This window comes from Streptomyces sp. NPDC043876, from assembly GCF_056435825.1.
This window is the reverse complement of the sequence record NZ_JBWKDV010000003.1, coordinates 226,321-674,312: the sequence shown is the minus strand read 5'-3', so window position 1 is coordinate 674,312 and position 447,992 is coordinate 226,321. Positions and strand designations below refer to the sequence as shown.

421 protein-coding genes and 1 pseudogene (2 of these 422 only partly in view) are annotated in these 447,992 nt (G+C 74.0%); 197 read left to right on the top strand and 225 right to left on the bottom strand.

What is annotated here, in order from left to right; translation table 11 throughout:
- Window positions 1-549: the 3' portion of a hypothetical protein gene (locus AC0693_RS12500; RefSeq protein ID WP_478801690.1), read on the top strand. The gene continues 39 nt to the left of window position 1, outside the view; only the last 549 of its 588 coding nucleotides appear in the window; its start codon lies beyond the left edge, outside the window; the stop codon is at window positions 547-549.
- A gap of 119 nt (window positions 550-668) precedes the next feature.
- Here the strand turns inward: AC0693_RS12500 and AC0693_RS12495 are convergent, their stop codons facing one another.
- The 3 genes from AC0693_RS12495 to AC0693_RS12485 all read right to left on the bottom strand — a co-directional run bounded on the left by AC0693_RS12495 (window position 669) and on the right by AC0693_RS12485 (window position 3,058).
- Window positions 669-1,115, bottom strand: a complete 447-nt coding sequence (locus tag AC0693_RS12495; RefSeq protein WP_478801689.1) for a peptidase inhibitor family I36 protein — start codon at window positions 1,113-1,115, stop codon at window positions 669-671.
- A 61-nt stretch (window positions 1,116-1,176) separates the two neighbouring features.
- The gene (locus AC0693_RS12490) at window positions 1,177-2,253 is read right to left on the bottom strand and encodes an ArsR/SmtB family transcription factor (RefSeq protein WP_478801688.1); all 1,077 of its coding nucleotides are present in this window, start codon (window positions 2,251-2,253) and stop codon (window positions 1,177-1,179) included.
- Window positions 2,254-2,497: 244 nt separating this feature from the next.
- Window positions 2,498-3,058 carry a TetR/AcrR family transcriptional regulator gene (locus AC0693_RS12485; protein ID WP_469316818.1) on the bottom strand — a complete coding sequence of 187 codons (561 nt, stop codon included), beginning with the start codon at window positions 3,056-3,058 and terminating at the stop codon, window positions 2,498-2,500.
- Between the two features lie 155 nt (window positions 3,059-3,213).
- On the opposite strand from AC0693_RS12485, the gene AC0693_RS12480 reads away from it, so the two are divergent.
- From AC0693_RS12480 to AC0693_RS12465, 4 genes are all read left to right on the top strand, one after another.
- Window positions 3,214-3,900 (top strand): SDR family oxidoreductase, encoded by a 687-nt coding sequence (locus tag AC0693_RS12480; protein ID WP_468465706.1) that lies wholly within the window; start codon window positions 3,214-3,216, stop codon window positions 3,898-3,900.
- Window positions 3,901-3,965: 65 nt separating this feature from the next.
- Window positions 3,966-4,970 carry an NADP-dependent oxidoreductase gene (locus AC0693_RS12475; protein WP_478801687.1) on the top strand — a complete coding sequence of 335 codons (1,005 nt, stop codon included), beginning with the start codon at window positions 3,966-3,968 and terminating at the stop codon, window positions 4,968-4,970.
- A gap of 869 nt (window positions 4,971-5,839) precedes the next feature.
- A complete protein-coding gene (locus AC0693_RS12470; RefSeq protein ID WP_478801686.1) occupies window positions 5,840-6,445 on the top strand; it encodes an NUDIX hydrolase in 606 nt (201 codons plus the stop codon).
- A gap of 248 nt (window positions 6,446-6,693) precedes the next feature.
- Entirely contained in the window at window positions 6,694-6,915 is a 222-nt protein-coding gene (locus AC0693_RS12465) for a hypothetical protein (protein WP_478743333.1), read from the top strand.
- A gap of 506 nt (window positions 6,916-7,421) precedes the next feature.
- Here AC0693_RS12465 and AC0693_RS12460 read toward each other — a convergent pair.
- The 5 genes from AC0693_RS12460 to AC0693_RS12440 form a co-directional block, all read right to left on the bottom strand.
- Entirely contained in the window at window positions 7,422-8,255 is an 834-nt protein-coding gene (locus AC0693_RS12460; RefSeq protein WP_468465714.1) for a PIG-L family deacetylase, read from the bottom strand.
- A 450-nt stretch (window positions 8,256-8,705) separates the two neighbouring features.
- Window positions 8,706-9,179 (bottom strand): DIP1984 family protein, encoded by a 474-nt coding sequence (locus AC0693_RS12455; RefSeq protein ID WP_468465716.1) that lies wholly within the window; start codon window positions 9,177-9,179, stop codon window positions 8,706-8,708.
- A gap of 127 nt (window positions 9,180-9,306) precedes the next feature.
- Window positions 9,307-9,660 (bottom strand): MerR family transcriptional regulator, encoded by a 354-nt coding sequence (locus tag AC0693_RS12450; protein ID WP_468465717.1) that lies wholly within the window; start codon window positions 9,658-9,660, stop codon window positions 9,307-9,309.
- A gap of 235 nt (window positions 9,661-9,895) precedes the next feature.
- Window positions 9,896-10,339, bottom strand: coding sequence for an STAS domain-containing protein (locus AC0693_RS12445; protein WP_478801685.1), 444 nt, complete (start codon window positions 10,337-10,339; stop codon window positions 9,896-9,898).
- A 145-nt stretch (window positions 10,340-10,484) separates the two neighbouring features.
- On the bottom strand, window positions 10,485-10,766 hold the full coding sequence (locus tag AC0693_RS12440; RefSeq protein ID WP_478801684.1) for a hypothetical protein: 282 nt from the start codon (window positions 10,764-10,766) through the stop codon (window positions 10,485-10,487).
- A gap of 397 nt (window positions 10,767-11,163) precedes the next feature.
- Here AC0693_RS12440 and AC0693_RS12435 point away from each other — a divergent pair, with 397 nt between their 5' ends.
- The 5 genes from AC0693_RS12435 (at window position 11,164) to AC0693_RS12415 (ending at window position 16,786) form a co-directional block, all read left to right on the top strand.
- Window positions 11,164-11,502: an STAS domain-containing protein gene (locus tag AC0693_RS12435; RefSeq protein WP_478801683.1), complete on the top strand. Its 339-nt coding sequence runs from the start codon at window positions 11,164-11,166 to the stop codon at window positions 11,500-11,502.
- 86 nt (window positions 11,503-11,588) lie between these two features.
- Complete coding sequence (locus AC0693_RS12430; RefSeq protein ID WP_478801682.1) at window positions 11,589-13,151, top strand: S8 family peptidase; 1,563 nt, start codon at window positions 11,589-11,591, stop codon at window positions 13,149-13,151.
- A 159-nt stretch (window positions 13,152-13,310) separates the two neighbouring features.
- The gene (locus AC0693_RS12425; protein ID WP_478801681.1) at window positions 13,311-14,522 is read left to right on the top strand and encodes a lycopene cyclase family protein; all 1,212 of its coding nucleotides are present in this window, start codon (window positions 13,311-13,313) and stop codon (window positions 14,520-14,522) included.
- Window positions 14,523-14,531: 9 nt separating this feature from the next.
- Window positions 14,532-15,242 (top strand): class I SAM-dependent methyltransferase, encoded by a 711-nt coding sequence (locus AC0693_RS12420; RefSeq protein ID WP_469335272.1) that lies wholly within the window; start codon window positions 14,532-14,534, stop codon window positions 15,240-15,242.
- Window positions 15,239-16,786: an FAD-dependent oxidoreductase gene (locus tag AC0693_RS12415; RefSeq protein WP_478801680.1), complete on the top strand. Its 1,548-nt coding sequence runs from the start codon at window positions 15,239-15,241 to the stop codon at window positions 16,784-16,786. Before AC0693_RS12420 ends, AC0693_RS12415 begins: the two co-directional genes overlap by 4 nt.
- A gap of 63 nt (window positions 16,787-16,849) precedes the next feature.
- Here AC0693_RS12415 and AC0693_RS12410 read toward each other — a convergent pair whose 3' ends face one another.
- From AC0693_RS12410 to AC0693_RS12395, 4 genes are read right to left on the bottom strand one after another with little or no spacing between them, the layout of a single operon-like run.
- Window positions 16,850-17,848 (bottom strand): Rieske (2Fe-2S) protein, encoded by a 999-nt coding sequence (locus AC0693_RS12410; protein WP_478801679.1) that lies wholly within the window; start codon window positions 17,846-17,848, stop codon window positions 16,850-16,852.
- Window positions 17,845-18,828, bottom strand: a complete 984-nt coding sequence (locus tag AC0693_RS12405) for a phytoene/squalene synthase family protein (protein WP_478801678.1) — start codon at window positions 18,826-18,828, stop codon at window positions 17,845-17,847. Before AC0693_RS12405 ends, AC0693_RS12410 begins: the two co-directional genes overlap by 4 nt.
- A complete protein-coding gene (locus tag AC0693_RS12400) occupies window positions 18,825-20,411 on the bottom strand; it encodes a phytoene desaturase (RefSeq protein WP_478801677.1) in 1,587 nt (528 codons plus the stop codon). The genes AC0693_RS12405 and AC0693_RS12400 overlap by 4 nt, the downstream gene beginning before the upstream one ends.
- Complete coding sequence (locus AC0693_RS12395; RefSeq protein ID WP_478801676.1) at window positions 20,408-21,604, bottom strand: polyprenyl synthetase family protein; 1,197 nt, start codon at window positions 21,602-21,604, stop codon at window positions 20,408-20,410. The genes AC0693_RS12400 and AC0693_RS12395 overlap by 4 nt, the downstream gene beginning before the upstream one ends.
- Before the next feature lie 409 nt (window positions 21,605-22,013).
- Here AC0693_RS12395 and AC0693_RS12390 point away from each other — a divergent pair, with 409 nt between their 5' ends.
- From AC0693_RS12390 to AC0693_RS12380, 3 genes are all read left to right on the top strand, one after another.
- The gene (locus tag AC0693_RS12390) at window positions 22,014-22,445 is read left to right on the top strand and encodes a MarR family winged helix-turn-helix transcriptional regulator (RefSeq protein ID WP_478801675.1); all 432 of its coding nucleotides are present in this window, start codon (window positions 22,014-22,016) and stop codon (window positions 22,443-22,445) included.
- Between the two features lie 147 nt (window positions 22,446-22,592).
- Window positions 22,593-24,968 (top strand): MFS transporter, encoded by a 2,376-nt coding sequence (locus AC0693_RS12385; RefSeq protein WP_469316938.1) that lies wholly within the window; start codon window positions 22,593-22,595, stop codon window positions 24,966-24,968.
- A 97-nt stretch (window positions 24,969-25,065) separates the two neighbouring features.
- Complete coding sequence (locus AC0693_RS12380) at window positions 25,066-25,884, top strand: YceI family protein (protein WP_469335677.1); 819 nt, start codon at window positions 25,066-25,068, stop codon at window positions 25,882-25,884.
- Window positions 25,885-25,957: 73 nt separating this feature from the next.
- Here AC0693_RS12380 and AC0693_RS12375 read toward each other — a convergent pair whose 3' ends face one another.
- From AC0693_RS12375 to AC0693_RS12365, 3 genes are all read right to left on the bottom strand, one after another.
- Window positions 25,958-27,394 carry an endo-1,4-beta-xylanase gene (locus AC0693_RS12375; protein WP_478801674.1) on the bottom strand — a complete coding sequence of 479 codons (1,437 nt, stop codon included), beginning with the start codon at window positions 27,392-27,394 and terminating at the stop codon, window positions 25,958-25,960.
- A gap of 254 nt (window positions 27,395-27,648) precedes the next feature.
- The gene (locus AC0693_RS12370; protein WP_478801673.1) at window positions 27,649-28,947 is read right to left on the bottom strand and encodes a glycoside hydrolase family 6 protein; all 1,299 of its coding nucleotides are present in this window, start codon (window positions 28,945-28,947) and stop codon (window positions 27,649-27,651) included.
- An 81-nt stretch (window positions 28,948-29,028) separates the two neighbouring features.
- The gene (locus tag AC0693_RS12365; protein ID WP_469316803.1) at window positions 29,029-30,006 is read right to left on the bottom strand and encodes a glycoside hydrolase family 6 protein; all 978 of its coding nucleotides are present in this window, start codon (window positions 30,004-30,006) and stop codon (window positions 29,029-29,031) included.
- A gap of 284 nt (window positions 30,007-30,290) precedes the next feature.
- On the opposite strand from AC0693_RS12365, the gene AC0693_RS12360 reads away from it, so the two are divergent.
- The gene (locus AC0693_RS12360; RefSeq protein ID WP_468465744.1) at window positions 30,291-31,313 is read left to right on the top strand and encodes a LacI family DNA-binding transcriptional regulator; all 1,023 of its coding nucleotides are present in this window, start codon (window positions 30,291-30,293) and stop codon (window positions 31,311-31,313) included.
- An 86-nt stretch (window positions 31,314-31,399) separates the two neighbouring features.
- Here AC0693_RS12360 and AC0693_RS12355 read toward each other — a convergent pair whose 3' ends face one another.
- Genes AC0693_RS12355 through AC0693_RS12345 form a run of 3 tightly spaced genes read right to left on the bottom strand, consistent with a single transcriptional unit; the run spans window position 31,400 to window position 36,131 of the window.
- Window positions 31,400-32,845, bottom strand: a complete 1,446-nt coding sequence (locus AC0693_RS12355) for a glycoside hydrolase family 43 protein (RefSeq protein ID WP_478801672.1) — start codon at window positions 32,843-32,845, stop codon at window positions 31,400-31,402.
- Complete coding sequence (locus AC0693_RS12350) at window positions 32,842-35,091, bottom strand: glycoside hydrolase family 3 N-terminal domain-containing protein (protein ID WP_478801671.1); 2,250 nt, start codon at window positions 35,089-35,091, stop codon at window positions 32,842-32,844. Before AC0693_RS12350 ends, AC0693_RS12355 begins: the two co-directional genes overlap by 4 nt.
- Before the next feature lie 26 nt (window positions 35,092-35,117).
- Window positions 35,118-36,131, bottom strand: a complete 1,014-nt coding sequence (locus tag AC0693_RS12345) for a LacI family DNA-binding transcriptional regulator (RefSeq protein WP_478801670.1) — start codon at window positions 36,129-36,131, stop codon at window positions 35,118-35,120.
- Between the two features lie 230 nt (window positions 36,132-36,361).
- Here AC0693_RS12345 and AC0693_RS12340 point away from each other — a divergent pair, with 230 nt between their 5' ends.
- The 7 genes from AC0693_RS12340 (at window position 36,362) to AC0693_RS12310 (ending at window position 46,359) form a co-directional block, all read left to right on the top strand.
- Complete coding sequence (locus AC0693_RS12340; protein ID WP_478801669.1) at window positions 36,362-37,651, top strand: extracellular solute-binding protein; 1,290 nt, start codon at window positions 36,362-36,364, stop codon at window positions 37,649-37,651.
- 64 nt (window positions 37,652-37,715) lie between these two features.
- A complete protein-coding gene (locus tag AC0693_RS12335) occupies window positions 37,716-38,633 on the top strand; it encodes a carbohydrate ABC transporter permease (RefSeq protein WP_478801862.1) in 918 nt (305 codons plus the stop codon).
- Window positions 38,630-39,460, top strand: a complete 831-nt coding sequence (locus tag AC0693_RS12330; RefSeq protein WP_469335659.1) for a carbohydrate ABC transporter permease — start codon at window positions 38,630-38,632, stop codon at window positions 39,458-39,460. Before AC0693_RS12335 ends, AC0693_RS12330 begins: the two co-directional genes overlap by 4 nt.
- Before the next feature lie 92 nt (window positions 39,461-39,552).
- Entirely contained in the window at window positions 39,553-41,028 is a 1,476-nt protein-coding gene (locus AC0693_RS12325) for a non-reducing end alpha-L-arabinofuranosidase family hydrolase (RefSeq protein ID WP_469316796.1), read from the top strand.
- 144 nt (window positions 41,029-41,172) lie between these two features.
- Window positions 41,173-42,741, top strand: coding sequence for a sigma-70 family RNA polymerase sigma factor (locus AC0693_RS12320; RefSeq protein ID WP_468465761.1), 1,569 nt, complete (start codon window positions 41,173-41,175; stop codon window positions 42,739-42,741).
- 328 nt (window positions 42,742-43,069) lie between these two features.
- The gene (locus AC0693_RS12315; RefSeq protein WP_478801668.1) at window positions 43,070-45,454 is read left to right on the top strand and encodes a non-reducing end alpha-L-arabinofuranosidase family hydrolase; all 2,385 of its coding nucleotides are present in this window, start codon (window positions 43,070-43,072) and stop codon (window positions 45,452-45,454) included.
- A gap of 155 nt (window positions 45,455-45,609) precedes the next feature.
- Window positions 45,610-46,359, top strand: coding sequence for a ZIP family metal transporter (locus tag AC0693_RS12310; RefSeq protein WP_478801667.1), 750 nt, complete (start codon window positions 45,610-45,612; stop codon window positions 46,357-46,359).
- A 39-nt stretch (window positions 46,360-46,398) separates the two neighbouring features.
- Here the strand turns inward: AC0693_RS12310 and AC0693_RS12305 are convergent, their stop codons facing one another.
- The 3 genes from AC0693_RS12305 to AC0693_RS12295 all read right to left on the bottom strand — a co-directional run bounded on the left by AC0693_RS12305 (window position 46,399) and on the right by AC0693_RS12295 (window position 51,580).
- On the bottom strand, window positions 46,399-47,640 hold the full coding sequence (locus AC0693_RS12305) for a glycosyltransferase (protein WP_478801666.1): 1,242 nt from the start codon (window positions 47,638-47,640) through the stop codon (window positions 46,399-46,401).
- Window positions 47,641-47,741: 101 nt separating this feature from the next.
- Window positions 47,742-50,405, bottom strand: a complete 2,664-nt coding sequence (locus AC0693_RS12300; RefSeq protein WP_478801665.1) for an RICIN domain-containing protein — start codon at window positions 50,403-50,405, stop codon at window positions 47,742-47,744.
- Between the two features lie 83 nt (window positions 50,406-50,488).
- Window positions 50,489-51,580: a serine/threonine-protein kinase gene (locus AC0693_RS12295; protein WP_478801664.1), complete on the bottom strand. Its 1,092-nt coding sequence runs from the start codon at window positions 51,578-51,580 to the stop codon at window positions 50,489-50,491.
- A gap of 166 nt (window positions 51,581-51,746) precedes the next feature.
- Between AC0693_RS12295 and AC0693_RS12290 the strand changes: the two genes are divergently transcribed.
- Entirely contained in the window at window positions 51,747-52,289 is a 543-nt protein-coding gene (locus AC0693_RS12290; protein WP_478801663.1) for a GNAT family N-acetyltransferase, read from the top strand.
- Between the two features lie 397 nt (window positions 52,290-52,686).
- On the opposite strand, the gene AC0693_RS12285 is transcribed toward AC0693_RS12290, so the two are convergent.
- Window positions 52,687-53,430: a class I SAM-dependent methyltransferase gene (locus AC0693_RS12285; RefSeq protein ID WP_469335643.1), complete on the bottom strand. Its 744-nt coding sequence runs from the start codon at window positions 53,428-53,430 to the stop codon at window positions 52,687-52,689.
- 216 nt (window positions 53,431-53,646) lie between these two features.
- On the opposite strand from AC0693_RS12285, the gene AC0693_RS12280 reads away from it, so the two are divergent.
- The gene (locus tag AC0693_RS12280) at window positions 53,647-54,543 is read left to right on the top strand and encodes a YihY/virulence factor BrkB family protein (RefSeq protein WP_468465778.1); all 897 of its coding nucleotides are present in this window, start codon (window positions 53,647-53,649) and stop codon (window positions 54,541-54,543) included.
- Here the strand turns inward: AC0693_RS12280 and AC0693_RS12275 are convergent.
- Both AC0693_RS12275 and AC0693_RS12270 read right to left on the bottom strand, forming a co-directional pair.
- Window positions 54,491-55,117 carry a pyridoxamine 5'-phosphate oxidase family protein gene (locus AC0693_RS12275; protein ID WP_469316787.1) on the bottom strand — a complete coding sequence of 209 codons (627 nt, stop codon included), beginning with the start codon at window positions 55,115-55,117 and terminating at the stop codon, window positions 54,491-54,493. The genes AC0693_RS12280 and AC0693_RS12275 overlap by 53 nt on opposite strands.
- A gap of 38 nt (window positions 55,118-55,155) precedes the next feature.
- Window positions 55,156-56,433 carry a globin domain-containing protein gene (locus AC0693_RS12270; RefSeq protein ID WP_478801662.1) on the bottom strand — a complete coding sequence of 426 codons (1,278 nt, stop codon included), beginning with the start codon at window positions 56,431-56,433 and terminating at the stop codon, window positions 55,156-55,158.
- Window positions 56,434-56,872: 439 nt separating this feature from the next.
- Between AC0693_RS12270 and AC0693_RS12265 the strand changes: the two genes are divergently transcribed.
- The 3 genes from AC0693_RS12265 (at window position 56,873) to AC0693_RS12255 (ending at window position 60,546) form a co-directional block, all read left to right on the top strand.
- Window positions 56,873-58,660: a bifunctional phosphatase PAP2/diacylglycerol kinase family protein gene (locus AC0693_RS12265; protein WP_478801661.1), complete on the top strand. Its 1,788-nt coding sequence runs from the start codon at window positions 56,873-56,875 to the stop codon at window positions 58,658-58,660.
- Between the two features lie 63 nt (window positions 58,661-58,723).
- On the top strand, window positions 58,724-59,668 hold the full coding sequence (locus AC0693_RS12260; protein ID WP_468465786.1) for a YihY/virulence factor BrkB family protein: 945 nt from the start codon (window positions 58,724-58,726) through the stop codon (window positions 59,666-59,668).
- Window positions 59,669-59,727: 59 nt separating this feature from the next.
- Window positions 59,728-60,546, top strand: coding sequence for a phosphatase PAP2 family protein (locus tag AC0693_RS12255; protein ID WP_478801660.1), 819 nt, complete (start codon window positions 59,728-59,730; stop codon window positions 60,544-60,546).
- Window positions 60,547-60,593: 47 nt separating this feature from the next.
- On the opposite strand, the gene AC0693_RS12250 is transcribed toward AC0693_RS12255, so the two are convergent.
- From AC0693_RS12250 to AC0693_RS12220, 7 genes are all read right to left on the bottom strand, one after another.
- The gene (locus AC0693_RS12250) at window positions 60,594-61,598 is read right to left on the bottom strand and encodes an NAD-dependent epimerase/dehydratase family protein (protein WP_469316783.1); all 1,005 of its coding nucleotides are present in this window, start codon (window positions 61,596-61,598) and stop codon (window positions 60,594-60,596) included.
- A 66-nt stretch (window positions 61,599-61,664) separates the two neighbouring features.
- Window positions 61,665-62,114, bottom strand: a complete 450-nt coding sequence (locus AC0693_RS12245; protein WP_468465792.1) for an SRPBCC family protein — start codon at window positions 62,112-62,114, stop codon at window positions 61,665-61,667.
- 127 nt (window positions 62,115-62,241) lie between these two features.
- Entirely contained in the window at window positions 62,242-63,060 is an 819-nt protein-coding gene (locus AC0693_RS12240; protein ID WP_478801659.1) for a 2OG-Fe dioxygenase family protein, read from the bottom strand.
- Window positions 63,061-63,134: 74 nt separating this feature from the next.
- Complete coding sequence (locus AC0693_RS12235) at window positions 63,135-64,385, bottom strand: hypothetical protein (RefSeq protein WP_478801658.1); 1,251 nt, start codon at window positions 64,383-64,385, stop codon at window positions 63,135-63,137.
- Window positions 64,386-64,440: 55 nt separating this feature from the next.
- A complete protein-coding gene (locus tag AC0693_RS12230; protein ID WP_469335631.1) occupies window positions 64,441-64,866 on the bottom strand; it encodes an STAS domain-containing protein in 426 nt (141 codons plus the stop codon).
- On the bottom strand, window positions 64,863-65,951 hold the full coding sequence (locus AC0693_RS12225) for a cobalamin B12-binding domain-containing protein (RefSeq protein WP_469335629.1): 1,089 nt from the start codon (window positions 65,949-65,951) through the stop codon (window positions 64,863-64,865). Before AC0693_RS12225 ends, AC0693_RS12230 begins: the two co-directional genes overlap by 4 nt.
- Window positions 65,948-67,555, bottom strand: coding sequence for a PP2C family protein-serine/threonine phosphatase (locus AC0693_RS12220; protein ID WP_478801861.1), 1,608 nt, complete (start codon window positions 67,553-67,555; stop codon window positions 65,948-65,950). Before AC0693_RS12220 ends, AC0693_RS12225 begins: the two co-directional genes overlap by 4 nt.
- Window positions 67,556-68,286: 731 nt before the next feature.
- On the opposite strand from AC0693_RS12220, the gene AC0693_RS12215 reads away from it, so the two are divergent.
- Window positions 68,287-69,225 (top strand): SAM-dependent methyltransferase, encoded by a 939-nt coding sequence (locus tag AC0693_RS12215; protein WP_478801657.1) that lies wholly within the window; start codon window positions 68,287-68,289, stop codon window positions 69,223-69,225.
- A gap of 68 nt (window positions 69,226-69,293) precedes the next feature.
- The gene (locus tag AC0693_RS12210; protein WP_478801656.1) at window positions 69,294-70,379 is read left to right on the top strand and encodes a terpene synthase family protein; all 1,086 of its coding nucleotides are present in this window, start codon (window positions 69,294-69,296) and stop codon (window positions 70,377-70,379) included.
- Window positions 70,380-70,423: 44 nt separating this feature from the next.
- Here the strand turns inward: AC0693_RS12210 and AC0693_RS12205 are convergent, their stop codons facing one another.
- The 9 genes from AC0693_RS12205 to AC0693_RS12165 all read right to left on the bottom strand — a co-directional run bounded on the left by AC0693_RS12205 (window position 70,424) and on the right by AC0693_RS12165 (window position 79,375).
- Window positions 70,424-71,833 carry a cytochrome P450 gene (locus tag AC0693_RS12205; protein ID WP_468465806.1) on the bottom strand — a complete coding sequence of 470 codons (1,410 nt, stop codon included), beginning with the start codon at window positions 71,831-71,833 and terminating at the stop codon, window positions 70,424-70,426.
- Entirely contained in the window at window positions 71,830-72,450 is a 621-nt protein-coding gene (locus tag AC0693_RS12200; RefSeq protein ID WP_478742085.1) for a GTP-binding protein, read from the bottom strand. The genes AC0693_RS12205 and AC0693_RS12200 overlap by 4 nt, the downstream gene beginning before the upstream one ends.
- Window positions 72,431-72,790 (bottom strand): DUF742 domain-containing protein, encoded by a 360-nt coding sequence (locus AC0693_RS12195; RefSeq protein WP_468465810.1) that lies wholly within the window; start codon window positions 72,788-72,790, stop codon window positions 72,431-72,433. Before AC0693_RS12195 ends, AC0693_RS12200 begins: the two co-directional genes overlap by 20 nt.
- Window positions 72,787-73,194, bottom strand: coding sequence for a roadblock/LC7 domain-containing protein (locus AC0693_RS12190; RefSeq protein WP_468465812.1), 408 nt, complete (start codon window positions 73,192-73,194; stop codon window positions 72,787-72,789). Before AC0693_RS12190 ends, AC0693_RS12195 begins: the two co-directional genes overlap by 4 nt.
- A 2-nt stretch (window positions 73,195-73,196) precedes the next feature.
- On the bottom strand, window positions 73,197-74,717 hold the full coding sequence (locus tag AC0693_RS12185; protein WP_478801655.1) for an ATP-binding protein: 1,521 nt from the start codon (window positions 74,715-74,717) through the stop codon (window positions 73,197-73,199).
- A 705-nt stretch (window positions 74,718-75,422) separates the two neighbouring features.
- Entirely contained in the window at window positions 75,423-77,492 is a 2,070-nt protein-coding gene (locus tag AC0693_RS12180; RefSeq protein WP_478801654.1) for a phosphocholine-specific phospholipase C, read from the bottom strand.
- A gap of 196 nt (window positions 77,493-77,688) precedes the next feature.
- On the bottom strand, window positions 77,689-78,480 hold the full coding sequence (locus AC0693_RS12175; RefSeq protein ID WP_478801653.1) for a TIGR04222 domain-containing membrane protein: 792 nt from the start codon (window positions 78,478-78,480) through the stop codon (window positions 77,689-77,691).
- A gap of 153 nt (window positions 78,481-78,633) precedes the next feature.
- Window positions 78,634-78,906, bottom strand: a complete 273-nt coding sequence (locus AC0693_RS12170; protein ID WP_469316772.1) for a DUF3253 domain-containing protein — start codon at window positions 78,904-78,906, stop codon at window positions 78,634-78,636.
- 43 nt (window positions 78,907-78,949) lie between these two features.
- Entirely contained in the window at window positions 78,950-79,375 is a 426-nt protein-coding gene (locus AC0693_RS12165; RefSeq protein ID WP_468465823.1) for a DUF6003 family protein, read from the bottom strand.
- Between the two features lie 180 nt (window positions 79,376-79,555).
- Between AC0693_RS12165 and AC0693_RS12160 the strand changes: the two genes are divergently transcribed.
- The 5 genes from AC0693_RS12160 to AC0693_RS12140 all read left to right on the top strand — a co-directional run bounded on the left by AC0693_RS12160 (window position 79,556) and on the right by AC0693_RS12140 (window position 87,969).
- Window positions 79,556-81,898 (top strand): M9 family metallopeptidase, encoded by a 2,343-nt coding sequence (locus AC0693_RS12160; RefSeq protein ID WP_478801652.1) that lies wholly within the window; start codon window positions 79,556-79,558, stop codon window positions 81,896-81,898.
- A 204-nt stretch (window positions 81,899-82,102) separates the two neighbouring features.
- Entirely contained in the window at window positions 82,103-83,080 is a 978-nt protein-coding gene (locus tag AC0693_RS12155) for an ROK family protein (RefSeq protein ID WP_478801651.1), read from the top strand.
- Window positions 83,081-83,821: 741 nt separating this feature from the next.
- Entirely contained in the window at window positions 83,822-85,021 is a 1,200-nt protein-coding gene (gene manA, locus AC0693_RS12150; protein ID WP_478801650.1) for a mannose-6-phosphate isomerase, class I, read from the top strand.
- Between the two features lie 218 nt (window positions 85,022-85,239).
- Window positions 85,240-86,901: a cellulase family glycosylhydrolase gene (locus AC0693_RS12145; RefSeq protein ID WP_478801649.1), complete on the top strand. Its 1,662-nt coding sequence runs from the start codon at window positions 85,240-85,242 to the stop codon at window positions 86,899-86,901.
- A gap of 75 nt (window positions 86,902-86,976) precedes the next feature.
- Window positions 86,977-87,969 (top strand): acetylxylan esterase, encoded by a 993-nt coding sequence (locus tag AC0693_RS12140; RefSeq protein WP_478742073.1) that lies wholly within the window; start codon window positions 86,977-86,979, stop codon window positions 87,967-87,969.
- Window positions 87,970-88,035: 66 nt separating this feature from the next.
- Here the strand turns inward: AC0693_RS12140 and AC0693_RS12135 are convergent, their stop codons facing one another.
- A complete protein-coding gene (locus AC0693_RS12135) occupies window positions 88,036-89,076 on the bottom strand; it encodes a LacI family DNA-binding transcriptional regulator (protein ID WP_478742071.1) in 1,041 nt (346 codons plus the stop codon).
- The gene (locus AC0693_RS12130) at window positions 89,073-91,472 is read right to left on the bottom strand and encodes a glycoside hydrolase family 2 protein (RefSeq protein WP_478742069.1); all 2,400 of its coding nucleotides are present in this window, start codon (window positions 91,470-91,472) and stop codon (window positions 89,073-89,075) included. Before AC0693_RS12130 ends, AC0693_RS12135 begins: the two co-directional genes overlap by 4 nt.
- A gap of 280 nt (window positions 91,473-91,752) precedes the next feature.
- Here AC0693_RS12130 and AC0693_RS12125 point away from each other — a divergent pair, with 280 nt between their 5' ends.
- From AC0693_RS12125 to AC0693_RS12115, 3 genes are all read left to right on the top strand, one after another.
- A complete protein-coding gene (locus tag AC0693_RS12125) occupies window positions 91,753-93,075 on the top strand; it encodes an ABC transporter substrate-binding protein (protein WP_478801648.1) in 1,323 nt (440 codons plus the stop codon).
- 80 nt (window positions 93,076-93,155) lie between these two features.
- Window positions 93,156-94,157: a carbohydrate ABC transporter permease gene (locus tag AC0693_RS12120; protein ID WP_478742067.1), complete on the top strand. Its 1,002-nt coding sequence runs from the start codon at window positions 93,156-93,158 to the stop codon at window positions 94,155-94,157.
- Entirely contained in the window at window positions 94,154-95,017 is an 864-nt protein-coding gene (locus AC0693_RS12115; protein WP_478801647.1) for a carbohydrate ABC transporter permease, read from the top strand. The genes AC0693_RS12120 and AC0693_RS12115 overlap by 4 nt, the downstream gene beginning before the upstream one ends.
- 13 nt (window positions 95,018-95,030) lie before the next feature.
- On the opposite strand, the gene AC0693_RS12110 is transcribed toward AC0693_RS12115, so the two are convergent.
- Complete coding sequence (locus AC0693_RS12110) at window positions 95,031-96,119, bottom strand: LacI family DNA-binding transcriptional regulator (protein ID WP_478742064.1); 1,089 nt, start codon at window positions 96,117-96,119, stop codon at window positions 95,031-95,033.
- Between the two features lie 189 nt (window positions 96,120-96,308).
- Between AC0693_RS12110 and AC0693_RS12105 the strand changes: the two genes are divergently transcribed.
- Entirely contained in the window at window positions 96,309-97,259 is a 951-nt protein-coding gene (locus AC0693_RS12105; RefSeq protein ID WP_478742062.1) for an SDR family NAD(P)-dependent oxidoreductase, read from the top strand.
- 34 nt (window positions 97,260-97,293) lie between these two features.
- Here the strand turns inward: AC0693_RS12105 and AC0693_RS12100 are convergent, their stop codons facing one another.
- Window positions 97,294-97,494: a hypothetical protein gene (locus AC0693_RS12100; RefSeq protein WP_468465847.1), complete on the bottom strand. Its 201-nt coding sequence runs from the start codon at window positions 97,492-97,494 to the stop codon at window positions 97,294-97,296.
- A gap of 58 nt (window positions 97,495-97,552) precedes the next feature.
- Entirely contained in the window at window positions 97,553-98,512 is a 960-nt protein-coding gene (locus AC0693_RS12095) for a GlxA family transcriptional regulator (protein ID WP_469316758.1), read from the bottom strand.
- A gap of 121 nt (window positions 98,513-98,633) precedes the next feature.
- Between AC0693_RS12095 and AC0693_RS12090 the strand changes: the two genes are divergently transcribed.
- Entirely contained in the window at window positions 98,634-99,662 is a 1,029-nt protein-coding gene (locus AC0693_RS12090; RefSeq protein ID WP_478742060.1) for a saccharopine dehydrogenase family protein, read from the top strand.
- A gap of 48 nt (window positions 99,663-99,710) precedes the next feature.
- Here AC0693_RS12090 and AC0693_RS12085 read toward each other — a convergent pair whose 3' ends face one another.
- From AC0693_RS12085 to AC0693_RS12075, 3 genes are all read right to left on the bottom strand, one after another.
- Window positions 99,711-100,337, bottom strand: a complete 627-nt coding sequence (locus tag AC0693_RS12085) for a bifunctional 4-hydroxy-2-oxoglutarate aldolase/2-dehydro-3-deoxy-phosphogluconate aldolase (protein WP_468465852.1) — start codon at window positions 100,335-100,337, stop codon at window positions 99,711-99,713.
- A 74-nt stretch (window positions 100,338-100,411) separates the two neighbouring features.
- Entirely contained in the window at window positions 100,412-102,022 is a 1,611-nt protein-coding gene (locus AC0693_RS12080; protein WP_478742059.1) for an N-acyl-D-amino-acid deacylase family protein, read from the bottom strand.
- A 71-nt stretch (window positions 102,023-102,093) separates the two neighbouring features.
- Window positions 102,094-103,434, bottom strand: a complete 1,341-nt coding sequence (locus tag AC0693_RS12075; RefSeq protein WP_478742058.1) for a type III PLP-dependent enzyme domain-containing protein — start codon at window positions 103,432-103,434, stop codon at window positions 102,094-102,096.
- Window positions 103,435-103,637: 203 nt separating this feature from the next.
- Here AC0693_RS12075 and AC0693_RS12070 point away from each other — a divergent pair, with 203 nt between their 5' ends.
- From AC0693_RS12070 to AC0693_RS12060, 3 genes are all read left to right on the top strand, one after another.
- On the top strand, window positions 103,638-104,774 hold the full coding sequence (locus AC0693_RS12070; RefSeq protein ID WP_478742056.1) for a sugar kinase: 1,137 nt from the start codon (window positions 103,638-103,640) through the stop codon (window positions 104,772-104,774).
- 106 nt (window positions 104,775-104,880) lie between these two features.
- Window positions 104,881-105,333, top strand: a complete 453-nt coding sequence (locus AC0693_RS12065) for a RidA family protein (protein ID WP_478801646.1) — start codon at window positions 104,881-104,883, stop codon at window positions 105,331-105,333.
- 200 nt (window positions 105,334-105,533) lie between these two features.
- A complete protein-coding gene (locus AC0693_RS12060) occupies window positions 105,534-107,021 on the top strand; it encodes a GntP family permease (protein WP_478801645.1) in 1,488 nt (495 codons plus the stop codon).
- A 102-nt stretch (window positions 107,022-107,123) separates the two neighbouring features.
- On the opposite strand, the gene AC0693_RS12055 is transcribed toward AC0693_RS12060, so the two are convergent.
- The 5 genes from AC0693_RS12055 to AC0693_RS12035 form a co-directional block, all read right to left on the bottom strand.
- Complete coding sequence (locus AC0693_RS12055; protein WP_478742053.1) at window positions 107,124-107,933, bottom strand: hypothetical protein; 810 nt, start codon at window positions 107,931-107,933, stop codon at window positions 107,124-107,126.
- Between the two features lie 68 nt (window positions 107,934-108,001).
- On the bottom strand, window positions 108,002-108,508 hold the full coding sequence (locus tag AC0693_RS12050) for a SigE family RNA polymerase sigma factor (RefSeq protein WP_478801644.1): 507 nt from the start codon (window positions 108,506-108,508) through the stop codon (window positions 108,002-108,004).
- A 154-nt stretch (window positions 108,509-108,662) separates the two neighbouring features.
- Complete coding sequence (locus AC0693_RS12045; RefSeq protein WP_478801643.1) at window positions 108,663-109,307, bottom strand: class I SAM-dependent methyltransferase; 645 nt, start codon at window positions 109,305-109,307, stop codon at window positions 108,663-108,665.
- 173 nt (window positions 109,308-109,480) lie between these two features.
- The gene (locus AC0693_RS12040) at window positions 109,481-110,749 is read right to left on the bottom strand and encodes a serine hydrolase domain-containing protein (protein WP_478801642.1); all 1,269 of its coding nucleotides are present in this window, start codon (window positions 110,747-110,749) and stop codon (window positions 109,481-109,483) included.
- Between the two features lie 222 nt (window positions 110,750-110,971).
- Window positions 110,972-111,949: a hypothetical protein gene (locus AC0693_RS12035; protein WP_478801641.1), complete on the bottom strand. Its 978-nt coding sequence runs from the start codon at window positions 111,947-111,949 to the stop codon at window positions 110,972-110,974.
- A 387-nt stretch (window positions 111,950-112,336) separates the two neighbouring features.
- On the opposite strand from AC0693_RS12035, the gene AC0693_RS12030 reads away from it, so the two are divergent.
- From AC0693_RS12030 to AC0693_RS12015, 4 genes are all read left to right on the top strand, one after another.
- A complete protein-coding gene (locus AC0693_RS12030) occupies window positions 112,337-112,948 on the top strand; it encodes a 2Fe-2S iron-sulfur cluster-binding protein (RefSeq protein ID WP_478801860.1) in 612 nt (203 codons plus the stop codon).
- Window positions 112,945-114,021 carry an FAD binding domain-containing protein gene (locus AC0693_RS12025; protein WP_468465873.1) on the top strand — a complete coding sequence of 359 codons (1,077 nt, stop codon included), beginning with the start codon at window positions 112,945-112,947 and terminating at the stop codon, window positions 114,019-114,021. Before AC0693_RS12030 ends, AC0693_RS12025 begins: the two co-directional genes overlap by 4 nt.
- Before the next feature lie 32 nt (window positions 114,022-114,053).
- Window positions 114,054-116,156, top strand: coding sequence for a xanthine dehydrogenase family protein molybdopterin-binding subunit (locus tag AC0693_RS12020; RefSeq protein WP_478801640.1), 2,103 nt, complete (start codon window positions 114,054-114,056; stop codon window positions 116,154-116,156).
- A gap of 85 nt (window positions 116,157-116,241) precedes the next feature.
- A complete protein-coding gene (locus tag AC0693_RS12015; protein ID WP_478801639.1) occupies window positions 116,242-117,282 on the top strand; it encodes a vWA domain-containing protein in 1,041 nt (346 codons plus the stop codon).
- 76 nt (window positions 117,283-117,358) lie between these two features.
- Here the strand turns inward: AC0693_RS12015 and AC0693_RS12010 are convergent, their stop codons facing one another.
- Window positions 117,359-118,342: an aldo/keto reductase gene (locus tag AC0693_RS12010; RefSeq protein WP_478801859.1), complete on the bottom strand. Its 984-nt coding sequence runs from the start codon at window positions 118,340-118,342 to the stop codon at window positions 117,359-117,361.
- Between the two features lie 109 nt (window positions 118,343-118,451).
- On the opposite strand from AC0693_RS12010, the gene AC0693_RS12005 reads away from it, so the two are divergent.
- From AC0693_RS12005 to AC0693_RS11995, 3 genes are all read left to right on the top strand, one after another.
- Window positions 118,452-119,015: a TetR/AcrR family transcriptional regulator gene (locus tag AC0693_RS12005; RefSeq protein ID WP_469335559.1), complete on the top strand. Its 564-nt coding sequence runs from the start codon at window positions 118,452-118,454 to the stop codon at window positions 119,013-119,015.
- Between the two features lie 166 nt (window positions 119,016-119,181).
- On the top strand, window positions 119,182-119,889 hold the full coding sequence (locus AC0693_RS12000; RefSeq protein ID WP_469316742.1) for a scabin-related ADP-ribosyltransferase: 708 nt from the start codon (window positions 119,182-119,184) through the stop codon (window positions 119,887-119,889).
- Window positions 119,890-120,071: 182 nt separating this feature from the next.
- Window positions 120,072-120,677, top strand: a complete 606-nt coding sequence (locus AC0693_RS11995) for a DUF2867 domain-containing protein (protein ID WP_478801638.1) — start codon at window positions 120,072-120,074, stop codon at window positions 120,675-120,677.
- A gap of 28 nt (window positions 120,678-120,705) precedes the next feature.
- On the opposite strand, the gene AC0693_RS11990 is transcribed toward AC0693_RS11995, so the two are convergent.
- Entirely contained in the window at window positions 120,706-121,080 is a 375-nt protein-coding gene (locus tag AC0693_RS11990) for a VOC family protein (protein WP_469335554.1), read from the bottom strand.
- Between the two features lie 112 nt (window positions 121,081-121,192).
- On the bottom strand, window positions 121,193-122,029 hold the full coding sequence (locus tag AC0693_RS11985) for an EamA family transporter (RefSeq protein WP_469335551.1): 837 nt from the start codon (window positions 122,027-122,029) through the stop codon (window positions 121,193-121,195).
- A 127-nt stretch (window positions 122,030-122,156) separates the two neighbouring features.
- Here AC0693_RS11985 and AC0693_RS11980 point away from each other — a divergent pair, with 127 nt between their 5' ends.
- The gene (locus AC0693_RS11980) at window positions 122,157-122,741 is read left to right on the top strand and encodes a helix-turn-helix domain-containing protein (protein ID WP_468465890.1); all 585 of its coding nucleotides are present in this window, start codon (window positions 122,157-122,159) and stop codon (window positions 122,739-122,741) included.
- A 30-nt stretch (window positions 122,742-122,771) separates the two neighbouring features.
- On the opposite strand, the gene AC0693_RS11975 is transcribed toward AC0693_RS11980, so the two are convergent.
- From AC0693_RS11975 to AC0693_RS11965, 3 genes are all read right to left on the bottom strand, one after another.
- Window positions 122,772-123,623 carry an aldo/keto reductase gene (locus tag AC0693_RS11975; protein WP_469316737.1) on the bottom strand — a complete coding sequence of 284 codons (852 nt, stop codon included), beginning with the start codon at window positions 123,621-123,623 and terminating at the stop codon, window positions 122,772-122,774.
- A gap of 37 nt (window positions 123,624-123,660) precedes the next feature.
- On the bottom strand, window positions 123,661-124,170 hold the full coding sequence (locus AC0693_RS11970) for a DUF3887 domain-containing protein (protein WP_478801637.1): 510 nt from the start codon (window positions 124,168-124,170) through the stop codon (window positions 123,661-123,663).
- A 101-nt stretch (window positions 124,171-124,271) separates the two neighbouring features.
- Window positions 124,272-125,540: a YhgE/Pip domain-containing protein gene (locus AC0693_RS11965; protein ID WP_478801636.1), complete on the bottom strand. Its 1,269-nt coding sequence runs from the start codon at window positions 125,538-125,540 to the stop codon at window positions 124,272-124,274.
- 290 nt (window positions 125,541-125,830) lie between these two features.
- Between AC0693_RS11965 and AC0693_RS11960 the strand changes: the two genes are divergently transcribed.
- Together AC0693_RS11960 and AC0693_RS11955 are read left to right on the top strand one after the other, a co-directional pair.
- Complete coding sequence (locus AC0693_RS11960) at window positions 125,831-126,253, top strand: luciferase domain-containing protein (protein ID WP_469316734.1); 423 nt, start codon at window positions 125,831-125,833, stop codon at window positions 126,251-126,253.
- A gap of 229 nt (window positions 126,254-126,482) precedes the next feature.
- Window positions 126,483-126,938, top strand: coding sequence for a hypothetical protein (locus AC0693_RS11955; protein WP_469316733.1), 456 nt, complete (start codon window positions 126,483-126,485; stop codon window positions 126,936-126,938).
- 85 nt (window positions 126,939-127,023) lie between these two features.
- On the opposite strand, the gene AC0693_RS11950 is transcribed toward AC0693_RS11955, so the two are convergent.
- From AC0693_RS11950 to AC0693_RS11940, 3 genes are all read right to left on the bottom strand, one after another.
- Entirely contained in the window at window positions 127,024-127,428 is a 405-nt protein-coding gene (locus AC0693_RS11950) for a DUF2267 domain-containing protein (RefSeq protein WP_469316936.1), read from the bottom strand.
- A 133-nt stretch (window positions 127,429-127,561) separates the two neighbouring features.
- Complete coding sequence (locus AC0693_RS11945) at window positions 127,562-127,957, bottom strand: DUF2267 domain-containing protein (RefSeq protein WP_469335537.1); 396 nt, start codon at window positions 127,955-127,957, stop codon at window positions 127,562-127,564.
- 140 nt (window positions 127,958-128,097) lie between these two features.
- The gene (locus AC0693_RS11940; protein WP_469335535.1) at window positions 128,098-128,532 is read right to left on the bottom strand and encodes an Hsp20/alpha crystallin family protein; all 435 of its coding nucleotides are present in this window, start codon (window positions 128,530-128,532) and stop codon (window positions 128,098-128,100) included.
- A 129-nt stretch (window positions 128,533-128,661) separates the two neighbouring features.
- Here AC0693_RS11940 and AC0693_RS11935 point away from each other — a divergent pair, with 129 nt between their 5' ends.
- Window positions 128,662-129,462: an HSP18 transcriptional regulator gene (locus AC0693_RS11935; RefSeq protein WP_469316730.1), complete on the top strand. Its 801-nt coding sequence runs from the start codon at window positions 128,662-128,664 to the stop codon at window positions 129,460-129,462.
- Window positions 129,463-129,542: 80 nt separating this feature from the next.
- On the top strand, window positions 129,543-129,911 hold the full coding sequence (locus AC0693_RS11930) for an STAS domain-containing protein (RefSeq protein WP_469335532.1): 369 nt from the start codon (window positions 129,543-129,545) through the stop codon (window positions 129,909-129,911).
- 89 nt (window positions 129,912-130,000) lie between these two features.
- Here the strand turns inward: AC0693_RS11930 and AC0693_RS11925 are convergent, their stop codons facing one another.
- Both AC0693_RS11925 and AC0693_RS11920 read right to left on the bottom strand, forming a co-directional pair.
- The gene (locus AC0693_RS11925) at window positions 130,001-130,354 is read right to left on the bottom strand and encodes a PRC-barrel domain-containing protein (RefSeq protein ID WP_468465914.1); all 354 of its coding nucleotides are present in this window, start codon (window positions 130,352-130,354) and stop codon (window positions 130,001-130,003) included.
- 181 nt (window positions 130,355-130,535) lie between these two features.
- Window positions 130,536-130,697: a hydrophobic protein gene (locus AC0693_RS11920; protein ID WP_125603700.1), complete on the bottom strand. Its 162-nt coding sequence runs from the start codon at window positions 130,695-130,697 to the stop codon at window positions 130,536-130,538.
- Between the two features lie 139 nt (window positions 130,698-130,836).
- Here AC0693_RS11920 and AC0693_RS11915 point away from each other — a divergent pair, with 139 nt between their 5' ends.
- On the top strand, window positions 130,837-131,262 hold the full coding sequence (locus AC0693_RS11915) for an actin depolymerization factor/cofilin- and gelsolin-like domain-containing protein (RefSeq protein ID WP_478801635.1): 426 nt from the start codon (window positions 130,837-130,839) through the stop codon (window positions 131,260-131,262).
- Between the two features lie 96 nt (window positions 131,263-131,358).
- On the opposite strand, the gene AC0693_RS11910 is transcribed toward AC0693_RS11915, so the two are convergent.
- Window positions 131,359-132,480 carry a glutamate--cysteine ligase gene (locus tag AC0693_RS11910; protein ID WP_469316728.1) on the bottom strand — a complete coding sequence of 374 codons (1,122 nt, stop codon included), beginning with the start codon at window positions 132,478-132,480 and terminating at the stop codon, window positions 131,359-131,361.
- 188 nt (window positions 132,481-132,668) lie between these two features.
- On the opposite strand from AC0693_RS11910, the gene AC0693_RS11905 reads away from it, so the two are divergent.
- Window positions 132,669-132,947 (top strand): GlsB/YeaQ/YmgE family stress response membrane protein, encoded by a 279-nt coding sequence (locus AC0693_RS11905; RefSeq protein ID WP_468465921.1) that lies wholly within the window; start codon window positions 132,669-132,671, stop codon window positions 132,945-132,947.
- 111 nt (window positions 132,948-133,058) lie between these two features.
- Here AC0693_RS11905 and AC0693_RS11900 read toward each other — a convergent pair whose 3' ends face one another.
- Window positions 133,059-133,283, bottom strand: coding sequence for a hypothetical protein (locus tag AC0693_RS11900; RefSeq protein WP_478801634.1), 225 nt, complete (start codon window positions 133,281-133,283; stop codon window positions 133,059-133,061).
- 230 nt (window positions 133,284-133,513) lie between these two features.
- Between AC0693_RS11900 and AC0693_RS11895 the strand changes: the two genes are divergently transcribed.
- The gene (locus AC0693_RS11895) at window positions 133,514-134,737 is read left to right on the top strand and encodes an FUSC family protein (protein ID WP_469335528.1); all 1,224 of its coding nucleotides are present in this window, start codon (window positions 133,514-133,516) and stop codon (window positions 134,735-134,737) included.
- A gap of 248 nt (window positions 134,738-134,985) precedes the next feature.
- Window positions 134,986-135,762, top strand: a complete 777-nt coding sequence (locus AC0693_RS11890; RefSeq protein WP_478801633.1) for a restriction endonuclease — start codon at window positions 134,986-134,988, stop codon at window positions 135,760-135,762.
- A 34-nt stretch (window positions 135,763-135,796) separates the two neighbouring features.
- Here the strand turns inward: AC0693_RS11890 and AC0693_RS11885 are convergent, their stop codons facing one another.
- Window positions 135,797-136,237 carry an ATP-binding protein gene (locus AC0693_RS11885; RefSeq protein ID WP_468465929.1) on the bottom strand — a complete coding sequence of 147 codons (441 nt, stop codon included), beginning with the start codon at window positions 136,235-136,237 and terminating at the stop codon, window positions 135,797-135,799.
- A gap of 199 nt (window positions 136,238-136,436) precedes the next feature.
- Here AC0693_RS11885 and AC0693_RS11880 point away from each other — a divergent pair, with 199 nt between their 5' ends.
- Window positions 136,437-136,754 (top strand): hypothetical protein, encoded by a 318-nt coding sequence (locus AC0693_RS11880; protein WP_468465931.1) that lies wholly within the window; start codon window positions 136,437-136,439, stop codon window positions 136,752-136,754.
- A 57-nt stretch (window positions 136,755-136,811) separates the two neighbouring features.
- On the opposite strand, the gene AC0693_RS11875 is transcribed toward AC0693_RS11880, so the two are convergent.
- Together AC0693_RS11875 and AC0693_RS11870 are read right to left on the bottom strand one after the other, a co-directional pair.
- Window positions 136,812-138,113 carry an extracellular solute-binding protein gene (locus tag AC0693_RS11875; protein WP_478801632.1) on the bottom strand — a complete coding sequence of 434 codons (1,302 nt, stop codon included), beginning with the start codon at window positions 138,111-138,113 and terminating at the stop codon, window positions 136,812-136,814.
- A 233-nt stretch (window positions 138,114-138,346) separates the two neighbouring features.
- Window positions 138,347-138,586 (bottom strand): hypothetical protein, encoded by a 240-nt coding sequence (locus AC0693_RS11870; RefSeq protein ID WP_469316722.1) that lies wholly within the window; start codon window positions 138,584-138,586, stop codon window positions 138,347-138,349.
- A 189-nt stretch (window positions 138,587-138,775) separates the two neighbouring features.
- Between AC0693_RS11870 and AC0693_RS11865 the strand changes: the two genes are divergently transcribed.
- Window positions 138,776-139,240: a hypothetical protein gene (locus tag AC0693_RS11865; RefSeq protein ID WP_478801631.1), complete on the top strand. Its 465-nt coding sequence runs from the start codon at window positions 138,776-138,778 to the stop codon at window positions 139,238-139,240.
- 115 nt (window positions 139,241-139,355) lie between these two features.
- Here the strand turns inward: AC0693_RS11865 and AC0693_RS11860 are convergent, their stop codons facing one another.
- Window positions 139,356-140,276 (bottom strand): hypothetical protein, encoded by a 921-nt coding sequence (locus AC0693_RS11860; RefSeq protein ID WP_478801630.1) that lies wholly within the window; start codon window positions 140,274-140,276, stop codon window positions 139,356-139,358.
- A 128-nt stretch (window positions 140,277-140,404) separates the two neighbouring features.
- On the opposite strand from AC0693_RS11860, the gene AC0693_RS11855 reads away from it, so the two are divergent.
- Window positions 140,405-141,031, top strand: coding sequence for a nucleotidyltransferase domain-containing protein (locus tag AC0693_RS11855; RefSeq protein WP_478801629.1), 627 nt, complete (start codon window positions 140,405-140,407; stop codon window positions 141,029-141,031).
- A 36-nt stretch (window positions 141,032-141,067) separates the two neighbouring features.
- On the opposite strand, the gene AC0693_RS11850 is transcribed toward AC0693_RS11855, so the two are convergent.
- Window positions 141,068-141,862: a TetR/AcrR family transcriptional regulator gene (locus AC0693_RS11850; RefSeq protein WP_478801628.1), complete on the bottom strand. Its 795-nt coding sequence runs from the start codon at window positions 141,860-141,862 to the stop codon at window positions 141,068-141,070.
- Between the two features lie 189 nt (window positions 141,863-142,051).
- Between AC0693_RS11850 and AC0693_RS11845 the strand changes: the two genes are divergently transcribed.
- Together AC0693_RS11845 and AC0693_RS11840 are read left to right on the top strand one after the other, a co-directional pair.
- Window positions 142,052-143,704 carry a CocE/NonD family hydrolase gene (locus AC0693_RS11845; RefSeq protein WP_478801627.1) on the top strand — a complete coding sequence of 551 codons (1,653 nt, stop codon included), beginning with the start codon at window positions 142,052-142,054 and terminating at the stop codon, window positions 143,702-143,704.
- Window positions 143,705-143,792: 88 nt separating this feature from the next.
- Window positions 143,793-144,671 (top strand): MBL fold metallo-hydrolase, encoded by an 879-nt coding sequence (locus AC0693_RS11840; protein ID WP_478801626.1) that lies wholly within the window; start codon window positions 143,793-143,795, stop codon window positions 144,669-144,671.
- A 9-nt stretch (window positions 144,672-144,680) separates the two neighbouring features.
- Here AC0693_RS11840 and AC0693_RS11835 read toward each other — a convergent pair whose 3' ends face one another.
- The 7 genes from AC0693_RS11835 to AC0693_RS11805 form a co-directional block, all read right to left on the bottom strand.
- Entirely contained in the window at window positions 144,681-144,986 is a 306-nt protein-coding gene (locus tag AC0693_RS11835) for a hypothetical protein (protein WP_468465949.1), read from the bottom strand.
- 248 nt (window positions 144,987-145,234) lie between these two features.
- Window positions 145,235-147,085 carry an alpha/beta fold hydrolase gene (locus tag AC0693_RS11830; protein WP_478801625.1) on the bottom strand — a complete coding sequence of 617 codons (1,851 nt, stop codon included), beginning with the start codon at window positions 147,083-147,085 and terminating at the stop codon, window positions 145,235-145,237.
- A gap of 353 nt (window positions 147,086-147,438) precedes the next feature.
- A complete protein-coding gene (locus tag AC0693_RS11825) occupies window positions 147,439-147,819 on the bottom strand; it encodes a VOC family protein (protein ID WP_468465953.1) in 381 nt (126 codons plus the stop codon).
- Entirely contained in the window at window positions 147,807-148,412 is a 606-nt protein-coding gene (locus tag AC0693_RS11820) for a DUF5133 domain-containing protein (protein ID WP_478801624.1), read from the bottom strand. The genes AC0693_RS11825 and AC0693_RS11820 overlap by 13 nt, the downstream gene beginning before the upstream one ends.
- Window positions 148,413-148,526: 114 nt before the next feature.
- Window positions 148,527-149,258: a hypothetical protein gene (locus AC0693_RS11815; protein WP_478801623.1), complete on the bottom strand. Its 732-nt coding sequence runs from the start codon at window positions 149,256-149,258 to the stop codon at window positions 148,527-148,529.
- 183 nt (window positions 149,259-149,441) lie between these two features.
- The gene (locus AC0693_RS11810; RefSeq protein WP_478801622.1) at window positions 149,442-150,323 is read right to left on the bottom strand and encodes an alpha/beta fold hydrolase; all 882 of its coding nucleotides are present in this window, start codon (window positions 150,321-150,323) and stop codon (window positions 149,442-149,444) included.
- A complete protein-coding gene (locus tag AC0693_RS11805; protein WP_478801621.1) occupies window positions 150,320-150,943 on the bottom strand; it encodes a TetR/AcrR family transcriptional regulator in 624 nt (207 codons plus the stop codon). The genes AC0693_RS11810 and AC0693_RS11805 overlap by 4 nt, the downstream gene beginning before the upstream one ends.
- 215 nt (window positions 150,944-151,158) lie before the next feature.
- Here AC0693_RS11805 and AC0693_RS11800 point away from each other — a divergent pair, with 215 nt between their 5' ends.
- A complete protein-coding gene (locus AC0693_RS11800; protein WP_478801620.1) occupies window positions 151,159-152,514 on the top strand; it encodes an AMP-binding protein in 1,356 nt (451 codons plus the stop codon).
- 25 nt (window positions 152,515-152,539) lie between these two features.
- Here the strand turns inward: AC0693_RS11800 and AC0693_RS11795 are convergent, their stop codons facing one another.
- The 3 genes from AC0693_RS11795 to AC0693_RS11785 are packed head-to-tail and all read right to left on the bottom strand — an operon-like array spanning window position 152,540 to window position 156,080.
- On the bottom strand, window positions 152,540-152,941 hold the full coding sequence (locus tag AC0693_RS11795; protein WP_478801619.1) for a UBP-type zinc finger domain-containing protein: 402 nt from the start codon (window positions 152,939-152,941) through the stop codon (window positions 152,540-152,542).
- Complete coding sequence (locus AC0693_RS11790; protein ID WP_478737861.1) at window positions 152,938-154,386, bottom strand: ATP-binding protein; 1,449 nt, start codon at window positions 154,384-154,386, stop codon at window positions 152,938-152,940. The genes AC0693_RS11795 and AC0693_RS11790 overlap by 4 nt, the downstream gene beginning before the upstream one ends.
- A gap of 17 nt (window positions 154,387-154,403) precedes the next feature.
- Entirely contained in the window at window positions 154,404-156,080 is a 1,677-nt protein-coding gene (locus AC0693_RS11785; RefSeq protein ID WP_478801618.1) for an NAD(P)/FAD-dependent oxidoreductase, read from the bottom strand.
- A gap of 228 nt (window positions 156,081-156,308) precedes the next feature.
- On the opposite strand from AC0693_RS11785, the gene AC0693_RS11780 reads away from it, so the two are divergent.
- From AC0693_RS11780 to AC0693_RS11770, 3 genes are all read left to right on the top strand, one after another.
- Window positions 156,309-157,658, top strand: coding sequence for an MFS transporter (locus AC0693_RS11780; protein WP_478801617.1), 1,350 nt, complete (start codon window positions 156,309-156,311; stop codon window positions 157,656-157,658).
- A gap of 35 nt (window positions 157,659-157,693) precedes the next feature.
- Window positions 157,694-158,968: an anhydro-N-acetylmuramic acid kinase gene (locus AC0693_RS11775; protein ID WP_478801858.1), complete on the top strand. Its 1,275-nt coding sequence runs from the start codon at window positions 157,694-157,696 to the stop codon at window positions 158,966-158,968.
- Between the two features lie 67 nt (window positions 158,969-159,035).
- Window positions 159,036-159,788: an SAVMC3_10250 family protein gene (locus AC0693_RS11770; protein ID WP_478801616.1), complete on the top strand. Its 753-nt coding sequence runs from the start codon at window positions 159,036-159,038 to the stop codon at window positions 159,786-159,788.
- Here the strand turns inward: AC0693_RS11770 and AC0693_RS11765 are convergent.
- On the bottom strand, window positions 159,785-160,654 hold the full coding sequence (locus AC0693_RS11765; RefSeq protein WP_478801615.1) for a LysR family transcriptional regulator: 870 nt from the start codon (window positions 160,652-160,654) through the stop codon (window positions 159,785-159,787). The genes AC0693_RS11770 and AC0693_RS11765 overlap by 4 nt on opposite strands.
- A 108-nt stretch (window positions 160,655-160,762) precedes the next feature.
- On the opposite strand from AC0693_RS11765, the gene AC0693_RS11760 reads away from it, so the two are divergent.
- The 4 genes from AC0693_RS11760 (at window position 160,763) to AC0693_RS11745 (ending at window position 164,350) form a co-directional block, all read left to right on the top strand.
- Window positions 160,763-161,494: an SDR family NAD(P)-dependent oxidoreductase gene (locus tag AC0693_RS11760; protein ID WP_478801614.1), complete on the top strand. Its 732-nt coding sequence runs from the start codon at window positions 160,763-160,765 to the stop codon at window positions 161,492-161,494.
- A gap of 67 nt (window positions 161,495-161,561) precedes the next feature.
- A complete protein-coding gene (locus tag AC0693_RS11755) occupies window positions 161,562-162,023 on the top strand; it encodes a VOC family protein (protein ID WP_478801613.1) in 462 nt (153 codons plus the stop codon).
- A gap of 225 nt (window positions 162,024-162,248) precedes the next feature.
- Window positions 162,249-163,526, top strand: a complete 1,278-nt coding sequence (locus AC0693_RS11750) for a VWA domain-containing protein (RefSeq protein ID WP_469316701.1) — start codon at window positions 162,249-162,251, stop codon at window positions 163,524-163,526.
- Window positions 163,526-164,350: a hypothetical protein gene (locus AC0693_RS11745; protein ID WP_478801612.1), complete on the top strand. Its 825-nt coding sequence runs from the start codon at window positions 163,526-163,528 to the stop codon at window positions 164,348-164,350. Before AC0693_RS11750 ends, AC0693_RS11745 begins: the two co-directional genes overlap by 1 nt.
- Window positions 164,351-164,416: 66 nt before the next feature.
- Here the strand turns inward: AC0693_RS11745 and AC0693_RS11740 are convergent, their stop codons facing one another.
- Entirely contained in the window at window positions 164,417-165,856 is a 1,440-nt protein-coding gene (locus tag AC0693_RS11740) for an FAD-dependent monooxygenase (RefSeq protein ID WP_478801611.1), read from the bottom strand.
- 172 nt (window positions 165,857-166,028) lie between these two features.
- On the opposite strand from AC0693_RS11740, the gene AC0693_RS11735 reads away from it, so the two are divergent.
- Both AC0693_RS11735 and katG read left to right on the top strand, forming a co-directional pair.
- Entirely contained in the window at window positions 166,029-166,685 is a 657-nt protein-coding gene (locus tag AC0693_RS11735; protein ID WP_478737864.1) for a TetR/AcrR family transcriptional regulator C-terminal domain-containing protein, read from the top strand.
- A gap of 175 nt (window positions 166,686-166,860) precedes the next feature.
- Complete coding sequence (gene katG, locus AC0693_RS11730) at window positions 166,861-169,050, top strand: catalase/peroxidase HPI (protein ID WP_478737307.1); 2,190 nt, start codon at window positions 166,861-166,863, stop codon at window positions 169,048-169,050.
- Between the two features lie 91 nt (window positions 169,051-169,141).
- On the opposite strand, the gene AC0693_RS11725 is transcribed toward katG, so the two are convergent.
- Complete coding sequence (locus AC0693_RS11725) at window positions 169,142-169,378, bottom strand: hypothetical protein (protein ID WP_468465987.1); 237 nt, start codon at window positions 169,376-169,378, stop codon at window positions 169,142-169,144.
- A gap of 168 nt (window positions 169,379-169,546) precedes the next feature.
- On the opposite strand from AC0693_RS11725, the gene AC0693_RS11720 reads away from it, so the two are divergent.
- From AC0693_RS11720 to AC0693_RS11710, 3 genes are all read left to right on the top strand, one after another.
- Entirely contained in the window at window positions 169,547-171,007 is a 1,461-nt protein-coding gene (locus AC0693_RS11720) for an amidase (RefSeq protein ID WP_478801610.1), read from the top strand.
- 203 nt (window positions 171,008-171,210) lie between these two features.
- A complete protein-coding gene (gene rox, locus AC0693_RS11715; RefSeq protein WP_478801857.1) occupies window positions 171,211-172,668 on the top strand; it encodes a rifampin monooxygenase in 1,458 nt (485 codons plus the stop codon).
- 231 nt (window positions 172,669-172,899) lie between these two features.
- Window positions 172,900-174,474: a serine/threonine-protein kinase gene (locus AC0693_RS11710; RefSeq protein WP_478801856.1), complete on the top strand. Its 1,575-nt coding sequence runs from the start codon at window positions 172,900-172,902 to the stop codon at window positions 174,472-174,474.
- 18 nt (window positions 174,475-174,492) lie between these two features.
- Here AC0693_RS11710 and AC0693_RS11705 read toward each other — a convergent pair whose 3' ends face one another.
- Window positions 174,493-175,200: a L,D-transpeptidase family protein gene (locus AC0693_RS11705; RefSeq protein WP_478801609.1), complete on the bottom strand. Its 708-nt coding sequence runs from the start codon at window positions 175,198-175,200 to the stop codon at window positions 174,493-174,495.
- A gap of 135 nt (window positions 175,201-175,335) precedes the next feature.
- Between AC0693_RS11705 and AC0693_RS11700 the strand changes: the two genes are divergently transcribed.
- Window positions 175,336-176,046: a hypothetical protein gene (locus tag AC0693_RS11700; protein WP_478801608.1), complete on the top strand. Its 711-nt coding sequence runs from the start codon at window positions 175,336-175,338 to the stop codon at window positions 176,044-176,046.
- Here the strand turns inward: AC0693_RS11700 and AC0693_RS11695 are convergent.
- Entirely contained in the window at window positions 176,029-177,363 is a 1,335-nt protein-coding gene (locus tag AC0693_RS11695; protein WP_478801607.1) for a right-handed parallel beta-helix repeat-containing protein, read from the bottom strand. The two genes, AC0693_RS11700 and AC0693_RS11695, sit on opposite strands and share 18 nt — an antisense overlap.
- 89 nt (window positions 177,364-177,452) lie before the next feature.
- On the opposite strand from AC0693_RS11695, the gene AC0693_RS11690 reads away from it, so the two are divergent.
- A complete protein-coding gene (locus AC0693_RS11690; RefSeq protein ID WP_478801606.1) occupies window positions 177,453-178,577 on the top strand; it encodes a Dyp-type peroxidase in 1,125 nt (374 codons plus the stop codon).
- Between the two features lie 74 nt (window positions 178,578-178,651).
- Here AC0693_RS11690 and AC0693_RS11685 read toward each other — a convergent pair whose 3' ends face one another.
- Entirely contained in the window at window positions 178,652-182,257 is a 3,606-nt protein-coding gene (locus tag AC0693_RS11685; protein ID WP_478801605.1) for an MSCRAMM family protein, read from the bottom strand.
- Window positions 182,258-182,510: 253 nt separating this feature from the next.
- Between AC0693_RS11685 and AC0693_RS11680 the strand changes: the two genes are divergently transcribed.
- Entirely contained in the window at window positions 182,511-183,260 is a 750-nt protein-coding gene (locus AC0693_RS11680) for a UdgX family uracil-DNA binding protein (RefSeq protein WP_478801604.1), read from the top strand.
- A gap of 69 nt (window positions 183,261-183,329) precedes the next feature.
- Here AC0693_RS11680 and AC0693_RS11675 read toward each other — a convergent pair whose 3' ends face one another.
- Window positions 183,330-184,793, bottom strand: coding sequence for an aminotransferase class I/II-fold pyridoxal phosphate-dependent enzyme (locus tag AC0693_RS11675; RefSeq protein WP_478737324.1), 1,464 nt, complete (start codon window positions 184,791-184,793; stop codon window positions 183,330-183,332).
- Window positions 184,794-184,901: 108 nt separating this feature from the next.
- Between AC0693_RS11675 and AC0693_RS11670 the strand changes: the two genes are divergently transcribed.
- Entirely contained in the window at window positions 184,902-186,125 is a 1,224-nt protein-coding gene (locus AC0693_RS11670; RefSeq protein ID WP_478801603.1) for an amidohydrolase, read from the top strand.
- Between the two features lie 127 nt (window positions 186,126-186,252).
- The gene (locus AC0693_RS11665) at window positions 186,253-186,747 is read left to right on the top strand and encodes an STAS domain-containing protein (protein WP_478801602.1); all 495 of its coding nucleotides are present in this window, start codon (window positions 186,253-186,255) and stop codon (window positions 186,745-186,747) included.
- 55 nt (window positions 186,748-186,802) lie between these two features.
- Here the strand turns inward: AC0693_RS11665 and AC0693_RS11660 are convergent, their stop codons facing one another.
- The 3 genes from AC0693_RS11660 to AC0693_RS11650 form a co-directional block, all read right to left on the bottom strand.
- Window positions 186,803-187,240, bottom strand: coding sequence for a hypothetical protein (locus AC0693_RS11660; protein ID WP_478801601.1), 438 nt, complete (start codon window positions 187,238-187,240; stop codon window positions 186,803-186,805).
- Between the two features lie 253 nt (window positions 187,241-187,493).
- On the bottom strand, window positions 187,494-188,045 hold the full coding sequence (locus tag AC0693_RS11655; protein WP_469339865.1) for a cysteine hydrolase family protein: 552 nt from the start codon (window positions 188,043-188,045) through the stop codon (window positions 187,494-187,496).
- A gap of 38 nt (window positions 188,046-188,083) precedes the next feature.
- The gene (locus AC0693_RS11650) at window positions 188,084-188,227 is read right to left on the bottom strand and encodes a hypothetical protein (protein ID WP_469315959.1); all 144 of its coding nucleotides are present in this window, start codon (window positions 188,225-188,227) and stop codon (window positions 188,084-188,086) included.
- 203 nt (window positions 188,228-188,430) lie between these two features.
- On the opposite strand from AC0693_RS11650, the gene AC0693_RS11645 reads away from it, so the two are divergent.
- Window positions 188,431-188,706 carry an early set domain-containing protein gene (locus tag AC0693_RS11645; RefSeq protein WP_468466007.1) on the top strand — a complete coding sequence of 92 codons (276 nt, stop codon included), beginning with the start codon at window positions 188,431-188,433 and terminating at the stop codon, window positions 188,704-188,706.
- 1 nt (window position 188,707) lies between these two features.
- On the opposite strand, the gene AC0693_RS11640 is transcribed toward AC0693_RS11645, so the two are convergent.
- On the bottom strand, window positions 188,708-189,253 hold the full coding sequence (locus AC0693_RS11640) for a DUF5133 domain-containing protein (protein WP_478801600.1): 546 nt from the start codon (window positions 189,251-189,253) through the stop codon (window positions 188,708-188,710).
- A 254-nt stretch (window positions 189,254-189,507) separates the two neighbouring features.
- On the opposite strand from AC0693_RS11640, the gene AC0693_RS11635 reads away from it, so the two are divergent.
- The gene (locus tag AC0693_RS11635) at window positions 189,508-190,752 is read left to right on the top strand and encodes a cytochrome P450 (RefSeq protein WP_478737335.1); all 1,245 of its coding nucleotides are present in this window, start codon (window positions 189,508-189,510) and stop codon (window positions 190,750-190,752) included.
- A gap of 88 nt (window positions 190,753-190,840) precedes the next feature.
- Here AC0693_RS11635 and AC0693_RS11630 read toward each other — a convergent pair whose 3' ends face one another.
- Window positions 190,841-191,002, bottom strand: coding sequence for a hydrophobic protein (locus AC0693_RS11630; RefSeq protein ID WP_365575169.1), 162 nt, complete (start codon window positions 191,000-191,002; stop codon window positions 190,841-190,843).
- Window positions 191,003-191,156: 154 nt separating this feature from the next.
- Between AC0693_RS11630 and AC0693_RS11625 the strand changes: the two genes are divergently transcribed.
- Window positions 191,157-191,783: a flavodoxin family protein gene (locus tag AC0693_RS11625; RefSeq protein ID WP_469315922.1), complete on the top strand. Its 627-nt coding sequence runs from the start codon at window positions 191,157-191,159 to the stop codon at window positions 191,781-191,783.
- 37 nt (window positions 191,784-191,820) lie between these two features.
- On the opposite strand, the gene AC0693_RS11620 is transcribed toward AC0693_RS11625, so the two are convergent.
- From AC0693_RS11620 to AC0693_RS11605, 4 genes are all read right to left on the bottom strand, one after another.
- Window positions 191,821-192,915: a carboxylate-amine ligase gene (locus AC0693_RS11620; protein ID WP_468466015.1), complete on the bottom strand. Its 1,095-nt coding sequence runs from the start codon at window positions 192,913-192,915 to the stop codon at window positions 191,821-191,823.
- 78 nt (window positions 192,916-192,993) lie between these two features.
- Window positions 192,994-193,668, bottom strand: coding sequence for an HAD family hydrolase (locus AC0693_RS11615; protein WP_478801599.1), 675 nt, complete (start codon window positions 193,666-193,668; stop codon window positions 192,994-192,996).
- An 11-nt stretch (window positions 193,669-193,679) separates the two neighbouring features.
- Window positions 193,680-194,645 carry an LLM class F420-dependent oxidoreductase gene (locus tag AC0693_RS11610; RefSeq protein ID WP_478801598.1) on the bottom strand — a complete coding sequence of 322 codons (966 nt, stop codon included), beginning with the start codon at window positions 194,643-194,645 and terminating at the stop codon, window positions 193,680-193,682.
- 89 nt (window positions 194,646-194,734) lie between these two features.
- Complete coding sequence (locus AC0693_RS11605) at window positions 194,735-195,349, bottom strand: DUF2231 domain-containing protein (RefSeq protein ID WP_478801597.1); 615 nt, start codon at window positions 195,347-195,349, stop codon at window positions 194,735-194,737.
- 156 nt (window positions 195,350-195,505) lie between these two features.
- On the opposite strand from AC0693_RS11605, the gene AC0693_RS11600 reads away from it, so the two are divergent.
- Together AC0693_RS11600 and AC0693_RS11595 are read left to right on the top strand one after the other, a co-directional pair.
- Window positions 195,506-196,420, top strand: coding sequence for a SigB/SigF/SigG family RNA polymerase sigma factor (locus AC0693_RS11600; RefSeq protein ID WP_478801596.1), 915 nt, complete (start codon window positions 195,506-195,508; stop codon window positions 196,418-196,420).
- A gap of 148 nt (window positions 196,421-196,568) precedes the next feature.
- On the top strand, window positions 196,569-196,814 hold the full coding sequence (locus tag AC0693_RS11595) for a DUF6213 family protein (RefSeq protein WP_469315917.1): 246 nt from the start codon (window positions 196,569-196,571) through the stop codon (window positions 196,812-196,814).
- A gap of 62 nt (window positions 196,815-196,876) precedes the next feature.
- On the opposite strand, the gene AC0693_RS11590 is transcribed toward AC0693_RS11595, so the two are convergent.
- Entirely contained in the window at window positions 196,877-197,284 is a 408-nt protein-coding gene (locus AC0693_RS11590; RefSeq protein ID WP_478801595.1) for an ATP-binding protein, read from the bottom strand.
- A 184-nt stretch (window positions 197,285-197,468) separates the two neighbouring features.
- Here AC0693_RS11590 and AC0693_RS11585 point away from each other — a divergent pair, with 184 nt between their 5' ends.
- The 3 genes from AC0693_RS11585 to AC0693_RS11575 all read left to right on the top strand — a co-directional run bounded on the left by AC0693_RS11585 (window position 197,469) and on the right by AC0693_RS11575 (window position 199,340).
- The gene (locus AC0693_RS11585; RefSeq protein WP_469333256.1) at window positions 197,469-198,653 is read left to right on the top strand and encodes an alcohol dehydrogenase catalytic domain-containing protein; all 1,185 of its coding nucleotides are present in this window, start codon (window positions 197,469-197,471) and stop codon (window positions 198,651-198,653) included.
- Between the two features lie 94 nt (window positions 198,654-198,747).
- Complete coding sequence (locus AC0693_RS11580) at window positions 198,748-198,996, top strand: hypothetical protein (RefSeq protein ID WP_478737353.1); 249 nt, start codon at window positions 198,748-198,750, stop codon at window positions 198,994-198,996.
- The gene (locus AC0693_RS11575) at window positions 198,993-199,340 is read left to right on the top strand and encodes a PRC-barrel domain containing protein (RefSeq protein ID WP_469315914.1); all 348 of its coding nucleotides are present in this window, start codon (window positions 198,993-198,995) and stop codon (window positions 199,338-199,340) included. Before AC0693_RS11580 ends, AC0693_RS11575 begins: the two co-directional genes overlap by 4 nt.
- 58 nt (window positions 199,341-199,398) lie before the next feature.
- Here the strand turns inward: AC0693_RS11575 and AC0693_RS11570 are convergent, their stop codons facing one another.
- Complete coding sequence (locus AC0693_RS11570) at window positions 199,399-199,644, bottom strand: hypothetical protein (protein WP_478801594.1); 246 nt, start codon at window positions 199,642-199,644, stop codon at window positions 199,399-199,401.
- A gap of 172 nt (window positions 199,645-199,816) precedes the next feature.
- Here AC0693_RS11570 and AC0693_RS11565 point away from each other — a divergent pair, with 172 nt between their 5' ends.
- The gene (locus tag AC0693_RS11565; protein WP_478801593.1) at window positions 199,817-200,155 is read left to right on the top strand and encodes a DUF3040 domain-containing protein; all 339 of its coding nucleotides are present in this window, start codon (window positions 199,817-199,819) and stop codon (window positions 200,153-200,155) included.
- A gap of 40 nt (window positions 200,156-200,195) precedes the next feature.
- On the opposite strand, the gene AC0693_RS11560 is transcribed toward AC0693_RS11565, so the two are convergent.
- The gene (locus AC0693_RS11560; RefSeq protein WP_478801592.1) at window positions 200,196-200,696 is read right to left on the bottom strand and encodes an STAS domain-containing protein; all 501 of its coding nucleotides are present in this window, start codon (window positions 200,694-200,696) and stop codon (window positions 200,196-200,198) included.
- A 148-nt stretch (window positions 200,697-200,844) separates the two neighbouring features.
- Here AC0693_RS11560 and AC0693_RS11555 point away from each other — a divergent pair, with 148 nt between their 5' ends.
- Together AC0693_RS11555 and AC0693_RS11550 are read left to right on the top strand one after the other, a co-directional pair.
- Window positions 200,845-201,333 (top strand): DinB family protein, encoded by a 489-nt coding sequence (locus AC0693_RS11555; protein ID WP_468466037.1) that lies wholly within the window; start codon window positions 200,845-200,847, stop codon window positions 201,331-201,333.
- A 108-nt stretch (window positions 201,334-201,441) separates the two neighbouring features.
- Entirely contained in the window at window positions 201,442-201,765 is a 324-nt protein-coding gene (locus tag AC0693_RS11550) for a plasmid stabilization protein (RefSeq protein WP_478737361.1), read from the top strand.
- A gap of 81 nt (window positions 201,766-201,846) precedes the next feature.
- On the opposite strand, the gene AC0693_RS11545 is transcribed toward AC0693_RS11550, so the two are convergent.
- Both AC0693_RS11545 and AC0693_RS11540 read right to left on the bottom strand, forming a co-directional pair.
- The gene (locus AC0693_RS11545) at window positions 201,847-202,863 is read right to left on the bottom strand and encodes a DNA topoisomerase IB (RefSeq protein WP_469333251.1); all 1,017 of its coding nucleotides are present in this window, start codon (window positions 202,861-202,863) and stop codon (window positions 201,847-201,849) included.
- An 11-nt stretch (window positions 202,864-202,874) separates the two neighbouring features.
- The gene (locus AC0693_RS11540; protein ID WP_478801591.1) at window positions 202,875-203,069 is read right to left on the bottom strand and encodes a hypothetical protein; all 195 of its coding nucleotides are present in this window, start codon (window positions 203,067-203,069) and stop codon (window positions 202,875-202,877) included.
- Between the two features lie 106 nt (window positions 203,070-203,175).
- On the opposite strand from AC0693_RS11540, the gene AC0693_RS11535 reads away from it, so the two are divergent.
- Together AC0693_RS11535 and AC0693_RS11530 are read left to right on the top strand one after the other, a co-directional pair.
- On the top strand, window positions 203,176-204,129 hold the full coding sequence (locus AC0693_RS11535) for a TIGR03557 family F420-dependent LLM class oxidoreductase (RefSeq protein ID WP_478801590.1): 954 nt from the start codon (window positions 203,176-203,178) through the stop codon (window positions 204,127-204,129).
- A gap of 76 nt (window positions 204,130-204,205) precedes the next feature.
- The gene (locus AC0693_RS11530; protein WP_478801589.1) at window positions 204,206-206,011 is read left to right on the top strand and encodes a thiamine pyrophosphate-requiring protein; all 1,806 of its coding nucleotides are present in this window, start codon (window positions 204,206-204,208) and stop codon (window positions 206,009-206,011) included.
- Between the two features lie 99 nt (window positions 206,012-206,110).
- On the opposite strand, the gene AC0693_RS11525 is transcribed toward AC0693_RS11530, so the two are convergent.
- The 8 genes from AC0693_RS11525 to ppk2 all read right to left on the bottom strand — a co-directional run bounded on the left by AC0693_RS11525 (window position 206,111) and on the right by ppk2 (window position 212,515).
- Window positions 206,111-206,314, bottom strand: a complete 204-nt coding sequence (locus tag AC0693_RS11525) for a cold-shock protein (RefSeq protein ID WP_328929665.1) — start codon at window positions 206,312-206,314, stop codon at window positions 206,111-206,113.
- A 268-nt stretch (window positions 206,315-206,582) separates the two neighbouring features.
- Window positions 206,583-206,783, bottom strand: coding sequence for a hypothetical protein (locus tag AC0693_RS11520; RefSeq protein ID WP_469315906.1), 201 nt, complete (start codon window positions 206,781-206,783; stop codon window positions 206,583-206,585).
- 76 nt (window positions 206,784-206,859) lie between these two features.
- Window positions 206,860-207,954 carry a carboxylate-amine ligase gene (locus AC0693_RS11515; RefSeq protein WP_478801588.1) on the bottom strand — a complete coding sequence of 365 codons (1,095 nt, stop codon included), beginning with the start codon at window positions 207,952-207,954 and terminating at the stop codon, window positions 206,860-206,862.
- Window positions 207,955-208,025: 71 nt separating this feature from the next.
- Window positions 208,026-208,394 carry a DUF6343 family protein gene (locus AC0693_RS11510; protein ID WP_469315904.1) on the bottom strand — a complete coding sequence of 123 codons (369 nt, stop codon included), beginning with the start codon at window positions 208,392-208,394 and terminating at the stop codon, window positions 208,026-208,028.
- Between the two features lie 105 nt (window positions 208,395-208,499).
- Complete coding sequence (locus AC0693_RS11505) at window positions 208,500-209,021, bottom strand: SixA phosphatase family protein (RefSeq protein ID WP_469333246.1); 522 nt, start codon at window positions 209,019-209,021, stop codon at window positions 208,500-208,502.
- A 7-nt stretch (window positions 209,022-209,028) separates the two neighbouring features.
- Window positions 209,029-209,838 (bottom strand): SDR family oxidoreductase, encoded by an 810-nt coding sequence (locus tag AC0693_RS11500; RefSeq protein WP_469333245.1) that lies wholly within the window; start codon window positions 209,836-209,838, stop codon window positions 209,029-209,031.
- Window positions 209,839-209,931: 93 nt separating this feature from the next.
- On the bottom strand, window positions 209,932-211,479 hold the full coding sequence (locus AC0693_RS11495; RefSeq protein ID WP_478801587.1) for a CYTH and CHAD domain-containing protein: 1,548 nt from the start codon (window positions 211,477-211,479) through the stop codon (window positions 209,932-209,934).
- A gap of 28 nt (window positions 211,480-211,507) precedes the next feature.
- Window positions 211,508-212,515 carry a polyphosphate kinase 2 gene (gene ppk2 / locus AC0693_RS11490; RefSeq protein WP_469315900.1) on the bottom strand — a complete coding sequence of 336 codons (1,008 nt, stop codon included), beginning with the start codon at window positions 212,513-212,515 and terminating at the stop codon, window positions 211,508-211,510.
- 183 nt (window positions 212,516-212,698) lie between these two features.
- Between ppk2 and AC0693_RS11485 the strand changes: the two genes are divergently transcribed.
- Window positions 212,699-213,172, top strand: a complete 474-nt coding sequence (locus AC0693_RS11485) for a hemerythrin domain-containing protein (RefSeq protein WP_468466063.1) — start codon at window positions 212,699-212,701, stop codon at window positions 213,170-213,172.
- 55 nt (window positions 213,173-213,227) lie between these two features.
- Here AC0693_RS11485 and AC0693_RS11480 read toward each other — a convergent pair whose 3' ends face one another.
- Entirely contained in the window at window positions 213,228-214,562 is a 1,335-nt protein-coding gene (locus AC0693_RS11480) for a preATP grasp domain-containing protein (protein ID WP_478801586.1), read from the bottom strand.
- A 129-nt stretch (window positions 214,563-214,691) separates the two neighbouring features.
- Here AC0693_RS11480 and AC0693_RS11475 point away from each other — a divergent pair, with 129 nt between their 5' ends.
- The gene (locus tag AC0693_RS11475; protein WP_478737380.1) at window positions 214,692-215,237 is read left to right on the top strand and encodes a DUF5133 domain-containing protein; all 546 of its coding nucleotides are present in this window, start codon (window positions 214,692-214,694) and stop codon (window positions 215,235-215,237) included.
- Window positions 215,238-215,298: 61 nt separating this feature from the next.
- Here AC0693_RS11475 and AC0693_RS11470 read toward each other — a convergent pair whose 3' ends face one another.
- Entirely contained in the window at window positions 215,299-216,120 is an 822-nt protein-coding gene (locus AC0693_RS11470) for a VOC family protein (protein ID WP_469315897.1), read from the bottom strand.
- 13 nt (window positions 216,121-216,133) lie between these two features.
- A complete protein-coding gene (locus AC0693_RS11465) occupies window positions 216,134-216,394 on the bottom strand; it encodes a DUF6480 family protein (RefSeq protein WP_468466071.1) in 261 nt (86 codons plus the stop codon).
- Window positions 216,395-216,651: 257 nt separating this feature from the next.
- On the opposite strand from AC0693_RS11465, the gene AC0693_RS11460 reads away from it, so the two are divergent.
- Window positions 216,652-217,194, top strand: coding sequence for an EF-hand domain-containing protein (locus tag AC0693_RS11460; RefSeq protein ID WP_468466073.1), 543 nt, complete (start codon window positions 216,652-216,654; stop codon window positions 217,192-217,194).
- Between the two features lie 64 nt (window positions 217,195-217,258).
- Here the strand turns inward: AC0693_RS11460 and AC0693_RS11455 are convergent, their stop codons facing one another.
- A complete protein-coding gene (locus tag AC0693_RS11455; RefSeq protein ID WP_469333241.1) occupies window positions 217,259-217,657 on the bottom strand; it encodes a nuclear transport factor 2 family protein in 399 nt (132 codons plus the stop codon).
- Between the two features lie 156 nt (window positions 217,658-217,813).
- On the opposite strand from AC0693_RS11455, the gene AC0693_RS11450 reads away from it, so the two are divergent.
- Window positions 217,814-218,704: a hypothetical protein gene (locus AC0693_RS11450; RefSeq protein WP_478801585.1), complete on the top strand. Its 891-nt coding sequence runs from the start codon at window positions 217,814-217,816 to the stop codon at window positions 218,702-218,704.
- Window positions 218,705-218,794: 90 nt separating this feature from the next.
- On the opposite strand, the gene AC0693_RS11445 is transcribed toward AC0693_RS11450, so the two are convergent.
- Window positions 218,795-219,442 carry a TetR/AcrR family transcriptional regulator gene (locus AC0693_RS11445; protein ID WP_478801584.1) on the bottom strand — a complete coding sequence of 216 codons (648 nt, stop codon included), beginning with the start codon at window positions 219,440-219,442 and terminating at the stop codon, window positions 218,795-218,797.
- A gap of 118 nt (window positions 219,443-219,560) precedes the next feature.
- Between AC0693_RS11445 and AC0693_RS11440 the strand changes: the two genes are divergently transcribed.
- Complete coding sequence (locus AC0693_RS11440; RefSeq protein WP_478801583.1) at window positions 219,561-220,430, top strand: SDR family NAD(P)-dependent oxidoreductase; 870 nt, start codon at window positions 219,561-219,563, stop codon at window positions 220,428-220,430.
- A 15-nt stretch (window positions 220,431-220,445) separates the two neighbouring features.
- Here AC0693_RS11440 and AC0693_RS11435 read toward each other — a convergent pair whose 3' ends face one another.
- A complete protein-coding gene (locus AC0693_RS11435; protein ID WP_478801582.1) occupies window positions 220,446-221,639 on the bottom strand; it encodes a cation diffusion facilitator family transporter in 1,194 nt (397 codons plus the stop codon).
- The gene (locus tag AC0693_RS11430; RefSeq protein ID WP_478737393.1) at window positions 221,632-222,138 is read right to left on the bottom strand and encodes a hemerythrin domain-containing protein; all 507 of its coding nucleotides are present in this window, start codon (window positions 222,136-222,138) and stop codon (window positions 221,632-221,634) included. Before AC0693_RS11430 ends, AC0693_RS11435 begins: the two co-directional genes overlap by 8 nt.
- A 180-nt stretch (window positions 222,139-222,318) precedes the next feature.
- Here AC0693_RS11430 and AC0693_RS11425 point away from each other — a divergent pair, with 180 nt between their 5' ends.
- The 3 genes from AC0693_RS11425 (at window position 222,319) to AC0693_RS11415 (ending at window position 224,073) form a co-directional block, all read left to right on the top strand.
- Complete coding sequence (locus AC0693_RS11425) at window positions 222,319-222,861, top strand: hypothetical protein (protein WP_468466087.1); 543 nt, start codon at window positions 222,319-222,321, stop codon at window positions 222,859-222,861.
- A 2-nt stretch (window positions 222,862-222,863) separates the two neighbouring features.
- On the top strand, window positions 222,864-223,457 hold the full coding sequence (locus AC0693_RS11420; RefSeq protein WP_478801581.1) for a hypothetical protein: 594 nt from the start codon (window positions 222,864-222,866) through the stop codon (window positions 223,455-223,457).
- Between the two features lie 115 nt (window positions 223,458-223,572).
- A complete protein-coding gene (locus AC0693_RS11415; RefSeq protein ID WP_478737396.1) occupies window positions 223,573-224,073 on the top strand; it encodes a flavin reductase family protein in 501 nt (166 codons plus the stop codon).
- 95 nt (window positions 224,074-224,168) lie between these two features.
- On the opposite strand, the gene AC0693_RS11410 is transcribed toward AC0693_RS11415, so the two are convergent.
- From AC0693_RS11410 to AC0693_RS11395, 4 genes are all read right to left on the bottom strand, one after another.
- Window positions 224,169-224,348: a CsbD family protein gene (locus tag AC0693_RS11410; RefSeq protein ID WP_468466091.1), complete on the bottom strand. Its 180-nt coding sequence runs from the start codon at window positions 224,346-224,348 to the stop codon at window positions 224,169-224,171.
- Window positions 224,349-224,458: 110 nt separating this feature from the next.
- Window positions 224,459-225,001, bottom strand: a complete 543-nt coding sequence (locus tag AC0693_RS11405; protein ID WP_468466093.1) for a type 1 glutamine amidotransferase domain-containing protein — start codon at window positions 224,999-225,001, stop codon at window positions 224,459-224,461.
- Window positions 225,002-225,330: 329 nt separating this feature from the next.
- Entirely contained in the window at window positions 225,331-226,800 is a 1,470-nt protein-coding gene (locus AC0693_RS11400; RefSeq protein ID WP_469315888.1) for an MFS transporter, read from the bottom strand.
- 57 nt (window positions 226,801-226,857) lie between these two features.
- Window positions 226,858-227,700, bottom strand: a complete 843-nt coding sequence (locus tag AC0693_RS11395; protein ID WP_468466097.1) for a class II glutamine amidotransferase — start codon at window positions 227,698-227,700, stop codon at window positions 226,858-226,860.
- Window positions 227,701-227,896: 196 nt separating this feature from the next.
- Here AC0693_RS11395 and AC0693_RS11390 point away from each other — a divergent pair, with 196 nt between their 5' ends.
- Window positions 227,897-230,446, top strand: coding sequence for a PP2C family protein-serine/threonine phosphatase (locus AC0693_RS11390; protein ID WP_478801580.1), 2,550 nt, complete (start codon window positions 227,897-227,899; stop codon window positions 230,444-230,446).
- A gap of 99 nt (window positions 230,447-230,545) precedes the next feature.
- Here the strand turns inward: AC0693_RS11390 and AC0693_RS11385 are convergent, their stop codons facing one another.
- Window positions 230,546-231,031 (bottom strand): DUF6328 family protein, encoded by a 486-nt coding sequence (locus AC0693_RS11385; protein ID WP_468466101.1) that lies wholly within the window; start codon window positions 231,029-231,031, stop codon window positions 230,546-230,548.
- Between the two features lie 192 nt (window positions 231,032-231,223).
- On the opposite strand from AC0693_RS11385, the gene AC0693_RS11380 reads away from it, so the two are divergent.
- A complete protein-coding gene (locus tag AC0693_RS11380; RefSeq protein WP_469333232.1) occupies window positions 231,224-231,991 on the top strand; it encodes a VOC family protein in 768 nt (255 codons plus the stop codon).
- A gap of 32 nt (window positions 231,992-232,023) precedes the next feature.
- Here the strand turns inward: AC0693_RS11380 and AC0693_RS11375 are convergent, their stop codons facing one another.
- From AC0693_RS11375 to AC0693_RS11365, 3 genes are all read right to left on the bottom strand, one after another.
- Window positions 232,024-232,392 carry a PRC-barrel domain-containing protein gene (locus tag AC0693_RS11375; protein WP_468466105.1) on the bottom strand — a complete coding sequence of 123 codons (369 nt, stop codon included), beginning with the start codon at window positions 232,390-232,392 and terminating at the stop codon, window positions 232,024-232,026.
- Between the two features lie 150 nt (window positions 232,393-232,542).
- Window positions 232,543-233,913: a mycothione reductase gene (locus AC0693_RS11370; RefSeq protein WP_478801579.1), complete on the bottom strand. Its 1,371-nt coding sequence runs from the start codon at window positions 233,911-233,913 to the stop codon at window positions 232,543-232,545.
- Window positions 233,914-234,048: 135 nt separating this feature from the next.
- Entirely contained in the window at window positions 234,049-234,204 is a 156-nt protein-coding gene (locus tag AC0693_RS11365) for a DUF6131 family protein (protein ID WP_468466109.1), read from the bottom strand.
- Window positions 234,205-234,543: 339 nt separating this feature from the next.
- Between AC0693_RS11365 and AC0693_RS11360 the strand changes: the two genes are divergently transcribed.
- On the top strand, window positions 234,544-235,599 hold the full coding sequence (locus AC0693_RS11360) for a chitinase (RefSeq protein ID WP_468466111.1): 1,056 nt from the start codon (window positions 234,544-234,546) through the stop codon (window positions 235,597-235,599).
- A gap of 188 nt (window positions 235,600-235,787) precedes the next feature.
- On the opposite strand, the gene AC0693_RS11355 is transcribed toward AC0693_RS11360, so the two are convergent.
- The 6 genes from AC0693_RS11355 to AC0693_RS11330 all read right to left on the bottom strand — a co-directional run bounded on the left by AC0693_RS11355 (window position 235,788) and on the right by AC0693_RS11330 (window position 243,058).
- A complete protein-coding gene (locus AC0693_RS11355) occupies window positions 235,788-236,663 on the bottom strand; it encodes an ABC transporter ATP-binding protein (RefSeq protein WP_478801578.1) in 876 nt (291 codons plus the stop codon).
- Window positions 236,660-237,688, bottom strand: coding sequence for an ABC transporter ATP-binding protein (locus AC0693_RS11350; protein WP_478801577.1), 1,029 nt, complete (start codon window positions 237,686-237,688; stop codon window positions 236,660-236,662). The genes AC0693_RS11355 and AC0693_RS11350 overlap by 4 nt, the downstream gene beginning before the upstream one ends.
- Window positions 237,688-238,602, bottom strand: coding sequence for an ABC transporter permease (locus AC0693_RS11345; RefSeq protein ID WP_478801576.1), 915 nt, complete (start codon window positions 238,600-238,602; stop codon window positions 237,688-237,690). The genes AC0693_RS11350 and AC0693_RS11345 overlap by 1 nt, the downstream gene beginning before the upstream one ends.
- Window positions 238,599-239,567 carry an ABC transporter permease gene (locus tag AC0693_RS11340; protein ID WP_468466119.1) on the bottom strand — a complete coding sequence of 323 codons (969 nt, stop codon included), beginning with the start codon at window positions 239,565-239,567 and terminating at the stop codon, window positions 238,599-238,601. Before AC0693_RS11340 ends, AC0693_RS11345 begins: the two co-directional genes overlap by 4 nt.
- On the bottom strand, window positions 239,564-241,255 hold the full coding sequence (locus AC0693_RS11335; RefSeq protein ID WP_478801575.1) for an ABC transporter substrate-binding protein: 1,692 nt from the start codon (window positions 241,253-241,255) through the stop codon (window positions 239,564-239,566). Before AC0693_RS11335 ends, AC0693_RS11340 begins: the two co-directional genes overlap by 4 nt.
- Before the next feature lie 96 nt (window positions 241,256-241,351).
- Window positions 241,352-243,058, bottom strand: a complete 1,707-nt coding sequence (locus AC0693_RS11330; RefSeq protein ID WP_469333224.1) for an amidohydrolase — start codon at window positions 243,056-243,058, stop codon at window positions 241,352-241,354.
- A gap of 130 nt (window positions 243,059-243,188) precedes the next feature.
- Here AC0693_RS11330 and AC0693_RS11325 point away from each other — a divergent pair, with 130 nt between their 5' ends.
- Entirely contained in the window at window positions 243,189-243,887 is a 699-nt protein-coding gene (locus AC0693_RS11325) for a TetR/AcrR family transcriptional regulator (RefSeq protein ID WP_478801574.1), read from the top strand.
- 133 nt (window positions 243,888-244,020) lie between these two features.
- Entirely contained in the window at window positions 244,021-244,749 is a 729-nt protein-coding gene (locus AC0693_RS11320) for a hypothetical protein (protein WP_469315878.1), read from the top strand.
- 10 nt (window positions 244,750-244,759) lie between these two features.
- Here the strand turns inward: AC0693_RS11320 and AC0693_RS11315 are convergent, their stop codons facing one another.
- The gene (locus AC0693_RS11315) at window positions 244,760-245,854 is read right to left on the bottom strand and encodes a GNAT family N-acetyltransferase (protein WP_478801573.1); all 1,095 of its coding nucleotides are present in this window, start codon (window positions 245,852-245,854) and stop codon (window positions 244,760-244,762) included.
- Between the two features lie 118 nt (window positions 245,855-245,972).
- Between AC0693_RS11315 and thpR the strand changes: the two genes are divergently transcribed.
- On the top strand, window positions 245,973-246,566 hold the full coding sequence (thpR, locus tag AC0693_RS11310; protein ID WP_469315876.1) for an RNA 2',3'-cyclic phosphodiesterase: 594 nt from the start codon (window positions 245,973-245,975) through the stop codon (window positions 246,564-246,566).
- A gap of 18 nt (window positions 246,567-246,584) precedes the next feature.
- On the opposite strand, the gene AC0693_RS11305 is transcribed toward thpR, so the two are convergent.
- From AC0693_RS11305 to AC0693_RS11290, 4 genes are all read right to left on the bottom strand, one after another.
- Entirely contained in the window at window positions 246,585-247,424 is an 840-nt protein-coding gene (locus AC0693_RS11305; RefSeq protein WP_469333221.1) for an amino acid ABC transporter ATP-binding protein, read from the bottom strand.
- A gap of 6 nt (window positions 247,425-247,430) precedes the next feature.
- Window positions 247,431-248,231: an amino acid ABC transporter permease gene (locus AC0693_RS11300; protein ID WP_468466135.1), complete on the bottom strand. Its 801-nt coding sequence runs from the start codon at window positions 248,229-248,231 to the stop codon at window positions 247,431-247,433.
- The gene (locus AC0693_RS11295; protein ID WP_478801572.1) at window positions 248,228-249,076 is read right to left on the bottom strand and encodes an ABC transporter substrate-binding protein; all 849 of its coding nucleotides are present in this window, start codon (window positions 249,074-249,076) and stop codon (window positions 248,228-248,230) included. Before AC0693_RS11295 ends, AC0693_RS11300 begins: the two co-directional genes overlap by 4 nt.
- Window positions 249,077-249,395: 319 nt before the next feature.
- Window positions 249,396-250,085, bottom strand: a complete 690-nt coding sequence (locus AC0693_RS11290; RefSeq protein ID WP_478801571.1) for a TetR/AcrR family transcriptional regulator — start codon at window positions 250,083-250,085, stop codon at window positions 249,396-249,398.
- Between the two features lie 106 nt (window positions 250,086-250,191).
- Between AC0693_RS11290 and AC0693_RS11285 the strand changes: the two genes are divergently transcribed.
- The 3 genes from AC0693_RS11285 to AC0693_RS11275 all read left to right on the top strand — a co-directional run bounded on the left by AC0693_RS11285 (window position 250,192) and on the right by AC0693_RS11275 (window position 252,404).
- Window positions 250,192-251,226: an aldo/keto reductase gene (locus AC0693_RS11285; RefSeq protein ID WP_469333218.1), complete on the top strand. Its 1,035-nt coding sequence runs from the start codon at window positions 250,192-250,194 to the stop codon at window positions 251,224-251,226.
- Between the two features lie 98 nt (window positions 251,227-251,324).
- Window positions 251,325-251,771: an SgcJ/EcaC family oxidoreductase gene (locus tag AC0693_RS11280; RefSeq protein WP_478801570.1), complete on the top strand. Its 447-nt coding sequence runs from the start codon at window positions 251,325-251,327 to the stop codon at window positions 251,769-251,771.
- A gap of 132 nt (window positions 251,772-251,903) precedes the next feature.
- Window positions 251,904-252,404: a VOC family protein gene (locus AC0693_RS11275; RefSeq protein ID WP_478801569.1), complete on the top strand. Its 501-nt coding sequence runs from the start codon at window positions 251,904-251,906 to the stop codon at window positions 252,402-252,404.
- A 30-nt stretch (window positions 252,405-252,434) separates the two neighbouring features.
- Here the strand turns inward: AC0693_RS11275 and AC0693_RS11270 are convergent, their stop codons facing one another.
- From AC0693_RS11270 to AC0693_RS11245, 6 genes are all read right to left on the bottom strand, one after another.
- Window positions 252,435-252,692, bottom strand: coding sequence for a hypothetical protein (locus AC0693_RS11270; protein ID WP_478801568.1), 258 nt, complete (start codon window positions 252,690-252,692; stop codon window positions 252,435-252,437).
- Between the two features lie 99 nt (window positions 252,693-252,791).
- Window positions 252,792-253,841 carry a TolB family protein gene (locus AC0693_RS11265; protein ID WP_478801567.1) on the bottom strand — a complete coding sequence of 350 codons (1,050 nt, stop codon included), beginning with the start codon at window positions 253,839-253,841 and terminating at the stop codon, window positions 252,792-252,794.
- Window positions 253,838-255,151, bottom strand: coding sequence for an MFS transporter (locus AC0693_RS11260; protein ID WP_478801566.1), 1,314 nt, complete (start codon window positions 255,149-255,151; stop codon window positions 253,838-253,840). Before AC0693_RS11260 ends, AC0693_RS11265 begins: the two co-directional genes overlap by 4 nt.
- Window positions 255,151-256,503 carry a discoidin domain-containing protein gene (locus AC0693_RS11255; protein WP_478801565.1) on the bottom strand — a complete coding sequence of 451 codons (1,353 nt, stop codon included), beginning with the start codon at window positions 256,501-256,503 and terminating at the stop codon, window positions 255,151-255,153. The genes AC0693_RS11260 and AC0693_RS11255 overlap by 1 nt, the downstream gene beginning before the upstream one ends.
- A gap of 313 nt (window positions 256,504-256,816) precedes the next feature.
- Window positions 256,817-259,897, bottom strand: coding sequence for an SGNH hydrolase domain-containing protein (locus tag AC0693_RS11250; protein WP_478801564.1), 3,081 nt, complete (start codon window positions 259,895-259,897; stop codon window positions 256,817-256,819).
- Window positions 259,898-259,911: 14 nt separating this feature from the next.
- Complete coding sequence (locus AC0693_RS11245; RefSeq protein WP_478801563.1) at window positions 259,912-261,621, bottom strand: glycosyltransferase family 2 protein; 1,710 nt, start codon at window positions 261,619-261,621, stop codon at window positions 259,912-259,914.
- 380 nt (window positions 261,622-262,001) lie between these two features.
- Here AC0693_RS11245 and AC0693_RS11240 point away from each other — a divergent pair, with 380 nt between their 5' ends.
- The 6 genes from AC0693_RS11240 (at window position 262,002) to AC0693_RS11215 (ending at window position 271,926) form a co-directional block, all read left to right on the top strand.
- Complete coding sequence (locus AC0693_RS11240; protein ID WP_468466161.1) at window positions 262,002-262,187, top strand: thiazolylpeptide-type bacteriocin; 186 nt, start codon at window positions 262,002-262,004, stop codon at window positions 262,185-262,187.
- Between the two features lie 147 nt (window positions 262,188-262,334).
- A complete protein-coding gene (locus AC0693_RS11235; RefSeq protein ID WP_478801562.1) occupies window positions 262,335-265,130 on the top strand; it encodes a lantibiotic dehydratase in 2,796 nt (931 codons plus the stop codon).
- An 89-nt stretch (window positions 265,131-265,219) separates the two neighbouring features.
- Window positions 265,220-266,386 (top strand): lantibiotic dehydratase C-terminal domain-containing protein, encoded by a 1,167-nt coding sequence (locus AC0693_RS11230; protein WP_478801561.1) that lies wholly within the window; start codon window positions 265,220-265,222, stop codon window positions 266,384-266,386.
- Window positions 266,383-268,116 (top strand): hypothetical protein, encoded by a 1,734-nt coding sequence (locus tag AC0693_RS11225; RefSeq protein WP_478801560.1) that lies wholly within the window; start codon window positions 266,383-266,385, stop codon window positions 268,114-268,116. The genes AC0693_RS11230 and AC0693_RS11225 overlap by 4 nt, the downstream gene beginning before the upstream one ends.
- Complete coding sequence (locus tag AC0693_RS11220; protein WP_478801559.1) at window positions 268,113-270,032, top strand: TOMM precursor leader peptide-binding protein; 1,920 nt, start codon at window positions 268,113-268,115, stop codon at window positions 270,030-270,032. Before AC0693_RS11225 ends, AC0693_RS11220 begins: the two co-directional genes overlap by 4 nt.
- A gap of 52 nt (window positions 270,033-270,084) precedes the next feature.
- Window positions 270,085-271,926 (top strand): thiopeptide-type bacteriocin biosynthesis protein, encoded by a 1,842-nt coding sequence (locus AC0693_RS11215; RefSeq protein ID WP_478801558.1) that lies wholly within the window; start codon window positions 270,085-270,087, stop codon window positions 271,924-271,926.
- On the opposite strand, the gene AC0693_RS11210 is transcribed toward AC0693_RS11215, so the two are convergent.
- Window positions 271,874-272,965, bottom strand: a complete 1,092-nt coding sequence (locus AC0693_RS11210; protein WP_469315858.1) for a glycosyltransferase — start codon at window positions 272,963-272,965, stop codon at window positions 271,874-271,876. The genes AC0693_RS11215 and AC0693_RS11210 overlap by 53 nt on opposite strands.
- A gap of 214 nt (window positions 272,966-273,179) precedes the next feature.
- Here AC0693_RS11210 and AC0693_RS11205 point away from each other — a divergent pair, with 214 nt between their 5' ends.
- Window positions 273,180-274,019 (top strand): hypothetical protein, encoded by an 840-nt coding sequence (locus AC0693_RS11205; protein ID WP_478801557.1) that lies wholly within the window; start codon window positions 273,180-273,182, stop codon window positions 274,017-274,019.
- A gap of 150 nt (window positions 274,020-274,169) precedes the next feature.
- The gene (locus AC0693_RS11200) at window positions 274,170-274,580 is read left to right on the top strand and encodes a hypothetical protein (RefSeq protein ID WP_478801556.1); all 411 of its coding nucleotides are present in this window, start codon (window positions 274,170-274,172) and stop codon (window positions 274,578-274,580) included.
- A gap of 53 nt (window positions 274,581-274,633) precedes the next feature.
- Here AC0693_RS11200 and AC0693_RS11195 read toward each other — a convergent pair whose 3' ends face one another.
- From AC0693_RS11195 to AC0693_RS11180, 4 genes are all read right to left on the bottom strand, one after another.
- Window positions 274,634-274,951 (bottom strand): ArsR/SmtB family transcription factor, encoded by a 318-nt coding sequence (locus AC0693_RS11195; protein ID WP_469315856.1) that lies wholly within the window; start codon window positions 274,949-274,951, stop codon window positions 274,634-274,636.
- An 86-nt stretch (window positions 274,952-275,037) separates the two neighbouring features.
- Window positions 275,038-275,484 (bottom strand): SRPBCC domain-containing protein, encoded by a 447-nt coding sequence (locus tag AC0693_RS11190; protein ID WP_469315855.1) that lies wholly within the window; start codon window positions 275,482-275,484, stop codon window positions 275,038-275,040.
- Between the two features lie 119 nt (window positions 275,485-275,603).
- Complete coding sequence (locus tag AC0693_RS11185) at window positions 275,604-276,008, bottom strand: Cif family virulence factor (protein ID WP_469315854.1); 405 nt, start codon at window positions 276,006-276,008, stop codon at window positions 275,604-275,606.
- A gap of 92 nt (window positions 276,009-276,100) precedes the next feature.
- Window positions 276,101-276,757 (bottom strand): HAD family hydrolase, encoded by a 657-nt coding sequence (locus AC0693_RS11180; protein ID WP_468466181.1) that lies wholly within the window; start codon window positions 276,755-276,757, stop codon window positions 276,101-276,103.
- A gap of 96 nt (window positions 276,758-276,853) precedes the next feature.
- On the opposite strand from AC0693_RS11180, the gene AC0693_RS11175 reads away from it, so the two are divergent.
- Both AC0693_RS11175 and AC0693_RS11170 read left to right on the top strand, forming a co-directional pair.
- Window positions 276,854-277,663, top strand: coding sequence for a maleylpyruvate isomerase family mycothiol-dependent enzyme (locus AC0693_RS11175; protein WP_469315852.1), 810 nt, complete (start codon window positions 276,854-276,856; stop codon window positions 277,661-277,663).
- A gap of 172 nt (window positions 277,664-277,835) precedes the next feature.
- On the top strand, window positions 277,836-279,878 hold the full coding sequence (locus tag AC0693_RS11170; RefSeq protein ID WP_478801555.1) for a CASTOR/POLLUX-related putative ion channel: 2,043 nt from the start codon (window positions 277,836-277,838) through the stop codon (window positions 279,876-279,878).
- Here the strand turns inward: AC0693_RS11170 and nadE are convergent.
- On the bottom strand, window positions 279,847-280,689 hold the full coding sequence (gene nadE / locus AC0693_RS11165; protein ID WP_468466187.1) for an ammonia-dependent NAD(+) synthetase: 843 nt from the start codon (window positions 280,687-280,689) through the stop codon (window positions 279,847-279,849). The two genes, AC0693_RS11170 and nadE, sit on opposite strands and share 32 nt — an antisense overlap.
- A gap of 184 nt (window positions 280,690-280,873) precedes the next feature.
- Here nadE and AC0693_RS11160 point away from each other — a divergent pair, with 184 nt between their 5' ends.
- Entirely contained in the window at window positions 280,874-282,541 is a 1,668-nt protein-coding gene (locus AC0693_RS11160; RefSeq protein ID WP_478801554.1) for a lantibiotic dehydratase C-terminal domain-containing protein, read from the top strand.
- A 23-nt stretch (window positions 282,542-282,564) separates the two neighbouring features.
- On the opposite strand, the gene AC0693_RS11155 is transcribed toward AC0693_RS11160, so the two are convergent.
- Complete coding sequence (locus AC0693_RS11155; protein ID WP_478801553.1) at window positions 282,565-283,173, bottom strand: GNAT family N-acetyltransferase; 609 nt, start codon at window positions 283,171-283,173, stop codon at window positions 282,565-282,567.
- A gap of 218 nt (window positions 283,174-283,391) precedes the next feature.
- Here AC0693_RS11155 and AC0693_RS11150 point away from each other — a divergent pair, with 218 nt between their 5' ends.
- Window positions 283,392-284,633, top strand: coding sequence for an acyltransferase family protein (locus AC0693_RS11150; RefSeq protein ID WP_478801552.1), 1,242 nt, complete (start codon window positions 283,392-283,394; stop codon window positions 284,631-284,633).
- Between the two features lie 39 nt (window positions 284,634-284,672).
- On the opposite strand, the gene AC0693_RS11145 is transcribed toward AC0693_RS11150, so the two are convergent.
- Both AC0693_RS11145 and AC0693_RS11140 read right to left on the bottom strand, forming a co-directional pair.
- Window positions 284,673-285,080 carry a hypothetical protein gene (locus AC0693_RS11145; RefSeq protein ID WP_468466195.1) on the bottom strand — a complete coding sequence of 136 codons (408 nt, stop codon included), beginning with the start codon at window positions 285,078-285,080 and terminating at the stop codon, window positions 284,673-284,675.
- 56 nt (window positions 285,081-285,136) lie between these two features.
- The gene (locus AC0693_RS11140) at window positions 285,137-286,510 is read right to left on the bottom strand and encodes an MFS transporter (RefSeq protein WP_469333273.1); all 1,374 of its coding nucleotides are present in this window, start codon (window positions 286,508-286,510) and stop codon (window positions 285,137-285,139) included.
- Between the two features lie 191 nt (window positions 286,511-286,701).
- Here AC0693_RS11140 and AC0693_RS11135 point away from each other — a divergent pair, with 191 nt between their 5' ends.
- On the top strand, window positions 286,702-287,568 hold the full coding sequence (locus tag AC0693_RS11135; RefSeq protein ID WP_469315846.1) for a helix-turn-helix transcriptional regulator: 867 nt from the start codon (window positions 286,702-286,704) through the stop codon (window positions 287,566-287,568).
- A gap of 18 nt (window positions 287,569-287,586) precedes the next feature.
- On the opposite strand, the gene AC0693_RS11130 is transcribed toward AC0693_RS11135, so the two are convergent.
- Window positions 287,587-289,434 (bottom strand): serine/threonine-protein kinase, encoded by a 1,848-nt coding sequence (locus AC0693_RS11130; protein ID WP_469333197.1) that lies wholly within the window; start codon window positions 289,432-289,434, stop codon window positions 287,587-287,589.
- Window positions 289,435-289,616: 182 nt separating this feature from the next.
- Between AC0693_RS11130 and AC0693_RS11125 the strand changes: the two are divergent.
- Window positions 289,617-291,249, top strand: a pseudogene (locus AC0693_RS11125) (alpha/beta hydrolase).
- Here the strand turns inward: AC0693_RS11125 and AC0693_RS11120 are convergent.
- Both AC0693_RS11120 and AC0693_RS11115 read right to left on the bottom strand, forming a co-directional pair.
- Window positions 291,246-291,947, bottom strand: coding sequence for a hypothetical protein (locus AC0693_RS11120; RefSeq protein WP_478801551.1), 702 nt, complete (start codon window positions 291,945-291,947; stop codon window positions 291,246-291,248). The pseudogene AC0693_RS11125 and the gene AC0693_RS11120 sit on opposite strands and share 4 nt — an antisense overlap.
- Window positions 291,948-292,053: 106 nt before the next feature.
- Entirely contained in the window at window positions 292,054-293,199 is a 1,146-nt protein-coding gene (locus AC0693_RS11115; protein ID WP_478801550.1) for an amidase domain-containing protein, read from the bottom strand.
- A 304-nt stretch (window positions 293,200-293,503) separates the two neighbouring features.
- On the opposite strand from AC0693_RS11115, the gene AC0693_RS11110 reads away from it, so the two are divergent.
- The gene (locus AC0693_RS11110; protein ID WP_469315841.1) at window positions 293,504-294,817 is read left to right on the top strand and encodes a polysaccharide deacetylase family protein; all 1,314 of its coding nucleotides are present in this window, start codon (window positions 293,504-293,506) and stop codon (window positions 294,815-294,817) included.
- 43 nt (window positions 294,818-294,860) lie between these two features.
- Here AC0693_RS11110 and AC0693_RS11105 read toward each other — a convergent pair whose 3' ends face one another.
- Complete coding sequence (locus AC0693_RS11105; RefSeq protein WP_478801549.1) at window positions 294,861-297,017, bottom strand: transglycosylase domain-containing protein; 2,157 nt, start codon at window positions 297,015-297,017, stop codon at window positions 294,861-294,863.
- 125 nt (window positions 297,018-297,142) lie between these two features.
- Between AC0693_RS11105 and AC0693_RS11100 the strand changes: the two genes are divergently transcribed.
- Window positions 297,143-297,478: a PadR family transcriptional regulator gene (locus tag AC0693_RS11100; protein WP_469315839.1), complete on the top strand. Its 336-nt coding sequence runs from the start codon at window positions 297,143-297,145 to the stop codon at window positions 297,476-297,478.
- The gene (locus AC0693_RS11095) at window positions 297,475-298,365 is read left to right on the top strand and encodes a hypothetical protein (RefSeq protein WP_469315838.1); all 891 of its coding nucleotides are present in this window, start codon (window positions 297,475-297,477) and stop codon (window positions 298,363-298,365) included. Before AC0693_RS11100 ends, AC0693_RS11095 begins: the two co-directional genes overlap by 4 nt.
- A gap of 17 nt (window positions 298,366-298,382) precedes the next feature.
- Here AC0693_RS11095 and AC0693_RS11090 read toward each other — a convergent pair whose 3' ends face one another.
- Together AC0693_RS11090 and AC0693_RS11085 are read right to left on the bottom strand one after the other, a co-directional pair.
- Window positions 298,383-299,159, bottom strand: coding sequence for a class I SAM-dependent methyltransferase (locus AC0693_RS11090; protein ID WP_469315837.1), 777 nt, complete (start codon window positions 299,157-299,159; stop codon window positions 298,383-298,385).
- Window positions 299,160-299,268: 109 nt separating this feature from the next.
- The gene (locus AC0693_RS11085) at window positions 299,269-302,100 is read right to left on the bottom strand and encodes an AfsR/SARP family transcriptional regulator (protein ID WP_469315836.1); all 2,832 of its coding nucleotides are present in this window, start codon (window positions 302,098-302,100) and stop codon (window positions 299,269-299,271) included.
- Window positions 302,101-302,344: 244 nt separating this feature from the next.
- Between AC0693_RS11085 and AC0693_RS11080 the strand changes: the two genes are divergently transcribed.
- Window positions 302,345-303,010 (top strand): helix-turn-helix transcriptional regulator, encoded by a 666-nt coding sequence (locus AC0693_RS11080; RefSeq protein WP_469315835.1) that lies wholly within the window; start codon window positions 302,345-302,347, stop codon window positions 303,008-303,010.
- On the opposite strand, the gene AC0693_RS11075 is transcribed toward AC0693_RS11080, so the two are convergent.
- Together AC0693_RS11075 and AC0693_RS11070 are read right to left on the bottom strand one after the other, a co-directional pair.
- Window positions 303,001-305,058: an AfsR/SARP family transcriptional regulator gene (locus tag AC0693_RS11075; protein WP_478801548.1), complete on the bottom strand. Its 2,058-nt coding sequence runs from the start codon at window positions 305,056-305,058 to the stop codon at window positions 303,001-303,003. The genes AC0693_RS11080 and AC0693_RS11075 overlap by 10 nt on opposite strands.
- Window positions 305,059-305,317: 259 nt before the next feature.
- Window positions 305,318-305,776: a BP74-related protein gene (locus tag AC0693_RS11070; RefSeq protein ID WP_468466223.1), complete on the bottom strand. Its 459-nt coding sequence runs from the start codon at window positions 305,774-305,776 to the stop codon at window positions 305,318-305,320.
- Between the two features lie 358 nt (window positions 305,777-306,134).
- On the opposite strand from AC0693_RS11070, the gene AC0693_RS11065 reads away from it, so the two are divergent.
- Window positions 306,135-306,623 (top strand): hypothetical protein, encoded by a 489-nt coding sequence (locus AC0693_RS11065; protein ID WP_469315833.1) that lies wholly within the window; start codon window positions 306,135-306,137, stop codon window positions 306,621-306,623.
- Window positions 306,624-306,645: 22 nt separating this feature from the next.
- Here AC0693_RS11065 and AC0693_RS11060 read toward each other — a convergent pair whose 3' ends face one another.
- The 4 genes from AC0693_RS11060 to AC0693_RS11045 form a co-directional block, all read right to left on the bottom strand.
- Window positions 306,646-307,362: a DUF3152 domain-containing protein gene (locus tag AC0693_RS11060; protein WP_469315832.1), complete on the bottom strand. Its 717-nt coding sequence runs from the start codon at window positions 307,360-307,362 to the stop codon at window positions 306,646-306,648.
- Window positions 307,359-308,144, bottom strand: coding sequence for a TetR/AcrR family transcriptional regulator (locus AC0693_RS11055; protein WP_469315831.1), 786 nt, complete (start codon window positions 308,142-308,144; stop codon window positions 307,359-307,361). Before AC0693_RS11055 ends, AC0693_RS11060 begins: the two co-directional genes overlap by 4 nt.
- 136 nt (window positions 308,145-308,280) lie before the next feature.
- Window positions 308,281-309,465 (bottom strand): GDSL-type esterase/lipase family protein, encoded by a 1,185-nt coding sequence (locus AC0693_RS11050; RefSeq protein WP_469315830.1) that lies wholly within the window; start codon window positions 309,463-309,465, stop codon window positions 308,281-308,283.
- 4 nt (window positions 309,466-309,469) lie between these two features.
- Window positions 309,470-310,087, bottom strand: coding sequence for a TetR/AcrR family transcriptional regulator (locus tag AC0693_RS11045; RefSeq protein ID WP_468466233.1), 618 nt, complete (start codon window positions 310,085-310,087; stop codon window positions 309,470-309,472).
- A gap of 217 nt (window positions 310,088-310,304) precedes the next feature.
- Between AC0693_RS11045 and AC0693_RS11040 the strand changes: the two genes are divergently transcribed.
- Entirely contained in the window at window positions 310,305-312,182 is a 1,878-nt protein-coding gene (locus AC0693_RS11040) for a choice-of-anchor R domain-containing protein (RefSeq protein ID WP_478801547.1), read from the top strand.
- Between the two features lie 423 nt (window positions 312,183-312,605).
- Here AC0693_RS11040 and AC0693_RS11035 read toward each other — a convergent pair whose 3' ends face one another.
- Window positions 312,606-313,364, bottom strand: a complete 759-nt coding sequence (locus AC0693_RS11035; protein WP_478801546.1) for a dienelactone hydrolase family protein — start codon at window positions 313,362-313,364, stop codon at window positions 312,606-312,608.
- A gap of 33 nt (window positions 313,365-313,397) precedes the next feature.
- Complete coding sequence (locus tag AC0693_RS11030) at window positions 313,398-313,838, bottom strand: VOC family protein (protein WP_478737499.1); 441 nt, start codon at window positions 313,836-313,838, stop codon at window positions 313,398-313,400.
- A 134-nt stretch (window positions 313,839-313,972) separates the two neighbouring features.
- On the opposite strand from AC0693_RS11030, the gene AC0693_RS11025 reads away from it, so the two are divergent.
- Window positions 313,973-314,545, top strand: a complete 573-nt coding sequence (locus AC0693_RS11025) for a DoxX family protein (protein WP_469315826.1) — start codon at window positions 313,973-313,975, stop codon at window positions 314,543-314,545.
- A 39-nt stretch (window positions 314,546-314,584) separates the two neighbouring features.
- Here AC0693_RS11025 and AC0693_RS11020 read toward each other — a convergent pair whose 3' ends face one another.
- The 6 genes from AC0693_RS11020 to AC0693_RS10995 all read right to left on the bottom strand — a co-directional run bounded on the left by AC0693_RS11020 (window position 314,585) and on the right by AC0693_RS10995 (window position 322,539).
- A complete protein-coding gene (locus tag AC0693_RS11020) occupies window positions 314,585-314,875 on the bottom strand; it encodes a hypothetical protein (protein ID WP_478737501.1) in 291 nt (96 codons plus the stop codon).
- Window positions 314,872-315,603 carry an HNH endonuclease family protein gene (locus AC0693_RS11015; RefSeq protein WP_469333180.1) on the bottom strand — a complete coding sequence of 244 codons (732 nt, stop codon included), beginning with the start codon at window positions 315,601-315,603 and terminating at the stop codon, window positions 314,872-314,874. The genes AC0693_RS11020 and AC0693_RS11015 overlap by 4 nt, the downstream gene beginning before the upstream one ends.
- 108 nt (window positions 315,604-315,711) lie before the next feature.
- Window positions 315,712-317,316 carry an alpha/beta hydrolase gene (locus tag AC0693_RS11010; protein ID WP_478801545.1) on the bottom strand — a complete coding sequence of 535 codons (1,605 nt, stop codon included), beginning with the start codon at window positions 317,314-317,316 and terminating at the stop codon, window positions 315,712-315,714.
- Window positions 317,317-317,417: 101 nt separating this feature from the next.
- The gene (locus tag AC0693_RS11005) at window positions 317,418-318,593 is read right to left on the bottom strand and encodes a neocarzinostatin apoprotein domain-containing protein (protein ID WP_478801544.1); all 1,176 of its coding nucleotides are present in this window, start codon (window positions 318,591-318,593) and stop codon (window positions 317,418-317,420) included.
- Window positions 318,594-318,653: 60 nt separating this feature from the next.
- Window positions 318,654-320,297 (bottom strand): type 1 periplasmic-binding domain-containing protein, encoded by a 1,644-nt coding sequence (locus AC0693_RS11000; protein WP_469315822.1) that lies wholly within the window; start codon window positions 320,295-320,297, stop codon window positions 318,654-318,656.
- A 52-nt stretch (window positions 320,298-320,349) separates the two neighbouring features.
- Window positions 320,350-322,539, bottom strand: coding sequence for a hypothetical protein (locus AC0693_RS10995; protein WP_478801543.1), 2,190 nt, complete (start codon window positions 322,537-322,539; stop codon window positions 320,350-320,352).
- A 291-nt stretch (window positions 322,540-322,830) separates the two neighbouring features.
- Here AC0693_RS10995 and AC0693_RS10990 point away from each other — a divergent pair, with 291 nt between their 5' ends.
- From AC0693_RS10990 to AC0693_RS10955, 8 genes are all read left to right on the top strand, one after another.
- Window positions 322,831-323,532, top strand: coding sequence for an NPP1 family protein (locus AC0693_RS10990; protein WP_478801855.1), 702 nt, complete (start codon window positions 322,831-322,833; stop codon window positions 323,530-323,532).
- 123 nt (window positions 323,533-323,655) lie between these two features.
- Window positions 323,656-327,507: an nSTAND1 domain-containing NTPase gene (locus AC0693_RS10985; protein ID WP_478801542.1), complete on the top strand. Its 3,852-nt coding sequence runs from the start codon at window positions 323,656-323,658 to the stop codon at window positions 327,505-327,507.
- A 252-nt stretch (window positions 327,508-327,759) separates the two neighbouring features.
- Entirely contained in the window at window positions 327,760-328,659 is a 900-nt protein-coding gene (locus tag AC0693_RS10980; protein ID WP_478801541.1) for a C40 family peptidase, read from the top strand.
- Window positions 328,660-328,714: 55 nt separating this feature from the next.
- Window positions 328,715-329,089 (top strand): hypothetical protein, encoded by a 375-nt coding sequence (locus tag AC0693_RS10975; protein WP_478801540.1) that lies wholly within the window; start codon window positions 328,715-328,717, stop codon window positions 329,087-329,089.
- 167 nt (window positions 329,090-329,256) lie between these two features.
- Window positions 329,257-329,982: a response regulator transcription factor gene (locus AC0693_RS10970; protein WP_469315818.1), complete on the top strand. Its 726-nt coding sequence runs from the start codon at window positions 329,257-329,259 to the stop codon at window positions 329,980-329,982.
- Window positions 329,979-331,463: a sensor histidine kinase gene (locus tag AC0693_RS10965; RefSeq protein WP_478801539.1), complete on the top strand. Its 1,485-nt coding sequence runs from the start codon at window positions 329,979-329,981 to the stop codon at window positions 331,461-331,463. The genes AC0693_RS10970 and AC0693_RS10965 overlap by 4 nt, the downstream gene beginning before the upstream one ends.
- A 43-nt stretch (window positions 331,464-331,506) precedes the next feature.
- Complete coding sequence (locus AC0693_RS10960; protein ID WP_478801538.1) at window positions 331,507-331,932, top strand: hypothetical protein; 426 nt, start codon at window positions 331,507-331,509, stop codon at window positions 331,930-331,932.
- Window positions 331,929-332,147: a hypothetical protein gene (locus tag AC0693_RS10955; RefSeq protein WP_478737519.1), complete on the top strand. Its 219-nt coding sequence runs from the start codon at window positions 331,929-331,931 to the stop codon at window positions 332,145-332,147. Before AC0693_RS10960 ends, AC0693_RS10955 begins: the two co-directional genes overlap by 4 nt.
- A 37-nt stretch (window positions 332,148-332,184) precedes the next feature.
- On the opposite strand, the gene AC0693_RS10950 is transcribed toward AC0693_RS10955, so the two are convergent.
- Together AC0693_RS10950 and AC0693_RS10945 are read right to left on the bottom strand one after the other, a co-directional pair.
- Complete coding sequence (locus AC0693_RS10950; RefSeq protein WP_478801537.1) at window positions 332,185-332,538, bottom strand: hypothetical protein; 354 nt, start codon at window positions 332,536-332,538, stop codon at window positions 332,185-332,187.
- Between the two features lie 107 nt (window positions 332,539-332,645).
- Window positions 332,646-333,155 carry a mycothiol transferase gene (locus tag AC0693_RS10945; RefSeq protein WP_469315813.1) on the bottom strand — a complete coding sequence of 170 codons (510 nt, stop codon included), beginning with the start codon at window positions 333,153-333,155 and terminating at the stop codon, window positions 332,646-332,648.
- A 242-nt stretch (window positions 333,156-333,397) separates the two neighbouring features.
- On the opposite strand from AC0693_RS10945, the gene AC0693_RS10940 reads away from it, so the two are divergent.
- From AC0693_RS10940 to AC0693_RS10930, 3 genes are all read left to right on the top strand, one after another.
- Window positions 333,398-333,910: a hypothetical protein gene (locus AC0693_RS10940; protein WP_468466273.1), complete on the top strand. Its 513-nt coding sequence runs from the start codon at window positions 333,398-333,400 to the stop codon at window positions 333,908-333,910.
- A 39-nt stretch (window positions 333,911-333,949) separates the two neighbouring features.
- Complete coding sequence (locus tag AC0693_RS10935) at window positions 333,950-334,786, top strand: undecaprenyl-diphosphate phosphatase (RefSeq protein WP_469315812.1); 837 nt, start codon at window positions 333,950-333,952, stop codon at window positions 334,784-334,786.
- A gap of 64 nt (window positions 334,787-334,850) precedes the next feature.
- Window positions 334,851-336,107, top strand: a complete 1,257-nt coding sequence (locus AC0693_RS10930; protein WP_469315811.1) for an FAD binding domain-containing protein — start codon at window positions 334,851-334,853, stop codon at window positions 336,105-336,107.
- A gap of 156 nt (window positions 336,108-336,263) precedes the next feature.
- On the opposite strand, the gene AC0693_RS10925 is transcribed toward AC0693_RS10930, so the two are convergent.
- A complete protein-coding gene (locus AC0693_RS10925; RefSeq protein WP_469315810.1) occupies window positions 336,264-339,089 on the bottom strand; it encodes a helix-turn-helix transcriptional regulator in 2,826 nt (941 codons plus the stop codon).
- Window positions 339,090-340,363: 1,274 nt separating this feature from the next.
- Here AC0693_RS10925 and AC0693_RS10920 point away from each other — a divergent pair.
- Complete coding sequence (locus AC0693_RS10920) at window positions 340,364-342,133, top strand: putative Ig domain-containing protein (protein ID WP_478801536.1); 1,770 nt, start codon at window positions 340,364-340,366, stop codon at window positions 342,131-342,133.
- A 66-nt stretch (window positions 342,134-342,199) separates the two neighbouring features.
- Here the strand turns inward: AC0693_RS10920 and AC0693_RS10915 are convergent, their stop codons facing one another.
- On the bottom strand, window positions 342,200-343,039 hold the full coding sequence (locus AC0693_RS10915) for an alpha/beta fold hydrolase (RefSeq protein WP_478801535.1): 840 nt from the start codon (window positions 343,037-343,039) through the stop codon (window positions 342,200-342,202).
- Window positions 343,040-343,308: 269 nt separating this feature from the next.
- Here AC0693_RS10915 and AC0693_RS10910 point away from each other — a divergent pair, with 269 nt between their 5' ends.
- Window positions 343,309-343,635 carry a DUF6968 family protein gene (locus AC0693_RS10910; RefSeq protein ID WP_468466285.1) on the top strand — a complete coding sequence of 109 codons (327 nt, stop codon included), beginning with the start codon at window positions 343,309-343,311 and terminating at the stop codon, window positions 343,633-343,635.
- A 51-nt stretch (window positions 343,636-343,686) separates the two neighbouring features.
- Here AC0693_RS10910 and AC0693_RS10905 read toward each other — a convergent pair whose 3' ends face one another.
- Both AC0693_RS10905 and AC0693_RS10900 read right to left on the bottom strand, forming a co-directional pair.
- Entirely contained in the window at window positions 343,687-344,712 is a 1,026-nt protein-coding gene (locus AC0693_RS10905) for an aldo/keto reductase (RefSeq protein ID WP_478801534.1), read from the bottom strand.
- A 27-nt stretch (window positions 344,713-344,739) separates the two neighbouring features.
- On the bottom strand, window positions 344,740-346,275 hold the full coding sequence (locus AC0693_RS10900; RefSeq protein ID WP_478801533.1) for a hypothetical protein: 1,536 nt from the start codon (window positions 346,273-346,275) through the stop codon (window positions 344,740-344,742).
- A 180-nt stretch (window positions 346,276-346,455) separates the two neighbouring features.
- Here AC0693_RS10900 and AC0693_RS10895 point away from each other — a divergent pair, with 180 nt between their 5' ends.
- Window positions 346,456-347,241 (top strand): GntR family transcriptional regulator, encoded by a 786-nt coding sequence (locus tag AC0693_RS10895; protein ID WP_478801532.1) that lies wholly within the window; start codon window positions 346,456-346,458, stop codon window positions 347,239-347,241.
- 70 nt (window positions 347,242-347,311) lie between these two features.
- Here AC0693_RS10895 and AC0693_RS10890 read toward each other — a convergent pair whose 3' ends face one another.
- Window positions 347,312-347,947: an alpha-ketoglutarate-dependent dioxygenase AlkB gene (locus AC0693_RS10890; protein ID WP_469315804.1), complete on the bottom strand. Its 636-nt coding sequence runs from the start codon at window positions 347,945-347,947 to the stop codon at window positions 347,312-347,314.
- A 132-nt stretch (window positions 347,948-348,079) separates the two neighbouring features.
- On the opposite strand from AC0693_RS10890, the gene AC0693_RS10885 reads away from it, so the two are divergent.
- The gene (locus tag AC0693_RS10885) at window positions 348,080-348,700 is read left to right on the top strand and encodes an L-threonylcarbamoyladenylate synthase (RefSeq protein ID WP_356416120.1); all 621 of its coding nucleotides are present in this window, start codon (window positions 348,080-348,082) and stop codon (window positions 348,698-348,700) included.
- 153 nt (window positions 348,701-348,853) lie between these two features.
- Here AC0693_RS10885 and AC0693_RS10880 read toward each other — a convergent pair whose 3' ends face one another.
- Window positions 348,854-349,204 (bottom strand): UBP-type zinc finger domain-containing protein, encoded by a 351-nt coding sequence (locus AC0693_RS10880; protein ID WP_478801531.1) that lies wholly within the window; start codon window positions 349,202-349,204, stop codon window positions 348,854-348,856.
- Window positions 349,205-349,384: 180 nt separating this feature from the next.
- Between AC0693_RS10880 and AC0693_RS10875 the strand changes: the two genes are divergently transcribed.
- The 3 genes from AC0693_RS10875 (at window position 349,385) to AC0693_RS10865 (ending at window position 351,776) form a co-directional block, all read left to right on the top strand.
- Window positions 349,385-350,611: a sensor histidine kinase gene (locus AC0693_RS10875; protein WP_478801530.1), complete on the top strand. Its 1,227-nt coding sequence runs from the start codon at window positions 349,385-349,387 to the stop codon at window positions 350,609-350,611.
- Window positions 350,612-350,655: 44 nt separating this feature from the next.
- Window positions 350,656-351,330, top strand: a complete 675-nt coding sequence (locus AC0693_RS10870; RefSeq protein ID WP_356416126.1) for a response regulator transcription factor — start codon at window positions 350,656-350,658, stop codon at window positions 351,328-351,330.
- Between the two features lie 131 nt (window positions 351,331-351,461).
- Window positions 351,462-351,776, top strand: a complete 315-nt coding sequence (locus AC0693_RS10865; RefSeq protein ID WP_478801854.1) for an SHOCT domain-containing protein — start codon at window positions 351,462-351,464, stop codon at window positions 351,774-351,776.
- A gap of 84 nt (window positions 351,777-351,860) precedes the next feature.
- Here AC0693_RS10865 and AC0693_RS10860 read toward each other — a convergent pair whose 3' ends face one another.
- Window positions 351,861-352,808 (bottom strand): tellurite resistance/C4-dicarboxylate transporter family protein, encoded by a 948-nt coding sequence (locus AC0693_RS10860; protein WP_478801529.1) that lies wholly within the window; start codon window positions 352,806-352,808, stop codon window positions 351,861-351,863.
- A gap of 297 nt (window positions 352,809-353,105) precedes the next feature.
- Here AC0693_RS10860 and AC0693_RS10855 point away from each other — a divergent pair, with 297 nt between their 5' ends.
- Window positions 353,106-354,134, top strand: coding sequence for an AI-2E family transporter (locus AC0693_RS10855; protein ID WP_469315800.1), 1,029 nt, complete (start codon window positions 353,106-353,108; stop codon window positions 354,132-354,134).
- Window positions 354,135-354,158: 24 nt separating this feature from the next.
- Here AC0693_RS10855 and AC0693_RS10850 read toward each other — a convergent pair whose 3' ends face one another.
- Window positions 354,159-355,256, bottom strand: a complete 1,098-nt coding sequence (locus AC0693_RS10850; RefSeq protein WP_478801528.1) for an alpha/beta hydrolase — start codon at window positions 355,254-355,256, stop codon at window positions 354,159-354,161.
- A gap of 272 nt (window positions 355,257-355,528) precedes the next feature.
- On the opposite strand from AC0693_RS10850, the gene AC0693_RS10845 reads away from it, so the two are divergent.
- From AC0693_RS10845 to AC0693_RS10835, 3 genes are read left to right on the top strand one after another with little or no spacing between them, the layout of a single operon-like run.
- Window positions 355,529-355,957 carry a hypothetical protein gene (locus AC0693_RS10845; protein ID WP_478801527.1) on the top strand — a complete coding sequence of 143 codons (429 nt, stop codon included), beginning with the start codon at window positions 355,529-355,531 and terminating at the stop codon, window positions 355,955-355,957.
- Window positions 355,951-356,244 carry a helix-turn-helix transcriptional regulator gene (locus tag AC0693_RS10840; RefSeq protein ID WP_468466357.1) on the top strand — a complete coding sequence of 98 codons (294 nt, stop codon included), beginning with the start codon at window positions 355,951-355,953 and terminating at the stop codon, window positions 356,242-356,244. Before AC0693_RS10845 ends, AC0693_RS10840 begins: the two co-directional genes overlap by 7 nt.
- Window positions 356,241-357,269 (top strand): NAD(P)-dependent alcohol dehydrogenase, encoded by a 1,029-nt coding sequence (locus AC0693_RS10835; RefSeq protein ID WP_478801526.1) that lies wholly within the window; start codon window positions 356,241-356,243, stop codon window positions 357,267-357,269. Before AC0693_RS10840 ends, AC0693_RS10835 begins: the two co-directional genes overlap by 4 nt.
- On the opposite strand, the gene AC0693_RS10830 is transcribed toward AC0693_RS10835, so the two are convergent.
- From AC0693_RS10830 to AC0693_RS10820, 3 genes are all read right to left on the bottom strand, one after another.
- Entirely contained in the window at window positions 357,266-357,676 is a 411-nt protein-coding gene (locus AC0693_RS10830; RefSeq protein ID WP_356413218.1) for a GntR family transcriptional regulator, read from the bottom strand. The two genes, AC0693_RS10835 and AC0693_RS10830, sit on opposite strands and share 4 nt — an antisense overlap.
- A gap of 64 nt (window positions 357,677-357,740) precedes the next feature.
- Complete coding sequence (locus AC0693_RS10825; RefSeq protein WP_478801525.1) at window positions 357,741-358,730, bottom strand: ABC transporter permease; 990 nt, start codon at window positions 358,728-358,730, stop codon at window positions 357,741-357,743.
- Window positions 358,727-359,671 (bottom strand): ATP-binding cassette domain-containing protein, encoded by a 945-nt coding sequence (locus AC0693_RS10820; RefSeq protein WP_469315796.1) that lies wholly within the window; start codon window positions 359,669-359,671, stop codon window positions 358,727-358,729. Before AC0693_RS10820 ends, AC0693_RS10825 begins: the two co-directional genes overlap by 4 nt.
- 168 nt (window positions 359,672-359,839) lie before the next feature.
- Here AC0693_RS10820 and AC0693_RS10815 point away from each other — a divergent pair, with 168 nt between their 5' ends.
- The 3 genes from AC0693_RS10815 (at window position 359,840) to AC0693_RS10805 (ending at window position 361,122) form a co-directional block, all read left to right on the top strand.
- The gene (locus tag AC0693_RS10815; RefSeq protein ID WP_478801853.1) at window positions 359,840-360,235 is read left to right on the top strand and encodes a VOC family protein; all 396 of its coding nucleotides are present in this window, start codon (window positions 359,840-359,842) and stop codon (window positions 360,233-360,235) included.
- Window positions 360,236-360,363: 128 nt separating this feature from the next.
- Complete coding sequence (locus tag AC0693_RS10810) at window positions 360,364-360,552, top strand: DUF6381 family protein (protein WP_469315795.1); 189 nt, start codon at window positions 360,364-360,366, stop codon at window positions 360,550-360,552.
- A 132-nt stretch (window positions 360,553-360,684) separates the two neighbouring features.
- Window positions 360,685-361,122 carry a hypothetical protein gene (locus AC0693_RS10805; RefSeq protein ID WP_478801524.1) on the top strand — a complete coding sequence of 146 codons (438 nt, stop codon included), beginning with the start codon at window positions 360,685-360,687 and terminating at the stop codon, window positions 361,120-361,122.
- Window positions 361,123-361,149: 27 nt separating this feature from the next.
- On the opposite strand, the gene AC0693_RS10800 is transcribed toward AC0693_RS10805, so the two are convergent.
- A complete protein-coding gene (locus AC0693_RS10800) occupies window positions 361,150-362,517 on the bottom strand; it encodes a M64 family metallopeptidase (RefSeq protein WP_478801523.1) in 1,368 nt (455 codons plus the stop codon).
- Window positions 362,518-362,669: 152 nt separating this feature from the next.
- On the opposite strand from AC0693_RS10800, the gene AC0693_RS10795 reads away from it, so the two are divergent.
- Window positions 362,670-364,040: a helix-turn-helix domain-containing protein gene (locus AC0693_RS10795; RefSeq protein WP_469333152.1), complete on the top strand. Its 1,371-nt coding sequence runs from the start codon at window positions 362,670-362,672 to the stop codon at window positions 364,038-364,040.
- Between the two features lie 139 nt (window positions 364,041-364,179).
- On the opposite strand, the gene AC0693_RS10790 is transcribed toward AC0693_RS10795, so the two are convergent.
- The 7 genes from AC0693_RS10790 to AC0693_RS10760 all read right to left on the bottom strand — a co-directional run bounded on the left by AC0693_RS10790 (window position 364,180) and on the right by AC0693_RS10760 (window position 369,537).
- Window positions 364,180-364,509 (bottom strand): TcmI family type II polyketide cyclase, encoded by a 330-nt coding sequence (locus AC0693_RS10790; protein WP_356413206.1) that lies wholly within the window; start codon window positions 364,507-364,509, stop codon window positions 364,180-364,182.
- Between the two features lie 34 nt (window positions 364,510-364,543).
- Window positions 364,544-365,023 (bottom strand): SRPBCC family protein, encoded by a 480-nt coding sequence (locus AC0693_RS10785; RefSeq protein WP_356413204.1) that lies wholly within the window; start codon window positions 365,021-365,023, stop codon window positions 364,544-364,546.
- Between the two features lies 1 nt (window position 365,024).
- Complete coding sequence (locus AC0693_RS10780) at window positions 365,025-365,279, bottom strand: acyl carrier protein (protein ID WP_356413202.1); 255 nt, start codon at window positions 365,277-365,279, stop codon at window positions 365,025-365,027.
- Between the two features lie 38 nt (window positions 365,280-365,317).
- Window positions 365,318-366,583 (bottom strand): beta-ketoacyl synthase N-terminal-like domain-containing protein, encoded by a 1,266-nt coding sequence (locus AC0693_RS10775; RefSeq protein ID WP_478801522.1) that lies wholly within the window; start codon window positions 366,581-366,583, stop codon window positions 365,318-365,320.
- Window positions 366,580-367,851 (bottom strand): beta-ketoacyl-[acyl-carrier-protein] synthase family protein, encoded by a 1,272-nt coding sequence (locus AC0693_RS10770; protein WP_356413198.1) that lies wholly within the window; start codon window positions 367,849-367,851, stop codon window positions 366,580-366,582. Before AC0693_RS10770 ends, AC0693_RS10775 begins: the two co-directional genes overlap by 4 nt.
- Window positions 367,848-368,315: a cupin domain-containing protein gene (locus AC0693_RS10765; RefSeq protein WP_356413196.1), complete on the bottom strand. Its 468-nt coding sequence runs from the start codon at window positions 368,313-368,315 to the stop codon at window positions 367,848-367,850. The genes AC0693_RS10770 and AC0693_RS10765 overlap by 4 nt, the downstream gene beginning before the upstream one ends.
- Before the next feature lie 115 nt (window positions 368,316-368,430).
- The gene (locus AC0693_RS10760; protein WP_356413194.1) at window positions 368,431-369,537 is read right to left on the bottom strand and encodes a SchA/CurD-like domain-containing protein; all 1,107 of its coding nucleotides are present in this window, start codon (window positions 369,535-369,537) and stop codon (window positions 368,431-368,433) included.
- 228 nt (window positions 369,538-369,765) lie between these two features.
- On the opposite strand from AC0693_RS10760, the gene AC0693_RS10755 reads away from it, so the two are divergent.
- Window positions 369,766-371,403 (top strand): FAD-dependent oxidoreductase, encoded by a 1,638-nt coding sequence (locus AC0693_RS10755; protein WP_478801521.1) that lies wholly within the window; start codon window positions 369,766-369,768, stop codon window positions 371,401-371,403.
- Window positions 371,404-371,505: 102 nt separating this feature from the next.
- Here AC0693_RS10755 and AC0693_RS10750 read toward each other — a convergent pair whose 3' ends face one another.
- From AC0693_RS10750 to AC0693_RS10740, 3 genes are all read right to left on the bottom strand, one after another.
- Window positions 371,506-371,736: an acyl-CoA carboxylase epsilon subunit gene (locus AC0693_RS10750; RefSeq protein ID WP_469315790.1), complete on the bottom strand. Its 231-nt coding sequence runs from the start codon at window positions 371,734-371,736 to the stop codon at window positions 371,506-371,508.
- 171 nt (window positions 371,737-371,907) lie between these two features.
- A complete protein-coding gene (locus AC0693_RS10745) occupies window positions 371,908-373,377 on the bottom strand; it encodes a UDP-N-acetylmuramoyl-L-alanyl-D-glutamate--2,6-diaminopimelate ligase (RefSeq protein WP_469333270.1) in 1,470 nt (489 codons plus the stop codon).
- Window positions 373,378-373,609: 232 nt separating this feature from the next.
- Window positions 373,610-373,777: a hypothetical protein gene (locus AC0693_RS10740; protein ID WP_356413188.1), complete on the bottom strand. Its 168-nt coding sequence runs from the start codon at window positions 373,775-373,777 to the stop codon at window positions 373,610-373,612.
- 943 nt (window positions 373,778-374,720) lie between these two features.
- Between AC0693_RS10740 and AC0693_RS10735 the strand changes: the two genes are divergently transcribed.
- From AC0693_RS10735 to AC0693_RS10720, 4 genes are all read left to right on the top strand, one after another.
- On the top strand, window positions 374,721-376,580 hold the full coding sequence (locus AC0693_RS10735) for a galactose oxidase-like domain-containing protein (RefSeq protein ID WP_478801520.1): 1,860 nt from the start codon (window positions 374,721-374,723) through the stop codon (window positions 376,578-376,580).
- A 44-nt stretch (window positions 376,581-376,624) separates the two neighbouring features.
- On the top strand, window positions 376,625-377,188 hold the full coding sequence (locus AC0693_RS10730) for a GNAT family N-acetyltransferase (protein ID WP_478801519.1): 564 nt from the start codon (window positions 376,625-376,627) through the stop codon (window positions 377,186-377,188).
- Between the two features lie 29 nt (window positions 377,189-377,217).
- The gene (locus tag AC0693_RS10725; protein ID WP_469315786.1) at window positions 377,218-379,029 is read left to right on the top strand and encodes a glycoside hydrolase family 15 protein; all 1,812 of its coding nucleotides are present in this window, start codon (window positions 377,218-377,220) and stop codon (window positions 379,027-379,029) included.
- A 121-nt stretch (window positions 379,030-379,150) separates the two neighbouring features.
- Window positions 379,151-380,068, top strand: a complete 918-nt coding sequence (locus AC0693_RS10720) for a glycoside hydrolase family 19 protein (protein ID WP_469315785.1) — start codon at window positions 379,151-379,153, stop codon at window positions 380,066-380,068.
- A 37-nt stretch (window positions 380,069-380,105) separates the two neighbouring features.
- On the opposite strand, the gene cynS is transcribed toward AC0693_RS10720, so the two are convergent.
- Entirely contained in the window at window positions 380,106-380,576 is a 471-nt protein-coding gene (cynS, locus tag AC0693_RS10715; protein ID WP_469315784.1) for a cyanase, read from the bottom strand.
- Window positions 380,577-380,650: 74 nt separating this feature from the next.
- Window positions 380,651-381,226, bottom strand: a complete 576-nt coding sequence (locus AC0693_RS10710) for a carbonic anhydrase (RefSeq protein ID WP_469315783.1) — start codon at window positions 381,224-381,226, stop codon at window positions 380,651-380,653.
- Window positions 381,227-381,363: 137 nt separating this feature from the next.
- On the opposite strand from AC0693_RS10710, the gene cynR reads away from it, so the two are divergent.
- The 10 genes from cynR to AC0693_RS10660 all read left to right on the top strand — a co-directional run bounded on the left by cynR (window position 381,364) and on the right by AC0693_RS10660 (window position 392,788).
- Window positions 381,364-382,311, top strand: a complete 948-nt coding sequence (cynR, locus tag AC0693_RS10705) for a transcriptional regulator CynR (protein WP_478801518.1) — start codon at window positions 381,364-381,366, stop codon at window positions 382,309-382,311.
- 125 nt (window positions 382,312-382,436) lie between these two features.
- Window positions 382,437-383,282 (top strand): methyltransferase domain-containing protein, encoded by an 846-nt coding sequence (locus AC0693_RS10700; protein WP_478801517.1) that lies wholly within the window; start codon window positions 382,437-382,439, stop codon window positions 383,280-383,282.
- A gap of 259 nt (window positions 383,283-383,541) precedes the next feature.
- Entirely contained in the window at window positions 383,542-384,210 is a 669-nt protein-coding gene (gene upp / locus AC0693_RS10695) for a uracil phosphoribosyltransferase (protein WP_356413173.1), read from the top strand.
- On the top strand, window positions 384,207-385,172 hold the full coding sequence (locus AC0693_RS10690) for an EamA family transporter (RefSeq protein WP_478801516.1): 966 nt from the start codon (window positions 384,207-384,209) through the stop codon (window positions 385,170-385,172). Before upp ends, AC0693_RS10690 begins: the two co-directional genes overlap by 4 nt.
- Window positions 385,169-389,089 (top strand): amino acid adenylation domain-containing protein, encoded by a 3,921-nt coding sequence (locus AC0693_RS10685; RefSeq protein WP_478801515.1) that lies wholly within the window; start codon window positions 385,169-385,171, stop codon window positions 389,087-389,089. Before AC0693_RS10690 ends, AC0693_RS10685 begins: the two co-directional genes overlap by 4 nt.
- Before the next feature lie 29 nt (window positions 389,090-389,118).
- Complete coding sequence (locus AC0693_RS10680) at window positions 389,119-389,352, top strand: tautomerase family protein (protein WP_469315778.1); 234 nt, start codon at window positions 389,119-389,121, stop codon at window positions 389,350-389,352.
- Window positions 389,349-390,302: a pseudouridine-5'-phosphate glycosidase gene (locus AC0693_RS10675; protein ID WP_478801514.1), complete on the top strand. Its 954-nt coding sequence runs from the start codon at window positions 389,349-389,351 to the stop codon at window positions 390,300-390,302. Before AC0693_RS10680 ends, AC0693_RS10675 begins: the two co-directional genes overlap by 4 nt.
- The gene (locus tag AC0693_RS10670; RefSeq protein WP_478801513.1) at window positions 390,299-390,976 is read left to right on the top strand and encodes an HAD family hydrolase; all 678 of its coding nucleotides are present in this window, start codon (window positions 390,299-390,301) and stop codon (window positions 390,974-390,976) included. Before AC0693_RS10675 ends, AC0693_RS10670 begins: the two co-directional genes overlap by 4 nt.
- 105 nt (window positions 390,977-391,081) lie before the next feature.
- Window positions 391,082-392,062, top strand: a complete 981-nt coding sequence (locus tag AC0693_RS10665; protein WP_468468262.1) for a GlxA family transcriptional regulator — start codon at window positions 391,082-391,084, stop codon at window positions 392,060-392,062.
- 96 nt (window positions 392,063-392,158) lie between these two features.
- A complete protein-coding gene (locus AC0693_RS10660; RefSeq protein ID WP_478801512.1) occupies window positions 392,159-392,788 on the top strand; it encodes an isochorismatase family protein in 630 nt (209 codons plus the stop codon).
- 8 nt (window positions 392,789-392,796) lie between these two features.
- On the opposite strand, the gene AC0693_RS10655 is transcribed toward AC0693_RS10660, so the two are convergent.
- Window positions 392,797-393,459, bottom strand: a complete 663-nt coding sequence (locus tag AC0693_RS10655) for an NADPH-dependent F420 reductase (protein ID WP_469333138.1) — start codon at window positions 393,457-393,459, stop codon at window positions 392,797-392,799.
- Between the two features lie 179 nt (window positions 393,460-393,638).
- Between AC0693_RS10655 and AC0693_RS10650 the strand changes: the two genes are divergently transcribed.
- Window positions 393,639-394,760, top strand: a complete 1,122-nt coding sequence (locus tag AC0693_RS10650; protein WP_469333137.1) for a glycosyl hydrolase family 18 protein — start codon at window positions 393,639-393,641, stop codon at window positions 394,758-394,760.
- Window positions 394,761-394,797: 37 nt separating this feature from the next.
- On the opposite strand, the gene AC0693_RS10645 is transcribed toward AC0693_RS10650, so the two are convergent.
- On the bottom strand, window positions 394,798-396,027 hold the full coding sequence (locus AC0693_RS10645) for a chymotrypsin family serine protease (protein WP_478801511.1): 1,230 nt from the start codon (window positions 396,025-396,027) through the stop codon (window positions 394,798-394,800).
- A 145-nt stretch (window positions 396,028-396,172) separates the two neighbouring features.
- On the opposite strand from AC0693_RS10645, the gene AC0693_RS10640 reads away from it, so the two are divergent.
- Complete coding sequence (locus AC0693_RS10640; RefSeq protein WP_478801510.1) at window positions 396,173-396,571, top strand: hypothetical protein; 399 nt, start codon at window positions 396,173-396,175, stop codon at window positions 396,569-396,571.
- 49 nt (window positions 396,572-396,620) lie between these two features.
- Here AC0693_RS10640 and AC0693_RS10635 read toward each other — a convergent pair whose 3' ends face one another.
- A complete protein-coding gene (locus AC0693_RS10635; RefSeq protein ID WP_356413151.1) occupies window positions 396,621-397,079 on the bottom strand; it encodes a MarR family winged helix-turn-helix transcriptional regulator in 459 nt (152 codons plus the stop codon).
- 121 nt (window positions 397,080-397,200) lie between these two features.
- Here AC0693_RS10635 and AC0693_RS10630 point away from each other — a divergent pair, with 121 nt between their 5' ends.
- The gene (locus tag AC0693_RS10630) at window positions 397,201-397,749 is read left to right on the top strand and encodes a DoxX family protein (protein WP_469333133.1); all 549 of its coding nucleotides are present in this window, start codon (window positions 397,201-397,203) and stop codon (window positions 397,747-397,749) included.
- A gap of 57 nt (window positions 397,750-397,806) precedes the next feature.
- Here the strand turns inward: AC0693_RS10630 and AC0693_RS10625 are convergent, their stop codons facing one another.
- The 3 genes from AC0693_RS10625 to AC0693_RS10615 form a co-directional block, all read right to left on the bottom strand.
- Window positions 397,807-398,868 carry a GNAT family N-acetyltransferase gene (locus AC0693_RS10625; protein WP_478801509.1) on the bottom strand — a complete coding sequence of 354 codons (1,062 nt, stop codon included), beginning with the start codon at window positions 398,866-398,868 and terminating at the stop codon, window positions 397,807-397,809.
- Window positions 398,869-398,957: 89 nt separating this feature from the next.
- Complete coding sequence (locus AC0693_RS10620; RefSeq protein WP_469333131.1) at window positions 398,958-401,726, bottom strand: helix-turn-helix transcriptional regulator; 2,769 nt, start codon at window positions 401,724-401,726, stop codon at window positions 398,958-398,960.
- Between the two features lie 309 nt (window positions 401,727-402,035).
- On the bottom strand, window positions 402,036-403,769 hold the full coding sequence (locus AC0693_RS10615) for a S8 family serine peptidase (RefSeq protein WP_478801852.1): 1,734 nt from the start codon (window positions 403,767-403,769) through the stop codon (window positions 402,036-402,038).
- 651 nt (window positions 403,770-404,420) lie between these two features.
- Here AC0693_RS10615 and AC0693_RS10610 point away from each other — a divergent pair.
- The 5 genes from AC0693_RS10610 to AC0693_RS10590 all read left to right on the top strand — a co-directional run bounded on the left by AC0693_RS10610 (window position 404,421) and on the right by AC0693_RS10590 (window position 407,965).
- Entirely contained in the window at window positions 404,421-405,050 is a 630-nt protein-coding gene (locus tag AC0693_RS10610; RefSeq protein WP_356413143.1) for a sigma-70 family RNA polymerase sigma factor, read from the top strand.
- A complete protein-coding gene (locus AC0693_RS10605) occupies window positions 405,047-405,775 on the top strand; it encodes an anti-sigma factor (RefSeq protein WP_478801508.1) in 729 nt (242 codons plus the stop codon). The genes AC0693_RS10610 and AC0693_RS10605 overlap by 4 nt, the downstream gene beginning before the upstream one ends.
- Window positions 405,776-405,970: 195 nt before the next feature.
- A complete protein-coding gene (locus AC0693_RS10600; protein WP_478801507.1) occupies window positions 405,971-406,915 on the top strand; it encodes an SCO0930 family lipoprotein in 945 nt (314 codons plus the stop codon).
- A gap of 124 nt (window positions 406,916-407,039) precedes the next feature.
- Window positions 407,040-407,249, top strand: a complete 210-nt coding sequence (locus AC0693_RS10595) for a DUF5302 domain-containing protein (RefSeq protein ID WP_468468281.1) — start codon at window positions 407,040-407,042, stop codon at window positions 407,247-407,249.
- A gap of 224 nt (window positions 407,250-407,473) precedes the next feature.
- The gene (locus AC0693_RS10590) at window positions 407,474-407,965 is read left to right on the top strand and encodes a hypothetical protein (protein WP_478801506.1); all 492 of its coding nucleotides are present in this window, start codon (window positions 407,474-407,476) and stop codon (window positions 407,963-407,965) included.
- A gap of 28 nt (window positions 407,966-407,993) precedes the next feature.
- On the opposite strand, the gene AC0693_RS10585 is transcribed toward AC0693_RS10590, so the two are convergent.
- The 9 genes from AC0693_RS10585 to AC0693_RS10545 all read right to left on the bottom strand — a co-directional run bounded on the left by AC0693_RS10585 (window position 407,994) and on the right by AC0693_RS10545 (window position 413,712).
- Window positions 407,994-408,701, bottom strand: coding sequence for a hotdog fold domain-containing protein (locus tag AC0693_RS10585; RefSeq protein ID WP_478801505.1), 708 nt, complete (start codon window positions 408,699-408,701; stop codon window positions 407,994-407,996).
- The gene (locus AC0693_RS10580) at window positions 408,698-409,435 is read right to left on the bottom strand and encodes a DUF1838 family protein (protein WP_478801504.1); all 738 of its coding nucleotides are present in this window, start codon (window positions 409,433-409,435) and stop codon (window positions 408,698-408,700) included. The genes AC0693_RS10585 and AC0693_RS10580 overlap by 4 nt, the downstream gene beginning before the upstream one ends.
- 137 nt (window positions 409,436-409,572) lie before the next feature.
- Entirely contained in the window at window positions 409,573-409,830 is a 258-nt protein-coding gene (locus tag AC0693_RS10575; protein ID WP_469315764.1) for a hypothetical protein, read from the bottom strand.
- A 29-nt stretch (window positions 409,831-409,859) separates the two neighbouring features.
- On the bottom strand, window positions 409,860-410,081 hold the full coding sequence (locus tag AC0693_RS10570) for a hypothetical protein (RefSeq protein WP_356413127.1): 222 nt from the start codon (window positions 410,079-410,081) through the stop codon (window positions 409,860-409,862).
- 215 nt (window positions 410,082-410,296) lie between these two features.
- On the bottom strand, window positions 410,297-410,473 hold the full coding sequence (locus AC0693_RS10565; protein ID WP_478801503.1) for a hypothetical protein: 177 nt from the start codon (window positions 410,471-410,473) through the stop codon (window positions 410,297-410,299).
- Window positions 410,474-410,559: 86 nt separating this feature from the next.
- Complete coding sequence (locus AC0693_RS10560; RefSeq protein ID WP_478801502.1) at window positions 410,560-410,826, bottom strand: SUKH-4 family immunity protein; 267 nt, start codon at window positions 410,824-410,826, stop codon at window positions 410,560-410,562.
- The gene (locus AC0693_RS10555) at window positions 410,799-411,422 is read right to left on the bottom strand and encodes a hypothetical protein (RefSeq protein ID WP_478801501.1); all 624 of its coding nucleotides are present in this window, start codon (window positions 411,420-411,422) and stop codon (window positions 410,799-410,801) included. Before AC0693_RS10555 ends, AC0693_RS10560 begins: the two co-directional genes overlap by 28 nt.
- 163 nt (window positions 411,423-411,585) lie before the next feature.
- Window positions 411,586-412,500, bottom strand: a complete 915-nt coding sequence (locus AC0693_RS10550; RefSeq protein WP_356413121.1) for a phosphatase domain-containing protein — start codon at window positions 412,498-412,500, stop codon at window positions 411,586-411,588.
- Window positions 412,501-412,503: 3 nt separating this feature from the next.
- A complete protein-coding gene (locus AC0693_RS10545; protein WP_356413119.1) occupies window positions 412,504-413,712 on the bottom strand; it encodes an RNA ligase in 1,209 nt (402 codons plus the stop codon).
- A 210-nt stretch (window positions 413,713-413,922) separates the two neighbouring features.
- Between AC0693_RS10545 and AC0693_RS10540 the strand changes: the two genes are divergently transcribed.
- Entirely contained in the window at window positions 413,923-415,683 is a 1,761-nt protein-coding gene (locus AC0693_RS10540) for an immunity 49 family protein (RefSeq protein ID WP_478801500.1), read from the top strand.
- 21 nt (window positions 415,684-415,704) lie between these two features.
- Here AC0693_RS10540 and AC0693_RS10535 read toward each other — a convergent pair whose 3' ends face one another.
- Both AC0693_RS10535 and AC0693_RS10530 read right to left on the bottom strand, forming a co-directional pair.
- Entirely contained in the window at window positions 415,705-416,082 is a 378-nt protein-coding gene (locus AC0693_RS10535) for a DoxX family protein (RefSeq protein WP_468468294.1), read from the bottom strand.
- A gap of 110 nt (window positions 416,083-416,192) precedes the next feature.
- Complete coding sequence (locus AC0693_RS10530; protein WP_468468296.1) at window positions 416,193-416,795, bottom strand: cysteine hydrolase family protein; 603 nt, start codon at window positions 416,793-416,795, stop codon at window positions 416,193-416,195.
- A gap of 71 nt (window positions 416,796-416,866) precedes the next feature.
- On the opposite strand from AC0693_RS10530, the gene AC0693_RS10525 reads away from it, so the two are divergent.
- Window positions 416,867-417,874 (top strand): GlxA family transcriptional regulator, encoded by a 1,008-nt coding sequence (locus tag AC0693_RS10525; RefSeq protein ID WP_478801499.1) that lies wholly within the window; start codon window positions 416,867-416,869, stop codon window positions 417,872-417,874.
- 90 nt (window positions 417,875-417,964) lie between these two features.
- Here the strand turns inward: AC0693_RS10525 and AC0693_RS10520 are convergent, their stop codons facing one another.
- Complete coding sequence (locus tag AC0693_RS10520) at window positions 417,965-418,450, bottom strand: MarR family winged helix-turn-helix transcriptional regulator (RefSeq protein WP_469333119.1); 486 nt, start codon at window positions 418,448-418,450, stop codon at window positions 417,965-417,967.
- Between the two features lie 154 nt (window positions 418,451-418,604).
- Between AC0693_RS10520 and AC0693_RS10515 the strand changes: the two genes are divergently transcribed.
- Window positions 418,605-420,110 (top strand): MFS transporter, encoded by a 1,506-nt coding sequence (locus AC0693_RS10515; protein ID WP_469315758.1) that lies wholly within the window; start codon window positions 418,605-418,607, stop codon window positions 420,108-420,110.
- Between the two features lie 24 nt (window positions 420,111-420,134).
- Here the strand turns inward: AC0693_RS10515 and AC0693_RS10510 are convergent, their stop codons facing one another.
- From AC0693_RS10510 to AC0693_RS10500, 3 genes are all read right to left on the bottom strand, one after another.
- On the bottom strand, window positions 420,135-420,749 hold the full coding sequence (locus AC0693_RS10510; RefSeq protein ID WP_469333116.1) for a HutD/Ves family protein: 615 nt from the start codon (window positions 420,747-420,749) through the stop codon (window positions 420,135-420,137).
- A 111-nt stretch (window positions 420,750-420,860) separates the two neighbouring features.
- Entirely contained in the window at window positions 420,861-421,904 is a 1,044-nt protein-coding gene (locus AC0693_RS10505) for a hypothetical protein (protein WP_478801498.1), read from the bottom strand.
- A 155-nt stretch (window positions 421,905-422,059) separates the two neighbouring features.
- On the bottom strand, window positions 422,060-423,814 hold the full coding sequence (locus AC0693_RS10500) for a carbohydrate binding domain-containing protein (RefSeq protein ID WP_469333111.1): 1,755 nt from the start codon (window positions 423,812-423,814) through the stop codon (window positions 422,060-422,062).
- A 303-nt stretch (window positions 423,815-424,117) separates the two neighbouring features.
- Between AC0693_RS10500 and AC0693_RS10495 the strand changes: the two genes are divergently transcribed.
- The 5 genes from AC0693_RS10495 to AC0693_RS10475 all read left to right on the top strand — a co-directional run bounded on the left by AC0693_RS10495 (window position 424,118) and on the right by AC0693_RS10475 (window position 427,547).
- The gene (locus AC0693_RS10495; protein ID WP_469315754.1) at window positions 424,118-425,089 is read left to right on the top strand and encodes an ATP-grasp domain-containing protein; all 972 of its coding nucleotides are present in this window, start codon (window positions 424,118-424,120) and stop codon (window positions 425,087-425,089) included.
- On the top strand, window positions 425,086-425,925 hold the full coding sequence (locus AC0693_RS10490; RefSeq protein WP_478801497.1) for an ATP-grasp domain-containing protein: 840 nt from the start codon (window positions 425,086-425,088) through the stop codon (window positions 425,923-425,925). Before AC0693_RS10495 ends, AC0693_RS10490 begins: the two co-directional genes overlap by 4 nt.
- A 10-nt stretch (window positions 425,926-425,935) precedes the next feature.
- Window positions 425,936-426,673: an SAM-dependent methyltransferase gene (locus tag AC0693_RS10485; protein WP_469315752.1), complete on the top strand. Its 738-nt coding sequence runs from the start codon at window positions 425,936-425,938 to the stop codon at window positions 426,671-426,673.
- 43 nt (window positions 426,674-426,716) lie between these two features.
- Window positions 426,717-427,079, top strand: coding sequence for a DUF6204 family protein (locus tag AC0693_RS10480; protein ID WP_478801496.1), 363 nt, complete (start codon window positions 426,717-426,719; stop codon window positions 427,077-427,079).
- Between the two features lie 102 nt (window positions 427,080-427,181).
- Window positions 427,182-427,547, top strand: a complete 366-nt coding sequence (locus AC0693_RS10475) for a YbjQ family protein (protein WP_356414234.1) — start codon at window positions 427,182-427,184, stop codon at window positions 427,545-427,547.
- Between the two features lie 76 nt (window positions 427,548-427,623).
- Here AC0693_RS10475 and AC0693_RS10470 read toward each other — a convergent pair whose 3' ends face one another.
- The 3 genes from AC0693_RS10470 to AC0693_RS10460 all read right to left on the bottom strand — a co-directional run bounded on the left by AC0693_RS10470 (window position 427,624) and on the right by AC0693_RS10460 (window position 432,414).
- Window positions 427,624-429,147, bottom strand: coding sequence for a vWA domain-containing protein (locus AC0693_RS10470; protein WP_478801495.1), 1,524 nt, complete (start codon window positions 429,145-429,147; stop codon window positions 427,624-427,626).
- A gap of 215 nt (window positions 429,148-429,362) precedes the next feature.
- Window positions 429,363-430,811 (bottom strand): cellulose binding domain-containing protein, encoded by a 1,449-nt coding sequence (locus AC0693_RS10465; protein ID WP_478801494.1) that lies wholly within the window; start codon window positions 430,809-430,811, stop codon window positions 429,363-429,365.
- A 49-nt stretch (window positions 430,812-430,860) separates the two neighbouring features.
- Window positions 430,861-432,414, bottom strand: coding sequence for a beta-N-acetylhexosaminidase (locus tag AC0693_RS10460; RefSeq protein WP_478801493.1), 1,554 nt, complete (start codon window positions 432,412-432,414; stop codon window positions 430,861-430,863).
- A 198-nt stretch (window positions 432,415-432,612) separates the two neighbouring features.
- Here AC0693_RS10460 and AC0693_RS10455 point away from each other — a divergent pair, with 198 nt between their 5' ends.
- Window positions 432,613-433,449 carry a GntR family transcriptional regulator gene (locus tag AC0693_RS10455; RefSeq protein WP_478801492.1) on the top strand — a complete coding sequence of 279 codons (837 nt, stop codon included), beginning with the start codon at window positions 432,613-432,615 and terminating at the stop codon, window positions 433,447-433,449.
- A 19-nt stretch (window positions 433,450-433,468) separates the two neighbouring features.
- Here the strand turns inward: AC0693_RS10455 and AC0693_RS10450 are convergent, their stop codons facing one another.
- On the bottom strand, window positions 433,469-435,061 hold the full coding sequence (locus tag AC0693_RS10450; protein WP_478801491.1) for an IucA/IucC family protein: 1,593 nt from the start codon (window positions 435,059-435,061) through the stop codon (window positions 433,469-433,471).
- Window positions 435,062-435,281: 220 nt separating this feature from the next.
- Here AC0693_RS10450 and AC0693_RS10445 point away from each other — a divergent pair, with 220 nt between their 5' ends.
- The 3 genes from AC0693_RS10445 to AC0693_RS10435 all read left to right on the top strand — a co-directional run bounded on the left by AC0693_RS10445 (window position 435,282) and on the right by AC0693_RS10435 (window position 439,536).
- Complete coding sequence (locus AC0693_RS10445) at window positions 435,282-436,865, top strand: IucA/IucC family protein (protein ID WP_478801851.1); 1,584 nt, start codon at window positions 435,282-435,284, stop codon at window positions 436,863-436,865.
- Between the two features lie 119 nt (window positions 436,866-436,984).
- Window positions 436,985-438,514, top strand: a complete 1,530-nt coding sequence (locus AC0693_RS10440; protein WP_478801490.1) for an FAD-binding oxidoreductase — start codon at window positions 436,985-436,987, stop codon at window positions 438,512-438,514.
- Window positions 438,515-438,627: 113 nt separating this feature from the next.
- Entirely contained in the window at window positions 438,628-439,536 is a 909-nt protein-coding gene (locus AC0693_RS10435; protein WP_356414249.1) for a serine protease family protein, read from the top strand.
- Here AC0693_RS10435 and AC0693_RS10430 read toward each other — a convergent pair.
- Together AC0693_RS10430 and AC0693_RS10425 are read right to left on the bottom strand one after the other, a co-directional pair.
- The gene (locus AC0693_RS10430) at window positions 439,496-440,179 is read right to left on the bottom strand and encodes a hypothetical protein (RefSeq protein WP_478801489.1); all 684 of its coding nucleotides are present in this window, start codon (window positions 440,177-440,179) and stop codon (window positions 439,496-439,498) included. The genes AC0693_RS10435 and AC0693_RS10430 overlap by 41 nt on opposite strands.
- Window positions 440,176-441,210 carry an AEC family transporter gene (locus AC0693_RS10425; RefSeq protein WP_478801488.1) on the bottom strand — a complete coding sequence of 345 codons (1,035 nt, stop codon included), beginning with the start codon at window positions 441,208-441,210 and terminating at the stop codon, window positions 440,176-440,178. The genes AC0693_RS10430 and AC0693_RS10425 overlap by 4 nt, the downstream gene beginning before the upstream one ends.
- Window positions 441,211-441,320: 110 nt before the next feature.
- Here AC0693_RS10425 and AC0693_RS10420 point away from each other — a divergent pair, with 110 nt between their 5' ends.
- The 4 genes from AC0693_RS10420 to AC0693_RS10405 all read left to right on the top strand — a co-directional run bounded on the left by AC0693_RS10420 (window position 441,321) and on the right by AC0693_RS10405 (window position 445,760).
- Window positions 441,321-442,613: a sensor histidine kinase gene (locus AC0693_RS10420; protein ID WP_468468327.1), complete on the top strand. Its 1,293-nt coding sequence runs from the start codon at window positions 441,321-441,323 to the stop codon at window positions 442,611-442,613.
- Complete coding sequence (locus AC0693_RS10415; RefSeq protein ID WP_356414264.1) at window positions 442,610-443,290, top strand: response regulator transcription factor; 681 nt, start codon at window positions 442,610-442,612, stop codon at window positions 443,288-443,290. The genes AC0693_RS10420 and AC0693_RS10415 overlap by 4 nt, the downstream gene beginning before the upstream one ends.
- A 140-nt stretch (window positions 443,291-443,430) precedes the next feature.
- Window positions 443,431-444,519 (top strand): alpha/beta hydrolase, encoded by a 1,089-nt coding sequence (locus AC0693_RS10410; RefSeq protein ID WP_478801487.1) that lies wholly within the window; start codon window positions 443,431-443,433, stop codon window positions 444,517-444,519.
- A complete protein-coding gene (locus tag AC0693_RS10405; RefSeq protein ID WP_469315741.1) occupies window positions 444,516-445,760 on the top strand; it encodes an acyltransferase family protein in 1,245 nt (414 codons plus the stop codon). Before AC0693_RS10410 ends, AC0693_RS10405 begins: the two co-directional genes overlap by 4 nt.
- An 18-nt stretch (window positions 445,761-445,778) precedes the next feature.
- Here the strand turns inward: AC0693_RS10405 and AC0693_RS10400 are convergent, their stop codons facing one another.
- Entirely contained in the window at window positions 445,779-446,201 is a 423-nt protein-coding gene (locus AC0693_RS10400; protein ID WP_356414273.1) for a DUF350 domain-containing protein, read from the bottom strand.
- 101 nt (window positions 446,202-446,302) lie between these two features.
- Between AC0693_RS10400 and AC0693_RS10395 the strand changes: the two genes are divergently transcribed.
- Window positions 446,303-447,992 carry the 5' portion of a GNAT family N-acetyltransferase gene (locus AC0693_RS10395; protein WP_478801486.1) on the top strand. The gene runs 86 nt beyond the window's last position, so only the first 1,690 of its 1,776 coding nucleotides appear in the window; its start codon is at window positions 446,303-446,305; its stop codon lies off the right edge, out of view.

The following is a 447,992-nucleotide window of genomic DNA, read 5'->3' as shown; positions in this document are numbered from 1 at the left end:
GGCAGTGGGTTCTGGCGGATGACGGCGAAGTGGGTTCTCGTCTTCGGGGCCCTGTACCTGCTGGACGGCGGCCTGTTGCGCTCGTGGGGCGACGCGCTGGTGTGGCCGCTGATCGGGATCCTGCTGTGGGTGCCCTTCGGGATCGGGGTGGTGTGGTACCCGCGGAAGGACCAGCGCGTCGAGCTGACCTCGCAAGAACTGCGCGTGCGGCGCAAGCGGTTGCCGAGGGACAGGGTGAACCTGCTGCACGTGGCGCGGCTGTGGCTGGAGGGGCGGTCGACCGCCGACGACCAGCCGGTGCCGGAATGGATGCGGTTCGAGCGGGTGGTGTGGGTGCCGCTGTGGGACGGCCGGGCGTTCGGCGTGGTGATCCGCGATCCGGCCGCGTTCGCCAAGGTGTTCGGCGCCTTCGCCGTCGAGGCGTGCGGCGGCCCGGACATCGTCCGGGCCAGGGCAGCCGCAGAGAGCTACCCGGACCCGGTCCCGATGCGGCCCCGCCCCGCCCAGGACGCGGGCACCTGGCTGGACCTCCTGGACATCTTCAGCTGACCCCGGGAGGTGGGGGCGTGGGTGGCGCTCGCCGCCGCGGAAATGGCCTCCGGGCGGCGGCGCGCACCACGGGCGCCAAGGGGGCCTCGGCCGCCCGCCGGTCACGGGGCGGCCGAAGCCTACGAGCCCTTGTAGGAACCGATCGGGGTCGCGGTCCCGCAGGACGTCCCGCCCAGCTTCTGGACGGCCGAGATCCGGTCGTGGAGGCCGAACCAGTCACCGAGTTTCGACACCGAATAGCCGGGCCGGACACAGTACTTGGCGCCCCCGTAGTACGCGTCGACGTAGACGTACCAGGAGACGCTGTTGCGGTTCCAGAGGGAGTCGAACCGGTCGTTGTCGCCCCCGAGCGCGGGCGCGGAGGCCGTGTAGGCGGTGAAGATGCCGCCGTAGTCCGCATCGGACCAGGCGCACAGGCGGTTGTCGGCGCACTGGGCGGAACTGGCCGACGCGGGTGCCTGGGCCGTCGCGAAGGCGATCAGTGCGGCGCCCAGGAGGACCGCCGCTCGCTCCCCCGCTCGGCGCGGGCGGGACTTCGTACTCAGTGAATTCGCTGCAACTGCCATGCGTGTACTCCTGCTTCAATGACGGACGGGGTGGCCACCCGACCCCGCGGGGCCGGCGCCGTCACGCATCCTGCCGACGCACGGGTTCCGGCGGCCACGGTGTTAAGCCACCGCTTAACACCGCCCCGCCGCCGGCCACCCCCTCGCGCGTCCCGCCGAGCAGCTCGCGCCCGAGGGCGGTCGTCACGTGCAGCACGTAACTGCCCCTGCGGATCGTGGTGATGAGGCCCGACTCCCGCAGGGCTTTCGCGTGCTGACTCGCCGCCGCCGGGGTGATGCCGAGTCGCCCGGCGAGTTCGGTGGTGCCGCAGCCGTCCACGAGGAGGCGCAGCGCGGCCGCCCGGGTACGGCCGAGCAGGGCGCCCAACGCCTCGTCGGCGCCCGCCCTGTCGCCGTCGTGCCCCAGGACGCGCATGTCCGCCAGGTCGGTCACCGCGGGAACGGTGAGCCGGGGCACCGACTCCTCGTCGTACGGGTCGTACAGGAGGCTGAGCTCGCGCCAGGAGAAGAGCGTCGGCGCGAGGACGATGCCCCGGCCGCCCAGCCGGACATCGACCCGGCGGGGGTGGCGCACCTCCAGCACGGGCGGGCTCCACCGCACCAGCGGCGGGCACAAGGTGGCGAGCAGGCCTTCCACGCCCGCCTCCAGGAAGGTGCGCGCGAGCTGCGCGCGTACCGCTTCGAGGCGCGACCGGGCGGTCGGCCAGTACGGGCCGACGCCCACGCGGTGGCAGGCCGCGAGGGCCGCCGCCAGATGGCGGCGGGCTTCGCCGTCCCCCTCGGCGAGAATCCGCGCCCAGGAGGAGTGGGCGGAGCCGACGGCGACCGCCTCCAGCTCCCGGCGTACGCGGGCGCGCGGAGCCCGTAACAGGGTGTCCACGGCCTCTTCGATGTCGGGCGAGTCACCCGCCAGGGTCAGCAGGTCGAGCCCGGGGCCGTGGTCCGGCACGAGGACGGTGAGCGGCCTGGCTTCCTGCGGCAGCCGGGCGGCCACCTCCGCGCGCCAGTGCCGGAAGGGGACCGCGAGGGAGCGTCTGCCGAGCATCTCCAGGCCGTAGTACGTCTCGGCCGCCGCACCGATGGTGGTGGCGACGCGCGTCCGGGCGAGGTCGTCCGCGGTGAAATGGATGCGCAACACCTGTGGTCCCACTGATCCCGGGCTCGTACGGCGACGCGGGCTGTTCCGGCGTCACTCACACCACGACGGGCCGCTCACCTGACGGGACGGGCACACCGACAGGCAGGCAGAGAGACAGGCAGGCGGCCGCGGTAGCAAGTCTCCGGTGCTGCCGGGCCGCGGTTCAACGCTGTTTCCGGACCTTTTGGGCACGGGCGGCCGCCGGCACCGATCCGTCCGGCAGCCGGCGCCGTCGTGAACCCGATCACCCCTGCGCTGTCAGAGCTTCGCGCGCGGTGGTGAGCAGCCGATCGGAGAGCGGGGAACCGCTGGTGGCGCGAGCCAGGACGAGTGCGCCGAGCAGGGTGCACAGCCGGGTGAGGCCGTCCTCGTCGTCGGTGGTGAGCCACTCGGCGAAGTCGGACACGCCCTCGGCGTAGGTCCGGCGGGCCCCGCTCCCCTCGCCTTCGCGCGCCATGTCGGTGACGAGGGCGGCGACGGGGCACCCGTCCGCCGGGCTGTCGCGGTGCGCGGGGGAAAGGTAGGCGTCGATCAGTGCCCGCTGGGCGACGGCGCGCTGCCCGCCGTACTCCTGGAGCCCGTCCTCGTGGTGCCGGGTGAGTTCGTCGAAGGCATGGGCGGTGGCTTCGTCGATGAGCGCCTCCTTGGAGGCGAACTGCTTGTAGAAGCCGCCGTGGGTCAGACCGGCGGCCTTCATGACGTCGGCGACGCTGGCGTGGGTCCCCTGCTCCCGGAACAGGCGGGACGCCGCTTCCACGACCCGCCGACGGTTCTCGTCCGCCTGCGCCTGCGATACGCGGCCCATCGGCCACCTCCCGTTTGGATGTCGACTGGCATCTATCGTAGACGAGTGCTTAGATTACGTGCGTAATCTAATGACGCGCCGCCGGTGCTCGCCGGTGGCCCTTCGCCGACCCGACGCCCGTAACACCGGGTCCGGGCAGGGAACTGGGAGTGAGCATGGAACTCAACGACGCAGTCGCGGTGATCACCGGCGCCAACCGGGGACTGGGACGGCACCTCGCCGCTCAGCTCGTGGAGCGCGGGGCTACGGTGTACGCGGCCGCCCGGCGCCCCGAGACGGTCGACCTGCCGGGGGTCATCCCGTTGCGGCTCGACGTGACGGACGAGGACTCGATCCGCGCCGCCGCCCGCACGGCGTCGGACGTGACGCTGCTGGTGAACAACGCCGGAATCTCCACCGGAGCCCGGCTGATCGCGGGCGGCCCGGAAGCGGTGCGCCTGGAAATGGACACGAACTTCTTCGGGCCGCTCGCCGTTACACGGGCCTTCGCTCCCGTCATCGAATCCAACGGCGGCGGCGCCGTGCTCAACGTCCTCTCCGTCCTGTCCTGGCTGCACCCCGCCGACCTCGGCGCCTACGCGGCGGCCAAGGCGGCCGCGTGGGCGCTCACCGGCGCGACCCGGGAAGAACTGGCGCCCCGCGGCATCGCCGTCTCGGCCCTGCACGTCGGGTACATGGACACCGGCATGGCCGCCGACGTCCCCGCCGACCAGAAGACCGACCCCGCCGACGTCGCCGCGCAGGCCCTGTCCGGCATCGAGCGGGGACTGCCCGAGATCCTCGCCGACGACATCACCCGGTACGTGAAGCAGAGCCTGGCCGCAGCGCCGGCCGCGGCGTGAAGCGCGCAGCGCACCACCGCTGACCTCACCTCACCGACGAGCACGGACGGACGACGGAGACGCCGATGAAGGCCTTCACGATCGAGCGGTACGGCGACGAGGGCGGCGGGCGCATCACCGAGGCCCCGGACCCGCGGGTGGGCGCGGAGGACGTCCTGGTCCGGGTCCGCGCGGCGAGCGTGAACCCGCTTGACCTCAGGATCCGCGACGGCGCCTTCAAGGCGATCCTCCCCTACCGGTTCCCCCTCGTCCTCGGCAACGACCTCGCCGGAGTCGTGGCCGAGGTGGGGGCGGACGTCACCCGCTTCGCGGTGGGCGACGAGGTCTACGGCCGGCCCGACGCGCACCGCATCGGCGCCTTCGCCGAACTCATCGCGGTCCACCAGAACGACCTCGCCCCGAAGCCGGCCACTCTCACCATGACGGAGGCCGCCTCCCTGCCGCTGGTCGCCCTGACCTCGTGGCAGGCGCTGGTGGAGAGGGCACGGCTCCAGCCGGGCCAGAAGGTCCTGATCCACGCGGGCTCGGGCGGCGTCGGCACCATCGCCGTCCAACTGGCCAGGCATCTCGGCGCACATGTCGCCACCACCGCCGGCGCGGCCAACGCCGCGCTGGTCAAGGAACTCGGCGCGGACGTCGTCGTCGACTACCGGACCCAGGACTTCGAGGAGCTTCTGGACGGCTACGACGTCGTCCTCGACACCCTCGGCGGCGCGACCCTGGAGAAGTCCCTGCGGGTCCTGCGGCCCGGCGGGAAGGTCATCAGCATCGCGGGACCTCCCGACGCGGGCTTCGCCCGCGAACTGGGCGCGAACCCGTTCGTGCGGCAGGCGATGAAGGCCCTGAGCCTGCGGACCCGGCGCCGTGCCAAGCGCCGGGGCGTCACCTACTCCTTCCTGTTCATGCAGGCCGACGGCCGCCAACTGCGGCACCTCACCCGGCTCGTGGAGGCCGGGGACATCCGCCCCGTCGTCGACCGCGTCTTCCCCTTCGACGGGACCCGTGAGGCGCTGGAGTACGCGGAGCAGGGGCGGACGAAGGCCGGCAAGGTCGTCATCACGATGGAATGAGAGCCGCACGAACCAGCCGCCCGACCACCGAGAGCGTGAGGCAAGCCGGACATCTCACTGGATCAGGTCGGTGTGTGGATGCTCGGGTGAGGTCGGGCAGACGTAGATCTGCATGTTGTCCGTGCTGCCCACTTCCACCCCCCGTCGGCTGCGAGGGGTCCTGGGCCGCCCTCCAGCGTCCGCCGCAACTCCGGGCTAAGGTCCAGGCTGTCGGGGTACTCGGTGATCGCTTCCGGCGCCAGCACGCACGGCTCCGGCACGTACCCCGGATGGTCCGCCTCGTACGGCTCCGGTGGTGCGGTAAGGACATCGCCGACCTCCGCGGCCGACCGCCAGAACAGTGCGGTCGACGGCTTGTGATCCGGATCGTGCTCGTACGGACACCAGAGAATCTGCAGCAGATCGGCCTGCCCGGGCGGCCGCAACAGGGGTACGTCACGCAGGAACAGTTGAGCCAAGGGCACACTCGAGGTCGGGGCGCCGCCGGAACTGCAAGCGTCTCTTCAGCCGCACGTCGGTCGGCGACTGGCGGAATCCACTGTCCACGTGCAGGTGCGCGTCTTCGCAGTGCGGCCACGGCTCCCCTTCCGGCCAGAGCAAGGGACCGCCGACCGAGCTGTCCCTGACCGAGGGCGACCCAGGACGTGGATGCAGTCGCACCGCAGGACGTGCCAACGGAGCCGATCTTGCCAGCAGCTACCGACAGCGGGGGGGCACCTGTCGAACGAGAGCACCAGTACCAACTGGCCGCGCGGTCGGGCAAGAGCGTGCTGTCCTGGCTTCCGCAGGACGGCCGAACCAGGAGTTGAACGCATGCCCCTCTCACACCCCTCCCCCGCCCCCGGCGCACGCGCCGCCCAGGCCGCGCGGTGAGCGGCGGACCCCGGCACACCGTGCCGGTCGACGTCCACCTCATCCTGCGCCGCGACGGCGAATCGGGCCCGGAGATCCTGTTGTCCCGCCGCGCCGGCCCCGTGTACGCGACGGGGCTCTACCACTGCCCCTCGGGCCATCTCGATCCCGGCGAGGACATCGTCGCGGCCGTCATCCGGGAGGCGCGCGAGGAGACCGGCGTCCTCATCGACCCCGAGGACGTCACGGCGGCGGTGACCGTCCACCACCGTCCCCCCGTCGGCGCCGGGAGCCGGATCGGCGTGTTCTTCGAGGTCCGCCGGTGGTCGGGGCATCCGGCGGTGAGGGAACCGGACCGGTGTGACGACATGCGCTGGTTCCCGCTGGAGGGCGGACTGCCGGAACCGATGGTGGCCTACTGCCGCGCCGGGCTGGACGCCTACCGCGCCGGCCTCCCCGCAGCGGTGCACTTCCAGCAGCCGGGCGACCCCATCGAGTACGCCCGGGAGGCGCCCGACCGCACCACCCTGCTGGCCGGGCCGCCGACGGCCGGGGTGGGACAGCCGAGCCCCGGCTCGTCGCTGCGGACGCCCCGGGGCAGGCCGTCGTCGTCACCGCGCTGACCGGACGCACACTGCACGGCACGGTCCTCGGTGCCACGGACGAGGCTCGCCTCCAGCAGGGTCTGGGGTCGTCTCGTCCGTGCCCTTCACGGCACCGCGCCCGAGCGGCCAGCCGGGTGCACGACGGCCGCAGGCAAGGTGGGGCGGCACCTGGAGGACGCGCGGCCGTACCTGTTGGACGGCGACGTGGCGCACCACAGCTGTTCGACTTCGAGCGGTCCGAGTACGGGACCGTAACGCGGGACCTGGTGCGGCTGAGCGACACCTGGACCGGCCGACCGGATCTGCGCGCCGCGTTCCTCGACGGCTACGGCAGACAACTCACTTCCGAAGAGGAGCGGCGCCTGGAGTGCGAGGCCGCCTTCGACGCCGTTTCCGGCATCTCCTACGGAACCAGCCACGGCGACCCGGAGGTGACCGAGCGCGCCCGCCGCACCCTGCGCCGCCTCAACGCCGCCCCCCGCCCGTGAATTCGGCATGCGCACCCTCCGGGGCGTCCCGCCCCGGCGCCGCTCGTCTCGCGCGGTGAGGGAGAATGGGCCGCATGACGATGTGAAGAGCACACGCCGAACGTTGGTACTGGCGCAAGGTATCGGCCTGGGAGACGGTCTCCGACGGGGAGCGGCTCGTCTGTGGTGTGTGCGGGACGCCGGTCCGCGCCCATCAGTACCGCTTCCACCCGCCTGAGTCCTCCGCGTTCGAGCGGTGCGTCGGGGTCGCGTGGTGTTCCGGCTGCCGGGTCTACTCCGGCTCGATGGTTTACGTGCCCCGGGAGCGCGTGCTCGTCGATGCGCTGGCCTCGCTGCCTCGGGAGCAGGCGGAGCGGCTCAGGCGGAGCGAACGCGGGCTGGTCGAGTACCTCGACAGGCAGGGGGCCGGGGGCGATGTCCCTGCCGGACGCTGAGGCGGCCGACGGTGCTCGCGGGCCGGGGCGGGCCCGCGAGCGGTGCTTTGTTGGCTTCGTCGCCGGGGTGGGTCAGCGCAGGCCGGCGAAGAGGTCGGTCTCGGGGAGGGCCGCGCCGGTGGTGTCCTTCACGCGAACGAAGGTCTCCGTGCCCATCAGCTCGCCGAACCTCTCCTTGCCCATCCGCAGGAAGAAGATGTTCTCGCCCTGGCTGGCGTGCGCGGCCAGCGCGTCGAACTTCTGGCCGCTGAAGGCGACGGTGTCCACCCAGGTGGTGATCTCGTCGTCGGGCAGGCCGATCTCGGCCAGCGCGGCGGCCTCGGCGGGATCCGGCTCCGGCATGTCCTCCTCGAACTCGCGCATGACCTCGCCGAACCGCTGCATCGCCGAGCGGGGCATCGTCGTCCAGTACACCTTCGGCGTCAGCCCGGTCATCTCCAGCGCCGCCGTCGTGATGCGGTTGGCCTGGATGTGGTCGGGGTGACCGTAGAAGCCGTTCTCGTCGTAGGTGACGACCACGTCGGGCCGGTAGTGCCGCATCAGGTCCGCGAGTCGGGCCGCGGCCTCCTGCACGGGGGTCTGCCAGAACGAGCCGGGGGCGTCGTTGCTCGGCCAGCCCATCATTCCGGAGTCCGCGTAGTCGAGCGTCTCCAGGTCGCTGATCTTCAGGACGTCACAGCTCGCCCGGAGTTCGCGGCGGCGCATCGCGGCGATGGCCGCGGGGTCGTGTCCGGGGTCGCCCGGCTTGAGACCCCCGGGGCCGTCTCCGCACCCGCCGTCGGTACACGTCACGAGGACCGTGCGGATGCCTTCCGCCGCGTACCGCGCGAGTACCCCTCCGGTCCCGGTGGCCTCGTCGTCGGGGTGGGCGTGTACTGCCATGAGCGTCAAGGGCCGGTCCGTCATGAAAAAGTCCTCCTGCAGACAAACGTCGTGGTTCGGGTGCTCTCCGTGGTGCCCGCCCGTACGGGGTCGGCCCCTCGGTCGGTGCAACCCGCCCACCCGGCCGTCTGTTCCCGCCGCGGCGGTCCGGCCCCGCAGAGCGCGACCGGCCTGCGGGGAGGTGTGGTGCGAGGGGCCGTGGGTTGCACGGCCCCTCGCACCGGGTGTGGGGCGCCCCGTTCCCGCCCTCGTCGTACGGATCTGCACATGGTGATGAACTGTGCGCTGTGCACTGTCACTTGTACGCGGTGCTGAGCTGCATTGTTGGTGAGGAATCGAACCCCTGCGTTGCTCTTCACGCGCCGAGGGCCGGATGAACCGCCGGCCCGCGGTGTGTGCACGCCTCCGCGGCGACTACCTGCTTCCCACACCCTGCTCGTGGCGCCGGTCCCGGTCCGGTGAGGACCGGGCCGGTCAGTCCTCGATGAGGTCGATCTCCCAGTTGGTGCGCTGGATCAGACTGTCCACCTCGCGGATCTCCTTGGCCATGAGATCCGCCTGGGCGCGCAGGTCGGCGACCGGAAGGGCCGCGAGGATACGGAGTTCGGACCGCAGCTGCCGTACGCCTCCGCGCTGGTCGCGTCCGGAAGCGGCATCGGCGGCCGCGGTGGTCACCGAGTGGCGCAGCCGCAGGACGTCCCGGCGGGCGAGGGCGTCGGTGAGGGTGCCGCCGCCCTCGATGAGCGCGGTGGAGTTGGTCCGGTTGATCTGGCGGATCAGCCGCTCCAGCTCGTCCAGCACCTCTCCGGCCTGGGCCAGGACGTCCGCCGCGTTCTCGGCGGGTTCCTCGCCCTCCTGGTAGCGGGCGCTGCCGACGACCCGGGCCCGCAGCTGCTCGACCCGCCGCGCCGCCTCCGCGCGCTGCGCGAGCGCCTCTGCCAATTTCACCGCGTCATCACCTTGACGTCCTGCCACCGCTGCGTCCTGCTGATCGTCCGGCAAGTATGCACGGGGGCGCCCGGCGGTACGGCGCGCGGGGCCCCGGCGGTGGCCCACGGCATCGGCGGGGCCGGACTCAGGACACCTGCGGCGAGGCGGAGTCCGATGTGCGGCCGCCGTACGCGGCGTTCATGCGCCGGGCTTCCTCCAGCTGGTCTTCCAGGATGACGATGCGGCACGCGGCTCCGATGGGTATGCCCTGGTCGACCAGTTCGCGGGCGCGTGCGGCGATGCGCAACTGGTAGCGGGAGAAGCGGCGGTGTCCGCCCGGGGAGCGGAGCGGGGTGACGAGCCTGGCTTCGCCGAGGGCCCGGAGAAAGCCCTGCGTGGTGCCGAGGATGGCGGCGGCCCTGCCCATGGTGTAGGCGGGGAAGTCGTCGTCTTCGAGACGGTCGAACGGATCGTCTCCCGTGTCTTTCGCTTTCTGCATGGGATGCCTCGTCGCATGCGTGGAGGGGGCCCTGGTGCCGTACGGCACCAGGGCCCCGAAGGAACAGTTACACGGTGGTACCGCTGGTACCGGTACTGCTACCTGCTGCCCGGCAGTTCATCTCAGCAGTTCGTCCGTCTCTGCCGGGCTCTGCGGTCTCGCTGGCTACAAGAGAAACCATAGCCACCTCACCGGCGAATGTCTATGCCAGCGAATAGAGATTTTCGCGTGCGCTTCAGGAAGGTATCGGGGTTGCCCGGGGCGGCGCGGGCTGCCGGGGCAGGGTCGCGGCGGGCGCTCCCGCCCCGCGCGGGGCGGAGGCCGCTGCGCTCAGCGGGCGACGCAGCAGGTGCGTGGGGGTGGGGACGCCGCCGCGGCCGTCGGCGGCCGGGCACAGCCGGTCGGTGAGGTCCAGGAGGCGGCGCGGCTGGGGCTGCCAGCCGTGGGCGGAGAACGTGATGCCGCGCGCCTCCAGGCGGCGGGCGAAGTCGAGCAGCCCGTGCAGGCCGCAGACATCAAGGAAGGGCACGTTCCGCATGTCGCAGGACACCGCCGTGACGCCGTCGGCGAGGCGGGCCCGCACCTCGTCGAGAGCCGATCTGGTCTCCAGGTCGAGTTCACCGGCCGGGGCGAGGTACACGGTCGTCCCGTGGCGCCTCATCATCATCTGGAAATCCATGCGTTCCACTTCACCCCGACCAGCGCAGTTCATGCGCGTCCGCCCCGATCGGGGCACCGGATGGCCGAAACGACGTCCGCGCCGTCCGGCAACGGCCAGAGGAGCACCCGGGCACCGCCCGCGTGGCGCCGGGGACCGGGGATCCTCATGCCCTGCGGAACAGGTCCTCGCCGTCCCCGGGAGGTCGCCGGCCTCCCGAGGGGATCCCGCGGCGGGGCACTTCGCGTCCTGCGGCGAGCCATTCCCGCTCCAGCGCCTCGTAGATCGGGGCCTCCCCCATCGGCACGTCGGGGATCCCCGCCCCGGGGAGCGGCGCATCGCGCGGCGGCGCCTCGGAGGCCGGCCCCGACCCCGCGGACTGGCGGGCGTGCCGCCGCCGGGGGGCGAGCCGGCCGTACGGGACGTGCTCGGGGTACGGGGTCGGCAAAACGGTTCTGTACTCCATACCCAGGCCAACGAACCCGCCCCCGCCGCGTGACGGCACGCGACCATACCGTCACCTCACGGGCAGGCGCGCCCCGGCGGCTACCGCGGCTGCCGTTCGGGCCGGTGGAGGGCGCCCTCGGTCACCTGTTCCCGCGGCGTGCCGACCGGCTCCGGCCCCCGGGGATGAGCCTGCAGGCCATCAGACGGCCCACCCAGCGGCGGCCGCGGTCCGGGCAGGGCGAGGTCCCGGCCGGTGTGCAGGGAGAGGGCACGGCCACGCCGTCATGGGCGAAGCACTCCCAGGCGCCCCCCGTTTTGCATACCTTGACACAAATCATCCCGGGTTCTACCACAGTGGGTACATCCCGCACCGGTGACGAGAGGGAGGTCTGGAGGCCATGGCAGGAACACCGCACATCGCGACCACGGTCACCCGGCACGACTCCGGACGCGTGCGGGTCGCCGTGGCGGGGGAGATCGACATCCTGAGCGCTCCGCGGCTGCGGTCGGCGCTGGGCGAGGCCTTGTCCGACGGCGCCCGCGTCGTGGAAGTGGACTTCGGCCAGGTGGAGTTCTGCGACTGCTACGGGCTCGGCGTCCTGCTGGGAGCCCGCCGCCGGGCACGCGGGAAGGACGTCGCCCTGAAGGTCGTCGGGGTGGAATCGCCCCTGGTGAAAAGTCTTCTGCACCGGACCGGCACGGCCGCGGTTCTGCTGGAGCCGTCCGGCCACGACTGACCACGACCGGACACCCGCCGCCCCCCGAACCACCCCTGGCGCACGCCCCCTTGTGCCGTGCGGCGGCGCGGCCCAGCCTGGCAGCCATGACCACGAGAGAGCACTTACGGCGGCGCTGCGGCGCCGTTCTCGCCCTGGCCGCCGCGCTCGCGCTCGGCCTGAACTCCGGTGCCTCCGCGGCCGGTCCGCCGGAAGGCACCGTCCGCTACGCGGGCGCGCCGAACGCCGTCGCCGGGAGCTACCTGGTCCTCCTGGCCCCGGGCCGCGCGACGTCCCGTACCGCGAGCGGCCGCAGCGTCGTCGACCGGGCCGGCGGCAGGATCACCCGTACCTACGACGCGGCACTGAACGGCTATGCGGCCACGCTGACGGAACGCCAGGCCCGGCGGCTCGCGGCGGACCCGGACGTCGCCCAGGTGGTGCAGAACCGGAAGCTGAGGCTCGACGCCACCCAGCCGAGCCCGCCCTCCTGGGGGCTGAACCGGATCGACCAGCGCCGCCTGCCGCTGGACACCTCCTACACCTACCCGGACTCGTCCGGCCAGGGCGTCACGGCGTACATCGTCGACACGGGCGTCCACATCACGCACCAGGACTTCGGCGGACGCGCCTCCTACGGCTACGACGCCATCGACGACGACATGACCTCCGAGGACGACCACGGCCACGGCACCCACGTCGCCGGGACGGTCGCGGGCTCGACCCACGGCGTGGCCAAGCAGACGAAGATCGTCGCCGTGCGGGTCCTCGACTACACGGGCGAGGGCACCACGGAGCAGGTGGTCGCGGGCATCGACTGGGTGACCCGCAACGCGGTGAAACCGGCGGTGGTGAACATGAGCCTCGGCGGGGACCCCGACGAGGTGCTCGACGCCGCCGTCCGCAACTCCATCGCCTCGGGCCTCACCTACGCGGTGGCCGCGGGCAACCAGGCCATGGATGCCTCGGGCCACTCGCCCGCCCGGGTCCAGACGGCCCTGACGGTGGGAGCGGTCGGTGATTACGACCACCGCTCCTCGTACTCCAGCTACGGTCCCCTGGTGGACCTGTTCGCCCCCGGTGACTCCATCTCCTCGGCCGCGTACTTCTCGGACGACTGGTACATGGACATGTCCGGTACCTCGATGGCCACCCCGCACGTCACCGGCGCGGCGGCGCTCTACCTCGCCACCCACCGGACGGCGACCCCGGCGCAGGTCGGCGCCGCCCTCATCGGCTACGCCAGCACCGGATCGGTCATCGACCCGGGTCCCGGATCCCCCAACCGGCTTGTATACAGCGGGAGTTCGGCGCAGCGGCCGCCGGGCAGGCGGTTCGCGAACACCACGGACGTCCCGGTGGCCGATCTGGCCACGGTCTACTCGCCGGTGACCGTGAGCGGGGTGAGCGGCCGGGCCCCGGCGGACCTCGACGTCGAGATCGCCGTCAAACACTCCGACGTCGGCGACCTTCGGATCGACGTGATCGCTCCGGACGGCACGGCCTATCCGATCAAGGACGAGTGGGAGGCGTGGATCGAGACCGACTACACCGTCGTCCACGCGGTCAACGCCTCCTCGGAGACCGCGAACGGCGTCTGGCGGCTGCGCGTGTTCGACACGCGGAGCGACCACACGGGTTACATCGACTCGTGGGCGCTGCGCTTCTGAGCCCTTGATGGAGTAAGAGAGGAGCAGGAGCGGCGGGGCCCGGATCGCGGCCCGCACGTCGCGTCCTTCCCCGCCCGCGGTCCCGGGGGGCACCGGCTGCATCCGCCGGGCCGCGCGGCGCGGAAGAAGGACGTGGGCACGCGGAGCGGGAGGGCGAGAGTGGGCTGGGACGCCGAGGTGACCGTGGTCGGGGCGGGGGCGGCCGGGCTGTCCCTGGCCGCCCGGCTCGCCGAGCCGCTCCCCGCGGGGACGCGGGCGCCGCGCGTCGTCGTACTGGAGGCGCCCCCGGGTCCGCTGCGGTCGCCCGACCGGACCTGGTGCTACTGGGAGGCGGGGGCCGGGCCCTACGACGAGATGCTGACCGCGAGCTGGGACCGGCTGCGCGTGTACGCCCCGGACGGCGCCGCCATCGACCGGCAGCTGGGGCCGTTCCGGTACAAGATGCTGAGGTCGGACCGTTTCGAGGCGGCGATGGCCCGGCGGCTCGACGCCTACGGGGTCGAGGTCCGGCCGATGACCGTGGAGACGGCCCGCGACGGCGCCGAGGGGGCCCTGGTCAGTGGCCGCGACGCCGCCGGGGCGCCCGTGGAGGTCCGTTCCGGCCTCGTCTTCGACTCGCGTCCGCCGCGGCGGCTGCCCGCGGCCAGGACCACACTGCTCCAGCACTTCCGGGGCTGGTTCGTGCGCACCGCACGGCCCGTCTTCGACCCGGGTACGGCGACGCTGATGGACTTCCGGCTCCCCCAGCCGCCCCACGGGCTCGCCTTCGGTTACGTCCTGCCCCTGGGCCCGCACGAGGCGCTCGTCGAGTACACGGAGTTCTCCGCCGCCACCCTGGACGACGCGGCGTACGACCGCGCCCTGCGCGACTACTGCGGCTCGCTGCTCGGACTCGGCGCCTACGTCGTCCAGGGGAGCGAGCACGGGGTGATCCCCATGACCGACGGCCGTTTCCCGCGCCGCACCGGGCGGCGGGTCTTCGTCGTCGGGGCCGCGGGCGGGGCAACCCGGCCGTCCACCGGCTACACCTTCGCCGCCGTCCAGCGCCAGAGCCGCCGGCTCGCCGCGGCGGTGCGCGCCGGTCACTCCCCCGCGCGCGTCGCGGCCGTGCACGGGCGCAGGGCGCTCGCGATGGACGCCGTCCTGCTGCGGGCGCTCGACACCGGGCGGGTGGACGGCGCGTCCTTCTTCGCCCACCTCTTCGCGTCACTGCCCGCCGAGCGGGTCCTGCGGTTCCTGGACGGCGCGACGACACCCTGGGAGGACCTCGGCATCGGTCTGCGCACCCCCGTGCTGCCGATGCTGCGCTCGCTGGCCGAACTGCCCTTCCTCCCCCGAACCGCCCCGGCCGCAGGGCCGGGGCCCCGCTGAAAGGCTGTCATGTCACTGCTGCGCGACGACGCCCTGTCGCATGCCTTCGACCGTGCCTCCGGCCGCTACGACCTGCTGGTCGGCGCCAATCCCGGCTACCACCGGCACCTGCGCCGCTCGGCCCGCCGGCTGGGCCTGCCCGGTGAGGGCGCCGGGTCCCGGGTCCTGGACCTGGGCTGCGGTACCGGGGCCTCCACGGCCGCGCTGCTGTCGGTCGCGGGCCGGGCCGCGATCACCGGGGTGGACGCCTCCCGGGGCATGCTGGACCGGGCCGAGGCCAAGGAGTGGCCCGCGAGCGTACGGTTCGTCCACGCCCCGGCCGACCGGCTCGGCGAGGTGAGCGGCGGGGAGCCCTTCGACGCGGTCTTCGCGGCCTACCTCCTGCGCAACGTGCCCGACCCGGACCGGACGCTCGCGCAGGTACGGGCCGCGATGGCACCTGGCGCGCGGATCGCCGTCCACGAGTACGCGCTCAGCGGGAAACCCGCGCACCGGGCGCTGTGGACGGCGGTGTGCCGGGCGGTGATCATGCCGCTGGGCCGGGCCGGCGGGGACGGCGAGCTGTACGAGCACCTGTGGCGCAGCGTGCTCGCCTTCGACACGGCGGGGGCCTTCGCGGAGCGCATGCGCGCCGCGGGGTTCACGGACGTACGGGTGCTGCCGCTGCCGGGGTGGCAGACGGGGATCACGCACACCTTCGTGGGCCGGGTCGCCGCGTGAGCGGGCACCCGGGCCGCGACCGGCGGGCGCACCGGGTGCGCGTCGCCGGGGGCCGGGAGCGGGTGGGGCCCGACGGGCCGCGGGTGGCGGTGGCGGGCGGCGGCATCGCGGGGCTCGCGGCGGCCACGGTGCTGGCCGAGCGGGGCGTGCGCGTCACCCTGTACGAGCGGGACGCGCAGCTCGGCGGACGGCTGGCCGGGTGGGAGACCCGGCTGGCGGACGGGTCGCCGGCGACGATGAGCCGGGGGTTCCACGCCTTCTTCCGGCAGTACTACAACCTGCGGGCGCTGCTGCGGCGCACCGACCCGGGCCTGCACGGTCTGACGGGGCTGCCCGACTATCCGCTGCGCCACCGCGACGGCGGGCGGGACGGTTTCGCGCGGGTCCCGCGCACGCCGCCGCTCAGCGCGCTCGGCTTCGTTGCGCGCAGCCCGTCGTTCGGCTGGCGCGACCTCGGCCGGATGAACGCCCGGGCCGCCCTGCCCCTGCTCGACGTGGGGGTGCCGGGGGTGTACGAGGCGCTGGACGAGGTGAGCGCGAGCGCGTTCCTGGCCCGGATCCGTTTTCCGGAGGCGGCGCAGCACCTGGCCTTCGAGGTGTTCTCGCGGAGCTTCTTCGCGGATCCGGCGACGCTGTCGGCGGCCGAGCTGGTGCTCATGTTCCACATCTACTTCCTGGGCTCCAGCGAGGGGCTGCTCTTCGACGTCCCGCGCGAGCCCTTCCCGCAGGCGCTGTGGGATCCCCTCGCCCGGTACCTGGAGGGCCTGGGCGTGGAGCTGCGGACGGGAACCCCGGTGCGCGAGGTGCGCCCGCTGGGGGCGGACCGGGTGGAGGTGGTGGCCGAGCGGGCCGAGCGCTTCGACGGGATCGTCCTGGCGCTGGACACGGGCGGTCTGCGGTCGGTGGTGGGCGGGTCTCCCGAGCTGGTGGACCCGGCCTGGCGGGCCCGGGTCGGCGCCCTGCGGACGACGCCGCCGTTCCTGGTGTCGCGGCTGTGGCTGTCGCGGCCGGTGGCGGGAGACCGGGACGGCTTCCTGGGGACCAGCGGCTACGACGGGCTCGACAACGTCAGCGTCCTGGACCGCTGGGAGGGCGAGGCGCACCGGTGGGCGCTGCGGACCGGCGGATCGGTGGTGGAGCTGCACGCCTACGCGGTGGACCCGGCCGAGCGGCGCGCGGAGGTGGAGGAGCGGATGCTGCGGCGGCTGCGGGAGGTGTACCCGGAGACGGCGCGGGCGCAGGTGCTGGACGCGCGGCACGAGTGGCGCGAGGACTGCCCACTGTTCGCCGTCGGCGGGTACGGGCAGCGGCCGGGCGTGCGCACGGGCGACGCCCGCGTGAGCGTGGCGGGCGACCTGGTGCGTACGGGGTTGCCGGTCGCCCTGATGGAACGGGCCGCCACGAGCGGGTTCATGGCCGCCAGTGCCCAGTTGGAGCGGTGGGGCGTGCGGGGCGAGCCGCTGTGGACCGTACCGGCCCGGGGCCGCTCCGCCGTGGCGAGGGCCCTGGCGGGCCTGGGCGAACGGCCGGCCGCGCGGCGGTGAGGGGGCCCGGCGGGTACCGGTTCCGCCGGGGCGGCCGCCCCTCCCCCGGCGGCGGGTACCGGTTCAGCCGGGGAAGCGGCCGGTATCGCGCAGCTGCCAGCGGCGCTCCGCGTAGGCGAGGTCGTCCCGCCACAGCCGGCCCGCGGTGCGCCGCATCAGCGGCCTCAGCAGGGGCGCCGCGGCGCGCGCGACGGCGAACCCGGGGCGGCCGGAGCTGGCGACGACGGCTTCGACGACGCGGGTGCGGGGGCGGCCGTCGCGGCCGGTGCCCAGCGGCGTGGCGTGCGTCTCCACGACGGAGCCCGCCCCCTCGCCCTCGACGATGCGCATCACGACGGTGCGGGGGCCGGGGGCGGTGAACTCCGCGGTGACGGGCACCACGACGCGCGAGGCCACCTTGAACGAGACCCGGACGGTGAGGACACCGGTCCCGGCGCCGACGTCGAGCACGCTCAGGTCGACGAAGGAGTACGGGTGCAGCCACGCCCCGTGCCAGGGGTCGAGGCGGTTGGCGACGATGTCCTCGGGCTCGCAGATGCCCGTGCCGGTGTACACCGCGGCCAGCGAGGTGGCGGCGGCCGGGCGCGGTGGCACGTCGGGGGCGTCGAGGGGCGGTTCGCCGCCGAGCGCGTCCAGCCGTACCCAGGCCAGGACGCCGTCGTCGTGCGCGGGGTGGGGGCTCCAGCCCGCGAAGGGCGCGCCGTCCAGTGCCAGCCCGTGCCAGGGGCAGATCAGGGTGCCGCAGCGGACGGGGGCCCGGTCCAGGGCGGCGCCGAGGTGCGGGCAGGCGCCGGGGCCCGCGACGAGGGCGCCGTGGGCGTCGCGCCAGGCCACGACCTCGCGGCCGCCGACCGTGACACCGAAGCCGGAGTCGGCTCGTACGGCCGAACTGGGCCCGAGGACGTACCAGTTGCCGGTGGGCCGGGCCTGGGCCTCCTTCAGGGCGGTGGCGATGAGCGCGGGCGAGGCGTCCCGCCAGGTGGGCCGCTGCCGGTGCCAGGCCACCGGGTCGCGGCGCAGGCCGACCGGGAGGCGGGGGCGGCGAGGGGGACGCGGGCTCACGTGGACGGCTCCTCGACGGCGGATGCGGCGGGTGCGGTTCGGGGGATACGGGCGGCGGGCGCCGTCAGGCGGGCCGCGGCGATCCCGGCCAGGCCGACGGCCGCCACCGCCGCCCGCCGGGTCAGGGGGACGGCGGAGCGCTGGTGGACGCTGGCGTAGCCGTCGCGGGCGATGGCGTCGAGGATGCCCCCGTAGAGGATGAAGGCGGTACGGACGCAGGGCCGCGAGACGGGTTCGAGCATGTCCAGCCCCGGCCGCGCGGCGGTGTAGAAGCGCCGGGTGAGCGCGGCGGCGGACCGCAGGGCGCGGACGATGCGGGGGTCGCGCCGCCCGGTGCGCCTGCTCCACCGGAGCAGTTCCCGGTCCACGCCCTCGGCGGCGAGCAGGTCGGCGGGCAGGTAGACCCGGTCGCGGTCGAGGTCCTCGCCCACGTCCCGGAGGAAGTTGGTGAGCTGGAAGGCCTCCCCCAGCGCGGCGGCGTGCGGGGCCGCCTCCTCCCGCGGGGCGGTGTGGCCGAGTACGGGGAGCATCTGGAGTCCGATGACGGCGGCGGAGCCGTGCATGTAGCCCCGCAGGTCCTCCAGGGTGGCGTAGTCGGTGACGGTCAGGTCGCTGCGCATCGAGGCGAGGAAGTCGTCGAAGTGCCGGTGCGGGATGCGGTAGCGGTGGGCGGTGTGGGCGACGGCGGTCACCACGGGGTGGTGACCGGGTCCGCCGTCCATGGCGGTCCGGAGGTCGCGGGAGAGGGCGTCGAGCCGGGGCCCTCGGTCGCCGGGGGCCGCCGGGTCGTCGACGATGTCGTCGGCGAGGCGGGCGAAGCCGTACAGGGCGTGCACGGCCGGGCGCCGGTGTGCGGGGAGCAGCCGGGTGGCGAGGAAGTAGGTCCTGCCGTGCTGGGCGTTGAGGTGGCGGCAGCGGGTGAAGGCCGCGCGCAGGGCGGGGTCGGTGATGGCCGCCGCGTCGAGTTCGCGCCGTGTCATGCGGGGTTGCCTTTCCTCTCTTCGGCGAGGGGCCGGGGACCTGCGGCGAGGGGCCGGGGACCTGCGGCGAGGGGCCGGGAAGGGGCGGTGCGGCGGGGCGCGCGGGGCACGCCGGTGATGCGCGCGGCGGCCAGTCGGCCGGAGATCAGGACGGTGGGGACGCCGACGCCCGGGGTGGTGCCGCATCCGGCGAGTACGGCGTTCGCAGCGCCGCGGACGAGGTTGCGGGGCCGGAAGGGACCCGTCTGGGGGAAGGTGTGGGCGACGGAGAAGGGGGTGCCCGCCGCGTGGCCCTGCGCGGTCCAGTCGGCGGGGGTGACGAGGACCTCCGTGTCGATGGCGTCCTCGAAGCCGGTGAGGCCGCGGCGCTCCAACTCCCGTAGCAGGGTGCCCCGGTAGCGGGGGCCCAGCTCCGCCCAGTGGGCGGCGGGGGGGCCGACGGTGGTGTTGGGGCACGGCGCCAGCACGTAGTGGGTGTGCTTCCCGGGCGGGGCGAGGGCCGGGTCGGTGGTGGTGGGCCGGGTGACGAGGAGCGAGGGGTCGCTCATCAGGTCGCCGGTGCGGGTGAGTTCCTCGAAGGTGCGCTTCCAGGCCGCCCCGAACAGGATGGTGTGGTGGGCGAGTTGGGGCCAGGTCCGGTCGGTGCCGACGTGCAGGACGACGGCCGAGGGACTGTGCCGCAGGGCGAGGGGGCGGCGCGGCCGGGCGCCGAGCAGGCCGTAGGCGACGGGCAGGTCGGGGGTCAGGACGACGGCGTCGCAGGGCACCCGCCGGCGGTCGGTGACGACGGCTGTGATCCGGTCCCCCAGGCGTTCCAGGCGGGTGACCTTCTCCCCGTACAGGAGGGTGGCGCCCGCGTCCGCCGCGGCCCGGGACATGGCGGTGGGCACGGCGTGCATGCCGCCTTCGGGGAAGTACACGCCGGCGATGGTGTCCATGTAGGCGATGACCGCGTAGGCGGCGAGCGCACGGGCCGGCGGGACGCCCGCGTAGAGGGCCTGGAAGGAGAAGACGCGCTGGAGCCGCTCGTCGGAGAGGAACTGCGCGATCTTCGGCTGGAGGCGTCCGAATCCGCCCAGGGCGGCGAGCTTGGCGAGGTCCGGGGTCAGGAGCGAGAGGGGCGAGTCGAAGTTTGCGTCGATGAAGCGGCCCATCTGGGCCCGGTAGAGGGAGTGCAGCCACTGGCGCAGGCGCCGGTAGCCGGCCGCTTCCCGGCCTCCGGCGAAACGTTCGATCTCGGCTTCCATCGCCTGGGCGCCCGTGTGGACGTCGAGGCTGCTGCCGTCCGCGAAGCGGGCGTGGTAGGCGGGGTGCAGCGGCCGCAGCGGGAGTCGGCTCGCCATGTCCTGGCCGACCGCCGCGAAGGCCTCCTCCAGCAGGTGCGGCATGGTGAGCACGGTGGGGCCGCTGTCGAAGCGGTAGCCGTCGCGGTCGATGCGGCCCGCGCGGCCCCCGGGCAGCAGGTCGCGTTCGACGAGGGTGACGCGCCGCCCGGCGCCGAGCAGGTGCAGGGCGGCGGAGAGGCCCGCGAGTCCGGCGCCGACGACCACCACGTGGTCGGTGCGCCCCGTGACCGCCTTCACCGGGTCCCTCCTTCGGTGGCCGAGGCGGCCGGGGTGCCCGGGTCGACCGGGGCGGCCGGGGTGGCCGCGGCAGCCCGAGGAGGCGCGGGCGGCGCGGGCGGCGAGGCGACGCGGTCCAGCAGCTCGGCGAGGTGCCGCGCGGCGGGCCCGTGCAGGCCGGCCGAGGCGAGGGCCCGGGCGGAGGCCCGGCCCAGGCGGGCGATGCGCCGTTCGACCAGGGCCGGGGCGCCCGTGGCGCACAGGGCTTCGCGGACCGCGGCCAGTAGCGAGGGGGACGGGTCGGCTTCCTCGCGGCAGGCGCGCAGCAGGTCGATGACCTCGATGGCGCCGGTGTCCCGCGCGCGGGCGTGGGCCAGGGCGACGAGGTAGGTCGCCTTCCCCGAGCGCAGGTCGTCCCCCGTGGGCTTGCCGGTCACGGCCGGGTCGCCGAAGACACCGAGCAGGTCGTCGCGCAGCTGGAAGGCGATGCCCGCGGAGCGGCCCGCGGCCCGCAGGGCGTGCGTGGTGGCCGGGGTGGCGCCCGCCAGCGCTGCGCCGAGGGCCAGCGGACGTTCGACGGTATAGCGGGCGGTCTTCAGGCAGACGGTGCGGACGGCCCGCGCGGCGGAGCGGGACGCGGTCGTCTGGCCGAGGAGGTCGAGGTACTGGCCCGCGACCATCTCGGTGCGCATGGCCCGCCAGATCCGCAGGACGTCGGCGCGCACGGCGGGGTCGAGGTCGGCCGCGGCCACCAGGTCGTCGGCCCGGGCGAGCGCGAGGTCCCCGGCGAGCACGGCGGCCGACGCGGCGAACGTCGAGGGGCCGGCTCCCTGGGGGGCCGAGGCGGCCGCGTACTGGAAGGCGAGCCGGCGGTGGAAGGAGGGACGCCCCCTGCGTACGGCCGACTGGTCCATGACGTCGTCGTGGATCAGCGCGCAGCTCTGGATGAGTTCGAGCGCGGCGGCGACGCGCAGGGCCGCCGGGGCCTGCGCGTCGCCGCCGCCGCACGCGCGCAGGGCCCACCAGAGGAAGCGGGGCCGGATGCGCGAGCCGCCCCCCAGGGTGAAGAAGGACAGCCGTTCGGCGATGTCGGCGGCGAAGACGCCGTCGAGGGCGCGGCTGTCCTCCATGAGCTCCGCGCAGACGGACCTCAGCTCGCGCGCCACGGCGCCCGCCACGTCCGCGTCGACGGAGTCCGCGCGCGTGGCGGCCACGACGGGACGCACGGGCGGGTGTGACCGTTGAGAGGTGGGCAGGGGATGTCGGGCGACCGACCTCGCTTGCATCTGGTCCTCCGGATCGTGAGGGGGCGCTTGCCCCCTGTTCCGCTTGCACCGGGCGGACGGATGCGCTCGGCCGGGTTCCCTTTGAGCCACAGCCATCCGTCCCCCGCCACGGCGGCCGTCACCGCGCGGGGTCCCGCGATCCACCCGTTGGGGCGCATCGGGCGGGGGACGTCGCACGAATGGCTGCGGCTTCGGCGGGTAGGTGCGCCGCTGAGCTGGGCATTTAAGGAGTCAATACCTGCCTTGGCCAACTTTTTATCCGCAAGCGCCCCTTTTGATTTGCCTGGAGCAACCAACTTTTTTTACGGTTGCCCGAAGCAACCATGTGGGAGGTGTGATGGCCGGACGAACGCACTACGAGGAACTGGCGCGCGAGCTCAGCGCCATCGGCGCCGTGCGGCGGGACATGGGGCGGATCCTGCCCCGGGGCTGCCCGGTGGCCTCCGCCGCCGTGCTGACGCTGCTCGGCCGGCACGGCGCCATGCGCATGAGCGCGCTGGCCGAGCTGCTCTCCGTCGACATGTCGGTGACCAGCCGCCACGTCGCACACCTCGCCGACCGGGGCTGGGTGGCCCGCTCCCCCGACCCCGACGACAGACGCTCGCGCATCCTGCGCCTCACCGCCCCCGGCCAGGAGCAGCTCGACGAACTTTCCCGGCGTACGACGGGTCTCCTCGCCGAGCGCCTGGCCCACTGGCCCGCCGACGACGTGAACCGGCTGGCCCAGCTCATGGGCCGGCTGCGCACGAGCTTCGGCGACGGCCGCTGAAACGGCTGTCCCCCGGACCCGCCCCACCCGTACGCCCGAACGCCCGAACACCCGCAGAAGAACGTTAGGAAGCCCATGGCAACCACCACACCGACCGGTGTGCGGGGCTCACACGCCAAGCACGGAGGCGGCGACGACGCGGCGCCGATGACCCACCGGCAGATCATGGAGGCCCTCTCCGGCCTGCTGCTCGGCATGTTCGTCGCGATCCTGTCGTCGACGATCGTCTCCAACGCCCTGCCCCACATCATCGGCGACCTGGGCGGCGGCCAGTCCGCCTACACCTGGGTCGTCACGGCGGCGCTGCTCTCCATGACCGCCACCACCCCGCTGTGGGGCAAGCTGTCCGACCTGTACAGCAAGAAGGCGCTCGTACAGATCGCCCTCGTCATCTACGTCCTGGGATCGGCCGCCGCCGGCCTCTCGCACAACGCCGGCATGCTCATCGCCTGCCGCGTCGTGCAGGGCGTCGGCGTCGGCGGCCTCTCGGCCCTCGCCCAGATCGTGATGGCCGCGATGATCTCCCCGCGCGAGCGCGGCCGGTACTCCGGCTACCTCGGCGCGGTCTTCGCCGTCGCCACCGTCGGCGGCCCGCTGCTCGGCGGCGTCATCACCGACACCGAGTGGCTCGGCTGGCGCTGGTGCTTCTACGTCGGCGTCCCCTTCGCGATCATCGCGCTGATCGTCCTGCAGAAGACCCTCCACCTGCCCGTCGTCAAGCGCGAGGTGAAGGTCGACTGGGGCGGGGCCTTCCTGATCTCCGCCGCCGTCTCCCTGCTGCTGATCTGGGTCACCTTCGCCGGTGACAAGTACGACTGGCTGTCGTGGCAGACCGGCGCCATGGTCGGCGGCTCGATCCTGCTCGGCCTGCTGTTCCTGCTCGTCGAGAGCCGGGCGAGCGAGCCCATCATCCCGCTGCGCCTGTTCCGCAACCGCACGATCGCCCTCTCCTCGATCGCCTCGCTGTTCGTCGGCGTCGCGATGTTCACCGGCACCGTGTTCTTCAGCCAGTACTTCCAGCTGGCCCGGGACAAGTCCCCGACCATGTCGGGCGTGATGACCATCCCGATGATCGGCGGCCTGTTCCTCTCCTCCACCGTCTCCGGCCAGGTCATCACCAAGACCGGCAAGTGGAAGGCGTGGCTGCTCAGCGGCGGCGTGCTGGTGACGGCCGGTCTGGGCCTGCTGGGCACGATCCGCTACGACACCGAGTACTGGCACATCGCCGTCTTCATGGCGCTGCTCGGCCTCGGCATCGGCATGATGATGCAGAACCTGGTGCTGTGCACGCAGAACCAGGTGGCCCCCGCCGACCTCGGCTCGGCCAGCTCCACCGTGACGTTCTTCCGGTCCCTCGGCGGCGCGATCGGCGTCTCCGCGCTGGGCGCGGTCATGGCCAACCGGATCACCCACTACGCCAAGGACGGACTGGCCACGCTCGACCCGAAGTACCGGGCCGCGGCTGCCGCCGCCAACACCGGCGGCAGCATCCCGGACATGAACAGCCTCCCCGCGCCGCTGCGCACGGTGATGGAGAGCGCGTACGGGCACGGCATCGCGGACGTCTTCCTGATCGCCGCCCCGCTGGCCCTGATCGCCTTCCTCGTGACGATCTTCATCAAGGAGGTCCCGCTGCGGACCGCGGGCGGCCTGGCCCGGACCGAGCCGTCCGACGCATCCGGCCCGGTCACCGCTTCCGCCCCGACCGCCCCGTCCGCTCCCACCGCCGCCATCCCGCAGCAGGATGCCGGTCCCGTACCCGGTGGCACTCCGGTACGCGGCCACGTCCGCGGCGCCGAGAACGCGCCCGTGCCGCAGGCGGCCGTGACGCTGATCTCGCTCTCGGGGCGGCAGCTCGACCGGTCGGTCGCGCGGGAGGACGGCGGGTACGCCGTCGAGGCACCCGGAACGGGCTCCTACGTCCTGATCGCCTCGGCCAACGGCTTCCAGCCGCAGGCCTCCACGATCGTGGTCGACGGCGAGCCGCTCGCCTACGACATCCTGCTCAGCGGGACCAGCGGTCTGCGGGTCCTCGTACGGGCCTCCGGGGCCGGGACGCCCGTCGCGGACGCCATGGTCATCGTGACCGACGTGCGCGGTGACGTCCTGGCCACCGGGACCACCGGACCCGACGGCGAGCACTGCTTCACCGACCTGGTCCCGGGCTCCGTGACCGTCGCGGTGAGCGCACCCGCCCATCGCCCGGTGGCGCTGCCCGTCGAGATCGGCGGCGCCGGTGTCACCAGCGTGCCGGTCGAACTGAGCGCGGGCGCGCGGCTGCGGGGTGTCGTACGGGCGCCGGGCGGACCGCTCGGCGACGCCCGGGTCACGCTGGTGGACGCGGCGGGCAACGTCGTCGGCACGGCCAGGACCGGTGCGGACGGCGCGTACGCCTTCGCCGACCTCGGCGGCGGCGACTACACCGTCATCGCGACCGGATACCCGCCGGTCGCCACGTCCCTGACCGTGGGCGGTCCGGGCGTCGAGGGGCACGACATCGAACTCGCCCACCCCGGCGATTAGCCGTGCGCGGCCGGTGGGGGCGCGCCCCCACCGGCCGGCGCGGTCCCGGCGGGACGTTCGGCACGATCATCGAGAAGCTGTACAGGGAGACAACGGGATGGCACTGACCGCACGGATCCGCACGCGGGACGGATGGGCCGTACCGCACGCGGTCGTCACGGTGACCGACGCGACGGGCGCCCAGGTGGTGCGCGCCGAGGCCGACGGCGAGGGCGCCGTGCGCGACGCGACCGCGCTCGCGCCGGGGGCGTACACCGTGATCGTCACCGCGGTCGGCTACGCGCCCGCGGCGTCCAGCGCGCTGGTGACCGCGAGCGGCCGCGCCGAGGTGGGCAACGTGGTCCTGGCCCGCACCGGCGGCACCGAACTGCCGCCGCCCGGGCCGTGGACGATCGATCCGGCGCACTCCTCGGTGGGCGCCGTCGCGCAGCACCTCGGCATCTCCAGCGTGCGCGGGCGCTTCACCTCCTTCTCCGGGCGGATCGAGGTCTCCCCGGGGGAGGTGTTCGCGTCCCGGGTGGAGGCGGTGATCGCCGCCGCGTCCGTGGACACCGGCAACGCGACGCGTGACGGTCACCTGAGGTCGGCGGACTTCCTGGACGTGGAGACGTATCCGGAGATCCGCTACCGCTCCTCGGGCCTGACCCCGGTCGGGGCCGACCGGTGGACCGTCCACGGCGAGCTGACCCTGCACGGGGTCGTCCGTCCCGTCGACCTCGACCTCGCCTACCTGGGTACGGGCGCCGATCCCTGGGGCGGCATACGGGCCGCCTTCCGTGCCACCGCGGAACTGCACCGCGAGGACTTCGCGATGCACTACAACCAGGTGGTCCAGGCCGGCATCGCCGCCATCGGCACCACCCTGAAGGTGGAACTGGACATCCAGGCCGTGCAGGGGGACGCGCTGCCGCTCTGACGGCCGGCGCCGGGCAGCGGCGCGCCGACGGGCCGGGCGAGTGCCCGGCCCGTCGGCATTTCGCGGGTGCGGATCAGGTGCGGGTCCAGCGCTGGTTGGCGCCGTTCGAGCAGGAGTAGAGCTGGACCGGGGTGCCGTTCGCCGTGCCGTTCGCGGCGGCGTCCAGGCACAGGCCGGACTGGACGCCGACGATGGTGCCGTCGGAGTTCAGCCGCCACTTCTGGTTGTCGGCGCCCCAGCAGCTGTAGATCTGGACCTTGGCTCCGTTGCCGGTGCCCGCGGCGTCCAGGCACTTGTTGCCGTAGACCTGCAGCTCGCCCGCGGCGGTGTAGCTCCACTGCTGGTTGGTGCGGCCGTTGCAGTCCCACAGGTTGAGCTGGGTGCCGTCGGTGGTGCTGGAGGCCGGCACGTCCAGGCAGCGGCCCGACGCAACGCCCTTGATCTGTCCGGCGGTCGGGGTCGGAGTGGGAGTGGAGGAGCCGGCGTTGAGCGCGTTGAGGACGGCGGTGTAGGCGGGTTTGGCGCTGCCGTTGCCGTTGAAGAGCAGCGGCGACTGCTCGGAGCGCCAGGAGTCGGTGTCGCGCACGCCCCAGACCGTGACGCCCAGGCACCGCGTGACGGCCAGGCAGTCGTTGGTCACGGCGGAGTAGGTCGCGGCCGGGGCGCCCTGGATGTCGAGTTCGGTGACGGCCACGTCGACGCCGAGGGCGGCGAAACTCTGCAGGGTGGTCCGGAAGTTGCTGTTGTAGGGGCTGTCGTTGTTGAAGTGGGACTGGAAGCCGACGCAGTCGATGGGCACACCGCGCTGCTTGAAGTCGCGGACCATGGCGTACACGGCCTGGGTCTTGGCCCACGTCCAGTTCTCGACGTTGTAGTCGTTGTAGCAGAGCTTGGCGCCCGGGTCGGCGGCGCGCGCGGTGCGGAAGGCGACCTCGATCCAGTCGTTGCCGGTGCGCTGCAGGTTGGAATCGCGCCGGGCCCCCGAACTGCCGTCGGCGAAGGCCTCGTTCACGACGTCCCACTGGGCGATCTTGCCCTTGTAGTGGGCCATCACGCCGTTGATGTGGTCGGTCATCGCCTGGCGCAGCGCGCCGCCGCCGAGGCTCTGCATCCAGCCGGGCTGCTGGGAGTGCCAGGCCAGGGTGTGCCCGCGCACCTGCTTGCCGTTCTGCACCGCCCAGTTGTAGACACGGTCTCCGGCGGCGAAGTTGAACTGGCCCCGCTGGGGTTCGGTGGCGTCGATCTTCATCTCGTTCTCGGGCGTGACCGAGTTGAACTCGCGGGCGGCGATCGTCGTGTAGGCCCCGTCGCCCAGGCGGCCGGAGGCGATGGCGGCGCCGAAGTAGCGGCCGCTCTGGGCCGCGGCGGCGCCGAGGGTGCCTGCGGCGGCGTGTGCGGTCAGCGGCGCGCCCAGTACGGCGGCGGCGCCGATGACGCCGGCGACCAGGGCCGTACGGAAACGGCCGGCCGTGCGGCGGCGGGCGGTCGGGGGAATGGCGTCTAAGCCCATGAGGGAGCCTCCAGGACGGAAAAGCAGGGCAGGAAAAGGCGGAAGGTTCGCAATGCGGCGGACGAAGGCCTTGCGCAGCGATGCGTGGACGGACGAGTGCGTTGACGCATGCGGGACTCAGTGTGGAAACCCGGCAGAAACATGTCAACAGTTTCGAAAGTTTTCGACATGTGTTCTCTCGATTTCATCAAAGGGCATGACTGGCCACACAGGTACCGCCGAAAACCTTTCGGTGGTCGGCGGACCCGTCTCGGTCAGCGCACGGCCGTGTTGAACTCCAGGGCCGGGCGGGCGTTCCGCACGAGCGACTCGGCCTGCTCGGGCCACCACACACCGGCGGCGGGATCGACGATGCCGTACTCCGGATCGACGGTGCCGCCCGGGATGCTGCGGTTGCACTGGCCGTCCGACTGGCCGACCGTTTTGATCCACAGGTAGGCGTCGACGAGCGGTACGCCCGTGTTCGCCGTGGGGCGGTCGCCGACGCCCCGGCCGGGCGCGTTGCACCAGGTCTGCGGGTCGCCCTCGTACTTGCCGGCGGGCGGGGTCCAGGCGCCCCGGCCGTTGCGGCTGGTGTCGACGACGAGGTGGGTGAGTTCCGCCGCGGGCGGGGTACCGGCGTTCTGCTGGAACCACAGGTCGGTCCAGTGCCAGGTGGCCGGGTCGTCCACGTTCACGGCGTTCCCGGGCTGCCCGTCGTTCGGCGCCGCGGGCGAGTAGTACTGGCTCGCGCACCAGTCGGGGTGCCCCTTGGCCCAGTCGGGGCCCTTGGTGGCGAACCAGAGGCACTGGGAGACCCAGGTGCCGTAGTGGGTGGACGGCTCGGTCGCCAGGTAGTTGGAGACGTTGAGGGAGAAGCCCTGGGTGCGGGTGACACCGGCCCGCAGCAGGCGCCCCGCCATGTCGCCGACGCTGCGCCAGTGGCTGTTGCCCGCGTCCAGGTAGACCACGCTGTTCGGCTGCCGCTCCAGCACGTCGACCGCGTGGTTGAGGTCGGCGTAGCGCCCGGTGGTGATCGCGCCGGTCGGGTCACTGTCGGGGCCGCAGTCCGAGGGGAGGTTGGCCAGCCCGTCCGGTTCGAGGATGACGACGGCCTTGCTGCGGCCGAGCCCCCGGGCGAAGGCGCTGATCCACGCCTGGTACGCGGCGTCCGACTGCGCACCGCCGGAGGAGTACTGGGAGCAGTCGCGCAGCGGGATGTCGTAGGCCACCAGGACGGGGACGGTCCGGCTGCGCTCGGCGCGGCGCACCAGCTCGCGCACCCGGGTTTCGACCTGCTCGGGGGTTCCGTCGGTGAACCAGGTGGCCTCCGGCCAACTGGCCAGCGTCGCCATGGATTTGGCGCGCGCGAAGTCTCCGTGGAGGAAATCGGTGACGGCTTGGCGCGCCGCGTCGCTGCCGGGATCGACGGAGAAGCGGGTGTGCGCGGGCAGCGTGTGGGAGGCGGGCGGCGCGGCGGGCTCCGCCGAGGCCGGGGCGGCGGTGGTGGCGGTGGCCAGGAGCAGGGTGAGCGCGGCCGCGCTCAGGGCGGATCGGAACAGGGGGATGCGCATGCGCACGGAGTTCCTCCGGCAGAGGTGAGGGTGGGGTGGCGCGGGCCGGGCGCAGGGGCCCGGACTTCGGCGGAGCGCGGGTCAGTAGCCGTAGATCATCTTGTAGGCGACCTCCGGCAGGAACTGCCCGGCCGAGGAGCCCGCGCCGACGCCGCAGTTACCGTCGGACTCCCCGGGGACCTTGATCCACAGCAGCATCTCCGCGCCGCCGCCGCCGCCGCGCTGGCTGGGCGTACCGATCCGGCGGCCCGCGGGGTTGCACCACTGTCCGTCGGAACCCTTGCCGTTGCGGCTGGTGTCGACGACGAACGGCTTGGTGTACCCGTAGGAGGCCAGGGCCGAGTTGACGGCGTTGCCGTAGGAGGTGTTCTGGTCGGTGGTGTAGTAGTTGGACACGTTTAGCACGAAGCCGTGCGCCCCGCTCACCCCGGCGTCGACGAGCTGGCGCGCCATGGTCGGGGCGCTGATCCAGCCGGGGTTTCCGGCGTCCAGGTAGACCCAGGTGTTGGGCGCCTTCGCCTTGAACTGGGCGATCGCGTTCCGCAGCATGGCGTTGCGTTCAGCGATCTGGGGCGCCGTCATGCAGCTCTCGTGGCCGAGGGCGTCGGGTTCGAGGACGACGACGGCCGGGCGGCCGCCGATGCCACCGGCGAACGCGGCGATCCAGGCGTCGTACGCGGCCCGGTTCCCGGCTCCGCCGCCGGAGTGACCGGCGCAGATGTCCCGGCCGGGGATGTTGTAGGCGACCAGGACCGGCAGCTTGTCGGCGGAGTCCGCGCGGCCGACGTAGGCACCTGCGGCGGCGCCGATGTCACCGCTCCAGTTGCCGAACCAGCGGGCCGTCGGCGCGGTGGCGATGGACGTCCGGATCGCCGCCGCCCGCCCGTCGCCGGGGTTGGCGTTGACCCACCGCAGCGCGGAGTTGTCGGGGTCGGTGTAGAAGCCGCTGGTCATGGTGGTCGGATCGGCGGCGTACGCCGGGCCGGCGCCGATCGCCGCGAGCCCGGCGGTGAGCACGGCGGCCAGGAGGGCCGATGCCGCTTTGCGGGATGTGCGCATGGTTCTTCCTCCGATGGTGGGACGAGGAATTGGAAGCGCTTCCAGTCTTACTGCGGACCGGACCGCGCTGATGGGATGATTGGGTCCGGCGTGAGGGGGTGTCAAGAGGTTGAACACAGAACGGCCATGAGGTGGCGGTATCCCGCGATGAGTTGGAAGCGCTCCCGGATCATGGGCCTGGACACCCCCGTCGCGCCGGTCCGAGACCCCGGCGGGGGGCGGGCCGGCGCATGGAATCATGGCCGCAGTTGGCCGCCCGCGTGAGCCCGAGGAGCCGCTTGTCCATGGAGCCGTCACCCAAGCGCATGCCCACGCTCGACGAGGTGGCCGCGCGCGCCGGCGTGTCGCGCACGGCGGCCTCCCGGGTGATCAACAACGCGCCGCACGTCAGCCGCGCGAAGCGGGAGGCCGTCCAACGGGCGGTGCGCGAGCTCGCGTTCGTACCCAACCCGGCGGCGCAGGCCCTCGCGACGCGCAGGGTCGGAGCGGTGGTGCTGGCGGTCTCCAGCGACGAACCGGGGCTGTTCGCGGACCCCTTCTTCGCGGAGGTCATCGTCGGCGTCAGTGCGGCGCTGGAGCAGACGGACCTGGAACTGATCCTGTTGCTGGCCAACACCCCGCGCGGGCGCGAGCGGTTCGAGCGCCTGCTGCGCTCCCGCCGGGCCGACGGCGTCATGCTGATGGCGCTGCGCGGCGACGATCCGCTGGGGCGCCTGGGTGAGGAGGTCGACCTGCCCGTCGTCTTCGGCGGACTCCCGCTCACGGGGGAACCCACGTGGTACGTGGACGCCGACAACCGGGGCGGTGCGCGGCTGGCCGCCGAGCACTTCGTGCGCACCGGCCGCCGACGGCCCGTCATGATCACCGGGCAGGTGGACACCCGGGCCGCCGTCGCGCGCGAGCAGGGGTTCGGCGAGGGGCTCACACTGTCCGGCGTGCCGCTGCTCGGGGTCGAGCCGGGGCAGTTCACCGAGGACGGCGGCGCGGAGGCGATGCAGCGGCTGCTGCGGGCGCACCCCCGTACCGACGCGGTGTTCGCCGCCTCCGATGCCATGGCCATCGGCGCGCTGCGCACCTTGCGGGAACGGGGGCTGCGGGTGCCCGAGGACGTCGCGGTGATCGGCTTCAACGACCTGGCGAGCGCCCGGCACACCAGTCCGCCGCTGACCACGGTCCACCAGCCGGTGCGGGCGCTGGGGCAGGAGATGGCCCGGATGCTGATCAGCGCCATCGAAGGACAGCAGCCCAGCCCGCTGATCCTCCCGACGCGGCTGACCGTGCGCGCGTCCGCCCCGGACCTGCCCTGAGTCACCCGGCGTGCCTACACCTTGTGACGTCTCCTTCTCGTGCGGTGGCAGCCCTCCCGCCTGCTCGGGGGGCCTCTCGGAGCGACCTATGAGGCTGGAAGCGCTTCCAGATCGAACCAGGCGAAGCGGGCCCTGTTGGTGGAGGGGTGACCGTTGGAGGTGGCGTAGAGGCCGAGCTGGACGCTGGTGAACAGCGGGGTGAGGAAGGTGGCTTCGACCGTCATCAGGTCCTGCCACGCGCCGTCGGGCGTCGCGTGGGCGAAGGTGTGGTCGAAGCCGCGGATCCAGATCCCCAGGCGCACGGGACCCGCCGGAACGGGGACGGCTGCCAGGACGTCGGGCCCGCGGCGCACGCTCAGGCCCTCGGCGGTGCGCAGGAAGAGGAGGTGGGTGTCGTCGTCGACGACCACGGCGAGACCCGCCTCTTCGCCCGGTGCGGCGGGGTCGAAGTGCAGCTCGGTGGAGACGTCGCAGTCGGGGTGTTCCTGGGGCCGGACCACGAGGGACGGGGCGGCGCGTTCGCCGAGGCGTTCGGGGCGGAGCTGAAGGCGCAGCCCGTCACCGGTGGTCCAGAAGGGCGCGGGCGGCGGCGTGCGCAGGGTGCTCCAGTCGGCGGAGAGGGTCGCGAAGTCGTCGTGCAGGGGGCGGCGGGGGCCGGTGTGGAGCACCGGGGAGAAGGCCGGCCAGCCGTCGTCCCAGGTGACCCGGCCGAGGAAGGTCTCGCGGCCGAGGGCGGAGCCCGGGCGGACGCCCAGGAGGACGGCGCGCCAGTAGCCGTACGGGGTCTGCACGAGGTCGGCGTGCCCCAGGCAGGTGACCGGGCCCTCGGCGGGCGGGAGCACCGGATTGTGGGGGGCGCCCTCGTAGGGGCCGCCCACGCGGTCGGCACGGGCGGCGACCACGCTGTGGTCCACGTCGGTGCCGCCCTCGGCGGTGAGCAGGAGGTAGGCGCCGTCGACCTTGTAGAGGTGCGGGGCCTCCGACCAGCGGGCGCCCGGGTGGCTCCCCGACCACAGGACGTGCTCCGGTCCGGCCAGCCGCCGTTCGCGCGGCAGGTACTCGCGCATCCAGATCTCGGTGTGGCCGGCGGCCTCGTCGCGCACACGGGCGGCGGTGAACCAGGCCCGGCCGTCGCCGTCCGGCCCGTCGTCGAAGAACAGCGACGGGTCGAAGCCCTCGCCGTCCAGCCAGTGCGGCTGCGACCAGGGGCCCGCGGGGTCGGTGGCCGTGACGACGAAGTGGCCGGGGCCGTCCATCAGCGTGCAGACGAGGTGGAAGACCCCGTCGTGGTGCCGGATCGTCGGTGCGAACAGCCCCCGGGAGGGCTCGCACCCGTCGAGGTCGAGCTGGGAGGCCCGGTCGAGCGCCGAGCCGAGGCGCCGCCAGTTCACGAGATCGCGGCTGTGGAACACCGGGAGGCCCGGGAACCATTCGAAGCTGGACGTCACCAGGTAGTAGTCCGCCCCCACGCGGCAGACGGACGGGTCGGGCCGGAACCCCGGCAGTACGGGCTCGCTCCGCCACCCGGTCATGGCACCGGGACGGTCTGCGCCGGAACGCTCGGCACCGGGGCGATGTGCACCGGCACGGACAGCACCCGGTCGGCGCCCGGGTGACGTACGGGTCCCTCCAGGGTGAAGGATCCCCGCAGCGGCAGGTCGCCGCTGGACCGTCCGACGGCCACCTCGATCTCCCCCGGCTCCACCCGTCTGCGCAGGTCGAGACCGGTGAAGGAGGTCCGGTCGGCGTGGACGGAGAAGGTGATCCGGGCGGCCTCCCCCGGCTGGAGCGCGACCCTGCCGAAGCCGGCGAGCCACCGCTGCGGCCGCACGACGGACGCCACCGGGTCGGACAGGTACAGCTGGACCACCTCGGTCCCCGCCACCGCCCCTGTGTTGCGGACGGTCACCGACACGGTGACGGTCCCGTCCGTCGCGGCGACGGGATCCACCGCGAGGTCGGAGCAGCTGAAGGTGGTCCAGCTCAGGCCGTGTCCGAAGGGGTACAGCGGGGTCGGGTCCACCGAGCTCCAGTCGGTGCGGCCGCCGAGCCGGGCGTGCAGGTAGGTCCCGGGCTGGCCGCCGGGCCGCCGGGGGATGGAGACGGGCAGCCGGCCGGAGGGTTCCGCGGCCCCGCTGATGATCCGGGCCAGCGCCGTCCCGCCCTCCTCGCCGGGGAAGAAGGCCTGGACCACGGCCGATGCCCGCTCCGCGAGCGCGCCGAGCGCGTAGGGCCGGCCGGAGACGAGGACCAGGACGGTCGGCACCCCGGAGTCCAGCACGGCGGCGGCGAGCGCGGCCTGGTCGCCGGGCAGGTCGAGGGTCTCGGCGTCGCAGCCCTCGCCGGAGGTGCCCCGGCCGAACATGCCGGCCCGGTCCCCGAGCACCAGGACGTACACGTCCGGATCGTCGGCGGTGACCGTGAAGCCGACCGCGGTGAGCGCCTCGCCGAGCGTCGGTATCTCCAGCCCGGGGTCGCCGGGCAGCGCGACGTGGTTGGGGAAGGAGTAGCAGCCCAGGAAGGACTGGGGGTCGTCGGCGTAGGGCCCGCTGACCGCGACCCGGCACGGCCGCAGCGGCAGGATGCCGTCGTTGGCGAGCAGCACGGTGGACCGTTCGGCAAGGAGCCCGGCCAGCGCCCGGTTGTCCGGCGGGTCGAGGTCGACCGGCTCGGGTGTGACGGGCTCCCAGCCCGGGTCGAGCAGGCCCAGTTCGGCTTTCTGGAGCAGGACCCGTCGCGCGGCGCGGTCGACGAGTTCCTCCGGTACGCCGCCCGAGCGCACGAGGTCGGCGAGCGGCTCGCCGTAGCACCGGGCCGTGGGCAGCTCGACGTCGATCCCGGCGGTCAGCGCCAGCGCGCCGGCCGCGCCGCGCGAGCCGGCCACGCCGTGCCGGGTCTCCAGGAAGGACACGGCGTAGTAGTCGGCGACGACCACACCGCCGAAGCCGAGTTCCTCGCGGAGCAGTCCGGTCAACAGGCCTTCGTCGGCGGCCACCGGGACGCCGTCCACGTCGGTGTAGCTGTTCATCACCGACCGGGCGCCCCCCTCGCGCAGCGCGCGGACGAAGGGCTCGACCAGTACGTCGGCGAACTCGCGCGGCCCGCAGGCGACGGGGGCCATGTTGCGGCCGCCGCGCGAGGCCGAGTACCCGGCGAAGTGCTTGAGCGTCGCCACGATCCCGGCGCCCTCCAGACCCTGCACGTAGGCGGTGCCGATGGCCCCGACGAGGTAGGGGTCCTCGGCTATGCACTCCTCGGTCCTGCCCCAGCGGTAGTCGCGGACCACGTCGAGCACCGGAGCCAGCCCCTGGTGGACGCCGACCCGCCGCATCCCCGCGCCGATGGCGGCCGCCATCCGGCGCACGAGCCCGGGGTCGAAGGAGGCGCCCCAGGCCAGCGGCCCGGGGAAGACCGTCGCCCCCAGGGTCATGAACCCGGTCAGGCACTCCTCGTGGGCGATCGCCGGGATGCCGAACCGGCCGGCTCCGGTGACCTGCCGCTGGAGCGAGGCGAGCCGCGCCATCCCGGCTTCCGCGGTGATCGGCGCGGTGCCGTACACCCGGGTCAGCTGGCCGAGCCCGTGGGCGACGATGTCGTCGAGGCCGGGCGCGGACTCACCGGAATCGTCCTCCATGGGGGCGACGGGCGCCCCCGGGACCGAGGGCAGCGCCCAGAAGCCGGCGAGCTGACCCGCCTTCTCTTCCAGCGTCATCCGTTCCAGCAGATCGGCGACCCGCGCGGGCGCGGGCAGGAGGGGGTCACGCCAGGGCTCGGTCAAGGAGTGCTCCTAGTGCTGTGGCGGCTCTAAAGGCGGGGCAGGGCGGCGGAGTGCCGGACCTTGAGCTCGGTCGAGAGCTCCATGCGGGGGCTGACGAGCGGCTGGCCGTCGAGGAGTTGGAAGAGGGTGCGGGCCGCGAGCCGGCCCATCTCCTCCAGCGGCTGGCGCACCGTCGTCAGGGGCGGTGAGAGCCATTCGCACATCGGGAGGTCGTCGAAACCGACCACGCTGAGGTCCTGCGGGATGCTCAACCCGGCCTGCCGGGCCGCCTCGTAGACGCCCATCGCCTGCTGGTCGCTGCCGGCGAAGATGGCGGTCGGCGGGTCGGGGAGGGCGAGCAGCTCCCGGGCCCGGCGGAAGCCGCCCTCGTGCTGGAAGTCGCCGAACCGGATCAGGTCGCGGTCGACCTCGATCCCGGCCCGCTCCAGGGCGGCCCGGTAGCCGTCGATGCGGGCCTGGCTGCAGAGCATCTCCTTGCGGCCGCCGATCGCGGCGATCCGGCGGTGCCCCAGCTCCAGCAGGTGCTCGGTGGCCGCGAGGCCGCCCGCCCAGTTGGTCGCGCCGATGCTCGGCACGCCGTTGCCCGGCAGGTCGATCGGGTCGATGACGACCAGGGCCACTCCGGCCCGTTCGACCTGGGCGCGCTGGGCGGCGGTGACCGAGGCGGTGACCAGGATGACGCCGTCGCTGTGGTGCAGGACCGGCAGGGCGGCCCAGCTCGACGGCGTGGCCTCGCCCGGCGGGACGAGCGAGACGACCGTGCCGACGCTGCGCTGGGCGCACTCGGCCTCGACGCCGCGCAGTATCTCCACCGCCCAGGCGCTGTCCAGTCCCCCGATGATCAGGTCGACCAGGCCCGATCTGCGGGCCCGGCCCTGGCGGCCGGGGTGGAGGTACTGGTGGGAGCGCAGCAGGCCCTCGATGCGCTCGCGCGTCGAGGGTGCGACATCGGAGCGGCCGTTGATCACCTTGGACACGGTGGCCTGGGAGACCCCCGCCTCCGCGGCGATGAGGGCCAGGGTCGGACGCTGTTCGGTCAACTTCTCTCCTCTGCGCGAACGCCGTGGACGGGTGGCGGTTATCGCAAACTTTCGAAGAGTTTCCGGTCGGTGTGACCGGCTTGTCAAGCTCAACGGGCGGCAGTTGAAGGGTAAATCGGTAAGAGCCCTTGACCGACGGCCCCCGCGTTCCTAGTTTATGGCAGCACAGAATTCGAGAGTGTTTCGAAATATTTCGACGTGGTTCGACATTCCCTCACCCCGGAGGTCCCATGGTCAGCACACCCCCGAGCCGACGAAGCTTCCTGGCGCTCTCCGGTCTGACGGTCCTGTCCGCCTCACTGGCCACGGCCTGCGGCGGCTCCGGCTCCGGCGGCGCGTCGGCGGACGGCAAGGTGACCTTCGCGTGGTGGAACATCGCCACGACGGAACCGGGCAAGTCCCTCTTCCCGCAGATCTCCTCGGCCTTCACGGCAGCCCACCCCGAGGTCACCATCAAGACGACCTCGTTGGAGAACGAGGCGTTCAAGTCCAAGCTGACCGCCACCACCGCGTCGGGCAAGCTCCCCGACGTCCTGCAGACCTGGGGCGGCGGCGTCCTGCAACAGCAGGTCGACGCGGGTCTGGTCGAAGACCTCACCGACGCACTGGACTGGTCCTCCGACCTCACCGCCGTCTCGCTGCGCCCCTACCAGATCGAGGGCCGGACCTACGCGGTCCCCTACGACATCGGCATGGTCGGTTTCTGGTACAACAAGCGGCTCTTCGCCCAGGCCGGCATCACCGCTCCCCCGGCCACCTGGGCCGAACTCCTGGACGACGTGAAGAAGCTCAAGGCGGCGGGCATCACGCCGATCGCCCTCGCGGGCAAGGAGAAATGGCCGGCCCACTTCTACTGGGCCTACCTCGCGATGCGCGTCGCCGGCATCCCCGCACTGCAACAGGCGACGACCACCAAGGACTTCAGCGGCCCCGGTTTCGTCCGGGCGGGCACCCACCTCAAGGAACTGGCCGATCTCCAGCCGTTCCAGACGGGCTTCCTCGGCGCGGGCTACTCCACCCCGGGCGGCCAGGCCGCGACCATGGGCCAGGGCAAGGCCGCCATGGAGCTGATGGGCCAGTGGGGACCGTCGGTACAGAAGGACGCGGGCGGCGACCTCGGAGCGGACCTGGGCTTCTTCCCCTTCCCGACGGTCGACGGCGGGGTCGGGACGGTCACCGAGGTGCTCGGCGGTGGCGGCGGCTTCGCACTGCGCAAGGGCGCCCCGAAGGAGGCGCTGGCCTTCCTGAAGTACTTCGTGCTGGAGAACGAGGCCAAGCTGCTGGCCTCGAACGGCTTCCTGCCGGTGGTCAAGGGTGCGGAGAGCCGGCTCACGGACGCCAACCGGAAGGTGGTGGCCGACAGCCTGGCCAGGTCGACGGGCTTCCAGCTCTACCTCGACCAGGCCTATCCGCCGGCGGTCGGCCAGGAGGTCAACGACAGCGTGGCCGACCTCATCGCGGGCAAGAAGACGCCGGAGCAGGTCACCCGGGCGATCACCGAGGCAGCGAAGGGTGCCTAGCTCCGTACCCACCCTGACCAAGGAGCGGGTGCGGGACGCCGTGCCGGTGCTCCCGCCCGCCCCCGTGCGGCCGCTCCTGAGCCGGTGGGGCAGCTGGGCGTCGGTCGCCTGGTTCCTCCTTCCCGCACTGATCCTCTTCGTCGTCTTCGTCCTGGCCCCGATCGCCGTGGCCGTCTACACCGGCTTCTTCGCGTGGGGCGGGATCGGCCCGATGGACCGCTTCGTCGGTCTGGCGAACTACACCAGGCTCTTCGGCGACGAGGTCTTCCTCGGCGATCTGGGGCGCGGGCTGTACCTGATCGTCCTGTCGCTGACCGTGCAGTTACCGTTCGCGCTGTTCACGGCGGTCGTGCTCAACCAGAAGCTGCGCGGCCGGGCCGTCTACCGGATGCTGTTCTTCGCGCCGTACGTCCTCTCCGAGGTGGTCACGGCGGTCCTCTTCACGATGATCTTCCTGCCGGACGCCGGCATGGCCGACCACCTCGCCGGCGCGCTGGGTCTGGAGGGACTGCGGGGCACCTGGCTCGCCGATCCCTCGACGGTCATGCCGACCCTGTTCGCGGTGATGACCTGGAAGTACTTCGGCTTCCACATGATGCTCTTCCTCGCCGGGCTGCAGAGCATCCCGGGCGAGGTCCTCGAAGCCGCGGCCATCGACGGCGCCGGTGCCTGGCAGCGCTTCCGGCACGTGACGCTGCCGCTGCTCGGCCCGACGATCCGGATCAGCGTCTTCCTTTCGGTCATCGGGGCCATCCAGCTCTTCGACCTCGTCTGGGTCATGACCACCGGCGGACCCAACCACTCCTCCGAGACGATGGCGATCTCGATGTTCCAGTTCGGGTTCAAGCGCCACCAGGTCGGCTACGCCAGCGCGATCAGCGTGGCGCTGTTCATGATCAGCCTGGTCTTCTCCCTCTTCTACCAGCGGTACGTGCTCCGCCGCGACCTGAGCGGCGCCATCACCCCGGGAGGTGGCCGGTGAACGCCCGCAGGGCGGCTCGCGGTCTGTCGCTGCACGCCGTGGTCTGGCTGATCGCCGCGTTCGTGACCGTCCCCCTGCTCTACGCGGTGCTCTCCGGGTTCAAGAGCACCGGCGAGCTGACGAGCAACCCGTTCGGGCTGCCGCGGCACTGGAAGACGGCCAACTACACCGGCATCCTCGGCGACGGAACGTTCTGGCGGCAGATCGCCAACAGCGCGGGCATCGCGATCGGGACGACCTTTTGCACGGTCGCGGCCGCCGCGATGGCGGCGTTCGTACTGGCCCGCTACGCCTTCCGGGGGCGGGAACTGTTCTACACCCTGTTCACCATCGGACTGATGTTCCCCTTCGCCGTGGCCGTCCTGCCGCTGTTCCTGCTGCTGCGCACCTTCGGCCTGCTCGACAACCCGCTCGGCGTCGTCCTCCCGCAGGCGGCCTTCGGGCTGCCGATGACGATCATCATCCTGCGCGGCTTCTTCCGGACCGTCCCGGCGGAGGTCGAGGAGGCCGCCATCATGGACGGCTGCGGCAAATTCCGCTTCTTCTGGAAAATCCTGCTGCCGATGGCGCGACCGGCGCTCGGCACGGTCTCCGTGCTGGCGATCGTCGCCAGCTGGAACAACTTCTTCCTGCCGCTGCTGGTGTTCAACGACCCGCGATGGCAGACGGTCCCGGTCGGCGTCCAGCAGTTCCAGGGGCAGTACTCGACCGACTACGCGCTCGTCCTCGCCTACATCGTGCTCGCCATGGTCCCCGCCCTCGCCTTCTACGCCGTCGCCGAGCGGCAGTTGATCGGCGGCCTCACCGCGGGCGCCACCAAGGGCTGACCCCGGCCCGGCCCGTGTGTCCCCGACCCCCGAAGGAGGCCTCCCGCGTTCGTCCGTACCAGCCACCCCTCGCCCCCGAAGGAGCTCCGCCCATGTGGTCCCGCGACCCCTCCCCGTTCCACCCGCGAGCCCTGATCGCCGTCCTCGCGCCCCTCCTGCTCCTGGCCGCCTTCCTCGGCGCCCAGCCCGCCCGCGCGGCGACGGCCATCGACACCAACGCCTCGTACGTACTGGTCAACCGCACCAGCGGCAAGGCCCTGGACGTCTACAACCTGGCGACCGGCGACGGCGCCCGCATCACCCAGTGGACCCGCAACGACCAGCCCCAGCAGCAGTGGCGGTTCGTCGACTCGGGCAGCGGCAACTACCGCATCGCGTCCGTCCATTCGGGCAAGGTGCTGGACGTCGCCAGCTCCTCCACCGCCAACGGCGCCGCGATCGTCCAGTGGACGGACGTGAACGCCGCGAACCAGCAGTGGCGGGTGGCCGAGAGCGCGGACGGCTACGTGCGGTTCATCGCGCGCCACAGCAACAAGGCCATGGAAGTGCAGGGCGGTTCCACCGCCGACAACGCGAACGTCGTCCAGTACGACGACTGGGGCGGCGCCAACCAGCAGTGGCAGCTCGTCAAGGTCGGTGGTGGCGGCACCCCCGGCCCGTGCGCCCTTCCGTCCACGTACCGCTGGACGTCGACGGGCCCGCTGGCGCAGCCCAGGCCCGGCTGGGCCTCGCTCAAGGACTTCACCGTCGCCCCCTACAACGGACGCCAGCTCGTCTACGCGACGACGCACGACAACGGGAACAGCTGGGGCTCGATGAACTTCAGCCCGTTCACCAACTGGTCGGAGATGGCCTCGGCCGGCCAGAACCCGATGTCGGCGCCGGCCGTCGCGCCGACGCTCTTCTTCTTCGCGCCGAAGAACATCTGGGTGCTCACCTACCAGTGGGGCGGGGGCAGCCCCTTCTCCTACCGGACCTCCAGCGACCCCACCAACCCCAACGGATGGTCCGCACCGCAGGCGCTCTTCTCCGGAAACATCACGGGTTCCGGTACGGGACCGATCGACCAGACCGTCATCGGTGACAGCACCACCATGTACCTGTTCTTCGCGGGCGACAACGGCAAGATCTACCGCGCGAGCATGCCGATCGGGAACTTCCCCGGCAACTTCGGCTCGTCGTACACGACCCTCATGAGCGACACCGCGGACAACCTCTTCGAGGCGGTGCAGGTCTACAAGGTCCAGGGCCAGAACCAGTACCTGATGATCGTCGAGGCCAGGGGCGCGAACGGACGCTACTTCCGCTCCTTCACGTCCTCCAGCCTCGGCGGTACGTGGACCCCGCAGGCCGGCAGCGAAGGCAACCCCTTCGCGGGCAAGGCCAACAGCGGCGCCACGTGGACCAATGACATCAGCCACGGCGAACTGGTCCGCGCCGGCGCCGACCAGACCTTCCCCGTCGACCCCTGCAACCTGCGGTTCCTCTACCAGGGACGCGACCCCAATGTCGGCGGCGACTACGGCGTGTGGCCCTACCGGCCGGGCCTGCTGACCCTGCGACGCTGACGGCGTGCCCCGTCCGGCTCCGGAAGCGGAGCCGGACGGGTCGGTCGAACGGACGTCCGGGAGCACGGGTACCGGCCGCGTACCCTTGCCGACTCCAGGGTGTGGCGCCGCACTCGGCGGACCGCCACCCTGAGGGAGGCGGAAATGGGGATCATGGAAGCGGACGCGGACCACGCGGGGCTGGTCGTCGCCGCGCAGGCCGGTGACCACCGGGCGCGCGAGGAACTGATCGCCGCCTACCTGCCGTTGGTCTACAACATCGTCGGGCGGGCACTGAGCGGACACGCCGACGTCGACGACGTCGTCCAGGAGACCCTGCTGCGCGTGGTGCGCGACCTTCCCGCCCTGCGCGCCCCGGAGAGCTTCCGGGCCTGGCTGGTCTCGATCACGCTCCGCCAGATCAACAGCCACTGGCAGCGGCAGCGCACCTTCACCGGGCGGACCACGGTCCTCGACGAGGCACTGCGGATACCGGACCCCGGCGCAGAGCCCGAGGACGTCACGATCCTGCGTCTGCACGTCTCGGACGAGCGCCGTCAGGCGGTCGAAGCCCGGCTGTGGCTCGACCCGGACCAGCGGGTGCTGCTGTCGCTGTGGTGGCAGGAATGCGCCGGCCGCCTGAGCCGCGACGACATCGCCGCCGCGACGGGGCTCACGGTCGCCCACGCGGGCGTACGCCTGCAACGCATGCGCGAGCAGCTGGACCTGTCCCGGACGATCGTCGCCGCGCTGGAGGCCGACCCGCGCTGCCCGCTGCTGGACCAGAGCCTCGTCGGCTGGGACGGTCACCCCTCATCGGTGTGGCGCAAGCGGATCGCGCGGCACACCCGCGACTGCGGATCCTGCACCGCCACGACGACGCAGCGGGTGCCCGCCGAGCTGCTCGTCCACAGCCTCGCACCGCTGGCCGTCCCGGCCGGACTCCTCGCCGCGCTGGCCGCCAAGGGCCTGCTCTCGGGCACCGCCGCGGGCACCGCCGCGCTGGCCGCGGCACCCGTCGCCGTCGGCACGGCGACGGCGACCGCGACGGGCGGAGGCGCTCTGCACGGCTCGCTGATCGGCACGTTCCATGCGGTGACCACGCAGCAGCTGGTGGCCCTCACCACCGGCGCCGTGCTCATCGCCGGCACCGCCACCTACGCGGCCTGGCCCGAACCGGAACACCGGAGCCCGGGCGTCACCGCCGCTCCCTCGTCCGGCAGCCCCGCGCCGCTGCCGTCGCGGACCGCCCCGTCGGCCGGCCCGTCCGCGGCCGGCCCCTCCGCCGTGCCACCCGCCGTCGCGCTCGGCGCACGGTCGCTGGCGTCCGTGGACGACCCCACCCTGTACCTCACGTACACCGAGGACTTCGCGTCGCTCGGCCCCGTCTCCGCGTCCAGCAGCGCGCAGACGCGCCGACGGGTCACCTTCACCGTCATCCGGGGGCTGACCGGCACCGGGTGCGTCACCTTCCGCGCCGCCGACGGCCGCTACCTGCGCCACCGCGAGCTGCGGCTGCGGCTGAGCCCCGACGACGGCAGCGCGCTGTTCCGCGAGGACGCCACCTTCTGCCCCGAGACCGGGGCGGTCGCCGGGTCGGTGACCCTGCACGCGCACAACTACCCCGGCTCGGTCCTGCGCCACCGCGACGGCGGCATCTGGCTCGACGGCTCCGACGGCACCCGTGCCTTCGCCGGACAGGCGTCCTTCCTCGTCCGCGACGGCTGGGAGTGACCCGAGGACCGCGCCACGGCCGGTGCGCACCGGGCGGACCGTGCGCCCCAGGCGGTCCGTGCGTTCCGGGCCGGGCGGCGTAACACTTTCCGCCTGCGAGATGCGTCACCGGGGCGATCGTGCGGACCGCGCGAATTTTTCGTTACGGGATCCCGCCTCCGGAGGCCTCCTCTTGTGTGGGGTGCTCCTTTCCCGCCGCCGAGCCGCACGACGGGCCGGCGGGAGGGGGTTCCCCGCGTGCTCCGACGACGCATCCGCTCAAGAAAGCGACTCCCATGACCCACACCCACGTATCCCGGGCGACCGGTACGCCTCCCCGAGGACGCTCATGAAGGGCCTCCACCGGCTCGCCCGGCGGCGCCGGACATGGGCGATCGGAGCGACGGCCGGTGCGCTGATCGCCGGTGTCGTGACGCTCCTCCCCAGCTCCGCCGGGGCCGCCAACCTGGGGACGCAGGCGGCCCCCTCGGGCCGGTACTTCGGCACCGCCGTGGCCGCCGGCCGGCTCGGCGACCCGACGTACGCCGGGCTCGCGGACCGGGAATTCAACATGATCACCCCGGAGAACGAGATGAAGTGGGACGCCATCGAGCCGTCCCGCGGCCGTTTCACCTTCGGTCCCGCCGACAAGATCGTCGACCGCGCCCTGGCCCACGGCCAGCGCATGCGCGGCCACACCGCGGTCTGGCACTCGCAGCTCCCCTCCTGGGTCGGCTCGATCCGTGACGCGAACACGCTGCGCGGCGTGATGAACGACCACATCACCGCCGAGATGACCCACTTCAAGGGGAAAATCTACGCCTGGGACGTGGTCAACGAGGCGTTCGCCGACGGCTCGACCCAGCACCGCAGTTCGGTGTTCCAGGACGTGCTGGGCAACGGCTTCATCGAGGAGGCCTTCCGCACCGCCCGGGCGGCCGACTCCTCGGCCAAGCTCTGCTACAACGACTACAACATCGAGAACTGGTCGGACGCCAAGACCCAGGGCGTCTACGCCATGGTCAAGGACTTCAAGGCCCGCGGCGTGCCGATCGACTGCGTCGGGTTCCAGAGCCACTTCGGCCCCGGCGGCCCGCCGTCGAGCTACCAGACCACGCTCGCCAACTTCGCCGCCCTCGGCGTCGACGTCCAGATCACCGAGCTGGACATCGCCCGGGCGTCCGCCGCCCACTACACCACAGCGGTCAACGCCTGTCTGTCCGTGGGCCGGTGCACCGGCATCACCGTGTGGGGCATCCGCGACAGCGACTCCTGGCGCAGCGCCGAGACCCCTCTGCTGTTCGACGGCAGCGGCAAGCCCAAGCCCGCCTACACCGCCGTGGTGAACGCCCTCAAGGCCGCCCCGGGTCCCGCTCCCGCTCCCACCGGCGGATCCGCCACCGGAGCGATCAAGGGCGTCCCGTCGGGCCGTTGTCTCGACATCAACGGCTCCGGCACCGCCAACGGGACCCCGGCCCAGCTGTGGGACTGCACCGGACGGCCGAACCAGAGCTGGACCCGGTCCTCCGGCAAGCAGTGGGTGGTCTACGGCACCAAGTGCCTGGACGCCCAGGGCAAGGGCACCGTCAACGGCACCGCCGTGGTCATCCAGGACTGCGACGGCAGCGCCGGCCAGCAGTGGAACGTCAACGCCGACGGCATGATCGCGAACGTCCAGTCCGGGCTGTGCCTCGACGCCGTCGGCGCGGGCACCGCCAAGGGCACCAGGATCCAGCTGTACACCTGCTGGTCCGGCGGCGCCAACCAGAAGTGGACCGTCCCGTCCGGCACGTCGACCCCGGCCACGCCGACGACGGCGCCGACGGGCGCCACCTGTGCCCTTCCCTCGACGTACCGGTGGACGTCGACGGGTGCGCTCGCACAGCCCGCGAACGGCTGGGGCTCCCTGAAGGACTTCACCAGCGTGCCGTACAAGGGCAAGCACCTGGTCTACGCGTCGAACACGACGGGCTCCTCGTACGGCTCCATGATGTTCAGCCCCTTCACGAACTGGCCGGACATGGCCTCCGCCGGCCAGAGCGGAATGAACCAGACGGCGGTGGCACCCACGCTGTTCTACTTCGCGCCCAAGAACGTCTGGGTCCTCGCCTACCAGTGGGGCGCGTGGCCCTTCATCTACCGCACCTCCAGCGACCCGTCCAACCCCAACGGCTGGTCCGCGCCGCAGCCGCTGTTCACCGGCGGCATCCCGGGCGCCGCCCCGATCGACCAGACCCTGATCGCCGACGACAAGAACATGTACCTGTTCTTCGCCGGTGACAACGGCAAGATCTACCGGGCGAGCATGCCGATCGGGAACTTCCCGGGCAACTTCGGCTCTTCGTACACCACGGTCATGAGTGACACGGTGAAGAACCTGTTCGAGGCGCCGCAGGTCTACAAGGTGCAGGGCCAGAACCAGTACCTCATGATCGTCGAGGCCCGGGGCGCGAACGAGCAGCGCTACTTCCGCTCGTTCACGGCCTCCAGCCTGAGCGGTACCTGGACCCCGCAGGCCGCCAGCGAGAGCAACCCCTTCGCGGGCAAGGCCAACAGCGGCGCCACCTGGACCAACGACATCAGCCACGGCGACCTGGTCCGCAGCAACCCCGACCAGACGATGACGATCGACCCCTGCAACCTGCAGTTCCTCTACCAGGGGAAGTCCCCGACCGCGCAGGGCCCCTACGACCAGCTGCCGTACCGGCCCGGTCTGCTCACCCTGCGGCGCTGACGCCCGCTCACGGGTGACCGCGCCCGCTGAGTGACGGAACCCCGTCGAGGAGCCCCGGCCGACCATCGGCCGGGGCTCCTCCCGCGTGCGGCGGTGTTTTTCCGTGCGGACGGGTAGGTGCGGTGCGTGTGCCGGTGGAGCGGGAAGGGGCTGTTGTGACGGGAGCGCTGGTCGCGGGTGGATGGGGCCTGTTCGCGGGCGCGGCCCTGCTGGTGGGGGCCGCCGTGGGCTCGCTGATGCGGGTGCCGCCACGGCTCATCGCCCTGGTCATGGCGTTCGGCAGCGGTGTCCTGATGGCCGCGGTCTCCTTCGAGCTGATCGCGGAGGCCTACGAGCGTTCGGGCATGGGACCGGTGGTGGGCGGGGCGGTCGGCGGCGCGGCCGTCTACTCGGGAGCCGATGCCCTGCTGGCCCGGCGCGGCGCCCGGCACCGCAAGCGCTCGGAGGCGCACCAGCCGTCCGAGGCCGAGGCTCCGGGATCGGGGAACGCCATCGCGCTCGGGGCGCTGCTGGACGGGATCCCGGAGTCCGTCGTCATCGGTACGAGCCTGCTGGGAGGCGGCCACCTGGGTGTGGCGACGGTGGGGGCGGTGTTCATCAGCAACCTTCCCGAGGGCCTGGCGAGTTCGGCCGGGATGCGCGGTGCCGGGCGCAGCCGCCGGTACGTGTTCACCCTGTGGGGCGGCATCGCCGTGCTCAGCGGTGTCGCCGCGCTGGCGGGTTACGCGCTGCTCGGCGGTGCGTCGGAGTCGGTGATGGCGGTGATCACCGCGGTGGCCGGCGGGGCGATCCTGGCGATGATCGCGGACACGATGATCCCCGAGGCGTACAGCAGGGTGCACCTGCTGACCGGGCTGGTCACGGTGATCGGGTTCCTCTCCGCGTTCGCCCTGTCGCACCTGTGAGGGCCGCGGGGCAGAGACGGTCCGCCCCTCGGCCCTCGGCTACGCGAGGCGTTCGAGTGCCGTGAGGACGTGCCGCGCGCCGTCCTCGACGGCGATTTCCTCGGCGAGCCGGCGGGAGCGCGCGGTCAGGTCCGGGGTGCGGGTGGCGGCCGTGATGGCGTCCGCGAGGCGTTGCGCGGTCAGCCGCTGGTAGCGCAGCGGGGGCGGCGAAACGCCGAGGCGGTGCAGGCGAGCGGCCCAGAAGTGCTGGTCGAGCTGGACCGGTACAGCGACGGCGGGGACGCCGGCGCGGAGTCCGGCGGCGGTGGTTCCGGCGCCGGCGTGGTGGATGACGGCGGCGGTCCGCGGGAAGAGCCAGGCGTGCGGAACCTCCCGCACGGTGATCAGGTCATCGCCCTCGGCGTGCAGGCCGCTCCAGCCGGACTGGACGACCCCGCGCACCCCCGCCCGGCGGAAGGCCTCGGCGAGCAAGGAGCCGAGCCGTTCGGCGTCGGCGGCGACGAAGCTGCCGAAGCCGGCGAAGACCGGCGGCTCCCCCGCCGCGAGGAAGTCGAGCAGGCGCGGTTCGGGCCGCCAGCCGGGCGCGGCCTCGGGCCACCAGTAGCCGCAGACCTGATGCCCGATCGGCCAGTCCGCGGGGCGCGGCACGATCCGCGGGCTGAAGCCGTGCAGGACGGTGCGGCCCGGTGCCATGCCCGGCGGGCCGCCGAACCGCTGCGGCGGCAGGTGGAGTTCGCGCCGCAGCGCGCCGACCGCCGGGGCGAACAGCCGCTCCGTGCCGAGTCGCAGCGCGTGGGCGGCGAGCCGGTTGCCGAAGGGGCCCAGCGAACGGGCGCGGGTGATCGGCGGGGGAAAGGCCGCCGTGGGGCGGATCGGCTGGAGGTAGACGCCCAGGGTCGGCAGCCGCAGGGCCTCGCCGAGCGTCGCGCACACGGGGTCCGTGACGGTCGAGCCGAGCACCACATCCGCCCCCTGGCGTACGGCGTCGGCGACGCCCGCGCTCAGCCGGGGCATGAACGCCCGCGCCATGCGCATCAGCCGGGCCATGGCCACCGCGGGGTTGACCGCCCGCGCCAGGTCCTGTCCGGCCGCCGAGGCCAGCTCCTGCCGCGGATCAACGGGCAGCGGCCGGAAGCCGAGCCCGTGGGCGCCCACCGCCTCGCGGAACCGCTCGTGGGTGGCCACCGTCACCTCGTGCCCCGCGGCGCCCAGCCGCACGCCGAGCCCGGTGTAGGGGGCGACGTCTCCCCAGCTTCCCGCCGTCACGATCAGTACGCGCACGATCCCAGCATGTCACGTACCGGTGCCGGGGAGCACGCCCCGCGGGACCCCGGCGACGGGGGCCGCGGGCGCGGTGCCCGCGGCCCCGTCCTGGCGACGGGTCAAGAGGGGTCGCCGTACTGCAGGCCGCGGCCGTTGGTCCCGACGTAGACCCGCCCGTAGGTGTCCGGGTCACCGCTGATGACGCCGCCGATGGCGCCCCACTGGTGGGCGTCGTCGTTGACGCGCAGCCACGTGGCGCCCTTGTCCGTGGAGCGGAAGACGCCGGAGACGTCCTTGACGGTGCCGATCAGGTAGAGGGCCTGGTAGGAGGCGCCCGGCGCGGCCTTGCCGAAGCCGAGGGCGGAGGCGGAGCGCACCGTGGTCAGCGCGGTGAAGGTGCGGCCGCCGTCGGTGGAGTGCAGCACCCCCTTGGCTCCGCCGGCGATCCACAGGTCGGCGGCGGCGCCGGGGACGGCCTGGAGCCGGCCGTCGGCGGGCAGGTTCGTGGCGCGGGGCGTGAAGGTCGCCCCGCCGTCGGTGCTCGCGTAGAGCGTGCCGCCGGTCAGGGAGTAGAAGGAATTCTGCGCGGAGCGGTCGGCGACGACCACGGCGTCGGCGCCCAGGCCCTTGACCTTCGACCAGCTCGCTCCCCTGTCGGCCGAGCGGTACGGGGCCTGGCCGGCCTGGGTCCAGACGATGGCGGCGCCGTCCGCGGCGAGCGCGACGTGGCCGCTGTCGGAGCCGCTCACCGGCTCCGCCGGGAAACCGGTCCAGCTGCTGCCGCCGTCGGTGGAGTAGGCGCCGTCCTTCGCGCCGCCCCGGCCGACGCGGACCATGACCTCGGGGCGGGACTGGGCGAAGTCGATGTCGGTGCTGTTGGTCATCATCGGGTCCGCCAGCCGTCCGGCGGGCACCTTGGTCAGGGAGTCGTGGCGGAAGCCCCCGAGGTCGCCCATGGCGGTGATGGCGGTGGCCCCGCCGGGCGGGGCGATCACGTCCATCAGGGCGGTCTCCTCCAGGCCCCGGGCGCCCACGGTCCAGTGGCTGGTTCCGCCGCTGTCCGTGGCGTTGGCGTCCTTGCTGCGCCAGATGCCGCTGCCGGTGCCGTACAGCGCGTGCCCGGCGTCGAAGGGGTCGATGGCCAGCGCGGTCATCCAGTGCCCGACGCCCGTGCCCACGTAGGGGGCGGCGGAGGCGTTGCGCTGCGACTTCTCGCCCAGTGCCTTCCAGGTCGCGCCGCCGTCGGTGGTCCGGTAGACCTCGTCCCCGGGCCACCAGCGGTCGAGGGTGGTGACCATCACCGTGGACGGCTTCTGCGGGTCGACGGCCAGACCCGAGAAGCCGTAGCTGCCGCGGGACGGGGAGACGTCCTTCCACGCCCCGCCGGAGGGCGTGTACTTCCACACCGAGCCCGCGGTCACGCCGTTGGGACCGAGGGTGTTCGTGTAGGTCAGGTACAGGGAGCCGTCACCGGAGAGCACGCCGTGCTGCGGCATCTGGCCGGTGGGCTGTCCGGGGACCGCCTGCCAGGTGCCGCCGCCGTCGGTGGAGCGGTACAGGGAGGTGGACTTGTCCCCGACGCCGACGTAGACGGTCCTGCTGCCGGCCGGGCCGTAGGTGACGAAGGAGATGCCGCCGCCGCTGCTCGCGCCGTCCTTGACCGGGAACGAGGGGACCTGACTCCACGTCACGCCGTGGTCGGCGCTGCGCCACAGGCCGTTCTTGCGGGTGCCGAGGAGCAGGGATCCGTTGTCGGAAGGGTTGACCGCGAGCCGTTCGCCCGCCCCGCGCCCGTCCTCGTTCGCGCCCAGTTTGAAGGGCAGTTCGGTGCGCTGGAAGGTGCGGCCGCGGTCCGTGGAGCGCAGGATCGCGCCGTTGCCCGCCCAGTTGTTGGTGTAGGTGCCCGCCGACAGGTAGAGCCGGTCGGGTTCGACGGGGTCGGTGGCCAGCGCGTCGATGCCCAGCAGGTTCCAGTCCTGCTGGCCTGCCCAGTCGGTCAGCGGGATCCACTGCTCCGCCGCGGCGTCCCAGCGGTAGGCGCCGCCCATGTCGGTGCGCGCGTACAGCAGCCCCTTCGCACGGGGGTTGAACACCAGCCCGGTGACGTAACCCCCGCCCACGACCTCGGCGTTCTTCCACGCGTACGGTCCGGCCGCGGCCGCGTTCTGCGCTCCGCCGGATCCGGCGCCCTGGCCCGCACCCGCCGGGCCGGCGGCCACCTTCACCAGCTTCCACTGCTGGTTCGTGCTGCCCCGGGAGGAATACTGGATGAGCGCCGCGCCCTCGGACGTGGAGCCGCCGGAGACGTCCAGTACGTGACGGCTCTTGCGGGAGGTGAAGGTGACGGCGCCCGCATCACCCACGTCGTCGATCCGCCACTCCTGGGCGGTGGAGGAGCTGTCGGTCTGCTGCTCGGCGGCGGCGCCCTGGGCGGCCGAACCGCCCGCTATGCCGAGCACCTTGCCGCTGTTGCGGTTGACCAGCTCGTAGTAGCCGTCCCCGGCAGGTCTCAGCCGCCACTGCTGGTTGGCCGTGTTCTGGTCGGTCCACTGCTGGATGCGGGTGCCGTCGGCGGTGGAGAAGGAGCTGACGTCCACCACCTTGCCGCTGCGTACGGAGACCAGGCGGTAGTAGGCCTCGCCGTCGACCGTCGCGGCCTGCGAGTCCTCCTGCACGAACAGCAGGTACGGCACGACCAGGGCGGGCACGCCGAGCAAGAGACCGGTCGCGGTCCAGCGACGGCGGTGACGCCCGCGGGGGCCGCCGCTGAGGGGGTTCTTCATGGGGGTGTGCTCCTTGCGTGCCGTTCACCAGAGGAAAGGTGGACCCGGCAGGCCGCCGACCGGCCGGATCCGAACCCTTGTGGTCACCGGCCGCGCAAAGGGTTGCCGTGCACCGAAAACTTTTCCGGGAGACGAGGGCGATCGGCGCCGGCCGGGGAGCCGCCCGTGAGCAGGGCGCAGGCCAGGGCCGTGCCCACCGCCGCCGCCAGCGGCGTCGCGACCGCGCCCCGCCGGCCGGGCCGGCGCCCGCGCGGCCGCGCGTGCCGCCCGCCGGGGAGGGCGCCGGTTCCGTCGGCGCGGGGCGGGGCGGGGCGCACCGGGGCGCGAAGCCGCGGGGCGGGTCCGGGGGCGACCGCGCGGCGGAGCCGCCGGTGCACCGCCGCGGCGTCGGGGCGGGCGCGGGGGTCGGGGTGGGTCATCGCCTCCAGCAGGTGTCCGAGACCGCCCGGCAACCCGTCGGGTACGCGCGGTGAGTGCAGCAGCGAGGCGGTCCCGGCGGCCACCGGCGGCCCCTCGTACTCGCGGTGGCCGGTGAGCGCTTCCAGCAGGGTCAGGCCCAGGGCGTAGATGTCGCCGGCCGTGCTCGCGCCGCGGCCGAGCAGTTCCTCCGGAGCCATGTAGGCGGGGGTGCCGACCAGGGGGCCGGGCGCGCAGCGGGAGGGGTCCCGTACCTCCCTGGCCAGGCCGAAGTCGGCCAGGCGCGGGGATCCGTCCTCGTGGAGCAGCACGTTGGAGGGCTTCACGTCGTGGTGGACCACTCCGCGGCCGTGGACGTGGTCGAGGGCCGAGGACATCTCGGCGCCCAGCCGGGCCACCTGGGCGGGGCTGAGGGGCCCGGCGGCCATCCGGGCGCGCAAGGTGGTGCCGCGGATCAACTCGGTGACCATGAAGGCGGCCTGGCCGCGCCGGACGACGTCATAGACGGTGACGAGGGCCCGGTGCGAGAGGCCCGCCATCGTCCGGGCCTCGTCGCAGAAGCGGTCGACCGTGACCGCGGCCGAGCCGGCCCGCAGCACCTTGACGGCCACCTCGCGCCCCAGCACCTGGTCGACGCCGCGGAACACGTCCGCCGTCCCGCCCACCCCGATGAGTGCGTCGAGCCGGTAGCGGCCGCCCAGCACGGCATCCGCGCGGCGGGGTGGCGCTCCGGACGTCGTGACGGGACTGGCCGGCATGCGGGGATCCTCCTCCACTGACGGGCACTGCCCCCGCCCCTACCCGCCTTCGCCCGCTCCATACACCGGGCACGGGGTCGCGCCCGCGGGGGTCACCGGTGAACCGGCTCCCCGGGACCGCCGGGTACGCTGCCTCGTCCCCTTCCGGCCATGGAGGTCCACCGGCATGAGCAGCAGTACGTCCCCCTTTCCCGACCGGGTCGAGCTGCCCGGGGAAGGCCTGGTCCTGCGTGGGTGGACGGAGTCCGACCTGGCCGCCATGCCCGCACTGTTCGACCATCCCGACATCGCGTACTGGACGCCGATCGTCTCGCCCTTCGACGACGAGGCCGCCCGCACCCGGCTGCGGCGGGCCCGGCAGCTGCACGCGGAGGGTACCGCCCTCCTGCTCGCCATCACCGCCGACGGCGGCACCCCGCTCGGCGAGGTGATGCTGAAGCGCGCTCCGGAGGGTACGGAACTCGGCTACGCCGTCGGCCCCGCCCACCGGGGCCAGGGGGTGGCCGCCCGCGCGGTCCGGGTGATGGCGGCGTACGCCTTCGCCCACCTGGGCGTGGACCGGGTGGTCCTGGAGCTGGAGGCGGAGAACGCCGCCAGCGTCGCCGTGGCCACCGCGGCCGGGTTCCGGCTCCTCGACGTGCCGTTGATCCGGGGCGAGGAGAAGGGCAGGCCCTACGCGTTGCAGACCTGGGGCCTCGACCGCCCCTGACCCGGGTCACCGCGCCGCCACGCTGCTTCCGTGCGCGGGTTCTTGACCCGCTCTCAGAAAAGTCGGGAGTAAAGGTGTTTGCGCGGGGGCGGCCGGGTTAGACGCGTGACATCGCAAGCCGCCACCCCCCGGGTGGGGCTTGCGGAGCGGCCTCAGCCGCATGCCGTACCTCCCCCGGCGGCGTGCGGCCGGGCCGCACGCAGGACGGGCTGCCGCCCGGATCCGTACGGCAGCCGGACACCCCGTACCCGGCCCCCTCCCCGGCCGGGCGGGGACGCCCGGCACACCCCCGGCGCCGACGCTCGTACCGCCGCCCCCGGGCCACGGATCCGACGGCAGCGGCCCGGCGCCCGCGCCGGACCCGCGCACGGCCCCGGGGTGCCCGCGCGGCCGGTCGTCAGGCGCGGCATCGCAGCATTTCCAGCGGGGGGTTGGCGTGGAGATCGGCCCAGTGGTCGGCGCCGAACGCGCGCACACCGGCCTCCGACACCGTCAGCGGAACCCAGGTCAGCTCGCTGAACCCGGCCGCCGCCAGGCACCTCTCGTAGACGTCGCGACGGGGGCGGTTGGCGAGGAACGACACCGGCGGGTCGAGCAGGGCGGTGGTCCGGACCTGGGGGCCCGTCTCGCCTTCGCTCCCGGTGAGCTCACTGCGGAAACCGTACTTCTCCGGTGACGGCCCGTCGAAGCGGAAGTCGGGCGACTGATTGAGCAGGAACAGTTCGGCGCCGGGCTTCAGGCTCCGGTGGATACCGCGGCACATCAGCTCGGTGGTGGCCATGTCGGGCGCGTAGTTGAGCAGTTGGACGGCGAGGCCTATGTCGTAGGGCTGCTCGAAGGTCCGCAGGCCGGACGCGTCCCCCACCTCGTAGCGCACGCCCAGCGGGTCGCGCTCCTCCAGTTTCCGGGCCACGGCGACCATCTCGCCGGAGATGTCGATTCCCAGCACGTCGGTGGCGCCGCGCCGCTTGAATTCCCGGCTGTAGAAGCCGGTGCCGCAGGCCAGGTCCAGGACCGACTTGCCGCTCACGTCCCCGACCAGGGACAGGAAACCGGGCACCACCGCGTACTGCTCCAGCGGCAGGGCCTTGAACCCCTCGTAGGCCTCACCGATCTCGTCGTACTGTTGCTGTGCGCTCATCGCGCCGTCCTCCCCGTTGGATTCACCACGTCAACGGCCGTTGCATGCTCTGCACATGGGCTGCGCCGCGGCTTGTGGTTGGCAGTCTCTCCCAAAGGGGCAGGGCCTCCGCCTTGGCGGAAGCCACGAAAATGCGGGCGGTGTACCGGTCTCCCGCACAGGTCCGGCCTGTGGCCCGCCGAGGATGAGAGGGGCGGCGCAGGGCAGGATGACACCGTGGCATCGAACACTCTCCGTACCAACCGGAGCACCCCGGGACACCGCACCGTCCGACTGCTGGGCCGGGCGCGCTCAGCCCTGCGCGGCACCGCCGTACGCATGTGGAACGACAACATCGCCGATTACGCGGCGGCCCTCACCTACTACGCGGTGCTCGCGCTGGTGCCCGCCCTGCTCGTCTCGGTCTCCCTGGTGGGGCTCGCCGGGGCGGGCACGCGCGAGCGCCTCATCTTCGACCTCACCTCCTACGCCCCCGAGCAGTCGGCGATCGTGCTCCGCGAGGCCCTGGAGGGCCTCACCTCGACGCCGTCCTCCCTGTGGGTCCTGCTCGTCAGCGGTGTGGTGAGCGCCTTGTGGTCGGCCTCCAGCTACCTGGCGGTCTTCCGCCGCGCCCTGCACGCGATGTACCGGCTGCCCGACACCCGGCCGCCCCTGCGCGCGGCGCACATCCTCGTCCTCACCGCCCTGGCGCTGCTGGCCCTGCTCGTCGGCGGCGCGGCGAGCCTCGTCGCGACCGGGCCGGTGGCCCGGCGGATCGCGGCGGCGGCCGGTTACTCGGGTACGGACGCCATGGCCGCCCTGCGGTGGCCGGTACTGCTGGTGATCGTCACGGCCCTGATCCTCATCCTCTACCGCACCGGGCCGGCCGGAGCCAGGGGAACGCGCCGGGGCTTCCCGGGCGGCGCCCTGGCGGCGTTCCTGTGGCTCGGCGCTTCGGCCCTCTTCACCCTCTACACGCAGTTCGGCACCTACAGCCGCCTCTACGGTTCACTGGCGGGGATCGTCGTCTTCCTGGTGTGGCTGTGGTTCACCAACCTGGCGCTCCTGACCGGCGCGCAGTTCAACGCAGTCCTGGCACGGGCTGGTGAAGAGCCGCCGAACGGGAACCGGTGAAGTACTCCGTGTCCTTCGGGCGGTCGGCCGGATGGCCGGTGCGGGGAGCCGGCACCAGGTGCGGTATGTACTTGGAGCAGTGGATGTAGGCCTCCTCGACGGTCAGGTGCACCCACAGCTCGGGGCCTCGGCCCGGCGCCGGGTCGCGGGGCAGGCCGGGGTGCGCGGAGCGCAGTTCGGCGTCGAGGTGCAGCCGGGCGACGCCGTTGACGTGCAGTCCGACGTGGTCGTGCGTGAAGTCGACGAAGAGCATGCCGAGGTGGGGGTTCTCGGTCATGTTGCCCGCACTGGCGAGCACGCCGTTGCCCCGGAACTCGGGGTAGACCAGCGTGTGTTCGTCGAGCACGTGCACGAAGCCGGGCGGGCCCGCGCGGAAGCTGGAGTCGCACTCGCCGCGCGAGTCCGCGGTGGCCAGGAAGACCATGCTCTGACGGCCGATGAACTCGCGCATCTCGGGCGTGAGTTCGGGCCGCACCTGCTGGTCGTAGAAACGGGCGGCGCGTCCGGCGCTGCCCAGGTGCTGCTGCAGCCGGTGTTCACCCGCTGATCCGAAGGGCGAGGGGGGAAGGGTCACGGGGGCGTACTCCTGGCAGGATCGGCGAGACCTGTGGCTCAGTGGGCGGACAGGACGGGGGTCTCGAACGGGTCGTGATGGATGCGGTCGGGCAGGGTGCCGTGCTGCGTCAGCGTCTGGCTGGCGGAGACCACCATCGGGGCCGGTCCGCTGAGGTAGACGTCGTGCTGGTACCACGGGCCGTACTCCGCCAGTACCTGGGGCAGGGATCCCCGGATGCCGGGGATGTGCTCGTGGGACACGGCGCCCCTGATGGACAGCCAGTGGTGCTGCTGCGCCATCCGGAGCATGTCGTCGACCCCGTACAGCTCGGCGCCGGTACGGGCTCCGAGGAAGAGGTCCACCTTGTGCCGGCCGCCCCGGCGGGCCACCTCTTCGACGATGGCGCGGATCGGCGCGAGACCGGTGCCCCCCGCCACGCAGAGGAGGTCTTTGTGGACGGCGGCGTCCAGCACCATGTCCCCCATCGGCGCGCCGAGTTGCAGCACGTCGCCCACGGCGCAGCGGTGCACGAGCGCGTCGCTGACCGTGCCGCCGCTCACCGCGCGCACGTGGAAGGTCAAAGTGCCGTCCGGCCGGGGCGCGTTGGCGGCGGAGTAGTAGCGCCAGTGCTTGGGCCACCACGGCGTTTCGAGGCTGACGTACTGGCCGGCCGCGAACGCGTAGGGCAGGTGCGGCCGTACGGTGATCTCGGCGATGCCGTGGCCGCGCAGCACCTTGTGCACCACCGTGGCGGGCCAGACGGCGGGCCGCCGGGCCTCGTCCTCCTCGGCCGCGCCGATCATGGCGTCGGCGACCACACCGTACGCCTTGGCCCAGGCCGCGGAGGTCTCCGCGGTCCAGGCCGGACCGGCGTAGCGGGCCAGGGAGGCCAGCAGGCACTCGCCCACGGCGGGGAAGTGGGCGCGCAGGGTGCCGAACTTGCGGTGGTCGCGGCCGAGATGGCCGCAGAAGCGCAGCAGGGCCTCCGGGTCGTCGACGAGGTCCACGATGTGCAGCAGGGCGCGCAGCAGGCGGCCGCGCTGGGCGTCCATGCCCGGCGGGAACATCGGGCGGACCTCGGGGTAGCGGGCGAAGAGGATCGCGTAGAAGTAGACCGTCATGTCCGCGGCATGCGGCTCGACGACGGAAACGGAGGCCCGTACGAGCGCCGTCTCGCGAGGCGAGAGCGGCGGTTCGGCGGGAGCCGGTTCACCGGGGACGCCGGGGGCGTCGGCCGGGCCGGGAGCCGCGTGGTGGCGGTCCTGGTCCTGTGCCTGCGGGTGCAGGGGCGGATGCGCGGGCGGGTTCGTCGGACGTCCGATCCGGAACCTCAAGAGACCAGCGCTCCTCCCGTCGGTATGCGCCCCGGCCGCGAGCGTCCGGCGGTGGCGCGCACGACCTCACCACCTCTCGGGAGGGTGGCGGTGGGGGCAGCGGCGCGGGCGTGCATGGGTCCTCCTGCTGACAATTGATCGTTCAAACGGATCGAGCGGTTCCGGAGGCTACATGATCGTGGGGGTGACTCAGAAGTAGTACCGGGCCGCGACAACCGGCGCGACCGATTCCGCACTCCGCGATTCGGTTCTTAGGGAGCATTTCGCAGCGGTTCAGGGGCGATCGGGTCCGGAAGAAGACGTCAGTGTGCCACTGGGCCCCGGCGGGACGCTTCGACGGGGCGTTCCTGGGCATGCGGGGGTCGACGCTCTGTGAAGTGAAGGGAACCCCCGTGTCACTGCTCTCCCCCGCCCCGACCGCACGGGCCGCGGCCCTCCGATGACGCGGAGCGGCGGCCCGGCGGCCGCGAGACGCGCCTGGCTCCTGCTGGCGCTGCCGGTGAACCTGGGGCTGCTGGTGGTGGTGGGCCGGTCGGTGACCGGCCCTCTCGCCGGGCACTGGCCCCTCTCGGCGGAGGACGGGCTGAACCGGGCCCTGGCCGCCCACCGCGGGGCGGCCCTCACCGAGGTCACCGAATGGTTCTCGCTCGCGGCGAGCACCCGGGTGATCACCTGCCTGACACTGGCCTGTGTGCTGGCGCTGCTGCTGGTGCCACCGGCGCCGCGGTGGGCCGAAGCGGGGTTCCTCGCCGCCTCGGTCGTCGTCCAGTCCGCGATGTTCCTCCTCGTGACGCTGGCCGTGGAGCGTCCGCGCCCCGGCGTGCCCCACCTCGACCTCGCGCCGCCCACCTCCAGCTTCCCCTCGGGGCACGTGGGTGCGTCCGTCGCCCTGTACGGCGGGCTGGCCGTGCTCACCCTGACGCGGGCGAGCGGGGTGTGGCGGCGGCCCTGCGCCGCGGTCCTCCTGCTGGTCCCGCTCGCGGTGGCGTCCTCGCGGCTCTACCGGGGGATGCACCATCCCTCCGACGTCCTGGGCGGCCTGTTCAACGGCTCGGTGACCCTGGCCGTACTGGGAGCGGTCCTGCTGGCCGGCCGCCCGGCCCGGGAGCCGCGGGGCGGGGCCTCCCCGGTCCCCGCGCCGCTCGCACGGACCGGCTCCCCGGCGCTCGGAAGGACCGTCGTCGTCCGGCATCCGCACGGGTGCGACGCCGAACTCGCCGAGCGGGTACGGGCCGTGCTGGTCCGGTACGGGCGCGCCGAGCAGCGGTGGATCCTGACCGCCGCGGACCTCCCGTGCGGGGATCTCGCCGCGGAACTCGCCGCCGGCCCACCCGCGCTGGTCGTGGTCTGCGGCGGTGACGGCACGGTCCGCGCCTGCGCCGATCTGCTCGCGGGCTCCGGCACGGAGCTGGCCGTCGTGCCCTGCGGTACGGGGAACCTGCTCGCCCGGAACCTGGGGCTCGCGCTGGACCCGGTGACCGCCCTGGAGCAGGCCCTGTCGGGCGGCTGCCGCGGCATCGACGTCGGCCGGGTCCGGGGCGACGGCATGCCGACGACCCGGTTCGTGGTGATGACGGGGGTCGGCTTCGACGCGGCGATGGTGCAGGACGCCTCGCCGCGTCTGAAGTCCCGCCTCGGCTGGCCCGCTTACGTCGTGTCGGCCGTGCGCCACCTCGGGGACCCCGGCATCCGGCTGACCATGCAGCTCGACGGCGGGCGCCGGATCCGGCGCCGGGCCCGGATGGCGGTGATCGGCAACGTCGGCGTCCTCCAGGGCGGTCTGCCGCTGCTGCCGGGGGCCAGGGCGGATAGCGGCCGCTTCGAGGTCGTGGTGTTCGCGCCGCGCGGTCCGCTCGGCTGGCTGGCGGCCGGCGTCCATCTCGTCCGTCGGGGCCTGCGCGGCCCGGCCCGCCCCGGCGTCGACGCGAGGGCCGGGACCGCCGCCGGGGGCGCGCTGGAGTACTTCAGCGCCACCCGGGTCGACATCCGGTGCGCCACTCCGCAGCCGCGGGAGATCGACGGGGACGCCGTCGTGTCCGGCGCCCTGCTCAGCGCCGAGATCGAGCCGGGGGCCCTGCGCGTGCGGGTCCCCCGGGTGCTGCCCGGCGTGGGACGCCCGGCGTCGCCGGCCACGCGCGCCGCAGTGCCGGCCGGCGCGGACGGGCATCCGGACGCGGAGGCAGGCCCGGCCCCGGAGCCGAGCACGACGCTCGCCCCGCCCCGCTGAGCCACGTACCGCCCCGGCAGAGCCGGGACCAGAGTCCGCAGGGGCAGTGAAGGGGAGGAGACGATGGGCACCGCGACGCGGGTTCCGCAGAGACGTGACGTACAGGGCGAGGAGCTCTCCGCCGACGAGGCCTGGGCCGCGCTGCGCCGCTACGGCGGCTGGAGCCTGGCGCGCGACTCCTTCGTGCGCTTCCGCTACGCCGACGGCTTCAGCCACTCCCGCGCGCTCGCCCTGCAGACCGTGCTGACCCTCGTGCCGCTGGCCATCGCCGCCGTCGGCCTCTCCGGCCTCCTGCACTCCGAGGAGATCGGCCGCGTCGTCGAGCTGACGATCCACCGGATCACCACCGGCCCCAGCCAGGACCTCGTCGACGACGCCCTGGCACGGAGCCGGCGCCACGGGGGCGAGGCCGCCCTCTGGCTCGGCCTGCTGTTCTCCGTGGTCAACGTCACCACCGGGCTCTGCCAGGTCGAGCGCGGCGCCAACCGCATCTACGGCAACGAACGCGACCGGCCGTTCCTGCGCAAGTACACCCGCGGCCTGCTCATGGCCGCCCTGGCCGGCTTCCCGCTCGGACTCAGCTTCATCCTCACCGTGCTGGGCCACGACCTCGCGCAGGCGGTGGCGGAGGTCTACCGGCTCGGGCCGGTCACCACCCGCGCGTGGGAGCTGCTGCGCTGGCCCATCGGGGTGCTGCTGGCGGTGCTGGCCACCAGCGCCGTCTTCCGCCTCTCCCCGCGCCGCGACCAGCCCGGCTACACCTGGCTGGCCTTCGGCGCCGTGGTCTACCTGGCGCTGTGGCTCACCGCCAGCTGGGGGCTGAGCGTCTACGTCGGCGCGAGCGGCTCCTTCAACAGCGTGTACGGGCCGCTCAGCGCGGTCATGTCCCTGCTGCTGTGGTCCTACCTCACCTCCATGGCACTCTTCCTGGGGCTGTCGTTCGCCGCGCAGCTGGAAGCCGTACGCGCCGGGATCAAGGACCCGATCAGGCCCGACCCCGGCGTCTGACCGCCCCTCCCCCGGTGCCGATCCCCGCACCCGTCCCCTCCGAACGGAGACGCCACTCCATGGCACAGCGCACCACCCGGCGGCTCTCGCGGCCCGTCCGGAGCTTCTTCGCCCGCCACGGCGGACCCGACGCGGCCTACGGTTCCCGGCTGCTCCTCGCCGCGGCCGCCGCCGCGGTGGCGGCCGTACCCTTCGCGCTCGCCCTCGTACTCGTCGAATCCGGGTGGCCCCCGCTGCTGCGGCTCGACCGGGGCACGGCCGACCGGCTGCACGAGACGGCCCTCGCGCACCCGGCGTGGGTGCACATGCTGCAGTTCTTCACGGGCATCCTGTGGGACCCGGTGACGATGCGGCTGCTGGTGACCGCGCTGGTGGTGTGGCTGCTGGTCCGCCGCGCCTGGCGGCTGGCGGCGTGGGCGGCGGTGACGGCGCTCTCCAGCGGGCTGATCGGCCTGCTGACCAAGCACGTGGTGGAGCGGGCCCGGCCGCAGCTGCCCCAGCCGGTCGCGCACGCGCCCGGCTACTCCTTCCCCTCCGGCCACGCGATGACGGCCACCACGTCCTGCGTCGTCCTGCTGCTGGTCCTGCTCCCGATGGCGCCCCGGGCCTGGCGCCCGCTCGCCTGGGCCCTCGCCGTGACCACCGTGATCGGGGTGGGCTACACCCGGGTCGCGCTGGGGGTGCACTGGGTGAGCGACGTGGTGGGCGGCTGGCTGCTGGGCCTGGTCGTGGTCACCGCCACGACGCTCGTCTTCCAGGCGTGGCGGGCGGACACCGGGCTCCCCCGCGTGCCCGTGGCCGACGGCCTGGAGCCCGAGTTGGCTGCGCCCGATCCGGAACCGCCCGTGGATTTCGGCGGGCACGGCCACGGCCGCTGACGCGGGGCGTCAGCGGCCGTGTGCGGAGGTGGGTGCGCGGTGGTGCGTCAGACGGGTGTGCGGTCCAGCGCGACGAGCAGTTCGCGCTCGCGCGCGGCGCTCAGGCCGGCGCGGCGGTCGCGGTCCAGTCCCTGCTCGCGTTCCCAGCGCAGCGTGTCGGCGATCAGCTCCGCCCGCGGCCGGTGGCGCAGGCCCGCCGCCAGGGCCGCGGCCCCGCTGCGGGCGGCCCACCCTTCCCAGCCGGGCTCGACCACCCACAGCGGCAGCGATTCCGGACCCATGTACTCCGTCACGTCCTGGCCGAGCAGCCAGGCGGAGGAGGCGGGGACCACGTCACCCACGTGCCCGCCGACCGTGCGGGACAGGGCGATCCACTCTCCGAGGGGGACCGTGGGCCCGACGGCGTTGTAGACGCCGGTCGCGCCCGCTTCGGCCGAGTCGAGCAGCCAGGCGCACAGGTCCCGCACGTCGATCGCCTGGGTCGGCAGGGCCGGTTCGTCGGGCACCAGCATCCGGCCGTGCGGATCCCGTGCGGCGCGGGCCACCCAGTATCCGCTGCGCCCGCTGCCGTCTCCCGGCCCGCCGATCAGACCCGCGCGGGCGATCAGGAGACGGTCCCCCACGGCGGCCGCCGACGCCCGCTCGCAGGCCGACTTGGCCTCGCCGTACAGGGAGCGGTCGGCCTCGCTCAGCTCCGTCGGCGGGAGCAGGGGCGCGGATTCGTCCGCGCCGGGGTCGCCGTGGGAGGCATAGGCGCTGACGGAGGAGACGTACGTCCAGTGCTTGGCCCTGGCGCCGAGCGCGTCGAGGGCGTGCCGGACGAAGCCCGGCTGCCACGACACCTCGACGACCGCGTCCCACTCACCGTCGCGATCGAGCAGGGCGTCGTACGCCGCGGGGTCGCGCCGGTCGGCGGCCACCAACGTGGCGCCGTCGGCGGCGCTTCCGCTCGCGCCCCGCGCCAAGCACGTCACGCGGTGCCCGCGCTCCACCGCCTGGCGGGACAACTCCCGTCCCACCCACGCCGTTCCGCCCAGAACCAAGATCTCCATACGGCCCAGTCAATCATCCCGGATGTGCCGTCCGCACCCCGGGGGCGGCCCGGCTGCGGGCCGCCGTCAGACCTCGCCGCGCCAGGAGCCCGTCTCGCGGCCGCGGTCCTCGATGTACTCCTTGAAGCGCTTCAGGTCACCGGTGACCTGCCGCTTGACGAAGCCGAGCTTGTCGCCGACGTTCTCCGTGAAGCCCTCGGGGTCGTAGTCGAGCTGGAGCATGACCTTCGTCTTCGCGTCGTCCAGGCGGTGGAAGGTGACCACGCCCGCCTGCTTCACCTCGCCGCCCAGGGTCGTCCACGCGACCCGCTCGTCGGGGATCTGCTCGGTGATCTCCGCCTCGAACTCCTTGGTCACTCCGCCGATCTTCGCCACCCAGTGCGTCATGGTGTCGGTGCGCTGGTCGATGCGCTCCACACCGTCCATGAAGTGCGGGAACGTCTCGAACTGCGTCCACTGGTTGTAAGCGGTGCGCACGGGGACATCGACCTCGACGGACTCTTCGACCTTCGACATGGATCGTCCTTCCTCTCCGTCGGCCGGGCGGTGCCCGGCCGGATCCGGGGATCCTTTCCCCTGCCGACGCCCCTGCCCTCGTTCCTCCTGGCCATTCCCCCGGCCGGTTGAAGGTGAGGGGACCGCGTCACAGCTGGGGGACGTACGGGGCGAGCCCGACGATGAGGACGGAGCGCTCTCCGGGCCCCGGCCCGGAGCCCGGACGGACCGGGCCGACGTAGTGGCTGACCCGGTGGTCGTGGACGGCGTACCCCTCCAGCGGGTCGGTGAGGGTGAAGTCGGCGTGGATGTCCGCCCACGGGTCCTCAGGCTGGAGACCCGCGCCGGCCGGTGTGGCGATGACGTTCCGGCCGCCGGTGACGTTGGTGCGGCCGATCAGGTGGGCGAAGGTGAAGGTGGCGGCCGAACCGCCGTCCTGGTGCAGGCAGTCGGGGGTGGACACGGCGACCTGGCCGGGACCGTCGACGCGCAGGCTGATGAGGTGGACACCGGCCCACAGCGGGCGCGTGCGGAGGTTCTTCAGGGACAGGACCTGTTCGATGTCCCAGCGCAGGAGGCGCAGCAGCAGCGGGTTGGCGCGCAGTGCCTCGGGGATGTCGGGCAGCACGCGCCGGGGCCGCCGGGAATCGGGGCCGTCCTGGGAGAAGTCGGTGACCGTGCCGTGGACGGGGTGGGGGGTGCCGGGGATCCAGGACAGTTCGTCCTTCCACGGCAGGTACACGGCATGGGAGTAACGGCGGAAGCGGTTCGTTCCCGGCGCGTACGGGTCCGGCGGCAGCTCCGCGAAGACCTCCCGGATCCGGGCCAGGTCGTCCGCGTCGGAGCCGGCCGGCGAAATGCCGAGCTGCTCCGGGCCGTAGCGGGCGAACCCGTGGGCGCGCAGGTCCTCCATGCTGTCCGCGTCGGCGTGCGACCGCCGCTCGGGCTCGGGTTCGGCCTCTTCCACGTGTTCCTCCCAGGCTCACCGTCCGACCGTCACACCGGCGGACCTAGTGCTGTGACCATCGCACAGCGGCCGGCCTACGCCGGACCCGGGAGCGCGAGTCCGGTGCAGCCGCGCCGCGCCGCCGCCTCGGTCGCGTAGGCCGTGAACAACTGGACGAGGCGCGGCTTCAGCAGGGCGCCGTACGCGCGTTCCGTCCTCAGGGTGAAGACGGCGGGGCGGCCCTGGCAGGTGGCCGATCCGAAGAGGACGTCGCCGCCCCACTGCCCGGCGGTGCGCCCGATGACCGACAGGTGGCTGGGGAGCGGGCCGACATACGTCCCGCGCGCCTCGTCCCCGACGTAGGTCTGCGTGCGGATCCACGCGGGGGCCTTGCGGAGCGCTTCACCGAGCAGGGGGGCGCTCGCGCGTTCCTGCTCGGTCAGTCCGCCCAGGATCCGCTGCGCCCCCGCGCTGCTCACGGCCAGCGTGCACGCCTCGCCGCGGGCGCGCGGGGCGAGGGGCGCGCCCACGGCCCGGTCCGGCAGCCGTCCCGGGTCCCGCGCGTCCCGAAGGTAGCCCGCGTACCAGGCACAGGTGCCCCGCGCGGAAGCGGCCGGTTCGAGGTCCAGCGCGGGCGCGGGCAGTTCCCGCGGCAGCGGGGGCAGTTCGGCTGCGCAACCGCGCCGGTGGGACACGCGCAGCGCCGCCTCGCGGGCGATCCGCCCGAGCAGCAGGCGGTCGGCGGCGGAGACGTCGGCGTATCCGGCGGAGGCGGAGACCAGGAGCGAGGACCGCTCGCAGCGGGCGGTGACGGTGACCCCGCGGCTCCCGTAGTCACCGAGTGCTCCGTCGCCGAGGGGATGCGGAGCGGGCCGGTCGACCCGCGCCGCGGCGTCCTCGCCCTCGGCCCGGGAGCGGCGCGTGTAGGGGTCGTCGTCCTGACCGATGAGATGGAACGGGTACGCGCTGGGCAGTTCGTGCACCCTCAAGTGGAAGAGCGGCTCTCCCCGCGTCCACCCGTCGCTTTCCCGTGGGGTGTCGATATTGCAGTACTGACTGATTCCCACTGCCGTCGCGGTGCCGCCGGGGTGGTCGCCGGCGCCCGCCCGGTCGACGCCGCCGTCCAGCCGCATCACCAGACGCGGATCCACGAGGCCGGCGCAGGCCTCGTCGATCGTCTTGCGGTCCTGCCAGGCGTCGTACTCGCCCTTGAGGGCCCAGCCGCTGAGCGCGATGCCCGCCAACGCCACGGCCAGGACCCACGCGTTGAGCTTGTTGCGCTTGCGGCCCCGGTCCGGCAGCAAGGGCCGTGCGGCTGCTCCCGGTTCCGGCGGTTCGAAGAACATGCCCTTCCTCCCCGCGTGGCGATGTCGGTGAACGGCGACCGTGGCAACCCGTCGGTCAGACGCCGGCGTCCGGGCCGTGGGAGCGGGCCTGTGCGGACTCTTCCGCAGCGGCGCCATGCCTGTCCCGCTCGGTGGCACGGGACTCGGCCTCCGGTGCGGTGAGGTGGTCCAGCGTACCCGTGACCGTCAGCAGCCGGTCCAGTACGGCCGGCCGGTCGTCGAGGTGGAGGCGGACGCCCGCCGCCTCGGTCAGCCGCCGGACCATCAGCAGCGCGGAGAGCCCGGTCGAGTCGACCGCGGTGAGGTCCGCGCAGTGCAGGCGCAGGTCCTCCAGGCCGGTGGGCTCGGTGAGTATGGGGGAGACGGCGTCCAGCAGGGCCGCGGCGCAGTGCCGGTCGAGGTCACCGTGCAGGTGGATGCGGACCGTGCCGGGCGCATCGGCCCGCGTGAGTCGCAGGGAACTGGAGGGCAGGCTGGTCATACGGGGGTCCCGACGGCGGTGTGAGGGTTACGGGTCAGACACGCGGCGCCGGAGCGGAGGATGCGGGCGGCGCGGGGGAAGTCCTTCAGCTCCTGGCCGAGGAGTTCGAGTGCGGGGGGCAGGGTCCGGGTAGGGACCCCGCGCGCGGCGAGGATGCCGGCGGTCCACCCCAGGAACGCGCCGAAGAGGTCCTCGTCGTCGACGTAGAGGGCGGTGGCGAGGAACTCCACGATGTGGGAGAGGTCTTCTGCGGTGTGCTCGCGCTGCAGCTCGGTGTATTCGCGCAGGGCCGGATGGACGGCTTCCAGACCGGTGAAGACCACCCGGACGAGCCGCGGTCGGGTCCGGGCGACGAGGGTGTACTCCTGGTCGGTGAGGTGCGGGAGGTCGTCGCCGCCCTGGTGGGCGGACCGGGGGCGCGGCAGCGGCCGGCGCGCCAGGTCGTCGGCGGCCGTACGGGCGTCGGGGGCCCAGGCGTCGGCGCCCAGGAGGCGGGCGTAGCGTCCGTCGGGGCCGAAGGCCGCGCCCCCGACGAGTACCGGTGTGCCGACGGCCTGGCAGGCGGTGATCGTCGCGTGTGCGGTGGGCAGGCGGGTGGCGATCGAGCTGGAGAGGGCGACGGCGTCCGGACCGGTGCGGTGGAGGTGTCCGACGAGGTGGGGCGTGGGGACCTGGGCGCCGAGGTAGTCGACGTGCCAGCCGCGCAGCCGCAGCACCTCGGCCAGGAGCCGGGCCGGCAGGGCGTGCCATTCGCCGTCCACGCAGGCCACGGTGATCCGGCCGCGGGTGGGATCCGTACGGGCGGCGGGATGCCGGGCGACGAGGGCGATGGCCCGGTCGTTGATCGCGGTGGCGGCGTGTTCCTGGGCGACGCTGATGCGGTTGGCGGCCCACTCCGCGCCGACCCGGCCCTGGACGGCGGCGATCACGTCCAGCAGCAGCGCTTCGGGGTCCGTGCCGGTGTCCAGGGCGTGCCCGACCGCGCTGGTCGCGGCCCGCTCGTCGCCGCCGAGGGCGGCGGCCCACAGCCGGCCCTCCAGCTCTTCGAGCGCCTGGGGCGCGGGGTTCGTCGGGGTGGGCGTCATGCCGTGAACCTGCCCCGGGTATGGCCGTTCACCATGCTGAGGTGGTTGGTGCGCGGCGCCGCGATCACGACGACGGCCATGTCGTCGTGCCGGCCGGCGCCCACCCACTGCGACGCGAGCATCTGCACGCGCTCCACGACGGCCTGGGCGGGCAGGCCCGCGCACTCCGAGAGCGCCCGGCGCAGCCGGGTCTCACCGAACATCGTGTCGCCCAGCGGACCGCCGCGTGCCTCGCTGATCCCGTCGGTGTAGAGGACGCAGGTGTCGCCGGGCGCGAGCGTCACCCGCGCGGTGCGCGTCGTGACCTGCGGGAGCGCGCCGACGAGGGTGCCCTGGGTGGGTGCTTCCTCGACGCGGCCGTCGGAGCGCAGGATCAGCGGGGCGGGGTGGCCCGCGCTGCTCAGCCGCAGCCGTACGGCGTTGCCCTCGCGCGCGGCGGAGGCCAGCACCATGGTCGCGAAGCGGGCGTGCCGGGAGTTCAGGAGCGAGGTGTTGAGCAGGCTCAGCATGCGCTGGTGGTCGTCCGCCATCGGCAGCAGGGCGTGCAGGGTGTTGCGGATCTTCCCCGTCATCACCGCCGCCTCCAGGCCCTTGCCGCACACGTCACCGAGGACGACCAGCGAGGCGTCCCCCTCGACGGCGGCGGGGTGCACGTCGTAGAAGTCCCCGCCGACCCGCTCGTGGTCCTGCGAGGGCCGGTAGCCGCCCGCGTAGTCCACACCGGAGATCTGGCGCAGCGCCGGGGGCAGCAGCTCGCGCATCAGCGTCTCGGTGATGGACGCCTGCTCCGCGTACAGCCGCGCGGCCGACATCGCGGCCCCGGCGCGGGCGGCGAACAGGCGGGCGAAGACCTCCTCGCCCTCGGTGAACGCACGGTGGTCGGCGCGGCGCAGGAGCACCAGGGCGCCGGCGGGGACGCCGTGCCCGGGCAGGGGCGTGATGACGATCGAGCCGACCGGGCCGAAGCCCTCGGGGACGAGCCACTCCGGGGCGGCGGCGGGGTCGATCCAGCGGGAGGGGACGGGCGGAAAGCCCTGGAGGGCCTCGGCGAGGCCCGGCACCGCTTCGGCGTCGGCGGCCACGCGGGTCATCGACGGGCCGCCGCCCCGGACGCACAGGACCACCGGCAGCTCGCGTCCGGACGAGGGGGCGATCACCAGCGCCGCGTCGGCGAGGTGCTCGGCGGCCATCTGCGCCGTGACGTCCATGCACCGGTCCAGGTTCAGCGAGGAGAGCAGCAGGTTGGACGCCTCCGTCAGGAAGGCCGTCCGTTCCCGCTCCATCCGCAGTGCTTCACCGGCCAGGCGGTGGTCGGTGTCGTCGACCAGCCACCACACCACCGTGCCGTCATCGCACACGGTGGGGTGCGCCTCGAACATCCGGTCGCCGACCGGGCCTTGGGCCGCGAGCGGCGGCTGGAGCGTGGCCGGCGCCTGGGCAGTGGCCGGCGCCCGCTCCGTCCGGTCCGCGTCCGCCCGCTGTGCGGGCAGCGCGGCGGCACACCGCGCGTGGGCCGAGGACAGCCACGCCGGTACCGCGCCCGCCATGGCCGCGCCGGGACGGGCGCCGGGGAAGACCAGGCCCGCGGCCCCGTTGAGGGCCACCAGGGTCCCCCCGGCATCCGCGACCAGCACGGGATAGGGGGCCTCGTGCCAGGGAACGCGCACCGCTGCGGAGCGGGGCGTTCTCGAAGGGGCCGGGCCGGGGGGCCCGCCCGTACTCGTGGATACCTCGGTGGAATTCGCCAAACGTCGAGGGCCCGCTGCGCGAACCCCTCACCTCATCGTCTCGATGGAAAACCGCTGACGGAAAACCGCCACCGGGAAACCGTTGCCGTCCGGCAACCATCCTCCATTCGCCACTCTCCTCGCAACCGGAGCCCCCTCGGCACGCCATCGGGCACGGGATGCACACGGGAAGCACACATCTCCGTCTTCCCCTTTACCCTGCCGATATCCCCGCGGCGCGTGTCAGGCAGCGCTCTCCGGGCGGAGGCGCTGTACCAAGGGGCGCTCCGGTGCGTGGTCCCCTCCTTGCGAGCGCCGTTGCGCCGGGGACGCGCGCGGGGGCGCCGGGTGCCGGGCACATAGCGCCCCACCTGCGACGGGAGGCAAAGCGGGGGCGCGAAGACACGGCGGTGGCGGCGACGCGCGCCGGGCGCACGGTGAGTACGCCGGAGCGAATCGATGCATTCCCTCATGTCGAGTGGGCTGACGCGCGGCCCGCCAGGTGCCACGATGATCCGTGCTTCAACAGTCTGCCGGTCCGGACGCGACGAAAGGGGCACCACCGCGTCACGGAGACCAGCCCTCCCCCACCGAAAGGGCGGACATCCATGCACGTCACACCACTCGTGTCGGCCTTAGTCGGCGACCAGGGCCCGGCCGCGGAGGATCCGGTACGGCTCTACTACAGTCGCAAGACCCACGAGATCCTGCAGAAGTACGGTCCGGGGCCGCGGGTGCACTTCCACGTAGGCCTGTACCCCGACGGCCCCCCGGCGCCCGGCGCCGTCCCCCGGAGCATCCTCCAGCAGCGGCTCGTCGACGCGCAGGAGCGGATAGTCGGCCATGCGGCCCGCTCGTGGGGCGCGTACGCATCGCCGCCCCGCCGGGTCCTGGACATCGGCTGCGGCCTGGGTGGGACCTCGCTCTACTGGGCGCAGGAACACGGATCGACGGTCACCGGTCTCACCGTCGCCGCCGAACACGTGCCCCTCGTACGGCACTTCGCCGCTCAGGCCGGTGTCGCGGACCGCGTGCGGCCCCTGCTCGCGGACGTGCACGACCTGGACGACGTCCGCGCCTACGACGCCGCCTACGCCAACGAGAGCAGCGGCTACACCGACCGGGCCCGCCTCTTCGAAGTCGTCGGCCGGGCACTGGAGCCGGGGGGATGGTTCGGGATCCAGGAGCACTTCCTGCGCGACCCGGCGTGCTCCGACTTCCTCGACGGCTACTACCGCACGCGGCTGGCCGCGCGCGACGACTACCTGATCGCGGCCGAAGCCGCCGGATTCGAGCTGGTGCAGGACGAGGACGTCACGGACTCGGTCGCCGAATTCTGGGTGCAGTCCATCGCGTGGAACACCGCCGAACTCGGCCGGCTCCGGGCGGCTTCCGGCGCTGCGGCGGACGGGGGCGGCGCACCGGGCGCGTGGAGCGCCGACCGGCTGGAGGAGTCGACGCTCGCGCACGGCAGACTGGTGGGCCTCTGGCGGGACCACGCGGTGGAGACGCGGCTGCTGCGCTTCCGGAGCGGGGGCGGCCGATGACCGCTCGCCCTCCGCTGACCGCGCACCCCGGTCCTCCCGCGACCCGTACTCCCCCTTACCCGGGCTCCGTGCGCCCTTCCCGGCTCGGTGCGCGTCTGCCCGCCTTCTACTGCCCCTTGGAGCGCGGTCTCGTCCATCCCGCCGCGGAGCGGGTGGAGGCGCGGGCGCTCGCATGGCTGGACGCCTTCGGCCTGTACCCCGATCCGGTGGAGCGCGCCTGGGGGCTGGCCACCCACAGCGCCGACTTCTCCTGCCGCATCGTCCCCGCCGGGGACGAGGACACCGTGCTGCTGTTCACCGAGTGGAACTACTGGGCCAACGCCGTGGACGACTGGCAGGACTCGGGTGCGGACGAGGTGGGGACGGCCGCCGTCGTCGAGCACGGGGTACGGCTCCTGCGGACCCTGGAGGACCCCGGAGCGTCCCTGCTGCCACCGGGTCCCATGACCCGTGCGCTGCTGGACCTGGTGCGTCGCACCCATGCCGCGCTCACCCCCACCGCCCTGCACCGGTTCAGGGAGGGGACGCGGGACTGGCTGCTGGGGGCGGCCTGGCGGGCCGCGCAGGCCGGGGCGGGGACCATGCCGACGCTGAACGACTTCGTCGCGATGGGTCCGCTGGCGAACGGGACGCGCTTCTCGCTGACGTGGTCGGACGCGGCCCGCGGAGACCTGCTGCCGACGGACCTGCTCCGCTCGCCCGCCCTGACGGCGCTGACGGACGCGGCGGGCTTCGTCGTCAGCGCGGACAACGACCTGTTCTCCTACGACAAGGACGACCACCTGGAGCCGCGCGAGATCAACCTCGTCAACGTCCTCGCCCACCAGGAGCGCTGCTCCCCCGCCGAGGCCGTCGCGCCCGCCGTGGCCCTGCGGGACCGGGTGATGGTCCTCTTCACCACGCTCCGGGCCCGGCTGGAGCAGGGCGCGGACGAGGAACTGCGCCGCCACCTGGCGGCGTTGGGCCACTACGTGGCCGGCTCCATCGCGTGGCAGAGCCGGGCACCGCGGTACGCGAGCCCGCGCAACCGGTACGAACTCCCGGTCGCCGGGGCCCGGTTCGACCTCCGGTACGCGGACGCGCCCAGCGACACGCGCATCGGCCCGCCGGACGTCCCGGCCCTCGCCTCCTGGTGGCGGCAGGTGCGCGACTGAGCCGTGGGCCCCGGCCGGCGACGGCCGGGGCCCGCGGCCGCGCGTCAGGACGGGCGGCGGCCGAACAGCCGGCGCCACCAGCTGGTGCCCCGGCGGTGTCCGGAGGCCGCGGGCGCCCGCGACGGCTGCGGCGGGATCAGCGCGTGCCGCGGCGCGGGCGGGAGCTGCCCGGCCGGCTCCTCGGCCGGGGGCTGCTCCCGCTGCACCGGGCGCGGCGCGAAGCCCACCGGCAGCGACACCAGGTGGCGCGACATGAGGGTGCCGCGCCACTGGAGTTCGCTCGCGTCGACGGCCAGCTGGAGGTCGGGCAGCCGGTCCAGCAGCACCTCGATGCCGGTGTCGGCGATGGCGCGGCCGATGTCCTGGCCGGGGCATTCGTGCGGTCCGCTGCTGAAGGCCAGGTGGGAGCGGTTGCCGTGGAGGGAGACGGCCGGATCGGGCCGGATCTGCGGGTCGACGTTCCCCGCGGCCAGGCCGAGCAGCACCATGTCGCCGGCCCGCACCTGCTGGTCGCCGAGCACGGTGTCTCCGGTGGCCCAGCGCCCGATGATCGTGTTGATGGGCGGGTCGTCCCACAGGACCTGCTCCAGCGCCGCGGGCAGGGTCATGTGCCCTCCGGAGAGGTTCGCCCGGAAGCGCGGGTCGGTCAGTACGGTCCGCAGCGTGTTGGCGATCAGGTTGGCCGTGGTCTCGTACGCCGCGATCAGCACCACGCGCAGGTGCATCAGCACTTCGGTGTCGCTCAGGTTCGCGTGGTGCTCCAGCAGCCAGGAGGCGAGGTCGCGGGCGGGGCGGACCTTGCGCTCCGCGACCAGCTGCTCCAGCGTGGACGTGACGTAGCGGTCGCTCTGGAGGGCCGTCGCGGTGCCCTGGAGCATGTCGCGCGCGGCGTTGACCAGCATGGGTCCGTGTTCGTCGGGCGCCCCGACGAGCTGCGTCATCACGAGCATGGGGAGCTGGTCGGAGAAGGAGGTCACCAGGTCCGCGTACCCGTCGGCCGCGATCTGGTCGACGAGCTGGTTGGCGAAGCGGGTCACGTAGCGCCGGATGCCCCGCTTGTCGAAGCGTTCGAGGGATTCGACCACCGCTCCGCGCAGCCGCTCGTGGACGGGGCCGTCGGTGAAGTTGCAGACCGGCACCCAGGTGACCATGGGGCCGAGCGGGGTGTCGGGGGGCACCCGGCCCTCCTTCATGTCGCGCCAGCCCCGGGGATCGCGCGCGAACCGGGAGGGGGTGCGCGCCACCTCCAGGTTCTCCCGGTGGCCGAGGACCAGCCAGGCCGGGAGGTCGCCGTTGACCAGGACGGGCGCGACGGATCCGTACTCGGCGCGCAGCTTCTCGTACAGCCCCAGCGGGTCGGCCTGGGCCTCCTGCCCGTGCAGGCGGTACAGGCCGCCCCCGGCTCCCGCCGCGTGGGCGGGGCACTCGGGCGGCGGGGTGGGGTGGGTGCTCACGTGGCCTCCTGGGTCGCTGCCTGGGAGTGCAGGTAGCGCATGAGGGTCAGCAGGACGTCGCGGGAGGACTCCCGCAGCCTGGCGTCACACACGACGATCGGAACGGTGGGGGGCAGGTCGAGGGCCTGGCGCAGGTCCTCCAGCGGGTGGTCCGGCGCGCCGGGGAAGGAGTTGACGGCGACGACGAAGGGCACGCCCCGCTCCTCCAGCCGTCCGATGACGTCGAAGCTGATTTCGAGGCGCCGGGTGTCGAGGAGGACGACGGCGCCGAGCGCGCCCTCGAAGAGCCCGCGCCACAGGAACCAGAAGCGCTCCTGTCCCGGGGTGCCGAACAGGTACAGCACGAGCTCTTCGTTGACGCTGATGCGGCCGAAGTCCATGGCCACGGTCGTGGTGGTCTTGCGCGCCACGCCCCGGGTGTCGTCGACGCCGATGCCGGCCCGGGTCATCGTCTCCTCGGTGGTCAGCGGTTTGATCTCGCTGACCGCGCCGACCATCGTCGTCTTGCCCACCCCGAAACCGCCGACGATGACGACCTTGACGGCGGCCACGGCGGTCTGCGGCAATATGTCGGCGTCGCGCGGCCCGGCGAGCGTGTCAGAGTTTCTGGAGTCCATCGATCACTGCCTCGATCAGAGCAAGGTCGGGTAGCTGCGCGGCGGGAACGGGCGGCCGGATCTGCACGCGGCGCGTGGCCATCAGGTCGCCGACCAGTACGGTGACGGCGCTCACGGGCAGACCGGCGTACGCGGCGATCTCGGCCACCGACAGCGGTGACTGGCACATACGCAGGATGGCCGCCTGTTCGGGCTGCATCTCGGGCCGGGCGGCCACCTTGGCGACGACGAGGGTCACCAGGTCCAGGTCGACGGCGGTGGAAGGGCCGCTGCGTCCCCCGGTGATGACGTAGAGCCGTTCGGGGCTGGCGGTCTCCCAGTTGTCGGGCGGTTCACTCACGCGGGTAGCCCGTCATGTCGCGGTGGGCTGCTCAGGTGGTCGCCCATGCGGGACACCAGGGCGCGCATCTGTGCGCCCATCAGGCCCGCATCGACGCCCTCGTCCGCGAGGACCGCGAGATAGGAGCCGTCCCCGGCGGCCATCAGGTAGAAGAACCCGCCGTCCATCTCGATCACGACGAGCCGCATCCTGCCGCCGGAGCGCGGCAGTTCGGCGGCGACGGCCCCCGCGAGGCTCTGCAGCCCCGCGCAGGCCGCCGCCAGGCGGTCGGCCGTGTCGGTCTCGGCGCCGTACTGCGCGACGCAGAGCCCGTCGGCGGACAGCACGATCACGTGCCGCGTCTGGGGCACTCCGGCGGCCAGGTCCTTCAGCATCCAGTCCATGCTGCTTCGCTGAGTCATCATCGTCATGCCCCTCTGGTCGCTGAGCCCGACGCGTCCTGGGGGCCCTCGGTGTCATGGCCGGACTCGCCGGACAGTCCGCTGTGGAACGCCTCCAGCCACAGGCCGGGTGCGGGGTCCTGGGCCGACTGCGGCTGCGCGGCCGGCCAGGGGTCGGAGGTGGTGGCGCGGTCCTTGCGGCGCCGCTGCGGCAAGCCGCCCGCCGTGCGTTCGGGTGCGGGGCCGTCGTCGGGCACCGCCCGGGGGGCGACGGTCCGCCGGGGCAGCGGACCGGTGATCTCCATCTGCTGCGCGGAGCGCGCCCGCGAGGCGGTGACGGCCCTCGGCCCCGAGGAGGAGCCGATGCCGTGGGCGAGGCCGGTCGCCGCGGACGCCATGGTGATCAGGTGCTGCGGGACGATGACCACCGCGCGGACGCCGCCGTACGCGGAGGAGCGCAGGGAGACCTGGAAGCCGTACGCCTGCGCCAGGCGGCCGACGACGGCGAGGCCGAGCCGCGGCGTCTCCCCGAGGTCGTTGAGGTCGATGCCCGACTGCGCCTGCGCGAGCATCCTCTCCGCGCGCCGGTGGGCCTCCTCGCTCATGCTCAGGCCGCCGTCCTCGATCTCGACGGCGATGCCCGACTGCACCTCCACGGCCGTGAGGTGGACCCGGGTGTGCGGCGGCGAGTACCGGGTGGCGTTGTCCAGCAGCTCCGCCAGGGTGTGGATGAGCGGCTCCACGATGGGGCCGACGACGGCGACCTCGGAGACCGAGTGGAGTTCCACGCGCTGGTAGTCGATGATCCGCGACATCGCGCCGCGCAGCACGCTGTACAGGGTGACGGCCCGGCTCCACTGGCGGCCGGGGCGTGATCCGCCGAGGACCGAGATGGAGTCGGCGAGCCGCCCGATCAGGGCGGTGCCGTGGTCGAGCCGCAGGAGGTCGCCGAACACATCGGGGTTGTGGCCGTGCCGGTCCTCCATCTCGCGCATCTCGTGGGCCTGCTGGTGGACGATCGCCTGGACGCGGCGGGCGATGTTGACGAAGGCGCGCTGGGCCGAGTCGCGCAGGCTCTCCTCGTTGTCGACCGCGTCGATCACGTGGGCCAGTACGTCCTGGAGCGCGCCCCTGAAGGTCGGGGTCAGGGCTCTGTCGTCGCCCCACCGGGTGCCCTGGCCGCCGCGGCCGCCCAGGGAGGTCAGCACGTCCTCGGGCAGCTCGCCCCTGCGCAGCCGCTCGATCGCCTCGGGAAGCACCACCTGGGACAGCCGGACCGCCTCGGACTCCTGCCGCGCCAGGGTGTGCCGTAAGGCGCCCAGTTCGGCGCGCCGCGAGGTGAGCGCGCGCCCGCGCCGGAGCGCCTCGGCGAGGGCGGCGGCGGTGCAGGCCGCGCCCACGGCGAGCCAGCCGGTGCGGACCGGTTCCGAGGACGAAGCCAGCGCCCCGACCAGGCATGCCGTGGCGACGGCAGCGATCGCGGCCAGTATCCGGCTCGTTCCCACCTCCGGGCGGGCGGCTTCGGGCGGAATATCTTTTTGCTCCATCGGCGTCCTCGAACCATCGAAATAAGAGATCTTCTGACCGGTGGGCGGGAGCTTAACTACGCCCCACGGCCGTCATGAGGACTTTCGCCGGAGTTCATCGGACCGGAGGACCCGGTATGCGCCATTGACGGCGCCGTCTTTCCGCGCGGAACGGCCTCCGCGCGCCGGAGTCGGCGGCATAGCGGGAGGTCCACGGCGTATCCGCCAGGGCTTGGAAAGGGAATTCGAACGTTCGATCCGTCAATTTCCGGCCGCATCCGCGATATCGGCCGGTGGCATCCCGGACGCACATGCGCTATGGGGGCGGCCCCCGGCACGTCCCGCCCGGCCGTCGGGGTGCGGTACGGACTGCGGCGCACGGGCGGTGACCAGCAAGGACGGGCCGAATCGGACCCGGAGGGCGGTCCCCGGGCGTCACCCGCGGCCCATGCGCTGCGGGCGGCGAAGCCGGAGCACGCACGCCGCGAGAAGAACTGCGCCCCGGCGAACGCGACGGGAGAGGTCACCGCCGCGTGCCGGGCGGACGTGGCTGCGAAGAAGGGCACCACGGGGATGTGCAGGTCGCGCCGCAAAGGCGCGGAGGTGGAATGGGACGTCGCCGTCTGCGGCAATGCGGACCGGTCGGCGCATTGTGCGAGCTGAACCACGTCCCCCGTCATGCCCCGCCGTGGCGGGGTATGACGGGGGACGGGTGACGGGTGCGGGTCAGGAGGACTGCTGGGTGCGGATGGCCGGGTCCGAGAGACCCGCCCTGCCCGTTTCTACCTTGCCCGCGAAGCGGCGGGCGAAGTCCGGGGTCTGCGACGCGGTGACCGTGACGTCATACCACCGGCGCGTGTTCTTCAGGGAGACGGTGTGGGTGACCGTCGCGCCCTTGGCGACCGTGAGGCGCTTGGGGCCGCCGCCGTAGGCGTTGCTGACCGTGAGGATCGCGGGCGCCGCGCCGGCGTTGGTGAGGGTCAGGTCCAGGTCGCCGGTGGCGGCGTTGTGGCGCGCCGTGACCTCGGGCCCGGGGGTGGTGCCGGGGTTGCGGAAGCCGCGCAGGAAACCGTTGGGGCCGTGGACGGTCAGGTCGGTGACGCCCGCCGAGTACGCGGTGTTCCAGGTGTCCGTGATCGAGGCGCCCGCCCCGGTGGTGTAGGTCCAGGGCGCGTCGCCCCGGTTGCCCGAAGTGACGTAGAACTGCGCGCCCAGGTCCTGGCCACCGCTGAAGGTGAGTCGGAACCGGCCCTCGCCGGTGAGGGCCGCGCCGTCCACGTAGGGGGCGTACTTGAGCGGGCGGGTCGGGCACGACCCCTTCTCCTGGCGCGGCATCGTCGCCACGGCGGGCGGGGTGGCGAGGAAGTCGGGGTGGCGGTCGCGGTCCTGCGGCTCCCAGCGTCCGGTGTCGGGCAGCGGCGCCGCACCGGTGTCCTTGCGGGCGAAGTCGAAGGCGGAGGTCAGGTCGCCGCAGACCACCCGCCGCCAGGGCGAGATGTTGGGCTCGGTGACCCCGAAGCGCTGCTCCATGAAGCGGATGACGGAGGTGTGGTCGAACGTCTCGGAGCAGGAGTAGCCGCCGGTGCTCCAGGGCGAGACCACCAGCATCGGGACGCGCGGACCCAGGCCGTACGGTCCGGCGACGTAACCGGGCTTGCCCGGGAAGACGTCGAGGGCGGTGGGCACGGTCGACAGGCCCTGGGCGGCGCCGGCGGGGGCGTACGGCGGGACGACGTGGTCGAAGAAGCCGTCGTTCTCGTCGTAGGTGATGAAGAGCGCGGTACGGCCCCACACCTCGGGGTTGGAGGTCAGCGCGTCCAGCACCTGCGCGATGTACCAGGCGCCGTAATTGGAGGGCCAGTTGGCGTGCTCGCTGAAGGCCTCGGGGGCGGCTATCCAGGAGACCTGGGGCAGGGTGCCCGCCGCGACGTCGGCGCGCAGCCGGTCGAAGTAGCCCTCGCCGGCCTTGGCGTCGGTGCCGGTACGGGCCTTCTCGTGGAGCGGGTCACCGGGCTGGGCTCCCCGGTAGTTGTTGAAGTACAGCAGCGAGTTGTCGCCGTAGTTGCCCCGGTAGGCGTCCTTGATCCAGCCCCACGAGCCGGCGGCGTCGAGGCCGTCGCCGACGTCCTGGTAGACCTTCCAGGAGATCCCGGCCGCCTCCAGGCGCTCGGGGTACGTCGTCCAGCCGTACCCGGCCTCGGCGTTGTTGAGGACCGGTCCGCCGCCCTTGCCGTCGTTGCCGGTGTGGCCCGACCAGAGGTAGTAGCGGTTGGGGTCGGTCGAGCCGATGAACGAGCAGTGGTAGGCGTCGCAGACGGTGAACGCGTCGGCGAGGGCGTAGTGGAACGGAATGTCCTCGCGCGTCAGGTGCGCCATGGTGGCCGGCGTCTTGGCGGGCACCCAGTTGTCGTACTTGCCCTTGTTGAAGGCGCTCTGGCCGCCCGCCCAGTCGTGGTTGAGGCCCTGGAGGAACTCCATGCCGAGGTCGTCGGACGGCGGCCGGAAGGGCAGCGTCTCCTTGCCCGCGTTGTCCGCCTGGTGCCACACGGGCTTGCCGCTGGGCAGCGTCACGGGGCGCGGGTCACCGAAGCCGCGGACGCCGCGCAGCGCGCCGAAGTAGTGGTCGAAGGACCGGTTCTCCTGCATCAGGACCACGATGTGCTCGACGTCGGCGATGGTGCCGGTCGTGCCCCGCGCGGGGAGGGCGGCGGCGCGCGCGATGCTGTCGTTGAGCAGCGTCAGGGCGGCGGCGCCGCCGGTGAGCTGGAGGAAGCGGCGGCGGTTCAGTTCTGCCATGGCGGGAGGGACCTCTACTTCGATCGAGAAGTGGCGGAGCGCCCCCAGGACATCGTGCGCGGGGTACCGGACAGGGAGCCTGACGTGAAGGCGGCGGATACGCCAGGCGAACGTCAGTCGGATTCCTGCGAAGTTCGGCCACGGGAACGGGCGCGCGGTGGTATCGGTGCGCACCCGGCGACCGCCGAAGCCGCCCTCAGTTCGCCCCGCACCCGCCCGGCGAGGGGTGCCAGCCGCCGCGCCCGCTGCGGTCCATGGGTTCGCGCGGCGGGCGGGTCAGCAGGCCGCTCTCCTCGGTGAACCGCGGGAGTTGGGCGCGCAGGGCGGGGGCGCCGAAGACGGCCACGCTCAGCAGCAGCGCGCGGGGGTCGTCCCGTTCGGTGGCCCGGCGGGTCGCGGCGTAGTCCTGGCGCAGTCGGACGAGCAGCCCCGTACCGCGCGGGGTGCGCCGGATCCGGGCGCCCAGCGCGAGCGCGGCGGCGTCGGCGAGGAGGGCGAGCCACAGCCACGCGGCCTCCCGGCCACCGGCTGCGGCCCACACGGGTACGGCGGCGAACACCGGGAGCAGCAGGGCCCGTACGGTCCGGCGCCGGGCGGGAGACACCAGCAGCCCCGCGCTCTCCAGCTCGCGGGCCGTCTCCCTGATGGTCTGCCGCACCCGCTCGGCCTGCCGCAGGCGGCGGGGGTGCGTGGCCCGGTACAGCACGCTGTACTGGGCGCGGGCCACCTCGGAGCAGCCTTGCGGGGGAAGCCGCGCATCGACCCCGCGGGCGCCCTGCCGCACGACCGCCGCCACCGCGCCGACCAGGTACAGCTCCACCAGCCCGGTCTGGGCCGCGCCGTCCGGGCCGTCGCGCAGCAGCCCGATGTCGACCGGCGCCAAGGCCCTGCCCAGGGGCCGCGCACGCCCCCGGGCGAACCGCGCCACCCAGGCGAGCACCACCAGGACCCATGCCGCGGCAGCCGGCATCCCACCCGTCACGTCCATGCGAACACCCCCCGCCCTCTCCCCTCCCCCGCCCTACGCCGCCCCAAGCCCGCACGTCGGCGCCCGCCCGCCCGGACCGGCCGGGCGGCGCACGGCCGCGGCGGTGGTGCCGACGGGCGCGGGGGCGGCGGTGTCAGCGAAGGCGCCGTGGTGTCAGCGGACGCGGCGGATGCGGATCGGGCCGCGGGCCGTCGACGGGTCGACCGGGCGGCCCGCCTGGGTGATCTCGACCTCGCCGGCCGTGACCAGTCGGCGGGCCGCGCGGCGCACCGGTTCCATGAGGGCCCGCCAGCCGTCGTCGTCCCCCGTGTACGCCGCCCGCGCGGCGTCCGAGGGACAGATCGTCGCGGTGGGGCCGCGACGCTCCAGCAGCTCCAGGATGGCTCGTTCCAAACGCCGGTCCGGTTGCCGCTCGCTCTCGCTCACTCCCCCAGTATCCAACGACGGGGACGGGGACGCCGGATGGACGTCAGGGGCGGGAGGCGGAGGACAGGGTGGCCGGGTCGACGCCGGAGAGCTCCACGATCCGGTGGGTGGGCACCCCGGCGGCGAGGGCCCGGCGCAGCAGGACGTCGCGGTTGTCCTCGCTGTCGCGGAAGGCGAGGAGCTCCTCCTCGACGCCCGCGACGCGGTCGGTGGCCGCGGCGCGGCGGACCCGCTCCACTTCCTCCTCGTCCAGGGGGACCGGCAGCCGCTCGGCGTCCTGCGGGATCAGTCCCGTCTGCTCGGGGGGCGCCACGCGAACCTTCGGCGACGCGGGGTCCACGCCCTGGGCCGCGAACCAGGCGCGGACGGCCGGGGTGTCCAGGCACGCGAGTTCCCCGACCAGCGCCAGAGCGGTCCCCTGCCAGCCTTCGGGGGTCTGCGCGAGGAAGAGGTAGGCGTCATCCGTCATCGTGGGGCACTCTCCTGACACACCGTGGGGCAAACGATCACCCACCTCTTACCCCGTCCAGGAGAACGCAATCTGGCCGAAACCCTTCCGGCGCGATGCGACATGTGCAATTTTACATGTCACACATTGATTGCCCGTGTCCCCAGCACGTGGCCACAACGGCCCCGGAGGCCCCCGCAGATGCATCCCTTCCGGATATCCAAGGCCAACGCGCTCAGACTGCCCGCGCTCGGCGCGGCCGTCTTCATGGCGCTCGGCCTGTTCGCACCGCAGAGCCAGGCCGCCTCCGCCGGCGTCACGGCCCCGGCCGGTGCGAACTCCCGGGGAACCACGGCCCCGGCGCCGCGGTCGATCCCGGTCCCCCGATCGCCCGACGCGATGAGCAACGGCTCCCGTTTCCGGATCTCCTCGCAGGACAGCCCCGAGGAGTCCGCCCCCGCGGCCGCCCCGACCGCCAAGCCCGTCAAACCCGTCAAGGCCAACAAGGCCGACGGGCAGTCCTCGGCCGCCGCCGGGGACGGGTGCGGCGACCTCTCCGGTGTCATCAACGCCACCGGCGCGGCGCTGGTCCAACAGCTCAAGGCGCTGCCCCGGATCAACTGTACGTACCCCCTGTTCGAACTGACGGGGGACAACGCGCGCAAGGCCTTCCGCGAGCCGCAGATGGTGACCGTCGCCGACGCGCTGCGCGACGCCTCGGCCGGCTACGCGGGCAACAACAGTGCGGCCACTGGTCAGTTGGTCATGTTCCTGCGGGCCGGATATTACGTGCAGGACAACCACGGAGCGGAAGTCGGCGACTACGGCCCCGCGTTGACCGGCGCGGCGCGCGGCGCGCTGGACGCCTTCTTCGCCGCTCCGCACAGCAAGGACGTCACCGACGCCAACGGCGAGATCCTCAACGAGGTCGTCACGCTGATCGACAGCACCCACGAGGCGGGCCGGTACGCCGGGACCGTCAAGTGGATGCTCGGCAGCTACGACGGCAGCTGGCCGGCCCAGATGAACCTGGCCATGCAGCACGTCGAGTGGGTCGTCGAGAACGGCTTCAAGGCCAAGAACGACGAGCGCGGCTGGCGCGCCGCCCTCAAGGCCGACCCCGCCGTCCTCGACACCTGGGCGGGCTTCATCACGCGCAACGGCGCGCAGCTCAACCGCCTCGACGTCGTCAGCAACGTCGGCCGCTTCCTCGGCTACGCCCTGGACGTCCCCGAGCTCAAGGACCGGGTCCGGCCGCTGCTGAAGGACCTGATCAACCGCTACCCGAACGTCGGCCCCACGGCGCCGATCACCATGAACCTCGGCTGGTACACGCGCCAGTACGACAAGAACAACTGCGCGGCGTACGCCATCTGCGACCTGGGCGAGCGCGTACTGCCGGCGATCCTGCCGATCCAGCACACGTGCAACCCGGCCCTGAAGATCCGCGCCCAGGACATGTCCCCCGGTCAACTCGCCGGCACCTGCACCAGCCTCGTCAACGAGGACGCCTACTTCCACCGGGTCATCGGCGACAAGGGCGCGATCCCCGGTGACGTGAACACCAACCTGGAGGTCGTCGTCTTCGACGACTACACCCAGTACTCGCTGTACGCCTGGGCCATCTACAACATCGACGTCGACAACGGCGGCATGTACGAAGAGGGCAACCCCGCCGTCGTCGGCAACCAGGCCCGCTTCATCGCCCACGAGGCCGACTGGCTGCGCCCGGACTTCCAGATCTGGAACCTCAACCACGAATACACCCACTACCTCGACGGCCGCTACAACATGGCCGGCGACTTCGACGCGGGCATGACCACGCCGACCATCTGGTGGGTCGAGGGCATCGCCGAGAACATCTCGTTCGGTTACCGCGGCCAGCGCAACGCCGAGGCGATCGCGGAGGCCGCGAAGAAGACGTACAAGCTCAGCGACCTCTTCGACACGGTCTACGACCAGGACACCGACCCCGCCGTCAACTCCAACCGGATCTACCGCTGGGGCTTCCTCGCCGTCCGCTACATGCTCCAGGCGCACCCCGCCGACGTGGAGACCGTGCTCGGCAGGTACCGCGCCGGTGACTGGAACGGTGCCCGCACCTTCCTGAAGCAGACCATCGGCACCCGCTACGACGCCGACTTCACCACCTGGCTGACGACCACCTGCGCGACCAGCGACTGCGGCCCCCTGCCGGAGGCCCGGTCCATCCCGCTGTGCACGCTCGGCGACCCCCGCCAGTTCGACAAGAACTGCCGCCGCGACAACCTCGCGGCCGCCGCCGGCAACCACAGCTACCACTTCGTGTACCTGCCGGCCGGTGTCAAGCAGCTCACCCTCACCAGCAGCGGCGGCACCGGCAACGCCGACCTGTACTACGGCGGCGGCAACTGGGCCACCACCGGCAGCCACCTGGCGAAGTCCGTCCACGACGGCAACGCCGAGACGCTGACGATCGACAACCCGCCCGCGGGCTGGGTCTACTTCAGCCTCGCCGGCGCCCAGGGCTTCAGCGGTGTGAGCCTCTCCACGCAGACCAACTGAGCCGGTCCCCCGCAGCCGGGGGCCGAAGCACGGACGGCGGTCCTCGTCCCCCATCGCGGGGCGAGGACCGCCGCTCGGGACCGGCCGTCGGGAGGCGCTCGTTTACTAAACCCTGCTTAACTTAACTGCGTAAGTAGACAACGTTGTCAGCGGCAGGGCAGAGTGGCCGGATCCGCCAGTCGCCGCTGAAGAAGGGCTGAACGCATGCTGTACGGAGCGCTCGACATCGGGGGCACGAAGATCGCCGGGGCGCTGGTCGAAGCCGACGGCACGGTGACCGCGCGGGTCCAGCGCGCCACCCCGGCGCGGGGCTCCGCGAACGAGCTGATGGCCGCCGTGGACGCCGTCCTGGACGAGCTGTCCGGGCGGCCGGGGTGGGCGTCCCTCACCAGCATGGGGATCGGCAGCGCCGGACCCGTCGACACGGTCGCGGGCACGGTCAGCCCCGTCAACATCCCCGCCTGGCGGGGCTTCCCGCTGGTCGACCGGGTGGCGGCGCACCCGCGGATGCCGACCGCGGTACGGCCCGTCCTGGTCGGCGACGCCGTGGCGATGACCGCCGCCGAGCACTGGCTGGGCGCGGCCCGGGGCGTGGACAACGCGCTGTGCATGGTGGTGTCCACCGGCGTGGGCGGCGGTCTTGTGCTGGGCGGCTCGGTACACGTCGGCCGGTCCGGCAACGCCGGGCACATCGGGCACATCTGCGTGGAGCAGGACGGCCCGCTCTGCCCGTGCGGTGCCCGCGGGTGCGTGGAGCGCTTCGCCAGCGGGACCGCCATCGCGTCCCACGCCCTGGAGAGCGGGTGGGCCCCGCCGCCCGGCGTCCCGGCGACGGCCGCGGCGGTGGCGGCCGCCGCGGAGGGCGGCGACCCGAGGGCCCGCGCCGCCTTCGACCGCGCGGGCCGCGCCCTGGCCGCCGCCGTCGCGGCGACGGCGGCCCTGGTCGAGCTCGACCTCGTGGTCGTGGGCGGCGGCGTCGCCCAGGCCGGGGACACCCTCCTCGGCCCGTTCCGCCGCCACCTGAACGACTACGCGGCCCTGGAATTCACCCGCGGCATCCCCGTCGTCCGTGCCCGCCTGCAACTCGACGCAGGCCTGATCGGCGCGGCGGCGGCCGGAGCGGGGGGCGGCGGAGCCGCCGGTGCCCGGGGGGCCGGTGCCCCGGCGGCCGGGTCCGCCTGAGCCTCCGGGCACGGGGGGTGCGAGCAGGACGCCTTGGCGGGGGCGGCCGGTGGCCGGAGTGTTTCTGTCCATGGGGCCGGTGTCTGGGCTTTCCGGTTCGGCCCGCGCACCGATTGAGCCACCCGGCGGGGCAGGGTGCCGGCAGGACGACTTGACCGGGGCTAGGCCGGGGCTGCTGGTGCCAGGGCTGCTCCTGTCCAGGCGGCCGGTGGGCGGGCTGCCGGGCCGCCCCGGGCACCGCCTGAGCCGCCGGGCTCGGGGGCGGCGGCCGGACCGGACGCCATTGCCGGAGCTCGGCCCAGGTCCGGACGGGGGCCGGTCTCGCACCAGACCTCAGGCCCGGTCGGCGTCGCGTCCGAGGCCCTGGTCCAGCTGGGGCCAGGGGTTGGGTCACGTCCAAGAGCGGTCCCGGGGCGGGCTCAGGTGCTCGGCCTTGTCCCGAGGCACGGGGGTCGCCCTCGTCCCGGCCCAGGCAGGACGTCTTGGCCCGGGCCCGGCCGGATTGCGCCCTGGCATTGGGCCTGGCCGCGGGCCTTGGCCCCCGGGTGCGGCTCCCACCGGGTCCGTCGTGGCCGTGGCCGTGGCCGGGCATTGGCCCGGGTCCGGCGACGTCGGCGGGTCGGCGGGTCGGCGGGTCGGCGAGCCACCGCGGCATCGGCCCGCCGTCGCCCGGCGGCCTTGCGACGCCCTGCTGTCCGTCCCACCGACAACTCGCCCGCCTACCGAGGAGACCCGACACCCGTGCACCTTCTCCGCAATACCGTGCAGGCCTACGCCTGGGGTTCCGTCACCGCGCTGCCGGAGCTCATGGGGGCGCCGCCGACCGGGGAGCCGCAGGCAGAGATGTGGATGGGGGCGCACCCCGCCGCGCCCTCCCTCGTCGAGGGAGCGCCGGGGCCGGGGCAGGTGCCACTGGACCGGTTCATCGCCGAGGATCCGGTGACGCGGCTCGGGCCGGCCACGCTGCACCGGTTCGGGCCGCGGTTGCCGTTCCTGCTGAAACTTTTGGCCGCCGACGCGCCCCTCTCGCTCCAGGTGCACCCGGATTCCGCCCGGGCCGAAGCCGGGTTCCGGCGCGAGAACGCCCTCGGCATCCCGCTCGACGCCCCGCACCGCACGTACCGGGACCCGCACCACAAGCCGGAGATGATCGTCGCACTCACCCCCTTCCGCGGGCTGTGCGGCTTCCGGCCCGCGCGCCCGTGTGCCGGTCTGCTGGACGCCCTGGGGGTGCCCGCGCTGCGCCGCCACGCCGACGTCCTGCGCAGCGGCCCCGAGGAGGCAGCCCTCGCCGACGTCTTCGCGGCCTTCCTCCGCCCGCCGCCGGGCCTCCTCGCCGCCGTGACCGGGGCGCTCGCGGCCGCCGCCGCGCGACCGGGCGCGTACGCCGAGGACTTCCGGGTCTGCCACGACATCGCGCGCGCCCACCCGGGGGACGCCGGCCTGCTGCCCGCCTTGATGCTCCGCCCGGTCCTCCTGGCGCCGGGCCAGGCCCTGTTTCTCGGGGCGGGCGTTCCGCACGCGTACCTCTCCGGGCTCGGGGTGGAGATCATGGCGAGTTCCGACAACGTGCTGCGCTGCGGCCTGACGTCCAAACACGTCGATGCCGCCGAGCTGATGGAGGTGGTCGACTTCGCGGGACCGCCGTCCCCCGTGCTCACCCCCCGCAACGGACGGGACGGCGAGCGGATCTATCCCGCGCCGGTGGACGACTTCCGGTTGTCACGCGTCCAGGTGCGCCAGGACCGCCCCTTCCGCCTCCCCGAGGGCGCCCCGCAGATCCTCCTCTGCGTCGCGGGGGAGGTACGGGTCGACGCCGGCAGCCGCGGCCTGCGCATCGGCCCCGGGGAGTCCGTGTTCATACCGGCCGCGGAGGGGTCCGAGGTGCACGGTGCCGGGACGGTCTTCCGCGCGACGGTCGGTCTCCCTCCGTCCATCTGAACTTAACCGGTTATGTATTTCTCTTGTGGGTGAGCGCCACGGCCCTCTAGCCTCGCCCCCGGAGCACCTCCTTCCCGCCGCCCGCCAAGAGCCGCAGCGTCCGGGCGGCGGGAACCAGCACCCGCACCGCACATCGCACACCGCACCTTCATGTCAGGCGAGCCCGCACGCCCCCCGACCGGGATCCCCGGCGTGCGCGACCGAATGGGGAGCACCACATGAACAGAAGACTGGCCACCGCGGCAGGAGCCCTGCTCGCCGTCGTCGCCGCGACGCTCACAGGCCCTGCGACGGCCCGCGCCACCGGTCCCGCGACGGCCCCCGCCGCCCACGCGGCCGCCGGCCCGGCCGCCACCGGGTTCCACGTCGCCGACGGCCGGCTCCTCGACGCCAACGGGACGGACTTCGTCTTCCGGGGCGTCAACCACGCCCATACCTGGTACCCCACCCGGACCGGCCGGGCCCTCGACGACATCAAGGCGCTCGGCGCCAACTCCGCCCGCGTCGTCCTCGCCACCGGGGACCGGTGGCCGAGGAACGGCTCCGCCGACGTGGCGGAGGTGGTCAGCCGGTGCAAGGCCGACAAGCTGGTCTGCGTCCTCGAGGCCCACGACACCACCGGCTACGGCGAACAGAGCGGCGCCGCGACCCTCGCCAAGGCGGTCGACTACTGGCTGAGCGTCGCCGACGCGCTGAAGGGCCAGGAGAAGTACGTCGTCATCAACATCGGCAACGAGCCCTACGGGAACGCCGGTTACGCCACCTGGACCCAGGACAACAAGGACGCCGTCACCCGGCTGCGCGCCGCCGGACTCGGCCACACCCTGATGGTGGACGCGCCCAACTGGGGCCAGGACTGGTCGAACACCATGCGGGACAACGCACCGGAGGTCTTCGCCGCGGACCCCGCCCGCAACACCGTCTTCTCCATCCACATGTACGGGGTCTACGACACGGCCGCCGAGGTCCAGTCCTATCTGAACAGCTTCGTCAGCCGCCGACTCCCCGTCCTAGTCGGGGAGTTCGGCAACGCGCACTCGGACGGCAACCCCGACGAGGACGCCATCATGGACACCACACGCCGACTGGGCCTCGGCTACCTGGGCTGGTCCTGGAGCGGCAACGGCGGCGGTGTCGAATACCTCGACCTCGCCACCGGCTTCGACGCGAGCCGTCTCACCGTCTGGGGCGAGCGCCTCTTCAACGGCCCCGACGGGATCCGGCAGACCTCGCGGGAGGCCAGTGTCTACGGCGGCACCGGGGGCGGCGACACCACACCGCCCGGCGCCCCCGGCGCACCCGTCGCCTCCGATGTCACCGCCACCGGCGTCCGGTTGGCCTGGCCCGCGGCCACCGACGACACCGGTGTCACCGGCTATGAGGTCGTACGGGTCGGCGGCGCGGCCGAGACCCCCGTCACCGCCACCACGAGCACCGGAGCGACGCTGACCGGGCTGACCCCCGCCACCGCCTACACCTTCGCGGTCTACGCCCGCGACGCCGCGGGCAACCGCTCCCCCCGCTCCGCGACCGCGGCCGTCACCACCGCGGCCCGGCCCGCGGGCGGCTGCTCCGTCCTGTACCGACTGCAGGACTGGGGCACCGGCTTCAACGCCGACGTCACCATCCGCAACACCGGCACGCAGCCGATCACCGGCTGGCAGCTGGACTTCGCGTTCCCGGGCGGCCAGACCCTCGGCTCGGCCTGGAACGCCAAGGCCGTCCAGAACGGCGACCGGGTCCGCGCCACCCCCGAGTCCTGGACCGAGACCATCCCCGCGGGCGGCGCGGTGAGCTTCGGCCTCACCGCCTCGTCCACCGGCGGCAACGGCGTCCCCGCCGCCTTCACCCTGAACGGCGTGCCCTGCGCCAAGGGCTGACCCCGCCCCCCGTCCGGCCGCGGACCGCCCTCCCGGGGTACGGTTCCGCGGCCGGGCCCGTCCCCCGAGGAAACCGTGCCGTACACCGATCTGCCCCCGGACCACCCCGCCGCCTCGCCGCAACTCCCCGCCGAACCAGCGGACTTCGATGCCTTCTGGTCGGAGACCCTGAGCACGGCGCGGGCGGTGGACGGCGCCCCGGAGGTACGCCCCGTCGCCGGCTTCCCGCTCAGCACCCTCGACGCCTACGACGTGCGGTTCCCGGGCTGGGACGGCCAGCCCGTCGCCGCGTGGCTCCTGCTGCCCGCGGGGGCGCCCGGTCCGCTGCCCGCGGTGGTGACGTACATCGGCTACAGCGGGGGCCGCGGGCTGCCCACCGACCACCTGCTCCACGCCTCGGCGGGGTTCGCCCATCTCGTCGTCGACAGCCGGGGCCAGGGCCACGACACCCCGGACGCGCACCCGGACGGCGCGACCCAGTGGGTGCACGGCTTCATGACCAAGGGAATCGAGAGCCCGCACGCCCATTACTACCGGCGTCTGATCACCGACTGCGTCCGGGCGGTCGATGCCGTGCGTGCGCTGGCCCGCGTCGACCCCGACCGCGTCGTCGTCCAGGGCGCCAGCCAGGGCGGCGGGCTCGCGCTCGCCGTGGCCGGACTCGCCGTCGGCCGTGTCGCCGGATGCCTCGCGGACGTGCCCTTCCTCTGCCACATCCGGCGCGGCGCCGAAACGGCGACCGAGGGGCCGTACACGGAGATCGTCGACTTCCTGCGCCACCACGCGCGGTACGGCGGCGAGCGGGCCTTCACCACGCTGGGGTACTTCGACGGGGTGCACTTCGGGCGCAGAGCCACCGCTCCCGCCCTGTTCAGCGCCGGGCTGATGGATCCGGTGTGCCCGCCCTCGACCGTCCTGGCCGCCTTCGACGCCTACGGGGGCCGGAAGGAGATCACCCAGTGGCCGTTCGGCGACCACGCGGGAGGCGGGGGTGCGACGGCGGTGGAGCACCTGCGCTGGCTCCGGCGGCGCGGGCTCGCGCCCGCGCCCGCCCGGGGCGCGTCGTAAGAACAACGTTCCCGGCCCCGGCCGCGCGCGACGGGCCGTACCTCCCGGGGGAGGTACGGCCCGTCGTCACCTGCGCGGCCCGCTGCGGGGCGGCCCGGTGGATCCGCGGGGGGTGAGGGACGGCGTACGGACCTGCGGCGCCGGGCCGCCCGTGCCGTCGATGACCCCGAACAGGGCGCGCGCGACCTCCGCGCCGAAACGGTGCACGTCGTGGCTCATCGCCGACAGCGGTGGGTGGGTGAGGCGGCAAAGCTGCGAATCGTCCCAGGCCAGCAGCGACAGGTCGGCGGGTACCGCGAACCCCATCTCCGACGCCACGGCTGTCCCCGCGACGGCCATGATGTCGTTGTCGTACACGATCGCCGTCGGGCGGTCGGGGGTCAGCAGCAGACCGCGGGTGACGCGGGCACCGTCCTCGCCGGAGAAGCCGGTCGCCACCTGCCGCCGCCCGTCGAGCCCGAGTGCGGCCATGGCCCGCTCGAACGCCGCCGCGCGGATCCCGCTGTGGCCGAGACCGGCGGGCCCGCCCACCCGGGCGATGCGGCGGTGCCCGAGCGCCGCCAGGTAGCGCACCGCCTCGGAGGTCGCCGCCGCGTCGTCCGTCCAGACCGAGGGGAAGCCGCCGGTCAGCGAGGGGTGCCCGACGGCCACGGCGGGCACGCCGAGCGCCCGCAGCGGCGCGATCCTGGGGTCCTCCCGGTGGAAGTCCACCAGGATGCCCCCGCCGATGGTCCGGCTGCGCCACCACTCCTCGTACAGCGCGATCTCCTCGTCGAGGTCGCGCACCAGCCGGAGCAGCAGCGAGCACGCGTGGTCCGCGAGCACGTCCTCGATGCCGGAGATGAACTCCATGTAGAAGGGCTCGAGCCCCAGGAGCCGGGCGGGGCGGCAGATGGCGAGGCCCACGATGCCCACGCGCCGGCGCGACAGGCTCCGCGCGGTCTGGTGCGGCGTCCACCCCAGCTCGCGGGCGGCGTCGAAGATGCGCTCGCGGGTCGCCGGCGAGACGCCGGGCCGGTTGTTGAACGCCATGGAGACGGCGCCCTTGGACACCCCCGCCCGGGCGGCGACCTCGTTGATGGTGGCGCGGGGAGCGGAGGGGCTCACGCCGCTCCCACGCTGAACAGGGCCCCGCGGGCACTCTCCGCGTCGGCTCCGGGCCAGCCCGTCACGGTGATACGGGCCTCCTCACCGGGGAGCAGGGTGACCAGCCCGCGGTCCGCCACCGCCCCGGGCGCGAGCCGGTCGGCCTGGAGCAGCAGGTCCCGCACGAGGGTGTGCGCGGTGACGATCACGCCGACCGGGCCGCCCTCGGCGCCGGTCTCGATCCGTACCCCGTACTCCGCGGCCGGGTAGCCGAACTCCTTGTCCACTACCGGGAAGTGGAGCGCGCGCAGGCCGTCGCAGTCGGCGACGAGGAACTCCTTGGGGCAGTCCTCCTCCGGGAGCAGCTCCGCCGGGACCGGCTGCCTGACCACGGTGCGGGCGGCGGCTTCCAGGGTGATGCCGGTCTCCCGCAGCAGCGTGCCGTCGGCGCGCAGGAGGCGCAGGGTGACGTCGGTGCGCCACGTCGTGCCGGACTGGTTGTCGAGGACCAGCACCGGTCCGCCGTCGGCCGGCACGAGCGCGAGGAGCCGGTCGGCGTACAGGCGGCGCAGCTCGTGGTAGAGCGGTTTGCACCGGCCGTCGCCGTCGATCGCCGCCCACGAACTGACCGGCCAGCAGTCGTTGAGCTGCCACATCACCGTGCCCGCGCACACGGGCCAGTGGGACCGCCAGTGTTCTATGCCGGCGGCCACGGCCCGCGCCTGGACCACCTGGGCCAGGTAGTGCCAGCGGTCGAAGTCCCCTTCGGGGAGGCCGAAGTGGCGCTCGATGCCCCGGTCGAGCTTGCCGTTGCCGTCCTCGGCCTTCTGGTGGTGCAGCATGCCGGGCGAGTCGGCGGCGAGTTCCTCGCCGGGCAGCGCGCGGCGCAGCGTCGCGAGGGCGGCGGGGGCCTGCCAGCCGAACTCGGCGCAGAAGCGCGGGACGTTCGCCCGGTAGTCGGCGTAGTCCCGCCGGTTCCACACCTCCCAGGAGTGGTGGGTGCCGTGGCGGGGGTCGTTGGGGTGATGGTCCCAGGAACCGGACCAGGGACTGCCCGCCGCGTACGGGCGGGTGGGGTCCAGGGCGGCGACGACCCGGGGCAGCAGCCCGAGGTAGTACCCCTCTCCCCAGGAGTCGCCCGCGAGCGGTTCCTCCCAGTCCCAGTCGCGGAACCCCCACAGGTTCTCGTTGTTGCCGTTCCACAGGACGAGACTGGCGTGCGGCAGGAGCCGGACGACGTTGTCGTGCGCCTCGGCCTCGATCTCCCGGCGCAGCGGCTGCTCTTCGGGGTAGGCGGCGCAGGCGAAGAGGAAGTCCTGCCAGACCATGAGGCCGAGTTCGTCGCACACGTCGTAGAACGCCTCGTCCTCGTAGATGCCGCCGCCCCACACCCGGATCAGGTCGACGTTGGCCCCGGCGGCCTGGGTGAGCCGGGTCCGGTAGCGCTCGGGGGTCATGCGCGAGGGGAGCACGTCGTCCGGGATCCAGTTGACGCCCCGGGCGAAGATCCGCCGGCCGTTGACGACGAAGGTGAAGGACGTGCCGTGCGCGTCGGCGGACCGGTCGACGGTGACCGTGCGGAAGCCGACGCGGCGCTCCCAGCCGTCGAGGGACCGCCCGTCCTCGTCGAGCAGGGTCACGGTCAGGCCGTGGAGCGGCTGCTCCCCGTGTCCGCGCGGCCACCACAGTTCGGGTGCCTCGACCTCCAGGCACAGGACGGCCTCGTCGTCCTCGAAGGTGGTTCGCGCCGCGACCCCGGCGACGGTGGCGCTCAGCGTGAGCGGCCGGCCCTCGCCGCTCGGGGTGCGTTCGGTGCGGACGCGCAGTTCGACCCGCCCGGTGGCCCCCTGCACGGTGACGAGGGGGCGGACTTCGGCGAGGCGGGCGGTCGACCAGTGCTCCAGCCGGACCGGCCGCCACATGCCGGCGCTCACGAGGGTCGGGCCCCAGTCCCAGCCGAAGCTGCACGCCATCTTGCGGATGTACTGGAAGGGTTCCGCGTAGACGTTGGGGCGCTCTCCGGTCAGTGCGCGGACGCGGTCGGCCTCGTCGTACGCCGACGCGAACCGGACGTCGAGCGCGCCCGTGCGCCCGGTGACGTCGAAGCGGTGGACGCGGTGCATGTTGCGGGTGGCGCCGAGGCTCTCGCCCGCCAGCACGACCTCGGCGGCGGTGTCGAGTCCTTCGAAGACCAGATGGGTGCGCTCGTGCCCGCTGTCGTGGGCCAGCCGCGTGCTGTAGGTCCATTCCTGGCGGCCTATCCACGCGACCTCGGTCTCGTTGTGGCCGATGAAGGGGTCGTCGACGACCCCGGCGGCCAGCAGATCGGTGTGGACGCAGCCGGGGACGCGGGCGGGGAGCAGGCCGCCTTGGTGGTGCAGGCTCCACCCCTCGTTCAGCTGGGTGACGTCCTTCATGGTGTGCGGCTCCAATCGCCTCGGGGCGCGGGGTGGCGGGGGATGCGGATCGTCAAGCTAGCCGCGCCCTTGGGGCCTTGTCCATTAACCGGTCAAGTAGAAATAATTTCACTGTACGTAATCAAGGGAACTGAAGTAGCCCCACAGTTCGGGAGCATGAGGCGCTGTGGTAACGATTCGGCATCACGCGGGAAACTTGGACTTTACCGGTTCACTTACGGCTGACATAGTGCCGACATCCCACCGAAGACCCGAGCCGTAACCCTGAAGGAGTTGGGCCATGGGGAAGAAGTCGATGGCGCTCAAGGGCGCAGTCCTGGCCGCCGCACTGCTGTCCGCGACGGCGTGCGGCGGAGGAGGGGACGGGGCCTCCGGGGAGGCCGCCGTCGCCCCCTCCGACCCGAACGCGGTCTCGGGCAAGATCAAGGTGCTGACGCAGCGCACGGACCTCGTCCAGAACGGCGCGATGAAGCGGTACGCCGCCGAGTTCAACAAGACCTACCCCCACGTGAAGGTAGCCTTCGAGGGCATCACCGACTACGAGGGGGAAGTGAAGATCCGCATGAACACCGCGGACTACGGGGACGTGCTCATGATCCCCGGGGCGGTCGCCAAGAACGACTACCCCACCTTCTTCGCACCCCTCGGCACACCCTCCGAGCTGTCGAAGTACCGGTTCGGCGACAAGACCGAAGTGGGCGGCAAGGTCTACGGGATAGCCCAGTTCGGCACCGTCAACGGCTTCGTCTACAACAAGGCGCTGTGGGCGCGGGCCGGGATCACCGACTGGGCGAAGAGCCCGCAGGAGTTCCTCGCCGACCTGAGGACCGTGAAGGACCGTACGGGCGCGGCCCCCTACTACACGAACTTCAAGGACGGCTGGCCGTTGGTCCAGTGGACCGCGAACCTCGGGTCGGTGACCTGCGACGCGCAGGCCGGCAACAAGCTGGCGGGCCCCGTGTCCCCCTGGGCGCCGGGCAGCGAACTCCGTACGGCCGACACCCTGCTCCACGACATCGTGAAGCAGGGACTGGCGGAGAAGGACCCGAGCACCACCAACTGGGAGGCGTCCAAGGGCCTCCTCGCGCAGGGCAAGGCCGGCTCCATGATGCTCGGCTCCTGGTCGGTCACCCAGATGCGCGAGGCCGCGCAAGCGGGCGGGGGCTCCGCGGCGGAGATCGGGTTCATGCCCTTCCCGGTGCAGAAGGACGGCCATTTCTGCGCGACCGTCGTGTCCGACTACCAGCAGGCGGTGAACGTGCACTCGCGCCACAAGGCCGCCGCACGTGCGTGGATCGACTGGTTCACCGAGAAGTCCGGCTACGCGGAGAAGGAGGGCGCGGTGTCCGCGGTGAAGGCGGCTCCGCTTCCGGAGACCCTCGAAGAGTTCGTTGACAACGATGTCAGATTCGTCGAACGCTCCGAGGCGGCGACCGGCGCGGTCGACGACATCGACCGGGCGGCGGAGATCGGCCTGAACAAGCCCGACTACCGCCAGACGGTCGTCGACACGGCCCGCGGCGTGCGCAAGGGCAGCCTGGACGACCTGTTCGGCGACCTGGACAAGCGCTGGAACGAGGCGGCGAAGCGCGTCGGTTCCTGACGCACCGGCGCAGCGGGCCCCGGCCGTACGACACCGGCCGGGGCTCCTCCCCCGCGCACCCGCGGAAACGAAAGGCCGACATGACCCAGACGACCGACACCACCCCCGGGAGCGCCGCCGCGCCACTCCCGCCGCCCGCGGACGGCGAGCGCGCCGCTCCGCGCTCAGGGCTCCGCCCCCGTTCACCGGGAAGCGGCGCGCCGCGCTCCTGGAGGCGCTCGCCGCTCCGGCGGATCACGCCATGGCTCTTCCTCGCGGTCCCCCTGGCGTTGCTGGTCACCTTCACCTACGTCCCCGTGGTGAGCATGATCAGCTACAGCTTCACCGACTGGGACGGGGTGAGCCCGCACCGTGATGCGGTCGGTTTCGACAACTACGTCCAGATCTTCACCCGCCCCGAGCTGTTCCGGGTGTTCTTCGTCAGCGGCTACTACCTCGCCGCGTCCGTGGTCCAGATCGCCGTCGCGCTCTACTTCGCCACGGTCCTCAGCTTCGACCTGCGGTTCCGATCCTTCTTCAAGGGGATCCTCTTCTTCCCCTACCTGATCAACGGCGTCGCGATCGGCTTCGTGTTCCTGTACTTCTTCCAGGACGGCGGCACCCTGGACGCCGTACTGGCCTGGTTCGGCATGCCGAGCGGCCACGCGTGGCTGGGCGATCCGGTCTCCGCCAACGTCTCGCTGGCCGGGGTCTCGGTCTGGCGGTTCACGGGGCTGAACTTCGTCCTCTTCCTCGGCGCGATCCAGTCCGTCCCCGGCGAGCTGTACGAAGCCGCGCAACTGGACGGCGCCGGCCGGTGGCAGCAGTTCCGCCACATCATCGCTCCGAGCATCAGGCCCGTGCTCAGCCTCAGCGTGATCCTGGCGGTCTCCGGCTCCCTGTCCGTCTTCGAAATCCCCTACGTCATGACCGGCGGCGCGACCGGCACCTCGACCTTCGTCATCCAGACGGTCAAGCTCGCCTTCCAGTTCAACAAGACCGGCCTGGCCTCGGCAGGGGCCGTGGTACTGCTCCTGATCATCCTGGCGATCACCTGGATCCAGCGCCGCCTCGTGCCCGACGACAAGGTGGACCTCGTATGACTTCCGACCTCACCGCACGCTCGCACCGGGGCCGCCGGCGCCCGTCCGTCGGTACGGCGCTGACCTACCTCTCGCTGCTCGCCGCGACCGTGGTGGTGCTCCTCCCGCTGGGCGTCGTCTTCCTGACCTCGCTCAAGACCTCGCGGGAGGTCGCGCAGGGCGGAGCGCTGTCCCTGCCGGGGAACTGGCTGAACGCCGACAACTACGTGACCGCGTTCGCCGACGGCAAGATGCTCATGGCCTTCGGGAACACCGCCTTCATCCTGTTCTTCTCCATCGGCGGCACCGTGCTCATCGGGTCGATGACCGCCTACGCGGTGGACCGGTTCGACTTCCCGGGCAGGAAGCCCGTCATGGCGCTCTTCCTCGTCGCCACCCTCGTCCCGGGCGTCACCACCCAGGTCGCGACCTTCCAGGTGGTCAACGGCCTCGGGCTGGTCGACACCCGGTGGGCCCCGATCCTGCTCTACATGGGCACGGACATCGTCTCCGTGTACGTCTTCCTGCAGTTCGTCCGGGGCATCCCCGTCTCGCTGGACGAGGCGGCGCGCCTCGACGGCGCCAACGCCTTCATGATCTACCGAAAGATCATCTTTCCGCTGCTCCGACCGGCGATCGCCACCGTCGTCATCATCAAGGGGATCACCACCTACAACGACTTCTACACGCCGTTCCTCTACCTGCACTCCGAGGACCTGGGCACGATCTCGACCGCCCTCTTCCGGTTCAAGGGCCCCTTCGGCGCGCACTGGGAGGCGATTTCCGCGGGGGCGGTCCTCGTCATCCTGCCGACGCTGGTGGTGTTCCTGCTGCTCCAGCGCTGGATCTACAACGGATTCGCCCAGGGAGCCACCAAGTAGCGGCGGCCGCGGCTCAGGGGGCGGACGGTTCCGGGCCGGAACCGGGCGCGGGGTCGGCGTCCGGCGCACGGTCCGCGTCCGACCGCTCCCCCGGGGGCGGGCAGGTGCTGCCCCGCGGTACGAAGTGCGCGTACCCCTCCCGGATGTGCCCGACCTCCTCACCCGCGATCAGGGAGAGCAGTGCCGTCGCCGAGCGGGCTCCGTACGCCGCGATGTCCCGGCTGACGGCCGACAGCATCGGCCGGACCACCTGCGTCAGGGGCGACTCGTCCCACGCCACGATGGAGACGTCGGCCGGGATGGAGAGGTTCAGCTCCTGGGCGACGGAGAGGGCCGCCACCGCCATGATGTCGTTGTCGAAGACGATCGCCGTCGGCCGCTGCGGCGCGATCAGCAGCGCCCGCGCGGCGCGGGCCCCCTCGTCGCCCGTGTAGTCGGTGTGCACCACCGTCGCCGCGGGGATACCGGCCTCCCGGCAGGCCTCGGCCAGCGCGGCGTCCCGGACGGCGGTGTGGGCCAGTTCGGCGGGACCCGCCACCCGGGCGATCCTGCGGTGCCCGAGCGTGGCGAGGTAGCGGACGATCTCGCGCACGCTCATCGCGTCGTCCGACCAGATGGAGGGCAGCGATCCGGAGGTGTCCGGGGGCCCGATCGCCACCGCGGGCAGGTCGAGCGCCTCCACGGCGGGGAAACGGAGGTCGTCGGTCAGCAGGTCCATGAGGAAGATCCCGTCGACGCGGCCCTCGCCGGACCAGCGCCGGTACACCTCCAGCTCGTTCTCCTGGGTGGTGACCATCTGGAGCATCAGCGCGTACCCGTGCTCGGACAGCACGCTCTCCACGCCACTGATGAACTCCATGAAGAACGGCTCCACCCCGAGCGTCCGGGTGGGCCGCCGGACCACCAGCCCGACCGCCCGGGCCCGACCGCCGGTCAGGGCCCGCGCCGCGCTGTTGGGACGCCAGCCCAGCTCCTGCGCGATGCTCTTGATGGCGGCCCGGGTCGCTTCGGAGACCCCCGGCTGGTCGTTGAGCGCGTAGGAGACCGCCACCTTGGACACACCTGCGCGGTGAGCGATGTCCGCCATCGTCGGACGCTTCACGCTCTCCCCTCCTACATGATCACGCGTTGGGTGTAGCGACTCTACCGCCCGCCGCCGACGCTCCACCCTGTCGGGAGTTTGTGGGCGCCTGCCGTGATCTGTCGGCGGGCTGTCGGCAGGGGCGGGGATCCTGGCCGGGCCGGTGCTCGAAGCGAGCACGCCTGCCGAGAGCACGAGGAGCCCGTCACCATGTCTTCCGCACCCCAGAGCCGCGCGTGGGACGTCCACCGGCTGCCGTCCGCCGAGGGCAGGACGTTCCTGGTCACCGGCGGCAATGCCGGGATCGGCTACTTCGTCGCGGAGCAGCTCGCCACGACGGGCGCGGTGGTCGTCCTCGGCAGCCGGGACGCCGCGAAGGCCGGGGCCGCCATGGCCTCGATCCGCTCGCGCGTCTCCGGTGCCCGGCTGCGGCACCTCCCGCTGGACCTCGCCGTCCTGGCGTCCCTGGAGACCGCCGTGGACGCGCTGGAGACCGATCGCCTCGACGCGGTGGTCCACAACGCGGGGGTCGCCCTCGACGATCCGCCGCGCCGGGAGACCCGCGAGGGCCACGAGCTGATGTTCGGCACGAACCACCTCGGCCACTTCGCGCTGACCCGGTGGCTGGCGCCCCTGCTGTCCGCGGCCCCGGCGGGTCGTGTCGTGACGGTGGGAAGCTTCGCGGCGCGCTCGGAGCGACTGGACCTGGACGACCTCCAGTCGGTCCGGGGCTACCGGCCCAAGCGGAGCTACGGCCGGTCGAAGCTGGCGCAGATGTCCTTCGGTTTCGCACTCGACCGCCGGCTGCGCGCCGCCGGCAGCACGGTCCTCAGTGTGGTGGCCCACCCCGGCGGCGCGCTGGACTCCCTCACCCCGTCCCGCCCGCCGGTGAGGGTGACGACCCCCGGCGAGCGGCTGCGCGCCCTGCCCGCCGCTCTCCTGGTGCAGGGCAAGGACGCCGGGGCGTGGCCCGTCGTCCGCGCCGTCCTCGATCCGCGGGTGCGGGGAGGACAGCTGTGGGGGCCGAGGGTCTTCGGGCTGCGCGGCACACCGCGGCACGAGCCCGTCCCGGCGCACATGAGCGACCCGGCCGTCGCCGCTCGCCTGTGGGCTGCCAGCGCCGAGCTGGTCGGCGCCGATCCGTGTCTCGGTTTCCCGTAGTTGGTGTCCGGCGGGTCCCGGTGGCGTCCCGCTGTCAGTCCGTGTCGCCGTTGGCGCCGTTCGTCGGGCGGTGGCGGCGCCGGTTCTTCTCGTAGCGGCGGACCAGTTCCCCCGCCCCGAGCGTCGCGGTCGCCACACCGCGCACCCAGCGGGGGCCGCCGCGCGCCGCCCACACCACGCAGGCACAGCCGCCGAGGACGACCACCAGGACACCGATCAGTACCAGACCCACCATGTTCTCCACCTCTGCGTTCGCGCGTGACGACTCCGTTGATCTTCTCAGGTGTCCTCCGCTACCCGGCCGTCCCGTGGACCGCGTGGGAGCGGAACGTGCGGCGGTAGGTGTCCGGCGGGACGCCGACGGTGCGCTGGAAGTGGCGGCGCAGGGTGGTGGCCGTACCCATCCCGGTGGCGGCGGCGATGGTGTCGATCGTGTCGTCGGTGGTCTCCAGGAGTTCCTGGGCGTGGCGGATCCGCTGGGTGTGGAGCCACTGCAAGGGGGTGGTGCCGGTGACCGATTTGAAGTGCCGGCCCAGGTGACGCGAGCTCATGCGCGCCTGGCGCGCCAGGTCTTCCACGGTGAGCGGTTCGTCCAGCCGCTGGAGGGTCCAGGGGAAGAGGTCGGCCAGGGGGTGGTTGTTCAGGGCCGGGACGGGGGTGGTGACGAACTGGGCCTGGCCGCCGTCGCGGTGCGGGGGGACGACCAGGCGCCGGGCGATCTTGTTGGCGTTCGACGAGCCGTGGTCGAGGCGGACCAGGTGCAGGCACAGGTCCATGGCGGCGGCCTTGCCCGCGGAGGTGAGCACGCTGCCGTTGTCGACGTAGAGGACGTCGGGGTCGACCTCGACCTCCGGGTGGCGCCGGGCCAGTTCCCCGGTGTGCGCCCAGTGGGTGGTGGCGCGCTTGCCGTCCAGCAGGCCGGCGGCCGCCAGCACGAAGGCGCCCGTACAGAGGGAGACCACGCGGGCGCCCGCCGCGTGGGCCGCGCGCACGGCGTCGACCAGTTCGGCCGACGGGTCCTGGTCGACGTCCGCCCAGCCCGGGACGATCACGGTGTCGGCGCGCGCGAGGTGGTCGAGGCCGTGGTCGGGCTCCAGCCGGAAGCGGCCGACCCGTACGGGGCCCGGCCCGCACAGCCGGAAGTCGTACCAGGGATCCACGATGTGGGTCAGGTCCGAGCCGAACACCTCCAGCGCCGAGGACAGCTCGAAGTGCAGCATGCCGTCGGTGACGGCCAACGCGACTGTATGCATGTCCGGAATTGTACGGGCCATGTCGTTCCAGACACTCGTGCGGGGTGTCCCCTCGCGACAGGATGTTCCCAACGGACCGCGGCGCAGCAGCCGTCGGCCGTTCGAGTACGGGGAGCACCTCATGGGTTCGGGACAGACGGTCGCGGTTTTCGGCGCGTACGGCCACACCGGCCGGTTCGTGGTGGCGGAGCTGGTGGAGCGCGGCTTCGTGCCGCTGCTGTCCGGCCGCGACGCCGACAAGCTGGAGGCGCTGGCACGGGAGACCGGGCTGGACGCCCGGGTGGCGTCGGCCGACGACGCGGCCTCGCTCGACCGCGCCGTGGCGGGCTCGGCGGCCGTGATCAACTGCGCCGGTCCGTTCGCCTCGACGACCGCGCCCGTGATCGAGGCGGCCCTGCGGGCCGGGATCCCGTACCTGGACGTGGCGGCCGAGATCGAGGCCAACCTCGACACCTTCGCCCACTTCGCCGACCGGGCCCGCGAGTCGAAGGCGGTGATCGTCCCGGCGATGGCCTTCTTCGGCGGCCTGGGCGACCTGCTCGTCACCGCGGCGATGGGCGACTGGACCGAGGCCGACTCGGCGCACATCGCGTACGGGCTGAGCAGCTGGCACCCGACCCCCGGTACGCGCCTGTCGGGCGCGGTCTCCCGGGAGCGGCGCGGTGACGTGCGCCTGCGCTACAGCGGTGGCCGCTGGGAGCGGCGTACCGACGCCGCGCCGACCCTGGAATGGGCCTTCCCGGAGCCGCTGGGCACGCGGGACGTGGTCGGCGAGTTCACGATGGCCGACGTGGTCACCGTCCCCAGTCACCTGTCCATCCCGGACGTGACCACCTACATGACGGCCGAGGCGGCCAGCGACGTCGTGGCCCCCGGCACGCCGACACCGGCCGCGGCCGACGACAGCGGCCGTTCCGACCAGACGTTCCTCGTCGACGCCGTCGTGCGGTCGGGCGGCGTCGAACGGCGCGCCGTGGCCCGAGGCCAGGACATCTACGCCGTCACCGCGCCCCTGGTCGTCGAGGCGCTCGACCGCGTCCTCACCGGACGCACCCGGGCGAGCGGCGTCACCTCCGCGGGGCAGGCGTTCGACGCTCCCGACTTCCTGCGCGCGCTGGCGCCGCACATCACCCTGGAACTCCTCCCGTAAGGCGCGCTTCACAAGGGAAAGGCCGCAGGAACGGGGAGCACCGCCGGCTCAGGCGCACTCGGCACAGCAGGGCCGTGCGAGCCCCGCGAACAGGGCGGCCAGGTCGCCGGCATCGGCGGGGAGGCCGTTGCCGACGCCGACGGCGGTGGCGCCCGCGTCGAACCAGGGCTGTACGGCGTCGGGGCGTATGCCGCCGGTGGGGATCACGATCCCCTCGGGCAGGACGGCCCTGAGGGAGCGGATGAACGCGGGGCCGCCCACGTGCGCGGGGAACACCTTGGCGGCGCCCGCGGCGCGGACGGCGGCGGCCACCTCGCCGGGCGTGAACCCGCCCTCGATGAAGACGGCCCCGCGTTCGCGGGCGACCTCGCGCACCTCGGGGGCCGGGTAGGGGGAGATGAGGAACGCGGCTCCGGCGTCCAGGGCGGTGCGGGCCTGCGCGGAGGTGGTGACGGTACCGACGCCGATGACCGCCGGGCGCCCCCCACCGTCGGTGAGGGGGACCGTACGGGCCACCGCGTCGGCCCAGCCGGGGGTGCTGGTCGTCAGCTCGACCGCGCGGCAGCCCGCCGCGAGCAGTGCGGTGGTCCGGTGGACGGCTTCGTCGGCGTCGGCGTTGCGCAGCACGGGCAGCAGGCGCTGCGCGGCGATGACGGCGTGGGGATGGCAGGTCATGGGGTGCTCCGGGTGCGTCGGTGGGGTGAGGGGGCCGGGCGGGCGGGACGGGGTGGTGACGGCCGGATGGCGGCTCATGCCGTGCGGCGGACCGACTTTCCGGCGAGCACCTGCGTGCGCTTCCCGTCCTCGATGACGAAGCGTCCGTCGATCAGGACGTGGGGGATGCCGTGCGGGAGGGTGCGCGGCGCTTCGAACGACGAGCCCGCCGCGACCGTGTCGGGGTCGAAGAGGACCAGGTCGGCCCGGTAGCCCTCGCGGACCAGGCCGCGGTCGGGCAGCCGCAGGCGGGCCGCGGGCCGGGAGGTCAGGTGGGCGACGCACTCCTCCAGGGAGAGCTGGCCCAGCTCCCGGACGTACGTGCCGAGGTAGCGGGGGAAGGTGCCGTAGGCGCGGGGGTGGGGTTTGCGGCCCTGGAGGATGCCGTCCGAACCGGCCGTGTGGGCGCGGTGCTTCATGATGAGGCGGACGTTCTCCTCGTGTCCGACGTGCTGCAGGATGGTCGTGCCGAGCCGGTCCTCGGTCAGCAGCCGCCGGGCCGTGGTCCACGGGGCTTCGCCGCGCGTGCGGGCCGTCGCGGCGATGTTCGCGCCCACGTACGGGGACAGCGCGGGATCGTGGACGCCGGAGACCTCGATCGTGCCCCAGTCGAGGGGGACGCCGTGGCAGCCGTCCGAGCCGACGTCCTCCAGGTCGTGCCGGATGCGCTCGGCCGTCGCGTCGTCCGTCAGGCGCTCCAGGACCGCGCCCGGTCCTCCCTCCCCCGCCCAGCTCGGCAGCAGCGCGACGAGGGTGGTGCAGCCGGGCGTGTAGGGGTAGGTGTCCAGGGTGATGTCCGCGCCGTCGTCCAGCGCCCGGTCCAGGAGGGCCAGCAGTTCGGGTGCCTTCCCCTCGTTCACCCCGAAGTTCATGGTGGCGTGCGCGAGGTGGAGCGCGCAGCCGGCCGCGCGCGTAAGGTCCACCATCTCCTGGTAGGCCCGCAGGGCGCCGGCCCCGTACGAGCGGTGGTGCGGGCAGTAGTAGCCGTCGTACGCGGCCACCACCCGGCACAGTTCGGTCAGTTCACCGTCCTCGGCGTACATGCCCGGCGTGTAGGTGAGGCCGGAGGAGAGGCCCACGGCGCCCTGCCGGAGTCCGTCCGCGACCAGTCGGCGCATCCGGTCCAGCTCGCGCGGGGTGGGGGCGCGGTCCTCCCAGCCCATGACGTGCATGCGGACGGTGCCCTGCGGGACGAGGTAGGCGGCGTTGACGGCGACGCCCTGTCCGTCGAAGCCGCGGTCGAGGCGGTCGAGGTATTCGCCGACGGTCCGCCAGTCGAAGTCGATGTCCTCGCCGTCGCCGTTCCAGCCGGTGACGGCCCGGCGGACGTCGGCGAGGGTGCGGTCGTCGACGGGCGCGTAGGACAGGCCGTCCTGGCCCAGGACTTCCAGGGTGACGCCCTGGGCGGCCTTCGCGCTGTGGTCCGGGTCGCGCAGCAGGGCGAGGTCGCTGTGGGCGTGCATGTCGATGAAGCCGGGCGCCAGCGCGAGCCCTTCGGCGTCGAGCGTTCTGCGGGCGGAGGGTCTGGGGCCCTCCCCCTCCTTGCGGATCTCCTGGACGCGACCGTCGCCGAGGGCCACGTCGGCGCGGTAGGAGGCCGTGCCCGAGCCGTCGACGACACGGGCGTTGCGGATGACCAGGTCCATGGGGGCGGTGCTCCTGGGGTCGGGGGCGGATCGGGGGGCGTGGGTGGCTCGGGGGCCGCTCGCTCGCGGGGTCAGAAGTACGTCCGTACGAAGTCCCGGACCGTCCCGTCCCGTTCCACCAGCGGGATCAGCTGCCACTTGTCGAAGGTGGTGCACGGGTGGGACAGGCCGAGGCCGAGCCAGTCCCCGACCTCCAGCCGGGCCTCCGGTGCGGTGCTCACCCAGCCGTGCTGGTCCGACAGGGCGGTGACGGCGATGCCCGCCGCGTCCCGCAAGACTCCGTCGCGGGCCGAGCGCACCACCTGGACCTCGGGCAGGTCCAGGTCGTGGGCGGCGTCGCGCTTGCCCGCGTTGACGAACGCCTGCTCCGGGGACGGCCGTGAGACGACCTGGGTCCACAGGCGGAAGGCCGGTTCGAGGCGGCCCTCCCCGGGGACGCGACGGAAGGGGGTCACCCGGCGGTAGTGGCCGTCGTCGTGGGAGAGGTACGCGCCCGAGCGCAGCACCTTGCGCACCGGCGCCGACAACGGCGGGGTGTGCGCGAAGACCTCGGCCACCGCGTCGAACCAGGCGGAGCCGCCCGCGCTCAGCAGGATCGTCCCGGCAGCGGCGAACCGGCCCGCCGCGTCGAAATCGGCGAGGAGCGCGACGAGGCGGCGCAGCCAGGCCCGCACGCGCCCCGGGTTCGCCCCCGGGACCTCGCCCTCGTAGCCGCTGACACCGACCAGGCGCAGGCTGCGGGCGGCCGCCACCGCGTCGGCGACGGCCGCGCACGCGGCTTCCGTGCGGGCGCCGGTACGGGCCCCCGCGCCGGCGCCGAGTTCGACCAGGACGTCGACGGGCCGGACCGCGCCGGCCGCACGCAGGGCCTCGTCCATCAGCTCGACCCCGCGCACGGAGTCCACGTGGCAGACGAAGCGGAACGAGGGGTCGGCGTCCAGCTCGCGGGAGATCCAGCGCAAGGCGGGCGCGTCGACCAGCTCGTTGGCCAGCAGCACCCGTTCGACGCCGAACGCCCGCGCCACGCGCACCTGATGGGGGACGGCGAGGCTGACACCCCAGGCTCCGTGCGCGATCTGGCGGGCGAAGAGGGCAGGGGCCATGGAGGTCTTGCCGTGGGGCGCGAAGACGAGTCCGTGCCGGTCGGTGTAGTCCGCCATGAGGCGGAGGTTGTGCTCGACGCGTTCGGCGGAGAGCGCCATCACCGGCGTGGTGAACCCGCCGGTGAAGAGGTTGCGGCGCTGTGCGGCCAGTTCGCCGACGGTCAGCCCCTCCGCGTCCGGCGGCAGCCCCTTGAAGCGGAAGTCGACGCGCTCGTCGGCGAGGGCCGCGATCCGCGCGGACGGGGTGCGGTCGGCGGGCGCGGCAGCCGTGTCGCGCTCGGCCGTCGTGCGGCGGTCCTCGGCTGTCATGGGGCTCCCTGATCTCGGTGGCCTGTGGTGCCACGTTGCCGCGTTGGCGCGTTGGCGTGTCGTGAGGGGGGGCGTTGCATCCTGCGCAACGCCCATTGCGCAACTTGCTACATGATGCCTAACATCCCGATCAGCGCCGGGTCAACAGGGCCGGTGATCCGGGCATCCGGTACAAACAGGCGGGAACCGTGAGGGAGTTCAGCGTGTCCACCACCCCAGCGGACGGTCGGGCCTCCGTCGTCGACGTGACCTGTCTCGGCGAGGCGATGGTCGCCCTGCGGCCCACCACCCCCGGCCCGCTCGCCGATGCGGCCGGATTCAGCCGGGGCTTCGGCGGCGCGGAGTCGAACGTCGCCTGCGGCATCGCCGGGGCGGGCCACAGCGCCCGCTGGGTCGGCCGCGTCGGGGCGGACGGCTTCGGCGACTACCTGCTGCGCGAGCTGTCCGCCCGGGGCGTCGACACCTCGCACGTGACGCGGGACCACCGCCGCCCGACCGGCATCTACTTCCGCACCGTCGGCGAGCGCGCCACCCGTGCCGCGAGCACCTCGCACGGCCGGCCGCCGGATGAGGACCTGGCCGAGGTCGCCTACTACCGGGAGTCCTCCGCGGCGTCCGCCATGTCCCCGCACACCGTGGACGCGGCGGTGCTCGACGCCACCGGAATCCTGCACCTGAGCGGCATCACCGCCGCCCTCTCCCCCGGCTGCCTGGACCTCCTGCGCGCCCTGACCGCCCCACGGCCGGACCGGCCCCGCATCTCCTTCGACGTCAACTACCGGATGAACCTGTGGTCCGGCGCCGCCGCGGCCGGTCCGGTGCTGCTGGGCCTCGCCCGCGCCTCCGACCTCGTGTTCGTCGGCGCCGACGAGGCCGAGGCCCTGTGGGGCACCGACGGCGGCGCGCACGCGGTGCGCGGCCTGCTGCCGGAGCCGGAGGTGCTGGTGGTGAAGCAGGGCGCCGACGGCGCCACCGTCTTCTCCCGGAGCGCGCCGGACGGGCCCGACCGCGTGGTCCACGAACCCGCGCCCACCGTCGCGGTCGTCGCCCCGGTCGGCGCGGGCGACGCCTTCGCCGCCGGGTTCCTCTCCGCCGGACTGCGCGGGCTGCCCGTACCGGAGCGGATACGTCACGGCCACCTCACGGCCGCGGCCGTCCTGACCAGCCCCGAGGACCTGGCCCCGCCACCGCCCCGGGAACTGGCCGACCGCCTGACCGCCCTGGACGCCGGGGCCTGGCGCGCGCTGAGCCTCACCGCGGGCTGGACCGACGACCCGTCGGCGCGGCGCGCGGACGGGCCCGCCGACCCGCTGCCCGGTGGCCGGACGGCCCGCCCATGAGCCCGGCCCGGTCCGCCGCCGGCGCTCCGCACGCTTTCCCCCCGCTCGCCGGGGGCGCCGACCGCGGTGTCCCCCGGGAAACCATCAAGGAAGAACGGCACACACCATGAACGACGGCACCACCCCTGCCCCCTCCGCTCCCGCCGCCCCGCTCGTGAAGACCGCGATCACCCCGGCCACGCACACCGCCCCGCCCGCGAAGTTCTCGCACGGGGTGCGCAAGGGCAACATCCTCCAGGTGGCCGGCCAGGTCGGTTTCCTGCCCGCCGTGCCGGGCCACGCACCGACGCCGGCGGGCCCCTCCCTGCGCGAGCAGACGCTCCAGACCTTCGCCAACGTCCGGGCGATCCTCGAAGAGGGCGGCGCCACCTGGGACGACGTGATGATGATGCGCGTCTACCTCACCGACGTGGAGCACTTCGCGGAGATGAACGAGCTCTACAACGCGTACTTCGAGGAGCAGGGGCTGACCGCCCCGCCGGCCGCCCGCACCACGGTGTACGTCGGCCTGCCCGCGGGTCTGCTCATCGAGATCGACGCGCTCGCCGTCCTCGGCTGACCGCTCGTCCCCCTTCGCGAAACCCTTCGGCCGGGCGGCCCTCCCCCGCCGCCCGGCCACCACGACACGGCGCCGCCCCCTGCGGCCGCCCCGCCGTCCCACGCCCCCACCGCGCCGCGCGCTGCGTCCGGGGCCGGCCCGCCGTGCTCACCCCACGCCCCGTCACCGGGGACCCCCGCCATGCGAACCACGGAGTTCCCATGCTGTCCGTAGCCGTCACCCCGTCCATGGCCGCCGCGCCACCCGCGACCCCGCACACCGGGGGTCTGCTGACGCTGATCGGCGGGACGGGCGGTCTCCTGACCGTCGCCGCCCTGGGCATCGCCCTCCTGCTGTTCCTGATCATCAGGATCCGCCTCCAGCCCTTCGTGGCGCTCCTGGCGGTGTCCATCGCGGTCGGCCTGGCCGCCGGGCTCTCGGTCACCGAACTCTTCGGCACCGTACAGAAGTCCGCCGCCGTCTCGATGATCGAGAGCGGTATGGGCGGCATCCTCGGGCACGTCGCGATCATCATCGGTCTCGGCACCATGCTCGGCGCGATCCTGGAGGTCTCGGGCGGTGCCGAAGTCCTCTCCGGCCGCCTGCTGCACCTCTTCGGCGAGAAGCGCGCGCCCCTGGCCATGGGACTCACCGGACTGGTCTTCGGCATCCCCGTCTTCTTCGACGTCGGCATCTTCGTCCTCGCACCGATCGTCTACGCGGCCGCCAAGCGCTCCGGAAAATCGATTCTTCTCTACGCGATGCCGCTGCTGGCCGGCCTCTCGATGACGCACGCCTTCCTGCCGCCGCACCCCGGCCCGGTCGCCGCGGCGGGCCTCTTCCACGTCTCCCTCGGCTGGGTCATCGTCATGGGCGTCGTCTGCGGCGTGCCGGCCGTGCTCGCCGCCTGGGCCTACGCCGGATGGATCGGCCACCGCCTCTTCGTCGCCGTACCGCAGGACATGGTCGAGGCCGCCTGCGAGGCGAAGGCGGCCGTCGCCGCCGAGCAGCGCGCCGCGGGCGTCACCCCGCGCGAGGATCCCGTCCCCCTGGCCACCGTCCTCCTCATCATCGGTACGCCGCTGCTGCTGATCCTGGCCTCCACCTTCTCCTCGATCGTGCTCGACCCGTCGGGCCTGCGCTCCTGCGTCGAGTTCTTCGGCAACCCCTTCGTGGCACTCACGATCGCCCTGGTGATGGCGTACTACCTGCTCGGCATCCGCCGCGGCTGGTCGCGCACCTCGCTGGAGACGGTCTCCACCGCCTCCCTCAAACCGGTCGGCAACATCCTGCTCGTGGTCGGCGCCGGCGGCGTGTTCGGCGCGGTCCTGAAGGGGTCGGGCATCGCGGGCGCTCTGGCGGACACCTTCGACGGGATGGGACTGCCGGTGATCGTCCTGGCCTACCTGATCTCGCTGGTGCTGCGCGTGGCCCAGGGCTCGGCGACCGTCGCGATCGTCACGACGGCGGGCATCGTGGTGCCGCTGGTCGAGGGCGGCGGTCACTCGCAGCCCTTCCTGGCCCTGGTCATCATGGCGATCTCGGCGGGCTCCATCTTCGCCTCGCACGTGAATGACGGCGGGTTCTGGATGGTCTCGAAGTACTTCGGGATATCGGAACGCGACACCCTCGCATCCTGGACCGTCCTGGAATCCGTCCTGTCGGTGGCCGGCTTCGCGGTGGCGGCGACCCTCAGCCTGATCGTCTGAACGAGGCCCCTGCGCCAGTGCCTTGCGGCCGCGAGGGTGCGTGGGGCGGGCCGGGCGACCGCACCGCAAGGCGGCCGCCCGGATCGCCCCGTGACCCGTGGTTCAGGCGACGGCGCCGAGGATCGGCGCCCAGGCGGCGCCGGTGAGTGCGGCAAGGGCTTGCTGCTCGGAGAGCGGCGGCGCGGCGCGGGTCGGCTTCGGCGTGTCCGGGCCCTCACCGCCTCCGGTGCTGTTCCACTGCACCAGCTGTACCTGCGCGCCCGTCGCCTTCAGCGTCACGGTCAGCGTCCAGCGGCGGGCGGTGTCCGCGCGGGCGGGGTGTGCGGCCGCGTTCTGCTCCGACATCACCACGGCCCCGCCGGGGACCGCGGCGTTGTCGGGCAGCTCGCTCAGCGTGCAGGTGTCACCCTCGGCGCGCGCGGGCGTCCGCTCGCAGCTGAGCCCGTCGCCGTCGCGCAGCGGCAGTTTCAGCCGTACGGCCGAGGCACCGACGAAGGCGGCTCCGTGCCCGTCGTCCACGATCAGGCCGCCGTTGGCGACGTACCCGCCGGACGGATCGCCGGGGTTGTTGCTCTGTCCCCTGGTCTGGCTGAACCGGCCTCCGGGGAGGCTCTGTTGCAGCGCCTGGACCATCTGGTCACCGCTGATCGCGGAGCGCGGCATGGCCAGCGCCACCGGTTCGATGTCGGAACCGGTGGAGTGGATCCCTGCCAGCGCGGCGGGGAGCATCAGGGCGCCCGCGGCGACCACCGCGCAGGTGCCGACGCCGACGCCGGCGAAGAGAGCGGCGGTGCGTCGGCGCCGGCGGGCGCGTCCGCGCTGGACGGCCCCGCTCAGGAGCGTGGTGAGATCGGGTTCGAGGGCGTCGGTCGTGCGGTCCAGGGCGCGTGCGAGGTCTGCGTCGAACGGCATGGCGGTGTCACTTCGCTTTCAGTGGTGGGGGCGTTGCGGCGGCGCGGACCCGTGTCGGGCGCCGGTGCTCATCCCGGCACCCGATCGGACAGGCTGTCGCCGAGCAGCGCGCGCAGTTTCCCGAGGGCCCGGGTGCCCTGCGAACGGACCGCGCCGCTGCTCAGCTTGAGCATGCGGGCGGTCTCCTCGATGCTGTGGCCCTCCCAGTAGCGCAGCAGCATCACCGCCCGGTCGCGGGGCGGCAGTTGGCCGAGCGCGTCCAGGAGGGTGATCCGCAGCTCCGCGTCCGTGCCTGGCTCCGCGCGGTCGGGCAGGTGCGCGAGCGGGCGCTCGCCGGTGCTGCGCCGACGCCGCGCGCTGAGGAACGTACGGACCAGGACCGTCTGCGCGTAGGCCGCCGGGCTGTCGGCGCGGGCCACCCGGCTCCAGTGCACGAACAACCGGCCGAGGGTCTCCTGGACCAGGTCCTCGGCGAGGTGGGTGTCGCCGGCGGCGAGCGTGTACGCCGTGCGGTAGAGCGCCTTCGCCCGCGCCGTCACGAACTCCAGATACGCGTCCTCCTGTGCTGGTTTCACTCGGTCCCCGCCCGTTCGCTTGTTTCGTGGTCCCCGTGCATACCCTTCCTGACTACGCGAGTCGCCAGGATGTCGCGCGGGTCGGAGATCTTTCTCCTCCACCACCCGCGCCGGGGACCGCTCGACGGGAACTACTGCACGGGAACGCTCGCGATCAGGCGGCGGATCGGGTGGGCCGGGTCGCGTAGCAGAAGAAGTGCTCTTCGGGCGGGGCGAGGGGGTCGACGGGGACGAAGGTGGAGGTGTCCTGGTGCAGCACGTCCAGACCGGCCGCCGCCAGTCGTCGCAGGTGCTGCGCGGCGGACAGGCTGCTGACGGTCACGGGGTGGCCCATCCAGTCGATGTCCAGCCCCCGGATGTCGCCCGGAACCGTGGCCAGCACGAGGAAGCCGCCGGGCGCGACCCAGGACGCCATCCGGTCCAGGGCGGCCTCGATGTCCGGCTGGTCCATCACGAGGAGCGGGAAGAAGGAGCACACGGCGTCGACCCCGCCGCTCGCCCGCGGCTCGTAGGTGCGGACATCGGCCTGCTCGAAGCGCGCCCCGGGCACCCGTCGGCGTGCCGTCTCGACCATCGCCGCCGATACGTCGATGCCGGTCACGGCGTGCCCGGCGCGGGTCAGTACCTCCGCCGTGGGCCGTCCGGTGCCGCTGCCCACGTCGAGCACGCGGGCTCCGGCGGGCAGTCGCTCCACCAGCCAGTCCAGGGCGGCCAGTTGCCTGGGCACCGGCCCGAACAGATCGTCGTACCGCTCCCCCAGTGCGTCGAACACCTCCGCCGCGCTCTCGCGTCGCGTCATGTCCCCTCCTCGTCTCGGCTGCCGCCACGCTACCGGCGACCGGGGGCCGCGGACACGGGGCCGGGGCCACCGGGTGACCCGGGGCGGCCAGGGCGGGACAGCACCGAGGCCGGAGCGTTCGCTCCGGCCTCGGCTCGTTCCCGGGTGGGGGTCGGGCCCCGGGACCCGGAAGGTCAGCGGCGCTCCGGCAGGTCCTTCTCGGCCGGGGCGAGCGTGGGGGCCGGGGCGGCGGACGCCAGACCGCGCGCGGTGGCGTTGCCGGGGGCCGTCACGGGCTTGCCGCAGAACGCAGCCTCCAGCGTGCCGCCGAGGGCGGTGTTGGCGGCGCCGTCGTTGGAGGTGTTCGCCATGGCGGACAGGCTCCGCTTGCCGTCACGGGTGGTGAAGGCGTAGGTGTAGAAGCCCTGCACGGTACCGGTGTGCCCGAACACCTGCGTGCCGCAGGAGAGGTCGTAGCGCCGCAGCCCCAGGCCGTAGAAGCGGGTGTTCGTCGCGTCCGTCGGCGTCATGGCGGTCATCTGGTCGAGCATGCGCGCGGGCAGCAGCTTGCCGCTGATCAGCGCGGACATGAAGGTGCTCAGATCGGCGGCGTTGGAGATCACCGCTCCGGCCGACTGCGCCCAGGAGACCGTCTGCTCAGTGGAGTCGACGAGCGGCTGCCCGGCCTCGTCGGGGTGGAGGTAGCCGTTGGCGTGCCGGCCGCGGATCTCCGTGGCGGGGTGCACGTAGGAGGTGTTGCGCAGCTTCAGCGGCTTGATGATGCGACGGTCGTACTCCTTGGCCACCGGCTTCCCGGTCACCTTCTCGATGATCATGCCGACGACCACGAAGTTGGTGTTGGAGTACTTGTAGGCCGCGCCGGGCTCGGTCGTGCGCGGCTCGGCGAGCGAGAGGTCCACCAACTGCTGGAAGGTGAACACCTTGTTGCGCACGGCCTCGAAGCCCGGGACGGTGTCCGCGAACATCGCGTTCGTGTAGTCCGACAGGCCGCTGCGGTGGGTCATCAGGTGACGCACCGTGATCCGGTCGTCCGGCAGCAGCCCCGGGAGGTAGTGGTTGACGGGGGTGTCCAGGTCGACGCGCCCCTCGCCCACGAGCTGGAGGAGCACGACGGAGGAGAAGGTCTTGGAGACGCTGCCGATCCGGAACCGCGAGTCCACGTTCATCGCGGTGCCGTTGACCGTGTCCTGGAGGCCCAGGGTCTTGCTCTTCACCCCGTCCGGGCCCGTGTAACGGGCCAGGGCGCCCGGCGCACCCGCGTCCAGGGCGTTCTGGAGGGCCTTGGTCACGCCCTCCATGTCGGGGGCGGGCTGTGCGGCCGACGTGGCGGCGGCGGGCACGGTGGCCGGTGCGGCGTAGGCCGCGGAAGCCGGGACGACACCGGCTACGGTGGCGAGCAGGGCGGCACTCACGACCAGGCGTCGTTCAAGGGACAGGCGCACGTATTTCCTCAACTCGTTCGGTGGGGGCAGGACATGCGAAAGCACGGCCGCCGCCGGAGACAACCCCGGACACGGCGAACATTCCTGAGCTTACGTAAGATCATCGGGTGATGAAGACCCACCCCGGGTCAAAAGGTGCGCTCGTGTCCCGTATCCCACCGCCGCCTGCGACCCCTCCGGCGAAAGCCGGGCCGCGGACCGGGGCTTCGCCCCCCGAAGCGGTCAGGCCACCTGCCGCGCCGGGACAGCGGAGGGTTGAGCGGACGCGGCGGCCCGGGTGTGCCGGCGAACGAGTGTCCCCATCATGACCGCCCCCGCCACGACGGCGCAGACGTGCAGCACCACCGCAGGCACGGGGTCCTCCGGCTGCGTGAACCCGGTCGGCTCCGCCACCGCCACGTACAACATCAGCGGCAGCTTCCAGGCGCTCCACGCGAACAGCGAGCCGGAACCGACCCAGGCGAGGGCCAGCGGCACCCGGAGCGGCGACCGGGCCGGGCGCGCCCGGACGATCGCCCACAGGGCAGCGGATCCGGCGAGCGCCCAGAATCCCCACGTCGCGTTCAGCACGTACCCGTCCGTGTTCCGCTCGGCCGGGTGCGCGATGCCCAGGGTTCCTCCCGCCGCCCAGTAGATCCAGACCGCCCCGACCACCGCGCCGAGCACCGCACTGGCGGCAGCCGCCCACGGCCGCGCCGCACGAGGGCCGTCACCGAGGCGCCCCGCGAAGGCGTCCGGCCAGCGGCGCCGCATATGAGCCGGAACGGCGAGAGCGAGTCCGAGCCCCATCCCGACGAAGCCGAACTCCACCAGCGCGGCCTCCCAGCCCGGCATGCCCGAGCCGCCTCCCTCGTCAGCCCCGGCGTCGCCGCCCGTATGCAGCAGCGCGCTGATCAAGCCGAAGGGGAGCACGGAGACGAGGAATCCCGACCCCACCCAGGAGCAGAACGCGACCGCCGCCCCCGGTATGCGCATCCCCCAGGGCCGCACCATGGCGAGCGCCAGGACGATCCCGGTCGATGCCATGCCGATCGTGACGGTGTTGAGGACCACCCACCCCGCCAGGCCGAACCCGTCGCCGACCGGGAGCACCCCCAGCAAAGAGCCGACCACCCACGAGACCTTGATCAGCAGATACGGCGACAGCGACAGGGCCGCTCCATACGCCGCGCTGCGCCCCACCCGATCCCAGCGTTCCATCCGAACTCCCCTTCCCCTCGCACGGATTCCAGACTCGCTCCTCGTCCGCGCGGACACCTCCCCCGCCGGAGGGACCCGTCTCCCCCGCCCGGGGGAGACACGGCGGGGCGGCACCCGAACGGCCCCCTCCGACACCCGTCCGGCACCCGACGGGCGCGCCACCGGCACCGGAACGAGTGGAATGGCCGAGGCTGGGCAACCGATGGACCAGAGACCCCGTATCGGACATTAAGGACTGTCGTGGCTGCGAGCGGAACACCTCCCACGCACCGGACCGGCGCTGCGAGCACCGCCGGGAGCACCACCGGAAACCCGGCCGACCCCGCCCCCGGCCGCCGGCCGCCGTCCGGCCCGCCCGCGGACGGCGCTTCCCGCTCCCGGGTCGCACTGCGCGTCAACGGCACGGACCACGCCCTCGACCTGGACCACCGCGTCACCCTCCTCGACGCCCTGCGCGAGACGCTGGACCTGACCGGGTCCAAGAAGGGCTGCGACCACGGCCAGTGCGGCGCCTGTACCGTCCTCGTGAACGGCCGCCGCGCCAACAGCTGCCTCCTGCTCGCCGTGGCCCAGGACGGCGCGGAGATCACGACCGTCGAGGGCCTCGCCGACGCCGACGGAACGCTCCACCCGCTCCAGCGGGCCTTCGTCGCCCACGACGCCCTGCAATGCGGCTACTGCACCCCGGGTCAGCTCTGCTCCGCCGTCGGCGTCCTCGGCGAAGCGGCCGCGGGCCACCCGTCACACGTCACCCGCCCCACCCCGGCGGACGGCCCCACCGCCCCCGTCCCCCTCACCCCCGAGGAGATCCGCGAGCGGCTCAGCGGGAACCTCTGCCGCTGCGGCGCCTACAACGGCATCGTCGACGCCGTCGCCGAAGTCGCCGCCAGCGCCGAAGTCGCCGCCACAGCCGAAGCCACCGCCGACGGCCGCTCCGAGCCGACGGCCCCCGCCGCCACATCCCCGGCAGCCACCCCGCGTACGGACGTGATCGCGTGAAGCCCTTCGCCTACGTACGGGCCACCAGCCTCCAGGAAGCGTTCGACGCGCACGCCCGGCACCCGGGCTCCCGCTACCTCGGCGGCGGCACCAACCTCGTCGACCTCATGAAGCACGGCGTCGAAACCCCGACGGCCCTGATCGACCTCACCCGGCTCCCCCTGCACCGGATCGAGGAGCTGCCCACGGGCGGGCTCCGCATCGGGTCCGCCGTGACCAACAGCGACCTGGCCGCGCACCCCCTCGTACGGGCCCGCTATCCGGCGCTGTCCCAGGCCCTGCTCGCCGGCGCGTCCGGGCAGCTGCGCAACGTGGCCACCACCGGCGGCAACCTGCTCCAGCGCACCCGCTGCCCGTACTTCCAGGACGTCTCCAAGCCCTGCAACAAGCGCGCACCCGGTAGCGGCTGCGGGGCCCGCGACGGCGTGCACCGCGACCTCGCAGTGCTCGGCCACTCCGAGCACTGCGTGGCCACCCACCCCTCCGACATGGCCGTGGCCCTCGCCGCCCTCGACGCGGAGATCGAGCTGTACGGGGGCGACGCGGCCGGTGGAGAGGAAGGAACCGACGGGCGACCGGGCGGCACCCGCCGGGTCCCGGCGACCGCGTTCCACCGGCTGCCCGGTGAGCACCCGGAGCGGGACACCGTCCTGCGCCCCGGGGAGATCGTCACCGCCGTCGTGCTGCCGCCCGCCGCTCCCGGCGCCGTCTCCCTGTACCGCAAGGCCCGCGACCGCGCCTCGTACGCCTTCGCGCTCGCCTCGGTCGCCGCCGTGCTCGAACTCTCCGAAGGCCGCGTGCGCCACCTCGGCCTGGCCTTCGGCGGCCTCGCCCACCGGCCGTGGCGCGCCACCGTCTGCGAAGAACTACTGGTCGGGTCCGCGCCCACCGACGAAGCCGTGCGCCGGGCGGTGGACGAGGAGCTCTCGCAGGCCCGGCCGCTGCGCGACAACGCGTTCAAGGTCGACCTCGCGCGCAACCTCGCCCACGACGCGCTCACCCGCCTGATCCGCACCGCCGACGGCGCTCCGCCCCGCACCCCGCCCGCGCCGGCCACCGGCCCATCGGCGTAGCCGCCCGCCACCGACCAGAAAGGGAGCCGTCCATGCGCCCCAGCACCGCCCTCGGCAGCCCCGAACCCCGACGGGAGGGACACGAGAAGGTCACCGGAGCCGCCCGCTACGCCGTCGAGCACACCCCGCCCGGCTGCGCCTATGCCTGGCCGGTCCCCGCGACGGTCGCCCGCGGCCGGGTCACCGCCGTCGACGACACGGCCGCGGTCGCCCTGCCGGGCGTCATCGGCGTCCTGACCCCGTTCAACGCGCCGCGCCTGGGTCCCTCCGACGACCCGACGCTGCAACTCCTCCAGGACCCCCGCGTCCCCCACCGCGGCTGGTACGTGGCGCTCGCCGTCGCGGACACCCTCGAAGGCGCGCGGGCCGCCGCCGAGGCGGTGCGGGTCGCCTACGCGAGCGAGCCGCACGACGTCGCCCTCAGCACCGGCCACCCCGGCGCCTACACCCCCGAACAGGCCAACGGCGGCCACCCCGCGCACCGCGAGCAGGGCGACCCGGACGCCGCCCTGTCCGCCGCGCCCGTCCGGGTCGACTGCGCCTACGAGGTGGCCCCCCTGCACAACCACCCCATGGAGCCGCACGCCGCCACCGCCGAGTGGGACTCCGTACGCCACCACCTGAGGGTGCACGACTCCAGCCAGGGGGCGGGCCCCGTGCGCGCCGCGCTGGCGTCCCTCCTCGAACTCCCCGAGGCCGACGTCACCGTCGTCTCCGAGCACGTGGGCGGTGGTTTCGGCTCCAAGGGCACGCCGCGTCCCCACGTGGTCCTGGCCGCCATGGCCGCGCGCCGGTACGGCCGTCCCGTCAAGCTCGCCCTCCCCCGCGGCCACATGCCCGCGACGGTGGGCCACCGCGCTCCCACCCTGCACCGGATCGGGCTGGGCGCCCGCGCCGACGGCACCCTCACCGCCCTCACGCACGAGGTCACCACCCACACCTCCCGCGTCCGCGAGTTCGTCGAGCAGGCCGCCGTGCCGGCCCGCGTCATGTACGCGGTACCGGACATGCGCACCACGCACCGCGCCGTCGCCCTGGACGTGCCGACCCCGTCATGGATGCGCGCGCCCGGGGAAGCCCCCGGCATGTACGCGCTGGAATCGGCGATGGACGAACTGGCCGACGCCCTCGGCATCGACCCGATCGAACTGCGCGTGCGCAACGAACCCTCGGCCGAACCCGACAGCGGCCGCCCCTTCAGCAGCCGCCACCTGGTGGAATGCCTGCGCGAGGGCGCCGAGCGGTTCGGCTGGTCCAGCCACCGCACCCCGCGGCGCGAGGGCCCGTACCTGCTGGGCACCGGAGTCGCCGCGGCCACCTATCCCGTGCTCGTCTCCCCCTCCACGGCCCGCGCGCACGCCCGCCCCGACGGGAGCTTCCTGGTCGAGATCAACGCCACCGACATCGGTACGGGCGCCCGTACCGTCCTCGCGCAGGTGGCCGCCGACGCGCTACGGGTCCCCCTGGAGCGGGTGTCCATCGCCATCGGGCACACCGGCCTGCCCGCCGCGCCCCTCGCCGGCGGCTCCTCCGGCACCGGGTCCTGGGGCTGGGCCGTCCACGACGCCTGCACCGCGCTCACCGCGCGCCTGGAGCGCCACCACGAGCCCCTGCCGGACGAGGGCCTGTCCGCGTCGGCCGACACCACGCAGTCGGCCAAGCAGAAGTCCCCGTACGCCAGGCACGCCTTCGGCGCCCACTTCGCCGAAGCCCGGGTCGACACGGTCACCGGCGAGGTCCGCGTCCGGCGGCTGCTCGGCGTCTACGCCGCGGGCCACATCCTCAACCCGCGTACGGCGAGGTCGCAGCTCAAGGGCGGCATGATCATGGGGCTCGGCATGGCGCTGACCGAACACAGCACCGTGGACGGGGCGTTCGGCGACTTCACCGAGAGCGACCTGGCCTCCTACCACGTGCCCGCGCACGCGGACGTGCCGGAGATCGAGGCGCACTGGATCGACGAACACGACAAGCACCTCAACCCGATGGGCAGCAAGGGCATCGGCGAGATCGGCATCGTCGGAACGGCCGCCGCCATCGGCAACGCGGTCGCCCACGCCACGGGACGCCGGATGCGCGAGCTGCCCCTCACACCGGACCGCGTACTGACCGCCCTGCGGCCCCTCGACGGCTGAGTGCCGGGCCCCTTCCGCTCCCTGATCGATTGTCAGTGGTGGGTGAGACGGTAGGAGCATCAAGTCGGAACGAGGGGGAGCTTCCATGTCCGGAAACCAGAACTACATCAACCACGTCGCTCTCGTGCTGGACGCCAGTTCGTCCATGTCCCATCTGAGCGGCAAGGTCGTCGACGTCGCGGACCAGCAGATCGCCTACCTGGCCCGCCGGTCGGGGGAACTGGACCAGGAGACCCGCGTCACGGTGTACGTCTTCGCCAACACGGTGGAGTGCGTCATCTACGACAAGGACGTGCTGCGGATGCCGTCGCTGAAGCAGCTGTACCGGACCGGTGGCATGACGTCCCTGCTGGCGGCTTCCCTGAAGTCGCAGCGGGAGCTGGCCCAGACGGCCCAGCTGTACGGCGACCACAGCTTCCTGACGTTCGTGCTCACCGACGGGCAGGAGAACGCGAGCCACCGCTGCCCCGACGCCCCGTCCAGGGACCCCCGCGAGCTGGTCCGGGCCGTGACCGAGATGATCGGGACGCAGGAGGACAACTGGACGCTGGCCGTCCTCGTGCCGGACCAGATGGGCAAGCGGGAAGCCATGCAGTGCGGCTTCCCCAAGGAGAACATCGCGGTGTGGGACGCCACCAGTACCCAAGGACTGGAGGAGGCCGGCCAGGTCATCAAGGAGGCCACCGAGAAGTTCATGGTGGGCCGCACCAAGGGCATCCGGGGCTCGCGGGCCGTGTTCTCCACGGGTGGGGACGCCGTCAACAAGGAGACCATCGAGGCGGCCGGCCTCAGTCCGGTGGACCCGTCCGGGTACCGGCTGATCCCCGTGGCGCGCGAGGCGGGAATCCGGGAGTGGGTCACCGAATCCGGGCACGCCTACCGCACCGGTGGCGCGTTCTACCAGTTGAGCAAGCCGGAGAAGATCCAGGCGCGCAAGCAGATCGCGGTGCTGGAGAAGAAGACCGACCGGGTGTACACCGGTCCGCAGGCCCGGGCCCTGCTCGGCCTGCCCGCCGCGGAGGCGCGCGTCAAGCCCGATCACAACGACGACTTCACGATCTTCGTGCAGAGCACCAGCGTCAACCGCAAGCTCGTGTCGAACACCCGGCTGCTGCTGATGGTCTGATGTCCAGCGCCCTCCGACCGGGCGGCCCGCCCGGTGCCCCGCCCCGCACCGGGCGGGCCGCCGGGTACCGGGCGGCTCAGCCGTTCAGGGACGTCATCAGTTCGGGCGCGTACCGGTCCCCCGCGACCACACCGTGCGGGGCGACGGCGTCCAGGGAGGCCAGGTCCGCGTCGGTGAGGGTGACGGCGGTCGCCGCGACGTTCTCCTCCAGGTAGCGGCGGCGCTTGGTGCCGGGGATCGGTACGGCGCCCATGCGCAGCGTCCAGGCGAGCGCGAGCTGCGAAGGCGTGACGCCCTTCTCCGCGGCGAGCCGGCGGACCCGGTCGACCACGGCCAGGTTGCGGTCGAAGTTGGCCCCCTGGAAGCGGGGGTCGGTACGCCGGAAGTCGTCGGCGGCGAAGTCGTCCGGGCTGGTGATGGCGCCGGAGAGGAAACCGCGGCCGAGCGGGGAGTAGGCGACGAGGCCGATGCCCAGCTCACGCAGGGTGTCGAGGACACCGTCGTGCTCGATTCCGCGCTCGAAGAGGCTGTACTCGGTCTGGACGGCGGCCAGCGGGTGGACCGCGTGGGCGCGGGCGATCGTGGAGGGCGCCGCCTCGCAGATGCCGATGTGGCCGACCTTGCCGGCGGTCACCAGCTCGGCCATGGCGCCGACGCTCTCCTCGATCGGGACGCCGGAGTCGACGCGGTGGAGGTAGTAGAGGTCGATGTGGTCGGTGCCGAGGTGGCGCAGGGAGCGGTCGGCGGAGCGGCGGATGTACGCGGGGCTCCCGTTGTGGCCCCGGAAGTCGCCCTCGTCGGTGAATTCCACGCCGGTCTTGGTGGCGACGACGGCGTCGGCGCGGCGGCCGGCGAGCGCCTTTCCGAGGAGCTGTTCGTTGCGGAAGGGGCCGTAGCCCTCCGCGGTGTCGAGCAGGGTGACGCCCAGCTCCAGGGCGCGGTGGATGGTGGCGAGGGACTCGGTCTCGTCGGCGGCGCCGTAGTGGGCGCTCATGCCCATGAGGCCGAGGCCCTGGGCTCCGACCCGCAGTCCCTGGCCGCCGAGTGCGCGGATCTCCATGGTGTCCTCCGTCATGCGTGGGGGTGGGTAACTAACTGGATAGTTAGAGCATGCGGGACGGTCGCGGCGCTTGTCAATAACCAGATAGTTACTTGCTAGGCTGCCCGCCATGGCACGGGATTCCAGCGCGACGAAGGCACGGCTGCTCGACGCGGCGTTCTCCGAGTTCGCCGCACACGGCATCGCCGGTGCGCGGGTGGACCGCATCGCGGAGACCGCCCAGGCGAACAAGCGGCTCATCTACGTCTACTACGGCAACAAGGAGCAGCTGTTCGACGCGGTGCTCCAGCGCGCCCTGGAGACGGGCTCGGAGACGGTGCCCTTCGACGCGCGGGACCTGCCCGGCTACGTCGGCGCGGTCTTCGACCACCTCGTGGCCCGGCCTGACCTGATGCGGCTGGTGCAGTGGAAGCAGCTGGAGCGGCCGGGCACCACCGACGCCGAGGCGGAGTCCTACCGGGGCAAGATCGCGGCGGTGGAGGAGGCGCAGCGTGCGGGGCTGATCGACCCGGCTCTCGACCCCGAGGACCTGCTCACGCTCGCGATGGGCCTGGCGCAGGCATGGACCGGCGCGGTGGCGGGGTCCGCGTGGCCCCCGGCCCGGCTGGCGCGCCACCGCGAGACGGTGGTCGAGTCCGTCCGCCGCCTGGTCCGACCGCAGCCGCCCGCCTAGGACGCAGCCCGGCCCGGGGGCGGCAAGGGCGGCCAGGGGAGGCGAATCCTTTCCCCGGTATGACTGTTCCCGCCGGGCGGGTGGACCCGCGGGTGCGAGGGTCCCGAAGAGGTACGCCGACGCCTATAACAGGCCCGTCATGTTGATCGACTGATGGGCACTCACCATGTTGCAGGCCGCTCTGCGGGTCCTCGCCGCCGTCTCCTTCGTCTCCGTCGCCGCCATCTCCCCGGCCACGGCCGCCCCCGCCGCTGCCGTCGCGCTCGACGACGACCTGACCAAGCCCTGCGGGCCGACCGTCGAATACCGGGCTTGGGACTGGTACCGCACGACGACCGACAAGTCGATCGACCTCGACGTCGCGGCCGGCGCGACGGACGAGCGGTGGCAGTGGCGCAGCGACACGAACGTGCTGTGGCGCGGTGACACCCGGGAGTCCGTGGAGGACATCTTCCGGTCCGGTTTCACCCCGCGCGGCACCACCTTGACCCCGCTCGCCGAGTACATCGTCAAGGGCGGCGGGCAGAGCAGCGCGCACCTCAGCACCAGCTGCGAGCAGTGGGTGGCCCAGAAGTTCGCGACCTACGGAGCGGCGAAGACGGGCTGGGTCTACGAGATCTACGCGCCGGGCGGCATCGACGTCAACGCCACGGCCCGCCTGAACAACTACAACTCGCCGTACCTGTGGAACAGGGAGATCGACTTCCCCGGCGGCGTCAAGGGCCAGTACATCAAGGGCGCCTGCAAGTACCACCTCACCCACACGGACCCGCAGACCAAGGTCAGCACCTGGGAAGAGCTCGGCTGCAAGAACAACGCCGGCTTCGCCCCGTACAAGGTGGACGTGAGCGCGCTCGCCGCCGCCGCGCACTGACGGACGCGGGAGCCGGGCGGGCCCGCACGCCGAAGGGCCCGCCCGGCTCCCGCTGTGCGTCACCGCAGCAGCCAGTCCCCGGTCAGCCTCATCACCTCGGCGCGGCTGCGTCCTCGAGCGCGAACAGTCGCCCCAGCCTGGCCCTGGCGCGTCCTCCGCATCCCAGGGATGATGGGCCCTTCATGAAACTGCCCAGAACCGCGCACACCTCCCGCCCGTGGCGAATTCACCAGGTCGCCCCCGACTTCCGCGTCGAGGACGTGTGGGCGCTGCCGACGCCGGGCGGTCCCGACGATCTCGCCCTGCTGGCGCGCCAGTTCGCGCAGGGGACGGGTGCGCCCGCCAACGCCTCCGCGGCGCGCATGCTGTTCGCGATCCGCGACAAGCTCGGCGAACTGCTGGGCTGGGACCGGCCCGGGGCCGGGAGCGGCGCCGGTGGGGCGGGGGTGTGGACGCTCCGGGACCGGCTCCCGGCGGACCTCCGCGACGGGCCGCGCGGACCGGAGTTCTCGACGCTTCCGTTCACGTCCCTCTACCTCGCGCACGACGAGTGGGCGGCGGAGATGTCCAACCGGACCGTGCGTGCGGTGCTGCACATCGGCTGGGTGCCGGACGGGTCCGGCGGCTTCCACGGCCAGATGGCCGTCCTGGTGAGGCCGAACGGGCGGCTCGGCACCGTGTACATGGCGGCCATCAAGCCCTTCCGGTACCTGGTGGTGTATCCGGCGCTCCTGCGGGGGATCGGGCAGAACTGGCAGGCGAACGCCGCCGAGCGCGGCGCGGGCTGACGACGCCGGCCACCGCGAAGGGGCCGCCTCAGTGGAGGCAGAGGCAGAACGGATGCCCGGCCGGGTCCGCGTAGACCCGCCAGTTGGCGCCCGGGCGGAGCTGGTCCGTCCGCTCCAGCACGGTTGCGCCGAGAGCCAGGGCCCGCTCCTCCTCGGCGTCGAGATCGTCCACGTCGAAGTCGAGATGGATCTGCTGCGGACGCTGCTGGCCGGGCCACTCGGGCGGCTGGTAACCGTCCACGCGCTGGCAGGCCAGCGGCGTTCCCTCGAATCCGCGCACCTCGACCCAGCCGGGATCCTCCGGGTCCGCAACCGCCTCCCCACCGAGCAGGCCCGCGTAGAACTCCGCGAGCCGGACCGGATCGGCGCAGTCCAGCGCCACCGCCTGCAGCTTCCTGATCACGTGTGCCACTCCTCGTTCCGTGCCCGACTGAGGCGCCTTGCGTACCGGGGGCGCGTACCCCGCCGGCTCGGCGGCCATGCACGGCGTACGGCGGCCACCGCCCCGGCGCGGCTCAGGCGAGCGCGAGCAGGCTGACCGCGACGGCCGCGGCGCCCAGGCCGACGAGCTGCGTGCGGTGGACGCGTTCGGCGAGCACCGTGCGGGCGAGCAGGACCGTCCCGGCGGGATAGAGGGCGGTGATCACGGCGACGACGGCGAGGTCTCCGCTGCGCGCCGCGAGCAGGAACAGCAGGTTGGCGATCGAGTCCAGCACGCCGGCGGTGGCCGATATCGCGTACGCGGGCTTCTCGGACCCGAGGCGGCGGTACAGGAGCCCCGCCGCGGCCAGCGTGACGGCCGAGGAGACCGCCCGGCCGACGATCAGCGGGCCGACGCCGCTGTCGGCCGGCGCCTGGTGCAGGAAGATCAGCTGGAGCGCGATCGCGGCGCCCGCGCCGAAGGCCAGCAGCAGCGCGGTCCGCGACGGGCGGACCGATCCCGCGCCGTGCCCCGCGCTGACCAGGACGACCGCCACCAGGGCGAGGGGCAGGCCCACCAAGCCGGCCGTGCCCAGGTACTCCCCCTGCGTCAGGCCCACGCCGACCGGCAGCACCGCGGAGATCAGCGCGGTCACCGGAGACAGGACGTTCATCGGGCCGAGGGCCAGGGTCTTGTAGAGCAGGGCGAAGGCCACCGCCGACGCGAGGCCGGAGGCGGCGCCCCAGGCGAGGGTCCCGGCGTCGAAGGACGCTCCGAGGAACGGCCACAGCATCAGCTCGACCACGAGGGAGGCCGGGGCGGCGATCATCACGGTACGGAGCACGTGGGCCTTGCGGGCACCGAGCCCGCCGAGGAAGTCGGCGCAGCCGTAGGTGAGGGAGCTGCCCAGGGCCAGCAGCAGAGCGATCACGGTACGCACATCCCTTAAAATGTGACAACAGAACGACTAAACCGTACATCAAACCGACCGCAGCTCGCCTACCGGACGATCCGGCGATCCGCGGGCCGGGATTTTCTCCACGAGGAGGGGTTGACAGATGGCCGAAGCCGAGCAGGCCCTGCGGACGCTCGCGCACAACGTCAGGACCGCCCGCGCCCGCGCCGGGCTGTCCCTGGACGAGCTCGGCCGACGGGCCGGCGTCAGCAAGGGCGCTCTGGTCGCGCTGGAGAAGGCCACGGGCAATCCGAACTTCGCCACGCTGGTGCGCCTCGCCGACACCCTCGGCGTCTCGGTGTCCGCGCTGACCGAGGCCCGCAGCGAGCAGCCGGTGCGCGTGGTCTCCGCCGACGCCGTGACGCCCCTGTGGGAGGGGGAGCACGGCAGCCGGGCGCGGCTGATGCTGACGACGGCGGGCCGGGCGCCGACCGAGGTCTGGCGCTGGGAGCTGGAACCGGGCGACGAGTACCCCAGCCACCCCCACCAGGCCGGTGTCTTCGAAACGCTCTCGGTCATCAGCGGGCGGATGACGCTGATCGTCGACGGGACGCCGTACACGGTCGAGGCGGGCCAGACCGCCGACTTCGCCGGTGACGCCCCGCACACCTACCGCGGCGCCGGGACCGCGACCTGCCACCTGATCATGACCGTCCACCTGCCGCCCGGCCCCGCCTCCGCCACCTGAGCCGGCGGCGCCCGGGGGCGTGAGGACCGGTCAGGCGTCGAGGCGGTGCGTGGCGAGGCGGGCGACGGCCTCCGGGTCGCGGTGGTCGAAGAACTGCGACCGGCCCGTGTCCAGGGTGGCGATGGCGGCCATCTGGGCGTCCGTGAGTTCGAAGTCGAAGACGGCGAGGTTCTCCGCCATGCGCGCGGCGCGCACGGACTTCGGGATGGCGACGACGCCGCGCTGGACGAGCCAGCGCAGGACGACCTGGGCGACCGACTTGCCGTGCTCCGCGCCGATCCGGCTCAGCAGCGGCTGGGTGAACAGGCCGCCGCGGCCCTCCGCGAAGCCCCCCCACGACTGGATCTGCACGCCGTGCTCGCGCATGAGCCGCTGGTCGTCGACGCGCTGGAAGAAGGGGTGGGTCTCGATCTGGTCGACGGCGGGCGCGACGTCGTTGTTGACGATGAGGTCGACCAGCCGGTCGGGGTGGAAGTTCGCCACGCCGATGGCCTTCGCCAGGCCCTCGTGGTGGACGGCCTCCATGCCGCGCCACTGGCCGTACACGTCGCCGTAGGGCTGGTGCATCAGGTACAGGTCGAGGTGGTCCAGGCCGAGCTTGTGCAGCGACGTTTCGAAGGCGCGGCGCGTGTTGTCCTCGGCGGGGGCGTCCTGGATCCAGAGCTTGGTGGTGACGAAGAGTTCTCCGCGCGGGATCCCGCTGTTCGCGAGGGCGCGGCCGACGGCTTCCTCGTTGCCGTACGCGGCCGCCGTGTCCAGCAGGCGGTAGCCCGCGGCGAGGGCTTCGGTGACGGCCCGTTCCGTCTCCTGCGGCGGGATCTGGTAGACGCCGAACCCGAGGATCGGCATGGCGGCGCCGGTGGCGAGGGTGACGTGCTGCACGGGCTCTCCCTGGATGGTCGTACGGACGGCAGCGCGCTCACGGCGTCGGGACCGGGACCCCTGTCCGCAGGAAGTAGAGGCCCGTGATGTGCCCGCCGCCGTCGAAGGTGACGCGGAACTCCCCGGGCCGCTTCGCCATGGTGAGCGGCACCTTCACGACGGTCAGGTCGCCGGACGCGACCTGTTCCGGCTGCCCGTGGGACCGGTAGGTCCCGAAGGCGGCCTGGTAGGCCGCCCAGGACTTCGCGAGGAGTTCGGGGGGCGCCTGTCGGCGCATCGCCTCGTCGAAACGTGCCGAAACGGCGGTGAAGTCGCCGCGTACGACCTCGTCGAGGGTGTCGAGGGCGAGCTTGCCGTCATCCGGCTGCGCCGGGACGCCGGGGGCGGCCGGGGCGGCGGCTTCCACCGCGGCGGAATGTGTCACGGCCGCCGCCGCATCGCCGGCCGGAAGCACCACGCCGGACGCCAGTACGGCCGCGGGCAGGAGCAGGGCGATGCGGCGGCGCCGTTCGCTCCACGTTGCGTTCTTGCCGGACGCCGAGATCATGGGTTTCCCCTTCTCGCATCGGGAAGTCCTGCAACATCGTCTTTCATGCTAGGACCCCGTCCTGACCGGCGCACCTCGGTCCCTGCGGGCCCACGGGGAGGTCAGACAGGTTGCGGCGTGAGGCGCTTATGACCCTTGCGGTCGTAGTAGGCGGTCATGCCGAAGCCGAAGACCAGCGCCAGGACGGTGCCGATCGCGATCATCAGCCAGGCGCGGGCCAGCCCGGCGTCGCCGCGCGCACCGAAGTACAGGATGGCGCGTACCCCGTCGCCCAGCTGGCGCATGGGTTCGAAGTGGGACAGGAAACGGTAGAAGCCGGGCACCGCCTGGAGCGGGATCGTGGCGCCCGACGACGGCAGGCCCAGCACGATGAAGACGAACATGGACACCAGTTGACCGAGGCTGCCGAAGGCCGCGTTGATGGCCTGCACGCCCAGGCCGACGGCGAGAGCGGCGCAATAGGAGTACACCCACAGCAACGGCAGGTGGGAGGCGTCCATGCCGAGGATGGTGACGGACGCGAGCAGCACCAGGGAACTGCTGACGAGGGTGATGCCCGCCGTCATCGCCATCTTCAGCAGCAGCGTCTGGGTGCGGTTGACCGGCACCGTCGGGCGCCGGGTGTGCCAGGGTCCGATCTCGTTGTCGGCGTAGCCGAGGGCGGTGTCGACTCCGTTGCTGATGACGTTTCCGCCCATGAACCCGGCCAGTACGAGCAGCAGCGTGTAGTAGAAGGCGGTCAGACCGAGCCCGCTGTGGGCGCCGATCGGGTGGCCGACCTCGGTGACGACCTTGACGGGGTCGGCGAGCAGGACCTTGGTGGTCGCGTTCGCCCGGGCGCCGACGGACGCGGTGAGCTGCTTGCCGACGGCCTGCGAGGCGCGGTGGGCGGCCTGCGTCGTGATCTGGCCGGCGAGGGAGGAACCGAGGCTCCCCTTGCCGGGGTTGGTGAGCACGCGGATCACCGGCGACCGCGTGGCCCCCGGCGTGGCGAGCGCCGTGACGGAGTCGGTGAAGTCGGCCGGCACCACGAGGGCGCCGAAGATCTTGCCGGAGTCCAACGCGTCCTGGGCCTGGGCGCGGGTGAGCACGCGCCAGGCGGCCTTGCCGCCCGCGCTGTCGGCGGCGACGGCGGCCGTGACCTGGGCGCCGAGGTTCCCGCGCTGTCCGGCCGGTGGTGTGCCCGTGTCGTCGTTGACGAGTGCGATGGGCAGGTCCCGCAGGTCCCTGTTGGGGTTGACGATGCCGCCCATGTAGAGCAGGGACAGCAGCAGGGCGAGCAGCCCGGTGAGGATCGTGGGCAACAGCCACAGGTGGGGGCGGCGCAGCAGCGTGGCGGCACGGACTTCGGGTGCGGCGGGCACGGACATCGGACTCCGTAGCTTCCCGGCGGTGCGGGCTCGGACCTTGGCTGTGGCCGGCGGGACGAGTGACCCCCCGCCGCCCACACGGGACATCAGGATGCCCCCCGGCACGGCGCCAGCCGGGGTGCGCCTCGCTCGCCTCCCTCCGTTGCACTAGAGGTCGGGGCTCCGGTCGTGCCGGGTGGGGCTCCCTCACGGCGGTGCCGTCCCGCCGATGCGGCCGATCCCGCCATCCGGTGCGTCCGATTCCGCCCGAAGGGTTGTGATGCCGGGCGCCAGGCGCGAGGCTCTGCATCATGAACGCGGAAACCCGAGCCTGTGAACGGCTGAGGAACTGGACCGCACTCACCGAGGTCCGCGTCGAGTACTGCGAGGGGCCGGTCCTGCGGGCCGGCGCCGAGGACATCGTCCACTTCCACAGCGGTCACGAGGCGGACGTGCACCTGTCACGCGCCATGATCGCGAAGCTGCGTCCGGCGCTGGCCGGGTCGACCGCGCTGAGCCTGCGCCCCGGTTCGGGGTGGGTGACGGTGCGTCTGGACGCCGCGTCCGACCACGATCTCCTCACGACCCTGGTGAGCGCCGCGCTGAAGGCCGCCTCCCGCAGCGGGACCGAGGGCGACGGCGCGGATCCGTGTTCCTGGCGGCACTGCGCCGCCCCGCACCCGCTCGCGCACGCACCCCTCCCCCTCGAAGGGGCTTTCGCCCAGCCCTCGTGAGGGGCTCCCGCACGTCCTGACGAACCGCCACCGCGCCGTGCCCGCGCGGTGATTGGCGACCCCTCCTCAGCCATATGCCCACGGCGTGGCCGGATCCCGCCGTTCGTCATGGGGCGGCCCGAAGGAGTTCAGCTCTCGATCATCTTATGGTTAGATGACATGTGAAATATCACATGTCATAACCCATCGCGCCGGAGCCCCGGACGGTGACCACACGAGGAGGATTCCCATGAAGCGCTTAGCTCTGATGATGACCGGCGCCGCTGTTCTGGCCGTGGCCACGATCACGCCCGCCGGTGCGGCCGTCCTGCCGACCAGCGCCACCGACACGGTGACCACGTGCGGAAGTTCGGGTCTCCAGTCGGGCCTGAGCACGCGGGTGTGTGCCGAAGTCACCGGCACCACCGTCTCGTTCTACGGCAAGGTCGGCCTGGCCGGCCCGCCCTCCCCGGGCAGCCCGGCGCCCGCCCCGAAAGAGCTGATCACGACCCTGTCGACCGAGATCGTGGGCGGCGCACCGCTCACCTCGCAGACCAAGTCGGTCCTCTTCACCACCACGGCCGTCGAGGTGCACGGCCAGGCCGTCACGGTGCCGTGCGGCTCGACCGTCCGCGGCACCTTCGGAGTGGCCTCGTACCCGTGGGCACCCCACCCGGTGGTCCACACGGTCACGGTCACCTGCTGACGCAGGCTCCGGCACGAGCGCGCCCTGCGGGAGGTTCCGCAGGGCGCGCGCGCCGTTCCGGGACGGGGGCCCGGGACGGCACCCGTCAGGCGGCGGCCCGCGGCCGTCGCAGCTGTGCCTGGCCGAAGAGGAGCGCGTAGCCGTCGGGCAGCTGCTGGAGGATGCGGGCCAGGAGGTCGGGACCGGCGAGGGCGGCCACGGGGGCGAGGACGGCTCCGGCGTCCCAGCGGGCGGTGGCCGGCGTGGCACCCGTAGCGGCGGCGAGACCCTTGACGAAGCCCCAGCCCGTGAGCTGTTCGGCGGCCGGAGCCGATGCCGTCAGGGCGAGGGCCGCCTCGACCGGGAGGCGGCGGGCGAGGTCGACGCGGGCGTCACCGGTCAGCTGTCGGCCGAGGGCGGCCAGGACGTTGCGGATCGCGGCCTCCGCGCGTGCGCGGGTGGGGTAGGCGCCTTCGTAGCGCACGCGCTCCAACATCTGGTCGAAGGTCATGGCGAGCGTGGACCCGTCCGCTCCCGGCTGCTCGTACCGTCGGGGCTGGTCGTACGGTCGCTGGTCGAACATGGTGCTGCGGTTGCCTTTCTCGTCGAGGGGTGGTTCCCCCGGGCCCGGCGCGTCGGGGCGCTCAGCCGGAGTGGGGGTGGCCGAAGAGGAGTTCGTAACCGGGCGGAAGCTGGAGCAGGACCTCGCGCGTGAGGTCGGCGCCCGCCGCGGCGGACACGGTCGACAGGACGGCGCCGATGTCCCAGAGCGCCGTCTTCTCGGTGGCCCCTTCGATCCAGGCCGCGGTGGCGCGGACGAAGCGGTCGGGTGAGAGCGGTTCTGCGGCTTGGAGCGGGTTGAGCAGGATCAGGGCGTAGGTCTCGGGGAGCCGGGCCGCCAGCTCGGCGCGCACCGTGCCGACGAGGTGGGCGCCCAGCAGCGCCAGGACCACGCGGGCGACGCGGTCGGCTTCCGCCTCGGTCGTGTACTCGCCGCGTTCCTGGACGTGGGCGAGGAAAGCCTCCCTGAGCATCGGCATCACGTCACCTCCGGGGAGGGGTTCGGGGGCAAGGGGCGGGCGGTACGGAGGACGGGTGCCGGAGGGGGGCAGCTTTCCGTCCTCCGCCGCCGGTGCCGCCCGGCGGGCCGGGGCCGGGCCGGGCGGCAGTCTGTCGCCGGTCAGCCGGAGATCTCCTTGCGGCCGGACTCGCCACCGATGCTGATCTTGCGCGGCTTGGCGCGCTCGGCGATCGGGATCCGCAGGGTCAGGACACCCGCGTCGTAGTCGGCTTCGATGTGCTCGGTGTCGAGGGTGTCGGCCAGCATGACCTGGCGGGAGAAGACGCCGAGGGGCCGCTCGGAGAGTTCCATCTGCACACCGTCGGACTTTCCGGTGGGGCGGCGCTCGGCCTTGACCGTCAGCATGTTCCGCTCGACGTCGACGTCGATCGCGTCGGTGCTCACTCCGGGGAGGTCGAAGGCGATGACGTAGACGTCGCCCTGGCGGTAGGCGTCCATCGGCATCACGGACGGCTTCGACCACGTGCCCGACGTACCCGACAGCTGCTGGACGATCCGGTCCATCTCGCGGAACGGGTCAGTGCGCATCAACATCGCGAAACACCTCCAGTTGGTTCAGGCAGGAACTGCCAATGCGCTTCAACGTGCTTCCGTTGTAACATGTCATCGAAACGATGACAAGCAGGGTGTCGTCGAGAGGATGACAATGCGACGGAGTGCGTCATGACCGAGTCCGCCCGCCCGAGAAGATCCACCCGACCGCAGGACCCCGCCGCCCGGCCGCCGGGGTCCGCCCCGCGGCCCGGAGCCGCGCCGCCGAAGGCGTCCGCGTCATCGAAGGCCTCCGCGCCGCCGGAGGAGTCCGCCGGTCCGCGTCCCCAGGTCCCCTTCCTCGCGGCCGCGGCGGCACTGGAGACCATCGACCGGGCCGTCAGGGCGGCGCAGGACCCGCACGCCGGAACGGGGGTGTCGGCGGATACCGCGGCGGAGGCGGATTCGGGACCGCACCCGGCGCTGGCCGCGCTGCTGATGCTGCGCGAGGTCCGGGAGCAGCTCGCGGGATGGGAGAGCGGGCTGATCGAGACCGCCCGCGGGCGGGGCGCGAGCTGGGCCGAGCTCGCCGGACCCCTCGGTGTGGCCAGTAGGCAGGCCGCCGAACGCCGTTACCTGCGTCTGCGCCCGGGAACCGCGGGCAGTACCGGCGAGGAACGCGTCCAGGCGACCCGCGACACCCGCGCCGCCGACCGTACGGTGACCGCCTGGGCGCGCGGCAACGCCGCGAGCCTGCGCCGGCTCGCGGGCCAGGTCACCTCCCTCACCGGCCTGCCCGCGGGCGCCGAGGGGGCGGTCGACGAGCTGAACCTCGCCCTCGCGCACGACGACGCCGCCCGCCTCGTACGCCCCCTGAGCGACTCCCGGGCCCACCTGAGGCCCGAGGACGCCGAACTCGCCGAGCGCATCGACGCGTTGACCCGGCACACCGACCGACTCCGCCAGGACACCCACGACCAGCGCAGCACGTGACACCGGCGCCCCGGCGCCCGGAAGCGCCCGCTGACCCGCAGGCGCCGCGGCCGCGCCCTCTTGCGAAGGAGTGAGCCATCATGGCCGAACACCACCTCCGGGGCCCCGGCGGCCGGGACATCGCCGTCGAGGTCCTGGAGCACACCGTCGCGGTCAGGCCGCTCGGCGAGATGGACCTGGACCTCGCGCCCTCATTCGACTTCGCCCTCAGCGAGGCCCTCGCCCACGCCTCGCCGGACAGGCCGGTGGTCGTCGACTGCAGCGGCCTCGCCTTCTGCGATTCCGCGGCCCTCAACACCCTGCTCAGGGCGCGGCGCGCGGCGCGGGCGAGCGACACCGTCATCCGCCTGGCCGCTCCCCGGCCGCAGTTCCAGCGCCTCCTGGAGGTGACCGGCACCCTGCCCCTCTTCGCCGTGGACCCGGACCCGCCGGGCGACGTGCGGTCGTAGGGGACGTGGGGCCGACACGGCCGCAGGGCGGGGGCGACAGCCTTCGCTGTCGCCCCCGCCCTGCGGTGCAGGTCCGGTACCGCCCCGGGTCAGAGGCGGTGCGGTCCCTCGTAGTAGCCGCCGACCTGGCGGTGGTAGTCCAGGTCGCCGAGGTGCTTCTCCTTGTCGAACTCGGGAGCGTTCTTGATCTGCTCCTTCGTCCGGTCCACGTAGATCTTCCCTTCCTCGGCGTCGATCCGGGAGACCGTGCCGGCGGGCAGGAGGACTTCCTTGCCGAAGATCCACGGGCCGGTGTCGACCACGATGTACGCGGAACCGACGTCGTCGGAGTGCTTGTCGACCTTGCCGATCGAACCGTCGGTCGCCTCGACCTTGTAGCCCGTCAGATCCGCGCCGGCCAGGTGGCCCGACGTCTCACGGTAGCCCCACACATTCTGTGCCATGCGAAAACAACTCCTCGGGTCACAGCGAGCAGGAAGGGGGAATGTGAAAGCGTGTCGCTTTCCTCATTCACTCCCCCTTTCTCCTCTGTCTCTTATTACGTCGCACACGCTTTTCCTGCATCATGCACGGGGACGCGCGGGACTGAATTCCGCTCACGCGAACCCCGGGGACACCCGTCCGCTACCAGCGGTACCAGCGTCCGCTGCCGCCCTTCGGGCGTGCCACGAAGCCCACCAGCCACAAGACCAGAACGGCGATCGCGACCCACCAGAGCACCTTCACCGCGAAACCCGCGCCGAAGAGAATCAGGGCCAGCAGAAGAACGAGAAGCAGGGGAACCATTGTTATCAACCTCCGAAGCACCGCTTGCCCCGGAGTTTCCGGGCCATGCGCGCGAAACTTCCCCGAACGGGCCGCGCATCCTCCACCGGGCCCGTGTCGTTGACCCTCCAAGTGCGGCCACGAGCGAAAAGGAGACCCCGTGAGCAGCTTGAGCGGCGTTTCGGACGAGGGCGTGGAGGCCCTGCGGCACCTGCGGGAGGCACGGGAGGTCAACACCGTGATCCTGCGTCTCGCGGAAGGTCTCGCCGAAGCGGACACCCCCGTGCCGGGAGACCTGGAAGTGGAGGTCGAGGGCAACCTCACCCATGACGAGCTCCAGCGGGCCCTGCCCCCCGGCGAGGCGCGCCTGATCGTGCACGAGCTGTGCTTCGCCAGCCCGGAGGGTACGCGCCGCAACGAACAGCTCCTGATCCTCTGGGCCCCGCCCGCGTCGGGGGCCCAGGAGGATTCGTACGCGCCCGCCTACACCACCTTGAAGGAGTACCTCTCGGGCTCCCACACCCACCTCACGGCCCGGCGGCCGGACCAGCTGGACTACCCGCGGCTCGTCGCCCTGGCCGGCTGAGGTCCGCGTCCTCGCGGTGCCGCGTCCGGGCGGGGCCGCGCTCCGCGGCCCGCCGGAGCGGTGGCCTCCCCGCCGTCGCGGCCGGGAGGCCACCGCTCACCGGATCGTCAGCTCGGCGCACCGGGTGACGACCCCGGCCAGGGTGCCTTCGTCGGCCAGGAGCTTCCGTTGGACGCGCGCGCCGTTCCCGTGTTCCCGCAGCCGGGCGATCCCCTCCCGGACCCGCTCGTCGTCCCCGTGGTCCACCAGCGCCTCGCGCACGTGCTGGTGGAGGGCTTCGACGGCATGGGCCGCGGACGTCTCGCGCATCGTTTCGGGGTGGAGCAGGGGCCCGTCGAGACCCGAACGCCCCGCACGCCAGGAGGCCAGCCGCAGCAGGCCCGTGCCGATCCGGGCCGGTGGTTCGCCGCTGCGCCAGGCGCGGGCCGCCGTCTCGACCAGGCCGCGCACGAGGGCCGCCAGCAGGACGGGCGTGGCGGAGTCCAGGCAGACGTCCGCGACCCGGATTTCGACCGTCGGGTAGTTCGCCGACAGCCGGGCGTCGAAGTAGATCATGCCCTTGTCCCGCAGCACACCCGTGTCGATCATGGCCTGGACCTGCTCGTGGTAGCGGTCGGCGGAGCCGAAGACGTCCACCGGCCCGGCCGAGGGCCAGCGGTTCCAGACCCTGCTGCGGTAGCTTCCGTACCCGCTGTCCTCGCCCTGCCAGAACGGTGAATTCGCGCTCATCGCGGTGAGCACGGGCAGCCAGGGCCGTATCCGGTCGAGTACGGCGACGCCCTCCTCGTCCGACTCGACCGACACGTGGACGTGGCAGCCGCAGGTCAGCTGCTCCTGCGCGGTGAGGCCGAACTGCTCGCCCATCCAGCGGTAGCGCGTGCCCGTGTTCAGCGACGGTCGGACGGGCAGCGGCGAGGTGGCGAGGGCGGCCACTTGCGCCCCGCAGGACTCCGCGTACCGGGCGGCTTCGCCGCGGCACCGGCGGATCTCCTCCTGGAGGCGGCCCATCTCCGTCACCGGCCGGGTGGCGAATTCCAGCTGTTCCTTCTGCAGCTCCTTCTCGAACTCCTCGTGCTCGCCCTGCTCCTCGGCATCGCCGTCCGGCCGGAGCCAGACGGACCGCTGAGCCGCAGCCAGCACCGCTCCGGAAACGGCCACCGGAGCACCGCTGCGGCCGTCGACCAGCAGCAGCTCCTCTTCCACGCCCACACTTCGCATTCCGCCACCTATTGCTCAGGTCTCAGGGTGACGTGCGTCTGCCCTCCCGGCCAGGCGGCATGCGGAGGGGGCGGCCCGGGCGGCGCTCGCCGCCGGGCCAGAGGCCGGCGGTCCGGACGTTTGAAGCGCGTCAAACGGCGCAGACGAAGCCTGACACCAGCCTTATCCACAGAGGTAGGAGACGCATCATGGGCATCATCGCTTGGATCCTCATCGGACTGTTCGCCGGCCTCATCGCGAAGGCGCTGATGCCGGGCAAGGACCCGGGCGGCCTCATCATCACGATGCTCATCGGCATCGCGGGCGGCCTGCTCGGCGGCTGGCTCGGCAAGGTCATATTCGGCGTCGACTCGATCGACGGCTTCTTCGACCTCTCCACCTGGATCGCCGCCATCATCGGCTCCGTGATCCTCCTCGCCGTCTACCGTCTGGTCACCGGCAACCGTCGTCACCACAGCCACGCCTGACCCGGTACGACCCGCACGCACGGACCGGCCCGCCGCGAAGAACGTCTTCGCGGCGGGCCGGTCCGCTTCCGCAGCAATACGCCGGGCGAAGCTCCGGGGGCGGGTCCGCCGTCAGCCGTGGCCCCGACCCCGCCCTCTGTCGCCGCCGCCCTCGCGGGAGCGGTCGCGGTCGAGGTCGCGTTCCGTCCTCCGCTCCTGCATCCTCCGTACGTCCTGGGGGCTCTTGCCGACGCGGGCGCCCGGCTTGCTCGCCTCCGGGTGCACCGGATCCGGGCCGGGATGTTTCTGCGCCTGTTCCTCGCGTCCCTCGCCGGGCCCGCGCTGCCTGCTCTCCATGGTCCCCGTCCTCTCCCTGTCCGCGCGCGCCTCGCGTCCGGTCACCTCCGGCCGGCCCGGGCGCACTGCCACACAGTGCGCGGCTACCCGCCCGGTGGTGCCGTAGACGTGCGCCGGGGGCCGGGCCGCGCCCCGGCCGGGCGAGCTCCGGTCGCGTTCCGCGCGTCGGCGGACAGAGAATGGATCACCCGTACACGCGTCATCAGGCCAGGTCGGGGCAGGACCGGAACATGCCGGAAATGATCAGCAGGCTCGTCACCCGTGTCGCGCGGCGCCGCCGCGAACCCGTCGCCGTCCAGGCGCTGCGGTCCACCGCGGCCGCCGTCGTCAGCTATGTCATCGCACTGCACCTGAGCAGTGAGCCGAGCCCGCTGACCGCCCCGCTGACCGCGCTGCTCGTCGTCCAGGTCACCCTGTACTCGACCCTGACGACCAGCATCCGCCGGGTGAACTCCGTGGTCGTGGGTGTCCTGATCGCCATCGGTTTCAGCGCGCTCGTGGGTCTCACCTGGTGGAGTCTCGGCCTGCTCATCCTGGCCTCGCTGGTGGTGGGTCACCTCGTCCGGGTCGACGAGTTCGTCCCCGAGGTCGCGATCAGCGCCATGCTGGTCCTCGGTGTCACCCAGGTGACCGACACCGCCTGGGACCGGGTCCTGGAGACGCTCATCGGCGCCGTCGTCGGTCTGCTCGTCAACCTGCTGCTGGCGCCGCCCTTGTGGGTCGGTCCGGCGGGCGCCGCGATCACCGACCTCGCACGGCGCATGAGCGGGCTGCTCGACCACCTCGGCGAGGAACCGCTCGGGCCCACCAGGGTCGCGCAGGCCGCGGCCCGGCTCCACGAGGCCCGGCGCCTCGACAACGACATCGCCCTGGTCGACGCCGCCCTGCGGCAGGCCGAGGACAGCCTCCGGCTCAATCCGCGCGTGAAGGAGGGGCTGCTCTTCCGGCTGGTGCTGCGCACCGGCCTGGACACCCTGGAGATCTGCGCGGTCGTCCTGCGCGTGGCCTGCCGCACGCTCACCGACCTGGCCAAGGCGCGTCCCGACGGTCCGTACTTCGACGCCGGGACGACGACAGCCCTGCAAGAGGTGCTGCGCCACACCGCGATCGCCGTGCAGAGCTTCGCCCAGCTGATCACCGCCCAGGTCAGCGCCAACGCGGAGGAGGCCGAGGCGCGGCTGACCGGAGAGCTGGCCGTGGCCCGGTCCCACCGCGACGTGCTCGCGGAGCGGCTCCGGGACGCAGCCAGGGCCGACCCGGAGCACTGGCAGCTGCACGGCGCCCTGCTCACCGAGATCGACCGGGTCCTCGACGAGCTGGACGTCGACACGCGGTCCCAGCGCCTGCTGGAGGAGCTCGACCACCACACCCGGAGCCGGCGCACGGTCTCCGTACGGGGCCGGCTGCGCGCCCTCCCCCGGGACCTGCGGCGGGGTCTGGGCCTGCCGAAGTGACGGTCCATCCCCCGCGGTGACGGATCGCACCCGCCGCATCCCGTTTGAGGCACGGATTCCCGGCCAGACGAGGGGAACACATCTCCCGCGCGCCAGACCGAGGAGAACGGGGGAGGACACCCGGGCGGGCGCCGCCGAGCGCTGAACCCGCACCACCACCGAGGTCCGCCGCGGTCCCGAGCCCCTCCGTCCGAGGGCTCGGGACCGCGGCGCGCGTGCACGTGAGAACGAGAGAGGGAGGCTCCCGCATGAGGTCCTCGGAGCATGACGTACACATATCCCCGGGCCGGCCCGGCCGCGGCGCCGCACCCCTGGCGCGCGACGTGGTCCTGGCGGTCGGGCTGGTGGCCATCTGTGTCGGAGGCCTGGCCGTCTTCCTCCGCAGCACCGGACTGGCCGGGGCCAGGCCGTTCCTGATGCCGCTCGCCACGGTCCTCTTCCTGGCGGCCGGCGTGGCGATGGCGAAGCGGGCGGTGTCGCCCGGCCGCCGCCCCGCCCGCTCCCGCCACCTCCCCGCGGACCCGACCGGCCCGCTCGACCCGCTCGACGTGCCGGAGGTGGCTGCGGGGCCCGCTCCGGAGCTGCCCGGCATCGACTCCGGGGCGCTGGACCACGAGGCCGTCGACGCCGACGGTTTTGAGCACGCGGTGGCCGCGCTGTGCGCGCGGGACGGGTGCACGGCGGTGGAGGTGGTCGGCGGCGCCGGCGACCTCGGCGCCGATGTCATCGCCACGACCGCCGAGGGGGTCCGCCTCGTCCTCCAGTGCAAGCACTACGGGGAGGGCAACCGGGTCGGCTCGCAGGACCTCCAGCGCTTCGGCGGCACCTGCTTCGCCGTCCACGAGGCGGACGTCGCGATCCTGGTGACCACCAGTTCGTTCACCGCCCCGGCCGTGGAGTACGCGGCGCTGTGCGGCATCGTCTGCGTCGACGGGGACGCCCTGGCGGCGTGGACCGACGCGGGGGCGCCCCCGCCCTGGGAGGCGGCGGGCGACGACACCACGAAGCGCCTCCCGGTGGCCTGAGCCCCGGTCACCCGCTCCACGAGCACCCGCCCCCTCACCCCTCCGGTTCCGGGCGCGGGTGCTCGTGGAGCGGGTCGGGTCCGGCCGGCGGCGGACGGAAACAGGCCGTGATCGCCTTGCCGCCGTGGCGGGCGTGCACGTCCCACGTCTCGGAGAGCGCGTCGATGATCGCCAGTCCACGGCCTGACGTGGCCGTGCCGCTGGGGTCCCGGGGGCTGGGGATGTGCGCGTCCTCGTCGCTGACGCTGACGTGCAGGCACCGGCTGTCCCAGGTGAGGACCAGCTGGGCCGGGCTGTGCGCGTGTACGTGCGCGTTCGTCACCAGCTCGGAGACCGTCAGGAGGATCGCGTCGGCCGTCTCCGGGGCCTCGGTGATCCACGGCAGCGTCTCCAGGTGCTCCCGCGCCCAGGTGCGCGCCGCGCGCACCCCGGACGACACCGGGAACGATCGCGCCCAGCCCACTGCTCGCAGCATGATGTCCTCCTCTTCCTCTTCGCGGTGGGGCGACGGGGAGATCCCGCCAGGGCGCGTGTGCCCGGGATCGCGAGCGCCAGCCGTCCCGGGCCGCACGCGCGGCGTTGCGACGGCCGTTCGAGTCATCCCGGCACTCCACTCGGGGCCGGTACGCCGCCCGAGGGGGATTTCTCCCGCGGGAGTGGGCATCCGCTCACGCATGACTCTCTACGTCGTCACCGTCCCCGGCACGCTGCTCACCGAACTCACCCCGGAGGCCCGTGCAGAGCTGCTCCGCGCGCTCCGTCCGGCGGACCCCCGCAGCACCGACCTCGGCGTCGAGGAGAACCTGGACATCCTGTCCCTGTACTCGGGGTCCTCGGCCTTCGCGCTGCACCTCGAAGTCGAGGCCCCGGACACGGCGAGCGGTGAGCGCGAGGCCCTCGCCCTCGCCTCGGCGGCCCTGCGGAGCGCCGGGCTGAGCCCCGAGGCCGCTCCGCTGGGCGATCCCGTCATCACCGGCATCTCCGCGGGGTGACGGGCGTACGGGCCCGACCGCGTCCGGCGGCCGCTTCCCGGTTCTGCTTCCCGGCGGCTACTTCTCGGCCTTGTGCGCCGCGGCGGCGATGCCTGCCAGGACGGCGGGCGGCCGTCCCCCCGGCTGCACGGCTTTGCCGATGTTCTGCTTCATGTCCTGGCTCACCCCGGCCCAGGACTTCTTCCCGACGGGATAGAGCCGGGACGAGGGCAGTGCCTTGAGGAAGACCTGGAGCCGTGCGGTGGCGGGGTCGGTGGACTTCGTCATGGCCTGGTAGCCGCTGGTGGTGACGGGCAGCAGCCCGTACTTGCCGGTGAAGGCCGAGACGTTCTTCGCCTCGTAGAGGCGGTCGAGGAAGTCGCCGACCTCCTTGGGGTGCCCGTTGCGGAAGGCCATCGCCCAGTCCGCGACGCCCATGGCCGTCGGCTCGGAACCGTCCTCCGTGGGCAGCGGGACCATGCCGATCCGGATCCCCTTCTCCTGCGCCTGCTTGACCAGGGTCGGGTGGCCGTTGAGGATGCCCACCTCGCCGCGGACGAAGGAGTCGAAGGCGCTCTGCCGGTCCAGCCGGCCCGGCTGGACGGGGCCGGTGAGGCCCTGGCCGACCAGTTTGTCCCGGAGGAACTCGAAGGTCTTCACGTTCTGCGCCGAGTCGATCGCGTACCCGTCCGACTCGTTCGTGTAGCCCCCGCCGCCGGACAGCATCCACATCATCGACTCCGCCTGGGCCTCTTCGGGGCCGAGCGGCAGGGCGAACGGCGTCGGCACGCCGGCGGCCTTCAGCTTCTTCGCCGCGCTCACGAGGTCGGCCCAGGTCTTCGGCTGCCACGACGCGGAGCCGTCCTTGGCGATGACGCCCGCGTCGGCGAGGAGCGTCTGGTTGTAGAACAGCAGGCGGGTGCTGGCCACGAACGGCAGGCCGTACTGGTTGCCCCGCACCTTGCCGGCTTCGGCCAGCGGGTCCAGGAAGTCGGCCTCGGTCTTGACGGAGAGCAGTTCGTCGGCGGTGTAGAGCTTCCCGGCCTCCGCGTAGTCGGCGTAGGCGCCGATCTGCGCGATGTCGGGTGCCTTGCCGTCCTTGACCATGGCCGCGACCTTGGCGTCCACTTCGGACCAGGACACCACGTCGACCTTGACGTGTACGCCCGGGTTCGCCTTCTCGAAGTCCGCCGCGAGGTCGTCCCAGTAGGGCTTGCTGGAGTTCGCCGGGGTGTCCCCGTACTCGGCGGCCACGATCCGCAGGGTCACTCCACCCGCGGCCGAACTGCTCCCGCACGACGTCAGGGTGAGGGAGGCGAGGCAGAAGACCGCGCCGACCGCGCTCAACCTCGGGAAACTGCTCCGCACGTTTCGATCCACCCTCTCGTCGCACCGACTACCGCGGGTATGGTCTACACCACCCTCGGTCCCCGCCGCACCCCCCTGGATCACGGAATTTCGATCACTTCCAGATCACCACGAGACGAAACAGGGCCAAATCGAGCCGAACGAGCTCCGCGCCGCCGCGGCGGGCCGCCGCTGCCGCTGGAAATCCAGCAACGGCGCACCGCCCCCGATCAGGCCCGGGGGCGGTGCGCAGCGAACAGCGGGGGTCAGCGGTTGCCGAGGTGCGCGCCCTTGATCCAGTCGCCCTCGCCGTCCTTCGCGCAGTTCGAGGTGTAGACCGGTCCGAAGTTCGCGGGAACCGCGGCGGCGGACGAGCAGTTGGACGAGAAGGCCTTGTGGCCGCCCGAGAAGTAGTCGATGTCGACGCCGTCGTTGGCCAGGGCCGCACCGGCTCCGCCCAGCAGGATGCCGGCGGCGAGGACGGAGGCGGTCACAGCAGAACGCATACGCATGATTCTCCTAAAGACGTACAGGACGTCGCTCCCGTGAATGGGTGCGTCGACCGGTCCAACCCCCCAAGGCCACCGCGGGGAACGGGCGTTCACTCCAATGCCTCTGCAGTAACGTTTCGACACCGTCCCGGCCCGGCCGGTGGCGGGGAGGGTTGGGCGGCTCCGGCTGGGTATACGGGGCGCATGTCCGGAGCACACGCACGTCCGACGAGCACACCCATGCGGCCCGACCACGACACGGCACAGCCGGGGGTCCGGCACCGGCGGCGCCGGGGATTCGGCAGGCGGATACGCCGCCGGCTCTTCGCGTACCGCGACATCGAGTTCCTCTCCACCCACCTTCCCGGCGACACCGGCCCCGCGGAGGAACGCCTGCTGCTGGTCCACATCCGCCGGGTGGTCGGCCAGGTCCGCTACCGGATCTGCCCCACCTGCGCGGAGGGCGTGATCACGGGCATCGAGATCGACGGGGACCTCCACAGCACCGGCGCGGGCACCCGCGCGCTGTCCCACCTGCGGTCCCGCCATCCCGATGTCAGCTGGTCCAGTACGCAGGAACTGCGCACCACCCGGGACCTGTTGCGGCGCATGCGCATCCGCACCGCCACCACCGGCACCCTGTGCCCGCACACGGCTGCGCCGCGGTAGCAAGGGTCGGCCGGGGGCGGAACGCGCCGGGGCGGAACGCGGCCGGCCGCCACAGCCGACGCGTCCGGGCCCGGGGCCCGGACGCATAGGGCGCACCCGCGTGGTCCGTCGGCGCTCAGGCCGGGGGCGTCCCGCCGCCCAGGGCGTCCAGGGCGCGGCGGGCTTCCCGTGCCGCCGTACGGGCCTGCTCCGCGGCCTGTGCGGCCCGGCGGTGGCGCTCGGCGAGGTCCTTCTCGGCGGCACGGAGCCGGGAGCGTTCCTCGCGGGCCCGGTCGAGCTGTTCCCGTAGTCCGGCGATCCGTTCGTCGGCGGCGGCGACCCCGGTACGGGCCCGGGCCAGCTCGGCATCCAGGCGCGCGAGCTCCCGCGCCGCCCGCTCCGCTTCCCGCGCGGTGCGGTCCGCCTCCCGTGCGGTGCGCTCCGCCTCCTCGCGGGCCCGCGCCTCGGCCTTCGGGTCCCGGGGCGGGGCCGGCGTGCGGGGCGACCGGGCGGACTTCGCCGCCGGTGTGCCGGACGCCGGACGTGCGGGCCGCGCCGACGCGGCGGGAGCGGGCTCCAGGCCCGTGAAGCCGACCGCCGGGGAAGGGGCCTTCGTCAGGACGCCCCGCGCCCAGTCCTGACCCGCGTCCGGGTCGGCCAGGACCCCGTGGAGGATCTCCCCCACCTCGCGCTGGACCCCCTCGGACACCGGGTGCCCCGCCTCACCCGCCAGGCGGCCGGCCTCGCGGGCCAGCGCCTCGATCACCACGTGCCGCTGGTGGGACAGTTCCCGCAGCTCCTCCCCCGCCGGCGACCGGTGCGCCGCGCGCAGCGCCTGCCCGAGGTCCAGCAGCTGCCGGGCCCGCTCCGCGTCCGCGCGGGCGAGGACGTTCGCGGCCCACACGGCGAGCGCCGGTCTGCGCAGGGCCGCGACGCGCTTGGCCCGCGCCGCGTCACCGGCCGCGCGGGCCTCGGCCGCGAGCGCGTCCCGGGCGGCCGTGAACTCTTCCGGCCGCAGCCCGTACAGCCCGTATACCCCGTCATCGGCATCCACCACGGCACCACTGTCGCCCACGGTCCGGGTTCCGGCGCGGACCGCCCCGCCCGTGGTCGCGCCGTGGCGGCGCTGCCCGCCCGGTCAGGGCGGGGCGGGGCCGGGCGGCGGTTCGCCGGTACGGTGGTCCGATGAGCGAGGAACTGCCCCCGGGCGGCGCGGAGATCACCGAAGTCGAGGCCGAGGCCCGCTGGGGGCGGGCCTGGAGTCCCGCCGAGGTCGCCGCCCGGCTGGCAGGCGTCCGGGTGCCTTGGTACGTGGCCGGGGGCTGGGCCATCGATCTGTTCGTCGGCGAGCCGACGCGCACGCACAGCGACCTCGAAATCGCGGTACCGGCCGCACGGTTTTCCGAGATCCAGGCCGCGCTCCCCGGTCTCGCCTTCGACGTCGTGGGATCCGGCCGCATCTGGGAGCTGACCCCCGAGGCCGCGGGGCGGGCCCACCAGACCTGGTTGCGCGACCCGTCCACCGGGGACTTCCTGGTGGACGTGTTCCGCGAGCCGCACGACGGTCCGACGTGGATCTGTCGGCGGGACCCGTCGGTCCGCCTGCCCTACACGAGCGTCATCCGCCGCACACCGGACGGCATTCCCTACCTCGCGCCGGAACTGGCGCTGCTGTTCAAAGCCAAGGCGGTGCGCCCGAAGGACCAGCAGGACTTCGCCGCCGCCCTGCCGCTGATGGACGACAGCGCACGGCAGACGCTCGCCGCGCTCCTCGACCGGGTCCATCCTGGGCACCCGTGGCTCACCCCCTAGTGCTGTGGCATCGGCCGCGGGGGCCCGTCCCGGCGGTCAGGCCCGTGCCGTGAGACCGGTGATCATGCGGTCGAGAAGGCGGTCGAACACGTCCTCGGGGGCGGCCGCGGGACGGCCGGCGGTCGCCGCCAGGGCCTCGGCGAGGCGGGGGTAGGTGCCGGCGGCGACCACGCCCTGGAGGTAGCGGGCCTGTGCGTCGTCCGGTGCACCGGCCGGACGGTCGGCGGTCCCGGTCGCCTCTTCCTGAGCGAGTTCGTACGCGACGTGGCTCGCCACGAAACCCGTGAGCAGGCTGAACGTCTCCAGCCGCGCCGCGGCCTCCAGTCCGGCGGATTCGAGGACGGCGAGCGCGTACTCCACGACCCTGAGCGTCCGGGGCCCGAGGGTCTGCCGGGTGTTGAGCGCCGCGGGCAGCCAGGGGTGGCTGCGCATGATGGCACGTTGCTCGTGGGCGAGCCGGCGCAGGTCGGCGCGCCAGTCGCCCGAGGGCGCGGGCGGGATCCGGTGGTCGCCGCTGACGCGGTCCACCATCAGCTCCAGCAGCGTCTCCTTGTTGGGAACGTAGCTGTAGAGGGACATGGTTCCGGCGCCGATGCGGGTCGCGATGGCGCGCATCGTGACGGCGGCCATCCCCTCGGCGTCCGCGAGGGCCACCGCCTCCTCGGTGATCGCGGCGCGGCTGTGCGTGGGCGGCCGGCCGAGCCTCGGGCGCTCGGGTGCCAACCAGAGCAGCTCCGGATCCACTCCGGCCTTGCGGCCACCGGCCTTTCCGCCGGGTGCGGCGGACCTGCCGGAGGCACCGGACGCCCCGGATGCTCCTGTACGGGCCACGGTGGCCTCCTCTCTCCCGGCGCCCATCCAACCATCCGCTATTCTCGTACACCGTACGAGAAGTGCGAGAACGCTGACGGACCTGCCCGCTCCATGAATCGAGGCACTGTGACGACGCCCGCGCCCACGACACCCCCGCCCACCGCGCCCCGGTCCGCCGCGCGGAAACCGCCCCTCTCCGTCCGCCTCATGCGGCGGTCCCTGCGCGGCCTGCCGCCGAAGCGCCACGACATCGCCTGCGCAACCGGCCTCGCGGTGCCCGCCGCGGACGGCAGCGCGCTGCTGACGGACCATTACTCCCCTCTGACCGACGGCGACTTCCCCACGCTCCTGCTGCGCTCCCCGTACGGGCGCGGCTTCCCCTGGGCGCCGATGTACGGCGTGCTCCTGGCCGAGCAGGGGTTCCACGTGGTCCTGCAGAGCTGCCGCGGGACCGGCGGGTCCGGCGGTGAGTTCCACCTGTGGCGCAACGAGGCCGCGGACGGCCTGGCCACCGTCGCCTGGCTGCGTCGGCAGTCCTGGTTCACCGGCGTGCTGGGGACGATCGGCCCCAGCTACCTCGGCTACGTCCAGTGGGCGCTCGCACTCGACCCGCCGCCGGAGCTGCGCGCGATGGTGGTCCAGGTCGGCCTGCACGATCCGCACGCCTTCTTCCACCCCGGTGGGGCGTTCTCCCTGGAGAACACCCTGCTCATCACCATGGGCATGGCCAACCAGCACCGGGGAGTCCGCCGCTTCGCCCGGGCCACCCTGCGGCTGCAGCGCCACCTGAAGAAGATCGTGCGCACCCTCCCCCTGGGTGATGCGTACGCACCCGGCCTGGGCGGCCACGCGCCGCTCATGGACGAGGCGATGGCCCACCCCGACGCGGCGGACGCCCACTGGCACGGCGCGGACATGGGAGCGGTGGCCGACCGCCTCGCGGTGCCCACGAGCCTGGTCACCGGCTGGCACGACGTGCTCCTCGACCAGACCCTCCAGCAGTACGACCGCCTGCGGCGCGCCGGCTGCGACACCGCGCTGCTCGTCGGCCCGTGGACCCACACCTCCGCTCTCCAGCGGGGCTGGCCCGAGGTCTTCGCCGAAAGCCTCGCCTGGCTGCGGGCCCACCTCTGCGACGATCCGTCGGGGCTGCGGGCCACCGGGGCGCGGGTCCACCTCGGCGGCCACGACACCTGGCTGGACCTGCCCGACTGGCCCCCGGCAGGGCGGGAGCGGCGCTGGTACCTCGACGGCGGCGCCGGCCTCGCCCCCCGGCCGACCGAGAACACCACCGCGCCGCCGGTGTCCTTCCGCTACGACCCCGCCGATCCGACGCCCTCGGTGGGCGGTCCCCTGCTCTCCCCCGGGGCCGGCCGCCGGGACAACACGGCCCTGGAAGCGCGGGACGACGTACTGACCTTCACCTCCGCCCCGCTCGACGAGCCGGTCCGCATCCTCGGGCCGGTGCGCGCGGAGCTACGCGTCGGCGTGGACGGCGGGTACGCCGACGTCTTCGCCCGGCTGTGCGACGTCGACCCCGGGGGCCGCTCGACGAACGTCTGCGACGGGATACGACGGCTGCGGCCCGCCGAAGCCGCTGAGGCGGCGCCGGGCCCGGCCGAGGCGCCCGCGGTCACGGTCGCCATGAGTTCCACCGCCCACCACTTCCCCGCCGGACACCGGATCCGTCTGCAGATCAGCGGTGGCGCGCACCCGCGCGCCGCCCGGAACACCGGCACGGGCGAGCCCCTGGCGACGGCCGTGCGGCTCGTACCGTCCGTGGTCTCGCTCCACCACCCGTCCGCGCTGGTCCTCCCCGCGGTCGCCGCGGATCCGGCCGCAGCGAGCGGGAGGAAGTAGGCCGTTCCGGCGGCCGCCCCCCTCCCGCACTACCCTCGCCCAGGGGTGCAGCAAGCCCCCTCCCCCAGCCGTCCGCAGGAGAACTCCCGTGTCCCACTGGCAGATCGGCGACATCGTCGTCCACCGCGTCGACGAGATCGAACTCCCCGCCGCCACCGGCCCCTGGTTGTTGCCCGGGGCGACTCCCGAGGTGGTGGCGGAATTCGACTGGCTCAAGCCCTCCTTCGCGGGTCCGGACGAGCAACTCCACCTGACCGTGCACACCTTCGCCCTGGAGATCGACGGGCTGCGCGTCCTCGTGGACACCGGCATCGGCAACGGCAAGACCCGCGCCAACCCGGCCTGGAACGACCTCGACACCGCCTACCCGGAACGGCTGGCCGCCGCCGGATTCGCGCCGGAGAGTGTCGACTACGTGATCCTCACCCACCTCCACGCGGACCACGTGGGGTGGAACACCCGCCGGGGCACGGACGGTTCCTGGCAGCCGACCTTCCCCCGCGCCCGCTACGTCAGCGCGGCCGCCGAGGACGCCTACTGGTCGGGGGTGGTGGACATGGAGGAGAGCCGGCGCCAGATGCTGGACGATTCCGTCGAACCGGTCCGCGCCGCCGGTCTGCTGGACCTGGTGGACGTCAAGGAGGGCGGCACGCCGTTCCTGCCCGGCCTCACCCTGCTGCCCACGCCCGGCCACACGCCGGGGCAGCTCGCGGTGGCCCTGGACAGCGGCGGACGCTCCGCGGTCATCACCGGTGACTGCGTGCACCACCCGGTGCAGCTGGCCGTCCCCGGCCTGTGCAGCTGCGTCGACACCGACCCGGAAGCGGCCGTGCGCACCCGGACCCGGCTCCTGACCGAACTCGCCGGTACCGGGACCCTGTTGCTCGGAAGCCACTTCCCGCCGCCGACCGCGGGCCTGGTGCGGCGCGACGGCGCCGGCTTCCGGCTCGTACCCGCACCGCGCTGAGCGGCCGGCCTAACCGGCGTCGGCCGCGGTCCCGGGCCCCGCCTCGCGGCGGGCCCGGGTTTCGCGGACGAGCTTCCAGAGCACCACCGGAAGGAGCAGGGTCAGAACGCCGAAGACGACGGCCGGATGGCCGCCGCCCGCGGCGAGGGTGCCGATCAGCGCCGCGCCGAGCGCATGGTCGAGGGCGTCGAGACCCGGTCCGGTCCGGTGACCCGGACCGGACCGGCGCATGCGGAGCAGCGCCCTCAGCGCGAAGAAGAGGTTCAGGCCGGCGAATGCGAGCAGGGCCCAGCGGACCGCCACGGGTATGTTCACGGGGGTGACTCTAGGGCGTGTTTTAAAAGTAGCGCCGGGCGCCCGGAGGGCGCGCCTGCGGCGTCTGGTGCCGTGCATCGCAAGGCGGAGGGGCGCCCGTGTACTGGAGTACTCGGGCGCCCCGACAACGCGGCGAGGTGCGGTGCCAGACGCCGCAGGCCAGGCGGGACTTTTAAAACACGCCCTAGACCCCCGGTCGGATCACGATGGCGTCCTCTCACCACCCCCTTGCGTGAACGGCACGGGGCTCAGCCCAGGGGCAGGTCCAGGTAGGACGGGTCGGTGGCGGACGAGGTGATCGTGGTGGTGCTGCCTTCCGTGCCGGCGTGCGAGTAGAGCTGGTCCCTGCTGTTGACGACCAGGGCCAGGCAGTGGTCGGCGGGCAGGTCGTAGGCGGCGGCCTGGAGGGCCCAGTCCACGGTCGTGTCCTCGCCCGGGACGAGGTCCGTCAGGGTGTAGGGCTCGTGCGTGATGATCCGGGCCGTGTGCTCCTGCGGATCGACGTCGAAGAGGTAGGCCACCAGGGTCGCGGACGCGGCCGTGGACCGCACGGTCAGCTGGACGCGGGGAACTCCCCGGACCCGGCGGGCGGTTCGCGCGTCCGGCGCCTCGCCGGAGGTGCCGGCCAGTGCTGCGGTGGTCCAGAGCAGCAGGTGCTGCCGGTTGAACTTCTCGGTCTCGTAGGTCTTCGGGTTGCCGTTCCACTCGGCCTGGCCGGTGGTCATGACGGCGTCGACCGCGGTGGCCTCGGTCAGGTGTCCGGCGAAGAACTCCCGCGGGGCGCCGGGCAGGGGCTCCGCCGTCAGGGCGCCGTCCTGGCCCCCGTCGGCGGAGTCCGCCAGGTACCACCGCTCGACCTGGTGCGTCACCTCGCCCCAGCTCTGCGCGGCCTCCCGCGGGGCCGGGTGCGTGATGACCTGCTGCCCGGTGCCGGGGTCCGTCTCGGTGCGGTAGCCGAACATCACCTGCTGGCTGACCGGGGACCAGGTCGGCACCTCGTTGCGGACACCGAGCAGGTGGTGGTCCAGCCAGGCGAAGGCTTCGGCCACCGGTGTGTTGGGTCCGCTGAGCGGCAGGGTCAGCCCGGCGCCCTCGGGGGCCGCGTGGTCCCCGATCCACAGGTTCAGCCGCTTGGGGACGCGGAGTTCGTTGAAGGTGTCCAGCAGTTGGTTGACCGGGAAGAGCGTCTCGTGCCAGGTGTTGGAGAAGAAGGTGCGGACGCCGCGCTCGTTGGTCCGGTCGAGGTAGGTCTCCGGCGCGCGCTCCTCCCCCCAGGCCTGTACGGCGGGAAGGTTGGTGCCCTCGTCAAAGTCCCGCAGGATCTGCCGGGTCCTCTCGTCGAACTTCCGCTCCACGGGGCCGCCGGTGAAGTTGACCAGGGAGGTGACGGCCTGGAGATGGCGGGTGTCGTGGTGCAGCAGGCTGGTGGCCAGGTTCCCCCACGTGCTCAGGGCGGCGACCGCCTTGACCCGGTTCCGGGGGTCGTGCGCCGCGACCAACTGGCTGATCCCCGATCCGTAGGACTCGCCGAGGAATCCGATCGACGTGGGCCGGAAGTACTCCTCCGCGTAGTCCATGACCGTCGTACCGTCGGACCAGTCCAGCGGGCCCGCCACGTCGATGGTGCCGCCGGAGGTCCAGAAGCTGTCGACGTACCCGCCACTGAGGGTCTGCGTGGTGAGTCCCATGCCGCGCGGGGTGTAGGCGAGCACGTGGTAGCCGCGCAGGGCCAGTTGGAGGTGCGCGTACTCGAACAGCACCCAGCCGAAGGGGGTCCAGCCGGAGGGCACGATGACCAGGGGCCGCCGCTCCCCGGTGGTGAGCCGGATGGTGTGCGCGGAGAGCCGGATCCCGCCCTCGGCCTCGATCCGCGGGAAGCCGATGTCGGCCACGCGGCGCACCTCGGCGGCCAACTGCTGCAGATCCGGAGGGAGTACGCCTTGCGCGGCGTCGCCCCGCAAGGTGGCCACCAGCGCCTGGCCCACCTGGGCCGCGTCCTGGTCGACCGTCGTGCTCGACGCCCAGATGCCCCGGTGTGCGACCTGCGCCAGCTGGTCCGGGGTGAGCGTGCGGGCCGGTTCGTCGGGGGATGCGTTCATGGTCTGTTCCCTTTCCTGCCGTTCGGGCGTGCCGGAGCACGGCGTGACATGCGTCAGGAACCGGAAGCGTCACGGCTTCCGGGGCACCACGATCATGGAACGGATGAAGTGAGCCACCACAGGCGCGAGTTGAGCCGGAGCGTGCATGCCCGGTGGCTCTCTGTGACGTTAACACGGCGCTTCGTACGCTCTTCGGGCGTTCTGAACACTTGGCCCGACTTCGACCCCCGGGGCCCCCATGTGCCCGGGTCGCGGGTCCGCGTCCCGCCCGGGACCGGGCCGCTCGCGGCCGCGCCTCCCCTGCCCGGCCCGCGCGACGATGGCCGAAACCTTCGCACGGGGCCGGGGGCGGGTCAGGTGCGCAGGCGCAGGGGATGGTCCGCCGGCACCTCGACCACGGCGATCCGCACGCCGTCGGGGTCGGCGATCCACATCTCGACGAGCCCCCAGGGCTCGCGCACGGGGGGCCTCAGGATCTCGGCACCCCGCTCGCGCAGGTCCTCGTACGCCGCCTGCGCGTCCGCGACCTGGAACCACAGCCGGAGTCCGGCGGACGGCTCCTCGGCGCGGCCCGAGACTTCCAGGAAGCCGCCGCCGAGGAAGTAGACCGTGCCGCGTTCGGGACCGGTGCCGAACTCGCGGTACACGGCGAGGCCGAGGGTGCCGCCGTAGAAGGCGCGGGACCGCTCGGGGTCCGTGGGACGCAGCAGGACGCGGCTGCTCAGTACCTGCACGCCGCGCTCCCGCCGTCGTGGACGTCCGGTCCGTCCTCCACGACGCGCTCGGCGGGGGCGGCCGTGCGGCCCGGTTCCGCGGCGGCCGTTCTGGCCAGGTGCTCCTCGGCCGCCAGGACGGCCTCGTGGACGCTGCGGCGGCCCATGAGCACGCACAGGGTGTAGGCGGCGTCGTCCATGGCCCGCAGGGCCCCCGGGTCGTGGGGCGAGGCCGCGAGACGGCTCTGGCAGCCCCGCAGCCGCGTCAGCACCTCCTCGGCGCGGGTTCTGGCGGGCGCGAGCCGGATCACCCACCCCGTCTCGGGCGCCGCGGGCGTGCGGGCGGCCTCCACCGCGCGGCGCAGGGCCCGTTCGAGGTGCCGGGGCAGGGGCGTCCCGCGGGTCCCCTCCACCATCGCCACCGCCAGCGCCTCCGGGGTGACGTGGACGAGGTCGGCCGCGGCTGCCAGGATCCGCCGCCCGTCCCGTGCCGAGCAGGGCGTCGCGGCCATCAGCATCCCCACCGCCCACTCCGTGGTCGCCGGCCCGGGCGGCGTTGCGGGCGGGTCGGCGACGGCCGGCGGCCCGGACAGCCGCTCTCCAGATGTCGACATGGGTGATCCCTTCCATCCAAGGCACCAGGACGCGACGGCGCGCGTATGAAAGGTATTCCCGCCGTACGAGCCACCCGCACGCGACGCGCTGACCCGCATCGACCGGAGGAGGGGTCAGGCCGGGGCGTTCCAGGCGGTGGTCAGGCCGTCCAGCCAGGCGGGCGGCAGCTCGGCGGCGTCCCATTCCTCCCGCAGCGGCCGCGGCGCGACGACGAGCCGCTCCAGCACGGCGATGCTCGTGACCGAGTGGACGAGCGAATAGCGGCCGTGCACGGTGATGGTGCTGCCCGGCCCGAACGCCGCGAACAGCCGTTCCAGCCGCGCCCGGTGGGCCGTGGCGAAGGCCGTCAGGCGGCCGGGGTATCCGGCGCGCTGCCGGGGCGTCATCGTGGTGAGGACGGCCGCGAGCACCTCGTCGGTCACCTCCGGATCCAGCTCCGAGACCTCCGCGAACGACAGGTAGAGGGGGGTCAGCGCCACCCGCGCCCGCTCCACCTCCATGCGCCGGGCCCGCGAGCGCTCCCCGGGCGGCCCCGGCTCGCCCTGGGCCCCCAGGACGCCGCGCAGGGTGCGCTCCGTCAGGGCGGCGAGTTCCTCGAGGAGGTCTCCGGCGCCGTCGAGCCAGCCCGCCTCGTACGCCTCGCCCTTGTCCCCGGGCACGCTGCGGCCGCTGCCGGTCAGTTCCCCGTACGCGAGGGCCAGCGATCCGGCCTCCAGGAGCCCGGTGAGCTGCCGCGCGTCGTCGGAGGGGACTCCGGCCCGGGCGAGGAGCTGGAGCAGCGTCGCCCTGGCGTTGTCGACGCTGACCTCGTCCGGCCACTGCCGTCCCTCGTCGGCCGTGCTCATCGGTCCTCCTGATCTCTCATCGCTCGCGTCGTGCGGAGTGTCCAACGAGATCGCTCTCCACGAACGTTCCCGCGCCCGACGGCCGGGTCGTGATCCCCCGCTGCCCGCTCCGCCCGGGGCGCTGCCGCCAGTTCACCACAGCGCCCGCGCCGGCTCCACCACCCGTTCTCCTCCCCCGGCCGGTCACCGGCCCGGTCCGGCGAGACCGTCGAGGAACGGAAGGACCGCCTCGATGAAGTGTTCGTTGCGGTCCCCGACCACCATGTGCCCCGCGCCGGGGACCTCGACGCGCCGTGCGCGAGGAACGGCGTCGCAGAACCGGTCGGCGGTCTCTTCGGCCACCACGTCGCTGTCGCCGCCCCGGACGAGCAGGATCGGCACGTCGGCACGGCGCGCGGCGGCGAGGAGGCGTTCCGCCATGCCGGGCGGGTCCATGCGCCCCTCGAAACTGTCCAGCATGCCGGGGTCCCAGTGCCAGACCCACCGGTCGCCCCGGCGGCGCAGGTTGTTCCGTATGCCGTCGGTGTCGTCCGGGCGGCGCGGCCGGTGCGGCAGGTGGGCGGCGACGGCCGCCGCGGCTTCCGCGGGGTTGGCGAACCCGTCCGGGTGGCGACGCATGAAGCCGACGATCCGGTGGAACCCGCGGGGATCGGGGCGGTGGGCGACGTCGACGAGCACCAGGGCGCGGACCGCCGCGCCGGGTGCTTCGCCCGCGGCGAGCAGCGCGCTGAGGCCGCCGAGGGAGGCGCCGATGAGCACCGGGCGGCCGCCGAGTTCCGCGACGAGCGCCCGGAGGTCCGCGGCGAAGAGGTCGAGGTCGTAGCGGCCGTCGGGCGACCACGCGCTGGCACCGTGTCCCCGCAGGTCGGGGGCGATGACCCGCCACCCGAGCGCGGCGAGGCGCGGCCCGGCCCGGTGCCAGGCGTGCCGCGTCTGGCCGCCGCCGTGCAGTAGGACGAGCGGCGGCGCGGAGTCCTCGCCCCACACGTCCGCCGCGAGCCGGACGTCTCCCTGCGCCGCGACGCTCCGAGGGCGCCCCGGGGGGCCGCCGACCGCGGCCGTCATTGCGTACCCCGCTCGCGCAGCGGTGCGTACAACCGCTCGCGGTGGGGATCCGCGGCCGCCGCGGCGAGGGCGACGTCCAGCGCGAGGAGCGCCCGTGCGAGGAACCGGTCGTCTTCGATCAGGCCGGCGACCCACTGGTGCAGCGCGCCCGCGCACGCACCGGCGACCACGGCGGCCAGCGCGTCGGTGTCGGCGTCGGCGCGCAGGAGCCCGCCGGTGCGCGCCCCGGCCATGGCCCGGCGCAGCCGGGTGAGCGGACCGCGGTCGAAGACGAGGCCGCTGTCCTCCCAGCCGCGCACCATGCGGCGCGACACCACGGGGTCGTCCACGAACAGCCGGACGGTGGTGCTCACGACCTGGCGCGGGTCGGGCTCGGCCGGCCCGTCGAGGCGGCGCTCCAGTTCGTCCGTGAAGGCGGCGGCGAGCGCCGCCCAGATCTTCTCGCGCGGTCCGATCAGGTTGTACACGGTGGCCGGTGCGACCTCCGCCCGCTCGGCGATCCGCTCGATGCCGATCACCGATTCCGGCCCCTCGCGCAGGAGTTCGCGCGTGGCCTCCAGGATTCGCAGACGCCGCCGCGCCTTGTTCCGCTCGCGCAGCCCCTGGTCGTCGGCCCGCATCCGCGCCCACCTCCGCTTTTTAGAGATTGATCTAAATTTAGAGGCGTCTCCATAAATGGTCAAGGGTTGGTCGTTCCGCCGAGAGGGGGCGGCGCCCATGGTCGGGACAGCACATTGCGGAGCGAGCCGCCGCGGCGCTTGGATGGCCAAGATCACGAAGGCCGGCCGCTCCCCCGAGCCGCGAGGGCCCGGCCCGGCGGTACGGGAGGAAGCCGATGACAGCCATGCCGGATGGCCATACGCCCTGGCCGAAGGAGTTCGTCGACCGCTACTGGGCGGCCGGGCACTGGCGGGGCACTTCCCTGGACAACCTGCTGCGCGGCTGGGCCGACCGGTACGGGCCGCGGACCGCGCTCGTGCACGGGGACACCCGCATCACCTACGCGGCCCTGAACCGGCGGGCCGGCCGCATGGCCGCCGGCTTCCGGCTGCGCGGCCTGCGGCCGGGACAGCGGGTCGTCGTCCAGCTGCCGAACGTCCCCGAGTTCACCGTCACCGTCTTCGCCTTGATGCGCGCCGGCGCGGTCCCCGTTTTCTGCCCGGTCTCGTACCGCGCGCCCCAGGTGTCCCACCTCGTGCGGGTGACCCAGGCCGTCGGCTACGTCGCCCCCGCGACGTACCGGGGCTTCGACCATGTGGCGATGGCGGCGGACATCGCGGCCGAGGGTCCCTTCCTGCGGCGGGTCTTCCCCCTCGAAGCGCCGGGCGCCACGTCCCCGTTCGGCGGCTTCCGCACCGATCCGGCGGGCTGCCACTACTTCCCGCTGGACTCCCTCGACTCCCCGCCCGACCCGGCGCTCGCGCGCGCCGCCGACCAGGTGGCGTTCCTGCTGCCGTCCAACGCCGCCGCCGACGGCGCCGAAGCGCCCGCGCTCGTTCCCCGTACGCACGACGACTACGCCTACCAGGCGCGGGCCGCCGCCGAACTGGTGTCGCTCACCGAGGACGACATCCTTCTCTGCGCGCTGCCCGCCGGAGCGGACCTCGCCTTCGGCTCCCCCGGCATCCTCGGCGCCCTCGGCGCCGGCGCCGCCGTCGTCCTGGCGGAGGACCCGGAACCCGCCGCGGCGGCGGAACTCATCGCCCGCGAACGGGTCACCGTCGCGTCGGTGCCGAGCGCCGACGCCCCGCGCTGGATCGACGTGCTCCCCGCCGCCCGGGCCGCGTTGAGCGGTCTGCGCCTCCTCCAGCTCGTCGGTTCCGCGCCCGTGCCCCCGGACGTCGCCGACCGGCTCGGCGCCGCGTGGGGCGGCCGGCTCCAGCAGGTCCTGGGGCTGGCGGAGGGACCGCTCCTCGTCACCCGGCGCGGTGATCCGGACGGGACCGTCCGCACCGCGCAGGGCCGTCCGCTCTCGCCCGACGACGAGATCCGCCTCGTCGACGCGAACGGCGCGGACGTGGGCGACGGGGCGTACGGCGAACTCCTCGCGCGCGGCCCGTACACCGTGCGCGGCTCCTACCGGGCGCCGGACCGGGACGCCCGCGCGTTCACGGCCGACGGGTACTTCCGCACCGGGTTCCTCGCCCGGCGCACACCGGAGGGCGATCTGGTGGTGCGCGGCCGGCGGTGAGCGGCGGGCAGGCCGGGCGGGCCGGTCAGCGGTGCAGCTGGCTCGCCCAGTCCGCCGGGAGGCGGTCGGCCGGGCCCGGGGCGGGCTGGTCCGCCGGGTGGGCGGCCGGCGGCGCGAGGCCCGGCCCGGACTCGTACATCTCGTCGACGCCGTAGTCCCAGAACCATTCCTCGCCGGGTTCGAAGCTCTGCACCAGGGGGTGGCCGGTGGACTTCCAGTGGGCGGTGGCGTGCTGGCCGGGAGAGGAGTCGCAGCAGCCCACGTGGCCGCACCGGGCGCAGCGCCGCAGGTGGAACCACCAGCCGCCCCCTGCGTCGCACTCGACGCAGCCGGGGCCGGAGGGCGGGGCGCCGGGGTCGATGCCGGGGTCGGCTGCCCGGTCGCCCTCGTGGGCGTGGCTGGTGTCGGGGTCGTGGGGGACGGTCATGCGGGCTCCTCGGTGGGCTCGGGGTCGGGTTCCGGGGCGGTCAGCGGCAGCAGCACCTGGAAACGGGTGTCGCCCGGCACGGACTCGACCTGGAGGCTGCCGTGGTGCTTGCCGACCACGATCCGCCAGGAGATGTCCAGGCCGAGGCCGGTGCCCTCGCCCACGGGCTTGGTGGTGAAGAACGGATCGAAGATGCGGCTGCGGACGTCCGCCGGGATGCCGGGGCCGGTGTCGCGGAACTCCACCAGGAGGCGGTCGCCCTCCCGTGCCGTGCGGACCGTCAGGGTGCCGTCACCGCCGGTGCTGCCGATGGCGAAGACGGCGTTGTCGATGAGGTTGGTCCACACCTGGTTGAGTTCCGCCGGGTAGGCGGGCACGTCCGGTACGGAGCGGTCGTAGTCCTTGACCACGCGCACCCGGCGGCCGATCTTGCCGGAGAGCATCAGCAGGGTGCTGTCGAGGAGTTCGTGGACGTCGACGACCCGGTAGGCGGCGCGGTCGAGCTGCGAGTACTGCTTCGCGGCGTCCACGAGGTGCGAGATGCGGGTGGTGGAGTCGTCGATCTCGTCCATCAGCAGTTCGGTCTCCACCGTGTAGTTCAGCCACCCGATGGCGCCCGGCAGGATGTCCTCGGCCACCGTCGCCGCGACCTGCTCCAGCCAGTCGGTGTCCAGGCCGGCCTGGACGAAGGTCGGCGCGATCCGCCAGCCCTCCTGGATGCCGTGCTCCTCCATCCAGTCGGCGAGCTCGTCCTCCCGGTCCGAGGCTTCCAGGGGGCTCAACGCCGTTGCCTTCGCGACCCGTTCGGCGGTGCGTTCCTGGATGTCGATGAGTTCGGCGAGCGTCTCGCGGGAGTAGGGGCCCCGGGCGATGACGGCCAGCTTGTGCCGCATCTTGCCCACCCGTTCGCGCAGTGCGGCGGTGGCCCGGACGGCCGCCGCGGCCGGGTTGTTCAGTTCGTGCGTGAGCCCGGCGGACAACGACCCGAGGGCGAGCAGCCGTTCGCGCTGCCCGATGGCCTGCTGGGTGCTCCGGGAGCCGAAGAACAGCCCCTCCAGGAGGTGCGCGGCCATGGGGAACCACTCCCGCATGACGTCCGCGAACGACTGTGCGGGCAGGACGAAGAAGCTGGTCCGCTCGGTCACGCGCATCGAGTTGTTGTACGTCTGCGGCACCCGGTCGCCCAGGTAGGCCTGCATGGCCCCGGAGTACACCCCGCGCTGGGAGGTGCGGCCCACCTCGACGTCGTCGCCGCCGACCCGGCGGGACAGCACGACGGTGCCTTCGAGCATCACGTAGAAGCAGGTCGCCGGAGCGCCCTCGGTGTACACGGGCCCGGCCTCGAAGCGTTCCACGCGCCCCTCGGCGCACAGCCGCCCGAGCTGTTCCGGGGTGAGCTTCTCGAACAGGAACAGTGAGGCGATCGCCTGCGGGTCGCAGGGCATGACCTGCCCGGCCCCGGTCACGACTGCTCCAGGTACCGGTGGACGAGCATCACGGCCATGGCTCCCTCTCCGACGGCGGACGCGACGCGCTTCGCGGACTGGGCGCGGGCGTCGCCTGCCACGAACACGCCGGGCACGTTGGTCTCCAAGTGGTAGGGAGGCCGGTCGAGTTCCCACTGCGCCGGGGGTCGCCCGTCCTCGGTGAGGTCCGGCCCCGCCAGGATGAAGCCGTGCGCGTCGCGCAGCACCGTCCCGTCCAGCCAGTCGGTCAGCGGGGCCGCGCCGATGAAGACGAACACCCATTGCGCGTCGATGCGTTCGGTCGCGCCGCTCTCCACGTCCCGCAGGGTCAGCTGCTCCAGGTGTCCCTCGCCGTGCGCCGCGTCGACGACGGTCCGGGGGCGCACCGTGATGTTCGGCGCCTCCTCGATCTGCTGGACGAGGTAGTGCGACATCGAGGCGTTCAAGGACGCGCCGCGCACCAGCAGCGTCACCGACTTCGCCCCGCGCGCCAGGTACATCGCCGCCTGCCCGGCGGAGTTGGCGCCGCCCACGACGTACACGTCCTGGTCCAGGCAGGCGGCGGCCTCGGTGAGCGAGGAGCCGTAGAACACCCCGCACCCGGTCAGGTCGTCGCAGCCGGGGACCTGGAGCCGGCGGTAGGACACCCCGGTCGCCAGGATGACGCTGTGCGCGGCGATCGCCGACCCGTCGGAGAAGCGGACGACGCGCGACGCGCCGTTGACCTCCAGCCCGGTGACCTCGCGGGCGGTGAGCAGCTCCGCCCCGAACCGGCCGGCCTGGCGGCGGGCGCGGTCGGTGAGCTGCGCGCCCGACACGCCGTCCGGGAAGCCGAGGTAGTTCTCGATGCGGGAGCTCTGCCCGGCCTGTCCGCCCGTCGCCGACCGTTCGACCAGTACGGTGCGCAGCCCCTCGGAGGCCCCGTACACGGCCGCGCCCAGCCCTGCCGGGCCGCCGCCGATGACGACGAGGTCGTAGAAGTCGGCGGCGGGGGTCGTCGCGAGGCCGACGTGGGCGGCCAGGTCGGCCGGCTCCGGCTCGACGAGGACGGCGCCCTCCGGCGTGATCACCACGGGCAGTCGCTCCCCGTCGACGCCGGCCGCCTCCAGCAGGCGCCGCCCCTCGGGCTCGTCGGAGGAGTACCAGCGGTAGGGCACCTGGTTGCGGGCCAGGAACTCCCGCACCTGCGAGGAGCGCGCCGACCAGCGGTGCCCGACGACCTTGGTGGCGGGCACCGGCCGGTAGTCGCTGCAGCGCCACGCCGCGAGCAGGTCGTCCAGCACCGGGTAGAGCTTCTCCTCCGGCGGGTCCCAGGGCTTGAGCAGGTAGTGGTCGAGGTCGACGACGTTGATCGCGTCGATGGCCGCGTTGGTGTCGGCGTACGCCGTCAGCAGCACGCGCCGGGCGCCGGGGTACACGTTCAGCGCCTGTTCGAGGAACTCGATGCCGTTCATCCGGGGCATCCGGTAGTCGGCCAGGATCACGGCCACCAGGTCGCCCCGCAGCTTCAGCTCGCGCAGTGCCTCCAGGGCGGACTCCCCGGATTCGGCGCGGACGATCCGGTACCCGGCGCCGTAGCGCCGCCGCAGGTCGCGGGCGACCGCGCGGGACACTCCCGGGTCGTCGTCCACGGTCAGGATGACGGTCCGCGCTGCGTCGGCGACCTCTGTCATACGTCTCCCGCCCGCCCCGGCACGGGGCCGGACCGTCTCCGGACCGCGAAGGCACGGCGAACCGCCGGTGCCGGTTCCCGCCCATCGTATGTGTGCTCGCGCGGGTGCGCGCCCGGAACGGAGATCATCCGCGGGGCGGCCACCGTGCCGGCCGGCCCCGCGCCGCCCGCTACGGCAGACGAGGGACGGGGCTTGTGGAGCGGCATGCCGGTTCCGCACGCTTGCCGCATGAGCACACCCGTCCCCGCTCCGGTACGGACGTCCGTCGCCGCTCCGCCAGGCGGTGCGCACCGGGCGCTGGTGGCGGGGGCGGTCGGCAATCTCGTCGAGTGGTACGAGTTCGGCGTCTACGGGTACTTCGCCACCGTCATCGCGGCGAACTTCTTCACCCCCGCGGCGGGCGGCGCGGTGGAGGGCCTGGTCGCGACCTACGCGTCCTTCGCCCTCGCGTTCTTCTTCCGGCCCGTCGGGGCGGCGGTGTTCGGGCGGCTCGGCGACCGGATCGGCCGCCGCCCGGCGCTCGTCCTGGCCGTCTGCCTGATGACCGGCGCCACGACGCTGATCGGCGCGCTGCCGACGTACGCCGTCATCGGCGCGGCCGCCCCGTGGCTGTTGACGGGGTTGCGCGTCGTCCAGGGGCTTTCGGCGGGCGGGGAGTTCGGCGGCGCGGTGGCCGTCATGACGGAGTGCGCGCCGCCGGGGCGCCGGGGGCGTTACGGGGCGTGGCAGTCGTTCACGGTGGCGCTCGGCCTGCTCGCGGGCGCCGCCGTGGCGGCGGTCCTGGCGACCGCGCTGAGCCCGGCGCAGCTGACGGGGTGGGGCTGGCGGGTGCCCTTCCTGCTGACGCTGCCGCTCGGGCTGGTCGCGCTGCGGCTCCGGCTGCGCCTGGACGAGACGCCCGCCTTCACCGCGGCCGTCGGCGGGCCGGGGGCCGCCCGATGGGACGTCGTCGCGGGGGCCGGGCCGGTGCGGCGGGCCCCCGTCGGGGAGACGGTGCGGGCCGTGGTGCTGGGTGCCGGGCGGGTGATGGGGTGGTCGGCGGCCGGATACACCTTCCTCGTGGTGCTGCCCTCGTACCTCCAGAGCACCCTGCACGCGACCTTCCGGCAGGCCCTGGTGGCGACGGTCTTGGCCAATCTCGGGTTCGCGGCCTCGATCCTGCCCGCCGGGCGGCTGAGCGACCGGGTCGGGCGGCGTCCGGTGATGCTGGCCGGGGCGCTGCTGGTCGCCGTGCTCGCGCTGCCGCTGCTGCACCTGGTGCGGGATCCCGGCACGCCGTCGTACGCGAAGTGGGCGGCGCTGTGCGGCGCGGGGGCGGCCGTCGGGCTGATGGCGGGGCCGGGTCCCGCGATGCTGGCGGAGATGTTCCCGACCACGGTGCGCTACACGGGGCTCGGACTGGCGTACGCCCTGTCCAACGCGGTGTTCTCGGGCTGCGCCGGTCTGATCATCACCCGCGCCGTCGCGCGGACCGGGGACGCCGACATCCCTGCGTACTACGCGGCCGCCGCCTGCGCCGTCAGCGCCGTAGCCCTGCTGACGCTGCGCGGCGACGCCCACACCCGGGCGCTGCGGTGAGCGGCCGACCGGTCACCGGCCGGCAGGCCGGCGCCCTGCGCGTGATCGGCCTGATGTCCGGCACGTCCTACGACGCCATCGACGCGGCCGCCGCCGACCTCGCCGTGGACGGGGACACGCTGGTGCTCACACCGCTCGGCGTAATCAGTACCGCGTACGACGACGAGGTGCGGGAGGCGCTGGCCGGGGCGCTGCCGCCCGCCCGGACCGATCTGGCGACCGTGTGCCGCCTCGACACCCGCATCGGGCAGGCCTTCGCCGCGGCGGCGGTCCGCGCCGACCTCGAACTGTGCGACGGTCGCGCCGACCTCATCGCGTCGCACGGCCAGACGGTCTACCACTGGGCCGGGGACGGCCGGGTGCACGGCACGCTCCAGATCGGCGAGGCCGCGTGGATCGCCGAGGCGACCGGGCGCCCCGTCGTCTCGGGCTTCCGCACGCGGGACGTGGCCGCCGGAGGGCAGGGCGCACCCCTGGTGAGCGCGTTCGACGTGCTGTGGCTGCGGGGGCGGCCGGGGGTACCGGTGGCCCTCAACCTCGGCGGGATCGCGAACGTGACGGTGGTGGCGGCCGGTGGGGGCGGGGGTGGCCCGATGGCCTTCGACACGGGGCCCGCGAACGCACTGATCGACGCGGCGGTAAGGGAGTTGGCCGGCCCCGACCCCTGCGGCAGGGCCCGCGCCATGGACGCGGGCGGCGCGCTGGCCGCGGCGGGCACCGTCCACCCCGGGCTGCTGCGGCGGCTGTTGGCCGAGCCGTACTACGCGCTGCCCGCGCCGAAGACCACGGGCAAGGAGCTGTTCCACCTGCCGCACCTGCGGGCGGCGCTGGCCGGGTGGGGACCGCTGCCCGCGGCGGACATCATTGCCACGCTGACGCGGCTCACGGCACGGACCGTGGCCGACGCGATCCGGCCGTTCCGGGCGACGGAAGTGATCGCGTCCGGCGGCGGGACCCGCAATCCGGTGCTGATGGAGTGGCTACGGGAAGAACTCGGCGCGGGCGGTGCCGGAGGTGACGGCGACGGCCACGGCGGTACGGGCGGGCGCGGCCCGGGCCGGCGAGGCGCCGGCGTCGACCTGCTGACCTCCGACGCGCTCGGGCTGCCGTCGGGCGCGAAGGAGGCGTACGCCTTCGCCGTACTGGGCTGGCTCACCGCCCACGGCCTCCCCGGCACCGTGCCGTCCTGCACCGGCGCCCGGCACGCGAGCGTCCTCGGCTCGATCACGCCCGGCGGTCCCGGTCCGCGCCTGCCGGAGCCCCTGGCGACGGCGCCCACCCGCCTCAGCGTGCGCCTCCCGGGGGCCTGACCCCACGGGCACCCACCGGACATCCCCTAGGCTGACCGCACCTGCGCTGCCGACCTCCCGGGGACCCGTGGACGAGCTCCTGTACCTGTCCCAGGCCGAGCTGGGGCAGTTCGTCGATCACGTCCGCCCCCACCTGCCGTCGTGGATCCTGCGGCTGAACACCCCCTTCAGGGGCATCGACCTGGAGCCGGTCCCCGACGGCTCGCGCGCGCAGCACAAGCACATGCGCCGTGTGCTGAAGCACCTGGACCAGCAGGCCTCGTGGTTCACGGAACCCGGCCTGCGCGCCGGGCAGTGGTTCCTGTTCGAGGCCCCGCTCAACCAGGTGGTCCTGCGCGCCCACAGCGGCCTCGTCCTCTTCGCCGACCCGGCGTCCCCCGTGGAGGGTTACGACACCACGGGCGGCCCGCGGCTGCTGCTGCACGGCTCCGCCCGGCACCTGCGCCCCCGGCACCAGCCGGTGAGCATCCAGGCACCGCCGGAGCAGGACTGGAGCGCCGTCGGCGGCGACTCGGGCGGCAGCGCCCCCGCCTTCATGGACATGGTGCCCCTCACCCCGGCGGGCGAACTGCTCCCGGAACTGGACGCCTCCGCCCAGGACGCCCCCCGGCAGCCGCGCCTTCCCTCGCGCATGGCCGAGGCAACGCGCACGCTCCTGGCGGCGATGGACCGCCGGTCGGATCCCGAACTGGCGGTGTGGACGCGCGGGCTGGCGCGCGTGACCGCGCACGTCTCCGGCGGAGAGCGACAGGGAGCGGAAGCGGGACGGTACCTGGTGGCGAGCCCCCTCTACGTGCAGTACGCGCCGGATCTTCCCTAGGACGCCTGCGGCGTGCGGGCGAGCCGCGTGGCGGTGCGGACGAGGTCGGCGACGGCCCGGGACCGGCTGTGCGGCGGCCAGGCGATCACCGTGGTGACCATCGGCGCGTCCTGGACCGGTACCGCGGCCAGGTCCGCGGGCAGTTGGGCCCTGCACGACTCCGGTGACACCGCGCAGGCCCGGCCGAGGGCGACGAGCTGCAGCAGCTGCGCGTGGTCCCGTACCCGCGGACCCGGGCCCGGCGGATAGGCACCGTCGCGGCCGGGCCAGCGCGGCACCGGCAGACCGGGGAGGCCGGTGATGTCCGCCAGCGTCACGTGGGCACGGGCGGTGAGCGGATGTCCGGCCGGCAGGACCGCGACCTGGCCCTCCGTGCCCAGTTCTTCGGTGTGGAACCCGTCCGTCGAGTCGAACGGCCGGTGCAGCAGCGCCACGTCGGCCCGGCCCTCCCGCAGGAACCGTTCCTGCTCGGCGGGCCCGCACAGGATGACCTCGACGGGGACCGCGCCCGGTTCGGCGGCGTAGGCATCGAGCAGGTCAGCCAGCAGTTCCCGGGACGCGCTGGCCTTCGTGACCAGGGCCAGGCCGTGCGGGCCGGTCGCGGCGAGGGCGGCGCGCCGGGTCCGGCGCTCGGCGGCGTCCACCGCGTCCAGCGCGGCCCGCCCCTCGGCCAGCAGCACCGAACCGGCCTCGGTGAGGGTGACGCCCCGGCTGTTGCGGTGCAGCAGCGCCGCGCCGAGCCGCCGTTCGAGCTGCTGGACCGCCCGCGAGAGGGGCGGTTGCGCCATCCCGAGCCGCTGCGCGGCGCGCCCGAAGTGCAGCTCTTCCGCCACCGCGACGAAGTAGCGCAGTTCCCGGGTCTCCATACGGCCACGGTACCCGGATCGATGCACGCGCACCGATACCCGGTGGGTATCGCCGGCCACCCGATCGGTCTTGGACCTCCCGCCCGGCCGCCGGGCAGCATGAGGGTCATGAGCGAACGGACAACAGCGCTGGTCACCGGCGCGAACAAGGGCATCGGCTACGAGATCGCCGCGGGGCTGGGAGCCCTCGGCTGGAGCGTCGGAGTGGGCGCCCGCGACGACCGGCGCCGTGAGGAGGCGGTGGAGAAGCTGCGCGCGGTCGGCGTCGACGCGTTCGGCGTGCCGCTGGACGTGACCGACGACGCGAGCGCGACCGCGGCGGCCCGGCTGATCGAGTCCCGGACCGGCCGCCTCGACGTGCTCGTGAACAACGCCGCCATCACCGGCGGCATGCCGCAGGAGCCCACGCGGGTCGCCCCCGCCACCCTCCGGACGGCCGTGGAGACCAATGTGATCGGCGTCGTCCGCGTCACCAACGCCATGCTGCCGCTGCTGCGCCGCGCCCCCTCGCCCCGGATCGTGAACATGTCCAGCAGCGTCGGCTCCCTCACCCGGCAGTCCGGCGCCGGCGGCGAGCGGACGACGGGGCCGATCGCCGCGGCGTACGCGCCCTCCAAGAGCTTCCTGAACGCCGTCACCCTCCAGTACGCCCGGGAACTGGCCGGCACGAACATCCTGATCAACCTGGGCTGCCCCGGCTACGTCGCGACCGGCCTCAACGGCTTCAGCGGCGTACGCACCCCCGCACAGGGCGCGGCGATCGCGATCACGCTGGCGACCCTGCCGGACGGCGGCCCGACCGGCGGGTTCTTCGAGGAGGCCGGTGTCGTGCCCTGGTAGGTGCCCCGCCCGGCCCCGCCCGCTACCGTCCCTACCTCCCCCTCCCGCACCGAGGAGCACACCGCCCGTGACCGACCAGCCGACCGCCCCGGTATCCGGCACCCTCCACCACGTCGAGATCTGGGTCCCCGACCTCCCCCGGGCGGTGGGCGACTGGCAGTGGCTCCTCGAAGACCTCGGGTACGTCCTCCACCAGAGTTGGGACAGCGGGCGCAGCTGGCGGCTCGGGCCCACCTACCTGGTCTTCGAGCAGTCCCCCGCCCTGACCGGCACCCGCCACGACCGGTGCGCGCCCGGGCTGAACCACCTCGCCTTCCATGTCGACACCCCGGGCCGGGTCGACGCGCTCACCGCGAAGGCCCTCACGAACGGCTGGACCCTCCTCTTCGGCGACCGCCACCCCCACGCGGGCGGAACCCACCAGCACGCCGCCTATCTCGCGTCCCGCGACGGATTCGAGGTGGAACTGGTGTCGCCCCTCCCGCGCGAGGGTGTTCCGGTACCGGGTGAAAGCGGATATGCCGGGTAGGAGAGACGTGCCGGGATGGCTGCCGTGACGCAGCAGGGGACCTGCTCGCCTCCACCGATCGGCGGTCATCCCGGTCTCATGTCCCCCGGGGTGGCCCACGTCAACGGATGCGGACCTCCCCCACGACCTCCGGATGCCGACCTCCAACATCGCGGCGGGCCGCGGCAACGACGTGCCCGGCTGCCCGTTTTGGATTTGGCGGACGATCCTCAATACGATCCGGCGATGATCACAAGAAAACGGCTGGCGGCCGGGGCGTGCGGCCTGCTCGCCGCCCTGGCGGTCGGGCTCTTCCCGGCGAGCGCCGTCGCCGCAGATGGACCGACGGCCAAGGAACCCCCCAAGGTCGACCTCGTCCTGGACGTCAGCGGTTCCATGCGGGCCACCGACATCGACGGCCAGTCCCGGATGGCGGCGGCCAAGCAGGCCTTCAACGAGGTCATCGACGCGGTGCCCGACGAAGTACGGCTCGGCATACGGACCCTGGGCGCCACCTACGCCGGTGAGGACAAGGCGCTCGGCTGCAAGGACACCAAACAGCTGTATCCCGTCGGGCCGTTGAACCGGACCGAGGCGAAGACGGCCGTGGCCACCCTCGCACCCACCGGCTGGACACCGATCGGCCCCGCCCTCCTCGGCGCGGCGCAGGACCTCGACGGGGGCGCCGCCACCAAGCGCATCGTGCTCATCACCGACGGCGAGGACACCTGCGCCCCGCTCGACCCGTGCGAAGTGGCCCGGGACATCGCGGCGAAGGGCATCCACCTGGTCATCGACACCCTCGGCCTGGTCCCCGACGCCAAGACGCGTACGCAGCTGACCTGCATCGCCGAGGCCACGGGCGGCACGTACACCGCCGTCCAGCACAAGGACGAACTGTCCGGGCGCGTGCGCCAATTGGTGGACCGCGCCGCCGATCCGGTCGTCAACCCGGTGGCGACCGAGGGCGCGAAGCAGTGCCAGGGCGCGCCGCGGCTGGGGGCCGGCCTGTACAGCGACCGCGAGTCCTTCGGCGAACACCGCTGGTACCGGGTGGACGTCCGGCCCGGCCAGGAACTGCGGGCTTCGGTCAGCATCGGCGCCGACCGCGCCGTCAACAACGACTACGGGGTCCTGCTGCGGGCGACGACCGTCCACGGACGGGAGATCGTGCGGGGCTCGGAGGCCGGTGACGGGCGGACCGACGTCCTCTCGACCGGCCTGCGCTACCCGAAGGCCGCGCTCGACGACGAGGACGAGGACGCCGCAGGGGCGGCCGAGACCGTCTGCCTCCAGGTGAGCAACTCCTTCTCGGCGCCCGCGTCCGTGAAGACCGCTCCGGGCATGCCCGTCGAGCTGACCATCGCCCTGGTGGACGGTCCGGACGAGGCGTCCGACGCCGCCGCCTTCGGGCTCGGGCGCGGCTGGTGGCTGCTGGGCGTGCTGGTGCTCACCGGTCTGCTGGCCGGTCTCGTGTGGGGCTGGATCTCCCGCTGGCGCATCTCCGTCTGGAGGACCAACTGATGGCCCCCGTACGCACCTTGACCGCCGCCCTACTGGCCGGCGCGGCTGCCCTCACGGTGGCGGGAACGGCCTCGGCGGCGGTGGCCGCCACCCCGTCGCCGTCCGGACAGACCTCCGGGCCGGGTTCCGGCCCCTCCGCCAAGGGGACCTCCGGCGCGTCCGCGCCGACCGAGGCGGGCACGAGTTTCCGTACCGCCGCCGCCTTCCGGCCCGGCCAGCGGGCGACGGCCGCCGGGTCCACCGGCGACTACCTGTACTGGGTGCTCCCCGTCGACGCGCAGCAGCAGGTGACCGTGAAGGCCCTGGTCACCCTGCCCGAGTCCGCGGCCCGGCACGGCGCCTCGACCTGGCAGCTCGACGTCTACGACGGGCTGCGCCGCCGCCAGGCGTGCACCTACGGCACGCAGACCCGGGCGGCGGCGAAGGAGACCGCCTCGGTCGAACTGTCCTGCACCCTGCGGACCGTGCGCGCCGCGGCGGAGCCGTGGTCCAACGACCCGCTGCCGGGCAGCTATTACGTGCAGCTGACGGTCGCCTCCCTGCCGGACGAGGACCTCGGTCTGCCGGTCCGGACCGCGGTCGAGGCCGCCGTACGGGAGACGGGCGGCGCCACCGCCGTGGACGGGTCGCTCTCCGCACCCCTGGTCCCGGCCACCGTGACCTCGCCGCTGCGCGAGCCGGAGGACGGCTGGTCCGGCGGCTGGTGGACCGACCGCTGGATCTGGACCGCGGCGGGCGGGGTGCTCGGGGTCCTCGCGGGTCTCTTCGGGTACTCCCTGACGCGCGGCTCGGGCCGCCCGTCCCGGGTTCCGCCGCAGGCCTGACCGATAGGGCGGCAGCGGGCCCGGGGGGGCTTCCCCCGGGCCCGCTGCCGTCGCGCATTCCGCCCGTCAGGCGCCGCCCGCGGCTGCGCCGAAGCGGGCGAGGTAGCGGGGCAGGCCGGTCGCGTCCTCGCCCGCCCAGCCGACGTATCCGTCGGGCCGGATCAGGAAGACTCCCGTGCCGTACGGCGCGTACGCTCCGATCCGGTGGACCCGGACGAACTCCCGGTCAATCAGAGGCAGTTCGGCATCGGTGCCGACCGCCAGCAGGGTGAAGTGCGGCCCCCGGAAGAGGCCGAAGAGCCTGCGGCCGTCCGGCAGCGGGCCGTCCGGGGCCCGGTCACCGGCGCGCAGCGCCCCCGCCGCGCCGACGGAGAGCGGGCCGCCCGGGTAGCCGAGGCCGAGCTGGCGGGTGGCCTCGCCGCGTTCCTCCTCGCCGCGGTGGATCCGGGTGGTCAGGCCGAGCATCTGCGCGGCGACGGGCTGCCGTTCCTGTTCGTAGGTGTCGAGGAGCGCGGGGTCCGCGCCGTGGCGCAGTACCTGGCCGAGCTTCCAGCCGAGGTTGTAGGCGTCCTGGACGCTGGTGTTGAGTCCCTGGCCGCCCGCCGGGGAGTGCACGTGGGCCGCGTCGCCCGCGAGCAGCACCCGCCCGGCGCGGAAGCGGTCGGCCATCGCCGCGCGCGGCCGGAAGTCGGAGGCCCAGTGGACCTGCGTGACGTCCTGGGCGCTCAAGTGCGTACGGGCGGCCACCACGGCCGGGATGTCGAGGTCGTCGGTCCGCGCGACGAGCTGGAAGTCCTCGGTGCCCGGAAGCGGGCAGAGGGCGGCGAAGGCGCCGTCGGGGCCGGGGAAGAGGTGCCAGTGGTCGCGGTCCAGGGCGCCGGGGCGCAGCCGCAGGTCGGCGACCACCATCGGCTCCGGGGCGACGGTGTCACCGCTCTGGGCGGTCATGCCGATGCCGAGGGCCTTGCGGACGGTGGAGCGGCCCCCGTCGGCGGCGATCAGATGGGCGACGCGCAGGACGGCGCCGTCGGCGAAGTGTGCGTCCACGCCGTCGGCGTCCTGGTCGAGACCGGTCAGGCGGGCGCCGAAGACGACGCGGCCGCCGAGTGCGGTGAGGCGCTCGAAGAGGATCTCCTGCGTCCGCCATTGCGGGAGCAGCCGGGCGCGGGGGTGGGGCTCGGTGGCGGTGGGTCCGCCGGCAGCGCTGTCGCCGAGCATGTCGTGCTCCCCGGTCGGCGCGCCGTCCTCCCAGATCAGCCCCATGGGGGCGGGGGCGCTGGAGGCGAGCACCGCGTCGGCGACGCCGAGGTCGTCGAGGACTTCCAGGGTGCGCGGTTGCAGGCCCTTGCCGCGCGAGCCGGGGAAGAGGGTGTCGGCCCGCTCCACGACCAGGGCGCGAACGCCCCGGCGGGTGAGGTCGACGGCGAGGGCGAGTCCGGTGGGGCCGGCGCCGACGACGAGGACCTCGGGAGCCCCCGAGTCCTTAACGTCGTTAAGTTCAGTCATGGCACGAGGGTGGGCTTAACGCTGTTAAATTGTCAAGGTGGCGAGAGAACGAGAAGCAGCGGCGCCCGCGGACCGGGCACACCCGGGCGCACCGAAAGCACAGGCCGGCGCGGGGAAAACGACAGCACGGCAACGGGAGGGCAAGCCCGAGCGGGCCCGGCTCGACCGCCCGATGGTGGCCGCCACCGCGCTGCGCCTGCTGGGCGAGGTGGGCCTCGAAGGCCTCACCCTGCGGGCCATCGCCAAGGAACTGGACGTCAAGGCCCCGGCCCTCTACTGGCACTTCAAGGACAAGAAGGCGCTGCTCGACGAGATGGCCACCGAGATGTTCCGCAGGATGACGGCGGACCTCGCCACGGCCGTCCACCCGCCCCGGGACTGGCACGAGGCGCTGGACACCGCGATGCGCGGACTGCGCGAGCACCTGCTGCGCTACCGGGACGGCGCCAAGGTCTACAGCGGCACGCACTTCACCGACATGAGCTTCGCCGCCCCGATGGAGGCCCACCTGCGGACCCTGGTGGCCGGTGGCTTCAGCGCCGCCGGAGCGGCCCGCGCCTGGTTCACGGCGTACAGCTACACCATCGGGTACGTGATCGAGGAGCAGTCCATGGGCCCCCTGCCCGGCGCGGACGGCGAGGGCTACGACCTCGAAGCCCGCGCCGCGCGCCTCGCGGACTACCCGCTGACGACCGCGGCTGGCCCGGCGATGTTCCGCGACCGGGACGCCGGATTCGAAGCGGGCCTGGCGGCGGTGCTCGCGGGCATCGGCGCGACCCTCCTGCCCGCCCCGGACCAGCGCGGACCCGCCGCGTCGGCCCCGGCCTGACGGACGTCCGCCACGGCCCGAGCCTGGCTGGTTCCCTTCCGTCCTGCGTGTTCGCGTGGCGGTGCGGGGCGCGGTGCGCGACCATACGGACGCCGATACGCGCTCGATCGTCGGCGGCGCTCGGAGCGGCCGGCGGTCAGCCGAGGGAAACACCGAGACAGGAAGAAGGACGGACGTGTCCGGCAGCGAAAGCGAGAACCCAGTCATCCCCTCACCGGCCCCCGTGTCGACCCGCCCCCGGGCGAACCGGGACTGGTGGCCCGATCAGCTGGACCTTCAGGTGCTCCATCAGCACTCGCCCCGCGCCAACCCGATGGGCGAGGACTTCGACTACGCGCGCGAGTTCGCGACCCTGGACGTGGAGGCGCTGAAGCAGGACGTCTTCGCGGTGATGACGTCCTCGCAGGACTGGTGGCCCGCCGATTACGGCCACTACGGACCGCTCTTCATCCGGATGAGCTGGCACTCCGCGGGGACCTACCGCATCGCCGACGGCCGGGGCGGCGGCGGCGCGGGCGCGCAGCGCTTCGCCCCCCTCAACAGCTGGCCGGACAACGCGAGCCTCGACAAGGCGCGCCGGCTGCTCTGGCCGGTCAAGCAGAAGTACGGCCGCAAGATCTCCTGGGCCGACCTGCTGGTGTTCGCCGGCAACTGCGCGATGGAGTCCATGGGCTTCAAGACCTTCGGGTTCGGCTTCGGGCGCGAGGACATCTGGGAGCCCGAGGAGATCTTCTGGGGCCCCGAGGACACCTGGCTCGGCGACGAGCGCTACAGCGGCGACCGCGAGCTCTCCGGTCCGCTCGGCGCCGTGCAGATGGGGCTCATCTACGTCAATCCGGAGGGTCCCAACAGCAATCCGGACCCGGTGGCCGCCGCCCGGGACATCCGCGAGACCTTCGCGCGCATGGCGATGAACGACGAGGAGACGGCCGCCCTGATCATCGGCGGCCACACCTTCGGCAAGTGCCACGGCGCGGTCGGCGCCGAGTACATCGGCCCGGAGCCGGAGGCCTGTCCGATCGAACAGCAGGGCCTCGGCTGGAAGAACACCCACGGCAGCGGCAAGGGTCCCGACGCGCTCACCAGCGGCCTGGAAGGCGCGTGGACCACCTCGCCGACGACGTGGGACAACGGGTACCTGGACAACCTGTTCCGCTACGACTGGAAGCTGACGACCAGCCCGGCCGGTGCCCACCAGTGGACGCCCACGGACCCGGCGGCCTCGGACACCGTGCCGGACGCGCACGATCCGGCCAAGAGGCACGCTCCCATGATGCTGACGACGGACCTCGCGCTGAAGGTCGACCCGGTCTACGGGCCGATCGCCAAGAGCTTCCACGAGAACCCGGACAAGCTCGCGGACGCCTTCGCGCGGGCCTGGTACAAGCTGCTGCACCGTGACATGGGTCCCCTCTCCCGCTACCTCGGCCCCTGGATCGCCGAGCCGCAGCTGTGGCAGGACCCCGTCCCCGAGGCCGACCACCCCCTGATCGGGGACGCGGAGATCGCCGACCTGAAGGCCCGGGTCCTCGCCTCGGGCCTGACCGTCCCGCAACTGGCCACCACCGCCTGGGCATCGGCGGCGAGCTTCCGCGGCACCGACAAGCGGGGCGGCGCCAACGGGGCGCGGATCCGGCTCGCGCCGCAGAAGGACTGGGAGGTCAACGCCCTGCCCGAGGTGACCGAGACCCTACGGGGCCTGGAAGGGATCCGGCAGGACTTCAACGCCGCGCAGAGCGGTGGCACGAAGGTCTCGCTCGCCGACCTGATCGTCCTGGGCGGCTGCGCGGCCGTCGAGCAGGCCGCGCGGCAGGCAGGATACGAGATCATGGTCCCGTTCACGCCGGGGCGCACGGACGCCTCGCAGGAGCAGACGGACGTGGAGTCGTTCGCCGTGCTCGAACCGAGGGCGGACGGGTTCCGCAACTACGTCAAGGCGGGCGAGAAGCTGTCGCCGGAGACGCTCATGCTGGACCGCGCGAGCATGCTGAACCTGACGGCGCCGGAGATGACGGTGCTGACGGGCGGCATGCGGGCCCTGGACACGGGTTTCCGCAGGTCTGCACACGGGGTGTTCACCGACCGCCCGGGGACGCTGACCAACGACTTCTTCGTGAACCTGCTGGACATGGGCACGGAGTGGAAGGCGTCCGACTCGGCAGAGAACGTGTTCGAGGGACGGGACCGCGCCACGGGCAAGGTCCGGTGGACCGCCACCGCGGTCGACCTCGTCTTCGGCTCGCACGCCCAGCTCCGGGCCCTCTCGGAGGTCTACGCCAGTGCGGACGCCGGAGAGAAGTTCGTGCGCGACTTCGTGGCGGCGTGGGACAAGGTGATGAACCTCGACCGGTTCGACCTCGCCTGATCCGCCCGTGTCCCGGCCGGCCGCTCGTCGGCCGGGACACCCGCGGGCGGCCGGCTGCCCGCTGCCCGAGCCTCCTCGCGGGGTCAGCGCGTCACGACTCCGTCCAGTGGTACTTCCCGCCGCCGACCCACCGGACCTCGCCCGGGTCGTCCAGGTCCCGGATCGTGATGCCGGCGGCCGCGGCGGTCAGGACCACGTCGGTCATGGACGTGGCGGTGGTGACGAACTGGCCGTCGATCTCCACGATGCGGAACGGCCGGTCGCCGCCGTGCACGCCGAGCACGGTGACGCGCGCCGGGGAGATGTAGGGACTCGCGCTCTCGGTCATGCGAACCTCGCCTCCGCCCATCGGTCCGAATCCCGGATCCGCTGGGCGCCTGCCCGGTAAGGGCCCGCTCATGCCGGCCGGCGGACCGGCGGCGGGTCCTTGACGCGCGGGCGGCGGGGCACCAGCCTTGGCCCGGTTACTCGTAGGTAGGCGAGAGGGGTGGCGGCCATGGACGGGCACGGTGCACGGAGCGGCGGCGGGCAGCGCTCCGCAGAACAGGACCGGGACGACGCGGAGCTGATGTTCCTCGGCGTCGAGCGGCAGGCCGAGCTCGTGCGCACCGGGAAGACCACCTCCCGTGCGCTCGTCGAGGCCTCGCTGCGCCGCATCGCCCGGCTCGATCCCGCCCTCGGCGCCTTTCGCGCCGTCCTCGCCGGCCAGGCGCTCGCCGAGGCCGACGAGCGCGACGCGGCGGGCCCCGGTGGCGGCCCCCTGCACGGGGTGCCCGTCGCCGTGAAGGACGAGCTGGACGTCGCCGGTCAGGTCACCGGTTTCGGCGGCGCCGCCAACCGCCGTCCGGTGGCCGCCGACGGCGAGGCCGTGCGCCGCCTGCGCGCCGCCGGAGCCGTCGTGGTCGGCAAGACCGCGATGCCCGAGTTCGGCCAGTGGCCCTTCACGGAGTCGGCGGCGCACGGCCACACCCGCAACCCCTGGGACACCACTCGCACGCCGGGTGGCTCCAGCGGCGGCAGCGCCGCGGCCGTCGCCGCGGGCCTGGTCGGGGCGGCCCTCGGCGGGGACGGCGGCGGATCCCTGCGCATTCCGGCCGCCTGCTGCGGTCTGTTCGCGCTCAAGCCCCAGCGCGGCCGGGTCTCCACCGCTCCGCACCCGCATCTCTGGTACGCCCTGGGCACGGTGGGCCCGCTGACCCGCGGGGTGCGCGACACCGCCCTGCTCTACGACGTGCTGGCGGGGACGACCGCCACCGACCGCTGGAGCGCCCGGCCCGCCTCCACCGGCTGGCTCGCGGCCCTGGAGACCCCGCCCGGCCGGCTGCGCATCGGCTACTCCGCCCGGCCCGCCGTGCCCGGGATCACCCCCGATCCGGAACACGTCGGGGCCCTGCTGGAGACCGTACGGACGCTGCGCGCGCTGGGTCACGACGTGCGCGAGGTGCGTCCCCGCCTCCCGGACGCCACGGCCCCGTTCGTCGCCCAGTTCCTCGGCGGGGTCCGGGCGGAGGCCGCCGCCGTCGAGCGGCCCGAGCTGCTGGAGCGGCGCACCCGGCAGGTGCTGGCGCTGGCCCGCCTGGTGCCCGAATCCGCCGTGGAACGCGGGGTCCGGGCGGGCGAGCGGCTGGCGGCGCGCGCCGACCGGATGTTCACCACGATGGACCTGCTGCTGACGCCGGCCATCGCCGGACGCCCGCGCCCGGTGGGCGCCCTGGACGGTGCGGGGCTGCTGACCGCGCTGGTGCGCTCCCGCCCGATGATCGCGTACACCGCGCTGTGGAACGTCACCGGCCATCCGGCGGCCTCGGTCCCGGCGGGGTACGGCGAGGACGGGCTGCCTCTCGCCGTGCAGCTGGTGGGCCGCCGCGACGACGAACTGAGCGTCCTGCGGGTGGCGGCGCAACTGGAGGCGGCCCGGCCCTGGGCGGACCGGCGTCCCCCGGCGGCGGCGCACTGACCTGGGCGGCCCGCGGCGGGCGCACGGCGGGCCCAACGACGAAGGGCAAGGAGATAACCACTCCTTGCCCTTCTTAACTTATAGCGCACAGGGGGGCTTGCGGCAAGGCCCCGGCCCTGCCGCAGAATGGCCGACCGAAGCCAGGACCTGCAGAAATGGGCGTTGTCATGAGGGACGTGCTGGACGTGGTGGACACGACGGACGTGGTGGACGTGATCGTGGTCGGCGGCGGACCGACCGGCCTGATGCTGGCCGCCGAACTGCGGCTGCACGGCGTGGGCGTGGTCGTGCTGGAGAAGCTGACCGAACCGACCGAGGAGTCCCGCGGGCAGGGCCTGCACGCGCGCAGCGTCGAGGTGATGGACCAGCGCGGTCTGCTGGACCGGTTCCTGGAGGTCAGTGAGAAGTTCAGCGTGGGCGGGATGTTCGGCGGCGTCATGAAGGCCTGGCCGGACGGCCTGGACACGGCCCACCCCTACGGCCTCGCCACCCCGCAGCCGGTCTCCGAGCGGCTGCTCGGCGAGCGCGCCCTGGAACTGGGCGCCGAGATCCGGCGCGGCCGCGAGGTGGTCGCACTGGACCAGGACGAGGACGGGGCGGAGGTCACACTGGCGGACGGCACCCGGCTGCGCGCGCGCTACCTCGTCGGGTGCGACGGCGGCCGCAGCACGGTCCGCAAACTGCTCGGCGTCGGCTTCCCCGGGGTGCCGGCCACCGTCGAGACGCTGATCGGCGAGATGGAGGTGACCGAGGACCCGGAGACGGTCGCCGCCGTCGTCGCGGAGGTCCGCAGGACCGAACTGCGGTTCGGCGTCGCCCCGGTGAAGAACGGCAAGTGCCGCGTCATCGTGCCCGCGGAGGGGGTCGCCGAGGACCGCGCGACCCCGCCGACGCTGGAGGAGTTCAAGCAGCGGCTGCGGGACGTCGCGGGCACCGACTTCGGCGCGCACTCCCCGCGCTGGCTGTCCCGGTTCGGCGACGCGACCCGGCAGGCGGAGCGCTACCGGGTCGGCCGGGCGCTGCTGGCCGGCGACGCGGCCCACGTCCACCCGCCGACCGGCGGCCAGGGGATGAACCTCGGCGTGCAGGACGCGTTCAACCTCGGCTGGAAACTGGCCGCCGCCGTCAACGGCTGGGCTCCCGAAGGCCTGTTGGACAGCTACCACACCGAACGGCATCCGGTGGGCGCGCGCGTGCTCGCCAACAGCCGGGCACAGATGGTCCTGTTGGGGGCCGACCCGGGGCCGACCGCGCTGCGCGAGCTGTTCTCGAAGCTGATGGACTTCGAGGAGGTGAACCGGTACGTGACGGGGATGATCACCGCGGTCGACATCGGCTACGACTTCGGCGAGGGGCACGAGCTGCTCGGCCGCCGGATGCGCGACCTGCGGCTGAAGGGGGGCCGCCTCTACGCGTTGACGCACGCCGGGCGGGGACTGCTGCTCGACCAGACCGGTCGCCTCTCGGTGGCGGGGTGGGAGGACCGGGTGGACCACGTCGTGGACGCCGTCGACGCGGACGAGGAACTGGACGTGCCCGCGGTGCTGCTGCGGCCCGACGGCCACGTGGCGTGGGTCGGTGACGACCAGGAGGATCTGCTGCGCCACCTGCCCGAGTGGTTCGGCGCCGCCGACGGCGGGGCGCTCTCCTGCGCCGAGTGACGGGACCCGGTGTCCACGGCCGGCGGGCGGCCCGCGCGTTCCTGACATGCCCATGCGTCTACTCTTGTGCCCGGCGGAGGTCAGTAGGGCCGGCTGGGCCGAGAGGGGCCCACGGGCGAGCGGTGGGAAACGGGGCGAGCGGTGCCGGCGGGGGAAGCGAACGACAGCGAGTTGACCGGCAGACTGCTCGGCGGCCGGTACCGGGTGACCTCGACGGTGGGCCGCGGCGGCATGGGCGTCGTCGCCCGGGCCGTGGACGAACTCCTGGGCCGGGAGGTGGCCGTCAAGATCCTGCGGGCCTACACCGACGCCGGTGAGCGCGAACTGGCCGGGCTGCGGACCCGGATGCGGCGGGAGGCGCAGGCAGCCGCCCGGATCCGGCACGGCGGCGTGGTCACCGTGCACGACGTCACGGAGGACCGGGGCCTGCCGGTCATCGTCATGGAACTCGTCGACGGGCCCTCCCTCGACGACGTGCTGAGCGAACGCGGTCCGCTGGATCCGCGGGAAGCGGCGTCGATCGGGGCGCGGCTGATGGAGGCCCTCGACGCCGCGCACCGGGCGGGCGTCCTGCACCGGGACGTGAAACCGGGCAACGTGCTGCTGGAGCGCGGCGGCCGGGTGGTCCTCACCGACTTCGGCATCGCCACCATGGACGCCACCGAAGAGGACGCGGTCGCCAAGCTGACCCGCAGCGGCCAGCTCATCGGTTCGCTCGACTACCTGCCGCCGGAGCGCGCCCAGGGCCACGAGCCCGGTCCCCCTTCCGACATCTGGTCGCTCGGCATGACCCTGTACGCGGCGGTGGAGGGCAGCTCGCCGTTCCGCCGCACGTCCGCCTGGTCGACCCTGTCGGCGATCGTGAGCGAGCCGCTCCCGGAGCCCCGGCGGGCGGGGCCGCTCATGCCGGTGCTGCGGGCGCTCATGGCGAAGGACCCGGCGGCGCGGCCCAGCGCCGCCGAGGCGCGCGCGATGCTGGAGGAGGTCGCGGCGGGGCGCACGGCGCCCGTGGCGGCGGCGAGCACCGTCCTGCCGGCGCCGCCGGTCCCGGCGCACCCCGGACCGGCCCCCGCCGCGGCGGCGCCCCCGGCCGGCGCCTTCGGCCCGCCGCCCGTGGTGGCCGCCGGGCCGTTCCCGCCGCCCTACCAGGAGCCGTACGGGCACCCCGGGCCGTACCCCCGGCCGCAGGCGTACGCGCAGCCCCCGCACACCGGCGCGGCCACCGGGTCCGCCCCGCGCCGCAGCCGTACCCGCACCCGCGCCGCGATCGCCGTGGCCGTGGTCACCGTGCTGGGCGCCGGCGCAGTCGGGTACGCGCTGTCCAGCGGCCATGGCGGCGGCCGCGGCGGCCCACGGGCGGCGGCGCCCGGCGCCTCCACCGCGAGCGGCCGGCCGGACCAGGGCGGGGCGACCGGCGGCGCGGGCGTCCCGAGCCCCTCCCCCTCCCCCGCCTCGACCCCGAAGAAGAAGCCGTCGGCCAGCCCCTCGCCGTCCCGGACGCCGTCCTCCGGCCCCTCGGCCACGCCGAGCCCCGTGCCGACGAGTTGCACCGGATGGAGCCACAAGGATCCGGCCCCGGGCAGCTACGGCTACCTGTCCGGCGACTACCACCTCGAAACGGGCCCGTACCAGAACTGCCCCGCCGTCACCCTCGCCAAGAGCGGCACGAAGCTCCGGTTCCAGTGCTACGTCGTCAACGCCTACGGCAACAGGTGGACGTACGTGAAGGTGGACGGCGCCGGCGCCGCCGGCTGGATGTCCGACGCCAACCTGACGCGGCGCAAGGGCTCCGTGTCCCCCTGCTGACGCCCCGGGCGGCCGCGGTCACGTGGCGGGTTTGCGGCCCCAGACGAAGACGGAGTCGCCGATCGCGGTGGTGTTCCAGAGGCGTTCGGCGTCGGCGAGCCGGAGGTTGATGCAGCCGGCCGAGCCGCCGCCGTTGAAGAGGTCGCCGTACACGCCGTGCAGGGCCTGACCACCGGAGAAGTACTGGGCGTACGGCATGGGGGCGTCGTCGTAGAGGTCCGACGTCTCGTCGATGACCCGGTCGGTGATCTCGTGCCAGCCGTCGCGGGTCTGCTGACCCCACCGGCCGGTGCGGACCGGGACCGCTTCGTAGACGGGGCTGCCGTCGTACTGCACCCACAGCAACTGCCGGGTGAGGTCCACGCACACCACCTTGCGGGAGCGCACCGGGCACCGGCCGTCCCGGTTGGGGTGGCGTCGTTCCTCGACGACCAGGGTGGCCCGGTAGGTCGCCAGGTTCGCGCTGCCGTCGGCCGGTGTGAGGCCCGTGCGCTGCTGGAAGGCGCGGATGGCCTCGCAGTCGGCGGTGCTCTGCCGGCCGTCGGCGGGGAGCCGGAGGTACTGCTCCATCTCCCACTGGTAGGGGCCGGTGTCGGCGGTGCAGGCGGCGGGGGCGGCGGACGCCGCGGGTATCGGGCACAGGGCCAGCGCCCAGGCGAGGACCGCCGGGACCAGTGGGCCCAGCCGGCCCGGCCCGCGCCGGCGGTGTCGACGTGGTGCGGCCATGCGCCTTCCTCCAGACGTGCGCCCCGGGCGGCTCCCCGGCGAAACGAACGACCCCCGCAAGGCATTCGAGCACGTCCGGCCGTGTCGCGTGCCGTGGTGCGGGGCCATCCGGGTCCGCGGTGGTGGGGTGGCCGGGTGCCCACACGATCCCGGTTCCCGTACGTGCCGCTGGCGGCGGCCCTGATCCTCCTGTCCGGCTGCGGCGGCGGTGGCGGCCCGGGCGCCGGCGAGGGGCGGGCGCTCACCCAGGAGGAGGCGCAGCTGCTGGCGCTGGTACGGCTGTCGGCGTACGAGTCGAGCCCCGCCGGGATGACCGTGCGCGTCCCCGGTCCCGCCGGGGTCACCGTCGTGAGCGCGGTCGTCGACTACCGCAGCCGCCGCGGCTCGGGCACCTTCACGGTCCCGGGTCGGCCCGGCGTCGGCGGCGCCCTGGCCTGGGACGACACGAGCGTGTCCGTGGACCCGGCCGGAGGCCCCCGGCGCTGGTCCCGGCGGCCCCTCACGGGGGACCCGCTGGACCGGGCGCTGCGGCTGGCCCTCCAGCTGGGCCACGACCGGCCGGAGAACGCCCAGTTGCTCGCCCAGTCCGGTGCCCGGTGGCTCGGGCGGCGCGGCCTGCCGGGCGCGGACGGGCGGGAGGGACGGGAGGCGCAGGGCGGGCACGACCGTTCGTACGCCGTCTTCGCCGGCCCCCGGCCGCCCCGCCACGAGGGCGCGCCATCCTCGCCCCTGACCTACTGGGTGGACGGGAAGGGGGCCCTGCGCCGGGTCGAGGCCCGCCTGTCGGGCGAGGGCCCGGCGGCGACGGTGGACTTCACCGGGACGGTGTCAGCCGGTGGCCGCTGACGCGGCCGCCACCGGCTCCGGCAGCGGGTAGCGCGCCGGGTCCGCGGCCGGCATGCCCGCGGCCGGGGTGCCCGGCGCGGTGGCCGCCCCCGGCATCGCGGGCTGCGGCCCCGGCGGGGGCACCCGGCGGAACGACAGCCCGGCCGGGGCCGCCGGAGCGGGCGGCCCGGCGGCCGGTGCCAGCGGCGCCGCGGGCCCGCCGCACCGGGCGGCGGCGGACAGCCCCTCGGGCGAGTCCGTGGCCTCCCCGTTCCCCGCGAAGCAGTTCCCCGCGGCGCCGGGCGCGATCAGGACGAGGTCGGTGCCGTTGCCGGTCACCCGGTTGGCACGGGCCCGGTTGCCGGTGACCGGGTAGCCGAGGACGTCGGTGAGCAGGAGGCCCGCGTGCCGGTTGCCGACGATCAGGTTGCGTTCCAGGACGTTGTCCCGGCCACCGCCGATGCCGATCCCGATGCCGAAGCCGCCGTCCGCCTGTTCGGGACTGGCCGCGTCGTTGTTGTCGGTGAGCGTGTTCCCAACGAAGACGGCCCCGTGCTGCGGCGCGAGGGACTCCAGGTCGTTGGAGTTCACGGCCGCCCCCACGCGGTTGAAGCGGGAGCGGTTGCCCAGGAAGTACAGGTCCTGCGAGGCGTTGGTGACTTCCAGCCCGACGGCGTTGTGCTCGACGGTGTTGTCGCGGACCACCGTGCGGCAGGGCGAGCACTGCCCCACGTAGATCCCCGAGTCCGCGTGGCCGGAGGCGTAGGAGTGCTCGATGACGCCCTCGCTCGCGTCGAAGGCGTAGATGCCGTAGAGGGCGTTGTTGTGCGCGGTGACGTACGCGGCGCGAAAGCCCCGCAGGGGCGGGTGGCGGCGGGTGTCGAGGCGCTCGTAGTGCTTCCCGCCGCCCGCGCCCGTCTGCCGGGTGGCGTCGGTGACTCCGGTGATCAGCAGGCCGTTCGCCAGGTGGTTGCGCACGGTCAGGTTCTCCACGGCGGATCCGGCGCCCGTGACGGTGATGCCGTTGGCCCGCCGGAACTCGCCGTCGATCACGGTGCCGGAACGGTCGGCGCCCCGCAGGACGACGCGGGGGGTGGAGAGCGTCACGCTCTCGCGGTAGACGCCCGGCGCCGCCAGCACGACGTCACCGGGCCGGGCCCGGTCCACGGCCTGCTGGATCGAGCGGAACTGCGCGGGGACCCGCAGGACGCGAGGAACGGTGGCGCCCCGGGGGCCGTGGGAGCCGGGAAGGTCGTCGGTGGGCGCGGCGCAGGAACCGTTCGCCAGGACCGTCAGGACGGTGGCGGCGGTGAGCAGGGCGCGGAGGCGGAATCGCATGGGGAGAGGTGTATCGTCCCCGATGCCCAGGACGCCATTTCCACCCAATTGTCAGATAACTCGGATAACTCGGGGGCACGGTCGTGGTCTTGCCCAGTCGTCGCGGCGTGGTCGGTGCGGTCGGTTTCGCCGGTGCGGCGGCGCTCGCGCTGAGCGGATGCGGGCCGGCCGCACCGGGCGCGCCTTCTTCCGCACCCGCTTCCGCCCCGGCCCCGGGCGCCGCGGGCGGGGCGCCGGCGCGCCCTGGCCGCCAGCGGGGGATCACCGATCCGCAGCCCCGGCACGTGCTGCTGCTCTCCTACGACGCTGCGCCCGGCACAGCCACCCCAGCCGCCACCGCCGCCACCGCCGTCCGGTCGGTGGCCGGGCGCTGGTCGGCTCTGTTCGGGCGGGAGGGCGTGAACACCGGCCCGGAGCTCACCGCGACCGTCGCGTTCGGTCCCCGCGCGTACGCTTCCGGCGGCGCCGGGGCGCCGCCGGAGCTGCGGGACCTGCCGCCGTTCGCCGGGGACCGCCTCGACCCGGACGCGGGCGGCGGTGACCTCCTGGTCCAGGTCTGCGCCCCGACCGCCGAGGCCTGCGCCCGGCTGGGGCGCGCTCTGGACGGGGCGGCGGGCCCGGCCCTGCGTCCGCGCTGGCGGCAGGCCGGGTCGGTGCCCGCGGCCGCTCCCGGCGAGGCTCCGCGCAACCTGCTCGGCTTCAAGGACGGCACGGCCAACCCCGGGCCGCGGGAGGCCGAGCGGTCGGTGTGGATCACCGGTGGAGCCCACGCGGACGGCTGCTACCTCGTCCTGCGCCGCATCCGGCTCCGCGTGGCGGAGTTCCTCGCACTGCCCGCCGCCCGGCAGGAGCGGGTCATCGGGCGGCGCCGGGAGAGCGGGGGGCCGCTGGGCGGCGGCCCGGAGCGCCAGGAGGTGGACCTGTTCGCGAAGACCCCCGAAGGGCGGTACGTGCTCCCGGCCAACTCCCACGTGCGGCTGGCGCACTCGCGCTACGACGCAGGGGCCCGGATGCTGCGCCGCGGCTACGGATACGACAACGGGCCCGAGGACCGGGGCCTGCTCTTCCTGGCCTACCTGAACGATCCGGCGCTGTTCGCGCGGGTCCAGCGGCGGCTGGCGGCGGCCGACGCGCTGGGCGCGTTCACCGAGACCTTCGGTTCGGGCCTGTACTTCGTGCCCGCGGCGGACCGGATCGCGGACGCCGGGGGCTAGGGGGTGCACGTCGGACCCCGGCCGCGTGCGGCCGGGGTCCGGGTCGGTGCGACGGTGGTGCGTTCAGCGCGGGTTCAGTGCCCGGGCTGCCAGTCCACTCCCTCGTCGTCCGCGTCGTCGCTGTCCTTCGGGTGCGGGGGGCGGTGGGGGTCCTTGCCGCCCTTGCCCTTGTCGGGTTCGCCCCGCTCGTTGGAGAGCGTGACGCGGATCCCGGCCTCGGCATTGCCCGCCGTCAGGGTGTGCGGGCCGCTGACCGGCTGGGCGGGCAGCCGGTAGCCCTCGGGGACCGCGGTCTCCTTCAGGTAGTAGGTGCCCAGGGCGAGCCCGGCGAAGCGGCAGTGTCCCTCTCCGTCGGTGGCGCAGGCGGCACCCGCCTTGGTGTCCGCGGGGCTGCCGGTGGTCTGGAGCCCGGGCCTGCCGTTGGTCTCCTGCCACAGCTCGAACACGGCGCCGCGCAGCGGGCGCCCGGTGGTGGCGTCCTTCTTCAGGATCTCGATCCCGCCGAGCACGGCCTGGTTGGTGAGGGTGATCCGCAGTGCCTGATCGGAGGCCTGCGCCGTCAGCTCGTGCGGTCCGCTGACGGCCGGCTCGGGCAGGCGGTAACCGTTCGGTGCGGCGGTCTCCTGCCAGTAGTAGCTGCCCAGCGCGAGTCCCGCGCGGGTGCAGATGCCGTCGGTTCCGGTGGTGCACGCCTCACCCGCGCGGGTGTCCGCGTCGGTGCCCCCGGCCTGTAGGCCCGGTCGGCCGTTGGATTCGTGCCAGAGCTGGAACACGGCGCCCGCCAGCGGCTTTCCGGTGGTCGCGTCGGTCTTCAGGACGGTGATCGAACCGGTCCGCTGCTCGTTGGTGAGGGTGACGGTCAGGCCCTGTCCGGCGTTCTCGGCCGTCAGTTCGTACGGTCCGGTCGCGGCCGGGTCGGGCAGCCGGTAGCCGTCCGGGGCGGCGGTCTCCTGCCAGTAGTAGCTGCCCAACGCGAGCCCGGTGTGGACGCAGAGCCCGTCCCGGCCGGTGGTGCAGGGCGCGCCGACGCGGGTGTCCGCGTCGGTGTCGCCGCTCTGCAGGCCCGGTCGGCCGTTGGACTCCTGCCACAGCTGGAACACGGCGCCCGGCAGCGGACGGCCGCTGCCGCGGTCGGTCTTCAGGACGCTGATCGCGCCGGTGCGCCGCGCGTTGTCGACGGTGACGACGACGCCGCGCTCCGCGTTCCGCGCGGTGAGTTCGTGCGGTCCGCTGACCGGCCGGTCGGGCAGGACGTAGCCCGCGGGGGCCTCGGTCTCCTGCCAGTAGTACGAGCCCGGCGGCAGCCCGTCGGTCTTGCAGACGCCGTCGTCGCCCGTGGTGCACGGGCCACCGACCCGGGTGTCACCCCCGGTGGCGGCCGTCTGGAGTCCGGGGCGGCCGTTGGTCTCGCGCCACAGCTGGAACACCGCGCCCGCGAGCGGGCGGTTGGTGCCCGCGTCGTGCTTGACGACGCTCACCGCGCCGGTCGGGGGGATGTAGTAGCCCGCGTCGTGCGTGTGGTCGTTCGCGCCCGCAGCGCCGGTGCGCAGGGACTCGGTCTGGGTGGCGGGGTCGGGATTGGAGTCCACCGACCGGTCGGGGCCCTGTTCCTTCGCCGTCGGGACCAGGTCGGCGGGGGCGGGCTTCTCCGGGATGCCGCCGGTGTCCGCCGTCCCCACGTCGAAGGTGATGCGGTAGTCGGTGTGCGGCTTGACCTGGAAGTAGTACTCGCCGCGGGCGTTGGTGGTCGTCGTCTCCAGGACGGCGCCGTCCTTGTCCTTGAGGGTCACCGTGGCGCCGGGGATGGGCTCCTCGGTGGGGCCCTGGACGCCGTCGCGGTCCCGGTCGAACCAGACGCGGTTGCCGATCTGCACCGGCGCCTCGTCACAGAGGAGTTCGAGGTCGCCGAGCCCGTTCGCCTTGCCGAAGGAGCCCTTGCCCTCGTCGACCTGGTAGTCCTGCGAGCCCAGGCCGGTGGTGTTGTCGAACTTGCGCACCCCGCCGGAGAAGATGGTCAGCGGGTCCACGATGGTGGAGACCGTCTGGGTGAAGCGCGGTGCGAAGGCGAGGCCGCCCTGGAGCGATTCGGCGAGCTGGCCGAGCGTGGAGTCGCCGGGGTAGTACTCCTTGACGCCGTCCTGCTGGGGCGGCTGGCTGCCCGGGGCGAAGTGGTTGGGGCAGGCGTCCGACTCGCTGTCCCAGACCCACCCGGTGGCGGTCTTGCACACGCGGGTCATGTCGCCCATGGCCGGGAAGAGGGACCGCTGCGTGGCGGGGTCCTCGGTGGTGCTGCCCTCGGGCGGCAGGGCCTCGTAGCCCGCCTGGTCCCCGAGCCGGTCCCGGAAGCCGAGGACCATCGACCCGTCGCGGTCGAAGACGATGTCGGAGAGCATCGGCATCGGGAAGTTGGACTGCTTGAACCAGGCGTACGGGTCCCAGGTGGCCAGCCAGTGGCGCCAGTGGGTGTCGCCCAGCGTGGCGGAGTAGCCCATGCCGCGCTCGGCGCCGAGGCCGTGGCCGATCACCGTTTCGAAGGCGGTGCCGTTCAGCTTGAGGACGAAGGCGCGCAGGTCCTCGTCCTTCTGCGAGGCCTCCGCGCTGCACGTGCCGCCGACGTACACGGCTCCGTCGTGCATGCCGAGTCCGTACGGCCTCCAGTCCGCGGCTCCGCCGGGGCAGCCGGGGTCGGGGACGGGGATGACCTGCTTCGGCGTGGCGGCCGGCTTGCCCGGGCCCGCGCCGTCGGTGTCGTAGACGTACAGGCTCTTGGCCTTCAGGCCGACGGCGTAGAGGGTGCGGCCGTCGTCCGCGAGGTCGAGGTCGCCGAGGCCCTCCTTGCCGACCGCGTTGTTGATCTCCAGCGAGTCGCGGGTGAGGTCGGCGGAGTGCCGGGCGTCCCCCGCGTCGGGGACGGTCGCGAACAGCGAGGTCTTCTTCGTGCCCCGGTCGACGACGTAGATCCCGCCCGGGCCCCCGGGGCCGTAGGGCATCAGCCGCTTGGTCAGCGCGCCGACGAACAGCTGGTCCGTGTCGCGCCGGTGGGCGAGGCCGTAGGTGGAGCCGACCTCTTCGTACGTCGTCTCGTCGGTCGGCGCCGGAGCCTCGCCCGTGCGGTCGTACGGCCACGAGACCAGGGCCTTGGAGCCGGTCTGCCCCGGAGCGCTCTGGTGGTGGCAGGGCGTGGCGAGGTCGGGGTTGGCCTGGCAGTAGTCGGCCGGGTTGTGGACTCCCGTCACGACCGAGGCGTTCGCGTTCGTCACGTCGACGAATTCCACGAGGGAGGACAGCGAGGGCGCCGGGCCGCCCGCCTGGGCGGGCCGCAGGTACGGCTTCGCGCGCGGGATGACGGCCTCGACGCGGTAGCGGCCGCCGGTCAGTCCGAGGGAGCCCGGTACCAGCACCACCTTGCCGTCGGCGCCGGTGACGCCCCGCCCGGTCCTGCCCGAGGCATCGGTCAGCGTCACCGGGATGCCCTGCTCGCCGACCTCCAGGGCGGGGGTCCAGCTGCCGTCGGAGTCGACGTCCCGGACCACGGTCACCGTGACCGAGCCCTCCGCCCGTGCGGCCGGACCCGCGAAGGCGGGCGGCGGCGCCGCGAGGGCCGGGAGCGCGACGAGCGCGGCCAGACCCCCCAGCCACCGCCGGGCCCCGTGGCCGGGGACTCTCAGGGGAACGCTCATGTGCCTCATTTCGGAGGTCCACTGACGTGGACGACTGACTGTGGGCACAGGATGCGGTTCGGCCTGCGCATCCCCCGTCCGCCGTGCGGCGCGGCCACCCCCTTGCCGCACACAAACACCCGGACGTCCCTGCGCCGACGAGGAATGCCGCAGGGGCGGCGCGGGCAGCCGCCTCCCAGGGAGCGGGGCCGCGTCGTGGCGGGTCGCCACCGGCGGCCGGTCCGCGGTCCGCGGATCCGAGGAGGTGGCGGGCGTGGCGAAGACCGGGACCGCGAACGCGGACACGGGCGGGGGCACCGGCGAAGGGGCGGGGGCGGGGGCGGGGGCGGGCTACGACGCCGGGCCGTACGTCCCCGGCAGCACCGCCCTCACGACGCTCCGGCGCGCGTCCGCCGACTGCCGGGGGTGCCCTCTGTTCGCCGACGCGACACAGACGGTGTTCGGGGCGGGACCGGCCCACGCGCGGATCATGCTCATCGGGGAGCAGCCCGGGGACCAGGAGGACCTGCGCGGTGAACCCTTCGTCGGCCCTGCCGGGAGCCTGCTCCGCAAAGCGATGGCGGAGGCGGGGCTCGACGACGAGGCCGCCTATTTCACCAACGCGGTGAAACACTTCAAGCACGCGCCCGCCGAGCGCGGCAAGCGGCGCATCCACAAGGCGCCGAGCCTGCGCGAGATGACCGCGTGCCGGCCGTGGCTCGTGGCCGAACTCCGCGCCGTGGACCCCGACCTGGTGGTCGCGCTGGGCGGGACGGCCGGCAAGGCCCTGCTCGGCCGCGCGTTCCGCGTGGGCGAGCAGCGGGGCCGGCTGCTCACGATGCCGATGCCCGACGCCCTCGGTCACGACCCGGCGGACGGCTCCGGACCCGCGGACGGGCAGGCGAGCGGCGTTCGGCTGCTGGCCACGGTCCACCCGTCCGCCGTCCTGCGCGCCACCGACCGCAAAGCGGCCTACCAGGGACTGGTGACGGACCTGCGCACGGCCGCGACCGCGCTGGACTGACCCGGCCGCGACGGGACGGGATGGGCCGGGCCGGTTCCGGCCCGTCCGGGGCCCGAGCCGTCGCGGCGCCTACTTCACCACCCGCACGCTCGTGACCTGCGCGTCGACCGCGTCCGGTACCACCATGCCCGCCTCGACCCCGCTGCGCAGGTACCGCAGCACTTCCTCGTTGATCCGCTCTCCCGGCAGCACGACCGGGATCCCCGGCGGATAGGGCGTGATCATTTCGGCGGCCACCCGGCCGACCGCCTGCTGCCAGGGCACCTGCTCCGTCTCGGCGAAGAACGCGTCGCGGGGCAGCATGACCTGGTCGAGCCGCAGGTCCGCCGGGGAGGGCACCTCGACCCGGGCCCTGCCCCCGGAGCGGTGCGGGCCCGAGGCGGAGAGGTCCTTGAGCGCGGCCAGCAGCATGCCGGTCGTCTCCTCGTCGTCGGCGTGGGTCAACTGAGCGCTGATCCGCCGGTGGTCGGAGAGGTGCAGGTCGATCGCGTGGCGCTCGCGCAGCCAGTCGGCCGCCGCGTAGCCGGTCGTGCCGAGTTCGCTGATGTCGATGATGATCTGAAGCGGGTCCATGTCGGTGGACCGGCCCGGTCCGCAGAAGTCGTCCCGGCCGTGCACGTGGAAGCCGGGGATCTCCGCGATGCGGCTCCGTACGGAACGGGCCAGGGCGAGCGCTTCGTCGTAGATCTCCCGGCCCTGCTCCACCATCTGGCGGCGCCAGCCGTCCAGGGCGGCGTAGATCAGGACCGAGGGGCTGGTGGTGCCCAGGAGGTCTTCGCGGCTGGAGAGCACCTCGGGGCGGACGAGGTCGCCCTGGAGGTGGAAGACCGACGACTGCTCGATGCCCGACCCCATCTTGTGGACGGAGGTCACGCAGATGTCCGCGCCCGCGTCCATGGCCCAGGTGGGCAGATCGGGGTGGAACGGCAGGTGCGCGCCCCAGGCCTCGTCGACGATGAGCGGCTTGCCGTGGCGGTGGCATGCCTCGGCGATGGCCCGCAGGTCCGAGCAGGTGCCGTAGGGGGTGGGGGTGGTGACGAGCGCCCCCCGGGCATCGGGGTGCTCGCGGAACGCGGCTTCGAAGGCCTCCGCCGACGGCGGGTGTGCCAGGTGGCGCTCCTCGTCCCACTGGGGGTCGACCCACACGGGGGTGATGCCGGAGAGCACCAGGCCGGAGACGACCGACTTGTGCGCGTCCCGGCCCACGAGCAGCTTCTCGTGGGGCCCGGCGACGGACAGCATGGCGGACTTCACGGACAGGGAGCTGCCGCAGGTGGAGAAGAACGCGTGGTCGGCTCCCACGGCGTCGGCCATCAGCGCTTCGGCCTCTTCCACGATCCCCTGGGAGCTGGTGCGGTCGTCCAGGCCGCTCGTGGCCAGGACGTCGGACAGGAACACGGCGTCCCCGAGGACCGCGCGGACCCGCGGGTCCGCGCCCCGGGCCTGCTTGTGCCCCGGAGGGGTGAACGCCGTCTCCTCCCGGCGGTGGTAGGCGGCGAGGGCGTCGAGCACGGGCGCTTTGGAATGGTTCATGCGTCGGCGTCTGCCCTTGCTCTGCGTGGGGAAACGGCGCCCGCGCGCGCATGGCGGGGCGCGGCGCGGACACACGCGTCGCATGGCGCGCCGGTGCGAGGAGGAGACGTGGGCGACGCATCCGATGACCTTTCACGGGACCGGTCCGAGGACCTCCACGGTCGGCTGCGGCGGGCGTGCGCCCGCCGGGCGGACGACCTGTGGGAGGTGGGCCGCACCCTGCACGCGGATCCCGAACTGGCGTACGAGGAGCACCGCGCGGCCCGGCTGCTCACCGACCGGCTCCAGGGGGCGGGGTTCGAGGTCCGGCGCGGCGCCGCCGGGCTCGACACGGCGTTCGTGGCCCGCTCGGGTCGGGGCGCGGGGCGGTGCGTGGCGCTGCTGCTGGAGTACGACGCCCTGCCCGGTCTCGGGCACGCATGCGGTCACAACCTGATCGCCGCGGCCGGGCTGGGAGCCGCGATGGCGCTGCACGACGTCCTCGGCACGGGCGGGATCGCGGGCAGCGTGCTGGCCGTGGGCACCCCGGCCGAGGAGCGGGGCGGCGGCAAGGTGGCGCTGGTGGAGGCCGGCGTGTTCGACGGGGTGGACGCGGCCCTGATGTTCCACCCGGGGGTGCACGACTGGTCGTGGGCCCCGCTGACGGCGCAGACGCAGGTCCGGGTCGGGTTCCACGGCCGTGCGGCGCATCCCACGGGCGACCCCACCGGCGGGATCGACGCCCTGGCCGCTCTCGTCCAGCTGTTCAACACCGCCGCCGTGGTGGGCAGGCGCCTGCCGTCCGGCTCCCACGTCCAGGGGATCGTGACGGACGGGGGCAGCGCGACCAACATCGTGCCCGCCTACGCCGAAGGCCTGTTCGGCCTGCGCGCGGCCACCAGCTCCGCGCTCGACGACCTCGTCGCGGAGGTCGGCACCTGGGCCGAGGGGGTGGCGGCCGCGACCGGCACCACGGCGGAGGTGACCCGGCTGGGCCGGGGCTACGCCCACTTCCGCGACAACGACGTCCTCTCGGAACGGTTCGCCCGCCACCTCGCCCGGTCCGGCATCCACCTCACGCCGCCGCGCGACGGGGTGTACCCCGGTTCGTCCGACATCGGCGACGTGAGCCACCGGGTCCCCGCGATCCACCCGTTCGTCGCGATCCTGGGCGACGACGCCTCGGACCACACCCCCGCCTTCGCCCGGGCCGCGGCGTCGGAGCGGGGCCGCGCGGTGATGCTGGCGGCCGCCGAGGCCCTGGCCTGCACGGCGGCCGACGTCCTCACGGCGCCGGGGTTCGCGGACGAGGCGTGGGCCCGGATGCGCGCACAGGAGGCGGCGGGGCAGTGAACCCGGCGGGCGGGCGCGGGCGCTCGGGCATTGCGGACCCGGCCGGGAGGGAGCAAGAATCGAAGGAGCCGCCCGGCCCGTCGGCCGGGCACGCGTCCGTGTCTCCCGCACGGCGGGGTGAGGTGTCATGGCCAGTGACTTCCACATCGGGATCAGGCAGTACGGTCCGACCGTGTACCTGGTACCGACCGGCGAACTCGACCTCAGAGCCGCGCCTGCCTTCGCGCGCCTGGACGCCGCCTTGGAAGGCCTCGGCGAGGACGTCACGGTGGTCGTGTGCGACATGGGCCGCGTGTCCTTCGTCGACGTTTCGGGCCTGCACTGCCTGCTCGGCCTCTCCGAACATCTGAAGGCCCGCAAGACGGCCCTGTTCGTCTTCCGCTGGCGCGCCCAGCCGCAGCGGCTCCTCGACCTGGTCGACGAGCTGGACCATTCGGCCGGCCCCGTGCCGGAGAACGACGCGCCGTCGGCCGTGGCCGCCCTGCGCCGTGGGCTGGGGGCCCGCGCGCAGGCGGCGCGGGAGGCCGGGGCGGCCCGGGCGACCGCGCGTGCCGAGGTCGCCGTACCGTCGGTGCCGGCGGTGCACAGCCCCGGGCCGGAGGGCGTCCCCTCCCCCGGCTGAGCCCGGCGCGCATCGCCGAGTCGGCTGCGTGCCGCGAGCGGGCGGTCGTACGCCGTCAGTGCGTGCACGGATGGCTGTCCTGCTGGGCGCGGCGGATGCCCGTAGCGCGCTGGCGCAGGGTGCGCATCGCCAGGGCCCGCCGGAAGGTGTCCGCCCCGATCTCCGCCCCGGTGTCCGCCGGAGCGTCCGCCCGGGCAGGGGCCTGAACCGCGTCGGCGCCGGTCGCCCGGCCGGGCGGAGCGATGACCGTGACCGGGGTGGACCGCTCCGCCGCCCAGAGCAGCACGGCGTCGGCGGCGGCCGCAGCGTCCGCGCACGGGAGGTGGCCGGTGTCCAGGACCAGGACGCCGACCGAGGGCGGGATCAGCGCCAGCACCCGGCTCAGGCGGCTCGACCGGTCGGGCCGTGTTCCGGGGCGCGGCGGCCCGTCGGGGCAGAGGGTGAGGACGGCGAAGGTGCCCAGGAACTGGACCCGGGCGGTGTAGGGCTTCATGGGGCGTTCCCCTGGCAGGGGGCGGCAGCCCTGGAAGGCGAGCACCCCAACGGAGCCCTCGGGGTCCGGAGCACGGCAGGAGCCGTGAACGTGTCCGGCGTTCAAAGCCGCGACGGCATCGGACGCGCATGCCGGGGCCGCCCGAAGGCGGTGGGTCACCGAAGCCTCAACCGACGGAACCAGGCTGGTCCATCCCTCCCACCATCCCACACAAATGCCCTGATCAGGGTCGATCGGAACCGCTCGGAAGCCGTCACGACCGGTCGGGTCCGGTCAGGGCCGTGGCGGCGGGAAGGATGCGGGCCGCCATGTTGGTCTCCATCATGCGCAGGGCCGCGTCGGCCAGGTCCTGGTGGATGTGGGCGACGGCGTCGCGGGCGACGGTGACCGAGAGGTGACGGATGTGCGCGTCGAGGGCGGAGTAGAGCACGCACTGCTCCGTGACCTGACCGCACAGCACCAGGTGCGAGACGTCCAGGGTGCCCAGCAGGTAGGCGAGCGGCGTCTCGTAGAAAATGGAATGGCGCGCCTTGACGATCACGTAGGAGTCCTCGTCCGGGCGGACGGGTTCGACCAGCTCGGCGTGCGGACCCGCGAGGGCCGCCTCGACGATCTCCCCGTGGTGGGACCGCCATTTCCCGAAGTTGTCGTTGACGTAGATCACCGGGATCTCCCGCTCGCGGGCTTCCCCGAGCAGGTCCACCACCACCGGCAGGATCCGCTTGACGGACGGAACGAGCAGGTCCGCGTCCTCGTGGTCGTAGGAGTTGAGCATGTCGATGACGACGAGTGCGGTCTTCATCAGGGTCTCCCCGCTCCCGGTCGGGTTCGGTCCGCGAGCACTCAGCCGTGCCCCCTGCGCTTCGGGGCCCCGGCCCGCCGGATCAGCGCCACCAGTGCGGCTGCGGCGCCGACCAGCTGGTCCGTGATGAGCGAGGCCTTCAAACGGGCGCTCTGCGCCGTCCTGCCGGTGTCCTTGCCTGCCATGTCGCCTTCCTTCTTCTCCCGTGCGATGCCTGCTCGGGTGCAGTGTGCTGCGCGTTCGCTCCTGCGCCTGCCCGGCGCAAGCGCGGTCAAGCCGTACGAGTGACGTTCCCCGCGGCGCGGCGGGTCGCCGGACGCTCCGGCGCGGGAGAGCCACGCTGTCACGGGCCGACGAGACACGTCCGCCGAACACGAAGGAGCAGGCTGTGCTGGAACGGAAGAACCGGAAGAACGCGACCGACATCACCTTCGTACTGCCCCAAGACGTTCCGCCCGGGCCGGTCAGCGTGGTCGGTTCGTTCAACGACTGGCGTCCCGGCACCCACGTCCTGGAACCGCGCCCCGACGGGACGCGCGCCGTGACCGTGGCCCTGCCCGCCAAGAGCACCCACGACTTCCGCTACCTCGCCGCGGGCGACTACTGGTTCAACGACGAGACGGCCGACGGCCACGAGGGCCCCAACAGCCGGCTGACCACCTGACTCACCGTCCGTGGGGAGGGGCTTCCAGGCGGTTGACGGCGAGCAGCTCCTCCGCCGCCAGCAGCGCGCCGTGCGTGCTGCGCTGGCCCATGAGGACGCACAGCGTGTACGCGGCGTCCTCCAGGTCGGTCCGCGCCCCCACGTCGCCCGGCGCCGCCAGGGTCTGGCGGCGCGCGGCGCGCAGGTGGTTGACGTGCCGGCGCAGCGTCTGCGGCTTCGGCGGCAGCCAGGAGCCGGACGGCGGATCCGGCGGGGTCTGCGCGTAGGCGATGGTGCGGCGCAGCGCCTGGTCCAGCGCGGCGGGGACCGGATCACCGCTCCGCAGGGCGAGGACGGCCTCGACCGACTCGTGCGGCGCGGCCCCGGCGGCCTCCGCGGCGTCCGCCATGATCCGGCGGGCCCTGGCGGCCGTACAGGGGACCAGGGCCATGAGGACCCCGGTCGCCCGGCCGCTCGCGGCGCGCGCCGCCCGGGCCGCGCGGGCGGCCCGCTGCCGCTCTCCGTCGGCGGGCGCGGGAATCTCGGGCTGCTGCGGGGGGTGGTCCATCCGTCCGCTCCTTCGAACCGGGTCGTCCCCGCCGGGTGCCGTACGGGGGTCCTGCTGTGTAGCAGGCGGGGCGCGGCCGGGGGTCCCGTACACGCGGACCGGCGGGGCCGATCCCCCGATCCGGGAGGGTGGGCGGCGGCGGAGTTGACCCGCGGAGTTGCCGCGCTCCCCCGCGTTCCCCGGAGACCGGAAGGCCGGGGGGCCGTCCGGGGCGCGTCGTGCGTGCGGCGCCGGAGGGCGGGTAGCCGCGCAGCATGTCTCTTCTCAAGGATCCCGTTGCCCCTTGGCACGACAGCACCCTCGGCCTCATGACGGGCGGGTACGCGTGGCTGCCCGACCGGATGCGCGCCGCACCGCACGGCGTGGTCAGGACCCGTCTCCTCGGCCGTCCCACGATCGCGCTGCGCGGCCCGGAAGCGGTCCGGTTCTTCTACGACGAGGACCACGTCGTACGCCGGTCCGCGCTGCCGGAGCCCGTGCTGGACACCCTCTTCGGGCAGGGCGCGGTCCACACCCTCGACGGGGACGCGCACCGGGTCCGCAAGGCGATGTTCCTCGCACTGCTCAAGAACCCGGCCGGGGTCGCCGCGCTCGGGGAGCACATCGGCGCGCGGTGGCGCGAGGCGGTGGCGGGCTGGAAGGGGGGACCCGTGGTGCTCTTCGACGAGAGCGCGAAGGTCCTCGCCCTGGCCGTGTGCGACTGGGTGGGGCTGCCGCTCTCCGACACCGCCGCCGAGGAGATGGCCCGCGACTGCACGGCGATGGTGGACGGCTTCGCCACCCCGGGCCCGCGGCACCTGCGCGCCCGCCGCGCCCGGGCCCGGCAGGAACAGGCTCTCGCGGCCCTGGTGGTCCGGCTCCGCGCGACGGGGGAACCCGGCGCCAAGGACTCGGCCCTGGAGGCGGTGGCCTGGCACCGTGACCTGGGCGGCGGACTCCTGGATCCGCACACCGCCGCCGTGGAAATCCTGAACATCGTCCGGCCCACGGTCGCGATCGCCTGGTTCGCCACCTTCGCCGCGCACGCGCTGCACCGCTGGCCCCGGCACCGCGAGCTGCTCAGGGCCGGGGCGGCGGACGGTTACGCCGAGGCCTTCGCCCACGAGGTGCGGCGCTTCTACCCCTTCGCCCCCTTCGTGGGCGGTCTCGCGGCGCGGGACCTGACCTGGCGGGGCGAGGAGATCGCGAAGGACACGCTGGTCCTGCTCGACCTGTACGGACAGAACCACGACCCAGACCTGTGGGAGCACCCGTACCGCTTCGACCCGCACCGCTTCACCGGCGGCGGGAGCGCCCTGGAGCACCTGGTCCCGCAGGGCGGCGGCGACCCGGCGCGGGGCCACCGGTGCCCGGGCGAGGAGATCACCGTCACGGCGATCGCGACCCTGGCCACGGAGCTGGCCCGGCTGGACCACGAGGTCCCCGAACAGGACCTGGCGATCCCGCTGTCCCGCATCCCGACGCGCCCGCGCAGCGGCTTCGAACTCCGCCTGAAGTGACGCGATGCGACGCGGCGGTGGCCCGCCCCCTCGGGGGCGGGCCACCGCCGTGTCGTGTGTCGTGCGGGAACGGAGCGGTCGCCGGCTCCTACCAGCGGTACCAGCGCCCGCCGCCGCCCTTGGGACGGGCGACGAAACCGATGAGCCACAGCACCAGTACCGCGATCGCGATCCACCACAGGATCTTGAGCGCGAAACCGGCTCCGAAGAGGATCAGGACGAGAAGAAGGACCAAGAGCAGGGGAACCATGATTTCCACCTCCGAAGCAGCGTGTGCCCCGGCTTCCCCCGCTCACACCTGCGGACTTTATAAAGCTCCTACATGGGGCGACGGCCCGTCCGCGCCCCGCCCGGCCGTGCGCGGCTCCAGGGATGGCCGGCGGACCTCCGGGTAGCCGCGCCACATGGACACCACATCGAACACGCCCCTGCGCGCCGTCGCCCTCGTCTGCACCCTCACCCCCTCCCCCGCCCCCTCCAGCTCGCAGCTGCTGGCCGAGCAGACCATGGCCGCCCTCGCCGAGCACGGCGTCACGGGCAAGACCATCCGGATCGCCGACCACGACGTGAAGCCCGGCGTGCAGACCGACATGGGCGAGGGCGACGCCTGGCCGGCCATCCGCAGCGCGATCATGGGCGCCGACATCCTCGTCCTCGCCACGCCGATCTGGCTGGGCCACGCGTCGAGCATCGCCCAGCGGGTGCTGGAGCGCCTGGACGCGGAGATCTCGGAGACGGACGACGAGGGCCGCATGCTCACCTACGGGAAGGCCGCGGCGGTCTGCGTCGTGGGCAACGAGGACGGTGCGCACAAGGTGAGCGCCGACCTCTTCCAGGGCCTCAACGACGTCGGTTTCTCGCTGGCCCCGAACGCCGTCACCTACTGGGTCGGCGAGGCCATGCAGGGCACCGACTACCAGGACCTCGACAAGACCCCCGAGACCACCGAGAGCACGACCAGGACCCTTGCCGCCAACACCGCCCACCTCGCCCGGCAGCTGAAGTCCGCCCCCTACCCGCCCTCGTCCTGAGGGACGCGGCCCGGCCGGGGCACGGGCGCGCGGCCGCTCAGGCGGCCGCGTCCGTGCCCGTGATCAGGCCGATCAGTGCGGGCAGCCCGCCCTCGGCCAGGGCGCGGCGCTGACGGTCCGCGGGCGTGCCGTCCCGCAGCAGCCGGTGGACGAGGCCGCTCACCTGGCGGAGGTCGCCGGAGTCCTCCAGGGCCGGTGTGATGTGGCTGAGCAGGGAGCAGAGCACGTCACCGCTGGTGTGCGGATGGCCGTACCGGTCGACCAGCGTGCCGTTCAGGCCGTACCGGGCCGCGTGCCAGTTGCCGGCGGCCAGCAGTTCCTGGGCCAGCGGTGTCGGGGGGATGCCGTCCTTCTCCTCCGCGATCGCCGTGGCGACCAGCGCGCGGACGATCCCCGCGAGCATGACGGCGTCGTCGGCGTGCAGCTGGACGTCCAGGCAGCGCACCTCGACGGTGGGGTAGCGGTCCGACAGCCGCGCCTGCCAGTACACCTGCCCGCGGTCCGCGATCACCCGGGAGGCGACCAGCGCCTCCAGCCGGCCCTCGTAGTCCGCGGCCCCGTCGAAGTACGGCGGCGGCCCGCTGACGGGCCAGCGGCCGAACACGATGGTGCGCCAGCTCGCGAAGCCGGTGTCGCGCCCGTCCCAGACGGGCGAGTTCGCCGACATGGCCGTCAGGGTCGGCAGCCACACCCGGATCCGGTTGAGCACGGCCACGCCCGTCTGCGCGTCGGGAACCGCCACGTGGACGTGCATGCCGCTGATGAGCTGCTCGCCGGCCAGCTGTCGCGCCTCCCCCTCGATGCGCAGGTAGCGCGGCGTCTGCGTCACCGGGACGGGCAGGGCGCCCCGCAGCGGCGCCGCGCCCGTGGCGGCGATCCCGCAGCCGCTGGCCTCGGCGGCCGCGGCCACCGCGTGCCGAAGGCGCAGGAGGTGGCCTCCGACCTCCTCCAGGCTCGTGCACACGGGTGTGGCCACTTCCACCTGGGCCTGTAGCAGCTCGTCCTGGACCTCGTCGCGATCGGCGAGCGAGCCGAGTCCTGCGGCCCGGCACACCTCCTCCGCGAGGGGCACGGGCAGCCCGGTGGCCTGATCCAGCAGGACGTACTCTTCTTCGACACCGAGGGTGATCACTCCGGGCTGCTACCCCCGTGCGCCTTGATCACCCCTGTCCGCCCGCTCCGGTTCGATCACTCCCGGCGGTGGTCGCCGTCAGGCGGGCACCCGGGAAAAGGGGCTCGTGTCCAGGGCGGACAGGAGCGCGGCGGGGTCGCGGTAGACGGCGCCCGCTCCGGCCTCCTCCAGGTCCGCGCGGGCGACGCCGCCGCACAGCAACCCGGCCGTCGCCACCCCGGCCCGGCGGGCCGCCTTCATGTCCCAGACGGAGTCGCCGACGAACACCGCGCGGTCGGCGGGCACCCCCGCCAGGTCCAGGGCGTGCCGGACGGGTTCGGGCGCGGGCTTTCCCTGTTCGACGTCGTCCGCGGTCGCGGTGTCGCTGATGGCGTCGTCCGCGCCGATCGCCGCGCGCAGGGCGTCGAGTTCCCTGTCCTTCGCGGACGTGACCAGCAGCACCTTCCAGCCCGCGGCCGCCAGGGCGCGCAGCAGGTCCCCGGCCGCGTCGAAGGCGCGGAGCCGGTCGAAGTAGGTGGCGTAGAGGGTGTCGTGCGCGGCGCTCAACCGGTCGTCGCCGTCGTGGTCGCGGTCCTCGCCCAGCAGGTGGTCGAGGAGGTCCTCGCCGGGCAGGCCGATCGCCCCGTGGACGGCGTGCATGGGGACCCGGTGGCCCCCCTGGCGCAGGGCTTCCCACCAGGAGACGACGTGCAGGTGGTTGGTGTCGGTCAGGGTGCCGTCGATGTCGAAGAGGGCAGCGCGGTCCGTGGCCATGGCGGCGCCCCTCACAGGTTCCGCAGCGCGGGCAGCAGCTTGGCCTCGGCCCATTCCAGGAAGGGCTCCTGGTGGTCGCCGCCGATCTGGACGAGGGCGACCTCGGTGAATCCCGCTTCGGCGTACGGACGGACCGCTTCCACGAAGGCGTCCACGTCGTCGCCGCAGGGCACGGCCTCCGCGACGTCCTCGGGCCGTGTGTGCGCGCTCGCCTGCTCGAAAGCGGCGGGGCCGGGGAGCTCGGAGTTCACCTTCCAGCCGCCGAGCGACCAGCGGAACTGGTCGTGCGCGCGGGCCACGGCCGCCTCGCGGTCGGGGTCGTAGCAGACGGGCAGCTGCCCGACGCGGGGTTTGCCGGTACCGCCGTGTGCGTCGAACGCCCGGATCAGCTCCGCTTCCGGTTCGGTCGCGATCACCAGGTCCCCGTGGCGCCCCGCGAGGGCGCAGGAGCGCGGCCCGGAGACGGCGATGCCGATCGGGGGCGCCGTCTCGGGGACGTCCCACAGTTTGGCGTTCTCGACGTCGTAGTGGGCTCCGTGGTGGCTCACGTACTCCCCTGTGAACATCCGCCGGATGATCTCGACGGCCTCTTCCAGCATCTCCAGGCGGACGTGGGCGGCGGGCCAGCCCGCGCCGACGATGTGTTCGTTGAGGTTCTCCCCCGAGCCCAGGCCCAGCCGGAAGCGGCCCTCGGAGAGGAGCTGCACCGTCGCCGCCTTCTGCGCGACGACGGCCGGGTGGTAGCGGAAGGTCGGGCAGGTCACGTAGGTCATCAGCGGGATCGTGGTCGTCGCCTGGGCCGCCGCCCCGAGGACGCTCCACGCGTACGGGGCGTGCCCCTGCGAGTCCAGCCAGGGGAACGAGTGGTCCGAGATCACGGAGAAATCGAAACCCGCCCGCTCCGCGCCCACGACGTGGGACACCAGCTCCCGGGGGCCTGCCTGCTCGGTCATCATCGTGTATCCGATTCGCACCATGAGCAGCGCTTAGCCACATCGGGCCGGGGCAAACCTCCGGGTCCCGGGTAGGGCGTCCGCGGGTCCTTGCGGCAGGGCGTCCCTGCTCATCAAGGCAGGGCGTCCGCGCCGACGGCCTCCCGGTAGGCGACGTGCCCGCCCAGGGCGCCGCTCACGGCCACCGCCGCCAGCCCGGCGAGGGACCATGCACGGCCCCTGAGCGCGCGCCCGCGCGTGCGCGCGGCGAGGGACCCGGCGTAGCAGGCGATCACCACCGTGTTGGAGAGGGCGTGGGCCAGACCGACCCGAGCCTGGCGCGGGGGCAGCTCGGCCCAGTCCAGCCAGCCCGCAACGGCCGCGGGGCCCACTCCCGCGAGGCCGGCGGCGGTGAGCGTCGTGGCCGCGCGCCGCGCACCGGGGACGGCGTCCAGCAGCCCGGCCGACAGCCAGCAGCCGATCGGCACCTGGACCAGGAGGGGGTGCAGGGGATGGCCGAGCGGCTTGCCGCGCAGCAGGTCGCGGGCCCCGCCCAGCGGGAGGGACCGGATGCGCCGCTGGAGGGTGCGGATCGCCGGATCGGCCGCCGTGGTCCGCTCGATCGCGGCGACGGCGTTCAGCCATCCGGCGGACACCCTGCCGAGGGCGTCGGCAGGGCCGCGCGTCGTCGACCGGGGCTGGTCAGCGGTCGTATGGGGGTGCTCGTTCAACGGAGTCCGTGCGTTCATGTGACTCGCCTACCCAGCCACACCGGGCCATGCTTGCGTGTGTCAGCTGTGGCGGGTGGGGTGACGAGGCCGGGAGGTGGGTATAACCAGCGCGCCGAACACCACGACGGTCCCGTCGCGCGACCCATGCGCCGGACCCATCCGTCGGAGGATTCCATGACATCCCTGACCGACCGTGCCCCCACGGAACCCGCCGGATCCGCCGGATCCGCCCCCGCCGGCCTGCCCGCCGATCCGCTGTCGGTGAGCACGGCCGACGCAAGGGCCCTGTCCCCCGTGCTGTTCGCGCGGCTGCGCACGCTCACGGAGGGCACCCCCGAGTACTCGTACGTCCGCAACACGCTCGTCGAGCTGAACCTGAGCCTGGTGAAGTACGCGGCCCACCGGTTCCGCAACCGCAGCGACCCGCTGGAGGACATCGTCCAGGTGGGCACGGTGGGCCTGATCAAGGCCATCAACCGCTACGACGTCGCGCGCGGCGTGGAGTTCACCACCTTCGCGCTGCCGACCATCACCGGCGAGATCAAGCGCTACTTCCGGGACAGCACCTGGTCGGTGAAGGTGCCCCGGCGGCTGCAGGAACTGCGCCTCGACATCGCCAAGGCGCAGGACGCCATGGAACAGCGGCTGGGCCGAAGGCCCACCGACCGCGAGCTCGCCGCGGAGATGGGGATCACCGACGAAGCGCTCGCCGAGGGCCTCGTGGCCGCCAACGGGTACACCGCGGGCTCCATCGAGGCGCCTGCCGACGAGGGCGAGCCCGAGGGGCCCGTCCAGACGCTCGGCCGGACCTTGGGTCTGGAGGAGGAGGCCTACGACCGGATCGAGTGCCTGGAGGCGCTCAAGCCGCTGCTCGCAGAGCTGTCCGAGCGGGACCGGCTGCTCCTGTCGCTGCGGTTCGGTGACGAGCTGACCCAGCGGGAGATCGGCGAGCGCCTGGGCGTGTCCCAGATGCACGTGTCGCGGCTGCTTGGCCGGATCCTGGCGGGGCTGCGGACCGCTCTGCTGAGCGACGACGCCGACCCGGCGGACCGGGACGAGGGTGGCCACATGGCCCCGGACACCCCTTAGGGCACCCGGGTCGGTTCGGCGACCGTGGAGGTTCGTCCGGGCGCGGCGGGGTATGCGCTCCGCGTATGACCCGACGGCGGCCCTCCGGTCGCCGACGGCGCGCTCACGGCGCGCACCCGTACCCATAGGCTTCCGGGAGGGCGGTTCCATGATCAAGGTCACCATTCCACTGGTACCGGGGGACCACGGTGGCCCTCTGATTCCCGCCGACCACGTCACCGCCCTGCTGCGCACGATCGCCGTGGACTGGGTCCGTTCCGCGGAGGCCGACGAGGACGTCGACCGCGACGTCGTGGACAGCCTGGCCAACGTGCTGGACGAACTTGCCGACAGCATCGACGTGGAATGCATCGCCTTCACCTCCGCGCCCGAGATGCTCGGGCCGGACGGCTGAGCGCTCCCGCCGACGGGGTGGGGCCGCGCGCACCGGGCGCGCGGCCCCACCCCGTCGGCGCGTCAGCTGCCCGGTCGCGGCAGCCGGATGCCGGTGTGGATGGTCTTGCCGCCCGGCCGCCGCCGGACCCTGACGTCACTGCCCAGCTGGTTGACCAGACGCCAGCCCCAACCGCCGCCGCCGTCGAGGTCGGGTTCGCGCTGCCGCGGTTCGGCGTCGCTGTAGTCGGTGACGTCGATGCCGATCTCGTCGCCCTCCAGTTCGAGGTCGAGCGCGCAGCCGCCGGCCGTGTGCCGGATGGCGTTGGTGACCAGTTCGCTGACCACCAGCAGGGTGGTCTCCAGGACTTCGGGCGCCATCGCGCGGCCACCGCGCGAGGCGTGGTCGAAGAAGTGCCGGGTCAGATCGCGCGCGGCGGCCGCGGCGGACGCGCCGGACAGGTCGCTGTGCGTTCGCAGATGGAGAGTCATCTCCGCTCCCCTGACCTACCGCGTCGACCCCCCGGTCCAGTCTGCCCGTTCCGAGGGCCGCGCGCTCGGGATCCGGCCCATGGAACGGCGGCCGCCGGGTAGGCGGGCAGACAGGGGTGCGGCGGGCCCGTGAACCGTGGCGCAGCCGCACTCCGACACCGCGACAGCAGAAGGAGGAACGGTCATGCGCGCACTGACGTGGCAGGGAACCCGGGACGTCCGCGTGGAGTCGGTGGCGGATCCCGCGATCAAGGACCCTTCGGACATCATCGTGAAGGTGACGTCGACCGGCATCTGCGGCTCCGACCTGCACCTCTACAACGTACTGGGCGCCTACCTGGAGCCGGGTGACGTGCTCGGCCACGAGGCCATGGGCCTGGTCGAGGAGGTCGGACCGGAGGTGTCCACGCTCTCTCCCGGCGACCGGGTGGTCGTCCCGTTCAACGTGTCCTGCGGCACCTGCCACATGTGTGGCCAGGGCCTGCACTCCCAGTGCGAGACGACGCAGGTGCGCGAGTACGGGAAGGGAGCCGCGCTGTTCGGCTACACCAAGCTGTACGGGCAGGTCCCGGGCGGGCAGGCCGAGTACCTGCGGGTGCCCTTCGGCGACACGCTGCCCATCAAGGTGCCGCAGGGGCCGCCGGACGAACGGTTCGTCTACCTCTCCGACGTCCTGCCGACCGCCTGGCAGGCCGTGGAGTACGCGGCGGTGCCCGCGGGCGGCACCGTGACCGTCCTCGGGCTGGGCCCCATCGGGCAGATGGCCGCGCGGATCGCGCTGCACCGCGGCGCCCGGCTCGTGATCGGGGTGGACCTGGTCCCGGCCCGGCTGGAGCGGGCCCGGGCGGCGGGCGTGCACACCCTGGACCTCACCGAGCACGGCAAGCGGCTGCTGACCGCGGTGCGCGACCTGACGGACGGCCGCGGCACGGACTCCGTCATCGACGCGGTGGGCATGGAGGCGCACGGCGCGCCCCTGGCCGCGGCGGCGCAGCGGGTCACCGCGATGCTGCCGGACGCGCTGGCCCGGCCGCTCATGGAACGGGCCGGGGTCGACCGCCTGCACGCACTGCACACCGCGATCGAACTCGTCCGGCGCGGCGGCACGGTGTCCGTGAGCGGCGTGTACGGCGGCGCCGCGGACCCGATGCCCCTGCTGACCATGTTCGACAAGCAGATCCAGCTGCGGATGGGCCAGGCCAACGTCCGGGCGTGGGTCGACGACATCCTGCCCCTGCTGGACGACACCGACCCGCTGGGCGTGGAGGGCTTCGCGACGCACGTCATGCCTCTGGAGGAGGCCGCGCACGCCTACACGATGTTCGCCGCCAAGGAGGACGGCATGATCAAGACCCTCCTGCGTCCCTGACCCCTCCGCGACCCCCGGCAGCCGCGGGTTTCACCGCAGCCGGGCCGGGCAGCCGCCCCGGAGGCAACCGTCAGGCGCACACGAGGAGGCGGTCATGGACGAGCAGGGCGGAGCGGGAGGCGTACCTCCGCACGACGGTCACGAAGCCGCGGAGTCGGGCCGGCGGCCCGAGCGCCGCGACGACGGGCGCACGGCCGCCGCCGACACGGACGAGGCGAGCCGCCTCGACAAGCCGGCGCCTGCACCGGGCCCGTCGAAGGGCCGTGAACGCTGGACGGGCCCGCGGGAAGAGCGGGACCGGGCGGGCGAGGCGGACGAGGGAGAAGCGGGGCGGGAACGGTGAGCGGCATCTGGGGCTACGGGCAGGACGTCGGCCACCGGGAAGGGATCGACCTGGTCGGCTACAAGGTCGAGGCGACAGACGGCGGCATCGGAAAGATCGACAAGCACTCCGATGGTGTGGGGGCGTCGTACCTGGTCGTCGACACCGGGACCTGGATCTTCGGCAAGCACGTGCTGCTCCCCGCGGGCACCATCCGCCGGATCGACGAGGTCGGTAGGAAGGTGTACGTCGACCGGACCAAGGACCAGATCAAGGACGCGCCCGAGTACGACCGGGGCAAGTACGGGGACGAGGCCGGCCCCTTCGAACCGTTCACCCACTACTACGGGCAGGCCCACATGTAGCGTCCGGCCTTGGCGCGACGGCGCCCGGCGGCAGTGAGCCCGCCGGGCGCCTCGTGCGTTACCGCGCCCGCCGCTCGGGTTCCCGGGCGCTCTCGCTCTCGTCGCGGGCGCTCTCGCTCTCGTCGCGGCCCGCCCGCTCCCGTTCCACCCGCTCCGGATCGGCGGCCGGCGCGCCGGAGCCCGTACCCGTGCGCGACGGCGCGCCGGGCGGGCGCCCGTGCTCGTCGACCGTGGCCCCCGTGTCCGGCACTGCGGGACCGTTGCCCTGCGGGCCCGGGTCCACGGAACGTCCCTTGTCCTGCACGATGTTCTCCCGTCGGGTCGATGACGAAGATGCCGCTCTTGCGCGTCTACCCGCGACCGGCGCAAACACCTGCCGGACGGCGGGCGGTGCGAATGACCGGCCCGGGCGGGGGTAGCCGCCGGTCAAGCCGCCATCCGCCGGGGAAACGGGCAGAGTCGAAGAGGGCAGAGACATGGATGGGAGCCGGCTCTCTCGCCGGGAGCTGAGAACCCTGACCGAGATCGAGCACATGCTGCGCGATGATCCCGACTTCGAGCGGACGTTCACCCGCGAAGCGGGCCTCTTCCTCACCCACCCCGGGACGCCGCGCTCCCCCGAACGGCGGGGAAGGCCGGTGGGCAGCGCGGTCTGCGCGCTGGTGATCGTCTCCCTGACCCTGCTCGTCGCGGCCGCCGCCACCTCCTCGGCGGCTCTGATCTGGGCCTTCGGGGTGTCGTACGCGACGACCCTGGCCGGACTCGTCTTCCTGGTACACCGCTGGTACCAGCGCCAGCCGCACGGCCGTCCCTGACGGTCTGCCCTGACGGTCGGCAGGCCGCCCAGGGGATTCCTCACCCGGGCGGCCCGGGGAACCGGCCGGGGCGGCGGCTGCGGCCCGCGGCGTGTGCGGTGGCCACCGGCGCCGGCCGTCCGGCGGCCGCCCGCTGGGCGCCGGAGAGCCGCTCCGCCGCCGCCCGCGCGGCCAGGGTGCGGCGCAGGTCCCGCGTGGCGGCGCAGCGGCTCTCCGCGTCCCGGCCCGCCCGGGGTGCGAGCGACCGGTCGATCTCGTCGACCAGGTCGATCAGGCGCAGGGGCTGCGGGCGCCAGTTGTAGACGAACAGGGCGACCCCGCGAACCCGGACGCGGCGGCCGAGGCCGAGGAGGCCGTGCATGCCGGTGACGTCCATGAAGGGAACGTGCTGCATGTCGCAGGCCACCACGCAGAGGTCGTCCGTGAGGGCTTCCTCCACCCGCTCGAAGGCCGGCCCGGCTTCCAGGTCGAGTTCCCCGACCGGTGTGAGGTGCACGGTGGGGCCGTACCGCCTCATCTTGATGTGGAATGCGCATCCCATGGCGTTTCACCTCAGCAGCAGGGCCGTTCACGAAGGGGCCTACCCCGTTTCGCACGGGTGATGGCATGCCGCCGGACGAGCCCGGTCGGGACCGCGGAAGGCCCGGCGGGACCTGTGGGGAGGGGCCCTGCGCCATTAGGGTGAGCGCGTGACTGACGACTGCGGAGAATGCGGCTTCGCCTACGACCTCGATCTGGCGCCCTCGGTCGCCTCGCTGGCCCGGGAGCACGCGGCCCGTTTCGCGGACCTGCTGGAGGGTCCGCGGGCGACGGCGCCGCGCCCCGCCCCCGGGATCTGGTCACCGCTCGAGTACGCCTGCCACGTGCGGGACGTCCTGCTCGTCCAGCGCGAACGGGTACTGGCCGCCCGGCGCACCCCCACGCCGGTGGCCGAACCCATGGGCCGCGACGAGCGCGTCGAGCACGACGGGTACGCCCTCCAGGACCCGGCCGACGTCGCCCGGCAGCTCACGGACGCGGCGGCGCTGTTCGCCAACGTGCTGGACCGTCTGCCGCCCGCGCACTGGGAACGCACCCTGGTGTACAGCTACCCCGAGCCCACCGAGCGGACCTTGCGCTGGGTCGCCGTGCACACCCTGCACGAGCTGCGCCACCACCTGCGCGACGCCCACCGCTGAACCCCGGCCGCACCCGTTCTTCGTGCCGGGGGTGCCTGGGCGGCGCCGCGCGGGGTAGGCGCGGTAGTGCCCGGCACCGGGCCGGGCGGTGAGCGAAAGGGAAGAACGATGCCCCGAGGATCCTCCCCGAAGCGGGAACGCCAGTACGAGCACATCAAGGAGTCCGCGGAGAAGCGCGGCGAGCCCGAGGGACGCGCGAAGGAGATCGCCGCCCGCACCGTCAACAAGGAACGGGCCCGGTCCGGCGAGTCGAAGACCGCGAGCCGCTCCTCCATCCAGGACATGTCGTCCTCCAAGCGCGGCGGGCAGCGCTCCCACAGCGGCTCCCGGGGCCCGACGAAGGAACAGCTCTACAACGAGGCGAAGCAGCGCAACATCGAGGGCCGTTCGAAGATGGACAAGGCCGAACTCAAGCGCGCCCTCGGCCATTGAACCCCGCTCCGCCGGCCGCTGGGCCCCCCGGTCCTCGGGCCCTCGGCCGGCGGGTTCCGCGCCCTCCGCACGGCGCCCCGCTCAGCGGTCGGCCAGGAGGGCCAGGACGGCGCGTTCGACCACGCCCTGCGTGGCGGGGCGTCCGAAGGCGCCGTCCTCCCCGAGGCGGCCCAGCACGTCGGCGACCGTCGTGCCCTGCTCGTACAGTTCGACGACCCGGGGGTCGATGTACGACGCCCGGCACACCGCGGGGGTGTTGCCCAGGTACCCGCTGACCTCCCGTACCGCGCGCGCCACGACGGCGTTGCGCCGGCCGCGGGAGGCGTCGGCGGTGCCCGCGGAGACCGCCAGGGCGACGGCGGCCAGCACGGTCGCGTGCCAGGTCCTGAAGTCCTTCGCCGTGATGTCGCGTCCGGAGCCCTCGCGCAGGTACGCGTTGAGGTCCTCCGCGCGTACCTCGTGCCACGTGCCGCCCTCCCAGTACGCGAAGAGCCGCGGTGCCGCGTCGCGCCGCCGCAGCAGCGCCCGCACCACGGCGTACGCCTGCTCGTCGACGAAGGTGCGGGTGACGGTCCGGCCGGATTTGGCGGGGAAGCACAGGGTGACCCCGCCCGCGCGGCAGGTCGCGTGCTCCCGGAGCAGCGTGGTCAGTCCGTAACTGCCGTTCTCGCGCGCGTACCGCTCGCCGCCGATCCGCAGGAAGCCCAGGTCGAGCAGGCGGGTCAGGCAGGCCAGGACCCGGTCGCGGGTCAGGCCGCGCCCGTCGAGGTCGCGCGCGACGGCGCTGCGCAGGCGGGGCAGTGACCGCGCCACCTCCTGGACGTGCTCGTGCTTGGCGGCGTCGCGCTGCTCCCGGAAGCGGGGGTGGTAAAGGTACTGGCGGCGCCCGGCCGCGTCGGTGCCGACGGCCTGGATGTGCCCGCTCGGCCAGGGGCAGATCCACACGTCCTTCCAGGCGGGCGGGATGACGAGCGCGCGCACGCGTTCGCGGTCCTGCGGGCTCAGCGGCCTGCCCGCGGCGTCCTCGTACCGGAATCCCCGCCCGTGCCGGATCCGCCGCCACCCCGGCCTGTTGACGTCACTGGTCCGCAGCCTCACAGCACCCCCGCTCACTCGTCGTCGGGGTGGGCCTGCGTCCGCAGCGTCCAGGCACTTCCCGGGCAGTCGTAGGGCAACGGCGGGAAGCGGTGGCCGCGGACGTCGGTGCTCTTGCTCCACAGGTGCTGCCTGCCGCAGTCGCAGGCGTAGATGCCGCTCTCCTGGACGATCTCCCCGGGCCGCCCGCTGCGCGTCGTCTCGTTCATGCCCGACGCCTACCCGCCGGGCCGGGCGGCATGTGTCCGAGCGGCTTGCCGGGGTAGCCGGGAACGGGGGGCACCGTCTTCCGTCCGTCTTGAAGGGAACGAGGTCATGACGTCCTTCGGCTACTTCCTGTCCTGCGAGGAATTCACCCCGGACCAGCTGCTGCGACAGGCGCGCTGGGCCGCGGAGGCGGGGTTCACCCGGCTCGCCATCTCGGACCACTACCATCCGTGGACCGACGAACAGGGCAACAGCGCCTTCGTGTGGTCGATGATCGGCGCGCTGTCCCAGACGGTCGACCTCCCCGTCACGACCCTCGTCACGTGCCCCACCGTGCGCCTGCACCCGGCCGTGACGGCACAGGCCGCGGCCACCTCCAGCGTGCTGCTCGGCGGCCGGTTCGCCCTGGGCGTGGGTACCGGTGAAGCGCTCAACGAGCACGTCCTCGGGGACCGGTGGCCGGCGTTCCAGGAGCGCGCGGACATGCTGGAGGAGGCGGTCGAGGTGATGCGGGAGCTGTTCACCGGCCGCCAGGTCAGCCACCGCGGGCGCCACTACACGGTGGACAACGCCCGCCTCTACACCGCGCCCGAGGAACCGCTGCCGGTCCTGGTCTCGGGCTTCGGCCCCAAGGCCGCCGCCCTCGCGGGCCGTATCGGGGACGGCTTCGTCACCATGGCCCCCGACGAGGAGGCCATCCGCCGGTTCCGCGAGGCGGGCGGCGAGGGCAAGCCGGTGGTCGGCGGGCTGAAGGTGTGCTGGGGCGCGGACCGGGACGCGGCCGTGAAGACGGCGCACCGGCTGTGGCCGAGCGAGCACCTGCCGGGAGAGCTGAACCAGATCCTGCCCACGCCCGCCCACTTCGAGCAGGCCGTCGAACTCGTCACCGAGGACCAGGTGTCCCGGGCCGTGCCGTGCGGCTCCGACGTCGAGGAGCACCTGGAGGCGATCCGCGCGTACGTGGACGCCGGTTTCGACGAGGTGTACGTCGGACAGATCGGGCCGGACCAGGAGGCCTTCTTCGCCGCCTACCGCGAGAAGGTGCTTCCCGCGCTCGGCTGACCGCGGTCCGCGTTCCCCCCACCCTCTCCCCCTCCCTCCCCGTCCTCCCCCGTCCGTTCGACCGACAAGGAGCGTCATGTCGATCAAGGTGTCCGATTTCATCCTCCAGCGCCTGCGCGAGTGGGACGTGGAGAACGTGTTCGCCTATCCGGGTGACGGGATCAACGGCCTGCTGGCCGCGTGGGGCCGCGCCGACGACATGCCGCGGTTCATCCAGTCCCGCCACGAGGAGATGTCCGCCTTCGAGGCCGTCGGCTACGCCAAGTTCTCCGGCAAGGTCGGTGTCTGCGCGGCCACCTCCGGCCCGGGCGCCATCCACCTGCTCAACGGCCTGTACGACGCCAAGCTCGACCACGTGCCCGTCGTCGCGATCGTGGGGCAGACCAACCGCAGCGCCATGGGCGGCTCCTACCAGCAGGAAGTCGACCTGCTGAGCCTGTACAAGGACGTCGCCTCCGCGTACTGCGAGATGGTCACCGTCCCGGAGCAGCTGCCGAACGTGATCGACCGGGCGATCCGCACGGCCTACGCCCAGCGCACCGTGACCGCGGTCATCGTCCCCGCAGACGTCCAGGAGCTGGACTACTCCCCGCCGACGCACGCCTTCAAGATGGTCCCCTCCAGCCTCGGCGCCCCCTCCTACGCGCCGGTCCCGGCGGCCGCCGACCTCGCGCGGGCCGCGGAGGTGCTGAACTCGGGCGAGAAGGTCGCCGTCCTGATCGGCCAGGGCGCGCGGGGCGCGCGGGCCGAGGTGGAGCAGCTGGCGGAGCTCCTGGGCGCAGGCGTGGCCAAGGCGCTGCTCGGCAAGGACGCCCTGCCCGACGACCTGCCCTACGTCACCGGCTCGATCGGACTGCTGGGCACCCGGCCCTCCTACGAGATGATGCGGGACTGCGACACCCTGCTGGTGGTGGGGTCCAGCTTCCCGTACAGCCAGTTCCTGCCCGCCTTCGACCAGGCCCGGGCCGTGCAGATCGACATCGATCCCTTCATGATCGGGCTGCGCTACCCCTTCGAGGTCAATCTCGTCGGGGACGCCAAGGAGTCCCTCGCGGCGCTGCTGCCGCTGCTCAAGCGCAAGAAGCACGGCTCCTGGCGGAAGAAGATCGAGAAGGACACCGCGCAGTGGTGGACGGTCATGGAGCGGCGGGCCGCCGTGGAGGCCGATCCGGTCAACCCCGAGTACGTGGTGCACGCCCTGGACGCGCAGCTGCCCGAGGACGTGATGGTCGCCGCCGACTCCGGCTCCGCCGCCAACTGGTACGCCCGCCACCTGCGGATGCGCGGGACCATGCGCGGCTCGCTGTCCGGGACGCTGGCCACCATGGGGCCGGGGGTCCCGTACGTCATCGGCGCGAAGTTCGCCCATCCGGACCGGCCCGCCATCGCGATCGTCGGGGACGGCGCCATGCAGATGAACGGGCTGGCCGAGCTGATCACCGTCGCCAAGTACTGGCAGGAGTGGGAGGACCCGCGGCTGATCGTCGCGGTCCTCAACAACGGCGACCTCAACCAGGTGACCTGGGAGATGCGCTCCATGTCGGGCGCGCCCCAGTTCCTGCCCTCGCAGGCTCTCCCGGACGTGCGCTACGCCGACTTCGCGCGCTCCCTCGGGCTGGAGGGCGTACGGGTGGAGAAGCCGGTCGGGGTGGAGGCCGCCTGGCAGCAGGCGCTCGCCGCGGACCGGCCGTTCGTCCTGGACTTCCGCACCGACCCCGCCGTGCCGCCGATCCCTCCGCACGCCGACTTCGACCAGATCGAGGCGACCGCCTCGGCGATCCTCAAGGGCGACAGCGACCGGGTCGCCATGGTGCGCCAGGGGCTCAAGGCGAAGCTCCAGGAGATCCTCCCCGGTCACCGGCACGCGGAGCACGGGGAGTGAGGAGACCCGGCCGACGCGCCGCCTGACACGGATCCGCCCGCCGCCGGCAGTCTGGGACTCCGGGGGCGGGCGGACGGACCGGTCAGGTCAGGGGCGCGATCAGGCGGCGGTGATGTTCTCCGCCTGCGGGCCCTTCTGGCCCTGCGTGATGTCGAAGGTCACGGCCTGGCCCTCCTGCAGCTCACGGTAGCCCGTGGAGTTGATGTTGGAGTAGTGCGCGAAGACGTCCGGACCGCCGCCGTCCTGCGCGATGAAGCCGAAGCCCTTTTCGGAGTTGAACCACTTCACGGTTCCGCTGGCCATGATGATGCCTCTCAGTCGATGTCGGATCCGCACCGCGCGGACCCGGAGGTGATCGCCCTGGTCCGGCACTGCACAGCAAAACGCCCACGCCAGGGCGCGGGCAGGGACTGCGAACCACGACAGCTGGAACAGAAGCTACACGGCGAAGGCGCCCGTCACCAGAGAGCTACGATCACTCTTCAGAGTTTCTCGCCCCGGCGCCCGCGCCGGCCCGTACGGGACCGGCGCGAGACCGTCGGGTCGCCACCAGGACCACGGGGCCCGGCGGTTACTCCTGAGGGGGGTTGCCGCCATGGTTGCGGGCGGTACGGCGCTGCGCGTCGGTGTTCGGCGTCAGGGCGTCCCCGGCTTCGCCGTCCTTCGTCCCCGGAGCGATGGCGTCCTCCGCTTCCTCCCGCGCTTCCTGGTCCCCGCTCTCGCCGGGGGCCTGCGACGGCGGGGTGGGACGGTCCGGGCGGTGCGTGCTCATGGGGTGCTCCCAGTCTGTCGTACGGCTGTCCCGGGGCGTGTGCCCCGCCGCGCCGCCGCTCATGCGGGCGGATCACTCAACCGGAGGAGCCCCCCAGCAGGAGCGCCCTGAGGCCCGCCATGCCGCCGTCGGCCAGCGCGCGGCGCTGGCGGTCCGCGGGCGTTCCCTCCTGGAGCAGCCGGTGGACGAGGGAGCAGACTTCCCGGTGGTCGCCGTTCTCCTCCAGCGCGGGCGCGAGGTGGCGCAGGAGCATGCACAGGACGTCGCCGCTGCTGCGGCGGCGGCCCGAGGGGTCGACCAGCGAGCCGTCCAGACCGTGGCGGGCGGCGTGCCAGTTGGCGGCCTGGAGCAGCTCGGGCGGGCACGCGGGCGGCGGCGGCCCGCCGGCCTCCTCCTCCGCCAGGGCGACCTGGACGAGGGCGCGCACGATGCCGGCGAGCATGACGGCGTCGTCGGCGCGGAGCTGGACGTCCAGGCACCTGACCTCCACGGTGGGGTAGTGGTCGGACAGGCGGGCCTGCCAGTACAGCTGCCCGCGGTCGGCGATGACCCCCGAAAACAGCAGGGCGTCCACCCGGTGCTCGTAGTCGGCGTGCCCGAGGAAGGGGGGCGGGGGCCCGCTCACGGGCCAGCGGCCGAAGACGATGGTCCGCCAGCTCGCGAAGCCGGTGTCCCGGCCGTCCCAGAGCGGCGAGTTGACGGACATGGCCAGCAGGGTCGGGAGCCAGACCCGGATGCGGTTCAGGACGGCCACGCCCGTCTCGGGGTCCGGCACGCCGACGTGCACGTGCATGCCGCTGATCAGCTGTTCGTCGACGAGCTGCCGGGCCTCGCCCTCCATCCGGCGGTACCGCGGATAGGGCGTGACGGGGACGGGCAGGGTGCCCCGGACCGGCGCCGCCGCCGACGCAAGGAGCCGGCAGCCCCGGTCCTCGGCGGCGGAGGCGACGGCGTGCCGCAGTCGCAGCAGGTGGCCGCCCACCTCTTCCAGCCGGGTGCACACGGGGGTGGCCACCTCGACCTGCGACTGCAGCAGCTCGTACTGCACCTCGCCGTCCTCGGCCAGGGGGCCGAGGCCTGCGGCCCGGCGCACGTCGTCGGCCCACGGGACCGGGAGCGCGGTGTCCGGGTCCACCAGCAGATACTCTTCTTCGACTCCCAGGGTGATCACACCGGGCGGCTACCCGTCCGCTCCTTGATCACCCCGTGGACGTCGATTCCTCCCGAACCGCGCATATCGCATCAGCGGTCGTGGTGCCAGCGCCGCTGCTCGCGCATCCGTCGCCCGATCACGTACAGGTCGAAGAGCGCCACGGCGGCCATGAGGAAGCAGAAGGCCCCCAGGGCCGCGCACAGCGTCCGGGACGGCGCGCCTTGATCCGTGGTGTGCAGGGCCAGCAGCACGAAGAGGACGCCACCGGCCGCGAAGACCGGCGCGAAGACGACCGACAGGGTGCGCCGCAGCCGTAGGTCGCTGCGCGCCCACTGCGCCTCGGACCCGTCGTGCCGCCACCGCAGGGCGGCGGCACGCGCGCGCCGGTCCGCCGCGCGTGGCCCGATGAACCGGTGGTGCCTGCCGATGGAGGCCATGGGGACCACCTCCCGCGTCATGCCCCGTGAGGTTCGGCGCCTGCCCGCGGGAGGCGGCTTCATTCCGCCCCGCTCCGGTCGGCGGGGCGCAGCGGAAGGATGCGGCGGGGGCAGCGGCCCCCGCGCTCAGCCGGGCGGAGCCCAGAAGTCCGCCAAGGTGCCCCGTCCCGGGGCCAGGCCGCTCCACCCGCACTCCAGCTCCACCACGACGACGCCGGAGGTGGGGAAGGTCTCCCGGAGCCGCTCCAGCAGCTTCGGCGGGCCGTTGCCGCACAGGGCCGCGGCCAGCTCGTGGATGCCCGGGTTGTGGCCGACGAGGAGGAGCGCGCCGAGGTCGCCGCCCCGGTCGGCGAGGACCTCCATCAGCGCGCTCGGCGGGGCGTTGTAGAGCCGCTCGTCATGGACGACCGGCGGCGGCTCCGCGAGCGCGGGCGCGATCAGCTCCCACGTCTGGCGGGTCCGGCGCGACGGCGAGCACAGCGCGAGGTCGGCCGCGTACCCCGACCCGGCCAGCCAGTGCCCCGTCAGGGGCGCGCTCCGGCGCCCCCGCTCGCTCAGGGCGCGCTCGAAGTCGTCGATCCGCCCCTTCGGTACGGCCTTCGCGTGCCGGACGAGCAGCAGTCGGCGTCCCGGTCCGCTCACGGCCATCGCCCCCTCACGGCCTGCGCCAGGCGTCTTTGTCGAGGTGCGAGCCGGCCATGGGCCCCATGCGGAGCATCCCGCCGTCCACCGCCCACGAGGCACCGGTCACGTAGGAGGCGCCCGGACCCGCGAGGAAGGCGACGACCTCGGCCACCTCGCGCGCGTCCCCCGGCCGGCCGAGCGGGACGCCGGGGCGGTGGGTGGTACGGACGTCCTCGTCCTCCTGGCCGGTCATCGGAGTGGCGATCTCGCCGGGCGCGACGGCGTTCACCGTGATGCCGTGCTCGGCCAGTTCGAGGGCCATGACCTGGGTCAGTAGCCCCAGGCCGCCCTTCGCCGCGCAGTAGGGCCCCGCGCCCACCCGCGGCTGGTGCTCGTGCACGGAGGTGATGTTGACGATCCGGCCGCCGCGGCCGCGGCGGATCATGCGCCGGGCGGCACGCTGGCCGCACAGCAGGGGACCTACAAGGTCGATGTCCAGGACCTCCCGCACGGTGGCGAGCTCCAGGTCGAGGAACGGCGTGGCGGTGCCGGTGCCGGAGTTGTTCACGAGGACGTCGACACCCCCGAGTACGTCGGCCAGCTCGTCGACGACGTCCGCGGCGTCCGGCAGCCGGGTGAGGTCGAGGTGGGACACCGCCGCCCGGCGTCCGTGCGCGCGGACCTCCCGCGCCGTCTCCTGCGCTCCCTGCTCGTCGGTGTGCCAGGTGATGCCGACGTCGATCCCCGCCTCGGCCAGCCGCACGGCGACCGCGCGGCCGATGCCGGAGTCCGAGCCGGTGACCACGGCGGTGCGCGGTGCGAAATCTTCGGGGGTGGTCATGCCTCTCGCCTCTCTCCGTGTCTGCTGTGTCGGGTGTCTTTCGTGCTGGCCTGGTGCTCGCCTCCGGTCCGGCCCTGTCCGGCGCCGGCCGCCTCAGCGGCGCAGCGCCTTGCGCCGGGCCGCGGCGCGGGCGCGCGCCCACACCTCGGGGAGTTCGCGCTCGCGAGCGGCCGCCGCGGCCCTCTCGCCGCCCGCCAGCAGGCCCCAGGTGAAGCCGGGCTCCCCGGCGGCGTGCGCGGCCACGGCGAGACCGCGCAGGGCGTCGCGGGCCACCACGCTGTCGTGGTGCGCGCCGCTGACCTTCTGCACGGCCTTGACCCGCCGTCCGAGCCGCGCGGCGGGCTTGCCCAGGGCCGGCCGGGCGGCCTCCGCGGCGTAGCGGAGCCTCTTGGCGGCCTTCCGCGCTTCGTGGATCGCGGTGTCGCGCCCCGCGCCGGGCGTCCGCTCCAGCGCGGTGTCCATGCGCCGCGCGAGCCGCTCGTAGTCCTTGTGGAGGGCTTTGACCAGCACCTTCCCGGGCTTCCCGGCCGCCTTCGGGCGCAGGGGCGGGTCGGTGGTCAGGGCGTGCAGCCGCTCCAGCAGGTCCAGGTAGCGGGCCGAGCCGAGCACGTCCAGGGTGCGGCGGCGGCCCTCGGCGCCCCCTGCCGCGTCCCATGCAGTGAGGCGGGCGTCGACGGGGCCGAGGACGAGTTCGCCCGGGAGGTCGCGCACCGCCGAGGTGAACCGCTCGCGCAGGACCTCGTGGTCGCGTTCCGCGCCGAGTTCACCGGCCAGCCACTTCAGTTCCCGCCGCAGCGGGTCGGTGCTCTCCGGGGCGAGGACCGAACGGTAGCTCCGCAGGCAGCCGCGCAGACGGCGCAGCGTGGTGCGCATCTGGTGCACCGCGTCGGGTGCGCCGCGGCGGGCGGCGGGGTCGAGTTCCACCAGGGCGGCGACCTGGCGGTCCAGGTGGGCGAGCACGTGGCCCCCCGCGGACCCGGGGACGGCCTTGCCGGGCGGCTGCGGGGCGCGGGCCGCGGGCGGCAGCGTCTCGCGCACCGCGCGGACCAGCTTGGACGGGCTGTGCGAGCGGAACACACCGTGTTCCCGCAGGATCTCCTCGATCCCGTCCAGGAGCGCCGGATCGCCGCCCTCGGCGAGTTCCACCTCCCACTCCGTCCACGCCGTGTGTCCCCCGCCGGGGAGCAGCGCGTCCGCGCGGACGGCGTCCACGCAGAGCTCCGCGAGGGCCTCGCCCCCGGTGTCGAGGAGCCGGTGCGAGGTGCGGGTGGTGCGGATCCGCATCAGGGGGCGCAGGGGCGCGCCGCGGGTGCGGGAGAGCGTCAGACCGCTCAGTTCCCCGGGTACCTCGTCCGCCGGGGACGCCCCCAGGGGGACGCCGATCTCCTCGCGGCTGTCGCCCGGAAGGGGCAGTTTGAGGTGCCATCCCGCGTCGGCGCCGCCCGTCCGGCGGCGCAGGGTCACGCCCGCGCGGGTCAGTCTCAGGTCGCCGGTGTCGTAGTAGACGGCGTCCAGCTCCCGCGTCCCGCACGCCGCGAGGGAGTCGACCGGCTCCAGCCGCGTGAGACCGGGTGGCCAGGCGGTACCGGCGGACGCACCGGGCGCGTAGGTGCGTTCCGTTTCGCGTGTGGAAGAGGCCATACGGATCCCCTTGACGCAATCGGCGGGCTCAAACCTCGTCCGCTGGGGCGGGTGGGCGCCGCCCGTTCTCCTGGCGCGGCGGCATGCCGTCGCGGGGCGGGTGGTGCCCGGGTCCGGTGGCCTTGTCGGCCAGGGGCGTGGGTGAGAGGGCGGTGTCCTCCTCGCCGGGTTCCAGGAGGGTGTAGGCCGCGCCGATGATCAGGGGGTCGGGTGTGCCGACCGCCGCGGGGTCCTTGCCGTCGTAGTCGACCCGGGTCAGCAGATGGCGTATCGCCTCCAGTCGGCCCCGCCGTTTGTCGTTGGTCTTGACGACGGTCCAGGGCGCGTCGGCCGTGTCCGTGGCCCGGAACATGGCCACCTTGGCCTCGGTGTAGGCGTCCCACATGTCGAGGGACGCGAGGTCGGTGGGCGAGAGCTTCCACTGCCGGACGGGGTCGACCTGGCGGATCGCGAAGCGCGTGCGCTGCTCGGAGCGCGAGACGGAGAACCAGAGCTTCACCAGGCAGATGCCGTCCTGGACCAGCATGCGCTCGAAGGCCGGGCACTGCTTCAGGAAGAGGTGGTACTCCTCGGGGGTGCAGAACCCCATGACGTGTTCCACACCGGCCCGGTTGTACCAGGAGCGGTCGAAGAAGACGATCTCCCCCGGGCTGGGGAGGTGGGCGACGTAGCGCTGGAAGTACCACTGCCCGGCCTCGCGGTCGGTCGGTTTGTCGAGCGCCACGACCCGGGCGCCGCGGGGGTTGAGGCGCTCGGTGAACCGCTGGATCGTGCCGCCCTTGCCCGCGGCGTCACGGCCCTCGCAGATGACGATGAGGCGCCGGCCGGATTCCTTGACCCAGCGCTGCAGTTTGAGCAGTTCGATCTGCAGGATCCGTTTGCTGCGTTCGTACTCGTCCTTCGGCACTTTGCGGTCGTACGGATAGTTCTCGCGCCAGGTGCGTATCGGGTCGCCCCGGCCGTCGAGCAGCACCGGCTGCTCGGGCCGCCGGGTGTCGACGCTCAGGCCGGCCAGCAGGTCCTCTTCCTCGTTCACACCGGTCCGCCTGCCCAGCCGGGCGGTTCCCACCCCTGCCCGGAGCAGACCTCCGCACGGCGGCACGCGGATCCTCCGTACGGGGAAAAACACCCCGCGAGTGCGGTGCGCCCGGAACGACGGGGAACACGTTCGCCGGGGCGGCGTCGGCCGCCCCGCGGAACGCCTAAGCCGAGGAGACCCGTGGACGGGATCGTGCTGCTCAAGGAAGACCACAAGACCGTGGAGAAGCTCTTCAAGCGGTTCGAGAAGGCCGGTGAGGAGGACCATGCCGAGAAGCGGAGGATCGCCGACCAGGTGATCGAGGAGCTGACCACCCACACCTGGATCGAGGAGAAGATCTTCTATCCGGCCGCGCGCGAGGCCGCGCCCGACACCAAGGACCACGTCCTGGAAAGCGTCGAGGAGCACCACGTGGTGCTGTGGATGCTGTCCGAGCTCAAGGACCTCGACCCGGCCGACGAGCGCTTCGACGCGAAGATGAGCGTCCTGATGGAGAACGTCCGCCACCACGTCGAGGAGGAGGAGAAGGAATGGTTCCCCGACGTCCGCAAGGCCATGGGCCGCAACCGCCTCACCGCACTCGGCGAAGAGATGGAAGCGGCCAAGAAGAAGGCCCCGGCCGATCCCCTGGCCGTGCCGAGCGCCGACCAGTAGGGCGGTCGCCGCAGGAGGGCGGACCCCCGCGCCGGACCCGGCCGGGCGGGGCCCCTCACGGGGTCGCGCGATCCAGCGCTTCGGCCAACCGGGCCTCGTACTCCGCCACCCGGTCGAGGCCGTGGGCGATCACCGCGTAGCGCCAGGTCCGGCCGTCCGGCGGCGCGTCGGCGTAGAGCACGGCCCCTTCGCCGCGCAGCGGGTCGAAGGCCACGCCGCCGCGCTCCAGCCGGTCGAGGGCCGCCGCGAAACCGTACGCGTGCCGTGAGCGCGCCGTGGACACGGCCCATGCCGGACGGGCGCCGCCCCGTGCGGGGCCGGTCAGGCGCCGGACCATGGCGTGCGGCGTCGTGGTCGCGGTGCGGCGGATGTTGCTCTCGCTCGCGAAGACCTCGCCCTTCGGGGTGACCAGCGCGTCGAGGCCGAACGGTCCGGCGTAGCCGTGCGCGGACAGATGGCCGCCCAGCCGCGTCCCCCAGTCCTCCAGCGCGCCGGCCACGTGGGCGCAGGCCTCGGGCAGCGGGGAGGCGTAACCGGTGAACGCTCCCTCGGCCGTGCTCATCGCGCCGCTGAACAGGACGCGCGCACCCCGGGCGGCGGTCTCCAGCTGGACGCTGACCGCGTGCGCCACCTCGATGTGCTCCTCGACCACCCACGTCCCCCCGGGGCCGCCGACCGCGTCCAGCACCAGGGGCGCCCCGTCGGCCACGTCGCCGCGCGTGAGGAAGCGCATTCCGTGGCCTCCGGCGGACCGGTCCGGCTTGACGACGACCCGCTCGTGGCGGCGCAGGAGCGCGCGCACGACACCCTCCACGTCGGCTCGCCCGCACACCTGCCCTTCGGGAACCCGCAGGCCCAGCTCCTGCGCCGCCGCGCGGAAACCGGCCTTCGTGTTCAGCAGCATGGCCGGCGCCAGGGCGGCCTCGGCGCCGTCGAGCGCGGGATAGGGGTGCACGGGGATCCCGAGCTCCCGGGCGAATCCGACCACCGAGGCGTCCAGGGCCGTCGGCAGCAGCGACGCGCCCCGCTCGCGGGCGAGGTCCCGCACCCGCGGGAGGAGCCCGGCGGCGCGTACCGCCTCGGCGAGCGGGACGGTCCCGGACCCCGGGGGCACCTCGACCACGCTCACCTGCGCGCCGTCCACGCCGGTCAGGGCGTACACGTACCGGAGGAACTCCGGGCCCAGGGGGACGGGCGTCACCAGGACGTCCCCGGCCCTCAGCAGCCACGCCTTGCGCGGGGCCTGCTCCGCCCACCGTCCCAGCACCTCGCCCTGCCCGAGATCGACGGCCAGGTCGGAGAGGAAGTTCGCGAACACGACGAACGGACCCGCGCCGCCTTCACCCTCCCACTCGCCCTCACCCATGCCCGTGCCCCTGCTCTCGCCCATGCCGTCCACTGTCGCTCCCGTCCTCTCCTCGCCACGTCTTCCTGCCCGCGCCGCGCATCAAACCGTTCGGCTCCGGGCAGACGCCGAAGGAGGGTCGGGGGCCGCCGCCACGTGCGTAAGGGGCACGCCATGCATACCCACACCAGCCCGGCAACCGCCGTGCCGTCATCGTCGACCGGGACCGGCTCGCACCGGGCGGACACCGTGGTGGCCGACCGGCCCGGAACCCTGCCCGAACCCGCCGTGGCGTGGGCCATCGGCATGATCATGGCAACCGTTCCCTGCCCGGCCCGCGAGGCGGAGGCGGTGCTGTCCGCCGCGGCCGCCCAAGCGGGCGTCGGCGTCGGCGAACTGGCCGCCGCCATGGCCGCCGAGCGCCGGGGGACGGAGCTGCCGAACCGCGTCGAGCGGGCCCTGAACCGGGCCGCGGAAGCGGCCCGGACGAGGACGGCGGTCCCGACCGGGGGGACCGGCCCAGCGCTCCTTCCGCGCCCCGATGACGCCGAGCAGGCGCTCGGCCGCTTCTTCGACGCGCAGCTGCGCCTGCAGTCCTCCCCCGCGGACGCGGCGGCGCGCCGCGCCCTGGAGGATGCCGTCTTCACCCTGTGCGTCCTCATGGCGCAGCCCACCGCCCACGCCGCGGTGCGGGCCGCCGTGCAGTACACCGAGGGCTGAACGGGCAGATGGCACCCGGGACCCGGCCCGTCGGCCGGGCGTCGCCGGCCGCCCGCAGCGCCTACCACGGGATCTCCGGTCCCCGCTCGGCCCCGTCGAGGGTGAACAGCGCCCCTTGCGGGTCCCGGAGCGTGACCTGCGGTCCCGCGCCCTCCGCCGCGCCGTACACCGCCGTGCCTCCCAGGGAGACGGCGCGCTCCAGGGCCCGGCGCACGTCGGGGACCTTGAAGTGGACGAGCCACCGGGGCCGCTCGTGCGACCTCAGGGCCGCCGCCTCGACGGGCCCGCTGTTCAGCCGGGCGACCGCTTCGCCCCCGCTGCGCAGGACCACCTGATCGTCCTCGTAGGAGGCGAGGCAGCATCCGGGCACGTCCTCGGCCCACTGCAGCACCGGCCCGTAGAACAGGGCCGCCTCGAAGGCGTCGCGCGTCCGCAGTTCCAGCCAGGCCGGCGCCCGCCCGCCGCCGACGCTCCAACCGGGCAGCACCCGCCCCTCCCAGAGGCCGAATCCGGCGCCGTCCCGGTCGGCGACGAGGGCGGCCCTGCCCCGGTCTCCGTAGGACACGGGCCCGACACCCACCGTTCCCCCGCGCTCGCGGACGCGGGCCACGGCCTCGTCCGCGTCGTCCACCGAGAAGTACGCCGTCCACGCCACCGGGACGGCCAGCTCGCCGGCGACCGCGCCGAGGCTCGCGACCGGTACGCCGTCCAGTTCGGCGACCGAGAACCCGCCGTCCAGCGCGCCCGCGCGAAAGGTCCATCCCAGCACCTCGGCGTAGAACCGCTCGGCCGCTTCCAGGTCCCGTGCCACCAGGCTCAGCCAGCACGGCGCGCCGCGCGCCCGCGCAGGAACCAGCTCCTCGACCGCCTCCCGCCCGCTCACCGGTAGCGCCCGTTCACAGGTTCAGGGTGATGGCGTAGACGAGGAAGAACAGCGCGAAGACCAGGGCCACCACAGCGATCACCACGACGGGCCCCTTCGCCCAGCCACGGGTGAGCGGCCGGTACGGGCCCGCCCCGGAGCCCGTGCTCGACTCCCCGGGAGGCGTTTCCTGCGGCGGCACACCGCCCGGCTCCCCGGCCCCGGCCTCGGGCGGGCGCGGCGGATCCGCCGCCGCCGGGCGCGGCTCGTCGGGCTGCGCGAAGTGTTCGGTCATGGCTCTGTCCTCCTCGACGCAGAGGCGCTCGTGCTCCGGGCGCCTACCCCCGCGCCCGCGGCCGTACTCTCTCCGAGCGCCCTCTCGCCTCGCGCCTTCCCCAGGCCCTTCCTTGCGCCGCCGGGAGGGTGACGTCTCGTACGCACGTGCCCGTGGGAGCGGGGAGTCGCGCCGCCCTATAGTGACGCGCTGCCTGCCGCACCGTGGCGCGGTCGGCGGCGGTCCGCGGTTCGGTTCGGCGTCGAGGGAGGCCGCTCATGGCCAGCGTGTTTCAGGAGCGCAAGCTCAGGGGGATGTTCGCGGCGTTCGACGCCGACGGCGACGGCTACCTGCGCGAGGAGGACTTCACGGCGCTGGTGGAGCGCTGGAGCCGACTGCCGGGTGTGGGGCCCGGTACGGCGCTGCGCGCACGGGTGGAGGCACTGCTGATGGGCTGGTGGGCGGCGCTGCTGGAAGCCGGGGACGCGAACGGTGACGGGGCCGTCGACATGGCCGAGCTGCTGTCCCTGGTCGACGAGCTGCCCGCCATGGTGGCGGACGTCACCGCGACCGCGGACACCGTCTTCGACGCCGTCGACACCAACGGCGACGGCGTCATCTCCCCGGAGGAGCACCGCAGGCTCGTCGAGACCTGGAACGGCCGGCCCGCCGACCTCACCGGGGTCTTCGAGCGGCTCGACCTGGACGGCGACGGACACCTCGGCCGCGAGGAGTTCGCCGCGCTGTGGCGGCAGTTCTGGATCAGCGACGACCCGGCCGAGCCGGGCAACTGGCTCTGCGGGCGGATCCCCCACCAATAGGGCCCGCGGCCGGGGGCCTACGGCACGGGCGGTCACTCGGTCACTCAGTCAATCGGTCACTCGGTCACTCGGTCACCGTGTCGCCGTGCCGGTGGGCCACCCTCCACGCACCGTCCTCGCGCCGGTACACCTGGGTGGCTCGCAGGGTGTAGGTACGCGGCTGTCCGTCAACGGAGGCGGAGGTGTGCTCGAAACCGGTCGTGTACGCCATGTCGCCCGACACGTCGTACGTCTGGAGCTCGAAGGCGTATGACGTGCAGTCGGAGAAACTCCGCCCGAGGGCGGTGAAGAGCGCGTCGATCTCCTCCTGCCCCGTGGCGTTGCGCCACGCCCCGAGGACGCTCACCGGTTCTCGGCGCGACCAAAGAGCCCTGCGTGGAGCGGGGTTGCCGTTGTGCAGGGCGCGTTCCGCCGCGTACAGGTCGGTGCGCACCCACACCAGGAAATCGTCGCGCTCGCTCATGGCGACAGCATGCACCCGCCGGGTGGCGCACATGTGGGGACACGGCGGGTGCACACCGCAGGAGTGGGGCGGAATTTCCGGGGAAGTAACTGCGGGTGCCTCATGGCGAATACCATCTGGCAGCAACACCGTGAGGTACGAGGAGAGTGAGCCGCAATGGCCAACGAGCCCGACAGCACGCCCATTCACAACGTGTACGCGCAGCGGTTCGCCGCAGATCTCGAAGTCAACCGCAAGGAACAGGCGGAGATCTCCGCGCAGCTCACGGATCTCGAAGCCCGTCTGAAGCAGCTGAAGTCCGACGAGGGCTGGCTCTCCGGCATGCAGGGCACGCTCCCGGCGGCGCCGGAAACCCTGGAGGCTCCGGAGGCCCCGGAGGCACCGGAGGGTGACATCGCGGCCGTTCCCGCGCCGCGGCAGGCGAAGAAGGCCACCGGTCGCGCGGTCGGCAAGAAGACCGCACGGCCGAAGCGGGCCACGGCGTCGGCGACCAAGGCGAAGGCCGCGGCTTCGGCCGCCACCGCTCCGGACGCCGGCGCTCCGGACGCCGGCGCTCCGGACGCTGGCGCTGCGGCCGCTCCGGCGTCCCAGGCCGCCGCCGAGGCCCCCGCGACCAAGACCGCGGCGACGGCGGCGAAGAAGACGACCGCCAAGAAGGCCGCCCCCGAGAAGAGCGCTGCGCGCAAGGCCGCGACCCGGAAGACCCCCGCGAAGAAGCCCGCCGAGACGCAGGCATCCCCCGTCTCGGAGCCCCCGCGGCGCGAACTCGTCCTGGCCCTCCTCGTCGGCGCCGCGGAACCCCGCATGGTCAGTGAGGTCGCCGCCGAACTGGCGCAGGCGCACCCCGAGCGCCCGACCTCCGTCCAGGTGGTGCGCAACACCCTGGAGGCCCTCGCCAAGAAGGGGCTCGTCGAGAAGGAGAACAAGCAGGGCTCGGTGATGTACTCCGCGCCCGCGCCCGTGCCCGTGCCCGCGGTGAAGGAGCAGGCTGCCCCGGCCGTCCCGGCCCCCGCCGCGGCGGACGAAAAGGCCTCGGTGGAGGTCTGACCCACGGTGCCGCCCGCCGCGCCCCGGTGCCCCTCGCGGTCGTCCGGGGCGCGGGCGGCCCGTCCCGGAAACCTGCGCGCGTGAGCGCTGCTACGCGGCCGGCCCGCTCCCCGTGCTCGGCGCACCGGCGGGCCGGGGCCGCAGTCCGTGCAGCGCCGCCTCGACGACGCGGTCGGCGTACTCGGCGGTCAGCGGCCCCGTGCGCTGCAGCCAGCGGTTCAGCAGGGGGCCCCAGAGCAGTTCGACCGCGAGGTCCAGATCGGTGTCGGCGTCGAGCTGACCGGCCTCCTGGGCCCGGCGCAGGCGGTCGCGCTTGATCTGCCGCATCGGTTCGTGCAGGCGCTCGGCGTAGGCCGCCGCGAGCTGGGGATCGTGCACGATCTCGGTGTTGAGGGCCCGCAGCGGCTCGTCGTAGCGGGCGTCGTTGAGTTCGTCGACGGTGGCCCGCAGGACGGTCTTGAGGTCCGCCTCGATGTCGCCGGTGTCCGGGAGCGCCGGATCGCCTCTCGCGTGGTCCTCGCTGAGCATGAGGAACGCGTCGAAGAGCACCGTGCCCTTGGACGGCCACCAGCGGTAGATCGTCTGCTTGCCCACGCCCGCGCGCGCGGCGATGGCCTCGATGCTCAGCTTCGCGAAGCCGACCTCTCCGACCAGGTCGAAGGCGGCCGTCAGGATCGCCTTGCGGGAGGCCTCGTTGCGGCGGCCGACATCGGGAAGGCTCTTCGACTGCTTGGTCATGGCTCCAACCTATCAGGCCAACGAAACGAGACGGTCCGTCTTGACAGTGCCTCACGAGGCATTCATGATGAAGGAGAACGAGACGCAACGTCTCGTCTTATCGAGGGGGGAGACACCCATGCGTACCGCAGCCACGTCAGCCGATCGCGTCTGGTTCATCACCGGTGCGAGCCGCGGGCTCGGCCGCGCCTTCGCCGAAGAGGCGCTCGCGGCGGGCGACCGCGTCGCGGCGGCTGCCCGTACCGTCGGACCGCTGGAGGAGTTGGCAGCCGCGCATCCCGGGCGCGTGCTGCCCATCGGAGTCGATGTCACCGACAGGGAAGCGGTGCGCGCGGCGGTCGCCGAGGCGGTCGGCCACTTCGGGCGGCTCGACATCGTCGTCAACAATGCCGGGATGCTCGCGATGGGCATGGTCGAGGAGTTCACCGAAGCCGAGGCCAGAGCCCAGCTCGACGTCAACTTCTTCGGCGCGCTGTGGGTGAGTCAGGCCGTACTGCCCACGCTCCGGCAGCAGGGCTCCGGACACATCGTCCAGATCTCCAGCATCGCCGCCCTGGGCGGGTTCCCGAGCACCGGGCTCTACAGCGCGAGCAAGTTCGCCCTGGAGGGCATGAGCGAGGCCCTCGCGCAGGAGGCGGCCGGTTTCGGTGTGAAGGTGAGCATCGTCCAGCCCGGCGGCTACTGGACCGACCTCTACGCGGCCATGCGCACCACCAGCGCCCTGGGCCCTTACGCTCCGCTGCGGGAGGAGCTGGAGAAGCAGTTCGCGCAAGGGTCGGTCGACAGCGACCCGAAGCTCGCCGCGCGGGCTGTGCTGACCCTCGTCGACAGTGCGGAACCGCCGACGCGGCTGCTGCTCGGCGGCGTGGCCTACGACCTCGCGTTCGACATCGCGCGTCGGCGGATGGCCACCTGGTCCGCCTGGGAACCCGTCAGCCGCGCCGCCGAACTCCCGATACCGGCGCCCGCACCCGCACCCGCGAGCTAGTTCAGACCCGGGTGTTCAGACCCGGGTGCGGCCGTGGCCGTCGGCGGGCGCGCCAGGGCGGGTGGAGCCCTCGTCGGTGACGTCCAGGAACACCTGGTCCAGGTCCCGCCAGCGGTCGTGTACTTCGCGCCGGATCCGCACCATGGCGTCCTCCACGGTCTCGCTGTCGTAACCCGGCGTGAGGTCGACGCGAGCCGCCACCATGATGGAGTCGGGCCCCAGGCGCATGGTGAGCAGCGCGGTGACGGCATCGATCTCCGGCTGCTCGGTCAGGAACGCGCGCACGTCGCGCTGGAGGGTGGGGTCGGCCGCCTCACCGACGAGTTGGACGCGGGCGGCCCGCCCGAGGGTGTAGGCGACGTAGACGAGCAGGACGCCGATGAGGATGGAGGCGGCGGCCTCGTACACGATCTCCCCGGTCGCCATGTGCAGGGCGATCCCGACGATCGCCAGGACGACGCCGGCGCAGGCGGTGCTGTCCTCGGCGAGCACGGTCCGCAGGGCCGGGTCACGGCCGGCCCTGATCTCGGCGGCCATGCCGCGGCCTGCCGCCCGGGCCGCCCGCCGCACCTGGAGCAGCGCCCGGACGAGCGACGCGCCCTCGGCGGCCAGGGCGACGGTGAGCACGACGAGGCCGATGACGTATCCGTCGCGCGTCTCGGAACCGTCGGAGCGCAGGGCCTCGATCCCCTGGAACACGGAGAAGCAGCCGCCGGTGACGAAGATGCCGACGGCGGCGAGGAGGGACCAGAAGAACCGCTCCATGCCGTAGCCGAAGGGGTGCCGCGCGTCGGCCGGGCGGCGGCTGCGTTTGAGGGAGGCCAGCAGGAAGACCTCGTTGAGGCTGTCGGCGATCGAGTGGGCCGCTTCCGACAGCAGGGCCGGGGAGCCGGCGACGACTCCCCCGACCGCCTTGGCGACACAGATGGCGAGGTTGGCGGCGAGCGCGACCCAGACGGTCTTGCGCGTCTCCGCGTCCTGGTCGCCCTTGGCTCCCGGGGAGGCCGGGGAGCCTGTGCCGCCGGGCGTACCGCCCGGCGCATCCCGCGACGTATCTCGCCCGGACGCATCGCCCGAACCGTCGCCGGGGGCTTCACCGGAGGCCGCGTCCGGTTCGCGCGTGTCCTCCGGGGCGGGCGCGGGGCCGCGGCCGGAAACCCCCCGGGGGCCGTCCGCGGTCCCCGGTCGCGGCCGCGCCGTGTCAGGCACTCCGTACGACCTTGCGCACGTTGTCGATGCTGCCGCAGTCGGCCGCGAGCTGCCGGTCCCGTTCCCGCACGAACGCCACGCCGAGTTCGCGGCGCCGCTCGTCGGGCACGCTCTCCCGGGCGCCGTTCAGGATCGTCCGCTCCTCTTCGTCGAGGTGGTGGGAGACCGCCTTGACCAGTTCTTCCAGGCGCTCGTCCCAGGTGTCGGAGCCCACCTCCGACACTTCCAGAAGCGCCAGCAGCGCCTCGTTGCCCTCCGCGTGTTCCTCACTGCCGTGGTCGACCTCGTCGTCGTCGACGTTCTTGAACCTCTTCAGCGCGCCGTAGACCTCGGCCTCCTCGGCCTCGCCGTGCGCGATCAGAAGGGCGGAGAACTTCGCGAGGGCGCCCGCCCGGTCCGACTCGACACTGCGCATCTGCCGGAAGAGCTCCTCCATCGTCCGGTGGTCCTCAAGGATCAGGGCGACGACGTCCTGGTTCTCCTGCTTGTCCGCGGCCATGCCACGTCCCTCCTGCTCTTCGGTTTCGCTTCGCATGACGCCTGCTCGAACACGGTGGGTCCAAACCCCCTGATTGGAGCCCGGGTCCCCCGGGTTTGCCCCGCCGTCCCGGGGGCAGCCGCGACGGAGACGAGTAGCGCGCCTGAGACGAGAAGAGAGCCCCCGGAACGGAGGCCAGAGATGTCAACCAATGCACTGATAGCCGTCATCGTCGTGGCGGTGGTCGTCGTGATAGCGCTCACGGCGCTGCTGTGGATGCTGGCGAGAAGACGCCACCTGCGGGAGCGGTTCGGACCGGAGTACGACCGCACCGTGGAGGAACGAGGCGGCAAGCGGTCCGCCGAGCGGGACCTGCGCGCCCGCGAGGAACGGTATGACCAGCTGGACATCAAGGAGCTGTCGCCCGAGCGGCGGCGCCAGTACGCGGACGAGTGGAGCGAGGTCCAGCAGGAGTTCGTCGACCGGCCGGACAGTTCCGTGAAGCGGGCCGACGAACTCGTGACCCGTCTGATGGGCGAGCGCGGCTATCCCACCGAGGGCTACGACGGTCAGCTGCGCGACCTGTCGGTCGCGCACGGACGCACGCTGGAGGAGTACCGGTCGGCGCATGCCGTCAAGGTGCGCAGTGGTGCGGGAGAGGCCACGACAGAGGAGTTGCGCGGGGCGATGGTGCACTACCGCGCCCTGTTCGAAGAGCTGCTTTCCGACCAGAGGAGCCGGTGACGATGCGGAACGACGACGAACGGGCGGGGCACGGGTCCGAACCCGCGCTGACGACGGAGGACCTGGCACACCCCGCGCCGCCCGGTGACCGGGGCGCGGCCGTCTTCCCGGGCGAGGCCACGGGCGAACGCAGCGGTGCTTCGCAGGCGGAGCCCGGAACCGGGGCCGGTGCCTACGGGGATGCGGATCCGGGCCGGGAGCGGATAGGTACGGCGGACGGTACGACGGAGGCTTCCGCGGAGGACCGCGGGGCCGGATACGGGGCGGACACCGACGCAGGGCCCGGCGCTGCGACCGGGACCGGTGCCGCCACCGAGACCGAGCGGGAGGAACCGCTCCTCGGGGCCGCGGAGGCGGAGCGCTACCGCACCACCTGGGCGGAGATCCAGGGGCGGTTCGTGGACGAGCCGCGCGAGGCGGTCCGCTCGGCGGACACCCTGGTGGCGGAGGTCATGCAGGCCTTCGCCGGAAACCTGGCGGATCACCGGAGCGGCTTGGAGAAGCAGTGGGACCGCGGTGAGGAAGTGGCCACCGAGGACCTGCGGCAGGCCCTGCGGGCCTACCGCTCGCTGGTGAACCGCCTGCTCGACACCTGAGCCGGCGGGCCGGAAGCAAGGGGCGGGCGCGTCGGCGCCCGCCCCTTGTCGGGTCCGGCGCCACCTCTCCCCCGCACCGTCCCGTTCCTTTGGGACACAAGACGCCATGGAGGTGATGGCCGTGGAAAACCTGGACGCGTTCACCGACGCGCTCGACTACCCGGTGTACGTGGTGACGACGGCGGCCGGAGAACGGACGGCGGGCTGCCTGGTGGGTTTCGCCAGCCAGTGCTCGATCGATCCGCCCCTCTTCATGGTGTGGCTCTCCAAGGCCAACCACACGTACCGCGTCGCACGGGAGGCCACCCATCTGGCGGTGCACACGCTGCGGGACGATCAGAAGCCGACCGCCGAACTCTTCGGGAGCCGCACCGGCGACGAGGTCGACAAGTTCGCCCGCACCGGCTGGCACTGGCCGGCCGCCGGCAAGGCGACCGCGCCGGTCCTGGACGACGCGCGTGCCTGGTTCCTCGGGCACGTGCAAGAACGCATCGGCGGGGGTGACCACGTAGGTTTCCTGCTCGCCCCGGTGGAGGAAAGTCCTCCCGGGCCGGTACGACCGCCCCTGTTGCTCTTCAGCGACGTGGTGGACCTCGATCCCGGCCATCCCGCCTAGGAAGTCCCCCGTCGCAGCCGAAAGCCGGCCGAACCCGTGAAGTCCTCCACGGGTTCGGCCGGCTTTCACGACCGCTCCAGGCGCACAGCCGGTGGTCAGGACGTGCGGCGGGCCTTCTTCGCCTTGTCCGCGGTCTTCCCGGCCATCTCCTCGGTCTTGCCGCTCATCTGCTCGGCGCTGCCCTCCGCCTGCATGCGCTTGTCGTCCATCGCGCTGCCGGCGCTCTCCTTGATCTTGCCCTTGACCTGCTTGACCTTCGCCTTCGCCTTGCTCATGACGGGGTGGTTCCTTCCTTGAAGGGGGGTGCTACCCACCCTGCGACCTCGGCGACGAGCCCGCACGTCGTGTGAGGCCGTCCGGCTGACGGGCCGGGGGTCCCGGCCCGTCAGCTCTGGTGGTCCCGGAACTCCTTGACGAACGCCGCGCAGAAGGCGTCCAGGTCGTCCGGCTTGCGGCTCGTGATGAGGGTCGCGGGGGTGGCGTCGCAGACCTGCACGGGCTCGTCCACCCACGTGCCGCCGGCATTGCGGATGTCGGTGGTCAGACTGGGCCACGAGGTGAGCGTGCGTCCGCGGACGACGTCCGCCTCCACGAGCGTCCACGGGGCGTGGCAGATCGCCGCCACCGGCTTGCCCGCTTCGAAGAAGCTGCCGATGAACGCGACGGCACGCTCGTCCATGCGCAGGGCGTCCGGGTTGGCCACTCCGCCGGGCAGCACGAGGGCGTCGTAGCCGTCCGAGGTATCACCGGCGAGTACGTGGTCGACGGGGAAGGTGCCCGCCTTGTCGAGATGGTTGAAGGCCTGGACGCGGCCGGCTTCGGTCGACACCAGCTGGGGGTTCCAGCCGGCTTGTTCGACAGCCTTCCAGGGTTCGGTGAGTTCGATTTCCTCCACGCCCTCGGGCGCGGTCAGAAAGGCGATGCGCACCGGGTTCACCTCCTTCAGTCGGGGGGTTCCGGCACCGCGGGCCGCTCGCTGGGCGAGGGCTGCGCGGGCGCCGGACGGGGTTCGGCCGGCTCTTCGCCGGGGGTCGGGCCGGGTGTCTGCCCGGGGCTCGCGGGCACCGGATCGCGGGTGATCGGATCCGGCGTCTCCGGGCCGGGGCCCGGATCGGGACCTTCGGGTGGGGGTCCGTTCGTCCGGTCCATGTGCCTCACCTCGCGTTCCTTCGGTACCTGTGCCGCGTGCCGTGCGCGTCGTGCCGGGCGCACCGTCCGCGCCTGCCCCGTTCGCGGCACCTCATGCGGGTTCGTGCCTCATGCGGCTTCCGTGGCCGGGCGGGTGGAGAGCGGGGTGGCGATCTGCTCCAGCGACCTGCCCTCGGCGGCCACCGCGTAGAAGACGGCCACCACCCCGGCGGCCACCATGAGCCCCGCGCCCACGCAGAAGGCGATCACCGCGTCGGAGACGACTCCACTGGACGTGAGGCCGGCGAAGAGCAGCGGGCCCGAGATGCCGCCCGCGGCGGTGCCGATGGCGTAGAAGAACGCGATGGCCATCGCGCGGGTCTCCATCGGGAAGATCTCGCTGACCGTCAGGTAGGCGGAGCTGGCTCCCGCCGAAGCGAAGAACAGCACCACGCACCAGCAGGCCGTCATGGTCACGGCGGAGAGCCGACCGGCGCCGAAGAGCCACGCGGTGGCGAAGAGCAGGACCCCGGACAGGATGTAGGTACCCGCGATCATCGGCCGCCGCCCGACGGTGTCGAACATCCGCCCCAGCAGCAGCGGACCGAGGAAGTTCAGGAAGGCCACGACGGCGAAGTAGAAGCCGGTGACGCCACTGGAGACGTGGAAGAAGGTGACGAGGATGGAACCGAAACCGAAGGTGATCGCGTTGTACAGGAAGGCCTGGCCGACGAAGAGCGACAGGCCGAGGACCGCGCGGCGCGGATAGGAGCGGAAGACCGTCCTGGCGATCTCGCCGAAGCCGATGCTGTCCCGCCGGTGCACGGTGATGGCTTCTTCCGCCTCGGGCAGCGCCCGGCCCTTCTCCGCTTCCACCCGCCGTTCCACGTCCGCGACCAGCGCCTCGGCCTCCTCCGTCCGGCCGTGCATGATCATCCAGCGGGGGCTTTCGGGCACGTGCCGCCGCACCAGCAGGATGACCAGTCCGAGCACGACCCCGAGGGCGAACGTGAGCCGCCAGCCCACCGCCTTCGGGAAGATCCCGGTGTTCAGGGCGAGGACCGACAGCAGGGCGCCGCCGACCGCGCCGATCCAGAAGCTGCCGTTGATGATCAGGTCGACGCGACCGCGGAACTTGCTGGGGATCAGCTCGTCGATCGCCGAGTTGATGGCCGCGTACTCACCGCCGATGCCGAAGCCGGTGAGGAACCGGAAGAGGAAGAACCACCAGGCCGAGAAGGACACCGCCGTCAGGGCGGTCGCCGCGAGGTACACGCCGAGGGTGACGAGGAAGAGCTTCTTGCGCCCGTACAGGTCGGTGAGGCGGCCGAAGACCAGGGCGCCCGCGCAGGCGCCGGCCACGTAGAGCGCGGCCGCCATTCCGGTGACCTGGGCGTCCGTGATCGAAAGCCCGCTGCCGTCTTCGGAGATCCGGCTCGCGATGCTCCCGACGACGGTGACTTCGAGACCGTCCAGGATCCATACGGTCCCCAGACCGATCACGATCATCCAGTGCCACCGGGACCACGGCAGCCGGTCCAGCCGCGCCGGCACCTTGGTGGTGACGGACGCCGTTTTCAACTCGGTTCGCTCCGACATGCTCGGGCGTCTGCCCTGGCCGCCCCCGCACAAACGGCCCGTTCGGGGGCCCGGCCCTCAGGGCAGCTCCGGGACGAAGGGGAGGTAGTCCGGACCCGGGACGACGGGGATCACCGTGTAGCTCGCCTCGGGCAGCTCGTTCCACACGCCCGGCAGGTCCCCCAGCGGCTCGGAGACGACGATGCGGGTCTCGTCGGAGATCTCGCTGAGGTAGTGCATCTCGGGGTGGAGGTTGCGGACCGTCTCGGCGGCGCTGCTGTAGAAGAGCGAGCGGGACTTGCCCTGGCTGGAATAGCGGAAGGCCCACACCCGCTCGCCGTCGCTGACGGCCACCGTCATCTGGACCGGCTCCGGTACGCCGTGCTCCTTGCCGAGCCGTTCCACGAACCCCACCATGCGGGCCACCGCACCCGGGACGTCCTGGTCCAGTCCGAAGGTGACCGCCAGGTAGAACATCACCTCGGAGTCGGTGGACCCCTCGATGGACGGGAAGAGCGCCGGGTCGACGGCCATGCACAGGTCCCGCTGGAGGCGGTGGAAGTCGGCGATGGCCCCGTTGTGCATCCAGAGCCACCGTCCGTGCCGGAAGGGGTGGCAGTTCGTCTGCTGTACGGCCGACCCCGTGGAGGCGCGGACGTGCGCGAAGAACAGGGGGGACCGGACGTGCGCGGCCAGCTCCCGCAGGTTGCGGTTGTTCCAGGCCGGTGCGATGTCCCGGAAGATCGCCGGGGTACCGTCACCCTTCTCCGCGCTGTACCAGCCGATGCCGAAGCCGTCGCCGTTGGTCGCTTCGGCGCCCATGCGGGCATGGAGGCTCTGGTTGATCAGCGAGTGCTCGGGCCGGTACAGCACGGCGTCGAGCAGCATGGGCGATCCCGAGTAGGCGAGCCAGCGGCACATGAGCACCTCCCCTTCCGCACCGTCTCTTGCGGGGCCTCATCCGAGCCTAACGCGACGCCCGCCGGGCGTCGGGGCTCCCGCGCCGGGCCGGCGTGCGCGACGGCCCGCGGGCGGGGCGCGAGGGGGTGGCCGGGCCCACCGCCGGGGGTTGCCCCATGTGGGCGCGGGCGCCCCACGGGCATGGCATGCTCAAGGGGTGGAGATCGATGCCGAGCCGACGGGCGAGGGCGCCTCGCCGGAGGTGCTGGCGCTCGCCAAAGTGGTGGCCAGATTGCGGTCCGAGGTCGTGGACCTGGAGGAGGTCGCCGCGACCAGCGCCGTCGTCGAGCGGGCCAAGGGCGTGGTGATGGCCCGGGCCGGGATATCGGCCGATGCGGCCTACGAGCGGCTCCTCGTCCGCGCCGCCGAGCGGGGCCGGTCCCTCCTGGAGGAGTGCTGGATCACCCTCGGCCAGGTGCGTTCGCCCCTGTCGGCCGGTGATGCCGACGCCGTCATCGCGGCCCCGCAGGTCACCACGACCACGACCACGACCGTACCCGCGGGCGCGACGGCGACCGTGGCGGTGAGCGCCGGTGAGGCCGCCGCCGACGCCGTGGGGGGGCCGGGCGCGGCCGGGACCTCCGCCCCCTCCCGGTCGTCCGGGACGTCCGCCTCCTCCTTCAGCACCGAGCGCTACGTCGTCACCCGCGAGGACCGCGAAGCCGCCCTGCGCCCCCTGCTCGCCCGGCTCGCCGACGGCCTGGCCCGGGCGCGGGGCGGGAACGCCGTCGCGGAACTGCTGCGCACCGTACTCGGCGGGGACGCGGGAGTGGACGCGGTGATGATCTACTCCCTGACCCCCGCCGGCGGGCTGGAGCTGACCGGGCGCGCCGGCATCACCGACGGGCTGGCCGACCAGTGGCGCCACGTCCCGCCGCTCACCGGCGTCGCCGCCCACGAGGCGATCGCCGCGTGCCGGGCCCTGTGGCTGGAGGACCTGGCGCAGGACGCGCGCCGCTACCTGATGATCGGGGACCCGCCGGAGCGGTGGCTCTCGCGCGCCTGGCTCCCCGTCCCCGACGGCGGATCCCCCCGGGCGGCCATCGGGTTCCTCCGGGCGCAGCCGGGCCCCTTCGCGGCCGATACCCGCGCCCTGCTGCGGCGGGCGGCGCGCCTGTGCGCGGGCCCGCTCGGCATGCCCGGGCAGCCGCGCGACGCGTACGTCATGGGCGACGCCGACGTCACCACCGCCCAGCGGATCCTGGACGCGCTGACGGGACCCGCCATCCTCCTGACCCCGCTGCACTCGGAGTCGGGCGAGGTGGAGGACTACCGCATCGACGCGGCGGCGCCCCAGTCGGTGGACGTCGCCGGGCGGCGCGGCAAGGAACTCGTGGGCCGGCGGGTCCTGGAGACCTATCCGACCGTGGCGGGCACCGCCCTGTGGGACGGCTACCTGGAGGCCCTCACGACGGGCACCGTGTACGAGGGCGAGCCGTTCGTCTACGAAGAGGTGACGGCCGGCGTCCCCCGGGAGTCGGTCTACTCGGTCCGCGCGTCCCGGCTCGGGGAACGCCTGGTGGTCTCTTGGGTGCGGCACGACACCAGCGAGCGCGAGGCGCGGCGGCTGGACGACATGCAGCGGCTCGGCAACCTGGGCTGGGCGAGCTGGAACCTGGCCTCCGACACCATCACCTGGTCCGACCAGGTCTTCGCCATCTTCGACCGCGATCCGGGCGAGGGGCCGATGACGCTGGAGGAGTTGCCGCGGCACCTCGTCCCCGACGACCTCCCGCTGCTGGGCGCCGCCGTCCAGCGGCTGCTGGGCGGCGGGGAGGCGATCGACCACCCGTTCCGGATCACCACCGCCTTCGGCGTGCGGCACCTGCGGATCGTCGCCGAGGCGCAGCTGGACGCCGACGGCACCCCGGTCGAGGTGCACGGTTTCTTCCAGGACCTCACCGCGCAGCGCGGTACCGAGCTCGCCCTGCTGGAGAGCGAGCGCGCCGTCCTCCTCCAGCGCGGCATGCTCCAGGCCGAACGGGCGCTCGCGGCCCGCCTGCAGAACACGCTGCTGCCGATCCCCGAGCAGTCCCTGGAGCTGGCCGGACTGTCCATCGACGTCGCCTACCTTCCCGCGGACAGCGGGATCAACGTCGGCGGCGACTGGTACAGCGCCATCGAACTCCCCGACTCCAGCGCCCTGTTCGTGGTCGGTGACGTCGCGGGGCACGGGCTGTCCGCCGTCGGCACGATGGCGCAGCTGCGGTTCACCACCAAGGGCATGACGGTCACCGGCTCCTCGCTGCCGGACGTCCTCGGCAGGCTCAACAACCTCCTGCTCCACACCGCCACGGACCCCGCCGGGGGCGCCACCGCCACCATGGTCATGGCCCGCTACCAGCCGTGGGACCGGCGGTTGATGTGGGTACGGGCGGGGCACCTTCCGCCGCTCCTGATCCGCGGCGACCGGGCGGAGTTCCTCCCGCAGCCGCAGGGCACGCTGCTCGGGGCCTCGTTCGACGCCTCCTACGGCCAGGCCGTCCTCGACCTGATGCCCGGCGACCACCTGCTGCTGTTCACCGACGGTCTGGTGGAGGAACCGGGGGAGGACATCGATACGGGCCTGAAACGGCTCGCCGCGACCGCCCTGCGCCTGCTGCGGGAGGGCCGCGGGGAGACCCTCGCCCGTACGCTCGCCGCCCGGCACCCCGGGCACCGGGACGACATCTGCGTGCTGGACATCCACGTACCCGAGGACCGCTGACGTTTCCGGCTCCAGCCGGACGTGGCCGCCGCCCTGGCGGCCCCCCGGCCCGCCTGAGGTGCGACGCGGCGGGTACCGCGCGCGGTACCCGCCGCGGCCTCAGTGCTCGGACGTGTGGCGGATCCGGACCCACAGGGGCAGCACGAACCAGCACAGCAGGTACCAGGCCAGCACCCCCCCGACCAGCCACGGCACGAGGGCGTTGTGGGTCGCGACCCGCAGGACGAGGAACAGGGCCGCGGTGCAGGTCGCCAGCAGCAGCACCAGGCCGACCAGCGTCAGGCGCGCCGCCCACGCCACCGCCTCCGCCTTGATCCGGCGGCCCGAGACGATGCGGTGCAGGGCGACGGGCCCGATCAGCGCGCCCGTGGCGAGCGAGCCCAGCACCACCGTGACGATGTAGATCGTCTTGTCGGTCTCCGCGAGCCCGCGGAAGGTGGGGGTGAAGACGACGGTCAGCAGGAACCCGAAGAGGATCTGCACGCCCGTCTGCGCGACGCGTATCTCCTGGATGAGTTCGGTCCACTGCCGGTCCGCGCGCTCGTCCTCCGTCTCGTCCCTGCCCGACCCCCGGACCTGCGGCATGGCGCCTCCCTCGAAATGTGCGTTCACGGGCGCATACCCGCAGGCCGGCGGCTCATGCCCGGGTGACTCGTACGTACGGGTGGCCGGACCCGCGCCTCGGAGCCGGGTGCGGCGGCCGGGGCTACGGTGGAAGGGTCCCGTAGCCGTGTCCGGCAGATGAGGTGGGCAGCTGTGTCGACATCCAGTCATGAGATGTCCGGTGCGCCGTGCTGGGTGAGCCTGATGGCCCGCGACCTCGCCTGCGCCCAGGGTTTCTACGCCGCGGTGCTCGGGTGGGAGTTCCGGCCGACCCGCTTCGGAGACGGTTTTTCCGTCGCCTTCCAGAACGGGGCGCCCGTCGCGGGCATCGGCGCGCTGGCCGGGAGCCTCGGTGTGCCGGTGGCCTGGACGCCGTACTTCGCGGTCGAGGACGCCGACGTCACGGCGGGCCGGATCCGGGAGCGCGGGGCCACCATGGCGGTCGGGCCCCTGGCCTTCGGCACCGGGCGGGCCGGGCTGGCCGCGGACCCGGCGGGAGCGGCCTTCGGGTTCTGGCAGGGCAGGGTCATCCCGGACTGGACCGTGGGCCACTACAACGCCCCGGCGTGGCTGGAACTGCGGACGCGCGACGCCTTCGCCGCCGCCATCTTCTACGGGGAGGTCCTGGACTGGGCGGGTGAGCCGCAGGGCTGCTGCACCGTCTCCTACGAGCACGACCACGTCGTCCTGCGCCACGGCTACGAGGCCGTCGCCCGCATCAGCGGGGGCGCGCTCGACGAGGACCCCGATCCGCAGGTCCGCCCCCGGTGGCACGTGCACTTCCGCGTACCGGACCTGGAGGCGGCGATCGAGGCGGCCGGCGCCATGGGCGGCAGGACGGCCTCCCCCGTGGAGAGCTCCCGTACCAGCCGGTGGGTCGTGCTGGCCGACGCGGACGGGGCCCTCTTCACCGCGGTCGCGCCGCAGGACCCCCCGGCCTGAGCACGTCGGCCGGGGGCCTGCGGGGCGAACGGTCAGGCGGGCGGCAGCCCGAAGGGGAAGCCGCTGCCGTAGTAGAGGCCCAGTTCCTCGCGGTAGTGCGGGTCCCCCAGGTGCTTGTCCCGGTGGAATTCGGGGGCGTCCTTGATCTGCTCCTTGGTCCGGTCCACGAACACCTTCCGCTCCTCGGGGTCGATCCTGACGACCGTGCTCGCGGGGAGGAGGACCTCCTTGCCGAAGATCCAGACGCCGGTGTCCACGACCAGGTAGGCGTCGCCGACCTCGTCGGAGTGCTTGTCCACCGTGCCGATACCGCCGTCGGTCGCCTCGACCTTGTAGCCGGTCAGATCGGCGCCGGCCAGATGGCCCGAGGTCGAGGTGTAGCTCCACACCTGCTCCGTCACGCGAAAACAACTCCTCCGGTCAGCGGAGGGCGGCGGAAGCTTTCCCGCGGCCCTCCTCGTCTGGTGTGTCGTGCCGTGTCTCGTGTCGGCGCGCCTGCCCCTCTGCCCGCCGGTCATGCGCCGCGGGAGCGCAACCGGCCGGGTCCGCCGTCACCCGTCGAGGGCCAGGAGGGCTCGTTCGACGAGTTCGGTGGGCGCCGGGTGGATCCAGTAGGCGGACCGGGCGAGGGTGGCGGCATCGATGCCCTGGGCCATCGCCAGGACGAGGGGCTGGATGAGGGCCGCGGCCTGCGGGCCCATGATGTGGGCGCCGAGCAGGCGGCCGGAGCCGCGTTCGGCCAGCACCTTGCAGAAGCCCGTGGTGTCCTCCATCGCCCAGCCGTACGCCACGTCCGCGTAGCGGGCCTCACCGACCAGGGGGTCGATCCCCCGGTCCCGGCAGTCCTGTGCGGTGGCGCCGACGGAGGCGATCTGGGGCCGGGTGAAAACGGCCGCGGGCACCCCCTCGTGGTCCGCCGCGATCAGGTCGTCCGGGTGGCGGAGGTTGTGGGCGACCACCTGCGCCTCGCGGTTGGCGACGTGCTTGAGCGGGACCGGGGTGCAGATGTCGCCGAGTGCGAAGACGCCCTCCGCGGTGGTGCGCTGGTGCGCGTCCACCACGATGCGCCCGTCGTCGTGGGTCTCGATGCCCGCGGCGTCGAGGTCGAGCCGGTCGCTGTTGGGCACCCGGCCCGCGGCCACCAGCAGCATGTCCGCCTCGACCGTCGCGCCGTCGTCGAGGGTCAGGCGCAGCATGCCCGGACGGCCGCCCACGGAGGTGACCTCCCGGCCGAGCCGGAGGTCGTAGCGGGGGCGGACCAGCTCGGTGAACCGCTCGGCGACGCTCTCGTCCTGGGGGCCGAGCAGCCGCTCTTCCTTCTCGACGATGACGACGGAGCTGCCCGCCGCGGAGAACACCTCGGCGAGCTCGGCCGCGATGTAGCCGCCCCCGAGGACGGCCAGACGGCGGGGCGGCGCGTCGACGCGCATGACGGTGTCGGAGGTCTCGAAGGGGAGCCCGGAGTCCGCGACGGGCGGGGGCACCATCGGGCGCCCGCCGGCCGCGACGACGATCTGCCGCGCGCTGATGCGCACGGGGCCGTCCGGCAGGTCGACGCACAGTTCGCGGGGGCCGGTGAACCGCGCCCGGCCCTCGTAGACCGTGATGAACCCGGCCTTCCTGCGGCCCTCGCGGCCCTCCTCGCGCTCGGCGTCCAGGCGCCCGAACACGCGGTCCCGCGCCGCCCGCCAACGGACGGCGCGCAGCTCGGCGTCGATGTCGAAGGTAGCGGCGCCGGAGACCGTACGGGCGACCTCGGCGGTGTAGGCGAACATCTTGCTCGGGATGCAGCCCGCGTTCAGGCAGGTTCCGCCGAACCACCTGTCCTCGACGATCGCGACGTCGAGGTCGGCGAAGGAGTCGTCGATGACGGCGTTGCCCGACCCCGCGCCGATGACGACCAGGTCGTGGTGGCGCTTCACGTCGGGCTACCGGACGGCCGCGGGACGGGGGCCCCGCTCACCCCGCGGGGCCGGGCCCGTCGGTGACGGGCCGCGGTCCCCGGTGGGGGCGTTCGGGTACGGCTGCGGGGGTACGACTGCACGGTTGTGCACCGACTACCAGTAGTGGCGTCGACCGCCGACCGCGTGCCCGACCGAGCCCATGATCCACAGAACTGCTCCGATGACCAGCAGGATGATGCCGATGGTCCAGAGGATGGAGATACCGGTCAGAAAACCGATGATCAGGAGGATTAGGCCGACGGCAAGCATGGTGCCCTCGCTCTCAGGTGGGGAATGCGGTGGAGCGGTCCGCTCCACCGTGACGCTCGGCTGGCGTCTACCCGGGAACGGGGTCTTTATCTCCACCTAACCTTGTAATCATTCCGCAGGGCTCGTCGACCGCCCGGTGGCTCCTTCCTCGTCCCGCCCACACCGTCGCCGCCGCACACCCTTGACGCTTGGTCTGGACCAACTTACGTTGTGGCGCATCACAGCGCGTACGGAGCCCAGTACCCCGGGGCGCCGTCCCCGCGCCCCGCCCCTCCCGGTCATCCGGCCCGTCCCCCCGCCCCGGCACGGACACCGCGAACGGCACGAAGGGAGCACCTCATGATCCGCCGCACCATCCGTCTGCTCGGCGTCGCACTCGTGACGGCATTCCTCACCCAGTTACCCGCCGCGGCGGCGGCACCCGCGCCGGCCGCACCCGACACCTGCGCGGTGAAACCGAGGCCCACCGGCACCGTCCTCCAGGGCTACTGGGAGAACTGGGACGGCGCCTCGAACGGCGTCCACCCGCCGCTCGGCTGGATCCCCCTCACCGACAGCCGCATCCGTGCCCACGGCTACAACGTCGTCAACGCGGCCTTCCCCGTCATCCGCTCCGACGGCACCGTCCTGTGGGAGGACGGCATGGACAGCACCGTGAAGGTGCCGACCCCCGCCGAGATGTGCCAGGCCAAACAGGACGGCCTCACCGTGCTGATGTCCATCGGCGGCGCGGCGGCGGGCATCGACCTCGGCTCCAGCGCGGTGGCCGACCGGTTCGTGGCGACCGTCGTGCCCCTGCTGAAGAAGTACAACTTCGACGGCATCGACATCGACATCGAGACGGGGCTCGTCGGCTCGGGAAGCATCACCCGGCTCTCCACGTCCCAGGCCAACCTGATCCGCATCATCGACGGCGTGCTCGCGCAGATGCCGCCGTCCTTCGGCCTGACGATGGCTCCCGAGACCGCCTACGTGACGGGCGGCAGCGTGGCCTACGGCTCGATCTGGGGCGCGTACCTCCCGATCGTCAAGAAGTACGCGGACAACGGCCGCCTGTGGTGGCTGAACATGCAGTACTACAACGGCAGCATGTACGGCTGCTCCGGCGACTCCTACTCCGCGGGAACCGTCGCGGGCTTCCGGGCGCAGACGGACTGCCTCGACCGCGGCCTCGTCGTCCAGAACACCACGGTCAAGGTGCCCTACGACAAGCAGGTCCCGGGACTTCCCGCCCAACCGGGCGCGGGCGGCGGCTACATGAGCCCGAACCTGGTCGCGCAGGCGTGGAACGGCTACGGGGGCCGGCTCAAGGGGCTGATGACCTGGTCGCTGAACTGGGACGGGTCCCGGAACTGGACCTTCGGCGACAACGTCAGGGCGCTCCAGGGCCGTTGAGGCCCGGTCCGCCCGGTGACGGCAGGCCGGGTGACGTCACCGGCTCCGGCGGCTTCCCGGGCGTGACCGAAGCCGCGCCGGATCGTTTCTCCTTACATCGCGCCGGATGCACACCCCGCTCCCCCGCGGCGGCGCGACACAGGGGAGCCCCGGGAACCATCTCCCGGGGCTCCCCTTCGTGGCGGCCCTCAGCCGCCGGACACCGGGTCGATCTCGCGGCGCCGCCGGCCGATCGATTCGGGGTCCCAGCCCGGACGCGGTACGGACGCCAGCAGCAGCCGGGTGTACGGGTGCCGGGGGTCGCTCAGCAGCTCGGACACCGGCCGGTGTTCCCGCGTACGGCCCCGGTGCATGACCAGGGCCTCGTCGCACACGTAGCGCACCACGGCCAGGTCGTGGCTGACGAAGACCAGGCCGATGCCGGTGTCGCGCCGGATGTCCGCGAGCAGGTTGAGCACCTGCGCCTGTACGGACACGTCCAGGGCGGACACCGCCTCGTCGAGCACCAGGACGGCCGGTTCGACCGCCAGCGCCCGCGCGATCGCGGCGCGTTGGCGCTGGCCGCCCGAGAGGTGGCGGGGCAGGGCGGCCGCTTCGCGGGGGCCGAGTCCGACCTGGTCCAGCAGTTCCCGGGCGCGCGCCGCCCGGGCCGTGCGGTCGTGCGCGCCGTGCAGCCGCAGGACCCCGTCGACGGTCGCGCCGATGGTGATCCGGCCGTCGAGGGAGAGGTAGGGGTCCTGGAAGACGATCTGGACGGCCTTGGCGCGGGCCAGCCGCGCCGCCCGTCCCCGGACGGACGCGGCCAGCGGCTCGCCCTGGACGAGGATCTCACCCGCGTCGGGGCGTTCGAGGCCGATCAGCATCCGGGCGGTGGTGGTCTTCCCGGAACCGGACTCCCCCACGATGCCGAGGGCGCCGCCCGTGCGGAGGGAGAAGGACAGGTCGTCGACCGCGACGACCTCGGTCCCGCCGGTCCGGTAGGTCTTGCGCAGGCCGGTCACCCGGAGAAGCTCCGGGGCGGGCGGCGCGGTGGCCGTGGCCGGCCGGACGGTGTGGACGCTCACCTGTCCTCCTTGCGGGTGGGTCGGCCGCCCCGGGTGGATCCGGCGGCGGTGGTGAGTGCGGCGGTACCGGTGAGCTCGGCGGTGCGGTGGCAGGCGACCTCGGCCCGGCCGTGGCGCTCCCGCGGGGGCGGGGACTGGTCGCAGAGGCCGGGTGCGGCGAAGGCGCAGCGGGGTGCGAAGGCGCAGCCCGGTGCCGACTCCAGGAGTCCCATCGGTGCGCCGGGGATGGGGGTGAGGCGGCCGAGGGGGCCGGTGAGCGGCGGGGAGGAGCCGAGCAGGCCGGCGGTGTAGGGGTGCCGCGGGGCGGCGAAGAGTTCCCCGACCGGCGCCGTCTCGACGATCCGGCCCGCGTACATGACGTAGATGCGGTCGCTGACGGCGGCGGCGAGTTCGATGTCGTGGGTGATCAACAGGAGCCCGAGGCCGCGTTCGCGTTGCAGGCGGCCCAGGAGGCCGAGGATCTCGGCCTGGGTGCTGACGTCCAGCGCGGTGGTCGGTTCGTCGCAGAGCAGCAGCCGGGGTTCGGCGGTGAGGGCGGCGGCGATGACCACGCGCTGGAGCATGCCGCCGGAGAGCTCGTGCGGGAACTGGCGCAGGTGCCGTTCCGGGTCGGGCAGGCCGACCGCGCCGAGCAGTTCGGCGGCGCGGACGTCCGCCCGCGCGGCGGACCAGCCGTGGACGAGGCGCAGCGGCTCGGTGAGGAAGTCCCCGACCCGGCGGACGGGGTTGATGGCGGCCCGGGGGTCCTGGTAGATCATCGCCGCCTTGTGCGTCCGTACCTCGCGCAGGGCGGCGGGACCCGCGCCGACCAGGTCGGTCCCGTCGACGCGGACGCGACCCTCGATCGCGGCGCCCTGCGGGAACAGGCCGAGGGCGGCGCGCGCGGTGACGGACTTGCCGGAGCCGGATTCGCCGACGAGGGCGACGACCTCCCCGGCCGCGACGGTGAGGTCCACTCCGTCGAGGACGGGGCGGGCCGTGCCCGGAAGGGTGACGCCCAGGGCGTCGTATGCGAGCAGTGTCATCAGGAGTTCCGCCCCGCGAGCCGGTCGCCGAGGTCTTCCCCGACGATGTTGAAGGCGACGACGACCAGGACGACGGCGACGGCCGGGGCGATCGCGGACAGCGGCTGCCCTTGCAGGACGGCCGCCTGCCCCTGGTTGATCATGGCTCCCCAGTCGGGGGTGGGTGGCTGGACGCCGAGCCCGAGGAAGGAGAGCGCGGCCAGGTCGAGCAGCGCGTAGCCGAAGTTCACCGTCGACTGGGCGAGCAGCGTGGGGGCGATGTTCGGCAGCAGCCTGCGGACGGTGACGTACAGGGCCGAGTGGCCCTGCACCCGGTAGGCGGCGATGTAGGGCCGCGTCTTCTCCTGGACGGCCAGGCCGCGCACCAGGCGCGCCGTGTACGGCATGTAGGCGATCCCCATGGCGAGGACCGGAGCCGTCATCCCCTTGCCGAAGAGGGCCACGGCGAGGATCGCCAGCAGCAGTGCGGGAAAGGCGAACATGACGTCGAGGACCCGGCTGACGGCGGTGTCCACCCAGCCGCCGCGCCAGGCGCTGAACAGGCCGACGGCGGTGCCGAGGACGGTGGAGGACACGACGACGGCGAGCGGGCCCGCCAGGCTCGTCCGGGTGCCGGCGAGGAGCGCCGAGAACGTGTCGTGACCGCCCTGGTCGGTGCCCAGCCAGTGCCCGGCGCCGGGGCCCAGCAAGGTGTCGCCGAGGTGGCCGAAGGTCGGGTCCTGCGGGGTGATCCAGGGTGCCAGCAGCGCGACCAGGACGAAGAGGACCAGGAGCGCGAGGCAGGCCCGCTGGAGGGGGCCGCCGCCGAGGCGGCGGAGCCGGGCGAACCGGTCCGGGCGGGTGCGCGGGACGGGCGCGGTGTACGGGGCGTGCGGCGTACGGGCGCCGGGGTCCGTGTCGGGAAGGGTGTTCATCGGGCGCTCCCCCCGGCCGCCATGCGCGGATCGATCAGTGGGTGGACGAGGTCGACCAGGGCGTTGACGACGACGAACGCGGCCACCACCAGCAGCACGATGGCCTGGACGACCTGGAAGTCGAGCTGGTCGACGGACTGCACCAGCAGGGAGCCCACGCCGGACATGCCGAAGGCGGTCTCCACGATCGCGGTGCTGACCAGCATCCCCGAGACGAGGAGCGCGGAGACGGTCACGATCGGGCCGAGCGCGTTGCGCAGGACGTGGCGCCGGATGACGGTGCGGCGCGGCGTGCCCCGGCTCAGGGCGACCTCGACGTGGTCGCGGCGCAGTTCGTCGAGCATCGCCGAGCGGGTCACGCGGGTGACCAGGGCGGTGAAGGTGACGGACAGGGCGACGGCCGGGAGGACCACGTGGTGCAGCCGGTCCAGGGCGCCGGAGCCGTTCCCGATCGTCGGGAACCAGCCCAGCTGCACGCCGAGGACGGAGCGCAGCAGCAGCGCCGCGACGAAGGCGGGCGCGGCGGCGCCCACGGTCACCAGGAGCAGCAGCGAGCGGTCGAGGCGGGTGCCGCGGCGCAGCGCGCCGACGATCCCCGATCCGATGCCGAACACCGCGATCATGAAGGCGGAGACGCCGACCAGCAGCAGGGACGAGGGCAGCCGGGACCAGATGACCGCGGAGACGTCCTGGTGGAAGAGGTACGAGCGGCCGAAGTCGCCCTGGAGCACCCCTTCGAGCCAGTGCCAGTACCGGAGCAGGAACGGTTCGTCGAAGCCGTACTGGCGGCGGATGGCGGCGAGTTCCGCCGGGCCGGGGCTGCGCCCCTTGATCAGGAAGCTCGCGGGGTCACCGGGTGCCAGGAACAGGGAGGAGAAGACGAGGAAGGAGGTGACCAGCAGGGTCGCCGCCATCGCGGCCAGGCGGCGCAGCGCCCGGGCGGCCCGGGCCACCGCGGCCGTCATCCCTTGGCTCCGATCTCGGCCGCCCAGGGGTAGTACAGGTAGGCGATGGACGGCTGGACGCCGGTGATCCGCTTGCCCATGAAGACGCTGACGGGCTGGGTGTACAGGGGCAGCCAGGGCAGTTCCCGCTGGGCGATCCGCTGCGCCTCGGCGTTGGCGGCCGCGTGCTCGGCGGGGTCGTACGCCCCGATCGCCCGGTCGACGGCCTGGTCGAAGGCGGGGTGGGACCAGCCGCCGTAGTTGGCGAACGCGCCGGTCTGGAGGGCGCCGTACATGTCCAGCGGGTCGGTGATGGAGGTGTTCCAGAAGGTGAGGAACAGGTCGATGCCCTCGCGGGCGGCCGGGTCGGTGAAGAGGGTGGTGTACTTCTCCGCCGACACCGAGTCGATCTGCGGCTTGAGCCCGATGGCGGTGGCTGCCTGGGCGATGGCCTGGGTGATGATGGTGGTCTGCGAGTCGAGCGGACTGGTCGCGATGACCACCTTCTGGCCGTTCACTCCGGCCTCCGCGGCGAGCGCCTTGGCCTTCGCCGGGTCGTACGGGTACGTCGCCATGTCCTTCAGGAGGGCGTCGCGGGACGCGGCGGGCGCTGCCGCCCAGAGGTTGTCGGTGACGAGCGAGTCGGAGACCTCGCCGACCCCGCCCGCGCCGGCCTTCACGATGCCCTTGCGGTCGGTGGCCATGAGCAGGGCGCGGCGCACGCGGGCGTCGCCGAGGGGGCCCTTGAGGTTGGCGACGACCTCGTCGGCGACGGTGGTGTTGCGGCCGAAGTAGAGCGTTCCGGCCTGGGTGGAGCCCAGTTGCGCGTAGGCGGTCGGCGGGACCATCCAGCCGCCGTCGACCTCGCCGCTCTGGAAGGCGTTGACGCGGGTGGTCGCGTCGCCGAGGAAGACGAACTTCACCTCGCCGGACTTGGCCTTCAGCTGCGGGTTCCAGTAGCCGTCGAACCGCTTGAGGGTGAGGGACTGGCCGGAGGTCCAGGATCCGAAGGAGAACGGCCCGGTGCAGTTCACGCCGGTCTGCGGATTGCCGTAGTCCTTGCCGGACTTGGCGAGGGTGGCGGCGGATTCCACGGTGCCGGGGCCGGCGGCCAGGTACTGGTTGAAGCTGGAGTCGGGCCTGGTCAGGGTGACGGTGACTTCCATCGGGCCGGTCAGGTCGATGGACTTGACGTTCCTGTACGGGTTCGCCCAGACGCTGGCCGTCGCCGGGTCGAGGTTGCGGCGCAGTGAGGCGACGACGTCGTCCGCGGTGAGCACCGTCCCGTCGTGGAAGCTCACGCCGGGGCGGATCTGGTAGACCCAGGTGGTGGGGGTGGGGTTGGTGTAGGCGGTCGCGAGGCTCGGCGAGGTGGTCAGGTCCGGGTTCCAGCGCAGCAGGCTCTCGCAGACGTTGGCGAGGATCTGGTTGGGCGGGAAGTCGAAGGAGTACGCGTAGTCGATGGTGGTCGGCTCGGCGTAGGTCGACCAGGTGAAGGAGTCAACGTTCCGGGTGGCGGCGGGGGTCTTGTCCGTGAGGCGGTACGCGGTGGGCTCGTCCTCGGCCCGGTGCGCGGCGCCGCCGCACGCGCTGGTCACGAGGACGGTGGCGGCGGCGACGGCGGCCGCCAGGGCGTGGCGCAGGCGGGTGCGGCCGCCGGCGCGGCCGCTCCGTCGGCCGGCGGGGGATCCCGGTCGGGCTGGTGACATCGTTCGGCTCCCTGAGGGGGATGAAGCGCGGTGGGGTGGGTGGCACCCGGCCGGGGTGGCGGCCCGGCCGGTGACGGCGTTCGGATCGGCAGCGGCTCAGCCGGTGGCGGCGAAGACCAGTTCGCCGTCGATGTACGTACGGAGCACGCGCGTGTCGGCGATCTCCAGCGAGGGGTGCGCGAAGGGGTCCCGGTCCAGCACGACGAGGTCCGCGTACTTGCCCACCTCGACGGTGCCGGTGACCTCGTCCAGGTGGTTCACCCACGCGCTGCCGGCGGTGTAGGCGGTCAGCGCTTCGGCGAGGGTCAGGGCCTGTTCCGGAAAGAAGGGTGCCATCGGCTCGAACTCCACGTCCGGGTCCGGGTTTTCGTCGGGGACGCTGCGGTTGACGGCCACGTGGATGCCCCACATCGGGTTGGGACTGCTCACCGACCAGTCGCTGCCCGCCACCAGGCGGACCCCCGCACGCCGCAGGTCACCGAACGGGTACTGGAGCGCGGCCCGTTCGGGGCCCAGGAAGGGGATCGTGAGCTCGTCCATCTGCGGTTCGTGCGCGGCCCACAGCGCCTGGATGTTGGCGGCCGCGTCCAGGGCCGCGAAGCGCGCGATGTCGTCGGGGTGGACGATCTGGAGGTGCGCGAGGTGGTGGCGGTTGTCGTTGGCCCCGTTGGCCGCGCGGGCCGCGGTGAGGGCGTCGAGCACCTCGCGCACCGCCCTGTCCCCGAGGGCGTGGAAGTGGAGCTGGAACCCCAGGGCGTCGAGCCGGGACACCGCCTCCGTGAGCACCTCCGGGTCGATGAAGCTGAGCCCGGAGTTCCCGGTGGCGCAGCCGCAGCCGTCGAGGTACGGCTCCAGGAGTCCGGCCGTGAAGTTCTCGGCGATGCCGTCCTGCATGATCTTCACGCTGGTGGCGTGGAAACGGCCGACCCGGCCGGTGCGACGGCGCTCCTCCAGGTCGGGTATCTGCTCCACGCCGCGTTCGCGGTCCCACCACAGGGCGCCGACGACGCGGGCGCGCAGCGAGCCCTCGCGGGCGGCGCGCAGGTAGACGCCGTAGTTGTCGGGGTTGCCGGGGAAGGCGCCGATCATGGCGTCCTGCCAGCTCGTCACGCCGAGGGAGAACAGGTGCTCCTGCGCGGCGAGCAGTCCGGCGTGGGCCTCGTCCGCCGTCGCGAGGGGCACGTGCCGGGCCACCAGGTCCATGGCGCCCTCCTGGAGGGTGCCGGCCGGGAAGCCGTCGCTCTCGCGCTCGATCCGGCCGTCGACCGGGTCCGGCGTGGTCGCGTCGATGCCGGAGGCCTCCAGGGCGCGGGTGTTGACCCAGGCTCCGTGGCCGTCCCGGTTGGTGAGCAGGACGGGCCGGTCCGGGACCACCGCGTCGAGCATCGCGCGGGTCGGCGTCCCGCCGGGGAAGACGTCCATGGACCAGCCGCCGCCGCGGATCCAGGCCGCCCCGGGGTGCTGTTCGGCGTACGCGGCGACGACGGCGAGGTAGCCGTCGATGGTGTGCTCCCCGCTCAGGTCGCAGCTGAGCATCTGGACCCCCGCCACCGCCGGGTGGACGTGGGCGTCCTGGAAGCCGGGGACGAGCAGTCCGCCCGCGAGGTCCACGACCTCGGTGTCGGCGTCCGCGAGGGAGCGCACGGTGGCGGCGTCGGCGACGGCGAGGATCCGCCCGCCTCCGACGGCCACGGCGGCCTCGACCGGTGCGGGCCCGGTCCCGGTGAAGACCCGCCCCCCGACGAAGACGGTGTCGGCCCGCTGCGGGGTCCGCTCGCTGGTCCGTGGGCTGTTGGTGGCCATCGAGGCATCCTCCGGCGGCTCGGCGGGACGGACCCGCACGGCGTGTGTTGAGGAGGAGTGAACGGGAGCGCAACATTGTTGTCAACGGTGTTGCGCTGCCTCTGCTCCACATCGTTACACTGGCCGCACCATGCCGAAGTCATCCGAGACCCCCGCCCGGTCCAAGCGCGCCGGCAGCCAGCTCACGCCCGACGCGATCATCGAAGCCAGCCTGCGCATCGCCGCCCGCGGCAGCGCGGACGCCTTCACCGTCCGACGCCTCGGCGAGGAACTCGGCGCCGACCCGACCGCGATCTACCGCCATTTCCGCGACAAGGATGAGCTGCTGCTGTCCGTCGCCGACCGCACCCTCGGCGAGGTCCTCGACAGCATCCCCGAGGGCCTCGACTGGAAGGACCGGCTGCGCGCCCTCGCCGACGGCTCGCTGGAGGTCGCCCTCAAGTACCCCGTCGTCGGCTCGACGATGGCCAGCCGGACCACCCGCAGGACGAACGAGTTCCGCGTGGTCGAGCTGATCCTCGGCGCGGTGCGCGAGGCCGGCCTCGACGGGGCGGAGGCCGCCGTCCACTACCGGATGGTCGGCGACTCCCTGCTCGCGTACGTCGGCCAGCGCGCCGCCTACCTGCTCTTCGACCCGGACGTCCGGGCCGCCGACGAGTCCTCCTGGAGCCGCGAGTACCGGCTGGTCGATCCTGAGGGGTTCCCCCACATCACCCGACTGGGCACGGCTCTCGCCGAAGTGACGGACGAACAGATCTTCCGCGCCCGGGTGGAGGCCCTGATCACGTCGATCGAAACGCGGGCCGAGGCGCTGCGCACCGAGGGCTGAACGCGCGGGCCCCGTCCCCCGCGCCGAGGAGCCCTCGCCGGCCCGGCGCCGGGGCCCGCGGCAGCGGCCCGGGAGCGTATGTGAGCATGATCCCTTCGGCACACAGGAACGACCTGAACGTCATGGGGGGACCATGCGCACCCGTACCACCCTCGTCCCGGGCCGCCTCGCGACCGCGCTCGCGGTGGCGCTCGTCCTGACCGGCTGTTCCGGCTCCGGCGGCGGTCCCCGCGCGGGCGGGAGCAGCACCGCGGCCCCGGTTCCCCCGGCGTCCTCCCCCACCGCGCCCGGCGGCGGTTCCGGGTACGCGGGACCGCGGCCCCAGGACCAGAACCTGCTCGCCTGGACGGGCGACCCCAATGACGCCGGGCACGTCACCGCCCAGTCCGCCGCCGGGGTCGGCGGCCGGGTCACCCTGGTCCGGATCGTGCTGCGGGAACGGATCACCTGGTCCGCCATCTGGCTGGGGCTCGCGGGGATCGACCCGAAGGCCCAGCTCTCCCACTGCCAGCTCGGTGTCTACGACGCCCGCGGCGCCCTGCGCGGCGCCACTGCGGACATCTCGCCGCAGCTGATGACCGACCCGGTCGCCAAGCCTCTGGCCCTCGCGGAGCCTTTCACCGCCGAGCCCGGTACGTACTTCATCGCCCTCCTGCTCAACGGCAGTTGGGCCACCAACGGCCTCACCCTAAAGTCCACGGGCGCGGGGATCTCGGTCAACGCGGGCCTGACCCCGCCCAACCTGCGCTACAGCACCGTGCTGAGCGACCAGACGTCCCTGCCGGCCACCGTGAACCTCGCCGAGCAGTCCACCAGCACCATCAACACCGGCTGGGCCAGCCAGTGGTACGCCGTCTCCTGAACCGTTCCCCCTACGTGCTCTCCCCCTCGGCCGCCGCCTCCGGGTGGCGCAGCAGGTAGCGGACGCCGTCCTCGTCCGAGCCCGCCCGCCGGAAGCCGACCCGCGCGACCACCCCGTGGGAGGGGAGGTTCCCCTCCTCGACGGTGGCGTGCAGCTCCGTGACGCCCGGCTGCGCGAAGGCCCAGCCCGCCAGGGCGCGCAGCGCCTCGGTGGCGTGGCCGTGGCCGCGGGCCGAGGGGACGAGGTCGTAGCCGACCTCCGCGTGCCCGTCGGGATCCGGTGCGCCGTGGAACCCGGCCCCGCCGATCGCCCGGCGGTCGCTCAGCCGGACGATCGCGTACGGGCCCCAGCCCGGGCGGTACTCCCCCACCTCGCGGGCCAGCCCCACCATGCCGGAGGCGATGCGGGTGCCTTCGCCCGGGCCCTCGGCCGGCCAGGCGAAACCGCCGTCGCCGCCCTCGTAGAGGTCGGCCGCGGCGGACGGGGAGATCTCGCAGAGCACCACGCCCGCGCCGGGGAGCGGGTCGTTGAACCAGCGCCAGTTCCGCCGCCGCGGCAGGCCGGGGAGATCGGCGCGCCCGGTGGCCGCGAGCAGCGAGCCCCAGGGTCCCCCCTCGACGGAGCGCGGCGCGTGCGGGAAGAGCCGCTCCAGGACCTGCCCGGCCGCGGACCAGGGCGCCTGCCAGTCGGTGACGCCCAGGCCGCGCACGATGTCGTGCGTGTGCAGCAGGAGTTCGGCGGCCCCCATCGCCGCGAACCCGTCGGGTCCCGCCACCCCGGCCGGGTGCCAGGCCCGGGCGCCCCGCGGCGCGGCGGACACGGCGGCGGACAGCAGTCGGCCGGCCGCCTCGACGAGGTCCGTCAGCCCGGCGGGAGCGGTGCGGGGGGCCGCTCCGACGACGAACGGGAGGTAGCCGTCCCGGGCCCGCCCGGCCAGCTGCGCCGCGAAGCCGGTGAGGTCACCGGCCAGGTGGACGGCCGTGTCGCGGCAGCTCCACTCCAGCCCCGCCGCCGGACCGGACCAGTCGAGGTGCGCGACGGCCCGCAGCGCCCGGACGGCCTCCGAGACGACACGGTCGAGGTCCTGCGCGCCCATGGGTGTCATGCGCCGAGCCTATGCGCGCGCGGGCCCCGGCCCCGCACCGGCCGGACGGGGCCCGGCCGGCAGCCGCCCGGGTGGGGCGTGCGCACGGTCCGGCGGCCGGTGGTGTACGAAGTTCTCCGTGACCGAAGAGACGCAGCCGCCCATCCCGACCATCCGCGTGTTCATAGCGCTCGCCCCGCCCGACGACGCGAAGGACGAGCTGGCCCGGGCGCTGCGCCCCGCCTATGACGCCTACCCGCGGATGCGGTGGAACCGGATCGAGGACTGGCACATCACCCTGGCGTTCCTCGGGGAGCTGCCGGTGACGGCCGCCACGCTCCTGCGGGCGCCGCTCGCCGCCCTCGCCGCGGCCAGTCGGCCCCTCCGGCTGGCCATGCGGGGCGGCGGGCACTTCGACGAGCGGGTGCTGTGGAGCGGGATCGAGGGGGACCTCGAAGGGCTCCAGCTGCTCGCCTCGGAGGTGCGCGGCGTGGTCAAGGAGTGCGGTGTGGTCTTCCCGGACCGCCCGCTGCGCCCCCACCTGACGCTGGCCAGGGCCCGGCGCGACGACCCCGCGAGCGTGGTGGAGGCGGCCGCGGGGCTCGCCGCGTTCACCGGCCGCCCGTGGCGGACCGAGCGCCTGCACCTGGTGGGCAGCAACATCGGCCGCGGACCGGGCCCGATCCACTACCGCGACATCGAGGCGTGGCCCTTCGGCGACCGCCGCCGCTGATCTGCCCGCGCCCCGCCCCTACCCGGCCGGGCGGCTGCCGGGGCCCTCGGTGCCGGGGGCGGGGGGCTCGACCGCGGCCGGGTTCAGAACGCGGTCCAGGAAGTTCCTGGTCCGCTCCTGCTGCGGCGATCCGACCACCTGGGCCGCCGGGCCCTGCTCGACGATCACTCCGCCGTCCATGAACACGACCCGGTCCGCGACCTCGCGGGCGAAGCTCATCTCGTGGGTGACGACCATCATCGTCATGCCCTCGGCGGCCAGGACCCGCATCACCGACAGCACCTCGCCGACGAGTTCGGGGTCGAGCGCCGAGGTGGGCTCGTCGAAGAGCATCACTTCCGGGCCCATCGACAGCGCTCTGGCGATCGCCACCCGCTGCTGCTGGCCGCCGGACAACTGGGCGGGGAACGCCGCGGACTTGTCGGCGAGGCCGACCCGCTGGAGGTTCTCCCGCGCGACGGCGGCCGCCCGTTCCCGGTCCGTCCCGAGGACGCGCCGCTGGGGCAGCGTGAGGTTCCCGGTCACGTTGACGTGCGGGAAGAGGTTGAACTGCTGGAAGACCATGCCGATGCGGCGGCGTACGGCGTCGATGTCGACGTCGGGGTCGGTGACCTCCGTACCGCCGACGAAGATCCGGCCGTCGCTGGGTTCCTCCAGCAGGTTCACGCACCGCAGCAGCGTCGACTTGCCCGAGCCGGACGGCCCGATGACGCACACCACCTCGCCGCGCGCGACCTCCAGGTCGATGCCGCGCAGGACGTGGTTGTCGCCGAAGGACTTGTGCAGTCCGCGGATCTCGATCTCGGGGCGCTCCGTCGCCGTCGCGCCCGTGTCCGTCGCCTGCGTCTTCTGGGGCATCTCGTCCTACCTGGCCTTGTCCGCGCGGGCCTCCAGGCGCCGCACCACGAAACTCAGCGGCACGGTCACCAGGAGGTAGCAGAGGCCCGCGACGAGGATCGGGGTGGAGTTGGCGGTCTGGCTGGCGAGGTCCCGGCCGAACTTCGTCAGTTCCCGTTCCTGCAGCGTCACGCCGAGGAACAGGACGAGCGAGGAGTCCTTGAACAGCAGGACCAGCTCGTTGGTGAGGGGCGGGATGACGATCCGGAAGGCCTGCGGAATGATCACCGAGACCATGGCGCGGGCGTGCGAGAAACCCAGCGAACGGGCCGCTTCCATCTGGCCCTTCGGCACCGCCTGGATGCCGGCCCGAATCGTTTCCGCCATGTAGGCGGCGGCCACCAGACCGAGCCCGAGGGCGACCTTCCCGTACGTACCGCCGGGGATCTCCGTGCCGGGGAACGCGAGGGGCACCGCCACCCCGACGAAGATGAAGATGAGCAGCGCGGGCAGGCCGCGGAACAGCTCGATGTAAACGCTCGCGACCCACCGGTACGGCGCCACGGAGGAGAGCCGCATCATGGCGATGACCAGCCCGAGCACCAGGCCGAAGAGGAACCCGGAGAGGGTGTAGACCACCGTGTTGCGCAGCGCCGTGGTGATGATCTCCGGGAAGAGCCGCAGGGCCAGGTCCTTCTGCGCGAACTGGTTGCGCAGGCGGTCCCAGTCGGCGTAGAAGCCGATCAGGACCAGCACCGCCGCGAAGAGGGCGTACTGGAGGCCCTGCGAGGCGCGGCGGCGCTGTCGGCGGGTCAGCCGAGAGGTCACGGTGTGGCCTGGGGCAGCGGGCCGATCCACTGCTCGTAGATCTTCTTGTAGGTGCCGTCGGCCTTGGCGTCGGTGATCGCCTTGTCGATGGCGGCCACGAGGGCGGAGTTGCCCTTCTTCACGGAGAAGCCGTACTGCTCACCGGTCTGGATGTTCTGCGCGAGGGTGAACTCCGCGGCGTTCTTGGGGTCCTTGAGCCAGCCCTGGACGACCGGGTAGTCGATCACGACCGCGTCGACCTGCCCGGTGCGCAGTCCGTTCAGCACCGCGTCCGAACTCTCGAAGGCGACGGGGTCGAAGCCCTGCGCCTTGGCGTAGCTCTCGCCGGTCGTCTCGGCCTGGGCGCCGAGCTTCTTCGCCTTCGCCTTGAGGTCGGCGAGGGAGGTGATCCCGCTCTTCTTGGTGGCGAGCAGCGCCTGGGTCGCGTCGAAGTAGGGGACGGAGAAGTCGACGTTCTTCTTGCGCTCGTCGGTGATGGTCATGCCGGCCGCCGCGAGGTCGCACTCGCCGGAGTTGAGGAAGGCGCCGGTCTTGAAGTTCTCGAAGGGCGTGTCGAGGATCTTCTGCTCGACCTTGAGCCGGCTCGCCACGAGGTCGATCAGCGACACGTCGAAGCCGACGACCTTGCCGTCCTTCTCGAACTGGAACGGCGGGTAGGGCAGGTGGGTGCAGGTGGTCAGCTTGCCCTTCTCGACGACGGGCACCCCTCCGGCCGCCTCTCCGGGACCGTCGCCGCTCGACGAGCATCCCGCGAGCAGGAACGCTCCGGCGGCGGCGGTTCCGGCCGCGGCTCGGAAGCGGAAGCTGCTGCGGCGACTGCGGTTTCCTCTGGCCGTCCGGAACACGGTTGACCTCCACGGATGCGGGGCGGGCGGCGGTCGCGGGGCGGGGCCCGCACCGCCGGGGCTCCGTCCGCCGAGATCGTAAGCCACGGGCGGCGCGCACCGAGGGATCTTCAGCCGTGCGTTCCGGGGGCGAACGGCCGGATCCGGCCAAGATCGCGGTTCGTACGGCCGGCTCGCCCGGCGCCGGTCCCCCGCATGGCCGCACGGCGCCGCGCCGGTACGGGCCGGCAGCGTGCCCGCCCGCTGCGGGAGCGGAGGCGGCCACCGCGCTTTCCGGACACCGTCCGGGCGGCCGCGGGGACGGCCGCGCCGGACGTCTTCATGAGGTCGGCCCCCGGTCCGGCGAGGCATCGCGTACGTACGCCCCCGCGCGGGCGGCGGCCGCCGCCGCGGTGGCGGCGTGATCGGCGGCGGCCTCGTCCAGGGGCAGCCTGGTGGTCAGGAGCCGGTAGTACAGCGGGGCCGAGACGGCGCGGATCACCTCCTGGGGGTCGGTGCCCTCCGGCACCTCGCCCCGGGCGGCGGCGTCCCGTACGCACGGCGCCCATTCCTCGACGCGGACGGCATAGAAGCCGTGCAGGGCCTGCGCCGCCTTGGGGTCGCAGGTCGCGGCGGCGATGACCGCCCTGAACAGGGCGCCCTGGCGCGGGTCGGCCAGCGTCCGCCGCACCAGGCGCGCGTTGGCCGTCAGATCGCCGGTCAGGGTGCCCGTCTCCGCGCGCGGCAGGGACTGCTCCGCCATGTCCAGGAGGAGATCGGTGACGAGGCCGGTGGCCGTGCCCCACCGGCGGTAGACGGTCGTCTTGCCGACCTCCGCCCGGCGCGCGATGTCGGCGAGGTCGAGATGGCCGAAACCCTGCTCGGCCAGGACGTCCCCGACGGCCCGCAGCACCGCCGCGCGCACCCGCGCGGTCCGTCCCCCGGGGCGCACGGCACCGGGGCCGGCCGGGTCGTCCGACCCTTCGAGGCGCCCGCGCACCTCGGACCCGGCGGACTTCGCAGATTCCATAACAGGACTCCTGTTCCGTTAGTGGCGCGGACTTGCTACGCTCCCGATCATCTTAATGGAACCAGGGGTCCATTAGATGGATCCCGGCGCGAGAAGGAGACAGATCATGGAGTACAGGCGGCTGGGCGCGTCCGGGCTGCAGGTCCCGGCGCTGAGTTTCGGCGCCGGAACCTTCGGCGGCCGAGGGCCGCTCTTCGGCTCGTGGGGCACCACGGGGGTGGCGGAGGCGCGGCGCCTCGTGGACATCTGCGTCGACGCCGGGATCACCCTGTTCGACACGGCGGACGTGTACTCCGGCGGCGCGTCGGAGGAGGTTCTCGGCGCCGCCCTGAAAGGCCGCCGGGACCGGGTGCTCATCTCCACCAAGGCCGGCCTGCCCATGGGCGACGGCCCGCACGAGGCCGGCACCTCCCGCTCCCGCCTGATCACCTCCGTGGACAGCGCGCTACGGCGCCTCGGCACCGACCACATCGACCTCTTCCAGCTGCACGCATTCGACGCCGGCACCCCGGTCGAGGAAGTGCTCTCCACGCTGGACGACCTGGTCCGGGCCGGGAAGATCCGCTACCTCGGAATCTCCAACTTCGCCGGCTGGCAGGCGATGAAGTCCCTCGCCGCCGCCGACCGGCACGGCCGCGAGCGGTACGTCGCCCACCAGGTCTACTACTCGCTCATCGGCCGCGACTACGAGTGGGAGCTGATGCCGCTCGGGCTCGACCAGGGGCTGGGCGCGATCGTCTGGAGCCCGCTCGGCTGGGGGCGGCTGACGGGCAGGATCCGGCGGGGGCAGCCGCTGCCCGCGGGCAGCAGGCTGCACGACACCGCCGCCTACGGACCCCCGGTCGAGGACGAGCACCTCTACCGCGTGGTCGACGCCCTGGACGAGATCGCGCGGGAGACCGGCAGGGCCGTTCCGCAGATCGCGCTGCGCTGGCTGCTCCAGCGGCCGACCGTGTCCTCCGTCATCATCGGCGCCCGCAACGAGGAGCAGTTGCGCCAGAACCTGGGCGCCGTGGGCTGGACGCTCACCCCCGAGCAGATGGCGGCGCTCGACGCGGCGAGCGGCCGGACCGCCGCCTACCCCTACTTCCCGTACCAGCGCCAGGAGGGCTTCGCCCGCCTCAACCCTCCGGCGGTGTAGGCGGATCACCTCACCCCCCTTGCCATATATCTGCGCGCATGCAGATACTGTTCGAGCGCAGTATCTGCACCACGCCAATCAACAGGGGAGTGAGCGTCATGCAGTCCACCGCCGAATCCGAGGCCGCCGTCCGGGCCGTGCTCAGCGGCCTCGTCGACGCCTGGGGGCGTCACGACGCCGATGCCTACGGCGCGCTCTTCACCGAGGACGCCGGCTACACCACCTACGTCGGCACGCTCTACCGGGGCCGCCGCGCCATCACGGAGAGCCATCGCGTCCTCTTCGCGGGCTTCCTCAAGGGCACGTCACTGGCGGATGAGATCCTCGACATCCGCTTCCACGGACCGGGCACGGCCGTGGTGAACGGCCGCGGTGACACCTACAAGACCAAGCGGCCCGCTCGGCTCTCCAAGGTCCAGACGTACACCCTCGTCCTCGACGACGACGGCGCGTGGCGGATCGCGGCCTTCCAGAACACCCGGCGCAAGCCGCTGATGGAGAAGGTCTCCTTCGCCCTCGCGCCGGGCCTCGTCCCCGAGCCCTAGGAATGCCGCGGGCTCCCCCGACGTTGGCACTCGATAGTTCGAATTTGAACGGTATGCTGGGAGCGTCCGGATCAGGACATGTCCAGCCGGATGTTTCGAGCCAGGTCCTTCGAGTCACGGGAGCCCGTCGCCATGTCAGTCCGCCGTCTGAACCACGCCGTGCTCTGGATCCGCGAGGTCGAGCGGTCCGTCGCGTTCTACTCCGACGTCTTCGGGTTCCAGGTCGACCACCTGGTCCCCGGCCGGGCCGCCTTCCTCAGCGCACCGGGCAGCCTCAACGACCACGACCTCGGGCTGTTCGCGGTCGGCGCCGACGCGCCGGGCCCCGAGCAGGGCCGGGTCGGCCTCTACCACCTGGCCTGGGAGGTCGGCACGCTCGGCGAGCTCGCCGAGGCGGGCCGCAAGCTCGGCGAACTGGGCGCGCTCGTGGGCGCGACGGACCACCTGGTGTCGAAGTCCTTCTACGCCAAGGACCCGGACGGCAACGAGTTCGAGCTGATGTGGCGCGTCCCCCGCGAGGACTGGCCCGGGGAGGGCTCGGACCTGCGCTCGGGCCCGCTGGACCTGCCGGCCGCGCTCGCGCGCTGGGGCGCGGACCTGGCCACGGGGTCGGCGGCCGGTTCCGCCAGCTGACCCGCGCCCGCGCCCGCCGGGCGCCCTCGGTCAGGGTGCCGCGGGGGCACCGGAGGGGGACGGCCGGGTGCCCTCGTTCACCGGGGGGCTCCAGGGCGTCGAGGTGGGCCGCGGCGCCGGCGCCGGTGCGAAGGGGCCCGCCCGGTTGGCCAGGAGGACCAGCATCGCGCCGACGACGAGCACGGTGGCGACGGTCAGGGCCAGCCCGACGGGATTGCGGGGGTTGTACCGGTAGTGGTTCGTCCCCCATCTGCTGCGCCGGAAGACGGGCTCGTCGTCGTGGTGCACGGCTCGTCCCTCGATCCTGCGTCCCTCGGCCCGGCCGGCTGCGAAGGCGACGCGGCCCCCAATCTAGGGGGTGGCCGCACGCCCCGGAAGGGGATCCGGTCAGCGCAGCGCCGCCGGTGAGGAGCCGTTCGGGACGGTCAGGCGCGGGGTTCCGGTGCCGTCCGCCGGGACCGTCCAGATGTCCTGGCTGCCGTCCGCGCCCGGCAGGGCGTAGGCGAGGGTGCCGTCGTCCAGCCAGGCCGCCTGGTCGTCGACGCTGCGGGTTTCGGCGAGCGGCCTCTCCTGCATGGTCCGCAGGTCGAGGACGTACAGCCGCCAGGGCGCGGCCGGATCCTCGGAGACCTTCTTCTTGAAGGCGACCCGCGTGTTGTCGGGCGACAGCGAGGGGCACTCGGCGTTCTCCCGCAGGACGCGCGCGGACCACTCCCCCATGTTGCCCTCCACGAGGTGGGTGCGGCCCTTGGTGGAGACGGTCGCGTAGAAGCGGTTGTCGTCGCGGGCGAAGGTCACCCCCCAGTAGTTGACGTCGGGCGCGTGGTAGCGGGCGCCGTCGAGGGTGAGGGGGATCTGCTCCATGGAGGTGACGAGGTAGCCCGTGCGCAGGTCGAGGATGGCGGTCCGGGTGGAGAAGGCGCTGGTGGCGTACGAGTCTCCGCTCGCGAAAACCGTCCAGGACAGCATCCGGCCCGAGGCGGAGACCCGCGCCCGGTTGGGCACGCCCGGCACGGTGGTCCGGCGGACCTCGCGCAGCTGCCGGTCGAGCACGATGGCGTAGGTCTTGGGCAGGACGCCCGGTTCGGCCCGCAGGCACAGGGCCGTCTCCTGGGCGGCGTAGAACCGGTCGCAGGAGGGGCCTCCCGTGACGCGCGGGGCGGGGGACCCGGTGCCCGGCGCGTCGGCTGCCCCGGGCAGCGGCTGGTGGGCGACCCGCCCGGTGGCGGCGTCCCGGAAATACAGGGCGGGACGGTCCAGCGCGAAGGAGGCGTCCGCGGCGGCGACTTGGGCGGCGGGACGGTTCCCGGCGTGCAGGACGTACCCGGTGGCGCCGCCCGCGAGCACCAGCGCGGCGGTCACCACGATCGCGGTACGGGCCCGGGCGCCCAGCGCGGTCACGGGCCCGGTGGACCCGGCTCGGTCGGAGTCGCTCATGCGGTGCGCCTTTCACGGTCGGACGGGGCCGGATCCAAGGGACCGGACGGAGCGGGCGGGGTGGCGGACGGCGGGCGCGGCAGCAGCAGCCAGCCGCCCGCCAGCGCCGCGCACAGGAGCGCGAGGGCCGCCCACAGGGCGGGGTCCGGTCCCCACACCGTCCAGGCGGCGCCGAATCCGATGCCCGCCAGCATCCGGGCCAGTGCCTGGCCGGTCTGGAGGAGGGCGAGTCCGCGCGCCGTGCCCTCGGCGGGGAGCACCGGCCCGGTGAGCGCCATCAGCACCCCGTCGGTGGTGGCGTAGAAGGCTCCGAGCAGCGCGAGGACCGGCAGCAGGAGGAGCAGCGCCGGGGCGTCACCGGCGGGGGCGAGCAGGGCCGCGTACACGCCGAGGAGCGCGATGTGCCCGTACAGGAAGGGCAGTCGGCGGCCGAACCGGTCCGCGATCCGGCCCGCCGGAACGGCGAGCAGCAGGTAGGCGGCGGCGCCGCCGAGCGGCAGCAGCGGGAACCAGGCGACCGGCAGGCCGAGGCGGCGCTGGAGCAGGAGGTAGACGAAGGAGTCGCCGATGGTGGCGGCGCCCAGCAGCGCGGCGGCCGCCAGGATGCGCCGGAAGGCGGGGTCGCGGAGCGCCGCGAAGACGGTGCCGGTGCGGGGGGCCGGGCGCGCGGTGGGCGCGCCATGGTGGCCGGGGACGTACAGGACCAGGAGCAGGACTCCCAGCAGGCCGACGCAGAAGCTGACGACGAACACCGCGTCGTAGGCCCCGGCCGTCGCGCCCAGCAGGGCGAACGCGGCGAGCGGGCCGAGCAGCGCGCCGGTGGTGTCCATGGCGCGGTGCACGCCGAAGGAGCGGCCGAGCGTCTCGGGCGGGCTGCTGAGGGTGATGAGGGCGTCGCGGGGCGCCGTCCGGATGCCCTTGCCGACGCGGTCGGTGGCGAGGGCGGCCGCGATCCCGGCGGTGGCGCCCCCGGCGAGGAGCAGGCCGAGCCGGGAGGCGGCGGAGAGCGCGTAGCCGAGGCCGGCGATGCGCTTGTGCCGGTTCCCGCGGTCGGCGGCGTGGCCGCCGACCAGCCGCACGAGGGCGGTGGCGCCGTTGAACAGGCCGTCGAGGAAGCCGAATTGGAGGGGGGAGAGACCCAGTCCGAGGACCAGGTAGAGGGGGAGCACCGCCGTGACCATCTCGGAGGAGATGTCGGTGACGAGGCTGACCGCGCCGAGTGCCAGGACGGTGCCCGGGACCCGCCGGCCCGCCCCGCCGGAGCGGGGCGGAGCCGACGTGTCCGGGCGGCCTGTGGTCGCCAGGTACATCAGTGGCAGGTGTACTTCGGGCTGGTGTCCTTGGCCTTGCCGTCGGTGCCGACGTAGCTGAAGCTGTAGCCGTTGTCGGTGAAGTCGAGCTTCAGCACGCCGTACTGGCCGCTGATCCGCTTCTGGCTGTTGGGCTGGACGTTCTCGATCGGGTAGGGCTCGGCGCCGCCCATGCCGCCGACGATCTCGGTGATGCCGTCGGCGGTGGCCTTGCCGTTGGGGTCCTGCGGGGCGAACCGCTCGTAGTGGTGGTCGTGGCCGTTGAGGATCAGGTCGGCCTTGGCGCCGTAGAGGATGTTCCAGACCGGCTTGCTGACCGGGTCGTTGCCGTGGCCGCCCGAGGAGTAGAGCGGGTGGTGGAAGTAGGCGGCGATGCACTGCTTGCCGTTCTTGGCGAGGTCCGCCTTCAGCCAGTCGATCTGGGCCTTCTGGTCGAAGGCGTTGGAGTCGAGGGCGACGAAGTGCCAGTTGCCTTCGTCGAAGCTGTAGTAGCTCTTGCCCTGGGGGTAGGCGATCGACCCGAAGTACGACTTGTATCCGGCGAGGGAGCCGGCCGGGTCGTAGGTCTCGTGGTTGCCGGGGACCGGGTGGGTCTTGTCCTTGAAGGCGCCCCAGGTCTTGTCGTAGTAGGCGCGGTAGTCGGAGATCCGGGCGTCGTCGTACTGGTTGTCACCCATGGTCAGGTAGAACTTCGGGTTCAGCTGCTGGGCCAGGGCCGCGGTCTTCGGATGGGCGCAGGAGCTGTCGGAGGCGGTGCACTGGGCGGCGATGTCACCCGCGGCGACCACGGTGAAGGCACCGGTGGGCGGCGGTGTGTCCTCGACGGTGCCGTAGACCTCGACCTCGTGCAGCGAGTAGCCGTACGCGGTGCCCCGCGCGGTTCCGTAGACCCGCAGGTAGCGGCCCTTGCCGGTGAGGCCGGCCCAGTCGTCGGCGCCGCCGTTGCCCGCGGTCTCGTTCGCGAGGCGGGTCCAGGTGGTGCCGTCGGCGGAGATCTCGACGCGGTAGGCCTTGGCGTACGCGGCCTCCCAACGCAGGGCGACCCGGCTGACGTTGGCGTTCGCGCCGAGGTCGACGCGGATCCATTGCGGATCCTTGCCCTCGACGCTGGCCCAGCGGCTGGCCTGGTCGCCGTCGAAGGCCTTTTCCGGGCCGAAGGCGGAGGTTTCGGAGGAGGACGCGGTGGCGGGTTTGCCGCGCGAGATGAGGGGGTCGGCCGCGGCGCGGTCGGCTGCGGCTCCGGCCCGTTCGGGGAGGGCGAGCAACAGACCGCCGACCAGGAGGAGTACGACGGCGACCAGGGTCACCGGACCGCGCCGGGCGGGCGCGGGTACTGAGGCGTTCAGGCGCATCCTTGGGGGCTCCTGCACTGAGGGAGGGGGGTGAGAGCTGGGCACCGTTTCCTGGCACCGCCACCGGCCCGGAGGAGGGCAGGGGGCGGCGCCACGGCGGCCGGGTCAGAGCTCTCGCTGAGCGCGTCATGCCCGTGTGACACGGGCACCGCGCCGGGCCGCCGCCGGGAATGCTAGCGAACAGGAAAGTTTCCTACCAGTCCCCTGACGCCCCTCACCTGCCACCCTTTTCACGCTCGCCCGAAGGCCCGGGGGCGCCGCGCTCGCGGCGCCCCCGGGCCCTGCGGCGCGCCGCCCCCTCGGCGGCGGTCCGTCAGGAGGCTCCCGCGGCGGCCTTGGCCGACACGGTGACGTGGTCGACACGCATCGGATGGCCCGGTTCGGTGGCGGGGCCCGCCGTCGCGCCGTCCGCCAGCGGGAGGTTGCCGCCGACGGCCACGTTCAGGATCAGGAACACCCCGTGGTCCACGGTCCGCTTCCAGGTCGCGGGGTCCATCGCGTCCGCGCCCACCCGGTGGTACACGCGGCCGTCCAGCAGCCAGCGCACCTCCTGGGCGCCCGGCGTGAGGTCGACCTCGACGGCGTAGGAGTGGAACGCCGTCCGGCAGTCGGGGCAGGGTTGCGGCCCCGACGTCAGTCCCCTGGGTTCCTGGCACGGGCCGCCGCCGAGGACCCCGCAGTGCAGGGTGGCGAAGACCGTGTCCCGTCCGTTGACGTTCTCCATGACGTCCAGCTCGCCGACGGAGGGCCAGCCGGTGTACCCGTCGCGCAGCGGGGCGCCGAGCGTCCAGAACGCGGGCCAGTAGCCCGCCGCCTTCGGGCCGGTGACGTCCGGCAGGGCGATCGACGCCTCGATCCGCAGCACCCCGCCGGGCGGCGGCGCGAAGTCGGCGCGCCGGGTCTCGACCCGGCCCGAACTCCACCGGCCGTCCTTGCGCGTGGGGACGATCTCCAGCGCGCCCCTGCCGTCGAGGCGGGCGTTGTCGGTCGAGTCGGTCATCGTCTCGATCTCCCCCGTCCCCCACTGGGGCGCGGGGCAGCCGGGGTAGCAGGTCCCCAGGTCGTACTGCCAGGTGGCGCCGGAGGGCCGGCTGCCCGCCGGGCCGTCGAAATCGTCCCGCAGCAGCTCCCGCCACCCGGCGGCGGCCGACGGCGCGCCCCCCGTCCCGGGTACGGACCCGGCCGGCCCGGCGGAGGGCAGCGCACCGGCGTCGGCCAGCAGCCGTTCCAGCCGGGCGGTCAGGACGACGGCGGCCACGTTCGTCAGGTGCGAGTCGTCCCGGTAGAGCAGGATCCGGTCCAGCACCGCCGGGCAGGTGGGTCCGGCGCTCGGGCACAGCACCTCGTTCACGCTGATGGTCCGTACGCCGGGCAGCGCGCCCGAAGCGATTCGCCGGGCCAGCGCGTCGGGCTGCAGGGCGGCCTCCCGGCTGAACGCGCAGGCCTCCGGGGAGCCCGTACTGCCGGACAGGCAGGCGGGGACGTCCCGGCCGGGCACGGGGGTGTCCTCCAGGTAGACGGCCGGCACCCCGAGGGCCCGCAGCGGCCCCAGGGTCTCCTCCCAGGCCGCGGCCAGCAGGGCGGCGTCGGCGGTGTAGCGGGTCAGTGAGGAGATCACCACGAGGCGCGGCTTCGGCTGCCGCTTCAGCCGGTCCAGGGCGTCCGCGCGCCAGGTGTCGCACTCGCGGTAGGTGCGGCCGAGCTGGGGGTTGTCGACGGTGAGCCTGGCCAGCGGGCAACCTTGCTTGACCAACTCCTGGAGGGCCCAGCCGCGTTGGGCGGCGAGGGCGAGCATCGGGGAGAACCACTGGCCGGCGTGCGAGTCGCCGAGCAGCACGATCCGGTCGGGGCTGGCGACCGCGCCGAAGAGGCACTCCGGGCTGCGGGTCACCGCCGGGTCCACCTCGCAGTTCCCGTCGGGCGGGAAGTCCTTGCCCGCCTGGAGGGGGCCCGGCACGACGGGGCCGTCGAGCGGCGGCGCCGCCGGGCCGCGGGCGAGCAGGGTGGGTCCGGAGGCGGCCCCCGGCGGCAGGCCCTGCAGGTCGACGGGGGTGGCCGGGCCCAGCAGGCGGAGCGTGGTGGTGCCGACGACGAGCGCGAGCACGACCGGCAGGACGATGGCGGTGACGCCCACCGACAGGCCGCGGCGCGGGAGTTCGGAGACCGTGCGGCTGCGGCGCAGCGGCCGCTCCACCCAGCGCATGGCGGCGAGGGCGGGCAGGACGGAGGCGAGCGTCAGGGCGGCCTTCGCGGGCCAGGCGAGCGCCCCCAGCTCCGCTTCGGCGAGCACGAGCACCGGCCAGTGCCACAGGTAGAGGTTGTAGGAGAGCCGGCCCACGGCCCGGGGAGCCCGGCCGGCGAGCAACCGGCCCACGCCGTAGGCACCTTGGACGTCGCGCTCGCCCCGTCCGGGGATGGCGGCGAGGATGACGGCCGCGGCGCCCAGCGTCGGCACGAGCGCCGCGAACCCGGGGTAGGGGGTGCTCGCGTCGTACGTCAGGACGCACCAGGCGATCGCCGCCGCTCCGGCCCAGCCGCACAGCAGCCGCAGCGGACGCGGCCCGCGCAGCAGGTGCCAGGGCAGCAGCGCCAGCAGGGCGCCCGTGGCGAACTGCCAGACCCGCGAGGGCGTGCCGAGGTAGGCGAGCGAGACGGAGTGCTCCGTCCAGCGCAGGGACAGGGCGAAGGAGCCGAGGGCGAGCAGCAGGGTGGCGAGCGCCACGACGGCGCGCACGACCCGGCCGCGGCGCACCGCGCGGGCCGTGCAGAGGGCGATCACCGCCATCAGCGGGGCCCAGAAGAGGTAGAACTGCTCTTCCACGGCGAGGGACCAGAAGTGCAGGAGCGGGCTCTGGTCCTGACCGGCGGCGAGGTAGTCGGTCTGCTGCGCGACGAAGCGCCAGTTGGCGAAGGACAGGGCCGCCGCGACGACGTCGTACTCCAGCACGGCGCGCCGCAGCGGTACGGTCAGCCAGGCTCCGGCGACGGCGACCGCGCCGAGGACGACGGCGGCGGACGGGAGCAGGCGCCGGGCCCGCCGGGAGAAGAAGTCCCCCAGCCGGATCCGGCCGGTGGTGATCGCTTCGCGGACCAGCAGGCCGGTGATCAGGTAGCCGGAGATGACGAAGAAGACGTCGACGCCGACGAAGCCGCCCGCCAGGCCCGGGATTGCGGCGTGGAAGGCGAGGACCGCGACGACGGCCACCGCGCGCAGGCCCTCGATGTCGGGCCGGAAGGCGGAGCGGTGCGGGCTGGGCCCGGATTCGCCGCCGGAGCGGGAGCCGGAACCGGCGGGCGGCGGGCCGCCGGGCGCGGCGGACCGTGCGCCGCCGGTCGCCGGGTCCGGGGTGTCGCTGTGCTTCCGGCGGAAGCCGGGAGTCACGGGGAAGGGCATGGTGACGAAGCCTTTCAACTCAGCCAGGGCAGCATCGGGTCGACCCACCCGGATGCCAGCAGGCCGATGAGCAGGAGGGCCGCGGAGGCGGCCAGGGTTTCGGGCCAGCGGCGGGGCCGCATGCCGGTGCCGGAGCGCAGGGCGCTGCGCACGCGTGCGCGCAGGGAACTGCTGTCACCGGCCGTGCTCCGGGGCTCCGTTGCCCCGCGCAGTTCGGTCGTCAGGTCCCGGATGAGCGGGACGTTGATCTGGCACTGCACCAACAGGTAGAGCAGGAGGCCCCAGTTGGGCTCCCAGCCGTTGCGGGCGACGGCGAGGGCGAGGCCGGTGGCCGCCGCGCCGTTGGAGAGGACCAGCCAGGCCAGCGAGACGGCCACGACGCGCTTGGCCATGCCGCCGGACGTCTTGGGGCCGCGCACGCCGGTGGGCACCCAGGCGGCGCTGCGGCCGCGCAGCGTGTGCAGGAACGCGGTCGCCGCGGCCACGCTGGTCAGGACGTTGGCCCGGATGACCTCCACCCGCCAGCGGGTGCGGCTGATGCGCGGGAGCAGCACGTGCCAGAGCCACAGCGGGGCGAGCAGCGGCAGCACGTGCCAGGGCCGGATGTCGTCCGGGTACCAGAACATCATCACCAGCGGCGGCAGCGGCGCGGCGAAGGTGTTCACCACCGTGGTGAGGTAGCCGACGACCCCTTCGTAGAAGCACAGCCGCATCCGCCAGGGCGCGCGCATCCGTCCCAGCACGGGGGTGCCGAGCAGGTGCAGGTTGCCCATCGCCCAGCGGTACTGCTGGTTGATGAAGGCGGTCGCCTCGTCGGGCGAGGTGCCCTTGGCGACCAGCACCGGCACGTACAGGGTGCGGAAACCCTGTTCGTACAGGGCGAGTCCGGTGTACAGGTCCTCGCTGTGGTCGAGTCGCGCGAAGCCGCCGGCCAGGTCGATCGCCCGGCGCCGGTAGACGGCGTTGCTGCCGCAGCAGATGGCGGCGTCGCTGGCGTCCCGGGAGGGCTGGATCCAGCGGAAGAACCACTCCTGGGCGGATCCGGCGGCCCGTTGGATCCAGCCCATGGCCTCGTCCGTGTCGAAGCACTGGGGGCTCTGCACGATTCCGACGGCGGGGTCGGCCAGGTAGGGCACGAGGTGGCGCAGGAAGTCCGGCCGGGGGGCGAAGTCGGCGTCCAGGATCGCGACGAACTCGGCGCCGCTCAGGGTGAGGGCGTGGTTGAGGTTGCCCGCCTTCTTCAGGTGGCCCCGGTCGGGGCGCACGACGTACTCGTACCCGTGTGCCGCGGCCAGGGCGGCGACTTCGGGCCGGTCGGCGTCGTCCAGGATCCAGACGCTCAGCACGTCCGGCCAGTCCAGTGCGGCGACGGCGCGGTAGGCGTTGGCGAGGACGGGGAGGGGTTCCCCGCAGGTGGGCAGGTACAGGTCGACGCTCGGCAGGGTGGCCGGCCGCCAGGCCCGGACCAGTATCTCGTGCGACTGGCGGGTCAGCCGGCGCTTGCGCAGGCTGTTGACGGAGGAGAGGACCAGGGCCACCACGTTGAGGCCGAGGACCGCGAGGAAGGCCCACAGGGCCGGTGTGCGCAGCGCGAAGGTGAGCATCGTCGCGGCGGTGAAGGTGAAGGCGAGGGAGGTGCTGATCAGGACCCAGCGGCGCTGCGGGCCGAAGTACCAGTACAGCTCGTCGTCGGACGGTGGCTGCGGAAGATGATGGACGGTCATATAGCCCCCCACGGCTGTGTATGTGCCGGTTTCAGGTGGCCCAGCCTACCGCCAAAGGTATAGACCATTTACCCGATACGACCCCAACCCGCCGATCGACACATGGATTTGGCGCGAATGAAATGGTCCAGACCTGTTTACGGTCCCATTCGACCGCCCCGCCCCGGCCGGTCCGGAAAGCCGCAGGTCACGGCGGGGTGAACAGGGGCGGAAGTTTTGCTCCCGCCGGTCGGGCGACCGGTATGTCCACCGCGGTTCGCCTTGATCGTCTCCGGTCCGGGCTCTCCACCGTTCCTTGAGCGCGGTGGACCAGCGTGGGTACCGCCGCACCAACGGCAGACGGATTCACGAAACCCCACCACTCATGCAGGGAGACGCGTATGTCCGACACCACGCACACCACCGGGTTCGAACTCCAGGACCTGGCACTGGACCTCGGCGACCTCACCGTCACCTCGATGCGCGACACCGTCGCGCTGCCCGAAGGCGGAGCCTCCTGGGGCTCCTCCTCCTGCCAGGGCTCCTCCTCCTGCGCTCACCCGCAGGCCGACACCCCGGCGGTGTAGCAGGGGTCCATCCCCTTCCGCACGGCACCTCGAGGCCGCGAGCCCTCCCGCCGTACGTCACGTACGGCGGGAGGGCCCGTGCGCCGCACACGACGACGGCGGGACGGCCGGCGGGACGACCGCCCCGACGGGAAGGGAGCACACGCCGTGGCGCAGCCGCCATCGCAACCGCAGTCGCAGTCGCAGTCGTACGGGCAGGGGCGCGGGCAGGAGCCGGTGCCGTCGCCACCGCCCGGCCCGGCCGCCTACCGGGTGGGCTCCGCGCCCACGGCACTGGTGCGCGCGACCGTGCTGGCCCACCCCGCCCAGCTGCCGTCCGCGGCGGCCTTCCGCAGCTCGCTCGCCCGCCTCCACCGCGCCGAGACCCGGCTGCTCCGGATCGCCGGGCCCCTCGGTGACGCCCTGTACGCCAGCCGGGACGGACATCCGCCCGCGTTCCACCGCGACGTCGTCCTGCCCCTGCGCCGCGCCCTGCACAATGGCCGCGAACCGCGGTCCGCCCTGCTGGACCGCCTCGGCGACCTCCCCTCCCGGGTACCCCTGCTCGCCGACTGGCTCGCGCTGCGCGACCGGCGCGCCGAGGTGCTCGCGGAGCTGGGCGCCGCGGCCGCAGCCGCGCTGGAGGGCGAACGTGCGCACCTGGCCGCCCTGTGCCGGGAACCGGCCCTCGGCAAGGCCGTCGCGCTCACCAGCGCCGACCTGCTGCGCGCAGTGGAGCGGGCGGCCACCGGACCGGCCGACCGCAGGGCGCGCAAGGAAGAACCCGCCGTACTGCGCTACGCCCTGCGCGCCAGCACCAAGACCAGCCCGCTGTCCTGGTTCACGGCGGTCGGCTGGGGTGAACTGGCCGCGCCCGGCGGCCCGTACGCGCACACCGCCCGCCCCGTGCCCGACTGGGGCACCGCGCCGCTGTTCGAGGAGCCCGCCCGCGCGGTCGTGAAGGTCAACCGCACCCTGACCCGCGCGCTCACCCTGGCCCTCCTGTCCGCGCCGCACCGGCGGGCACCGCTCCCCCACCGCATCACCAGCAGCGCGCGGATCACCGGCGGACGGGCCGCCTATTCCCGCGACCGGACCGTTTTCGCCGGAGGCCGCTTCCTGGTGGCGGAGGAGGACGAGGCCGAACTGGCTCTCGGCGGCCCCTTGCACCTGATCACCGAAGCCGCCCGGCACCCGGCGCCGTTGGGCGAGTTGCAAGCGCTGCTCGGCTCGGCGCTGAAGGGGGACACCGCCGATACGGCCGCCTCGGCGGCGGCCTTCCTCGACCGTCTCGCCGACGCCGGCCTGCTGGTTCCGGGCGAACCGGTGGCGCCGCAGGACGCCGACCCGCTGGAGCGGATCGCGGCCTGGCTGCGGACCTTCGCAACGGACCACCCCGAGGACGCCGCGCGCGCGGACCGAATCGCCGGGCTCGGCCGTGCGACCGGCGGGTTCGCCGCCGCGCGGGCCGCCGACCGGCCCGCCCTGCTCACCGCGCTGTCGCGGGAGTGGCGGGACGTACTGGCGGACGCGGGCGGCCCCGTACCGTCCGGGTCCGCACCGCTGAACGTGCTCTCCGAGGACGTGGTCGCCCGCCGGCCCCTGCGCCTCGACGGCTTCCTCGACGGCGCCGACCACGAGGCGCTCGGCGAACTCACGGCGCTGGCCGAGCTGTTCGACACCGGTCACATCGTCCGCCGGGTGGTCCGTGACCGCTTCGTCGAGCGCTACGGATCCGGCGGCACCTGCCGCCACCCGTGGGAGTTCGGGGCGGAGACCGCCGGGGCGTGGGAGGCCGCGGGGGCCTGGGAGGCCGCCGGGCGACGGGCCGCCCTCCCCGGCGACGCGGCCGTCTCCGCGGGCCGGACCGCCTTCCCGACCGGGGTCGAAGAACTCGCCGCCCTGCGCGCGGAAGCGGTCCGCGCGGTCCGCGCGGTCGGCGGGGAGCGGTCCCGGGGAGGCGCCGAGCCCGCCCACGAAAGCGTCCTTCCGGCGGACTTCGTCAAGGGCCTGGGCGAGCGGCTGCCCGGCTGGGCGGTCGAACGCCCGCTCAGCTACGCGTACTTCCTCCAGCGCGAGCCCGGCCCGGCCCCCGGCCTGCTGTGCGTGAACCACGTGTACGGCGGGTGGGGCCGCTTCACCAGCCGGTTCCTGGACGCCTTGGACCCGCGCGCCGCGGCCGAGGTGGCCGCCGGGATCCGCCGCGGTCTCGGGCCCGGCGCCCGGGCCGCGCAGATCCGGCCCGTCGGCGGATTCAACGCGAACCTGCACCCGTTGCTCGTCCCCGACGAGATCGGGCCCGACCGCCGCTGGGCGTCGATCGGCGAGGGCGACCTCGACCTCGTCCACGACGAGGCCACCGACCAGGTGCGTGTGCGGCTGCGGAGCACGGGCGAGCACCTCGACGTCCTCTACCCGGGGTTTCTCGCACCCGTCCTGCTGCCCCGCCGCATCGGGGCCCATCTGGCCGACCACCCGCACGGCGCCGTGGACTTCGGGGCACTGGTGGCCCGCGACACGGTCGCCGTACCGGGTGGCGCGGTGACGCGCGCCACCCGGCTGCGCCACCGGCACCTCGTGCTGCGACGGCGCCGCTGGCTGCTGCCGCCGGACGTGGTGCGGGCGCTGCGCGGCGACCTCGGCGGCGACGCCGTTCCGGTGGCGGCCGCGGCCCGGTGGCGCGCCCTGCTGGACCTGCCCGAACAGGTCTTCCTGCAACCTGCCCCGGTGGCCCCCGGCGCGGGGGCCGCGGACGACTTCCTGCACCGGCTGAGTCGCCCCAAGCCGCACCTCGTCGACCTCGGCAACGCGCTGCACCTGCGCTGCCTGGGCAAGTGGCTGTCCCGGCACGCCGATACGGGCGCGGTGCTGGAGGAGGCGCTGCCCGCGCCGGGCGGCCGGGCCGCTCCGGCCCGCGCGGTGGAACTCGTCCTGGAGGTCTACCGGTCCGGACGGCGCCGATGACCGCGCCGATGACCCCCGAGACCTCCCCCCGTCGACCCGGCCCCCCGGCGTCGATGAACCCGGCGACAGCGGAAGAGAGCGTGCGAACGGTGCGACCCCCCGACATCGGCTCCCCCGGGGCCGCCGGCGCCCTCAAGGCCCTCGATGTGATCGCATACCACCACCACCCGGTCAAGGCACCCCTGCTGCGCGAGGTGATGCTGCCGCTCGCCGAGTCCTGCGCGGCGGACGGGCTGGCCGCCCACGTGGAGCGGCACTGGCTGTACGGGCCCCACCTGCGTCTGCGCCTGGAGGGCCCGCCCGCGCGGGTCGACGCCGCCGCCCGCGCCGCCGCCGCGCGGATCCGGGACTGGCTCCGCGTCCACCCCTCGCGGGGCGACCTCACCGAGGCCGAACTGCTGGAGCGGGCGGCCGAGGCCGGACGCGCCGAACTCATCGCCCCGCCCTACGGGCCGATCGTGGCGGACAACACCGTCCGCGTCGCGGCCGTCGACCGCACCGCGCTGCGCGGTCTCCTGGGCGCGGACGGCACGGACCTGCGCGACGCGCTCCTGCGCCACGCACTGGGCGCGCTCCGCGCGGGCGCCGGCTTCCTGGGCGCGCACGGCGACACCGCGCAGGCCCGCGTCCAGCTCGCGGTGACCGCGCTGGCCGCGCACGCCTGCGCCCACCCGGGCGGGCTGCCGGGCGGTCACTTCTCGTACGTGTCCCACCTGGAGGACTTCCTCTTCCACGACGATCCGGACGGGCAGGTGAGGGACCGGTTCGACCGGCACTGGGAGCGCGCGGGCGACGGCGTCGTCCGCCTCGTCGGGCGGATCCGCGACGGCGGCGCCCAGGGGTGGGAGCAGGCCTGGACCGCCTGTTCGGCGGGCGCCTGGGAGCTGGCGCGGAGCCGGTACGACGCCGGCGCCGACCTGCACGGTGACCCGGACGCGTACCGGGTGCGGGCCGCGGCCACCGGGGACGGAGCGGCCGCCCGGCGCTGGGACCACGGCGAGCGCACCGGCTTCAGCGACTTCCACCACCTGCTGCGGCGCTCCGACCCTGCGGGGACGATGTGGAGCCGGCCTGACTACCTCGTCTACCGCGCCTGCACCAATTCCCTGTACCGCCTGCTCGCCCTCTGCGACGTCCGCCCGATGGAGCGGTACCTGGCGGCCCACCTGGTCGTCCGCTCGGTGCCGGTCCTGACCGGCTGCGACTGGCGTACGGAGCTCGGCGCGGCCGTCGACGCGGTGGAGGGCCGGTCATGACCGGCGACGCCCCGGCCGCCCGGCGGCTGCGCGCCGGTGTCGCCGTCACCCCGCTGCGGGACGGGCTCCATCTGCGCGGACGGCACGGGAGCCTGACCCTGGAGGGCAGCGCGTCCCTGCCGGCGCTCTGGCGCCTGCTGGCGGATCCCCTGCGCGACGGGACGGTGGCCCCGTTCCTCGACGGTGTGGCGGCGGGCCCCGGCCTGCGCTCGGCCGTGGACACCCTGCTCGGGCAACTCGACGCGCACGGCCTGCTGGTGGCGGAGCCCGACGCCGTACCCGGTGGTCGCCCGGTCGCCGACTGGCTCGAAGCGGCGGCCGAGCGGCCGGCCGCCGCGGGCGCGGCGCTCGCCGGAACGCGGGCCGAGGTGGTGGCCGCCTCCCCCGCGGACCCGTCGGCCCAAGCCGCCGGGCGCGCACTGGCCTCCGCCGGGCTGCCCGTCACCTGCACCGCCGACCCGGCCCTGCCCGGGAACCTGGTCCTCCTGTACGCCCGCGCCGACGGCTCGGAGCACTGCGTCGGCTTCGGCCACGGGCACGCAAGCGGCTACGTGACCGCGCCGGGCAGCCCCGCCCAGGTCCACGCCGATGCCACCGCCCTGACAGCCCGGCTCGCCCACCCCGCCCACCGGGACGCCCCGGGCACGGCGTTCCCGTCCCTGCTCGCGGGGGCCGCCGCGCAGCGGCTGCTGTGTGCGGCGGCCGGGGTGACGGATCCGGCGCGCGAGGGGGAGGACGAGCGGCTGGTGGCCGGGCTGCCCGCGGTCCTGCTCGCGCGGGCCCGTCCGCTGAGCGCCGACTACCGCACCTGGGCGGGGCCGGTCCGGATCGACGCCGACCGGCGGGTGGACGCGGTTGCCCCGGGGACGCTGCGGGACGCGCTGCGGCGCATGGCGGCCCTGACGGACGACCGGTGCGGGGTGCTCCCCGAACCGCTTCCGGCGGGGCTGCGGCAGCTGCCCGTACCCCTCGCCCTGTGCACGGTGCCGCCGGGCGGCGCGGTGCTGGTCGGCGGTGCGCCGCGGCTGGACCTGGCTCGCCTGGACCTGTTCTGCCGCGCGGCCGAACTACGGCTGGGCGAGGCCCACTTCACCGTCGGCGCGACCCCCGGGCACGCCCGGGGCCGGGCCCTGCGCGCCGCCGCGTCCCACCGCCCGGCGCCCGTGTCGGCGCCGGAACACCCCGGTGCGGCGGACGACCGCTGGTCCGGGCACCCGCAGTTCCGCCACTGGTGGACCACCCTGACCAGCCGCCTCGGGATGGCCGCCCGGCTGGAGGTGTTCCGGCTCGCTCCGGGCGAGGAGGCGTACCGGGCCGTCGTACGTCCCCCCGCGCCCGGCGGCCCGTCGGGCCCGCCGCCGCCTCTGCTCAGTGACGCCGTGGAAGCGACCCCGGGCGACGCGGCCGCCTTCGCCGCGCTCGCCGCCGTCGTCCACGTCCGCGCCCTCGCCGCGGTTCCGTCGGCCACCGCCGTCTCCGCCCCGGGCGGCGCGCTCGCGGCCCTGGCCGCCGCGGGTGCGCGCACGGCCGCCTGGGAGGACACCGGCTGGACCGGGCGCTGGCTGGCCGACCTGGCCGCACGCGAGGACGCCTTCCAGGACGCGCTGCACCGGCTGACGGGATCCGACGTCCCCGCGCGGGCGCCCGTACCCCCGCGCGACCCGCAACTCGCGGCTCAGTTGCGAGCGTTCGGGTTCACCGTACGGCCCGTGTCCCGGGAGGTCCGATGAGTACGGCGACCGCGACCGCCGCCCTGGCCTGGCTGCCGGTGCCCGTCGTCGACGCGGAAGCCGCGCTCTCGGTCACCTCCGGGCCGGCCGTCGTCCTGCTGAGCGCGTGGACGCTCGAGGCGGCCGAGGAACTGAGCCGTCACGCGCTCGGGCACCCCGTGACCCTCGTCCCGGTGCGTTTCGACGGCGCCCTGGCGGTGGTCGGGCCCGTGCTCCGGCCGGGCGCCGCCGCATGCCTGTCCTGTACCGAGTACCAGCGGCTGGCCACGGCGGGCGGGCGGGTGCCGTGGCACAGCCCCGGGCTCGCGCTGGGCGGCGTACCCTCCCCCGCCCTGTCGGAGTCGCTCGGCGCGCTCGCGCTCGACCTGCTGGACCGGCCCGCGGACCAACAGGACGACTCCGGGGGCGAGTCGGCGCCGGTCCACCTGCTCCACCAGGGCCGCGCCACCTGGTCCACCCATCGCGTCCGTCCCGTCGGCGGCTGCCCGGTGTGCCGTCCCCTGCCACCGGACTCCGCCTCCGGCGCCGTCCCGCTGCCGTCGGCGCCGCGCCCGCTCCCCGATCCGTACGTCCTGCGCGCCCCGAACCCGCTCACCACGGCGGACCGGCTGCGCGGAGCCCTGCACGACGAGCGGTTCGGGCCGGTGCGGCGCCTGTTCCGCTCCGACGACTCGGCGTTCTGCCTGACCAGCGCGTTCGTCAGCGACGGCCGGGCGGTCGACGACGGCGGATACGGCCGGTCCCTCGACTTCGACGACAGCGAGCGCATCGCCCTGTTCGAGAGCGTCGAGCGGTACGCGGGCATGCGCCCGGTCGGCAAGCGCACCGCGCTGCGCGTCTCCTTCGCCGACCTCGGACCCGAGCGGGCCGTGGACCCGGAGCGGCTCGGCCTGCCCGACCCCCGCTACCACGGCCACCCCGCGTCACCGACCGTCCCCTACTCCCCCGACCTGGACATGGACTGGGTGCACGGCTGGTCGCTCACCCGGCGGCGCACGACGGCCGTCCCCGAGCACGTCGCGTACTGGGACGCTCCCCGGAGCGGCGGGCCCCGCGTGGTGTACGAGTCGTCCAACGGCTGCGGCCTCGGCAACAGCCCCGAAGAGGCCTTGCTGTACGGCCTGTTCGAGGTGGCCGAGCGCGATGCCTTCCTGATGGCGTGGTACGCGGCGACGCCCCTGCGGCGCATCGCTCCGCCGCCGCGGGACCGGGAGACGGCGCTGCTCGCGGACCGCGCGGCCCTGGCCGGGTACCGGCTCGACCTGCTCGACGCGACGAACGACTTCGGCATCCCGGCCGTCGTGGCGCTCTGCCGGTACGAGGGTTCCCATCCCGAGGCGCCGCGGATGTTCCTGGCGGCCGGCGCCCACCACGATCCGCGTGCGGCGATCCGCTCCGCGGTGGCCGAAGTCGTCACCAACGTCGTGGAGTCGGGGCCGCGTTCCCTCGCCGAGGGCGGCCCGCGCGATCCCCGGCGGCTGCGGCCGATGCTGGAGCGGCCGGAGCTGGTGACGACCCTGGACGACCACGTGGGGCTGGGCACGCTGGCCGAGGCGGCCCCGCGCCTGGAGTTCCTCTACGCGGAGACGCCGTGCGTGAGCGTCGAGGAGGCCTGGCCGGGGGCGCCCGCGCCGGTGGGCGACCTCTCGGCCCTGCTCGCCGCGACCGTGGAACGGCTCTCCGGGGCCGGGCTGGAGGTGATCGCGGTCGACCAGAGCGAGCCGGGGCTGCGCGACCGGCTCGGGCTGCACTGCGTGAAGGCCATCGTCCCGGGCTCGCTGCCGATGACCTTCGGGCACGTCAACCACCGCGTCCGAGGCCTGCCCCGGCTGCTCGACGTGCCGTACCGCCTCGGCCGGTCGGACCGGCCGCTGCGACCCGCGGACCTCGCGCTCCATCCGCACCCCTTCCCCTGACACCCGCCCGCCCGCTCCCGGCCGGAACCCGGACCGACGACGAGGACCCCAGATGACGACGACCGGCACCCCGACCCACCCCGTCAGCGAGACCGGAGCCCCCGGCCATTCGGGCGTCGGCACCGCCTGGCACGGCTTCCACCTGTTCCTGCACGCCACCGCCGAGGACACCGACGCCTTCCTGCTGCGCGAGGCCGCCCCCTTCCTCGACGGCCTGGTGGCCGCCGGGGAAGCCGACGCGTGGTTCTTCATCCGGTACGGCGAGGGCGGCCCCCATCTGCGGATCCGGGTGCGCGGACTGGGCCCGGCGGCCGCGGCGCACTCGGCGGACCGGCTCGCGCGCGCCGCGCGGGAGGTGCCGCAGGTGCCGGGTCCGTGGCCGTCCACCCACGGGGAGCTCCGTACCGTGCCGTACGTGCCCGAGACGCAGCGCTACGGCGGCCCCGGGGCGATAGGGGTGGCCGAGGAGGTCTTCGTCGCCTCCACCGGAGCAGCCCTCGACGCGCTGCGGGCGCTGGACGGCGGGGACGCCGCGGCGCGCCTCGCCGTCGCGGCCGACCTCGCGCACGCGACGGCGTACGCCCTCGGCATGGACCGGCTGGCCGCCGCGCGCTGGCTGCGCGGACACGCGGCGGGCTGGCGGTGGGTCACCGAGGTGCCCATGCTGCCGGGTGCGCCGGTCCACGCCCGGGTGAACTCGGTTTATTCGGCGCAGCGTTCGGCGCTGCTCGGGCGCGCCACGGAGCTGCGGCGGCGGCTCGCAGACGGCACGGCGGCGCCCTGGCTGAACCGCTGGACGGACCGGGTCCGCGAGGCCGACGCGGCGCTCCGCGCCCGCGCGGCCGAGGACGCGCCTCAGGACGCCCCCGACTCCCCGGACGCCTGGGTCTGGGCCTCGCAGCTGCACATGCTGTGCAACCGGCTCGGGGTGATCCCCGACGAGGAGCGGGCGGTGTGCAGGCTGGCGGCGCGGACCCTGCTGGAGGTGGCGGAGACCACGGAGCCGGCCCGTACGGCCGGGGGGCCGCCCTCCTACTTCCCGTCCTCGTACACGGCGCCCGACGTCCAGTACCTGGAGCGCAGCAAGTTCCACATCGGCCGCGGCGAGGACACGGCGCTGCGGCCGACGGCGCCGCTGCCGCCGCCGTCCCGGCACGCGCGGCGCCTCGCCCGGTCCGAAGTGCCTTTGCCCACCGGCCCGTTGCCGGACGTGCCGCTCGGCGCGGTCCTCGCGGGGCGGGCCTCGGCGCGCGGCGCGCTCGGCGGGCCGCTCGACGCCGCCACGCTGGGCGCGCTGCTGTGGCATTCCCTCGCCGAGAGCGGCCGCTCCGGCCGGCTCCTCGCGGACGGCTCGACCCGTACCCTCGCGCACCGCCCCTACCCGAGCGCGGGCGCCCTCTACACGGCCCGGGTGCGGCTGCTGGTGTTCGGCACGGCCGGTGTCGCGCCGGGTACCTACGAGTGCGTGCCCGAGGCGCGGACGCTGCGCCCGGTCGGGCCGGTGCCCGCCGTGGAGGAGGTCAAGGCGCTGTCGACGTACCTGTCCCGCCCGGCGACGGACCCGGACTGGATCGGCATCGACAGCGCGCCGGTGGTCCTCGGGGTGTACGCGGACCTCGGCGTGCTGCGGCGCCGGTACGGGCTGCGCGCGCTGCGCCTGGCCCTGCTGGAGACCGGTCACCTGACCCAGACGCTGCTCCTCACGGCGGCGGCCCTGGGCCTGGCCGGGACCCCGCTCGGCGGCTTCCACGACGACCTGGCGCAGGAACTCCTCGGGCTGGACGACCTCGACCAGCCGCTCCAGTACCTGCTGCCGCTCGGCCGGCGCGCGGCCCCCGCCCTCACCCCGCCGGAACCGGCACCGCGAGACCCCGGACGGCGAACTCCCGGTTGAGCAGGGTCTGCCGCCGGTAGCGGTCCGGCAGGTCGGGGAGGGCGAGGAGCCGGTCGCACGCGCGGAGGGACTCCGCCAGGTCGCCCACCCAGTACGCGGTGACGGAGTACTCGAAGAGCAGCCCCCACCGGTAGACCCAGGGCTGGGTGAACAGGACGTCGTCCGGGGCCGGCCGGTCCAGGCAGGCCCGGGCGATGGCGTGCGCCGACCGGTACCGGCCGAGCAGCCGCAGCCGCGAGGCCAGTTCGTAGCAGGCCTCCAGCCGCTCCGGCCTGGACTCCCAGGCGCGGTGCAGCGCGTCCATGGCGGCGGGCCAGTCGGCCGGGTCCCCGCTGTCCCCGAGCAGCACGCCGACCTGGAGGAGGGACTGGTACACCTCCTCTGCCCAGCCGCCCATGGCCGCCCGCCGTTCGTACAGGCGGACCGCCTCGGCGCGTTCGCCCATGTCGCGCATGGTCTGGGCGAGGTAGAAGACGGTCCGGCCGTTGGACGGGTCCCGTTCCATCGCGGCGCTCAGGAGCCGGGCGTCCCGTTCGAACTTGTCCTGCTTGGAGCCCCCGTCCCCGTGGTCCTCGATCACCAGGGAGTCCAGGTGGGCCACGCTCTCGCCGAGGTCGCAGGTGATGTACTCGTGGGTCGCCCCCTCGTACCGCCACGGCAGTGCACCCCGGACCAGGCGTTTGATGCGGTACTCGGTGGCGCCCACGTGGCGGAGCATGTACGAGTCCGCCACCAGCGGCGGCATCGGCGCGTCCTCGCGCAGGACCAGGTCCGCGTCGAGCAGGAGCAGGTAGTCGGCCTTGCCGCGGGCGCGGGCGATGTTCCGGCTCCGGTTGTGCCCGAAGTCGACCCAGGCCTCCTGGTGGAGTTCGCCCGGGATCCCCTCCAGGACGGCGCGGATCAGCTGCTGGGTGCCGTCGTCGGAGCCGGTGTCGGAGATGACCCAGGTGTCGATGTGGTCCCGCACCGAGGTGAGGCAGCGCTCGATGACGGCGGACTCGTTCTTCACGATCATGCAGAGACAGATGGTCGGCTTCACGGCCGGACCTTACGGACAATGCGCCCCGCCGGATCCGCAGCGCGCCGTGCGGCCGGCCCGGGCGGCCCGCGGCGCACCCGACTGGTCCCACGCACTGCGCCGAACCGCTGACTGTCGGGCGCGGCGGCTGCCGCCCGAGGCGTCGTATCCGCACGATGACCGCGATCACGGGAATTCTGTGATCATCCGATCAGATGCTCACGAGGAGCGGTACATGCGCCCTGAGGACAGATCCACATCCACGCTGGGTCCGCTGCCCAGGCGGTCCGGCTGGATCGTCGGCGGAACCTTCGCCTCGCTCGCCCTGGTGCTCGCGGGGATCGCCTCGCCCGCCGTCGCGGCGGTGCCGGGGAGCGCGGCGACGGCCGCGGGAGCCGTGGCGGCGGATCCGCGGGGCGGTGGCGGGGACGGTGACGAGTGCGAGGACGACTCGTCGTGGCCGAAGGCGGCCGGGACGAAGGCGGACCGGCACCCGCCGTGCCGCGGACCGGAGGGCCCCCAGGGCCCGCCCGGACCGCGCGGCCCGACGGGCCCGACCGGCCCGACGGGAGCCACCGGGGCTACGGGCGCGACCGGGGCGACGGGAGCCACCGGCGCCACGGGCGCGACCGGCGCCACCGGGGCCACCGGGGCGACGGGAGCCACCGGCGCGGCAGGACCCTGCATCGACATCGACAGCTACTCCCCCTCCAACAGCGAGTCGTTCAGCGCCGCCGTCCGGGGCGGCGTCACCTCCGCCGGCCGCGCCCCGAACACGGGCGACCCGGTGGTCTGGCAGAACCTCTCGGCCATCACCGGCTACCCCAACGGCGGTACCGCCGGGACCGCCTGCGGCGTCTCGATCGAGGCGCAGGGCAACGACGCCTACGTCAAGGTCCTGACCACCACCGGCCGGGTCTACCAGCTGCACATCGCGGTCAACGGGACGAACTTCACACCCGACACGGCGACGGGATGGGTGCTCCAGAGCCCCGGCCCCGCCCTGCGCCGCGGCCGGAGCGTCCCCTTCGCGGGTGAGCTGTCCCACGGGTTCTCACCGAACCCTGCCGCATGACCTGAGGTTCTGCCCGCCTCGCGCCGCCCGCAGACCCTCCGGGCTGCGGGCGGTGGCGGCAGCGGAACGTTAGTGGAACGTCAGCGGGGCACGGCAGGCTCGGTGCGGTCAGCAGGCTCGCCTGCGCATCGCACCGAGGAGCATCAGGAAATGAAGAGGATCAGGGCCGCCGTCGTCGCGGCCACCATCCTGGCGGGTCTCGTGGCCGCGGCCTCGCCGGCCCAGGCCCTGAGCTACTGCAACGGGGAAGCCGGCGCGATCTACATCTGCGAGTACGGGGTCACCACGCACACGGCGCCCGACAACTCCGCGCACCAGTTCGTCATCGGCACCGACCGCGCCCTGTGGACCCGTGACGCCAGCAAGAAGGGCAAGTGGTCCGGCTGGTACTCCCTGGGCGGCGCCTTCACCGACAGGATCTACATCATCGACCGCTTCAGCGGCGGCGACCCCTGGGTCTTCACGCTGAGCATCCGCGGCGACGACGGCTACCAGTGGATCAACATCCGTGACCACGACGGCCACTACGGCGGCTGGCGCCGCATGCCCGACCCGGTCTGACACGCCGGCGCCGTGACCCGCGAGCATTCCGGGTCCCGGCGCCGACGCGCGTTTCAGAGGTCGCGCTCCGCCGCTTCGGCGATGCGCTTGACGTTCGCCAATCGGCGGTCCCAGTCCGCGGCGAGCGCGGACATCCAGCGCGCCGTCGCGTCCAGGGCGGCGGGCCGCACGGTGTAGCGGACCTCGCGGCCGACGCGGTCGCCGCGGACCAGCCCGGCGGCGTCCAGCACGGCGAGGTGCTTGACCACCGCTTGCCGGGACACGGGCAGGCCCTCGGCGAGGGTCGTCGCGGTGACCTCGCCACGGGCGGCGAGGAGGTCGAGCAGGGTGCGGCGCGTCGGGTCCGCCAGGGCGGCGAGAACGCCGTCCACCGCCTGATCACCCGTGTCGCCCGGGCCTCCCTGCCTTCCCCTCGCGCCGCCCCCGTCCGTGTCGCCGCCGGTGCGGCGTCCGTCCGTCACGCGGTGGGCCGCTCGGCGCGCTTCCTGAACGCGTCGAGCACCTGGGGCCAGCCACCGGTGTTGTCCTTCAGTGCCCGGTCGCGCAGCTCTTCGGACCCGGCCAGCGCGGCGAACCCGCTCTCGACGACGCGCAGCCGCGTCTTGTCGCCCTCCCGGCTGAGCGTGAACTCCACGAGGGTGCTGTTCTCCTCGGTCGGTTCCTGCCCGGGGAACGCACTGGCCCAGCGGTACGCCAGGTACGTCGGCGGCTCGACCTTCTCCACCCGCACGGGGAAGTCGCCGTACTCGGTGTTGCGCGCCACCGTCACCTCGCCCGGCCGCGCCGTGGCGCCGGTCAGGTTCGCCTCGTCGGCCACCCAGAAGCCGGGCTCGGCCACCAGCGACCAGACGCGCTCCAGGGATGCTTCGATCAGGGTGTCGCGTTCGATCCGGTTCTCACTCATGGGTGGTCTCCTCCGTCGCCGACAGCAGATGCAACTCCAGGGTTGCACATCGCCCTCTTGAGGTGCAACCGCAAGGTTGCACAAACTGTCGGCGGAAGGCCCGGACGGGGCGGCAGCTCCTACGCGCGGGGCCGGTCGTACCAGGAGAAGGCCGCGATGCGCCAGCCTTCGGGGGTGCGGACGAACTGGATGGTCTTCGTCCCACCGCCCTCGAAGGGCTCGCCGTCCAGGACGCCGGACTTGCGGTACTCCCCGAACCGCGACGCGATGTCGCCCGCGATGTCGGTCCGTTCGGAGGTCTCCCACTCGCTGAACTCGACCATCCGGCCACCGCTCAGCAGGCGTCGGCGGGGCTCGATGAAATCGTCCACCCCGTAGACCGTGAAGTCCGGCCCGGTCATGACGATCACCCCGTCCGGCAGGACCAGCCGGCGGATCCGCTCCACGTCGGCCGTCTTGCCACCGCGGTTGTCGAAAGCGCCGAAGAACTCGGCGGTGAGCAGGTCGATTTCAGCCTTGGACATGGCGCGACGTTAACACGCCCGCACACCTGTTCCCCGGTCCGCGCCCGGCCCTCCTCCCGCCGTCCCCGTCCCGGTCGTCCGGCTGCGGACCGTCACACGCCCTGCTCGGCGAGGAGGACGGGCAGCTTGCGCATGTCGTCGAAGACGACGGTGCCCGGACCCGAGAGCCGTGCGGCGGGGGTGAGTCCGCCCGCGTAGCCGAAGCAGCGCATCCCGGCGGCGCGCGCCGCCCGGACCCCGGGCCCGCTGTCCTCGACCACGACGCAGGCCGCGGGATCCACGCCCATCCGGCGGGCCGCGTACAGGAAGAGGTCGGGGGCCGGCTTGCCCCGCGACACCTCCGTGGAGCTGAAGATGCGGCCTTCGAAGCGCGCGTGGAGACCGGTGACGCCGAGGGTGTGGCGCATCTTCTCGTGCGAGCCGCTGGAGGCGACGCAGACGGGCACGGTGATCTGCGCAAGCGCCTCCGGCAGCCCCTCGACCGGCTGGAGACCGGCGTCCACCGCGTCCCGGTGGCGCCGCACCAGCTGCTCCCACCACAGGGCGGCCGTCTCCACCCCCAGCCGCTCCGCGATCTGCTCGCAGATGGACTCCCGGGAGCGCCCGATGAACCGCTCGACGACGTCCTCGGGGGTCAGCGGCCAGCCCAGCTCCGCCCCGAGTTCGACCTGGATGCGCTGGGCGATGCGCTCGCTGTCGACCAGCACGCCGTCGCAGTCGAATATGACGAGTTCGATCGGCTTGGTCATCCCGGCATCATACGGCCGCCCCGGAGCGGCGTCCGCATCGCTGACCAGGCCCTGGGGTGGGTTAGCGTCGGCTGCAACACGACAGGAAGGACCCCCGTGCAGCCCCTGGAATCCCCCACGCCCTCCACGCCCCTCACGCCCGCCCGGCACGTCGCCGCCGTCGCCGCGGAGAGCGAGCGGTTCGTCGCCGTGGTGAAAGGCGCCGACCCCGCCACCCCCGTACCCTCCTGCCCGGGCTGGACCCTGGCCGATCTGACGCGCCATGCCGGCAGCGTGCAGCGCTGGTTCGGTGTCCTGCTGCGCGGGCGCATCCAGCAGCCGCCGACCAGCCGTGACGTGGATCTGCGCCTGCCGGAGCAGGCCGCCGACTATCCCGACTGGCTCGCCGAGAGCGCCGCGGAGTCCGCCGAGGTGTTCGCCGCCACCGACCTGGACGCACCGATGTGGGCCTGGGGGCGCGACCAGCACGCCCGGTTCTGGGTGCGCCGCATGCTCTTCGAGACCCTCGTGCACCGGGTCGACGCCGAACTCGCACTCGGCCGCTCCCCGCACATCGACCGCGACCTGGCGGTGGACGGCATCGACGAGTTCCTCACCAACCTGCCGTTCGCCGCCTTCTTCGCGCCGGGGACCGCCGCCTTGCGCGGCCCCGACCGGACCCTCCGGTTCAGCTGCACGGACGGCGAGGAGACCTGGCTGGTCCGGCTGCGCCCCGACGGCTTCGGGCTGGTGACGGAAGCCGACACCACCGGAGCCGCCGGGCCGGCGGCGGACGCCACGGTCGAGGGCGGCTCCGGCGACCTGCTCCTGCTCCTCTACGGCCGCCTCGCCCCCACGAGCGAGGCCTTCCGCCGGCTCGGCGACGAGGACCTGCTCACCCTCTGGTTCGACCACTCGGCCTTCTGAGCACACTCCCTCCACCGGCCACCCCCGGGGGCGCGCCCCCGCGTTGCCCGCCCGAAAGGGTGAACCGCGCCCCGAATACGGCGTGTTTCTCCCCGGCAGGCGGCACTGTGCGGAACCGGGGTGTGCGGGGGCGGGCGCGACGGTCCCCCACGAGGCGAGGGGTGGGGTGGACGTGGGGCAGCCGAAACCGCCTCGGCCGGTCTCGTTCCGGGACCGGGCGCGGTACCGGTTCGACCGGACACTGGCCCGCAGCACCACCACCCTGATGGGCTGGCTGGTGGTGACCTGCCTGGCCGTCGTCGTGCCGGTGAGCACCGTCCTGGTGTGGACGGACCCGGGCTCGCCCCGGTCGCTGTCGGGCCGGCTGACGGCCGCGTGGCGCACCAGCGCGGAGACACTGCGCCTGGGCGCGGCGAGCGGCACGCCCCTGCGCATGGCGCTGTCGGCGCTGCTCGGGCTGGTCGCCCTGCTGTGCGTGTCCACCCTGGTCGGGGTGATCACCACGGGGCTGGCCGAGCGGATGGCGGAGCTGAGCCGCGGGCGCTCCACGGTCCTGGAAGACGGCCATGTCGTCGTCCTCGGCTGGTCGGACCAGGTCACCACGGTGGTGGCCGAGCTGCTCGCCGCGCAGAGTCCCCACCGGCCGCGGGCCGTCGTCCTGCTGGCCGACCGGGACAAGGCCGAGATGGAGCGGGTCCTGGCGGCCGCCGTCGGCCCGGCCGCGCGGACCCGGCTGATCTGCCGCAGCGGTCCCGCGAGCGATCCCGCCGTGCTCGCCCTGGTCAGCCCGCGGACGGCGAGCACCGTCCTGGTGCTGCCCGCCGGTGGACCGGCGGCCGACGCCGAGGTCCTGCGGATCCTGCTGGCCCTGCGCGCCGTGCTCGGCGGCGGGGCGGACGGGCCGCCGGTGCTGGCCGCGGTGCGGGACGACCGGTACCTCGCCCCGGCCCGGCTGGCCGCCGGCCCGCGCGGCACGGTCCTGGAGACGGACACGGTCACGGCCCGGCTGATCACCCAGTGCGTGGGCCGGCCCGGTCTCTCGCTCGTCCTCGGCGACCTGCTGGACTTCGCGGGCGACGAGTTCCACCTCGCCGACGCCGCCGCCTTCGAGGGCGGTCCCTTCGGTGCGGCGCTGCTCGGCCACGCCGCGGCGTGCGTGGTGGGGCTGCTCACCCCGGAGGGCCGGACGCTGCTGAACCCGCCCGCCGACACCACCGTGGCGCCCGGGAGCCGCCTGATCGTCCTGGCCCTCGACGAGGGCTCGGCCCGGCCGGAGGACTGCCACCACCTCGTCGACGCGTCGGTGATCTCTGCGGAGCCCGCGCCGCCCGAGGCCGGAGCCCGTCTGTTGCTGCTCGGCTGGAACCGGCGGGCGCCGTTCGTGGTGGACCAGTTGCGGCGCACGGCCCGGCCGGGCTCCGTGCTCGACGTGATCACGGACCGTTCCGCCGTACCCGACCCCCGCCTGCCGTACCCGTCCGAGGAATCCGGGGCAGCGCAGGAGGGGGAGGCCCGGGACGGTACGGCTGCGGACGCGCGGCTGACCGTGCGGTTCCGGTCCGCCGCCCTGGCGCGGCCGGAGACCCTGCTGGGGCTCGATCTCGCCCCGTACGACGGCCTCGTCGTCCTCGGCCCCGACGCGGGCGACGGTGCGGAGCGGCCCGACGACCGGACGCTGGTCACCCTGCTGGCGCTGCGGCTGCTGGAGGGGCGGACCGGCCGGCAGCCGCACGTGGTGACCGAGCTCGACGATGACCGCAACCGGCCCCTGGCCCCGGTCGATCCCGGCGCCGACGTCATCGTCAGCGGAAAGCTGACGGGCCTCCTCATGGCGCAGATCGCCCAGAACCGGCACCTGGCGGCTGTGTTCGAGGAGCTGTTCTCCGCCGGGGGCGGCACGGTCTGCCTGCGGCCGGCCGGGAGCTACGTGCGCCCGGGGACCGAGGCCGCCTTCGCCACCGTCGTGGCCGCCGCGCGCGACCGGGGCGAGTGCGCCGTCGGCTACCGCGCCCACGACCGGTGGTCGACGCCGCCCGACCACGGGATCCGGCTCAACCCGCACAAGGGCGAGCGGCGCCTCTGGAGCGCCGGGGACCACGTGGTCGTCGTCGCGACCGAATCGGCCGGGACGGGCGGAGCCGCTGGAGGGGCGGGCGCGGGCGGATCCGTCGGCTACGGCGCGGTCAGTTCCGCCACCAGTCGTCCAGCGGAGTGACCGGGACGGTCCGCTTGTGCCGGGTCGCGAGGAAGATCCCCTCCAGCTTCGCGGCCACCTCGGGCGCGACCTCGCCGCCCTCCAGGTAGTCGTCGATCTGCGCGTACGTCAGGCCGAGGGCCACCTCGTCGGGGAGCGCGGGCCGGTCGTCCTCCAGGTCGGCGGTGGGCACCTTCTCCCACGTACTGGCCGGAGCGCCCAACTCGCGCAGCAGCGCCGCTCCCTGACGCTTCGTCAGCCCGGTGAGCGGGGTGACGTCGACACCGCCGTCGCCGTACTTGGTGAAGAAGCCGGTGACCGCCTCCGCCGCGTGGTCGGTGCCCACGACGAGCATGCCGAGCTGTCCGGCGATCGCGTACTGGATCACCATGCGCTCACGGGCCTTGATGTTGCCGCGCACGAAGTCGCGCAGCGTGGGCTCCTCGCCCAGCAGCTCGCGCAGCCCGAGGGCGGCCTCGGCGGCGACCGCGTCCGCGCCGGGCTTGACGTTCACGTCGATCGACCGGTCGGGCCGGATGAATTTCAGCGCGATCTGCGCGTCGTGCTCGTCGGCCTGGACCCCGTAGGGCAGCCGCACCGCGACGAAAGTGGCCTCGTGGCCTTCCGCGCGCAGCTCTTCCGCGGCCAGCTGGCACAGCCGGCCGGTGAGCGTGCTGTCCTGGCCGCCGCTGATGCCCAGGACGAACCCCTTGGCCGCGGTCGACCGCACGTAGTCCTTGAGGAAGTCGACTCGCTGCCGGATTTCGACGGTCGGCTCGATGGCCGCCTTGACACCGAGTTCGACGAGGATCTGCTCCCGTACGTTCACCATCCACGTACTGTACTGGCCGCCCTCGGGCCGCGGAAAACCGGTCGGGGGAAGAGCCCGCGTGCGGTGCCGGGCCCAGGGGGTGTCCGCCGCCGACTGTGCCCGGGCCATCCGCGCGCCGCCCGGCTTGAGTTGCGCCGGAGAGCCGACCACTGCCGGGTGCGTGCCGCCCGTCGCGGGAGCTACCGTGGCGCCCGCCCGTCCGGTGCGCTCCCGCCTGCCGCCGCCCTCCGAGGAGGAGAACGCCGTGCCGTCTCCCGCAGGTCCCGAACGCGCCTGGCTGACCGTACGGCTGCCCCTGCGGGACGCGCCGGGGGCCGCCGATGCCTTCCTGGTGGAGGATGTCGCCCCGCTGCTGGACGGCCTGGTCCGTACCGGCGGGGCGGCGGCCTGGTCGTTCGTACGGTCGCACGCGGAGGGGAGCCCGCACCTGCGGCTACGGGTGCGCGGCGCGGCGGCGGGCGCGGCGGCCGAACTGGCGGCCCCGGGGTGGGGCGCGCGGATCACGGCGGCGGCGCCGGCCCCGGACCCCCGGGAGGAGGAACTGGCGGCCCGCGCCTCGCGGATCGCGGTCGCGGTGGTCCGCGGGACGCGGCCCGGCAGCGAGCGGCTGGCCGCGGCGGCCGAGCTGGCGCACGCCACGGCCTGGGCCCTGAGGATGGACCGCTTCGAGAGCGCGCGGTGGCTGCGGAGGCATGCGGCCGGGCCGTCGGGGACGGCGGCCGAGGACTTCGGCGGGGCGGCCCCGCTGCCCGGAGCGGTCCTGCACGCGCGGGTGAACGCGGTGTATTCGGCGCAGCGCGAGAGCCTCGCCGGACGGGTCACGGCCCTGCGCGAGGACCTGGCGCACGGTACGGCCACGGGGCCGGTGGCGCGCTGGGCGGAGGCGGTGCGCGAGGCGGAGGCGGCGGAAGCCGCCCCGGGCACCGGCAGCGGCAGCAGCGGGGCGCGGGCGCGGGAGGCCGTGTGGGCGGCGCGGCTGCACCTCCTGTGCAACCGGCTGGGCGTGGCCCCGGACGAGGAGCGGGCCGTGTGCCTGCTCGCCGCCCACGCCCTGCTCGACACCGGGCAGCCGGGTGCGTACTTCCCCGCGGGGCACCTGGCCCCCGACCGTCAGTACCTGGAGCGGAGCAAGTTCCGGATCGGCCGGGAGGACGAGATCGTCCCCGGACACGCGCCGCCGGAGGAGCTGCCCGCGGGGCCGGAGGTGGCGCTCCCGGCCGGGCCGGTGCCGGACGTCCCGCTCCGGACCGCCGTCGCCGGGCGGCGCACCGTCCGGGGAGCGCTGACGGGGCCGCTGACGGCGGCCGGGCTCGGCGCGCTGCTGTGGGGCGCCCACGCGGTCAGCCACACGACGGACTCCGAGCCGCCCGTCCCGCACCGCCCCTACCCGAGCGCGGGGGCCCTCTACACGGCAGGACTGCGGCTGTTCGCCCTGCGGGTGGAGGGCCTGGCGCCGGGCACCTACCACTGCGTGCCCGACCGGCGTGCGCTGCGGCGCGTGGCGGACGCTCCCGCCCCCGACGAGATCAAGGCCCTGTCTGCGTACACCTCCGCCCCGGCCGGCCACCCGCTCGCGGTGGTCGTGGACGACGCTCCGGCGGTGCTGGGCCTCTACGTCGACCTCGGCCGGCTGCGGCAGCGCTACGGTCTGCGGGCCCTGCGGATGGGTTTGCTGGAGGCCGGGCACCTGGCCCAGTCCCTGCTGCTGACGGCCTCGGCCCTCGGCCTGGTGACGACCCCCCTGGGCGGCTTCCGCGACGATCTGGCCCACGACCTGTTCGCGCTGGACGGCCTGGACCAGCCCCTCCAGTACCTCCTCCCCCTGGGCCGCGCCCCCGGCCCGCCCGCCTGATCACCGAACGCGGCGCGGCCGGGTCACACCGGCCACGCGTCTCCCCGCACCCGGGCGTGCAGGTGTTCGTCGTGCCAGCCGTCGGCGTGCAACAGGGCACTGCGCAGCGTGCCTTCCAGCCGGAACCCGGCCCGCACGGCGACCCGGCACGACCCCGGATTGGCGACGGAATGGGTGAGGCGCACACGGTGCAGCCCCAGGTCGTCGACGGCCCACCGGCTGACCCGGAGGGTGGCCTCGGCCATGATCCCCCTCCCCCGCCCGGCCGGGAGCAGCCAGTAGAGCACCTCCCCGCTGCCGCCGCGCAGGTCGAGATCGGCCAGGCCGATCAGGCCCAGGACCCGATCGGCGCTGCCGCCACCGGCGTCGCCCTGGGCGATCGCCCAGAGCGCGGCCTTCTCCTCGTACCAGCGCGCGTGCCAGCGGTCGATCTTCCGGCGGGCCCCCTCCGCGCTCAACGGTTCCGGACGGTTCCACCGCAGGATCTCCGGATCCCGGCAGGAATCCACCAGCACCTGGGCGTCGCTCCGCCGCCAGGGACGCAGTTCCACGCCCCCGGAAAGGGCGAAGGCGGGCTGCGGAGTGCGGCGCATCCGGCCGGGGGGCACCACGTCGGGTATCGCGTTGGTCATCGGGCCATCATGGCCCGGCCGGGACATCGGCTCGCGCCGTGGTGCGTCAACGGGCACCGGGGGCGACGGCCCGCGCCGCGCGCGGTCAACCGGGGGAACCGGCCACACCGGGCTTCTTGAGTGGTCCACGAGCGGCCGACGGTACAAAGGCGCTGTGCCCAGCCCAGCCGCACCACCGCCGGATGCACCGCAGGACCACATCCCAGATCGGACGCCCCATGGCCACTGACCACGTACTGCCCGGTTCTGCGCCGGCGCGCACCAGCACGGCGCCGCCCCGCCCGCGCGCCGTGCCACCCCGCGGAGGCACCACGACCGCTCCCGCGAGCACCCCGGCCGCCGGGCCGCCGCGCCCCCGCACCCCCCGGCTGGACTCCCTGACCGGTCTGCGCTTCCCGGCGGCGCTGGCCGTCTTCGCCCACCACGCGTTCCTCCCCATACCCCCGCTGCGACTGCTCGCCGACGACGGCACCGAGAACCGGCTGGCCCACTGGTTCGCGCAGGCGGGCGGCCTCGGCGTGTCCTTCTTCTTCGTGCTCAGCGGCTTCGTGCTGACCTGGTCGGCGCGGGACCGCGACACGACCACGGCGTTCTGGCGGCGCAGATTCGTCAAGATCTACCCGACCTACGTCGTCACCTGGGCGCTCGCGCTGTCGCTGTTCGCGATGTACTACACCTCCGCGGGCGTCGCCGTCGCCAACCTCTTCATGGTGCAGGTGTGGTGGCCCGAGTACATGACCAACTTCAGCGTGGACGCGCCGAGTTGGTCGCTCGCCGTGGAGGCGGTCTTCTACCTCGCCTTCCCGATGCTGCTCAGGGCCTTCCGACGCATCGACCCCGCCCACCTCAAGTACTGGATCACCGGGGCGATCGCGACAGTGGTGGCCACCCCCGCGCTCGCGTACGCGCTGTTCCCGGCCGACCCGCGGATCCCCAGCGGCCACGACAGCTCGGTCTCCCAGTACTGGTTCAGCTACGTCCTGCCCCCGGTCCGGATGGTCGACTTCGCCCTCGGCATCCTGGTGGCGCTCGCCGTGAAGCACGGGCGCTGGCGCAACATCGGGATGATCTGGTCGGGCGTGCTGCTGGCCGGCGGGTACTGGCTGACCTTCCACGTGCCCTACCTCTACGGCCAGCGCGCGGTGATGATCCTGCCGATCGTGCTGCTGATCGCCGCCACGGCGACCGCGGACATCGAGGGCCGCACCAGCCTGTTCCGCAACCGCACGATGGTCTGGCTGGGCGAGATCTCGTTCGCCTTCTACCTGCTGCACTACATCACGATGTGCTCGCTGCGCTGGGCGCTCGGCGAGGACCGGATGTACTCCCTGCCCGTCACGCTCGGACTGCTGGCGGGCGTGGGGGTGCTGACGGTGCTGATGTCCTGGGGGCTCTTCGCCTGGGTGGAGAACCCGGTGGTGCGCCGTTTCAGCCGCTCGCGCCGCACGAAGACCGGCTGAGCCGGGGTCCGGGGCCCGCGCCGGGCCCCGGCCCCGCTGTCAGGGCATCTCGTCCGGGTCGCAGCCGGCCCGGCGCAGGCCGATCGTCCGCAGGGCCCGCAGCAGCCCGTCGGTGTCGCCCTCGCGGACCACGTGGACGGCGCCCTCCGCGGCGTAGGCCGCCAGCGCTCCGCCGGCCGCCGCGCCGGGAGAGGTGCGCAGGACCACCCCGCTCGGCGGGTCCAGGGCGCGCACCCCGTGGAAGACGTCGCGGGCGCCCGGATCGTCGTCGGGGCCGCCGGGCAGGGCGAGCACGGTGATGTCGGGCAGCAGGACGCGGGCGTGGGCGAGCGCGACGGCGGGCTCGTGGGCATGGGAGATGACCCGGAAGTGCGGGTTCCGCTGGATCCGCGACCGCAGCCGCTCCAGCTCCGCGCCCTCCGGTACGCCGACCACCAGGACCGTCATCACAGTCCCATCCTCCGTCCGGCCGCCGCCCGCGGCCACGCGGCCCGCGGCCGGGATCAGCGCATGACGCGCGGCAGGCGCAGGCTCAGCAGCCCGGTGACGGCGACCATGCCCAGTTGCACCAGCAGCGTGACGGCGAGGGCGTCGCGCATCCCCAGGGGCGGGGTCAGGGCGAGGAAGAGGCTGCCGAGGGTCGCGACGCCCAGGGCGAGGGCCGACTGCTGGGTGGTCACCATGACGCCCCCGCCCACGCCTGCCCGGTCGGCCGGTACGTCGGAGAGCATCAGCCGCATCAGGACCGGCAGCTGGAGGCCCTGGCCGAGCCCGGCGACGGCGACACCGGGGGCCAGCCCGGCGAGGCCGAGGCCGGGCCAGTCGCGCAGGACCGCCAGGAGCAGCAGCCCGATGCCGGCGGCCTGGAAGGCGCCTCCCGCGGTGACGACGCGGGTGCCGAAGCGGCGGACCAGGCCGGGCCCGGCGAGCGAGGCCGCGAAGAAGGCCACCGCCATCGGCACCAGCGCGAGTCCGGCCGCCACGGGCCCGAATCGCAGACCCTGCTGCAGGGCGACGGCGACGACGAACATGAAGCCGCTGAATCCGATGGAGAACGGCACCACCATCACCAGCCCCCGTCGCAGCGAGTCCAGGCGCAGCAGGCTCGGGGGCACCAGCGGGACGCGTCCGAGCCGGTCCAGGCGGCGTTCGGTGAGGTAGAAGGCGGCGGCCGCGAAGGGGAACACCGCCAGCGACACCCACGTCCACAGCGGCCAGCCGGTCGCGCGGCCCTCGGTGAGCGGCAGCAGCAGGGTCACCAGGGACAGGGCGAGCAGCAGGGTGCCGGGCACGTCGACGGAGGCCGGGCGCTCGGAGCGGGTCTCGGGCACGGCGCGGACGGCGAGCACGAGCCCGAGGACCGCCACGGGCACGTTCACCAGGAACACCGAGCGCCAGCCGGAGCCCGCGACGTCGGCGGCGACGAGGACGCCGCCGAGGATCTGGCCCGCGACCATGGACAGGCCGGCTGTGGCGCCGTACAGGCTCATCGCCCGGGCCCGGCGGGGGCCGGTGGTGGTGGCCTGGATGGTGGCGAGCACCTGCGGCAGCATCATCGCGGCGGCCGCGCCCTGGGCCACCCGGGCTCCGACCAGGGTCCAGGCGGTGGGGGCCAGCCCGCAGGCGAGCGAGGTGAGGCCGAAGGCGGCCATGCCGGTCAGGAAGAGCCTGCGCCGCCCGGCCATGTCGCCGAGGCGGCCGCCGAGGACGAGCAGGACGGCGTAGGCGACGCCGTAGCCGGCGACGACGAGTTCCAGCACGGCCGGGCCGGCCGCGAGGTCGGTGTCGATGGCGGGCAGCGCCACGTTGACGATGAAGAAGTCGATCAGGGGCAGGGCCGCGCCCAGGAGCACCGTGAACAGGCCGAGCGGGCTCATCGCCGCGGGGGCCGCCGGGTCCGGCGCGGTGGCGCGGGGGGAGGGTGGGGTCGGACGGGTCGTCGTCTTGCGCAGGGTCGTGTCACTCACGCGGCCGACGATCCTCCGCCCGTGAGCCTGGTACCAGAGTCTCCTTATCCTGGTACCGGGAGCACCTGGCAACCGGATGCGCTGTGCGGCACCCTGGGGCCATGACCACTGTGGCCCCGGACACGGACGTACGCCGGCACGAACTGGCCGAATTCCTGCGCAGCCGCCGCGAACGGATCGCCCCGGAGCAGGTCGGCCTGCCGCGCGGCCGCCGCCGGCGCACGCCCGGGCTGCGCCGCGAGGAGGTCGCCCAGCTCTCCGCCGTGGGCGTCACCTGGTACACCTGGCTGGAGCAGGCCCGTCACATCCAGGTCTCGCCGCAGGTGCTGGACTCCCTGGCGCGGGCGCTGCTCCTGGACCCCACCGAGCGGACGCACCTGTTCGCGCTGGGCGGCAGTCCCGATCCGGCGCCGCACGCGCAGTGCCCGACGGTGACGCCCGCGCTGCGGACGCTGCTCGACCAGCTGGGGCCGCTGCCCGCCGTCGTCATGAACAGCCGGTACGACATCCTGGCGTACAACGCCACCTACGGGCGGCTGCTGTGCGACATGGACCGGGTGCGGCCCGAGGACCGCAACTGCATGTGGCTGGCCTTCACGAACGAGGAGTGGCGGGCGGCCGTCGTCGACCGCGCGGAGGCGAACCGCGTGATGGCGGCCAAGTTCCGGGCCTCCATGGCGGAGCACCTGGCCGAGCCCGCCTGGAAGACGCTGCTGGCGCGGCTGGAGGCGGCGTCGCCGGAGTTCCGCGAGGTGTGGGCGCGGCACGAGGTGGTCGGGCAGGGCAGCCGGTCGAAGCACATCCTGCATCCGCGGGTGGGGCTGCTGCACCTGGAGCACACCAACATGTGGCTCGGGCCGGGGGCCGGTCCGCGGCTGATCACCTACACGCCGCTGGACGCGCAGACGCGTGAGCGCCTGGACCTCCTGGCGGATCCGGCGCCCGCCCCGGCCGCGCCGACGGCGTGAGCGGAGCGGGCCGCCGGTTCAGCGGCTCTTGGCGTCGGCGGCGTTGCGCCAGACCGTCAGGTCCACGGTGATGTACCGGCTCGGGTCGTCCGGCCCGGACTTGCCGCGGTAGGTCACCACCGCGATGTGCCCGGCCTTGCTCAGCACGCAGATCTGCGATCCGTCCGAGAGCTGGTCGAGGCCGATCTTCTCGGTGAAGCGGGTCTCGCCGCGGCAGGTCTCCAGGGAGCCCTTCTGCGCGTTGTTCAGCAGGACCAGCTTGCCGTTCGCACTGCCGATCTCGTCGTGTCCGAACATCTTGTCGGCGTAGTAGTAGAGGTCTCCCTTTCCGTACGCCACACCGCCCCCGCTGTCCTCGGCCGGGCGGGGCGGGTTGTCGGCGAGCAGCAGCGCGTAGTTGCCGGCCATGTCGATGCCCTGGTAGGCGGCGGCCTGCGGGTCGGGCCGCTTCCCGGCCGGGGCGGAGGCGGAGCCCGAGGCGGAGGAGCCGCCCGCGCTCGCGCCGGACTTGGTGTCCCCGCCGTTCCCGGTCTTGTTGTCCGGGAGCAGGTAGCCGATGATCCCGAGGCCGACGACGGCGGCCGCGACGGATCCGGCGACGATCAGCCCGGTCCGCCGGGGGCGCCGGGGGGCGGGGTAACCGCCCGGGTGGGTGGGCGCCGCGGGGTAACCGGGGTTGTAGGCGCCGGGGTTGTACGGCGTCGAGTGGTGCGCGGGGGCGGCCGGGTGCGGGTAGCCGGGGGGCGGGGTCTGGTAACCGGGCGGCGGCCGGTAGCCCGGCGGGAGCCCCGGGGCGGCGGGCACGCCCGGCGCGGCCTGCGTCGGGGCGGCGGCGACCGCATGGCCCGTCGGCGCGTACGACGGCGGGGCGCCCGGCGGCGGAGTGTGCGGGGAGTACTCGGTCGGCGTGGGCGTCGGCGCGGTGGCCGGCTGCTGCGGGGGCGGGGTGGGCGCGGGGGCCGGGAGGTGGAGCCGCTCGGTGATCGCGCCGGCGACCTTCCGGGGCAGCCAGTCCTCGCCCTGGCGCAGCGGTTCGGGCGAGATCTGCTGGCACAGCTCGATGACCTCGGTCAGCGCCGGGCGCGCGGCCGGGTCGCGGCTGAGGCAGCGGGTGACCAGGGGGCGCAGCTCGTCGGGGAGCCGGCTGAGGTCGGGGTCCTCGTGGACGATGCGGTAGAGCACCGCGTGTGAGGGCCCGTCACCGAAGGCGGGCGAACCGATCGCGGCGAAGGCCACGAGCTGGCCGAGGGCGAAGATGTCGGTGGCGGGGGTGATCGACCCGGCCGACGCCTGCTCGGGCGCCATGTAGGCGGGGGTGCCGACGCTGACGCCGGTGCTGGTCAGCGAGGTCGTGTCGGCGGCGCGGGCGATGCCGAAGTCGATGACGCGGGGGCCGTCGGCGGCGAGGAGCACGTTCGCGGGCTTCAGGTCGCGGTGGACGATGCCCGCGCCGTGGATGACGTGCAGGGCCTCGGCGACGCCGACGGTGAGCAGCAGCACGCTGCGCAGCGGCAGGGCCCCGTGCGCGGCGACGGCGTGCGCGAGCGAGGGGCCGGGCACGTACGCCGTCGCCAGCCAGGGCTGCGCGCCCTCGGTGTCCGAGTCGATGACGGGCGCGGTGTACAGCCCTTGGACCCGTTCCGCGGAGCGCACTTCCTGCTGGAAGCGCCGCCGGAACTCGGGGTCCTCGCTGAACTCGGAGCGGATCACCTTCAGGGCGATGGGACGGCCGCCCGGCGTGTACGAGAGGTAGACCTTGCCCATGCCTCCGGCGCCCAGGACGGCCGCGAGGCGGTACCCGCCCACCACGGCGGGGTCGTCCGCCTTGAGCGGTTGGAAGAACTCTGCCGAAGGTGCACTGCCCATGATCAACCATCCCCTGCCGGCGGCGGCCCGGCCGTTGCCGGGGCCGCGAAGTCAACCGAGAGAGTATCCAATGCCGCAGCCGTCGGGTCACCGGGCGGCCGCGACGGTCGAGTTGACCCCACCAAGGACCGGGGGGACAGCCGCAGTGAGTACCGACGCCCGTCCTCATAGCGTCTGACACCATGAGATATATACGGAACAAGGCGCAGAAGTCCGGTGATGACGGTCGAGCAGACCGCCCGTTCGCGCCCCGCCCTGCCGCACTGCGCGCCTCGGCCGGGGGCCTCGCCCTCGCCGCCGCCCTGACGCTCGCCCCCGCCGCGGCCGCCGCCCCGTCGGTCCCCGACACGAACGGCGCCGGCACGGGGCTCGACCGGTACTACCAGCAGCGCCTCGGCTGGGGCGGCTGCGCCAAGGGCCCCGGCGACACGACGGGACGCGACCTGGACCGGGCGGGCGTCCAGTGCGCCGACGCGACCGTACCGCTCGACTACGGCGACCCCCGCGGCCGGACCATCACCGTCGCGGTGTCCCGCCTCAAGGCGACCGACACCCGCCACCGCATCGGCGCGATCCTCCTCAACAACGGCGGCCCGGGCGGCCCGGCCGTGGAATCCCCGCCGGATGTCCGCAAGGCGATGAAGGACGTCGGCGCGCGCTACGACATCATCGGCTTCGACCCGCGCTTCGTCGGCCGCAGCACCCCCCTGGACTGCGGCTGGCCGGTGGGCAGTTCCTGGTTCTCGGCGGGCGCCGGCCGGGCCGGTTTCGAGCAGCAGGTGACCCTCCAGAAGAGCCTCGCCGACAAGTGCCGCGCCACCAATGCCGCCGTCCTGCCCCACATCAGCACCCGCAACACGGCCCGCGACATGGACGTCATCCGCGGCGCCCTCCGCGAGCGCAGGATCTCCTACCTCGGCTACTCCTACGGCACCTACCTCGGCACCGTCTACACCCAGATGTTCCCCGGCCGCTACGACCGCGTCGTCCTCGACGGGGCGCTCGCCCCCCGGCGACTTCGTCCCCCGTCTGCTGAAGGGCACCGAGTCCGAGAACGAGCGCGCCCTGTCCGACTGGGCGGGCTGGGCGGCGGTCCGCCACGACGCGTACGGTCTCGGGCGCACCCGCGCCGAGGTGCTCGCCACCGTCGACCGCGTCATGGCGGCGGCCGCCCGCGGCCCCCTGACCGTCGGCGCCGCCCCCGACGCCTTCCGGCTCGACGACACCCAGGTGCCGTTCCTGCTCTTCATGGGGATCGCCGACGACACCGGCGAGGCCCGGACCGCCCTCGCCGAGCAGGTGTCCGTCATGGCTCGCGCGGCGAAGGGCGAGCCGACCCGCCTGTCGGCGGCGTTCGCCGCGACCCTCCGGTTCGCGCTGCACGGTGAGCACGCCCAGTCGGGCGCCGTCCAGGCAGCGGTCATCTGCGCGGACGGGACCGCTCCGCGCGACCCCGAGCTGTACTGGCGCGACATCGAGCGCAGCCGCGCCGCGCACCCGTTGTTCGGGCCGATGAGCAACAACATCGGCCCGTGCGCCTTCTGGGACCGGCCCCGCGAGGAGCCCACCCGGGTCAGCGGTGACGCCCCGGCGCTGATCGTGGCCGCCACGGGCGACCCGCGCACCACGTACCGGAGCAGCCGCGCGCTCCACGACCTCCTGCCCGGCTCCCGGCTGGTCACCCTGCGGGGCGCCAACCGGCACGCCCTCTACGGCCTCTACGGCAACGCGTGCGTGGACGACGCGGTCAACACTTACCTGGCCTCCGGCAGGCTGCCGTCGAAGGACCGGACCTGCATCCAGCGGGCCGGCTAGGCAAGGACCGCGCGCAGGGCGGGATCGGCGTCCTCGTCGAGGGTGGTGCCGAGGTGGCGCAGTTCGCCGCGCCGCTCCGCGTCGGCCTGGGTGGTCAGGGCCGTGGCCCAGCTCACCCGCTCCTCGTCGGCGACCGCGGCCGTCTCGTGGAACAGCGCGTACAGGGCGTACCAGCGGACGGCGGCGTTCTCGTCCTCGGCCAGCCCGAGCAGCGCCTCGACGACTTCGGTCTCCGTCCGGCGGGGATCGGCCAGGCAGGGCAGGGCTGCTGCGACCGCGAAGCGCACCGGCTGCGCCGCGTGGCACCGGTGGCCGAGCACGGGGCCGAGCACGGGGCCGAGGGCCTCCCGTGCCTGGTGGTAGCCGAGGACGGAGATCAGCCAGCCGAGGACCCACGGATCCGGCTCGTCGGGCAGCTCCGCCAGGACGACCGCGATGGTCGGCGCGCTGAAGGGCCGCAGGCCGTCGGCGTCGTAGGGGCCCAGCTCGCGCAGGACGCGCGCGCCCAGCTCCCGCTCGGCGGGCCCGTCGTGGGCGAGCAGCCGCGCCGCCCGCTCGAAGACCTCGGGGGTCGGCCGGGCGTGCAGGGCGAGCAGCGCGGGGGCGGGCCCGTCGTCGTCGGCCCCGACCTCGGCCAGGGCCCGTGCGAACAGGGCGTCCGTGGACGCGCCCGCCCCGTCGTCCTCAACGATGTGCATCCGGATCTCCTCTCCCCCGGTGTCCTGAGACCCGTCCGGGCGGCCGGTGTGCGGGCAGAGCACCTGCCCCGGCGGACCGGGAGGGGTCCGCCGGGGCAGGGACCCGTCAGGTGCGGTAGGCGAAGTACCGCGCGTTGGGGTACGAGGCGATCAGGCTCGCCAGGGACTTCCGGTAGGTGTTCGTGGAGTGGTACGTGAGGTAAGGCGTTCCCGCCGCGCTCCGGTACGTCACGATCATCGAGTGGTCCTTGGAACCGTCCCGGTTGAAGTCCATCTGCAGGATGTCGCCGACATCCATCTGGTAGACGTAGGCCAGGTTCGGCGCCCGGTTGTTGGAGTTCGTGAACCAGGCCCATTCGTTCGCGCCCGCCCAGGAGTCGGTCTGGAGCGAGCCGTCGTACCACCAGTTGCGGTAGTCCGAGGTGTAGCCGGGGACGTTCTTCCACCCGCCCGCCTTGAGGGACTGGCTGATGAAGTTGGTGCAGTCCCCGCCCGCTCCGTTGAACTGGCGGTAGGCGGGGTTGTAGTTCTTCCAGTACTTCTCGGCGTACGCCGCCATGGCCGCGTAGTCGTAGGCGCCGCCCGTCTTCGCCTTGGGCTTCGACGGCGCGGGGTACTTGGTGGACGCCGGGGTTCCGTCGGGGTAGGTCTGGCCGTCGTCCTGTACGACGGCCGCCTTGGCCAGGGTCGGCTCGTTGACCGCGACCGGACCGTTCTCCTTGGAGGCGATCGAGGTCAGCTCCCACGCGCCGCCGGGCTTGCCGACGAGGTTCATCTCGTAGCGCGTGCGGAAACCGGTGGTCGTCGGCTCGTCGCCGTGGACCTTCTTGTAGGTGAGCGTGGTGTCCTCGGTGACCTGGACGGTCGCCTTGCCCTTGGTGACCGTGGCCTTGTCCACGGTCACCTTGGTGTCGGCGGAGCTGTAGGCCTCGCCGAGCGACTTCAGCCGGGTCTTGCGGTCGCGCAGCGACGAGAGCGCCTCGGTCTCGTTCTTCTGCAACTGGGCCGACATGCGGGTCTTCTGGCCCGAGGAGGCGGGGCGGTGGCCCGGCTGTTCCTCGACGAGGGCCTCGGTGCGCTGGGAGAGCACGTCGTCGGCTATGCGGGCGAAGGCCTTCAGGTTCGCACCGTTCGCGGCGTGCGTCTGAGGGGCCTCGCTCGCTGAGGAGGAGGGCAGGAACGCGTACGACAGGACTGCGGCCAGAGCCACGACGCCGACGGCGGCGGCGGGCCTGAACGTCTTTGGTATCACAATAGTTCCCCTTGTCACCGATCCACACGGACCGGCGGCGGAATCCTCGCACAGCGGCCGACGCTGCTGAATTCCCCCCGCAGAACCTGTCCGGTACGGGCCGTCCGCACGGCCGTCCGGAGCCCCCGTCTGTGATCCGTCTGCGCCCCGACTGTGTCCCGACTGTGTCCCGACTGTGTCCCGACTGTGAGACGCCATGGCCCCCGGCTCCGGGGTGCGATAGACATACAGACAAGTTCTATATTCATATGCACAATCCATGCGCGGCGGGGGCTGCGGTGACCAGCGGGAGAAGACAGCTGCCATGCCCGACACCGACGACGGCCCGGACGTCCTGGCGGAGTCCCGGGCGGCCCGGAAGGCTGCGCGCAAGGCCCGCAAGCAGGCGGTGAACCGCAAACGCCTGGGGATCGGCGCCGGTGCGCTCGCCCTCACCGCGGCCGCCGCCACCACCTACGCCTTCGCCTTCGGCGGCTCCCCCGAGACCTCCGCGTCCGCCGAGCTCTCGGGCGGCAAGAACGGCGTGGCGGGCAAGGAGGAGCACTGGGACGGCAAGGTCAAGGTGCTGGGCGACGGCTCCACCTCCTACACCGGCCCGCAGCCGGGACAGCTCAAGCCGGAGCGGCTGAAGCCCGGCGAGAAGCCGCCGCAGTTCGTCGTCTTCTCCTGGGACGGCGCCCTGGAGGGCGACGACCACCTCTTCTCGCACTTCCGTCAGGTGGCCAAGGAGAGCAAGGCCCACATGACGTTCTTCCTCACCGGCATCTACCTGCTGCCGGAGAACCAGAAGATGCGCTACACCCCGCCGCAGCACAGCCCGGGCTCCGCCGCGATCTCCTACCCGACCGTGCCGCACGTGAAGAGCACGCTGGAGCAGCTGCGCGGCGCCTGGGGCGACGGCGACGAGATCGGCTCGCACTTCAACGGCCACTTCTGCGGCCCCAAGGGCGGCGGGGACTGGAGCCCGGCCGAGTGGAAGAGCGAGATAGACCAGACGTACGCGTTCATGAAGAACTGGAAGACCAACACGGGCTTCACGAACGTGGCGCCGCTGCCCTTCGACCCGGACCGGGAGGTCGTCGGCGGCCGCGCGCCCTGCCTGGAGGGGCAGAAGAACCTGCTGGAGGCGGTCAAGCCGTACGGCTGGCGCTACGACGCCAGCTCCTCGGGGGACTTCCAGCTGTGGCCGTCCAAGATGAACGGCATATGGAACTTTCCCCTCCAACTCGTGCCATTGAAGGACAAAGACGTACAAGTCCTCTCGATGGACTTCAATTTCCTCTACAACCAGTCCGGTGACAGCACCAAGGGCGACCCGGCGAAGTACCCGGCGTGGCTGGACCAGACCCGGCAGTCGTACATGAACGGCTTCAACCGCGTCTACAACGGCAGCCGCGCCCCGATGTACATCGGCAACCACTTCGAGGACTGGAACGGCGGCATCTACATGAAGGCCGTCGAGGAGGTCATGAAGGACGTCTGCCCGCGCCAGGACGTGCGGTGCGTCTCCTTCCGGGAGCTGGCCGACTGGCTCGACGCCCAGGACCCGAAGGTGCTGGCCCAGTTGCGCCTGCTCGACCCGGCCCAGGCCCCGGAGTGGCCGACGCTGGTCAAGTAGGCGCCCGCCGTCCCGCCGGAGCGGCGCCGCGGCACCTCGGGGGTCAGTGCACGGCCTTGATGTAGTCCGACCACAGCGTGAGCGCCCGGTCGCTGCCCGGCGTGCCCGGCGCGTCCCCGCCGAGGCCGGTCAGCGGCAGCGGGATGAGGTCGGTCAGCGACATCCGGTAGACGACCACGGCGGTCGATTCCTCCTTGGTACTGGCCACGAACCAGCCCGCGGTGTTCGCGGCGGTCGTTCCGGTCTTGCCCGCCGCGCCCGGGTGCACCTTGCTCACGCTCTTCGCCGAGCCCTCGGCGACCGCGTCCCGCAGGGCGTCCGTCACCGCCGCGGCCGCCGTGGCCGACATCGCGCGGGCCGGCTTGGGCACCCCGACCGGCAGGGCGCTGCCGTTGCGCGTGATCGAGCGCACCGAGTAGGGCTCGGTGTGCATGCCCGCGGCGGCGAAGGTCTCGTAGGCGGCGGCCATGCGGATCGCGCTGGGCGTCGAGTTCTCCCCGAGGGCGTAGAGCGGGACCTGGGGGCCGAGGCTCGGGCCCAGCAGTCCGGCGCGCTGGGCCAGGGCGTCGACCCGGTCGAGGCCGACGTCGTTGCCGAGTTGCAGCATCGGGGTGTTGACGGAGTTCGCCACCGCCTGGCGCAGGGTGACCTGGCCCCAGCTGCGGCCGCCGTCGTTGCGGCCCTTCACCATCTTGCCGCTGCGGTCCCAGTAGGGTCCGTCCGGCGTCTCCAGGGCGACCTGGTCGTTGCCGTCGTAGCGGTCGGACGGGGCGACCTTCGTACGGGGCTTGCCGCGCGTGCGCAGCACGCCGTCGTCCAGCGCGGTGGCGTACACGAAGGGGGTGAACGCGGTGCCGACCGGGATGGTCGTCGCGTTCGATTCGTTGAAGCCCTGCTTGAGGTAGTCGGGGCCGCCGTACACCGCGAGCAGCCGCCCGTCGGGGGCGATGCTGGCCGCGCCGATCTTCGCGTAGGTGTCGGTGGTGGGGCGGCGCCCGGCGTCGAAGTCCTTCTGCGCCTTCTGTACGGCGGCGGTCAGGGCGTCCATGCGGGACTTGTCGAAGGTCGTGTAGATCTGGTAGCCGCCGAGGTCGAAGTCCGCGTCCCTGATGTGCCCGGTCTTGATCGCGTAGGCCTTCGCCAGCTCGACGAGGTAGCCGGCCTGCCCGGCGGCGTCGCTGGTGACCGAGCGCTCCAGGGGCTCGGGGAACTTCGTGTACGTGGCGCGCTCCGCCGCCGAGAGGTTGCCGGTCTCGACCATCCGGTCCAGGGTCCAGCTCCAGCGTTCGGCGGCCCGGGCGCGGTTCTCCTTGCTGATGGCGGGGTCGTACAGGCCGGCGCCTTTGAGGAGGGAGGCCAGGAAGGCGCCCTCGCTCGCGTTGAGCTGGGAGACGTCCTTGCCGTAGTACGCCTGGGAGGCGCGCTGGATGCCGTAGGTGCCGCGGCCGAACCAGCTGGTGTTGAGGTAGTCCTGGAGGATCTGCTGCTTGCTCTTGGCCCGGTCCAGCTTCACGGCGAGGAGGATCTCGGTGAACTTGCGGGAGACGGTGCGGTCCTGGTTCAGATAGGCGTTCTTCACGTACTGCTGCGTGATGGTCGAGCCGCCCTGGGTCTCGCCGCCGGTGACGGCGGCCTTCACGGCGCGCAGGAACCCGGAGGGCGAGACCCCGGGGTCGGAGTAGAAGCTCGCGTTCTCGGCCGACAGGATGGCGCCCTGGACCGGCTTCGGGACCGTGTCCAGCGGCATCTCCTGGCGGCTGACCCAGCCGGTGCGGGCCATCTTGGAACCGTCGGACCAGTAGTAGACGTTGTCCTGCTGCTTGGCGAAGGAATTCAGGTCGTCGGGTATGTCGGTGATCGCGTAGGCGAAGGTGACGAAGGCGATCGTGGCGAGGAAGCCGTAGAGGCACGCGCCGAGCCACTGCCGCCAGGAGGGGATCCAGCGGCGCCAGTCCGTGCGGCCCGGCCGGGGGTAGTGCGGCCGCAGGCGCCGCGCGAACGGGCGCGCGCGGGCCACCAGCGGCGCCAGGACGGGTGCGACGGCGGCCCACCGGGCGGCCGCCCAGGCCGCGGCGTCCGCGCCGGCGGTGCGGCGCTTGCGCCGACGGCCCGCGGAGCCCCTGCCTCCGGATCGGCCCGCGGCCTGCGGGCCGCTGCCGTCCGGTCCGCCGTCTGATGCCCCGTGGTCCCGCCTGCTCACACCGAATGTCCCCTCTGCTGCTGCGCCCCCACACCCTAGAACCCCTGCCTGAAGATCAGCCCCCCGCCCCCGTCCCCGACCCTTCGGCCAGGGGTATATGCCGGTGGGTGACCTACCATGCGGGTATGAGTGATCGTGCGATGCAGGAACCCACCCTGCTCCTCCTGACCGCCCTCGCGGACGAGCCCCGCCACGGCTACGCCATCGCCCGCGAGGTGGAGAAGATCTCGGACGGCCGGGTCAAGCTGCGCACCGGCACGCTGTACGGCGCCCTGGAGCGCCTGCTGGGACAGGGCCTGATCGAGGTGCACGAGGAGGAGATCGTGGACAGCCGCCTGCGGCGGACGTACACGCTCACCGCCGCCGGCCGGGAGGGCCTCGGCTCCGAGGCGCGGCGGATCGCCGCCACCGCGCGCGAGGCGGCGCGCCGTCTGGGGATCGCCGGCGAGGCCACCGCGTGAGCCTGCCGCTGCTGCGCCTGTACCCGGAGCGGTTCCGCCGCGCCTTCGGCGACGAGGTGGCCGAGGCCTACCGCGAGGCGACCGAGGGGGCGGGCCGGCTCACCCGTCTGCGGGAGGCCGCGGACATCGTCGCCCACGCGCTCCGGCTGCGCCTGGGGCTCGGTTCGGCGCAGCGGGGCGGACGGCTCTTCGCCGCCGTGGCGCCCTTCGGCTCGGCCGCCACGGCCTCGTACGCCGCCTTCAACCTCGTCTCGACGGTCTCGGACTGGCGGATCAGCGGCGACCCCGACTTCCTCGTGCCGCTCAGCTACGCCACGAGCGGCTGCTACCTCGTGGCCCTGGTCGGCGCGGTCGCGGCCCTCTGCGGACGGCACGCGGGCGCGCTGTGGGCCCTGGCGGGCCTGGTCGGCCACGCCGTATCGGTCCTCGTGGTCCTGCTGCCCGCCGCCCTGCCGGTGCCGTGGCAGCTCCCCGCCTTCCTGCTGCTGCCGGTGCTGTCCGCCTGCCTCCCGCTCGCCTGTCCGCCGGACCTGCGGCCGGCCCCCAGGGTCCGTACGGCCGCCGGGGTGCTGGCCCTGGCCGTGTGGGCTCCGCTGGCCGTCTTCCTCTTCGCCCTGGTCGACGCGAAGGGGCTGGGGCTCTTCCTGCACTGGCGCTACGGCGTGCCGGTGATCGCTGCCCTGGCCCTGGCGGGCCGCCCGGCCCTGTCCGGCATCCGCACCGCTCCGCAGGTCGCGGTCGCGGCGCTGCCCTTCCTGATCACCGCGTTCTACGGCGGCGTACTGAGCCGGGACGGCATCCCCACGGCCCTCGTCCTGCTCGCCGGTACGGCCCTCTCCGTCCGGCTCTGGCGCGACCGGAACTCCGGGACGCCCACGCCCACCTGAGGCCGGGCCGGGCCGGGTCAGCCGGCCGTGACCCGGATCTTGGACTGCCCGTGGCCCAGTTCCTCCCAGTCGTCCATGAACCGGGCGGTCAGTCCGTGCCGGGCGGCCAGGGCGACGAGGGTCTCGGTGCGGTAGTAGAAGTCCTCGCGCAGCACCTGGTGCTCGGATCCCGTGGTGCGGTCGAAAGTGAAGTCGAAATGGCCACCGGGCGCCAGCACGCGCCCGACGTGGGCGAGGCACTCGTCGATGACCTCGATCGGCGAGTGGGAGAACACGCTGTGCGCGTGGACGACGTCGAAGTGCGCGTCGGGCAGGAAGTCCAGCGTCAGGTTCCCCGTCAGGGTCAGGTGCGGCACCTTGGCCTGGAGTCCGCGCTCGGTCAGCGTTTCCTTCGCGGCGATCAGGATGTCGGGCGAGATGTCGATGCCGTAGTAGTGGCCCGGTTCCAGGTGGTCGATGAAGCGCCAGCCCGCGCGCAGGTTGCCGCAGCCTATGTCGAGCATCCGGGCGCCCGGCTCCAGGCCGTGCCGGAGCAGGTAGTCGAACTGCATCCGGCCGAGCGCGAGCCACCGTTCATGGCTCTGGCTGCCGACGGCCGCCTCGGGGCTGCGCCGGGTGTCCGAGGCCATCACCGCGCGGTAGTAGGCGACGTGGTCGGGGTGCTTGAAGGCGAGCCAGCGGTCGCGGGCGGCCCGCTTCAGGTACGGGGCGACGCGGTGCGGGCTCTTCGCGGCGTACCGGACCTTGTGGGCGAACGTCGCCCTGTTCGCGACGAGGTTCTTCTTGCTGGCCATGCCTGCTCCCTGTGCGTCTCACGCCGGTGTCCGGGCACGCGGGCGGCACGGACCGCCCCCGGACCGGGGTTCATGCGGCCACTATATGCCGGTCACCGACATATACGTCTCACGGGGGTATCGAGTCGGACAGGAGCTCCGCGACCTCGGCCGCCTCGGGGAGGCCGAGCGCGCCGAGCTCTTCCACCGCCCTCCCCAGCACGCCCCGGGCCCGCTGGTGCTCCCCGGCCGCGGCCAGGGCGGTGCCGAACAGGCGCAGCGCCCGGGCCCGGGCGGCCCGCCAGCCCAGCTTCCGCGCCTCCGTCAGCGCGCGCTCCCCGCACTCCACGGCCTCCCGCGGCCGGTCCGCCGCCAGCTGGGCGGCGGTTTCGGAGACCAGGTTCATCACCACCAGCGCCGGATAGCCGCCGCCTGCCGCCAGCCCGGCGCTCTCCCGGTGCCTGGCGATGGCCTCCCGCGCGTCCCCGGCGTGCCGCGCGACGATGCCCAGGCTGTACAGCGCGTGGGCCTCGCCGTGGCGGTCGGCCGCCTCCCGGGCCGCCGCCAGGCTGAGCCGGGCGGCCTCCTCCGCCTCCGCGAACAGGCCCAGGCGCAGGAGCGTGCTCACGCTGTTCGACCGGGCGCTGGTCACCCCCCAGGTGCTGCCGCAGGCCGTTCCCACCGCGATCGCCTCCCGGTAGAGCGCGTCGGCCCCGCTCCAGTCGGCGCGGGTCTGGCGGACCACGGCCCGGCAGGTCAGGATGTCGGCGCGCACCACGTCGTCCCCGGCGTCCCGGGCCGCCCGCTCGGCGTCGTCCAGCGCGCTCCCCGCCTCCTCCGGCCGGCCCAGCCGGGTCAGGGCCGCCCCCAGCATGTAACCGATCCGGCCCGCGGCCCGGCGGTCCCCCTGTTCCGCTGCGGTGCGCAGGATGCGGCGGGCCGGGTCGACCACCCTGGCCCACAGGAACGAGCCGTCGAGCGGCGGGTCGAGGACGAGGACCATGTCCGCGATCAGCCCGACGGCCGCCGGGCTCAGCGTCAGCGTCTGTACGGCCACCGCGAGGACGGCCTCGATGTACGGGGCGAGCGGGTGCCCCCCGCTGTCCTGCGCGGCGATCGGCACCCCGTCCGCGGCCGTCGGGGTCAGCAGGCCCACCACCGGGTGCCCGGGGCGCTCGACGGCGTACGCGTACCGGGCCCGGGCCAGGATGTGGTCCACCAGCCGCAGGAGCGCCGCCGTCCGCTCCCGCGGCCCCTCGCACTCGGCGGAGCGCGCCACCGCGAACTCCTTCAGCAGGTCGTGGAAGCGGTAGGTGTACGGAGCCGGGGACTCCAGGAGCCCGAGCGCCGTCAGCCGCTCCAGGTACCGCTCCGCCTGCGGGCGCTCCAGCCCGGCCAGCGCGGCCGCCGCGCCGAGGTGCACGCTCTGGGCGCGCGGCAGGGCGAGGAGCCGGAACAGCCGCGCCTGCGGCGGGGTGAGCAGGTCGTACCCGAGCCGGAAGCAGGCTTCGACGCTGTCCTCGGGCGCGCCCGGCGGCGCGGACGGGAGCGGCCCGGGGCGGCTCGCGTCCAGGAGCCGGACGAAGTCCGCCAGCCCCCAGGCCGGCCGCGTCGCCAGCCGGGAGCCCGCGATGCGCAGGGCCAGGGGCAGCCCGCCGCACCGCTTCACGAGGGCCACGGCCGCGGCGGGTTCCGCTCCGGTCCGCTCCTCCCCCACGATCCGGCCGAGCAGGGTCAGCGCCTCCCCGATGGCCAGGACGTCGAGGTGGACGCGCAGGGCGGCGGGCAGGTCGGCCGGCGTGCCGCGGCTGGTGACGAGGACCGCGCAGGTCGGCGATCCGGGCAGCAGCGGCGCGAGCTGCGCCGCGTCGCGCACGTCGTCCAGGACGAGCAGGATCCGCCGGCCGGCGAGCCTCGTCCGGTAGAGGGCGGCGCGTTCCTCCGGCTCGTCGGGCAGCGACGGTCCGCTCACGCCGAGGGCGCGCAGGAAGGCGGCGAGCACGGCGTCGGGGTCGGCCGGGTCCTCCCGCACGCCGCGCAGGTTCGCGTACAGCTGACCGTCCGGAAAGTGTTCCCGCAGCCGCTGGGCCGCGTGCACGGCGAGGGTGGTCTTGCCGACCCCGCCGATCCCGCCGACGGCGGCGATGACCACGGTCCCGGACGCCTCCGACGGCGTCAGCCGGTCGATCAGCGCCTGGACTTCGTCGTCCCGGCCGGTGAAATCGCCTGGTGTGTAGGGAAGTTGCGCGGGAACGGGCGGCGCGGGCGGGGGCCGGTCGGGTAAAGAGGTGGGCGCCGCGGGCCGGGCGGCCGGCGGCGGGCGTCGTTCCGCGCCCCGGCCGCCTCGCTCCAGGACGGTGTCGCGCAGGGTGCGCAGCCGGTCGTTGAGGGGATGTTCCAGGCACAGGCCGGTCAGTTCCGCGACCAGGCGCGCGTGGTGCCCGAGCGAGAGGTCCAGCTCGATCCGCTCCATCAGGACCGACAGCCGCAGCTCGGCGAGGCTCTCGCGCCGGATGCGGGCCTGCGGGCCGGGCAGCCCGGCCAGGGCGGTGCCGCGCCACATCCCCAGCGCCCGCGCCAGCAGGTCCCGCCCCGCCGGCGCGTCATCGGCGGCGGCCGCGTCCCGGCCCCGCGCGACGAGGTCCTCGAAACGGTCGACGTCCAGGGCGTCCGGGCCGAGGTGGAGGGCGTAGCCGCGGCCCTGGGTCTCCAAGCCGGCGCCCAGGGTGCGCCGGAGCCGGTACACGTACGACCTGACCGTGCCGACGGCCGCACGCGGCGGCTCCCGCTCCCACAGGCCGCCGATCAGCTCGTCGAGGTCCACCACCGAGCCGCGCCGGCACAGGAGCATGGCGAGCAGGGCGCGCTGCTGCGGCGGACCCAGCGGGAGGGGGGTTCCGCCCCGGTGCGCCTCAAGCGGTCCGAGCAGGGAGAAGTACGGTCCGGGCCGCGTGCCGCTCATGTTTCTTCTTCCAACTCCCGCACGTACGGGGAAAATATGCGTGCGCGTGCCACCCAGCCGGAACTCTACCAAGGGCGTGCGGAACGGGAGGAACGGTGCGGGCGCCCGATGGACGGGCACCCATCGATCGTCGACGGGCTGTTGATCCGGCTGGGCCACCCTGGTATCGAGCGGGACCCACGCCGTGGGACCGCAACACCGCACACCTCAACACCGCACGACCGCAGGGGGAAGGGAAAGACACATGACGGTACTGACCGACCGCATCACCGTGACGATCCACGCCGCCGACCCGCTCAGCCGGGCCGGAGTCGTCCGTCATTTACAGCACCAGCCGGCCGTGGAGATCGTGCCCTCGCCACCGCATCGCAGCGGCAGCGCGCCCGTCCCCGCCGCCGTGGCCGTGATGGCGATCGACCACATGGACGACCCGTCGGCGGCCGAACTGCGCGATGTACTTCGCGGCGGCGCCCAGCGCATGGTCCTCGTCGCCCGTGAACTGCGCGAACCGGAGCTGCTCTCGGTGGTGGAGTACGGCGTGCGCTCGATCGTCTGGCGGCACCAGGCCACCGAGGAGCGGCTGTTCGACGCCATCCGGCAGACCGCGCGCGGGGAGTGCGTCCTGCCGCCGGACCTGATCGGCCGGGTGCTGGAGCAGGTGAACCGGCTGCGCCGCTCGGAGACGGCGGCGGCCTGCGGAACGGCCGGCGCGACGCCGTTCGGGCTGGCGCCGCGCGAGACGGACGTCCTGCGCCTCGTCGCGGAAGGGCTGGACACCCGCAGCATCTCGGAGAAGCTGGCCTATTCCGAACGGACCGTCAAAAACATCCTGCACGGCCTGATGACCCGGCTCCAGCTCAACAACCGTGCGCACGCGGTGGCCTACGCCTTGCGCGGGGGCTACATCTGACCCGCCCGCCCCGCGTGGGGGCCGAGGTCGCGGAGGGCGAACTCCCGGACCAGCGGGTGGAGTCGGTAGAACCCCGCCGAACCTGGCGCCAGCAGGGAGGAATCGACGAGTTCCTCCAGCGCACGGGCCGTCTCGGACGGTGGGGCGGCCGGCAGCGCGGCCACGTCGTCGAGGCCGAACCCACCCGGCGGGCCGCTGCTCGCGGGAGACGTCGGCGGGGTCGGTGTGGCGGTGGCAGTGGCGGTGGCCCGCAGGGTGCGCAGGGCCGCCGCCGACAGCCCTGCGGCACGGCGGCCGAAGCCGTCCTCGACCGCCCGGCCGTCCGCCCGCAGTCGCACCAGCAACCCCGTCCCGGTGCGAGCCGCCAGCCGGCCGGGCGACAGGCCCGGCTCGCGGCGCAGCCGCCGCCCGGCCAGCTCCAGGGCCAGCGGCAACCCCGCACACTGGTACAGGAGTTCGCGCACGCCGGCCGGGTCCCGGTGGATCCGTCGCGCCCCCGCGATCGCGGCCAGCAGCTCCAGCGCGGGGGCGTCGTCCCATTCCGGTACCTCGACCGGGCGCGCCCCGGGTACGACGATCCCCCGCGAGGCGGCCGTCACCAGCGCCGCGCATCCCGGCGCGCCCGGCAGCAGCGGCAGCAACTCCGCGGTGATGCGTGCCCCGTCGAGCAGGACGAGGACGCGCCGGCCGGAGAGCAGCGAACGGTACAGCGCCGCCCGCGCTTCGATGCCGTCCGGCACCTGGGTGCCCGGAACCCCCAGGGCGCGCAGGAGGGCGCCGAGCGGGGCGGCGGCCCCGGCGCCGAGACCGGCCCGCAGCACCCCGTCCGGGAAGGACGGCCCCGCCTGCCCGGCCACCCGGGCGGCGAGGGCCGTCTTGCCGATGCCGGGCATTCCGGTGAGGACCACGACGGGTACCCCGGTCGCGGCGCCGGAGAGGAGCCGGAGGATGAGCGCGCTCTCGGCTGCGCGCCCGAAGAAGGGCGGAGCCGACGCCGGGTCGGCGGGGGCGCCGGGTCCGGTGCCGGGGGTGTGGCGTTGGCCCTTGCTGATTCCCCGGCCCTGGACGTGACCGTGCCCGAGGCCGCCGCTGCCGTGGGGCGGGTCCCCCGCGCGGGAGGGGCCGTGCGGCCCGTCGGCGGGGAGGTGGTCCGGCCCGGACGGCCGGCCGGACACCGGTGCGGGTACGGGCCCGCGCGGCCAGGAAGGGAGTGCGGCCACCGGCCCCGAGCGGCGCAGGCCCGGGGCGCCGCCGGTCCGGCGCCGTACCGCACCGTGCAGGGCGGCCAGTTCCGGTCCGGGGGTCACCCCGAGCTCCGCCCCGAGGGTCTCGCGCGCGCTCTCGTACACGGCCAGCGCTTCGCCGGAGCGGCCGCTGCGGTGCAGGGCGCGCATGAGCAGCGCGTGGGCCCGCTCGCGCAGCGGGTGTTCCGCCGCGAAGGCGCGCAGGGCCGGGACCGCTTCCGTGTCGCGGTCCGGCCGCAGCTCCAGGGCGTCGTGGAAGTGGTCCTCCCGCGCGCTCAGCCACAGCCCGGTGAGCCGGTCGCGCTGCGCCTCGGCGTGGGGGCCCGGCAGCCCGGCCAGCGGGCTGCCCCTCCAGAGGGCGAGGGCACGGCCGCGGACGGCGTGCGCCTCCCGCACGGCTCCGGTCGCACGCAGCCGGGCGGCTTCGGCGAGCCCGCGTTCGAACTCGGTGACGTCCAGCACCGGACGGGACAGCCGCAGGGCGTAGCCGCCGGAGGCGTAGACGAGCAGCCGGGCGGGGGCCCGGGGCGGGCGGTCCGGCTCGAAGAGGGCGCGCAGCCGGGAGGCGTACGTCCGCAGGGTTCCCACGGCGCGCGGCGGCACGCGCTCTCCCCAGAGGGCGTCGCACAGCTCGGCGACGGTCGCGGTCCGGCCGGTGCGCAGCAGCAGGACGGCGAGGAGCGCGCGCTGCTGGTTCGGACCGAGGTCCAGGGGCACGCCGTCGGCCGCGCGGGCGGTCATCGGCCCGAGCATCCGGAACCGCATCCCGTCCGCGCCCGCGGCCACGACACGTTCCCGCACCACCCCGCACCCCCTCCGCCGGCCGCCCACGCGTCGGCACCCGGCATCCGGCATCCGGCATCCGGTGATGGATCACCGGTATCCGGTGAGGAGATACGTTACTGCGGGCCGCCGACGGGACCAGGCGCCACCCGCTGGCCGACGGGCGCCCCCTGCCGACGCGCTCCCGCCGCCGGGGGGAAGCGGCGGCCGGAGCGGCGTCGGGCACGGAGGGCGTCCGGAGCGGGTGGCGCCCGGAGGGGCAGGGCCCGGGGCGGTCGCCTTACGGCGCGGTGACCTCACGCGTCAGCTTCGACTGCCACGGGCACCAGGTCGAGCCGGGCAGGAGCGCGCCGCCGACCTCCGACAGGTGGGTGTTGACGTAGGAGATGCTCGCGTCACAGACCTCCATGGCCATGCCGAAGAACTTCACCGAGTCGGGAGCCAGCGTGTACTTCCAGGGCTGGTTGTAGGTGGCGGGGGACTTGACGACCCGGCCCATCACGCCGCGGTTCTCCGTGTCCACACCGTTGAGGATGTCGCGCGCCTGCTGGATCTTCGCGCGGTCGGTGAGCTTGAAGACGAAGGTGTCCGTGCCGTCGGTGAACTCGAAGTAGGACGCCGACGCGGCCGCCGGGGACGCGGTGTCGAGCTCCGCGGCCTGGGCGGCGGGCGCGGCCAGCGCCAGAGCGACCATCGAGACCGCCGCGAGACTGCCGGCCTTGGTGAGGGTACGTCGCATGCCTGGAACCTCCTGTGTCGGTCGGGCCGCTTCTGCGACCCGCTCTGCAGCGAACGTATGCGGGAATCTCACGAATTGGGCACTTGCCCCCCATGTGTGCCCCGTTGGACTCCCGACGCTGCACCAAAGGCCCCCGCGGCCTTCAAAACGCTGCCCGGAAGCGCAGTTGACCGAGGAATGGGGTGAACTTCCGCCTTCGGGACGGCATCCCGGACGCCTTGGGGGTTTCCCAGGGGTTTCCCGGATCGGTCCACGGGAGGAGACGGCCACGTCATCGACAGCGGTCCCGGGGGTGTTCCAGGCTCGGACCGTTCCGTGCACCACTCCCCGGTGCACATCCGCGACGAAGGGAACCCGCATGCGCATCGCCCTCCACCACCGGGGACGCCACCGCGCGTTCGCCATGGCCGGCACCGCGGCCGCGGTCGGCGCCCTGCTCCTGACGGCGACGGCGACGACGGCCCACGCGTCGGCGCCGGTGTCGCCTCCGCCCCGCCTCGCGCCCGCCGCCGCGCCCGCCTCCGTCAAGGCCTACGTCCAGCGCTGCACCGACCTCGGCAACGGCACCCTGTGCATCGACGTCAACGGACGGGTCGGCGCGCAAGGGACCATCGGCGTCGGCTACTGGAAGCGGGCCGGGAGCGCCGTCCACGTGCGGCTCGGCTGGCAGAACACCACGGGCGGCGGCGCCAACTTCAGCAAGAACGTGCACGGTCCGCTGGTCCCGGGGACCGACACGGGCACCGAGACGTGGCGGACGTACCTCGCGGCGGGGTGCGTGTACCCGCTGATCGAGGTGGTCGGCCAGGGCACGCTCAAGGGCAAGGAGGTCTGCGTACCCTCCTGACCGGGGCGCTCCGCCCCCGGGTTCACGGCGCGTCGGGGCCCGTGAGGAAGGTGCCCTTCGCGGTGTAGGGCCAGGCGTTGGACGCGCAGCCGTCCAGGCCCTTGATCTGCTGCATCATCACGGGCGCCGGGCGGCCGGGCCCCGGGCAGCCCATGTGCCTGCGGTAGCCGATCATGTGCCCCACCTCGTGGTTGATGATGAGGTGGCGGTACTCGGTGGCGGGGCCGTCGTACTGCGGGGAGCCCCGCACCCAGCGTTTCAGGTTGACGACGACTCCCCCGGCGACCTCGCAGTTCAGTTCCCCCCGGGTGCTGCCGACCGACGCGCAGAGCCGGTCGGTGGTCTTGGGGGTCGCGATCTTGATGGTGAAGTCGGCCTGGTCGGTCACCAGTTGGAACCGCCCCTGGCCGTGTGCGGCCCAGCTCCTCGGGTCGGAGAGGATCGCCTGGATCTCCGTGGCGGCCTGGACGGCGGACACGTCGATGCCGTCCTCGACCTCGACCCGGTAGCGGCGCAGCGGCCCGCCGGTCCCGATGACGGCGCCGGAGGCCTTCGCGCTGGTGAAGGTCCCCGGCCCGGCGGCCGGTACGGCGGGCGCGCCGTGGGAGGACTGCGGTGCGCCGCTGCCGGGATGCCGGGAGAAGGCGAAGCCCCCGGCGAGCACCAGGGCGAGCAGCGAGACGGCTATGACCGTCGGGCGCGGGCGCCGCGCCCCTCCCGGGCGTTTCCCGCCCGTCACCCTTCGCCCCGCCCCTGGACGAGCGCTTCGAGGCCGTCCAGGATCCGTCCGAGTCCGAAGGCGAACTCCGCGTCGGGCGCCTTGGACCGCCCGATGACCCCCGAGGCGAGGAGCCGGGTGAGGGCCGGGTGCCGCTGCTCGTCGGTGAGCAGGGTCAGCGTGTTGACGTAGCGGGCCAGCATCCGGTCGGGCGGGATGCCGCCCTTGACCATGGCGTCCGTGATGTCCGCCGTCACGGTGGCCTCGTTGCGCACGAGGCCACCGATGAGCAAGAGCGCCGAGAGCTTCTCGGTATCGCGCAGTCCGCTGTGCGCGAGCGAGACCAGACCGCGTTCCATCCAGGCGATCCGGTTCGGGGTGGCCGGGGGCCCGGTGATCGGGATGCGCAGGATCCAGGTCTTCTGCCGGAGCCGCGCCCGCTGCTGGTAGGCCCATTCCGTGATGGCGCCCCGCCAGTCGACGGCCGGGTCGACGGTGGCGGGCGGCGGTGCGCCGACGCCCGCCTCCGCCATCAGGATGTACAGCTCGTCCTTGGCGGTGACGTAGCGGTAGAGGGACATCGTCGAGGAGCCGAGCTGCTTGGCCACCCGGCCCATGGAAACGGCCTCGATCCCCTCGGTGGCGGCGAGGTGGATGGCGGCCTCGACGATCCGGTCCAGGGTGAGGGCCGGCCGCGGGCCCTTGGTGGGTCGCTCGCGCAGGCCCCAGGCCGTTTCCAGGCTCGCCGGAAGCCCGGTCTCCGGTTCTTCCGGTCCCGCCGGTCCTGCCGGTCCTGCCGCCATGCCCAACCCTTCGGTTCCGTCCGCACGCTGATCGCTTGGCCCCATCCTATTTCTGTGTAGTACTTACACAAAAAGGGCGTGGCCCTCTGCCTTCGTGCGGCCGGACCGCCTGAAGGGTCACCGGCCGCCCGAACGGTTAGCGGACCGCCTGCGCGAACGGGCCCCCGACCGAGAAGACGCGCTCGGCGAAGCGTTCACCGATGCGGCGGTGCGTGGCCGCGTCCGGGTGCAGCTCGTCGGGCAGCGGCAGTTCGGCGTGGTCGGCCGCGCCGTAGAGGTCGCGGCCGTCCAGGTGGTGCAGGTGCGGGTCCTCGGCCGACCGCTGCTCCACGATCCGGGCCAGCTCCTCACGGATGACGCCCAGGGTCAGCTTCCCGTTGGCGCGCTCGGCGGGGTCCCCGGTGGCCACGAACCGCATCCGGCCGGCCTTGAAGGCGGCGAAGTCGGGTGCGCAGGGCCCGGGCGTGTCCTCGTGAATGGGGCACAGGATCGGAGAGACGACCAGCAGCGGCGTACCGGGGTGCCCGTCCCGGATGGTGTCCAGGAAGCCGTGGACCGCGGGCGTGAAGGCGCGCAGCCGCATCAGATCGAGGTTGACCAGATTGATCCCGATCTTGACGCTGATGACGTCGGCGGGGGTGTCCCGCATCGCGCGGGCGGTGAACGGGTCGAGCAGGGCGCTGCCGCCGAGGCCCAGGTTGGTCAGTTCCACCCCGCCGAGAGCGGCGGCGAGCGCGGGCCAGGTGGTGCTGGGGCTCGCGGCGTCGGAGCCGTGGCTGATCGAACTGCCGTGGTGCAGCCAGGTCCTGCGCCCCCGCTCCGGTGCGGGCTCGACGGGCGCGTCGGAGCGCAGGGCCACGAGTTCGGTGGTCTCGTTGTGCGGCAGCCAGATCTCCACGTCCTTGTCCGTGTCGGGCAGGCCGGTGAAGCGCAGGGTGCCGACGGGGCCGGGGCGGGGCACGGCGGTGCCCGCCGCCAGGTCGATGGTCAGGGTGTTTCCGCCGCTGATGCTCGCCCGGCCGGCCAGCCGTCCGTCGACGAGCAGGTCGTACACGCCGTCGGGGCGCGGCGGGGCGTTCACGTAGATCCGCTTGGTGGGCAGGGTGTCCAGTTCGAGGGCGGTGGCCCGGGTGCGGAAGACCAGGCGGACGCCGGAGGGCTGGGACTCCGCCATGGCCAGCTGCGGGTCGGTGTTCTGGGCGCGGGCCCGCGCGGGCAGCCGGTGCGGCAGGAGGCCGTGCTCGGTGTGTTCCAGGTCGATCGCGCCGCGCACGAGCCCGGCGGTGACGGGCGTGGTGATCCAGGGGGGCGCGGGGTTCATGGTGTCAGCCTGTCGGTCGGTGGTCGGAAGGGGCCGGAGCACCACCACTGTGCGGCGAAGTGGTCCAGGTGCGCAGGAGGGCGTCGAGCCGGTCGATGATCCACACCCAGCTCTCGCGGGCGTCGGGCGCGCTGTGGCTGAAGCCGCCGGACAGCTCCAGGGTGACGTAGCCGTGGAAGACGCTCCCCAACAGTCGTACCGCGTGCGTCTGGTCGGGTTCGGCCAGGTCGTAGCCGCGCAGGATCGCCCGCATCATCTGCGCGTGCCGGCCGCCCGCGCTCGCCGCGGCCGCTTCCGGGTCGAGCCGGAACTGCGCGGCCGCGTACCGGCCGGGGTGCCGTCGCGCGTAGTCGCGGTAGACGTTCGCGAAGGCGGCGAGGGCGTCCTTGCCCGCGCGGCCGGCGAGGGCGGCGGACACGGCGTCGGCGAGTTCCTCCAGCGCGAGCAGCGCGATGCCGGTCTTGAGGTCGTGGGAGTTCCTGACGTGCGAGTACAGGCTGGCGACCTTGACGTCGAACCGTCGCGCGAGCGCGGAGACGGTCACCTGCTCGAACCCGGCCTCGTCCGCCAGGTCGGCGCCCGCCCGGACCAGGCGTGCCGTGGTCAGCCCGACGCGTGCCATGGTGCCCCTTTCGATTGCCTTGACCCATCATGAATTTGCCTAAAGCTTTTAGGCAAATCCTGGAGGGGCCCCTCACCCGGGCTTGGTCCCTACGGGTCGATCGTGCCCGGGGGAAGGAACGCGGCGCCCCGGCCCTCGTTATCCGCGCATGACGTGCGTCCGCGGTTCCCTCGCGGCACTGCGGTGGTGACGGCACGTCACCGAACGAGGGAGGCTCATGGCACCGTCCATCACGCTGTCCGCCGTTTTGGCGACGGCGACAGCCCTGTTGAGCGTTCCCGCCACGCCCGTCGAAGCCGCCGCCGCCCCGCGGGCGGACCAGGCCCGGCACGACGTGGCCCTGTTCAGCGTCAAGGCCGCGGACCACGCGGCGGCGCAGGAGTTCACCGCGGGATCCGCCCGCCTCGACCGGGTGAGCTTCTACCTCACCAGCGGCGCCGCCACCGGCACGGTGACCGTTCAGGTACGGACCGAACGGGACGACCCGGCCACCGCGGTCGCCACCCGGACTCTGAACCTGTCCGCCCTCGGCGGGGCCGGGGCGGGCTGGGTCGAGGTCCCGCTCGGCGCGCCGCTGGAGGCGGGCGGCCGGTACTACCTGTTCGTCCAGGCCACGACCCGGGAGAACAAGCCCGTCGTCTGGCACGGAACCCGGCACGCCGACCCGCGGGCACCGGTCAGCTGGAACTACGACCGGCCCTACTGGGGCGGCTGGCATCCCGACGCGGCCCGCCTCGCCTTCCACATCAACCCGGTGGGCGGCGACCGCTGCGGGGAGACCGAGGTGTGCTACGTGCCCGCCTCGGCCCTGGCCGCCCGTACGGCGGGGCTGCTGACGAACGGCCAGGCGACGGAGGCGGTCGCGCCGTCCTTCGCGGTGGGCGCCGGCTACGTCGAGGGCAGCAACGTCCTGCGCCTGCCGTCGGGCCGCTGGCGCTACCTGCCCGCCGGGCGGACGGCGTCGGTGGTGACCGCGGCGGACGACCCCGGCGCGCTGCGGCAGATCGCCGAGAGCCGCGCGTGGCTCGCGGCCGGGAAGGTGCCCGGCGCGACTGCCGCGCGCAAGGCGGCGTTCCGGCGCGCCCTGCTGTCCATGCGGGCCCTGCTGCGACCGAACGGGGCGTTCGCGGCGGCCTGGTCCCCGGCGTGGGAGAACTCCTGGCCCCGGGACGGCAGCTTCGCCGCCGCCGCCTTCGCCGCCACCGGCCATGACGCCGAGGCGTACCTGATGCTCCGGCACGACCAGGCGACCCAGCGGCCGGACGGTACCTGGGAGGCCCGCACCACCCTCGACGGCGCGGGGCCGCCCGACTCGCGTCCGTGGCAGCTCGACGGCAACGGGTGGGTGCCGTGGGCCACCTGGCAGTGGTACCGGGCCGCGCCCGCCAAGGACCGGGCGGCGCGGCTCGCGGCGCTGTACCCGATGGTGCGCAAGGCCGCCGACTACGCGGCCGACTCGCTGGACGCGGACGGCCTGCCGCCCGCGGGGCCGGACTACTGGGAACTGCCGACGGACACCCCCAACATCGGTACGGCCGCGCCCCTGCTCGCCGGGCTGAACGCCGCCGCCGATCTCGCCCGGGCGTCCGGGCGGGACAGTGACGCGGCGCGCTGGGCGCTCGCCGCGCGGCGGCTCTCCGACGGCATCGCGACGCACTTCGCGCCGGGCGGATACCCGCGCACCGGTGACGGGCTGCACGGCCGGGACAGCGCCGTCGCCTTCATGGCCCCGCCCTTCAACACGGCCTCCGCGGACCTGCCTTCCGCGCTCGACTCCACCTACGGCGCGCTGCTGCTGCCCAACGGGGGGCTGCTGCCGGGTGACGATCCGGACTTCAGCTGGGGGCAGTACGCGTGGACCCCGAGCACCGCGTTCTTCGCCCTGGCGTGGGCCGGGACGGGTGAGGGGCGCAAGGCCGACCGGGTGCTGGACTGGGTCCTGGCCAAGCGGAACGGGCTCGGGGAGCTGCCGGAGACGGTCAACGGTGCCGGGAGGCCGGCGTCGGTGGCGCCGCTCGGCTGGACCGATTCGCTGGTCCTCCTCGCCGCTCTGGCCCTGGAGGGTTCCCCTGTCCCGACGCCGCCCATGCCGTAGCCCTGCGGGCCGCCCCTGCCCGTCGGAGGCCGGGGGCTGCCTGCCCTCCGGGGGCGCCTCAAACGCCGGCGAGGCTGGAGGGGCCTTGCCTCCGGCGGCCCGGAGTGCCTGCCGGGAACCAGCCCAGCCCGCCCGGCGATTGAGGGCCCGCCGGAGGCGACCGGGGGCGCAGGGCGTCGCTTCGCGGACCGCCACCCCGGCCCGCCCGGCTTGCCCTCCGGGGGCGCCTCAAACGTCGGCGGGGCTGGAGGGGGGCGCTTGCCTCCGGCGGGCGGGAGAACGTGCCGGGAACCAACCCAGCCCGCCCGGCGATTGAGGGCCCGCCGGAGGCGACAGGGGGCACGGGGCGGTGCTTCGCGGAGCGTCAGCCCAGCCCGCCCGGCGATTGAGGGCCGCTCGGCGGGGTGGGCTGGGTTCGCTGCGTCAGGGGTGGTCGGGGCGGGGGAGGGTTCGGGTGAGGAGGGGGAGGAGGCGGGACCAGTGGCGTTCCAGGGCGGCGGGGCTGAAGGCGCTGGTGTCGGGCATCGTGAAGCCGTGCACCGTGCCGGGGTAGACCTCGGAGGTGTAGGCGAGCCCCGCCTCCTTCAGCGCCCGGTCCAGCGCGTCGAGCGCCTCCGTCGTCATGTCGGGCTCGGCATGCCCGAGGTGCACCTCGGCGGTGATGGCGGGCGCGAGCAGGTGCGGGCTATCCGGCGCGTCGGTGACCAGGTTGCCGGGGTGGAACCCGGCGACGGCGGCCACCCGGTCCGGCCGCGCCGCGGCCGTCCGCAGCGCCAGCACCGCCCCCATGCAGTAGCCGATCGCGGCGACCGGCCCCGGAACCACCTCGGGCTCCGCGGCGAGGAAGTCGAGGTAGGCGTCCGCGTCCCGCAGGGCCCGTTCGACGGTGTGCGCCGTGTACAGGGGCATCAGCCGGGCCAGGATCTCCGGCCGGGCCTCCGCCGAGATGTGCGCGGGCAGTTCGGTCACCGGCGCCGGCCCGTGCCGGTAGTAGAGGTTCGGGAGCAGGACGTAGTAGCCGTGCCCGGCCAGCTCCCGTGCCCTCTCCTCCAGCACGGGCCGCACGCCGAAGACGTCCGTGTACAGCAGCACCGCCGGGTGCCGCTCGCCGTCGTCGGGAAACACGGCGATGGCGTCGGCGCGGCCGTCGGGCGTGGGGATGTGCAGCGTCTTGGTGGACAAGGGCTTCCTTCCTCGGAATACGTCAACCCAGCTCTACTGCACCGGCGTTCCCGGCGCGAGCGCATGTGGCTCGCCCGCCGGGCCCGGCACCCGGGGGCCCGTGGCCGCCAGGGTGAAGGAGTGGCCGGCCGGGTCGCTGAAGACCCGCGCCTCGCGCGGACCGGACTCGGCGTCCGCGTCCACCGGGCGCGCGCCGAGCGACACGGCCTCCCGCTCCGCTTCGTCCATGTCCTCGGGAGCCACCAGGATCCGCAGGTGCGCCTGCTGGGAGTCCTCCGGACGCGGCCAGCTCGGCGGCGCGTACCCCCGGTCCCGGCACACGGCCAGGTGGACCCCGGCGCCGCCCACCACCTCGATCATGTCGGGCCCGGCTCCGGGCCGGGCCTCGCCGCCCAGCAGCTCGGCGTAGAAGTGCGCGAGAGCCTCGGGCTCGGCGCAGTCCAGTACGAGAACGCTCGTCTTCGCGACAGTCATGACCCCCCGTATGCCCCGCGCCACCGGCCGTATCCGTGGCCGGAACCCTCTCCCGGGGGTGTTTCGCGTGCGCGCCGGGCCCGCTCGCGAGAGGGTGTCCTTGGACTCCGCTGCCGATGGAAAGGCCTCATCCCATGAGCTTCACCGCCCGCAAGGACCTCGGATTGCTCGCCCTGCGCCTCGGAGCGGGCGGCGTGCTCATGGCGCACGGCGCGCAGAAGCTCTTCGGCTGGTTCGGCGGGGGCGGCATCGAGGGCACGGCCGCCGCGATGGAGCACATGGGGTTCACCCCGGGGCGGCACAGCGCCATCGCGGCGGGCCTCGGCGAGGCCGGTGGCGGCGCGCTGCTCGCGCTGGGCCTCGCGACCCCGGCGGCGGGGGCCGCCGCGGCGGGCGCGATGGCGGGCGCCGTCTCCGTGCACGCCCCGGCGGGGTTCTTCGCCCAGGGCGGCGGGTTCGAGTACCCGGCGTTCCTCGGGCTCGTGGCCGCGTCCCTCGGGCTGACCGGCCCGGGGCGCTACTCGCTCGACCACCTCAGCGCGCACAAGCTCGACCGCCCGACCGTGCTGGCCCTCGCCTTCACCGCGAGCGCGGCCGCGGCGACGGTCGTCGTCGGCCGCCGCCTCGCCTCGCTGGCCAAGGAAGCCGTCGAGGAAGGCGACATCGGCGTGGCCGCGGAGCCCGCGGAGGCCGAGTCCCCCGCGTAACCTTCGCACGGGACGGGACGGGACGGGCGGCAGGGCGGGTCAGCCGCCGTTCTGCTCCTGCGCCCGGTATCCCGCGCGGACCAGCGCGAGGGCCGCGAGGTGCTGCGCGCGGGGCGTTCCTTCGAGGCGGTGGGGGCCGGCGGTGAGCCGGTACCACTCCTCCGCGCCGGTGTACTGGATCTCGACCACCGCCCGCCCGTCCGGCCCGGCGGTGGTGCGCAGGGTCAGGTCCCCCGTGATGACCCCCACCTCGTCGGTCATCGCTCCGCCCGGTCCCGCGACGACTTCGTCCACCCACTGCTCGGCGCCCTGCGCCATGTCATCGGTCATGTGGCGCAGGTGTCCAGCATCGTCGTGATCATCCGCTTCTCCGGCTCGGTCACCGTCAGACCGTACGTCGACTTGACGGTGGTCCAGGCCCTGCCGTACTGGCACCAGGCGCCCTTGTCGGTGGGCTGCCAGGCGTCGGGGGTCTGGTCGCCCTTGGACCGGTTCGAGGAGGCGCTCACCGCGATCAGCTGCGGTCGCACGAGGTCGTTGGCGAACTCCTTGCGGCGCTGGGAGTCCCAGGTCGCCGCGCCCGAGCGCCAGGCGGCGGCGAGCGGCACCATGTGGTCGATGTCGAGCTTGCCCGCGTCGGTGATGGTGACACCGTCGTAGAGGCTGTGCCACGTGCCGGAGGTGGCCTTGCAGTCGGCGCTCTGCGCGACGTCCTTGCCGTCCCGCTTGATGACGGTCTCGCGGGTGTCGCACTTGTTGCCCTGGTCGATCCAGTGCGTGAACTTGTCCCGGGAGTAGCCCGACATGGAGCCCACGGGAGCGACCTTGAGCCCGGCCAGCTGCGTGCGCGCCACCTGGACGGTCACCATGCCCGGCAGGACGTCCCCGGAGACCGGCTTGCCGTCGTCCGGCCCCGGCCCCTTCTTGGACGCCGACGCCGAAGCCGAGGGCTTGCCGTCGCCCGCGCCCCGGTCCCCCGCGGGCTGGGTGCATCCGGCCACCGCCAGCAGTATCGATACCGCCAGGATCCCGCCGGTCAGCCGCATCTGACGTGCCATACCCTCAACCCCACCCGCCGCAGCGCCGAACCACATGTCCGGTTCACCCTACCCAGTGCCGGTCCCCCTCAAGAGGACCGGCACGCGGCCCGGCTCGGCGCCGGTCCCTCAGCGCGGCATCGGGATCACGTCGCGCGTCTCGTCGACGCCGCTGAACGCGCCCCTCCGGGCGAGCGGTTGCGGCGGTGCCTCGTCGGCGCAGACCGTCCCGCTGGCGGGCAGGGCCAGCGTGGCGAGGTAGCCGTTGATGAGCGCGCTGGCGCACGCGCTCCGGTTGTACGCGGTGTGTCCCTCACCGGCGAAGGTCAGCAGCCGGCCGTTGTCCAGCGTCCCGGCGAGGGCCACGGCGTCCTGGTACGGGGTGTCCGGGTCCCCGGTGTTGCCGACGACCAGGATCGGGGCCGAGCCCGCCGCCCGGTAGGAGCCCTCGAAGCGGCTCGCGCGCTCCGCGGGCCACTGGGCGCAGGTGGGCGCGTGGTTGTGGTCGTAGGTGGGCGGCCCCAGGCCGACGGGGGGACCCAGCAGGGGCGCCGCGTGGGCCTCGGCGGTGACGACGGCGCCGGCCAGCAGCGGACTGGTCGGGTAGCGGCGGTCGGCGCACTCGACGGCCATGTTGACGTTGAGGAAGTCGAAGGACGCGGGTGACGGCGGGTTCAGCAGCCACGTCGTCCTGTGCTCCTGGGCCGCGCGCAGGCTCTCGCCCAGGGCGGGCCAGATCTCCTTGCCCGCGTTGATGTTGAACATCAGCCGGTAGGCCAGGGTGTAGCCGGTGGCCGGACGGCCGCTCGCGGTGATGACGGGGCGGGCGTCCAGGTCCCGCAGCAGCTGCTCGAAGGCCTGCCGGGGCGCGCCGTCGCCGAAGCCGCAGGTGGCGGCGGACTGGGCGCACCAGTCGAGGAACCGGCCGACCGCCGCGTCCAGGGCGGTGAACTGCCCGGCGTCGTAGGCGTAGGGCACGTCCGCGTAGTGCCGGGGGTCGTAGGACCCGTCCAGGACCATGGCGCGCACCCGCCGGGGGAACTGGGCGGCGTAGACGGTGCCGACGTAGCTGCCGAAGGACCGGCCGTAGAAGCTGAGCTGCTCCTCGCCGAGGGCCTGGCGCAGCAGGTCGATGTCCTTGGCGTTCGAGGCGGTGCCGATGAACGGGAGCAGGTCGCCGGAGCGTTCGGCGCAGGCGCGCCCGAAGTCGCGGCCCTGCCGGAGCGCGAGGGGCAGGGTCCCGGGGCCGGGCACGCCCCGCGCGGCGTCGACGGCGGCGGCGTACTCGGTGTCGTTCCAGCACTCCACCTGCCCGCTGCGCTTCACGCCGCGCATGTCGTACCCGATGACGTCGAAACCGTCGCGGAGCGCGGCGGGCAGCGCGTCGTAGCTGTCGCGGGCGAAGTCCACGCCGGAGTTGCCGGGACCGCCGGGGTGCAGCAGCAGGACGCCGGTGCGGTGGGCCGGGTCGGCAGCGCGGTGGCGGGTGACGGCGAGCGCGGCCGTACGTCCCGTGGGCGCACGGTAGTCCAGGGGTACCCGGGCGGTCGCGCACTCGAAGCCATCGCCCGGGTCCGCGCAGGGGCCCCAGTCCAGGACGGGGACGGGCGCCGGGGGCGATGTCGCCGTGGCGGAAGCGGACGTGACGCCGAGGAGGGCCGCGACCGCGGTCAGGACGAGGGCGGTCCCCCACGCCGTCCGTATGCGGGGACGGACGGCCGGTCTGCTGGGCATGCGTGAACTCCCTCGGTGGTAGCGGCACGCACAGGCTCGCATCGTCGGGCCCGGGGAGGCCAGACCGATGGCCGGACAAGATCCGGAACGCCCGGCCCCGCTCAGCGGGAGGGCGGCCGGGCGAAGTCGAGGCGGTGGCGCAGCGTTTCCGGGCCGCGGACGCGGGTGCCGAAGACCACCAGTTCGCAGGCGCCGCGGGTCCGGCAGTCGACGGTGCGGCCGTCGATGCTCGTGAAGGACGCCGACAGCGTGACGTCCTCGTCGACGCGGCCCGTGTCCGTGGTGGCCGGCGGCCTGGCGCGGGGGCGGCAGCCGAGGGTGTCGGCGGAACCGGTCGCGCACTCCATGGCCGGGGCGTGGTAGCGCGGTTCGTAGCCCTTGCCCGTGACGTGGACGCTCTGCCCGTCCACCAGGGCCTCGTCCGGATCCACGTGCAGGGTGGGCGGTGCCTCGGTCCGGCCGCCCGGGCGGAAGCGCAGGGGGACGGTGGCCAGCAGGGCGCCGTCGTTGCCGGTGAGGGCCAGGGAGCACGGATCGGCGGCCGGCGCCGTACGGCAGTCGACGGGCCCGGCCGGGGTGTCGAGCCGGGCGTACAGCTTCTTCGGCGAGAGGGGGTGGGTACCGTCCGGGTACACGCGGAACTGGCGGCCGGTGGCGTCGTCGCAGCTGGGCGCGGAGGCCGACGGGCCGCACTGCTTGACCCAGACGTAATCCTTGGGCGGACCGCCCGTGATCCCGAAGGAGACGATGTCGCCGTCCAGGAGGCCGGAGACCGTGTCCACCGACAGTCGCGGGCCCGCGGCCGACGCCGGTTCGGCGGAGGCCGTCGTGCGGCAGGGCGTGCCGGAGGCGGAGCTCCGCGGCTCGGCCCGTTGCCAGCGGCCGTAGGCGGTGTCGGGCGCGTCCTGCTCCCGGTGCCACAGGCTCGCGCCGCCCCCGGGCGCGGCGTCGTCGTCGTGGAACAGCTGGAACTGGGCGATCCGGCCGTCGCTGCGGTCCAGGGACACCAGGGTGCCGGGCACCGGCGCTCCGGCGGGGCCCGGTGCGGCGGTGTGCGGGGCGGAGTGCGGGGCCGGGTCCGCGCTGCAGACGGCCGAGCCGGGCGTGGTACCCGCCCCGAGGGTGGTTCCCGACGGCGCGGCGTGCGCCGCCGCCGGTGAAGCCGCGATCCCGGCGCAGGCCAGCGCCAGGGCGGCCGCTCCGCGCGCCCATGCGCCGGGCCGTGCCCCGGCCCGTCGCCCCGGCGCGTTCCCGGCTCGGACGCGGTGCAGGACCATCGGGTTCCACCTTCCTGAGAACGCCACCCGCTCACAGCACCGGGTGCATCACAGCGGCTGTCAGCAGCCTGGGGCGCCGGTGCCGCCGCGCTGCGGGAGGCTGAGGTTGGGCGCGGAGCTCGGCCAGGTCAGCGAGACCGTCCTGGTCTTGCCGTCAGGCTGGATCTGGACGACCGGGGCCGGTTTGCCGACGGGGTTGCCGTCGGCGCCGAACGACAGCCATCCGCTGGCGCCCGGCAGCATCTGCGCGCAGTAGAACTGGTGCAGGATCCCGGTCTCCAGACCCGGGTTCTTCAGTCCCGCGCTGTCGCGCCGGGCCGCGCTGATCGCGGCGACCGTGGCGTCGTGGGTGAGCATCGCCTGGCCGTTGGCGAGGTCGGCCGGGTCGTACGCGAGGGCCGCCGCGTCGCCCTGGGTGGTGAGCCGCTGGCCGGTGCACGGGTCGGGCCGTCCGGTGTACGCCGCCCAGAACTGGTCGTAGTTGTGCTTCGCGTCCGAGCCGGGGCATTCGGTGCCCCATTCGTCCGGGCTGGCCAGCGCGGTGTAGGCCACGGTGACCCGGCCGGAGGCGACCCCCTTCAGGACCGCGTCGTCGCGGATGGCCTCGGAGGCGTCGTCCCCGGCGAGGATGTGCAGCTGCGGGATCCCGCAGGGCGTGCCCTGGACCCAGTTCTCCACGAACGCGCCGAGGTCGCGGCCGCGGCCGGCGAAGTAGACGACGGCCGGGGCGGCCTGGCAGAGGTTCGCGTGCATCAGGTTGAACTGCTGGATCAGGTAGTCCTTTCGGCCGGATCCGCTGGTCAGGTTCTGGGGCGAGGTGTACGGGAGCACGGTGACCGTGCGGTTCGGCGCGGCGAAGCGGACCTTCGCCTCGGCCGCGAGGGTGGCGGTGTAGTCGTCGCCCGCGACCGCGTCGGCGATGACCGCGATCGACGCGGCGGCGGGGCGCAGGCCCGAGACGTACTGGTTGGCGGCGACCACCGCGTCCGTGTTGGTCGGCGAGACCCGGAACATGTCGGGGATCAGCCGCTTGCCCGCCGGGTCGGCGGGGTCGACGTTCATCGAATTGCCGGTCACGGTCGAGCCGATGACCGGGATGTGGAGGCGGCCGGAGATCGCGGCGGCGGCCTGACGGGTCTGCTCGGTGCTCTGGCCGAGGCCGACGACGGCGGAGATGTGCTCGGCCTCCGCGTGCTTCTCGACGCGGGCCACCGCCTCCTTCCAGGAGCCGTACTGGCTGCCCATGTTGGCGAGGTACAGCTTGACGCCGGGCGTACTGCCGTACGCCGCGGTGTTGTTGGCGCGCCAGACGGCCGCGACCGCCCCTTCGATGTTGGGGTAGAGCGAGTCGTAGGTGAGGGTGTCCACATCGGCGACGGGTGAGAGGTCGAGCATCAGCACCACGCTGGTGGAGGGTCCCTTGACGGCCTGGTTCGCCGTCCTGATCGTCTCCTCCAGGGTGCGCATGCGGGCCGGTTCGGCCTTGGCGAAGGCGGTGCTGTCGAGGTTCACGCCGACGCAGGCCAGAGGCGAACCGGCCGCGGTCATCCCGGCGCCGCAGCTCAGGGCGGGCGGGAAGAGGCGCTCGTAGGCCCAGCTGCCGCCGAGGACGAGTCCGGCGAGGACGACGAGGGCGACGGCCGCCGACAGCACGGGATGACGGCGCAGCCGTCCGAGTCGTGGGTTGTGGACACCTACGGTCATGAACACTCCTAGTGCTGCGCCCGGGCCCGCCGCGCGGCGGGCCCGGGAGGGGTCAGGCGAAGAGCGCGCCCGCTTGCTGGAGCGCACTGACGTCCAGGAGGCGGGAGTTGTGCGAGAGCCGGTCGAAGCCGTCTTCGATCTGTGCGTCCCAGCCGCGGCTGTGCTCGGTGAGCGGGTCGTTGTAGAGCCACAGGAGCGCCAGCAGTTTGGCCGTGGCCACCGCCACGACATCGCTTGCCCGCTCCTCGATCCCCGAGAGCAGGAGCGCGTACGCCTGGGGCGCGGAGTGCGCGTGGACCAGTCGGCAGGGCGCCGACGCGAGGTAGTCGAGGAGGCGCACCCAGGCCCGGTGGTCGCGGTCGAACCGGGCGGCCAGTGCTTCGGCGACCGGGGTGAACCGGCCGAGGCACAGCTCGTAGAACAGCCGCTGCTCCTCGGCCGCTTCCGCCGGCCGGCCGCGCGCGGCGGACATCGCGGCGAGCGCGGCGGCCTGCCGGGAGAACACCCGGTCCCAGGGGTCGGCGGCCGCAGCGTCCCCGTCCCGCACGCCCCGGGCCGGGCCGCCCGAGGGCGGTTCGGCGGGCGCCGCGGACAGGGCGGTCAGGACGCAGCGGCTCAGCCAGGGGTGCAGGGCCGGGGGCCGGTCCGCCGGGCCCCAGCCGATCTCACGGATGCGGGAGGCGATGGGGGCGTGCGTACTGACCCACAGGTGGCGGCGCAGCAGTTCCAGACTGTGCGGCAGGTCGGTGAGTTCGGCCGGTACCCACGGGTCGTCGGCGGTGCGCGCGTCCGCGAGGTAGGCCGCGGCCACGACGACGGCGGGCGGGGCCGTCCAGCGTGCGGCGGGGACCGCGAGCCCTTCGGGCAGGCTGGTCTCCAGGGCCCGCGACCACAGCGGTCTGCCGCCGCTGTCGAGGGCGGCGGGCAGGGGTCTTGCGGCCGCCGCCCTGTCGTCGTCCGGCGGCGTCCCCTCGCGCTGCTCCTGTACGGCGGTGACGGCGCCCCAGTGGCCGCCGGTGAGCCGGTGGGCGACGGAGGCGGCCAGCGGTGGGGCGAGGGATCCCGGGGCGTCGGTGATCCGCCCGACCTGGTCCTCGGTCATCGGGTCGAGCCAGACCGGGTACCAGTGGGCGGCGACCGAGTCGGGGTCCGCCGCGGCGCCCGGTTCCTCCTCGCGGGCCCACTCGGCGCGGGTGGCGCGCGAGAGCCGCGGGACGCGGCGCTGCGAGGTGCCCGCGAGGGGGGTGGTCCGCCAGGGCTCGCACCAGCGGGTGGTCCATTCGGGCTGCCACTGGCCGCAGGCCGCGAGCACGACCAGGGGGTCGGTTCCGGCGGGAGCGCCGGGGCCGGTCTGCCGGTTGCGGATGCGCGCGCCGATGAGGGCGCTGAGGAAGCGGCGTCCGGCCGGGGTCTGCGCGCCGTCCACCAGGAGCACCCAGGCGTGGTCGTGGCGGCCGCGGGCCGCTTCGTGGGCGGGCACGTCGCAGGAGCAGGTGGACCGCAGGGCCGGGTGGCGCTCCGCCTGGTCCTGGGCGTCGGCCAGGAAGGCCGCGAGCAGCGGGCCGACCGCGGCCGAGCGGGAGGCGGAGCTGAGTCTGATGAGGGCGTCCACGGATCCGGCGGCCTCCGCCTCCGGAATGCCGACGTGCCAGCGCAGGGCGTCGCGCAGACCCCAGCGGGCGGCGCTCTGGAGCAGCGAGCCGATGACGGGCCGGGCCTGGTCCCGGACCGCGGCGACCACCTCGCGGCCGGTGCCGGACACCAGGGGGCTGAGCGCGCCGGTGGCGACGACGTCCATCGTGGTGACCGCGGCGTCCTCCACGCGGGTGGCGAAGCGGCCGGGCCGGGTGCCCCGCGTGTAGGCCTGGATCAGACCCCTGATCTGGTCGGTGGCGCGGGTGCGGTCGTTCTCCAGGTTCTCGTTGAGGGCGAGCAGGCCGAGCGCGAAGCGGTGGAAGACGGGGCTGCGGCGCAGGGTGTCCCAGCCGCGCATCATCTGGAAGGCGGCCAGGGCGGCGGCGGAGACCGGGTCCACCGGGTTCTCGTGGAAGTCGAGATGGGCGTGCACCACCGTCGAACCGCAGCCCTGGGACAGGGCGGACAGCAGGGTGGACTTGCCCGACTGCCGTGGTCCCAGCAGGGCCACGACGGGCTGCCGCTGCTGCGGGTACCGCCAGATCATGTGCCGCAGAAAGGCCTCGGCCCCCTGCGCGTGGCCCGGTTCCGTCGTTGCGTTCGCCATTGCCCCCGCCCCCCAGCTGGTCGCGTCGCCCGCGTCGGCGCAACGGAAGTAAACACCGAACGGACGCGGCGCGACGGGCATACGCCGGATATCGAGGATCTCGGGAACAGCCGTGCGCAGGGCTCGTGTTCGCCGGGGCGGCGCAGCAGAATGCCGGTACCCCCGGTCGGTCGGGGGCACCGACGCCGAGGAGTTGATGTGCGCACTTCGCCGCCGTCCGCCGTGCCGCCCGTACGCCGGGGCGGGACGCGCCGGTTCTGGTCCGCCGCCGCGGTCGCGGCCGCGCTGGTGATGGCGCTGCCCGCCGTCGCGGGCGCCGAGGTGCTGCCCTCGCTGCCGCAGCGGGCGGACGGTCTGGAACAGACGTTCTCCCCCGCCTACGACTACGACAGGGACGGCTGTTACGCGACCGCCGCCATCGGCGCCGACGGACGGCTGAACCCCGGCCTCAAGCCGGGCGGCGACGTGAACGGGCACTGCCGGGACTACGCCCAGCTGCGGGACTCGAACACCTACGCGCGCGCGAAGTGCGACAACGGCTGGTGCGCGGTCATGTACGCGAGCTACTTCGAGAAGGACCAGGCCACCCTGGGCCCGGCGGCCATCGGCCACCGCCACGACTTCGAGCACGTCGTCGTCTGGATCAAGGACAACCAGGTGCAGTACGTGTCGACTTCGCAGCACAGTGGCTGGAAGTGGTACCCGCGATCCGAGGTGCGCTTCGACGGGACCCACCCCAAGGCCGTCTACCACAAGGACGGTGTCTCGACGCACTTCTTCCGGCTGGCCAACGGCAACGACGAGCCGCCGGAGAACCACACCGGCGGCTGGTTCTTCCCGCGCCTGGTCGGCTGGAACGGCTATCCGGCCGGCCTGCGGGACAAGCTGATGAACGCCGACTTCGGCTCGGCCACCATCAAGATCACCGACGGTCGCTTCGCCGATGCCCTGAACGCCGCCAAGCCGCCGATCCCCTTCAATCCGTACGCCTAGGAAGAGCGTTGGCGCCCGCCCCGGCCGGGCGCCGTCCGGGGGTCCGCGCGGACGCGGGCGCGCAACCGGAGAGAAGTCCTCCGCGTGAGGCGTACGCCCGGCCCGTGCGGGAAAGTACGCCCCGTGTCGAAGGACGAGGAGACGACCGGTGGATTCGCGACCGAGCTGCGGCGCATGCGCCAGCTGCGCAAGATGTCGCTGTCGGCTCTTGCCCGCTCGGTGCACTACAGCAAGGGCTACCTGAGCAAGATCGAGAACGGCGGCAAGCCGCCCACCTCCGACCTCGCCCGCCGCTGCGACGAGGCGCTCGACGCCGGGGGCGAACTGGCCCGGCTCGTCCCGGCCCAGCGTCCGGCGGCGGGCACCGCCGCGCGCACGGAGACGGCCCGTACGGAAGCCGGCCGCGCGGACGGCGGCGGGCCGGAGCGGGGATCCGCCGCGGTGTGCCCGTACCGGGGGCTCGCCGCGTACGGGCCCCAGGACGCGCAGTGGTTCTTCGGGCGCGACGGGGACACGGCGGAGCTGGCGGCCCGCCTCGCCGGCCGCGCCGGGCGCGGGGCGGTGGCGGTGGTGGCGCCCTCGGGGGCGGGGAAGTCCTCGCTGCTGCGGGCGGGCCTGCTGCCGGCGTTACGGCGCGGGGTGCTGCCCGTGACGGGGGCGGGCGAGTGGCCCGTGGTGATGTGCACGCCGGGCGCCCGTCCGCTCAAGGAACTGCTGCGCTGCGCCGCCGAGGTACTGGGGACGGCGGCGGCCGGGATCACGCCCGAAGAGCTGGCGCAGCGGCCGGAGCGGCTGCTCGACGCGGCGGCCGGGTCCCGGGGCCGGCGCGCACTGGTGGTCGTGGTCGACCAGTTCGAGGAGGTCTTCACCCTCTGCGAGGACGAGCGGGAGCGGCGGGACTTCGTCCGGGTGCTGCACGCGCTCGCGGGGCCGGCGGCAGCGGCGGGACCGCCGGAAGCCGGCGCAGGCCCGGACGGGGCGGACGGCGCGGGCCCCGAAGCCCCCGCGACGGCCGTGGTGATCGGGATCCGCGCCGATTTCTGCGGGCACTGCCTCGACCATCCGGAACTCGTCGAGGTGTTCACCCACGGGCTGTTCGCCCTCGGCCCGATGTCCGGCGCCCAGCTGCGCGAGGCCATCACCGGCCCGGCTGCCCGGGCGGGCCTCGTCCTGGAAGGCGGCCTGGTCGAACTGCTGCTGCGCGACCTCGGCGACGGCTCGACGGCCGACGCCGGTTCGCTGCCGCTGCTGGCCCACACCCTGCTCATCACCTGGCAGCAGCGCGCCGGAACGACCCTCACGGTCGCGGGCTACGAGCGGACGGGCGGCATCCGCGGAGCGGTCGCCCGCACCGCCGAATCCGTCTTCGGCCTCCTCGATCCGGCCGAGCGGCGGATGGCACGGGAGCTGCTGGTCCGCCTGGTGCACATCGCCGACGGCGCCGCCCAGACCCGCAGACCGATGGAGCGCGAGCGGCTGCTGCGCCAGTTGCCGGATCCGGGAGCCGGCGGGCGGGCCCTCGACGCGTTCATCGAGGCCCGCCTGGTGACGGCGGGCGGCGAGAGCGTGGAGATCACGCACGAGGCGCTGCTGCACGCCTGGCCCCGGCTGCGCGAGTGGACCGAGCGGGACCGGGCCTCGCTGCTGATGCGCCAGCAGCTCTCCGAGGCGGGGTCCGAGTGGGTGGCGGCCGGGCGCGACCCGAGCCTGCTGTACCGGGGGACGCGGCTGGCGGGCGTACGCGAGTGGCTGGAGCGGGCCGCCGACCGCTCGCTCGGGCCGGAGGAGCGGGAGTTCGTGGCCGCCTGCGAGGCCGAGGAGGAGCGGGGGGACCGGGCACTGCGGCGGCAGGGCCGGATCCGCCGGGCGATGGTCCTGACCCTGGCCGGGTTGCTCGCGGTGGCCCTGACCACGGGGTTGCTGGCCCTCCAGCAGCGCGCCCAGGCGGTGGAGCAGCAGCGCACCGCGCAGTCCCAGGCCATGGCGGTGCGCTCCGGCCTGCTCGCGGCCGGCCAGCCCGAGGCGTCGATGCTGCTCGCGGCGGGCGCCTACGGTACGGCCCGGACCCCCCAGGCGCGGGGCGCGCTGCTGAGCACGCAGGCGCAGTACTTCGCGGGGCGCCTCGGCGGGCACGGCGGGCCGGTCAACTCCGTCGCCTTCAGCCCCGACGGCAAGGTCGTCGCCTCGGCCAGTTCGGACACCACCGTCCGGCTGTGGGACGCCGCGACGCGCGCACCGGTCGCCACGCTGCGGGGGCACACGGGCGCGGTGACCTCGGTCGCCTTCGGTCCCGACGGGCTCCGGCTGGCGACGGGCAGCGCGGACGGCACGGTGCGGCTGTGGGACGCGGCCGCGCACCGGATCTCGGCCACGCTGACGGGGCACCGCGGGTCGGTGCGCTCGGTGGCGTTCAGCCCGGACGGCACGACGCTGGCCAGCGGCGGTGTGGACCACACCGTCCGGCTGTGGAACCTGCCCGACGGCAGCCCCCGTACCGCCTTGACCGGGCACGAGGACACGGTCATGGGCGTCGCCTTCAGCCCGGACGGCGCCACCGTCGCCTCGGCGGGCGCGGACCGGACGGTACGGCTGTGGAGCACGGGCGAGGAGCGGCAGACAGCGGTCCTCGCCGACCACACCGACCAGGTGCTCGGGGTCGCCTTCAGCCCGGACGGCCGCACGCTGGTCTCCGGCGGCGCCGACCGCACCGTCCGCCTGTGGGACCTGCCGCAGGGCACGGTGCGCGCCGTCCTGACGGGGCACGGGGACGACGTGAACGGGGTGGCCTTCACCCGCGCGGGTGACACGGTGGTCAGCGCGAGCGGCGACGGCACGGTGAAGCTGTGGGATCCCGTGGCCCGCAAGGTGGTCGCCACCCTGTCGGGGCACACCGACTACGTGCAGGCCGTCGCCGCCGGGCCCGGGGAGCAGCTGGCCACCGGAGGGTTCGACCAGTCCGTGGTCCTGTGGGACCCGGGCCGCTCCGCGCTGGCCGCACGGCCGTTCGCCGAGTCGTGGCAGTCGGCCTTCTCCCCCGACGGCCGGCTGCTGGCCGCGGCCCAGGCGGACGGCACGGTGCGGATCTGGGACCCCGCCCGCCACCGGCTCGTCAACACGCTGACGGGACACGACGGTTCCGTCTTCGCCGTGGTGTTCTCCCCCGACGGGCGGCTGCTGGCCTCGGCGGGAGCGGACCGCACGGTCCGGCTGTGGGAAACGGCGACCGGGAAACCGTACGCGCGGCTCACCGGGCACCGCGGGTCCGTCTTCGCGCTCGCCTTCGCCCCGGACGGCCGGGAACTGGCCTCGGCCAGCGCCGACCGGACGGTGGCGCTGTGGGACGTGGGCACCCGGCGGCGCGAGACCGTCGTCGAAGGCCACCAGGACTTCGTCAACGCCGTCGCCTTCAGTCCGGACGGGCGGACGCTCGCCACCGGCAGCGACGACCTGACCGTGCGGCTGTGGGACGCGCGGGATCCCGGTCACCCGGAGCGCGCCGTGCTGCGCGGCCACACCGGGTCGGTGCGCGGGATCGCGTTCGCGCCGGACGGGCGCACGCTGGCCAGCGGCGGCAACGACGGCACCGTGCGCCTGTGGGACGTGGCCCGGCGGGCGGCGGCCGGGACCCTCGCGGGGCACAACGGCTCGGTGCGGTCGGTGGCGTTCAGCCCGGACGGCGCGGTCCTGGCGAGCAGCGGCAGCGACCAAACCGTGAAGCTGTGGGACCCCGTGCGGGGCCGGCAGATCGCCACCCTGAGCGGGCACACCGGTCCCGTGTGGGGGGTCGCCTTCGACCCGGTCCTCCCCGGCACGCTGGCGAGCAGCAGCAACGACGGGACCGTCCGGCTGTGGGACACGGACGTCACCCGGCGCGCGGCCGAGGTGTGCCGGCTGGTGGGCGACACCGGGAGCGCGCGGTGGGCCCGGCTGCTGCCGGACGAGCCGTACCACCGGGTCTGCCCGGCCCGGCGCTGACCCGGCGCCGGACACCGGGGCCGCCCGCGCCCGGGCCGGGCTCAACGCCGGGCCGCACGCCGGGCCCCACGCAGGGTTCCGAGCGCCCTCCGGGGGGCGTTTCCCGGGGGTTTCCCGTTTCCCACCTGCACGGGCGACGCGTGGCGCCTCGACAGCGGCCCCGTCCGCGGACCAGTCTCGGAGCACCGCAGCCGCTCACCCGACCCGGTGTCAGGGCGGCCGCGGCGGCACCACGAACGGGGGAACAGCATCATGCGCACCATCCTTTCCAGAGCGAAGCGGTCCGCGGTCATCGCGGGCATCCTGGCGGTCTGCGCCGCCGGGGCGATCACCCAGCCCGCCGCGGCGGCGCCCGCGGCATCGGCATCGGCATCGGCGGTGTCGGCCCGCCCCACGCAGGCCGAAGCCGCCTGCGGGGTCCTCGCGACGGGGGCCTCGGCCGCGGCGGAGGCCGCGGTCCGGGCCGCCTGTACCCAGATCGGCGTCTGGTACAGCTGGGGCGGTGGCCACGGGCCGCAGCCGGGCCCCACCTACGGTCAGGTCGACCCCACCGACCCGGCCAGCGAACACGACCCGGAGCGGCGGGGGTTCGACTGCTCGGGCCTGGTCCGCTACGCCTACGCCGAGGCGACCGGGCAGGACATCCTGGCGGGCAACGCCAACAGCCAGTACCACTCGCCGCGCGTCACCGCCCGCATCCCCGCGTCACAGGGCACGGGAGCGCTGCTGCCCGGTGACCTGCTGGCGTGGGGCGGCGACAACAGCATCCACCACATCGCCCTCTACCTCGGCGCCGGGAAGATGGTGCAGGCCAAGCAGTCCGGCACCCGCGTGATGGTCAGCGACCTGGCGCCCGGCGGGGACTACAACGGCGCGGTGCGCATCGCGGCCCCGGCGGGCGACGGCGCCACCTTCTCCACCTGGGGCACGGACGTGTGGACGCACACGGAGCCGTCGACGACGAGCCCGCGGGCCGTCAAGTTCGCCGGCCCCACCCGGGTCCGCATCGGCTGCCAGAAGCACGCCCAGTGGGTGGACGCCGAGGGCTACCACAACGACGCCTGGTCGTACCTGCCGGACCACAAGGCGTGGATCACCAACATCTACATCCAGGGGCCGGCCTGGCTGGACGGCGTACCGACCTGTCCGTGACCCGGTCCCCCACCGGAGCATCCCGCACCTTCCGCACACCTCACAGGAGTTCACCGTGAACGTACGCAAGAAGTTCGCCCTCCTGGCCGCCTCCGGCACGCTGGCGCTGGGGCTGGCCGCCTCGGTCGCCCCCACCGCCTCGGCCGCGGTCGCCGACACGTGGCACGGTTGCCCGTCCGGCGCGGTCTGCATCTACCCGCAGGACGCGGGCTGGAACAATGACCGCCCGAGCCTGACGTACTACAGCTACGGGGCGCACAACCTCTCCAACCAGTACGGCAACCACTACATCGCCAACAACCAGACCGGCGGCGCGACCATGCGCACCTGCACGGGGTACAACGGCACCGGCTGTCAGGGCTACCTGCTGGCGGGCACCTGGATGATCAAGGACCTCTCGCCCATCAACTCGATCACCCTCCAGCCCTGACCGCGCGGCCGTGACCGCGCGGCCGCCGCTGCACACCACCGCTGCCCCCGGGACCCACCCGGGGGCAGCGGCGTGCCCGGGCGTTTCCCCGCCCCCGGGTGCCGGGCCGCCCCGGGTCCGTGAGAGGGTCGGCCCGGCCTCGCACGGAGGCCGGCGAGGAGGTCGCGGTGACCGGGGACGAGGACCGGGCGACGGGAGGCGCGGGCGTGGTGCTGGTGGCGGACGACGACGCCGCCATCCGCCGCTCGCTGGAGCGGGGGCTGCGGCTGAGCGGCTTCACCGTGCTGCTGGCCGAGGACGGGAGCGCCGCCCTGGACCTGTTCGGCGCACGGTCCCCCGACGTCCTCGTGCTGGACGTGTCCATGCCCGGCCTGACCGGGACCGAGGTCTGCCGGCGCCTGCGGGAGCGCGGGGACGCGACCCCCGTCCTGATGCTCTCCGCCCTCGACGAGCTGGCGGACCGGGTCGCCGGGCTCCAGGCCGGCGCCGACGACTACCTCGTCAAGCCGTTCGCGCTGGAGGAGCTGGTGCTGCGGCTGCGCGCCATCCTGCGGCGCCGTCCGCGGCGGATCCCCTCGGAGGTGCTGCGCGCGGGGCCGCTGGTGGTCGACCAGGCCACCCGGCGGGTGCACCGGGACGGGGCCGAGGTCCACCTCACCCGCAGGGAGTTCGAGCTGCTCGTCCAGCTGGTCCGCAACGCCGGGATCGTCCTGACCCGGGACCAGCTGCTGGACCGGGTCTGGGGCTACGACTTCGAGGTGCGCACCGACGCGGTCGACACCTTCGTCAGCTACCTGCGCCGCAAGCTGGAGGAGGGCGGCCGCCCGCGCCTGATCCACACGGTGCGCGGGGTCGGCTTCGTGCTGCGCGTGCCCGGGGAGGACCGTCCGTGAAGCTCGCCACCCGGATCGCGCTCTCGGTGACCGTGGTCGTACCGCTGCTGGTGCTCGCCGCGGGCCTGCTGGTCCTCGGGCTGGTCAGCCGGGACCTGCACCGCCAGCAGGACACCCGGCTGCGGGAGCTGGCCACCGCCGCGCTCCCCGACGTACGGGTGCTGCTCGCGGCCGATCGCAAGGGGCGGCCCAAGGTGGAGCAGAACCAGCACCGCAAGGTGCTCGACACCGTCCTCGACGCGGGCATCCTGGTCCGGTCCGCGGACGGCGCCGACGTCCTGGCGGGCGGTCCGCGGCCCGCCGACGCGGCCCGGCTGCCCGCCGCGGACGGCGCCGCCGACGGGGGGCGGCCGGGCGGGCCGGTCACCGTACGGTCCCAGGGCCGTGCCTGGCGGGTCCTGGCGGTCCCGGTGGGCGGGGCCGCCCCGGGGACGCTCTGGCTGTCCGCCCCGGCCTCGGCCACCGACCCGCAGCTGACCGCGGTGCGCGGGCGGGTGCTGCTCGTGGCCCTGCTCTCGGCCCCGGTCGCGGGGCTGCTCGCCCGCGCCCTCGCCGGTCGCGCCACCGCTTCCGTCCGGAGCCTGAGCCGCCGGGCTGCCGCGCTCGACCCGGGGGCGGGCGCGGCGGCCTTCGCCACGGCTCCCGTCAACATCGCCGAGGTGGACGAACTGTCCTCGGCCATCGGCCAGTTGCTCGCCCGGTACGAGGAGCAGGCGATGCGCACGACGCAGGCGCTGGAGACCGCGCGCTCGTTCTCCTCCGCCGCCTCGCACGAACTGCGCACGCCCCTGATGAGCATGCGGACCGACCTGGACGTGCTCGCCGCGCATCCCGGTCTCTCCCCCGGCGAACGGGCCGAAGTGGTCCGGGACCTCCAGAGCGACCACGCCCGGCTGCTCGACCTGCTCACGGCGCTGCGGATGCTCGCCCGCGGGGATCTGGTGGAGGTGTCGGCCTTCGCTCCGCTGGACCTGGCCGAGCTGGTGGACACCGCGGTCGGCGAGGTCACCCGGCGCCATCCCGATGCCCGGGTGAGCACCGTGCTCCCGGCGGAGCTGCGGGTCTTCGGCTGGGACGCCGGGCTGATGATCCTGCTCGCCAACCTGCTGGGCAACGCGGTGGTCCACGGTCACCTGCCGGACGAGCCGCCGCGGATCGAGGTGGCCCTGCGCGCCGAGGGCCCGTACGCGGTGCTGACCGTGGACGACGCCGGGCCGGGCGTCGCGCCGGAGGAGCGCGAGGCGGTCTTCCGGGGCTTCCACCACCGGCCCGGCAGTCCCGGGTCGGGGCTCGGGCTGACGTTGGTCGCCCAGCAGGCGGCGCTGCACGGGGGCACGGTGGCCATCGGAGCCGCGCCGGGCGGCGCGGGCGCCCGCGCCGAGGTGCGGCTGCCGCTCCCGGCCGCCGACGGCACGACGGCCACGCCGCTGCCCGCACGGCGCGACTGGATCTCACAAAGAAACCACAAGGACGGTGTCTAGCGTCCTGCCCGTACACCCGCTTCGCACCCGAGGAGATACGACCATGCACACGCAGCACAGGACCGCTGCCGCGATCGGCGCCCTGGCGCTGGCCGGAGCACTGCTCTCCGTCGCCCCCGCGCAGGCCGACTCGGCCGCTCCCGCCCCGGCCGACGCGAAGAAGGAGGGCGGGAAGCACGCGTCCGCGCCGAAGGGCGACGGCGCCAAGGAGATCTGCAAGCGGCTGCCCAAGACCAAGGCGCGCGTCGACGGCGCGGTCACCCGCCTCGGCGGCGACGCGACGGTGTCCGGCTCGGTGGCGCGGCTGGAGCAGCGCGTCGCCAACGCCAAGACCGCGGGGCACACCGAGGTCTACACCTACCTCAACGACCGGCTCACCGCCCGCAAGGCCCTGCTGCCCACCCTCCAGAAGCGCCAGGCGGACCTGAAGTCCGTCGGCACCTGGTGCGCGGCCCAGGGCGCCAAGTGAGCGTGCGCCGCCGCGCCACCGCCGCACTCGCCGTCCTGGCGACGGCGGCGGCGCTGCTGGTCACCGGGTGCGCGCCCGGTACGAGCGCCCGTCCGGCGGCGGAGCGGTCCGCCGGCCCGGCCGACGACGCCCAGCGGGCCGGGCTGCGGCAGACGCTGGACGACGCCGACCGGGCGGCGGACGCGGCGGACGCGGACGCCGCGCGGAACGACTGACCCGCCGCCGGGCCGTCCGTTCCCGGCCCGGCGCCGGTCAGCCCGCCGCGGGCGCGGCGGCGGGGGCCGCGTCGAGCTCCCACGCGTGGCGCTTGAACTCCCGCACGAAGTCGGGGTGGTCCTCCCACTGGCGGGCCACCCCGCGCAGCACGTCCCAGTGGTGCTCGACCGACTGGTCGATGACCCGGGCCACCGCCGGTTCGGCGGTCGGGCGCCGCTCCAGGAGCCCCTTGACGGCGGACGCCTCCAGGACGGCGTTGCGCAGCGCGCGCAGCGCCCGGGAGGTGTCGTCCATCCCGAACCCGCCCTCGCTGCCCGCCTCCGCGGCGAAGAGCGGGGTCAGGCGCGCCTCGATGAACGCGGTGATCCGCTCGAAGTGCTGTACGTCCATCGGAAACTCCCTCTCCTGCCGCCCTGAGCGACGAACCGTGTGTCAAGGGCCAGTTCTATCAGCGGACCCGCAGGCACCCGCACCGCGGGTCGGGCCCTGCGGCCCTGCTAGCCGCGCCGCAGGGCGCCCCGTACGAAGGCGGCCTGACCGGCGTGCTGGAGGTCGTCGCTCAGCACGCTGACCAGCCGGGTCCCGAGGGTGACCGGGGGGTCCCAGCGCTCGTCCACCACCCGCTCCAGGTCACCGGCGGCGAGGCCGCGCAGGTACGCGAGGGTCCGCTCGTGCACGGCGTCGAAGTACCCCAGCAGCAGCGCGTCCGAGTCGACCCGGACGTCGGCGACCTGCCGGGCGGTGTGACCGTATCCGGTCGCGTCGGCGGGCAGCGGCAGGGCGAAACGGTCCGCCCAGCCCTCGGCGGTCCACACCTGCTCCCGCCCCGCGACCTCCGCCACGTGGTCGTCCTGGACCCGGGTCAGGTGCCACACCAGCCAGGCGATCGAGTTCGCCTCCGGGTCGAGGCGCGCGGCCAGTTCGTCGGCCGAGAGCCCTTCGACGCTCTCGTGGACCACTTCCCGGATGCGTCCGAACGCGTCGGCCAGTACCTCTGTGGCCTTCATGGCTCCTCCTCGCTCGTGGGCGAACGTCCCGGCCCCGCCGGACCGGCGGGCGCCGCCCGGCCACCATGCACGGACCGCCGCCCGCGGGGCCGCGACCGACACGCGGGACGGCCTGAGGCGGCCCGCACCCTGGCGCGGGAGCGGCGCCTCGGGCACCATCACAGCGCACGGCACAGCGCAGTACCGCACCGGCACAGCACCCGCATCGCCTCCCGTCCCCGTACCGAACCGGAGGAACCACCGTGCGCGTCCGCCCCCTGCTCAGCGTGCTCGTCCTCGTCTCCGGAGCCCTCGCCGGCCCCGGCTTCGGCGTGCTCACCTCGGCCACCCCGGCCGCGGCCGCCCCCACCAAGATCAGTCATGCGACGGCGACGTCGATGTTCCGCCAGGCCGGCATCGCCTGGTCGTCCTCCGGCAACTGCTCCGACCGCTCCAACCCGACGTGCACGTCCTTCGAACAGCTGAACCTCGCGACGGCCCAGGCCGCGCAGGTGCTGAAGGGCGCCAGCGGCTGCTCCCTCACCATCACGGGCGGGACGGAGACCGGCCACGCCAGCGGCACCTACTCGCACTGGAACGGGTACAAGATCGACGTGTCCAAGGGCACTTGCATCACGAACTACGTCAAGAACACGTTCTCGTACATCGGTCTGCGGGGCGACGGCGCGCCCCAGTGGAAGTCCGGATCGGGCAACATCTATGCCGACGAAGGCAGTCACTGGGACGTCCTGTACTACAACTGCGGCGGCTGCTGAGGCGGTCGGCCCCGCGACGACACCGCGAGGATGATGTACGTGAGCGCGATCAGCATCGGTCAGGCCGTGGTCCTGGGCGTGGTGGAGGGGGTGACGGAGTTCCTCCCGGTCTCCTCGACGGGGCACCTGAAGATCACGGAAGGCCTGATGGGGATCCCCGTCGACGACAAGAGCGTGGTCGCGTTCACGGCCGTCATCCAGGTGGGCGCCATCGCCGCGGTGCTCGTGTACTTCTTCAAGGACATCGTGCGGATCGTCTCCGCGTGGGGCCGGGGCCTGCGCGATCCGCAGGAGCGCTACCACCACGACTACAAGTTCGCCTGGTGGGTCATCTACGCGACCGTCCCCATCGTGGTCGTCGGACTGGCCGCCAAGCCGCTGATCGAGGGCCCGCTCGCCTCGTTGTGGGTGGTCGCCGGATCGCTGATCGTCGGCAGCGGCCTGATGTGGGCGGCCGACCGGACGGGCCGGCACAAGCGCGGGGAGGACGACACCTCGCTGAAGGACGCGATGCTCGTGGGTTCCTCGCAGATCCTCGCCCTGCTCTTCCCCGGCTTCTCCCGGTCGGGGGCGACCATGTCCACCGGCCTGATCCTGGACTTGGAGCGGGTCGCCGCCACGCGCCTGTCCTTCTTCCTGGGCATTCCGGCCCTCACCGGCGCGGGGCTGTACGAGCTGAAGGACGCGGTCGGCGCCGGGGTGAGCGCCGCGCCGCTCGTGGTCGGCACGCTGGTCTCCTTCGCGGTCGCCTACGCCTCCATCGCCTGGCTGCTGAAGTTCGTCGCCAAGCACTCGTTCAACGCCTTCGTGGCCTACCGCATCGCCGTCGGGGTGCTGCTGTTCGGCCTGCTGGGCACGGGCGTCCTGCACGCCTGAACCGGCCCTGTTCCCGGAACGGCTGGACGAACTGGACGAGCTGGACGGACTGGAAGGAGCGGACATGCGAGGCGGCGCCGCGATCGCGGTCATCGGCGGGAGCATCGCGGGCTGTGCGTTCGCCGCGGCGGCCGCCCGGGCGGGCGCGGGCCGGGTGGTGGTGCTGGAGCGGACCCTGGGGCGGCTCCAGGACCGCGGGCTCGGCCTGTGCGTCCACGACGGACGGGCCGCCGAGCTGACGGCCACCGGCGCGCTGCCCGCGGGCATCGCCCGGCACCGGCTGGTGCGCCGCCGCTGGGTGGTCCGCCAGACACCGGGCGGCACGGGGGCGGACCCCGGCGGGCGGGTGCTCTGGGAGCAGCCGTTCCCCTTCCACTCCTACCACTGGGGGCTGCTCTGGCGCGGGCTGCGGGACACGCTGCCCGGCTCGGTGGACTACCGGCAGGGCGAGACGGTCACGGGGGTCGTCCGGGCCGGTGAGCGGGCCGAGGTGCGCCTGGGGCGCGGCGGGGCCGAACGCTTCGAGCTGGCCGTGGGCGCCGACGGCTACCGCTCGGTCGTGCGCCGTACGGTCTGCCCCGCGTCCCGCCCGCACTACGCGGGGTACGTCTGCTGGCGCGGCAATCTCGACGCACGCGCGGCGGCGGCCCTGGATCCGTCGGCCGGAGCCTGGGACGACGCGGTCACCACCGTCTGCTTCCCCGGCGGGAGTTGTGTCGTCTACCGCATCCCTGGCTCGGACGGCCCCCGGCTGAACTGGGTGCTGTACGCCGCCCCGCCGCCCGGCGTCGCGCGGCTCGACGATCCCGCGGGCGATCCGACGAGTTTCCCGGCGGGGCGGCTGGGCCCCGAACTGACCGCCCTGCTCGCGGCGTTGCTCGCCGAGGAGTTCCCGCCGTACTGGGCCGCGGTGCTCTCCCTGACGGAGCCCGGAAACACCTTCGTCCAGCCCGTCTACGACCTGGAGACACCCCGGATCACCGCGGGCCGACTCCTGCTCGGCGGCGACGCCGCCACCGTGGTGCGGCCGCACAACACCAGTGGGGCCGCCAAGGCCCTCCAGGACGCCGCCGCCTTCGAGGCGGCCTGGGGCGGCGCGGGTTCCTGGGAGGGGCTGTCGCGCGGGTACGAGGAGGCCCGCGGGCCTGCGGGGCGGGAGATGGTCGCTCTGGCCCGCAGGCTGGGCCGGGCGCAGGTGGAACGTACGCCCGCGTGGGCCTCGATGAGTGCGGACGACGTGGAGTCGTGGTGGCGGGAGCAGCTCGGCGGGGCCGCCGGGATCGGCGGAGCGTCGATGGGGCCCGCCGCCCCGCGCCCGTAGGACACCTCTTTCGGGGGAACGGTCCGGTGCCGGCGCGTCCGCGACGGCCATCGGGTGAGAAGGACGGGTGCGCGGGTGGCGGTTGTCGGCACCGCCACCCGCGTGACCTCGTGACCGGGTGCCCGGGGCCTGGGATGCCCGGTCAGGGGTCGCGGGTCACGGGTCGCCGGTCAGGGCGGCGGCGAGCTGGGTGCGGGAACGGACGCCGAGTTTGCGGTAGATGCGGCTGAGCATGCCCTCGACGGTCTTGACCGAGAGGAACAGGTACCGGGCGGCGTCCTGGTTGGAGGCGCCCCGGCGGACGAGGTCGGCGAGGCGGGCCTCGGACTCCGTCAGTCCGGCGCCGGCCGGAGCGCGGGCCGCGGGGGCGGCCTGGCGGGGAGCACGCCCCGGTGCCGCGCGGGCCGGGTTCCCGTGCGCCCGGTCCAGGAGTTCGCGGGTGATCTCCTGCCAGGGCCGGGCGCCGCTCTCCTCGAAGACGGCGAGGGCGGTCTCCCAGGCGGTACGGGCGGCGGCCTGGCGGCGCCGGGACCGTTCGACCCGGCCCAGTGCGACCAGGGTGCGGGCCGCTTCCAGCGGCAGGCCCAGGCGGTCGAAGCCCGCGGCGGCGCGACGCAGGCAGTCGGTGGCCGCGTCGGCGTCCGTACGGCCGGGAGCACGGGCCAGGAGGATGCCGCGGGCCCGGGTCAGGGCGGCCGCCGTCCCGGAGCCGGTGCCGGGCGGGCCCAGTACGGCCTGGGTGCGCTCCAGCAGCTGCCGGGCGCGGGGCAGCAGTCCGGCGCGGGTGAAGGCCTCGATCGCGTCGGGCTGCCACCGGAACATGCTGGGCTCCGCCGACGGGCCGCCCGCCTCCGCTTCGGCGACGGCCGCGAAGGTCGCCGCGGCGTGCGCGATGTCCCCGGTGTGGAGCTGCGCCGCGCCCGTGATCCAGAGGTTGCGCGCGACGTAGAGCCCGTCGCCCTCCTCCCGGGAGGCGCGGGCGCCGCAGGCGGCGGTGCGCAGGGCGGCCGTGAACGTCCCGGCGGCGCACTGCGTCAGGGCGGCCGTGTACCAGGCCGGGCCCATCGACAGCGCCGCGGTGCCGGACAGGCGTACCGCCCGTTCGGCCCACGCGAGCGCCGGGCCGCAGGCTCCGAGGCGGGTGTCGACCTCGGCGAGGCTGCGCCAGATGTCGACCAGGTCCTCCGCGTCGCCCTCGTGCTCCGCGAGTGCGAGGAGTCCGGTCAGCCGGTTCCGCGCCTCGGGGAGCCGGTCGTCGAAGACGGCGTGCCGGGCGGCGAGGTACTGGGCGCTGTTGCGGATGCCCGACTGCTGGGCGGGCACGCCCAGGGCGAGGGCCCGGGCCAGTGTCCCCGGGGCGTCGTCCGTGCCCAGCACGCGCTCCATCCGGGCGCGCATCGTCAACGCGGCCGCTTCCAGAGGGCGGTGGCCGCCGGCCCGGGCGAGCTCGGCGGCGCGCGCCGCCGCGCGCAGGGCCCGGTCCGGGGCGCCGTGGGCGATGTTGGCCACGATGGCCGCCCGCAGTTCGACGGCGGCTTGGAGGTCCGGGAGACCCGCGGCCATCTCCCGGCAGCGGGCCAGCAGCGGGTCGACGCCGGAAAGCGCCTGGCCGTGGGAGTCGACGAGCGCGAGCAGCGCGGTGACCTGGTGGACCGGTTCGGCCCGGGCGGCGATGACGGCGTCGGCCGCCTGCCGGGCTAGGTCCGTGGCCCCCGCGGCCGCGGCTTCCCCGGCCGCGGCGGTGAGGCGCCGGATCCGCGGACCGGGCCGGTCCGGCGGGGTGATGTCGGCGGCGAGGAGGAAGAGTTCGGCGGCCAGGGCCCGCTCCCCCGCGTCGCGGGCGGTGTCCGCGGCCCGCTCCGTGTCCTGCGCCAGGCGCTGGTCCGGGTGGTCCTGGGCCAGGGCCCGGTGCCGGGCCTCCTGGACGGGGTCGCCCACCGCCAGCGCGAGCGTGCGGTGCGCGCGGGCGCGGGCGCGCCGGTCCTGGGCGCGGGCGGCGGCCCGGGCGAGCGCCGTACCGGCGAACCGGACGCGGTGCGCCGGGCCGGGGAGCAGTACCCCGGCCTCGACGGCCTGGGCGAGGTGCTCCTCGGCGCCGGGGGCGCCGGCCCGCCGCAGCAGGGCCGGGGTGGGGTGGCGGGTCAGGGCGGCCAGCATGAGGGTGCGGCGGGCCGCCGGGCCGAGCGTCTCGCGCAGCCAGACCTCGGCGGCGGCGTCCGCCTGCGGCGCTGCCGGCGGGCAGTGCGGCGCCGGGGGCGGGAGCCGGGCGAGCGCGTCACAGGCCAGGATGGTCAGCAACCGGTGTCCCCCGCAGCGCCGTTGCAGAGGCGCGGCCCACCGGGTGGGCAGGCCGTGCGCGGCGAGCAGCGCGGCGCACTCCTCGGCGTCGAGCGGGGCCAGGTCCACCTGGAGCGGGTGGCCGCCGAGCAGGGCGGCGGCGGCCTGGGCCCGGCCCTGCGTACGCTCGGTGGCGATCGCGAGAAGGCGGGGCGGGGGCAGCGTCCGCAGGGCGTAGGCGAGGGCGTCGGCGCTGGCGGGGTCGAGCCACTGGGCGCCGTCGACGGTGAGCAGGTGGTCGTGACCGGCGAGCAGCGCGGTCAGGGCGAGGCGGACGGGGAGCCGGTCCTCGTCGGTGAGGGGGCGGGCGTCGGTCCCGCGCCGCAACAGCCTTTCCAGGAGCCGTGCTTGCGGCGGGGGAAGCGCGTCCAGCTCGGCCGCGGGGCGGGCGGACAGCATCTGGGCGAGCGCCCCGAAGGGCTGTTCCCGGTCCCCGGCGGCGGTGGTGATGCGCAGCGCGCGCCGCGCGGCGGACCCGGGCAGCGCCCGCAGGACCCCGTCGAGAACGGTGGTCCGGCCCGCCCCCCAGGGCCCCGCCACCACGACCCGCCCACCGCCCCGCAGCCCGTGCACGGCCCGCTCGACGGGCCCGGCGGTGGCGCCGTCCCCGCCCCGGCCGCCATAGCTGTCGCTGTCGCCGTCCACGTCGAACCTCCCGAGTGGGCACGCTAGAACGCCGCCGCGGCGACCACAACGCCCGCGACGCCGCCGCCGGGGATCAAGGGTTTCCCCTGGTGCCCCGCCCCCGCGCGCGGCGCCCTGCGTGACGGCGCCGGACGACCACCGCCAGGCTCCCGCCTGACCGTCCACCCCCACGCGGCGGGCTCGGTGCGGCCGGTGTCCCCCCGGAACCGCGACCCCCGTCCGACCGGAGGTCCGTGGCGGCTCCCCCGCCGCCGGCCCACGCCCATCACCACGCGCGGCACGGCCCCCGTCTGACGGAGTGCCTCTCCCGGCCGACCGCACCACCAGCACCCGCCCGCGTCCGACCGGCGCGCACAGCGCAATCGGTGTCCCGCAGAGCGCCGCCTCCCGCGGCCCGGCCCCCCACGGGCGACCGCCGCGCCACCGCCCGCGTCGGACCGCCACGCACCGCAGGACCGGCACCCTGCGGAACGCAGCCTCCCCGGTCGGCCGCAGCACCGGCACCGGGCCCGCCCTCTCGCGCGTCGACCACCGCGCACAGCACGGCCGGTGCCCTGCGGAACGCAGGCTCCCCCGTCCCGGCCCACCACGGGCGAGCGCCACGACACCGTCCGCGCCCGACCGCCACGCACCGCAGGGCCCGTATATCGCGTCCCCCGGCCACCCTGACGGCTTCCACGCCGCCCGCCCGAGTCCGATCGTCATGCGCGGCACAGTCAGTCCCCCCGCCCGGCCGGACCGCCCCCGGCGACCGTCGAACCATCACCCGCGCCCGACCGCCGCGCGCAGCACAGCCGGTATCCCGCGGAGGGCTCCCTCCCCCGTCCGGCCGCACCAACGCAACCCGCCCGCGTCGAACCGCCACGCGCGGCTGGGCCGGCGGTCCGCGGAACGCCGCCTCCCGTGCCCCGACCGCCCACGGGCGACCGACCGCGCCACCGCCCGCGTCGAACCGCTCCGCACGGCACGTCCGGTGGCCCGCGCCCGGCCGGACCACCCCGGGCACCCGTCCGTCTTCGCCGCCGTGCGCAGCGCAACCGGTGTCACACCGTGCGGTCAACCCTGACCGGCAGCCGGTCGGGGCGCGGGGCCGGAGGGACGGCGCCTGGCCTCGGGCCCATCCCCGGCGGGCGCAAGGGATTCCTCGGATGCTCGCAACCGCCTTGCCGCGCAACGCTGTTGGCCATCCCCAGGACTCGGGCCGGCGGCTCTGCACGCGGTTCGGGTTCCGTGCCGCGGCAGCGTCCCGGCACGCCCCCCATGAAGGGAACCCCATGCGTCCTGTGCCCACCACGTACCTGCGCGCCGCCGTCACGGTGGTCGTCGCGGCCGCCGCGCTCCTCGGCGGGCCGGCGGCCCTCGCCGTCGGCGCCGTGCCCGCCGCCGCTCCCGATCCGGATCCCGCGGCCACCGCCACCGTCTCGCCGCTGGTGCTGGAGGCGATGCGGCGCGATCTCCACCTCACCGCCGCCCAGGTCCGCGACCGCGTCAGGGACGAGGCGGCCGCCGCGCGGGCGGCGACCCTCGTCCGGGGCCGGGTCGGTGACCGCGTCGCCGGGCTGTGGTTCGACCCGGCGACGGGGCTCCTCAACGCCGCCGTCACCGGCCCCGCCGACGCCGCGGCGGTGCGCGCGGCCGGAGCCGTCGCCCGGGAGGTGCGCCACGGCCGCGCCGAACTGGACGCCGCCGCCCGCGCGGTGACCCGTACCGTCGGCGCGGGCGTGCCCGGGGTGGTCTCCTGGGGGCCGGACGCCCGGCACGACCGCGTCGCCGTCACCGTGAACCGCGCCGAAGCCGACGCGTCCACCGACGCCTTCCTCGCCCGCCTCACCGGCCTGGGGCCGGTCGTGGAGGTCGTCGAGAGCGACGAGAGCCCGCGCCAGCAGGCAGACGTGGTCGGCGGCGAGAAGTGGATCCCCGGTACGGAGAGCCCCTGTTCCATCGGCTTCCCCGTCACCCGCACCAGCGGCGGGGCCAAGGCGTTCCTCACCGCGGGGCACTGCACCAACGACGCCGACCAGCCCGCCTACGGCAAGGACGGCACCCGCGTCGGCACCTCCAACCGGAACGGCACGGGCAGCGTCAACGCCCGGGAGGGGGACATGGGCATCGTCGACGTCGACCAGGCCGGCTGGAACGTCGTGCCCACCGTCGCCGGGTGGGGCCAGGGCGACGTCACCGTCACCGGCTCGGCGGACGCCGTCGTCGGCACCGCGATATGCCGGTCCGGGCAGACGACCGGGCTGCGCTGCGGCGAGGTCACCAAGGTCGACCAGAGCGTCGACTACGGCAACGTCGTCATCGACGGCCTGTCCTACTCCAGCGCCTGTTCTGCCGGAGGCGACTCGGGCGGCTCCTACGTCACCGCGAGCGGCGGCAAGGCGGTCGGCCTGCACTCCGGCGGCGGCAGCGCCACCTGCACTTCGGGCAGCGGGGAGAAGTTCACCATCTTCCAGCCCGTGAACGAGGCGCTCACCCGGTTCGGCGCCGGCCTGGTCACCTCGAACCCGCAGCCCGGGGCCGTCACCGTCGCCGCCGTGTCCGCGCAGAGCGGGGTCGTCGGCGCCCCGGTCGAGCTGCGCAACAGCGCGGAGGGCGGCACCGCCCCCTACACCTGGAGCGCCTCCGGCTTCCCCGCCGGACTCGCCATCGCCCCGGCCACCGGGACCGTCACCGGCACACCGACGGCGCCGGGCACGTCCACGGTGACGGTGAGCGCCACCGACCGGGCGGGCAAGGCCGGTTCGGCCTCCTTCACCTGGACGGTCACCACCGGCACCGGAACCGCCCCCGTCCTGCGCGACCCGGGCAGCCAGGTCGCCCGCATCGGCCGGCCGGTCAGCCTCGCCCTCCAGGCCTCCGGCGGCACGGCGCCGTACGCCTTCAGGGCGACCGGTCTGCCCGCGGGGCTGAGCGTCAACCCCGCCACCGGCGTCATCACCGGCTCCCCCACCACCTGGGGCTTCGGCCGCAGCACCCTGACCGTGACCGACGGCGCGGGCAGGTCGTCCTCGGTCGCCGTCACCTGGAACGTCTACTTCTAGGGACCGTACGCCCGTGCCCCCGTCCCGCCCCCGGCCCCGGCATCCCACCGCGGCCGGGGGCCCCGGTCATCCCGGGAACGCGGCGGTCGCCGCCACGAACATCCCGGCGTCGTCGAGCCACGGAAAGTGCCCCGCGCCGGGCTGGACCACGAGCCGGGCGTCGGGGAACAGGGCGGCCACGCGGGCCATCGCCGCGGGGGGCGAGTTCAGGTCGTGCTCACCGGCGAGCACGAGCACGGGCGCTGCGAGCCGGGCGAGCGCGGCGCGCGTGGCCCCGGGGTCGAAGGCTCCCTCGGCGGCGAAGACGGCCGCGGCCGCGGCGTTGCGCTGGCCCTCCTCCGCGCGATGGTGCGCGCGGGCCGCCTCGTCCCACCGGCCGTACCAGAACGGCGCGATGGCTTCGAAGGCGTCTGCCGTCGCCCGGCCGGCGATGATCGCTTCCAGGGCGGCGAACGCCTCGGGGAACCACGGCTCGTCCTTGCGCGGCAGCGCCGTCCCCAGCCGGTCGTCGGCGGTGACCTCGACGCCGACGGCCAGCACGCTCGGGGTGATCAGGGCGAGGCTGGCGACGCGCTGCGGATGGCGCGCGGCGTACAGCACCGCCAGGCTCGCGCCCGCCGAGTGCCCGAGGAGATCGACCCGGTCCAGGCCGAGGTGTTCGCGCAGGGCTTCGACGTCGTCGACGAGCCGGTCGCAGCGGTAGGTGCCGTCGTCCACCGGCCGCGCCGACCGGCCGGTGCCGCGCAGATCCGTGATGATCAGCCGCCGGTGCGCGCTCAGCCCGCCGAGGTCGCCGAGGTACACGGAATCCTGCATCGGGCCGCCGGGCAGGCAGAGCAGCGGCGGACCGTCGCCGCGGACGCGGTAGGACAGCGTGGTGGCGTCGGGCGCGGAGAAGGCGGGCATGGCGGAACTCTGTCAGCGGACCCCGGGCGGGGCAACCGTATTGCGCCCCACCGCCCCGGCGGGGGCAGCGTGGCCCGCCGGGCCGCCCGTGCGTGCCGTCTGACGTGGGACGTTGGCGACAGGCCCGGCTTGGGGAACCAGGTATTCCGCTTTTCTGGAGTACGGTCCTCGGCAGGGGGGCCGCGGCCCTCCTGCCTCCCCCGAGCATCTCCAGACATACCTCCGGGCTCCGCGAGCCGACGGCCCGGAGGAGGATCACAGGAGCGACCATGCCCGACAGCGACACCCTCGGTCCCGTCATCGCGTACCGCACGCTCGAGGCGGCGCCTGCGAGCGGCGCGCCCTTCACCGTCTCGCTCCAGCTCGGGACGCCGCACCCGGAGGGCGACCCGGACGGGGACTGGATCTGCCCCTGCCGGATCGAGGGCCTGGACGACTCGATGGTCTACGAGATCCACGGCGTGGACGGCCTGCAGGCGGCCGGCATCGCCATGAGCGTCCTGCAGAGCCAGCTCGAACACGCGGCCCGCGCGGCCGGCCTCACCTTCACCTGGGGCGGCGAGAGCGGACTCACCGCCGCGCAGACCTCGCCGTGACCACCGGGCCGCCTCGATCCGCGGGCCCGCGGCGGCGCCCCGGACGGCGCGTTACGGCAGCGGCGCACCGCGGGCGGTGAGCCACAGGTCGTACCACTCGTCGTGGGTGAGGTCGGGGTCCCGGCGCGCGGCGTCGGCGCAGGCGCGGATCCGCTCCGGTCGGCCGGTGCCCACGACGGGGGCGATCCGGGCCGGGTGGCGTTGCAGCCACCACAGCAGCACGGTCTCCGGTGTGGTGCCCTTCGCCTCGGCGAGGGAGCGCAGGAGGCGCGCCGTGGCGCGCTCCTGCGCGGTCTCCTCCCGCCCGGTGAACCGGCCCTGGGCCAGCGGGCCCCACGCCTGGAGCCGGACGCCGTGGGCCGCGCAGTATTCGAGTGTTCCGGTGGGGAATCCGTTCAGCGCGGCGGCGGGGGTGTTGACGAGGACACCGTCCTCCACCCAGTCGCGCCGCTCCAGGCTCATCTCCAGCTGGTTGACGGCCAGGGGGAAGTCGAGGTGGGCCTGGAGGGCGGCGATCTGGGCGGCGTTCATGTTGGAGACGCCGACGTCGCGGACGAGCCCCTCGCGCCGGAGCGAGGTGAGCGCCGCGGCGACCTCCCGCGGATCGGCCAGGGGGTCGGGGCGGTGCAGGAGCAGTACGTCCAGCACGTCGGTGCGCAGCCGGCCGAGGCTCTCCTCCACCCGTCGGCGGATGGCCGTACCGCGCAGGTCGTAGCGGCCGGGCCGGTCGCCGTCGGCCAGCCGGATGCCGCATTTGGTCTGGAGGGTGACGCGGGCGCGCAGCCCGGGCGTGCGGGCCAGCACCTCGCCGAAGACGGCTTCCGCCTTCCCGTGCCGGTAGATGTCGGCGTGGTCGAAGATGCTGATCCCGCTCTCCAGGGCCGCTTCGATCACCGCCTCCGCCTCGTCGATGTCCGCGGGGCCGTACGGTTCGGTGCCCCAGCCGCCGCCGAGCGCCATGCATCCGTACACGACCCGCGCGGTGTCCACGCCGTCGGGGACGGCGGTGCTCCGCTTCGGGCCCGGGCCGGTCGTCTCCGCCGCTGCGTCCGGTGCGGTTCCCTCGTTCTGTGGCATGCCGACCACCCTAATGGGCGCGGGTGTTCAGGACGCGGGACGGCCGGCGAGGGCGTGCTCGACGGCGTCCACGCCGTGGATCAGGTCGCGGTTGAGGGCTTCGTCGGAGGCGAAGTCGCGGGTCATGTCGACGTAGTACCCGTCGGGCAGCGTCGATTCGGCGCGGGACAGGTCGGCGCCGAGGCGGATCAGCCGTTCGACCGACTGGCGGGCGGGCAGCTCGGACAGCGCCAGCGCCCGGTACAGGCCCTCCTCGCCGTCCGGTCCGGTCGGGGACACCGCGCGCAGGGCGTGGCCCAGGGCGCGGACCCGGAACCGGCCCAGCGCGAGGGCCAGATCGATGCCCTCGTAGGACGTCTCGACCGGTGACAGCTGGTCGTCGTCCAGCCACGACGCGAGGTGGCCCGCCCGGCGCGCGGCTTCCTCGCCCGGGGCGCCGACGGCGGTGAAGACGGCGCTCGCCCGGCTGATGTCCCGGGTCAGCGCGACGGCGTACCCGCGGGCGTCGTCCGCCGGGAAGTCGACGCCGGAGTCCCGGTACCACGACGCCTCGGCGTCCTTGCGGAACCGGTCGGCGTGGAAGGCGAACAGGGCGCCGAGGCGCACGGCGGCGAGCTCGGCCGCGGGGACGTGCCCGCTCGGCGCGGCCGGGTCGTCGCTCGGGGCCAGGCCGGCGGCGTAGGTGCGCAGCGGCGCCTCGGGGCCGGGGCGGGGCGCCAGGGCCGGGGCGGGCGGGGAGGGTGCGGCGCAGGGCGGGACCGGGAAACCCGGGTCGATGCCCCAGGCCCCCGGGAAGGCCCGGGCGGATCCCGCGTCGAGCCGGGCGGATCCCGCGTCCAGGTCCAGTGCGCCGTCGAGTACGGAGGCCAGTTCGTGCAGCGTCGCGGTGAGCCGGGCGGTGAGCGCCTCCTCGGTGGGCGCGCCCAGCAGCCGCCCGACGGAGCGCAGCGTCCGGTGCACCTTGGCCGTCGGCAGGAGCAGTTCGTAGCCGATCTCGCCCGGTGGATATCCGGCCATGGTGAGCGCGACGATCCGGCGCCGCCGCGGCTCCAGCCCGGCCAGCCGCCCGGCGACGTCCCGCCACGCGCCGGACGCGGACGCCTCCCACGCCCCAGCGGGCAGCAGCGGACCGGGGCCGAGGAGGGAGCCTGCGGCGAGGAGCGGACCGGCGGCGGGCGGCGAGCCGGGAGCGAGCGGCGGGCCGGGGGCGGGCGGCGGACCGGCCGGATCCGCCGCATCGGACCGGTTGTTGGCGAGCGCCCCGCAGCGCTCCAGCCGGCCGAGCGCGACCCGGTCCGTCCAGGCGGACAACTCCCGGCCGCGGTCCCGGGGTTCCCCGCGTCCCCGGGCCGGACGCGCCACGTCATCGGCGCCGGTCGCCGGCCGGGCCGCGGGCGCGTCGGCGGCCACCCACTCCCGGGCGGCGGCCATGGCGTCCTGGGCGAGGCGCGCCGCGTCTCCCGGAGCGGCGCCCTGCGCGAGCAGGAGCGCGACCAGCCGTGGGGTCCGCGCGCGGTAGAAGGCGGCGAACTCCGGCGCCGCGTCCGAGGATCCGTCCGGCACCACTCCCGCACCTCCCGTACGTCGGAGAACAGGAGCACGCTATCCCCCACCCTCGGGCCGGGGATCCGATCCGGCCAAACCCGTTCGGTTGCCGGACACTTACCCACCGAAAGGTATAGACCACTGCTACGTTGGTCGAGCAGACCGCGCAGTCCTTGACCACCCGTCCGAGGAGAAGCCATGCCCTCCCCTTCGCGGGGTGACGGCCCCGCCGTCATGCCCAAGTACCAGCGGATCGCGGCAGCGCTGCGGCAGGAACTGGAGCGCACCGCCCGCACCCCCGGTGCCACGCTGCCCTCCGAGCGCGTCCTGGCCGCCCGCTACCAGGTCAACCGGCAGACCGTCCGGGCCGCCCTCCAGCACCTGCGCGAGGACGGCCTCATCGTGACCGGCCGCCGCGGCACCCGCTCCGTCCTGACCGGCCCGCCGAGCACCCGCGAGCAGCGGCGGCCGTCCACCGCCCCCCGCACCCGGAACTGGCTGACCCACGTCACCGTGGCGCCCTCGCTCGCCGCCCTGCTCTCACTGCGCGGCGGCGAACGCACCCTGGTCCACCACCACCGCGCCCTCGGCCCCGCCGGGGAGATCCTGCACCAGGCCGTGACCTACTTCTGTCCGGCCGTGGTGGCCGGGACCCCCGAACTGGCGGACTACCGCGACCGCGCGGCGACGGTCGGCGACGAGGACCTGCGGCCCCTGCACCGGTGGCTGGAACACGCCGCGGCGACGGCCAGGACCGCCGAGACGATCACCATGACCCGCACCACGCCTCCGGCGGCCGCCGCACCGGCGCTCCTGCCGCCGACCGCCCCGGCCCCCGGCTCCCCGGTCTGCGGCCTGTCCGTACGCCGGACGCTGCACGACACCACCGGCCGGCTGCTCACGGTCACCGACCTCGCCTATCCCACCTGGGAGCGGCTGACCTTCCACCGCGACCTCCCGGCGCCCTCCATCCTCATCACCTGACGCCCGGACGGCGGGCGGCGGGCGGCGCCATGCGGTGAGGAGGCTCGTACGACCGCTGCGTACGGGCCCCTCACCGCACCCCGCGGGTACGGAACTGGATGCTGATCCGGGGGCCCACGGCGCGCGCGGTCTTCGGGATCGCGTGCTCCATGGTGCGCTGGCAGGAGCCGCCCATCACGACGAGGTCGCCGTGCCCGAGCGGGAGCCGCAGCAGGGTGGGGCCGCCGCCGCGCGGGCGGATGGCGAGGTCGCGCGGGTCGCCGACGGAGACGATCGCGACCATGGTGTCCTCGGTGGCGGACCGCCCGTTGCGGTCCCCGTGCCAGGCGACGCTGTCGCGGCCGTCCCGGTAGAGGCAGAGCCCGGCGGTGACGAAGGGTTCGCCCAGCTCGGGGGCGTAGTACCGGGTCAGCTCGTCCCGGGCGGCCTCCAGCACGGGGTCGGGCAGCGCCTCGCCGGCGCCGTAGAAGGCGAGCAGCCGGGGCACCTCCACCTCGCGGTCGTACATCTGCCGCCGCTCGGCCTTCCACGGCACCTCGGCCGCCAGCCGCTCGAACAGCGCGTCGGCCCCGGTCAGCCAGCCCGGCAGGTGATCGGCCCAGGCCCCGGCCCCGAGCCCGGTGCGCCGCAGCCCGCGGAGCGGCCCGAGCACCGCCTCGTCACCCTGGTCGAAGAGGGACCCCTGGAGTCCGTGGAGGTCGTGCATGGTTCCAGCCTACCGCGCCACCCGAAGACATGTTCGATTTACCGACCGCCCCCGAACCAGTGGCGATACCCGAACGAACGGTCCGGCACGCGCACCGGGTAACGGGGTCTCCTGATCACGTACGCTCGGCGGATGGCGAAGTATTTCGATGTGCACCCCGAAAACCCCCAGCAGCGCACGATCGGCAGCGTCGCCGACAGCATCCGTGCGGGCTCGCTCGTCGCGTACCCCACGGACTCCTGTTACGCGTTGGGCTGCCAGCTGGGCAACCATGACGGCGTCAGCCGGATCCGTTCGATCCGGCAGCTCGACGACCGTCACCACTTCACCCTCGTGTGCCAGAACTTCGCGCAGCTGGGTCAGTTCGTCCACGTCGACAACGACGTCTTCCGCGCGATCAAGGCGGCCACCCCCGGCAGCTACACCTTCATCCTCCCCGCCACGAGGGAGGTGCCGCGCCAGCTCCAGCACCCCAAGAAGAAGACCGTCGGCGTGCGCATCCCCGACCACGTCGTCACCCAGGCGCTGCTCGCCGAGCTCGGCGAACCGCTGCTGTCGAGCACGCTGCTCCTGCCCGACGAGCCCGAGCCGATGACGCAGGGCTGGGAGATCAAGGACCGCCTCGACCACGTGCTCGACATCGTCGTGGACTCGGGCGAGTGCGGGACGCAGCCGACCACGGTCATCGACTTCTCCAGCGGCGAGGCCGAGATCGTCCGGCGCGGCGCGGGTGACCCCAGCCGGTTCGAGTAGCAGCGGGCCGTCCCACATCCAGCCCCGCCGGCGATTGAGGCGCCCCCGGAGGGGAGGCCGTGCAGCCGCTCCGGGGGCGTACGGGCGACCGCGCCGACGGGCCGGTGCCGGCTAAGCGCGGCGCCCAGCCCCAGCGGCCGGCCGGCGATCAGCTCACCGCTTGTGCGCCCCTCCGTCCGCCCCTTGCCGCGGCGGATCCGGTACGAGGAACAGCTCGTCCGCGTAGCACCACGCCCACCGCTCGCCCGGCTCGGCCGAACGGGCCACCGCGTGCCCGGTGCTTTCGGCATGCTCCCACGCGTGGGCACCCGGCGAGCTGTCGCAGCAGCCGGTGTGCCCGCAGAGCAGGCACCTGCGCAGGTGGACCCACTTCCCACCCTCGGCGAGGCACTGCCCGCACCCCCGCGGGCCGGCGACGGGCCCGGCCACGGGGAGCCCGTCGAGATGCCCGCACCGTGCCTCCCGGGCCCGCCCGGCGTCGGGGGCGATCCTCCACCCGGTCATGGGACCTCCCTTCCGAACCCGCGCGTCCCTTGCCCCGCACTTCGCCCGCGGAGGCCCCTCCGGATGCCGCGACCCCGTGGCCACCCGCGCCCGTGCGTCCCCGCCGTACTCCGCGGGGAGTACGTCCGCACGCGCCGTCCGGCGGACGACGAGCCGCCCCCGGCCGACTAGCGTGGCCGCATGGCGGAGCGGCGGGCACAAGAACGGGAGCGCGAGCGGCGGGAGTACGGGCCCGGGCGCACGCGGCGTCGGACCGGCGCCGACGGGCCCCCGTGGCGGGCCGCGCTGGTCGTCGCCGTGGTCGCCCAGGCGGGCACCGGCTGGGCCGAGCACCTGCAGCCCGGCCGGCAACCGCTGGGCTGGGCCGGCCGCGCCCTGCTGCTGCTCGGCCCGCTGCTGCTCCTCCTGGCCCGCCGGTACCCGGTGGCCGTCGTGGGCGGCGTCTGCGCCGTCACCCTCGGCTACCTGGCGGCCGGGTACCCGTACGGCCCGGTCTTCTTCGGCGTGGCCGTCGCCTGCCTGTTCGCCGTTGCCGCGGGGCACCGGTACGCCGCGTGGACCTCCGTCGGGCTGCTCTGGGCGGGACACCTGGCCATCGCCCACTGGCTCTACCGGTGGCTGCCGCCCTCCGGGGACGGGCCCGCGTCCTGGGCGGGCGAGGGGCCGGTCATCGCGTGGGGCCTCGCGGTGCTCGCGGGGTCCGAGGTGGTGCGCGTGCGCCGGGAGCAGCGGGCCCGCGACCGGGCCGAACGGGCGCTGGCCGAGCGGCGCCGGGCGGACGAGGAGCGGCTGCGGATCGCCCGCGAGCTGCACGACGTACTGGCCCACAGCATCTCGGTGATCAACGTGCAGGCCGGGGTGGGGCTGGCGCTGCTGGATGCCGATCCGGAGCAGGCCCGTACCGCCCTGCGCACCATCAAGGAGGCCAGCAAGGAGGCGCTGGGCGAGGTCCGTCAGGTGCTCGGCACCTTGCGCGCGCCGGGTGCGGCGCCCCGTGCGCCCGCTCCGGGGCTCGGCCGGCTCCCCGAACTCCTCGCCCAGGCCGCCGCCGCGGGGCTCACCGTCTCCCTGGAGGGCGAGGCCGACGGCCGCGGCCTGTCACCGGGAACGGACCTGGCCGCCTTCCGGATCGTGCAGGAGGCCCTGACCAACGTGGTGCGGCACTCCGGTTCCCGCACGGCGCGGGTCCGTCTGGCCCGCCCTCCCGGCGCCCTGGAGCTGACGATCGACGACGACGGCCCGCCCACGGGCGGTAATCCGGGCGGCAGCGGCAGCGGACTGGCCGGAATGCGGGAGCGGGCCGCGGAGCGCGGTGGCAGCATCGAGGCCGGGCCCCGGCCGGACGGCGGCTTCCGGGTGGTGGCGCGGCTTCCGCTGGGGGGCGGCGCGGGAGGGGAGCGGGCATGAGCGCGGCGGAAAGCGGCCCGGTGGCGGCGGACGGGGGTACGGGGATGATCCGTGTTCTGCTCGCCGACGACCAGCAGCTCGTCCGGGCGGGTTTCCGGGCCCTGCTCGACGCCCAGCCGGACATCGAGGTGGCCGGTGAGGCGTCCGACGGGGCCCGGGCCGTCGAGCTGGCGCGCGCGCTGCGCCCGGACGTGGTCCTCATGGACATCAGGATGCCGGTGCTCGACGGGCTGGCCGCCACCCGCGCGATCACCGGGGATCCCGCACTGGGCTCGGTCAAGGTGGTCGTGCTCACCACCTTCGAACTGGACGAGTACGTCTTCGAGGCGATCCGCGGCGGCGCCGGCGGCTTCCTGGTCAAGGACACGGAGCCGGAGGAACTGCTGCGCGCGGTGCGCGCGGTGGTGGCGGGTGACGCCCTGCTCTCGCCCGGGGTGACGCGCCGCCTGATCGCGGAGTTCGCGGCGCGCTCGAAGGTGCCGCAGACCTCCGCGGCGGCCGGGGAACTGCACCGGCTGACGCAGCGCGAGCGCGAGGTGGTGGCGCTGGTGGGCATGGGGCTGTCCAACGAGGAGATCGCCCGCCGCCTGGTGGTCAGTCCGCTGACGGCCAAGACGCACGTCAGCCGGGCGATGGTGAAGGTGGGCGCCCGCGACCGGGCGCAGCTGGTGGTGCTGGCGTACGAGTCGGGGCTGGTCCGGCCGGGCTGGCTCGGCTGACGTACGACGGGCGGGGTACTCCCCCGGGGGTACGCGTACTGCCGCCGGGGGTACGACGACCGGGGCGCCCCGCCGGGGCGAGGCTCGGGGTGACGGATCAACCCCTTCCGAGGAGCGCAGTCGTGATGGACATGAACACCCTGGCGTACGACGGGCCCGGCCCGTGGATCCTGTTCTTCCCGCTCGTCTGGGCGGCCGTGATCTTCACCGTGGTCACGGTGCTGCGCCGCACCGGATGGCGCGGCGGGCGCGGTGGGCGCGGCCCCTGGGCGTCGGCCGGGCGCGCCCCGTACGGCGAGAACTCGCCGATCGCGATCATCGGCCGGCGGTTCGCCTCGGCCGAGATCGACGAGGACGAGTACTGGCGCCGGCTGTCGGTGCTGGACGAGCAGTTCGGCCGGGCCGGCGTCGACGGCCGCGGACGGGGCCGGGACATGCCCGTCTGAGCCGGTGATCAGGAAACGGCGAAGGAGCCGGGGCGCCGCGGTGGAGACCGCGGCGCCCCGCGGCCGTGCCGGGACCCGGCGGGGTCACCGCTCGCGCGCCCCGCCGGGGCGGGTCGCCACCAAGGCGGCGAAGGTCAGCAGCCAGGCCGCCAGCGCGATCCACAGCAGGACCTCGCCGAGCGGCCGCAGCCAGCCGACTCCGGTCGGGCCGGCCGCCGAGAGGCAGGCCGCGGCGGTCATGCCGAGCGGGAAGACGGTCGCCCAGCGCCGGATGTCGTAGCGCGGGCGCGGGCGGACCAGCTCGGCGGTCAGCAGGACCGCGTACCAGGCGAGCGCGAGGGCCAGGGTCACCAGGGTGGCGGTACGCAGGGCGGTGTGGGCCCAACCGCCCCAAACGGGTGACGCGGTGAGATGGGCGGCGGACAGTGCGCAGACGGCGAGCGCGCCGCCCGCGATCCAGTGGTCGCCCGCGCCGCGCGCCACCTCCCGGAAGTCGAACCGGACGAGAGCCTCGGCGTAGAGCAGCAGGCCGAGGCAGAACGCGCCGAGCGCCGCCCACGCCAGCCAGTCCCGGCCGCTGTCGGCGGCCACCACCGCCGCGAGGACGGACAGCGCCTGGGTGGCGACGCAGACGAGGAACGCCGCACCGAGCGCGCCCCGGCGCCAGTGCCGCAGGACCCCGGCCATGAGTGCGGGCCAGAGCAGCACGGCCAAGGCCAGCAGCGCGGCGGCGACCGCCCGCAAGCCCAGCGCGGACAGCCGCGCGCCGAGGACGGAGGTGGCGGCGACGGCGGTGAGCGCCGCCGGGGTGTCGGCCTCGGACCGGAAGCGCCCGCGGTCGCCGAACAGCCGGAGCGCGAAGTCGGTGGCCAGCACGAGCCACAGGACCGCGGCGACGGCCAGCGCGGCGAGCGAGGCCGCTTCCCGGCCGATCAGGTGCAGGCCGACCGAGATGATGCCGGCGGCCATGACGGCGGCGCCCGCCGCCGGGGGCAGGCCGGCCCACCAGCGGGGTCCTGGTACGCGGTTCACCCTTCCAGCGGACACGGCGGCCGCCCGGTGCGCGAACGCAGGGGGCCATTGGGGGCAACGCCTGGCCCCGCCCGTGAGGCGGGTGTGCGGGCCGGGCCTTTTGATGGCCTCATGGCGGACCATCGGCGGGACGAGGGGGCGGCCGGCCCGTCGGCCCTGACCAGGAGATCGACGACGCGGGCGGTACGGCGCTCCACCGGCCGCACCGTACGCTCCGGAGGCCCCGGACGCGCGGGACGGCAGCGGATCCCCACCGCGCCCGGGCGGTACCGAACGTACGCGGCGGGCGATGCGCGCGTGTCACCGCTGCTGCGCACCGCCGCCGCGCACGCCTGGCGGCTGCTGGTCGTGGCGGCCGTGGCCTACGGCGTCTTCGTCGTCCTGGGGCGCTTCCACGAGATCGGGCTCGCCGTCTTCCTCGCCCTCGTCGCGACGGCGCTGCTGCGCCCGGCCGCGAACGTCCTCGCCCGGTGGATCCCGCGGCCCCTCGCGGTGGCGTGCGTCCTGCTGGGCTCCCTCGTGCTCGTGCTCGGCGCGCTGGCGTTCGTGGGCGAGACGGTGGCGAGCCAGTGGAACGACCTCGTCGCGGAGTTCAGGGACGGGCTGCTGCGGATCGAGCCGTGGCTGGAACGGGCGCCCTTCCGCCTGGATCCGCACGCGCTCAGCGACGCTCAGGCCCGGCTCGGCTCGTACCTCTCCAGCCATCGGGCCACGCTGCTCGACACGGCCCTGAGCGGGGCGGGGCGGCTGGTGCAGGCGCTGACCGTGATCGCCCTGGCCCTCTTCTGCTCGGTCTTCTTCATCCACTCGGGCGACCGGCAGTGGGGCTGGTTCTGCGCCCAGCTGCCCCGGGACGCGCGGGAGCGGGTCGCGGTCGCGGGGCGGGCGGCGTGGCGGACGTTCACCGGGTACACCCACGGCATCGTGCTGGTGGCCGGGACCAACGCCGTGCTCGTGTGCATCGCGCTGCTGCTGCTCGGAGTGCCGCTGGCGGTACCGCTCGCCCTGCTGGAGTTCTTCGCCGCGTTCATCCCGCTGGTCGGCTCCCCGGTGGCGCTCGCCGTGGCCGCCGTCGTGGCGCTCGCCGTCAAGGGGCCGCTGATCGCCGCCCTGGTGGTCGTGCTGATCGTGGTCATCGGCCAGATCGAGGGGCACCTGCTGCACCCGCTGGTGATGAGCTGGGCCGTGCGGCTGCACCCCGTGGTGGTGGCGCTGTCCGTGATCGCGGGGGCCATCGCCGCCGGGGTGGTGGGCGCGGTGGTGGCGGTACCGCTGGTCTCGGTCCTGTGGTCGGTCCGCCAGACGCTGCGCGCCCCCGGCCCGTAGCGGGATCCCGCGCGGCTCCGGCCGTCACTTGCCCAGGCGGGCGCCCATCCACTCCAGGGCGGGCGGGATCTCCCGGCGCCAGGTGTTGAAGCCGTGGCCGCCGCTGTCGAGGGTGATCGAGGAGACGTTCGCGCGGCCCTTGGCCTTCTCGATGAACTCCCGCGTCGGCTTGAGGTTGGACTCGCCGATGAGGGAGGTGGTCACCAGGAAGGAGGACTTGCCCTTCGGCAGCTGCTCCAGGTTCGTCATCAGGTCGGAGCGCTTCTCCAGCTTCTTGTCACCGTGGAAGAGGTCACCGGACTGCGCGTCCACCTCGGGCTTGTAGTCGGCCGACAGGCCGACCGCCACCGAGTAGCTCTCCTGGTGCTGGAGCCCCATCTTCAGCGCGCAGTAGCCGCCGGTGGAGTCGCCGATGATGCCCCAGTTCCTCGGTCCGGTGCCGGTCCGGTAGGTCCGGGAGAGCGTCCGGGGCAGGTCGGTCCCGAAGAAGGTCTCCGTGGCCGGGCCGCCCGGGATGTCGATGCACTGCGAGTTGAACGGCACGACGGTGGGCCGCATCATCACCAGGATCATCGGCGGCATCTTCTTCTCCTTGGCCAGCGTCCACGCCGTCCTCGGGTAGCGCAGGTTGCGGACCAGGTTCTCGGCCATGCCCGGGTAGCCGGTGAGGACGACGGCGGCGGGGAACGTCCGCTGCTCGTTCCCCTTCTGGAAGTACTCCGGCGGCAGGTACACGTACGCCTCCCCGCCCTGCCGGGACTTCTCGCCCTGCAGCACGACCTTCTCGACCACCCCGGCCGAGCGGGGATCGGCGCTGCCGGGGACTTCGGGCTTCTGCCGGCCGAGGACCTTGACGGACGCGCCGCCGGGCGCCCCACCGCTCTGCGCGGCCTCGGTCTTCTGGCCGGCGAACAGGTCGCCCCACGATCCGTAGAGCAGGAAGGTCCGGTTCGCGACGAGTCCGACCGAGGCCAGGACCAGCACCTGCGCGGTGAGGATCAGGCCGACGCGCCCCAGCACGGCCCGTCCGCTGCGGCGCGCGAGCCGGGGCCACAGCCACACCGCTGCCGCGAACACCCCCACGGTGCCCAGCAGGACCGTCACCAGGAACGCGTTACTCATCAGACTCACGGATCGGAACTGCTCTCTGCGAGGGTGCGGGCCGGGCCGCGGGCCCGGGCGCACCCGCGTCGGTGCGCGTCAGGGTAGAGCGCCGCGCGGGACGATCCGTTCCACATCGGGGCCCCCGACTCGTCCGGGCGGGTGACGCGTACCCCTCGCTTCCCCGTGAAGTAAAGAATCATTGACATGAGGTCAAGCAGACCGTACGTTCCAGGTGTGTCAAAGATATTTTACATGGCGTGGGACGCCCCGCACGGGAACGGAGAGCGCACGTGTCGTTCGAAGAGAAGCGCGCCTGGACCACGGGGCTGGTGGCCGTCGCGGCGTACGCGGTCTACGTCGCCCTGGTGCTGGGCCGGGCGGGGGGCGGCTCCCCCGCCGCCGTGGCGTACGCACCCCTGATGCTGTGGTCGATCGGCGGGGCGATCGGGACCACGATCGCGGTCAACATCGCCGTCGGCATCGGCTCCCCGGGGAGCGGCCGCAGAACGGATCAGCGCGACCGGGAGATCGGCCGGTTCGGGGAGCACGTCGGACAGTGGTTCCTGGTCCTGGGCGGCGTCACGGCGCTGCTGATGGCGATGGCCGAGCTGGACTACTTCTGGATCGCCAACGTCGTCTACCTGGCCTTCGTCCTGTCGGCGGTGCTCGGTTCCACGGCGCGGATCGCCGCCTACCGGTGGGGGTTCCGGGGATGGTGAAGCCGACGGAGGTCACCAACAGCATCCGCGCCCTGCGGTTCGCGCACGGGGAGATGACCCAGGCCGAGCTGGCGGACCGCACCGGCGTGACGCGCCAGACGGTCATCGCGATCGAGAAGGGGCGCTACTCCCCCTCGCTCCAGATGGCCTTCCGGATCGCCCGCGTCTTCGGGGTCCCCCTGGAAGAGGTCTTCCAGTACCCGGACGACGAGGACGCGGCAGGCAGCGGCAAGACCACCGGCCCGGCACAGGGCACCGAAGGCGACCACGGGGACGGCACACGATGAAGGCCATCGTTCAGGACGCGTACGGCACGGCCGACGCGATGCGGTTCGACCCCGACGTGGAGCGGCCCGTGCCCGGGGACGACGACGTCCTCGTGCGGGTGCGCGCCGCCGGGGTCGACGCGGGCGTCTGCCATCTGATGACGGGAACGCCCTATCCGGTCCGGCTCATGGGCTACGGACTGCGGCGGCCCGGACAGCGCGTCCCGGGCATGGACCTCGCCGGGACGGTCGAGCAGGTCGGCGCGAAGGTGACGCGACTGCGGCCCGGCGACGAGGTGTTCGGGGTCGGCAAGGGGGCCTTCGCCGAGTACGCGTGCGCGCCGCAGGCGACCCTCGCTCCCAAGCCGCCCTCCCTGAGCTTCGAACAGGCGGCCGCACTGCCGGTGTCCGGGCTCACGGCCCTGCAAGCCCTGCGGAACGTCGGCCGGTTGGCGGCGGGGCAGCGGGTGCTGGTCATCGGGGCCTCCGGGGGCGTCGGATCGTACGCCGTACAGCTCGCCAAGGCGTACGGCGCGGACGTGACGGGGGTGTGCGGCACCGCCAAGGGGGATCTGGTGCGCTCGCTGGGCGCGGACCGCGTCATCGACTACACGCGGGAGGACATCGCGGGCGGTGCGGGCGCGGGGGACGGGGCCCCGCGCCGCTACGACCTCGTCCTCGACATAGCCGGGGGCCGGCCGGTGTCCCGGCTGCGCACGGTCCTCGCCCCCCGGGGGACGCTCGTGCTGGTGGGCGACGAGACCGGGGGGCGGTGGACCGGCGGGATGGGGCGGCTGCTGGGGGCCGCACTGCTGTCGCCGTTCGTCGGCCAGCGGTTGCGGCCGATGGTCGCGGCGCCCGGATACGAGGACCTGCTGGTGCTCGCCGAGTTCGTCGGGGCGGGGCTGGTGACCCCGGCCCTGGACCGGACGTACCCGCTGCGCGAGGCGCCGGAGGCCGTCCGGAGCCTGGCGGAGCACCGGGTCCGCGGCAAGTCGGTCGTCACCGTCGGACCGGCCGCGGCGGCAGGAGAGGCTCTCCCCTAGCCTTCCGCGTCCGGCTCCCCGCGGGCCGCCGGGAAGGTCTCGGCAAGCACCCCGTCGAACAGGGTGGTCACCTCCTCGGCGGACAGGCCCTCGTCCCGCGCCTCGCCCATCCACTCCGCGAGCCGCGCGCGCAGCACGGATCCGGGACCGGTCCCGGGGGTGACCAGGGTGCGGGTGATGAACGTGCCCGCGCCCTGGCGCACTTCGACCAGCCCGGCCCGCTCCAGCTCCCGGTAGGCCTTCAGCGTGGTGTTGGGGTTGACCTTCGTACTGGCCGCCACCTGCGCCGCGGTGGGCAGCTTGTCCCCTTCGACCAGGGCGCCCATCCGCAGCGCCTGCTCCACCTGCGACACGATCTGGAGGTAGGTGGGCAGACCTGCCCGGCGTTCGATACGGAACACGACCACGTGGTCCTGCCTCCTCGCTCGTCGTTCGGTTGCTGCTGTCGCATGCCGGCGCGTGCCGTTCGCGCTAGCGCGGGAACCGGCGGTTCCACCACAGGGCCAGGCCGGTCGCGCCGGCGGCCAAGGCGAGGTAGATCCCCGCCTCGGTCCACTGCATGACGGCCATCTGGTCGTAACTGAAATACTCCCAGACCGAGTTGACGATGCCGAGTTTGGCGCGGCAGGCGTCCGGGGCCGCGTCGTGCACGCAGGTGCCGAATCCGTAGAGCTTGCCGGAGGCGGTGCTCACCCACTGGTCCGTCTGCACCGCACGGTCGAGCACGGGGTAGTCACCGCCGAACGGGTACGTGATGCGGTGCGGGGTGGCCAGCCGGAACCGGAACTCCTGGAGCCCGAGGGTCACCGCGGAGGCGGCGAAGTAGGTGAGGGCCATCGCGGCCACGGTGCGCCGCACCACGACGCCGATGGCGATGCCCAGCGCGGTGGTGAACAGCGTCGTCGCGACCAGGACCGGCCCGGTGGCGCCGAAGACCGACCCCTGGAGCCAGTCGCCCGCGCCGAAGGGGGCGATGGAATGCCACCACCAGGTGTGCAGCGCGCTCAGCGTCCCGGCGCTGACGACGGCCAGGACCAGGGCGAAGAGCAGTTTCCAGCGCAGCCACTGCCCGCGGGTCACCGACTGGGTGGTGACGAGGCCCGCCGTGCCCGCTTCCCGGTCCGCCGCGATCAGCGGGGCTCCGAGGAAGACACCGAGGAGGACGGGCAGCTGGGTCAGGTAGGCGCCGTAGCCGTTGAAGTCGTTGCCGACCCGGTTGGAGACTTCCGAGTCCTTCAGGGCGCCGGGCCAGCCGGCGGCGTGCAGGACATCGAGCATCGCGCCCCGCTGGTAGACGATCGCGGCGGCGCCGAGGACGGTCAGCGCGACGACGGCGATCAGGACGGTGCGGTGCTGGCGCGCGACGAGCCAGGCCAGACCGCGCAGCCGGCCGGGGCGGCCCGGGGCGGTTCCCTGGCGGGCGGGTCCGTGGTCGGTGGTGTGCCGGGTGAGCGCGCTCATGCCGCGCCTTCCTCTCGGTGGGTGGGAACGGCGGCCGGGGACAGCAGTGCGGGCGCCTGCGGCGAGCGGAGGTAGGCGAGGAGGACTTCCTCCATCGCGGGTTCGAGACGCTGCCAGTCGCCGCTGAGGGCTCCTTGGCGCCGCACCATCGCGGTGAACTGCCGTCCGGCTGTGCGGGCTTCGATGACGGTGTGGTCGTGGAGCGCCGCGGGCAGCTCCCCGTCCGCGGTCACCCCCGTGACCACGGAGTGCATGGCCACCAGTTCGTCGGCCTCACCCGCCATGCGGACCCGGCCGTCGGCGAGGACCAGGACGTAGTCGCACATGCCCTCCAGCTCCGCCAGGATGTGGGAGGACATGACGACGGTGGTGCCGTGTTCGGCCGCCTCCGCCATCAGCAGGGCGCCCATCTCGTCGCGGGCCACCGGGTCGAGGTCGGCCAACGGCTCGTCCAGCAAGAGGAGTTCGGGGCGCTTGCCGAAGGCGAGCGCGAGGGCCACGCGGGTGCGCTGGCCGCCCGAGAGCCGGCCGGTGCGGGCGGTCGTCTCGATCCGGCCCTCCGCCACGATCCGCTCGGCGGTGTCCTGGTCCCAGCCCGGGTTGAGTTCCCGGCCCATCCGCAGGTGGTCCGCGACGGTGAACCGCTTGAAGAGCGGCTTGTCCTGGGCCAGGTAGGACCAGCGGGGCATCCCGGCGGGAGTTCCGGCGGGGACCCCGAAGATCCGCAGCTCCCCCTCCGTCGGCCGGTCCAGCCCGGCCGCCAGGCCCAGCAGGGTGCTCTTGCCCGCACCGTTCGGCCCCACCAGGGCGCAGACCCGCCCGGCCGGGATCCGGAACGAGCAGTCCCGCAGCGCCCATCCGCGCCGGTACTTCTTTCCCAGGCCGTCTGACTCCACGGCCCACCGGGCACGTGCCGTGCCGGAAGTGGTCATGTTCCGCACACCCCCCTTTCCATCAATCCACTATGTGACTAGTGGATTGATGATGGAGTCGGCCGATCTCTCCTGTCAACCTCCCCCCGGGACGAACGTCCAGGTGGAGGGCGGACGGGCGGCCGGGGCAGGGCTCCCGCAGGGGCGTGCCCTAGGCTCCACGGCATGAAAATCAGCATGGAACTCACTCAGATCCGCCTGCTGGTCACGGACTTTCCGGCCTGCTACCGCTTCTACCGGGACGTGCTCGGCCTCACCCCGCAGGCCGACGACGAGCGGGGGCCCTACGCCAAGCTCTCTCCCGACGGCGGCAGCGCCGCGATCGCCCTCCACGACCGGTCCCTGATGACCGCCGTGGTCGGAGCGCTCGCGGACGCGCCCGCCGGCCACCGGGCGCTGATCGCGCTCCGGGTCGACGACCTCGACGCCGCGCACGCCGAACTCGCCGCGCGCGGCGCCGCGTTCCTGCGGGAGCCGGTCGCACTGGGCGACCGGCTCCGAGTGGCACACCTCGCGGACCCCGAGGGCAACCTGGTCGAGCTGCAGGAGTGGACGCGGGCGCTCCCGGCGTAGGCCGCTGCGACCCGGCGGACCGCCGCCCCGGGCGCCGGGTCACGCTCCGTGATGCTCCGGGATGCGGATGCGCCGCGCTGCTGCTTCGCTGAATGCGCCCGCTGTCCCCGTCGACCAGAGGAGCGATCATGAGCGGTGCAGGCGAGCCCGGCGGCCGGGCGGGGCAGCTGCGCGCGAAGGCGCGGGAACTGAGCGAGGCGGCCGAGCGGGCCGCCGACCCGCAGGACCGCGAGCGGCTCCGGGACAGGGCCCAGCGCTTGCGGGAGCAGAGCGAGCAGGAGAGCCGGATCGACGATCCGGGGATGGACCTCAGGTAGCCCCCCGGCCCGCCGACGGGCCGACGGGCGGACGCGCCGACTGCCGGACGGGACCCCGCACCCCGCGCGGGGCACCGCGGTCGCTAGGATCACCTGTTTGTTCGAATATCCGGCGAAGCGGGGGGTGCGTGGATGAGCGCGCAACTAAGAGATTTGGCAGCGGAGTTGGCCGCGGTGCTGTGGCGGGAGCACACCGTCTACCGCGACCGGTCGGGTGTGGTGGTGATCCGGGGGGATCACGTGCGGCGGTGGATCAGCCTGTCCTCGGGCGCCGGAGCCGACGAGGTGCTGCTGCGCGCCGGGCGCATCCTCGACGGCGGTACGACGGCCCCGGCCCGCTGCGAGGCGGTCGCCCGGCGCTCGGCCGGGACGGCCGAACTGGCCACGGCCTGCCGCCGGTTGCTGGCCGAGACGGCGTCGGGCCCCGCCGACGCGGCAGGCGCGGCGGGACCCCGACGCGCCGGGCGCCGCTCCGGGCGGCGGCACACCGGTTTCACGTCGTGGCTGGTCGTCGCCTGCGTGGTGGGGCTGGTGGCCTACTACCTCCAGACCACCCGCGGCGTCTTCTAGCCCAAGGGAACTGCGGCGGGTCCGCCCTCAGAGGCGGACCTGCCACTCGGCCGACGACCGCAGGGCGCGGGCGAGCTCCGGGTCGCGCACGGAGGGCGTGCGGTCCTCGGCCGTGACGGTCAGCCGGTGCGGGCGCAGGTCGAAGAGCCACAGGTCGGCGACGCGTACGTCGGTCCGGCCCGCGAGCCGCTTCTGCTCCCGCCCGTCCAGGTACCAGCGCACCACCGGCTGCCGTCCGTCCTGGCCGGTCAGCCGGGGCACGGAGATCTTCGCGGTGTCCCGCAGGCGCAGCGTGCGCCCGGTCGGGGCGAGCGGGGTGACCAGGTGTGCGTGCTGGTGGAACCCGGCGATCATCGCCTCGACACCGGGCAGGTTGAAGGGCTTGCCGAGGACCCGCATGATCGAGGCGTCGGTGGGCCGGTAGAGACCGGAGACGAAGTAGCCGCCGCCCTCGTACGCACCGACCGTGCCGCCGTCGGGCGACGTCTCCCCCAGCCAGCGGTACCACTTGGCCCGCTGCCCGCCCATAGGACCGGCCGCCAGCGTCGAAGTGTTGGGGTCGACGGGCTCGGGACCGGTGTAGTGCTCGTACTCCGGGACGCCGGGGTAGAAGTACTCGTCGGCGAGCTTGCCCAGCGAGTGACCGGTCTCGTGGATGGCGACCTGGCCGGACTTCGGGTGGCCCGCCGAGGCGGTCGATATGCCCTCGTAGCCGAGGGTCGCGCTGCGCTCGTTGTAGCCCGCGCCGCCGTACTTGGCGCTGTTGGCGAGGACGATCACCAGGTCGGCGGCGGGCGCCTTCGCCACGTACCCGTCCACCTTCGGCTGGTCGACGCAGAGCAGCCGCTCGATCCCCTCGCACCAGAAGTACGAGCCGAGCGCGGTGTCGCGCACCGTCGTCGCGTCGGGGTCACCGGTGACACCGGACTGCCGGGAGACCGCGTCGACCGTCCAGACGTTGAAGAGGTTGCGGTAGCTCGCGTAGGGCTCGACCGCGCTCAGCTCCGCCCACTTCTCCTTGGCGTCGGTGTGGAAGCGGTCCAGTTCGGCGGCTGTGTAGCCGTCACCCACGACCACGATGTCGAGGCGGTCGGACACCGGACCGTTGTCGATCATCTTGGTGACCGTCCCGTCGGCCGTCCGCTCGGCCTCCGGGAGCCGCAGCGCGGGCTTCGCCCGGCCCTCGGACGGCACTTGTACCGACCCCGACCCGGCCGCCTCCCCGCGCTCCGGCCCGGGGACCTCCACGGGTACGCGGGTGGCGCCGGGCGGTGCGGCGGTCGGCCGCGGCGCGGGATCGGCGCTGGCGCCGCCCGGTCCGACGGCCAGCAGGGCGACGGTGGCGCAGCACGCCAGCGCGGTCGCGCGCAGGGCCGGGCGGATGACTGGTCTCATGAGGTGCCCCCGGGAACAGGAAGTTAAGCAGTCGGTTAAACAGACTGAATCGGTTGCTTAAATTAGGGGGCGCGGGAGGCGTGCGCAATGGTCCGCACGCCCCAATACTGTTCGGTGAGCGTCGTGTTGGCGGGATGGACCAGGGAGCATCAATGGACGAACCGGCCGAGATCGGACGCAGGGTGCAGCGGCTGCGGGGCGAGCGCGGGCTGACCCAGAAGCAGTTGGCCGAGCCCTCCTACAGCGCCGCCTACGTCTCCACGCTGGAGTCCGGCCGGGTCCGGCCGTCCGAGACGGCCCTGCGCTTCCTCGCCGGGCGCCTGGACGTCAGCTACGAGGAACTGGCTACCGGCAGGCCCGCCCACCTGGCCACCGAGCTACGGCTCGCCCTCACCGACGCCCAGCGGGCACTGGCCACCGGCGACGCCGACGAGGCCGCCGACCACTACCGGCGGCTCCTGACCGAGGCCGAGGCCCTCGGCCTCGCCGCGGAGCGGACCGAGGCCCTGCTGGGCCTCGGGGACTGCGCGCTGGAAGCGGGTGAACTCGGCGACGCGGTGGCCCGGTTCGAGGAGGCGGAGCGACTGCTGGAGGGCGAGCCGCTGCACCGCCGGGCGCGCCCGATCCGGGGCCGCGCGGTGGCCATGCTGCTCGCCGGTGAACTGCGCTACGCCTGCTACCTCCTCGAATCGACCATCGACGAACTGAACGCGAGCGGACTGCCCGACCCGGAGGCGCTGCTGCTGCTCTACGCCGCCGTCATCGGGCCGTACATCGACATGGGCGCGCACGCCCGGGCCGCGCACGCGGCCGAACTCGCGCTGGCCCTCGCACCCCGGGTCGGTGATCCGGCGCTTGTCGCGGGGATGCACCGGCAGGTGGCCCGGACGTTCCTCGCGGAGGGGCGGCCCGCCGACGCCGACGCCTCGCTGGCCAAGGCGCAGGCGATCTACCGCCAGCTGCGGCTGGGGACGGACCTGGCGCACTGCCACTGGATGCGGGGGTACGTACAGGCGCAGAACGGCGAACTCCAGGCGGCCGAAGCGGAGTTGCGCACGGCGCGGGACATGCTCGCGGCGCGCCGGGCCGCGCTCTACACCGCGCAGGTCGAGGTGGAGCTGGCCGACGTGCTGCGGCGCCTCGGCCGCCGCGAGGAGGCGGCGGCGCTGCTGTCGGAGCTGCTGGAGCTGGGCGACCGGCACGGCGCGGTGCACGCGGGCGGGGCGCACCGGCTGCTCGGGCTGATCGCCGAGGAGCGCGGGGACGCCGCGGCGGCCGAGGAGCACTACGTGCGGGCCTTGGCCCTGCTGGAGCGCAGCGGGGCCTCGGGGGACCTCGCCGACCTGTGCCGGCTGCTGGGTGACCTGCTGCGGCGCGCCGGGCGCACGGAGGCCGCGCTGGACGCGTACCGGACCGGGCTCGGCCATCGCGCGGCTCCGGGGACGACGACCCTCGGCCCCGCGCCCGCGGCCCCCTCCGGCGCACCGGGGCCGGCGGCGGACGTGCTCCGGCTGCCCCGATAGCACGACGGGCCGGGGCGGAGCGCCGTGCGGTGGATACCGCGGCGCCCGTCCCGGCCCGGGGCCGTGCGGGTCGTACGGGGGCTGTCCGGCCGGACCGTCGGCCGGTCGCCGTGAGACGGTCGCCGTCAGCCGGTCGCCGTCAGCCGGCGGGGCGCTCCCAGCGGTAGAACCGCTGGGCCATCGCGTCCTTCGGCCCGCGCCAGGTGTCGGGGTCGTGCGGGCTGATGTAGCGGGAGAGGCTCTCGCTGAGGCTGCGGAACTCCGGATGGTCGGTGACCTGGGCGATGGCCGGGCCCGGCGCGCTGTCGGACTCGATCAGGTGCATGTACACCTCGCCGAACTGGAACAGACTGCGGCGCCTGACGCCGACCAGGTGGGGCAGCTCGCCCGCGTCCGAGGCCGCGAACAGATCGGCGATGTCGGGTGCGGAACCGGGCGCCATGCGGGCCACGATGAGCGCTTGGTGCATCGGAGGGGACGGCCTTTCTGCGCGGGGTGGCGGGTCAGCGGCTGCCGGCGACGGGGACGGGGTTCTCCCGGCTGTGCTGCTCGATCTTCTCGCGGATGAGTTCCATCTGGATCCGGGAGTTGTGGTTGATCCGGTCCGTCATGCCCGCGTCGTCGATGGGGGCCTCCGGCTTCATCGCGAAGTCCTGCACCCAGCGCATCCGGGTGCCGCCGGGGACGGGGGCGTACTCCCAGTGGATGTTCATGTGCGCGAACGGTCCGGTCTCGACGCGGCGGGCCCGGACGGTCAGGCCGTCGCGGTCGACGGTGCGCTCGGAGACCCAGCTCCACACGACGCCGTTCTCGTCCGGGTGCATCGCCAGCCGGAACCGGGTGGTGTCGCCGGCCTCTTCGAGGATGTCGATCGACGCGTACTCGCTGAAGAGCCGCGGCCAGTTGGGGAGGTCGTTGGTCATCTCCCAGACGAGGTCGACGGGCGCCTTGACGGTGATCTCGTTGTCGGTGTGGCCGGCCATGTCAGGCTCCCGTCATCAGGCTGCTGTTGACCAGGTCGAGGAATTCGGCGGGGCTCTTGCAGCGGTCCGCGTCGGCGGGCAGCGCGCGGCCGCGCCGGTTCTCCAGTTCACCGACGATGCCGAGCAGCCCCAGCGAGTCGAGGCCGTAGTCGTCGAACACGGCGTCCGGACGGCTCGCCAGCTCGGCGGGGTCGACGGTGATGCCGGCGGTCTTCATCAGGGCCGCCAGTTCTTCCAGGGTGAGTCGGTCGGACATGGTGGGTGCCTTCTCTCTGCGACTGCTTCTTCCGTGGGTCACGGGTGCTGACTGCGGATCACGAGCGCCGAGTTGGAGCCCATCAGGCCCCGGCTCAGCACGAGGGCGGTGCGCAGCTCCGCGGAGCGGGCGCCGCCCGTGACCACGTCCAGGTCGTGGCACACGTCGAAGACGTTCGGGGTGGGCGGGAGGATGCCGTGCTCCAGGGCCAGAACGGCGGCGGCGACGTCGAGGGTTCCGGCCGCGCAATAGGCGCGCCCGATGCCGCTCTTGGGAGCGGTGACGGCCACCTTGCGGCCGTGGGCCCCCAGGGCCGCGTGCAGCGCGCGGGCCTCGGCGGCGTCGGCCTCCGGGGTGCCGAGGGCGTCCGCGAAGACGACGTCGACCTCCTCGGGGGCGCAGCCCGCCTCGCGCAGCGCGCCGCCGATGGCCCGGGCGAGGCCCTCCGCGGACGCCGCCCAGCGGCCGGGTCCGGTGAAGGTCGCCGCGTGCCCGGCCAGTTCGGCGCGCACGGGGGCGCCGCGCGCCACGGCGGCCCGTCCGTCCTCGACGACGAACATGGCGCCGCCCTCGGCCGGAACGAAGCCGCAGGCCTTGTCGGTGAAGGGGCGGTAGGCCCGTTCGGGGTCGTCGCTGAGGCTCAGCCCCTCGTACCCGAGCTGGCAGACCACCGAGTACGGGGCCAGCGGTGCCTCCGTCGCGCCGACCAGCATGGCGCGGCTGCCCTGGCGGACGGCCCGGGCGGCGTGGGCGAAGGCGTCCAGGCCGCCCGCCTCGTCACTGGCCAGCACCCCGCAGGGGCCCTTGAACCCGCGCCGGATGGAGACCTGGCCGGTGCTCGCCGCGTAGAACCAGGCGATGGACTGGTACGGGCCGACGTAGCGGGGGCCCTGTCCCCAGAGCCGTTGCAGCTCGCGCTGCCCGAACTCGCCGCCGCCGGAGCCCGCGGCGGTGACCACGCCCACGGAGTAGGGGTCGTCCTCGTAGTCCGCGCGGCCGAGCCGGGCGTGTTCCAGGGCGAGGTCGGCCGCGGCGAGGGCGTGGTGGCTGAACCGGTCGGTCTGGACGAGGAAGCGGTCCTCGACGAGGGTGCCCGGGTCGAAGCCGCGGACCTCGCCCGCGACGCGCAGCGGCAGGTGTTCGCAGCCCTGCCGGGTGATCCGGCCGATGACCGCGTCCCCGGCCTGCGTGGCCTTCCAGAAGGCGTCGGCGCCGGTCCCGTTGGGTGCGACGACCCCGACGCCCGTGATGACGACCGCCGGGTGGCCGGACGACCGGCCGCCGGTGCGGGGGGCGGCGTTCACACGCTCACCTCCTTCGGCTGGGACATGACCACCGCGGACTGGAAGCCGCCGAACCCGCTGCCGACGGAGAGCACGCTGCGCAGCCGGTGTTCCCGGGCGGTGCGCGGTACGTAGTCCAGGTCGCATTCGGGGTCGGGGGTCTCGTAGTTGGCGGTCGGGGGGACGACCTGGTGGCGGAGCGCCAGGACGCAGGCGGCCAGTTCGATGGCGCCGATGGCGCCGAGCGAGTGCCCCACCATCGATTTGATGGAACTCATCGGGGTCTTGTAGGCGTGGTCGCCCAGGACGCGTTTGACGGCCGCGGTCTCGTGCCGGTCGTTCTGCTTGGTGCCGGAGCCGTGCGCGTTGACGTAGTCGACGTCCGAGGCGGCGATCCGGGCCTGCCCGAGGGCGGTTTCGATGGCCCGGGCCATTTCCAGGCCCTCGGAGGTGAGCCCCGTCATGTGGTGGGCGTTGCCGAAGGTGGCGTACCCGCCGATCTCGCAGTAGACGGTGGCGCCGCGGGCCCGGGCGTGCTCCAGCTCTTCCAGGACGAGGACGGCGCCGCCCTCGCCGAGGACGAATCCGTCGCGGTGCGCGTCGAAGGGCCGGGAGGCGTGGGCCGGGTCGTCGTTGTTCGCCGAGGTCGCCTTGATGGCGTCGAAGCAGGCGACCGTGATGGGGGACACGGGAGAGTCGGAGGCGCCCGCGACGCAGACGTCCATCCGCCCCTCCTGGATGGAGTGGACGGCGTACCCGATCGCGTCGAGGCCGGAGGTGCAGCCGGTGGACACGGTCTGTACCGGCCCCCGCGCGCCCGTCTGCTCCGCCACCGCCGAGGCGAGGGTGGCGGGGGTGAACGCGCGGTGCAGGAAGGGCGAGGCGAGGTGCTCGTCCACGTCCCACCACTCGCCCCGCTGGCTGACGGCGACGTAGTCGTGCTCCAGGCGGGTGGTGCCGCCGACGGCGGTGCCGAGGGAGACGCCGGTGCGCCAGCCCGCGTCGCCGGTGAGGTCGAGGCCCGCGTCGGCCACCGCCTCCCGGGCGGCGACCAGCGCGAACTGGATGTACCGGTCCGCGCGGGCCGTCGCGTCCTCGTCGAGGCCGTGCGCGGCGGGGTCGAAGTCGACCTCCGCGGCGATCCGGGAGCGGAAGCCGGCGGGATCGAAGAGGGTGATCCCACGGGTCGCCGTACGCCCGTGGGACAGCAGGTCCCAGAAGGCGGCCGTGCCGATGCCGCCGGGCGCGACGACGCCGACTCCGGTGACGGCCACCCGGCGGCGGGTCACGACACCGCTCCCGTACGGTCCGGCGGGCGATCCCATTCGACGGCCGTCGTGTGCGCCGTCGCGTGCGTGGTCGCGTGCGCCGCCTCCTCGGTGTCGACGTGGCCCAGTTCGGGCCGGGGGGCGAGCGGGCCGAGGTGGAAGACCATGCGCGCCTCGGTGTCGCCGACGTTGCGGAACCGGTGGCGCACGTTGAGCGGAACCAGGAGCCCCTGGTCGGTGCGCAGCGGGTGGGGCTCGCCGTCGAGGTCGACCTCGAGGTGTCCGGCCACCACGTACACGAACTCCTCGGAGTACGGGTGGTAGTGCTCGGCGATGGATTCTCCGGGGGCCATCACCGCCAGGCCCATGAAACCGCTGGTGCAGCCCACCGACGTCGGTGTGAGCACGGCTCGCAGATCTCCTCCGCGCCGGGTGTTGGGCTGCGTCTCGCTGAGGTCGACGATGCGTGGGCGTTCTCTGGTCATGGCGGACTTCCTCCGGGCGGAGACGGAGCCTGCGCGAGGCTGTCGTGGCTGGGGGTACGGGGGTGGAAGGGTGCCGCGGGGCAACCGCCGTGTGCGGGCGGTCGCCGCGGCCGGATCAGGACGCCGCGGGTGCGTGGCGGTCCGTGATCAGCTTCATGGGGCGGGGCGCGGCCGGGGCGTGCCCGGCCGGTCCGGCGAGCAGCCGCGCCAGGACCGCCGCCGCGCGGGGTCCCTCGAGGCCGACGGCGGCCGCGGGGCGCGCCTCGGGGGGACCGCTCACGTCCAGGAGGCGCACGACGACGTCGTCGCGCTGGAAGATGCTGCTGCTGCGCACCGGCCCGCCGGGGCGCCGGGCCGCCGCCTCGTCCTGCCGGGAGAGGAACCGGGCGAGGGCGGGCCCGCAGCCGGGCTTGGCGGGGTAGAGGACGGCGTGGCGGTGGACGTCGGCCGCGCCCGGCTCCTCCTCGGGGGCGGCGATGTGGTGGACCGCGGGGAGTCCGGCGCGCATGAAGAACATGCGGGCCGATTCCGGGTCGGCCAGGTCCCGGTCCTGTTCCAGGTAGGGGTTCAGGGCCTCCTCCACGGCGCGGACCTCGGGCTGTTCGGACACGTGCCGCAGGGCCGCCATCAGGTCGCCCTGGACCTCGACCGTCCGCACGACCCGGTTGCCGTGCATGAAGAGGGAGGTGCGGCGCAGCCGGGTGTGGTCGTCGACCCGGGCGGCCGGGGAGGCGTAGGAGGAGAGGATCTCCGCCACCGCGTCCTCGCTGCCGGGCTTGACCGTGAAGGTGAGGCCGTGGCGGACGATGCCGGCGCCGAGCCGGGGCGCGGGCTGGAGCCGGGCCCGAACCGCGGGGGCGGCGGGGGCGTCGTAGCGCTTGCCCGTCTCGCGCAGGACGGTGAACTTGAGCGGCTTCATGGCGCGGGCGCAGGCGCCGAGCGGGCGGACCTGTTCGGCGTGCGCCTCGCTGTTGACCCAGGCGAGGTACTGGGGCGCGCTCTCCCATTCGCTGGTGATGAGCCATTGGGAGGGGTTCTCGAAGGACTGGCAGAGCTGGTCGCCGAGGTGGCCCGGGACGGACGCGATGTCGTGGCGGAGCTGCTCGTACGCCTCGAAGAAGCGCTGCTGGGTCCCTTCGTGGAGGTCCATCAGCAGGACGACCCGGAGCATCGAGCCGTCGAAGGCGGACTGTGACACCCGTTCGGCCAGGGTGTTGGTCATCTGCTCGCTCCTTCGTGAAGACGTGGGGGCCAGCCCGTTCCGGTCCGGGGGCGGTGCCGCTGTCCCTCATGGTCATCCCGACCGCCACGTACCGCTACATCTCACAATCAAGCGGGTGACAACCGGCGAATCGCCCGGGCTCGCGGACGGATCCGGGCATAAAGGACTTCGCACAAAGGACTTCACCGCCCCGCACCGACCCGCACAGAAATCAGGAGCCCTTCGCCAATGGAAGAGAACGTCGATGTCCGCGTACCGGTCCTCGTCGTGGGCGGCTCCCTCGTGGGCCTGTCCACTTCGCTGTTCCTGAGCCGTCACGGGGTCAGGCACCTGCTCGTCGAGAAGCACGCCGGGACCTCGGAGCACCCGCGCGGACGCGGGATCAACGCCCGGACCATGGAACTGTTCCGCACGGCCGGAGCGGAACCGGCGATCCGGCGGGCCGCATCCGTACTCGAAGGCAACAACGGCATCCTGCAGACGGAATCGCTCACCGGCGACCAGCACAACTGGCTGGTCAAGGCCATCGACCCGGGCGGGGCACTGGCCCGCTTCAGCCCCACCGGCTGGTGCCTGTGCAGTCAGAACAACATCGAGCCCGAACTGGCCGCGCAGAGCCGGGCGCAGGGCGCCGACGTGCGCTTCTCCACCGAACTGATGAGCTTCACCCAGGACGAGGACGGTGTCGACGCCCTGGTGAAGGACCGGGAGACCGGTGAGCACATCCGGGTGCGCGCCGACTTCCTGATCGCCGCGGACGGTCCGCGCAGCCCCGTCCGGGAGGCCCTGCGCATCCCCCAGACGGGTGGCGGCGAGCTGTTCCACAACGTCAGCATCACCTTCCGCTCGGAGCGGCTGACCGAGGTGCTGGGCGACCTGCGCTTCATCGTCTGCTACCTGATCCGGCCGGGCGCGGACGGGGCGCTGCTGCCGGTGGACAACCGGTCGCAGTGGGTCTTCCACGCCCCCTGGCACCCGGACCGGGGCGAGACGCTGGAGGACTTCACCGAGGAGCGGTGCGTGCGCCAGATCCGCGAGGCGATCGGCGTCCCGGACCTGGACGTGGTGATCGGCGGGAAGGCCCCGTGGCACGCGGCCGAACGGGTGGCCGTGCGGTACTCCTCCGGCCGGGTGTTCCTCGCCGGGGACGCGGCCCACGAGATGTCCCCGACCGGCGCCTTCGGCTCCAACACGGGCATCCAGGACGGCCACAACCTGGCGTGGAAGATCGCGGCGGTGCTCGACGGATCGGCCGGCGCCGAACTGCTGGACACCTACGAGGCCGAACGGCTTCCCGTGGCCAAGGCCACCAGCGAGCGGGCGTCGGCGCGTTCGGCCGAACACAGCCACCCGGGGTACGCGCCGCCGCCGGTGATGGGCGGGGGCGGCCCCAAGAGCGGGGTGCTGCCCACGGCCATGGGCTACTGCTACCCGGTCGGCGCGGTCGTCGGCGGCGACCCCGGCCGTCCGGTCATCCCGGACGGGCTGCGCCTGACGGGTGACGTCGGCACGCGGGCGCCGCACCTGTGGCTGACCCGGGCCGGGCAGCGGATCTCCACCCTCGACCTGTACGAGCGCTCGTTCGTCCTGCTCAGCTCTGCGGGCACCCCGTGGGCGGCCGCGGCCGGGGAGGCGGCCCGGCGCACCGGCGCACGGCTGGACTCCTACACGATCGGGACCGGGGACTCGGGAGCCGATCTGGTCCAGCCGGACGACGCCGACTGGGCGCAGGCCCACGAACTGCCGGCCGCGGGCGCCGTACTGGTCCGCCCGGACGGGTTCGTGGCCTGGCGCGCGGAGGGGGCCGCGGCCGACCCCGAGGCGGTCCTGGCCGACGTACTGCGTCAGGTGCTGCGCACGGCCTGAGGCCGGGCGGCGCCGGGCCCTCTCCGAGCCGGGTCACCGCGCCTCGCGGGGGCCCGGCGCGGGCGGGCCGGGTCACCGCCTGCGCGGGAGTGGCGGGCGCGGTCAGCCGCAGGCCCAGCATCCCGCCCAGCACCCGTGGCCCCGCGGCCCCGGATGGCGGTGGCGGGGGGCCCGGGCCGACCGGTGGGCGGGGCGGGCTTCGCGGGCGGCGTGCGAGGCCCGGCCCACGAGGCAGGCCACCACGACCGCGACCGCGGCGAGTTCTTCGGGTTCGGCGGTGCCGCGGTGGACCCGCAGCAGGTTCGATATCGGCGCGTCCGACTGCATCGACATGGCCCCTCATCAGGAGAGTTCACCCTGTCGGGCCGCATGGGCCCCTGACGCTGACGACGCTACGAGCGCCGGATCGTCCTGTCGTGCCGGGGCGCTCCGTCCACACCCATCCGGGCGACACGCCCGAGCGCGCGGGCCGTCTCGCGCCCGCCCCGCCCGCTCGCGCCCGTGCTACGGCCCGACGAGTTCGCGGACCGTGGCCATGTCGCTGAAGGGGAGCAGCCGGTCGCCGACGATCTGGTGCGGCTCGCTGCCCTTGCCCGCGATGAGGACCGTGTCCAGGGGACCGGCGACGGACAGGGCGTGGGCCACGGCCTCCCGGCGGTCGGTGAACCGCTCGAAGGGCGTACCGGTGGCCACCAGACCGGGCGCGATCTGGTCCAGGATCCCCTCCGGGTCCTCGTGGCGGGGGTTGTCCGAGGTCAGGACGCACAGGTCGGAGTGGGTGCCCGCGATCCGCCCCATTTCGGCGCGCTTGGTGGTGTCCCGGTCCCCGCCGCAGCCGAAGACCGTGATGACGCGCCCGGCCGCGAACCCGCGGATGGCCGTCAGCACCTTGTCCAGCGAGTCCGGGGAGTGGGCGTAGTCCACGATGACCGAGGTTCCGTCCGGCGTCCGCATCCGCTCGAACCGGCCGGGCACCGGGGGCATCACGGCGAGCGCGGCCACGAGCCCGGGCAGGTCGTGCCCCAGGACGTGGCAGGCCGCCACGGTGGCCAGCGCGTTGGAGACGGAGAACCGGCCGGGGACGGGAAGGGAGGCGGCGTATCGCTGCCCGGCGTGGTGCAGGGTGAAGCGGGTGCCCGAGGCGTCCAGCACCAGATCGGTGGCCCGGTAGTCGGCCTCCGCGTCCAGGGCGTACGTGGTCACGGCGCCCGGCATCATCGCCCGGATGCCCGCGCCCACCGGGTCGTCGACGTTGACCACGGCGCGTCGGCAGAGCCCCTGGAAGAGGCGGAGTTTGGCGTCCCGGTAGTTGTCCATCGTGCCGTGGTCGTCCAGGTGGTCCTGGGTCAGGTTGGTGAAGACGCCCACGTCGATGAACGTACGGTCCACGCGGTGCGTCAACAGGGCCATCGAGGTGGCCTCCAGCACGGCGCTGGTGGTTCCGCGGTCGCGCATGGCGCCCAGCAGGTACTGCAGATCGGGCGATTCGGGGGTGGTCAGCGCCGAGCGGGGCATCGGGATCAGCTCGTCGCCGATGCGGCTGCCGGCCGTTCCGATGACGCCCACCTTCGCGCCCTCGGCGATCCGCAGCACCGACTCCACCATGTAGGACACGGAGGTCTTGCCGTTGGTGCCGGTGATGGCCACCACGTCCATCTGCCGCCCGGGTTCGCCGAAGTAGCGGGAGGCGGCGACGGCGGCCGCCTTGCGGGTGTCCGCCACCCGTACGAGGCATCCGCCGGGCGCCGGGGCCGCCGGCACCCCCGCGCCGACGAGGACGGCGGCGGCGCCGCGCGCGAGGGCCGGGCCGACCGCGGCGGGGCCGCCCTCGACGTGCCCCGGAACCGCGATGAAGAGCGATCCGGGGGTCACCCGGTCGACGTCGAAGGTGGGCCCCGCGGTGATCGCCACCGCGTCAGGGTCGCCCCGGAGGACCTCGTGGTCGTGCCCTGCCAACAGCTCGCTGAGCTTCATGATGGTCCCTTCGAAGGTGGCGCGCGGCCCGGTCGTGCGGCGGCGGCCAGGCGGCAGCTCCGGCGGTGCGCCGGTGGCTGCGGTGAGAAGTGCGCGCACCCGCGGGCGGTACGGGGCTCCGCGGAGAGCGGGTGCGAACGGTGAACGCGAACGGTGGGACCCGGGGAGCGACGGTGCGGGTGCGGGTGCGCTCTGCGGGGGTGGCGGTGAACGGTGCTGCGGCGGAAGACCGCTAGCCGTGGCCGTGCGGCGCCCCGCACCCGGCCCGGGGTGCCCCGGCCTCGTACGCCGCCGCCCCGCCGACCGCGGGGGCCCCGGGCCGCGCGGCCGCGGTGGCACGCAGCGCGAGGGCGGCCCGGTGCGGGCTCTTCCCCGTGACGCGTGTGCGAGTGCGACCCATGCGCCGAGTGTACGTGCGGTGGACCGGCCGGGATTCCGCGCGCGGCGGAGGTGCACGCCGGTGGCCGGGGGCCATGGCCGGGGATCGGGTCGGGGGATCGGGCTGGGGAATCCCGAAGTGGATCCCGCCCGGTCGGGCATCTGGCGCTGGGCACCGGCCCGGGGCTTCCGCCCGGGGAGCGGGCTCGGGGCACCGGCCCGGGGCTCCGGCCCGACGTCCGCCCGGGCATCCGGCCTGGGGATCCGGCCCGGGCATCCGGCCTGGGCATCCGGCCCGGGGGGGGCGAACCCTGGTCTCCGGCCCGGGGTTCCCGCCCGGGGAGCGGGCCCGGGGCCCCGGCCCGGCGTCCGCCCGGGGAGCGGCCCCGGCTTGAGGCCCTGCCCGGGGAGCGGGCCCGGGACTCCGGCCCGACTTCTGCCCGGGGCACCGGCTGAGCATCTGCCCCGGCCGGTGCTACAGGCTCCCGCCCGGGGCACCGGCCCGGGCATCCGGCCCGAGGCTTGGGCCCTACGTCCGCCGGGGCCCGACCGGGCATCTGGCCCGAGGACGGACCCGGGGCTCCCGCCCGGCGCACCGGCCCAAGGCTCCCGCCTGGGCATCCGGCCCGGGGAGCGGGCCCGAGGGCGAACCCGAGTCTCCGGACCCGGGGTTCCCGCCCGGGGCTACCGCCCGGGGAGCGGGCCCGGGGCACCAGCCCGATGTCCGCCCAGGACTCCAGCCAGAGGCTCCGCCCGAGGCACCGGCCCGGGGAACGGGCCGGGGCATCCGACCCCGGGGCTCCGGCCGCCCGGCTGCCCCGTCGCCGCGGGGTCTGCGTGCGACAGGGCGGCACCGCGCGCGGCACACCGGGGGCGCCGTCCCTTTTCTCCTACTATGGGCCGCGATTCGGCCCGAGGGTGCGGGAGATCACCCGGTGGCGTCCCCTCTCGTGTCCAGGAGCCCCATGCCCCGCGCGCACCGGCCCGCCGTCCGCTCCTCCGTCCGCTCCGCCGTGCTGGCCGCCTGCCTGGTCCTCGGCGCCGTCGGCGCCCTCGCGCCCGGCGGCGGGACCCTGGCCGCCGCCCCCGCCGCGGCCGCCTCCGCCGCTCCCCCCGTCCCCGACCCCGGCGAGGTCGCCCTGCTGGGCGAGGCGCACGCCCGGGAGCACGCCCGGCGGCGGTCCGCCGCCGGGAGCGCGGGCGCCGCCGAGTACCCGCAGGCCGCGCGCAGCGCGAGCCTCGATTCCCTGGCGGCCTCGCAGCGGGCGGCGAATGCGGCCTTCGACGCCGCCGCGTCCGGCCGGTTCACGGAGTACTTCCCCTCCCCCGACTTCGGCGTCCACGTGGCCCAGCTGCCGACGGGCAAGGTGCTGCTCTTCTCCTTCGAGCGCGTCAACACCGACCCCACCAAGGAGACCGGCCCCACCGACCGGATCGGCCGCACCAACGCGGGCCGCGCCTACCTCTGGGACCCGGCCAGGGGCACCGGCCCCCGCGCCTTCAAGAAGGTCGAGCCGCCGACCGTCCTGATGCCCGACGGGACGTACGTGCCCCGGCCGGCCCCGTTCTTCTGCGCCGGCCACGCCTTCCTGCCCAACGGCATGGTCGCCGTGTTCGGCGGCAACGTGGGCGGGAAGGGCGGGACCGGCGCCAAGCTGTCGTTCGTCTTCGACCCGTGGACCGAGACCTGGTTCCGCAACCGCGACATGTCCGTGGGCCGCTGGTACCCCTCGGTGGTGACCGGCGCGGACGGGCGCCAGCTCATCATGTCGGGCCAGTCCGAACGCGGTACGGGCACGCCCACCCCGGTCGTGGAGCGCTTCCCCGCGCGCTCGCGCCCCGTGCCGTGGCGCCGGTACGACCTCCCGGTCAACCTCCCCGTGGAGCGGTTCGGGGCGGACGCGCCCTTCCGCAACGACTACCCGCACCTCTTCTCGCTGCGGGACGGCATGATCTACGGGCTCGGGCGCGACGCGGACCAGCAGTGGCTCTTCGACCCGGTGAAGGAGACCCGCACCGGGCTGGCCCGGCGGCCCGCCGACTTCCGCGGATACGGCTCGGCCGTGCCGCTCCCCGCCGGATTCCGCGGACCGGACTCGGTCCTCGTCCTCGGCGGGGACCCGCACGACCCGAACACCTACCGGCTCTCCGGCGGGACGTGGACCGCCGAGGAGCCGCGGGCCTTCGGGCGGACCCAGGACGACACGCTGATCCTGCCGGACGCCACCCTGCTCACGGTCAACGGCGCCCTGGACACCCGCAACTACGGCAACGGCCCCTTCAACCCGCGGGCCGACCTCAAGTACCGGCAGACCGAGATCCGCGGCGCGGACGGACACTGGCGGCTGGGGCCCGCCCAGCGGCTCCCCCGCGGCTACCACTCCAACGCCCTCGTACTGCCCGACGGGCGGATCATGGTCACCGGCGACGAACTCCAGCAGATCGCCAACGACCCGGACATCCACGACGGCATGGACGGCAGCATCGAACTGTACGAGCCCGCCTACCTGCACCGCGGACCGCGCCCCTCGCTCGACCGCGTACCGGCCCGGTCCCTCGGCCACGACACGGAGTTCCGCGCCGGGACCTCGACCCCCGGCGAGGTCCGGCGCGCCGTGCTGCTCGCCCCGACGACCGTCACGCACGCCGTGAACACCAGCCAGCGCCACCTCGAACTCCGCATCACCGCCGTCCGGGGCGACGGCGTCATCCTGCGCACGCCCGCCACCGCCGCCGACGCCCCTCCCGGCCACTACATGCTCTTCCTCCTCAACGCCCGCGGCGTCCCCAGCCGCGCCCAGTGGATCCAGCTCGGCACCCCCTGACCCGCGGAAGCCGCCCGCCGTCCGCGTCTTGGCAGAATGCGGGCATGCGCTCCGACGTGGCCCTGCGACAACTCGACCCCGACCTGCTCGACGCCCTGCTGGACACCGCGGTGGCGGACGCCGATCCGCTGGAGGTGATGCCTGCGATGCCCGGCTCCACCGGATGGACCGCCGAGGCCCGGGCGGCGTTCCTCCGCTTCCACCGCACGCGGTCCCTGTCCGCCGAGCCCGTGGAGGCCACCTTCGCCATCCTGGTCGGGACGGACGTGGTGGGGGCCGCCCGGTTGTGCCCGGTCGCACCCGCCCCTGCCCCGGCCGTGGCCGGCTCGGCGGAGACGGCCGGCCCGTCGGGGACCGCCGAACCGGCGGAAGCCGTCGAGGCGGGGGTGTGGATCGCGCGACGGCACCGGAGCGCGGGGGTGGGCGGCGCCGTGCTCCGGCACCTGCTCGACCGCGCCCGGGCGGACGGCTTCAGGACGCTGCTCATCAGCACCAGCCGGGACAACACCCGCGTCCACCGCATGATCGCCGGCCTCGGCGCCGACCTCGTCCACGGGCCGGACGGCGTGAGCGCGCGGGTGGATCTCACCCCCGGTCGGGCCGCTTAGTGGGTGGATCACCGGGGAACACGACTCGCGTGAACCAACGCATCGAGGACTACGCGCTGATCGGCGATCTGATGACCACCGCCCTGGTGGGCCGGGACGGATCCATCGACTGGCTGTGCCTGCCCCGCTTCGACTCGGGCGCCTGCTTCGCGGCGCTCCTCGGGGACGAGGAGAACGGCCACTGGCGGATCGCTCCGGCCGTGGCGGAGGCCGGCGCCGGGTGCACGCGGCGCGGCTACGTCGGCGACTCCCTCGTGCTGGAATCGGTCTGGGAGACCGACGAGGGCACCGTCAAGGTCACCGACTTCATGCCGCAGCGCGACGTCGCCCCCGATGTCGTCCGCATCGTCGAGGGCGTCTCGGGTGCGGTGCCCATGGCGGCGTCGCTGCGTCTGCGCTTCGACTACGGCGCCGTCGTCCCCTGGGTGCGGCGCAGTGACGGCCACCGGGTGGCCGTCGCCGGGCCCGACTCGACCTGGCTGCGCAGCGACCCGCCCGTGGAGACCTGGGGCGAGGACAACAGCACCCGCTCGGAGTTCACCGTCGAGGCGGGCGAGCGGGTGGCCTTCGTCCTCACATGGCACCCCTCGCACGAACCGCGCCCGGACCTCGTCGACCCCTACGAGGCGCTGGAGCACAGCCTGGAGGACTGGCGGGAGTGGTCGGCCCAGTGCCGCTACGAGGGCCCCTACCGCGAGGCCGTCATGCGCTCGCTGATCACGCTGAAGGCGCTGACCTACGCTCCTACCGGCGGCATCGTCGCCGCGCCCACCACCTCGCTCCCGGAGGAGATCGGCGGCGTACGGAACTGGGACTACCGCTACTGCTGGCTGCGCGACTCGACCCTGACCCTCGGCTCGCTCCTGCAGACCGGCTTCCTGGAAGAGGCGCGCGCCTGGCGCAAGTGGCTGCTGCGCGCGGTCGCGGGCGATCCGGCCGACCTCCAGATCATGTACGGCATCGCGGGCGAGCGCCGGATCCCGGAAACCGACCTGCCGTGGCTGGCGGGGTACGAGTCCTCCGCGCCGGTCCGGGTCGGCAACGCGGCCGTCGACCAGCTCCAGCTCGACGTGTACGGGGAGGTCATCGACTCCCTCTACCTGGCCCGGACCTCGGGGCTGGTCTCCGAGGCGCACGCCTGGCAGATCAACCTGGCCCTGCTGCGGTTCGTGGCGGAGAACTGGCGCCGGCCCGACGAGGGCCTGTGGGAGGTGCGCGGCCCCCGGCGGCACTTCGTGCACTCCAAGGTGATGGCGTGGGTGGCCGCCGACCGGGCGGTGCGCACGCTGGAGGCCCACCCGGATCTGGAGGGCGACGTCGAGGCCTTCCGCGCGATGCGCGACGAGGTCCACCGCGATGTGTGCGAGAAGGGCTTCGACCCGGTGCGGAACACCTTCACCCAGTCGTACGGCTCCACGGAACTCGACGCGGCGACCCTGCTGATCCCCCGGGTCGGCTTCCTGCCGCCGGACGACCCCCGGGTCGTCGGTACGGTCGACGCGGTCCGCGAGGAACTGGGCCACGGGGGGCTCGTCCGCCGGTACTCGACGGAGGGCCCCTCCGTGGACGGCCTGCCCGGCGCCGAAGGCACCTTCCTGGCCTGCTCGTTCTGGCTGGCGGACGCCCTGCTGATGACGGGGCGGGAGAAGGAGGCGCGCGAACTCTTCGAGCGGCTGCTGGAGTTGCGCAACGACGTGGGGCTGCTGGCGGAAGAGTACGACCCCGTCGCGGGGCGCCAGCTGGGCAACTTCCCGCAGGCCTTCAGCCACATCGGCCTGGTCGGGACGGCCCTCGCCCTCGGCGGCGCCTGGCCGGTGGCCGACGGCCCGGCCGACCGCTAAGCGGAATCCCGCGCCCGCACACAGGACGAAGCTGGTCTAGACCTTGACAGGTCCAGACCAGCTTCGCTTGAGTGGCCGTAGTTGCCCCCACGGCAACTCCCCCCACCCAAGGAGCAGTTCCGTGATACGTGCGCTACGCCGCCGCGCCCTCGCCCTGGCATCCGCCGCGGCCGTGACCGCCGCCCTCGCCCTCGCCCTGCCCGCCACCCCCGCCGCCGCGGCCACCGCCTGCGCGGGGCCCTGGGCCTCCGCCGCCGTGTACACGAACGGGATGACCACCTCGTACGGCGGCCACAACTGGCAGGCCAAGTGGTGGACGCAGGGAGAGACGCCCGGCACCACCGGCCAGTGGGGCGTCTGGGCGGACCAGGGGGTCTGCGGAGGCGGCCAGGACCCCGACCCGGACCCCGGAACACCGTCCGGATTCGTCGTGTCCGAGGCCCAGTTCCGCCAGATGTTCCCGAACCGGAACCCGTTCTACACCTACAACGGGCTGGTCGCGGCCCTGTCCGCCTACCCCGCCTTCGCCCACACCGGCGACGACACCACCAAGCGCCGCGAAGCCGCCGCCTTCCTGGCCAACGTGTCCCACGAGACCGGCGGGCTGGTCTACATCGTCGAGCAGAACACGGCCAACTACCCGCACTACTGCGATGCTTCCCAGCCCTACGGCTGTCCGGCCGGGCAGGCCGCCTACTACGGCCGCGGCCCCATCCAGCTCAGCTGGAACTTCAACTACAAGGCGGCCGGCGACGCCCTGGGCATCAACCTGCTCGCGAACCCGTACCTCGTCGAGCAGGACCCGGCCGTGGCCATGAAGACGGCCCTCTGGTACTGGAACACGCAGAACGGCCCGGGAACCATGACCGCCCACGCGGCCATGGTCAACGGAGCGGGCTTCGGCGAGACCATCCGCTCCATCAACGGCTCGCTGGAGTGCAACGGCGGCAACCCGGCCCAGGTGCAGAGCCGGGTGGACAGCTACCGCGCCTTCACCCAGCTGCTGGGGGTCACCCCGGGCGACCGGCTGACCTGCTGACCCGCCGAGGTGCCGGGGCACCCCGGCCCGGCCGCGCTCAGAAGGGCTTCGTCGGCAGGTACTTGCCGTCGAGCGTGATGACGGCGCGCTCCCCGCCCTCCGGGTCGGCGACCTTCTTCACGTCGAGCCGGAAGTTGATCGCGCTGATGATGCCGTCGCCGAACTGCTCGTGGACCAGGGCCTTCAAGGTGGTTCCGTAGACCTGGAGCATCTCGTGGAACCGGTAGATCGTCGGGTCGGTCGGGATGCCGCCCGGGATCGAGCCGCGGGTCGGCACCGTCTGCAGGAGGCGTACGGCGTCGTCGTCCAGGCCGAGCAGGCCGCCGATGGCGACGGCCGCGTCGGCCGGAAGGGGGTGCTGGCCGAGCAGGGCGGCGGTGACGAAGGCGACCGACAGACCGGTCACGTCGGCGATCTCCTGCCAGGACAGGTCCTTGCGGGTCTTGGCCTCGACGGCCGCGATCGCGAGGGCCTGCCGGGCGGAGGGGTCGAACTGGGCGTGCAGCATGGGGCTCTTCCTTCGTCGTGAGGGTGAAGACGTCGTGCGGGTGAAGGGGAAACAGCGGAGGGAAGGGCGGGCGGTCAGGCCGCGACCGTGAAGTCCTCGACGGCTCCCGTGGGGATGTCGTAGACCCAGCCGTGCAGGGTGACGCTGCCGGCGGCCAGCGCCCGGGCCACCGAGGGGTGGGTGGCCAGGTTGGCGAGCTGCGCGGCTACGTTGTCGCGGACCAGGGCGCCGACCCGGTCCGGGCCCGATCCGGCGCGGGCCACGGAAGCGTCGGCGTGCCGCAGCCAGCGGGCCACCGCAGGCAGGGCGGCCAGGTCCTGGTGCTCGGCGAGCGCGGTCATCGCGCCGCAGGCGGAGTGCCCGCAGACCACGATGTCGCGGACGCCGAGGACCGCGACGGCGTATTCGATGCTGGCCGCCACCCCGTCGGAACCGGGGGCGTAGGCGGGCACCAGGTTCCCGGCGGTGCGGATGACGAACAGCTCCCCCGGCTCCCGCTGCGTGAGCAGCTCGGGGACCACCCGGGCGTCGGAGCACCCGATGAACAGCGTCTGCGGCTCGTGGGTGGTCGCCAGGCGGGCGAAGAGGTCCGCCTTTGCCGGAAAGACGTCCTGCTGGAAGTGCGCGACACCTGCGGCGAGATCGTGCATGGCCACTCCTTCTTCGGGGTGCGTCGGTAGGGACGGGCTGACGTGTTCCACCATGCATGAGCTGCCGCTATAGAGTCCAAGTCGTACTGATCATGACTCTTATAGGTGTCATCTATAGGCGGGTCTATGCTGGAGTCATGGCCCCCGAACTGCGCCACCTGCGCTACCTGCTCGCCGTCGCCGAACACGGCAGTTTCACCCGCGCCGCCGAAGAGCTGCGCGTCTCCCAGCCGACCCTTTCGCAGCAGATCCGCCAGCTGGAGCGAGCGGTGGGGATCCAGCTCCTGGACCGCAGCGGGCGGAGCGTGCGGGCCACCGACGCCGGGAGCACCTACCTGCACTACGCCCGCCGCGCGCTGCGGGACCTGGCCGCGGCCGAGCGGGCCGTCCTCGACGTCGCCGACCTGTCCCGGGGCTCGCTGCGGCTCGCGATGACCCCGACCTTCACCGCGTACCTGCTCGGGCCGCTGGTGGCCGAACTGCACCTGCGCCATCCCGGAATCACCCTGGACGTCCAGGAGATGACGCAGGCGCAGCTGGAGTCGGCGCTGCTGGCGGACTCCCTGAACCTCGCGATCGCCTTCGCGGGCCCGCACCTCGCGGGCATCGCCGCCACCGCCCTCTTCACCGAGAGCCTCGGCCTCGCCGTGGGCGCCGCCCACCCGCTCGCCGGGCGGACCGCTCCGCTGACGGCCGCGGAGCTGGCGGAGTGCGATCTGGCCCTGCTGAGCGGCGGGTTCGCCACCCGGACCCACGTCGACGGCTATTTCGCCGCACAGCGCATCGCGCCCCGCGTGGTGATGGAGGCGAACTCCGTCGGCGCCCTCACGGAGATCGTCCGGCGCACCGCCCTGGCCACGGTGCTGCCCGATGCCCTGGCCCTCGACCGCCCCGGGCTGCACCCCGTCGGCCTCACCCCCGCGCTGCCCGCCCGCGGCGTCGTCCTCCTGCGCCGGGAGAGCGCGTACGAGAGCGCGGCGGCCCGCGCCTTCGCGGCGCTCGCCATGCGCTGGACACCGCCCGGGCCGCCCGGGCCGCCCGGACCGCAGGAGGAGCCGGGGCCGGCGGAGAAGCCTGCGCCGTAGGAGCCGCCCGGGCTGCCCGCAGGAAAACCCGGTGACGCGGGGCCGCGGACGTGATGTCGTTCGGAGCGGTCCACCACCAATGGCCCGCTCGAACCACCGTCCCCCACACAGAATCCGAGGACCACATGCCCCACGTCCCACCCGACCGCATCGCCGCACTCACCACCGCCATGGCCGCCTCCGAGCTGGACCGCGAGGCCCAGGAGGTCCAGACCCGCTACCGGGCCGAGCTGGTACGCCGCTGGGACATCGCGCCCGGCGACCGGGTGCTGGAGATCGGGTGCGGGCAGGGCGACATGACCGCCGTGCTCGCAGACGCCGTGGGGCCGGACGGTCACGTGCTGGCCGTCGACGTCGCCGATCCCTCGTACGGCGCGCCGGTAACGGTCGGCGAGTCCGCCGCCCGGCTGACCGCCGGCCCGCTGGGCCCCCGGATCGACTTCCGCTTCGGCTTCGACGTACTGGACGAGGAGGCGGCGGCGGGCATCCCGGACGGCGCCTTCGACCACGTGGTCCTCGCCCACTGCTCCTGGTACTTCGACTCGGCCGCGCGGCTCGGCCGCACCCTGGCCCGGGTGCGCCCGTGGGCCCGTACGCTCCGCTTCGCCGAATGGGACCTCACGCCGCGCGCCGCCGACCGCGTCCCGCACCTGCTCGCCGTACTGGCCCAGGGTCAGGCGGCCGCTTACGGGCACGGCGAGGGTGCCAATGTGCGCACCCCGATGTCCCGCGAGGCCCTGCGCGCGCTGCTCGGCCCGGCGGGCTGGGAGCCCGTGGCGGAGGAGGGCATGGAGAGCACCGGGCTCCAGGACGCCGACTGGGAGATCGCCATCTGCCGGGAGATGTACGCGGCCCTGGAACCCGGCTCGGCGGTCGCCCGCGCCCTGCGGCCGACCCTGGACACCCTCGGCGCCCTCGCCCTCCCGCGGGGCAACGCCACCCTCGACGCCTACGTGCTGACGGCGCGCTAGGCCGGCTCGCCTGGCCCGTATCCGCTCCCCGCCCAGCCGGATTCGGCCAAGGCGGGGAGCGGGGGCGCGGCCCTCGGGCGAGTGGCGCGGGGAAGCAGGGGCAGGTCGCGCGGCCGGGGCGCGGGGGCGCGCGACCCGCCAAGGGGTCGCGCAAGGCGGGATTCGGTCAGGCGTGCGGAAGCCGGACCCTTGCGCACACCAAGTCACAGAGTGTTTGCTCTGTTTCCGACCGCGCCCCCACCGACGAAGAGCAGGACCCATGTCGACGACCCCGAAAGTCCACGAGCTGCCCCAGACCAACCAGCTGCGCGCCCTGCACACGGTCATCCGGGACCGTGGCGCCAGCCGCGCCGACTTCGTCCTGTACTCGCGCCGCGTGATCCGATTACTGCTCGAATCGGCGCTCGACCTGCTGCCGTTCGACAAGCACGAGGTCGTCACCCCCGTCGGCGAGACCTACCACGGGCTCAAGTTCACCGGGAAGCTGTGCGCCGTCCCGGTGATCCGCGCCGGGGACGCGATGGCCGAGGCGCTGCGGGAGTTCATCCCCGGCATCCGCATCGGCAAGATCCTCATCCAGCGGGACAAGACCACCAAACTGCCGCACCTGCAGTACTGGAACCTGCCCGACGACATCGCCGAGCGGCACGTCCTGCTGCTGGAGCCGATGCTCGCCACCGGCGGCAGCGCGAACGCCGCGATCGGGGTGCTGACCGACGCCGGGGTGCGCGAGGAGAACATCGTGCTCGTCGACTTCCTCGCCGCGCCGGAGGGGATCGCCGCCGTCCACCGCGAGCACCCGGCCGTCACCATCATCACCTCGTCTATCGAGGAGTGCCTGAATCCCAACGCCTTCATGATCCCGGGCATCGGGGACTTCGGTGACCGCTTCTTCGGCACCACCGACTCGGCCGTGGCCGCGCGGTGAGCGGCCACCGGGTCGCCGCCGATTCCGCCGTCACCGCCCTCGCCCCCGCCGTGTGGGGATCGACGTATCTGGTGACGACCGAATTCCTGCCGCCGGACCGGCCGTTGCTCGCGGCCACCGTCCGGGCGCTGCCCGCCGGGCTGATCCTGCTCCTGATCGGACGCACGCTGCCGCGCGGGATCTGGTGGGCGCGGGCACTGGTCCTGGGCGTGCTGAACATCGGCGCGTTCTTCACGTTCCTCTTCCTCGCCGCCTACCACCTCCCCGGCGGCGTCGCCGCGCTGATCGGTTCGGTCCAGCCGATGTTCGTCCTGATCCTCTCGGCCCTGCTCCTGGGGGACCGGATACGGGCCGTGCACGTGGTGGCCTGCGTCCTGGGCGCGGCCGGCATCGGGCTTCTCGTGCTCCAGCCGAACGCCGGGCTCAACGCGACCGGAGTGACGGCCGGCCTGCTGGCCGCGGTGAGCATGGCCTGCGGCATCGTCCTCACCAAGCGCTGGGGGCGCCCCGAGGGGGTCGGCCTGCTGACCTTCACCGGCTGGCAGCTGACCGTCGGCGGACTGGTCCTCGCGCCCATCGCACTGCTCGGCGAGGGCCTGCCGGACGCCGTCACCGGGCGCAACGTCGCCGGGTTCGCCTACCTCGGCTTCGTCGGGGCGCTGCTGGCCTACGCCGTCTGGTTCCGCGGGGTGGAGCGGCTGCCCGCCCTCGCCGTGTCCTTCCTCGGTTTCGTCTCCCCGCTCGCCGCCACCGCGCTCGGTTATCTGGTGCTGGACCAGACCCTGTCGCCGCTCCAGCTGTCCGGCGCCCTCGCGGTCGTCGCGGCGGTCGTGGTCGCCCAGCCGCGCGGCGGGCGCCGGGGGCCCGAGCGGCCCGCGCCGCCGTCGCCCAGCGAGCGTCCCCCCGTGTCCACCGGACGTACGGCGCCCGCCGCGTCCCGACCGTCCGGAGTGGTCAGATGAACGCGGACCCGATCGACGCGCCGGCCGGCCCCGCCACCGTGCTGGTGGACCTGCTCGCCGCGCAGGTACGGACCCGGCCCGGCGAGGTGGCCGTGAGCTGCGGCAAGGACCGGCTCACCTACCGTGAACTGGGCTCCGCGGCAGCCCTGTTGGGACGCCACCTGCGGCGGCTGGGGGCGGGGGCGGACACGCCGGTGGGGCTGTACGCGGAGCCCTCCCTCGACCTGATGACGGGGGCGTGGGGCATCCTCGCCTCCGGCGGGGCGTACCTGCCGCTGTCGCCGGACTATCCGGAGGACCGGCTGCGCTACATGATCGAGGACTCCGCGATGGGGATCATCGTGACGCAGCGCCACCTGGTGCCCCGGGTCCGCGAGCTGGCACCGGACGGCACGACCGTGGTGGCCCTGGGCGGCGAACTGCCCGGGGCCCCGGACGGCACGGACCTGGACGGCCCCCGGGCCGCGACGGGGCGGCCGGGTGACCTCGCCTACGTCATCTACACCTCGGGTTCCACGGGCCGCCCGAAGGGCGTGCTCATCGAACAGCACAGCATCGTCTCGCAGCTGCGCTGGCTCCTGGCCGAGGGCCACCTCGGTCCCGGCACCAGCGTGCTCCAGAAGACCCCTATGAGCTTCGACGCCGCGCAGTGGGAGATCCTCGCGCCCGCCGCGGGCGGGCAGGTGGTCATGGGGGCGCCCGGCTGCTACCGCGACCCCGAGGACCTCGTCGACACGATCACGGCGCACGGGGTGACCACCCTCCAGTGCGTGCCCACCCTGCTCCAGGCGCTGCTGGACACCGAACGCCTCGGCTCCTGCACCTCCTTGCGGCGCGTGTTCTCCGGGGGCGAGGCGCTGACCGTCAAGCTGGCCCGCGCCTTCGCGGCGCAGCTGCCCGGCACCCGCCTGGTGAACCTGTACGGGCCCACCGAGTGCACGATCAACGCCACCGCCCATACCGTCGACCTCGCGGCCCTCGACGGGGAGGAGGCCTCGGCGATCGTCTCCGTCGGCGTGCCGGTGGCGCACACCCGGTGCTTCATCCTGGATGCGGACCTGCGCCCGGTGGCCGGCGCCGGGGAGAAGGGCGAGCTGTACATCGGCGGGGTGCAGCTGGCGCGCGGCTACCTGAACCTGCCCGAGCAGACCCGCGAGCGCTTCCTCACCGCCCCCTTCCTCCCGCGCGAGCGGCTGTACCGCACCGGCGACCTCGCCTCGTGGAACGAGGACGGCACGATCCGCTTCCGCGGCCGCGCGGACACGCAGGTCAAGCTGCGCGGCTACCGCGTCGAGCTGGAGGAGATCACCTCCGCCATCGAGGAGCACACCTGGGTGCGGCGGGCCGCCGCGGTGGTCACCGACGATCCGCGCACCGGTTTCCAGCAGCTCTCCGCGCTCGTCGAACTCAACCCGCGCGAAGCCTCGTTGATGGACCAGGGAGCACACGGCTCGCACCACCAGTCCAAGGCCAGCAAGCTCCAGGTCAAGGCCCAGCTCTCCAATCCGGGCCTGCGCCCCGCCGCGGACCTCGCGGGCCTGCCCGTGATCCCCCTGCCCGGCCGGGAGGCCACGGGCGACCAGCGGCGCGCGGCCTTCGCCCGCAAGACCTACCGCTTCTACGAGGGCGGCAAGGTCACCCGGGCCGATCTGCGCGAGCTGCTGGAGAGTCCCGCCGCCGCCGTCGTGCCGCGGCCCGCGCGCTCAGCCGCCGACCTCACGCGCGCCGAACTCGGCGAGCTGCTGCGCTGGTTCGGCCCCTTCGGCAGCGGCGAGCGGCTGCTGCCGAAGTACGCCTACGCCTCCCCCGGCGCGCTGTACGCCGTGCAGATGTACCTGGAGAGCGCGGGCGGCGTCGCCGGGCTGGCGGCGGGGATCCACTACTTCCACCCCGTCGACCACACCCTCGTCCGCATCGGAGACGCCCCGTCCGGCGCCGACGCCCCCGGCCCCGGCGCGCTGCGGGTGCACTTCCTGGGGCGCCGCGCGGCGATCGAGCCGGTCTACAGCACCAACATCGAGGAAGTGCTGGAGTTCGAGACCGGTCACATGCTGGGCGTCTTCGAGGAGGTGCTCCCGGCGTACGGACTGACCGTGCGGCCCGCCGCGCACGGCGGCGCGGCGGTGCGGTCCGCCCTCGCGGTGGCGCAGGAGGACCACTTCGTCGGGACCTTCGAGCTGGTCCCCGCCGACCATGCCGCGCCGCCGGAGCCCGTGGACCTCTTCGTCCAGGCCCACCCGGGCCGGGTGCTCGACCTCCCGGGCGGCCTCTACCGGCTCGACGGCGGGGAGTTCACGCCCGTCGCCGCCGACATGGTGGAGAAGCGGCACGTCATCGCGATCAACCAGGGCGTGTACGAGGCCGCGAGCTTCGGCGTCAGCGCCGTCAGCCGGGCCGCGGACGAGCGGCTCGCCTACGTGGGTCTGGGCCGGACCCTGCACCGGCTCCAGCGCAACGCCCTGCGGCTGGGCCTGATGTCCTCCGGCTACTCCTCCCGTTCGGGCCATCCGCTGCCCACCGCCCAGCGCATCGACGCCGTCCTCGCGGAAGCGGGCATCCCGTCGGGGCCCTCGTACTTCTTCCTCGGCGGCAAGGTCAGCGAGGAGCAGATCACCTCCACCGGGATGCGCGAGGACTCCGTCCACATGCGCGGCCCGACGGAGATGATCCGGGACGACCTGGCCCGGCTGCTGCCCGATTACATGATCCCCAACCGGGTGCTGGTCCTGGACGCGCTGCCGCTCACCGCCAACGGGAAGATCGACTACGCGGCGCTGGCCGCCCGCGAGGAACTGACCGCCCCCGCCCGCGGTACCGGCGATCCCGTGCCGCCGCGGACCCGGACCGAACGCCTGCTCGCCGGGGCCTGGGGCAAGGCGCTCAAGTACGCGGACGTGTCCGGCGTCTCGATGACGGACAGCTTCTTCGCCTCGGGCGGCAATTCGCTGATCGCGATGACGCTCACCCGGTGGATCAACCGGGAGTTCGGGATCTCGCTGCCCATGCAGACGCTCTTCGGCCATCCCCGGCTGGCCGATCTGGCCGACCGGATCGCGGACGCCGATCCCGAACCGGCGTCCCGGCTGGTGCTGTTGCACGACAGCGGTCCGGCGGGCGAGCGGTACGCGCAGGGGCCCGGCTCCCCGGTGTTCTGCTGGCCCGGGCTCGGCGGCTACCCGATGAACCTGCGGCTGCTGGCCCGCGAGGCGCGTACGCAGGGCCCGTTCTACGGGGTCCAGGCGGCCGGCATCAACGCGGGCGAGGCCCCGTACCGGACCATCGGGGAGATGGCCGCCGCGGACGTGGCGGAGATCCGGCGGATCCAGCCCGACGGCCCCTACACGCTGTGGGGCTACTCCTTCGGGGCCCGGGTGGCCTTCGAGAGCGCCTGGCAGCTCGAACAGTCCGGCCAGCGGGTGTCCGACCTGCTGCTGATCTGCCCGGGCAATCCGAAGCTGCGGGACTCGCGCGGACGGCCGTACGGCCGCGAGTCCTCCTACGCCAACCCCGGTTACGTGACGATCCTCTACTCGGTCTTCGCCGGCGCCATCGCGCACGGACCGGACCTCGACGCGTGCCTCGCGGCCGCCGTGGACGAGGACGCGTTCGTGGAGTTCGTGGCCGGGCGCTTCCCCGAGCTGGACCCCGGCACGGTCCGGCGGATCACCCGGATCGTGGAGGAGACGTACGAATTCGACTACAGCTTCCACGAGATGGCCGAGCGGTGCCTGCGCGCTCCGGTGACCGTCATCCGGGCCGCCGGGGACGACTACTCCTTCATCGAGGGGCGCTCGGGGTACTCCGCCGCCCCGCCGGTCGTCATCGACCTGCCCGCCGACCACTACCAGGTGCTGCGCCGCGAGGGCATCGAGGCACTCGCGGCGGCCGTCCGCACCCGCATCCCGTCCCACGCCTGAACCGAACGCCGCCCGAAAGGAGGGGCCCCGTGCCCCACGTCCACATCCGCCACTTCCCCAAGGACCTCCCGCCCGAGCGGCTCGCCGCCTTCGACGAGGCGCTCACGGCGGCCGTCATGGAGACCTTCGACGTCGGCGAGGAGGCCGTCTCCATCGCGCTCGAACCGGTGGCCGCCGAGGACTGGGACGGCCTGGTGCTCACCGACATCGCCGCCCGCCGGGAGCTGCTGCTGAAGGCGCCGGGCTACTGGGACGGCGCGTGAGCGCCGCCACGGGGGTCCCCCTCGTGTACACGGAGGAGGTCCGCGAGGCCCTCCACGAGGGCCGGCCGGTGGTGGCCCTGGAGAGCAACGTCATCACGCACGGCCTGCCCTACCCCGACAACGCGGCCACGGCCCGCAAGGTCGAGGACGCCGTCCGCGCGGGCGGGGCGGTGCCCGCGACGGTCTGCGTGGAGGACGGCGCCGTCCGCGTCGGCATGAGCGACGCGGACATCGAGCGGTTCGCGTCCCGGCCGGGCATCCCGAAGGTCTCCAGCAGGGACCTGCCGGTGGTGCTCGCCCGGGGCGGCCCGGGCGCCACCACGGTCGCCTCTTCACTGGTGGCGGCCGAGCTCGCGGGGATCCGCTGGTTCTCCTCCGCGGGCATCGGCGGGGTCCACCGCGGCGCCCAGCAGACCTTCGACGTCTCCTCTGACCTGATCCAGTTCACCCGGTCCCGGGTCGCGGTCGTCTCCGCGGGCGCCAAGATGATCCTGGACCTCGGCCTGACCCTGGAGTACCTGGAGACCCACTGCGTGCCGGTGGTGGCGTACGGCTCGGACGACTTCCCGGCCTTCTACTGCCGTACGAGCGGCCACCGCGCCCCCCACCGCATCGACGACCCGGACACCCTGGCCCGCGCCGTCGAGACCCACCGGGCGCTGGGCGGCCCGACCTCGTTCCTGATCACCACCCCGGTCGCCGAGGAGGACGCCATCGACTCCGCGGAAGTGGAGGCGGCCATCGCGCGGGCGGTGACCGCGGCCGACCGGGACGGCGTCTCGGGCCAGGGGCTCACGAAGTACCTGATGCGGGCCGTGGACGCGGCCACCGACGGGCGGGCGGCCCGGGCCAACATGGCCGTGCTCGCGACCTGCGCCGAAACGGCTGGCCGCCTGGCCGCCGCCCACACCGCACTGCTGCGGAAGACCCCGATAGGTTCACCCTCATGATCAGACTCGCCGTGTTCGACCTGGACGGAACGCTCGTCGACTCCCCGCGCGCCATCGTGGCGACCTTCGGGGCGGCCTTCGACGCCCTGGGCGTCACCCGCCCCGCGGACCTCGCCGTCCGGGCCACGATCGGGCTCCCCCTGGAGCGGGCCTTCGCACTCCTCCTGGAAGCACAGCAGGGACGGGAGGCGGACGAGACCCTGGTTGCCGAGGCCGTCCGGCTCTACCGGCGGTTCTTCGACACCATAGTCCTGCCACAGGCTCCTGACCTGGTCTTTCCCGGGGTCGCTGAGGGTCTCGCCCGGCTGCGGGAGGACGGGGTGGCGCTCGCCGTCGCCACGAGCAAGTACCACCGCCCCGCGGACGCGCTGCTCACGGCGGCAGGGCTGCGGGAGTACTTCGCCGAAGTGATCGGCGCGGACGAGGTCACCCGGCCCAAGCCCGATCCCGAGTCCGGACAGGTGATCCTGGACCGGCTGGGGATCGTCGCCGAGCACGCGGTGATGGTCGGGGACACCACCCACGACCTGCTGATGGCGAAGGCGGCCGGGATGCGGTCGGTGGCCGTCACCTACGGAGTGCACTCACCGGCCGAACTGGCGGTGGCCGGGCCGACCTGGGTGGCCGACACCTTCCTGGACGTCGTCGCCCACCTGGCGCCCGTCCCGGCGTAACGGCCGGGCACCGCGCCGCTGCCCGCGCACGTCCGGTGGTCCGGTGTCCGGATGTGACAGAGAACCGTCATTGCGGCCCTCGGGGCGGGCGGTGAGGATGGACGCATGCCCACTCCCCACCGTGTCGTCATCGCGGTCTTCCCGGACGTCGACCTGCTCGATGTCACCGGGCCCGCCGAGGTCTTCGCGCTGGCCAACCGCGAGTCGGCCACCGCGGCCTACGAGGTGCGCCTCGCGGGACCCGGATCCGCTCTGGTGACCACCTCGGCCGGGGTCCGCCTCGCCGTCGACCTGACCTTCGCGGAGGTCGGCGCGGCGGTGGACACCCTGCTGGTGCCCGGGGCGGTGGAGCCGGGCCCGGCCGGGCCCGTTCCGCGCATCGACGACGAGGTGGTCGAGTGGATCAGGGCCACCGCCCCGCACGCCCGGCGGGTGGCCTCCGTCTGCGTGGGCGCGCACCTGCTGGCCGCGGCCGGTCTCCTGGACGGGCTGCGGGCGACCACGCACTGGTCCACCGCCGCGCGGCTGGCGGCCGACCACCCCCGGGTGCGGGTCGACCCCGACCCCGTCTTCGTCCGCTCCGGGCGGGTGTGGACCGGGGCCGGGATCAGCGCCTGCATGGATCTGGCGCTCGCCCTGGTCACCGAGGACCTCGGCGAGGAACTGGCCCTGGCCGTGGCCCGCCAGCTGGTCATGTACCTCAAACGACAGGGCGGCCAGAGTCAGTTCAGCGTCCCGCTGAGCCGCCCGGCCGCCGCGCGCCGGGACATCGACGAGCTGTGCGCGTACATCGCCGACCACCTCGACGGCGACCTCTCCGCGGCGGCGCTGGCGGAGCGCATGTGCGTCAGCGAGCGGCACTTCGCCCGCACCTTCCGCCGAGAGACGGGCGTCGGAGCCGCCGGTTACGTGGAGGCCGCCCGGGTGGAAGCCGCCCGGCGGCTCCTGGAGACCACCGACGAGCCGCTCGAACGGGTCGCGGCGGCCGCCGGCCTCGGGTCGGTCGAGACCCTGCACCGCGCCTTCCGCAAGCAGATCGCCACGACACCGGCCGCCTACCGGCGCCGCTTCCGCAGCGCGCTCTGACCCTCCCGCTCCCCCGACGCCGCGTCCGCGGCTTCGCCGTGCCCGTTTTCCATGAACGAACCACCCGAACCACCGTCGAACGAGAGGTCTTCTCCCATGTCCGTCACCGCCACCGGCGCGACCACCTCCGCCACACTGCGCGAACTGGTCGGCCTCGACCCCGCGCTCCCCCGGCTCGGCGCCGGGACGACCGTCCTCCTGATCGACTTCCAGCAGACCTACCGCACCGGTGTGATGGAACTGGCGGGCGCCGAGGCCGCCCTGGCGGCGGGCGCGCGGCTGCTCGCGGCCGCCCGCGCCGCGGGGTCCGACGTGGTGCACGTCGTCAACGACGGCGGCGAGGGCGGCCCGTACGACATCCGCGCCGAGATCGGTTCGATCAGCCCCGAGGTCGCGCCCCGGGACGGCGAACCGGTGGTGGTCAAGACGGTTCCGAACGCCTTCCACGCCACGGACCTGGAGCAGATCCTGCGGGAGCGGGGCGCGGGCCCGGACCTGGTGCTCGCCGGGTTCATGACGCACATGTGCGTCACCTTCACCGCGCAGGGCGCCTTCAACCTGGGCTACCGGCCCGCCGTGGTCGCCGAGGCGACCGCCACCCGTACGCTGAGCGCGCCCGACGGGACCGTCGTGCCCGCCGCGGTGCTCCAGAGCGCGAGCCTGGCCACCATCGGCGACCTCTTCGGAGTGGTGGCCGGGACGGTCGCCGACCTCCAGGCTCGGTAGGTGCGTCCTCAGCCTTTGAAGCTGTCCTTGCGGACCGGGGAGGCCTCGGCGAGGGCCTTGGTCACGGCCTCGACGCCCGCGCGCAGCCCGTACACGGGGGTTTCGGGCTGCTGGCGCCAGGAGTCGTCGAGGCCGCCCGCGTCGACGGAGTCGAAACCGAGTTCGTCGATGAGGGCGCGGACGGTCTTCTTGGCCGCCTCGTCGTCACCCGCGACCGGCAGGGCGATGCGGCCGGGGTCGCCCGCCGGCAGCGGCCGGGCCAGCAGGTCTTCGGCGTAGGTGCCGTTGAAGGCCTTGACCACCGGGTGGCCGAGGTGACGCTCGGTCCAGCGGCTCTCGGTCAGGCCCCCGTCCTCGATGGCGTCGATCCGGCCGTCGCGCTGCTGCGGGTAGTAGTTGCCGGTGTCGATCACGACGAAGCCGTCGGCCGCGCCGTCGAAGAGGCCGGACGGCAGGTCCGGCACGTTCTTCAGGGGGATCGTGACGACGACGACCTCCGCGCCGCGCGCCGCCTCGGCGACGGTGACGGGGGTGGCCCCGGTCTCCTCGGCCAGCGCGGTCAGGGTCTGCGGGCCGCGCGAGTTGGCCACGGACACCTCGTGGCCGAGGGCGGTGAGACGACGCGTCAGGTTGCCGCCGATGTTGCCTGCGCCGATGATGCCGATCTTCATGGACTTCTCCAGTGCGTGCGGGTGGCCGGGTTGCCGATGATGATCCGAACCCCCGGCCGCCGCCGCGCATTCCCCCCCGGGCGGCCCTTCCTCCGAACGGGTGGCCGATCCGCGTGCGCTCGGCCCCTTACGGCGCGTCCGGGGCCCTCCCGGGGGAAGCGGCGGGCGAGGTTCGCCCCATGACGACCGCACGCTTCCCGGCCCGGCCCCCGTCCGTGTCCCTCTCCCTGGCCCTGCGGTGCGCCGCCGCGCTGGCCGCCGTGCTGCTCACCACGGCGAGCGCGCCCGCCGCCCCGGCGGGTGCGGGGGCGGGCTCCGGCGGTGCGTCCGCCGATGCGGGGCGCGCGGGCGCCCGTACGACGTCCGCGTGGCTGCCGTACTGGGACACCGAGGCCGGTTACGCCTCGGCCCTGGCCCACGCCGGCCAACTGCACACTGTCAGCCCCTTCTGGTACACGGCCTCGGCGGCCGGCACCATCGCGGGCGAGGCGGGCGCGGGTGACCGGCGGATCATCGACGGCCTGCACGCCGAGGGGATCAAGGTCGTGCCGACCGTGGTCGAGACCCCGGGACCGGCCGCCATGGCGGCGTTGCTCGGGGATCCCCGCGAGCGCGCCACGCACGTGGACGCGCTGATGGACGTGGTGACGAGCCGCTCCTACGACGGTCTCGACCTCGATTACGAGCGGATGGCGGAGACCACCGACCCGGCGCTGGTCGAGCGCGTCCGCGAGGGGTACGACCGGCTCACCGAGGAGCTCTGCGCCCGGCTGCACGCGCGGGGCAAGACCTGCGTCGTGACGGTCGTGCCGCGGGTGGACGGCGAGGGGCTCGCCTTCGACTACGCGCACCTGGGAAAGGTCGCGGACACGCTGCGGATCATGGGCTACAACCTGCACAATGCGCTGGCCGAACCGGGCCCGCTGTCCTCGCTGGAGTGGTACGACCGGTTCGTCGGGTACGCCGTCGGGGTCGTCCCGCGCGAGAAGCTGGAGGTGGCGCTGCCCGCGTACGGCTGGAACTGGACCGTGGGCTCGGGGGCCCGCGCGGGCCACGTGACCAGCCGGGAGGCCGAGGCCCTGCGCCGGACGGTGGGCGCGCCCTACACGTACGACCCGGTCTCCGGCACCCCCCACTTCGACTACACCGACGACGAGGGCGAGGAGCACGAGGTCTGGTACCAGGACGCGAAGGGTTCGGCGGCGCACCTGGCCGTGCTGGCCCGCCACGGGGTGCGGGGCAGCGGGCTGTGGGCCCTCGGTTTCGAGGACCCACGGCTCTGGGACGTGCTGGGGCGCTGAACGGCTCCGCCGACGCCGCTCGGGGGTCTGGAAGGGGTCAGGAAGGGTTCAGCTTGATGGCGAACGCGTTGAAGACGGACCACACGTCGACCCAGGCCAGGCCGGTGCTGCACTCCTGGGAGGCGTTGCAGCCGTACCCGTAGCTGACGATGCCGTTCAGCTGGCGGGAGTTCTGGTCGTTGATGGAGATGACGGGGCCGCCGCTGTCGCCGCCGCGGCCGACGATGCCCCCGTAGTGGGGCACGCCGTAACTGCCGTTCACGGTCGTACCGTTGACGTTCCAGGCGGCATTGCCCGCGTAGACCGTCCTGATGTTGCAGAAGACCTTGGTGTTGTAGCCGAGCTGGCAGGTGAAGTCGCCGACGGCGACGTTGCGCACGCCGCCCAGGTAGCGGGTGTAGCCGGTGGCGTCGAGGCCGTCCCAGGTGTAGCGGTAGGTGGGGGCCTCGATGAACGCGGAGTCGACCGCGGGGAGTTTGTACTTGACCTGGCCGATGTAGTTGCCGCCCATCGTGTAGACGTAGTCGTTCACGTTGTGGCAGTGGCCCGCCGTGACCAGCCACTGGCGCCCGTCCCAGGTGCTGACCGCCGGGATGCCGCTCGTGCAGTGGGCCTTGCCGCCGATGTTGGGTCCGAGCGCCGCTCCGGCGTAGAAGGGCGAGCTGTCGTTCTCCCGGGTCAGGGGCCGGGAGGGGGGTGCCTGGGTGAGGTGGACGGGGGTGGCCGCGGCCGCGGAGCGCCGCTGCGCGACGGCGGGCGACGCGAAGTACTTCGCGGCCGCCGCCGGGTCGTCGACGGCGAGCTCGATGGCTGCGCCGTCCGGCGTGCTGCCCGCGAGGGCGACCTTGAAGGGGAGGGCGGCCGCGTCGGTGATCTCCGCGATCTCCTTCTTCAGCTGCACTCCGGATTTCTTTCCCTGGACGATGCGAAGGAGGCGGGTGTCGGCCTTCGGATTCACCGCTCGGACCGCGGAAAGGAAATTGCGGCCTTGCGCGACATCGGTCAGATAAACATTGACCGACCGATAGGTGGGTGCGAGTTCGACCTGGGTGTACACATCCGCGCGCGCCCCTCGGCCCACCTGTGCCACGGCGTCGGCCGCCAGCCTCAGCGGCCCCAGCACCTCCGCCTGCCGCTCCGGTGACATGGCCGCCACCGCGTCGGCGGACAGCGGACCGGGCGTTTCCGCGCGTGCGGACACCGTCATGAGCGGAAGGACGGCCAGCGCCCCCGTGAGTGCGATGGAGCGCCGGATTCCGATGTTCATTCATCCCCCTCGCCGGACCCGTGCGTACGGGCCCTTTATGTGGACGCGGGAGACGTTAGCGGGATGAACGCGGGCCGATAAGGGGGAATACCGCTTTGTTCCGGAAGGGATTTCCGACTCGTACGCATGTGTTTCAATGGGCCGTGTGATCGAGTTCGTATGCGTGGTAATCGCGGCCGGCGGCGCCGGCTGGCTCGTCCGGCGCCGGCACCGGCGGCGCGCCGCGGCCGGGCCCGACGCCGCCCCGCTCGGCATCCCCGGCATGGCCCGGCTGCCCGCCGGTCAGGGGCGCTGGCGGATGGGCCGGGTGTGCGGCGGTCCGGGCGAGGTGCGCTGGGTGCCGGCGCGCGGTGAGCCGGTGGCGCTGGACGGGGTCCGGTCCACGGGGGTGCGCAGTCCGTCCGTACGGGAGGGCATGAGCATCAACCCCGGGTCCCGGATCCTGTCGTGCGTCCACGCGGGCGGGACCGCGGACATCGCCGTCATGGCCCTGGACCTCGCCGAACTGCGCGGGCTGGTCCCGCAGTCGCCCGAGACGACCTGACCCCCGCCCGGGCGGCCGGAAGAGGACGCCCCCGTCGCCCCCATTGCCGTCAGGCCTCGCGGAGGCGGCGGGCCACTTCGCCGAGGCCCGTGGCGAGGGCGGTGCGCTGCTCCGGGGTGAGGACGTCGATCAGGGCCTCGCGGACCGCGGCGACGTGGCCGGGGGCCGCCGCTTCGAGGCGGGCGCGGCCCGCGTCGGTGAGGACGGCGTAGATCCCGCGCACGTCGGAGGGGCAGCTGCGGCGGCGGACCAGCCCGGCCTTCTCCATCTGGTTGACCTGGTAGGTCAGCCCGCTCTTGGAGTTGATCAGGCCGTGGGCGAGTTCGGTCATCCGCAGCTCGCCGTCCTCTGCGCCGGCGAGGCGGACGAGGATCTCGTACTGCGCGTGCGAGAGGCCGGAGTCGTCCTTCAGCTGCTGGTCCAGGCGCCGGTTCACCAGTGCGGACGCGGCGAGGAAACCCTCCCACGCGCGCATTTCTTCGTCATCCAGCCATCTCGTTTCAGCCATGCCACCAGCTTACGCCTGGTTGTTCCAATTTGAATCAAGGGTTAGGGTCGATCCAGTTCGTTCAAATTCGAAGGACTCCACCCCTTCTACGGCCGGTCCCCACCCGGAAGGATCTCCCCCCATGACCCCCACCCCCACCGCCACGCAGGCCCCCGACCGCTCCCCCACCACCGCCGCGCCCGCGCACCCCTACGCGGGCAGCGGCCTGCTCATCCTGCGCCTCGTCCTCGGTCTCACCATGGCCGCCCACGGCTCCCAGAAACTTTTCGGCTGGTTCGGCGGCGGCGGGATCAGCGGTACCGGGAAGTTCTTCACCGCGAGCGGCTACCCCGCGGGCGACACCATGGCGGTCGTGGCCGGCCTCTCGGAGACCCTGGGCGGGCTCGGCCTCGCGGCCGGTCTGCTCACCCCGCTGGCCGCGGCCGCCATCGTCGGCACCATGATCAACGCGATCGCGGTCAAGGGCACCGGATCCTTCTTCGCCCCCGCGGGCATCGAGTACGAGCTGCTGCTGACGGCCGCCGCCGCGGCCCTCGCGCTCACCGGCCCCGGCCGCTTCGCCCTCGACCGCTTCCTGCCGGTGCTGCGCGACCACCGTCCCGCGTTCGGCGCGCTGGCCGTGGTCCTCGGCGTCGTCCTCGCGGGCGCGGTGCTCCTCGCACGCTCCTGATCCCGGCCGGTGCGGCCGGTCACGGCTGATCCCCGTCGGCAGCGACCGGTCCCGGCGTCAGACGCCGGTGCGGGTGTAGCGGACCTGTCCCTCGCCCGCACCGGCGCGCGTGAATCCCGCCCGGCCGAGGACGGCGTGCGAGGCGAGGTTGTCGTCGTCGACCGTGGCGTGCAGCGTGGTCGGGCCGCGCTGCGCGAGGGCCCAGGCGGCCAGCGCCCGTACCGCCTCGGTGGCGTAGCCGTTCCCCCGGGCCGAGGGCACCAGGTCGTAGCCGATCTCCGCGTTGCCGTCGCCGTCGGGGGCCGCGTGGAAACCGATGCCGCCCACCGCGAGGCCGTCGGCCGCGCGGACGATCGCGTACGCACCCCAGCCGGGCCGGTACGTCCCCGCCTCCTTCGCCTGGGCCACCATGCCGCCGGCGAACCGGGTGCCCTCGAAGGGCCCGTCCTCGGTCCACGCGAACCCGCCCGTCCCCCCGCCCTTCAGCTCGGCGCCGGTCACCGGGGAGATCTCGCACAGCACGAGCCGCTCGGTGCGGATCGGATCGGCGTGCCAGCGCCACGCCGCCAGGCAGGGCAGGCCCGGCAGGTCGCCCCGCCCGGTCGCCCACAGCAGGGTCGGCCAGGGCGCGGCCGTGCGCGGCGCGTGCGGGAAGAGCCGGTCCAGGACCGCCGCGCACAGCTCCGCGGACGGCTCCCACTCCGCGGTCCCGAGGCCGCGGAGGACGTCATGGGTGTGGACGAGCGCCTCCAGGACGCCCATGGCGGCGAAGGCGTCGGGACCACCCGTGCCGTACGGGTGCCAGGCGCGCGCGTCCGAGGGGCTGGTGGCGACGGCGGCGGAGAGGATGCCCCCGGTCGCCTCGATGATCCGGACCACCCCCGCGGGCGTGGTCCCCGGATCGGCGGTGATCTCGAAGGGCACCCACCCGTCGGCCGCCCGGGCGGCCAGCTGACCGGCGTAGGCCGTGAAGTCGCCCGCCACATGGACGGCGGTGTCGTAACAGCTCCAGTCCAGTCCGGCGGCCGGGACGCTCCAGTCCCGGTCCGCTACACCGCGCAGGGCCGCCGTGGTGAGGGACACCGCTTCGTCTATGTGCTGAGCACGCATGATCGTCATGCGCGCACCCTAGAGCGGGCCGCCCACGCGGGGCCATCCGATTTCGCGCTCCCGCCGCGCCCGGACCGTCCCCCTTTTCACGGACGCGCTCAGCGGGCCCGCAGCGCGGTGGCCAGCTGGGCGCGGGAGCGCACGTCGAGCTTCTGGTAGATGCGGGTCAGCCGCGCCTCCACCGTCTTCACGCTCACGAAGAGCCGGTCCGCCGCCTCCTGGTTGCTGGCTCCCTGGCCGACGAGCAGCGCGAGCCGGGTCTCCGCCTCGGTGAGCGCCGCCGCGCCCGGATGACCGGGCGCGCCGTCCGGGCCGCCCGCCGGGCCGGACGGAGCCTCCGTGGCCAGGTCCGTCCACGGCTTCGCGCCGGCCTGGGCGAAGATCTGTGCCGCCGTGCGCAGGGCCGCGCGGGCCGGGGCGCGGCGGCGGCGCCTGCGCTCCACCCGGGCGAGGGCGAGCAGGGTCCGGCCGCGCTCCAGGGGCAGTTCCAGGCCGTCGAACCGGTCCGCGGTCTCCTCCAGCAGGGCGACGGCCGCATCGGTCTCGCCGCGCGCCGACAGCACCAGGCCGCGGGCCCGGTCGAGGGCGGCGACCACGCCGGCGCGGCCGAGGCCGAGGGCGACCGTACGGACGGAGCCGACCAGGTCGGCGGCCTCCTCGGGGGCGTCGGCGGCCACCAGCGCCTCGGCGAGTTCCCCGTGCCAGCGCAGCACCGAGGGGTCGACGACCTGCTGGGCGGCCTCCAGTTCGGCGACCCGGCGCAGGGTGGCCACGGCCCGCGCGGTCTCCCCCGTGGCCAGTTCGACCTGGCCGAGGGCGAAGAGGCTGCGCGAGAGGAAGACCTGGTCGTGCTCCTCCTCGGAGGCCTGGATGCCGCGCCGGGCGTAGCCGGTGGCGCGCGCGAAGCTGCCGGCCGTGGCCTCGGCGGTGGCGGCGACGTACCAGGCCGGGCCGGGCGAGAGTCCCGCCTCGATGGTCAGTTCCAGGGCGCGGCGGGCGTGGTCCCGGCCCGCCGCGCAGCGGCCGCGGCGCAGTTCGACCTCGGTGAGGCTGCGCAGGACCTCGAAGACGTCCTCGGCGGAGCCGGTGCGCCGTACGGCGGGCAGCAGGACCAGGAGCTGTTCGTGGGCGTCGGCGAGCCGGTCGTCGAAGAGGGCGTGGCGCACGGCGAGGTACTGCGGGGCGTTGCGCATGCCGAGCGGCACCTCGGGGGCGGGCAGCCGCAGGGCTTCGGCCAGGATGTCCTCGGCGGCCGGGTCGCCCAGGATCCGGCCCATGCGCGCCCGGACGGTCAGGGCCATGGCCTCGGCGACCTGGTCGCCGCCGGTGGCCGCCAGCACCCCGGCTTCGGCGGCGGCCGCGCGGGAGCGGACGGGGTCGCCGTCGCTGAGGTTGAGCTTCCACGCGATCCGCAGCTGTACGGCGGCTTGCAGCGAGGGGTCGGCGGCGGCGTCGGCGCGGGCGTGGGCGAAGGTCTCGTCGAGGTCGGCGAGGGCCTGTCCGGCGGCGTCGATCACGGCGAGCCGGGCCCGTACCCGGTCGGCGGGCGAGGCGTCGCGGGCCAGGACGGCGCGGGCGGCGCGGCGGGCGAGGTCGGCGCGGCCGGCCCAGCCCGCGTCCTCGGCGGCGCCGACGAGGCGGGCCAGTTCGGCGGCCGGGCGGCCGGGCGGGGTGCGTTCCGCGGCCAGCAGGCCGAGTTCGGCGGCCAGGGCCCGTCTGCCGCGGCGGCGGCTGGCCGCGGCGGCCTCGGTGATCTCGGCCGCGAGCTCCTCGTCGGGGGTGTCCACGGCGAGGGCCCGGTGCCGGACGGCCTGGACGGGGTCGTCGACGGCAGCGGCCAGCGCGGCGTGCCCGGCCGCCCGTTCGGGCCAGCCCGCGTCGGCGGCGAGGGCCGTGGGCAGGGCGCCGGCGGTGAACTCGACGGCGCCGTCGTCGCGTACGGTCACCAGCGCGGCCCGTTCGGCTTCGGCCAGCTCGGCCTCCGCGTCGGGGCGTCCGGCCCGGCGCAGCAGTGCGACGGTGGGGCGGGCCGCGAGGGCGGCGAGGAGCAGCGTGCGGTGGGCGCGGGCCGGGGCCTCGGCGAGCAGCCGCCGGGCCACCTCGCGGGCCTGTCCGGACAGGGGCAGGGTGTCGGCGTGGTGGGCGGCGCCGTCGCGGGCCTCGGCGAGGGAGTGGCCGAAGGCGAGGGCGAGGCGCGGGTTTCCCCCGCTGGCCTGGTGGATCCGGCCGGCGAGGCGCGCGGGCAGGCCGTGCCGCGCGAGGAGTTCGGCGACCTCGTCGGCGCCGAGCGGCGGCACCCGCACCGTGGGGGCGCCCGGTCCGCAGAGGGTTTCGGCCACCGGGGCGCCGCCCTGGACGCATTCGGCGACCAGGACCCGGACGCCGGCAGGGGTGAGGCGCAGGGCGAACCGGAGCAGGTCGGTGGTCTCGGCGTCCAGCCACTGGGCGTTGTCGAGCACGAGGAGCAGGGGGCTGCGGTCGGCGAGGGTGCGCAGGACCTCGACGACGGCGAGGCGCAGGGCGACGTGGTCGCGCCCGGCGCCGGGGGCGTCGGCCTCGCGGCGGAGCAGGGCGATGGCGGCGCGCTGCGGCGGGGCGAGGCGCTCCAGGGCGCTGCGCGGGACGCCGGCGAGCAGGGCGGCCGCGCTGGCCTCGGGTATCCACTGGTCGGCGGCTTCCGGCGCGAGGCGGAGCACGCGTTCGCGGCGGCCGGTGGCGGCCGCCGCGACGGCGAGCAGTACCTCGGTCTTGCCCGAACCCGCCGGTCCGGTGAGGACGGCGCGGCCGTGCGCGGTCAGCGCACGCTCGACCGTCTCGATGAGTTCACCGTGTCCGACGGTCGTGTCAGCGTTCCCCGTCGCCGCCACGCACAGCCACCAGCCTCTCGGTCCCCAGTTCCTGTGCCGCTTCTGTGAGCGCGACAATACGAGGTCCGCCGCCGGACGGACCCGGATTGTGACGCAGAAATCAGTCAGGTGACCGGAAAGCCCGGCGGACCTGCCGATACGCGGTGTATCAGCAGGTCCGAGGGCCGGCTTGGTCCGTACTATCGGTGCGTCAGGCCGGGGTGGTCAGTCGGGGCCGATGACGCGGGCCGATGGTTTCGGGCCAACCGGGTCGGGTGGTTGTGGCGGTGCCCGTGATGCCCGTGGTGCGGGCCGGGCCCGTCGGCCGGATCAGAAGCCGAGGCTCCAGGAGTCGATGTAGCCGGTGTCCGCGGCGGCGACGTCCTGGACCTTCAGCTGCCAGGTGCCGTTGGCGGGCAGTGCGGACGCGTCCACGGTGTAGGTGGTGAGGACGTTGTCGCCGCTGTCGCTCGACGAGTTCTGCAGTCGCTTGACCACGGCGCCGCCGGGGCCGACGAGGTCGATGACGAGGTCACCGCGGTAGGTGTGCTTGATGTCCACGGACACCTTGAGGGTGGCCGGGGCGTTGCCGCTGCGGCCGGAGACGGTGATCGAGGAGGAGACCGCGCCGCCGTTGTCCGGGATGGCGACGTCGGTGGTGTTCGCGTAAGCCGGGGCGGGGGTGGTGGAGGTCACCGCGGCCACGGTCGCGGCCGCGTCCGCAAGACCCGCTCCGCAACCGCCGGTGCAGGTGCCCGCCAGCGGGCGGGCGTTGGCCTTGATGGCCGACTCGACCTGGGCCGGGGTGAGGGAGGACTTGGCGGAGACGAGGAGCGCGGCGAGCCCGGCGACGTGCGGGGCGGCCATGCTGGTGCCCTGGTAGGGCTTGTAGATCTCGGCGCCGGGGGTGGTGGTGCCCGCGTTCAGCGAGGACAGGATGCCGTTCTCGGGGGTGGTGACGGTGCCGGGCGTGTCGGTGGCGCGGCGGGTCTCACCGCCCGGGGCGGCGACGTCGATGAGCGAACCGAAGTTGGAGTAGAAGGAGCGGTCGCCGGTCCGGTTGGTCGCGGCCACGGAGACCACGTTGCTGCAGCTGGCGGGAGTGAAGCCGGCGGCGTCCGCGTTGCTGTTGCCCGCGGCGACGACGACGGTGGTGCCGCGCGCGACGGCGGCGTTGATGGCGTTCTGGTAGCTGCTGCCGCAGGTGCCGGAGCCGCCCAGGCTCATGTTGATGACCTTGGCGGGGGTCGCGTTGGCCGGGACGCCGGCGACGGAGCCGCCGGAGGCCCAGGTGATGGCGTCGACGATGTCGGAGGTGGCGCCGCCGCACTTGCCGAGGACCCGGACGGGCTGGATCTTGGCGCCGTAGGCGATGCCCGCGATGCCCTTGGCGTTGTTGGTGGCCGCGGCGATGGTGCCCGCCACGTGGGTGCCGTGCCAGGACGAGTCGCTGGCCTTGGAGCCGGTGCCGCACTCCTCGGCCGCGCTCCAGTCGCCCTGGTCGGCGGGGTTGTTGTCGCGACCGTTGCCGTCACGGGCGGCGCTGGAGCTGGAGATGAAGTCGTAGCCGGCGACGATGTTCGGGGCCACGTCGGAGTGGGCGACGTAGCCGGTGTCGATGACGGCGACGGTGACGCCGGAGCCGGTGGTCTTGGCCCAGGCACCGGGGACGTTCATGCCCGCGGTGGGCTCGAAGAGGTCCCACTGCTTGGCGTACTCGGTGTCGTCCGGGGTGGCCATGTCGTAGGCGCGGGAGTCCGGCTCGACGTAGGCGACGTCCGGGTCGGCGCGGAACTGGGCGATCACGCCGGCCGCCTCGGCCGGGGCGACGGCTCCGCCGAGGTTGACCAGGGCGGCGCCGGTGCCGAGGCGGCGCTCGAACTTCGCCTTCTTGCCGCTCTGGTGGCCCTTGGCGGTGGCGTCGGCGGCGGCGGCCGTGTTCGAACTGGCCTCCGAGGCGGAGGACTTGTATCCGACGATGAGGTTCTCGACCGGGGCGGTCCCCGCCGCCGGAGCGGCCGGAGCCACCGGAGCCGGAGCCGCGGCCGGACGGCCGAGGGCCATCGAGGTGGTGGCGGTGCCGCCGAGCAGGGTGACGGAGATGGCCACCACGGATATGAGCCGACGTCTGGATGCGTGCACGGTGTTCCCTTTCGCGGGCCGTCCCCGGCGGACCGGGGACGGCCGGTGTGGTGCTGTGTGGGAGGTTGCGTGGGGGGTGGGCATCGGGGAGGAGGCGCGGTTCCCGCACGGCGGTGTGCGGGAGGGGACGGGGCGTAGCCGGAAGAACGGAGAAGACGGATGTGCGGGGAGGGGTGTGTGGGGCGGGCCCGCCGCGTCGGCGGCGGCGACCGGAGAGGGCTCCTCCACGCGCCCCGGCCACCACCGCTCGCCACGGCCCCGCTCGCGTCGACGAAGCGGGGCACCGGCGGTACCGGGGAAGCGCCGGGCCGCGGAGCGCCGCGCCATGTGGGGTTGGCGGTGCGGACCTTCGACCCGGGCGAGACCGCCGGTGGGCAGACAGTAGGCAACGCCGGGTTGAACTCGATACGGGGAAAACCCTTGCGCGGCCCCTGCCGCTCCCCCGCGACCCCCCGCCCCGACGGCCCCGCGGCCCGCCGACCGGTGCTGTGACGCGGGCCACATGAACCGCGGCCTCCCGGGCAGCGTGTACCGACCGCACCACGCACGCGAGCACGACGGAGAGGGTGTGAGATGGCCGGACCACTGTGGCCCCGCGGACGGCGGGGCTCGACCGACGAGGCACTGATCAGGGCGGTGTACGAGGAGCACGGCCACGCCCTGCTCGCCTACGCGACCCGGCTGACCGGGGACCGGGCCGCCGCCGAGGACGTCGTCCAGGAGACGGTCATCCGCGCGTGGCGGCACGCCGAGGTCCTGGTCAACGGGAAGGGTTCGGTGCGGGGCTGGCTGCTCACCGTGGCCCGCAACATCATCACCGACCGGTACCGCGCCAAGGCGGCCCGGCCGCCGGAGGTGTCCGGATCCGCGGCCGCGCCGCCGGTGGAGCAGGACCACGCCGACTCCGTCGTGGACTCGATGACCGTGCTCGGCGCCCTGGACCGGCTGACTCCGGAACACCGCGAAGTGATCAAGGAGTTGTACTACCGCCAGCTCAGCGTCACGGAAGCCGCGGACGTCCTCGGCATCCCCGCGGGCACCGTCAAGTCCCGTTCGCACTACGCCCTCAAGGCGCTCCGCGAAGCGTTCCGGGACGGCGGCGGCGCGGGCAGCGGCAGGGACGGCAGGAGCCATCGGGGCAGCAGGGGCAACCGGACGGGCAGGCCGCCCCAGCAGCCCGGACTGCGGGAGGTGGTGGCATGAACCGGGAGGTGCACGAGGAGGAACTGCTCGGCCCCTACGTACTGGGCGTGCTCGACGGGGCCGAGGTCCGCCGCGTCGAGGAACACGTCGGCGGCTGCGTGCGGTGCCGCGAGGAGGTGACCGCGTTGCGTGAGATGGAGGCCGTGCTCGGCGAGGTGCCCGAGGAGGCGTTCCTGGACGGGCCGCCGGAGGGCGGCGACCTGCTGCTCCAGCGGACGCTGCGGCAGATGCGGGGCGAGCGGGCCGGCCGGGCCCGGCGCCGTACGGCCCTGGTGGGGCTGGCCGTCGCGGCGACCGTCGCGGCCGTGTTCTGGGCCGGGACGCGGCTGGGCGCGGCGGACGGCCGGGAGGTGGCCGCGGACCCGCCCCCGCCGCCCACGGCCACGGCCTCGCCGCAGCCGCCGCCGGGGACCCGGGTGGCCTCGGCCACCGATGCCGGGACGGGGGCGCGGATGACCGTGCGGCTGACGCCGGCCGCTCGCTGGGTGCGGGTGCACGCGGCGGTCACCGGTGTGCCCGCGGGCGAGCGCTGCCTGCTGGTGGTGGTCGCCCGGGACGGCACCCGTACGACGGCGGGCAGCTGGGTCGTGGGCGCGCCGGAGAACGGCGCCGCCAAAGGCGCCGGCCTCGACGGTTCCGCGGCCGTCGACCCCGCGGAGGTCAAGGAGGTCGTGGTGCAGAACGAGGCGGGCACGCGGTTCGTGTCCGTACCGCTGCCGGCCTGAGCGGCGTCGGCCGCGGCGCGCGGCGCGTACGGGAGCGCCGGTCGGGGGACGCCCCGACCGGCGCTTTCGCGTGCGCGAGCCGAATCTGCCGGGCGCGGCGGAGAAAGCCCCCGAAGTCCGTTGAACCCGCCCGCTAGGGGTCGCGTGTCTGGGGTGCGACCTTGCCGAACGAACCACCGGATTACGGGAGTTGTCATGATGAACCTGTGCGAGCTCACCCTCGCCGGAGCCGCCGCCACGCTGCTCCTCGGTGCGACGGCCTGCGGGACGCAGGTGAGCGGCACGAAGGACGCCGCGGCCGTCGGCGCGCAGGTCCCGGCGGCCGCGCGGTCGGCGGCGGCCGACCCCTACGGCTCCGGCGCCGCTGGGGCGGCCCCCGCCGACGCCGCCGCCGGCCCGCTGGGGGTCCGTACGGACGCCGGGCTCGGCCGGGTCGTGACGGACTCCGCCGGGTTCACGCTCTACCGCTTCGACAAGGACACCGCCAAGCCCGCATCGACCTCCGCGTGCTCCGGTGCGTGCGCCACGGCCTGGCCCCCGGCCCCGGCGAAGGGCGTCACCGCGGGCCCGGTCCCCGCCGCCTCCGTCGGCAGCCTCAAGCGGGCGGACGGCACGGAGCAGGTGACGATCGCGGGCCGGCCGGTGTACCGCTCCGCGAAGGACACGGCGCCCGGCCAGAGCAACGGCCAGGGGGTGGGCGGTACGTGGTTCGCGATCACCCCGGAGGGCGGGAAGGCGGACGCCCCGGCGACCGGGCAGGAGCAGCCGGCCGCGCGGCAGCCGGCCCTGCCCGCCCTGTCGGCCACGCCGGACAAGGCCCTCGGCAAGATCCTCCGGGATGCCAAGGGCCGTACGCTCTACCGCTTCACCAAGGACACCGCGTGGCCGATGAAGTCGAACTGCGAGGGTGCGTGCCTGGAGAAGTGGAAGCCCGCCCTGCCGGTCGGCGCCGGTACGGCCGAGGGCGTCGACCCGAAGCTGCTGAGCACGTACACGCGTGCGGACGGCACGCGGCAGCTGGCCGTCGCCTGCCGGCCGCTGTACTGGTTCACCGGTGACCGCAGCCCCGGTGACACGGCCGGTCAGGGCGTGGGCGGCAGTTGGTTCGCCGTCACGGCGGACGGCGGACTCGCCATGTGACGGGGGCGACGGGGGCCGGATGGCCTGTGCCAGACTGGGGAGCGCCGCCCTTCGGGAAACGCGCTGGTCAGCGAGCGCACAGGCTGACAGACTGAAACGGTTTCAGATCAACCCAGGAGGACACATGGCAGACACCGAGGACACCCCGGAGACCCCGGAGACCCCGGAGGACACCTCCCCCGCCGCCGAGGCCAAGCGCAAGTTCCGGGAGGCCCTGGAGCGCAACGAGCGCAACGCCCAGTCCCAGCAGGCGCACCAGAGCCGCGCCAAGATCTCGGGCACCAGCAGCGGTGGCAGCGGGAAGAACAAGAAGGTCCGCCGCAAGACCGGCTGACCCGTGCCCACGGCCGGGCCCCCGCTGACCGCGGGGACACTGCCGCTCCGGTCCCCGCGGGGCCACCGGGGCGGCACACGTGTATCCGGGCCCCTTTTCCGCGCGAAGCAACTCGTTTTCGGCCATTCGGGGCAGGTCGAGAACCGTCCCGCGCGGTCCCCGCGTCGTTGCGTGCAGTGACAGTGAGCACACTGCACCCACCCGGAACGGGGAAGGTACCCACCATGCTCCAGCGCCCGTCCAAGCGCACCGCCGCCGTCCTCCTCGCGGCCACCGCCGCCACCGCGGCCCTCTCCCTCACCTTCGTCACCACCGCCTCGGCGTCCGGCGACGGCACCCCGAAGGCCGCCCCGGCCGCGGCCGCCGCACTCCCGTCCGTGTCCGGCAGCCCGGAGGCCGCGTTCACCCGGATCGCCGACTTCTACGGCGCCTACATCGACGCGGTCTACGACGGCAGCGACACGGCGGGCGCGCTGCGCTCCGCGTACCTCTCCAAGCCGCTCCAGGCGGAGCTGAAGCAGTGGGAGGAGGTCAACCACGCGAACGGCGTGCTGCGCGCGCAGAACGTGCCGTCGCAGTGGAAGGTCACCTCCACGGGCAGCGGAGCGGGCAAGACCAGTGCCACGGTCACCCTCACGTGGGGCGGTGGCTCGACGACCCTGATCCACGTCCAGGCCGATCTGGCGACCCGGAAGATCACCTCGATCAAGGACTGAGCCGTCGGGCACCGGCCCCCCTCGGGCTTCAGCTGCGGGGGTCCACCCACAGGGCCTCGCCGACGGCCAGCACCTCGCCCCCGGCCGTGGCCAGCGCCGTACCCACCCGGTGCTTGCGGCCGGACTCGCCGAGCAGCCAGGCGTACGAGACGAGCCCGTCGGCGGCCGGCGCGGGGCCCAGCAGCCGTGCGGTCAGCGAGGCCGTCACCGCTCCGGCGCGCTGACTGCCGAGGAGCCGCCCGGCCGCGTTGCCGGGGCAGTCCAGCGCGCCCCACACCAGGGCGGGCGGGAGCATGCCGTCGGCGTCGAGGAGCGCGGCCCCCGGGGTCCAGGCGGTGGCGACGACGTCCCGGCCCGGCACCCGGCCGCAGTGCAGCCGCAGCCCCGTGTCGGGGGTCCGCCCCAGCCCGCAGCCGAAGCAGTCGGCCACCTCGTCCGGCGGGGCCGCCCGGTAGGCCTCCGCGGCGGCCAGGGCCTCGTCCCACGAGGGCGCCCCCGGGGCTTCCGCGTCCGCCTCGGCGGGGGTGGCCACGGCCAGGACCAGGACGCCGTTGGCCAGCTCGCTGCCGCCGTCCGGGGTCTCCGTGAGCCCCAGCGGGACGCCGGTGGGGGTGGGCCGCCGGAAATCCACCCGTACCGTCTTCGCGGCCGACCGGCCGGCCAGCACGCCGGCGACGTAGCCGCCGAAGGCGATCCCGGGATAGCCGTGCAGGGCGGGCGGCACCGTGAGGATCACAGGTCGCCCCGGTCTCTGAGCTTGCGGAAGTAGGTCCAGCTGGTCTCGTTCGGCTGGCTCCACGCGTCCGGGGCGTGCGCGAACTCGGGGTGGTGCGCGGCGATGTACGCGCGGGTCCGCTCCGGCACCTCGTCGTAGGAGTCCAGCTTGCGGCCGCGGCAGTGGAAGGTCAGGCCGCCCGGCCGCTGACCCTGTTCCATCCAGGGGAGCCAGGGCGACATGCGGGTCCACGACATCGTGGAGGGCACGCTCGGCGCGTCGGTGTCGAAGACGGTGGCCGGGGCGAAGAACTGGAAGAGTTCGAGCGCCTTGTAGGTGTCGTCCGCCGAGTTGGCCGGGAACTGCGCGACCGGCAGCGGCGACGGATAGGCGAGCGGGATCTCCAGGCTGAAACAGACCTGGTCGCCGAGCCGGGTCAGCGGCACGGGGAAGGGCCGCCACCGCTGGTTCGCCGGATCGTTCCAGACGTGGACGACCGGCTTGCCCTCCCAGGTCTCCAGGATCTCCCCGGTGTCCGGATCCAGGTAGAACGCCGCCTCGCGGGTCAGCAGTTCGTAGCCGTCGTCCGTGGTGACCAGGCGGGCCACGTTCAGCCCTTCGAACCCGAACACGCGTCGGTAGGGCTCGTCCGGGGACCAGGCGTGGACATGGCCGGACCACCAGAAGGTCACCTCCGCTCCGTCGAGCGAGGCGCGGGTACGGACGAAGGCTTGGAAAAGATCGGCCGGATTCATGGCGCCCACTGTGCAAGGTCACCCGTGCGCTCGGCAAGGACCCGGGCCTGCCGCCCCACACGGACGTCCCCGGTCAACGGGGTTCGTAGAGCCCGTGGAACTGAGCGAGGAGCGCCCGCACCGCGACGTCGTGCCGGCTAGGCCTGCGGGGCGAAGGGGTCACGGAACCGGTCCCCGTCACCGGGGTCGTCGTCGTCCGTGAAGGAGGAGTCCTCGGGGCCGAAATCGGGGGCCCTGAAGGGGTTCGTCGTCGCCGGGAGCCGCGATGCGGGCGTCGTGGCGTAGGTCCGTACCGGTTCGGGTGCGGAGAACAGCGGGGATCCGTCGATGAGGGCGCTGCCTTTCGTGGTTCGGGATGGCGGTCTCGGGTGGGACCGAGCGGAGGCATGGCTCATCGCCACACCTCCACTCGGCTCTCACCGTTTCAGAGAGCGGTCATCTTGGTGTACGGGCTCAGGATCCGCATCCGCGACGAGCCGAAATCGACGAGTACCGCGATTCCGTCCTCGATCGCGATCACGCGGCCGAGGCCGTGCTGATCGTGTGTGACCCGGTCACCGACGGCGAACACCCTGAGAGGCGGAGCGGTCGCGGCCTTGAACGGGCTTGCGGGCAGGTGGCGCCGGGTTCCGGCTGACTTTGTCATTGTCACCAGTATGCGCCTGTCGCGCCGTCGTGCCGCCCGGTGCGGTCGTCTCTCTCATTGCGCCCTGATAACGCCGGGGCCGGATTCTGCCGGTTGGACCCGATCGGTCCCGAGCCGGGCCGCCGCTACGGACCCGGTCCGGCGCTCCCCCGGCCGCCCGTACCGCTCCCCGTACGCGCGAGCGGCCGGGAGGCCGGCGCGGGGACGGGTGGCGCTCAGTAACCGTCCACGTCCAGTTCGGTGATGCCGGCGAACACGTGCTCCCAGACCCCCGCGGCGGGCAGGTCCCGGTCGAGGGCGTCCGGCGCGATGGCGGCCACGGCGGTGAGGAAGGCCCGCGGCCCGTCCTCCGCCGGGTAGGGGTCCCAGCACGCGCCCATGTGCCGCCGCACGGCCTCCACCAGCCGCAGGAACGTTTCCGTATCCCGCGCGAAGGGGAACGGGGACAGCTCCTGGCCGCCCTCGGGGTCGCCCCGCGTCAGGACACCTCGCCGGTCCCCGGCCGCAGGAGGACCCTCCCCCGGTCGCGGTAGCCGAAGCTGCCCAGGTGGAGGAGCCCCCCGCCCCCGGGTGCGCCCGGGCCCTCCTCGCCGAAGGCCAGGGCGAAGTCGCACACCCCGACCGCCCAGTGCCGCGGCAGTCCCACCGCGGCGAGGAGGGCCGGGGTGGGCAGGTGGGCCAGGGCCGCGGGCAGCCGCTCGCCGGGCACCCGGTCCATCAGGCCGGCGCCGAAGGCGGCGTCCACCCGGGCCGCGTCCAGGGGCGCGGACGCGGCGTCGGCGGACGGCGCCCCGTACCAGGCAGGCGCCGTGGCCTCTTCCCACGCACGGTGGTCGGCGCCGCCGGCCGGCCAGCCGCCACCACCGCCTCGTTGCGCTCGACGACGGCGATGCCCCGCGCCTCGACGAGCAGGAAGCGGCCGGCCCCCAGGGCGACGGGCTCCTCCCAGGTGCCCGGGCAGTGCAGGGCCCAGGCGTCCTCGTCGGTGTCGAAGAGGTACGGCCCGTCGTCCGCGGGCTCCTCCTCCCGCTCCGTGGACTCCCCCGCTCCCGGCGCGGGGCGGGGCGCCCCGGTCGCCAGGTCGAACCAGCGCTCCGCGGTCCACGACGACCGGACCGCCGGCAGGGGGCCTCCGGCCGGGTCCACCGGTTCGAGGACCACGGCCGAGCGCTCCCCGCTCAGGCCCGGTTCGGCGCTGTACGCGCCGACCGGCCGCCACCACGCCCACACCGTCCGCCAGGGCAGGCCCGGTTCGGCGGCGGCCACCTGGTCGGCGTACGCGCGCCGCCCGAGCACCGTGGCCGCGAAGTGCAGCCGGGAGGCGAATTCGGCCCGCGTCACCTCCGCGGACCCGAAGACGGCCTAGGCGAACACCTCGCGCCCCGGCTCCGACGGGGACGCCGCATCGGCGAGTTCACGTGCGCGGGCGGGGCCGGCGGACCGCAGGGTGGCGGGATCGTCACAGGTCACCGGCCGGCCCCTCCTGCCACCGGCTCGAATCCGCTCAGAAGGCGCCGTAGTTGACCTGCCAGGTGGGCAGGCCCATGCGGCGCCAGATGGCGACCACCCGGTCGCGGTCGTCCAGCGAGAGCCGGACCGCGAAGCGGTGGCGGACGTGGCGGTCGAAGAGTTCCGCCTTGACCACGTCGTCCTGCCGCTGGTCGCCGGAGGCCCGCATCCACAGCTCGTCGTAGGGCACGTCGTGCCGCGCCAGCCACTCCTGCGTCTGCGGGCGGTGCTCCTCGCTGCGCCCGGACAGCAGCACGACCGCGTCGCCGTCGGCCCGCCGGAACGCGGTCAGGGCGTGCCGGACCGACGGGTTGAGGAGGTCGGTGCCGCAGCGCGAGAAGTCGTACGGGCCGCGGTCGCCGCGCAGCGCCAGCGTGCCGTCGATGTCGCACAGCACGGCGGCGGGCAGGGCCGGGTCGGCCACGTAGGGCACGACCTCCGGCTGGTCGTTGAGCCAGGCGTCGGTGAGCCGCCAGCCGCCCTTGGTGGCCTTCCTGTGCTTCTCGGCGAGGATCCGGATGATCTCCTCGCCGACGGACCGCTCCCGCGCGGCGTCCCGGCGTACGCACTCCTCGACCGGGACGTCGGTGAAGTCGTGGACGACGAAGTCGGCCCGTCCGGCGACGGCCGCCTTCAGCCGCTTGGGGACGTGGCGCGTCAGGTGGGTGTTGTCGACGACCACGTCGAACCCGCCGTCGATCGCGGTCCGCACCGCCGCGTCCTGGATCGCGAGGACGGTCTGCTCGTGCGCGAACGACCGCTCCTGCGCGAGGCCGGGGACGTCGAGCATGGCCCGCAGGTCGTCGAGGTTGACGCGGCGCATCCGGCCCCCGGACTCCTCCTGGAGCGAGCGCGCGGCGGTGGTCTTGCCCGAGGCGGGCAGCCCCGTCATGACGTGGACGACAGGCACTGGTCAGTTCTCCTCATCGGTCGTGAACGGGTCGGACGCCCGCGGCCGCACCGCCCGCCAGGTGACGAGGTCGGTCGGCCGCCCGTCGAGCCGCAGGAACAGGGCCGCCCTGATGCCCGGGTCGGGCACCGCCCGGGCGGCGCGGGCGAAGGCTCCCCGGTCGTCGCCGAGGTGCGCGATCTCCCGGAAGGCCCCGTCGATGGCGCGTTCGCGGTCGGCCGCGGCGCGTTCCATCCCCGCGATCATCTCCCGGACCCAGGTGTCGAACTCGTCCGGGACCTGTTCGAGGAGCGCGTCGAGCGGTGCGCCGCCGTGGGCCCGTACCTCGGCGAGGGAGCAGCCGAGGCCCTGGGCGACCTGGCGGGCGGGCAGGGCGGCGAAGCGCTGGATGCCGTGCCCGCGCCAGATGTCGCGTTCGGTGACGCCCGTGAGCACCTTGTGGAGCCGCACGTACTCGGCGATCTTGGCCTTCACCCGGACACCGGACGCGTAGCGCAGGACGAAGCCCTCGGCGTCGGTGCCGGTCGCGGCAGCGCCTCCCGGCAGGGTGCTGGATTCGGTGAGGGCGATCAGCTCGGCCAGCGGCAGGGCGGGCCGGGCAGTGACGACGGAACCGATCCCGTGCCACGCCCGGGCCGCGCTCGCCAGCGGCAGTTCGGCGCCGTCGCGGCCCATCGCGGCGAGCAGGACGAGGTCGCGGCGGTCGCCGTAGTCGACGACGATCCGGTTCTGCGGGTAGAGGGCCTCCGCCAGGTAGGTCACGCCCGGGGTGAGCGCGGAGGTGTCCCGGGTGTCGAGGTGGCGCCGTGCCCAGGTGGCCTGTTCGCTGATGAAGGACCCCTTGGAGGCGACCCGCCAGGCTCCCGCGTAGTGGAAGACGACCGCGAGGCTCCCGTCGACCTTGTCGTACACCTCGAACGGCTCGTCCGGCAGGGCGGGCGCGTAGGGCTGACCGGTCGTGTGCTCGCCGACGTTGAAGAACTTCGGCAGGGGCAGCGCGACGATCTCGCCGGTCGCGTCGTCGGCGACCAGCCCCCGGCAGCGCGTGGTGACGCGGTTCCAGATCCGCTCGTACTGGCACGTCCGCGTGTAGGTGTAGATCGACAGCGGCAGTTCGGGATGGGACTTGCGGGTGACGTGCCCGGCGTCGAGGGCCGCGGCGAGTTCGTCCGGCGGCATCAGCTCTTCGAGAGTCAGGGGCGCCTGGCTCATGGGATTCCTCCTGGTTGCGAGCCCACAGTCTGCCCCGGCAAGCGCGCCGACCGGTACCGGTTTTGGGCGCGCGGGCCACGGGGCGGGGGGCCGGCCGCGGCGGCGGAGACGGCCGCGGACGCGAGGTCGGAGGCGGTGTCGGAGGTCGCTCCTATGCTGGACGGACATGATCGGGTGAGGGCATCCGGCGGGGAGTCGTGGGAGGTACGGGTGCGCATCGAGCGCCACGCGGTCGGGGAGGCGGCGCTGTCCGCCGCCGTCGAGGACTTCGCCGAGCGGATCGCCGGTGATGTGCACCGGATGCAGCACGACGAATCCCCGCAGTACGGCTGGGAGATGGTCTGCGCGTCCTTCCTCGACTACGTCGGTGCCCGGTCGGTGGAGAACCCGGCGCTCGCCGGCAAGGACTGCAGGCTGGCCCTGGAATCGGCCGCCGCCGCGGCGACGGGCGCCCTCGCCCTGACCGCGCGGCCGCGGGGGGTGGGGGACGTCTTCATCCAGTACACCGGCACCGGCGTGGTGTACGACCGGGAGGAGTCCGGCAGCGAAGTCCCGGCCGCCGACTGGCTGGACGCCTTCTTCCTCGCGTTCGTCGCCGGTGACACCGACCGGGACGGCAGGCTGTTCGTCGACGCCGCGCTCTCGCGCGCGGGCCGGGAGGACCGCGCCGACGTGGCCCTCGTCCACGCGCTGCTGGCTTACGTCCACGGCCACATCGAGGCGGCGCGGGTGCCCGGCGGACCGGGGGCCGTGTCCGACGAGCAGCGCGCCGCGTACGTCGATTCGCTGGCCCGGGACGTGGCGCCGGGCACCGACCGGGCACCGCACCGGGCGGCGCTGGCGACCCTGCGGGCCCTGGCGGCGGGTGACCGGGACGGCTTCTCGGCGGCGCTGGCCGCGCAGTTGACGCATCACCGGGAGCGGCACGCGGCGGCGGCTAACCCGCGGCCGCGCACCCTGCTGCCGCTGGACGCCCTCGCGCTCGCCGCGATGGCCCGGCGGTGGAACGGCTGGGAGCCCGGGGTCGACTCCGCGTACCTGCCCGCGGCCGCGGTCGGCGGGTTCGTCCCGCCCGCCCCCCGGGTCCGGGCCTTCGGCGCGGACAAGCGCGCGGACGCCGTCGCGGCGCTGGCGGCCGGGCCGCTGGTGGTGGACCGGCCGCGGCCGCCCGAGCGGCCGGGATCCGGTGATCCGGCGGACCACGAGCGGTTCCCGCAGCGCCGCGCGGCGGCCTTCGCCGACCCCGCCGAGGACCCCGAGGACCTCGCGTTCGGGCTGCCGCGGGTGATGGAGGACCAGTACCGGATCTTCCTGCGCCGGACGGCGGGCGACCCGGACGGTCCCGGCGAGCGCGCTCGCGCCGCGCTGCGCCTGGGCGCCGAGGCGGGGACGGCGGCGTTCCTGCTGGCCGCGGCGGAGCCGGGGACCACGGCGGAGGTGACCGTCGGGGGCGTGACGCGCGCGCTGCCCGCGGGGGGCGGCCGGGACCGGGTGGGCCCGGTCCAGTGGCTGCGGGCGACGGCGCTGGCCGTGGTCGCCGGGGAAGCGGACCTGCTGGCCGCGTGCGTGCGGATCGGTCCGGATCCGCTCGGGCCCGGCGGATACGCGTCGGCCGCCCGGGAGTACGCGACGGCGCTGTGCGACCACCTGCACGGGGCCGACGCCGCGCCCGCCCTGCGCCGCGCGGCGACGGAGGCGTTCCGGATGCGGGGCGTCAACCACCTCGCGCCGCCGGTGGTGCTGCTGTCGCAGCTGGCCGCCGGGGACGGGGAGGGCTTCGCGCTGGCGCTGGCGGACGCGCTGGAGGAACACCGCGACCACTACGGGGTCGGCGCGAACGCCTGCGACTCCGACGCGCCGCTCAACCTGGACGTCCTGGCTCTGGTCTGCCTCGCCCGTCGCAGCGGCTGGGACGTGCCGGTGCTCTCGCCGTACCTGCCGCCGCGGCTGGTCGCCGCTCCGGTGGGCTGAGCCGGGCGGCCGGTCCCGCGGTCAGGCGGCCGGCCGCTGCCGGCTCACGCTGCGCGCCCAGAGGACGAGGGGGGCCTGGAGCGGGATACGGCCGAGGGCCACGGCCTTCGCCGCGGTGGAACGGTGGCGCCAGTCCCAGGCCATCTTGACGTGGGCGGGGAAGACCCCGACGAAGAAGAGGGCCGAGGCCCGTGCGGCCTCCGCGCGGGTCGCGGGGTGGACGAGGCCCGCCGCCAGCGCCAGCTCGACGACCCCGCTGGCCTTCGTCCAGCCCCGGGGCGTGCCGGGCAGCGAGCGCGGGACGAGCTGGTCGAAGGCGGCGGGCATCGCGAAGTGGGCGGCTCCGGCGGTGGCCAGGAGCCCGGCCAGCAGCAGGGGGGAACGGGAAGCGGGGCTCATCGGACCTCCGGGGACGACGGCTCGTTACCGCCGGGTAGCGGCCGGGCCCCGCCAGTCTGCGCGAGCGGCGCTCGCGGGGCAACGGGTTCCCGGGATCCGCGGCGGTGCGCTCAGGACGCGCCCGCGGAGGCCGCGAGGACGGCTTCGGTCGTGACCACCTTCGCGAACCGCATCTGGTGCAGGACGGCCGAGGTGGCGCGGGCGAGGTCCTCGGCGGCGATGGTCTCCCCGTCGGGGCCGGCCATGTCGAAGGTGTGCATCGCGTCGGCCGGGAAGACGGCGTCGTAGCCGAGGTTGCCCGCCATCCGGGCGGTGGTCTCGTTGCAGACGTTGGTCATGATGCCGATGATCACCACCTGCTTCGCGCCGCGCTCCGTGAGCCAGGCGTGCAGGTCGGGGGTGCCGTAGAAGGCGCTGTTGACCGTCTTGGTGATCTGCAGGTCGGCCCGGACGGCGGCGATGTCGGGCTTCAGCTCGTACCCCGGCGTGCCCGGCATGAGCGGGCCGCCTTCGCTCGCGTGCCGGACCACGACGACCGGGCGGCCGGTGGCCTGCCAGGCGTCGGTGAGGGCGGTCATGTTCTTCTCGGCGCCCGGGTTGTCCCGGCGTCCCCAGAAGGCGTGGTCCTCGAAGCCCTGCTGTACGTCGATGACGATGAGGACGGCGTCGGAGTCGAGGGCGAGAGGGGCGTCGAAGGCGCTGGTGTTGGTCATGGGTCCATCGTGGTGGGCGCGTGTCGGGGCCCGTGAGGGGAGCGGCCGCCGGTGATCGATAGATTCCTGCCATGTCCCGCGACCCCCGCCCGCTGCCCGCCGCCGACCCCGACGCCGTCCCCGCCCTGCGGGCGCTGCGGACCGTCGGCTGCCTGCTCTTCGACGGGGTCCGGGCCTTCGACTACGCCGTCATCAGCGAGGTGTGGAGCCACCGGGAGGGGATCGAGCTGCGCGTGTGCGGCCCGGGCGCGCGCCGGGTGCACCTCGGCGGCGGCCTGGAGCGGGTGCCCGACCACGGCCTCGACGCACTGCTGGAGTGCGATCTGATCCTGGTCCCGGGGGTCGAGGAGCCCCTCGCGGCCCGGGATCCGGCCGTCCTGGAGGTGCTGCGGGAGGCCTGCGGCCGGGGCGTGGCGCTGGCGTCCCTGTGCGCGGGTGCGTTCGTGCTGGCCGAGGCGGGGCTGCTGGAGGGCCGTACCGCCACGACCCACTGGGCACTCGCGGAGCAACTGGCCGCGCGCCATCCCGGGATCGACGTGCGGCCCGAGGTGCTGTTCACCGGGGACGGGGAGATCTGGACCTCGGCCGGGGTGGCGGCGGGCATCGACCTCTGCCTGCACCTGGTGCGTTCCGCGCACGGGCAGCGGGCCGCGGCGGCGATCGCGCGGGCGATGGTCACCGCGCCGTTCCGCCCGGGCGGCCAGGCCCAGTTCATTCCGTCGCCGGTTCCGCCGGAGCCGGGGGGCGGGCAGGGGGACCGGCTCGCCGGGGCGCGGGCCGCGGTGCTGGACGCCCTGGGGAGCGAATGGACCGTGCGGCGGATGGCGGACGCGGCGCTGATGTCCGAGCGGACCTTCGCGCGCCGGTTCGCCCTGGCCACGGGGACGACTCCGCTGCGCTGGCTGCTGGAGCAGCGGGTGCTGGCCGCACAGCAGTTGCTGGAGGAGACGGACCTGCCGGTCGAGGAGGTCGCCACCCGCTGCGGTTTCGGGTCGGCGGTGTCGTTGCGGCCCGCCTTCGTGCGGCGGCTCGGACTGTCCCCGCGCGCCTACCGGCAGGCCTTCCGCGGCACGCCGTGATCCGCCCGCGCGTCGGCCGTACGGAGCCCGCGCTTGCGCCGGTACGCAGACGGCAGCCCGTGGTGAGGCGGCCTTCGGTGAGGCGGCCGGTCAGAGCGCCTTGGCCTCCATCGCCGGGCGCAGCCGCTCCAGCAGGGTGCAGAGGGTCGCGCTCTCCTCCTCGTCGAGGGTGTCGAGCGCCCCGTGCGTGGCCTGCATCTCCTCGCGCACGCGCCGGATGATCTCGCGGCCCGCCTCGGTGGCCACGACGTTCTTGACCCGGCGGTCGGCGGGGTCCGCCTCGCGCCGCACCAGCGCGCGGGCTTCGAGCCGGTCGACGATCCCGGTGACGTTGGACGCGTCACACACCAGCAGGGTCGCGAGGCCCCGCATGGGAACCGGCGCGTCGAGCTGGGCGAGGGCCTTGGCCTGGGTGGAGGTGAGGCCGTGCCGGGCCGCCGCGGCGGCGAAGTCCCGCCACTGGGCGGTGGCGATGGCGGCGAGCAGCTCCAGCAGCTGGAGCTTGGCGGGCGGGTGCGGGGCGCTGACGCCGGTGCCGGGGCCGGGGGCGTCGCTCACGACGGGAGTGGTGCTCATGACCGAAGTGTACGGCGAGTGCTTGAGGTCATCAATCATTTACTTGACGTCCTTAACTATCTCCGTCTAACGTCATGCTCCTGACCAACTGCTTGATGCACTCGAACATCTGCGGTCTGAAGCACTCTGAAGCCATGAGAAGGTCCCGCCAGCCATGAGCACCCCCGCATCCGCCCCCGCCGCCGGGCACAGGAACGAGACGGTCATCGTCTTCGCCCTGAGCCTCGCCGCCATGGTCGTGTCGATGATGCAGACCCTGCCCGTCCCGATCCTGGGTCTGATCCGGACCGATCTCGGTACGTCCACCGCCAACGTGAGCTGGGTGACCACGGCCACCCTGCTCTCCGCCGCGGTCTTCACCCCGCTGCTCGGCCGCTTCGGCGACCAGCACGGCAAGAAGCCGACGCTGATCGCCGTGCTCGGCGTCATGGTCGCCGGATCGGTCATCGCCGCGCTGGCGACCTCCCTGCCGCTGCTGATCCTGGGCCGGGTGCTCCAGGGCGCCGCCACCGCGATCTTCCCGCTGGCCCTGTCGGTGCTGCGCGAGGAGGTCCGCCCGCAGAAGCTTCCCGGTGCGATGGCCCTGGTCAGCGGCACGCTCGCGTTCGGCAGCGGGCTCGCGCTCGTCGCCACCGGCCTGCTCACCTCCGGCGCCGACGCCGACTACCGCAACGCTTTCTGGATGGCGACCGGCTTCGCCGTCCTCGCGCTCCTCGCGGTCGCCTTCCTCGTCCCGGCCACCCGCCACAAGACCGGCGGCCGCACCGACATCCTCGGCGCCCTGACCCTCGGCATCGCACTGCTGCTGCTCCTGCTGCCGATCTCCCAGGGCCACGAGTGGGGCTGGTCCTCCGGCCGTACGCTGGGCAGCTTCGCCGGCGCCGTGGTCATGGGCGGCGTGTGGGTGTTCACCGAGCTGAAGGTCCGCGAACCCCTCGTCGACATGCGGATGTTCGTGCACCGGCCGGTACTGATGGCCAACCTGGCCGGGATCCTCGTCGGCTTCGGCATGTTCGCGAACTTCCTCGGCGTCTCCTACCTCGTCCAGATGCCCCACGCCCTCACCGGCTACGGCTTCGACGCGTCCATCCTGCGCGCTTCCGTCCAGTTCCTGCTGCCCGGCGCGATCGTCTCCCTGCTCGCCTCCCCCGTGGGCGGCCAGCTGGTCCGCCACCGCGGGCCGCGGATCGCCCTCGCCGTGGCCGCCGGGCTCGGCGCCGTCGGCTTCGGCTGGCTGGCCCTGGACCACGCGCACACCTTCTCGGTGATCGGCGCCGGTGTCGTCGTGGGCGCGGCCGTCAGCTTCGGCTACGCGTCCATGCCCGCCGTCATCATGGCGAGCGTCCCGCACCACCAGAGCGGCATCGCCAACGGCATCAACTCGATCTCCCGCTCGACCGGCAGCGCGATCGGCAGCGCCATCGTCACCACGATCCTGGCGTCCAAGACCATCGAGCACCTGCCCGCCGGGGTGCCGCCACTGCCCGCCGAATCCGGCTTCACCCTGACCTTCGGCATCGGCGCCGTCGCCTTCGCCCTGGTCGCGGTGATCAGCTGGCTGGGTCTGCGCGGCCGCACCGGCCCGCGCGTGGTCGAGGCGAGCGTTCCGCCGGCGCGGACCGCGCCCGCGAAGACGCCGGAAGCCGCCGACGCGGTCTGAGGCGCCCGGCCCGTACGCCCCGCCCTACCCCGCCGGTGTGAACCGGACCACCGCCGCGCGGCCTTCCGCGCCCAGGTGCAGGACGCCCTGCTCGCCGCCCGTCGCGAGCAGGGCGTCGTACGTTCCCAGCCGCGCCCCGCGGCCGAGGGACGCACCCTCGACGGACACCTCCCCCGTCAGGGCGACGACGAGCAGTGCGCCGCCGGTGCCCGGCGGGACGGTCAGCGCGAGGTCGCCGCGGACGACGGCCACCTGCGCCCGCGCGGCGTCCCGGCGGTACATGACGTTGAAGTTCACGACGGGCCCGTCGAGCAGCCGGCAGTCGGTCGCCACGTCCCCGGGGAAGCGCTGCGGCGCGAAGCGCTCGTCCACCAGGCGCCGTACGCCGTCCACGGTGAGGTCCATCCCGGCGCCCTCGGCGAGGGTGAGCGTGCGGTCCACCCCGGGAAAGCCGGAGAAGGGCCCGTCGGCGGCCACCTCCGCGAGGCTGACCCGCCAGGCGAAGTCCCCCGCCGCGGATCCGGTCCCCGGGGCCCGCGGCGCCGCCGCGATCTGCCGGGTGACTCCCCCGCCGTTCCGCCAGGCCTCGGCCGGCCGCCCGGCGGTGCGCAGGATCCGTACGTCAGGTTCGCTCGTCATGGTGCTCAGGATGCCCTGCCCCCGCGCGCGCCGGAGGGCCTGGTCCAAGGACGGGGCCCCTGCCCGCCGCGATGCGTGCGGGCAGGGGCCCCGTCCTTCGATCAGGCCCGGTCAGTTGCCCCGCGGGGCGGTGGCCTCCCCTTCGTACGCGAGGTCCCGGGCGCGGCCGACCGCCGCGTCCGCCGACCGCGCGTCCAGCGGGTCGAACGCCGCTTCCGGCGCCTGCGCGGGCCGCGGCCGGTCCGAGCGGTAGAGCAGCGCCATGCCCGACAGGACCGCCGTCAGGCACGCCGCGACCACCGAAGCGCCCGTGGGCCAGGGCAGGAGCGCCCCTCCCACGCCGCCGTAGAGGTCCAGGTCCAGCACGCTCGCGAGCGCGTGGACCGTCAGGATCCCCACCGCGGTCCCGGCCGTGGCCGCCCACACCCCGCCGCGGTCCCGCACCGGCACCAGCACGGCCAGCGCCAGGCAGAGCCCGGCCAGGGCCAGCAGCGCCCAGGCGGGCAGGCCGCCGTGCGCGAGGAAGGCAGCGGGGTCACGCGGCAGGGACACCAGCGCGGAGACGACGAGCGCCACCGCGACGGGCCACCGCAGTCCGCGGCCCGGCACGCCGGGCTCCCGCGCCGCCCGCGACGGACGGCCCGCGCTCTCGTGGGAGGTTCCGGCGGGCGCCCGGCCGGCCGGTTCGGCCCGGTCCGGGTGACGGGCCGCCGCCTCGGGCGCGAACCCCGGCGGGGGCTCGGGGGCGAACCGGGGCGGCGGCCCCGGCTCGTCCACGGCCGACGGCCCCGGCTCGTCCACGGGCGGGGGCCCGCCGGCGAACCGGGGGTCGTCCTCCTTGGAGAACAGCACGGCCAGGGAGATGACGTCCTCGATGGGGCGGCTGACCGCGGCCGCCCGCAGGGCCTGGCGCGCCGCGTCGGGAACCTGCCCCGACCGCTCCAGGAGGGTCACCAGGTCCGCCACCTCTTCCACGGACCGCCGGGTGACGGCCGTGTCCAGCAGTGTGTGCAGGCATTCCGTGTTTCCGGCGGCCTGCACCGCCTCGTCGGGGTCCGTGCCCGTTTCCGGTGGTCGCGCGGCCGCCGCGCCGCGGACCTGCGCCTGTTCGCCCCCGACGTCGGCCTCAGCCTCGGGTATGGCGTAGTCGCTCATGTCTTGCTCCGTCCGAATGCCGCTTTGAGCGGCCACGCGCAACCAAGCTCACTCAAGTTACAGCGTGCGATGGATTGCTTACTCCCGGCCAGCATGCGTGAGGGTGGCCGCCCCCGCCATTCGGATCAAGCGAACGGGTCACGCGGACGCCGGAGCTATGCCACCGAGAGGTCGTCCCCGTAGACGGCGCCCTGCCCGTACCAGCCGTGCAGGTACACCGTGACCGTGCCGGAGGCGCCGGTGGTGAAGGGGACCGAGAGCTTGGTCCACCCCGTGGAGCTGGTCCAGGCACTGGCGCTCGCGCCGCCGCGCACGCCCAGGTAGGCGTAGCTGCCCTGGACCCACCCGCTCAGCGTGTAGGCGTGGTTCGGGGTGAGCGTCAGGGTCTGCGCGCACTCCCCGGTCCGGGCGTCGGCGGGCACCGCCTTCAGGGCGTACGAGCCGCCGTGCGCCGGGTTCGCGACCACCGCGGCTCCGGCGTCGCAGGTCCACGGCGCGAGGGCGCCGCTCTCGAAGCCGCCGTTGACCAGGGCTCCGCTGCCACCGCCGGGGCCGGAGACGGTGAGCGTGAATGTGGTGGTGTGCGTGAGCCCGCCCGCGGTCCCCGTGACGGTGATCGCGTACGTGCCCGGCGCGGCCGAGGCCGCGGCGGTGAGGGTGAGCTGCGCGGAGCCGCCCGCCGTCACCGAGCCGGGGCTGAGGGTGGCGCCGACTCCGGCCGGGGCCCCGGTGGCCGTCAGGGTCACGGTCTTCGCGCTGCCCGAGGTGACGGCCGTGCTCACGGTCGCCGTGGCGGCGGCGCCGCCGGGGGTCACCGAAGCCGAGCCGGGGGCGACGGCGAGGGAGAAGTCGTCGGCCACCGGCCCGCCGCCCCCGGTGAAGGGCGCGAAGGTGTGGGTGAAGTACCAGGGATCCTGGGCGATGCCCGAGCAGGTGTCGGAGCCGCCGGTACCGGGGCAGCCGCCGTTGTCGCGCTGGAGGGCCCAGAAGGAGAGGGTGTTGATGCCCTTGCCGACGGCCCAGGAGTAGACGGCGTTCGCGTCGGCCGTGGTGAAGGTCTCTGCGGCGCCGAAGTCGTCGATGCCGGGCATCTCGGTGACGCCGATCATCCCCCAGAGCTGGGCGGGGGTCTTGGCGGGGTAGAGGGCGGCGAGCTGGTTGTACAGGCCGGTGGCGGCGGTGCGCGTGTCGGCCGCCATGTCGTGGCTCGCGTTGTCGTAGTAGTCGAAGGTCATCAGGTTCACGACGTCGACCTGGGCGCCCGCGGCCTTGGCGCTCTTGAGGACGGCCAGTCCGCTGCTCGCGAGGCCGCTCGTGGTCGTCGGCAGGGTGTAGGAGATCTGGAGCGGGCGGCCGCTCGCGGCGGCCCAGTCCTGCACCTTCTTGATGGCCTGGTTGCGGCGGTCGATGCCCGCCTTGTTGGTCAGCGAGTTGTCCTCGATGTCCATGTCGAGGCGCGGCACGTCATAGGTGGTGATGACCTTCTCGTAGGCGGCGGCGATCGCGTCCACGCTGGTACAGCTGTCGGCGATCTCGGTGCCGCCGTTGTCGGCCGCGTAGCCGCCGAAGGAGGGGATGACGTCGCCGCCGCGTGCGCGGATGGTGGTGAAGTCGGCGCCGAAGACGGAGGCGGAGACCGGCTGGCCGGTCGAGCCGTTCCAGTAGGGGGTGCACGACCCCTTGGCCTCGGTCTGGACGAACGCCATGGTCAGGTACTTGGCGCCGGACTTCTGGGCGAGGTCGGCGGGGCTGTCGCCCGCGTACGCCTCGAAGTACGGGGCGAAGACGTGCGCCGGCAGTGGGGTGGCGGCGGCGTGGGCCGCGGAATCGGCCGCGAGGACGAGGCCTGCTGAGGCGGTGACCGTGCAGAGGGCGGCCAGTAAGGCGTGGAGGGGCCTGGGGCGTCTCATCGTTGCTCCCGGTGGGGCGTGAGCGGCGAACGGGCGGACGCCTCATGATTGGTCTGGACCATCAGGGGGTCAAGGGTCCAGACCACTTCATTCCCAAGGGTTTGCCGAACGCCCCAAGTGCGCTGCGCACCGCACCCCTTGACGGGAGGGCCGGGACGCGGGATGCCGTACCGGGCGGGCTCCGCTCGCCGTGGACACCGGGAAGGCGGCACCGATGCCGGGCTCGTGGCGGTTCATGACATCCTATGACGTCACAACTCACCGGGCCGGACCGGTCGATGTCCGGGCAGACAGGGAAGGTCCATGAGGCTCTGCTTTCTGGTGGAGGAGCAGTACCGCCATGACGGCATGCCGAACGAGGTGATCGGTCGGCTGACCTCGTGGGGCCACCACGTGGACGTGGTGCGGCCCGGCGGTTCCCTCCTGCGCATGACCGAGGCGGTCCGCACGGGCACGCACGACGCCTGGGTGCTCAAGACCGTGTCCGGCGGCCCCGGACTCACCCTCCTCGAAGCCGCCGCGGGGGCCGGGACCACCACGGTCAACGACGCCCGCGCGATCCGGGGCGTGCGCGACAAGGCGCTCGCCGCCGCCCTCGGGAGCAGCCGCGGGCTGCCGCTGCCCGCCACCTACGCGGTGGCCCGGCCCGAACTCCTGCTGGAGATACCGGCCTCGGAATACCCGCTGGTGGTCAAGCCCGCCGACGGCAGCTCCGGCCGGGCGGTGTACCTGGTGTCCTCCCCGGACCGGCTGGCCGCGATGCTGGCGGAACTGGCGGGCGAGGGCATGCTGATCGCGCAGCCGTACGTACCCAACAAGGGCACCGACATCAAGGTGTACAGCGTCTGCGGGGAGCTGCACGCGACCGAACGCCGCTCGCCCCTGCACCCCGACCACTCGGTACGGGAGCGGCGCGTACCGCTGTCCGCCGAAGTGGCCGCGATCGCCGGGCAGGTGGGTGCGGTGTACGGGCTGGACCTGTACGGCGTCGACGTGATCCTCGGCCCCGACGGGCCGGTGGTGGTCGACGTGAACGACTTCCCGAGCTTCCGCCAGGTGCCGGACGCTGCGGCGCGGGTGGCCCGCGCGGTGCTCGGGCTGGCCAGGGCGGGCGCGCCCGGCGGCGCGGTCGCGGCGCCCCGCACGCCGTCGATCCCGGCGCAGGTGACCGTGGCCACCGCGCCGGCGGCGACCGTACCGGCCGTGGCGGTCGCGCTGCCCGGCGCCGCGCCGGCGGTCCTTCCGACAGCCGTGGCGGCGGGCGAGGGCCTGTGAGGATCGGGCTGATCACCCCCGACCCCGGGCACCCGCTGCTGGCGGGCGCCGCCGGGCTGCTCGCGCCGCTCCACCGGGTCGAGGCGCTGGATCCGGGCACGGTGACGGAGCTGCCGGGTCCGCCCGCCGACGTGTACCTGCTCAAGTCCCGTACGCCGCGCGCCCTCGCCCTGGCCCGGGAGGCGGAGGCGCTCGGGGCTCCGGTGCTCAACTCGGCGGCGGCCACCGCGCTCTGCCAGGACCGTACGGCGATGGCGGAGCTGGCCCGCGGGGCGGGGCTGCCCTTCGCCGCCACCCGCGCCTACCCCTCCCTGGCCGCACTGGTGTCGGGGCCTCCGCTCGCGGGACCGGTCGTGGTCAAGAGCCTGCGCAGCCGCCGGGGCGACCTGGTCGCCCGGGTCGACGACGCCACCGCACTGGCCGCCCTGGCCGCCACCTGGGCCGGAGAACCCGTCGTGGTGCAGGAGTTCGCGCCCAACAACGGCTGGGACCACAAGCTGTGGGCGGTCGGCGACCGGGTCTTCGCGGCGCTGCGCCGGTCCGAACTCTCCCCCGGGGGACGCGGCCCGAACCTGCCGCTCCCCCTCGCCGAACTGCCGCCGGGCTGGACCGACCTGGTCCGCGCGGTCGGCGAGGCCTTCGCCCTCGACGTGTACGGCGTGGACATCATCGCGGCCGGCGGCGGGGACCCCCTGATCGTGGACGTCAACGCCTTCCCGGGCATCCGGGGCCAGGCCGGGGCCTGCGAGGCGCTGGCATCGCTGGCGCTGCGCCGGGCGGGCCGGAGCCGGGGCGCGGCGCGAAAAACCGGATGCGGACGCGCGGCCCCGATGTGAGGGTGCGGCCATGAACCGTGAGCAGATCTCCCGCATCGCCCATACCCACCACCCCGTCAAATCCCCGCTCGACGACGAGTCCGTGCGGCGCCTGCTGGACCACGGCGTGGCCCACGGCGGCGCGCGCCTGCTCGATCTCGGCTGCGGCACGGCGGAATGGCTGCTGCGCGCCCTCTCCGCCCACCCCCAGGTCCGGGCCGAAGGGGTCGACGTGTCCCCGGAGGCCCTGGAGCAGGCCTCCACGGCGGCCCGCGAGCGCGGCGTGCAGGACCGGCTGGTCCTCCACCAGCAGGAGGCCGCCGGTTTCACCGCGCCGCACTCCTTCGACCTGGTCCTGAACGTCGGGTCCAGCCACGCCTTCGGCGGGCTGCTGCCCACCCTCGAAGCGGCGGCGGCCCACCTGGCGCCGGGCGGGCGGGTGCTGATCGGCGACGGTTTCTGGGAGCGGGAGCCCTCCCCGGAGGCCGTCGAGATGCTCGGGGAGTACGCCGACCTGGCGGCCACCCTCGACCTGGTCGCCGCGGCCGGCTGGACCCCGGTGTACGGGCACGTCAGTACCCGCCGGGAACTCGACGACTACGAGTGGACCTGCTGGGGCACGCTGGCCGGCTGGGCCCTGGACCACCCGGACGATCCGGACAGCGCGCAGGCGCTGGCGACGGCCGCGGAACGCCGCGCCGAGTGGCTGCACACCTATCGGGAGAGCTTCGGTTTCCTGACGCTGGTGCTGCGCCGGACGGCCGGGTGAAAAGGTGGTGCGCACACCGCGGGGCCCGTCCTACAGTCGGCGGATGAGCACTCGCACCTTCCGCGTCACCGTCCGCGGCGCCTTCGACGGGCTGACCCCCGAGCAGCACGCCGAACTGGCGGCCCGCGCCCCGGAGCACGACATGCTGCGGGCGGAGTTCACCCCCGAGGGCCACCTCAGCTACGACATCGGCGCCCGTCCCTTCTTCACCTTCCGCTTCCTGGAGTCGGGCGAGAGCGAGGAGGACATCCTCGACGCGGGCGCGCGGGCCGAGCTGGCCGCCGAGGCCTGGCTGGAGGAGCGGGGATACGGGTTCAAGAACATCCGGTCCCAGGCCCAGGACATGTCCCTCGCACCGCTCGGCAAGCGCGGGCGGCGCGCGGCGGCGGCGCTGCCGACGGCGTGATCCCCGGACCGGCCTCCCGCTCCACCCGCGCGGGGCCGCCGGCGCGGTCCCGTCCCGGCTCCCCGGGATGCGGGCGCGCGGGTGCGACGGGAGAGTGGCCGCATGGGAATCGATGATTACGGTGGCGGCGCCGCGGACCAGTCTCCGGTCCTGGTCGTCACGACGAACGACGTCCCGGGCTACCGGGTGCAGAAGGTGATCGGCGAGGTCTTCGGCCTCACCGTCCGCTCCCGGAACCTGGGCAGCCAGATCGGCGCCGGTCTCAAATCGATGCTCGGCGGCGAGCTGAAGGGCCTCACGAAGACCCTGGTGCAGACCCGCAACCAGGCCATGGAGCGGCTCGTCGAACAGGCCCAGGCCCGCGGCGCGAACGCGGTGCTGGCGATGCGCTTCGACGTCACCGACGCCGCCGACGTGGGGACCGAGGTGTGTGCCTACGGGACGGCCGTCGTCATCACTCCGCAGTAGGCGGGCCGCCCCCCGGCGCCGTACCGGATCGCGAACCTCCCGGACGGCGGTGGCGCCCCGCCCACTCGTCAGCCCGTCAGCCCGTCAGCCGCGACGCCTGCCGGACGGTGTCGGCCAGCCCCCGCACGTCCGCGTCCTGCGTCAGCTCCGCCGCCCCCGAGGCCTGCTCGGCGAGCCGGTCGAGCGGCAGGGCGCCCGGTACCGGCTCCCAGCCGCCCGCGCGCCCGCGCAGCGCCGAGGCGAAGTAGGCGGCGACGGCGGTGACCTGGAAGCGGGGGTCGGCCTCGGTCCAGGCGCGGCCGGTCAGCGCGGCCGCCTCGACGGAGGCCGATTCCTCGTGCGGGGCCCGGGTGGCGGGGTCGAGCCAGCGGACGGTGGCGGTCGCCACGTGCCCGGCGGCCCCGGGGCGCGTACGGACGGCGTACAGGGCGGTGACGCTGTGGCCGGGGCCGACCTCGCCGCCGTCCACCGCGTCGTCGCGGAAGTCCTCGTCGGCGACCCGCCGGTTCTCGTAGCCGATCAGCCGGAAGCTCTCCACGGTCTGCGGGTCGAAGGCCACCTGGGCCTTGGCGTCGCGGGCCCGCAGGTCGATCTGGGCGGGCAGGTCCTCGCAGAAGACCTGCCGCGCCCGGTCGGTGTCGGAGACGTAGGTGGTGTGCCCGTCGCCGCGGTCGGCGAGGGCCTCCATCAGGGCGTCGCCGTAGTCGCTGCCGACGCCGACGCCGAACAGGGTGATGCCCTTGTCCTCGCGCGCCGCGGCGACGCGTTCGAGGATGCCGTCGGCCGAGGTGTCGCCGGAGTTGGCCAGGCCGTCCGAGAGGACCACGACGCGGTTGGTGGCGCCCTCGCGCAGGCCCTTCACCGCCTCGTCGTAGCCGCGGGTCACCCCGGCCTCGACGTTGGTGGAACGGGCGGGCCGCAGACCGGAGACGACCTCGTGGAGGTGCTCGCGGTGGCCGCCGAGGCGGGTCATCGGGATCCGGGTCTTCGCCGTGTCGCTGAAGGTCACCAGGGCGATCGAGTCGTCGTCGCGCAGCCGGTCGGTCATCAGCTCCAGGGAGGTGCGGACCAGGTCCAGGCGCCCCGGCTCGGCCATGGAGCCGGAGATGTCGACGACGAAGGTGAGCGCGGCGGGCTTGCGGACCGCGTCCGGGGCGGGTGCCCTGGTGGTCAGCCCGATCCGCATCAGCGACCAGTCGTCCGCCGAGGTGCGGGCGCCGTCGACCGTGACGGAGAAGCCGTTGCCCTCCGGGCGGCGGTAGTCCTGGCGGAAGCTGTTGACGAACTCCTCGGGTCTGACGGTGCGCGGGTCCGGCAGCCGCCCGGCGCCGATGGTGCGGCGGGCGAATCCGTAGCTGGCGGTGTCCACGTCCAGGGCGAAGGTGGAGAGGTGGTCGGCGGGCGGTGCGGTGCGCCCGGTTCCCCCGTCCTCCCCCTGGCCGGCGGACCGGCCGCCGCCGTCGGGCGCGGCGTAACGGGTTCCCGATCCGCTCCTGTGCGAGCCGTGCCCACCGCCGCTCGCTGCGCAGCCGGTCAGCAGCACGCCGCTCAGGGCGAGCGCGGCGGCCGCTCTGGTGCGGGTCCTCACGCGAAAGGTCATGCGGTGCTCCTCCGTTGGCCGGGACGGGCGCGTGCCGTTCTGGTGAATGTGACGCCCCGGCAGGCGTCCCGGACGAGTCGGAGCCGTTGCGAATGCGTCTCGAAGCGACAACGGCAGGCGGAACATCACGCTCTGGCCTCGCCGGGGTCACGACCGACGGCTCCCTCCCCGTGCGCGCGGCGCGGGGAGGGAGCCGTCGGTGTGCCGTGCGGCGGTCAGCTGCCGGGGACCGTGTCCTCGAAGGCCCTGCCCGCGGCGCGGTAGGCGGTGACCCGGGCGGCGACCTGGGCCGGGGTGAGCACCTGGTCCTTGACGTGCAGGACGTAGTCGACCTGCTGGTCGTAGGCGCGCGCGGTGGTGCCCGGCCGGCCGTTCAGGTCGATCAGCCACTGGTTGAAGTTGATCGACATGGGCCGCTCGGGCAGGTAGCGGGCGTCGTGCGTCCCGAAGGTCTGCCCGTCGATGGAGTAGGTGATGGCGTGGTCGTCGATGGTGACGACGAGGTCGTGCCAGCCCGCGTAGCTGCTCCGGGCCTCGGTGTGCTGGTTGACCGCTTCCCAGGGGTCGGGCCGGTAGGTCTCCCAGGAGGTGGTGTAGAGGATGTTGCCGGGCTCGCCCCAGCCTCCGTTGGGGAGGTACTCGAAGTCGTATTCGGCGTAGTCGTCGGCCATGGGGGCCTTGAGGTCGTTGATGGTGAAGAAGGTCTGGACGAGGTGGTCGCCGTCCGGGCCGTACGCCGGGGCGTCGGCGAACTTGACCCGGGCCGCGTAGGTCCCGTTCTTGAACTTTGCCGCCCGGGTAAGGACTTCGGTCTGCCGGGTGCTCTCGCCGGAGCCGGCGGTGGAGGTCTGCAGGTTCATGACGGTGTTGCCGCCGCCCGCCGCCGCGAAGGTGACGTTCTCGGGGGCCCAGGTGGCCCCGGGGACGCCCGGACCGCCGGAGTTGGAGCGCACGTTCCAGCCGTGGGCGGCGATCGCGGGGTCGCTGTGCGAGGTGTACGAGAAGTCGTCGAAGAGGGTGGCTCCGGTGGGCGCCGGACCGGTGGGCGTCGGCGTCGGGGTGGGGCCCGTCGGGGTCGGGGTCGGGTCGCCGCCGTTCCCGGTGGGAGCGGTGCCCCAGACGGTGGCGGCGCCGATCCGCGCGGTGACCTTGTCCCAGTCGCCGTACGCGCCGTGCCCCGCGTCGAAGGAGTAGTCGTCGGCCTGGTTCAGGGGCTGCCAGTCGGCGCGGTGGAAGCGCAGTTGCATGTCCCCGGTGTCGGCGCCCGGGGCGAGGGATCCGGCGCCCGCGCCGAAACCGATCTCCAGATAGCGGTCGGCGGTCGCGGTGGGGTGGTCCAGGACGCCGAAGGAGGCGGTGACGTTGGCGCAGCCCCTGACCGCCCAGGAGCAGGCGAAGCGGTACTGGGCCGCGGGGCCGTCGGCCTTGAAGTAGTAGCGGAAGGTCACCTGGCTCAGCGGGACGGCCGCCGAGCCGGTGTTGACCACCTTGAACCAGGGTTCCGCCTGGTCGGCGGTGGCTCCGCTCGCGCCGGTGCGGTACTGCACCTTGACGGAGTCGGCCGCCGCGTTCGCGGTCTGGGTGGCGAGTGAGGCGGAACCGAGGCCGGCGGTGACGGCCAGGGCGAGGGCGATCGTGGCGCGGGTACGCGTGGGGCGGCGCATCGGGGGTCCTCTCGGGTGGGGGGGGAAGTGCCGTGCGGTGACCGGACGTTCAGGTGCGGTCGGGGTGGAGCGGCCGGGCGCGCACGCCGAGGGCGGTGAGCCGGTCGTGGTGGTGGTCCAGGCGGCGGCGGAAGTCGGGCCAGTCGCGGTGCGCCGACCAGGCGGTGTCGGCCAGGGCGCAGAGCCGGGGGAAGGCCAGGTAGTCGAGCTGCGCGGGGGTGCTCGCGTACTCGGTCCACAGCTGGGCCTGGGTGCCGAGGATCCGGCGGGTGGCTTCCGGTTCCCAGTGCGCGGGGGCGGGGTCGTGGTCGTAGACCCCGCGCAGGTCGAGGACGCCGCCGTCCTGCCCGCGCGGTTCTCCGGGGTCGGCGGACTGCGGGTAGTCCAGGTAGGTGGAACGGTACGGCGCTATGATGACGTCGTGTCCGCGCAGCGCGGCGGCCCGGCCGTGGTCCGCGTCGAGCCAGGCGGCGACGGTGAAGGCGCCGGGGAGTTCGGTGCCGTTCCCGGTCCAGCCCAGTGGCCTGCGGCCGCGCGCGACGAGGTGGTCGGCGATGGTCCGCATGAACCATCCGTGGAGCGCTTCCGGGCCGCTCAGTCCCTCCCGCGCGGCCCGTTCGCGGGCGGCGGCCGAGTCCTGCCATTCGGCGGCGGGGCACTCGTCGCCGCCGATGTGCACGTAGGGTGCGGGGAAGACGTCCATGACCTCGTCCAGGACGGCGCGGCAGAAGTCGAGCACCTCGTCGTGGACGCCGAGGATGTTCTCGCACACCCCCCAGCGGGTCCAGGGCTCCAGGATGACGCCGGGCCGGTTGCCCAGGTGGGGGTAGGCGGCGAGCGCGGCCCGGGTGTGCCCGGGCATCTCGATCTCCGGCACGACCATCACGCCGCGACGGGCGGCGTAGGCGACGAGCCCGGTGAGTTCGGCCCGGGTGTAGGCGCCCTCGTGCGGGGTTCCGTCGCCCTCGCTCTCGCGGCGGCGGGCGCCGGTCCCGGTGAGCCGGGGATAGCCCGGGACCGGGATCCGCCAGCCCTGGTCGTCGGTGAGGTGCAGGTGCAGGACGTTGAGCTTGTGCAGGGCGAGCAGGTCCACGAACCGGCGTACGTACGCCACGGGCTGGAAGTGCCGGGCCACGTCCAGCATGGCGCCGCGCCAGGCGAACCGCGGGCCGTCGGTGATCCGCAGGCAGGGCAGGGACAGCCCGGGCAGCGGCCCGGCGGCCGCGTCGAGGGCGGCGGGCGGCAGCAGTTGGCGCAGGGTCTGGACGCCGTGGAGGAGTCCCCCGGGCCGGGCGGCGCGCAGCAGGACGGTGTCCGGGCCGATGGTGAGTCCGTAGCCTTCGGCGCCGAGTTCCCGCAGGGCCGCGTCCAGGAGCAGCACGATCCGGCCGCCCCCGCCGGGCGCCGGGGTCCCGGCGGGAGCCGGCGTCAGGGGGCGGCCGGTGGCGGGGGTGAACAGCTCGCACAGCAGGGCGGCGGCGTCCTCGGCGCCGGGTCCGGCGCGCAGTGCGGTGTCCGGGCCGAGGGGGAAGCGGCCGGGGTGCGGGGTCAGGGAACGGGGACGCGGGACGAGCTGCGGGAGGGCTGCGCTGCGGGTGGGCATGGCGCGGTGGTTCCTCCTATTGCTTACCAATTGGTCAACTGGATAGCTGCGTGGCACGAAGGTGACACGAGCGGGTCGAGCCGTCAACCCTCAAGGACACCAAGGGCTTTGAAGGGAAGACCGCGCGCTCATCGCGCTCGAACGCACCGAAGTGGTTTGATGTGCCTGACCAGTTGGCGACGGAAGGGAAACGAGGCCATGGCTGCGGGCGGCGGCGCGGGACCGGTGCTGAAGCGGGAACGGGTCCGTGAGCACCTGCTCGCGCTGATCGACACCCGGCGCCCGGGCGACGCCATCCCCTCCGAACGCACCCTGTGCGCGGCCCTGGAGGTGTCCCGCCCCACCCTGCGCGCGGCCGTCGACGAACTGGTGGCCACGGGCGCGCTCGTCCGCGAGCACGGCCGCGGCATGTTCGTCGCCCCCGCCAAGATCACCCAGGAACTGACCTCCGACGAGACCGCGTTCGCGGTGCGCCGGGCCTCGGGGAACTGGTGCAGCCGGGTGCTGGAGCACGCGGTGCTGCCCGCCGACGCCCGGATCGGGCGACGGCTGCGCATCTCCCCCGGCGCGGGGCTGCTCTACGTCGCGCGGCTGCGCCTGGTGGACGGCGCCCCGATGGCGATCGAGCACCTGCACATCCCGGCCGAGCTGGTGCCGGCCCTGACCCCCGCGGAACTGGAGGCCGGAGACCTCTACGAGCACCTGCGCGAGCGGCACGGGGTGTCCGTGCACGAGGCCCGGCAGTCGATCGAACCCACCGTCGTCAACGAGGCGGAGGCCGCGCTCCTCGACGTGCCGCTGCACTCCCCCGCCCTGCTGATCGAGCGGCTGACCACGGACTCCACGGGCCGCCCGGTGGAGTACGTGCACTCCGTCTACCGCGGCGACCGCTACCGCATCGTGTCCCGCCTCGCGCTCGGCGCGGCCGCCGCCGCACGGACGCCGGGCCACCACCCCGGCATCCCGCCGGGCGATCTCGGCCGGCGCGAGATCATCACCTCGACCACCACCGGGGACGTCCACACGGTGAACTGACCCGGACGGCGCGGTGCGATCAGGGACCGTCCGGTGCGCGCAGCGGGTTCGCCAGCGGCACGTAGCGGGCGGCGGCGCCGTCGGCGCGGGTCCAGCGCAGCAGCAGGTTCGTCTTCCCCGGAAGCGTCGGCGCGCTGAGCAGCTCCCGGACCTCGGGGAGCCCGTGTGCGGCGTCGTACCGGCGGAACTCCTCCCGCGCGGCGGGCCACAGCTCCCCCGCGATGCCCGGGTGGCGGTCGGCGAGCGCGCCGGCGATCTCGCTGAGGTGGTTGACGACCAGGCAGTACACCAGCCGCTGCCAGCCCTGCGCCCGGCCGGTCTCCGGGACCAGCTTGACCCCCTCCGCGTCCCGGAAGAGGGCCTGCACCGGGGTGCCGGAGCCGTCGACCGCGATCAGGGTGTTCTGGAGGTGCGCCTCCAGCACGACACCGTGGCGCGCGAACAGTTCCAGCACCGGCGGCACCACCTGGCGCAGGTACGCCCGCCACCAGCCCACCGGATCGGCGGCCCGGTCCAGCGGCCCGGGTACGGAACCCTCCGCCAGCGCGGCGGCCAGCAGCGGGGTGGCGCCTGGCACCAGGTGCGCGCGCAGCCCCTCGCGGACCATCACGGCCAGCTCCTCGAAGGCGAAGGACGCGGTGCGGTAGCCCCGGTCGGCCGTCCAGGCCGCCGTGGTCCCGGAGCGGGCGCGCACCGCCGCGAAGGCGGCTGTCACGGCCGCGTCGGTGCGGCGCAGGGCGAGCAGGTCGTGGCGCCACAGGCGGCGCACGTCGTTGGTGATGCGGACGTCCAGGCTGAACTTCGCGAAGACGTCGGACTCCGGACCGGGCAGGTACACGGTCCGCACGGAGGCCGTCGGCCACCCCGGGCGGGTGCCGGTCCCCAGCCGCAGCAGCCGCCCGTCGGCGTGGGCGGCCAGCAGCTCCGGGCTCGCGGAGGTCAGCTCCAGCTGCCAGGGGTGGGCGGGCAGCAGGACGTAGCCGGGCGGTACCGGCGGGGCGCCGGCGAGGTCGGCGAGTTCGCCGAACAGCTCGGCGGCGGGCGCGCCGCCCTCCTCGTGCACCTGGTCCGCGCGCAGCGCGAGGAAGGAGAGCGGGAAGCGGCCGTGCGCCTCGGGGGCGTAGGGCAGCCAGGACCGGGCGGGGGCGCCGCCGCGGGCTTTGGGCGCCGGGTGGTGGGGGTGCCCCATCAGCAGCGACTGCTCGGAGCGGACGTACGGGTCGGCCGGGGCGGTGGTGGCCGCGCGGGCGGCGAGCAGGGCGCCGATCGCGGCGCGGCTGTCGGCCATCTCGGCGGGCAGCTCGTCGTTCGTCGCGCCCGTGTAGCGGCGCAGCTCGTCGGCGGTGAGTTTGACGAGATCCGTGTGGCTGAGCGGGTGCCAGCCGTCCGCGTCGCGCAGCTCGGGGCCGGTGGGGCGGCGCCCGGCGCGGACCCGCAGCAGCCGCCCGCTGCCGCGCAGCCGGTGCACGCCGTCCCGGTCGCCCGCGGGGTCGGCCGCCTCGCGCAGGAGGCAGTTCAGGAGCGGCGCGGCGGCGTACTCGTCGGCGGTCAGGGCGGTGCGCGCGGGGGTGTCGGCACGGGTGGCGGGCGTCGCGGCGGGGCTGAGTTCCAAGGGTCCACGGACTCCCTCTAGGTCCGGCAGTGATCTTCAGTATCGGCGATCCGGGCGGTCGCCGTGACCTTCGGGCGATGATGGCCGGACAAGCGCATGAGCGGACGGGCGCATGAGCGGACCAGCACACGAGCAGATGACATGACGGTCCGCACATGCGAGAACCCGCACATCCGATGAGCCGGTCACGATGACGTGACGTGATGGAAGGAGTCCTGCCCTGTACCGCAGTGGCCATGCCCCCGGATCCGCCGCCGAGGAGGCCGTCGCCGCCCGCCTGGGCGACGTACGGCCGACGCTCGGCCCGGCCTACGCGGCCGCGCTGCCCGGCGCACGGGCGGCCGTCCTGGCCCGGCTCTGGCGGGCGCTGGCCTACGAGCCCCTGCCGTGGGTGGTGCGGCGCGCGGTGTCCGGCGGGGAGCTGACCGTGGCGCTGGCCGGCGGCGCGCGGCTGCGCGGGCCGCTCCCCGACCCGTACGCGGGGGACGCGTACGTGCGCGAGCTGGACCTCGACGGCACGGCGCACCCGCGGGCCGCGGCCCTGATGGCGGCGCTCGGGGTGCCGGAGGGCGGCGGGTTCGCGGCCGAGCTGGACGCCAGTACGGCCTCCCTCGCGCTCTCCCGGGCCGGGCAGTCGCTCCACGGGGACGGGGGCGGCCCGGCCGAGGTCTGGCAGTGGGAGCAGCGGGTGGTCGACGGGCATCCGTACCACCCCAACTGCCGCTACCGCCCCGGTTTCTCCGTGGCCGAGGAGCTGGCGTACGCGCCGGAGCACCGGCCGGTCGTCCCGCTGGGCCTGCGGGCCGTACGGGCGGACGCGTGCCGGGTCACCGGCGCCTGGCCGGCGGCGCTGCGGGACGGGGCGCGGATCCTGATCCCCGTGCACCCCTGGCAGGCGGAGCACGTGCCCGGGCTCCCCGGGGAGGCCGTGGCGGCCCCGCCGGAGTTCGCGGGGCATCCGCTGATGGCGCTGCGGTCGCTGGCCCCGGTCGCGGGCGGCCCGCTGGACGGCTGCGCCCCGGGGGGCGCCGCCCCGCAGCTGAAGACCGCGCTCAGCACCCGGCTGACCTCCTCCGTGCGGGACATCTCGGTGTACTCGATCGAGACCGCGGCGGCGGTGTCGGACTTCGCCGCGGCGCTGGCCGCGCGGCTCGACGGACGGCTGCACGTCACCCGCACCCTGGGCGCGGCCACCGCGCTCACCCCGGACCTGGCGGCCGTGCTGCGCGAGCCGCCGGAGCGGTACGCCGATGCGGCCGCCGGCGAGCGGGTGGTGCCGGTGGGGGCCCTGGCGGGCACCGCCCGGGCGGCCTCCCCCGCCTGGCGGGCGGCCTTCGCCCGGCTCGCGCTGTCGGTGTGCCTGCGCGTGCTGGAGCTGGGCGTGGCCCTGGAGGCGCACGGCCAGAACCTGCTGGTCGTCCTCTCCCCTGGCGGGGAGCCGCTGCGCCTGGTCTACCGGGACCTCGCCGACATCCGGATCAGCCCGGCCCGGCTCGCCGCGCACGGGATCCCGGCGCCGCCGCTGGCCGGGCGGCTGGTGACCGACGACGAGGCGGCGCTGCGCCGCAAGCTGTTCGGTTCGCTGGTGTCCGGGGCGCTGGGCGCGCTCGCGGGTTCGGCCGGGGCGCTCGCCGAGGACCTGGCCGCCGCCGCACCCGCGCTGGAGCGCACCCCGGACGCGGTGGCCCTGCTCGGCGGGCCGCTGCCCGCCAAGGCGCTCACGCTGATGCGGCTGAGCCCCGGGGCGCCGGGGGACCTGTGGACCACCCTCGGGACACCGCTCGGAGCCCCCGCGGTGCGCTGAGCCCGCCCCGGCTCCGCGGCGGGCCGGGGGCCCCGCGGGGTGGGCCGTTCGGGGGGAGCGGGCCCGGCGCCCGGCCCTGTCCCCCGGGCGATCGGGGGCGGCGGTGGCACTAGTGGGACATGAGCCTCGATCGCCGTCACCTCCTCGCCGGTACCGCGGCCCTCCTCGCCTGCGTCGGGGCGGGCCGGCCGGCGGGTGTGCGGACGACGCGGCGCACCGGCGGCTTCGAGGCGCTCGCCCGCGACCTGGACGGGCCGGTGGTGCTGCCCGGCCGGCCGGACTACGCCGAGGCCCGCCGGCTCTTCCAGCCGCGCTACGACGCGGTCGCGCCCGGCGCGGTCGCCTATCCGCGCCATGCCGGGGACGTCGCCACCTGCGTGGCCTTCGCGCGCCGCGCGGGGGTGGCCATCGTGCCGCGCGGCGGCGGGCACAGCTACGCCGGGTACTCGACCGGCCCCGGCCTCGTCGTCGACGTCGGGGCCATGGCGGGGGTCGAGACCGGGACCGGGGAGGTACGGGTGGGCGCCGGGGCCCGGCTCGGTGACCTGAACGCGCGGCTGGCCGCCCGGGGCCTGGCCGTGCCCACCGGACTGTGCCCCTCCGTCGGGATCGCGGGGCTCGCGCTCGGTGGCGGCCTGGGGGTCTGCGGCCGGGCCTTCGGCACGACGAGCGACCAGCTCACCGGCGTCCGGATCGTCACCCCCGACGCGGTGGTCCGCGAGGTGGACGCGCGCGCCGACCCGGACCTCTTCTGGGCGCTGCGCGGGGGCGGCGGCGGCGCCTTCGGGGTGGTCACCGAGTTCCGGATGCGGACCCGTCCGGCCGGTGAGTGCGCCCTCGCCGAGCTGCGCTGGCCGTGGGCGGACGCGGCTGGGCTGCTGCGCGGCTGGCAGCGCTGGCTGGCCGCGCTCGCGGACCCCTTCTGGAGCCAGGTCGAGTTCGTGGCCGAACCCGGCACGGCGCCCGGGCCCGCGGCGGTGCGGGTGGTGTGCCTGGACGGGCGGCGGGCGCTGGAGGAAGAGCTGTCGCGGCTGGCGGACGAGGCCGGGGCCCCGCCCCGCGAGAGCCACGTGGAGGTGCTCGGTCACGGCGACGCCATGCGGGCGATGGCCGGCTGCCGGGAGGAGCCGCAGGCCCGGTGCCGGCTGCCCGGCCGGCTGCCGGGGCAGGATCCGCAAGGGCGCCTCGGCCGGGAGGACTACGCGGCCCGCTCGGACTTCTGGCCCGTGACGGGCCTGCCCGCGGACGCCGTCGCGGCCGTGCTGGACGGCGTACGGCGCTACGCCTCGGCGGTGCCCGCCGGCGGGCGCGGCGTGGTGCAGTTCGACGGCGTCTGCGGGGGCGCGGTGAACCGGGTGGATCCGGCGGCGACGGCCTTCGCGCACCGGGACGCCGGGTTCCTGGCCCAGTACCTCGCCTACTGGCCGCCGGGGGCGCCGTCCGCCGACGTGGGGCGCCACCAGGCCTGGCTGGACGGGCTCTGGCGGCGGCTGCGGCCGTGGGCGAGCGGGCGCGCGTACCAGAACTACACGGATCCGAAGCTCACCACGTGGCGCGAGGCGTACTACGGCGCCAACCTCGCTCGTTTGACGCAGGTCAAGCGTTCCTACGACCCCGGCCGTCTCTTCGACTTCCCCCAGGCGGTGTGATGCCCCCACTCCCTCCCGAACCACCGGCACTCCCGGCCCCGTCGGCTCCCGCGGTCCCTCCCGCCGGATCCGGCCAACAGCGAGAAGAGGTATTCAGCATGCGGTGTGGTGCGATGCTGCGTCGGACGCTTGTCGTGGTGGCCGCGGCCTCCGTCGCGGTCGGTATCGGGCAGGTCCCCGCGGGAGCCGGGGGCGGCGCCGGGACCCGCGCGCCCGGCCCCGGACGCTGGACGGCCGGGGACGCGCAGGCCTTCTGGACCCCGGAGCGGATGGCGTCGGCCACCGCCCTGGACGGCGACCCGTCCCTCTCCACGGCGGCCGGACCGGGGGCCGGACAGGACTTCGACGGGATCCCGGTGGTCGGCCGGATGTTCGTGATGAAGGACGACGGCGGCTACTTCTGCACCGCCAGCGTGGTCGCCTCCCCGCAGCACGACCTGGTGCTGGGCGCGGCGCACTGCCTGCTGGGCGCCGACACCCGGCAGGTGGCGTTCGTACCGCACTACACGGCCAAGACCCCCCGCCCGTACGGGATGTTCCCGGTGCTGAAGGTGTGGGTCGATCCGCGCTACGCGCAGCAGGGGCCGGAGCTGGCGGCCACGCTCGACGTGGCCTTCGCCCGGGTCGGCCCGAACAGCCAGGGCGCACCGGTGCAGGAGGCGGTCGGCGGCGGGAACCGCCTGGTCACCGGCGACGGCTACGAGCACGACGAGGTGCGGCTGATCGGCTATCCGGCGTCGGCCGCCCGGCCCCGGGTGTGCGTCAACCGGACGACCCGCTTCACCAGTACCGACCCGGGCAGCCCCGGATCGTTCCTGCGGATCGACTGCACCGGTTACCCCGGGGGCACGAGCGGCGGCCCGTTCCTGAAGAACTTCGACCGGTACACGAACACCGGGGACGTGGTCGGGGTCATCGGGGGCTGGAAGACGGGCGGAACCAGCCCGGACACCTCGTACAGCGCCTACTTCGGCACGGACGTCAGGAACCTGTACCAGTCGGCGGTCGACGCGGCGCGATGAGCCCGTGCGGGCGCCGGGTGCGCCGCGGGTTCCCCACGCTGCGGGGGGTCTGCGGCACGCCGGACGCGATCCCCGTGTCCGGCGGCGGGAGTTCCAGGCGCCGGCGCAGTGCGGCGAGGGCGACGTGCACCGGCGCCAGGACCACCTCCGCCCCGGGGTGGACGTGCGCCAGGGCGTGCGCGGTGGTCTCGATCGCCTCGGCCGCGTCCTCGGCGGCGGTCCGGCTCCACCCGCCGGGGAAGGCCGCGTCGTACAGGTGACAGGCCGCCTCGGCGAGGGCGTCGGCCCGCTCCCCCACCCCGTGCCCCGCGACGGACGGCAGTTCCACGCCAGTTTCCATACCGCTCTCAACGACGCCGCCCCGCCGGGGGAACGCGCCCCCGCTCAGCGCGCGGGCCGTGTCGTGGGCGAGGCGGTCCTCGTCGAGCGAGCGGGGGTCGCCGGTGTCCAGGCGGGGGGTGCCGCCGGCGTCGGGGCGCCAGATGCCGCGCTCCGGCGAGTCGGCGTAGTAGTCGTCGCCGTGCAGCACCCGGACCGGGCCCTCCTCGGCGGTGGCCGCGAGGGCGGTGGCCAGGGTGGTCTTGCCGGCCCCGGCCCCTCCGGTCAGGGTTAGCAGCAGCGGCGGGGCCGTGGGCCCGGTCACGACGCCCACGCGATCCACAGCGGGAGCAGGAGCAGGGCTCCGACCGAGCACTTGATGACCAGGGCGGCGGAGAGGTCGACCCCGACGTCGTAGCGCTGGGCGAAGACGAAGAGGTTCTGCGGGGTGGGCATGGCGGCGATCAGGACCAGGTACCTCAGCCAGTCGCCGCGGACGCCGAACAGGCCGCCGCAGACCGCCCAGGCCAGCAGGGGGAAGCCCAGGCACTTGAAGGCGATCAGGGCGATCTCCTCCCGGGTCGTGCCCCGCAGGCCGAGGCCCACGCCGCCGAGGTGCAGGCCGAGGGCGAAGAGGGCGACGGGCGAGGCGCTGTCGCCGACGAAGGCGAAGCCGTCGAGGAGCAGCTTCGGGACGGGCAGGGAGACCAGGTTGAGCAGGATGGCCGCGTTGCAGGCGAGGACCAGCGGGGTGGTCAGCGAGGTACCGACGGCGCGGGCGAGCCGGGCGGGCCGGGAGTCCCGGCCGGGGGCGCCGCGGCCGGCGGTGCTCGCAACGGCGCCGGCGCCGTCCTCGGCATCCGCCGCGGCGCCGCCCCCGGCCGGGTCACCGGCCCGGTCACCGGCCCGGCCCAGCTCCATGACGGAGATGACCACGAGCGACAGGACGCAGACCTGGAAGAGCAGCACCGGAAAGATCGGCGCCGCGTCGCCGAAGACGGTGATGAAGACGGGGACCGCGAAGTAGGCGGTGTTGACCTGGACCCCCGCCATGACCCGCAGGGCCACCCCGCGCGGCTCCCGTATCCCCGAGGCCCGGGCGGCCAGTGCGACCGCCAGCGCGGCCAGCGCGGCGGTGGCCGCGTACCCGGACAGCGCGCGCCAGTCGAACAGGGCGCCGAGGTCGCTCGCGTAGATGCTCCCGAAGAGGTAGCAGGGGACCGCGAAGAGGAAGGCGTAGTCCGCGAAGGCCTTGGACGCCTCCGCCGGCACGACCTTGCGCCGGGCGAGCACCGCCCCGCAGCCGAAGGCCAGCAGCACCGGCAGCAGTTTCTCCAGTGTCGCCACCACACCCATGCCCGAAGCCCCCGACGTCCGCATCGTCCCTGGTGACGTCGTCCCCCGGCGCCTCGGGCGACCCTATCGCCCGGCCCGCCGCACCCGGCACGCCCTACCCTGGACGGATCATGCGAAACGAAGACACGTCCGGCCCCCCGCGCGGGCTGAGCGCGGTGCTGCGGACCCCGGCCCGGGCCGCGGAACCGCTGTTCGCGCAGGCCCCCAAGCGCTGGCAGCGCCGACTGCCGTACGCGGTCGCGGCGGTGGCCGTGCTCGTCCTGCTGCCCGTGACGGTCAGCGTGCTGACCAACGACTACAAGGCGGGCGGCGGCTGGGCGGGCGCGCTGGCCGTGGCGCAGACCGTGCCGCTGCTGCTGGCGCTGACCCGGCCGCTGGCCGCGTGGGCCGTCGTCATCGTCGCGGACACGGTCGGCGCGCTCGTGCTGGTCCACGCGGACCGGGTCGCGGGGATGACCTGGCCGTGGACCCCGATGATCATCATCGGGTACCTGCTGCTGATGGCCTGTCTGGGGCTGCGCGAGTCGATCCGGACGCTGGTCGGCGTGTGGCTGGCGACCGGGGTGGTCGGGGGGCTCGTCGGCTTCCTCCAGCCGGACGGGGTGACGAACACGCACGCGCTGCTGTTCGTCCTGGCCGGGGTCATGCTGGTGGTCACCGGAGCGCTGCGCGGGGTGGGCGACGCGCAGCGGCGGGTGGCCGAGCAGGAGAGCATCAGCGAGGCGGAACGGGCCGGGCGCACGCTGCTGGAGGAGCGCGCCAGGATCGCCCGCGAGCTGCACGACGTGGTGGCCCACCACATGTCGGTGATCACGGTGCAGGCGGACTCGGCGCCCTACCGGCTGCCGGACATGTCGCCCGAGGTGCGGCAGGAGTTCGGCGCGATCGCGTCGAGCGCCCGGGAGTCGCTGAGCGAGATGCGGCGGCTGCTGGTGGTGCTGCGCGGCGACGGGGTGGACGGCGAGCGGGCGCCGCAGCCGGGGCTGGCGCGGGTGCAGCAGCTGGTGGAGGCGACCGTACGGGCGGGCCTGCCCGTGGAGTTGTCGATGACGGCGGAGGCGGCGCGGGCGGCGGAGGCGGTGCCCGCGGTGGACCTGTCGGCGTACCGGATCGTGCAGGAGGCGCTGGCCAACGTGGTGCGGCACGCGCCGGGCGCCACGACGCGGGTGGCGGTGCGCCACGACGCGGGCGGCTCGGGCGAGGTACTGGTGCTCGTGGTCAACGGGCGGCCGCGCAGCGCCCCGGTGCAGCTGGAGAGTTCGGGCACGGGCCACGGTCTGGTCGGCATGCGCGAGCGCGTACGGTTGACCGGCGGGACGCTGGACACCGGTCCGCTTCCCGACGGCGGCTTCCGGGTCGCCGCCCGCCTGCCGTTGCACTCCCTTGCCGAGGATTCCAGTTGACCATCCGCGTGATCATCGTCGACGACCAGGCCATGGTGCGGGCGGGGTTCGCCGCCCTGCTGTCGGCGCAGGCCGACATCGATGTCGTGGGCGAGGCTCCCGACGGCCGCCGCGGCATCGAGGTGGCCCGTAGCACGCACCCCGACGTGGTGCTGATGGACGTGCGGATGCCGGAGATGGACGGGCTGACGGCGGCCCGCGCGCTGCTGGGGCCGGCGGTCGGTGTGGTGCACCGGCCGAAGGTGCTGATGCTGACCACCTTCGACATCGACGACTACGTGTACGAGGCGCTGCGCGCGGGCGCCTCCGGCTTCCTGCTCAAGGACGCGCCGCCCGCGGACCTGATCGCGGCGGTCCGGGTGGTGGCCTCGGGCGAGGCGCTGCTGGCGCCCTCGGTGACCCGGCGGCTGATCGCGGACTTCGTGCAGCAGCGGCCCGCGCCGCGCCGGGATCCGGCGCTGCGGCTGAACGGTCTGACCCCGCGCGAGACCGAGGTGCTGGAGCTGATCGCGCGCGGTCTCTCGAACCAGGAGATCGCGGGCCACCTGGTGCTGGCAGAGCAGACGGTCAAGACGCACATCGGGCGGGTCCTCGGCAAGCTGGACCTGCGGGACCGCGCGCAGGCCGTCGTCTTCGCCTACGAGGCGGGGCTGGTGCGCCCGGGCGACGGCGCCTGAATCCCCCGTCGGGTCACCGGCGGCCGGGGTCTCCTCCACCCCCTACCCGGGTATGACATCCCACTTGGCTCCCTGGTGCGATGTCCGGTTCGGCACCTTCTTCCTACCTTCCTCCTCGACACGAGGAGAGGAGAAGGGGCATGCGCCGCTTCGGGAGGACGCTGGTCACCGCGGTATTGACGGTGGCGGTGATCACGGGGACCGCCGGCTGGGCGTCCGCCGACTCGGAGCGGGCGGTCACCGGTCCGCTCCCGGGCACCGCCGCCTGGCTCGCGGAACCGGGCCCTGCGCCCGGAGCGGAGAGCGGCCCGCGGTCCGGTGACGGGACGCTCCCGGGGCGGCTGCCCGATCCGGTCGGTGCCCCGCCGCGCGAGGTGGCCCGGTTCTTCGCCGGGCTGGACCCGCAGGAGGCGCGGGCGCTGGTACGCCGCCACCCGCTGGTCGTCGGCAATCTGGACGGCGTACCGGTGGACCTGAGGTACCAGGCCAACCGGATCGCGATCCTGGCCACCGGCGAGGCCCGGTACCTCTCGCTCGCCGGGGCGGGCCGGCAGATCCTCGCCTTCGACCCGCGCGGGCGCGGTCAGGTCGCCGAGGTGTTCGGCGACCTGGCGCACGCGGAGCACGTGGCCGTGGTCGTGCCGGGTTCCGACAACGACGCGACGACGTACGACCTTCCGCGCAAGCCGTACAGCGGGCCGGGCGGCATGGCCCAGGCCCTGCGCGCCGCCACCGGCGACGCGAGTGCCGTGGTGGCCTGGACGGGCTACACGACCCCGGTCGGGGTGGGGCTCGACGCGGCCCAGGGGCGGCTCGCGGAGGCCGGCGCCACCCGGCTGACCCGCTTCCTCGCTGGTCTCGACGCGGTCGGGGCGCCGGATCCGGCGCTGTTCTGCCACAGCTACGGCTCGGTGGTGTGCGGGCTCGCCGCCCGCGACACCGACGCGCGGGACCTCGTGGTGCTCGGCTCCCCCGGCGTGCGGGCGCACGACGCGGCCGCGCTGCGCACCCGGGCCCGGGTGTGGGCCGCGAAGGGCCCCTCCGACTGGATCGACGACGTGCCCAACGTGGAGTTCGCGGGGCTGGGGCACGGCGCCGACCCGACCTCGCCCGCCTTCGGCGCCCGCCGGGTCCCGGCCGGTGACGCCGAGGGCCACACCGGCTACTTCGTCCCCGGGACCCGGTCCCTGGCGGCGTTCGCCGCGATCGCGACGGGAACGGCCCGATGAGCGCCACGCTCGCCCCCGCGCCCAAGCCCGCTTCCGTGCGCGGCACGCTGCGGCGGACGGCCGCGCGGATCGAGCGGGACACCCCCGCCCACCGCGACCGCGCGATCGACGCGCTGCGCGCGATCGCCCTGCTGGCCGTCCCCACCGGGCACTGGCTGCTCGGCGGGTTCACCCTCGACGGCGCGGGCGCGCTGCACAACGCGAGCCCGCTGTCCGCCGTCCCCGCGCTGGCGCCCGCCAGTTGGGTGCTCCAGATGCTCGGCGTCTTCTTCCTGGTCGGCGGGTACGCCTCGGTGCTGTCCTACCACCGGCGCCCGGGGTCCGCGGCGGCCTGGCTGCGGGGCCGGCTCGCGCGGCTGGGGCGGCCGGTGCTCGGGGTCACCGCCGTGTGGGCGGTGGCCGCGCCGCTGCTGTTCGCGGCGGGGGTGCCGCTGACGACGCTGCGGACCGGGGCGACGCTGGTGATCCAGCCGCTGTGGTTCGTCGGGGTGTACGCGGTGGTGACCGCCCTCACCCCGTACTGCGTCCGGGCGGCGCGGCGGCTCGGCGGCTGGGCGGCGGCGCCGCTCCTCGCCTCGGTCGCCGTGGTGGACTTCCTGCGCTACGGGCCCTTCGCCGACGCCGTGCCGTCCTGGCTGGCGCTGGTGAACATCCTGCCGGGCTGGCTGTTCGCCTACCAGCTCGGTGTCGCGTGGGGCGAGGGCCGGATCGGGCGGCGCGGTGCCCGGCTGCTGTGCGCGGGCGGGACGGCGCTGTTCGCGGTCCTGCTGGTGGTGTTCCACTACCCGGTGTCGATGGTCGGCGTACCGGGTGCGGGCCGCACCAATTCGCACCCGCCGTCGCTGCTGGTCCTGGCGCTGGCATCGGCGCAGTCGGGGGCGGCGATCCTGGTCCGCGACCGGCTCGCGCGGCTGCTGGCCCGGCCGGCCCTGTGGGCGCCGGTGGTCGTCGTGAACCTGTGCGCGATGACCGTCCTGTGCTGGCACCAGACGGCGATGCTGGCCGCGGCCGTGCCCGCCGCCGTCGCCGGCCCGGTCGCGGGACTGACCACGGCGCCGGACTCGGCGCTGTGGATCGCCGAACGGCTGGCCTGGATGCCGGTGTTCGCGGCGCTGCTGGTGCTGATCGCCCGGTACACGAGGCGTTTCGAGGCCCCGTGGACCAGGTCGACGGCGGTGCGGCGGACGGCGGCGGGGCTGCTGTCGGCGGGGTTCGGCGCCTTCGCCCTCGGGCTCGCGTGATTCTGAGCCCTGGCGGCTTCAGGAGATGGAGGCCGCCACGATGGCCGCGACCGCGAGGTTGCAGGAGGCGGTGACCCACACGGCCGGGTGCGGCTGCGGGTCGACGACGATCGCGCCGAGCCTGCCGGGGGTGAACACGTCCAGCACCAGGAAGGCCAGCCCCATCAGGACCAGGCCGAGCAGGCCGAAGGCCGCGGTGTTCAGCAGCCCCTTGCCGAAGTCGTCGTAGGTCGTCCAGATCGAGGTGAACACGATCCCGCCGACGCCGAGCAGGGCCGAGCTGAGCTGCAGGGCGGCGTTGCGGTTGCGCTCCTCCCAGATCTGCTTGCGCAGGGCGCCGGGCGTCAGCACGTCGACCAGGACGATGCCGAGGATCAGCAGGACCAGGCCGAGTGCCCCGAAGGCGGTGGTGCGGCCGAGTCCGTTGACGATGTCGCTCATTGAGGGCCTGTCTCCGCGTCGGTGGATAGGGGATGCGAGCAGCTGTGTGGGGAAGGGAAAACCTATCGCACGGCTGTCCTGGCCGGGGATGGGGAGGCGGGATGGCAGCGGGAGCGGTGCGGGTCCGGGCGGCGCGGCCGGACGAGGCGGCGGCGCTCGGCGCGCTGGCGCTGCGCTCGAAGGCGCACTGGGGCTACGACGAGGCGTTCCTGGCCGCCTGCGCACCGCAGTTGCGGATCCGGGCCGGGGAGGTGGGCGCGCGCCGGATCGTGGTCGCCGAGGAGACGGGGGCCGGAGGGTGCCCGCTCGGCGTGGCCTCGCTCGAAGGGAGGGCGCCCGTCGCGGAGTTGGGCCTGCTGTTCGTGGAACCGGCGGCGATCGGGCGGGGCGTGGGCCGGGCGCTGTACCGGGACGCAGTGCGCCGGGCCCGCCGACTGGGCTGCCACACCCTGCTGATCGACGCCGACCCGCACGCCGCGGACTTCTACCGGGCGATGGGCGCGCTCCCCCGCCCCGGCGCGGCGCCGGTCGCGGGACTGGTCCGCTTCGAGGTGCGGCTGGGCGCGGCGGAGCCCTGGGTGGAGGCCTGGACCGGGGGCCGCCCGGCGGTGCACCTGGGCAATGTCGCCGAGTACCACGCGCAGTTCGGTGACCCCTCCCTGGACCGGGAGCAGCTCGCCGCGCACCACTACGCCTGCCTGGCCGCCTTCTACGGACCCCGGCCGAGCGCCCTGGTGCTGCCGCGGCCGGTGCCCGGGTGGTGGGTGGAGCAGGTGGCGCGCCAGTTGGACTGGACGGACGTCGAGGTGCACGACGGGCTGGCGCCGGACCGCCCCGGACTGTCGGCCGCCGTACGGTCGCGGCCCGCGCTCGCCGCCCGGCTGACGGGGTCGGGGGCGGCGCTCCTGCCGTGGGGGCGCAGTGCGGGTTTCGCCCGGCTGGCCGGGTCGGGGCCCTGGCGGCCGGAGGTGCTGCGGTACGAGTCGAAGGCGGCCTCGCACGCCTTGTTCGCCCGGATCGCGGAGGCGGGCGGGCATCCCGGCGTGGTGGTCCCCCGGCAGTGGCGGCCGCGCAACCGGTGGGCCGCCGCCCGGCTGGTGGCGGCGCGGGCCCGGGCGGGCCGCGGCACCGTCCTCAAGTCCGAGCACGGGGTGGGCGGTTCGGGTACGCGGCTGCTCGCGCCCGGGGACGTACGGGCGGCGGGCGGCGCCCTCGCCGCGCTGCGCGGGCTGCCGCGCGGGCCGTTGCTGGCCGAGGAGTACGCGCACGACCCGGGCGGGGCGGTGCGCGACCTGACCTACGACGCGTTCGTGGACGCGGCCGGCCGCGTCCACCCGGTGGGCGGGGCCGTCATGGACGTGGTGGGCGCCGGCTACCGGGGCGCCACCGTGGGGCCGGGCGTGGTGCCGGGCTGGGCGGCGCCGGCGCTGTCGGGCTTCGGGGAGGCGGTGGGCCGCGCACTGGCCGGGGCGGGCTACCGGGGCTGGTTCGACGTGGACTTCGTCAGCGCCGGGCAGGGGCGCCTCGCTCCGACCGAGACGAACCTGCGCCTCACGGGTCCCGCCGCGGCCTTCGTCGTCAAGGCACGGCTCGACGAGGTGCGGGGCGGGGACCACGTGGTGCGGATCATGGACCGGGTGGAGCTGGGGGCGCGGCTGCCGGAGGCACTGGCGGGGGAGCTGTGCGCCGCGCTGGCCCGGGGCTGCGCGGCCCTCGGGGCCGTCTTCGTGCCGGCGATCCCCACGGCCGCCTTCGACCCGGGCCCGTGGCTGGGGGCCCTGGTGGCCGCGC

Bases quoted from the DNA above. Each gene is read 5' to 3' on its own strand.
- AC0693_RS12495 (WP_478801689.1), bottom strand. From the start codon at position 1,115: ATGGCAGTTGCAGCGAATTCACTGAGTACGAAGTCCCGCCCGCGCCGA.
- AC0693_RS12485 (WP_469316818.1), bottom strand. From the start codon at position 3,058: ATGGGCCGCGTATCGCAGGCGCAGGCGGACGAGAACCGTCGGCGGGTC.
- AC0693_RS12480 (WP_468465706.1), top strand. From the start codon at position 3,214: ATGGAACTCAACGACGCAGTCGCGGTGATCACCGGCGCCAACCGGGGA.
- AC0693_RS12475 (WP_478801687.1), top strand. From the start codon at position 3,966: ATGAAGGCCTTCACGATCGAGCGGTACGGCGACGAGGGCGGCGGGCGC.
- AC0693_RS12460 (WP_468465714.1), bottom strand. From the start codon at position 8,255: ATGACGGACCGGCCCTTGACGCTCATGGCAGTACACGCCCACCCCGAC.
- AC0693_RS12450 (WP_468465717.1), bottom strand. From the start codon at position 9,660: ATGCAGAAAGCGAAAGACACGGGAGACGATCCGTTCGACCGTCTCGAA.
- AC0693_RS12445 (WP_478801685.1), bottom strand. From the start codon at position 10,339: ATGGATTTCCAGATGATGATGAGGCGCCACGGGACGACCGTGTACCTC.
- AC0693_RS12435 (WP_478801683.1), top strand. From the start codon at position 11,164: ATGGCAGGAACACCGCACATCGCGACCACGGTCACCCGGCACGACTCC.
- AC0693_RS12430 (WP_478801682.1), top strand. From the start codon at position 11,589: ATGACCACGAGAGAGCACTTACGGCGGCGCTGCGGCGCCGTTCTCGCC.
- AC0693_RS12420 (WP_469335272.1), top strand. From the start codon at position 14,532: ATGTCACTGCTGCGCGACGACGCCCTGTCGCATGCCTTCGACCGTGCC.
- AC0693_RS12405 (WP_478801678.1), bottom strand. From the start codon at position 18,828: ATGACACGGCGCGAACTCGACGCGGCGGCCATCACCGACCCCGCCCTG.
- AC0693_RS12390 (WP_478801675.1), top strand. From the start codon at position 22,014: ATGGCCGGACGAACGCACTACGAGGAACTGGCGCGCGAGCTCAGCGCC.
- AC0693_RS12385 (WP_469316938.1), top strand. From the start codon at position 22,593: ATGACCCACCGGCAGATCATGGAGGCCCTCTCCGGCCTGCTGCTCGGC.
- AC0693_RS12380 (WP_469335677.1), top strand. From the start codon at position 25,066: ATGGCACTGACCGCACGGATCCGCACGCGGGACGGATGGGCCGTACCG.
- AC0693_RS12375 (WP_478801674.1), bottom strand. From the start codon at position 27,394: ATGGGCTTAGACGCCATTCCCCCGACCGCCCGCCGCCGCACGGCCGGC.
- AC0693_RS12370 (WP_478801673.1), bottom strand. From the start codon at position 28,947: ATGCGCATCCCCCTGTTCCGATCCGCCCTGAGCGCGGCCGCGCTCACC.
- AC0693_RS12365 (WP_469316803.1), bottom strand. From the start codon at position 30,006: ATGCGCACATCCCGCAAAGCGGCATCGGCCCTCCTGGCCGCCGTGCTC.
- AC0693_RS12360 (WP_468465744.1), top strand. From the start codon at position 30,291: ATGGAGCCGTCACCCAAGCGCATGCCCACGCTCGACGAGGTGGCCGCG.
- AC0693_RS12355 (WP_478801672.1), bottom strand. From the start codon at position 32,845: ATGACCGGGTGGCGGAGCGAGCCCGTACTGCCGGGGTTCCGGCCCGAC.
- AC0693_RS12340 (WP_478801669.1), top strand. From the start codon at position 36,362: ATGGTCAGCACACCCCCGAGCCGACGAAGCTTCCTGGCGCTCTCCGGT.
- AC0693_RS12325 (WP_469316796.1), top strand. From the start codon at position 39,553: ATGTGGTCCCGCGACCCCTCCCCGTTCCACCCGCGAGCCCTGATCGCC.
- AC0693_RS12320 (WP_468465761.1), top strand. From the start codon at position 41,173: ATGGGGATCATGGAAGCGGACGCGGACCACGCGGGGCTGGTCGTCGCC.
- AC0693_RS12315 (WP_478801668.1), top strand. From the start codon at position 43,070: ATGAAGGGCCTCCACCGGCTCGCCCGGCGGCGCCGGACATGGGCGATC.
- AC0693_RS12300 (WP_478801665.1), bottom strand. From the start codon at position 50,405: ATGAAGAACCCCCTCAGCGGCGGCCCCCGCGGGCGTCACCGCCGTCGC.
- AC0693_RS12295 (WP_478801664.1), bottom strand. From the start codon at position 51,580: ATGCCGGCCAGTCCCGTCACGACGTCCGGAGCGCCACCCCGCCGCGCG.
- AC0693_RS12290 (WP_478801663.1), top strand. From the start codon at position 51,747: ATGAGCAGCAGTACGTCCCCCTTTCCCGACCGGGTCGAGCTGCCCGGG.
- AC0693_RS12285 (WP_469335643.1), bottom strand. From the start codon at position 53,430: ATGAGCGCACAGCAACAGTACGACGAGATCGGTGAGGCCTACGAGGGG.
- AC0693_RS12265 (WP_478801661.1), top strand. From the start codon at position 56,873: ATGACGCGGAGCGGCGGCCCGGCGGCCGCGAGACGCGCCTGGCTCCTG.
- AC0693_RS12260 (WP_468465786.1), top strand. From the start codon at position 58,724: ATGGGCACCGCGACGCGGGTTCCGCAGAGACGTGACGTACAGGGCGAG.
- AC0693_RS12255 (WP_478801660.1), top strand. From the start codon at position 59,728: ATGGCACAGCGCACCACCCGGCGGCTCTCGCGGCCCGTCCGGAGCTTC.
- AC0693_RS12250 (WP_469316783.1), bottom strand. From the start codon at position 61,598: ATGGAGATCTTGGTTCTGGGCGGAACGGCGTGGGTGGGACGGGAGTTG.
- AC0693_RS12245 (WP_468465792.1), bottom strand. From the start codon at position 62,114: ATGTCGAAGGTCGAAGAGTCCGTCGAGGTCGATGTCCCCGTGCGCACC.
- AC0693_RS12235 (WP_478801658.1), bottom strand. From the start codon at position 64,385: ATGTTCTTCGAACCGCCGGAACCGGGAGCAGCCGCACGGCCCTTGCTG.
- AC0693_RS12230 (WP_469335631.1), bottom strand. From the start codon at position 64,866: ATGACCAGCCTGCCCTCCAGTTCCCTGCGACTCACGCGGGCCGATGCG.
- AC0693_RS12225 (WP_469335629.1), bottom strand. From the start codon at position 65,951: ATGACGCCCACCCCGACGAACCCCGCGCCCCAGGCGCTCGAAGAGCTG.
- AC0693_RS12215 (WP_478801657.1), top strand. From the start codon at position 68,287: ATGCACGTCACACCACTCGTGTCGGCCTTAGTCGGCGACCAGGGCCCG.
- AC0693_RS12200 (WP_478742085.1), bottom strand. From the start codon at position 72,450: ATGGACTCCAGAAACTCTGACACGCTCGCCGGGCCGCGCGACGCCGAC.
- AC0693_RS12190 (WP_468465812.1), bottom strand. From the start codon at position 73,194: ATGATGACTCAGCGAAGCAGCATGGACTGGATGCTGAAGGACCTGGCC.
- AC0693_RS12185 (WP_478801655.1), bottom strand. From the start codon at position 74,717: ATGGAGCAAAAAGATATTCCGCCCGAAGCCGCCCGCCCGGAGGTGGGA.
- AC0693_RS12180 (WP_478801654.1), bottom strand. From the start codon at position 77,492: ATGGCAGAACTGAACCGCCGCCGCTTCCTCCAGCTCACCGGCGGCGCC.
- AC0693_RS12175 (WP_478801653.1), bottom strand. From the start codon at position 78,480: ATGGACGTGACGGGTGGGATGCCGGCTGCCGCGGCATGGGTCCTGGTG.
- AC0693_RS12165 (WP_468465823.1), bottom strand. From the start codon at position 79,375: ATGACGGATGACGCCTACCTCTTCCTCGCGCAGACCCCCGAAGGCTGG.
- AC0693_RS12160 (WP_478801652.1), top strand. From the start codon at position 79,556: ATGCATCCCTTCCGGATATCCAAGGCCAACGCGCTCAGACTGCCCGCG.
- AC0693_RS12155 (WP_478801651.1), top strand. From the start codon at position 82,103: ATGCTGTACGGAGCGCTCGACATCGGGGGCACGAAGATCGCCGGGGCG.
- AC0693_RS12145 (WP_478801649.1), top strand. From the start codon at position 85,240: ATGAACAGAAGACTGGCCACCGCGGCAGGAGCCCTGCTCGCCGTCGTC.
- AC0693_RS12130 (WP_478742069.1), bottom strand. From the start codon at position 91,472: ATGAAGGACGTCACCCAGCTGAACGAGGGGTGGAGCCTGCACCACCAA.
- AC0693_RS12125 (WP_478801648.1), top strand. From the start codon at position 91,753: ATGGGGAAGAAGTCGATGGCGCTCAAGGGCGCAGTCCTGGCCGCCGCA.
- AC0693_RS12120 (WP_478742067.1), top strand. From the start codon at position 93,156: ATGACCCAGACGACCGACACCACCCCCGGGAGCGCCGCCGCGCCACTC.
- AC0693_RS12115 (WP_478801647.1), top strand. From the start codon at position 94,154: ATGACTTCCGACCTCACCGCACGCTCGCACCGGGGCCGCCGGCGCCCG.
- AC0693_RS12105 (WP_478742062.1), top strand. From the start codon at position 96,309: ATGTCTTCCGCACCCCAGAGCCGCGCGTGGGACGTCCACCGGCTGCCG.
- AC0693_RS12100 (WP_468465847.1), bottom strand. From the start codon at position 97,494: ATGGTGGGTCTGGTACTGATCGGTGTCCTGGTGGTCGTCCTCGGCGGC.
- AC0693_RS12095 (WP_469316758.1), bottom strand. From the start codon at position 98,512: ATGCATACAGTCGCGTTGGCCGTCACCGACGGCATGCTGCACTTCGAG.
- AC0693_RS12090 (WP_478742060.1), top strand. From the start codon at position 98,634: ATGGGTTCGGGACAGACGGTCGCGGTTTTCGGCGCGTACGGCCACACC.
- AC0693_RS12085 (WP_468465852.1), bottom strand. From the start codon at position 100,337: ATGACCTGCCATCCCCACGCCGTCATCGCCGCGCAGCGCCTGCTGCCC.
- AC0693_RS12080 (WP_478742059.1), bottom strand. From the start codon at position 102,022: ATGGACCTGGTCATCCGCAACGCCCGTGTCGTCGACGGCTCGGGCACG.
- AC0693_RS12075 (WP_478742058.1), bottom strand. From the start codon at position 103,434: ATGACAGCCGAGGACCGCCGCACGACGGCCGAGCGCGACACGGCTGCC.
- AC0693_RS12065 (WP_478801646.1), top strand. From the start codon at position 104,881: ATGAACGACGGCACCACCCCTGCCCCCTCCGCTCCCGCCGCCCCGCTC.
- AC0693_RS12060 (WP_478801645.1), top strand. From the start codon at position 105,534: ATGCTGTCCGTAGCCGTCACCCCGTCCATGGCCGCCGCGCCACCCGCG.
- AC0693_RS12055 (WP_478742053.1), bottom strand. From the start codon at position 107,933: ATGCCGTTCGACGCAGACCTCGCACGCGCCCTGGACCGCACGACCGAC.
- AC0693_RS12045 (WP_478801643.1), bottom strand. From the start codon at position 109,307: ATGACGCGACGCGAGAGCGCGGCGGAGGTGTTCGACGCACTGGGGGAG.
- AC0693_RS12035 (WP_478801641.1), bottom strand. From the start codon at position 111,949: ATGGAACGCTGGGATCGGGTGGGGCGCAGCGCGGCGTATGGAGCGGCC.
- AC0693_RS12020 (WP_478801640.1), top strand. From the start codon at position 114,054: ATGCGCCCCAGCACCGCCCTCGGCAGCCCCGAACCCCGACGGGAGGGA.
- AC0693_RS12015 (WP_478801639.1), top strand. From the start codon at position 116,242: ATGTCCGGAAACCAGAACTACATCAACCACGTCGCTCTCGTGCTGGAC.
- AC0693_RS12010 (WP_478801859.1), bottom strand. From the start codon at position 118,342: ATGGAGATCCGCGCACTCGGCGGCCAGGGACTGCGGGTCGGAGCCCAG.
- AC0693_RS12005 (WP_469335559.1), top strand. From the start codon at position 118,452: ATGGCACGGGATTCCAGCGCGACGAAGGCACGGCTGCTCGACGCGGCG.
- AC0693_RS12000 (WP_469316742.1), top strand. From the start codon at position 119,182: ATGTTGCAGGCCGCTCTGCGGGTCCTCGCCGCCGTCTCCTTCGTCTCC.
- AC0693_RS11995 (WP_478801638.1), top strand. From the start codon at position 120,072: ATGAAACTGCCCAGAACCGCGCACACCTCCCGCCCGTGGCGAATTCAC.
- AC0693_RS11980 (WP_468465890.1), top strand. From the start codon at position 122,157: ATGGCCGAAGCCGAGCAGGCCCTGCGGACGCTCGCGCACAACGTCAGG.
- AC0693_RS11970 (WP_478801637.1), bottom strand. From the start codon at position 124,170: ATGATCTCGGCGTCCGGCAAGAACGCAACGTGGAGCGAACGGCGCCGC.
- AC0693_RS11965 (WP_478801636.1), bottom strand. From the start codon at position 125,540: ATGTCCGTGCCCGCCGCACCCGAAGTCCGTGCCGCCACGCTGCTGCGC.
- AC0693_RS11960 (WP_469316734.1), top strand. From the start codon at position 125,831: ATGAACGCGGAAACCCGAGCCTGTGAACGGCTGAGGAACTGGACCGCA.
- AC0693_RS11955 (WP_469316733.1), top strand. From the start codon at position 126,483: ATGAAGCGCTTAGCTCTGATGATGACCGGCGCCGCTGTTCTGGCCGTG.
- AC0693_RS11950 (WP_469316936.1), bottom strand. From the start codon at position 127,428: ATGACCTTCGACCAGATGTTGGAGCGCGTGCGCTACGAAGGCGCCTAC.
- AC0693_RS11945 (WP_469335537.1), bottom strand. From the start codon at position 127,957: ATGCCGATGCTCAGGGAGGCTTTCCTCGCCCACGTCCAGGAACGCGGC.
- AC0693_RS11940 (WP_469335535.1), bottom strand. From the start codon at position 128,532: ATGTTGATGCGCACTGACCCGTTCCGCGAGATGGACCGGATCGTCCAG.
- AC0693_RS11935 (WP_469316730.1), top strand. From the start codon at position 128,662: ATGACCGAGTCCGCCCGCCCGAGAAGATCCACCCGACCGCAGGACCCC.
- AC0693_RS11930 (WP_469335532.1), top strand. From the start codon at position 129,543: ATGGCCGAACACCACCTCCGGGGCCCCGGCGGCCGGGACATCGCCGTC.
- AC0693_RS11925 (WP_468465914.1), bottom strand. From the start codon at position 130,354: ATGGCACAGAATGTGTGGGGCTACCGTGAGACGTCGGGCCACCTGGCC.
- AC0693_RS11920 (WP_125603700.1), bottom strand. From the start codon at position 130,697: ATGGTTCCCCTGCTTCTCGTTCTTCTGCTGGCCCTGATTCTCTTCGGC.
- AC0693_RS11910 (WP_469316728.1), bottom strand. From the start codon at position 132,480: ATGCGAAGTGTGGGCGTGGAAGAGGAGCTGCTGCTGGTCGACGGCCGC.
- AC0693_RS11905 (WP_468465921.1), top strand. From the start codon at position 132,669: ATGGGCATCATCGCTTGGATCCTCATCGGACTGTTCGCCGGCCTCATC.
- AC0693_RS11900 (WP_478801634.1), bottom strand. From the start codon at position 133,283: ATGGAGAGCAGGCAGCGCGGGCCCGGCGAGGGACGCGAGGAACAGGCG.
- AC0693_RS11895 (WP_469335528.1), top strand. From the start codon at position 133,514: ATGCCGGAAATGATCAGCAGGCTCGTCACCCGTGTCGCGCGGCGCCGC.
- AC0693_RS11890 (WP_478801633.1), top strand. From the start codon at position 134,986: ATGAGGTCCTCGGAGCATGACGTACACATATCCCCGGGCCGGCCCGGC.
- AC0693_RS11885 (WP_468465929.1), bottom strand. From the start codon at position 136,237: ATGCTGCGAGCAGTGGGCTGGGCGCGATCGTTCCCGGTGTCGTCCGGG.
- AC0693_RS11880 (WP_468465931.1), top strand. From the start codon at position 136,437: ATGACTCTCTACGTCGTCACCGTCCCCGGCACGCTGCTCACCGAACTC.
- AC0693_RS11870 (WP_469316722.1), bottom strand. From the start codon at position 138,586: ATGCGTTCTGCTGTGACCGCCTCCGTCCTCGCCGCCGGCATCCTGCTG.
- AC0693_RS11865 (WP_478801631.1), top strand. From the start codon at position 138,776: ATGTCCGGAGCACACGCACGTCCGACGAGCACACCCATGCGGCCCGAC.
- AC0693_RS11855 (WP_478801629.1), top strand. From the start codon at position 140,405: ATGAGCGAGGAACTGCCCCCGGGCGGCGCGGAGATCACCGAAGTCGAG.
- AC0693_RS11845 (WP_478801627.1), top strand. From the start codon at position 142,052: ATGCGGCGGTCCCTGCGCGGCCTGCCGCCGAAGCGCCACGACATCGCC.
- AC0693_RS11830 (WP_478801625.1), bottom strand. From the start codon at position 147,085: ATGAACGCATCCCCCGACGAACCGGCCCGCACGCTCACCCCGGACCAG.
- AC0693_RS11820 (WP_478801624.1), bottom strand. From the start codon at position 148,412: ATGTCGACATCTGGAGAGCGGCTGTCCGGGCCGCCGGCCGTCGCCGAC.
- AC0693_RS11815 (WP_478801623.1), bottom strand. From the start codon at position 149,258: ATGAGCACGGCCGACGAGGGACGGCAGTGGCCGGACGAGGTCAGCGTC.
- AC0693_RS11810 (WP_478801622.1), bottom strand. From the start codon at position 150,323: ATGACGGCCGCGGTCGGCGGCCCCCCGGGGCGCCCTCGGAGCGTCGCG.
- AC0693_RS11805 (WP_478801621.1), bottom strand. From the start codon at position 150,943: ATGCGGGCCGACGACCAGGGGCTGCGCGAGCGGAACAAGGCGCGGCGG.
- AC0693_RS11800 (WP_478801620.1), top strand. From the start codon at position 151,159: ATGACAGCCATGCCGGATGGCCATACGCCCTGGCCGAAGGAGTTCGTC.
- AC0693_RS11795 (WP_478801619.1), bottom strand. From the start codon at position 152,941: ATGACCGTCCCCCACGACCCCGACACCAGCCACGCCCACGAGGGCGAC.
- AC0693_RS11790 (WP_478737861.1), bottom strand. From the start codon at position 154,386: ATGCCCTGCGACCCGCAGGCGATCGCCTCACTGTTCCTGTTCGAGAAG.
- AC0693_RS11785 (WP_478801618.1), bottom strand. From the start codon at position 156,080: ATGACAGAGGTCGCCGACGCAGCGCGGACCGTCATCCTGACCGTGGAC.
- AC0693_RS11780 (WP_478801617.1), top strand. From the start codon at position 156,309: ATGAGCACACCCGTCCCCGCTCCGGTACGGACGTCCGTCGCCGCTCCG.
- AC0693_RS11765 (WP_478801615.1), bottom strand. From the start codon at position 160,654: ATGGAGACCCGGGAACTGCGCTACTTCGTCGCGGTGGCGGAAGAGCTG.
- AC0693_RS11760 (WP_478801614.1), top strand. From the start codon at position 160,763: ATGAGCGAACGGACAACAGCGCTGGTCACCGGCGCGAACAAGGGCATC.
- AC0693_RS11750 (WP_469316701.1), top strand. From the start codon at position 162,249: ATGATCACAAGAAAACGGCTGGCGGCCGGGGCGTGCGGCCTGCTCGCC.
- AC0693_RS11745 (WP_478801612.1), top strand. From the start codon at position 163,526: ATGGCCCCCGTACGCACCTTGACCGCCGCCCTACTGGCCGGCGCGGCT.
- AC0693_RS11740 (WP_478801611.1), bottom strand. From the start codon at position 165,856: ATGACTGAACTTAACGACGTTAAGGACTCGGGGGCTCCCGAGGTCCTC.
- AC0693_RS11735 (WP_478737864.1), top strand. From the start codon at position 166,029: ATGGTGGCCGCCACCGCGCTGCGCCTGCTGGGCGAGGTGGGCCTCGAA.
- AC0693_RS11725 (WP_468465987.1), bottom strand. From the start codon at position 169,378: ATGACCGAGAGCGCGAGTCCCTACATCTCCCCGGCGCGCGTCACCGTG.
- AC0693_RS11720 (WP_478801610.1), top strand. From the start codon at position 169,547: ATGGACGGGCACGGTGCACGGAGCGGCGGCGGGCAGCGCTCCGCAGAA.
- AC0693_RS11710 (WP_478801856.1), top strand. From the start codon at position 172,900: ATGGGCGTCGTCGCCCGGGCCGTGGACGAACTCCTGGGCCGGGAGGTG.
- AC0693_RS11705 (WP_478801609.1), bottom strand. From the start codon at position 175,200: ATGGCCGCACCACGTCGACACCGCCGGCGCGGGCCGGGCCGGCTGGGC.
- AC0693_RS11695 (WP_478801607.1), bottom strand. From the start codon at position 177,363: ATGCGATTCCGCCTCCGCGCCCTGCTCACCGCCGCCACCGTCCTGACG.
- AC0693_RS11685 (WP_478801605.1), bottom strand. From the start codon at position 182,257: ATGAGCGTTCCCCTGAGAGTCCCCGGCCACGGGGCCCGGCGGTGGCTG.
- AC0693_RS11675 (WP_478737324.1), bottom strand. From the start codon at position 184,793: ATGAACCATTCCAAAGCGCCCGTGCTCGACGCCCTCGCCGCCTACCAC.
- AC0693_RS11665 (WP_478801602.1), top strand. From the start codon at position 186,253: ATGGCCAGTGACTTCCACATCGGGATCAGGCAGTACGGTCCGACCGTG.
- AC0693_RS11660 (WP_478801601.1), bottom strand. From the start codon at position 187,240: ATGAAGCCCTACACCGCCCGGGTCCAGTTCCTGGGCACCTTCGCCGTC.
- AC0693_RS11650 (WP_469315959.1), bottom strand. From the start codon at position 188,227: ATGGCAGGCAAGGACACCGGCAGGACGGCGCAGAGCGCCCGTTTGAAG.
- AC0693_RS11640 (WP_478801600.1), bottom strand. From the start codon at position 189,253: ATGGACCACCCCCCGCAGCAGCCCGAGATTCCCGCGCCCGCCGACGGA.
- AC0693_RS11635 (WP_478737335.1), top strand. From the start codon at position 189,508: ATGTCTCTTCTCAAGGATCCCGTTGCCCCTTGGCACGACAGCACCCTC.
- AC0693_RS11630 (WP_365575169.1), bottom strand. From the start codon at position 191,002: ATGGTTCCCCTGCTCTTGGTCCTTCTTCTCGTCCTGATCCTCTTCGGA.
- AC0693_RS11625 (WP_469315922.1), top strand. From the start codon at position 191,157: ATGGACACCACATCGAACACGCCCCTGCGCGCCGTCGCCCTCGTCTGC.
- AC0693_RS11615 (WP_478801599.1), bottom strand. From the start codon at position 193,668: ATGGCCACGGACCGCGCTGCCCTCTTCGACATCGACGGCACCCTGACC.
- AC0693_RS11610 (WP_478801598.1), bottom strand. From the start codon at position 194,645: ATGGTGCGAATCGGATACACGATGATGACCGAGCAGGCAGGCCCCCGG.
- AC0693_RS11605 (WP_478801597.1), bottom strand. From the start codon at position 195,349: ATGAACGCACGGACTCCGTTGAACGAGCACCCCCATACGACCGCTGAC.
- AC0693_RS11600 (WP_478801596.1), top strand. From the start codon at position 195,506: ATGACATCCCTGACCGACCGTGCCCCCACGGAACCCGCCGGATCCGCC.
- AC0693_RS11595 (WP_469315917.1), top strand. From the start codon at position 196,569: ATGATCAAGGTCACCATTCCACTGGTACCGGGGGACCACGGTGGCCCT.
- AC0693_RS11590 (WP_478801595.1), bottom strand. From the start codon at position 197,284: ATGACTCTCCATCTGCGAACGCACAGCGACCTGTCCGGCGCGTCCGCC.
- AC0693_RS11585 (WP_469333256.1), top strand. From the start codon at position 197,469: ATGCGCGCACTGACGTGGCAGGGAACCCGGGACGTCCGCGTGGAGTCG.
- AC0693_RS11580 (WP_478737353.1), top strand. From the start codon at position 198,748: ATGGACGAGCAGGGCGGAGCGGGAGGCGTACCTCCGCACGACGGTCAC.
- AC0693_RS11565 (WP_478801593.1), top strand. From the start codon at position 199,817: ATGGATGGGAGCCGGCTCTCTCGCCGGGAGCTGAGAACCCTGACCGAG.
- AC0693_RS11560 (WP_478801592.1), bottom strand. From the start codon at position 200,696: ATGGGATGCGCATTCCACATCAAGATGAGGCGGTACGGCCCCACCGTG.
- AC0693_RS11550 (WP_478737361.1), top strand. From the start codon at position 201,442: ATGCCCCGAGGATCCTCCCCGAAGCGGGAACGCCAGTACGAGCACATC.
- AC0693_RS11540 (WP_478801591.1), bottom strand. From the start codon at position 203,069: ATGAACGAGACGACGCGCAGCGGGCGGCCCGGGGAGATCGTCCAGGAG.
- AC0693_RS11535 (WP_478801590.1), top strand. From the start codon at position 203,176: ATGACGTCCTTCGGCTACTTCCTGTCCTGCGAGGAATTCACCCCGGAC.
- AC0693_RS11530 (WP_478801589.1), top strand. From the start codon at position 204,206: ATGTCGATCAAGGTGTCCGATTTCATCCTCCAGCGCCTGCGCGAGTGG.
- AC0693_RS11525 (WP_328929665.1), bottom strand. From the start codon at position 206,314: ATGGCCAGCGGAACCGTGAAGTGGTTCAACTCCGAAAAGGGCTTCGGC.
- AC0693_RS11520 (WP_469315906.1), bottom strand. From the start codon at position 206,783: ATGAGCACGCACCGCCCGGACCGTCCCACCCCGCCGTCGCAGGCCCCC.
- AC0693_RS11510 (WP_469315904.1), bottom strand. From the start codon at position 208,394: ATGACGCGGGAGGTGGTCCCCATGGCCTCCATCGGCAGGCACCACCGG.
- AC0693_RS11505 (WP_469333246.1), bottom strand. From the start codon at position 209,021: ATGGCCGTGAGCGGACCGGGACGCCGACTGCTGCTCGTCCGGCACGCG.
- AC0693_RS11500 (WP_469333245.1), bottom strand. From the start codon at position 209,838: ATGACCACCCCCGAAGATTTCGCACCGCGCACCGCCGTGGTCACCGGC.
- AC0693_RS11495 (WP_478801587.1), bottom strand. From the start codon at position 211,479: ATGGCCTCTTCCACACGCGAAACGGAACGCACCTACGCGCCCGGTGCG.
- AC0693_RS11480 (WP_478801586.1), bottom strand. From the start codon at position 214,562: ATGGGCGAGAGCAGGGGCACGGGCATGGGTGAGGGCGAGTGGGAGGGT.
- AC0693_RS11475 (WP_478737380.1), top strand. From the start codon at position 214,692: ATGCATACCCACACCAGCCCGGCAACCGCCGTGCCGTCATCGTCGACC.
- AC0693_RS11465 (WP_468466071.1), bottom strand. From the start codon at position 216,394: ATGACCGAACACTTCGCGCAGCCCGACGAGCCGCGCCCGGCGGCGGCG.
- AC0693_RS11460 (WP_468466073.1), top strand. From the start codon at position 216,652: ATGGCCAGCGTGTTTCAGGAGCGCAAGCTCAGGGGGATGTTCGCGGCG.
- AC0693_RS11455 (WP_469333241.1), bottom strand. From the start codon at position 217,657: ATGAGCGAGCGCGACGATTTCCTGGTGTGGGTGCGCACCGACCTGTAC.
- AC0693_RS11450 (WP_478801585.1), top strand. From the start codon at position 217,814: ATGGCCAACGAGCCCGACAGCACGCCCATTCACAACGTGTACGCGCAG.
- AC0693_RS11445 (WP_478801584.1), bottom strand. From the start codon at position 219,442: ATGACCAAGCAGTCGAAGAGCCTTCCCGATGTCGGCCGCCGCAACGAG.
- AC0693_RS11440 (WP_478801583.1), top strand. From the start codon at position 219,561: ATGCGTACCGCAGCCACGTCAGCCGATCGCGTCTGGTTCATCACCGGT.
- AC0693_RS11430 (WP_478737393.1), bottom strand. From the start codon at position 222,138: ATGGCCGCGGACAAGCAGGAGAACCAGGACGTCGTCGCCCTGATCCTT.
- AC0693_RS11425 (WP_468466087.1), top strand. From the start codon at position 222,319: ATGTCAACCAATGCACTGATAGCCGTCATCGTCGTGGCGGTGGTCGTC.
- AC0693_RS11420 (WP_478801581.1), top strand. From the start codon at position 222,864: ATGCGGAACGACGACGAACGGGCGGGGCACGGGTCCGAACCCGCGCTG.
- AC0693_RS11415 (WP_478737396.1), top strand. From the start codon at position 223,573: ATGGCCGTGGAAAACCTGGACGCGTTCACCGACGCGCTCGACTACCCG.
- AC0693_RS11410 (WP_468466091.1), bottom strand. From the start codon at position 224,348: ATGAGCAAGGCGAAGGCGAAGGTCAAGCAGGTCAAGGGCAAGATCAAG.
- AC0693_RS11400 (WP_469315888.1), bottom strand. From the start codon at position 226,800: ATGTCGGAGCGAACCGAGTTGAAAACGGCGTCCGTCACCACCAAGGTG.
- AC0693_RS11395 (WP_468466097.1), bottom strand. From the start codon at position 227,700: ATGTGCCGCTGGCTCGCCTACTCGGGATCGCCCATGCTGCTCGACGCC.
- AC0693_RS11385 (WP_468466101.1), bottom strand. From the start codon at position 231,031: ATGCCGCAGGTCCGGGGGTCGGGCAGGGACGAGACGGAGGACGAGCGC.
- AC0693_RS11380 (WP_469333232.1), top strand. From the start codon at position 231,224: ATGTCCGGTGCGCCGTGCTGGGTGAGCCTGATGGCCCGCGACCTCGCC.
- AC0693_RS11365 (WP_468466109.1), bottom strand. From the start codon at position 234,204: ATGCTTGCCGTCGGCCTAATCCTCCTGATCATCGGTTTTCTGACCGGT.
- AC0693_RS11360 (WP_468466111.1), top strand. From the start codon at position 234,544: ATGATCCGCCGCACCATCCGTCTGCTCGGCGTCGCACTCGTGACGGCA.
- AC0693_RS11350 (WP_478801577.1), bottom strand. From the start codon at position 237,688: ATGACACTGCTCGCATACGACGCCCTGGGCGTCACCCTTCCGGGCACG.
- AC0693_RS11345 (WP_478801576.1), bottom strand. From the start codon at position 238,602: ATGAACACCCTTCCCGACACGGACCCCGGCGCCCGTACGCCGCACGCC.
- AC0693_RS11340 (WP_468466119.1), bottom strand. From the start codon at position 239,567: ATGACGGCCGCGGTGGCCCGGGCCGCCCGGGCGCTGCGCCGCCTGGCC.
- AC0693_RS11335 (WP_478801575.1), bottom strand. From the start codon at position 241,255: ATGTCACCAGCCCGACCGGGATCCCCCGCCGGCCGACGGAGCGGCCGC.
- AC0693_RS11330 (WP_469333224.1), bottom strand. From the start codon at position 243,058: ATGGCCACCAACAGCCCACGGACCAGCGAGCGGACCCCGCAGCGGGCC.
- AC0693_RS11325 (WP_478801574.1), top strand. From the start codon at position 243,189: ATGCCGAAGTCATCCGAGACCCCCGCCCGGTCCAAGCGCGCCGGCAGC.
- AC0693_RS11320 (WP_469315878.1), top strand. From the start codon at position 244,021: ATGCGCACCCGTACCACCCTCGTCCCGGGCCGCCTCGCGACCGCGCTC.
- AC0693_RS11315 (WP_478801573.1), bottom strand. From the start codon at position 245,854: ATGACACCCATGGGCGCGCAGGACCTCGACCGTGTCGTCTCGGAGGCC.
- AC0693_RS11305 (WP_469333221.1), bottom strand. From the start codon at position 247,424: ATGCCCCAGAAGACGCAGGCGACGGACACGGGCGCGACGGCGACGGAG.
- AC0693_RS11290 (WP_478801571.1), bottom strand. From the start codon at position 250,085: ATGGAATCTGCGAAGTCCGCCGGGTCCGAGGTGCGCGGGCGCCTCGAA.
- AC0693_RS11285 (WP_469333218.1), top strand. From the start codon at position 250,192: ATGGAGTACAGGCGGCTGGGCGCGTCCGGGCTGCAGGTCCCGGCGCTG.
- AC0693_RS11280 (WP_478801570.1), top strand. From the start codon at position 251,325: ATGCAGTCCACCGCCGAATCCGAGGCCGCCGTCCGGGCCGTGCTCAGC.
- AC0693_RS11275 (WP_478801569.1), top strand. From the start codon at position 251,904: ATGTCAGTCCGCCGTCTGAACCACGCCGTGCTCTGGATCCGCGAGGTC.
- AC0693_RS11265 (WP_478801567.1), bottom strand. From the start codon at position 253,841: ATGAGCGACTCCGACCGAGCCGGGTCCACCGGGCCCGTGACCGCGCTG.
- AC0693_RS11260 (WP_478801566.1), bottom strand. From the start codon at position 255,151: ATGTACCTGGCGACCACAGGCCGCCCGGACACGTCGGCTCCGCCCCGC.
- AC0693_RS11255 (WP_478801565.1), bottom strand. From the start codon at position 256,503: ATGCGCCTGAACGCCTCAGTACCCGCGCCCGCCCGGCGCGGTCCGGTG.
- AC0693_RS11250 (WP_478801564.1), bottom strand. From the start codon at position 259,897: ATGCCCTTCCCCGTGACTCCCGGCTTCCGCCGGAAGCACAGCGACACC.
- AC0693_RS11245 (WP_478801563.1), bottom strand. From the start codon at position 261,621: ATGACCGTCCATCATCTTCCGCAGCCACCGTCCGACGACGAGCTGTAC.
- AC0693_RS11240 (WP_468466161.1), top strand. From the start codon at position 262,002: ATGTCCGACACCACGCACACCACCGGGTTCGAACTCCAGGACCTGGCA.
- AC0693_RS11225 (WP_478801560.1), top strand. From the start codon at position 266,383: ATGACCGGCGACGCCCCGGCCGCCCGGCGGCTGCGCGCCGGTGTCGCC.
- AC0693_RS11220 (WP_478801559.1), top strand. From the start codon at position 268,113: ATGAGTACGGCGACCGCGACCGCCGCCCTGGCCTGGCTGCCGGTGCCC.
- AC0693_RS11215 (WP_478801558.1), top strand. From the start codon at position 270,085: ATGACGACGACCGGCACCCCGACCCACCCCGTCAGCGAGACCGGAGCC.
- AC0693_RS11205 (WP_478801557.1), top strand. From the start codon at position 273,180: ATGCGCCCTGAGGACAGATCCACATCCACGCTGGGTCCGCTGCCCAGG.
- AC0693_RS11200 (WP_478801556.1), top strand. From the start codon at position 274,170: ATGAAGAGGATCAGGGCCGCCGTCGTCGCGGCCACCATCCTGGCGGGT.
- AC0693_RS11190 (WP_469315855.1), bottom strand. From the start codon at position 275,484: ATGAGTGAGAACCGGATCGAACGCGACACCCTGATCGAAGCATCCCTG.
- AC0693_RS11185 (WP_469315854.1), bottom strand. From the start codon at position 276,008: ATGTCCAAGGCTGAAATCGACCTGCTCACCGCCGAGTTCTTCGGCGCT.
- AC0693_RS11180 (WP_468466181.1), bottom strand. From the start codon at position 276,757: ATGACCAAGCCGATCGAACTCGTCATATTCGACTGCGACGGCGTGCTG.
- nadE (WP_468466187.1), bottom strand. From the start codon at position 280,689: ATGGTGAACGTACGGGAGCAGATCCTCGTCGAACTCGGTGTCAAGGCG.
- AC0693_RS11155 (WP_478801553.1), bottom strand. From the start codon at position 283,173: ATGACCAACGCGATACCCGACGTGGTGCCCCCCGGCCGGATGCGCCGC.
- AC0693_RS11150 (WP_478801552.1), top strand. From the start codon at position 283,392: ATGGCCACTGACCACGTACTGCCCGGTTCTGCGCCGGCGCGCACCAGC.
- AC0693_RS11145 (WP_468466195.1), bottom strand. From the start codon at position 285,080: ATGACGGTCCTGGTGGTCGGCGTACCGGAGGGCGCGGAGCTGGAGCGG.
- AC0693_RS11140 (WP_469333273.1), bottom strand. From the start codon at position 286,510: ATGAGCCCGCTCGGCCTGTTCACGGTGCTCCTGGGCGCGGCCCTGCCC.
- AC0693_RS11135 (WP_469315846.1), top strand. From the start codon at position 286,702: ATGACCACTGTGGCCCCGGACACGGACGTACGCCGGCACGAACTGGCC.
- AC0693_RS11130 (WP_469333197.1), bottom strand. From the start codon at position 289,434: ATGGGCAGTGCACCTTCGGCAGAGTTCTTCCAACCGCTCAAGGCGGAC.
- AC0693_RS11120 (WP_478801551.1), bottom strand. From the start codon at position 291,947: ATGCACATCGTTGAGGACGACGGGGCGGGCGCGTCCACGGACGCCCTG.
- AC0693_RS11110 (WP_469315841.1), top strand. From the start codon at position 293,504: ATGCCCGACACCGACGACGGCCCGGACGTCCTGGCGGAGTCCCGGGCG.
- AC0693_RS11100 (WP_469315839.1), top strand. From the start codon at position 297,143: ATGAGTGATCGTGCGATGCAGGAACCCACCCTGCTCCTCCTGACCGCC.
- AC0693_RS11090 (WP_469315837.1), bottom strand. From the start codon at position 299,159: ATGGCCAGCAAGAAGAACCTCGTCGCGAACAGGGCGACGTTCGCCCAC.
- AC0693_RS11085 (WP_469315836.1), bottom strand. From the start codon at position 302,100: ATGAGCGGCACGCGGCCCGGACCGTACTTCTCCCTGCTCGGACCGCTT.
- AC0693_RS11080 (WP_469315835.1), top strand. From the start codon at position 302,345: ATGACGGTACTGACCGACCGCATCACCGTGACGATCCACGCCGCCGAC.
- AC0693_RS11070 (WP_468466223.1), bottom strand. From the start codon at position 305,776: ATGCGACGTACCCTCACCAAGGCCGGCAGTCTCGCGGCGGTCTCGATG.
- AC0693_RS11065 (WP_469315833.1), top strand. From the start codon at position 306,135: ATGCGCATCGCCCTCCACCACCGGGGACGCCACCGCGCGTTCGCCATG.
- AC0693_RS11055 (WP_469315831.1), bottom strand. From the start codon at position 308,144: ATGGCGGCAGGACCGGCAGGACCGGCGGGACCGGAAGAACCGGAGACC.
- AC0693_RS11050 (WP_469315830.1), bottom strand. From the start codon at position 309,465: ATGAACCCCGCGCCCCCCTGGATCACCACGCCCGTCACCGCCGGGCTC.
- AC0693_RS11045 (WP_468466233.1), bottom strand. From the start codon at position 310,087: ATGGCACGCGTCGGGCTGACCACGGCACGCCTGGTCCGGGCGGGCGCC.
- AC0693_RS11040 (WP_478801547.1), top strand. From the start codon at position 310,305: ATGGCACCGTCCATCACGCTGTCCGCCGTTTTGGCGACGGCGACAGCC.
- AC0693_RS11030 (WP_478737499.1), bottom strand. From the start codon at position 313,838: ATGACTGTCGCGAAGACGAGCGTTCTCGTACTGGACTGCGCCGAGCCC.
- AC0693_RS11025 (WP_469315826.1), top strand. From the start codon at position 313,973: ATGAGCTTCACCGCCCGCAAGGACCTCGGATTGCTCGCCCTGCGCCTC.
- AC0693_RS11020 (WP_478737501.1), bottom strand. From the start codon at position 314,875: ATGACCGATGACATGGCGCAGGGCGCCGAGCAGTGGGTGGACGAAGTC.
- AC0693_RS11015 (WP_469333180.1), bottom strand. From the start codon at position 315,603: ATGGCACGTCAGATGCGGCTGACCGGCGGGATCCTGGCGGTATCGATA.
- AC0693_RS11010 (WP_478801545.1), bottom strand. From the start codon at position 317,316: ATGCCCAGCAGACCGGCCGTCCGTCCCCGCATACGGACGGCGTGGGGG.
- AC0693_RS11005 (WP_478801544.1), bottom strand. From the start codon at position 318,593: ATGGTCCTGCACCGCGTCCGAGCCGGGAACGCGCCGGGGCGACGGGCC.
- AC0693_RS11000 (WP_469315822.1), bottom strand. From the start codon at position 320,297: ATGACCGTAGGTGTCCACAACCCACGACTCGGACGGCTGCGCCGTCAT.
- AC0693_RS10995 (WP_478801543.1), bottom strand. From the start codon at position 322,539: ATGGCGAACGCAACGACGGAACCGGGCCACGCGCAGGGGGCCGAGGCC.
- AC0693_RS10990 (WP_478801855.1), top strand. From the start codon at position 322,831: ATGGCGCTGCCCGCCGTCGCGGGCGCCGAGGTGCTGCCCTCGCTGCCG.
- AC0693_RS10980 (WP_478801541.1), top strand. From the start codon at position 327,760: ATGCGCACCATCCTTTCCAGAGCGAAGCGGTCCGCGGTCATCGCGGGC.
- AC0693_RS10960 (WP_478801538.1), top strand. From the start codon at position 331,507: ATGCACACGCAGCACAGGACCGCTGCCGCGATCGGCGCCCTGGCGCTG.
- AC0693_RS10950 (WP_478801537.1), bottom strand. From the start codon at position 332,538: ATGGACGTACAGCACTTCGAGCGGATCACCGCGTTCATCGAGGCGCGC.
- AC0693_RS10945 (WP_469315813.1), bottom strand. From the start codon at position 333,155: ATGAAGGCCACAGAGGTACTGGCCGACGCGTTCGGACGCATCCGGGAA.
- AC0693_RS10930 (WP_469315811.1), top strand. From the start codon at position 334,851: ATGCGAGGCGGCGCCGCGATCGCGGTCATCGGCGGGAGCATCGCGGGC.
- AC0693_RS10920 (WP_478801536.1), top strand. From the start codon at position 340,364: ATGCGTCCTGTGCCCACCACGTACCTGCGCGCCGCCGTCACGGTGGTC.
- AC0693_RS10915 (WP_478801535.1), bottom strand. From the start codon at position 343,039: ATGCCCGCCTTCTCCGCGCCCGACGCCACCACGCTGTCCTACCGCGTC.
- AC0693_RS10910 (WP_468466285.1), top strand. From the start codon at position 343,309: ATGCCCGACAGCGACACCCTCGGTCCCGTCATCGCGTACCGCACGCTC.
- AC0693_RS10905 (WP_478801534.1), bottom strand. From the start codon at position 344,712: ATGCCACAGAACGAGGGAACCGCACCGGACGCAGCGGCGGAGACGACC.
- AC0693_RS10895 (WP_478801532.1), top strand. From the start codon at position 346,456: ATGCCCTCCCCTTCGCGGGGTGACGGCCCCGCCGTCATGCCCAAGTAC.
- AC0693_RS10890 (WP_469315804.1), bottom strand. From the start codon at position 347,947: ATGCACGACCTCCACGGACTCCAGGGGTCCCTCTTCGACCAGGGTGAC.
- AC0693_RS10885 (WP_356416120.1), top strand. From the start codon at position 348,080: ATGGCGAAGTATTTCGATGTGCACCCCGAAAACCCCCAGCAGCGCACG.
- AC0693_RS10880 (WP_478801531.1), bottom strand. From the start codon at position 349,204: ATGACCGGGTGGAGGATCGCCCCCGACGCCGGGCGGGCCCGGGAGGCA.
- AC0693_RS10875 (WP_478801530.1), top strand. From the start codon at position 349,385: ATGGCGGAGCGGCGGGCACAAGAACGGGAGCGCGAGCGGCGGGAGTAC.
- AC0693_RS10870 (WP_356416126.1), top strand. From the start codon at position 350,656: ATGATCCGTGTTCTGCTCGCCGACGACCAGCAGCTCGTCCGGGCGGGT.
- AC0693_RS10865 (WP_478801854.1), top strand. From the start codon at position 351,462: ATGAACACCCTGGCGTACGACGGGCCCGGCCCGTGGATCCTGTTCTTC.
- AC0693_RS10850 (WP_478801528.1), bottom strand. From the start codon at position 355,256: ATGAGTAACGCGTTCCTGGTGACGGTCCTGCTGGGCACCGTGGGGGTG.
- AC0693_RS10840 (WP_468466357.1), top strand. From the start codon at position 355,951: ATGGTGAAGCCGACGGAGGTCACCAACAGCATCCGCGCCCTGCGGTTC.
- AC0693_RS10835 (WP_478801526.1), top strand. From the start codon at position 356,241: ATGAAGGCCATCGTTCAGGACGCGTACGGCACGGCCGACGCGATGCGG.
- AC0693_RS10825 (WP_478801525.1), bottom strand. From the start codon at position 358,730: ATGAGCGCGCTCACCCGGCACACCACCGACCACGGACCCGCCCGCCAG.
- AC0693_RS10815 (WP_478801853.1), top strand. From the start codon at position 359,840: ATGGAACTCACTCAGATCCGCCTGCTGGTCACGGACTTTCCGGCCTGC.
- AC0693_RS10810 (WP_469315795.1), top strand. From the start codon at position 360,364: ATGAGCGGTGCAGGCGAGCCCGGCGGCCGGGCGGGGCAGCTGCGCGCG.
- AC0693_RS10805 (WP_478801524.1), top strand. From the start codon at position 360,685: ATGAGCGCGCAACTAAGAGATTTGGCAGCGGAGTTGGCCGCGGTGCTG.
- AC0693_RS10800 (WP_478801523.1), bottom strand. From the start codon at position 362,517: ATGAGACCAGTCATCCGCCCGGCCCTGCGCGCGACCGCGCTGGCGTGC.
- AC0693_RS10795 (WP_469333152.1), top strand. From the start codon at position 362,670: ATGGACGAACCGGCCGAGATCGGACGCAGGGTGCAGCGGCTGCGGGGC.
- AC0693_RS10790 (WP_356413206.1), bottom strand. From the start codon at position 364,509: ATGCACCAAGCGCTCATCGTGGCCCGCATGGCGCCCGGTTCCGCACCC.
- AC0693_RS10785 (WP_356413204.1), bottom strand. From the start codon at position 365,023: ATGGCCGGCCACACCGACAACGAGATCACCGTCAAGGCGCCCGTCGAC.
- AC0693_RS10780 (WP_356413202.1), bottom strand. From the start codon at position 365,279: ATGTCCGACCGACTCACCCTGGAAGAACTGGCGGCCCTGATGAAGACC.
- AC0693_RS10765 (WP_356413196.1), bottom strand. From the start codon at position 368,315: ATGACCAGAGAACGCCCACGCATCGTCGACCTCAGCGAGACGCAGCCC.
- AC0693_RS10760 (WP_356413194.1), bottom strand. From the start codon at position 369,537: ATGACCAACACCCTGGCCGAACGGGTGTCACAGTCCGCCTTCGACGGC.
- AC0693_RS10755 (WP_478801521.1), top strand. From the start codon at position 369,766: ATGGAAGAGAACGTCGATGTCCGCGTACCGGTCCTCGTCGTGGGCGGC.
- AC0693_RS10750 (WP_469315790.1), bottom strand. From the start codon at position 371,736: ATGTCGATGCAGTCGGACGCGCCGATATCGAACCTGCTGCGGGTCCAC.
- AC0693_RS10745 (WP_469333270.1), bottom strand. From the start codon at position 373,377: ATGAAGCTCAGCGAGCTGTTGGCAGGGCACGACCACGAGGTCCTCCGG.
- AC0693_RS10740 (WP_356413188.1), bottom strand. From the start codon at position 373,777: ATGGGTCGCACTCGCACACGCGTCACGGGGAAGAGCCCGCACCGGGCC.
- AC0693_RS10735 (WP_478801520.1), top strand. From the start codon at position 374,721: ATGCCCCGCGCGCACCGGCCCGCCGTCCGCTCCTCCGTCCGCTCCGCC.
- AC0693_RS10730 (WP_478801519.1), top strand. From the start codon at position 376,625: ATGCGCTCCGACGTGGCCCTGCGACAACTCGACCCCGACCTGCTCGAC.
- cynS (WP_469315784.1), bottom strand. From the start codon at position 380,576: ATGCTGCACGCCCAGTTCGACCCCTCCGCCCGGCAGGCCCTCGCGATC.
- AC0693_RS10710 (WP_469315783.1), bottom strand. From the start codon at position 381,226: ATGCACGATCTCGCCGCAGGTGTCGCGCACTTCCAGCAGGACGTCTTT.
- cynR (WP_478801518.1), top strand. From the start codon at position 381,364: ATGGCCCCCGAACTGCGCCACCTGCGCTACCTGCTCGCCGTCGCCGAA.
- AC0693_RS10700 (WP_478801517.1), top strand. From the start codon at position 382,437: ATGCCCCACGTCCCACCCGACCGCATCGCCGCACTCACCACCGCCATG.
- upp (WP_356413173.1), top strand. From the start codon at position 383,542: ATGTCGACGACCCCGAAAGTCCACGAGCTGCCCCAGACCAACCAGCTG.
- AC0693_RS10685 (WP_478801515.1), top strand. From the start codon at position 385,169: ATGAACGCGGACCCGATCGACGCGCCGGCCGGCCCCGCCACCGTGCTG.
- AC0693_RS10670 (WP_478801513.1), top strand. From the start codon at position 390,299: ATGATCAGACTCGCCGTGTTCGACCTGGACGGAACGCTCGTCGACTCC.
- AC0693_RS10665 (WP_468468262.1), top strand. From the start codon at position 391,082: ATGCCCACTCCCCACCGTGTCGTCATCGCGGTCTTCCCGGACGTCGAC.
- AC0693_RS10660 (WP_478801512.1), top strand. From the start codon at position 392,159: ATGTCCGTCACCGCCACCGGCGCGACCACCTCCGCCACACTGCGCGAA.
- AC0693_RS10655 (WP_469333138.1), bottom strand. From the start codon at position 393,459: ATGAAGATCGGCATCATCGGCGCAGGCAACATCGGCGGCAACCTGACG.
- AC0693_RS10650 (WP_469333137.1), top strand. From the start codon at position 393,639: ATGACGACCGCACGCTTCCCGGCCCGGCCCCCGTCCGTGTCCCTCTCC.
- AC0693_RS10645 (WP_478801511.1), bottom strand. From the start codon at position 396,027: ATGAACATCGGAATCCGGCGCTCCATCGCACTCACGGGGGCGCTGGCC.
- AC0693_RS10635 (WP_356413151.1), bottom strand. From the start codon at position 397,079: ATGGCTGAAACGAGATGGCTGGATGACGAAGAAATGCGCGCGTGGGAG.
- AC0693_RS10630 (WP_469333133.1), top strand. From the start codon at position 397,201: ATGACCCCCACCCCCACCGCCACGCAGGCCCCCGACCGCTCCCCCACC.
- AC0693_RS10625 (WP_478801509.1), bottom strand. From the start codon at position 398,868: ATGACGATCATGCGTGCTCAGCACATAGACGAAGCGGTGTCCCTCACC.
- AC0693_RS10615 (WP_478801852.1), bottom strand. From the start codon at position 403,769: ATGGCCCTCGGCCGTCCGGCCGCGGCTCCGGCTCCGGTGGCTCCGGCC.
- AC0693_RS10610 (WP_356413143.1), top strand. From the start codon at position 404,421: ATGGCCGGACCACTGTGGCCCCGCGGACGGCGGGGCTCGACCGACGAG.
- AC0693_RS10605 (WP_478801508.1), top strand. From the start codon at position 405,047: ATGAACCGGGAGGTGCACGAGGAGGAACTGCTCGGCCCCTACGTACTG.
- AC0693_RS10600 (WP_478801507.1), top strand. From the start codon at position 405,971: ATGATGAACCTGTGCGAGCTCACCCTCGCCGGAGCCGCCGCCACGCTG.
- AC0693_RS10595 (WP_468468281.1), top strand. From the start codon at position 407,040: ATGGCAGACACCGAGGACACCCCGGAGACCCCGGAGACCCCGGAGGAC.
- AC0693_RS10590 (WP_478801506.1), top strand. From the start codon at position 407,474: ATGCTCCAGCGCCCGTCCAAGCGCACCGCCGCCGTCCTCCTCGCGGCC.
- AC0693_RS10580 (WP_478801504.1), bottom strand. From the start codon at position 409,435: ATGAATCCGGCCGATCTTTTCCAAGCCTTCGTCCGTACCCGCGCCTCG.
- AC0693_RS10575 (WP_469315764.1), bottom strand. From the start codon at position 409,830: ATGAGCCATGCCTCCGCTCGGTCCCACCCGAGACCGCCATCCCGAACC.
- AC0693_RS10570 (WP_356413127.1), bottom strand. From the start codon at position 410,081: ATGACAAAGTCAGCCGGAACCCGGCGCCACCTGCCCGCAAGCCCGTTC.
- AC0693_RS10545 (WP_356413119.1), bottom strand. From the start codon at position 413,712: ATGAGCCAGGCGCCCCTGACTCTCGAAGAGCTGATGCCGCCGGACGAA.
- AC0693_RS10535 (WP_468468294.1), bottom strand. From the start codon at position 416,082: ATGAGCCCCGCTTCCCGTTCCCCCCTGCTGCTGGCCGGGCTCCTGGCC.
- AC0693_RS10530 (WP_468468296.1), bottom strand. From the start codon at position 416,795: ATGACCAACACCAGCGCCTTCGACGCCCCTCTCGCCCTCGACTCCGAC.
- AC0693_RS10525 (WP_478801499.1), top strand. From the start codon at position 416,867: ATGTCCCGCGACCCCCGCCCGCTGCCCGCCGCCGACCCCGACGCCGTC.
- AC0693_RS10520 (WP_469333119.1), bottom strand. From the start codon at position 418,450: ATGAGCACCACTCCCGTCGTGAGCGACGCCCCCGGCCCCGGCACCGGC.
- AC0693_RS10515 (WP_469315758.1), top strand. From the start codon at position 418,605: ATGAGCACCCCCGCATCCGCCCCCGCCGCCGGGCACAGGAACGAGACG.
- AC0693_RS10510 (WP_469333116.1), bottom strand. From the start codon at position 420,749: ATGACGAGCGAACCTGACGTACGGATCCTGCGCACCGCCGGGCGGCCG.
- AC0693_RS10505 (WP_478801498.1), bottom strand. From the start codon at position 421,904: ATGAGCGACTACGCCATACCCGAGGCTGAGGCCGACGTCGGGGGCGAA.
- AC0693_RS10500 (WP_469333111.1), bottom strand. From the start codon at position 423,814: ATGAGACGCCCCAGGCCCCTCCACGCCTTACTGGCCGCCCTCTGCACG.
- AC0693_RS10495 (WP_469315754.1), top strand. From the start codon at position 424,118: ATGAGGCTCTGCTTTCTGGTGGAGGAGCAGTACCGCCATGACGGCATG.
- AC0693_RS10485 (WP_469315752.1), top strand. From the start codon at position 425,936: ATGAACCGTGAGCAGATCTCCCGCATCGCCCATACCCACCACCCCGTC.
- AC0693_RS10480 (WP_478801496.1), top strand. From the start codon at position 426,717: ATGAGCACTCGCACCTTCCGCGTCACCGTCCGCGGCGCCTTCGACGGG.
- AC0693_RS10475 (WP_356414234.1), top strand. From the start codon at position 427,182: ATGGGAATCGATGATTACGGTGGCGGCGCCGCGGACCAGTCTCCGGTC.
- AC0693_RS10470 (WP_478801495.1), bottom strand. From the start codon at position 429,147: ATGACCTTTCGCGTGAGGACCCGCACCAGAGCGGCCGCCGCGCTCGCC.
- AC0693_RS10465 (WP_478801494.1), bottom strand. From the start codon at position 430,811: ATGCGCCGCCCCACGCGTACCCGCGCCACGATCGCCCTCGCCCTGGCC.
- AC0693_RS10460 (WP_478801493.1), bottom strand. From the start codon at position 432,414: ATGCCCACCCGCAGCGCAGCCCTCCCGCAGCTCGTCCCGCGTCCCCGT.
- AC0693_RS10455 (WP_478801492.1), top strand. From the start codon at position 432,613: ATGGCTGCGGGCGGCGGCGCGGGACCGGTGCTGAAGCGGGAACGGGTC.
- AC0693_RS10440 (WP_478801490.1), top strand. From the start codon at position 436,985: ATGAGCCTCGATCGCCGTCACCTCCTCGCCGGTACCGCGGCCCTCCTC.
- AC0693_RS10435 (WP_356414249.1), top strand. From the start codon at position 438,628: ATGCTGCGTCGGACGCTTGTCGTGGTGGCCGCGGCCTCCGTCGCGGTC.
- AC0693_RS10425 (WP_478801488.1), bottom strand. From the start codon at position 441,210: ATGGGTGTGGTGGCGACACTGGAGAAACTGCTGCCGGTGCTGCTGGCC.
- AC0693_RS10420 (WP_468468327.1), top strand. From the start codon at position 441,321: ATGCGAAACGAAGACACGTCCGGCCCCCCGCGCGGGCTGAGCGCGGTG.
- AC0693_RS10410 (WP_478801487.1), top strand. From the start codon at position 443,431: ATGCGCCGCTTCGGGAGGACGCTGGTCACCGCGGTATTGACGGTGGCG.
- AC0693_RS10405 (WP_469315741.1), top strand. From the start codon at position 444,516: ATGAGCGCCACGCTCGCCCCCGCGCCCAAGCCCGCTTCCGTGCGCGGC.
- AC0693_RS10400 (WP_356414273.1), bottom strand. From the start codon at position 446,201: ATGAGCGACATCGTCAACGGACTCGGCCGCACCACCGCCTTCGGGGCA.